The organism is Eubacterium sp. AB3007, from assembly GCF_000688015.1.
Taxonomy (GTDB): Bacteria; Bacillota; Clostridia; order Peptostreptococcales; family Anaerovoracaceae; genus Aminicella.
In genome coordinates this window covers 1,498,280-1,959,652 of sequence record NZ_JIAD01000001.1, presented here as the reverse complement: position 1 = coordinate 1,959,652, position 461,373 = coordinate 1,498,280, and the positions used below count along the sequence as shown (strand labels likewise).

The window sequence follows — 461,373 nt, the reverse complement described above, 5'->3', positions numbered from 1 at the left end:
TCCTCCGCTTCCTCACCGTAAGGAACGGGAAGAGTGAATGCCATTTCCATATATCCATCGTTGAGCGTATCGCCGTAAGGCTTAACCTTGGTCAGATCGACCTGAGCGACTGCTGTTGCGCAATTCTTATCTGCCATTATTCTGCACCTTCTTTCATCAGTGGGATGAATGGGTTGAAGTACTGATCGTCCTTTGTGCAGACGCCTTCCAGACCGTGTCCACCATCCTTAGGTCTCTTGACTCCTCCGAACTTGCCCTGCTCGATCGTTGAGAACAGGCCATCCTTCTCGATCTCTGCCAGCAGTGCGTCTGCTTTCTCAAGAACGAGCTGTGCTCTCTTCTGGATGATTCCGTCTTTCTTGAATTCGACTTCGTCACCGATGTGTTTCGCGTTGTTGAAGATGTACTGTGCATTCTCAATGGACAGATATCTGTCGTGCATATGCGGTGTGAGGATCGCCTCGGTCAGCATTCCCAGCAACTGCAGGGACTGTCCGGTCCAGATGGCGACCAGGTTGAACAACGCATCCTGGATGTGTCCGCGGAAAATGTTTCCGGTCATGAACTTGGTCGGCGGCATGTACTTCAGGCTGGCGTTGGGGAAGATTTCCTTGGCCATCTGTGCCTGAGCAAGTTCATACAGGAATCCGTCTTCCATGGCAGGATCCATCTCAAAGGCGTGTCCCAGACCCATCTGCCACTCCTGAATGTTGGCCAGAACAGCGAACTGCTCGTTGATGAACTGGGAAGCGGTCACGGTGTGGGCTGCTTCGTAAGCATCATCTGTAGTCAGGTAGTTATCCTCGCCGGAGTTGAAGATGATGCCGCAGTAACCGATGATGACACGGCTCATATACTGGTCGACGATGGTTCTCTGCATGTTGATGTCTCTGAACAGGATGCCGTAGATAGCATCATTCAGCATGACGTCCAGTCTCTCCAGCGCGCCCATTGCAGCGATCTCAGGCATGCACATGCCGGAGGAGTAGTTGCACAGACGGATGTATCTGCCAACTTCCTCGCCTACCTCGTCCAAGGCCTTTCTCATGATGCGGAAGTTCTCTTGGGTAGCGTAAGTACCACCAAATCCTTCTGTGGTCGGTCCATAAGGTACGTAGTCCAGCAGGGACTGCGCGGTGGTTCTGATGACGGCGATGATGTCCGCACCCTGTCTGGCAGCGGCCTTCGCCTGAACCACATCCTCGTAGATGTTACCGGTAGCTACGATTACATACAGATAGGGCTTGTCACCCTCTCCGATGGTAGCAAGATATTCTTCTCTTTTCTTGGTCTGCTGACGGATTTTCTTGAGGGACTCATGCACCAGCGGCATGATCGCCTCCTTCGCTTCCTCTACAGGAGCAGTCGGCAGCTTGGTGATCTCCAACTCGCCGGCAGCCATCTTCTCCGCGATTTCCTGCGGATTCAGACCTGTCTGGATCATGGCGTTGCCCATCCAGTAAGCGGTTCCTCTCGGGAGGCCACCAGCTGCCTGGATCTGCTCTACCACGACATTGGGAAGCGGTGTTTCGACATCATCGATGCCATCAACTCCCAGCAGTCGCAGAATCGTTCTCTCTGTACTTACCGTAGTATGTGCATCGATGAACTCCTGCATGTCCTTAGCGATGTTTGCAGCGTGCTGACGCGCGCTGGCAACCATCTTAGGATCGATGTTAAGTTTGCTTTTCATCCTGCTCTCTCCTTGTTATTTAAGATATTTCTTGGCTCCCTCGATGATCTCGTCATTAAGGCCGAGCATTTTAGCTATGTTCAGGGCATCCTTGGGGATCTCTCTGTTCTCCGTCACGGTATACAGTCTGTAATCCATGTATTTGGAGATGATGTTGATCCTTTCTCTTCTGTTGGCCAGATGCAGTTCGCTGTCCAGCTTCCGGAAATTGGCATCGGCCAGACCCCGGACCTGCATATTGACCACATCCTTCTCTTCGGTGACCGCATCAAAATGAGTGGTCATCAGAGTGATGAAGGTCTTCCCTTTCAGAAAATCGATGATGCTCTTGGTAAGAGCCAGCCCTTCCACGGGATTGGTGCCGCTGGCGATCTCATCGATCAGGAACAGCGATCTGTCCTGGCTGCGATCGATGATCTCTTTCAGTTCTTCCATCTCACTCCCGAAGCTGGACAATCCGCGCTCTACCGACTGGCTGTCGCCGATCAGGATCTGCATGTAGTTAGACAGACCGATCCTTGCGTTATCAGCGGGGACAAAGAACCCGTACTGTGCCAGGATAGGAATCATCCCAGCCAGCTTGAGGCTCACCGTCTTTCCACCCATGTTGGCGCCGGTGATGCACGTGACCCCGTCCGCCAGCTTCAGACTAACAGGGCAGTACTCTTTCCCCTTGGAGTGGAGGATATCCTCCACCTGAAGATTTCTTCCGTTCTCAAACTCTATCACATGTTCTTCACAGATCTCCGGCCGGACACAGTGATGCTTATCCGCATAGATGGCCTTGGCAAGTGCCAGATCCAGTGCGCCGATGCGGTCGCAGTTACGCATCATCTTCTCGCTGGCCGCTGCCACCTTCTTCGACAGGATCCCCCGAATCCGAAGTTCCTCATCTTCGATGAGGGCGATTACCTCGTCCATCTCCTTCGCATGCTCGTAGACCGCCTCGGTCTTCTGCAGCTCGAAGGTGACGGAATTGTAGTCCTCGCCGATCTGCTCCAGATCCTCAATCTCCCTGGCCTTCTCAAGTTCCGGCCCATTCTTGGGAATGATCACGTCGAACTTGGGCGTCAGCACGATCCCATACTCCTGCCTGATCTGTTCTTTTCTTTTCTTCTGAGCCTTGCGGATCGCCACCTCGCAAGCATGTTTACGTTTCCGCAGCTGTGCAAGCGTCTCCGAAAAGTCATCGTAGATGTAGAAGGTGTTCAGTCTGTCCTTCCGGGGATCCAGCTCGTCCAGGATGTCAGTGGTGTCCTCCAGAATGTACTCCTCCGGCACCGGCTTCTCCGACCCCGCACAAAGCGTGCTCACCTGCCGCATCTCCAGCAACAGGGACTTGACCTCGAACAGTTCCACCACGGACAGGGTGTCCTTCTGACTGCGCGCCAGCGAGAAAGAGATATCCTTCATCATCATGAAGGTCTCCTGCAATTTCCCCACCAGACGTCCGTCTGCGCGGACGAACTCCACCATATACTGGATCCGGTCCAGTTCCTGACGCAGTTCCTCCTCTTCCCCGGGGAAGTAAGGCGCGGCTTCCTTCAGTTGTGTCTTGCCGAAAGGCGTGTTCAGATCCATCATGGACTTGACATAGTCAAATCCGGTCTCTGTTCTCGTCTTCACATTGGCAAGCCTTCTGTTAGAACCTTGTTTCATCTTCTCCCCCAATTGTTCTCTACAGTCTCACATCGATGACCGGAATATCCGGAAGCGCCTCCTGCATCGTGTCCCGCAGGGCTTTGTGCTCAAAGGAATATCCGCTGGGGGAATACGGATTGACGGTCACCGCCGCAATCACGATGTTCTTCAGGACGCTGACAGCAAGCCCTCGTTTCCCCCACTGTTTCCACTCTGCTGATCCGAAAAAGATCCGGGTGGGATCCTTCAGGACGAAGCGGACTTGTTTCAGTTTCGGTTTCTGGATGCCGGAAATCACGCTGCTGGTGAAGGCACCGGGTACATAGACGAACTCTGTCTCCTCGGTGATGGCTTCGTCGATCCTGGTGCTGGCACCCAGCCCTGTGGCCAAATCCAGTACCCGCAGACTGCCATCCCGATCCACCATCATGACCCGTTCTTTCTCCTTCCGCGCCTCCTGGATGAGGTCTCTGGCTTCGCATTCCTCCAGCTCCGGGAGGTTATACAGCCCCACCACGTGCGCTGTCTCCGCCACCATCTTCTGCATGTTGCGGGAGAGCACCGCGCCGCTGGAGAGGATCACCGCATCCGAGGTCTCCGGCGAAGCTATGGACTTCCGGTCGATGGCGCCGTCGATGAGGATGAGCTCCGTGCCCAGTTCCATCATCCGCTGGCACATCCGCTTGGAATCTACCGTCGCCACTGGCCCTGCGATCTGTACGTAGCCGCTGTCCGCTACCCGGCAGAGCATCAACTCCCCGATCGGTGTGCGAATTCCGGTCTTCTCCAGAATCTCCAGGCCGCCCTCTGCAAACTCAAACAGCTGCGTGGGTACCGACACGATGGTGTCCTCATAGAGAAAGACCTTCGGCTTCTCTGTCCCCGTCACCAAATCCGATGTCTCGCCGTCCCGCCCGGTGGATGTGATCCCCAGGAGAAGACCCTCGTCGTCTGCTTCCTCGATGAGGTAGTTCAGCGCCGTGGTCTTGCCGGCGTTCTTCGACATGCCGACGATGGACAAAGTCTTGTATTTGGTTGACAGATCGTATAGTAAGCCCATAAATTATATTACTTCCTTTAAGCGATATAGGGGAGACCGTCGCCTCCCCAAAATCTTTCTTTTCAGGCGGCCTTGTGAGCCTTCTGAATTAGTGCTTGTTTCTCTCGTGTCTTGCCAGGTTGGAAGGCTCCATGGATTTGATCTGGAGTCCCTCGCCCAGAGCGGACACACCCTGATACTTGTAGGTCTTCTTGCCTGTGCAGTAGTCGCAGGTGCACGGAAGATCCGGCAGTCTCGGCTGGGTGTAAGTAGTGATAACGCCTTCGTAGTTTCTCAGGATCACCTTGTCCGGTGTCTCGGAGATCACATACTGCGGCTGTACCGGAGTCTTTCCGCCGCCTCCCGGAGCATCGACCACAAAGGTCGGTACGCAGTAACCGGAGGTGTGGCCTCTCAGGCCCTCGATGATCTCAACGCCCTTAGCCACGGAGGTTCTGAAGTGCTCGATACCTACGGACAGGTCGCAGATGTAGATGTAGTACGGACGAACTCTGTTCTTGACCAGCTCGTGTACCAGCTCTCTCATGATGTGCTTGCAGTCGTTGACGCCTCTCAGCAGTACGGACTGGTTGCCCAGAGGGATACCGGCGTCAGCCAGCTTGCGCAGAGCTTCCATAGCGGTCGGAGTCATTTCCTTCGGGTGATTGAAGTGTGTGTTCAGCCAGATCGGATGATACTTCTTCAGCATGTTGACCAGATCATCGGTGATTCTCTGCGGCATAACCACAGGTGTTCTGGAGCCCAGTCTTACGATCTCCACGTGATCGATCTTTCTCAGCTCGCTGATGATGTACTCCAGGGTATCATCCTCAACGCACAGAGCATCTCCGCCGGACAGCAGGACGTCTCTGACCTGCGGGGTCTTGCGGATGTACTCGATACATGCATCGATGTCTTCTCTGGATCTTGCACCATCTGTCTCACCGGCCAGTCTTCTTCTGGTGCAGTGACGGCAGTACATGGAACACTGGTCAGTAATCAGGAAGAGGACTCTGTCCGGATATCTGTGGGTCAGTCCTGGAGCCGGGGAGTCTGCATCCTCGTGCAGCGGATCAGCGTCATCTGCCTCAGATCTGTGCATCTCCTTCAGGGTCGGCACAGCCTGCATTCTGATCGGACATCTTGGATCATCAGGATCCATCAGGGAAGCGTAGTACGGGGTGATGCCGACTCTGAATCCGCCGATGACCTTGTCGATCTCTTCTCTCTCTTCTGGTGTCAGGTTGATAACCTGTGCGATCTCCTCTGTTGTGGACAGTCTATGTGCGACCTGCCAATGCCAGTCGTTCCACTGTTCATCGGTAACGTCCTTGAACAGAGGGATGTCTTTCCAATTTCTGATAGCCATGATATCTCCTTATTCACTATCCAGCACAAAGCCCTATAAGGCTTTGTGCAAAAAACAATCTCAATATAACACTTAGGCATGACCGGCAGCATGCGCATATACTACCAGTCATGCTTATAAACTTACGCGTTATACGACCGACTTATCGTCCCTGTCGATTATGCATACATCTCCTGGAAGAGCTTTCTCAGGCCTTCGTGCTCTCTCAGAACCTGCAGAGTAACGTCTGCGTGGCCCTTGGTGTATCCGTTACCAATGATCATGTTAACGTCTTTGCCAACACCCTCTGCTCCCAGAGCAGCCTTGGTGAAGCTGGTAGCCATGGAGAAGAAGTAAACGGTTCCGTCGTCCTTGCAGGACAGGATGGAAGCCATCTCAGTGTTCTCGATGCTTACGCAGTTGATAACTACGTCGCACAGTTCGCCGTTGGTCAGCTCCATAATCTTCTCGTACATTCCAACTGCATCGGTAGCGTCGATGTGGAAGTACTCGTCAGCCAGATCCAGGTTGCGAGCTCTGTCTTCGGATTTCTGGGATCCTGCAGCGCAGATAACCTTACCAGTAACGCCAACTCTCTTCTTAGCTTCGTACAGGCACAGCAGTCCGGACTTTCCGCCGCCACCGATAACCAGTACAGTCTGGCCAAGCTGGCACAGCTTAGCAGCCTGAGCCGGAGCTCCTGCAACGTCCAGTGCGGACAGAGCCAGTCCATCTTCCATGTCATCAGGCAGCTTTGCATAGATGCCGCTCTGGAACAGGATTGCGTGACCCTTGATGTCAACCTGGTCGATAGCCGGTCTCATCTCCAGGATCTCGTCGATTACCAGCGGAGTCAGGGACAGAGATACCAGTGTAGCGATCTTGTCACCAACCTTCAGGTCTCCCTTCCATTCAGGTCCGATTTCCTCAACAGTACCGATCAGCATTCCGCCGGAACCAGTCCAAGGGTTCTTGTGCTTTCCAGCTTTGGCAACGATGCCCTTCATGCACTCAGCAACCTTGTCCTTCTCTTCCTGAGTCTCGATCTCAGCCGGCTTCTTGTTCAGAACCTGCTTGCAGATCTCGGTGAAGGAAGCGGAGTCAATGTTCAGAGTCTGAACGTTGATCTTAACTTCGTTGTCATAGATCTCCATATCGTTATCGATAACGTCTGCTGGCTGTGGCAGAACGCCCTTCGGTGAAATGACTCTGTGTGTTCCATATGGGTTTCCTTTTTTCATTGCTGAATCCTCCTAAATCATTTATTTAGTATTAAAAGTATAAACAACACTTTGGCCTCTTGGCCACAATATCATTATAATTGACTGACAATTCTGTGTCCACAAAGAAACGAGCCGAGATTGTGAATCTTTTGCTAATCTCCTTTTCGAACCTTTTTGTGTTCACGAACGCACAAATGCGAACCGATATCGGTTCGCATTCTTGTCTCTAAAGACCGTATTTCTTTTTCTTACGCACAAGCTGTGTCTGGCTGATCCCTACCGCCCGGGCGATCTTCCTGGTGGAACCATACTGCTCGCATGCATGCCGCAGAATGTTCTTCTCAAAATTCTGGACCATCTTCTCCAGATCGATCACCTGCTCCTCGCTCTTCCGGTTACTCTCCTCCAACGCACTGGTCTCGAACACATCTCCGTGTATCTCTTTCATTACATCTATGAGCGTGATGTGTTCCGATGTAGCGCTGATCATCAGCCGCTGGACCATGTTCTCCAGCTCACGGATGTTGCCCTGCCACTCAAACTGTTTCAGGTATTCCACCGCGTCACGGTCGATATCCCTCTTCATGTCGAAACGCTCTCCATACTTGCCCAGGAAGTGTGCGACCAACGCCGGGATATCTCCTGTTCGTTCCTTTAGACTTGGTACCCGGATCCCCACCACGTTCAGGCGGTAGTAGAGATCCCGACGGAATTCTCCCTTTTCGATCATCTCTTCCAGATTCCGGTTGGTAGCCGAAAGGATACGGACACTTGTCTTGACAGGTACATTGCCCCCCACCCGATAAAACTCTCCGTCCTGGATCACACGCAGCAGCTTGGCCTGCATATCCATCTTCAATTCGCCTACGTCATCCAGAAAGATCACGCCGTTGTCCGCCATCTCAAAATAACCCTTCCGCGGGCCATCTGCCTCCTCCACACCGAAAAAGGCGGTCTCGATCATGTCCGGCAGAATCGAAGCGCAGTTGATCTTCACCAGCGGCTGTACCTTCCTGCTGCTGTTCTTGTAGATGATGTTGGCCACCTTCTCCTTGCCCACGCCGGTATCCCCGGTGATCAATACGTTGCAATCGTACTTGGAGACGGTGAGGATCTCGTCCAGTACCGATGCCATGGCCCGGCTCTCACAGACAAAGTCTTCCAGCATGGTCTTCCTCTGCCCGGATACCTCTCGCAATCTGGACTCCCGATTGATGGGATAGGAAGGATCGTCATTTAAACCAACGGTGGTCTTCACCGCCTTCTCCACGTAAGGCGCAATGTCTCGCACCAGGTCCTCATCGAACCGCTCGTAGCTCTCCATATATCCATCCGCACACCGAATGTCCATCTGCCTGGATATGTATTCTGTAATATAGAGGGCAATGTTGTAGTTGTTGATCAGATTGGCAAACACTACGGTTCCGCCCTCCTTGGTGGCCAGGATGTTGATGGTCTCCGCGCCGGGTATATCTGCGCAATTGACCGATAGATCAAAGGGCATTCGCTTCTCCAGATCCTCCATAGCCTCCATGGGTTTCAGGATATCCACCGAACGGACCTCCGTAAACACCATCTCCATGAGCTTATCCATAGAACTCCCCCGAAAGAGTACATCGGATTTCCTGTCAAGCAGGCAGATGATCTCAGAGTCCTCTCTGGCCACCTTTCGTATAGCATACCCATAGATGATGTTCATGAGGATGTTGTTCCCCACCACCAGAAACTTTTTCTTTCCGACGGCGATGCTGCTGATCTTCAGCAATGTACCCGACTCATTCAACGCATACATCATCAGGTCGATGGGAATGTCATCCTTAACCTTGACCATTGAGATACGTTCATAAATGATAGCATATCCTTCCGCATCCACCTGCCCAAAGGCCCGGTCGATAGCCCCCACCCGGTCGATATAAGCAGGGATGGATGTGGTGGACGTATTGCAGACCACCTCATCGCCCACCTTGAACCCGTCCTGGTTGCTATACTCGCTTCCGATCTCCCGGATCACACCGTAAAACAGGCCCCCCGTATCCGTCACCGGATTGTGCAGTTTCCCCCGTCGGATCACGATATCCATGATTTTCTGTCGGATCCTATCGTCATTGTCATTCGCTTCCAGACAGATCTGTTTGAAACTCGTCCCTTCGATATGAATCTTCTTGATCTCGATCCGCACCTCGTAAGGCTCGATCTTCCTTCCGTTGTCTAATTTCCAGGCGGAGACTGGGAGCACATGCTGCGGCTCCAGCACACGCCTGACATCGTATTCCATACTCCGGTTCATTTTTGTTTCACTCCTTTTCCGGGTGAACACAAAACGGTTCAGCCATTTCTATGGTCAATGATAAACCACTTCGCGGATTTTTGCAATTATTATTTACACCGAAGGCGCCGAGTTTTATAATTATACTGTAACATCGACACGTTATATTGAATATTAAAGGAGATATTATCATGGAAAACGAAAAGATCACTTCATTAATCAGAGTCAGAATGTCCGCTAAGGATGCGCATTACGGCGGCGAGTTGGTAGACGGCGCTCACATGGTCCACCTGTTTGGCGACGTTGCTACTGAGCTTCTGATCAAACTGGACGGAGACGAGGGTCTGTTCTGCGCATACGACAATGTTGAGTTCCTGGCTCCCACCTATGCCGGCGACTACATCGAGGCTTATGGCGAGATTACCAAGATCGGAAACACTTCCCGTCAGATGAAGTTCGAAGCTCGCAAGGTCGTCGTCTCCAGAAAGGACATCAACGATTCCGCAGCTGACTTCCTGGAAGAGCCCATCGTTGTCTGCAGAGCTACCGGTACCTGCGTAACTCCGAAGGAAATGAAGAGAAAATAAGTGAAATGCTCCAAAAGGCTGGTGACGCAAGTGTCACCAGCCTTTTGGCAAGCATTTCATTCGCGAGGGGCGTCCGAGAACACAAGCGCCGCGAAGTGTGATCGGAAACGACCTACCGCGCTGTAAAACACGTGCTGCAGCGCGATGCAGGCCCTTCGTCAGGGTTACCCAAGGGCGCGAGCCGCATGGCGACGCGGGCTTGGCTTCAACCTACGGCGCACTGGAAATCAAAATCCTGCGAGCGTAAACGCCGCAGGATTCAGACTGAAGACAAAGCCTTATTCAGCCGGTAACTATGTTCTGCAGGAGATGCCTCCCAACCTGTCCTGTTCCGCAAACTGATGAAAAATCCCGGATCGCGGAACAGATTCCCGCAAAACAGAATTTTTTCCACGTCAGCGGAAGAAATTCCCTGTCCTGTTCCGCAAACCGATGAAAAATCCCGGATCGCGGAACAGATTCCCGTAAAACAGAATTTTTTCCACGTCAGCGGAAGAAATTCCCTGTCCTGTTCCGCAAAGCGAAGAAAAAAACCATATCGCGGAACAGATTCCCGCAAAACAGAATTTTTTCCACTTCAGCGGAAGAAATTCCCTGTCCTGTTCCGCAAACCGATGAAAAATCCCGGATCGCGGAACAGATTCCCGCAAAACAGAGGTTTTTCCACTTCAGCGGAAGAAATTCCCTGTCCTGTTCCGCAAACTGATGAAAAATCCCGGATCGCGGAACAGATTCCCGCAAAACAGAGGTTTTTCCACTTCAGCGGAAGAAATTCCCTGTCCTGTTCCGCAAAGCGAAGAAAAAAACGGATCGCGGAACAGATTCCCGCAAAACAGAATTTTTTCCACTTCAGCGGAAGAAATTCCCTGTCCTGTTCCGCAAACTGATGAAAAATCCCGGATCGCGGAACAGACGGCACATACTGCTCACGAGGCTGCTCTCAGGAGCAAGTCTTTGTGCGATCCCGAGAAATCTCTCCCCTTGACAACTCCCCCCTTTTCCACGATAATCAAGAAAAGCAATCACCTGAAAACCACAAGGAGCAACGGTATGAAACTGGAACTTTTCCTGAAAGAGACCTGCCCGTTCTGCTGCAAGGTCATGAACGAGATCTACACCAGCGGCAGGACAGACGTGGAGACCCACGATGTGGACGTAAACCAGGAGGACTACAACCGTCTGGTCAGAGAGGGCGGCAAGTATCAGGTCCCCTGCCTCTTCATCGACGGCAAACCCATGTACGAGAGCGATGACATCATCGCCTGGCTGAAACAGAATCCACAATGCTAACCAAAGCCCCGGCCGCAGGACCGGGGTCTCTCTATTCTACCCGGGCTCCGGCAGTCTCCCTCAGGATCCGTAACAGATCACTCAACACACCGTAAGCCGTATGGTCGATCTCCGGCTCGAAAGGCTCCTCGATGACAGTAACACCTCCCATTAGATCCGTGGTCACGGTCACGTAAGAGGAAGTGGCATCCATGATCGCCGGCAGAGAGCCCTCCTCAACCAGCGTCGGCTCCACGGTGCCCACCGGCTGCCCGTCCACCATCCGCCCGCGGCAAAGCAACTTGATCTTCTTCCCCTGAGTCCGGGCGGCCTCCAGATCTTCCCTGGTGATCCCTCCGATGCCGGTCCGCCGGATGTCCAAGGGGGTGATGCGCACATCCATCAATACATTCATCAGCGCGGTGAGCTTGGCAGCCGCATCCCACCCGTCCACGTCCATAGATGGATCCGCTTCCACAAAGCCCTGCCGACGCCCCTCTTCCACAGCGTCCTCGTAACTCACTCCCTTTTCCATCTCCGTCAGGATGAAGTTGGTGGTAGCATTGAGGATCCCGCTGACCTCGGTGATCCGACATCCCATCAGTGTCTCCTTCGCCAGATTGTAGACCGGCACCCCGTCCATCACCGTTGCCTCCTGACAGAACACCACGCCCTTTTCTCTGGACAGATCCCTCAGTTCCCGGTAGTGCCAGGCGATAGGACCCTTGTTGGCGGTGATGACGTGTTTTCCCAGGTTCATGGCGCAGCGGATGTGATCGGTGGCCGGCTGACCTGTCATGATGTTGATGGGACTCAGTTCCGCCATCACATCGTATTCTCCAGAGTCCAGGATAGCAAAAGCGTCCAGGGCTTTGTCAAACATGGCATCTGAAACTGCCGACGTATCGATCCCCTCCGGCTGCAGGATCCCTCCTCTCCGCCGGGTACAGATGGCGGTGATCACTGCCTCCTTTCCGAAAGTCTTCCGGATATACTCCTGCTTTCGCACCAGCATCCGGGCAAAGGCTTGTCCTACATTCCCGTACCCGATCAACGCGATCCGAATCCTATCCATGTTCACTCCTCCTCTCTTTCTGTTGGGGCCTCCCGCCACGCCTCGTGGAGCGTCCGACGGTACAGGTGAAAATCCACACAAAGCCGCCGCAGGCGCCGCCCTACACAAAAAAAGGGATGCCGCATATGCAGCATCCCTCCTCAATCACAGGCTGTGCAATTATTTGCTGTAATCGAAGAAGCCCTGTCCGGTCTTCATTCCCAGCTTGCCAGCAGCTACCATCTGCTTCAGCAGGATGTTCGGACGATATTTCGGATCGCCAAACTCGGTGTACAGTACTTCCATGATGGCCAGGCAGACGTCCAGTCCGATCAGGTCGCCCAGAGCCAGAGGTCCCATCGGGTGGTTGCATCCCAGTTTCATAGCAGTGTCGATATCCTCTGCGGAAGCGATACCCTCGTTCAGGATAGCGATTCCCTCGTTGATCATCGGGATCAGGATTCTGTTGACAACGAATCCCGGAGCTTCCTTCACCTGTACCGGAGTCTTGCCCAACTCTACGGCCAGATCGGTGACGACCTTGTTGGTCTCCTCAGAAGTCAGCAGACCGTTGATGATCTCAACCAGCTTCATAGCCGGAACAGGATTGAAGAAATGCATGCCGACTACCTTGTCCGGCTTGCTTGTTGCCATAGCGATATCTGTAATGGACAGGGAGGACGTGTTGGATGCGATGATGCAATCCGGGCCGGTCAGCTCGTCAACTTCCTTCAGCAGAGCCTTCTTGGCTTCCTTATCCTCGGTGGATGCCTCGATTACCAGGTCAGCATCAGCGATGATGCTCAGATCTGTGGAACCATTGATCAGCTTCATGGTCTCATCCATCTTCTCCTGGGTGATCTTCTCCTTCTTGACCATCTTAGCCAGGTTCTTCTCGACCTTAGCCAGGCCACCGTCGATGGAAGTCTGACGTCTTGCTCTCATAACGACCTCATAGCCGTGCAGAGCCAGTACCTGAACGATTCCAGCACCCATAGTGCCAGTTCCTAAAACACCAATCTTTTTCATTTCAGAAAACCTCCTGTATTGTTGCTAATATACAGATTTCGCAATCTGTTAAAATATTAACTTTACTGTGCAACTCAATTATAACACTTTCCGTTGCTTTGTAAACCCTAATTCTGCAATTCCCCTCATTGATTCCGTGGCAGCCACCCGGCGATCCCGAAGGAAAGCTGCAGGTATGCCATCAGGCGCCCAAGCTCTTCGGCATCCATCCGATCCAGCCGAATCATCGTCCCTCCGGTACTCTGGTACAACGCCTCCGCCGCTTCCCGGGTCATCTCGTGCAACGACCCCTCCGGACTCACCCCCGGAAAGGCCGGCAGCATGATGTCTGCCTCTTCCTCCTCGCAGAAGAGGGTGGTCGCACGGGCAGACGGCCGGCGCATAGCCGCCTCCTCCGGCAGGCACAAAGCCCTGGCCTCAGCACCCCATGCTCTTCGGATCGCTGCCATCCAGCGGCAGACCCCCCTCAGCTCAGGCTGCCAGAAAAGAAGATCCTCTTCCAGGTCCTCTCCACTTTCCCAGGAGCCCACAACACTGCTGCCCAGATACAGGCCATACTGATCTGCGTCCCGGTCCCACCAGGGAGATGCCAGCATCTCTCTAAAGCCACGTACGTAGGCACCCGCGTTGATCCCCGCCACCATCATTGGAAAGATCATAGCCACACTGGATGCCAGACAGGCGGCGGCTGTCCCCGCCGCCAGGGGTGAGGCAGATGCAGGGAATTCTTCTCCTGGATCATAGGCCTCTGGGAGCCTAAAGCCCTCCATGTCTCCCCGCTCCATCTCCTCCGACAAGTATGTGCTCCTGCGTCCATAGATCGCTTTTAGGCGATCTTTCTTTTCCTGACTGTAGCGATCCGCGATCAACTTCCGCAAGGTAGCAAACACCGCGCAGAAAGATGGAGACTCCTCCCCCATGGCCACACCGATCAGGCCCGCGCTCCCCTGTTCCAGGTCTTCGATCACCCGGCTCAGTTCTCCGGCAGAAAGCGTGCCTCGTACCAGCTTCACTCTGTCCTTCTCCGGTGCCAGAAACAGCATCGCCTCCAGCATATCTGCAACAGCCCCCTCCGCTACCAGAACGATCCGATCGCACTTGTACCGCATGGCGCCTGCTGCCATCTCCAAGTTCCCGACAAGTGCGTTCAGTCGGCTGCCGATCCCATCCTGCAGCCAGGCTTCCTTCCATATATCATCCAGAGCCGGGCCGCTGCAATCTCTTGCCCAGCGGATCACATCCTCACCTTCCAAGAATCTGTGTATTACATTGATTCCCATTGTTCCTCCTCACTATCTCTTGCACTCTCTCCGGCACATGGCCTCCAGGATCCTGTCCACTTCCTCCATGTCCCCCTGTCGGCAGAGAATGGTCAGCTTGTCCCCGCCGGCAAGACGCGTGTCTCCACGGGGAACGATCTCCTGCTGGTCCCGCTGCACCGCTACGATCAGACTGCCCTCCGGCAGCTTCATGCTCTTGATCTTGTTACCGTCCATGTGGCTGGCAATGTAGACATCGCTCTCCATCATCACCTTCTCATCCCGCTGCCCATGTGTCATCCCGTAGTTCCCCTTTCCGGAGAGGATGCGCTGCAGCAGCTGCTCATAGATAGGAAGCGTCCCCGTCAGATCTGCTGTGATGTACGCCACCAGCGCCACCACAGATAAAGCCAGGAAATTGTTGAAATCCCCTGCCATCTCGGTGATGAGGATGATCCCTGTCACCGGCGAACGGACGATGGCGGCGAAGTAGCCCACCATACCGAACACCACAAAATTGCTGATCATCCCATTCTCCACACCTACCAGTGGATTCAGAAGCAGGAAAAACAGCCCTCCAGCCAGTCCCCCAAGCACCAGCAGAGGCATGAATATCCCGCCCGGTGCACCGGAGGAAAAACTGATGATCGAAAAACAGAACTTGACGGCCAGAAGCACGGCCAATGCCGCCAGCGCGTATCTCCCATCTGAAGTATCTCTCACAAGCCAGTTGCCGCCACCGAGTACCTCCGGCAGCAGGATCGCCAGAGGGATCACCAGCAGGAACGGCACCAAAAGCCGCACAGACCTCCCGGGCAGCCGCCCGTAAAGATCCTGGCACCAGGCGATACACCGTCCGTACAGAACTCCGAAAAGCCCAAGTACCACCCCGAGCAACAACAACATCCAGTACAGATGCAAGGGCAGCGGCCGCCCCATTACCAGATCAAATACCGGTGTAAGCCCAAAGAAATAAAAGGCCACAAAATTCGCCGAAACCGAGGCAGTCAGAGACCCCAACAGAATATCGGTGGAAAAGTTTTTGTGCAAACCCTCCAGTGCGAACATGGCGCCCGCCAACGGGGCATTGAAGGCCGCCGCAAGTCCCGCCGCAGCGCCGCAGGTGATCAACAGCTTCTCCTCTGAGACGATGTGCCGGGCCCCGCGGGAAAACCCTTTTCCCACCATGGCCCCGATCTGGATGCTGGGACCCTCCCGCCCCAGAGACAGCCCGCCGGTGATGGCCAGGCTCGCGCCGATGATCTTGGCCAGCAACACACGCCACCATGTCATATACACCTTACCCTTCAGTTCCCCGGCCACCTGCGGGATTCCCGAGCCTCCGCAGAGAGGCTCGATCTTCAGACAAAGCCATGCGCCCAGGTAACACACCGCCAGCGCCAACAGGAGCAGGGGGATCATGCTGTGGTCGTCCTTTGCCATAGCAATAACAGAGCCTCTCAGAGGCTCTGCTTTCGTCAGGATCATGCGGAACCCGGAGACCACTATCCCTGCCACTACACCGATGCAGGCACTCTGGATGACAAGCTGGTACTTGATACCCTTGATTCTCTCAATCGATTGTTCCGCTTTGCTTTTCATATCAGTTCGTATAAAGGTTCGTCGTGACGTACTCCGGATCGCAGGTAACATCCAGGCCCATGGACTGCAGTGTCTGCTCGTCGTGATCCGACAGGATGGCGGTACAGTGCGCCTTGCATCCGCGCAGCAGCTCCAGTTTGGAACTGGCAACTTCTGCTGCCGGATTCTGTGTACTGGAGATGGAGAGGGCGATCATGACCTCCTCCACGTTCAGTGCCTTGCGGTCGGACCGCAGGATCTCCGTCTTCATCTTCTGGGAAGCCTCCAGAACCTGTTCTGTGATCAGCAGCAGCGGATCCGGATACCCTGCCAGATACTTGATACTGTTCAGAACCGAGGAAGCCGCCGCCACCATCAGGCTGGAGCTTCTTCCGGTGATGATCTTCCCGTCAGGCATCTCGATGGCAAATCCGACCAGGTTCTCCTGCGCCCCCAGTTCCTGCCGCTTGCGCTCCAGATAGTCTCTGGCCGGCTGTACCACCGGTCTGTCCTCCGGTTCCATGCCGACTTCTTTCATCAGGAGCTTGGCCCGCTCCAGTGCGGACTCAGAGATCTTGCCCTTCTTGTAATCCACCTCGGCGATCAGATATCTGCGGATGATCTCCTGACAGGCCGCCTCCCGACATACCTCATCGTCGATGATCCCAAATCCTGCCCGGTTGACCCCCATATCGGTAGGGGACAGGTACTCCGCCTTGCCGGTGATCTTCTCGATGATCCGCTTGACCACCGGGAACACTTCCATATCGCGGTTGTAGTTGACGGCTGTCTCTCCATAGGCTTCCAGATGGAAGGAATCAATCTGATTCACGTCCCGCAGATCTGCCGTAGCCGCCTCATAGGCGATGTTCACAGGGTGCTTCAGCGGGAGATTCCAGATGGGGAAGGTCTCGAACTTGGCGTATCTGGCCTTCACCCCGCGGCGGTAATCGTGATAAAGCTGGGACAGGCAGGTAGCCAGTTTGCCGCTGCCGCCTCCCGGCCCTGTGACCACCACCAACGGCTTGGTCACTTCGATGAACGGGTTCGCCCCGTATCCCTCGTCGCTGACGATGGTATCCACATCCGTCGGATACCCCTTGGTGAAGTCGTGCTTGTAGGTGCGGATCCCGCGGCGCTCCAGCTTGCTCATGAACATGTTAACCGCCGGCGCATCCTCGTACCGTGTGACCACCACACTATTGATCTCCAGGTCATAGGCCCGGAAGGTATCGATCAGACGGAGCACCTCCAGGTCATAGGTGATGCCAAAATCGTGGCGAGTCTTGGCAGTGGTAATGTCGCCGGAATAGATGCAGATGATGATCTCCGCTTCGTCCTTCAATTTCTGCAGAAGCTTGACCTTGGCATTCTCGTCAAACCCGGGGAGCACTCTTGCCGCATGCTTGTCGTGCACCAGTTTGCCGCCGAACTCCAGGTACAGCCGCTGGCTGTTCTCGTGATTGAGTCTCTCCCGGATATACTTGGACTGCTCTTCGATATACTTCTCTGCACTGAATCCGATCTTCATCACTCGCCTCCTTCAACTTCCCTATACGATCGCCTGAAATGCCCAGAACAGTGTTGTCAACACCATGGACGCCGCCACGACGATCACGATCGCCTGCGCGATCCTCTTCTGTCTTTTCTTGTTTTTCTTATCCCACATAAACTGCCTTCCTGTTATTTCACTTCGATCCGAAGTTCGTTCTTCCCTTCTGCCATGCCGCCGATGCTCACGTCGTAATCCACCTCCACGCTGCCGGTGCCCTCCTCGGACAAAGCATTCTTCACCCGCGTGGTGAACACCTCCATATCCATCTCTCCGTAGGGAGTCTGGTAACTGCTCTGGAAACGTTTCCCCTCCTGGAACTCCATCTCCAGCCCATAACCGGTGTCTGCGCCGATGCGTTTCATCCGCATGGTATCGCCCTTCACTCTCAGGCTTGTCTTGCATCCCGGAAACCCGGAAAACTCACTCTCGTCGTAGACCAGATACGTCGCCTCACCTCGCCGGTAAAGCTTCCCTTCTGTTACGAATTCCATTCTATCCTCTGCCTCATCGCCGGCAAACTGCCTGCCGATGATCGTCAACATGATATCCTGCACTTGTCCGGACCTCCTTTCCACTGTCTGTCAGTCTCTGACCAACAATCTTATCCATTATACTATATTATCCACTGTTTGCACAGTTGAAATTCCTTTTTTGTTGACATTTCTTTCACAGAAACACCATCTTTGTTGACTATAATGACGATGTAAGGTAAAGTAATACCTGAATCCGAAACTAAAGGAGATTGATTATGGATAATTGGGATACCAACACTTTCAGATTCCGGATAGATCCGGAAGATCCAAATACGACCGATACACCCAAACCGGTGGAGGGGATCGGCATTGCCGAGACCCCCATCACCTCTACTGCCCCGCAGGAAACAGGCTTTGTGCTGGTGGACACACCGGCACCGGCGGCCCCCTTTGATACGGCGGATGATACAGCGGAACCAGGGGATCCCTCCGCAGCCCCCATGGACACTGCGGCGCAGCCAGAAGAGGCATCACCCTCACAACCCCAAGCCTACGACCCGGTCACCGAGGTGGACATCTTCGGCAAGGAGGAGGCAGAGGAAGACTACCAGCCCTTCACCGACCCCTACGGGATGCCAATGCGGCCTGATGGCACCAGCTACTACTCCGCGCCGGAGGATAACTACAGCGCCGGCCCGGCAGGGGACGACTATGGCAGCGGCTTTGCCGGGGGCGGTGGCAGCTTCGACGACGGCGGAACCGGTAACGGTGGTGGCTACGATGGGGGCGGTTACTATGGAGGCGGCCACGGGAGCGGCGCTGGCGGTGGATACGGCCAGAAGGTCAAGGCAGCACCGGCCCCCATGCAGCTCACCCGAAGAGCTTTTGTGCTCATCCTCATCCTCGCCATGCTGCTGACTTCCGCGCTGACCGTCGGCGGTATCGCGTTGCTCGGGAACACCTTCTCTCCCAAGGACACCTCCGCCACCAACTACACCCTGACGGAGTCCAAGGAGACCCTGGACATCGCCAGCATCGTGGAGAAATCCAACGACACCATCGTGTCCATCACCACGGAAGGGCTTTCCACTGATATGTGGGCACAAAACTATATAACCAAGGGCGCAGGCTCCGGTGTCATCGTCCAGTCGGACGGCTACATCGTCACCTGCTACCACGTCATAGACGGAGCCAGCAAGATCACCGTCACCACCTCTGACTCCAAGACCTATCAGGCAGAGCTGGTGGGCACCGATCAGGACAACGACCTTGCAGTCATCAAGATCAACGCCACCAAGCTGCACGCTGTGAAATACGCTGACAGCACCAAGCTAGAGGTAGGAGATCAGGTCGTCGCCATCGGCAACCCCCTGGGCCAGCTGAGTAACACTGCCACCACCGGCATCATCAGCGCGCTGAACCGCAACCTGACCATCGAAGGCCAGAAACTGAATCTGCTGCAGACCGACGCTTCCATCAATCCGGGCAACTCCGGCGGCGCCCTTCTGGACGCTTCCGGCAACCTGGTGGGCATCGTAGAATCCAAGTCCTCCGGCTCCGACGTGGAAGGCCTGGGCTTCGCTGTACCGGTCAACACCGTCGCCAAGAGCGTCAAGGAGATCATCGAGACCGGCAGCGCCTCCAAGGACAACAACGGCACGGCGGACAGCCAGTCCAAGAGCAAGGCGGTCATCGGCATCATCATCTCCGAGCTCTCTGATGAGCAGGCCATGATGTACGGCTACCCGCAGGGCGGCATTCTGATCACCAGCGTCACCAGCGACCAGGCCAGACAGGCAGGTCTCCAGCGTGGCGATATGATCACCTCCATGGACGGCACCAAGGTGACCACCATGGAAGAGCTCCACACCATCCTCTCCAAACACAAGGTTGGCGACAAGGTGAAGCTCCAGGTGCTCCGAGACGGACAGACCATCACCATCACCACCAAACTGGTGAACGCAGAAGGATAAAAGTAAAAAGAAAAACGGCATAATCAGACAGTGTTCTGGTTATGCCGTTATTATGGATAAAAAAAGAAGCTGCTGCGTTCGGCGATCCATGCAGCCAGCCTCTCTTATTCCGTCGTGCTAATTATGTTCTTTAAATGCGGCGACACCCTCCGCCACCACGAATTCCTTGAGTTTCTTCACATGGTTGTCAGAGACCCTGCGGGCGGACTCGCCGTCCCCGCTGCGGATGGCCTCCACGATGTTGCGATGCTCCACCGGCATGTTCTCGTACCTGGTGAAGTCATCGTAATACAGATACCGGAACCGCAGCGCCTGCTCCTGCACAGAACCGAACAGCTGAATCAGGGTGTGATTCCCTGTCATCTCCACGATGCGGCGGTGAAACAACTCGTCGTAGTGAATGATGTTCTCCATGTTCCCTGCGGCAATGGCATCGCTGTAGCTGGTGGTGATTTCCTCCAGCTCTTCCAGTTCCTCCCGGGTGATGGTCTCCGCTGCCAGCAACCCGGCCAGCCCCTCCAGATCCTCCCGGACCACCAGGGTATCCACCATATCCTTCACAGAAATGTCTGAGACGTAGGCACCCCGGCGCGGCTCGATGATCACCAGCCCTTCCTTCTCCAGTTTCCGGATGGCCTCCCGGATGGGCGTCCTGCTGACACCCATATCCTTCGCCAGATCCACTTCCATCATCCTGGTCCCCGGGTTGATCTGACCCGTCAGGATCTGCTGCTTCAGTTGATCGTACACGATCTCCCGTAGCGGCTTATGGTTTTGTACATCAAAATTTATCATGATCAGATTCCTCTATCTGGAAGTGCGCATCCAATATGCCTCGTAACTTTCTTCTCGGAGCCGGTCACAAAGCCTCCGCGCTTCCTTTCTGCTCTCACACACCGCAAACACCGTCGGTCCGCTGCCGCTCATCAGCACCTTGCTCGGACCCATGCTCTCCATCAGGGCCTTCAGCTTCGCCACCTGGGGATAGGCGTCCAGTGTATACGCTTCCAGCACGTTCACAAAATCCTCATAGATCTCTTCCCCGCACGTGCCCTCCTGTAGCCTCGCCTGCAACCGGTCGTTGTCCGGCCGGCGGGTGATGACACAGTCATCGATTCCTCGATACACCTCCGGAGTGGAGACACTGAGTCTGGGTTTGGCGATGACCAGCCAGGCGTCCAGAGGACGCACCGGTTCTAGCACTGTGCCGCGCCCCGTCGCTCTCACACAGGCGGCCGCCATGGGATCCCTCCGCAGGTATGCCGGGAAGTTGCGGTTGGCCCGCGCCTGTCCCACCGCGCTGAAGGGCACATCCGATCCCAGCTCGCTGCAGATCTCCATGATCTCTGCCAGCGACAGTTTCAGTCCCCACAACAGGTTCAGCGCATGGACCACCGCTGCTCCGTTGCCAGAGCCGCCGGCCAGCCCCGCTGCCACCGGGATCCTTTTCTTGATGTTGATCTCCAGCCTTCCACTCTGCTGCGTGCTTCCGTAACGGTCGATCATGATCCGGGCGGCTTTGTGCGCCAGGTTACGCTCATCCACCGGCAGGTAGTAGCGATTGGTGCGCAGTGAGATCTCGATCTTGCCTCGGGCACTCTTCACCTGCGGCGACGCGTCCGGATTTCCCCCGCGTCTGCTGCCGCCGGCCGGCACAAAGCCTACCTTCACGTAGTCGCTGAAGTCCACCTGCTGCATGATCATATCCACCGCGTGGTATCCATTCTCATCGATCCCACCTACATCAATGGAAAGGTTGATCTTGGCATAAGACAGTACTGTGATCTCGTTCATGGTCTATTTCTTCTTGCCCTTGGGGTTCTTTCCATAGTTGGTGGCCTTCCGCTCTGCCTTCAGACGCGCCTCTTCCGCTCTTCGTTCCTCTGCCAGTTTGGCACGGCCGGTCCGATAGGTGGCACCGGCATCTGCGATGCGCAGCGGCTTGGAGACCCGGTAGTTATCGTTCTCCTCGTAGTACTCGTCCAGTTCCTTCTCCCGCTTGGCCTTGGCTTTCCTGGCGGCTTCCTTCTTGGCCACTTCCTTCTCGTGCTTGGCCAGGACCTCTTCCACGGACTTGCCGGTCCTCTTGGCCTCCTTATACGGATTGAATGGTTCTTCCTTGGCGTCCTTGCCCTTGCCGAGCTCTTCTTCCATCTTCTGCTTGGCCGTCTGTCGCACGGTGAAGAGCATCATCCCTCCGAACATCAGGAACATCATGACCATGTAGATCAGCGTGTTACGTCCCTGATTCATGGTGCGGAAGGAGATGACCCTCTTGGGATCATCGCCAAGCTTGTTGCCTTTGTTGTCTATGAAGTTCTCAGACAGAGTGCAGATGTATTCTGTATCGTCCTTGATGGCGTTCTTGCCGCTGCTCTTTACCTTGTTGGTATCGATGACCACCAGAGCGTACTGGGGATTATTCTTATTATAGTAAATCCTCGAGGGGAACTCCTTACCCTTCTTGTTGGTGATGGAGAAGGCGTTCTTGTTGGCAGCTTTGGATGCCTTGTTGCCCACTTCCGAGTTGAAGTAGATCTTCACACACATATTGTCCTTGGTGGTGTTCTCCTCGCCGTTCGCCGGATAGGTCCGGGTGATGTGGAAGGAGTCCGCGCCGAAACTGCAGACTGTCATCATCATCACGATCATCATCGTCAGGCACGCAATTGCACCAGTTCTCTTCATTATCTTGTCCTCCGATTATTCTTTCTCTTGGCTCTCAGTTCCGAAAAAAAGCTCTTGAGAAGGGTACTGGCTTCCTCCGCCATCATGCCGGTCTCCACCTCCACGCAGTGGTTCAGCCGCCTGTCACGCACCACGTCGTACACCGACCCGCAGGCCCCCGCCTTGGGATCCATGGTGGCGATGTGGAGCTTCTCCATGCGGCTCCACACCAGCGCACCGGCGCACATGGTGCACGGTTCGCAGGTCACGTACATCTCACAGCCCGGAAGGCGCCAGCCTCCCAGCTTCTGCGCTGCCTGCCGGATGGCGATCATCTCTGCGTGCGCGGTGGGATCATGGGTGGTCTCCGTCAGGTTGTGCCCCCTGGCGATGATCTCGCCATCTCTGACAATGACGGCACCGATGGGGACCTCTCCCAGACTTCCCGCTATCTCCGCTTCTCTCAAAGCTTCTTTCATATACTTATTATAGCCCATACGTTACACAGTATACAATATTTCTATGAACTATTCAAGGGATTTTGTATGAAAATCAGTACATTGATTTTCCGACAAGGTATTGACACCCGCCCGGTCTTGTGATATAAATTTAAAGATTAAGAATTCGAAGAGTCAGAAAGGAAATCTGCATGACTATATTGTTACGGAACGGCAACCTGTTTACCGAGAAAGGCGCCACGGAGAGAGACCTCCTGGTGTCGGGCGGTAAACTTTTTGTTTTTGAACCTGGCAAGGCGCCCACGGCGGATGCAGAGAGGATCATCGACCTTAACAACAAGTATATTATTCCCGGTTTGACGGATGTGCATGTACACTTCCGCGAGCCGGGTTTTTCTTATAAAGAGACGATCCTGACCGGCAGCCAGGCCGCCGCCGCAGGGGGCTACACCTGCGTCCTCACCATGCCCAACCTGGATCCTGTCCCCTCCACCCTGGAAGGACTCAAAGTCCAGCAGGACATCATCGACCGGGACGCCTGCATCCACGTGATCCCCTACGGCACCATCACCCAGAAGCAGGACGGCCGCAGCCACCTCTCCGACATGGAAGCCCTGGCCCCCTATGTTTGCGCCTTCACCGACGACGGCAAGGGTGTGCAGGACCGCGCCCTCATGGAGGAAGCCATGCTCCGTGCAAAGGACCTGGGCAAGATCATCGTGGCACACTGTGAGGACGAGTCGCTGCTGGGCGGCACCTCCATCCACGACGGCCGCTACGCCGCCTCCATCGGGCACAAAGGCATCAGCTCCGAGAGCGAATGGCGCCAGGTGGAGCGGGATGTGGAGCTAGCCGCCAAGACCGGCTGCGCCTACCACGTCTGCCACGTCTCCACCAAAGAATCTGTCGAGATCATCCGCCAGGGCAAGAAGTCCGGAGTGGATGTCACCTGCGAGACCGGCCCTCACTATCTGGTGCTGAACGACAGCAAACTCCAGGACGAGGGACGGTTCAAGATGAACCCGCCCATCCGAGATATTCGCGACCAGGAAGCCCTACTGCAGGGGCTGCTGGACGGAACCGTTGATATAGTGGCTACCGACCACGCACCCCACAGCGCAGAGGAGAAATCCAAGGGGATCCTTCACAGTGCCTTCGGCATCGTAGGCCTGGAGTGCGCCTTCCCGGTGCTCTTCTCCTCCCTGGTGCGCTACAAGATCATGCCCATGGAGAAGCTGCTCCAGGTGATGGCCATCAATCCCCGCAAACGTTTCGGCCTGCCCGGCGGCATTCTGGAAGATGGTGCTCCCGCGGACATTGCCGTGATCGATCCGGCGACACGCTACACCATCGACGCCGCCTCCTTCCGGAGCATGGGCCATGCCACGCCCTTTGACGGCAGAGAGGTCACCGGCAAGATCCTGATGACCATCTGCGGCGGCGAGATCGTCTACGAGGAGGCATCCCTATGAAACAACAGACCATGACCATCGCTTCTACACGGAAGCTGAACCAGGGCATCTACCAGACGGTACTCCGGGGAGACACCTCTCCCATCACCGCCCCAGGTCAGTTCATCAACCTGAAGATCCCGGATCACTACCTGCGCCGTCCCATCTCCATCGCAGATTGGGACGAGTGTAGCATGACCATTATATATAAGGTAGTCGGAAGCGGCACGTCCGCCCTGTCCCGGCTTTCCGTCGGCACATCGCTGGATGTGCTCACCGGCCTGGGCAACGGGTTCGATGTGGACAAAGCCTGCGCCGCCGGCACTCCCACACTGCTGGGCGGCGGCATCGGGACCCCGCCCATCTACGGGCTTGCCAAGACACTGGTCCGCCAGGGGGTCACCCCCACCGTCATCACCGGCTTCGCTACGGCGGAAGACGTGATCCTGCAGGAGGAATTCCGTGCGCTGGGCATCGACCCGGTCCTCATGACCGACGACGGGAGCGCCGGTGAGAAAGGTTTTGTGACCGATGCGCTCGCCAGGACCGAGGCCGGCTACGTATGCGCCTGCGGACCGGAGCCCATGCTCCGCGCCGTCTGGAACGCATGCTCCCATGGACAGTTCAGTTTTGAGGCACGGATGGCCTGCGGGTTTGGCGCCTGCATGGGCTGCAGCTGCCGGACAAAATACGGAAACAAGCGGATCTGCAAGGACGGTCCTGTACTGGAGGGAGGTGAGATCCTATGGTAGATCTGAAAGTTGACCTGAGCGGCATCACCCTGGACAACCCGGTGATCCCCGCCAGCGGCACCTTTGGCTACGGCAAGGAGTTCGCGGAACTATATGATCTGGACATCCTGGGTTCGATCTCCTTCAAGGGAACCACCGCAGAGGAGCGCTACGGCAATGAGCTTCCTCGGATCGCAGAGTGTTCCCGGGGCATGCTGAACTCTGTCGGCCTGCAGAACCCGGGTCTGGATACCGTGCTGGAGCACGAGCTCCCAGAGCTTGCGAAGCTCTACCACAAGCCGGTGATCGCCAACATCAGCGGCTTCTCCATCGAGGAATACGTCACCTGCGCCCGCGCCATGGACAAAGCCCCGAACGTGGGAATCCTGGAAGTCAACATCAGCTGTCCCAACGTACACAATGGCGGCATGGCTTTCGGCGTACAGCCGGAGGCGGCCAGAGAGGTGACCGAGGCGGTCAAGGCCGTCACCACCAAGCCGGTCTACATGAAGCTGTCCCCCAACGTCACCGACATCGTAGCCATCGCCCGCGCCTGTGAAGAGGGCGGTGCAGACGGCCTGTCACTAATCAACACTCTGTTGGGAATGCGGATCGACATCCGCCGCCGGCAACCGGTGCTTGCCAACAAAATGGGAGGCTTCTCCGGCCCCGCCATCTTCCCGGTAGCGGTCCGGATGGTCTACCAGGTGTCTCACGCGGTGGACATCCCAGTGATCGGCATGGGCGGCATCAGCTCCGCCGAGGACGTAATCGAAATGATGATGGCCGGTGCCACGGCAGTGCAGGTGGGCGCCGCCAACCTGGTAGATCCCTACGCCTGCAAGACCATCATCGAGGAACTCCCCGCCGTCTGCGAATCTCTGGGGATCCAGCGGCTCGCAGACATCATCGGAACGGTCGAGTAGCAGCGCCGGTCAGCCGCACAGCGCCGCGCAGACGAACAGCACCGTGCAACCACCGCACAGCGCCGCGCAGACGAACAGCACCGGGCAAGGGATACGCCGTCGCAGCATCAACAAGTCGCATCGCGCAACTATAGCACCGAAAACCGTATGGATTAATCGCTAATATTTGCGATTAATCGCATAAGGCGCTGAGCATACACTTGCGCCGAAAGCCCTTTGGAATAATCGCAAATATTAGCGACTATTCGCATAAGGCACTGAGCATACATTGAAAAACAGGAGGAAACAGAAATGGGCAAAGACGTCATCATCGCCTGTGACTTCCCCGGACGGGAGGAGACGCTGGCGTTCCTGGACAGATTCCAGGATCGGAAACCCTTTGTTAAGATCGGGATGGAACTCTTCTACGCAGAGGGCCCGCAGATCGTAAGAGAGATCAAGGCCAGAGGCCATCAGATCTTTCTGGACCTGAAGCTCCACGACATCCCCAACACGGTAGAGAAGGCCATGCGCAGTCTGGCCAGGCTGAATGTAGACATGACCAACGTCCATGCGGCAGGGACCATCGAGATGATGAAGGCAGCCCGACGGGGACTCACCCGGGAGGACGGGACCAGCCCCCTCCTCATCGCCGTCACACAGCTCACCTCCACCGGACAGGATCAACTGGAGAAGGATCTGCTAATCAACCACCCGATCAACGAGGTGATCACCGCCTACGCCAGAAACACACGGGAAGCCGGTCTGGACGGCGTGGTATGTTCCCCGCTGGAAGCAGGCATGATCCATGAGGCCTGCGGCGAAGGCTTTGTGACTGTCACACCTGGCGTCCGGTTCGCCGGCGCCGCCGCCGACGACCAGACCAGGATCACCACGCCAGAGAAGGCAAAAGCGATCGGCTCCGACTACATCGTTGTCGGGCGACCGATCACACAGGCAGAAGATCCCGTAGCCGCTTACGCGCGCTGCGTGAGAGAGTTCGTAGACTAAAGGAGGAAAGCATGAAACAAGAGATCGCCAAGGGCCTGCTGTCCATCGAGGCGGTGTTCCTGCGCCCGCAGGACCCCTTCACCTGGGCCAGCGGCATCAAAAGCCCCATCTATTGCGACAACAGACTGACGCTGACGGCGCCGGAGGTCCGCATCAAGGTGGAGGAGGGCCTGGCCGCTGTGGTCAGAGAATACTATCCGGAATGCGAAGTCCTGATGGGCACCAGCACCGCCGGCATCGCCCACGCCGCCATCGTGGGACACCTGATGGGACTTCCCATGGGCTATGTGCGCGGCAGCAAGAAAGACCACGGTCGCACCAACCAGATCGAAGGACGGCTTGCGCCGGGCCAGAAGGTGGTGGTCATCGAAGACCTGATCTCCACCGCGGGTTCCTGCTGCGACACCGTGGAAGCGCTGCGGGAAGCTGGAGCCGAGGTGCTGGGCATCGCCAGCATTTTCACCTACGGTATGCAGAAGGGATTAGATCGGTTGGCGGAGCACAAAACCGTGAACCACAGCCTTTGTGACCTGGACACTTTGGTGGAGGTGGCCGCTGACACCGGCTACATCGCACCTGAGGATAAAGAGAAGATATTGCGTTTCAGAAACGATCCATCGGACGAGGGATGGATGAAGGAGGAATAACATGAGCGAGATCCGCAACCTGATCAACATCACAGATTTTACCGTCGAGGAGATCGACCACCTGGTGGAGGTCGCCAACGACATCATCGACAACCCGGAGAAGTACCAGGACATCTGCGCCCACAAGAAACTGGCCACCCTGTTCTTTGAGCCTTCCACCAGAACCCGTCTGAGCTTCACCGCTGCCATGATGGAGCTGGGCGGCAACGTGCTGGGATTCGACGACGCCAACTCCAGCTCCACCAAGAAGGGCGAGAGTGTCAGCGACACCGTCATCATGGCCGGCTGCTACGCGGACATCATCGCCATGCGCCACCCCAAGGAGGGAGCTCCGGTGATCGCGGCCACCAAGACCACCGTCCCCATCATCAATGCCGGCGACGGCGGACACTTCCACCCCACCCAGACACTGACCGACCTGTTGACCATCGCCCGCAAGAAGGGTGGATTCGGCAACTTCACCATCGGTCTCTGCGGCGACCTGAAGTTCGGCCGGACCGTCCATTCCCTCATCGAAGCCCTGCTCCGCTATGAGAACATCAAGTTCGTCCTCATCGCCCCGGAAGAGCTGCGCGTCCCCGATTACGTCAAGGAGAACATGGACAAAGCCGGCGCCGAGTGGGTGGAATACGAGAGCCTGGAGGAGGCCATGCCGGAACTGGATATCCTCTACATGACCCGTGTACAGAAAGAGCGTTTCTTCAACGAGGAGGACTATATCCGCCTGAAGGACAGCTTCATCCTGAACCTGGATCTTCTGGAACCAGCCAAGAAGGACCTGATCATCCTGCATCCGCTGCCACGCGTCAACGAGATCTCCGTGGAAGTGGACGACGATCCGCGCGCCTGCTACTTCTACCAGGCACTCTGCGGAAAGTACATCCGCATGGCTCTGATCCTGTTCCTGCTGGGACTGAAATAACATTGCTTTGTAACAAAGGGAGGAAATAAGATATGAATATTGATGGTGTAAACAACGGCGTCGTTCTGGACCACATCCAGGCCGGCAAGAGCAACGTTATCTACGATTTGATGCGTCTGGACAAGCTGAAGTGCTGCGTGGCCATCATCCAGAACGCCGACAGTGAGAAGTATGGCAAGAAGGATATCATCAAGGTCGACGGCGACTTCAACATCGACTACCAGATCCTGGGGTATGTCGATGACAACATCACCGTAAACATCGTTAAGAACGGCGAGCTGCAGGAGAAGGTCCACCTGGATCTCCCCGAGGAGCTGACCAACGTCATCAAGTGCAAGAACCCAAGGTGCATCACTTCCATCGAACAGGAGATCCCCCATCGGTTCAAGCTCTCCGACAAAGCCCGCAAGTCCTACCGTTGCATCTACTGTGACGCAGAATACAAGTAGGCTCCGCCAGTAATGCAGGCCGGGCGGCCCGACACACACCCTGGGCCGCCCGGTTTCACATCCTCACTCTTCGTTGGAAAGCCTTACGTTCATGCCCTCCTTCATTGTCTGGTCACAGTCAAGGGCGACCGCTCCTATCTGCTCCGCGCCCAGAGCCTTTGTCCTCCCCCCTTGCTCTCTTGTCTGTCTGGATACTTTTTCTCGAACACCTGCTCCCAGTCCACTCCAGGTGCTTTTCCCCGGTAGAGTCTCACCGCTTTGGAGTTCTTCTTCCCGGCGGTGACTGCAGCAACAAAGATTGTGTCGCCAGCAAACAGCATGTCCTCAATGCGATCTATGCCTTCCGGCAAAACAACTCTGGTGCATTCGTATTTCTTTATGTCACTATCTTTGGAGACAGAACTGCTGCTGCATCCAGACAAACACAGGGCAGCCAGCAGTGACGTCCCGACTGGAGTTGGATTCCACCGTTCGAATTCCTTAATAATCAAGGATTGGCTCGTTCTGAAGGAATGCCTTAAAAAACTTCCTTGGGATTACCTACGGATCTGCTTTTCTAAGGAAGGGAAATGACAGGATCTGGTATTTTCCTTCAGGCGGATTCCTTCGGATTCCCCGAGATGATCTGGTTCAAGGAATTTTTTCGACGCTTCCTTCACAATTTGAGAATTGCAGTTTTCCAAGGAAAAAGATGAAGGAAAAGAACTTCCTCTATTCTGAGACAACTCCCTCGTTATACACCGAGATCAATTCGCGGTGATTTCAAAGACTCCATACGCGAGCCAATCTATAGAGATGCAGTTCCATCGTTCCTTTCTTCTCTGTATTTTTTAAACCTGCGAAATCTTACAACAGATGCGATTATTCCTTTGACAAAGAAGTTTGCTACCGCAAGTTTCACCATTCCATCGGCGAACTCCCGGCCAGTTGCCGAGCCTCCAAATATGCTATACAGATAGCACGGCAATAATGCTAAACCGAAAACTATCGTAAGTGTCTCCCTTCCTGTCTTGAAATCTTCTTTCATACAATCCCCCCTACAAAAGAAATCTCTGTTAGAATATTCTAACAGACGCATACTAACGTTGTACTAACGCTCGCCCCAGGCAGGAGTGATATGGGCCCCCCTATTGGCTTTCCTGTCGAAAAATGGTATAATACAGGGTAGAAAATCAACGGAGGAACCCAATGATCGAAATGACAGAGAAAGCCCTCAGCAAGGCGCTGAAGGATTCAGACTATTTCCAGACACTTACACCCGGGGAGATGATGCACGTACTGATCACAGACGTCATCGCCCGGGGCGACGTAAAGAAAAAAGACTTTGAGCACTGGATGACCCAGGAGGAGCATTGGCCCCAGATCAGCGCCCCCGACCGCATGGACGAGGTACTGCGGGTGCTGGAGGAGCCGGCCCCCTCAGCCGCGCTGCAGGCGCTGCAGCGCACCGGGTTCATGGCCTTCTGCCTGCCCAAGTGCTTCCCCATCCGCAAGCTCATGGACAAGAAGACCTTCTACAACATCATCGACAATTTCGATGCCCTGAACATCCGGCGGGATGATGTGGGCTTCCGTCTTGCCATGCTGATGTTCTCCTTCGATCCCTACGCCACAGAGGTGACGCTCCGGGACGCCAACTTCACCGAAGAGGCGGTGGACTGGATCTGCAATCTGATCTATTTCTACATGGAGTTCATCCGGCTTCGGAATCAGAAGAGCCTGGAGGAGTTCGTGGGAAGGTTCGGCAAGGACTTTTACTTCGATATGAACGACTACGCCCAGTACGCCTGGAAGCTGGGCAAGATGCGGGAACTGAAGCCTCTGGAAAGCTATAGCTTTGTGGACTCCATGATCAAGCACGGCTACGTGCTGGATGCGGAGGATCTGGAGGTCACCGCCCAGGACCTGTGGGATGCCGGCGCCGAATCAGAGGAGGAGGTGGAAGCCCTTCAGTCCATCCTGGTGAAACACTGCCACAAGTATAAGAACGAAAACAAGAAAAAAATGCTCCTGGCCCTGGTCCACGACCTGACCCAGAAGCAGATCGACAAGGAGATCAAGCACCTGAAGAAGGTGAAGACCAGGAGGTATTGATGCAAAACAGCACACAGACCCGAGGCTATCTTCTCGTCCTCGCGGCGGGCTCGCTGTGGGGCACCATCGGATTCTTTTCCACGTTGCTGGCTGAGTCAGGCATGAGCGCGCAGCTGGTCGCTTTGGCTCGGGTCCTGTTTGCAGCCCTCTTTCTGGCTCCCATGCTCCTACTGCGGGGGCGGGGCCTTTCCGCCTTTCGGATCAGCAAGAGGGGACTCTTCTCCTGCATTCTGGTCGGCCTGTTCTCCCAGGCCTTCTTCAACATCTGTTACATGTACACCATCGAGCTATGCGGCATGGCGACGGGCGCTGTTTTTCTGTACACATCTCCCGTCTATGTTGCGTTGCTCTCCCGCCTGCTCTACCGGGAGGCGCTGACCCCAAACAAGCTCATCGCCATCCTGCTTAACATCGCCGGCTGTATCCTCACCGTCACCGGCGGCGACCTCACGGAAATCCATATCTCCGGATTCGGGCTGGTCATGGGGCTCCTGGCTGGGTTCACCTACGCCCTCCTTCCCATCCTTTCCCGCATTGGCGCAGACAAGGAAGATCCCCTTACCGCCGCTTTCTACGGCCTTTTGTTCGGGGCACTTTTCCTCTTTCTCCTGGTGCGCCCTTTCCGGGGCCAGGCGCTGCCCACTGCACCTGCCACCATCGCCCTGGTCATCGGACTCGCCCTCTTCTCCACAGCCGCAGCATACTGCTTCTACTACGCCGGGATCAGCCGCATCACAGAGACCTCCCGCATCCCCGTGCTGGCCTCCGTGGAGACGGTGGTGGCCGCCCTCATCGGGCTCGCCGCCTTCGGACAGACCGTCGGCACCGGCAAGCTGACCGGCATCGCCCTGGTCCTCTGCTCCATCGTCGTGATGAACTACGCCCAGCGGAAGTGCTCCTGACCCAGGGCTTTGTGCAAAAAAAAGGCGGGAGCCCCGCCAACGATGCAGCAGACTCCCACCACTCTCTCTATTAATAATTCTCCAAATGCACCTCAAAGTAGCTCTGCGGATGAGCGCATGTCGGACATACCTCCGGCGCCTCGGTGCCAACCACGATGTGACCGCAGTTTCTGCACTCCCAGACCTTGACCTCGCTCTTCTTGAAGACCTCCTGCGCCTCTACGTTGTGCAGCAGAGCACGATATCTCTCCTCATGATGCTTCTCGATCTCACCGACCAGGCGGAACTTCTGAGCCAGCTCAGGGAACCCTTCCTTCTCGGCGGTCTCCGCGAATTCCTTGTACATGTCTGTCCACTCGTAGTTCTCACCCTCTGCAGCAGCTTCCAGGTTAGCCGCGGTATCACCGATGCCTTCCAGTTCCTTGAACCACAGCTTGGCGTGTTCCTTCTCGTTATCTGCTGTCTTCTGGAACAGAGCTGCGATCTGCTCAAACCCTTCCTTCTTGGCCTTGGACGCAAAGTAGGTGTACTTGTTTCTCGCCTGGGATTCTCCGGCGAACGCCTCCCAAAGGTTCTTCTCTGTCTGTGTACCTGCGTATTTCATTTCGATTCCTCACTTTCTACGCCGGCCCTCTGCCTCGACCCATTTTCGGGTCACACGCACAAAGCCCTGCGATTCCAAACGATAACGGTTCTAAAGCGCAGCCTTGATGGCTGCCAGCAACTCGTCGTACTCCTCGTACGCCGGGATCTGCGGATAGTCTTGCTTGATCTGCTCCGTGCTCTTGAATAGGAAGCCTGCCTTGCTGGCCTGGATCATCTCCAGATCGTTGTGGCTGTCTCCGCTGGCAATGGTGTCGTAGCCGATGGCCTGCAGTCCCTTCACCGTGGTGAGCTTGGAGTGATCGCAGCGCATATGGAAGTCCACGATCTCGCCGTCCGGCGCCACCTCCAGGGTGTTACACATCAGCATGGGCCAGTTCAGTTTCCGCATCAGCGGGGCCGCGAACTGTTCAAAAGTATCGCTCAGCACGATTACCTGAGTAATGGTCCGAAGCTCGTCCAGAAACTCCTTCGCGCCCGGGATCGGGTCGATCTTGCCGATCACCTCCTGGATCTCCGTCAGACCCAGACCGTGCTCCTTCAGGATCTTCAGCCGATAGCGCATAAGCTTATCGTAGTCCGGCTCCTCCCTGGTGGTGATCTTCAGCTCCGGGATCCCACTGACCTCAGCGAAGTTGATCCAGATCTCCGGTACCAGAACGCCTTCCATGTCTAAACAAACGATATTCATGATCAAAATCCGCCTTTCTAGTTATCTTCCCCTTTACTCTACTTTCTAAACACTTTTCTGTCAAGCAAAAAGAAAGAACCCGGCCCCGGAAATGATGGATCCGGAACCAGGCCTTTAGCGTAGTTAGTATGGAGTCTTCCCCTTAGAAACGATACAGCTTGCTGTCTACGAAGTAGTCGCTCAGCGCTCTGTCCTCTTCCTTCAGGTGCTGCAGAATGAACTCAGTGATCTCCTCATCGGTGATCTGAGCGTGCTCATGCTCGGCGATGTTCTTCATGATCAGCCTCATGACGTAGACAGCCTCTTCTCTTCCCAGAGCGGCCACTGCCATGTTGTTTCCAGCCTCATCGTATGCCTTCTGCAGAATTTCTTTCTTTTCCATTGTGATACCCTCCTTGTTGATTCATCATTCCATTTATTTCAGGCGCCGAATGCGCTCTGACTGACAGGTTTTCGCGGTCATTTCCGGGGGCCGCGCACCCAGGTCCCAAGGCTTTGTGCCGGTGACTACATCATTACGCCAAAGTCATAGTCGGATACAGCGCGATCTCTGGACTCCAGCTGGCCGTTGACATAGGCCTTGATGTCCTCTCTGGACACGCCCTTCAGCTCAGAAGCCATGGTGTTCACGATCACATCACGTCTTACGGAAGCATCTGCGCTGTTCATCAGGTTGGCTACGTTTGCGAATACTCTGTTCATCTCGGTCATATCTATATCCTCCTTATATTGTAAAAAGTAATTTCGTTGTTTTCACAATATAATAAAGCATGAACTGTGCCAACTTTCCGTATTCCCTAAAACAAATTATGCGAGCATTGGAATTCCAACGAAAAAATTTTATCATCTCGTTCTTTTCTCTCTGCCGCCACCTGTGCGCTCTACGAACTTTGTGTGTTTTGACCCATATTTGGTTCGCCCCCAAGGGATGTTCGACCCACTTTTGGGTCAATCGCCGATCAGCGGCAGATCCGCAGGGACACTTCTCCGCTGGACAAAGCCTCTTTCCGTCCATCCGGGTACTCCACCTCCAGTGAGAAATCCTCGTTGATGCACAAAGCCTTCGCGGACCTTGCCCCATCGGCCGCCAGCACCATCACGTCGCTCCCCGCCGTGATGTCCAGCTGCCTGTAGGCCTCCAGATAGTCTGCCCGGGCAGCCGGCCATTCCGCCCGCATCCGGTCCAGTTCCGCCACCATGGCCGCGCCCAGCGCCGCCCGGGATACCGGGTGCCCCAGCGCTGCCGCCATGGACGTGGCGATCTCCTGGATCTCCTCTGGAAACTCCTCCTGTTCCTGGTTGACGTTGACCCCGATGCCAATGATGATGCTGTCCACCATCCCCGTCTCGCTCTCCACTGACAGTTCCGTCAGGATACCGCATATCTTGCCTCCATTCAGAAGCAGGTCATTCACCCATTTGATGGAAGGGGCGCGGCCCGACACCTTCTCCATGGCCCGCGCCACGGCCACCGCCGTCCACGCGGTGAGCGAAACCGTCTCCGCCGGCGCCGTATCCGGCCTCAAAAGGTAGGACATATAGATGCCTTTCCCCTCCGGCGAGTAAAACGACCGTCCCCGGCGTCCCCGCCCTCCGGTCTGTGCATCCGCGATGACCACCTGTCCATCCGGTGCCCCCTCGTAGGACAGTTCCCTGAGCTTCTTGTTGGTGGAGTCCACCTGCTCCATCACCAGCACGGATCCCATCCGCGCCTCCGGCAGAAACGCCCCGATGCTCCCCGCCGTCAGATGATCCGGTCCGGACTCCAGCCGGTAACCCCGGTTGGTCACCGATGTGATCTCATATCCGTCCTTCCGCAGCGCCTTCACTGCACCGCTTACCGCCGCCCGGGTCACGCCGATCTGCTCACTGATCCGCTCCCCGGACACAAACTCCTTCTCCCTGGCCAGAATGGCCAGCACCTGATCCTTTGTCATCGCAACCTCCATATATATGATCATTATATCACAAACGGGGCGGTGTATGTAGCAGGGATGTGAACGTTCCTTCGGCCTTCCTCTGATTCAATCCACATCAAACCCGCCGCTCAGGATGAACTTCCGCAGGATCGTGTCCACCTTGGCCGGGACGCGGAAAGGCTTGACCGGCTTGCCCTCTGCTCGCTCAAAATAATTCTGAGCGGTGGATTTGTCCACAGTCGCCTTCAGGTTGTCGAAACGCCCATACACATTGATATTGTCCTCTGTCACTCCCAGATTCATGAAATCACGCAAGCTATCTTCGTCCACGCCGACGGCTTCTGCAAACCGATGGATCCGGTCGTTATGAGCCTCTGCCTGGTACTGGTTGCAGTAGTCCATGAACGTCTTATCCTCGGCAACCATGATGTTCCCCTGCTGCACATCCGTCAGGAAGATCTTCGCAAATTTCTGCTGTTCCTGAGTCAGTACAGCGAAAGACTTGTGCAGTTCGGTCAGGGCTCTGGTCTCTTCCACACCGTCCTGAAGTTCCTTCAGGTATTTCCGAAACCGGGACTCCATATAGCTGTGGTCGATTGCACCGGTATTGATCTCGGTGAGATGCGGATCGATGTCGTAAGGGATATCCCCGCCGCCTCCAGCGGGATCACCGCCCCCGGGGAAAAGCTCCTTGTATCTCTGAGCGAGGGTCAGGAAGGTCTTCTCGTCCGGAACGACCTTGATCTTCTCCGTCTTCCCGTCATCTCCTTCGACGGAATAGGTGCTGTCCTTCCATGAGAACCCCTGTATCACGGCGGACTCCAGGTATGTGTTGAACGCCTTGAACAGACTGGCAAACCGTCCTCTGGCATCCACATCGTCCGGGAGTTTCCCGAAATCTCCTACCCCCTCCGACTCGAACAGGAAGGCAATGTCCTCATAGACGGCGTTCATCTTCTTCAGGTTCTCTCCTAGCTTGCTGACAAAGATCCCGTAGGGCCGCTCTCCGGAATACAGGCTGAACGCATCCTCGATATTCCTGTGCATGGTGTGAGGTTTCCGGTAATATCGTATGATCCCGAAAGGTTTCTCCGCCGGATCGAACAGCCGGTTGGTGCGGGAGAACGCCTGGATCAGTGCCTCGTAACGCAGGAGTTTGTCCAGATACAAAGTATTCACCCACCTGGAATCAAATCCTGTGAGCATCTGATCCACCACGATCAGCAGGTCGATCTGTTTGTCCGGATCATTGGCAAGCCCAGCATAGGGGGCTTTGTGGGCCAGACGCAGAGAAACGTCTTTTTTGTAGGCCGCATAGGTGGGCAGCGTATAGTGCACGCAGTAAGCCTCGTTATAATCCTTCAGGATATCCACCAGACCGTCCTCTTTGAATAGACCCCCGGGATTATTGTCGATATTCGGATCGAACAAAGCCGTCACCTTCAGCTGCGGGATCCTCTTTCTGATAAGTCGGTAGTATTCGATCGCCTCGGGGATGCTGCTGGTGGCAAAGATCGCGTGGAACAACCCTCCACGGCTCAGCCGCTGCCAATTCTGACGAATATCTTTTACCACAGCTTCCCGGTGTTCCTCACGGTCATACTGCGCCGCTTGGACAAAGTCTTCGATCCCACGGACATACCTCCCGTCCTCACCCTTATGTCCCGCCATGGGAGTGTGATCCATATATTTATAATAGATCTCCTTCTTGGCAGGATCCTCCAGCACTTCGGTAAGACTGTTCGCCCTAGCCTTCTCTAGCGCCACCGCCTCCCGCAGTTCCACATCTCTATAGGTCATCACCATGGTAGGATCGAATCCAAGGACGTTCTTATCCCGGATGCCGTCGGCGATGGAATACCGGTGGAGTTCATTTCCGAAGACGTCTGTCGTGGTACTCAATTTCTTCTTGTTTTCATCGTGGATTGGCGTGCCGGTAAATCCGAAGAACATGGCACCCGGGAAGGTGTTCTTGATGTTCATCAGCATCTCCCCGAAGGTGTCTCGATGGCATTCGTCGATGATGAACACGATCCGTTTCCGGTTGATTAACTCAATATCTTTCGCCTTGTAGCCGCCTTCCTCCATGACACGGCTCATCTTCTGAATGGAGGATACGATCAAGGTGTTGGCAGGATCGTTACTCTTCAGCTTTGTGACCAGCACGTCGGTGTTCTCCGTCGCCTGCACCGATTCAGCGTCGTCAGCGAATCCACGGTACTCCTGGAGAGACTGCGTGCCCAGCTCGATGCGATCCATCAGGAACACGACTTTGTCTGCGTCACCAGACCCAGCGATGAGCTGTGCTGACTTGAAACTGGTCATGGTCTTGCCGGAACCCGTGGTATGCCAGATATAGCCGCCGCGCTGTCTCTGCTCTGACCATTTGCGTTTCGCCACTGCCTGGGAGATGGCCGAGGCCGCGTAATACTGATAGCTACGCATGACCTTCAGCGTCTCATCGGTGTCGTCTGCCACCGTGTAGAAGCCGATCATCTGGTGCGCCATGGGGATAGACAAAAGTCCCTCTGCGACCCGTTCCCAGTCGTTGATCGGCTCGTTGTTGAAGTCTGCCCAGTGGAAATAGTAGTCCGAGTTGAACTTGCCATCCGGCCCGGGGTTGGCAAAGTAGATGGTCTCTTCCGGGGTCATGGCCACAAAGATCTGTACCAGGGAGAACAGCCCGGTAAACACGCCCTCATGGGCGTATTTCTCGATCTGATAACAGGCCTGGCTGACAGGAATGCCGCTCTTCTTTAGCTCTACGTGGATCACCGGCATTCCGTTGATTAGCAGAGTGAAATCCCCCCGCCGGTCATTCAGCAGTTTTCTTTTGGCAGGGAACACCGGCTGCTCAGCGATCTGATAACGGCTTTGCCCCCCAGCGATCTCCTGACGGTCATAGATCTTCAGGCTGATCTCGTGACCGAAATGCAGCTGATCCGCCGGGTTATCCCGCTTGATGGACACGGTCTTGCCGTTGATGAATCCGTTCAGCCGTACCGGCGTGCGCAGGTTCCGAATCTGCTCCAGGATCTGCTGCATCTCGCCGTCAGTCAATGGGGCATCGTTCAGACGGTCGATGCTGTTGTTGTTCTCATACAGTATCTCTGCCCAGTTCTGGATCAGATCTTTCTCCGTCTTATACTGAAGAACCTCCGCCTCGCCCGTGGCATGGTTCACCCATCCCGCATCGGCAAGCCGCCGGATCAACGCGCTTTCGAATTCCGCTTCTGTCTTAAACACCATAGTATCGTCCTCTCCGTTCCGGTAATGATCCCTGCCTATTTCAGTATCTCCCATGTCGCATTTTGTTTTGCGCCTACTCTTCTTATATATCCCTTGTCTCTGAGAGAATCCAATGCTCTCTGCACGGTCCTGACTGTCTTGGAAATCCTTTCTGCTATTTCGCCCCTTGAGGAATCAGGTTTCTGTTTAAGAATAGCATAGACAGCTTTCTCTGTTCCATTCAAAGTGACATCCAAAGTGACACTCGAAATGTCACTTCTTATCTGTGGTCGGAAGATAATAAACTTGAAACCGTTTTCTTTGTTCTCATAGGAATACTTGATTCCAGCATCTTTGCACAGACTGTTGATTCGCTTAAACCCACTGCCAAACTGCTCGATTGATTTGTTCAAGTACAGGATTTTTGAAATGGTGGCATTCCTGATTTCTGATTCAACATTGCCTTTAATATACTCTTCTGGTTGATACTTGCTTGCATACTCGCCAGGGCTGTAGACAGTGATCATTCCAGGGTGGATACAGATCTCGTGATTGGTCCTTCCGTTATAAAGCGCATGAGCAAAACTGTTTGCCAATACTTCTCTGATAACAGCTACGGGAATCTCGGGTATTTCCTCTCTGCCTGTTCCCGTTATTTCGACCTTCCATCGTATGTTCCTCAAAATGTAATCTTCGGCTGTGTCGAGAAGATTGTAGATATTGTCCTCATACAGCCTCATGTCCAGAATCGTCAGTTTTTCGTCCGTGGCGAAGATCCCGACCTTCAGTGAAACTGGTCCGGTATTTCCAAATAGAGCCTCCCCTGCGTTTGTAAGATAATCACCAGCGAGCAGGCCAAATCTTTTCAGTATGATAGGACAATTAAATCTTCCAGCGGGCATTCTACCTGCCGAAACCGCTTTGTGCCAAAATGTTCTAATGGCAGTCCTGTCGATCTGTGTTGAAAGAGCCTCGGACTGTCCCTTCTCCCATTTCTCTCGATACTTATTAGCGGCAAAGAATTCCCTTAGTTCCTCTGGTGTCACTTCTCTGTCTTCATCCGCCGTTCTTAGATAGTATTTCCCGGCAGCAGAGTATGGGGCATTATCGCCGCTGAACTCTACCTTGATCAAAGATCTTTGGTTCATTACAACTTCTTCGATAGCCGGGTATATTTGAGGTCTGATACTCTCATAAATCGTCCTGGAAACGTCCCGCAATGAAGATTCAGATACATCCTGACCAACAACATCCCCATTTGGTTTAACACCGAAATATAAGGTACCAATCCCATGTTTGTTCAGGATAGAGGATATTGATATCATTGCTGCCTTCATTTCGCCTGTCGTTTTCTTGAACTCAAGAGTTTCTGTTTCTTTCCCCAGATTCATATTATTCCCCTCATTTCTCAAACTGACATTATAATATCATGAAGTGACATTTTTGTCACTACTTCGATGACACTTCCACGTACAATAATTTCTAAAGCAATCACTATTCATACGTAAAATTTTACAAAATAAGAAATTAATCAACCTAAAGGTTGACTGCCGCTTATTATTGTGCTAGCATATCGTTTCTATCCGCTGTAGAAAATGGCAAGAAGAAAATGCCATCGGCATGGAATTAGCTATTTCTTTTGCACATCAATTTTCTTCAATCAACGAGACCGATGCGGAAATAATCCGCCGCATACTTCAAGGAGTAAAGTCATGACCGGAATAACACTGGACGATCTTCGTGATGCCATAAAAAACAATCACGAGATTGAATTCTACCTTAACGACAAACCCTATACTCTTCAACCAGAAATCCGCGGAGATGCTTGTTACCTTGTAATATGGTCAACCAATGATACGCCTACCTGCATTGCCGAAACACCCACCAGTATTTCTGAAGGTATTCAGGACAGAGATATTTCCGCGCTACTTGAGACCAAATGCTTTGACGGAAAATCATTCACTGAAGTATCTCCCGACATCTCTATCTCGGTCATTTACTAGAAAGAAGGGCTGCGTGTTGAATGAAATGCGCAGCTCTTAACAATATACAAACAATACCCTGTAATGAAGCGGAGGGAGGGACAGTATTATACTGATGCTTGGGAACAGCGTAAGTTCTCTGACTTTACACAGAGAGAGTCAGCTTTCCAGTTATCATCTGCTGAATATCCAAGCGTTGAGTATGAAGATGTAGTCGCCGGGGAAGGTCGGCTGAATAAGGATGTCCGTCTGAAAGAAGCACAGAAGACTGGCATTGTCTTTGACGGAACGCAAGTGCTTTATGGGAAACTTCGGCCATACTTGCACAATTGGCTAAACCCTGATTTTTCAGGCGTTGCAGTTGGTGACTGGTGGGTTTTGCGGCCTGTTGGAGTGGATAGAGAATTCCTTTATCGCTTGATCCAGACGCAGCCATTTGATGATGTCGCAAATCTATCCTCGGGATCCAAAATGCCTCGTGCGGACTGGAATCTTGTATCAAATACAGATTTCATTATTCCATCTTCGTTGGATGAGCAAAGGCAGATAGCAGAGACCTTTGATGATCTCGACCACCTAATCACCCTTCATCAGCGTAAGTTGGAATCACTCCAAATAATAAAGAAATCCTTGCTTCAAAAGATGTTTGTGTAATAATTAGGCTGCCGCTTGTCGGCAGCCTTTCATCAGCGCAGGCATGTTTCGTTCAAGGAGGAATAGAGAAATGTCAAAGAAACAATCTTCGGAGAATCTACTCAGCGAATATTATGCCGAATGGATCACCGTATACAAGGAGGGAGCAGTAAGACCGATCACGCTTAACAAATACAAGATGGCACAGTCTTGGATTTGCCGGCTTGCGCCGGATCTGAGGCTTTGTGACCTGGATAGAATTCGATATCAGGAGATTATCAACGCCTACGCGGAAACGCATGAGAGGCAGACCACAATGGACTTCCACCACTTGATCAAAGGGGCGATTCTGGATGCAGTCGACGAGGGATTTGTCGAGAGGGATCCGACCAGAAAGACGATCATCAAAGGAAAGTCGCCTGCAGTGAAGAAGATCAAGTATCTGAATCAGTTCGAATTGCATACATTGCTATCCGGTCTGGAATTGAAGGATTGCATCAATTGGGACTATTTCCTTATGCTTGTTGCCAAGACTGGGATGAGGTTTTCTGAAGCGCTGGCTATGACGCCAGCGGACTTCGACTTCGCCCATCAGACAATCACGATCAACAAGACTTGGGATTACAAGGGTTCTGGAGGGTTTCTGCCGACGAAAAACAAGTCTTCGGTCAGAAAGATCCAGATTGACTGGCAGACAGTTATTCAGTTTTCTGAGCTTGTGCGGGGGTTGCCTGCAGATAAACCAATTTTCGTTTGCGAAGACAAAGCTATATACAACTCTACGGTGAACAGCATTCTTGCTCGGCACTGTACAAGACTTGGAATTCCAGTTATTTCGGTTCACGGTCTGAGGCATACGCATGCATCGCTTTTGTTATTTGCCGGAGTATCCATTGCCAGTGTGGCACGTCGCTTGGGGCACGCAAGTATGACAACTACACAGAAAACGTATCTTCACATCATTCAGGAACTGGAGAATCAGGATATTGACCTTGTCATGAAGTCCATGGCAAGCCTCAATTAAGTTTTTTTGCTTACGCTGATGAAGGGTGATAAGGTTATCGAGTCTCCTAAAGTAATCTGCCAGAGCATGCTGTTCCGGAATACTGGGTATCATTAATTCCACACTGCTATATTCTTCATATGAGATGTTAAGCAAGCCGTCCATACGCGCACCGGAAGAAACAATTCTCCTGAGCTGATTCTCGACGCGACTTCCGTTAAGTTCCATGGAGACAAATTCAGGATCATTCTCTCCAACGCTGAAGCAGTGATAAACAAAGGGAATTCGGGCATTTTCGGCTGTTGTAAGTGCGAAGCAGGAACCGTATGGACGGAGCTTTGATGCTCCATGATTGTATGCCATCTCGCCCTTTTCAAGAACGATATACTTCTTCAGACTCTCACCAGCATTATTGAATGCATAACGGTCAGACTGCTCAATAAAGCCGTTATTCGCTGTAATCATCATGACTGGAGCAGTCGATTCTGGGTCAGTGCGCGTGACTTCTTCGGTGATACTGGACAACTTACGCTGTTCCCAAGCATCATCAAACCCGGCGAACCGGATCTGCGGTGTTTTCTTCTTTTCGGCCATCCAATTCACCCCCTCAGCAGTTTTTGCAGCTCGTCCAAACCCTTCCGATCGAACTCAGAGCCGGTGAGGTCGTCCAGCATGGCGCTGAACGCAAGCTCGGTCTGCCGGATCTCCGCATCCAGGTCAGAAAGCGTAGTGGCGTACTTCTGGGATAGCGAGGTAACTTCCTTTGTAAGGGTGTCGATGATATCTATCGGCAAACTGTTCAGCGCTTCCATCAGCGGTGTGATCCACTTGTTCTCCAGCAACTCCAGCACCTGCTGGTCAGACAACCCCTCGATAGTCTCCTTTGTCTTCTGGTGAAGCGCCGCATTCCCTTCCTTGATCTGCTTCTTCAGCGTCTTCTCCTCGCTGTTCAGGGCGGACACTTTCCGGAGCACCGCCAGCACCTCCCCATCCAGCTCCGCTGCCTTGATGGCTTTCTTGACCTCCTGCCATACGAAACCGGCTCCATCCTCGTTCACAAAGCCACTTTCCTTATCCTCCTCGGACAGACTCTCCAGTGCTTCCTCATAGGCGGTACTGATTTCGGCCAGCCTGTCCTCCTTCGCCTTCAGATCATCCAGATCAGCGCCGAGAAGAAGGCTTTGTGCAAGCTCGAAAGGGATCACTCGGCCGGCCCATCCCTCCTGGATCTCCTCTTCCGTGTTGCCTTTCTTCTTGAACACCATTCTGGGATCGACGCACCTGGTCGAGGCGAAACCGTCCCGTTGGATGGTCTCCAGGTCAGAGGCGATGACCGCCCAGACGCTGTCAAGGAGTTGGTAGGCCTCGTACTTGTCCACCAGAGGAATGGCGGCAAGCCGCCGGAATATATCATCGCTGATCTCCTCTTCTGTGACTGTTACCTCCATGGGATCCAGTCTTGCGATCAGTTTGCTATTCAGATCCGCTGCAAAATCGCAGAAGGTCTGGTGGAAAACATCCCGGAATGCCTCTATATCATCGCTATCCTTGATTGTCTGGGCGACATTCTCTGTCGCCAGCGTGGAGTAAGGCGAACCGTCGTTTTGAAACAGCTCCTCCCGAAGGTGTGGGAAGGCTTCCCAATACTTTTGCAGCCGGTCGATTTCTGAGTTGGGAATGCTCCCGACTATGGTTGCAAATATATCCCAAGTTTCCGTCTCCTCGGAGGAGTCCACGTAGCGTGGAATGTTCAGGTTGTAGTCGTTGTTTCGGATCTCTTCACGGGACACAACCCGGGAGAACCGATCCGTGCTCCTGCGCTCCGTCACCACATCCACGATCCGCTTGATGTCTGAGGCCCGGAGCTTGTTGTTCTTTCCCACCTTCTCAAAATGCTTGGACGCGTCAACGATCAGCACGTCGGTATTGGAACGCTTCTGCTTCAACACCATGATGATGGTGGGGATGCCTGTGCCGAAAAAGATGTTTGCCGGGAGCCCGATGATGGCGTCGATGTTGTTCTTCTCGATGAGGTTTCTGCGGATGTCTCCCTCCTCACCGCCGCGGAACAAAACCCCGTGCGGGAGCACGATGGTCATGATCCCGTCCGGCTTCAGATGATACAGATCGTGGAGCAGGAACGCATAGTCCGCCTTACTCTTAGGGGCGATCCCGTAGTTGGCGAAACGCGGGTCATGCCGCTTGTCCTCTGTTGGCTCCCAGTGCTGAGAATAGGGCGGGTTGGAGACCACCGCATCCACATACAAAGGAGCATACACATGATTCTCATCAAAGAACGGCCAGTCTTCCTCCAGAGTATCGCCGTTGCGAGTCACGATGTTATCCGGCAGGATGCCGCGCATCACCAGGTTCATCCGGGTCAGGTTGTAGGTGTTCTCCTTCAGCTCCTGGGCATAGTATTTGATGTTGTCGCGGCTGCCCATGTGCCGGGCGGCGCACTGGCCGATGTTGATCAAAAGCGAGCCGGAACCGCTCGTGGGATCGTAGATTTCGATCTTCTCCCGGTCGTGCAGGTGATCCGCCACGATTTCTGACATGAGCAGGGATACCTCGTGTGGCGTATAGAACTCTCCGGCCTTCTTGCCTGCATTGGCAGCAAAGTTGCTGATCAGATACTCGTAGATGAAACCCAGGACATCGTAGTCCTCCTGCCCGTCCATAGGAATATCCCGGATCAGCTGCAGCAGGTTGCTGATAGCCTTTGTGCGTGCTCCCGACGTATCCCCCAGCTTTGTGAGGCCCGTGTCCAGCGTGTCGAAGATCTTCTCGAAGACCTTCTTGTGCTGCGGGTCGATGAGCCGATTGAAGGCGGACAAAGCATCCGTCACGTTGGATACATCGAAATCTTTCCCCTTCGCAAGCCAGGTGGAGAAGAAGTTATCGTAGGCGATGAAATAACCGAGCTGGCGACGGCAATAGCCCATGGTGTCGGTGTCTGCCTCGGTCAGTTCCATCAGGTCCTCTGTCCCCCAGCCGTCCTTTCGCAGGAACTGTTCTTCTTTGTCCGAAAGGAACTTATAAAAGATGAAACCGAGGATGTAGTCTTTGTATTCATTCGCCTCGATCTTGGAGCGGAGCTTGTTGGCCGACTCCCAGATTTTTGAGGCTAGTTGCTGTTTGTTCATGTAGGGCCTTTCTGTTTCTCAAAAACCGGAATTTCATGCTTTTGTGCATCTTTTCTCTGATGGTTATCCTCTAACAATATACCATATAACTGATTTCTTTTCTACGATGAAAAAGTATCAATATAGGTGTACGCCTATGGTATATTGTACTGTTTAAAAGAATTATGAACAGGACAGCTGGCGAAGATATCCTTGAATAATTGGATGCACAGCCTGGCAAGCAGGGTGCAATCAAAGCATTGATTCGGGAAGTGATTAGCCGGTAGATCAATTGTAACGCACCACTCAATGCCACGGATTATCTATTTTACCAGTTATCGCAAATTATGAAGGTTTGATTTGCGATTCCTGATATTTTTACAAAGCGCACTTTCGACTATAATAAAACCAAGAAAAGCGGTACACGGAAGGAACGGTAATTATAGATTCATTACAGTGGTTATTAATTGAAAGGAGATTAGCATGGCTTACAGAGTAAAAATAACGTTCAGTGATGGCGGCGAAGATGAACTTCTGGATGAAGTATTTGAAGAATAGTGTGACCTGATCCTCCTTGATGCAAAGTGTTCCATATGACTACAATAGTCGTCACAAATAATGATTAAAAGTCAGAATAGTCCTCAAAAGACATTATTAATAGGTAAAAAACTAAAGTTGTCGAAGCGCAAGTCCTTGTATGACGAGGACTTGTTTTTTATTCCTTAATATCGCACTTGTACAAAACACGCTTATCAGTAAAATATTTTTACTTTAATTGTTGACTTTTACCATTGTCCATGTTATCATGTCAATGAAGCTGAAAGGAAGTAAATGGCCATGAATACACAGCAAAAGAGAATGGTAAATCGATTGCAGAGCAATCTCTATACGATAAGGCAGCTGGCAGGCTGGAGCGCTGATGATCTCGGAGAGCTTCTGGATTTGACCAAGCAAACAATTTATAATCTCGAACGTGGAAAACCCAAAATGTCGCTTGTTCAATACCTTGCAATTCGTACGATAATTGATGATGAGATTTGTCGTCAGCCTGACAATAAGGCTCTAAGCAGTGCAGTTGCATTGTTGCTAGATGATGAAGAATTATCGGACAAGGAGTACGATGAACTGCAATTATCGCTGAAAACAATAACGAAAGGGATGGCCAGAACCACAGATAGAGAAATCGCCCTTAAGTTGGCGATGACTACAGTAAGTGCAGTGGCCAGCTTCATGGCAATCAGTACAGCATCAGGAGTGGGCAATTGGCTTACCGCATTAAGAGAAATTGCAGATGCAAAAGGGAAATAATCCCACGAGAAGCGAGCGTACTACAATGATAAAAGAAAAGGACATAAACAGCAAGAAAGCAAAGCCCCTATCACTCGGGGCAAAACTGAGGGAACTACGCCTTCGAGATGGTATGTCGCAGGAACAATTTGCGGAGCGGTTAAATATTTCCCGCAGTGCCGTGGCAAAATGGGAGTCCGGCGCAGGAACACCTGAAACGGAGAATCTTATAGTCATAGCAAAAGAATTCTCTGTCAGTCTGGATTGGTTGCTCTCTATCAACCAGGAGACATATCATCTTGTCCCATCCAAATCAAGAATCAGAATCGAGGTGATTTATGAGTAAGTATGGGTTCTGCGAAAGTAATTCCCCTATTGCTACAGAAAACACCATCGCTCACTGGGCTTTGTTCAAGTAATAACGGCATGGATGGATGCGGTGCACTATGCTGTCCATTCCCCCATAATACTCTTCTGAGCGGAAGTCATCTGTGCAGACTATACCGTCATTTGCTTTCGAACCGCATTTAACTGCTTTTCATCAATTGCATCGGATGTGCTCTTGATCCACAACTTCAATGAATTGATGGTGTTAGACATTTGTTCAAGATGTTTTTCGATCATAACAAAGTCTTCAAGCTCACCTTCCTCGATGATTTCATCCGCAGTGATTTCCACAAGACGCCGTTTATCTGACTCCAGTGCATTAATACTTGCCAACATCTTTAGAACAATCTGAGACAGTTGCCTTTTTTCGATGACAGGTATAATCTTTTTTCCAATATCACATTGGCTTGTACAGAAATAATTACATAGTTCCGGAGCGCTATAATCCCGTGCCAGTATTATTACAGCATCCGCCTTTGGAATGATTTTTCCTGACTCTATCCGCTCCAGATGGCTGGTTGATAATCCAGTCACCTCCGACGCGTACTCCCTAGACCAACCAAGTCGTTCCCTGGCTATCTGATAGAGATTTTTTTCCTCTTTCACTGACTTTCTGCTCATAGCAACATCCTCGCCTTCTACGACAATCTAACGATATTATAACGTGAATGGAAAGTGTTGAAAAGAGCTTAATCGTTTTTATCAGAAAGCGAAGGATAACGCTAGAAAGAATGCGCATTGCGATATTTTTGCAAGAAGACATATAACGTATACTATGATTAAGAAAAGGGCAAAGGCCAATGGTAATAGGGTTCCGGACAGTGGGATGGGACAGTATTGAAGGAGGTTTGTTATGAAGAAACTGATCGTAAGTCTGGGTAAAGAGATATTTACCATGTATGTTATGGATCTGGCTGCCGATCCAGAAGTAAAGAAGAAAGTGCGTGAAGAAGCCGGAAAGGCCATTAAAAGTGTCAAGAAGGGTGCTATAAAAGCCGGTGGAAAATGCAAGACGGTTGGCGGGAAAGCAAAAGATACAATCAAAAGAATCGCTGCATGAGGATAATTATTCGAGAAGATTGTCAAGAATGATCCTTCTCCTGGGATGCATCTTCTCCCATATCGAAAACATCGGTAGGAGTAATAAGGATCAGCCGATGTACCTCCTTTACCGTGATTCCGGGTGACGCTGACAGCAGTGTTCGTATTCACAAGAGGAGGAACTCACATAAAGCAATTACTAAATGCGATGGTAATAAACTGGGAAGGAGAGAACAATGAGTAAGCACTATATCGTCATGGATCTTGAATTCAACAGTCCACATAACCGTTTCAGGAGCGTGAACAACGGAGTCAGACTCTGGCATGAGATCGTACAGATCGGTGCTGTCAAGCTGGATCAGGAGATGAAAGAAGTCGATTCCTTCGAATGCCTTGTAAAACCGAAAGCATATGCGAAGATGAACGGGAAGGTAAAGGAACTGACCGGGATCACCACAGAGATGATGTGGGAAGGAAAGGACTTCGTTACTGCAGCGACGGAATTCCTGGACTGGTGTGGAGAGGATTCAGCGTTTGTGACCTGGAGCGACAACGATATCTTCGTGCTGGAAGACAACATGCGGTACCATGGGATGGATATAAGCGGACTTCCGGAATGCTACGATATCCAGATCATGTTTGATGATCAAATCAGTATGAACGACAGATGCATGCCACTGAATTACGCGATGTGGAAACTGGACATAAAGCCAGCCCCCGCCCACACTGCCTTGAACGATGCGATCAACACAGTCCAAGTGTTCCAAAGGCTGGATCTGTCGGAGGGACTAGAAGCATATGCTGTTTAAGAAAGGAGAATGGATTTGAAGACAATCTATTGCACACAAGAACGAAAAGGATTCGGCAAACAGAATTATAATCATAATGAGTATAGACAGGAGGGCAACAAGGTTTATAAATACAGATGCAACAGACATAAGTTCTTTGACGGTAAAGAAAATAATTGGGAGGAGTCTGAGAAACTGGTGGAATCGTGGGGAAAAGGGGACCCAAAAATACCTGAATGGCTCTCAAAATTCATCAAATAGCTACAAACAGAGTTATCTCCTGGTTGAGAAAAATCACATAACCAATGAACCCAATATAGAATAGAGAAAAGGAGACGAAATGAAAAAAAGTTTTGATCCCGCGAATTACGACTGGTGGTGTGATGAGTGTAATGCCAGTTTGAATGATCAGCCTGGATTTGATCCTAACTGTGGATCCTGGGTCTGCACTGAATGTGGACAACTGAACTATATTGATGAAAATGAAGTGATTGATGATAGTGCTTCATACTCGTTTGAAGATGCTTCAGACGACGATGATATTCCAGAAGGATGTGCTGCATGTGGAGGACCATATCCAGACTGCATATCAAGCTGTCCGATGTTTGATGACTAAGATGCATCCAATTATTACAACTATCTATACTCATGTTGGAGAGCAAAAGAGGGAAGTTTTTGAAAGATACGGAGTAACTGTACAGTTGGAACAATTGAAAAATAGACAGGTTTCGAAAAAGATGATGTTTATACTGCTTGGAAAGGAGATACCCAATGGCAAGATGTGAATGTTGTGACAGGAGATTTAGAAGAGCAGATGCTGTCGAAGAATTCGAGAGTGATTTTTGGGGACTTGGCTTGAAGTATGACAAGATTAAACCAGTATTGTGTGGCGAATGCTCCGTTGAGAAGGTCCAGGATCTCTAGGACGATGTGTATTTCGATACCTGTGAGGAGTGTGGTCAGGAATTCGATTATTGCGCCGACAGTAGCGCATTTGACAACGCCCAAGAAATCCCTTCAATCAGCCTTACAGATGTTTGGGAGTCCGGAATGGCAGGAAAGATACTATGTTGTGAATGTGCCCTGGAGTTCGATAGAGCATTTATTCCTTACTGATTGAAATCGAAAACCACACAAAGGGGGTGCGGTAGGCTGCCTCCAATCGAACCTCGCTTCCGCTCGGTCTCTTGGGCAGCCCTCGCAGCAGACCTACCTCAGTGCAGGCCGCCCTTCGGTCTGCCTGCACTGGATTAGGGCTTGCTTGAACCCGGTTCGATCCCCTCGCTCTACCCCCAACGCAAAAAGACCCTCACGGGGTCTTCCTGTGTTGGAGCTCCTGACCGGGATCGAACCAGCGACCTGCGCGTTACGAATGCGCTGCTCTGCCAACTGAGCTACAGAAGCTTGAGGAACACGCTTTCTTGCGTGACCGATAACTATTATACCTGTAAATGGGGGGAATTGCAACCCGTTTTTCGCAAAAGGCGCTCCAGCCCTTGCCTCCCTCTCATCGATCCGTTATCATGGGGACAGGAGGTACCTATGAACGAGAAACTTCAGAACATATTCCAACAGCAGACCATCATGATCATTGACGGCTCCATGTCCACCGCTCTGGAACAGCGGGGCGCCGATCTGAACGACAGACTGTGGACGGCCCGCGTACTGGCCGAGAAACCGGACCTGATCCGCCAGGTGCACAAAGCCTACTTCCAGGCCGGCGCAGACTGCGGCATCACAGCCAGCTACCAGGCCACCATTCCCGGATTGATAGACGCCGGGTATACCGAGGCCCAGGCCGAGGACATTCTGGCCCGCTCCGTTCGGCTTTTCTGTGAGGCCAGAGCGGAGTGGTGGGCGGAGGAGGGGCAGGCCGACCGCCGCCCCTGGCCGCTTTGTCTGGCGGCCGTCGGCCCTTACGGAGCCTACCTGGCTGACGGCTCAGAATACAGAGGCAACTACGGGATCTCCGACGAGACACTACAAAGCTTCCACCGCAGACGCATGGAGGTCCTCTGGGAAGCCGGCCCCGACCTGCTCCTCATCGAGACCGTCCCGTCTCTTAGGGAAGCCATGCTTTGTGCAGACCTGGCCGAAGAACTGGGTGCCGACTACTGGATCAGTTTCTCCTGCCGGGACCAGGCCCACATCAACGAAGGCGACCTCATCGAAGAGTGCGCGAGAAAGCTTTCGATCGGGCATCCGCGTCTGCAGATGCTGGGCGTCAACTGCACGGACCCGCGTTACATCACCGGATTGATCCACGAGCTGCGAAAGGGCACGGACCTGCCCATCGCTGTATACCCCAACAGCGGTGACCGCTACGACCCGACCACCAAGACCTGGAAGCGGCTGGGAACAGAGAAGGCATTTGGAACCTTTGCCCTGTCCTATATGAAAGCCGGTGCGACCGCAGTGGGCGGCTGCTGCACCACCGTGGAGCCCCATATCCGCCAGATCACAGAGGCCAGGAGGAAGTTCCTGAACGCGGAATGACCCCTCACCTCTTCTGGTCAGAGGCTTCCTTCGTCAGCATCCGCACCAGATACTCTTCGAACTTGTCTGCGGCCGGGGACAAGTGTCGGTTCCCGGCCGCGGCGATCCCAAAGGTGACGGTGGAGGGCGGATCCAGCGGGAGCACCGCTACTTTGTCACGCCACATCGATGTGCAGAGCCGGTTCATGACGCTCATACCAAGGCCGTTTTGGATCAGGGATAGAAGCACTGGATTCTCCATGGTGGTGAAAACGATGTGTGGGTGGATCCCGTAATCAGCCAGAAGTTCTTCCACGTCTACGTCGTGGCCTAGCGCCGGCATGACAAAATCCTCCTCTCCACATCTGGCGATGGGATAGCATGCCGCCTCTGCCAATGGGTGCTCCTTCGGGAGCACTGCCACCATGGGATCCTCTGCCAGTGGGATCCAATCCAGCATCTCTTCTTCTATGTTCGGGTTCTCCGGCATGATCACCAGGTCCGCCTCCCCGCTCTTCAGCCACTCCAACAGTTCCTGTCGGATCCCTTCCATCAGCCGCATCTGGATCTGTGGATACTCTTCCCGAAACCGGCGCAACACCTTCGGCAGCCAGTAGGTGGCCACACTCGGATAAGTAGCGACGCATACCGACCCGATGGCAAGTCCCCGGATATCCGCAGCCTTTTCGTACACGGCCCCCTCCTGTGCCACAAAACCGCGTATCACAGGTATCATCAATGCCCCCGCCTCGGAAAGGGTCACGCCTTTCCGGGTCCTTTCCAGAAGTGCCATCCCCAGATCCTCCTCCAGCGCCGTGATCAGCTGGCTGACTCCAGAGGGTGTATACCCCAGCACCTCCGCCGCACCGCTCAGCGTCCCCTGTTCCACGGCGCCGAGAAATGCCTTGCACCTTGCGGTTTCCATACTCTCCTCCTATTTCAAGTTTTACTTCAAACTATATCTATATATTACAGTTTTACTTTTCATATTGTCAAGTGGTATAGTAAAGACAAGAAAAGAAGCACCATCGGTCAACGAATAAAATTACAAAAAACCAGTCAAAGGAGGTGTCGAGATGTTCGTAACAATGATGATCGCTGTTTGCGCAGGATGTGGTGTAGTCGCCGCCCTCTGGAATGCCCATGATAGAAAGGCAGAGTGGTGACAAATACGAGAAAGGGTTGCTGCACAAAGCGTTGAAGGATGAGGTGACCCCCAAAAGTTAGACTTTTGCTCCAGTGAGAAATCGCTGGAGTTTTTCTATGCAGCTAATATCTCTTCCCGGTACTCAACTGGACTCCGGTATCCAAGAGATGCTTTGCTGCGCTTTTGGTTGTAGTAACGTATGTATTTGTCTATCGCATCTTTGAGTTCATCGAAGCTTCTGTATACCTGACCGTAGTACATCTCTTGCTTCATGATCCCAAAGAAGTTTTCCATGGGTGAGTTGTCGTAGCAGTTGCCTTTGCGAGACATGCTTTGAAAGATCCTGTTCTTCTTCAGTTCATAGCGATAAGCATTCATCTGGTATGCCCAGCCACGGTCAGAGTGAAATGTGCGTCTGAACTTGCAATCGCTTGTTACATCGATTGCCTCATTCAAGGCCGTCATTATGCTCTGCGCAGATGGACGATCTGAAATGCCATAACTCAGGATCTCCAGATTCCACATATCCATGAATGGATCAAGATAAAACTTCTTGATGGATACTCTGCCTTTGTCATCCGGCTCATAGTACTTGAACTCTGTCGTATCCGTAGTGATCTTCTGATGAGGAATGTTAGTGTTGAATCTTCTGTTCACTCTGTTTGGAGCGATTCTTCCTACGACACCCTTGTATGTACTGAACCTGCGGCTCTTCCTGGTGAATGAGGTAACCTGCATGCCATACTTCTGGACTATGCGATGGACGCGCTTCTTGTTTACCTTGATGCCTTGCTTCCGAAGCTCTCCATAGATTCGACGATAGCCATAGTTCTTATGCTTTTCTCTGATATCTCTCATGATCTGAAGAAGCTCAGCATCCGGATCCTCGCGATCAAATCGCTTCTGCCAGTACATATACGTGGCTTTTGGAAGTCCTGCTGCTGCGAGAATGTCCTTTAATTTGAATTCTCCTCGGAGGCTGTGGACGATTCTCGCAGTTCGTTCAGAAGACCTTCCTCCTCTAAACGCAGCCTCCTCGATTCTTTTAAAAATGCATTCTCGATCCGAAGTCTAAGGTTCTCCTCCTGCAATTGCCTAAGAAGTTCCTTCTGCTCTTCCGAATCACCATCTTCGATCTCACGGATGACTTTCTCTTTATCCATCGTTCGTTTTCGACCTTTCTTTTTGGGTCTCAGGGCATCAGGTCCAGCAGCACGATAGTTATTGACCCATTGGGTAATTAATGTGCTATTTGTCATTCCTACTTGGCTCGCAAGAGTCTGGTAAGAGAGTTCACTTGATAAATACAATTCTACTACATGAAGCTTGAATTCGAAAGTGTATTTCTGCTTCTGCCTGCTTCTTCTAAGACCGTCATCCCCAAAATGACGATAGTTTGAAACCCATCTCTGGATAAGTGATCGTGTGAGACTGTATTTTTGGCTAAGATAATTACAGCCTCCTTGTCCACTTAGGTATTCATCCACAACTATGCGTTTAAACTCATAACTATACTTTGCCATAACAAAACTGACCTCCTCCAGTTAGATTCTTGGTCTAACTTTTGGGGGTCAGTTCAGGATGCTGAGGGCAGCAGCCCTATTTTTTTAAACAGAGAGGGACGGCGGTGGAATATTCTTTTTTTGGGGGGGATTATGGCAGAATTGCGTATGCTTATGGCACTGCCATAAGCATAGCTGGATTTGCCATAAGAATTTGCCGGTTTTGTGCTTTTTCTTATGGCAAAACTATGTATGCTTATGGCAGTGCCATAAGCATAGCCGGATTTGCCATAAGCGGAGAATCAACGATCTGAGAGGAACATCGATCTGACACACCCTCGTTTCTCATATTTGTCACCACCACGCAGAGACCGCACCTACACCCGTCTGTACTGACACCCCTCAAATGCCGTATCGAACCGGCACACGCTCTGGTAATCACAGAAGTCACAGGGCTTCCGATTGCCGGATCGCATGGGGGAGATCGGAATCTCTCCGGCCAGCATCTGGTCAGCCAGCTCGTCCAGCTTCTCATCTACGGCCTCTGCCAACTGGTGGAATTCACTCTCCGTCATCAGCAGACTGGCAGATGTACCCTTCAGGCCACCCTTGCTGTTGCTGATGGCGGTGACGAGTGACTGCTTCTCAAACGTGCCGGCGATCGCCTCAACATTGTCGCCCTCATCCACCAGAATGCCCTTCAGGAAAAAAGCCTTTCGCAACTGCTCCTGGATCTGCTCTGCGGAATCTCCGCCACCCTTCTTCAACTTCTCCGCATCAAACCGGGGATCGTAGATATGGAAGTAAAACATCCCAGCCGGCTCCCGCTCCTCACTGCTGGCGGCTTTCATGTAGAGCATCAGCTGCAGCCGGTAACCCGCCTGGATCTCTTCCTTCTTCAGCTGGTTGTCACCGGACTTGTAGTCGATGATGTTCACCCGGCCGCTCTTCAGAACATCCATTCTGTCAATCTTCCCCTCGATATAGAGGGTCTGGTCACCGCGCTTCAGCTCGATGGGTGGCAGCGGCCGCCTGGCACCAAAGGGCAGCTCGTACAGGCTGTGATCGATCTTCCCCTCCCGTACCTGCAGGATCAACATCCAGATCGCCGCGGCGCAGGTGTCCTTGATGCGCCGCGTACGGTATCTTTCCTCGTTGGAAAGCCCCATGAGGCCGTCCCGGTACTCCGCAGCGATCTCGTTCACTGCGCACTCCACCATGGAAGCGCAGGTCTGCCTGTCCACGGTCTCCCACAAAGCCTTGCTGGTCAGCTCCTCTGCCACCTTCATGAAGCAGAGATGATAGATATCCCCCAACTCCAGTGGCGAGATCTCAAAGGTTCGATCTTCCTTCGGATGCAGACCGTACTGCAGAAAATACCGAAAAGGACAGCGCGCATAAGTCTCCAGTCGAGACGGACTGAGACTCACGATTCCTCCACGCTCTCCAAACAGCACGGTGCTCCTTCCTTGCAGAGCATCGGGAGCATTCCTGAAGTCCAGCCCTTGCTCCACCTTTTCCATCATAGCCGGGTCGTGTTCCCTGTACCAGTCTGCCACCTCTGCCCAAAGACCCGCCTCCCCGGCAGTGCCTGCCCCCTTATGATGTCGTCTATACTCCACCATATGTCGCAGCGTGCTCATCGGACCGCCTATCAGCTCCAAGGCGTCTGCGGCGTTCACCACATCGGGTTCCACGGGGATCCCGGGGAATACCTGCAGGATGTCGTCGATCAGCTCCGACCTGGTCATGGCCTCCCCGGTGGTGCCTGCCGCCGACCAACTGATCCACAGATGATCGCTGGGGCGGGACAGGTTCCTGTAGATAGCCAGTTGTTCCTCGTTGCGACGTACACTGTCCACCTTGCAGATCTCAAACCCTTCTTCATATATACGATCGATCTCCGACAGGGCGAACAGCCCCGTGTCCTCGACCTGGCATGGGAGCACTCCATCGTTGGCACCCATGACCACCAGTGCCCGGACCTTTCCCGTTCTGGTCCGCTGCATGGTCCCCATCAACAGATCGTCCACGGACACTGGCAGGATGCCGATCTGGATCTGTTCCAGGCCCACCTGGAAGATCTCCAGAAACTCCTCCAGGCGGAAGGGATCCTCTCCGATCAGCTCCACGATCTGATCCAGCACATGGAGCACCATGCGGAAAATCTGCTCGGTCTCCTCCGCCAGATCCCCCAGTCCGGCCTCCTCCTGCCGCCTGACCAGCGCCTGGAGATGGGCGTCCATTTCCAGATCCTCTGTCAGGTATGCGTAGTATTTCTCCGCAAACTCCCGTACAGTCTCCGCCTCAGAGACGATCCTCTCCAGCCCCTGAAACAGCGCGCAGACCTTCTCTCTGGTGCAATTCAGTTCCCAGAGCCCGTCATTCCCATACTCATGTGTGCCGTACAGGAACTCCTTCTTCCACATGCTCCCGCGGATCCTGTATCGTCCCGCGTAGATTTCCAGTCTTTCGATCTCCTCCGCTGGCAGCTCCACAAAACCCGCCTTCAGCGTACGGATGATATCTCTGGTCTTCCACTTTCCGCGCACCACCTCCAGCATGGACAACAGAAAGGATGCCACCGGCGAGTCCGTAATGCTCCGTTTGTTATCATGGAACACGGGCAGCCCGTACTCCTGGAACACCCGATCGATGACCTGCCCGCTGTTTGCCAGGTCATTGCAGACCAGCACGATATCCCGCTTGCGGTATCCTTTGTCCCGGAGCAGATGGAGCACGAACGCCGCCGCGCTCTCCGCCTCGTTGTAGATGTTGGCAGCCTCCACCAGCGTGATCCCCTCATGCCGCGCCGCCGGGTCCTTTGGGATCGCATATAGCTCCTTCTCCAGGTGAGCGATGCCCTGCACACGCCCTCCTTCTGCGTAGGAATCATCGATGGGCAGGATCTCTCCCCTCTCGCAGCCGCATTCCTCCGCTGCTGCAAGAAGATTCCGGAGCACTGCCTCCGTCAGGCCGAACAAAGCCGCATCACGACATCCCCGGTCCAGTGTGAGCACTACGTTCACTTCCGCCGCCGCTGCCATGATTCCTCGGAGCACTTCCATGGACTTGGGCGCAAAACTGTCGAACCCGTACACCCACACAGAGGCCCCCCGCAGGATCCTGGACTGTCCGATCTTCCCCACGAACAGATCCACGTAGTCCTCCGAGTCTGTATACTTTCCCTCGATCTCTTCCTGATAACGTCTGTAGATATGCCCCAGATCTGTCAGTTTCCGGTGCAGCAGTTCCTTCTCCGGGATCCTGTCCCGTATCTCCTCCAGATCCTCTGGACTCACGCCGTACTGCTTCAGCTCGGAGATGAAGTTGTTCACCATTTCTACGAAGGAACTGCTGGCCTTCCGTCCGCGGAAGACCAGGAGATCCTCTTCCATGTCCCGGACGATCCGCGTAAGGAGCATCTGTCTGCCGTACTTGTCCACAAACGCACGTCCGGCGCCGCCCAATTCACTTAGAATCCGGTGCCCCAGCCTGGACATACTGCTGATCTCCAGTCCCAGCAGAGCCGGCTTCTCCAGCCATTGAAAAGCCTGCCGTTCCGCTTCCAGGGTATACTGATCCGGCACGATCACCAGCACCGGATGCTCCAGTCCATACCCACGCCGACGAATCTGCTCGTACATGAACTTTTCCTTGTTCAGACTCTCTCTTCCGTAGTAAATATGCAGCATACTCTACCCCCTGAGGATCTCCACCAGCTGTTCCGGGGACTCCAGATAGTACTCCGCCGGCCAGGTCTGCACCGGATCTTCTTTTTTCATGGTCGCCGACCAGGCCACCAGCGCTGCCGGAATACCGGCGTTGTGAGCGCAGTCGATATCGAACCGGGTGTCCCCCACAAACAACGCTTCCTCTGCCGTCAGAACACCCTCTGGGGAACCACTGCCCTCCTGCCCGCGAAGCAGCCCCAGACCGATCAGCGCCGGCTCCGGATCGGGTTTATGGGCCGTCGTGTCATCACAGGTCACCAGCGCGTCGATATACTGTTCGATCCCACAGCTGGCCAGCCCCTGCCTGCAGGTGCTCCCGGTGCGGGAGGTAACGACTCCCACCAGGCACCCCTGCTCTTTCAGCGCGCGGAGCATCTCCCTGATTCCGGGGAACAGAAACCAGGCGCTCTCCTGGAGGCTCATCTGATAACTCTTGTAGACATCCACCGCCTCCTGCACATCGTGCTCCGGGAAGGCCATCTGCAGGCTGTCCCGTAGGGTCTCCCCGAAGGTGGAGAGAATGAACTCCTCTTCCCCTTCCCTGCCTGTCAGCGTCCTGTATGTGTGCTGCCAGGAATCCACAATGAGCCGGGTGGTATCGGCGATGGTACCGTCAAAATCCAATAGTACTGCTTTGTATTTCATGAATTATACCTTCATTGTCAGCGATATCTTCTTGCGGTCTTTGTCCACGGAGAGGATCTTCACCTTCACCGTGTCCCCCACAGCGACCACATCCATGGGGTGTTTGACGAACTTGTTGGAGAGCTGACTGATATGCACCAGCCCATCCTGCTTGACGCCGATGTCCACAAATGCACCGAAATCTACCACGTTCCGCACGGTTCCAGTCAGTTCCATGCCCGGCTCCAGATCGTCAAACTCCCGTACATCATTGCGGAAGATCACCGGCGGAGCGTCCTCGCGGGGGTCTCTGGCGGGGCGCTTTAGTTCATCGATGAGGTCCATCAGCGTTGGTCTGCCGATCCCCAGATCCTCGGCCATCAGGTTGATGCTCTGGGACATCTTCTTGGCCGGATAGGCCTCCGCGATCTTCTCATCAAGGTCCTCTGCGCCTCCTGCGGTGATGGCGGATTTCTCCACACCCAGCTTGGCCATCATGGCCTCGCAGACCTTGTAGGATTCCGGATGCACCGCTGTCGCGTCCAAGGGTTCCTTCCCACCGCTGATTCTCAGGAAGCCGGCACACTGCTCGTAGGCCTTGGGCCCCAGCTTAGCCACCTTCAGCAGTTGACGTCGTCCGGTGAACCGGCCATTCTCCTCCCGGTAAGCCACGATATTTCTGGCGATCCCCATGTTGATGCCGGCCACATAGGACAGCAGGGAAGGTGAGGCAGTGTTCAGATCCACCCCTACCCGGTTAACGCAGTTCTCCACCACACCTGTGAGGGCCGTGTCCAGCATCTTCTGATTGATATCGTGTTGGTACTGACCTACGCCGATGTGTTTGGGATCGATCTTCACCAGTTCCGCCAGCGGATCCTGCAGACGCCTTCCCAGAGACATTGCGCCCCGGGTGGTCACATCCAGATCCGGGTACTCCTCTGAGGCCAGCTTGGAAGCGGAATACACCGATGCTCCCGCCTCGTTGACGATGGTGTACTGGATGGGCCAGTCGTGTTTCCGCAGGAAGTTCGCCACCACTTCCTCTGTCTCTCTGGAAGCGGTTCCATTGCCGATGACGATCACGTCGCAACCATACTTCTCGATGATCTTGGTGAGCACTCTCTCAGTCCCAGCCACATCATTGCGGGGCTGGGTGGGATAGATGGTGGTATAAGCCCGCAGTTTTCCGGTGCCATCCAGCACCGCCACCTTGCAGCCGGTACGATAGCCTGGGTCGATGCTGATGATCCGCTTATCCTTCACCGGGGGCACCATCAACAGATTCTCCGTGTTTTTAGCAAAGACCTTCACCGCATCTGCCTCCGCCCGCTCAGTCAGTCGATTTCGCATTTCCCGCTCCACCGAAGAAGCGATGAGACGTTTGTAGGCATCCTCTGCGGTAGCCTCCAGCAGCTCTGTGTAGATGCTCCGACGCCGGAAGAATTTCTTGCCGATCTTCTTCAGAAGTGGTGCCGGCTCGATCTCCACCTTCACCTTCAGTTTCTTTTCCTTCTCGCCTCGATTCACCGCCAGCACCCGGTGATTGGGCATCTTGGCGATGGGCTCGCTGCTGTCATAGTACATGTCGTAGGGGGTCTTCTCCTCCGGATCAACCGCTGCTGTGGCGATCTTCCCATGCTCCCAGGTGTAAGCACGAAGCTCCTCGGTCATGTCCGGATCGTCAGCGATCATCTCCGCGATGATGTCCAACGCGCCCTGAAGCGCAGCTTCCGGTGTCTCCACTTCCTTCTCTGGATCCACAAAACTCTCGGCCACCTCCAGCGGATCCCCCTCTGTGTCTAACTGGGCGTAGATCTTCATGGCCAGAGGCTCCAGGCCCCGCGCCTTCGCCTTGCCTGCCCGGGTGGTCTTCTTCTGCTTGAATGGCTTGTAGAGGTCTTCTACCCGTTGGAGCACCTCTGCCTTCTCGATTTCCTCGGAGAGCTCCGGTGTCAGCTTCCCCTGCTCCTCGATGAGCTTCTTCACCTCTGCCTTCCGCTCCTCCAGACTGCGGAGATACGAAAGCCGCGTATCCAGATCTCGCAGGACCTCGTCGGACAGACTGCCTGTGACCTCCTTCCGGTATCTGGCGATGAAGGGGATGGTACTCCCTTCGTCGATGAGCTTGATGGTGGCCTCCACCTGGCTCTCACGTATGTGGAATTCTTCTGCTAATTTCCTGTTGATATTCATACTCTTACTTCCCTCTCTCTATAGGCTGCCCGCCCATCTTCTGCCTTCTGATGACAAACACCTTTTCGTCGAGCCCTGTTACAAGAAGAAAAACGGGGCTTTGTGAAAAACCCCGCCATTCCCCGATCACTGACCTGAGGCGTAACCGCCCGGCTTACTCCCCATCATCGTAATCCAGATCCTTGTCGATGATCTCTCCGGTATACGCTTCGATCTCGTAGCTATACTCCGTGCTGCATGCGCGCAGTTCTACCTCGTAGTACTCCAGGCCGTCATCGATCTCAAACTGCGCATTGGTGGAATCCAGGTCAGAGGCCTTCACCTTGGCATCGTCCATGGCGATCTTCAGCGCCGCCTCCTCTCCGATCTTTTTCTTCTGTGTGTCTTTCTCTGCTGATTCTCCTGCGTCAGTTCCATCTTCTGTTGTCTCCTCCGCAGCAGGCTGGCTTCCCTCCTCCGGGGCTGCCTCCTGGGAGCTTCCGCATGCGCTCATGCCCAGGGCTACCAGCAGGCAGAGCAGAAGCACCGCCAGAGCCATAACCTTGGATTTTCCGTTGTTCTTTTGTTTGGTTCTCATGCTCCTTCACCTCTCTTACTTCAATACCTTCAGTTCCTCATTGATAAAATGATCCAGTGCCCCATCCATGACGGCACTGACGTTCCCCACCTCGGCGCCGGTACGGTGGTCCTTCACCATAGTATAAGGCTGGAACACGTAGGAACGGATCTGGGATCCCCAGGTGATCTGAGAGAAGTCACCCTTGATCTCCGCCAGGTCTTCCTTATGTTGCTGCTCTGCCAGATCAATGAGCTTGGACATGAGGATCTTCATGGCGACCTCACGATTCTGGTGCTGGCTCCGCTCGTTCTGGCAGGTGACTACGATGTTGGTAGGCAGGTGGGTGATACGGATGGCCGAGTCTGTCTTGTTGACATGCTGGCCGCCGGCGCCACTGCTTCGGTAGGTATCCACCCGGATGTCCTCCGGATTGATGGTCACCTCGATATCATCGTCGATCTCCGGCATGACCTCCAGCGCCGCAAAAGAAGTCTGCCGCTTCCCCGCCGCGTTAAAGGGCGAGATCCGCACCAGCCGGTGGACCCCCTTCTCGTGCTTCAGGTAGCCGTAGGCGTTCTCCCCTTCCACGATGAAGGTGGCGCTCTTGATGCCCGCCTCGGTGTCGTCCTGCAGGTCAACCACGTTCACCTTGTAGCCCCGCTGCTCCGCCCACCGGGTGTACATGCGCAGCAGCATCTCCGCCCAGTCCATGGCTTCCACACCGCCGGCACCCGCGTGCAGCGACAGGACTGCGCTGTTGTGGTCGTACTTGCCGTTCAGAAGTGTCTCCAGCCGGAATTCCTCCAATTGTTTCTTCAGTTCCTCATAGGTCTCTACCACACTGGCAGCTTCGTCCTCGTCTTCCATCTCTTCCACCAACTCGATCATGTCGTTGATGTCAGCGAATCCGGTCCCCAGTTTCTCATATTTCTCGATCTTCGCGTCCAGGCTGCTTTTCTTCTTGAGAAGGCTCTGAGCTGCCTCCGGATCATCCCAGAAGCCCGGCTCCATGGTCTTCTCGGACAAAGCCTTCGCTTCCTCTCTCAATTCATCCACCTTCAGAGCCTCTCCGGTCTCCTTCAATATCTTCTTCACCTCCGGCAGTTCCTGCCGGATAGGATCAAATATCAACATTTACATGCCTCTTTCTCTTTCCAGGTCCTTCTGCATGCAGCAGTTCTTGTATTTCTTGCCGCTGCCGCAGGGGCAGGGATCGTTGCGGCCCACCTTGGGGCGGTCGCGGCGGACGGTCTCCTGCTTGAACTCTCGCTCGGGGATCTCCGCATCCTCCTCGGCAGCGCCGCTGCCGCCCTGCATAGCCGCCAGGATGCCTCGATCCACGTTTTCTTCTTTCTTTTCGCCACCGATCTGGATGACGGTGTGACGGTCGGTCTCCGTCTGCAGCGTCACGCTGTAGCAGTTGCTGACGGTCTCCGCCTTGATCTCCGCAATCATCTGCTCGAACATATCAAAGCCTTCCTGAGCATAAGCCGCCACAGGATCCTGCTGGCCGATACCCCGCAGTCCAATACCATCCTTCAACTGATCCATCGCATCGATCTGATCCATCCACAGGTTGTCCACCACGCGCAGGAGGATCATGCGCTCTACCTCACGCATAGGCTCCAGCCCAATCTCTGCTTCCTTGGCCTGGTACATGGCCTCGAACTGCTGGTAGACATCCTCCTTCAGGCTGTCGGCATCCATGCGCACCAGCTCGTCGGTGCTGTACTCGTCCTTCCCGCGGAAGGACCGGACGATACGGCGCAGCCCCTTGTTCATGGCCTCAAAGTCCCATTCCTCCGGGTACTTGGACTCCATGGTGATGGGGTCGATGACGCTGTCGATGAGGTCGTGGGTCATGTTGGTGATGTACTCCCGCAGATCCTCACCCATCAGAACCTTCCGGCGCTCGTTGTAGATGATCTCACGCTGCTTGTTCATGACGTTGTCGTACTGCAGCACGTACTTACGGATACCGAAGTTGCGGCCTTCTACCTTCTTCTGGGCACTCTCGATGGAGCGGGAGAGCATCTTGGCTTCGATAGCCTCATCCTCTTCCAGACCCATCCTGGCCACCATGTTCTGCATCCGCTCACCGCCGAAGAGCCTCATCAGCTCATCCTCCAGGGAGATAAAGAACTGGGTCTGGCCCGGGTCTCCCTGACGGCCCGCACGGCCTCGCAGCTGGTTATCGATACGGCGGGACTCGTGGCGCTCGGTACCGATGATACAAAGTCCGCCAAGTTCAACGACCTCGTCGTGCTCCACGTCCCTTTCCTTCTTGAATTCCTCGTAATACTCCTGATAGGCCTCCCGGGCATCCAGCAACTCCTGATCCTCCGATCTGGCAAATCCGGTGGCAAAATTGATGGCCTCCTCTGAGTAGCCCTTCTTACGCATCTCTCTTTTGGCTTCGAACTCCGGGTTACCGCCCAGAATGATGTCGGTACCACGGCCAGCCATGTTGGTGGCGATGGTAACCATGCCCTTACGGCCTGCCTCGGCAACGATCTCCGCTTCCTTCTCGTGCTGCTTGGCATTCAGCACGTTGTGCTGGATGCCTTTCTTCCGCAGCAGATCACTGATGAGCTCGGACTTCTCGATGGATATGGTACCTACCAGTACCGGCTGTCCGGTCTGGTGTACCTCGGCCACCCGGTCGGCGATGGCGTGGAACTTGCCTCTCTCCTTCTGATAGACGGCATCCGGCTTGTCCTCTCTGATCACCGGCTTGTTGGTGGGGATTACCACGACATCCATGTTGTAGATGTCCCGGAACTCGTCTTCCTCGGTCTTGGCGGTACCGGTCATGCCCGCCAGCTTGTCGTACATGCGGAACAGATTCTGCAGGGTGATGGTGGCCAGGGTCTTGGACTCCGACCGCACCCGCAGGTGCTCCTTGGCCTCGATGGCCTGGTGCAGGCCGTTGCTGTAGCGGCGGCCGAACATCAGACGGCCGGTGAACTCGTCGACGATGACGATCTCTCCGTCCTTGACGATGTAGTCCACATCCCGCTCCATCAGGTTGTTGGCCTTCAGGGCCTGCAGCACGTTGTGGTTGATCTCCATGTTCTGGGGATCACCGAAGTTGTCCAGCCCGAAGAACGCTTCTGCCTTGCTCACACCTTCGTCTGTCAAGGATACCTGCTGGTCCTTCTCCTCCACCTCAAAATCCTGGTCCTTGGTGAGTTCCTTCACGAACTTATCCGCCTTACGGTACAGGTCGGTGGACTTTGTGCCCTGACCGGAGATGATCAGCGGTGTCCTGGCCTCATCCACGAGGATGGAGTCCACCTCGTCGACGATGGCGTAATGCAGTTCTCTCTGCATCAGCTCTTCCTCGTAGGTGACCATGTTATCACGCAGGTAGTCGAAACCGAACTCGTTGTTGGTGCCGTAGGTGATGTCCGCCATGTAGGCATCCCGCCGCTCCTCCTCGCTGATGCCGTGGATCACGCAGCCCACGGTCAGTCCCAGGAAGGAGTAGACCTTGCCCATCCACTCGGAGTCACGCTTGGCCAGGTAGTCATTGACGGTGACCACGTGGACACCCTTGCCCTCCAGCGCGTTCAGGTATACCGGTAGCGTCGCTACCAGAGTCTTACCTTCACCGGTCTTCATCTCGGCGATACGGCCCTGATGCAGGACGATGCCGCCGATGATCTGCACATGGAAGTGCTTCAGTCCGATGCTTCGCCAGGCGCCCTCCCGGCAGACCGCGAACGCCTCCGGCAGGATGTCATCCAGGGTCTCCCCGGCTGCCAGCCTGTCGCGGAACTCCTGGGTCTTGGCCTTCAGTTCCTCGTCTGTGAGGGCCTGCATCGCCTCATCAAAGGTCTCCACCTTGGCCGCGATCTTCTCTACTTTCTTGACCTCCCGCTTGTTGAGGTCTCCGAATATCTTCTCAAGTAAACTCATTTCGATGATCTACCCCTTTCCTCTGTCTCCTCTTCCTGTTTCTCTTCTACCTTCAAATTGATTTCCAATGCCTTTCGGTTATCTGCCTTGGTGACCTTCACGTGGTAGATCTGCCCGCCATCATCATAGGCGAAAGCGTCTCCCGCCTTGGGCAGACGATCCAGCTCACGCACCACCCAGCCGTTCACCGTCGTGGCATCCATCTCGATCTCCTCATCAAAGAAATCAAACATCTTCTCTACATTGGTATGGCCCAGGATCCGGTAGCTGCCGTCTTGCAGCCTGGTGATCTCATCGGATTCCACCTCATCGTGTTCGTCGTAGATCTCGCCTACCAGTTCCTCAATGATGTCCTCCATGGTCACTAGACCCTCGGTCCCGCCGTACTCATCTACCACGATGGCGATCTGGGACTTCTTCGCCTGCATCTTCCGAAGCAGGTCGGCGCATTTCATGGAGCCGGCCACAAAGACGACTGGCTTGACGTAGTCTGATATGGTCTTCTCCGTACCTACGATGAAGTTGTGGAAGTCCTTCTGGTTCAAAACGCCCAGGATCTTGTCCAGGTCGTCCTCGTAGACGGGCATCCGGGAGAACCCGGTGTCCTTGAACAAAGCCCCCACTTCCTCTTCCGAATCCTCAATGTCGATGGCCTGGATATCCACCCGAGGGGTCAACACGTCCCAGGCCTCCAGGTCGTTGAACTCAATGGCGTTCTGGATCAGCTCGCTCTGTTCAGAGAGGATGTTCCCTTCCGTCTCCGCCTCTTCCACCATGGTCTTGATCTCCTCCTCTGTGATGCCCTTGTCAGAGTTCACCTTGAAGATCACCATTAGCAGCTTCTTCCACTGGCTGAAGATCCAGTTGATAGGCGCAAAGAGAGCCATCAACCCTCCGATGAGAGGCGCCGACAGGTTTGCGAACTTCTCCGGGTATTCCTTGGCCAGGCTCTTCGGAGAGATCTCTCCGAAGATCAGCACCACCAGCGTCATGACCACGGTGGAAACTGTGGGTCCGTAAACCCCGCAGAGCTTCACAAAGAATACCGTGGCAATGGCCGTGTTGGCGATGTTGGCGATGTTGTTCCCTACCAGGATCGTGGACAACAGGTCGTCATAGCGATCCGTCAGCCGCAGCACCCGCTTCGCCTTCTGATCCCCGTCATTGGCCGCGTTCTTCAGGCGGATCCGGTTCACCGAGGTGAATGCCGTTTCCGTGGCAGAGAAGTACGCCGATAAGATCAGAAAGAACACCATCGCTGCTATGTATTTTCCCAATTCCTGGGCTTGCATCGGCAGCTTGTCCTCCTTATATAAATACTATTGCTCAAAATAGAGCCATACATAGTGATTATACCACGCAAACGCCCGCAAAGATACCATTTTTCTCCTGTTTTATAAAGAGTTCAGAAACTCTTCACAAAGAAGGGCTCGGCCTTCTGCCGAGATGCCACCCCACAACAAAACCCCGCAACCCATGATCGTGTTGCGGGGTATGGTCTCTCGCCTTGCTTCGCGTCTCTCATTCCTTGCTCAGGGCCACCGTGCCTGTTCGCTGGATCTCCTTGATCCCGTACATCCGTACCAGCTCAATAAAGTTCTCAATCTCGTCCGGTTCTGCAGTGATCTGAATCATCATGTGCCGCGGACTCATGTGGACGATCTTGGCATCGTTGATCAGACAGAGCTCCACAAGCGAAGAGCGGTTGGCGGCGGTATAGCCCACCTTGATCAGCATCATCTCCCGGCTGACACACTGGAGTTCCTCCAGCCTGCGGACCTTGATGACATCCAGTTTCTTGTTCAACTGCTTGCCAATCTGGTCGATGGTGCGCTCGCTGCCGGTGGATACGATAGTCATGCTGGACACATCGTGGTGCTCCGTCTCTCCCACCGCCAGAGAATCGATATTGAAGCCCCTCCGGGCGAACAACCCCGAGATCTGGGAGAGTACGCCGGCCTGGTTCTCTACCAGAACAGAAAATATTCCTTTCATTACGTACCTCCTATTTCACGTTGTTATCATCCGCCACTTCCACCACCATCAGACAGGGTTCCTCCATGGCGAGGAACTTCTCGATGGTCGGGATGACCTCATCGTTATTTTCGATATGCAAGTATTCCATGCCGTAAGCCTCTGCGATCTTATCGTAGTACGGCAGATCGTACAGTGAGATTCCCTCATACCGAGCCTTGTAGGTGTTCATCTGATACTCACGCACCAGCCCCAGTACGCGGTTCCTCACGATGACCACCTTCAGCGGCACGTTGTTGACCCTGGCCGTCGCCAGTTCGTTCATGGCCATCTGGAAGGCTCCATCGCCACAGACCGCAACAACCTGCTTGTCCGGCTGGCACATCTTGGCACCGATGGCCGCGGGAATGGAATACCCCATGGTTCCCATGCCGCCGGTGGTCAGGAACCGACCGCTCTTCATGACATAATTATCCGCCGACCAGAGCTGGTTCTGTCCCACATCCGCCACATAGATAGCGTCCTCCTCCATCCGACCGGACAGTTCCTGTACCAGATAGTTGGGGTTCACTAGCTTGTCGCTGAACACGCGGGTGTCCACCGTACCGTGTTTGATGGAGTTCAACTCCCCCAGCCACTCCCGGGTGTCGATGTGGATATCCTCCTCTGCCAGCTGGTTGAAGATGTCCTTCACGTCGCCCACCAGAGGAATGGTGGGACCCAGCCGCTTGCCGATCTCCGCCGTATCGATGTCGATGTGGATGATCTTCGCCTGGCGCTCCAGATTACCGGGCTTGGCCACTGCCCGATCCGCAATACGCGCCCCCACGATGATCAGCAGGTCGCTGTTTACCACCGCCTTGTTCGCGTATGGCTTGCCGTTGTTTCCCAGCATGCCGAAATAGAGCGGATGCTTCTTCGGCATCACGCCCATCCCCATCATGGTGTGCACCAGCGGGATGCTGTATTTCTCACAGAAAGCCCTCACCTGCTCCTCGCCATCCCCCAGGATGACGCCGCCTCCTGCACAAAGCAGTGGACGGGTGGCTTTGTTGATGGCCGCGATGACCTTCCGCATCTGCTGTTTGTTGCCCTTGTTTCCGGGGGGCTTGTACCCGCGGATACTCACCTCGATCTCCTCGTAGTTGAACTCCCTCTTCAGGGGCGCCATCTGGATGTCGATGGGCACATCGATCAGCACTGGTCCCTTCCTGCCAGTGGAGGCGATATAGAATGCCTCCTTAAAGATACGCGGGATGTCGTTCACGTTCTTCACCAGGTAACGGTACTTGGTGAAAGACTCCGTAGCGCCTGTGATATCGGCTTCCTGGAACACATCCCTTCCCAGAAGATCGCTGGAAACCTGTCCCGTGATGGCTACCACCGGAATACTGTCCGCATAGCAGGTGGCCAGAGCCGTGATCAGGTTGGTCGCCCCGGGACCGGATGTCGTCACACAGACCGCCGGCTTGCGGGAGACCCTGGCCCATCCGCTGGCCGCGTGTCCCGCTGACTGTTCTTCCCTAACCAGTACATGCTCGATCGAAGAATCATAGAGCCCGTCGTAGAACGGCGCGATCGCCACTCCCGGATACCCGTAGATGGTGGTGATCCCTTCTGCCTCCAGGCATTTCACCATAGCTTCTGCACCAGTCAATATACTCACCTCGTTTACTTATAGTCTATTCGTTTATTGTATCAAATCTGGTCTGCAAAGTCTATATCAGCAAGTAGATTTCCTCCACGAAAAAGGTGCTGTCTCAAAATGAGGCAGTTCCAGAGTGTAGACAAGTCTAATCCACCCGACTGCAGTCCTCTCCTGGAAACCGGTGGATAGAAAACAAACCCTTGCCTTCTCACACTTCAACATTTTCCTTGGGAGAATTCAATTCGGGTATTCTGAAGGAAAGCAAAAAAAATATTCCTTCAGATGGCTTGTTTCAGGTAATCTGAAGGAATCCAACCGCTCGGATATTCCAAATATTAGGATTTTTCTTCCAAAGAATATTTTTTTGCCATTCCTTCAGAATGGACCACCCCAACAAAACGAAGGAAATTCCAGGCGTGACAAAACTTCTGACGCGTTTTCACATCACGCCTTACTCCTCCGGCCAGTAGATGCAGTACGCCTCGTAGTTCTCTCCCATGTACACCCACACGCTGTCTCCCATGTCGATCTTCTCGTCGAACACCTTGTTTGGGACCAGCAGCTTCAGGTAGGTGCGTTTCATGCCCTTCAGGTTCTCCTCGGTAGCCTCCGGGTCATTATGAAAAGCCTCCAGTTTCTTCTTCAGGTCGGGGATGCCTGTCTCCTTCCCAAAGTTGTCGGCAAACTGCTCGCAGGTGGCATAGACTACATTGTCGGGATTCTTAAACCAGTTAACGTTCATTGGGACTCCTTTCTTACCTTCACCGCTCTACCTCCGAGAGAATGAAAAAAAGCCGCAGCAACACTGCTACGACCGTTATTTCTCGTATCTTTCAAACCCATCTCCCATCATAGGTCTTCTGGCTCGTACAGCCGGGCCTTCCTCAGCCCACACCGCCTCCCGCCTTCTCAGGTTTCCCCAATGACCGGCTTTCGCCATGGGAAGCGACTCCTATACTCACAGCACCGTGATATGCCCGGGATTCCCACCCGGTTCCCTCAGCCCCGCCGCCATACGCCTGCGAGGCCATGATAGAGCATGACTATTCAACTACATATCCAGTATACACCTGATCAGTTTCGGATTCAACGGGGAATTTCAGGCAACCCGTGGCGGCCGGCCGCGCAAGCAAGGCTTTGTGCACAGCGCCAGAACACGCAGGCAGTAAACACGATCCCCATGAGTCCCATCAGCGGATAGAATACGCTGATAAGGTTGCCGAAGTTGAAGATCCCGATGGTGGTCGCAATGACGGTGGCGATCACCGCAGTCAGGTTCCTGTGGGCAGCAACCACAGCTACATTGCCGGACACCGTCTTCACGATGACAAAGAGTGCTGTCGCCGCGGAGGAGTAGATCCCCAGCGCCAGCGTCACGGAGAAGAACGCACCAAGCACCGGCGAGATCCGCACGGCGAGGTAGAGCGTAGGAATATCCAGCGCTGCCACGTTTCCCGCATTCAGCAGGATCGCCGTACTGGTGATGGCGACGATGGCTACCAGGGCCAGCACCCCCAGGCCTGTACCCAGGTATACTTCGCGCCGGGACCGGGCCGACATTCCCAGCTCCGTGTAGTACACACTGCCGCACACAAAGTTCAGGGACACGTAGAGGATCGCGCTGGCAAGCCACCAGTTGGTGTTCTGTTTCCCGGCTAGCGCCCCCTGCCACTGCGCCACATCGCCAAAGTTCCCATAGTCCCGCAGGATGGTCACCGTACCCACCACCAGCGTGAACAAGATGATCACCGGACCGATCAATGCCACCACGCTGGTGAGCCTCTCAAACCCCCCGAAGTACGTGAGCAGCACCAGCGCCGCCATGATCAGCACGCCGGCAGTGTGTGGAAGACCATAATACTCCTCCAGCGTCGCCCCGGCTCCGGAAAGCAGGATGCTGAATGGGATCACCTGCACGCAAGGCACGACCCAGTTGTAAGCCGCTCCCAGCCGCCTACCACAGAAGTAATGGTAGTGGCGGAAGGCAGCCCCACGCGCCTGGCCGCCCTGGGTAGTCCCGGCATCCGGCGCCCCAACGCATTCAGTCGTAATGGCCCGGTGGTCAAACGCCACGGTGGTCAGGGTAAACCCCATGACCGTGAAGCCGATCAGCAGCACCAGCAACACCAGGAAACTCTGGTATCCATAGCTGGTGACGAATTGCAGGATCTCCTGACCCGTTGCAAACCCGCTGCCGATGACCCAAGCGGTGAATGCGCCCGCGAACCGCAGGGTACGCACCGCCGACCCTTCTTCTCTTTCTCTCTCAGCCAAAGCCTTCCTCCTTCAATACAAGCCTTATTTTCATTATAGTTGGAATCTGAAGCAACGTCAATCATACGGCGGCGGGCACAAAGCTTTTGCTGCGCCATCGAAAGTATACAATATATCTGCCGAAAAACGCTTGACTTTTCTGAAAATTCGATGTATTATTTAGCCAGATAAAGCGATAGAGTAAACAGCGCCACATGATGCAGATCCATTGACATCAGGGCGAACATAGATGAAGGTATATGAGTTTAGAGATCGCTTGCGAATAAGCTACATCCGAGAGGATGTGGAGAGAGAAGGAGGGTGAGTCCTAAGACTGTGAAGAGAGAAAACGGAATAAGATGAAGTACCGATGTGTTGTCTGGTCCAGGCTATCGTAGAAGTCAAGGATTTGTGTCAAAGTGGAAGGTATTCCCCCTCGGAAGTAGTGAGGGGTTCACATATAAGGCTTTGGACAAAATCAGAACATGTCGGTACTTCCCTTTTTTGTTCAATAAGAATGGTGATCATTCTTTTTTTTGTGCCGAAACAGACCCCGGCGGTCACTCCCCGTCGATCACCATATAGTATACATCCTCATTCGGCAGCGGCCTCCCGCCGAGGATGTGCTCCAGCATGGGCCGTGGCATGATATAGAATTTGGCGTTCTCACAGGGGCCGAACTCGTTATAACGTTCAGCCAGCGCCACCGCCAGTTCCTCCCCCCAGGTGATACGGGCGCGCTTCTTCTCACGGGCTATCTCCGCGCTATAGAGCTGATCCTCGCAAAGGATCCAGATCTGCCGGATCACTCCGTAATTCTGTTCCTTCACCCCAAAGAAAGGCTCCACCTCTTCCGGCATCAGCGCATCCTCCTCCAGCAGGAAGGACTCCTCGGTGTAGAGCGTCACACAGCGATCGGTCGTGATTTCCCAGCCGTACTCCAACAGCGCCGGCCGATCCAGCGACCAGTGGTCCCTGGGAAGATCCGGTGCCACCTGCCCGCTGACACTGGCCATGGTTTTGTCCACCGACTCCCAGCGCTCCACGGTGTTCTGCACCTTGCCGGAGATCCGGGACAACGCCTTCCCCCTGGGAAGCCCCGCCTCTACCAGCTCCTTCAGGCTGATCTCCACCCTGTCATACCGGTACAGAAACTCCAGGTCCACCTCGCTCTCCTGTGTGTGGACCGCGGTGACCAGACACTTGTACCGAAGCAGTCCCTCGCCGCCCAGCACTGCGATGTAGACGATATCGTCCCGTCCCATCTCCTGCGCCTGCGGCAGCGTCACGGAGAAATTCCGCGCTTCCAGATACGCCCCGTAGATATCAAATCGATTCGGGTCAAGCACCATGACCCATCGTGTTGCGTTGTGTTTCTTTGCAGCCATGTTTCCCCCTGCCTTTCCCTGGACGAGGCCCTTGCCCGGGCGCCTCCCCACTCTCTTTTCTTTACAGATTCAGCAGATCCGCCAGTCCTGCCACCTCGTACATGAGGCCGCCGGTCAGCGCGTTCACCGTGGAATCGTTCAGCTCATCGATCTTCCAGGTATCTCCGTCCTTTGTCAGCGATACCGTCACGTCTGTCCTCTTGTCCTTCCCCTGTTTCTTTGCTTTGTCCAGAGCCGGCCCCAGCCGCTCGACAAAGTCTTCCTTCAGGTCCTCCACCAGTGCATCCTTGCTGTCATAAGACATGGCCATGCTGATGGCCTTGCCGGACATCTTGCTCAGGATCTTCTTCAGCATGCCCTGATAGTCGTACGTGGTGATGGCCACATCCACTTCCGCCGTGTCGCCATCCACCCGCTCACCGGTGATCTCATAGTCAAAATCCCGGAGCATCAGGGCGAACTTGTCGAACACCACCTGCTGCTCCTCCGTCAGCTCCGTGCCATTGGGTCCCAGCATCCCCTTCAGGTCGCCCAGCTCTCCGCTGTCCGGATCCAGCACATCCACCACGGTGCCGAAGTCCCCCTCCTGCGCCGCGTCCAGCGCCTCCGCCACCACCTTGGAGGGCCCGGTGGTCTTCACCGGCTCCTTCTCCTTTCGGCAGGCACCCAGGCACAAAGCCACGCTCAGGCACAAAGCCAACGCTGTGATTCTCTTCCAATATCCCTTCATGATTTCTCCTTTCCTGTTACATGATCAGGAATCCATAATTCTCCAGATCTGCAATCAGGGTCTTGTGATGCTCCCCGCAGGTCCAGGTGATGGACATACGGCATCCATCCACGCTGAATGCCATCTCCGCATCCGGACCAAAGGCAGGATCCTCCTTCCGCATGCGGAGCAGGGAAATCTGATCCTGCACCAACGGCCTGGCCAGGCGTTTCTCCGCCTCTTCCAGAGATAGGTTGGAGCGATTGATCTCCTTGTGGCCGCCCTCACCGGCTCGTTTCATGGCCTCGTAGTCATTGGTGCCAGCCAGCAGATCCAGATACCATACCTGTGGTTTTCCCGGCATGAACAACTGAATTGCTCTGGCCAGGAGCATTTTCTGGGCGTTCTCCCCCAACGCGCTGAAATAGGTGGCATTCACCTGATAGTACATGTTCTTGGCGCCATGGAGATCCTTCACGTAGCCGCCTCGGCCTACCACAGTATCGATCAACCCCTGGATCCGTTCCTCCGGGAGCAGACCCTTCAGATCCAGAAGAGGAATGCCGTCGTGGCAGCCCAGCATGTTGACGGTGCGGATATCCTCCCGGACCAGTTCCTCAGCCCACTGCTTCAGATACTCACCGGTATGATTCTCCATTGCGTCTATGATCAGCCCCGGCAGGAAAAAGTCATAGGTTACATACCCCTTCTCTGCAATGGTCCTGTAGGTCTTCTCTGCATAGGAAGCATGGATCTCCGGCAGGAGCATCAGACCGTGCTCCCGGGCGATCTCGTTCACCTGCTCCAGCAGATCCCAGGTGCCCGGCTCATTCATAAAGTTCCGTGCTCCCGCTTCCTTGGGAGCATAGGCAAAAGCATCCAGCCGTACGATCTGTGCCCCATAGCCCGCCAGCTTCGCCAGCGTCTCACGGTAGAACTCCCAGACCTTGTCACATTTGATATCCACGTCCATCTGGCCCAGATAGCGGCGCTTACCGTCCTCCTCCCAGACCTTCTGGTAGAACGTATTCCAATAGGGCACCTCCCGGCCATCCGGAAACTGCACCATCAGGATGGGCAGACCAGGCTTGCGGAAGAACATGTCCGCGATATACTTCTGGTCAGGCTGGATGTACCCTTCCTCGGTCATCTCGCCCTTGCCCTCCCAGAACCGGTTCCAATCGATGAAGAAGTCCCTGTAGTCGGAGGCCTCCCCCTTCTCGATCAGGTCCTGAAACTGAGGAGACTGGACGGACATGTGGTTCATGACAAAGTCCAGTTTCAGGTCGATGCCCATCTCCCTGAGCGCGTCCAGATCCGTCTGGGTAGCCAGTTCCTCATTCAGGTCATAGTCGATGACGCAGAAACCCCTGTCCAGATCCGAGTGGTAAAGACTGGGCAGGACGTAGAAGGACGAGAACGTCCCCGCCAGTTCCGGCCTCTTCAGAAGTTCCACCATATCCCCAAGCTTGCTTCCCACGCTGTCCGGATAGGCGTTCAGCATGGGGCGGTTGTCGAATCTCTCCATGGCCACTACTCCTCCAATCCCATCAGGCCGCAGAACTCCGCATAGTCGATGATACGGCCGTCCTTGGTCAGAATGATATTTGCCCTGTGTGCGTCTCTGTTCAGATGCCTCTGCTCGATCTCCAGCACCTTCTTGGTGAAGGGGCTGTCCACCTCCCCGTCTCTGGCTCTCTTGCGGCGATGCTCCAGCGTTTCCTCCGGAGTACTGTTCAGCAGGATGATGATGTCCACACCCTGGAACTGACTGCTCCCTGCGTGGGTCCACTCGATGATCAGCGCCTGCTTGCCTGCCATGGTTACTTCCTCATCCCAGATGTCGTCCCTGGTGCGGCCCATGCGCTTCAGCAGCAGGCTGGGAGCACCGGCCTTGAAATCCATGCAGATCTTCTCCACTCGCTGGAAATCCGCCTCCTGGTCGGTCCCCAGATAGGCTTCCAGGGCGTCCTCTCCGCCTTCCTCATAGAGACGCCTACGCTCCGCGTCATTCTCCGCTGGAATGCGGTGCGGATAATTGTCTCCGCTGAGGATATAGGTTTCTATGCCGTCCTCGTGGAGCATCCATCCCAGCAGGGAGGCTGTCTCTGACTTTCCAACCCCGCTGCCACCGCAGACTCCAATGACCAGCTTGCGGTCCGGGTCATCCGCCATCAACTCATCCACCAGTTTCTTCAGCTCCGGATAGATGGTCTCTGCCTTGGCTACATGTTTCTCTTCAATGACGATCTTATCACCCGGCATATCGCCGCATGGGATGTTTCTGTAATCCGTAAACATCGCATCCATTCTCCTTCTCATAATACCAAAAAATATAGTGTTCCTACACTCGAATTCATGATATCATACCTTTATAAGAACTTGCAATATGTACTTTTCATGTAGGAGGAAATGCTTTGTCCACGGAGTACACGAAAGCCCGTAAACTGGGCGAAAAGGAATACAAAAAACTGGTGTCGCAAGGCCTGTCGCCTTTTGTGCCGGCGCTGGACAGACTGCTCCCGGGACTGGACACACTGAAGCGGGAGCCCATAGGCATCTGCGAGATCCCCTTGGACATGATCGTCGGCACCGTCACCGCCGGGCGCACAGACGCCTTCTCGCCCTCCTTTCTTCCGCTGATCAAGGAAGACTCGGAGTTCGCGGCCAAGTGGAGCAGCCTGTATCGCTACCAGCTCACAAGCGGCATCACCGACGCCATCAAGGTCTACGAGTACCGCCGCGGCTTCTACGTTCTGGAGGGTAACAAGCGGGTATCCGTCATGCGCTATCTGGGGGCCCCCACCATCGCCGCCGACGTGTACCGGATCCTGGCTCCCGCCGGGAACGACGAGGAAAGCCAGGTCTACCAGGAGTTCGTCCGCTTCCACAAGGTCACCGGCCTCTACGAGATCGGCCTCAGCCACCCGGGTAACTATGAGACCCTTGCCGCACTGCTGGGAAGGGATCTTGACGCTCCCTGGCCCGAGGATCTGGTGGACACGCTGCGGGCTGCCTACACCCATTTCCTCCAGCTGCTGGACAGGCGCGCCTTCCAGGACCCGGAGCGCTCTCCCGGAGACATCTTCCTGTCCTATCTGAGCTACTACCCGCCGCAGACCCTCCTGTTTGACGGAGACGATGCGCTGGCCCGCCGGTTTGAGAGAATCCGCAAGGAGTTCCGCACCGAGGGAAACAAAGCCAACATCGCCTATGTGGAATCCCCCGATCAATCTCTGGAAAAGGATCTGCAGAGCGGCCCCTCTGTAAAGTTCAGAGAGCTTCTGACCAAGACGATCTCTTCCAGGTATTCCGAGGCCCATCCCCTTCGGGTCGCCTTCCTTCACACCCAGACGCCCCAGGTGTCCAGCCGTGTGCACAGCCACGAACTGGGCCGAAAGCACCTGTCAGAGCGGTTCGGGAAGCTGGTGGAGACCTGGGCTTATTATGACTGCCTGCATACAGCCGGTGAGGCGGGAGATCGCCTGACCTTCGACCGGTTCGACCGGGCCATCGACGATGCCATCGCCAAAGGCTGCGAGGTAATCTTCACCACATCGCCGGCCCTCCTTCCCCGGGTGAAGGTGGCTGCCCTCCAGCATCCGGAGGTGAAATTCCTGAACTGCTCCGTGAACCTTTCCCACATGTCCATCCGTTGCTACGACAGCCGGATGTATGAGGTGAAATTCATGATGGGAGCACTGGCCGCCTGTTTCGCAGAGAACCACCAGATCGGCTACCTGGCCGGAACTCCGACCTACGGCACCATCGCCAACATCAATGCCTTTGCCATCGGTGCGTCCATGGCGGATCCCTACGCCAAGGTGCTGGTGGCCTGGCGGGCCCAGAAGGATGCGGACTGGTACGCCCAGATGCAGGAGGCGGGCATCTCCGTATTCTCTGATGTGGATTTTGTCTCCGCCGAAGACGGACCTCGCCCCTACGGGCTCTACGCCTATAAGCCGGATGGCGGAATCCAGCCCCTGGCCCGGCCCCTCTGGAACTGGGGCCGGTACTACGAGTTGATTGCTTTGTCCCTGCTGCGAGGCACTTATGACATCCCCGCGCTGGAGAAGAAAGACCGTGCCCTGAACTATTGGCTGGGGCTTTCCGCCGGGGTGGTGGACATCCTCCCGGATCCGGACCTGCCCTATGCCACACGCAATCTGCTGGACATGATGCGAAGCAGTTTTCTGGCGGGCTCCATGACGCCCTTCGGCGGCGAACTGCACAGCCAGGATGGAATCATCCGCTATGCCGGCGACCCGCCCCTCACCAGGCAGGAGATCCTGACCATGGACTGGCTCAACGAGAACGTGGTGGGTTCCATCCCGGATACCGGCGCACTGGATATTTTCGCCCAGTCTGTGGCGGCGGTGAGCGGCGTAAAACGACCGTCCTCATCGCCCCGAAAGGAGACCCCATGAAGATCCTGTTCGTGAGCGATGTCCCAGACAAAGCCCTCTGGGACTATTTCCAGCCTTCCCGTACAGAGGGAGTTGAATTGATCATCTCCTGCGGTGACCTGCCCGCGGAGTACCTGGAGTTCCTGGTGACCATGGTCAACCGGCCGCTTTTGTATGTCCACGGAAACCACGACAGCGGCTACGAGCAGCACCCACCCCAGGGCTGCCAGTGCATCGATGACAAGATCGTCACCTCAGGCGGCCTGCGCATCCTGGGCCTGGGCGGCTCCATGCGGTACAAGCCTGACTCCCCTCATATGTACACCGAACCCGAAATGCGGCGCCGCATTTGGCGCATGGGATTTTCGTTGCGGCGCTCCCGTGGCATCGACCTGCTGGTCACACACGCCCCCGCCCTGGGCTACGGCGACATGGAAGACCTGCCTCACCAGGGGTTCGCCTGCTTCAACGACCTGCTGATGGCTCACCAGCCTGCCCTCATGGCCTTCGGCCACGTCCACCAGGACTATGGCCACTTTCGGCGCACCCTGGATCACCCCAGCGGGGCCAGGCTGCTGAACGCCTGGCAGTCCTTTGTGCTGGATACGGAGGAGTTGTAAGCCCCGTAGGTTTCGGGATGCTCGCCGGGATACCCGTCTGCCGAATTGTTTCTATTGTCATGTTTTCCCCATATACCCCTAACAAAAAACACCCGAATTGTGTCTGAATTGTGTTTATTTCCTCTTTGAAATTCAATTCTAACCGATTTATAATATACATATGGACACGATACAGAGGAAAACAGAACGCAAAATCGCCCGCCTGCGCGAGAGCAAGGCTTTGTGCGAGAAACAGCTGCAGCAGCTGCCGAAAGGGAAACTCCTGGTCACCGAGAAGAAAGGCCGCCCATACTACAGCCTTTTCCTCGACCGCCATTCTTATTACCTGCGTACGGAGGACGCAAGGATCCAATTGCTCCAGGACCGCCATCTGGTAGAAGAAACCCTGCAAGGCGTCACCCGGCAGCTCACTCTTTTGGAGAAAGGAAGCCGTGAGATCGTTCCCTTCGATCCCAACGAGCTCCTGCGATCATTTCCACCGGCTTATCAGCATCCGAGCACCGAGATCTTCCGCGCCATCGGATTTGTGGATGCGCGCACCTGGGCAACCCAGCCATACAACAGAAACACTCGGCACCCGGAAAGCCTGCGGGTCCGCACAAAACAAGGCCTGATGGTCCGTTCACGAATCGAAAGCTCCATCTGCGAGATCTACGAGGATGCAGGGATTCCATTCCGTTACGAAGAAACGCTGAAACTCCCGAACGGAGTGGAACTGAACCCCGACTATCATCCCCTGATCCCAGGGGTGCTCCTGCCAAAAAGACACGAGCACTGCGGAATGATGGATGATCCAGGCTACGTAGAGCGAGAGTTTCTGTGGAAGCGTGATCAGTATCTCCGCGCCGGTCTGATCCCTGGTAGAGATGTGCTCTTTACGTTTGATGGGCCTGGCGGACAGGTAGATCTCCCACAGCTCCGCAAGGAGATCCTCGACTGGATTGACTTCTGCCGCCATGAATAGCCCTCCGCGGCAGCGCCCTCGCAGCCTCCAGGCTGCCACCAACCGCGTCAGGGCTTGTTTCACCTGCACTTTTGGAGGATCTTGTCGCACTCGCGTGCGGGGAGGTTATGCTGCGCCTGCACGGATGTGTTTTGCGCACCTGCACGGATGTGTTTTGCGCACCTGCACACTTGGGATGCCCTTCTCCGCCTTATTCATCGCCTAATTACGATCTATTTTCAAACAGAATTCCATGCAGATCACACATTCCCCTGTTTTGCATGGAACTCCGGACGAGAATTGTTCCATGCAGATTGCACTTTTCCCGTTTTGCATGGAACTCCGGACGAGAATTGTTCCATGCAGATCGCACTTTTCCCGTTTTGCATGGAACTCCGGACGAGAATTGTTCCATGCAGATTGCACTTTTCCCGTTTTGCATGGAACTCCGGACGGGAATTGTTCCATGCAGATCGCACTTTCCCACTTCTGCATGGAACTCTGGACACTGTATGTGTTCCCTGCTTACACCCAAGGCAAACGACTGTATGCGGACATCGACATCTTTATCTGTTTGATATACTACGATACCATTTTCTGTAACTATGCCCTTTCCCACAGTCAACTCTTCCGGAAGAGACATCCCAATCTTTGTGCCTTCTTCATCTTCCATTGCTGAGAATAAGCACCACTATAAGTTGAGTTACATTATTATTCTATAATAACATAGCTCTACTAACACCCTACTAACACCCGAAGAACCATGAATACTTTAGAACCCGGCGGTTTGCACATGCTAAAAAACACTACTTGCAAAAGCAAAAGCCTACACTTATCAGGTATCAGGCGGCTCTTTAAGGCGATCTATTTCTTCTTCACAATCCCTATCCAAAACAGCGCGCCATCTCTGGCGCGCCGCTTCTCTTCCCTTATTCTCTTACCTTCTTCTCATGATTCGGGTTCGCCTGATCACGCTTTGTGCCAGGCCGACTGACTCTCGCAGCCCTCGCGCCGGCCTCACTGCCGCCTGCTTTCGCATCGCCCGCAGTATCCCCACCGCCTGCCGCTTCCGCCGCCTTCTTCTCGCGGCGTTTCTTCATCAGGTACTGGAAGGTGCTCATCCGCTTGGGCGCGTCCTTCTCCTTCGGCCGGACGAACAGCGCGTAGCCCACGATGACGAATACGCACAGTACCGCCAGGGTTCTTCCGATCATATATATCGATTCCATAGTTCCTCCTAACGCCCGTAGCGCCTGGTCACGTCGGCGATGCGCGCCGCCAGCTCCGGAGAGTCTGCCCCCGGTGCCATGCGCCACATCCAGTTGCCGCCCAGCGTGGACGGCACGTTGATCCGCCCCTCTGCGCCTGTACGCAGGTAATCCTGCATCTGCAGCACGCAGAGATCTGCCACCGAAGAGTGGGCCAGGATGATCATCTTGCGGGCAAGTTCCATTATATCATCCGTGTCAACATCCGCATAGCGCTTGATCTGCGGCACACCCGTCTCCCAGAATTTCTGCAGCCAGGCGACGATGGGATCGTTGTCGTGGGTGCCCAGGTAGACCACGCAGTTCCTGTCGTAGTTATACGGATAGTAGATCGAATTGCCAGAGGGCTCGTTGGAATCGAAGGCGAACTCCAGCACCCGCATGTTGGGGTAGCCCGTATCCTTCACCATCTGCCGGACCTCGTCCGTAATGAACCCCAGATCCTCGGCGATGACTTTCATGTCCGGGAGGGCTTCCTGCACCGCCCGGAAGAAATCCATGCCAGGGCCCTTCGTCCAGACGCCTCGCTCCGCCGTGGGATCCCCCGCCGGAATCTCATAGAAGGACTCGAACCCGCGGAAATGATCGATACGCACCACGTCAAACATCTCCATACATGCCCGCAGCCGGCGGATCCACCAGTCGTAGCCTGTTTCCCTATGCGCGTCCCAGTTGTAGATGGGATTGCCCCACAACTGCCCAGTCACCGCAAAAGCGTCCGGCGGACACCCCGCCACAGAGACTTTGTTCCCCGCTTCATCCATCTTGAACAACTCCGGATGGGTCCACACCTCCGCGCTGTCCTCCGATACATAGATGGGGATGTCCCCGATAAACCCGATGCCATGCTCGCCTGCGTAGCGCCGCAGGTTCTCCCAGTGCTCGTGGAATACATATTGCATGAACTCCTGGAACCGGATCTCCTCCTGCATCTCCTCCTCAAGCGTCCGCAGCGTCTCCGGATCCCGGAAGCGGATCTTCTCTTCCCAGTGCACAAAGCTTACGCCGCCGAACCTGTCCTTCAGCGCCATGAATAGCGCGTAGTCCGGCAGCCAGTCCCGGTTTGCTTCCACATACTCCTCGAACTCGGGATCCTGATTGATATTGCTGCGCTGGTAGGCGAGCCGCAGGGTGTCATACCGCTGCGTGTACAGCTTGTGATAGTCGATCCCGCTCTCCGGCCAGCCCTCTGCCTCCCGGTCCAGGTCCTCCTGGGTCAGCCAGCCCCGGCCGTACAGCTGATCCAGATCGATGAAATAAGGATTCCCGGCAAAGGTGGAGAAGGACTGGTAGGGCGAATCCCCGTAGCTGGTGGGTCCCAGCGGAAGGATCTGCCAATACTTCTGCCCCGCCGACTCCAGAAAATCCACGAAACGATAGGCCGCCTCAGAAAAAGCGCCGATCCCATACCGCCCCGGAAGGCTGAAGATCGGCATCAGAATGCCACTTGCTCTCACGTTAGTCTCCTCATAAATCAGGCGGCTGCGGTGAGTGCCGCAGCCGCCCTGTCTCTCTGCAACGGTTGGTTAGTGTGTGATCGCCTGCTCGGTGTCCTTGTCGAAGAAGTGCATGAGCTTCAGGTTGATCGGGAAGGCAACACTGTCTGCCTCCGGTACCGTCTCTGTGGACGGGATGCGGACGATGATCTTGGTGTTGCCGATGAACGCGTAGATGTTGTACTCTGCGCCCAGCAGTTCCCGGAAGTCCACCTTGGTGGACAGGAAGTTGTTCTCGCCCTTCTTGTCCGGTGCCAGGAAGTGCTCCGGACGGATACCCATGATCACGGTCTTGCCAACATACGGCTTCAGTGCCTCCACCTTCTCCTCGGGGATGAGGACTTTGTCGCCGGTCTCGACCTTGGCGAAGAGCTTGCCGCCCTCTTCCAGAATCTCTGCGTCGATGAAGTTCATCTGCGGGGAGCCGATGAATCCGGCAACGAACAGGTTGTCCGGTGTATCGTACAGCACCTGCGGTGTGTCGAACTGCTGGATCAGGCCGTCTTTCATGACGACGATGCGGTCGCCCATGGTCATGGCCTCGGTCTGGTCATGGGTGACGTAGACAAAGGTGGTGTCCAGGGCGCGGTGCAGTCTGGTGATCTCCGCACGCATGGATGTACGCAGCTTGGCGTCCAGGTTGGACAGCGGCTCGTCCAGCAGGAACACGGACGGGTTACGGACCATCGCGCGGCCCAGGGCGACTCTCTGTCTCTGACCGCCGGACAGCTGCTTGGGCTTACGGTCAAGCAGGTGCTCCAGGTCCAGTTTCTGCGCTGCCTCGTGGACGCGCTTGTCGATCTCCTTGGGGTCCATCTTCCGCAAGGTCAGTCCGAAAGCGATGTTCTTGTAGACGGACATGTGCGGGTACAAAGCATAGTTCTGGAAAACCATGGCGATGTCGCGATCCTTTGGGGGGACCTTGTTAACGACTCTGTCGCCGATATAAAGTTCACCTTCCGTGATATCTTCCAGTCCGGCGATCATACGCAGGGTGGTGGATTTTCCACAGCCCGACGGACCGACAAGGATGATGAACTCCTTGTCCTTGATATCAAGGTTCAGGTTGGGGACAACTGGTGTTTTGGCCCCCTCGTATGTTTTGGTGACATTCTTAAAACTGATCGATGCCATTTCTAAACCTCCGTAATCGATTTGATTTCTCACTGTTTCAACTGCCTGTCATCGTATTCTGGGTCTTCCTCTTCTGTGCGGTCCTCCTCCAGTCCCTTCTTCCGGAACACCCGGAGAAAGATGAAGCTGTTGAGGTACGCCACGATCCCGAATCCCACGGTCATCCACAGAAAGATCGCCAGGAAGAACCCCTTCTCATTCCGTATCACCGTCATGTAGGTCAGTGCTGCCGGCGCCGCCAGGGTGGCAAACGTCCAGGGGAACGCGGCGATGCTGATCAGCCAGGCGTTCCGCAGAAGGTCACGCACCTTCAGATCGTAGCGGGCCTGCATGGGGAACAGGTACTGAAACCCAAACAGGAACAGCAGTACCAGCACCAGGAAGGTGACCTTGTAGGCCTTCCCGGCCATTCCCTCCATGCTGGTGATGATGAAGTAGTCCAGGACCAGAAATACGATACCGGCCACGCAGATCAGCCACAGGCCCGTAGCCTGTCTGAAGTTCGCCCGGAAGCTTCTAAGAAACACCTCCGGAGCCGATCTGCCCTCATCGTCGGCGTTCTCCACCAGCAGCTGCATGCTGGCATTCAGGGCGGAGAGCGCCGCACCGATGGTAAAGAACGGGATGCAGAACAGACAGAACAGCAGGTTGCAGAACACGATGTCTGCGAACTTGCGCAGTGCGCTCATGAAAGCGCCATCTGGATCGATGAATGAACTCATGTCTAACTTCCTATCTGTTCATCTGCCCGACAATAACGGTTCTACTTGATCGCGCCTTCTACCATACCGTTGATGATCTGCTTCTGTGCGAACAGGAACAGGATGACCATAGGCAGGATCGCAAGGAGTCCTGCGGTCAGGATCATATCCCATTGCTTCACGTAGGAACCGACAAAGGCCTGCACCGCAACCGGCAGTGTCTTGACCTTGCCGTTCATTCCCAGCAGCAGGGACGGCAGAAGGAAGTCGTTCCATATCCACATTCCGTTCAGGATGGATACTGTGACGATGACCGGCTTCAGCAGCGGGAAGATGATCCGGAAGAAGGTTCCCTCCGGGGAACATCCATCGATGGCTGCCGCCTCCTCCAGTTCGTAGGGGATGCCCTTGATGAAACCGGTGAGAATGAACACGGTCATGGCGCCGCCGAATCCCAGATAGGCGAAGATGATGCCCGGGATGCTCTGCAGCATAGGGATACCGGTGAATACGCCTACGTCACGGAATGTTGAAATCAGTGACAGCATGACGACCTGGAACGGGATGATCATGGATGCGATGAAGGTCATGTAGATCACAGTGGACCACTTGGTCTTGTTTCTGCAGATGACCCACGCTGCCATGCCGCCGAAGAGTGCCAGCAGCACCAGCGAGATCGCGGTGATGATCACGGAGCTTCCAAACGCATACCAGAAGTTAAAGTTTGAGTTGTTCGCAACGTTGCTGACGTTGGTCATGAGCTGCGAAAACGACATTCCTGTGAACCCTACAGGCGCTTCCACGATGTCGCTGGAAGTCTTGCAGGAGTTGATCACTACCAGGAAAAATGGAAACAGCGTGTAGATTGCAAGTATGATCGCGACGATCGTAACGCCGACGACGGATTTCTTCTGCATCTGCATTACATCTCCACCTCCTTCTTGTTGGATATGCTGACCTGAACGATGGACACGGCTGCCAGGATGATGAAGAACAGGACCGCCTCAGCCTGACCGAGGGCGTAGTTGTTCTCTCTGATGGCTGTGTTATAAATGTTCAGGGCAAGCATCTGGGTACCGTTGGTCAGGCCCTGTCCCATGAAGGTCAGGGAACCGGCACCATTGGTCAATGCCAGGTTGACATCGAACTGTTTGAACGCCGATGTCAGTGTCAGGAATGTACAGATGGTGATGGTCGCTGCGATCATAGGGATCTTGATCTTGAACAGGGTGGTGATCACGTTGGCGCCGTCGATGGCGGCTGCCTCCAGTACCTCCTTCGGCACCATGTTCAGACCATTGATGTAGATCAGCATGATGTAGCCTGCGTACTGCCAGATATAAACGACGATAATAGCCAGGAATGCCCACTTGGTCTCTGCCAGGACAGAATAGTTCATGTCGAACAAAGCCGCAGTAAGCTTGATCAGTACGTTACTGAAGACGAACTGCCAGATGTAGCCCAGTACGATTCCGCCGATGAGGTTCGGCAGGAAGTACGCCGCTCTGAAGAACCCAACGCCCTTCAGCTTGGAAGAACAAAGCAGTGCCAGCAGGAAACCGATCACATTGACCAGTACCATATTGAATACGACGAACAGGAAGGTCAGCACGATGGACCAGATGAACGCCGGATCCTTGAACATTGTGGTGTAGTTTGCAAGCCCCACAACGTTGTTGATGCGGATACCATCCCAGTCGGTAAAGGAGTAGCCGATACCGAGGATCAGCGGGATGATCACCGTTACCAGGAAGGTAAACAACAGGGGGAACAGGAAGATGATATTGATGATTGATCTGTGATGTTCTACGGAAGGATAGAAGTACAGGCCGGCCAGCACACACAGCGCACCTACGATGAGCATGGTGCCTCGGAGGCCGAACTGACTACCCATAAAGTCCATCACGAGAGCAGCTCCCATCAATACGACTCCGATGGCCAGCAAGGCATACGATGTCGTCTTGCTTCCAGAGGATGTTGTACTCATGTGTAATATATCCTTTCTCTTGGTAGAAAATTAGTAAAAACAGGCGGGCAAAAGTTCCACACCTCTGCCCGCCGGAGTTCGTCAGACGTTATTCTCAGCCTTTTGCATAGTAAGCTTCGATTGCTTCCTTCATGGCAGCTTCGAAATCATCTGCGTTCTTGTATTTGCCTTTCGCGAAATCCTGGAAGACAACACCGGTCTTGGTGCAGAGGTCGGCTTTCATGCCGGTCCAGTGCCAAGCCGAGGTCTTATCAGCAGCCTGATACTTAGCGATGGTAGCAGCAAACGGGTCGTTGGACTCGTGCTTGCTGGACTTGAACTGAGGAACATAACCGCAATCCTCAACCAGGATCTTCTGAGCGTTATCATCGGTAGCACACCAGTTCAGGAAGTCCTTGGCTGCGTCGATGTTCGCACCCTCACCGTACAGTACCCAGTATCCCGGGCCGTTGGTCAGGATGGTCTCCTGTCCGTCCTCGAATGCATACGGAACCATACCTACCTCGAAGTTTCCAGCCTTCTCGTAGTCAGCCTTGTAGTCGTTGACCAGGGAAGTTCCGATCCAGGAACCCTGGGTGACGAATGCATACTTGCCAGCTGCGAAGTTCTTCACCTGCTGATCATAGGTTCCGGAAACCAGCAGATCAGGATCAGAATACTTGTTGAACAGTCCGACCATCTTGCACCAGTCGTTGAATCTCGGATCCTTGACCTTTCCGCCGTCGTTCAGCAGATCGATGTAGGTAGTATCGTCTCTCTTCAGACCAGAGTCGATGTAGGTAGCGAACAGGTGGGAACCGGTGGACCAGTTCAGCTGTGCAGCCTCTGCGCAGTAACCGATTACGCCGCTGAGTCCCAGCTCGTCCTTCTTGGCGTCGATCTTCTTGAAAGCATCTTCCATGGCAGCCGGGCTGGTGATGGACTCAGGATCCACACCGCACTTGTCCAGGATGCTCTTGTTGTATGCCAGACCGATGGCCTCTGTGGTGGTCGGGAAACCATATACCTTGCCGTCTACGCTGTAAGCGGTGTCGGTATCCTTGACCCACTCCTGATCAGACAGGTCAGCCAGCAGACCCTCCCATGTCGGATAGTCCTTATCTCCCTCGATGCAGAAGATATCCGGCATGTTGTTCGCCTGCTTGTAGCCCTTCAGCGTGGACTGGATGTCCTGGCCGCCTCCGATGGACTCCACCTCGACGGTCACGCCGGTAGCTTCCTTATAAGCAGCTGCCAGTTCCTTATACTGCTTGTCAACCTCGACCTTATTGTTGCACAGACGGATGGTGCCACCCTCTCCGCCACCAGAACTCTCTTCTGATGATCCGCCTCCACCGCAGCCAGTGAATGACATAGCTACGAGCACTACGAAGGCGAACAGTACGACAAGTACTTTCTTTCTCATAACTTACCTCCAGACATAAAATTACGTGAAAACTTTGTTTATATTATAGTAAAGACAGGGTGGAAATGCAACCTTAATTTGCGAATTCGCTGAAAACTCAGAACAAAGATCCCCCTCCCGCGGCCACAGGATGGGAACAGCATCGTTTCATTTGGCCTCTTTGGCAACCGCCTCGGTCTCGCCGAAGTTGGTATAGCAGCAGGTGTTTGCAACCGCACCATCTTCCCGGACGATGCCGTAGGTACTCCATATTTTCTCGATTGTAAACAATCCTTACTAACGCAATACTTACGTTTAGGCGAGAATACCGGAGAAAGAACCGCCTGATTGGGAGGGCCTTGATCAAATGGATGCACCTTTTTCCTTGGAAGGCTCTGTCCCGGATCGCTCCAAGGAATCCAGCCTGCGATTTTGGAGTTCACAGGGCTTTGTGCCGCGATTGAGCCTCCAGAATTCGAGTAAATACATGAGTTCCGGGGCTTTTCAAGGAAAAGAATTCCTTCAGAATTGTGCGATGAGGAGTTTGGAAGGAAATATTTTTTTGCATTCCTTCAGAATGGGACACTCCTTCAGAATGAAGGAAATGCCGCTGTTTTCTATCGACCCCAGACCGCATCCCCAGGCGGAATGACTTTGTCGACAGTCTGAAATGGGAGGCGCGCCACCTGTTTTGAGGCAGCCCCTGCAGCACCCCATCTCCCGCTCAGCACCCCATCTCCCGCTCCGTTTCCCTAAACCCATATTCCGCTGATACTGTTCCCACTTCACTTTACAATGACCTCCCGGGATACCAGATTATCAAAATAGCCGGTTTTCTGTATCCCAAGAGGTCATTTTCAGCGATCCTGTTACCAATGGCTCCATGATCGTGAATCGGGATACCGAAAACCGGCTATTTGAGAAAAACCGTATCCAAAGGCCCTCCGTCGGAGATCTTGGAGACAAAAAGTGCCTCATTTGCAATCCGGGCAACCATCCGCAGCCAACCAGCCTCCGTTGATCATCGCTGACTGCCTGTTGACCGCCTGCTGGTCGTCTGTTTCTATGAGTGCAGCCTCTGTCCGGAAAGCGCTACACGATCGGCTTTGTGTGCCAGATCCACTTGGCGTAGTCGTCGATGGAGCGATCCGCCGCGAACCGGGCCGCTTCGGCGATGTTCACGATGGACATGCTGTTCCAGCGGGCGCGATCCTCGTAGGCATCCTGCAGTTCCTGATGGACCTTGCAGTAGTCGTCGAAATCCTTCAGGCACATGTACGGATCGGCGATGCTGTAGGAGGGATCCAGCAGGTAACTCTTGATGTTGCTGAAGCTCTCTCCGGCGAACCCGTACTCCAGGGCATCCACCGCGTCCCGGAGCAGATCGTTCTGCTCGTAGTAATCCCGGGCACGGTAGCCCTCCCGCAGATTCTGCTCCACCTCGTGGGCCTTCTGGCCGAAGATGAAGATATTCTCGTCGCCCACGGCCTCCCGGATCTCCACGTTGGCGCCGTCCAGGGTACCCATGGTCACCGCGCCGTTGATCATCATCTTCATGTTGCCGGTGCCGCTGGCTTCCTTGCCTGCCAGAGAGATCTGCTCGGAGACCTCGGTAGCCGGCATCAACTTCTCCGCCACGGAGACGCTGTAGTTCTCCAGGAAGACCACCTTCAGCTTCTGGGAGATGACGGGATCGTTGTTGATCTCCTGTCCCAACTTGACGATCAGCTGAATGAAGTGCTTGGCCAGGTAGTAGCTGGGCGCCGCCTTGGCCCCAAAGATATAGGTCTCCGGCCGCATGTCGATGGTCGGATCGTTCCGGAGCATCTGGTAGCGGGAGATGATGCGCAGCGCGTTCAGCAGCTGCCGCTTGTACTCATGCATTCTCTTGGCCTGGACGACGAACAGGGAGTCCGGGTCCACGTCGATGCCGTTTCTTTCTTTGATCAGCTTGCCCAGGCGGACTTTGTTCTCGCGCTTGATCTTCTCCACCTCAGCCTGGACGCTGGCGTCGTCCTTGAATTCCGCAAAGTCACGGAGCTTCTCGTACTTGTGGCGATAGCTGCTGCCGATGGTCTCATCCAGCAGCGAGGCCAGGGCCGGGTTGCTCTGACAAAGCCATCTGCGATAGGCGATGCCGTTGGTCACGTTGGTGAACCTCTCCGGCACCCACAGATAGAAGTCGTGGAACAGGTCTTCCTTCAGGATATCCGAGTGCAGGGCGGACACGCCGTTGATGTGGTGGGAGCCGATGACGGCCAGGTTGGCCATGTGTACCTTCTGCTCTCCCAGGGGCGCCATGTAGTTGATCTTGCCCCAGTCGCCGGGGAAGACCCTGGTGTTCATCTCTTCCTTGAAACGTCGGTCGATCTCCTGGATGATGGAGTAGATTCGGGGGAGCATGGACTGCACCAGTCCCTCGTTCCACTTCTCCAGGGCTTCTGCCAGGACCGTGTGGTTGGTGTAGGAGATGGTCCCGACGACCTTCTTCCAGGCGTCGTCCCAGCTGTATCCGTAGTCATCCATGAAGATACGCATCAGCTCCGGCACACACAGCGCCGGGTGGGTGTCGTTGATGTGGATGACAGTATTTTTCTCAAAATTATCCAAGGTACCATAGATGGCATACTGATCCCGGACGATGTTCTGGCAGGAAGCAGACACCATCAGGTACTGCTGCTTCAGGCGCAGTTCCTTCCCTTCCTCGATGTTGTCTGCCGGGTAGAGCACCTTGGTGATCATCTCCGCGGAGTTGGTCCGCTGGGCCGCCTTGGTGAAGTCACCGCTGTTGAAGGAGGCCATATCGAACCCATCCCAGTCCTTGGCCAGCCACAGGCGCAGCTTGTTCACCGCCTTGCTGTCCGCGCCGGAGATGAACATATCGTAGGGGATCGCCTCTACCTCCTGGACATGCTCCAGGTTGTATTTCATCCGGCCATCCTCCCAGTACTCGTGGTAATCCCCGTAGAACTTGACCTTGAAGGAATCGTCCTCTCTGGCGTTCAGCCACACACGGCCGCCGGGGAGCCAGTTGTCCGGCACCTCCATCTGCCAGCCGTCCGCGATCATCTGCTTGAACAGGCCGTACTCATAGCACAGGGAATAGCCGGTGGCATCATATCCGTCTGCGGTCAGCGCATCCATGAAACAGGCTGCCAGTCTTCCCAGGCCGCCGTTGCCCAGACCAGCATCCGGTTCGCAGTCGTAGATCTGCTCCAGCGTCATGTCCCGCTCCTGCAGGATCTCCTCTACCATCTCCGTCTCGCCCAGGTTGTACAGGTGGTTCTTCAGGGATTGCCCCAGCAGAAACTCCATGCAGATGTAGTAGATCTTCTTGCTGGTGTCCTTCCGCCGGTGGTTGTGGATCCTCTTCCGATTGAACTCCATGCGCTGATCCGCCAGTTGTCCGTTCACCACGGTAGCGAGGCCCTTGTAGAGTTCCTCCGCTGTCGCGCGTTCGAAGGTGGTATGCATGACGTTGGCCAGATAGGATTCCAGCTTGACCTTCAGTTCCTTGCGGTCAACATCTCTGATCTCATTGGCTGTCAGGTCGCCGATCTTCTGTTTCTTCATTATAAATACTCCTCTATATTATTCTTCCAGTTCCTTGTACAGTTCGATGTAGCGGTCGGCGGAATACTCCCAGCCGAAGTTCTGCTCCATGTCGAACTTCTCCAGCTTGGCCCAGTTCTCTCTCTCCCAGAAGCGTCCGATGGCGTTCATCACCGCCTGATAGAACGCATCCGGCGTGAACTGGTCGAACACGAACCCGTTGCCATCTCCCAGAGTACAATCGTCGATGGTATCGCCCAGGCCTCCGGTCCTTCTGACCAGAGGAACGTCCGCGTAACGGCATCCGATCATCTGGGTCAGGCCGCAGGGTTCACTGCGGGAGGGCACCAGAAGGATGTTTCCGCCCGCGTACAATCTGTGGGAAAGCGCTCCGTTGAAGGTGATCAACGCACGCATCTTGTCCGGGTGACGCCACTCCAGGCCGCGGAAGTAATCCTCGTATTCCATATCGCCGGTTCCCAGCAGGATGAACTGCACGTCGTTGTTGGCCAGGATACCGTCCATGGTCTCCCTCACCAGATCCAGCCCCTTCGGCGCAACCAGTCTGGTCACCATGGTGATCAGAGGGACGTCTCTTTCCGGAAGGCCTACCTCTCTCTGCAGCGCCGCCTTGCAGGCCGCCTTGCCCGCCGGATCCTCTGCGCTGTAGTTGGCCTCGATCATGGAATCCACAGAGGGGTCGTACACATCCATATCGATGCCGTTGATGATACCGCGAAGCTTGTAGCTGTTGCTTCTGATCACATCGTCAAGCCCAAAAGCGTTGGCAGGATACTTCAGCTCCTCCGCGTAGGACGGGCTCACGGTGGTGACCGCATTGGCCACTTCCACAGCCCCCTTCATCAGGTTCACATGATCCCCAAACGCCACCACGTGGCGCTCCTCAACAGGCAGGTCCAGAATGGTGTCGTATGCCTCTCCGCTCATGGCCCCCTGGTACTGGACGTTGTGGATGGTGAACACGGTCTTCACGAAATTCCGGCGGACCAGCGAGTTCTGGTACACCGGCACCAGCGCGCTCTGCCAGTCGTTGGCGTGGATGATCTGCGGATCAAACTCCATGAGCTCCAGCGCATCGAACACCGCCCTGGAGAAGAAGGCGAACCGCTCTCCATCGTCAAAGTACCCATACAGACCGCCCGGTCTCTTGAAATAGTACTCGTTATCCACAAAGTAATACTTGACGCCGTCCTGCTCCAGCAGGAACAGGCCCATGTACTGAGATCTCCACTTGACATTCACGTAGGTGTATCCCAGGTATTTCATGTTTCTGCGATATTCCTCACCGATCTGTCCGTAGAGCGGCATGATCACGCGGCAGTCTACACCCTTCCGGCACAAAGCCTTGGGCAGGGAGCTTGCCACCTCCCCCAGTCCGCCGCTGTTGGCAAAGGGGGTGACCTCCGGGGAGACGAACAGGACCTTCAGGGCCGGTTCCTTCTTCCTGGCTGGTTTCTTCTCTGCGGTCTTGGTGGTCGTTTTCTTGGTCGATGACTTCTTGGCCGTTGTCTTCTTGGCCGTTGTCTTCTTGTCCGTTGTTTTCTTGGCTGTTGTTTTCCTGGTCGTTGTCTTCTTGGCAGCAGGCTTGGCGGCTGCCTCTTCAGAAACCTCTGCCTTCGCGGTCTTCTTGGCCGTTGTCTTTCTGGCAGTGGTCTTCTTGGCTGTTGTCTTCCTGGCAGTGGTGGTCTTCCTGGCCGTTGTTTTCCTGCTGGCCGGTTTCTTCTCGGTCCTTTCTTCTGTGCTCACTGCCTCTGTCATTTTCTCTTTCTCCATTTCTATTCACTCTCCTATTCTTAAGGCCCGGCGAAATGACACGCCGTTTCGGCCATATTGTCTGACCTGAGCAGGCCTTCTGAAACCTGCTTTGAATCTTTATTATACTACATTCGGCGGAAATTGTACAATGTTTTGTTGCCGCGTGAAAGCGGTCGTTTTCCAATTCTGACTTTTCGGAATTCTTATTGATATTCAGCCATTTTTCCTGTATTATATATACAAAGAATACATATTAAGTATTGTAAGACGAAAGTGGTAACGAGAATGAGACAAGACAGCACTGCAGAACACCGGTATCTCTTCCATCAGGGTAAGGATTACCGGGCCTTTGAGTACTTCGGAGCACACAGGCGTGCTCCCACCGAGGGCGGGTATGTGTTCCGGGTCTGGGCACCGCGCGCCGTTTCCATTTCTGTGGCCGGGGATTTCAACGACTGGGATCCCGCGCGCCTTCCCATGCACCGTCTGGAGGAGGATGACAGCATCTGGGAGGCCATTGCCGATAACGCGCAGGAAGGACAGAAATACAAGTTCGTTGTAACTTCAGGGGACGGCCATGTGGTCTGGAAAGCAGACCCCTACGCCTTCTTCTCCGAGCAGGGAGACCCTGCCTCCGGCTGTATGCGCGCTTCCATACTGTACGACCTGGAGGCTCACTATATCTGGGATGACGCAGAATGGCTCCACCAGCGTGAGGCCCTTGATCCCCGCGAATCCCCCATGAACATCTACGAGGTCCATGTGGGTTCCTGGAAACGTCGTCCCGACGGAGGCTACTACTCCTATCGAGAGCTGGCGGACATCCTGATCCCCTATGTGAAGGACATGGGGTACACCCATATCGAGCTATTACCGGTGATGGAGCATCCCTACGATGGTTCCTGGGGCTATCAGATCACCGGCTACTACAGCCCCACCGCCAGGTATGGCAAGCCAGAGGATCTCTGCTACCTGGTGGATTCCGCCCACAAGGCAGGTTTGGGCGTGATCCTGGACTGGGTCCCCGCCCACTTCCCCAAGGACGACTACGGGCTGTCCATGTTCGATGGCCATCCTCTTTACGAGTACGATGACCCCAACAAGCGGGAACACAAGGGCTGGGGCACCTATGCCTTCGACTTTGGAAGACCGGAGGTGCTCAGTTTCCTGATATCCAACGCGTTCTTCTACTGCCAGCAGTACCATACGGATGGCCTGCGGGTGGACGCCGTAGCGGCCATGCTCTACCTGAACTACGACAGACCAGATGGAGAATGGACCCCCAACGAGGACGGCGGCGTGGAAAACAAGGAAGCCATCGCCTTCCTGCAACAGGCGAACCAGGACGTGCTCCACAACTTTCCGGGAGTGGTCATGGTGGCGGAGGAATCCACCGCCTGGCCGGGAGTCACCTCGACCCCTTCCCTGAACGGCCTCGGCTTCAGTTTCAAGTGGAACATGGGGTGGATGAACGATGTGTTGGAGTACTTTCGGACGGACATGTTGTTCCGGCGAGGTGTCCACCACAAGCTCACTTTCGCCATGACCTATGCCTACAGTGAGAACTTCATCCTGCCCATCTCCCATGACGAGGTGGTCCACGGCAAGTGCTCCCTGCTGAGCAAGATGCCCGGCGAATACGAGGATAAGTTCCGGGGTGTACGGGCCTTCCTGACCTTCATGATGACCCACCCGGGGAAGAAGCTTGGATTCATGGGCTATGAGTTCGGGCAGTTCAACGAGTGGAACGAGAACCAGGAGATCGACTGGATGTTGCTGGAGTACGACCAGCACCGGGATCTGATGGACTTTGTGCGAAAGCTGAATCACTACTACCGGAAGACGCCGGCCCTGTGGCGCAGCGACGACGACTATTTCGGGTTCCACTGGATCGACCCGGACAACGCAGATGACAACACCTACTTCTACTACCGTTCCGACACCCGGATGCCGGTGCCGGTGGATGACGCGGAGGAGGTCGACACGTCCGATCTGCAGGACATCGCCCTGACCGCACTGAACCTGTCCGGCAAGGACTACGAGAACTACGATATCGGGGTGCCGAACGCATCCTACTACATATGCACGATCGATACAGAAAGTAACGGAAGGAACGACGAACACGCACGGCAAGGCAAGATCTACAAAGTCCAGCCAGGCAGCTGCAACGGATTTGATCAACACATCACCGTCCCACTTCCCAAGCTCTCTGGGATGATACTTGAGAGGAGGTAACCAACCATGAGTACCAAGAAAAAATGCGTCGCGATGCTGCTTGCTGGCGGACAGGGAAGCCGCCTGGCCCCACTGACGAGCCACATCGCAAAACCCGCGGTCCCCTTTGGCGCCCGCTACCGGATCATTGATTTCGCTATCTCCAACAGCGTCAACTCCGGCATCGACACCGTCGGTGTACTGACCCAGTACCAGCCGCTGGAGCTGAACGACTATCTGGAGACCGGACGGCCCTGGGGACTGAACATCAACTTCGGCGGCCTCCACACGCTGCCGCCGTACCAGGCCGAGAAGGGCGCGGACTGGTTCAAGGGAACCGCCAACGCCATCTACCAGAACCTGAAATTCATCAAGCGCTATGATCCGGATTACATCCTCATCCTTTCCGGTGACCACATCTACAAGATGGACTACTCCCTGATGATCAACGATCACATCAAGAACGGAGCGGACTGCACACTGGCCGTCATCGACGTGCCTATGGAAGAGGCCTCCCGGTTCGGCATCATGGCCACCGACGAGACGGGCCGCGTCACGGAATTCCAGGAGAAACCGGAACATCCCAAGAGCACGCTTGCCTCTATGGGCGTCTACGTCTTCAGCACGGATGCGCTGGTGAAGTATCTGGAGGAGGACGAGGCGGACCCGAACTCCGACAACGATTTTGGAAAGAACATCATCCCCGCCATGTTGCGGGATGGACGGAAGATCTACACCTACCTCTTCGGCGGCTACTGGAGAGACGTAGGTACCCTGGACTCTTTCTGGGCAGCCAACATGGATGCCCTGGGCGATGTGCCTGAACTCTGGCTCAACGACCCCGGCTGGAAGATCTACTACAGCCACTCCTACAACCAGCCTCAGTATGTGGGAGAACACGCGGACATTCACATGTGCATCTGCGGCGATGGCAACGAGATCGACGGCAGAATGGAACACTCCGTCATCTTCAACAACATCATCGTAGAGGAAGGCGCGGAGATCAAGGACAGCATCATTATGAGTGACTGCGTGATCCGCAAGGGCGCCAAGGTGGAATACGCCATCATCGACAGCGATGTGGAGATCCAGGCAGGCGCCGTGATAGGCGGCAGCAAAGACAATGGCCCCTTGACCGTTGTTGGAAAAGGCGTCACCATCCACGAGGGAGCCCGGGTGAACCAGGGCGAAATCGTCACAGAAGATCGTTAAGAGAGAAGGAGGCGAGAATAATGAATGATAATATCGCAGGATTGATCTTTGCCGATTCCTATGGACTGGAAGTCGAGGGGATCACAGATACCAGATCCCATGCCGCCGTTCCGTTCGGAGCCAGATACAGAGTCATCGACTTTACCCTTTCCAACATGATGAATGCAGGCGTCAAGGACATCGGGATCATCACCACCCAGAACTACTACAGCCTGATGAGACACGTGGGCGAGGGTGGCCCGTGGGACTATAACCGCAAGAACTACAAGCTGATGTTCCTGCCCCCCTTCTGCTCAGAGCACGTAGGCTCCGTCTACGACAACCGACTGGAAGCCATGCAGTGCAATCTGGTGTACCTGGAGCAGCTTCAGAGCGACTATGTGCTGATCAGCGGTTCCGACTATGTGGCCAACATCGACTTCCGTAAGATGCTGGACTACCACATCGAGAGCAAGGCAGACATCACAGGGCTTTGTACCCGGAAGATCCTGAACACCACCGCCGGCGAGGAGATGACCTCCTACAAAGTCGACGAGGACAACAACATCCTACAGGTGGTCATCTCTCCGGAGATCGAGAACGGTGATTACTGGGCCCCCAACGTTTACATCATGTCCAGAATGTACCTGATCGACATGCTGGAGAAAACCCTCAAGCAGCACATGCACAGTTTCCGCCGGGACGTGATCAAGGCCGCCATCGACAAAGGCCTGAAAGTCAAGGCATACGAGACCGAGGAGACGCTGCTGTACCTGGATGACATCCCGGGGTACCTGCAGAGCAGCCTGAAACTTCTGGAACGCGATACCAGAAAAGCTCTCTTCCAAAGAGAGAACGCGCCCATCATCACCCACGTAAAGGACAGCGCCCCCACCCGCTACAGCGGACAGGCCACTGCCAACAATTCCCTGATTGCTGACGGTGTAGTCATCGAGGGTACCGTCCGCAATTCCATCATCTTTCGCGGCGTTCGCATCAAGAAAGGTGCCGTCGTGGAGAACAGCGTGGTGATGCAGGACGCCATTGTAGGAGAGAACGCGAAGCTGAACTACTGCGTTTTGGACAAGAACTGCGTGATCAATGACGGTCGGAACCTCTCCGGCTATCTTACGCATCCATTCTATGTAAAACGCAAATCCGTGATCTAGATCCAGGAGAGCATTTTGAAAGAAGCAATCATCGTATTCGATTCTACCGAAGAAAGATTCAAGAAACCATATGGCGCGGTGCAGTCCGGACAGGTACTGCACCTGCGTGTTTACGCACACGATCTCGCCGGAATCCAGAGCATGCGGACGGTGATCCTCTACGATCGCCACCAGATCCCCGCCATCTATGAGATGACAAGGGTCCCCTGCTCGCATGGAAAATACACTCCCTACGAGATCACCTTCCCTGTGTACGACACAGGACTTTACTGGTACTTTTTTGAGATCACCACAGAGGAGGGCACCCAGCGAATCCACAGGGATGCGGAGGGTAATCCCACCCTGGACGAGACCGCGCAGGGGCAGTGGCAACTAACGGTCTACCACCGGGAATACGACATGCCTGTCTGGTTGTACGGCGGTGTGTTCTATCACGTGTTCGTGGACCGGTTCTGCGCGGTGGGCGAGCAGGTCCACCTCCCGGACAAAGTCTGCCGTGGCGACTGGGGCGGCACGCCCGCCTGGCAGCCGGTAGAAGGCCGGGTCCTGAACAACGATTTCTTTGGTGGTAACCTGCAGGGGATCACCAGCAAGCTTCCCTACCTGGAAGAACTAGGTGTGACCTGCCTGTACCTGAGCCCGATCTTTGAGGCCTACTCCAACCACAAGTACGACACCGGGGACTACATGAGCATTGACCCCATGTTCGGGACGGAGGCGGACTTCCGAAAGCTTTGTGCTGAAGCGGCCGCGCGCGGCATCCGGGTCATCTGCGACGGTGTGTTCGCCCACACCGGCTCGGATTCCATCTATTTCAACAAAAACGGACACTACGACACCAAGGGCGCCTGGGGCAATCCAGACTCCCCTTACCGGGACTGGTACGAGTGGACAGGGGACCTCACCTACAAGAGCTGGTGGGGGATCGATACCCTGCCCCGGATCAACACGTCGAGTCCCAGCTACACCGAGTACATCACCGGGGAGAACGGCGTCATCCGGAAATGGCTGCGGGCCGGCGCCTCCGGCTGGCGGCTGGATGTGGTGGATGAATATCCCGTGGCCTTCCTGGAGAAGATCGCCGCGGCAGCCAAGGCGGAGAAGTCCGATTCCCTGGTGCTGGGCGAGGTCTGGGAGGACGCGTCCAACAAGGTCGCCTATGAGGAACGGAAGAACTACCTGGAGGGCAACAAGCTGGACTCCGTCATGAACTACCTTTTCATGAACGGGATCATAGGCTTTGTGCAGACCGGCCAGGCGCAGATCCTCAGCGACGTGGTGCAGCAGGTGATCGAGAACTATCCACCCGAGGTGTACCACTGCCTGATGAACATCCTGGGCACCCACGACACGCCCCGGATTATCACCCAGTTGGCGGGACGCCAGTATCCGGCAGGGACCCCCCGGGAACTGGAGGCCGCTGACAAGCTCAGCCCGGAGGAATGGACACACGGGATCGCGCTGCTGAAGTGCGCTGTAGCCATTCAGATGACCCTGCCCGGCGTGCCTTGCGTGTACTATGGCGATGAGGCTGGCATGGAAGGCCACCACGATCCCTTCAACCGCCGGTGCTACCCCTGGGGCGAGGAAAAGAAAGAAATCCAGGACTGGTACAGGGAGATCATCGCCATCCGCCGCAGCCACGGCGCCTATGTCACGGGCCGGTTCCGCACCGCTGCCTGCAGGAACGGCCTGTATGCGTTCGAACGGTACGACACGCTGACGGAGAATGGCAATACGTTCGAGCAGCGGCTGATCACGGCGGTCAACTGCGGAGAGACGGCGGAAGACCTGAAGTTGTTCGGCACCTGGCGAGATCTTCTGTCCGGACATCAGACCCGAGGAAATCTCATCGTCTTCCCCGGCGAGATTATGATTTTGGAAAAGATAACAGATAACGATAGTGAGGAGATAGAAATGGACTACATGATCGATTATGAGAAATGGCTGAACAGCCCTGTCGTGGACGGCGCCACCAAAGCCGAGCTGCAGACGATCGCGGAAGACAAGGAAGAGATCCGTCTGCGCTTCTCCGGCATGCTGAACTTTGGCACGGCGGGCCTGCGGGGGATCATGCGGGCCGGACTGAACGGGATGAACGTGTACACCGTTCGCTACGCCACCCAGGGCCTGGCTGACCTGATCAATGGCTGCGGCGAAGAGATCGGCGGCGGTGTTACCATCGCCTACGACTCCCGGAACAACAGTCCCCTGTTCGCCCAGGAAGCCGCCTGCGTGCTGGCCGCGAACGGCATCCACGTCAACCTGTTCGATGCGTTGCGCCCCACGCCGGAGCTGTCGTTCGCACTGCGGGAGACTGGCTCCATCGCCGGCATCAACATCACCGCCAGCCACAACACCAAGGAATACAACGGCTACAAAGTCTACTGGTCGGACGGCGCGCAGCTTCCACCGGAGCACGCGGACCAGGTCTCCGCATCCATGGCAGAGAACGACATATTCGAGGATGTGAAGCGCATGGACTTCCAGGAAGCCAAGGACGCGGGCCTGATCACCATGATCGGCGCGGAGATCGATGAGAAATACCTGGGCCACGTGCTGGAGCAGTCCGTGGGCAAGACCTACGTAGAAAAGGCCGCGGACGACTTCCACATCATCTACACCCCCTTCCACGGCACAGGCTACAAGCTGGTCCCCGAGGTGCTGAAACGTCTCGGCATGAAGCACGTAGCCACCGTAGAGGAGCAGATGATCATCGACGGAAACTTCCCCACCGTGAAATCGCCTAACCCGGAGAACGTGGAAGGGTTCGCCATTGCTATCGAGATGGCAAAAGCCCAGGGCGTGGATCTGATCATCGGAACGGATCCGGACGGCGATCGTGCCGGCATCGTGGTCAGAAACGGAGATACCTACGAGACCCTCACCGGCAACCAGATCGGCGTACTCCTGCTGGACTACCTGATCACCGCCCGCCGGGAGACCGGCACCCTGGCCGCAAACAGCGCAGCTGTCAAGAGCATCGTCTCCACCACCATGGCCAACGCCATCTGCGCAGCCAACGATATCACTATCTTTGAGACCCTCACCGGCTTCAAGTTCATCGGTGAGAAGATCAAGGAATTCGAAGCCAGCGGTGACTACACCTATCTGTTCGGTTTTGAAGAAAGCAACGGCTATCTTGCCGGCACCTACGCCAGAGACAAAGACGCCGTGGTAGCTTCCATGCTGATCGCCGAGATGGGCTGTATGTACCACCTGAAGGGCATGAACCTCTATGAGGCCATGCAGGCCCTGTACCAGAAGTACGGCCACTACAAGGAAGGCGTCAAGTCCGTGGTCTTCGACGGCGTGGACGGCGCCGAAAAGATGCGCGGCATGATGGATGACCTGCGGAACAACACCCCGGTCGAAATCGGCCTGCCGGTGGTCCGCGTCCGGGATTACCAGACCGGCGACATCACCACTCTTGCCGACGGCAGCGTAACATCCACAGGCCTTCCCGCCAGCAACGTTCTGTTCTATGACCTGGCCGAAGGCTGCTCTGCCATCGTCCGACCCTCCGGCACCGAGCCAAAGATCAAGCTCTACGTGATGGCCAAGGGCAAAGACGCCGCAGAAGTTACCGCCCGATTCGACCAGATCAACAAAGCAGGCACAGCGCTCCTGCAGCGAGTCTGATGATGACGACACAAGCAAACAGGCAGCGGACTTGGCTCCGCTGCCTGCTTTTTGGACTTTCACTGGCCCTGTTCATTATCTCTCTTGCGGTGACCACCACCTTGCTGTTCACCCCGCTGTATCAAGCGGAGATCGGCTGGTCCGGTCTATCCGCTGCCTGTGGCCTGACCCCGGCGCAACTGATGGACAACTACCGCACTCTCATTGATTACAACACCCTGTGGGGCTCCCGGGAACTGACCTTCCCGGATCTTGTCATGTCTCGCTCCGGCGCTGCCCACTTCGCCGAGGTTCGGCGGATCTTTCTGGCTTTCCAGGTCGGCATTCCCGTGTTCGGACTGCTGACTGTTGCGGGACTGTGGCTGGCCCGTCAGGAGATACGGGGAGTGCGCCCCTGCAATGCGGGAGGCGCCACGACTCAGGGGAATGGCGGCGTGGAAGCGAAAGGCGCCCTCCTCTCTTTGAATGCGGCCACAGACCCCTACCGCTTCCTACTGACCGGCGGCGTAATCGCCATCGCCCTGCCCGCAGGGCTGGGCGGGCTTTGTGCACTGGCGTGGGACCGCGTTTTCGTCACCTTCCACCAGTTGTTCTTCGATAACGACTACTGGATCTTTGACGAGCACACCGACCCTGTCATCCGCGCCCTGCCGGACCAGTTCTTCCTCCACGAATCCATCCTGGTTTTCGCCCTGGTGGTGCTGGGCGGGGTGGTATCGGTGCTGGCGTACCGGATGCTGCGCAGGTGGTGACACTCCATTCATGTCTGTCCGTATATCGATAGAGTCCACACTCCCAACAGCGCGATCCGTCGCCGCCTATCTGCTATTTCGCAAACAAAGCCTTTATCCCAGACGTTACATCATCAGATGAAACCCAGTCAAGTGATTGGTTCCATGCAGATCGCCCTTACCCCCGTTTTGCATGGAACTCCGGACGTGGAAAATTCCATGCAGATCAGCCATTCCCCGTTTTGCATGGAACTCCGGACGCGGAAAGTTCCATGCAGATCAGCCATTCCCCGTTTTGCATGGAACTCCGGACGCGGAAAATTCCATGCAGATCGCCCATTCCCCGTTTTGCATGGAACTCCGGACGCAAAAAGTTCCATGCAGATCGCCCATTCCCCCGTTTTGCATGGAACTCCGGACGCAAAAAGTTCCATGCAGATCGCCCATATCCCGATTTGCATGGAACTCCGGACGTGGAAAATTCCATGCAGATCGCCCATATCCCGTTTTGCATGGAACTCCGGACGCAAAAAGTTCCATGCAGATCGCCCATTCCCCGTTTTGCATGGAACTCCGGACGCAAAAAGTTCCATGCAGATCGCCCATTCCCCGTTTTGCATGGAACTCCAGACACAAAAAGTTCCATGCAGTTCACCCTTACCCCCGTTTTGCATGGAACTCCGGACGCAAAAAGTTCCATGTAAATGTCAATTTAATTTTGTACAAAAAGTGGAAAATAATTTTGTACAATTTTCAGCTTTTTTCAGGCTGGCTATCAAGGAATGCGCGCTTGTCCTTCAGCCTGTAAGACGGCCCTTTGATGGATATAACGGATGAGTGGTGAAGCAGCCTGTCGAGCACCGCGTTGGCCAGTGTTGCTGATCCAAATACCTCAGTCCACTTTGAGAATGCCATATTTGTGGTGACGATCGTGCTGTTCCTTTCGTATCTTCTCGCAATGAGCTGGAAGAAAAGGTTGGACGCATCATTATCGATCGGCATATATCCAAGTTCGTCTATGATGAGCACCCTGTAACCGGCATAGAACTTCAAGCGTTGTTCGAGCCGGTTTTCATTTAGCGCTTTCTTGAGCTGCAGGATCAGATTCTCGAATGTGATGAAGTACGTTGAATATCGCGCCTTTGCACATTCGATGCCTACTGATGTAGCAAGGTGTGTCTTACCAACTCCGCTAGAGCCCACAAACACGATGTTCTCCATCCGCTCCACAAACCCCAGATTGGCAAACTCCTGTATCTCGGCCTTATTCAGTCCCGGCTGGAAAGTGAAGTCGAAGTCGTCCAGAGTTTTGAGGAATGGGAAGTTCGCCTTGTGTATATTTGCGTGGTTGAGCCTCTCTTTCTTGTAACTGCACTCTATGGAGACGAGTTCTTCAAGCGCCTGAGTGAAACTCATATCTCCCTGATTCACCATTTCAGTATATGTTCCCAGGTTCTCCTGAATTTTGGGTAGATTCAATTCTTCGAGCCCGTTAACCAGTTTTGCGTAGCTTGCCATGTTTCCTCCTGTCTACAGGAAACTGTCAAACTGCCTCAGATTCTGTTCGGCAAATGATTCCAGATCGTCGCTCCTGACCAAAGGCCGCAAAAGCTCCAGATAATGTGTCCGGTCATAGTTGATCCGCTTGTCTGAGATTTTGTGCTGTGCGATGCATCTGTTCTCGAAATAGATCTTCAGATCATCACCGAAAGCTTTGAGATGCACAGTCTTGCCAATGTATTCAGGCGGCACGGAATATCTGCTCTTCCTGAATACGATGAGCGAATCCTTCTGCACCTTGGTTCTTCTGTCGTACTCTCGGTATGAGTCGATCACATATGGCGATGGCAGCGGCTGCAGCATGTCCTTTTCCTTCTGGAACAGGAGATATGGCGGCATATTCGTTGCCTGACACACTTCGGTATTTACCCGATCATTTATGCTAAGCATTATCCGGGTCAGGTCATCTTCGGTCTCAAATTCACCTTCGTAGACCCGAAGCCATTCCATGAACTTGTTTATGGTCTCGACCTTTCCCTTGGTATAGCTGTGCCTCGGCTTTGCAAGTTTGATCTTGAATCCAAAGTCTTTCGCAAACTGCTTCGCTTTAGCGTTGATCCTTCGTCCGTCTTCAGTGATGTCGACGATCGTTCTCATATTGTCGAATAAGATCTCCCTCGGAACCCCGCCTGTTGCCATGAAGCATTGTATGAGGCTGTCGAACACTTCCTGTTGAGTTCTTGTTCTCTTGTAAACGAAACGGCAGTATCTAGAATAGCCGAGCTTGTAGTCAAATACCTGTATTGTGAATACTTCACCCAGGCAATTTGTTATTTGAAGATCTTCTTTCCAGTCCACCTGTGCCTGTAGGCCGGGGGCTGTTTCATAGCGTGGATGACCGCGTACTTTCTTCTTGGGTGTTATCCCGCGGCTTACCACATATTTACGGAAGTTTGAATATGTGCCTATCGATTCACCATACTTGCAATACAGAAACTCATACACTGCTTTTATTGTTGCTCCGCGTATCGCCATCTTCTGGCGAATGACAGCTTCGTACGGATCAAGTTTGCTTGGCTTATCTCTTGTCGCAGGTTTCCCGGCATAGCCGTCATAATACCTTTTTACCGTCCTGCGATCGATCCCATATTCTCTTCCGAGCTTTGAGAAATTCGGTTTCTCTCCGCTCAATTTCAATATCTCCAGTTGAGTCAGCAGTCTGTTATCCATGAATCTACCCTCCATGGATTCAGACTACCATCTCAGCTAAAACTGTACATTTTTATTTTCCCTTTTTTGTACATTTTTATTTTCCCATTTACATTCCATGCAGATCAGCCATTCCCCGTTTTGCATGGAACTCCGGATGTGGAAAATTCCATGCAGATCGCCCATTTCCCGTTTTGCATGGAACTCCGGACGCAAAAAGTTCCATGCAGTTCGCCCTTACCCCCGTTTTGCATGGAACTCCGGACGCAAAAAGTTCCATGCAGATCGGCCATTCCCCCGTTTTGCATGGAACTCCGGACGCAAAAAATTCCATGCAGATCGCCCATATCCCGTTTTGCATGGAACTCCGGACGCGGAAAGTTCCATGCAGATCGGCCATTCCCCCGTTTTGCATGGAACTCCGGACGCAAAAAGTTCCATGCAGATCGCCCATTCCCCGTTTTGCATGGAACTCCGGACGCAAAAAGTTCCATGCAGATCGCCCATATCCCGATTTGCATGGAACTCCGGACGCAAAAAGTTCCATGCAGATCGCCCATCCCCCGTTTTGCATGGAACTCCACTATATCTATTCAACAATCACCCTATCACCAGCCCGCCGCCCCTGATATCACCCTTACTGAGCATGACAGCGGGCACACAGGCGGGTGCACTGATTGGCGCTGGATCCGCGCAACATCCTCGGATCCGCGCAACATCCTCGATCCGCGCAACATCCTCGATCCGCACAACGACCTCGATCCTCGCAACTACCTCTTTCCTCCGCGTCCGTTCCGCACCGTCACATCACGCACATGTTGCGCCAGTTCCTCGGTACAACTGCCCGGCGTCAGCCGCCAACCCCAGTTTCCTTCCGATGTACCCGGGATGTTGATCCGGTGCTCTGACCCAAGCCGCAGATAATCCTGAACAGGGATCACGCAGACAGCTGCCTTGCTCTGCTGGGCCGCCTCCACCAGATGCTCGCAGGCCGCCCCTGCGCCAAACACCGGCGCGTGCTCACTGTTACGTACACCGTGGTGCGTGCGAATATAGAGAGAGACCATCTTCTGCGTCTCTTCAGGAAGGCCCGCGTACCATCCCGCAGTGGTGTCATTGTCATGGGTGCCGGTATAGACCACCGCATTCTCCGAATAATTGACCGGCAGGTGTACATTCTGCGGATCCCCATCGAACGCGAACTGGAGCACCTTCATCTCCGGGAGCCCAGAGGCCTTCACCATTTCGATCACATCCGGCGTCAGGATCCCCAGATCCTCCGCGATCAGAGAACAATCCCCCAGCGACGCACGCACGGCATCAAACAGCCGCATCCCCGGCCCCGGCATCCACTCGCCGTTTTCCGCCGTGGCCTTCTCCGCTGCCGCGTCCTCCGCCGGGATAGCGAAATAGGAGGAGAACCCGCGCATGTGATCCAGACGCACCACATCATACACGCGCAGGTTGTGACGGATGCGATCGATCCACCAACGGTAGCCATGCCTCTTCAACACATCCCAATCATAGAGCGGGTTTCCCCACACCTGTCCATCCGGACAAAACGCATCCGGCGGTGCCCCCGCCACCTTCTTCGGCAGGCCATCGCCCCCCAGCTGGAACAGTTCCGGATGCGCCCAGCAGTCCGCACTCTCCAGCGCCGCGTAGATCGGCAGATCCCCGATGATCCGCACACCCTTCAGGTTGGCGTAGCGCTTCAGCTTGGCCCACTGGCGATAAAACTCATACTGGGTCCACTTCCAGAACCCGATCTCTCCCGCCAGTTCCTGTCTGTATTCCTTCATCTTCCAGCGGATCTTGAACCTCGCAGCGGTGGGCCACTGATCCCAGTGCGCCGTCCCGAACTTCCTGCACAAAGCCTCGAACACCGCGTAATCATCCAGCCAGCTCTGGTTACGCCGGCAAAACTCCCCGAACATGTCCCCCGGAACGAACCTGGAGTACGCCTGCCGCAGCAGTTTCTCCCGGGCCACCTTCAGTGCCTCGTAGTTCACTCTGGCTGACTCATCCGGCACCTGCGCCTCAACCAGTTCCTCCCTGGTGATCAGCCCTCGTCGCAGCAGCGTCATAGGATCGATATACAAAGCCTCCCCGGCAAAACAGGAGTGTGGCTGGTAAGGAGAATACCCATCACCGACAGGGCCCATCGGCAGCAGCTGCCAATAGCGCTGCCCCGCCTCCGCCAACCAGTCCACAAACTCATAGGCTTCCTGAGAAAAACCACCGATCCCGTACGCTGACGGCAGCGAAAAAATCGGCAGCAATATTCCCGCTTCTCGCAGGGTTTTATCTATGCTCATCAAAACACCTCCCTGTGTATTTGCGTTTTCCTCTTCCATTATACACAAAAAAAGGGTAGAATAGTTATGATTCTCGAAAAAGAATGACAACGGGAAAGGAGATTATAATGGCAGTAAATACCAATGCAAAGCTTCAGAACGCGCTCATATATTCGATCTACGTCAGAAACCACACAGAGGAAGGCACCTTCCTGTCCATCATCCCGGACCTTGACCGCATCAAGGCCCTGGGTACGGACATCATCTGGTTCCTGCCCATCCACCCCATCGGCATCGAGGGCAAGAAAGGCTCTCTGGGATGTCCCTACGCCAACCGGGACTACCGCACCGTCAATCCAGAGTACGGCAGCCTGGAAGACTTTGTGATGCTGGTGAACGAGATCCACGCTCGAGGCATGCTTTGTATGATCGACGTGGTCTACAACCACACCTCTCCGGATTCCACCTTGCGCCGGAACCACCCGGACTGGTTCTATCTGGACGCAGAGGGAAACTTCGGCAACAAAATCGGGGACTGGGATGACGTCATCGATCTGGACTATGACAAGCTGGGGCTGTGGACCTACCAGATCGAAACCCTGACCATGTGGGCCAAGCTGGTGGATGGATTCCGTTGCGACGTGGCCTCCATGATCCCCATGGATTTCTGGCGCAAAGCACGGGCCGCCGTGGAACGCGTCCATCCCAACTTCATCTGGTTGGCGGAGACCGTGCACTCTCCTCTGGCCGCTGAGGCAAGGGCGCTGGGCTACGTCAGCAACACCGACTACGAGATGTACGACGCCTTCGACATGGAATACGATTACGACATCCGTCTGGATTTCGATGCCTACCGGGATGGCAAGACACCTTTGTCCACCTACCTGAACATGCTGAACTATCAGGAGGCACAGATGCCGCCGGGCTACAACAAGATGCGCTGCCTGGAGAACCACGACCAGCCCCGCATCGCCAGCATCATCCGCAACCGCGAGGCCCTGGAGAACTACACCGCCTTTCTCTTCTTCCTGAAAGGCACCACCCTGATCTACGCCGGGCAGGAGGCGGCGGACCGCAATCAGCCCAGCCTCTTCGACGTGGATCCGGTGAACTGGGATAACGGCTGCGACCTCTCCCCGCTGATGACCCGCCTGGCCACCGTACACAAGTACATCCTGGATCCGGACGACAGTTTCCGTGCCGAATCCAAGGACGACCATGACATCGCCATCTGCCACCGGGAGAACCGCCGCGCCTACAAGCTGGGCATCTTCAGCCTGAAGGGCGAGTCCACCCTCCTGAAGGTAGACCTCCCCGACGGCACCTACCGAAACGAGATCAACGGCCAGCCCGTGATGGTGGTCAACCACGTCATCGCCCTCACCGGCGAGCCCGTGATCATCCGCGTAGAGAAGTAACCATACCAAGACAGCAGAAAACCGGGGCACCTGCCCCGGTTTTAGCCTGTAGACAAAGCCTTATTCAACTGGCAGCGGTCCGCTCGGGGAAGTCGGTAGATAGAGACTTAACTTACGCCGCCTACATCTTCCACACGACTATAATTCCACATATCAGCTTTGAACTCCAAAAATGTCGAAATAATCATTCCACACATCACCTTACGAATGTCCTAACCTCCCTCGTAAGCAAGGATCCTTTCTCTGGCTACTTTGTCTCGCCCATTACAGAACGACCCCATCCTTGAAGATCGAGATCTCCCGGTAGCCGTTGTTCTCGATGATGTTCTCCAGCGTGCATATGTAATCATCCACGATCCATCCCCCCTTTTCGCCGCCTCATCAGCCGCATCACCACCACACCGCACAGCACACCCGCCGCGTCGATGCACACGTCTCGCAGCTCGCCGCTCCGGCCCGGCACGAACAACTGGTGAAACTCATCCGTCATGGCGTACAGCGTGCCCAGCGCCCAGGCGAGCCCAGCGTCCAGCCCCGGCTTGCGGCGAAGGTTCTCGCGACAGTCCCAGACGTTCACCAGCAGGCACATCCCCAGGACGAGGTACTCCGCGAAGTGCGCCCCTTTTCGCACCACAAAGCCTACCTGCCCTGGCTCCGCGTCCAGCAGCCCGGAGAGCACCCTGACGATCAGGTTGCTCTCTGCCCCCGACACGTGCCCCGGCAGGGCCGACTGCAGGAAGATAAACGCCATCATCAAGATGGTGAGAAGGATATGAAATTGCGGACGTGAGAAAATGTGTTTCATGGTTGTGTAGACCTCAATTTACTTCCAATACAAATCAAGTATACACGGTCTCCACTAACGCCGAACAAACGCTGCGCTTCTGCCACAAAAACCAGTACAACTGGTTCCTTCACGGCGACAAAGCCGCATCATGCCGAGTCGCGGATAGCCGCGATCAACCGCTTACAAACGCTCCTTTCCATAATCAAAGGCTCTCCCATCCGGGAGAGCCTCCTCTCTGTCGTTACGAATTATGCTATTTCAGGCGATCCGGGTGTTGGCCCGGCGGATACTCGGCGGCCACCTTCAGGACTGTCCCCGACAGGAACAGGAGCCCCATCAGGTTAGGCAGCACCATCAGCCCGTTGAAGCAATCGGCCATATCCCAGATCAACTGGACGTCTGCGAGAGAACCAAGCGCCACGCAGACGCAGACCAGCGCCGCATAGACCTTGGTCGCATTCTCACCAAAGATGAAGATGACATTGGCCTCTCCAAAGAAATACCAGCCCACGATCGTCGAAAATGCAAAGAAGAACATGCAGATAGCGATGAATACATGCCCGAAGACACCGTATAGCGACGAGAAGGCCTCCTGCGTCAGCGCGATCCCCTGCAGAGAACCGTCTGGAGTGATAGACTTGGTGATGATGATCACAAACGCCGTCAGGTTCAGGATGATAAACGTGTCGATGAATACACCCATCATGGCAACATAACCCTGCTCCGCCGGATGCTTGACCTTGGCTACCGCATGCGCGTGCGGGGTGGATCCCATACCCGCCTCGTTGGAAAACAGTCCGCGGGCGACACCTTTCTTCATGGCGATCTGAACAGTGGCGCCAGCCACGCCTCCACTGGCGGACTGCGGGGAGAACGCTCCTACCACGATCTCCTTGAAGACATATGGGATGTACTGGAAGTTCGCGATGATCACGATCAGCGCGCCAAGGATGTAGAACGCTGCCATGATCGGCACGACTGTCTCCGCGACCTTGGCAATTCGCTTGACGCCGCCCAGAAAGACGATCAGCGACAGGACAGCCATCAAAACTCCCAACACGATGGAAGGAATGCCGAAGGCATTGTGAAATGCGCTGGCAATGGAGTTGGACTGCACGGCCGTGCCCATGAACCCAAGCGCAAAGATCACAAAGATCGCAAACATAGTCGCCAGGACCTTCCCGAAGGTTCCACGAAACGCCCCCATGATATAGTAGACCGGGCCGCCGGTGACCCTTCCGTCCGGCAAGACCTTCTTGAACTTCTGGGCCATGGTGGCCTCAGCGAAGATCGTGGCCATACCGAAGAAAGCACTGACCCACATCCAGAAGATGGCTCCTGGTCCTCCGACCGCGATGGCCGTGGCGGCACCAGCCAGATTTCCCGTTCCGACCTGCGCTGCAATGGAAGTCGCCAACGCCTGGAAGGAAGACATTCCGTCATTTCCGGCCTCACCGCCGCGATGGAACAACCCTCCAAAGGTACGTCGGAAGCCTTCTCCAAATCCTCGGATCTGAATGAACTTCAGCCGGATCGTAAACCATACCCCGGTTCCTACGAGCACGAACAATAACAAATAGTCCCATAACAATCCATTCACAAACTGGACTGCACTCTCTAGTCCTGTCATTCTTATCCTCCTAAGCAGAACTTACCAATCCGTACAATCCTATTCTAACCTCTATATCATCCAAAGTCAATTACAGAATATTGATACAGATCAGAAATATTTGGTTTTTCTGAATCGTTCATCCAGAGCGCCATTCCCCTTTACGAAAGTTATTTCAAGTGATTCAATACATCCCCATATCTCTCCGCTTCACTCTTCTATACACCCGATTCATAACATACAGTCCCCGCATGAATACAGGATCCGTCGTCATCGCGCACATGCAGAAGAACTTTTGCTTCTTCTTGGCCCGATCATTGCATAACAACTCCCGCCTGTGTTCCGCGGCGAACCGCTGCATCTCCTTCAGCACAGGCTTGGCGCTTTTCTTTTCTTCTCTGGTGAATCTGGAATACCACAGCCACATATATCCGATTGCGTTCATACATGGCCCCACCGCCAGCGTCCCGTACTTTTCAGAGTATCGGCACAGATCCTTGTAGCACTTGCGATACGCCCACCAGTAGTCGCTCATATTCATCAAGTCGTAGGATCTGCATATGCTGCCAGCCCTGACCCTGTAGTGCACCAGTACCTCCGGGATGCACACGACCCGCTCCGCTTTCATCATCAGTCGATAGGTCGTGGCAATGTCTTCGTAATACCGTCCCTCGGGGTATCTGATGTCTGAGAACAAAGCCCTCCTGTACAGTTTATTCCATGCCACGTTACCGATGTACGGCTTTGTCAAAAAGGCCAGCATGATGTCATCCCCGGCGTGGAGAAGCAGATCCCTATACTCTTGAGAATCCTCCTTATGTCCGCGATAATCATAGCTATAGCGACAACATACGATATCGGAATCATATGACTCTGCAGTTTCAACCATTCGCTGGAGGAAGTCCTCCTCTATCCAGTCATCGCTATCCAGGAATGCGACGTAGTCACCAGTCGCTTTCTCCAGTCCGAGGTTCCGCGCAGCCGAGAGTCCACGATTCTCCGTATGGAACACCTGGATTCTGACATCCCTCTCCGCATATGCATCACAAAGCCTTCCGCCCCCATCTGTCGATCCATCGTCTATAACGATAATCTCAACGTCCTTGAATGTTTGCGACAAAACGCTGTCCAGACAATGGTCAAGAAAAGCCAATACATTATATACCGGAATGATAAGTGATACTTTCGGTTTTTTCTCTCGGCAGTCATTCATAATATTAATTCCTGGTCATCCGCATTATTGTTTCAAGTTTTAACTGGTAGAACTTATTTGAATCACGTCTTTCTGTAATTAGCAGATTGTGCTTATCAATATCATTCAAACGCTTTTGCAGGGTCGGTCTGGAAATTCTCAAGTATTCCAACAGCTCTCTTGTTGGGATTCCAATCTCAGAAAACAATGATGCCTGCAATAAAATGTAATACAACTGGCTATATTTCTCGTCCTTGCCATATGGCAAAGATGGAAGTTGTTCATTTAATACTTCCAAACGGTGAGCTCTTTCGCTAAGCCCGCTTTTAAGATTCTCTGCCGATTCTTTTATAAACTCCAGGTATGTGAAGATAAAAGGCGTTATATCACCTTTGTTAATCTCTTCATTCACTATTTTAAAACTCTTATAATACCTATTGATATTTTCTTTGATCGTATATGACAAGCGATAACCCATGATTGGTTCAAGCGTATTTGCAAGATAATAGCTGCTTATAAATCTGTTTAATCTCCCGTTTCCATTATAGAATGGGTGAATATACCCAAATAAATAGTGAAATATTGATATCCGGAATAAAGGTTCAATACTCGAGTCGTTCAAGATACTAATAGCGTCATTCATGCTTGTTATAATCCTATCCTCCGGATTTATACCGTGGTGGATTACCTTCTGGGTTGAATCCACCACATCTACTGGATCCTTTCTGAAAAGCACTCCATCAGGTTTATCGTTAGGATTTTCTTCAATTATTTCCGAAAGGAACATCTCATCGTACAGAAAACGAACGTCTTTACTGTCATTGATAGGAATATAACTCTCGGTGATCAATGCAGTATACTTATTAACAAGCCCGAAGAATCTTTTATCACTTTTTCCGCCGAGATCCTCTAGAATTTCACCAATTTCTTTACGGGTACTATGGACACCCTCAATATTATTTGTAATTACGATCTCATCAATCAAACATTTATTTATATACTGTTTCAGTGCAATACCCGGAAGAGCATTTGTCAACTGGGAAATAGCTTTATCAAGTCTGGAAATCTCCAATACCTTCTTAACTAGTTCAGGTGTTTCCATAAAAAAAGCAGGGTTATCAGCAATCGTAAAATTCAAATGAACACATTCGCTCGAATCAATTCTGGCCTTATACAATGCCTCATATTCATCCTTATGGTCATAATATAGACTTTTAAGTAATTCGTATTCTTTGCTTTTCAAAATAACACCTCCTTTTTTCTATATACACAACATTATAGAAGGATATATTTTAAATTTCAAGTATTTTTTAAATCACTATCTCCATTTTTTGTATTCATTCCAAATAAATACGCATAATTTTAAATTCTATCGTTATTCCTCCACAAATTGAGGATTGTCAATCCCGCTCATTGTCAAGATCATGGAAACCAAGAAAGCCGTGAAGGTCAAATAGACAACAGAAGATGCGAAGAAAAACAGACCTCCGAGGAGTTTTCGGGGGTCTGTTTTGTCAGTTCGGTTTACATCCTGTCCCTCGCAGTCACTTCCTCCAGGGACTTCTTCTCTGACCGCTGTCCCGGTTCTGCGGGATACCCCAGCGGTGCTACAGCGATAACCACATAATCCTCAGGGATATTCAGAAGCGCCCTCACCTTATCCGGCTCGAACCATCCCAGCCAGCAGAACTGCATCCCCAGGGAAACTGCCTCCAGCGTCATATATGACATGGCGATAGCGCCATCCATGCTTCTTGCGCTCTGACCGCAGATCATGGTCCTGTCTCCGGATGCACACTCAACCAGCACTGCCGGCGCCGTGGCGATCCATTTCTGATTCTTGCAGGCTCCCACCAGCTGCTGGATTAGTTCCTCATCCGTTACTATGATGTGTTTGTTCAGCTGTTGATTACTAGCCGTCGGTGCAAGTCTGCCCGCCTCCAGGATCCGCTGAATCGATTCCTCGTCCAGTTTCTTCGGTGCATACTTCCGTACACTATACCTTGCCTTGATAGCTTCCATTACTTCCATCTAATCGTCTCCTTTCTTGTCTCTCCGCCTCTCGGCAATAATACTCATAACTACCACGCCGCACAGCACCCCCGCGGCATCGATGCAGACATCCAGCACCTCGCCGCTTCGGCCCGGCACCAGGGTCTGATGGAACTCATCCGTCACGGCATAAATAGTCCCAACGGCCCAGGCAATCCCGCAGTCTGCGATCACGCTCCTGCGCCGTCCCCGGGTCCTCTGACCTTCCCTGCTCTTCCGCAGGTCCAGGACATTCACCATCAAACAAAGCCCAAGCACCAGGTATTCTGCAAAATGTGCCAGTTTCCTCACCAACCGGTCGATAGTAAACAGATCTCCATCCGTAAGTTGCACGATGGGCTGGACACTGCTGTTGCTGACTTCCGCAGACAGGTCTCCCGGCAAAGCCGACTGGATGAAAATCAGGGCCATGACCAGGATGGTTAAGAGGATATGGAATTGTGGGCGGTGGATAATTGTTTTTCTCATATGACTATTATTCCTTAGAACTTTTTTACCTCTAGCCTATCCGTTTTTAGTGTACGCAAATATGTCTCTTACTTTCGATCATCGTATTCGAAGTTTACACACCCACAATACGGACATTTAATATATCCATCCGGATTGTTTCCATTCTCCCATGGAGCTGTATATTCACCTCCACTTAATGACTGTCCACAGTTCATACACGTCTTACTACTCTTACTATTATTGATTTTCCTTCAGACTCATGTCCTACATATCTGACCGGAACAGAGTAGGTGTTCGTTTTGAAACGTACTGTAGAAAATGCATTCACACGCGAAGAGACGCATTTCGCAGTTTCAAATACATATTGCGGCAGGTCATGCAGAAGGACCTGTTCTTCCCGGAACAGTTCGCCTACAGAGGCATGTCTGCCACGAATGGTGTGATCTTCGTATCGAAGACACCGTTCCAGAAGCAGTTGGTTCAATTCGTCGATGGATTCTACCCTTGGTACAGGGACGCATATATTGCGGCGTGCCCATCCGACGAGGCCTTCTACAAGGCCCTTTTCGTGCCCTTCTGCAGGATTACAGAACACGGCATCGAACCCGTAGTGTGAGCTGAGCATGGAGTATCCATCCTACAATTTGGCTTGTTTGCCGAAGTCATCTTTTACAGCAACTTTTCCGTTATCGAAGATGACTCTCGACGTCGAGCCGCCAAACACATGGAAGGTCTTTACAAACGCGTCCAGGAAACTTTCTTCATTCTGTTTTCTGTATGCGAGCACGACAGGACGACAACTGTAGCATAGCCGTGCGCAGAACAGGTTGACCACAGTTCTTACATCATCCAGGTAAACTGTTGCCGTACCCCAGTCGACCTGCATGGCATCGGCAGGATCAAATTGGAGCGGTATGAATGCTTTTGGCATCTTACCGCGTATATCACGGACTGCGCGTCTGACCGTGGATTCCCCGCCCCGGAATCCTTTCTCCTCGACGAGACGGTCGTATATCTTTCTGGCTGTGTGCTTCTGTTTCTTTACTCCTTCTGCTCGGTCTTCCTCAAGGCATGAGCAGATGAAGGAAAGAACGTCCTCTGTAAGGACAGAAGCCTTACGCTCTGGAGTTTTACGCTCCCATGGGACCTTTTCTCCCTCACAATACTTTTTAACCGTATTGCGAGAGATCCCCATGGATCTGGCGATGCTTCGTTGGCTCTCGCCATCGAGGAACCGCTGTCGGATCTGTTTGTAATCGCTCATTGAAATCACCACCTGTATCACCTCCGAACCTGATATCAGGTTCAGAGTATTACGAAAGTGGCTCACTTTCAAGCGAGCATTATGTCTAAAAGTGGCTCACTTTTAGATTAGCATTTATAATCCGGATCCATGGATCCATCTGACCAACTGTGGAATCTGTACATCGCTTCCCTTTCTCTTCTCTCCGCTTCTTTCAGTATGTTCCTGAATGCGATGATATAATTGTATATTCCGGTGACAGAGACCCATCTTCACGGAGGTTTTGAGCCACTGTCACGGCAGTTTTGAGCCACCTACACGGAAGGAGGTCCATCCAATATTTCAAATCCTCTATAATGATAGCGGCACACACCTGTGTGACTATCATCAAGGAGGTCGATAATTATGGTAAATTATCGAGAAATCCTAAGGTTATTAGACCTTGGGTACACACAGCGGGATATCGCCCGCAGCATCCATTGTTCGCGCAATACTGTCCGGGATGTCCAGTATCTGTCCAAAGAACTTGGCATCAGATGGCCGCTCGATGACAATGTGACGAACATGGATATCGCCAAACTGTTCCATCCGGATCTGTATGGCACTGCCATTTCTCACAAGGAACCCGACTATGCTTACATGCATGCAGAACTTGCGAAGAAAGGCGTGAATCTCACTCTCCTTTGGAGTGAGTACTGTGCAGAATGCTACACAAACGGTGATAATCCGTACATGTATACGCAGTTCTGCGAAAAATACCGTCAGTGGGCAAAGCTCAGCAAAGCAACCATGCGGATCAAGCACAAACCCGGTGACGTGATGCAGGTGGACTGGGCTGGTGCGACCATCCCGATCTATGATCAGGCGGATGGCGAATCGCCCGCATACATATTTGTAGCAGTACTGCCCTGCAGCTGTTATGCATATGTTGAGGCCTGCCCGGACATGAAGTCCGAATCATGGCTGTTATGTCATGTACATGCGTATTCGTATTTTGGCGGAGTTACCCGGCTTCTTATTCCGGACAATCTCCGGACTGGAGTGACCAGCAACACAAGATACGAAACGCTCATCAACAAAAGCTATTACGAAGTCGCCGAATACTACGACACAGCTATCGTCCCTGCCCGGGTAGAGCACCCGAAGGACAAGAGCCTGGCAGAAGGAACCGTAAAGTTCGTTTCTACGTGGATCATCGCAGCACTTCGAAACCGAAAGTTCTTCACGATCAGTGAAGTGCAGCAGGCGGTCAGTGAGAAGCTCGAAGAGCTGAATCACATTCCGTTCAAAAAACGGAAAGGAAACCGCCATAGCGCATACATCGAAGAAGAACGCGATTTCATGAAGCAGCTTCCTTTGACTCCGTATGAACCGGCAGTCTGGTCCACTGCAAAGGTTCCCCTTGATTATCTCATTTCTGACGGAAAAAACAAGTATTCCGTCCCGTATGATCTGATCGGCAAGGACGTAGATATCCGGCTGACAAGGCGCATCGTCGAAGTCTTCTTTGGCGGCAGCCGTGTCGCTCTGCATCCGCGTCAGCAGTCACAGCTTCGTGATCCGATCGTGATCCCGGAGCATATGCCGGAAGCACATCGGAAATATCTATCATACAATGCGGATAATTTTTCCCTTTGGGCCCAGTCCATTGGGCAGAACACATCCGAGGTGGTGCGATTTTTCCTTGAGTCAGGCAAGGAACCTGAACAGGGATTCAAGTTTTGCGCCAGCCTGACAAAACTCGGCGAGAAGTATGGCCATTCAAAACTGGAAAAGGCCTGTGAGCAGGTCTTGAAATACGCAAAGGAGCCTAACATCAGGATCATCACCGCAGTTCTCAAGGGCACACTTAGTCCAAGGGAAACTGCTGGTCGTAAATCAGGTAACAGCGATGGCCACCATGGCATCACACGTGGTGCCGCATACTTCTCAAGGAAGGAGGATGATGACGATGAGTAATCAGTCGACCATTGAACTCCTTCGCGAGATGAAATTTTCTGCAATGGCTTCCGAGTTCATTGCACAGCTCGAGGATCCATCCTCCTACAAGGAGCTCGACTTTGAAGAGAGATTTTCTCTTCTGGTCGATGCCGAATGGAACCGACGGCGCAACAACAAACTGAAACGTCTGATCAAGTCCGCCAGGTTCTCTGCCCCCAGTGCTTCGATCGAAGAGATCGAGTACCATGCAGACAGGAAACTCAACAAGTCTGAGATTACTCGTTTCGCCACCTGCCAGTTTATTGATGATCACCATCACATCATACTGGAAGGTGCCGCAGGCAACGGTAAAACGTACATTGCATGTGCTTTAGGCAATGCCGCCTGCCGGAAGTTCAGATCCGTGCGCTACATACGTATGCCGGAGCTTCTGGATGAACTGAGTGTCGCCAGAAGTCTGGGAACTTTCAAGAAAGCCATCAAAGCCTTCAAGAAAGCGGATCTGCTGATACTCGACGAGTGGCTGATCCGAACACTGGCTCCGAAGGAAGCATACGACCTGCTTGAGATCATTGAATCCCGTTGTGAAAGCGGATCAATGATATTCTGCACTCAATACGAGCCTGCCGGCTGGTACGAGCGCATCAATCCGGACCCGGACAATGACAGTCCGATCTCGGATGCAATCATGGACAGGATCGTGCACAATTCTTACGAGGTCATGATCGCCGGCCGCATCTCCATGAGAGAGCGCCATGGGCTCAAAGCCTCGAGGAAGGAGGCCGCCGATGATGAATAACTGTCCATACAAACCTGAGAACCAAAACTGCAGGCTTGAAATCGATTACCTGGTCCTGGAGGAATCGCTGCGGGAGTCAGAAGAGACTCTGCGGCAGCTCCTGAGCGAGAATCGCTACCTTTGGAATCGCCTGGACAAAATCGAGGAAGTCCTCGCTGCTCATGGTATCTCATTAGCTGATATTTGATATTGCTGGTCATTGTCATGGAGAGTGGATCTCTCTCCGTGACAATGGCTCAAAACCTCCGTGACGGTGGATCTTTTTCCCCGTGAACATGGGTCTCACCGTCCGGAATCTACAATAGTCACACCGAGGTGTGACAGTATCCCGTTTCGCTACCCATATTAACAACCTACATAACATAATAGGCCCCGCCAGTCAGCACCAACAGCACCGACCAGCAAGGCCTAATAATCATACACTCTACTCTTCTCTCCACCCCACTACTTCTTCCAGATACCTTCCATACGCGGTCCCCTTCAGGCTCTCCGCAGCACCCTTCAGTTCCTCCAGACCGATCCACTTATTCCGGAACGCGATCTCCTCCAGGCACGCAATGATCTTCCCGCTCCGCTGCGCTGCGCGGATCTCTCCGGCCGCATAATACAGGCTCTCCTCAGTCCCTGCATCGAACCAGGAATACTCATCCCCCATAGGCACCACTCTCAAAAGCCCCTTCTCCAGATAAGCATTATTGACCGCAGTGATCTCCATTCCATTCTCTTCAGGCCTCCCCAGGTCTTCAGCCTCCAGCTCCCTGACGATATCCACTACGTTATTATCATAGAAATACAGTCCCGGCACGACATAATTCGACTTCGGCTGCCGAGGCTTTTCTTCCAGCGAGATTGCCTTGCCGTTATCATCGAACTCCACCACGCCGTAAGGCCTCGGATCCTCCACATAGTACCCAAAAATCGTTGCTCCTTCTCTCAGGCCATCCGCCACGTTCCGCAGCTTCTGCCTCATCCGGGGTCCATAGAAGATGTTATCTCCCAGCACCAGGCACACCGGTTCATCCCCGATGAAATCCTCGCCCAAAGTCAGTGCACCCGCGATTCCCTTCAGGCTTATAAATGCTAATCTAAAAGTGAGCCACTTTTAGACATAATGCTCGCTTGAAAGTGAGCCACTTTCGTAATACTCTGAACCTGATATCAGGTTCGGAGGTGATACAGGTGGTGATTTCAATGAGCGATTACAAACAGATCCGACAGCGGTTCCTCGATGGCGAGAGCCAACGAAGCATCGCCAGATCCATGGGGATCTCTCGCAATACGGTTAAAAAGTATTGTGAGGGAGAAAAGGTCCCATGGGAGCGTAAAACTCCAGAGCGTAAGGCTTCTGTCCTTACAGAGGACGTTCTTTCCTTCATCTGCTCATGCCTTGAGGAAGACCGAGCAGAAGGATTAAAGAAACAGAAGCACACAGCCCGAAAGATATACGACCGTCTCGTCGAGGAGAAAGGATTCCGGGGCGGGGAATCCACGGTCAGACGCGCAGTCCGTGATATACGCGGTAAGATGCCAAAAGCATTCATACCGCTCCAGTTTGATCCTGCCGATGCCATGCAGGTCGACTGGGGTACGGCAACAGTTTACCTGGATGATGTAAGAACTGTGGTCAACCTGTTCTGCGCACGGCTATGCTACAGTTGTCGTCCTGTCGTGCTCGCATACAGAAAACAGAATGAAGAAAGTTTCCTGGACGCGTTTGTAAAGACCTTCCATGTGTTTGGCGGCTCGACGTCGAGAGTCATCTTCGATAACGGAAAAGTTGCTGTAAAAGATGGCTTCGGCAAACAAGCCAAATTGCAGGATGGATACTCCATGCTCAGCTCACACTACGGGTTCGATGCCGTGTTCTGTAATCCTGCAGAAGGGCACGAAAAGGGCCTTGTAGAAGGCCTCGTCGGATGGGCACGCCGCAATATATGCGTCCCTGTACCAAGGGTAAAGTCCATCGGCGAATTGACCCAACTGCTCCTGGCACGGTGTCTTCGATATGAAGATCACACCATTCGTGGCAGACATGCCTCTGTAGGCGAACTGTTCCGGGAAGAACAGGTCCTTCTGCATGACCTGCCGCAATATGTATTTGAAACTGCGAAATGCGTCTCTTCGCGTGTGAATGCATTTTCTACAGTACGTTTCAAAACGAACACCTACTCTGTTCCGGTCAGATATGTAGGACATCCGGTCAGCATCAAAGGATACCCGGAAACGATCGAGATCTATTGCAATGGCGAATTGATCTCTACACATGCAAGACTTACAGGCAAGGAACAGTCATCATATCACCTGAGTGATTACCTGCCGCTGCTAAAGCAACGACCGCGTGCGATATTCGATGCGGCTCCGGTGAAGCAGAACATTCCTCCCGAAGTCCTGGATCAGTTGCGATCCGAGAAAGGTCGTGACAATGTCATCGATCTGCTGGAATTCATGGCTAACAGTCATGCTGAAAGCAATGACATATCCGATCCCGTGCTCGTCCGGAGTGTTGACCTCCATGAATATGATGCTCTCAGCATCGGAAAGGAGGTGAACTGAAATGATCGACGCATTAGATGAACAGATCAAACTGCTTTCTAAACAACTTAAAGTGCCGACATTTGCAAGATATCGCAAGATCCAGGAGCATGCAGGTCCTGGCAGTTCCTTCGGTGAACTTCTCCTGGAATTGATGTATGCCGAACGGGAACAACGCCAGGAAAACAACAATCGCAAAAGATTGAAACAGGCCAGATTCCCATATACAAAGACGATCGATGAACTGGATCTTTCCCGATATGACGGTAAAATATCCGACTTGTTTCTCAGTGAACTTGCCAGCTGCAGGTTCATTGATGAGAAGAAAAATCTCGTCATGATCGGCAATCCCGGGAGGGGCAAGACCCATATGGCTATCGGCATCGGGCTCAAGGCATGTGCCAATGGGAAAAGTGTCTTGTTTAAAAATGCTGCATCCCTTTCAACTGAGCTGTCAGAAGCCAAAGACAACTACGCTTTGGGCAAACTAGAAAAGAAGATCCAGAAAGTCGACCTTCTGATCATCGATGAAATGGGGTATGTAAGTTTTGACCGTTTTCAGTCAGAACTGCTGTTTAAAGTTATTGCTGACAGAAGTGAGCTTGGCAGTACCATTGTCACTACGAATCTTGCTTTTTCAGAGTGGACAACACTCTTTGAAAACACAGGGCTTGTAGCAGCGTTGGTAGACCGCCTTACGTTCAAGTCATATGTACTCGACATGAACGGGAACTCTTATCGGCTTGACCATTCAAAAGCCGGGGTTTAAATGGCTCACTTTCAAATGAGCACAGGTGGCTCAAAATCAAACGAGCACGTGGATCACTTTCTGGTTGACATTCATATCAGGCTTTCCTGCTCCCGGTACTCTATATGCACGCCAAGTCGGCTTCCATTCCCGAACAAAGCCTTAAAGTGCTCGCTCTCTCCCACTGGTATTATGAGGAGGATTCCCGGATTCCAGCACACATCAACGTTGCCAGGGGATAGAAAATCAGCGGCTTATCATACGCAGGGAACAAAGCCCTGCATACTGGCATCCTCAGTTTATTCTTCGCTCTTTCCGTTGTTAGAATGATACCTTTCATGATTCTCGCTTACCTTGCCGTTTCATTATCAATTATAACTGACTGTCATGATCACTTAATACGGTAAAACTCTATTATGACCATCTAAATCATCTATAGTGACCATTTATAATTTTACCTAAGAGTTTATATTTCTCAGCATCATCATCTAATTCATTTACAATATCGATTAATCTGTTTTCAGAACGAGATTTGCTCAAGCTTTCATAGTATTTCAGTTTATTATCAGATGACTTATTTATGAGTCCAATCATTCCACCCGAAAACAATTCTACAAATCCTCCCGAAGCCAAAGGAAACCACTGCGGAGATCCTTTACACCATGATATCAAAAGCCCGATTCCTATAAAAACTATACCGATCCTTAAAAACCAGATACAGTGTTTTATAATGGTATCGTTATGGCTAAGTTCACTTTCATGATACCTTAAGTAGAGATTATCTTCATTTCGCTTATTTGATACTTTTAGGGAATCATTAGAGGTAGAACCAGAGGTCACCATAATATCTGAACTAGGCCTATTTGACTCATTCATTATTAATTCTCCAGTTCTTCAACGCAGCCAAGCACTAACGGGTTAATAAGTAATGTATTTCCACATTCTCTACAGACCATCGAAACTAATGGCATAAATTGACCCCCCAACTGAATAGATCTGTGTTCGGAAACGCCTACTAATGTAACTAAATCATTTGCTATTTCCCAATTATTCGCTTTACAAAGCTGACATTCTTTAGACTTCCATTTATCATTAATTATACTGATCAGTTGTTCCCTGTTAACCTTCATGTGAATACTCCTATAAATATTCTCCAATATGAATACTGCTCAAATAATGCTTCACTCTACCCTCTGCAACTGCCCTGAAGTGCTCACCATACGGGTGGCTTTACGTATACCTTACTGTTTCATCATTCAAGAGAACACCAGATATGCTGTTTCAGTTCATCATGTCTGATGCTGCCATTCTCGATCCGGATCAGATCATCTGCGATGATTTCCGCGCCTAACGCTTCCACCTCTGCCCGATCCAACTCGACAACTGATTTATGTTCCTTAGTTCGGTAAACATCGGAAACGTCCAAGTCAACCACACCATTATTGGCTATTACATAATCAGTTTTTCGCTGACCAAGATATCGATCCAGCACCTTAACATGATCACTGACCGAATATCCATCCGTTTCCCCTGGCTGTGACACAAGATTCGAGATATACATGATAGGTGCCTGCGCCATACTCAGCGCCTCCCGAACATCTGGTGTGATCAGATGCGGAATAATACTCGTATACAAACTGCCTGGACTGAAGATAATCAAATCAGCATCCAGGATCTTCTGTATTACCTCTTCCGATACCTTAATGGGATGATCATATGTGAGGTAATCAATGTCCTTGATGTTCTGGCTGACTGCAACCTCTCCGATGCATTCCTCGTCCTCTCCATGCCCAATCAGATCCACTTTCTCAGCTGTCAAAGGAAGTACAGTACCCTTGACCCTCAGGATTTCACACATGTACTTAGCAGCTTGAGTCAGGCCACCCTTCAGGTCTATCAATGCAGCTAACAAAATGTTCCGAACCGGGTGATTATGCAAGGATCCATCCTTGTCGAAACGATAACGAAGCAACCGAACAAAGTCCTCATCCACGTTTGCCATGGAAAGCAGGACCTTACCCAAATCTCCTACTGCGGGAATATCCAATTCTTCTTTCAAAACACCAGTGCTGCTCCCATCATCACTGACCGTGATTATGGCCGTTACATCTATCGGGAACAGTTTCAAACCCGACAAGATACATAATAGTCCAGAGCCGCCACCGAAAACTACAATCTTTTTCATCGTATTATGCCTTAAGACTTATTTTTTTGATACCTTAAAGCATGTGGTGTATCATGATTTTCTCCAAATCATCTTATTAACTATTCCCACATAGCTCTGTATGATTTTGATTACCTTAGTACTGACGTTATTATCCACATATGCGGGTACATCTACCGAATCATCACCGTTAGCATGCATTGAGACAGCTAGATCGACCGCTTGGAGTACCTGCTCGGTTGTAATGCTTCCGATAGTAAAGACACCCTTATCCATGGCTTCCGGGCGTTCTGTACTTGTTCGAATGGACACAGCGGGAAACTTGAAATATGCTCCCTCTTCTGGGAGAGTTCCACTATCGCTTACTACACAAAAAGCATTTTGTTGAAGCTTGTTATAATCAAAGAATCCAAGAGGCTTATGCTGAATAACTCTTTTATCAAACCTGAAACCTCTTGCCTCTATGTACTTCTTACTTCTCGGATGGCAAGAGTACAAGATAGGCATATCATAATTATTTGCCATTGCGTTGACAGCAGTCATAAGAGACATGAAGTTTGACTCAATATCAATGTTTTCTTCTCGATGAGCGGAAAGAAGGATATATTTCCCAGCATCAAGTCCCAATCTCTCCAACACATTACTGGCTTCGATTTTATCTTTGAAATTGTCAAGAACCTCTACCATCGGTGAACCGACCACAAAGGTGTATTCTGGTTTTACACCAGTATCGAGGATATATCGTCTTGCATGTTCTGAATAACAAAGATTGATATCACATGTAACATCGATTACCCTACGGATAACTTCCTCCGGAAGATTCTCATCCTTACATCGGTTACCGGCTTCCATATGAAATACGGGAATCTTAAGGCGTTTTGCCGAGATAACACAAAGGCAGGAGTTTGTATCTCCAAGAACAATTAACGCATCTGGTTTCACCTTCTCCATTAGCTCATATGATTTAGAAATAACATTACCCATCGTTTGACCTAGGTTCTCTCCAACAACTCCAAGATAATAATCGGGTTTACGAATGCCAAGATCGTCAAAGAACACCTTATTCAATTCGTAGTCATAATTCTGTCCCGTATGGACAAGAATCTGCTCAAAGTACTTATCTGCTTTTTTTATGATTCCCGACATTTTGATGATTTCTGGGCGAGTACCCACAATTGTCATCAAGCGCAACTTTCTTATCTCCATATGTCGCTCCTTACATTTCTAACGTAGTTTGTTGCCATCAAAACAATCAGCCAAAATATTGATAAACTATCTCACAAATTATAATGTGGATACAGTGCTTTATGTTCCTTCATCCAATCTGCCAGCTCCGCTATCATACTCTCATAATCTGGAATCTTGTAGTTGAAAGCCCAACGTGTACGTTTCAAACTTTTATCAGCCGCCATCTTATCAACGGGAATGATTTTAATCTTCCCATTACGAAGATATTTATTGAATAAACTAATCAAATCATGCTTAGATATGGTTGTATCTGGAACCATATTATAAAGTCCATATACTCTTTCTTTCGCTGCCGCTTCCATGGTTTTGGCGAGCTGAAGAGTAGTCTGCCCTGTCCATATTGCACTAGTATAACCTGTTACTTCTCCGTGCTGTTGCATAAACCAGTTCATCAGACCAATGCCATTCTGATTTATGTCCGGGCCCACAATGGACTGCCGCATGGTCAAGTCTTTATCATTCTCAATTTCACCTAGGGCTTTTGTACGATCATAGAATGTCATACCATCCTTGAAGTCGTTCTCTTTGTACTGACCTCTTTTACCACTGAACACACAGTCTGTGCTCATATGGATAACCTGTGTATGCGTGCCTTCTGTGAGTTTCGCCAATTGGTGAGGAAAATATGAGTTTAGATATACGGCACTTTCTTGATGTTCATCACATGATTTATTGAGAAGTCCGATGCAATTTATAACAGTATCGAACTTATTGATTCCTACAAGTTCCTTCATGAATGTCGCATCCTGTGCATCTCCTACCACAGAATCAACAAGCATAGACTTGGAAAGGGCAAAGCCAAGGACCTCATGACCTCGTTCCTTCAAATAAAGGCTAATCAGATGACCAGCCATACCATTACAGCCGAGTACTAAGAATTTCATCTATTTCTCCTTTCTTATTACTCTATTTTCAACTGCTCTTGAACATAATCCGTGGTAAGAAGCTTTTTCACAATTCCTTCCACATCTAGTCGGATAGTGTTGTGGCTTGTATACGCTTCCTCAGCTTGAATTTGAACCTGTCCTTTTATAAAATACTTGTCGTAATTCAGGTCACGATTGTCCGCTGATACGCGAAAGTAATTGCCCATATCTTCACTTCTAAGTCTCTCCTCCGTCGTCAAAAGAGTTTCAAAAAGCTTTTCACCATGACGTGTGCCGATAATACGAGTTCCTGTGTCTCCAAAAAGTTGCTGAACAGCCTTGGCAAGGTCTCCAATTGTAGAAGCATCAGCTTTTTGAACAAATAAATCGCCAGGCATAGCATGTTCAAACGCAAATTGCACTAAATCAACAGCTTCGTCAAGATTCATAAGAAAACGAGTCATATTAGGATCTGTAATAGTGATTGGATATCCAGCACGAATCTGATCTACAAAAAGTGGTATTACAGAGCCACGAGAGCACATTACGTTTCCATATCTTGTGCAACAGATAACAGTATTACCTCTCTCGGCAGCAACACGAGCATTAGCTGTAATCACATGTTCCATCATGGCCTTGGATATCCCCATAGCATTAATCGGATATGCGGCTTTATCTGTGGAGAGACATACAACTCTCTTTACACCTGCTTCAATAGCTGCGTGAAGCATATTATCTGTCCCCTCTACATTTGTTTTCACCGCCTGCATTGGAAAAAACTCACACGAGGGGACTTGTTTAAGAGCTGCAGCATGAAAAATAAAGTCAACTCCTGGCATCGCATCAGCAATACTTCTTGGATCTCTAACATCACCTATGTAGAACTTGACCTTTGAAGCATAATCAGCATGTTTTGCCTGTAGCTCATGCCGCATATCATCTTGTTTCTTTTCATCACGCGAAAAAATACGAATTTGACCGATGTCAGTCTCTAAGAAATGCTTTAAAACAGTATTTCCAAATGATCCTGTACCACCTGTAATTAATAATGTCGCTCCACTAAATGCACTCATTTTTGTTCCTCTATCCTTCTCTTTTTAATAGCGTCGTTCTAATTATGAAAGAAACCTGTTCCCTTTTATAAAAAAGAAAACAAATATACAATACAAGATATATAATAAAACCTACCCATCCTTCAGCTCCCCAGTTAGCAATGACGAAAATGATAACCATTATTCCTTCGGAGACGATTCTCACAAGTACTTTTAGCCTGGTTTTATTAGCCAAATGAAGTTCAGCCATGATACATCTAACTGCTTGATTAACTAGTATTGTTAAAACGGTAAGCGTGAGATTATGAAAAATGTATATTGATAAAAACGCAGTAATAAAAGCAATGCAGAGACATATAACATTTACAATCATTAAATCTTTTTCATAACGCAAAACCTGATAATATGTTTGTATGACTAAAGTTACTTTTGAGAGATAAAAACACATGGGAAACAAAATTGCCATGTACATTAATCCATCGCTGTATTGTGGAAGCCAAAGTGATATAATCGTTCTTAATGGATAATAAAAAACTAGTATTCCAAATGAAACGATCGCCAGCAAATCACATATTCTATAATAAATTGTTTCTAACCTTTCTTTATCAATCGTTCTTAACGTTGGAAATAGGACAACAGCAACCGCACTTATGAAAGTAATAAAAAAATTGGAAATACTTAACGTAAGGGATACCTTGCCAAAAGTGGAAATGTCCCAACTAGTTTCAATGCCTTGTCTGATGATGCCTGTTATCAGCATAGATGCAATGTTAGCGAAAACCAATTTGACTCCTGCTGAAATATTCAAGTGAACTTCATGAGTAATCCTTGAATCAAATGGACCATACCCTTTTGAGAAAACAATATCCCGACAGTAAAAAATAGTAATAAACAAAGATATAGCCTTGCATATCGTATCAGCAATAACAAAAATCTTAAATGTTTTTATCCCTATTACCATTGCTAATATGCATGATAGTAAATAAAGAAGGCGACCAGCAGAAGCTGTTATAGAGTACTCTTTTATTCTATTTGTTGCTTGCAGAACATACTGTAAAAATGATCTCATTAGCATAATCAATACATTTGCAGCTACAAAATAGAAAACAAATGCTTTATCAGTATCTTCAACAACAAAAAAGGCAAGAACTGCGATTATAACTGATATAATTGTTTCAAATACAACAAATAATTTGTACTCTGTCGAATATACTTTCTTATCGATAGTTTCATATGGTTTTCCTCCTTCACGTAAAAGGATTCCATCAACCCATCCAAAATGAAGAAAACCCACATAACTTGTATAAAAAAGGTAAAGCTGTAAGTACCCATATTCAGCTATTTTTACTCCAAGGAATCTAGGAATTAGTAAAGTAGTAATTACAGATACAAGCAAACCTATCATATTAGCAGATACTGCATATAAAAATTTTGATATAAAAATTCTTTTTGTAGTCCTCATATTATTACCCAATGAAGATCAATAGATGACATGGAAAGCATCACAATAATTGTGATATGAACTCAACAATCCGCCTTCCCTGACTTAATGGATTTTTAGTATCTTTTGCAAACATGTAAGCTTCAAAGCCTTTGTTTCTAAGTTCTTCCTCAGAAGTGTTAATTACCGCATTAATTGTATGTGCCATAGACTTTACATCTTCATCCTCAAACCAGTATAAGTACTTGTGATAGTCATGTGGTATTCCGGGTATTTTAGTAGTTAATACAGGAGTACCGGATAACATATAAGACAAAGTCTTTGACGGGAATGAGTACTTTGAAAAGGTTTCATCAGATGGTCGTGGATTAACCAAAATATCAGCATTTTTCTGTTCTGTCTGTAATTGTTCAAAAGGTAAAACTCCACCATAATGTATTCTTGGGTCTTCTTTTTCTTTAGCTAAAATAAAAGGCACACTTTCTCCACTTCCATAAAAAACCAACTTTGCATTTGGTATGTCGATGTATTGCATTGTTTCAGTCAACTTATTAACTCCAAATCGTTCACAGAGTGCACCACCATACATTATTGTAAAATTCTTACCCTGTGTTTTGGGTTCGTACTCTGCATTCTCTGTACGAATCACGTCTTCAACAACTATATATGGTTTGTCATGCATTTTAATCAGTTCGCGCAAATAATCTGAAACAAGAATATAACCATCATATTTATTTAGATCCTGATCTGCAAACAAATCAAATAATCTTTGTAATACTGTCTTAACAGGATTCTGTTTCCCCTTAATAGACGTAGCCAACGAAGGATAGTCTGTAACATAAGCTATAATTTTTATCCCATTTTTACTTGCTATTTTACGCGTCGGGATGGAACACATAGCAACAAGCGAATCACAAATTATGACAGAATCAGATTCTGAGTTATTTTCCACCCATGTCTTCACTTCGTCTATTGTATTCCTATATAAATCATACATTCGCAGAAGCGGTGAAATACGAAAAGAAGGATAAATATAGCGTATTCCGTTAATCATTTCTTCTTCTCTTTCAAAAAATGCTTTATCTGTGTTGTTGATGGAGAACGGTCTTGCGGAAATACACGTAACTGTACATCCAAAATCTCGTATTCCCTCAACAACAGCAGAAAAAAGCCGCTGAGATGGATCCAAGGACGCCTTCGTACGTTCTCCGACAACAATATTATACATTTTGTCGCTGCACATTTTTGATACAAATAACACATTAGGACATCCAGCTTTTTTATTATTCATATTGTCTTGCTCCCAAATTTGAAACGTACTTTTCCTTTTAATGCATCATAAATAACTATGAAGAAAAAAAGAAGAAAAGTTGATGGTTGTACGAAGATTTTATTATTTGCAGGAAGATAGAACATCATCGTTATCATAAGTGGCATCATTATTATTGCCGTTTTTTGACATTGGTATACGCATTTTATATAGTACTTTCCCAATATGAGTCCCATTAAAAACATAGCTATTGGGACACCGATATGGGATAAATCATTTGCCCAAAAGGTATATGCTGTATGGAAATTCTTCAATTTCCCCCAAGTCGCAATACTTTCGATTCTATATTGGTATGTGTATTGAAATAAATCAATTCCAATCAAATCCCCCAAATTATTTCTTACAAAAGAAGAAAAACCAGTTCCGAATGTCGGGACCCAAGGTAGACGTGTTGTTAACGAAAAACCATAATACCCTTCACACAAATATACACTTAAATACGCAAACGTAACAAAAACAGTTTCAGGAACATATTGGTTTATTCCTGCATTTGGATCATATTTATTCTCACCCAATGTTGAAAAAGCAAAATTCCCTTGAGTTCTTCCCATGATATTATTTGTAAAAAAAGATAAAGCTAAAAACGCCGCTATTATTGCAAGAAGAAACACAGTTATTTTCTTCCATCCAAATTCTATAATGTTTTTCTTTTCTCTAAACCCCATATTTGTATTTTTCATAAATATAGAGACTGCAACATAAATCGCAAAATCAAAAATCCCCTCATTAGCTCCCGTAATGAATTGTGTTCCCAGGTGAAATAATGAGCATAGAATAATAATAGCCTTTCCTGTAATTGAAAGATTAGAAAAATAGTAGATACCTAATATTATTGCAGCAATCGCAAAGGGGGTACCTATTGTAATTAAAAGAGAAAAAAAAGCCCCTCCACCAAGATTTCCAGCTAAGTGATCCAAATAGTACTCTTCATATTGACTCGCCGGAGAAGTCAGACCATTAATAATTTTCTGATATATAGTAGCGATATTCCAAGTATTAGCCATCCTATACATCATCAAAAAATCGAAAAAGATGCCAATTACCCCTAATGTCATAATCAATCTCTGATCACGCCGATTGAAATCCTCAGACGACCTGTAATCATTATAATTTAAACCCTTTATTGTCTTATTAACACCTTTATTGTACCCTGCCCACAAAAATAACTGATATATTGCAAGCAAAACTAACACCAATGCAAGATTATACTTTACATAATGTATAGGGCCAAATAAATATAGAAGTATTGTGCCTACCAAATAAACCTGAATCCATTTCATGATATTGGGTAGCGATTGTTTAATTGTGTGCCCACTATTTACCATTTCTTGATCCCCATCATCTATCGTACCTTTCGATGAACCATGTTCTCCGGATGATTATCTGCATACTCTCTTGTTATCGGATATCCATATCCATATTTTTGTCCAGTAATCCGAAATTTATCCCAAGTACCGATTTTTTTCGCTGGATTTCCTCCAATGATAATATTACTTTCAGAGAATGAGTTTGCTACAACGCTCCCTGCTGCTACAATAATATTGTCAGCCAACTCAACACCATACATCAATATAGCACGCTCCCCAATAAAACAATTGTTCCCAATCGTTATATTCCCAAACAAATTTCCTATCGTTGGGCATACACTGTGGATGCTATAATCATGTGTGACAAAGCATACATCTGTACTTACAACAACATCGTTTTTGATTGTTATTAGGTACGGTTCATTTGTAATAATATTTGAATAAATTAAGCATCGCTCTCCAATCTCAACACCTTTCTTCCTGAAATAACGGTTAACGATTTCACCATATGCGTATCCTTTTCTTCCAATCATTTTCGCTTTTAATTTTGCTATTTGATATCCCAAATCCATACTTAATTACCTCATACGGAAACTAACTGATGTAGAGTTGAGTAAGCTTTACAAAGGCTAATCCTCCTATGCTTGACAAAACTCAAAAACAGTTGCTTCTTTTTATTGAATAAATACATGTATTTATTATTAACCCAATTTGGATAATCTTTTTCAAACTCATCAACTATTACGCGTATCTCTTTTCCCTTTTCGCCTGCCTTGCATGCATTCAGTACAGCACCATACATTACAGTTTTTATACCTAAATACTCTTTGACAGAAAGATCATCATTAATGTAATTGTTCTTGATAAATTCATAAGCTGTAAGCAATGATTTATATACACTTACGGAAGGTGTCTTTGAAGTTGACCCCTTTCTCATAAGATAATTGTAAAGAATCTTTTTAACAACAGTTATTTTTTGGGCTCTTGATTCAATACATGGAACATATGCAATATCTTCCCCATTTCGTAAATCCGGGACTTCCAAATCGAGTGTTAACTCCCTCTTATACATAATTAGCCACATTGCCGCTTTACTATATGCTATTAAATCATCTCTGCTTCCAGAAAAATTCTTTAGATAATGCATATCATCCACTCTATTACTCGACTCGTATACTTTTCTGTATTCACACATTACTAAATCAGCACCGTCCCGTAATAACGCCCGATGCATCTCTTCAACATAATTGTCCTCATACCAGTCATCAGAATCGCAAAAGGCCAAATACCTACCTTTTGCTAGACTAATACCATAGTTTCTAGATTTTGCTGGACCACAATTTTCATTGTTTTGCAAAACACGAAGTTCAAATGAAATATGCTTTCTTATTTCATTCAATTTTTCGAAAGTATTGTCGTTTGAACAGTCATCTATGCAAATCACTTCAAATTTTTTGTATGTTTGTCTTTCTAAGGCATAAATACACCGATCTATCCAGTCAGCACAATTGTAACAGGGGATGATTATTGATATCTCTATCATATGTAACTCGTATGTTGCTTTCAGAAGATAATAGCAACACTTTTCCTTTCTATTATCTCTGCGATTCATTACTCTCGAGCACAAGCACAGTAGATTCAACTATTTCGGGATCATCCTCTAAATGACCCCTAACAACACTGACCTCACCCTCAACTAGTGGATTCGCAGAATAACATGTTTCGCTAGATTAGATTAAGTACCATTAAGGATCGCTATTAGAGCAATCCCTATGAAAATAGATTGCAGTATTGGTTTACTGTCTGCTTAAACCAAATCACCTCATTATTTGATAATTCTTTTAAGTCGATTCTTTAGCCTGTATGGGATGTGATACTTTAAAAAACCAATCATGCGCTCCTTTCTAAATCTTTTTCGAAAATCTCTGTCAATAGTTTCTGCGTCAGTAACCGAAATGAAATCAATAATATCCTTATATTCTTCAGGAATACTGCTTGGCTTAGTAAGTTGCTCGTTAAGTTTAATTGCTTGTTCTAAGCTAATCCTTTTTACATCAACGTCAATGTAGTCTAGTAGACGCAACCCTTTCTCATTATTAGCAATAAAAAGTGAACATCCCTCTGAAACATCATAATTCAAACCAAGAGTTTCGGCCCCCCACATATCACCTAAAGTAATATCACCGGGTCTGAGCATGTTTGCATATCTACATTGATAGCAACTCTCTCTGTATGCCAATCCTTTCAGAAAATAAAAATAGTAGAATTCATTATAATAAAAGACTTTTTTCCTGATTATTCGTCTTGTACGTCTGTCCACTCCAAAGCAAATCCCGGCGAGACTCCATTTTGCATTTTGTTTGGATCGGAAATCATAATCACTTACATCAATATTATTCTTGTCTTCATACCAATCTATATATTTATCAAAGAATGCTTGCGAGGATACCCCATGGCACACTATATCTACAGTTATTAAATTCTCTACGTCTTCTTTAAGATAGCTTCTTAAGGAGGATACTTGGCAAGGTGTACCCGAAAAGAGAACAAGTCTATCCGAAATCAGATCTCTCCTCACTTCCTCAAACGAATTAGAACAATCACTTTGAACATATTTTGATCCATTAAGTCGATGAAGTTCTCCTAAACTTTCAATCCTAATATGCTTTGCTTTTAAGTGATCGACATATGCGCAGCCATAAACTACGCCTCCGCTATTTATCACATACTCTGCTAATGCTGAGAAAGCACCTCCACTCGTAGATCTTTTTAAAAAGGTATCATTATTTGATTTTACAGCAAATACTTTAGGCTCAAAATAATTCTCAATATGTTTATTATGATGACAGATATCATCACACACATTGCAATTAAGACAAATATCTGTATTAATATGAGGATACAAAAAACCTTTATTGTTTGCAATAAGTGATACACAGTGTTTTGGACATACTACAGCACATGCGCCGCATGCTGTACAATTATTATCAACCACAATCATTACTATCTAATACCCTTTTTAAGTAAAGATATGATTCCTTTCTAATTTTAGAAATCGTTATATTTACTTGGCTATAATCTATCGGTTCTGTAACTATTCTTTCTATGTTCTCATAATTCTCGACTATTCTTTCAGAAACGCCATACTGTTCTAAAAGATAACCTAATTTGTTCGCATTTGCACGAATTTGAGATATGAACTGTGTCCCAGTCTCTAAAGAAATAACAGAGCCATGAAACGTATCCGTAAACACTATTTCAGCGCCAGAAAACCATTTAATTATATCTAATGGATCAACATTAATATTTCTGTCACACCATCTATGATAATAACCAACACTATAAATCTTTAGTCCCCGCTTTCGGGCATAATCCTTGATTGCCTCTACAGTTTGATTGTCATTCATATTGTAATCATATGAATAAACAATACAGTACTTTTCAGGGTGCTCATTCTTAAAAGAATCCAGCACCTCGCCTTTTAATTGTTTGGGGAAATCATAAAGAAGCACAGGATCACAGACTATTATTGGTCGTTCACCAGTGTAATGCTCCACTAATTCCGCAGAATTTCTGTCTCTAACTGCAATATGCTTCAGATTCTTCAACCCAGCCTCAACCATTCCTCCAACGTTATGCTTATCTATTAGTTGTAGTGTTGTTGGTCCAAAACTTGCTGCGTACGATATTTCATATTTACAGGGCACCCCAATCCCGTAGTACCAAGGATTTGGTCCAGCTTCGACACTGAAAATTTCATCACTGCCAATTACAACTGCATCTAACCCTTTGGCCTCAGAATAATAATCTCCCACTAGACCTTGTGTTTTTCGGAATTCTGCTAATGTCTTTCTTTTCTTGATATTATAGACTGTCCTATCTACACCATTCGAAACCGCGTATTGAATATAGATGGGGATTGAGCGAATTGATATATTATATTTTCTTCCGATTTCAGCACCACCCATAAAATCGTAGTTCTTTTGGAATCTAAGAGCTCTTGCTTCATATCCCAATTCTTTTAGACACTGCTTTAATGCATATAATTGCAGATGAGCTCCGTGATTATGAACATCATAATGTGTAATTATCCCTGCTTTCTTCATTTGTTTACTTCCTCAAAAACTTCTCGTATAATAGTTTCTTTATCCACCCCGGAGTTCTAACGAAAACATTAATATATAACATATTCATTCTTGCTTCTTTTTTTGAAATCATATCGTTTTCCAACATAAAATCTTGCAGGACCTTCCACCCTGTAATACGCTCTTTGGATCCCCTCTTAGAATCGAATCCATTTCCCACACGGACATAGACTAGTGATTCATTAATGTTTTCCAGCTTACACCCTGCAGCAATCATATTTAACCACAGGTAATAGTCTTCAAGCAAAAGCAATGTTTTGTATCCACCACACTTTTCTAGGGCTGATTTCTTAATGCAAACTGTAACATGATTCATGGGATTTCTTTTCTTTCCCATCTGAACTATGTCTACATGCTGTGCTGGGCAAACCCTAACTCTCATATTGGGCTCATTTGGTGCCTGATTAAACTCTGCTATATCAGTCCCAAGAACATCAATTTCCGGATGTTCTTCCACATATGAGATCTGCTTCTCGAATCGTTTTGGATCGCTTATATCATCTGAATCCATTCGAAGAATATAATCCCCTGTGCATTTTTCCGCTCCAATACGTAGAGCTTCCCCCAATCCTCTGTTAATTTCCTGTGGATAGTATCTGACAACGTCCTCTTTACCTAATCTAAATCGGTCCAACACATCTAACGAAGCTGAAGTAAGAGGCCCATCAAAAACAACTACTATCTCATCCGGCTTTCGTGTTTGATCCTCATAAATGCTTTTTAGAGCTAACCTCAGAAATTCAGGAGAATCATTTTTATATACCGACATCAGTACTGAATATCTATTCTTCATTCTCATTCTCCTGCGTTGTATGCTTCTTCATTTCCCCAGTACCACCTTCAACTACACTATCATCATTTGTAAATACATGAAGAGAACCTAGGAAACAGATGATATCCATCTTCAAGCCAAGATTCTTCGTATACTCCTGGTCCAGTTTCGCTTTATCAGGAATCTCCAATTCGTCTCGCCCGTTAATTTGCGCCCAACCAGTGAGACCCGGTTTGACATCGTTTGCACCATACTTATCCCTTTCGGCGGTTAATACATCCTGATTCCAAAGCGCTGGCCTAGGGCCAATCACACTCATGTTCCCGATAAAGATATCCCAGATCTGCGGCAATTCATCCAGACTATGCGCCCGTAAAAACTTCCCAACCCTAGTTATATACTGGTCTGGATTCTCCAGCATATGAGTCGGGACATCATGTGGCGTTGACATCTTCATGCTTCTAAATTTATGTAACTTAAAGTACTGTTTATTCTGTCCGACTCTCTTCTGTGTGAAGAATACCGGACCTGGATCATCGATTTTAATGGCAAGAGAGATGCCTATTAATACAGGCGAAAGAACAACTAGTCCGCCAAAAGACAGGACTACGTCCAGTCCACGTTTTACATACTTATCATAGAAAGAGGGAGAATACTTAGATTCACCTACAGCCTCTAAATGACCTCTTTCACCGTCAGCATTCTCCACTTCTGATCCGTTCTCAACGAATACAACCCGCTTCCCTTCCATCGGGTTCTTTTCTTCCGGCTGGTCATCATAAACCGAAGAGCCCTTCTTCGCTTTCGCAACCATTGATAACGCAAGTAAAGACCCTCCGGTCAGTACTGCAGTTGTCTTGATGAAACGTTTCAGCTTACCTTTCTTTTTTGCCATCTATATTAATCCTTTGTTTCTAACTACCCTTATTCTACATTGATCGCCTTCCGCTTCATGGCTTCTCTCTGTTCCACGTAAGCTTCCGGCTTTTCTTCTGTTCCGTGTTCCCCTGCAGGATGATAGGTGTTCACCACTTCCGCCACCAGGTCACGGATGTTGTCCACGTCGTTTAAGGCGGAGCGAAGCTCCTGACGTGCTTGCACGTCGAGGACGAAGCGACTGCCTGCAATGAGCGCCAGGAGCTTCAGCTCCTCCGGGTTTCAGTGGGGGATTACACCACCACTGAAAGTCGGAGGTGGCTCCCTCCGCCTATAGGGGAGGGAGAAATCTGGCGCTCGTTATACGCCGCATTCATCAGGTCTTCGATCTCATCGATGAACTCATCGGTATCGAAGGGAATGGGCGATCCGATGTGGATCAGATCATTCGGAGTACTCTTCATGCCCTCTTCACTCATGAGCTTTTCTTCGAAGAGCTTCTCACCGGGACGCAGCCCCGTATATACGATTGGAATATCCACATTAGGAACAAGGCCCGACAGTCTGATCATGTTCTTCGCCAGATCATCGATCTTCATGGGAGTCCCCATATCCAGGACGAAGATCTCGCCGCCCTTGGCGTAGCTCCCCGCCTGCAGCACCAGTGACACTGCCTCCGGGATCGTCATGAAGTACCGGATGATATCCGGATGGGTCACGGTCACAGGACCGCCCTTGGCGATCTGTTCCCGGAACCGCGGGATCACGGAGCCGTTGCTTCCCAGAACATTTCCGAACCGTACCGCCGCGAATTCCGTCACCGGATGCTCTGGCATTTCCGGCCATTTCCGGCCTTGATTCTCGCTGTTGTCCGTATGGATATCCGGAATGTCCCGGGCTTTTCCGTCTTTGATCTTCTGGGCGAAGGCCTGGACCACCATCTCGCAGAGCCGCTTGCTGGCTCCCATGATGTTCACCGGGTTCACTGCCTTATCCGTAGAGATCAGCACGAACCTCTTGGTCCCGAACAGCATGGCCGCATAGGCCGTGTAATAGGTGCCCAGCGCATTGTTCTTGATGGCCTCACAGGGGCTGTCCTCCATGAGAGGAACATGCTTGTGAGCCGCCGCATGATAGACGATGTCCGGACGGTAGTCCATGAACACCTTCTTCACTCTGCGGCTGTTTCTCACTGATCCGATCAGCACCACCAGGTCCAGATCGGGGTATTTATCGTTCAGCTCAAGCTTGATGGCGTGGGCATTATTCTCATATACGTCGAAGATAATGAGCTGCTTGGGATCGTGGGCCGCGATCTGCCGACAGAGCTCGGATCCGATGGAACCGCCTCCTCCTGTGACCAGGATCACCTTGCCCGTAAGCTCCTGGAAGATCTCATCCATATTGACCCGGATGGGCTCTCTGCCCAGCAGGTCCTCCACCTCCACCTTTCCATGGCAGAAGCGCTGGGGATGGCCAGGTAGATCTTATCGATATCGTACTTCTTCACCTTCTCCGGGATGTGCTGGCGTCCGCCCGCAACGATCACGCCATCGATGGTCCGTCCCCACTTGTTGGGGTTGTCATCGATGAAGCAGCAGACCTCTTCTTTTACAACAGAAGCACGCCGGATGTCCCGCAGGCTTACCCGGGTCAGCTCCGTGTAACTTGCAAACCGCCAGATACTGCGGTAAAGCCTGCACAGGGTGAACACTACAACACAGATGACAGAGCATAGGGCAGTGCGAACTTCTTCCACGACTCCAGGTATTCCGGCTAGGTCATCGAGAAGCTGCAGTCAAACCGAATCCAAAGCGCAAGGAAATACGACATCGTGACTGTATGTTGTCCTGGACATGCGTGTCTGTCTCGTAAAGGATCTTGTCCACATAATACAGGCCTCTGAACCGCCCTCCCGCCCGACGCAGGAATTCCTCAGCCAGCTGAGGATGGTCTGCATATAGTGATGATGTATTATCTATCTAACAGTCGTGAATCCGATCGACATTTTCACGGTATCGTGACATCGTTGAAAACGGGGAGCATACTGCGGAAGTCACCATTCAGGATGGGATCATCCTCGAGGGAGATCTTCCGCCCAAGGCTTTGTCTATGGTCAGAGAATGGATCAGCATCAACAGCGCTAATCTCATGACTATATGGGACAGCCAGGAGTTTTGTAAGATAGCTCCTCTCGAATAAACAGGAGGTTTAGCATGTTTCACAAAATCAAGAATATGATACCGTTGCCGGACTATGTTCTGAATGTGCAGTTCGCCGATGGCGTGACCAAGCAGTATGACATGAAGCTGCTGTTTGAACGCTATCCGATGATCTCGCCGCTGCGAGATCATCCGGAACTCTACTATTCCGCAGCGATCGATCTCGGAAGATATGGCGTCGTCTGGAACGATGACATCGATATCGCCTGTGATGAACTGTATCACAATGGCAAGCTTGTCAATGGACAGGATATCTGTAAATTTGACAAGCAATGGGTAGTCTCCGCTGAAGCGATGAGACGAGAATATGGGATGCCGAAGGAATAGATGCTCTCAGAGGTTCCATCCGCCGCACGAGTGTTGGCTACTGTACCTTCTTCTCCATCGCCTTCCTCTGCGCCAGATAGGCATTCCCCTTGAACTCGGTACCATGTCTGCCCGCGGGGTGGTAGGAGGGAACTACCTCGGCTATCAGGTGGCGGATGTCCTCCTCCCGGTCGTCGTAGGCGGCTTCCATCAGGCCCTGGAGCTGGGTGACGAAGGCGTCCTCGTCAAACTCCAGGGGACGGCCGATGTTGATCAGCTCGTTCCGGGTGCTGGTCAGGCCTTCCTCGTCCATGAGGCGTTCCTCGTAGAGCTTCTCTCCGGGGCGGAGACCGGTGTAGATGATCTGGATGTCCACGTCAGGCTTGTGCCCGGACAGCAGGATCATGTTCCGGGCCAGCTCGTCGATCTTGACCGGCGTACCCATGTCCAGAACGAATATATGCCCTCCACCTCCAAACGTGGAGGCGGTGAGGACCAGGGCTGCGGCCTCTGGGATGGTCATGAAATACCGGATGATATCCGGGTGGGTCACGGTGACGGGCCCGCCCGCGGCGATTTGCTCGCGGAAGCGGGGGATCACGGAGCCGTTGCTCCCCAGCACGTTGCCGAACCGGACGGCCACGAACTCGGTGGCGGGTCGGTCGGGGATCACCAGGTTGTCGATATCCTCCCGGTTGGTCCCGGTGTGGGCGTGCAGGTCAGGAAGCTCCGAGGCGCAGCCCTTCTCGATTTTCCGTGCAAAGGTCTGGACGATCATCTCGCACAGCCGCTTGCTGGCACCCATGACGTTCACGGGGTTGACGGCTTTGTCCGTAGAGATCAGGACGAACTTGCGCACGCCGTAAGCCATGGCGGCGAAGGCCGTGTAGTAAGTGCCGATGGCGTTGTTCTTGATGGCCTCGCAGGGGCTGTCCTCCATCAGCGGCACGTGCTTGTGGGCGGCCGCGTGGAAGACGATGTCCGGGCGGTAGTCCCGCATCACTTGCTTGATGCGGCGGCTGTTGCGGACCGATCCGATGAGCACCACCAGATCCAGATCCGGGTACTTGTCGGAAAGCTCCAGCTTGATGGCGTGAGCGTTGTTCTCGTAGATATCGAATATGATCAGCCGTTTCAGGTTCTCCACGGCGGCTACCTGGCGGCAGAGCTCGCTGCCGATGCTTCCGCCTCCGCCGGTAATGAGGACGGTCTTCCCCTCCAGGGACTCCCGAAGCTCCCGGGACTTCATCTTGACGGGCTCCCGGCCAAGCAGATCCTCTACCTCGACCTTCTTCAGGTCGCTGACGGTCACCTTGCCGAGGGCCAGCTGATATACGCCCGGCAGGGTCATGAGCTCGCAGTCCGTCACCTTGCAGATGTCCAGGATCTGCTTCCGCTCCTGTCCGGAGATGCTGGGCAGGGCCACGTAGATCTTGCTGATGCGGTACTTCTCCACCGCTCGAGGGATCTCGTAGCGGCCGCCCACCACTTCCACATTGTCGATGGTGCGTCCCCACTTGTTCTGGTTGTCGTCGACGAAACACCGGACCTCGTCGGTAACCTCAGGGGCCCGCCTCAGCTCCCTAAGGAGCAGGGTTCCGGCGGCGCCCGCGCCCACGATCATGGCGTTGTTGGCATCCTGCTTGTGGCGGCTGTTCCGTAGCAGAAGCACAAAACGATAGGCGAACCGGATGCTGACGATCATCACGAACTGGACGACGATCCCGATGATGTAGTAGGAAACGGGCATACGCTTGTACAGCAGGGTGATCCCTACGATGTGAAGGACCCCCGTGACGACAGTGGCCATGGTCACCCGCTGTAGTTCCCGGAAACTGGCGAACCGCCAGATACTCTTGTATAGTTTCAGCACCCAAAATACCGCCACACTGAGGATGGCGTAGATAGGTGCGAACCGCAAAAAAGCCTCCAGGTAGATCTGGGGGATCAGGGAGATCCGCAGGTCAAACCGCAACAGCAGCGCAAAGAAAAAAGAAAAGGTCACAGCCAGCGCATCGTATACAACGAGGTAGGCGGTGACCCACTGCCAGTGCTCTAGCCCACGGCGTTGGTTCTGTTGATCCTGATCTGACTTGTCTGATACCCGCTTGGTGTGCGGCATTCCTCGTTCCTTCTTTCTCTCAAAATGCGTCATATAATTCTATCATAACGAAAATATTAGGTCAACAGATCATAAGAAAATGGATAAAAATAGATATATATTATAGAAATGATTTTTTAAGGCGGGGTGAAGGCTTTGTGCCACCAAAAAACCCGCGCCGATGGGCGCGGGGTAACCGCCATACCGTGCGGGGACGTTAGGAGGTTTCGCGCAACACAGTTAGCGCAGCAACCATTCCAAGGCGTTGATCTGTTTGATTCCATTGTGAGAAGTCATTGGAACAAAATCCATGGTGATCAGGTATTTCGGATTATGATCCTTGATACTTTCCAACGGCGCAAGCTCACGTGCGAGGGTTTTGCCGTCGGCGTCAATTACAGTGTACGCCACCTGATAGTATTCTTCCCCCTCGTCACCTATTGCAACAAAATCAACCTCTGCTGACCCAACCTTTCCAATGTGTATTTCATAGCCCCGACGCAGCAGTTCCAGGTATACGACATTTTCCAGAATATGCCCCAGATCGACCCGCCTGCTGCCAAGCAGATAGTAGCGCAAACCAATGTCGGAGAGATAATACTTGCTGCCGGTCGTAAGGTACTGCTTCCCTTTCACATCATATCTACCTACCTTGTAAAGGACAAAACTGTCAACAAGCGCGGAGAGGTAGTTTTCCACCGTAGGCGCAGAGATCTTGCGCCCATTGGAGGTCATGGTGTTCGCGATCCTGGTTGCGGAGCACAGATTGCCAATGTTGTCAAACATAAAGCGGATCACACTATCGAGCATCCCGGCATCGGATATATGATGCCTTGCAACGACGTCTTTCAGGACAATGGAAGTATAGATTCCTTCCAGATATGCACGGATATCCCGGCGGCGGGATAATTGCAGAATATAGGGGAACGATCCATTCTGAATATAGCGTTGGTACTTCATTTGCAGATCCGTATCATCTTCCGATGCGGATATGTATTCCTTAAAGGAAAGGGGCAGCATCTTGATCTCAACATAACGACCGGAGAGAAGGGTCGCCAACTCGCCGGACAGCATATAGGCGTTTGACCCCGTGATATACACATCACAGGTTGGCTTGAGAAGCAGACCATCCACCGCCTTCTGAAAATCCGGAACTGTCTGTACTTCATCGATGAAGATATAATTCATTTTGTCGGGGATCAGACGCCCGTTAACCAGATCGTAGAGTTGCTTATAATCCTGTATCTCGAAATACTCAGGGTCTTCAAGATTGATACGGATGATCTGATCTTCCCCGACGCCATCCTTACGCAGATACTCACAGTATAAATCAAACAAAGTTGATTTTCCGCAGCGGCGGATCCCTGTCACTACTTTTATAAGCTGTTTTTCCCGGAAGCTGATAAGCTGTTCCATATAGACCGGACGTTTGATAAGGGCATGCATAACTCACACCTCCTTTTGCAAAATAAGTTTACTATACTGTCACCAAAATGTCAAGTTTGCAAAATACACTTTGTAAACTTGACATTTTTTATTAAGTTTAATAAGTCTATTTTGCATTTTTCTGGCAACAGCGTCCGCGACCAGTGATTTGTGCCACCAAAAAACCCGCGCCGATAGGCGCGGGGTAGCCGCCATGCGTGAGCTGGCTATGCCTGCTGGGAAAGCCGCAGGTACAGCGCTGCGTTGGTGTTGGACATGTACGGACCGGTCCAGAAGATCTGCACCAATCCGCAGGTGATGCTGCCTAGGATGATCCAGCCAATGAAGGACAGGTCGAGCAGAAAGGTGTTCAGCTTGTGCCCGTTCATCATCTCTCTGGAGCGGGTGATGACCTCTGTCGGTGAAAGCTCCGGATTGTCCCGAATGATGTAGGGCACCATGCGGTAGGAATACGCCTTGATGAATCCCGGGATGATGAACAGGAGCGTCCACAGCACCAGGAACAGATCCTTCAGGAACATGGTCAGGAATGTCCGTCCATAGCTCTGGAAACCGCTCTTGATAACGCCCAGGTCTCCCTGGCCGCCGCTCTTGACGTTCTCCTTGAAGAACCCTATGCAGCCCACATTCAGCGGGTTGAACAGGAAGATCTGCAGCACCACGGCCACCGCGATGATCACCAGAACGACACCGGTGAAAATGCCCGCCGTTGCCAGCTGCTGCTCCGGTGTCATGCCATTCATCATGTTGTTGATGTCCTCGGTCGAATACTCGGGCTGCTGCTTGGTCGCGTTGATCGACACGCTGGTGCCGCCCGCCAGCAGCATGAGCAGAAACGCACAAAGCACGCTGGGCCAGTAGTTCGCCTTGAACGCTGCCTTTCCTCGTTCCTTCATTTCAGTGATAGTCCACATAATATAATACCTCCCTTTGGAAAAATTGATATCGCGTTCAATTCTAACACACTTGGGAGAATCCGTCAAATCGGCAAAACGTGGTTCAAACTACAGACAGACCCCGCCCATTATGCTACACTGTGTTCAAAAATAACAAGGAGGTACGATCGATGAATAATCAGATGTTTTGTTTTCAGTGTCAGGAGACCGCCGGCTGCAAGGGCTGCACCGTCTCCGGTGTCTGCGGCAAGAAACCGGACGTCGCGGCCATGCAGGACCTGCTGGTCTACGTGACCAAGGGCCTTTCCGCGGTGACCACCCGGCTAAGGGCGGAGGGTAAGCCGGTGAGCCCGGAGGTGAACCACCTGGTCACCCTGAACCTGTTCACGACCATCACCAACGCCAATTTTGACCGGGCGTCCATCATGGAGTCCGTGCAGAAGACTTTGTCCCTGAAGCAGCGCCTGCTGGCGGAGCTGAGCGACGCGTCGGGCCTGCCGGAAGCCGCCACCTGGGCCGCTCCCGCATCCTCGTTCGATGCCAAAGCCGCCACGGTGGGCGTCCTCTCCACAGAGAACGAAGACATCCGCTCCCTGCGCGAGCTGATCACCTACGGCCTGAAAGGGCTAGCCGCCTACTCCAAGCACGCCAACGCCCTGCTCCAGGACGATGAGGAGGTCGACGCCTTCCTGCAAAAGGCTTTGTCCCAGACTCTGGACGACTCTCTGGGCGTAGAGGAGCTGGTGGCGCTGACGCTGGAGACCGGCAAATACGGCGTCGCGGGCATGGCTCTGCTGGACAAAGCCAACACCCAGGCCTACGGCAACCCGGAGGTCACTTCCGTGGACATCGGCGTCCGGAAGAACCCGGGCATCCTCATCTCCGGCCACGACCTTAGGGATCTGGAGATGCTGCTGGAACAGACCGCCGGCACGGGTGTGGATGTCTACACCCATTCCGAGATGCTCCCGGCCCACTACTACCCGGCCTTCAAGAAATACCCCCACTTCGCCGGCAACTACGGAAACGCGTGGTGGAAGCAGAAGGAGGAGTTCCAGAAGTTCAACGGACCGATCCTGATGACCACCAACTGCGTGGTGCCCCCGGCCGCCAGCTACGTGGACCGCCTCTGGACCACCGGCGCCACGGGGATGCCGGGATGCAAGCATATCCCCGGTGCCTACGGGGAGAAGAAGGATTTCTCCGCCATCATCGCCCAGGCCAGGACCTGCCCGCCGCCCACGGAGCTGGAGACGGGAAGTATCACGGGCGGCTTCGCTCATGAGCAGGTATTCGCCCTGGCGGACCAGGTGGTGGACGCCGTGAAATCGGGTGCGATCCGCAAGTTCGTAGTAATGGCCGGCTGCGATGGCCGCCAGAAGAGCCGGGCCTACTACACGGAATTTGCAGAAAAACTGCCGAAGGATGTGGTGATCCTAACCGCCGGCTGCGCCAAGTATAAGTACAACAAGCTGGATCTGGGAGACATCGGCGGCATCCCCAGGGTGCTGGACGCCGGCCAGTGCAATGACTCTTACTCCCTGGCCCTCATCGCCTTGAAGCTGCAGGAGATCTTTGGGCTGGAAGACATCAATGACCTGCCCCTGGCCTTCAACATCGCCTGGTACGAGCAGAAGGCAGTGATCGTTCTGCTGGCCCTTCTCTCCCTCGGCGTCAAAAACATCCACCTGGGTCCCACCCTCCCGGCCTTCCTGTCGCCTAACGTGGCGAACATGCTGGTGAAAACCTTCGGCATCACCGGCATCGGCACCGTGGACGAAGACCTGAAGCTGTTCTTCGGCGAAGCATAAGGCAAGCCGCTTGCGCGGCGGCGCGGACATAAGGGCGGCGCGGACATAAGGGCAGGCGCGGAACATAAGGGCCGCGCGGACATAAGGGCCGCGCGGACATAAGGGCGGCGCGGAACCGGAGCGCTACGCGCGGGGAGAGTAAGGCGCTCGCGCGCAGAGAGCGCGAGACGCAGCCGCTTGCCACCCTTGACAACGCACCTACGCCATGCTGAAGAATCCTCACCGACGGCGAGGAACTCAGTGGCAGATGCTCCGCTGAATGCGAGCGATCGTATCCGGTCCAGGCATGATCGGCATCAGTCATTTGGCTGACATTTTTCCAATTCAATGATTTCGTCGAGATCATTGAACCGACGAAATCCCTTGCTGCCTTGCTGGCGAAGTTCCACCTTGAGGAACCGAAGAACAAACGCCCAATTCCCAGGCAGACTTCGCACTGCTCATTTTGCGTGAACCTCTGGATGGCTTTGTGCCGAGATTTAAGATTTCCATCATCTGCCGAAACAACCGATCTGATTGATTCCTTGGGAAACCCCATTATTAAGATCCTGAAGGAACTGCTCAAAAAAGTTCCTTCAGATTGCCCGAACCCGAAATTCTGAAGGAATCTAATCCGTCGAAACTTCCACATCTTGGAAAACTTTTCCTTGGACGATATGAGCCCGGATCAATTTGAAGTGTACCCATAAAAGTAGAGTCACTCCTATATGATTTCTCCCCTATGATAATAATCATACGGGGTTGAGTAATTGATGGATTCGTGTGGCCTTTTACGAGGATAAAAGTGCCACACGTATTCATATATATCACCTTTTGCCTCGTTGATTGTTCTGTATTTTTTCTTTAGCCATTCTGACTTCATTTTACCCCAGAAACTTTCCATTGGTGCATTGTCCCAGCAATCTCCCTTACGGCTCATGCTGCATATGAATCCCTGCCTGCTCAGCATTCTCCTGTATTCCTTCGAACAGTAGGTCGAACCCCTGTCCGAATGTATGATGCATCCCGGACTTCCACAGCCTCTGAGAAGCATATCTTTTAATGCATCCATTACCAGAAATCTATCGTTATGCACGCTCATTGCCAACCCTACGGGAAGCCTTCCATACAGATCCAGTATTCCGGCCACATACAGATCTCCCTGCTCCGTAGCAATGACTGTTGTATCACTTACCATCTTTTTATCCGGGGCATCAACGCTGAAGTCTCTGTCGATAAGATTGTCGGCGATTGGCTCGTCATGGTCTGAATCCGTCGTGCAGACAAACCTTCTGCATGTCCTGGAAAAGAGAGCGCACTCCTGCATGATCCTCTCGACACGTTTATGGTTGACACGTTTTTTGCGACCTTTATTCAGGATAACGGTTACTTTTCTTGATCCGTATGATCCTCTGGAAGCTCTGTATATGTCGTATATCTCTTTTGTGATCTTAAGGTCTTCTTTCTCTTTCTCCGTAAGTGGCCCATCGACTCGTCTGCGCCATTTGTAGTATCCGCTCTCTGACACCTTTAGTACTCTGGCCATCCTCGCAATGCTGTGCTCGTGTTTATGCTCACGCATGAAAAGATATTTCAATCGCGCTTTACATTTGCAAGGAAGGCCGCTGCTTTTTTTAGTATTTCGACCTCCTCACGAAGCTCTGCGTTCTCTTTTTCAAGCTCTTTTTCCCGATCGGTCCTCTTATCTGATTTGGTAAACCCTTTTCGAAAGGCTTTATCTTCACCAACTTCAGCAAGATGATTACGCCATCGTATGACAGTCCACGGCATGATTCCGTACTTGTCGGCTATGACATGTTCCAGATTCTTGTTTTCAGGCCGCAATGCTTCTTTTGCCACCATCAATTTGAACTGTTTGCTGTAATTTGTTCTTGACATGGTGTACCTCCAATCTACATGCATTATACCATGCTTTGCAGACTCTACTTTTTGGGGTACACCTCAATTCAAGGAATGTGACAGAGGGAAGAAGTGGTGTTTAGGGCTTTGTGCACCGAGAAGACCTCGAAAATCGACGAAACCACATGGATTTCGCGGGTTTGAGCCACAGAGTGAAGTGTACCCATAAAAGTAGAGTCACTCCTATATGATTTCTCCCCTATGATAATAATCATACGGGGTTGAGTAATTGATGGATTCGTGTGGCCTTTTACGAGGATAAAAGTGCCACACGTATTCATATATATCACCTTTTGCCTCGTTGATTGTTCTGTATTTTTTCTTTAGCCATTCTGACTTCATTTTACCCCAGAAACTTTCCATTGGTGCATTGTCCCAGCAATCTCCCTTACGGCTCATGCTGCATATGAATCCCTGCCTGCTCAGCATTCTCCTGTATTCCTTCGAACAGTAGGTCGAACCCCTGTCCGAATGTATGATGCATCCCGGACTTCCACAGCCTCTGAGAAGCATATCTTTTAATGCATCCATTACCAGAAATCTATCGTTATGCACGCTCATTGCCAACCCTACGGGAAGCCTTCCATACAGATCCAGTATTCCGGCCACATACAGATCTCCCTGCTCCGTAGCAATGACTGTTGTATCACTTACCATCTTTTTATCCGGGGCATCAACGCTGAAGTCTCTGTCGATAAGATTGTCGGCGATTGGCTCGTCATGGTCTGAATCCGTCGTGCAGACAAACCTTCTGCATGTCCTGGAAAAGAGAGCGCACTCCTGCATGATCCTCTCGACACGTTTATGGTTGACACGTTTTTTGCGACCTTTATTCAGGATAACGGTTACTTTTCTTGATCCGTATGATCCTCTGGAAGCTCTGTATATGTCGTATATCTCTTTTGTGATCTTAAGGTCTTCTTTCTCTTTCTCCGTAAGTGGCCCATCGACTCGTCTGCGCCATTTGTAGTATCCGCTCTCTGACACCTTTAGTACTCTGGCCATCCTCGCAATGCTGTGCTCGTGTTTATGCTCACGCATGAAAAGATATTTCAATCGCGCTTTACATTTGCAAGGAAGGCCGCTGCTTTTTTTAGTATTTCGACCTCCTCACGAAGCTCTGCGTTCTCTTTTTCAAGCTCTTTTTCCCGATCGGTCCTCTTATCTGATTTGGTAAACCCTTTTCGAAAGGCTTTATCTTCACCAACTTCAGCAAGATGATTACGCCATCGTATGACAGTCCACGGCATGATTCCGTACTTGTCGGCTATGACATGTTCCAGATTCTTGTTTTCAGGCCGCAATGCTTCTTTTGCCACCATCAATTTGAACTGTTTGCTGTAATTTGTTCTTGACATGGTGTACCTCCAATCTACATGCATTATACCATGCTTTGCAGACTCTACTTTTTGGGGTACACCTCAGAGCATTCCTTCAGAAATCCACTCCACGGGGTTCTCAAGGAAAAAAATCCGAGCATTCCTTCAGATCCTCTCAAACTGGCCAAAACGAATGAATCGACCACTCTCATTCTGCATGGAATTCCGGGCGTTGGAGAATCAAAAAAATCCCGGGGCGATTTGGCGAACTTCCGTTCCGCGATCCGGGATTTTTCTTCGTTTGGCGGAACAGGACAGGCGGTTTCTTCCGCTCAAACGGAAAAATCTCTGTTTTGCGGAACACAGTTCCGCGATCTGGGATTTTTCTTCAGTTTGCGGAACAGGACAGGCGGTTTCTTCCGCTCAAACGGAAAAATCTCTGTTTTGCGGAACACAGTTCCGCGATCCGGGATTTTTCTTCGTTTTGCGGAACATTGTTCCGCGATCTGGGATTTTTCTTCGTTTTGCGGAACAGGACAGGCGATTTCTTCCGCTCAAACGGAATAATCTCTGTTTTGCGGAACACAGTTCCGCGATCCGGGATTTTTCTTCAGTTTGCGGAACATTGTTCCGCGATCTGGGATTTTTCTTCGTTTTGCGGAACAGGACAGGCGATTTCTTCCGCTCAAACGGAAAAATCTCTGTTTTGCGGAACACAGTTCCGCGATCTGGGATTTTTCTTCGTTTTGCGGAACAGGACAGGCGATTTCTTCCGCTCAAACGGAAAAATCTCTGTTTTGCGGAACATTGTTCCGCGATCCGGGATTTTTCTTCAGTTTGCGGAACAGGACAGGCGATTTCTTCCGCTCAAACGGAATAATCTCTGTTTTGCGGAACACAGTTCCGCGATCTGGGATTTTTCTTCAGTTTGCGGAACATTGTTCCGCGATCTGGGATTTTTCTTAAGTTAGCGGAACAGGACAGGCGGTTTCTTCCGCTCAAAAGGAAAAATCTCTGTTTTGCGGAACACAGTTCCGCGACACAAATGCCCATATAACGAACGTATGATACAGGCGTTCGTTTCGTTCGCGATGTGAAAGCGCGTCAGAAGTTTTGCCATACCCAAAAAATCCTCGCGCTCTGCTGTTTAGGGAATGCTGCCAGACGCCGTTTCCGTCAAAAGTATCTTGCTCGTATTCTGACGGAATTCAAAGGGTAATTTTCGGTTGATTCGAGTTCGAAACACCGTCTGTTGTCCCAGGGGATGGGCCATTTGAGAGAGAAAGGGTACCACTGGGACTCGTTTTTCCTTGCGGGGATGCATATTGCGCCTTTCCGAGGAAAACAATTACCAGAACATGGAAAAAAACAGGCGTACGATTCCGTCAATTTTTTGATGCACACAAGATGACGGAAAAGTGCCCGCCTGAAACAAAGCTTCCCGAGCGCCCGCCCGGTACGATGCTCGCCTGAAAGCGCTCGTCTTTCCACGTTCTGGCCATGCGGAATAGGCGGCGTGCGCCGTCCTTTCATCAACAGGTCGTCCAAATAGGCGGCGTGCGGCGTGCGCCGTACTTCCATCAACAGGTCATCCATGGACTGCCTCTTCATCAGCCGGCCCGCTTATACACATTTACAAACGATTCTGCCTCATCCTCCGAGTCCAGATGGGACTCTTCGAGCAGATATCCATCTCGGAGGGTATACGTGAAGGTCATTACCAGCGGGTTTTCCAGCGGTTTTTCTTCGCCGGCAAGCCGGGTGATTTCCAGTGTCATGGTCCACTGCCCCGACTGCTCATCCTTTTCCCAGCCTGTCACTTCTGAACCTTTGCCATTCAGATCGAGGTATTCCTTCACCCCATCCTCGGTGATGTTGATCGAACTGTCCGGGACATTCTCCCCGAACGTCTCCCGGTACGCATCGCCGGAAATGATTTCCTTCTCGTCGAGATTGTTCTGGTAAGCTTTTTCCTGGGGGAGCACCCCACAAACCTTCCATGTTCCGAAGATCTCGTCCGAGGGGCTCTTCCGGGAGCATGCTCCCAGACAGATCGCCCCCACGATCAGGGCGATGATCAATAGTCTTCTTTGCATATAAACCTGCCTTTCTTTTCCTCAAGTCTAACAGAAATTAAACACACTGTAAAGAAACGCTTTGTCTCTCGCGCCCCCGGGATTGACTGCGACGAAGGGCAATGCTACAATGCTCTCAAAGAGCGTGGAAGAACCCCAGAAAGGACCAAACATGAACGCAAGCCAGGAACTTACCATCAGACCGGCCTCCATGGATGAGCTGGAAGAGATCGTCGCCTTCTATTATGATATCATCGATCATCAGGACGAGAAGGAGTTCGGTGCGGACTGGACGAAAGATGTGTATCCGTCGCGGCAGGATTTCCGGACGGCGCTGGAAAACGGCGAGATGCACATCGGGACGGCAGAGGGACGGATCGCCTGCGGTGTGATCCTCTCCGGAGACGACGACATCTACAAAGACGTCCCATGGCCCACAGACGTCGCCCCGGAGGAGGTTGCTGTCATGCACCTTCTGGCCGTTCACGACGATTTCGCCGGCAGAGGATTTGCCAAAAAACTTGTCGCCTACTCCGCCGATGTCTGCCGCAGGCTCGGCAAGAAAGTCATCCGCCTCGACGTGATCAAGGGCAACCTCCCTGCCGAGAACCTCTACTTATCTTGCGGATTCGGCTTTGTGGCAGAGCAGAAGATCTACTACGAAGACACGGGTTTCGCGGATTTCCGAATGTTTGAGATGGATCTGACGCGATGATGTATCAGCAAGGAGGACTTAATAAATGAAATGGAAGATATCGCGCTGGTTCGCTGTCGCCTTACTGCTCTGCGGGGTGGCGCTGTTCGGCTTTGTTGGATGCGGATCCCCCGCGCAATCCGAAGTCCACGTTGCGGCAGATGGCAGCGATGCTGCGGGAAACGGCTCCGAAGCGTCACCTTATGCGACAGTGGACAAAGCAGCCAACGCGGCGCCGGGATCCTTGATCGTGGTCCATGGCGGCACCTACGGCCCGATCACTCTCGGCGCGGACTGCTCTGGAAGCGCGTCCTCCCCCACCGTCATACGAGCGGCCAGCGGTGAGACCGCAGTGGTGCGCGCCGGCGACGGCACCGGGATCAGTCTGACGGACGTTTCCCATGTCTCGGTGGAAGGGCTGGAGGTCACGGGCGGCACCCATGGCATCGACTACAGGAGCACGCGGGATGCGGGAGAACGGCCCCTGGAGGACATCCACATCAAGGGCTGCCGGGTCCATGGAGTCCGCGGCGTCCACGGCATCTGTGTCTACTCCTGCAATGATCAGGCACCGGTCAGGGATCTGTCCATCGAAGGGTGCGAGGTATATGACTGCGAATGCGGCTCCAGCGAATCCCTGGTCCTGAACGGCAACATCGACGGATTCCTCATCGCCGAAAACCGGATCCACGACAACAACAACATCGGGATCGATATGATCGGGTTCGAAGGAACGGCGAAGCACCCCGAACCGCTCGACGGAAGGAACCCCTACGAGTACGACTTTGTGCGAAACGGGATCTGCCGGGACAACGTGGTCTACAACATCAGTTCCCAGGGCAACCCGGCCTACTACGAAAACGGCGAATACGATCTTTGTGCCGACGGGATCTATGTCGACGGGGGACAGGATATTGAGGTATGCCGCAATTTCGTCTTTCGCTGCGATATAGGGCTGGAAGTCGCCACGGAGCACAGCCCAAAGGACAACGAGCTGTTTCGGGTCTCCGGCGTCCGCGCGCACGACAACGTCATCGCAGACTGCACAGGATGGACAGGGCTTTGTTTTGGCGGCTACGACCAAGACCTCGGCTTCACCGAAGACTGCACGTTCGATCACAACACGCTCGTGGACAACCCAGTTCAGATCGGCGTGCAGCGAAGCAGAAACAACCGCGTCCGCGCCAATCTTATCATCGGCGGAGAGACCGCCGTGGAGTTCAGCGAAGACTGCCGCCCGGAGGACATGCGCAACGATATCCGCGGGAACGTACTCTCCGGTCTCCAGGACGAACCCCGCCGAAAACAGTCCTACGGTCGCGTCTACCCGCACAAAGCAATGGCGGCCGATGGCTTCCGCTCTCTGATCGAAGGCGTCGGCTCCCGCTTCACCCCCGACAAAGACATGATGGCGCTATACCAGACCCCGTGAAAGACGCCCAGCGGCCGGGGCGCCCGGGCGATGCCGGAGTGGCGGCCGGGGCGCTGCGAGGCGCCGGGGCGATGCCGGAGTGGCGGCCGGGGCGCTGTGAGGGTCTGCGCGGCGGCCGGGGCGCCCGTGCTCGCTGGGGCGCTGTGGGGCGCCCACGGGGGACTGCGAATATTTATTCATCATTATGGTTGGCAGAAGGCGTAGCTGACCGACGCATATGGATATATGAAGTCGATTCACGGGGTTTTATCCACATGGTCAATTGATTTCTTTACTGCACGGGATTTCGTGCAGTTACAACTTCGACTCTATCTAAACCGCGAAGGTGCACTTACAACCTCTCGCGGTTTTTTCTATGTGCTATGATATATATGGTCCTGTCTTCTTCCCGAAAAGGAGGTTAATACAATGAAGAAGACATCCAAACACCTGACACTGGAAGACCGTATCGTCATAGAGCGACTCCTGGCTCACGGATTTAGATTCAGTGAGATAGCCACCCGACTCAGCAAAAGCCGAACGACCATTAGCCGTGAAGTCAAAAAGAATCGTACGTTCAAGGCACGAAACGGTAACCACTGCATCCACAGGAAGTCCTGCGATCTGCCCACAACCTGCTCTCAGGAATGCCACAAACGTACGCGTTCCTGCCGTGTTCGATGCGGAGACTGTAACATCCATTGCGAACGATTCCAGGAAGATATCTGCCCTGGCATTACGAAAGCCCCCTATGTTTGCAATGCCTGCGAATCCATGTCGCGCTGTTGGCTCCACGGATACATCTACAATGCCCGCAAAGCACAGGATGCGTATGAGACGACGCTGAAAGAATCAAGAACTGGCATCTCTTTGTCGGAAGAGCAGCTACAGGCCATGGATGAGCTCGTCACACCGCTGATCCAGCAGGGACAATCGGTCAATGTCGTGTTTCAAAACCATCGCGATGAACTCCCCATCACGGCACGGACAGCCTATGATTACATTGAAAACGGCCTTCTTGGTGCAAAGAATCTGGATCTCGCCCGTAAGGTACGTAGATCATACCGCCGGAAAAGCGGTCCGGTGCTCCGCGTGGACAAAGCCTGCCATCAGGGGCGCTCTTATGATGACTATCTTTCATTTATGGCGCAGCATCCGGATATGAATGTGGTTGAAGGCGATTCTGTCATCGGCAGAAAGGGCGGCAAGGTTCTTCTCACCCTCATGTTTACCAACTGCGATCTGCAGATGGCCTTCCTGCGGGAACAGAACAATGCGGCCACTGTTTCCTCTGTGTTTGCTTCACTCAGAGAGATTCTGGGAAAAGAACTCTTCAAGGAACTGTTTCAGGTTATTCTGGTCGATCGAGGCAGCGAATTCACCGATCCCACGAAAATCGAACTTGATCCTGAAACCGGAGAACAACTCTGCCATGTGTTTTATTGTGATCCGCAAAACAGCAATCAGAAGGCGCACTGTGAACGGAATCACCAGTTTATTCGGTATATCATCCCAAAGGGCAAGTCGATGGATGATTTATCGCAGGAAAAGGTCATCCTGATGATGAACCATATCAACTCATATCCGCGCAAAAAATGGAACGGGCGGTCACCGCTTGAGGTATTCACCTCAATCTATGGAAAGAGTGTTCCCAGCATTCTATCCATGAAGCAGATCGCCGCCGATTCCATAAACCTTAAGCCCGAACTCATTAAGTAGTCCGGAAAATGAAGACAGGACCACACCTTTTCGCAAGGTGCAATTTCAACTTCTGAAAACGGGCATTCTTCATACCCGGGTTTTAGTGTGCCTTCATACTTGAATTTTACATGATTTCCAGCGCGATTACAACTTCATACGTCAACTTACTTCTTCAATCTGCCACAATTCGTTGGAGAAGTGCATTCACAACTTCCTGATTTATACTAGTGAGAAATTAGTTGCGTTTACAATCGTCAAACGTGCACTTACTGTATCAAACAACCGGTTTTATCCACATAAGGCTTTGTGCTCGCTGGGCACGAGGCTGAAAACGAGGCGAGACCGGTGCTGCACCGTCATTATAGCAGTGAAATCCGGAATAATTTCCCATTTTTGATGACAGCTGCGGGGTTTTCAGGGATGATCGTGGCGGTATGCTTATACATGGGCATACAAAATGGATAATAGAACCGATATGGAGCCAAAATATCCATCTGGAAGTGGAAACATATGCGAAACGCATGCTCCCTGCCCTCTGTTCTTTCTCTTAATAAGGGTCTTTTATGTGTTCCGTTATGACCAAAAGGCCGTGGTACACAACTGGCCGAATCAGTTCACTCATTTTCTGAGCCATGTCCGCATAACCTTCATCACAGGGGGAGACGTTCTCCCTCATCCGCCTTATCAGCATTGATATGCCTGCAAAGGAACCTGCTGTTGTTGCTGGCAGAAAGCAGGAGCATAGGAAGATATCCATTTTCTCTGTTGAATTCCATGATCTCTCCTATGACCACGTCTGGATCATCAAGATACAGATCGGCACTGCCGGGTAATCTGAAGTTCTCGATGAAAACGCGGTCGATCTTCTTACGCGTTGCGTTTCGCTTGTTTGAATAGATTGTTTTGTTCATTTTCCATCGCCTCCACTTAGGCTTTGCGGGCATGTTTCTTCCTGAGCCCCAATGATGCAAGAATAAAGAATATGCATGTGAATCCCCAAATGATCGCCAGATCATGTCGAATGAGCTCAAGCCCGGAACCGCGCAACATGACTTCCTGCATCGCATTCGCACCATATGTGAGAGGCAGCGCCTGCGAGAGGACTTGCATCCAATGTGGAGCACCGGAAAGATCGAAAATCCCACACAAAAGTATCTGAGGTACGACGAACACCAACATCAACTGAACTACCTGAAAAGCATTTGCAGCCAGTCCAGATACAAGAAGCCCAAAGGTCACAGAAGCGATCGCCAAACTGATCGCGATCAGAACAACATACCATACATTCCCCTCATTCGGAAATCCAATCAACTTCAAAGCCGCCGTTACGATGGCGCATACCTGAACACCCGCAAGAGTTCCGAAGGCAATGGCGTATCCCCCGAGGATCTGCCATGATTTTACCGGCGTTGCAAGAAAACGCATCATTGTCCCTGCGCTTCTTTCATTGACAAGAGACATTCCACTTGTGATGAAGGTGAACACAAAGACGAACAACCCGATGAAGATCGGACCAAAGAAATCAAACGTCTCCCAGTCATCACTTCCATGGACATAGGTTCGCTCCACATTCTGGATCGCAATATAGTCATCAACATTGACCTCAATATCAAAGTCTTTGGTGTCAAAATCGATACTGTCCACGGACAAATCGTCCATATCCAGCCCGGAGAAGTCAATAGTTCCACCGGTTCCAAAAGAAGCGAACACGCGGTTAAACTTTTTCTTCAGTACCTTTCGCTGTTCCTTTGGAAGAGCAGCCAGCATTTTCGAAAGTTGCTTTTTGGCTTTTTTCTTCGCCTTTTTTGCTTTCTGCTGCTGTCGTTCTACTTTAGCCTTCGTATCGTTGATTTTTCTTTCGGCCTCTTGCTTCTTTTCTTCTATTTCCGCTTTCTTATCCTCGATCTCTTTCTCGATCTCCTTGCGTTTCTTATCTATTTCCGCCTTTTTACTGTCGATCTCATCCTGCATTCGCTTACGCGCACCTTCGCTGTACTCCTCAGTCGCATCAGCCACAGTGCTGAGAACTGCTGCATTGGCGATCCTGTCGCTTCCCTCCAGATGGATCTCCATAGTCGTTGACCCTTTGGGAAGTTCAAGTATTGCATCCAGCTGACCGTCTTTCAGCATCGAATCTGCTTTCGACTCGCTGACATCAACGATTTGAACATCCTGTTTCTCAAGCGCAGAGACATATTCTTCGGGCAGGTCCTTTACCGCAACCTTTGGAACATATCCACTTGCGCCAAGCAGGACAGACAAAAGCCAAAGCACGATGATCGGTGCTACAAACAGGAGCAGAAGTGTCCTTTTATCATAAATGAACTGAAGGAGTATACGTCTCGCAATGGCTAACATCTTTGTCATTTGCGATCACCTCCCTCAAGTTTGAGGAACGCATCCTCCAGGTCTTTAGCACCCGTTTCTTCTAAGATCTGATCAGGGGAACCGGAAGCAACGAACCTGCCTTCATTGAGCATTGCTATCAGACTGCACCGCGCTGCTTCATCCATGACATGAGTCGTTACCAGTATGGTGCATCCATTGGATGCCAGTCTCTCAAATTCCATCCAGATTCGTCTTCGGTGTTCCGGGTCAAGACCAACTGTCGGCTCATCCAGGATAAGAAGATCCGGTTCATGCATCATCGCGATCCCGAGGGAGAGCCTTCGTTTCATTCCTCCCGAAAAAGCAGACACCTTTTTACGAGCGTCTTCTTCAAGCAGACCGAATCTGAGCATTTCATTGGCTCTCTGCCTGACTTGCCCGGCAGGCATTCCGTTCATCTTTCCAAAGAACTTCAGATTGTCGATCGCAGTGATATCCGTATAAAGTGCATCTTCCTGCGGCATGTAACCGATCTTCTTCCTTACCGTTTTATATGGAGCTCTTTCACCCATGACTGTCACAGTACCACTGCTTGGTAACAGTCTGCCCATAATGAGGTTGACCATTGTGGTTTTGCCACATCCTGAAGGGCCAAGCAGGCATAGGATCTCACCTCGTTTCAGATGGAAGTCTATCCCCCTTAAAACAGGTTTCCTGTGATCAGTAAAAGGGGTCTTCCTTCCGAAGTTCATATACACCGAATCAAATACGATCATAGCATTCACTCCAAAAACAACACAGTGTTGGCTTCTTCTTTCATTATATGCATGCAGTTGAACCGAAAGCAACCAACAATATCCAACGCAGTGTTGGATTTTCGGCAGCCATTTCCCAAAATCGATATTCTGCGGACCTTATTCCCTTTGTTAATTCCGGCAACCGCCTCGCAAAAAAACAGGGGCCATCTCTTTTGAGATAGCCCCTCGTGGTCGGTCATCTATTTCAGCTCTGCAGCGGTCTCGTCCAGGAGGGCGGCCAGGCGCTCCACCTGTTCGGTGGTGGTGGCCCAGCAGGCGCAGAAGCGTGCGACGATGTGATCATCGTCATATTTCTTTGTGGTCTCAAAGAAGACTTTCTCCCTCAGCCGATCGGCGAAGTCGTTTGCCAAAACAAAGTACTGCTGGTTGGTGGGAGAGTCGGTGTACAATTCGAATCCGCGGTCGGTGAAGACCTTCTTGATCTCCATGGCCCGGTCGATGCCGTTCTTGCCCAGTTCCAGGTACAGGTCATCCTCGAACAGCACGTCGAACTGGATGGCCGGAACGCGGCCCTTGGCAAACACGGCGCCGCGCTGCTTCATGATGGAGAAGAAGTGCTTGGGCGCATCGCCTCTGGGGAAGACCACGGCCTCGCCGCAGAGGGCGCCGACCTTGGTGCCGCCGATATAGAAGACGTCGCAGATCTCCGCGATATCACGGAGCGTCACGTCCGTCCCCGGCGCCATCAGTCCGTAGCCTAGCCGGGCACCGTCCAGGTACAGCGGCATGTCGTACTCATGGCAGATGTCCGCCAGTTCCTGAAGTTCCGCCTTGGTGTACAAAGTCCCCATCTCGGTGGGATGGGAGATGTACAGTGCACCCGGGAAGACGATGTGCTCCCAGGCCTCATCGTTATAGAAGGTATGGAGCAGGTCCAGCAGGTCGGCAGCAGCCACCTTGCCGTCGTGGCTCGGCACCGTGAGGACTTTGTGCCCGGTGAACTCCACGCCGCCGGACTCGTGATTGTTGACGTGGCCGGTCTCGGCGGACACCACCCCCTCGTAGGTCTCCAGGATGGAGTCGATGATGGTGACATTGGTCATGGTGCCACCGCCGAAGAAGAAGACGTCCGCATTGGGCGTGCCGCATGCCTTGCGGATCTTCTCCTTGGCCCGGGCACTGTACTCGTCCTCACCGTAGCCCGGGAGCTGCTCGTAGTTGATATCGATCAGGCGCTGCAGGATCTTCGGGTGCGCGCCCTCGTGGTAGTCGCATTCAAAGGAAAACATATGGAACCTCCTTGTTTGATTCTGCCCTGTTGAAGTGGCCTTCGCTTTTTTGATTGTAACAGGTTTTGCGCCCTTTGTAAAATGCGACTGGCATTTGAGATAGTTTGCTGCAGGTAGCAGCAATGAATCCTCAGTATGTAAGCAGAGATGAGATCTCTGAGGCAGAGCTTGCAAACCTTGGCAAGATCACCCTCGAAAGTGCTCTGAACGATCCGTTCTCACTTCCTAAGCCGATCCTCAACGGACTTCTTGAGAAGGTTTCTGAGGTATGGGACAAGGCTGATCTTGACATCCTTGCTGAGAAGAGAGCTGACAAGAGCTTCAACTTCAACTATCTGCCGAACTTCCTTTCGGAAGAAGCTAAGACAAGACTTGCAGGTCTTGCAATTGCTGCCAAGATGGAAATCTCCCAGAACAAGATCTTCAAGGGTCTTGTTGACGGACGTATCTCCAAGCAGCTCAAGGAGATCTGCCTGCTTGATCAGGTTTACGTAAGAGCAGAAGACGGCAAGCAGACTGTTGCTCAGTATCTGAAGTCAGTTGATGGTGATCTTGCACTTACTAAGGTAGTAATATTCGAAGTAGGCGAAGGCATCGAGAAGAAGGAAGAGGACTTCGCTGCTGAAGTAGCTGCACAGATGGAAGCTGCAAACAAGTAAGATTAATTGATGTACAAAGAATGCCCGAACGTGTATAATTAATATATGTTCGGGTGTTTTTTTGCTCGATGTATGAGCAGTGATAAACAGCAGGAGGTGCTGAGATGAACAGAAAGAAATTGATATGCTTTATACTGACCATCTGCATGGTTCTTGTCTTTACAGCGTGCGGATCCGGGAGCAAAGACAGTGGATCTCAAGGCGGTAAGCAAACTGCCGAAGCTTATCTGGATCAGGACGGGAATGCTCCTGTGACTGTAATTGTGGATATTAGCGGAGGCTGGTCGGTGGAATTTGCCAGAGGTGCCGCATATCTCTATGATGGTGAGATCGTAGAGGGCAAAGATAGTACTGCTATGCTGATCACCCTTGACAAAGAAGTTTACGATGAATATATGGAAGAGGCCAAGGCCGCATCAGACTTCAAAGAGGGGTATAACGGAGTATTTTATACAGGAAGTGATGAGGCCGTTTATCTTACTTCGGTAGATGATTCTGCATTTATTCGGATTTCAGCAAATAAGGATGCTGACATCGAAGCTATTACTTCCAGATTCACATTATCACTGGACAACTAAATGGCATAACTACCCAATCGAAAGAAGAAACTACTAGCTCTGAAATAGTTAGAGTATCCACCACCCCAACATTTTTAACAGAGCCGCAAAAGGACGAGCATTCGCTCGTCTTTCGCTTTGGCTAGGGTATCTCAATTTGGTTTTCCAGAACCACTGTAATTGCAATGGTTTGAGCGTTTCGATTCTGTAATGCCCCTTTTTTGTCTCCTGTTTCAGGTTCTTAAGAGTGCCTGTAAGCACTTGTGTGCCTTATCTTGTTAACTTATCTCAGTTTTGCGGCCGGGAAATTGAACTCATAGAGCATCCTGCCTTTGACTGTCTGTGATTCGCCATCTGATTCGATAGTTAATTCTGTATCTGCAAGATTTCTAGTATAGGATGGTTTGAGCCCCATCGCATCATACTGCTTTTTGACAAGTTCGGGAGCATCACCATATACATACATGACGCCGATTTCCTGCGGATCACGAATGGTGTAAGTGATTTTCATGCCTTCACCTTCAAAAGTATATCTAAGGGCGCACGGATATTCCTTGCCGCTCACTTTTTCGATATATGTATCGAGGATTTCATAGCTCATACTGCTGCTTGAAGTATTCTCGAATATTCTGTTTCCTTGCTCATCATCGATCATAAAAAGCGGAATTTGCACCAATCCGGTGCTCTTCCTGGTCACCATATCATAGATAAGGACACTGTATTCACCGATATTCTGACGTCCCCAGACCCAGTGATGGAAAGCGATCGCAGGACTTATATTGAACCATTGGTGGTTATAATATGCTGCACCTGTTACATCTTTATCCTCTCCATTGATATTGATATGACCGGACACATGCATTTTTGTGATACATATGAAATTGTAGTAGAATCCCTCTCCAACATCGATGATCCCGGTTCCTGGTCTGAAAGGTTTGGCTTCTGCCGTGAAATGAAGGTCCACACTGGCAGAATGATCTTCGGAAGGTTTTCCATCCACAACAAGTGCAGATGGTTCTTCCGGTACGATCTTCACGTCGTATTCATCCCAATTGCTTCCCTTGAGATAATGTACTCCTAATTTCAGATCGCACTTTTCTTTTGAAAAACCTGATTCTTCAATGCTGCACATCCTATAATCAAAGAATGTTGTCCCGTCTTTATTGGTGTAATTAATGGCAACGTTCGGGTTATCTTCCGGCTGCATGAGATGATCCACAGATTTCGGACGGAATCCTAATACAAGCGTAGAACCATCTTCAAAACTACAGTCAAAATACCAGATCTCACCGTGACCCGGATCTGAACTGTCACGTCTTCCATCTTCCCAGGCTTCCAAACCTTCCTGTTTGATCCCATATTTCTTAAAATCTTCCGGTCTATCCAAAACTCTTACAGTTTCCATCTTAATGTACCTCCCTGATGTTATTTGACATCAATAAATTAATTAGCTACAATCTAACTATATTCACTTCCCAAAAAAAAGAGAAGACATGATCGCCTTCTGATAGTCAATTAATTTACACATGAAAGGTATTCGTCAAATATGTCAGGAACAGATCTCAGAATACAAAAGACCTATGCTGCATTGACCCGGGAGTTTACTGCTCTTTTGAAGTTGAAACGCTTCGAACAAATCACGGTCAAGGAGCTCTGCGACGCCGCTATGGTCAGGACCGCCACCTTTTACAACCACTTCAGTGACAAATATGAATTTGCCGATTTCGTCATCCGGGACGCCTTGGATAGCCATCGCGGGGATGATAGTGAATTGCAAAGGCTGGCCGGCCCCGAATATTACGAACAGCTTCTCTACCACGCTTTTGATCTGCTTGAAAACAATCGCGAACTGCTGCGATCACTTGCATCGGACTCAATGCTGTGGTCGATTGGCGAAGTAATCAGAAACGGCGTACATGACGAACTGCTGACGCACCTTCAGCGAGATCAGGCGGCAGGCCAAACTCTGGCAGCAGATCCGCAGCTGCTCACAGAGTTTATCATTGGGGCAATTGAAGAAGTGATTCGATGGTGGTTTTCATCTTCAGATCCGATACCGACAGAAGAATTGAAAAAACAGTTGATGAACAGCGTCCTGCGACTGGTTTCTTAATTATCTTAGGGTATGGCTATATGCCAGAGGAAGTCTTCGACGAGTTTCACTCTTTATCACAATTCCATCGCTATCCAAGCCTCTTTGAAGAAACACACGTAAAGGAGGCGAGCTGATGAGAACTGTTTATAAAGGCAGTGGAGCTCAACATCGCTCTATATCGGAGAATCTCCCCTCCTTAAAGTCTGAGTACGCATACTCAAATGGCTACTTCGGAGACAAGGGGAAAGGCAGAGCCTTTACACGCAATATTGCCAGCGATGATCCTCTATCAACGGCAAAGCACTTTTTTGATACAGCAGGTTACGGTGGCATTGTCCAACAAATGGCTAATGGAAAGGGCCAGAATGTCAAGATGAAAGATGGCAGCATTGTCTCATTCCGAGAAGTATCCACTTCAGATGGATCGCCCGCCGTCGAAATCAATATTTCAAAGAGCACCGATGCCGGTGGATTAAAAAAGCAAAAAATACATTTTGTCAAGGAGAAATAGAAATGAAAACAATAGATATGCGATTCGACCCATGTATATTCAGTAGTTTTCTTGGTAAACAGTTTAATGGGTATCGGTGTGATGAATTCACGTATACAAATTCAGTCACACAAATCGTCGGCATGTTCATCGATGATAATTCCTATAAACTGACAAACATCCAAGAAGCTGTCGACTATTTCGGCAATCCTGAAGATATGGCCGTTTGTAGATTCGAGGAATGCGAGGACACTGATATCCAATCTGCCTTTGTCGATGGAAATCTCAAGGACACTCCAGTTGATGGCATTATTGAAAGAATTGCAATAGTCAACGAAAACCAGCGTGTGTATGAGGGTGGAGTCCAGACTTACGATGTCTGGCTTACCAGAGGCGTCATCTTCACCGTGGACGGCCGCGAGATCTCCTTCGAAAAGGAAAACGTCCCGTTCTCAGAGGAAATTATTATTCGTAAGGGCTATGATCTTCTCAACGAATTTGGAGGAACCGACGATTTCTCCCAGGAATGGGATGAGGGCATTACTGCAATCGCCACGCGAGAAGTTATAGCTCTGGAATAACTCTACAGCATTTATTAAACATTCCTACAAATAGTGGCAGCCTGCTCTGAGGTGACCCCCAAAAGTTAGACCAAGAATCTAACTGGAGGAGGTCAGTTTTGTTATGGCAAAGTATAGTTATGAGTTTAAACGCATGGGGCATTTTCAATAACATACTCGTTATCCCACAGATCCCGTGTCGCAATACAGTAATTGACCGTCGCTTTCAAGCAACGTAGTTCTTCAATCGAAAACATCTTGTTTTCCATGACTTCCACCTCCTTTATGTTTGGTTTGTTACTATTGTTTTTGGTAGATAATTGATGCGCTGCTCTTCTCTCTCAAGGATGTCAGCGATATAGACTCCGTCTGCCATGTCGACCAGAACATGCAGTTGGACTCCAGTTATGAATTCGATTCCAAGGGCGCTGCGAAGTTCTTCGGCGAATAGCTCCTGAATCGCGCGCAGGTCTTTAGTCTCATCAAGTAGTAATGATGATCTGTACATGGTCTCTATTCCATTCGCGGTGCGACCGCGCTTAATAAGCTCATATCTCATGATTTCTCTTCTCCATTATTATCGAAGGTAGTTATGAATTGTATCAAATAAATCATTTCTAGCATGGCCCAGGCACTCAGCAACATGTGCGACCGCATCACGATCATATATGCGGCCTGCATATCTTCCACGACAGATGTATAGTTGATCCGTCCGCAAAGTCGTGATATCTCGCGCATAATACTGGTACATCGCCTGTGCATACTCGCGTCTACACTGGTGTACATTGGTGTGATCACTTGGATTGTAGTAGTCACGAAATTTGCCCGTTTCGAAGGCTTTTCTCACCATTTCTTGGTTCTGTGGCAAAATCTCTGCCACATTGGTCTTCCCGTGCTTTGCTTTTGCAACGCATATGAATAGTCGATTGTCTTTTTCCAAAAGTTGTAAGTTCGATACTCGGCCGTGAATATCGGGCTTCAAGACAATGCCAGTTTCGCGATATACTTGATCCCGATATGCTATCACTTCCTGCCTGCTCAGATCTCGATACTCCGCTTTACGTGCTCCGATTGCCCTGTAGAAATCCAGCTGCTCCTTGTGATTATTCGGATTGAAATATCTGTCACTTCCTCTGCCCTTGTCGCTCTCTGCGTGGCACGGAAGAATCTTATAGTGATCCAAGTTCACCATCCATACTTTCGATAGCTGGGCCCGCTCTCTCGCTAACGTTCTCGGTGTGATTTCACCCCGAAGTGCAGCTTCCTTCCGCGTATCTAGATACTTTTCAAGATATCCCGCTACTTCTCTAAATGATAACCGGTGGCCGGCGATGGAGTTTGCATATCGGTACACAGAAGTTCCAAGCCTTACACAGGCATCGAAAGTTCCCCGGTTATAAAAGAAATACTTTTCCCTGGACTTCATCTTGTCCGCAGCTTCTCCAGCCCTCATCCGGTCACCCCGATCGTGCATCTTGTCCTGATGCTTGCTGCGGCCGAAAGCTCTGCGATCTTTCAGGTTTTTCTCTATCTCTTATCTTATGCTTAATCTTGCCATTTCCATTACACCTTGCTCGTAGTACCAAACGCACAATGCGTCTCGCCCCATCGTGGGACTTGGCTTTTTACCGTCTTACCCGTGACGCCACAGTAAGATAACAATAATCTCCTTTCTCCAGTACTGCGAATTTGGTGGTGGTGATGGTGGATGATCGCATATACTTCAAATCAGAGTCGATATCATGATTCCCGAATCAGCGCATAGAAGAGTGTTCCAGCTGTAACCGGATGATACGAATCCTGATGAAATGCTTTCGCCCGAGTGTGGATGGCGACTCTTTTGACAGATCCAGAAAGACTGGAATAATTAGATTTAGGTAACAAAAAGCCACGCCAATCGGCATGGACTTTAAACCTCTGTTGAGACTAATTAACTTAACTAACTAACATTACTTAACTACATATATATTATAATCCATAAAACAATTATTGTCAAATATGGAAATATCAGTGGCTATGCGGAAAAGAATGTGGTTTACTAACAGATATTTCCATTCATCAAATCACATCAAAACGGAAATATCTGTGTTTTTTTGACACCTTCAAAAGCATGGGGTTGTTTGATACAGTAAGTGCACGTTTGACGATTGTAAACGCAACTAATTTCTCACTAGTATAAATCAGGAAGTTGTGAATGCACTTCTCCAACGAATTGTGGCAGATTGAAGAAGTAAGTTGACGTATGAAGTTGTAATCGCGCTGGAAATCATGTAAAATTCAAGTATGAAGGCACACTAAAACCCGGGTATGAAGAATGCCCGTTTTCAGAAGTTGAAATTGCACCTTGCGAAAAGGTGTGGTCCTGTCTTCATTTTCCGGACTACTTAATGAGTTCGGGCTTAAGGTTTATGGAATCGGCGGCGATCTGCTTCATGGATAGAATGCTGGGAACACTCTTTCCATAGATTGAGGTGAATACCTCAAGCGGTGACCGCCCGTTCCATTTTTTGCGCGGATATGAGTTGATATGGTTCATCATCAGGATGACCTTTTCCTGCGATAAATCATCCATCGACTTGCCCTTTGGGATGATATACCGAATAAACTGGTGATTCCGTTCACAGTGCGCCTTCTGATTGCTGTTTTGCGGATCACAATAAAACACATGGCAGAGTTGTTCTCCGGTTTCAGGATCAAGTTCGATTTTCGTGGGATCGGTGAATTCGCTGCCTCGATCGACCAGAATAACCTGAAACAGTTCCTTGAAGAGTTCTTTTCCCAGAATCTCTCTGAGTGAAGCAAACACAGAGGAAACAGTGGCCGCATTGTTCTGTTCCCGCAGGAAGGCCATCTGCAGATCGCAGTTGGTAAACATGAGGGTGAGAAGAACCTTGCCGCCCTTTCTGCCGATGACAGAATCGCCTTCAACCACATTCATATCCGGATGCTGCGCCATAAATGAAAGATAGTCATCATAAGAGCGCCCCTGATGGCAGGCTTTGTCCACGCGGAGCACCGGACCGCTTTTCCGGCGGTATGATCTACGTACCTTACGGGCGAGATCCAGATTCTTTGCACCAAGAAGGCCGTTTTCAATGTAATCATAGGCTGTCCGTGCCGTGATGGGGAGTTCATCGCGATGGTTTTGAAACACGACATTGACCGATTGTCCCTGCTGGATCAGCGGTGTGACGAGCTCATCCATGGCCTGTAGCTGCTCTTCCGACAAAGAGATGCCAGTTCTTGATTCTTTCAGCGTCGTCTCATACGCATCCTGTGCTTTGCGGGCATTGTAGATGTATCCGTGGAGCCAACAGCGCGACATGGATTCGCAGGCATTGCAAACATAGGGGGCTTTCGTAATGCCAGGGCAGATATCTTCCTGGAATCGTTCGCAATGGATGTTACAGTCTCCGCATCGAACACGGCAGGAACGCGTACGTTTGTGGCATTCCTGAGAGCAGGTTGTGGGCAGATCGCAGGACTTCCTGTGGATGCAGTGGTTACCGTTTCGTGCCTTGAACGTACGATTCTTTTTGACTTCACGGCTAATGGTCGTTCGGCTTTTGCTGAGTCGGGTGGCTATCTCACTGAATCTAAATCCGTGAGCCAGGAGTCGCTCTATGACGATACGGTCTTCCAGTGTCAGGTGTTTGGATGTCTTCTTCATTGTATTAACCTCCTTTTCGGGAAGAAGACAGGACCATATATATCATAGCACATAGAAAAAACCGCGAGAGGTTGTAAGTGCACCTTCGCGGTTTAGATAGAGTCGAAGTTGTAACTGCACGAAATCCCGTGCAGTAAAGAAATCAATTGACCTTCAAAAGCATGGCAATACGAAAAATTTTGGGCTATTTTGCTGATTTTCGGTTTTCTCTGTCTTCGAAAGATTTTGGGGACTTTTCAGATACGAAATTTTGTCTGAGCCGGTTTTGGTCCATAAAAATACAGGCGCGAGTGATTCGCGCCTGCTGCAGCTTTCCCGACCTTTAACTTTTCAAGGACTTAGCTTCTTATTTCTGCCGGGTCATTTGACCGTCACTTTGATCTTCTTCGATACCCCGCTGACGGCGTAGACGTAAACGTTGCACTTGCCTTTTCCGACGGCTGTGATCTTGCCTTTCTTGCTGACTTTCGCTACTTTCTTATTGCTGGATGCATAGCGGAACTTCGCGCAGTGCTTCAGCGGTTTCTTGTTCTTCTTCTGGAGCACCAGCTTGGCCTTGATCTTTGCGGTCTTTCCCTTCTTCAGGGTGAAGGATACCTTCTTGACCTTGACCCCCGTGACGTTGGTGCGCTTGGTGTTCTTGCTGCCCGGTGCGTGGGCCATGATGCTCTTCGCCAGTTTCACCTTCTTTCCCTTCACGGTCTTGTAGGCTACGACGTAGAACTTCAGGTTCTTCTTCGGGTCGAACTTCTTGCCGTTCAGCTTGGTGATGTCAAACGATGTCGTCTTGCCGCTGACGGTCTTGATCTTCTTGAGTTTCTTCTGGCCGCAGTAATTTGCGTAGATCACATAGCTACTCGCCCCCTTGACGGCTCCCCAGGATGCGGTGACTTTGCTCCCGGAGGATCTTGCAGTAATGCCTGCGTCGAGGGCGATCTTGGCCGCTGCCTTATCGACCTTCGGCTGCGGCTGTGCAGGCTTCTTCTTGGCTGTGTATGTCGCCTTGTAGGTGGCATTACCGGTCACCGGTTTGATCTCAGGATTCCAGCCTGCAAATGTGTAGCTGTATTTCGCATCATCCTTCTTGGTCGGCGTCTGGCCGGTGTAGGACGGAGTATCGCCATAGGCCACCTTGCCGCTCTGCAGTTCTGTGCCGTCCTCGTTAACGAAACTGATCGAATACTGTTTTACCGTAGATATATACTTCGCTGTATAGGTAGCGTCACCTGTCACCGGTTTGATCTCTGGGGTCCAGCCTGCAAATGTGTAGCTGTATTTCGCATCATCCTTCTTGGTCGGCGTCTGCCCGGTGTAGGACGGAGTATCGTCATAGGCCACCTCACCGCTCTGCAGTTCTGTGCCATCCTCGTTAACGAAACTGATGTCAAAATTTCTCGGAATCCATCCCCCGTAAAGATCAAAACTGCTGTTGACCTCAGTATGGGAATTATACGGGTGTTCATAAGCCTCGTCCCTGTACCAGCCAACGAAATAATAGCCCACCCGCTTGGGGTCTTTCGTTTTTATTGTTCCGCCTGCTTCTACCGTCTCCGTAAAAGTCGGGTTTCCGTTGTTCGGGTGGAATGTTATCTGGTATAGCTTTACCTCCTGCAGCGCGCTTGCGTAATCTGTCATCGCAGACTGATCAGTTGTCTCATCGCCGTTATATTGTTCATTGAACACCCAGAGCGTATCTCCGCTGCCGAATTTGCCGTCGATATTGATTGGAACGGAGGCATTATCAGCGGCGGATGCCTTTGCAATCCTTCCGTAGTATTTGATATTGCCATTGCTGTCCTTAATGATAGCGGAGATATATTCATTATCTCCAGTCGCAGCCCCGCTGTATGGCACTGTCACGGTACCTGCCTCAGAATCATATGTGATTCCATCTGAACTGATCTTAAAGTCCTTATGCCCATCCAGGCCCGTAATAGTCCCGTCGTCCAGAAGTGTCAGCTTCCATTTACCTGTTGTATTCGTACCCACTTCGTTCAGGGCGCCTTCGGCGCCGGAAGATTTGCCGCCTGCGGCGGCAGATGTGAAGAGAACAGATTTAAGATTCAAATTAAAAGCGGGACGTACACCGAACTCGCGCCTATCCACAGGAAAGCCTATGTAGTTGACAAAGCCGGTAGGGTCGCCGTTAGGGGTGACGCCGTTAGGGTAGACGCCGTTAGGGTCGACATAAGCTGCAAAGCTGTCATAGTAGCCCGGCGAGCGCAGCCACCAGTAATCGCTGGCTTGCAAGAGTTCGCTGAACACAAGAACAACACCAAATCGTTCGCTGAACACAACTAATCCTAAAGCTTCCTCAGTTGATAAAGGCCAAAGATATCCACTTGTTGCAGTACCAGATACGCCGGTGCTATAAGGCTCGTAAGTTGTACACTCTCCAACCTCAAGTGTGCGTTTTTTTACAGCTGTTTTTTCGCCCGAACTGAAACGGTCTTCATAGAGATCATCTATCACACTCTTAAGATTTGAACCCTCATAATCATTATCAGACTTGTCATTGGTGTTGAACTGTACTCCTGTTTTCAGATTATCCGATGCTAACAGTGTCATATCGCCTTCCGTGCTTGCGACGCCACCTCCGTTATAACCAATCACGCGCCACGCGCTGCCTGCATACCACACGGTCTGGGCACCATTCCCCCCGGCATCCTTACTCAAAGCAACGCTGCCCATCGCCATTGACGCAGGGCCTTCATTCGCCGCATATACCGGCACGTTCATCTGCGGCACGAAGCATGCGACCATCGCGAGCGAGAGCACCGCGGTCAGTATCTTTTTCATTATCTTTGCCATATCATCACCTCCATAATAAAGGATGTACTCTTATTATTCGGTCCTTATACTTATATAGATACATCGTTCCTGAAAATTCCCAGCCCTTTTTTGATTATGCCAGAAGTTTTTTTGCCAGATTTGTCAGACTGTTCTGTTTAGAGCATTATATCACACCCGGCAAGGATATGCAGTTTTGACATACGGCTGCATATGTGAAAGTCCCAAAGAACATTCGGAGAAAGTGAGAACCGGAAATCAGGAAAAACAGTGAAGTCCAAACACTTTCAGATAGCCGGGTCGCCGCCAGATCCGGGAACGACCACAGTAATTTCCGCAGCTCATGTTAACGTGCAACCACAGAAATTTCCGCAGCTTTGGTTAATTGCGCAGTTCGGAAAAAAATGGGCAACCACATTTTCTTCCGCATAGCCAATATCAGTATATAACATATGTGTTCGAATTAAAAGGGGCACTCTTCAAAATCCTCATCCCAGAAGTCATCTTCAAAAGGCTCTTCAAGACACTGTTTCGTCTCTGCACTCTCATCGTCAGCTCCAAGCGCCTTCAGTCTTTTCTCCTTCAAATGTTCAGCGATCAAAAGTCTCGCCTCTTCCCACATTTCGTCGCTTTCTTCTTTCGATATACGGTTCCCACCCTTTTTATATCGTTCACTATTCTCTTTCCGCTTATATGCAAGCGTTTCTTTAAGCCCAAATGCAAGATCCTCATCTTCCCACAGAAACTCAATCGACAACATAATACATTACCGCAGGATTTATTGGACGACATATGCGCAAAGTCAATTGACAGAGCGGTAACACTCAAACATATATCAAATGGGAGCAAAGTGACTATTCGTTCAGTCGATGATTCAAATCATGTCATGAAATTACAGATAAAAAATGGGAAAGCTTATATTGGAAAAACAGAGTTTGCTACGAGCCCGAACAATTTATCAAGATTAACTGTTGGCAAAGAGATTGGACTAAGATCAGGAAGGTTTATAATCACTGAGATAGAATAGAATCAGAGCAAAAAACGGGAGTAATACTTCCGTTTTTTGGTTAGGTAAAGAGCCCAAATCGTCCTATGTAAATCCTATAGTGATAAAAAAGTGATAAATGAAACAAATGTAGCAAAAGCAAAAGCCCAGAAACTTTGAAGTTCTGGGCTTCTTTGGCTAATGCATATAGTTTCAACAAAATCCAGTAATCGTCAAATTTTCGTAACACCCCTTTTATGGAATCTGCTTTTCAGAACAATTGTGCTAATCAAGCAAAGGGTTAATATAATTGACACAATGTCCTGACAGATCTTATACTCGAATTGGGGAATTATTAAACAACGATAAACAGTATTCCCTATAAAAAAATAGTTCTACTATAATGGCAAAGAAACATAATAAGAATGAAAACACACGAAGAGTTTATCAAAGAGATGCAGGAAAAGCATCCAAACATAAAGATTGTTGGGACATATGCAGGTTCCGCTAATAAAATCGAATGGCTTTGCTCAAGCTGTGGGGAAAGTCAGTTCTCTCTGCCCTCAAATCTTCTAAAACCCGAAGCAACTGGATTATGCAGAAAATGCTTTCTGCTTCAGCAAGCTGAGAGTCGTAAAAAAGGGAATGAACAATTTCTAAGGGAACTAAAGGAGATTCATCCTGATCTTATAGTCACCGGGACTTTTAAGGGGAACAATCATAAAATTGAATGGATATGTAGTAATTGCGGTCAGAAACAATATTCATTTCCCGGCAATCTATTAAAGCCCTCAAAAACCCCTTATTGTCGAGCCTGCACTCACAAGTTGAGATCATCAATTGTTACTGAGCAGATGGATGATGGTAGAGTCCTATCAATGAGTCAAATCAACTCCAACAATTTCTATGAGGAGTTGAATAAAAAGGATCATCCTCCAATTCTCTTAAGCGAATACAAGGGTGTTCGGGTTAAGCTTCGTTGCAAGTGTTCCGTTTGCGGTTATGAATGGGAATCTCGTCCACGCGATCTATTGGATAATAAGCATCCATGCCCTAAATGTGCCGATCGTAGTCATGCTATCAGCAATGAAGTATTTCTACAACGATTATCCGAGATAAATCCATATGTTATACCTCTTGAAAGTTATACAAGACAAGACCAGCACATAAGATGCAGATGTTCAAGGTGTGGATATGAGTGGTCAGTAACACCAGGCGCATTGCTTAGAGGAAATGGATGCCCGAGTTGTAGCCATACTGCAACATCTTTTTTCGAACAATTCCTACTGTTGTCATTTAGAGAAGTCCTTGGGGAAGACAGAGTAGTTTCCAGAGATAGGAAGACTATCGGATCCGAATTGGATGTATTTGTTCCAGATATGAATTTGGCCTTTGAGTATGGCGCATGGTTTTACCACAAAAGAAGACTTGCTAACGACTTGAAAAAAGTCAAATTGTGTGAGGAAAAAGGGATTAGATTAATACGAATATATGACGCTTGCGGCGAAGATATTATAACAGGCGAAGATGTATTATCATATCCTCATAATATTGCTTTGGATATCAATGATTCCATAGCTGTTGTAAATCGGCTTTTCCAAATGACGAATATTAGTCAAACAATTGACACCGAAAGGTACTCTGCAATATCCGATAAGGCATACGTTCTTTCGCGGAGGATGACCACTGATCAATTCAAAGAAAAAATGGCATTGATTCAACCTAATATAGAAATCGTGGGAGAATATAAAAGTAATTCCAGTAGGATTTCTTGTAAATGTAAGCTTTGTGGACATAAGTGGAGCCCAACAGCACATGGTTTGTTAGCAGGATATGGTTGCCCAGAATGTTATCATAAAGCCCAAACCAAAACAGAGGAATCTTACTTACAGGAATTAAGAGAGGTCAATCCAAATATTGAACTACTCGAACCATATGTTGCGAGTAACAGAAGGATTCTCGCAAGGTGTAAAAAGTGTGGTCATCAGTGGAGGCCATATGCAAGCACACTTCTTCATGGGTATGGATGTGTTGTGTGCAGTAAAAAAGCCATGGAACAAAAGGCACTTGCAGATATTATGGAGGTCAATCCCGACATTGAGGTAATAGGCAAATATCAGGGTATGGGCAAACCGATAAAAGTAAAATGTAAGAAATGTGGAAACACTTGGTCACCAATTGTCAATAACCTAATCAGGAGCGCTTCACATTGTCCCGAATGTAGCAGAAAGAATGTTAATCAAAAGCTCAAAATGAGCAGAGAATCTTTTATCAAACGCTTATCTGAGATTTCCTCCTCAATCGAAGTTATAGGACCTTTCAATGGAGTAAATAATAAAGTGGATGTTCGCTGTACAGTATGTGGCTATGAGTGGTCTCCAAGGGCGATGGATCTGCTTACAGGACGAGGTTGCAGAAAGTGTAAGTATAAAAAACAAGCTGAAAGGCAACGAAGGACTCCGGAGCAATTCGTTAAAGAGATGAGCGTCATTAACCCAGACATTATTGTACTTGGTAAATACACGAAAGCTGGTGAACGGGTCGACGTTCAATGTAAGCAGTGCGGAAAAAAGTGGAGTCCGGTTGCTTCTTCACTGTTGGCTGGAACGAAATGGACGATGCCGATCCGGAACTGGGGTCAGATCCTGGGAGAACTGGCGATCATGTACCCGGACAGGATCCCAGAATAGAAAAAATCAGCTGATGTGTCGAAACCAGAAACGCCCGGAATTGCCGGGTGTCCTTGACATGCCAGCCGATTTCTGATAAACAGTAGACAGGTGCTGAAGGGAAGTTTTTCCCATTCAGATATATCTCATCTCATGAAAGGCCCCAAATTACAGAAAGAATTTCATGCTCCTGAATTATCAATATTTGCGCAGTCTTGATAAAATACCCATACAATTCTCCTTATATCCCCCCAGATATAAAAGAGGAACCCGGCAATATCACCGGAGATCCCTCTGAAATCAATGCACACTCACTACTTTACAGTTTCCTCAATCGGAACGTAATCGAAATCAAATTTAAAGTATCTTGGCCCAAGAATAGCGACTCCTTTTTCCGAGCGGAATACCGGGTTTGCCTTTAAGCCTATTACACAAACCTCATCTCCTACTTTCAGAATCGGATTTGCATAAGGTTCCCCGGTTTTTGCGTCCACCACAGTAATGATGTCGGGGCTAGAGACATAAGGTTTCTCATTCTTCCACATTACATGATTCTCGTTCTTAAAGAAAATCTTAAAGGTATTACCTGCGTCAACACCAGTTCCCTCAATGGTATGATATCCATAATAGTAGCCATCATCCCATGTCTCCTTGTTACTAACGGTACCGGCGGCTAGCAAATAACCATCCAACTCCTTAAGAACAGATTTGACAGGGTCTTGCCCTCCCTCTCTTGCTTCTCGAATCATCTTTCCAATATTGTAGCAAGTGCTCAAGGTTCCCTTATTGATACATTCCCTCATTTCCTTGCCGCTCATGATAAATCCCGCCTGTCCCACCAAGCCGTAGGCGCTCTCAGCAATTTTCTTTCCCAAACGTTCTACAATTCGGTAGTTCTTCGCTTTCTCAATATAGGAAATGTCATTGTATGCATCTACGGAAGCAACTGGCCAAAGAGTCTTTCCATGAAGGTAAGGTGTTGTTTGCTGAATTTCAGGAATAGCGCGGCCTGTATAATCACCGTCTACGCATACTGCTCCGCTAACAATGCCTGCTGTAACACCGCCGGGAGTATTGGCCCCACCGAGTTCAATTGGAACAACGGCATCAATCTTTGTTCCACAGAATTTTCCAAGGTATTCAATGGCTTTAGCAAGCATTTCTTTCTCAGAATAATTAGGATTCACGTAACCGAAATCTGTCATCTCCGCTTCAATCTCCGGGGTATGGGGTGCAATAGAGCCCATCAAGAAGGGGCAAGCGGTAGTTGCTTCATCAGGGATATCATCTGCATCTATCCATCCTACCTTAGTTCCTTTTTCAATCTCGCTCATCAGTGAGTCCAGCCCATTAGCCGGCAAACCGCCTCCTCCTGTTCCCATGAAAGTGCATCCACGAACGAAGTCCTCTGCCATCTGACGATTTTCCAAATACATTGTAGCCATAATAAGTTCTCCTTTCCTAGTAATATCTCATTTTGAGATTCTTTTCGCTACCTTTCCTACTCAACTTTCTTCAGTTCACCTCGTTCACTTTCCTCAAAAAGCCCTCCAAAATACATTTTTCCGGAATCATTCTTAAGGCAAGCGGACAACACAATGTGAACAACTGCTGCCACAACCATGCTGTTGATTGCTGCAATACCCCAGGTAACTGTAAATCCTACAGTGCACCCAGCGATCCAACTAATCAATGCTGGAGTAGAACAAAAATAATGTTTTACGCCGGCACCAAAGTGATAATCCTTCTTCTTTACAAAGAAGTAATCAACAATTAAGATTCCTGCAACTGGTGGAATAGCAGTTCCCAGAAGGCCCAGCCAAGAAGTAAAGTAATTTACGATACCCATCGCTCCTGCAAAGGTTGCGATAATGCCGAATACAATTACGACATATTTTTTCTTCCACTTAGGCATTGCAACAACTGCAGCCAGAGAAGAGTAGTACAAATTGTTATCGTTGGTGGTCCACTGAGCAAGAATTAGAATCAACAATGACCATGTTCCAAGAGTACCCAACAACCCGGTCGCTACGTCACTAGTTCCTACACTTGTGCACATAAAGTAGCCCGCAACAATGACAAAGGTGTTTGCAATCATGAATCCGAAGACAGCCCCTATAACACTATGGCTGCCCTTTTTTCCATAACGTGTAAGATCCGGCTGTAATACTGCACCCATTGCGTAAGCACCAATAACAGAAACAATTCCTACAGCTAAGGACATGGTTCCGTTTGTTTCCAATGCTATTTGGTTAAACGCATCCATTCCACCGACCTTTACAGCTGCAATGCCACATCCGACAATACACATCAATAAAATCAATGGGGATGCAATATTGCTGAGCATTTCCAGGCCTTTATAGCCAATGAATGCTGTGGTCATCATCAAGAAACCACCCCAGACTCCAGCAACTACAGGATCCGTAATTACTCCGGCATTGGGGAACATAACATGTATCGTCTGTCCAAAAAATCCACACTGATAGCCAAACCATCCAAGTTCTACCACGGCAGTAAGAATTGCAAGAATGTAATTCCCTACAACCCCAAAAGACTGACGCATAAGCATGGCAACACCCACGCCTGTCTTCGTACCGATGTAACTCAATAATCCGCCTAAGACTGACAGTATTGCGTTTCCAATCAAACAAGCAATCACAACCTGTGTCAATGTGAGTGCTCCTACGAAACTTGCTCCCACGTACATGGAACTAAGACAAATAATGCTTCCCACAAGAACCATCGCTAGTAAGAACGAAGACCGTCTTTTATCCATCGGCACTGGTATGGTCGCATAATCATTAACATACACTTCTCCATTTTCTGTGCTACTCATAATTCCGCCTCCTCACATATAATCGATTTAGGGCTAATAAAAGATTATGTCCAATAATGCCTACTGTTTATTCACCCTTAAGCCGTTGTAGGAATTATAACAATTGTCAAAAAAACAGGCAATGTTCCAAAAACAAAAAAAGCAAGCCTCTTTCGTTTTCAGAATGAACTGACCCCCAAAAGTTAGACCAAGAATCTAACTGGAGGAGGTCAGTTTTGTTATGGCAAAGTATAGTTATGAGTTTAAACGCATAGTTGTGGATGAATACCTAAGTGGACAAGGAGGCTGTAATTATCTTAGCCAAAAATACAGTCTCACACGATCACTTATCCAGAGATGGGTTTCAAACTATCGTCATTTTGGGGATGACGGTCTTAGAAGAAGCAGACAGAATCAAGTTTATTCTTTTGAATTCAAGCTTCATGTTGTAGAATTGTATCTATCAAGTGAACTCTCATACAAGGACCTTGCACTTCAGGTCGAGATGATGGATCCCGGTCGAATAGCCCAATGGGTTAAGGCGTATCGTGCAGCTGGTCCTGATGCCCTGAGACCCAAAAAGAAAGGTCGAAAACGAACGATGGATAAAGAGAAAGTCATCCGTGAGATCGAAGATGGTGATTCGGAAGAGCAGAAGGAACTTCTTAGGCAATTGCAGGAGGAGAACCTTAGACTTCGGATCGAGAATGCATTTTTAAAAGAAGCGAGGAGGCTGCGTTTAGAGGAGGAAGGTCTTCTGAACGAACTGCGAGAATCGTCCACAGCCTCCGAGGAGAATTCAAATTAAAGGACATTCTCGCAGCAGCAGGACTTCCAAAAGCCACGTATATGTACTGGCAGAAGCGATTTGATCGCGAGGATCCGGATGCTGAGCTTCTTCAGATCATGAGAGATATCAGAGAAAAGCATAAGAACTATGGCTATCGTCGAATCTATGGAGAGCTTCGGAAGCAAGGCATCAAGGTAAACAAGAAGCGCGTCCATCGCATAGTCCAGAAGTATGGCATGCAGGTCACCTCATTCACCAGGAAGAGCCGCAGGTTCAGTACATACAAGGGTGTCGTAGGAAGAATCGCTCCAAACAGAGTGAACAGAAGATTCAACACTAACATTCCTCATCAGAAGATCACTACGGATACGACAGAGTTCAAGTACTATGAGCCGGATGACAAAGGCAGAGTATCCATCAAGAAGTTTTATCTTGATCCATTCATGGATATGTGGAATCTGGAGATCCTGAGTTATGGCATTTCAGATCGTCCATCTGCGCAGAGCATAATGACGGCCTTGAATGAGGCAATCGATGTAACAAGCGATTGCAAGTTCAGACGCACATTTCACTCTGACCGTGGCTGGGCATACCAGATGAATGCTTATCGCTATGAACTGAAGAAGAACAGGATCTTTCAAAGCATGTCTCGCAAAGGCAACTGCTACGACAACTCACCCATGGAAAACTTCTTTGGGATCATGAAGCAGGAGATGTACTATGGTCAGGTATACAGAAGCTTCGATGAACTCAAAGATGCGATAGACAAATACATACGTTACTACAACCAAAAGCGCAGCAAAGCATCTCTTGGATACCGGAGTCCAGTTGAGTACCGGGAAGAGATATTAGCTGCATAGAAAAACTCCAGCGATTTCTCACTGGAGCAAAAGTCTAACTTTTGGGGGTCACCTCAGAACATTGCCACCTTCTTAGGGGTTCATCCTTCCATCATTCGATAAACGCACACAGCATGATATACTACATGCACAGCTGCAGTTTGGTTAAAATCAGTTCCCAGCAGGCTTTCTGCCTTTCGAATGCGGTACTGCGCTGTATTGGGATGAATATGAGTTAATTCTGCAACGTCTTTAAAGCTACGATTTGCATCTATTAAAAATGTAGACAGTGTCTCAATTAACAGTCCATCTCGCTGTTTATCATAATCAATTAGTGGTTTTAGAATTCTTCTTGTTTGCTCATGCGCTTCTTCCTTATCACAGTCTCGTTTGCATGCTACTGCCTCCATCAATTCAAAACGACCAAGCAAACTACGAGAACGGAATAAGTCACAGATAAAGGCCCACTCTTCTACAGTATCGCAAATCATTTGGAAGAGTTCGTGCTCATCACTTACGTTAGATGCATACACCAACTTTCCATCTTCTAGCGGCAAATCAAGATGAAAAAGTGGATCAATTGAGTTACTATTAACGTCAGCGTATTGATTATAAATAATGATTGAAAGGTTCTCTTTCTTTCCTTCTACGTAAGGTACACCTTCTCTTTGTAGCGTTTCTTTGACATTTTGAATTAGTGCGCACGAGGATTTACTCGTATCATACATAATAAAATGCCACGGCATGCTCTCCTCTTGCCGATAAAACATCAACTCCCTGTGCGCTCGCTTCCACTCCTTCTGCACAATTGAATTGATTAAACTGTCTCCTTTTGTAAAGATTAAATTCAATCGCCAGAGGTTAATGCAAAAGCTCATACAAGAAAACATAAACTCAACCGGTACTTTTCTTTCACCTTTGGATGTTATTAAAACTAACGACAGTTCCAAATAACCAGAATAGTAACGTTGACCATAATACTGTGTCTCACCTGCCAATAATTCAAAACGCAACATGTTAAGCGGAAGGGTTCGCATTTCTTTATTTTCAAACTCGAATTCTTCCTTTTCCGACAACGTGCTGCATAATAATCTCTGCGAAGTCACATCTACCGCAACAATCTCCGCATGTCGATTTTTTACGATTTGACTCAGCGCCTCTTTTACGCTACCTCCATTTTGCTGAAGTTGTATCATTGAATTAATAGCGGCATGAAGCATCTCATTGCCCTCACCCCGCACCAACGCCTGGATATCGTTCAACACATCTGCATAGGCGACGCTAACTCGCTCATCATAGTCTATAACAATTAGCGGGAATTCTAGTTCGTTGCACAACTCAACTACCTTACTATCGAATTCCTTCACGACAAATCCATAGTAAAATACTATCAATCCAGAAGCCTTAAGTCTATTCATTGTCCGTATCGCAGTGCATTGGTCTTCCACATTATTTCTTATGTTATATAATGCGGTAATAAGAATTTCATTTTTTTTAAGAGACCCTTCCAGCAGTTCTTCTCCTCCGCCGCTCCCCATTTCTGTCAATTCTAAAATTGTGGCACCACTGACATGACAAGAAGAGCCTTGTTGTCCTGCAATCAGACGCCCTGTTTGCAAGCTTTGAAGTCGAAGAATATCTTGTACTGTTGTTTGCATCTATGTCTTGTATGATCAATATAGAAGCGAATTGACCATTTTTCCTTTCGTTTTCTAATCGTGATGCCATAATACATTCAGATACTGTGGATAAGTTATTTTTCCCTGTAGTACGACTACTGGATAGGAGTGTATTACCGCTACATTATCTGAATCGTTTATAGCTGGATTTGCCGGAGCATGCCCTGAGCACTCATTTCCATCAAGTCTACGAAGGCGATCGTTAAAGTGGGCATCACAGTATCTCACTTAAGGAAGGGAGCTGTTCCTATGAATTACGTTGGCATTGACATTGCCAAACTAAACCACGTCACCACTTCGCATCGGTCGTTTCGGACGATGGCAAGGTACTCGTTAAGCCGTTTGAATTCACAAACGACAATGATGGCTTCTATCCGCTGCTTTCAAAGCTCAATGTCTTTGATACTGACAGCCTCATCATTGATCTTGAATCTACGGCACACTACGTCAACAACCTGTTGTTCTTCCTCGTTTCAAGAGGCTTCAAGGTTTGCCTGATCAATCCGATCCAGTCGGCCGCCATGCGGAGAAACAACATCCGCAAGCCCAAGACTGACCGTATTGATACATTCATTATCGCTAGGATCCTGATGAACGAGCCACATCGATTTGTTGAGTTGCAGGATGTTACCTACCTGCAATTGAAAAACCTGGGTCGAAACCGGATGAATCTGATCAAGCAGCGCTCCCGCCGCAAGATCCAGCTGACCACCTATGTGGATCAGGTGTTCCCGGAATTCCAGTACTTCTTCAAACCCGGCATTCATCAGAAAACCTGCTATGCCATCCTGAAAGAGGCACCACCGCATCAGCAGATCGTTTCCATGCATCTGACTCATCTAAAGAACCTTCTTGTTTCTGCCTCCCACGGTCACTTCAAGAAGGAAATGGCCTTAGAGTTAAGAGTTCTCGCACAGAAGTCGTCGGCATCAGCGACCATGACCTGTCCATCCAGATCGTTCAGGCGATCGAGCAGATCGAACTGCTGGACAGGCAGATCAATGATGTGGACGCCGAGATGAAGGATATCGTTGATACCCTCCGTGATCATGACGATCCCTGGTATCGGATGCAATTACAAGAACTGCATATTCATTGAAGGTTCCTCTTTTTATGACTTTTCAATATTTTGCCCCTCATTTAACCGCCACAGCGCAGCTGCTAGATAAAAATAATAGGTAGCCGGCATAAGGGTGAAATCGGTGTTTGTTATCTGCTTTATCTTATTAAGCCTGTACGTCACAGTATTTCTATGCAAAAACAATGTGGCTGCAGTGGTGCTCAACTGAGAGTCGCAGTCGATTAGGTACACTGCAAGGGTTTCCATCAGGTTGTCACTGTTGTCCTTTAAGGCTTCGATTATGGAGTTGATTTGATCGTTTCGATTGCCTCTATTTATAGCTAGATTTGTGATTTCCTGCGAAAATATAACATCATACATGTCGCGAAATTTTCGGTGGATGAAAATTTTGCTCATTGCTGCTGAATTTGCACAAAAGTCTGAGTATATTTTCCTCATTGAAGTTAGATTTTTGCTAGACTCCAAGAAAAACGAGGCTCCCTCATACTCGTTTATGCATTTCTGTATTTCCGTAGCTATAATGCCATCATCCTTTTGTGAAACCATTATAGAACTTAGAATTACAAGTCTGTCGTCAATAATATCTTTAACGTAGAATCTTTCACTTTCCTTCAATATGCCTTCAATCTGCCGAAGAATGTCTGTTAAATTGTCTTTTTCCGATTCTACTACAAGAATAGTTGAAAGCTTAGAAAAAGGCACACCACTAGTTTCAAGGAATTTTTCTCCTATTATGCGTGATGATTTCAAGATCAAAGTAATAACAGTATTATAATTCTGCATATCGAGGGTGTAGCCCCATAAGGTTGAGAAGAAATTTGTGCATGCACAAATCTCATCTAGCTTGTGTTCACTAATGCTGTTTTCGTTGCTTGAAGCATATAATGTAAGCCAGGTATTCCCTGCGTGGGGGAACTCTTTTCTATACAAATAAAATGACTTATCCTGCAACATTATGCTTTTACAGAAAAGGTCCGTTGAGCCATCAGCGAAGGCATTAAAAAAGAATTCTGGACCAAATTGTCCAAAGGATGGCTTATATATAGATGTGAAATATAAACCGCTTTTGTTATAAAGCACAAGGTTACAGTTATAAGTTTCAGCTATTACATTTAGCAGGGTTTCCATGCTTCTTTTATTGTAAGGAATCTGCTTCAATCTATTCTCCACAGTGTCTGAAAGGGAATCCGTAGATGCCTGATCGTAGAAAACAGCCCCGATTACATCTTTAATTACATCACTATATCTAACACTATATTCTGCTTCGTCTTCAATAAGAATTAAAGGCATGTTCATAACGTCTGCGGTCTGCAACAACTCGTCAGACACCTGAGGGATGACGTCACCCACATAAAACAGCACTAGTGCAACGCCTCCAGTATCATATAAGTTTCTCATTTCCTCGCATTGTCTAGTAGGATCATCTTTAATTGAATAAAATGACGTGACTAACAACTCATTGGGATTGAATACACTAATTGCCTCTACAGACTTTGCAGGTATTTCTACTACAGATACTGATGATACTATTCTACCCAGTCCATTCTTGCCTGCAATCACTCTCGCAGAATGAAAAGAGGGTAGTCTTAAACAATCTTGAACAGTAACACTCATGGCTCCTCCTAGTATATTTTTTCCTTTATGATATCAAAACTCACAACCACAAGCAAGCTTTTGTGCAAAAGCACAATATAATTGATAAATAATTCTGTCATCTGCATAATTATCATTTATAATAATGTGTGCTATCATAGAGAAAATTCATAAGGAGGTACCCATTATGAGTACAAACGAAAATAAAGGTAAGAAAGCAGAAGTCACAGCTCTGCAGGCGATTTCTGCTGAAGACAGAAAAGACTGGATTGCGTTAGCCTTCGTTCAGGCCGGCATATGTGTATGCGTTCCTGCATTCCTATTGGGAGCGTTATTAGCAGAAGCAATGCCTATATGGCCAGCAATTATTTCAGGGTCACTAGGCTACTTAATTGTAGTAGTAGGTATGGTTGCAACGGGAATGATAGGCTGTGACCTTGGACTAGCATCCTGCACATGCTGTCAGGCCGGATTTGGAAAAAGCGGAGCTAGATTTATCGTAAGTACGATCTTTGCTGTTAACATGATTGGCTGGTTTGGAATCCAGAATGGAGTATGTGGAGAAGCCTTCAGTAACGCAATGCTAGCTATGACCGGATGGGATATTCCAGTTGTAGTTTCCAATACAATTTGGGGAATTATAATGCTTCTGACTGCAGTATATGGAGTGCATGCTCTAGAAAAACTAGACAAGATTTCTATTCCATTACTAATGATCATTATGTGCTACGGAACATTCCTAGCATTTAAGATTTACGGAACAGGAAACCTTAACGATGAAGGAACTGTACAATCTATGAGCTTCATGTCAGGTGTAGCACTATCATTTAACTTCACTGCTGTAGGTACAATCACTGGTCCTGACTATACCAGATTCCAGAAAAGCAGAAAAGACACTGTTAAATCAGTATTCTACGGTGTATTTCCAATGGGAGTAATAACTCTGATTATGGGAATTGTTCTTACAAAGCTATCAGGACAGTATGATATCAGTATGGTTCTGATTGAAGTAGGACTTCCACTCCTGGGTATCATTGCACTTGTTATTTCAACATGGACAACTAACTCAACAAATGCGTACAGCGCAGGTCTTAACATTGTTATGGCACTTAATCTTAAAGATACCAGAAGAAGAGAAGCTACTTTAATTTCAGGAATTATTGGAATCGTATTATGTGACCTGGGTATCTTGGGACACGTTGAAGGAGTGCTAAGCTTACTATCATACGTTGTTTGCCCTGTTGGCGGAGTAATTCTTGCTGACTACTGGGTTGTAGGAAAAGGTAAAGCTAAGAACTTTAGACCACAGGACGGTGTAAACTGGGCTGGCGTGATTGCTTGGGCTCTAGGTGCAATTATTTCTTATACACTAGTTAAAATTGAATTCGTTGGCATCATTGTAGGTTTTGTTATCTATCTTATTGCAGAGCGCTTCATTCCGTCTGCATCAAGAGATAACGCCGAAAAAATAGCATAAATTATCACAAAAAAGAGGAGACAGAAAAATGAGAGAATTAAACAAACAGGACATGATCGATCTATTGTACGGATGTGCAGTGCTTGGTACCGGTGGTGGCGGTCCACTTGCTGACGGTTTGGCTCTTTTAGAAGAACATTTCGAAAAGGGAAAAACTCTAAAATTAATCACTTTAGATGAACTTCCAGATGACGAGTATGTTGTTACTCCTTATGGTTGTGGTGCCCCATCAGCTAAACCTGATCCTAGATTAGCTCATCTGAAGCATAGCGAAACAGCTTCCGCAGTTTTAGCTGTACAGGCTCTAGAGGAATCTTTAGGTAAGAAAATGTATGCAATTGGCTCAACTGAATTAGGTGGAGAAAATACAGCTGAGGCTCTTCACGTTGCACTGTTAATGGATTTACCTCTTATAGATGCTGACCCAGCTGGACGTTCAGTTCCTGAACTGCAGCATTCTACATACTATGTAAAGAACGTTCCTATTTTCCCTATGGGCGTAGCTACAAAATTTGGTGAAAAAATTGTAATTCAGAATGTAGCGGATGACCTAAGAGCTGAAGATATCGTTAGAGCTATTGCTGTTGTAAGTGACAACCTTGTAGGTGTAGCTGATCACGCAAACGTTGGTAAGGTTATCAAGAATTCTCTAATTCCTGGTGCAATTACTTACGCTCAGGAAATCGGTAGAGTTCTTAGAGAAACAAAGGAAGCTGGCGGAGATGTTGCTTCTGCTATCTGTGATGATAAAGAAGGTAAAGTATTATTCAGAGGTCACATTTCAGACTACACTTGTGAAACAAGAGATGGCTTCAACTTTGGTGAAATTCATCTAAAGGGAGAAGGAGATTATGCGGACGAAGCATATCGCATTTGGTTAAAGAACGAAAACATCATCTCATACCGCAATGGCGAAGTTGATGTAATTGCTCCAGACCTAATCTGCATGATTAACGGAGAAGGAAATCCAATGACTACACCTAACTTTGAAGTTGGTGATAAGATGACAGTAATTGCACTTCCATCCCCTGAAATCTGGACTACTCCAGAAGGTTTGGAATGCTTCGGACCTAAGCACTTTGGATTTGATGTTGAGTACAAGCCATTTGAAAAATAATTGAAGATGTACAAGGGCCGGTTGTATAATAATATATGATCGGCTTTTGTTTTAGAAATTATTGCGAGGAACTATCGCGAAGAAGTAAGGGAGTGATAAAAATGGAAAAGATGATTGATGATTTACGTTCTATAATTAATATCAACAGTGTGTGCGAAAAGGATTTGTCCAGCGCTTATCCTTTTGGAGAAGGCGTACACATGGCCCTAAATAAAGTTCTAGAAATATGCAAGAGCTACGGGTTTGAGACTAAAAATTGTGAGAATATGATTGGATATGCTGAAGTAGGAAGCGGAGAAACTCTAATGGGTATTCTGGTTCACCTAGATGTGGTACCTGCTGGTGATGGCTGGGACACGGATCCTTTTTCTCTTGAAATCAAGGATGGAAAGGTTTACGGTCGTGGTGTGACAGATGATAAAGGACCTGCAATAGCAGTAATTCATGCCATTAAAGAACTTCTTGACGAAGGTGTTACATTTAATAAGAGAGTCCGCATCATTTTCGGTCAGGCAGAGGAGACCGGTGCGTGGGAAGACATGGAATACTATAAAAAGAACGAAGAAGCCGTTGACTTTGGTTTTACTCCTGATGCTGATTTCCCTGCAATCTACGGAGAAAAAGGAATTGCCCACTTAAAAATTGCTTTTAAGAAGTCCAATACTTGCTTCAACAATGTTTCTGGCGGAACAGCCATAAATATGGTTCCCGACAGCTGCACTGCGTCATACTCTGTTCATGGAGAAACAAAGACTCTCTCTGTAACAGGTAAGGCGGCCCATGGAAGTACTCCTGAGGACGGAGAAAATGCCATTTCTAAGCTGATGAATGAACTGAGTGGAGTTGTTACAGATTGCAGACTTATTAAGTTCTTCCACGAATTTATTAACCTAGAATATAACGGCGAAAGTCTTGGCGGACATGTCTCAGATGAAGCAAGTGGTCCAGCAAGCTACAACATTGGTAAGATTGAAACTGTTGGCGATGATATTGTTCTATACATTGACTTACGTTATCCTGTAACATTCAAGCTCGAAGACATTGTAAATGCCATTAATAGTCATCTTTCAGGAAATGGTTTCAGTGATGTTAAGGTAGAGGTTATTACAAATAAACCTCATGTTTATATGGACAAGAACGGTGCTGTTATCCAAACTCTTCTTTCCGCTTATCGCGATGAAACCGGAGACATGAGCGAACCAACGGTCATCGGCGGTGGAACCTATGCAAGAGCAATGGATGGAATTGTTGCCTTCGGTCCTATGCTACCTGGTAAAGAATTGACAGAACATCAGGCAAATGAATATATCTATTTGTCTGATTTGATCCTTGCTAAAGAAATCTATAAGACTGCAATTAAAAGACTTGCTTCAGAATAATAATCAGAAAAAAAGTGCTCATCATTTCTGTAACCTGAACTGACCCCCAAAAGTTAGACCAAGAATCTAACTGGAGGAGGTCAGTTTTGTTATGGCAAAGTATAGTTATGAGTTTAAACGCATAGTTGTGGATGAATACCTAAGTGGACAAGGAGGCTGTAATTATCTTAGCCAAAAATACAGTCTCACACGATCACTTATCCAGAGATGGGTTTCAAACTATCGTCATTTTGGGGATGACGGTCTTAGAAGAAGCAGACAGAATCAAGTTTATTCTTTTGAATTCAAGCTTCATGTTGTAGAATTGTATCTATCAAGTGAACTCTCATACAAGGACCTTGCACTTCAGGTCGAGATGATGGATCCCGGTCGAATAGCCCAATGGGTTAAGGCGTATCGTGCAGCTGGTCCTGATGCCCTGAGACCCAAAAAGAAAGGTCGAAAACGAACGATGGATAAAGAGAAAGTCATCCGTGAGATCGAAGATGGTGATTCGGAAGAGCAGAAGGAACTTCTTAGGCAATTGCAGGAGGAGAACCTTAGACTTCGGATCGAGAATGCATTTTTAAAAGAAGCGAGGAGGCTGCGTTTAGAGGAGGAAGGTCTTCTGAACGAACTGCGAGAATCGTCCACAGCCTCCGAGGAGAATTCAAATTAAAGGACATTCTCGCAGCAGCAGGACTTCCAAAAGCCACGTATATGTACTGGCAGAAGCGATTTGATCGCGAGGATCCGGATGCTGAGCTTCTTCAGATCATGAGAGATATCAGAGAAAAGCATAAGAACTATGGCTATCGTCGAATCTATGGAGAGCTTCGGAAGCAAGGCATCAAGGTAAACAAGAAGCGCGTCCATCGCATAGTCCAGAAGTATGGCATGCAGGTCACCTCATTCACCAGGAAGAGCCGCAGGTTCAGTACATACAAGGGTGTCGTAGGAAGAATCGCTCCAAACAGAGTGAACAGAAGATTCAACACTAACATTCCTCATCAGAAGATCACTACGGATACGACAGAGTTCAAGTACTATGAGCCGGATGACAAAGGCAGAGTATCCATCAAGAAGTTTTATCTTGATCCATTCATGGATATGTGGAATCTGGAGATCCTGAGTTATGGCATTTCAGATCGTCCATCTGCGCAGAGCATAATGACGGCCTTGAATGAGGCAATCGATGTAACAAGCGATTGCAAGTTCAGACGCACATTTCACTCTGACCGTGGCTGGGCATACCAGATGAATGCTTATCGCTATGAACTGAAGAAGAACAGGATCTTTCAAAGCATGTCTCGCAAAGGCAACTGCTACGACAACTCACCCATGGAAAACTTCTTTGGGATCATGAAGCAGGAGATGTACTATGGTCAGGTATACAGAAGCTTCGATGAACTCAAAGATGCGATAGACAAATACATACGTTACTACAACCAAAAGCGCAGCAAAGCATCTCTTGGATACCGGAGTCCAGTTGAGTACCGGGAAGAGATATTAGCTGCATAGAAAAACTCCAGCGATTTCTCACTGGAGCAAAAGTCTAACTTTTGGGGGTCACCTCAATGAAGGGGGATTTTTAATGTCAGTAATCGTCAAATTTTCGTAACACCTGAGGTGAAAATGCTCCAAAATACCTTGTCGGACATGATAGATTTCGCCTCGATCTATGACGCTGAAAGGATTGGAATTGCGGGGATGCAGTGATTCCAACGGGTTTGAGCAATAAAAAAGATATGCAAATTTCTGTTGAAACTGCATATCTTAGTTGGTACACCATCAGGGGTTCGAACCCTGGACACCCTGATTAAGAGGTTTGTGTCGTTTGTTGATATTTCAATATTTTACTCGAATTGTGCAACCACTATTGCAACGTTCAATTGTCTGTGATATACTATTATCGACAGTTAATCCCATGATTTTTGCATCGGAGGCACAAAGCAATGGCAGGGAAAAACGGGCAGAAACTGCTCCGCGGGTCGATCACGTTTGAGGGCAAGCGACACTATGTTAGCGGCTACACAAGAGAAGAGGTTGTCGAGAAGAAAGCGTTGTTACGCAAGGAACTGGAGGAAGGATCACGGCTACGCACCGGGCGTATGACTGTCCGGGAGTGGTCACAGGAGTGGCTACACCGTTATAAGGAAGGGAAGATTAACGACCGTTACTATAGAGACCTCGAAGGCATTCTTAATAATTGGGTTCTCCCTGCCATTGGTGGATATCCTTTGTCAAAAGTGAAGCAAATGGATGTTCAGGGCATCATGGATGGACTTTCCGGTAAGTCTGCTTCTCTCGTCAACAAGGTATACAATACACTCAATAGCCTATTTCAGAAGGCAGAGTACAACAACCTTATTCGTCGCTCTCCAGTAATAGACATTATTAAGCCAGTGCCCGCAATAAGGAACACTCGCAGATCACTTACCGATGAGGAACGTAAGGTTTTAGTCGAAACGGCATCTGAGTTCGTCGGCGGGGAGTTTTACCTGATTATGCTCTATGCCGGTCTCCGCCCCGGAGAGGTGGCAGCACTAAAATGGAAGCACCTCGACTTTGATGCAGATATCATACATGTGCGGGATATGGTGAAGTCTGATGATCGCATTGCTGACGCAACTGATAGATATAATGGTAAGACGATCCACGCAACTCGCGACGTTTTCCTATCGCTGTCTCTAAAATCAGCACTTCTCCGCCTCCGGGAAGAACGCTCACCCAGATCGGAGGACTATGTGGCGCCTCAACGGAAAAAATCGCGGCAAAATATGCATCACACCAAGTCCAGTCTCCGAACTATGTGGGAAAGTTTCCGCTTGGCCATGCACATCCACATGGGCGGCAAGGCCGGATCAATCGAGGAGGCCTATAGGGACGGCTCCACCGGCAAGAGGGCTTCCGTCAATCGTGCTGTTCCGCAAGATGATCTCGTCGCCGCCGATCTGGTACCGTACTGCTTGAGACATACCTTCTGCACCGACCTAAGAGCCGCCGGCGTCCCCATCGAAGTTGCCAAGGATCTCATGGGGCACGCCGATATCTCCCTTACAGCCGCAATATATAGTCACGCAGAGGAAACTTCGATTGCTGCCGCCAAGAAGAGTGTCGATGAATTACACAGCAAAAAGCAAGAAATGTGAAGATTTTGTGAAGGTCGTCTATTTCCGTGAAAAAATATTGAAAGCGCGGTATAATATATATGTAAGTAATTTTATTTTAGTCATTTATTTTAGTTAATCAGAACCACTGATGGATAGTTATGTCCCATATAGAGACTATTCCTCCATCAGAATACCACGATATATGAGAATACAGGTTGCCGCGGCTATTGTCACGGCAGCCCGGAATATCCAAAACAAGAGAATAGGGGAACACCTGCGGGGCTTCATCTAATGAAGGCTCGCTTTTCAGTGTGCGAAATGAGAATACCGGCACTCCAAATTGTGCAGACCCTTCCTGTGCACTCAAGCAGGAAAGGAGGAGCATTATGGGCAACACCAACGTGAAACAAACCTACCATGTAGACAATACCCGCCACAATACGACAACCAACAACAATTTAACCGTTATTCACGTTGCACAGGACGCAGCCTGCACTCATCGCGATGCTATCGTGACCGGAAGAATAACAACTAAAGAGAACGAAACACTAAGTCCTTCATCTTGCGACATAATCTATATTCCGGGCATTCACCCATGACAAAGACCACGATAAAGAAGGACATACTTGTATTCACCGGAGGATCGCCCTTCATCCACATAAGCCAACTCGCGTCCATGCTTCGCATTGGGCGTGATGCTGCAAGATCACTTCTTTCCGAACTTGAATATGTCCAAGTTGGCAACCGGAAGGATTATCTTGTGGATGACGTGGCTGCGATGCTCAATAACATGAAGAGAAAATACTAATATCCGCACGAAGAGAACCACAAGCACTCTTATAGAGCCATACTATCCGCCGTGTCGCTTGTCGGCACACTCCCTTCCAGCGTCTTCCAAATTGACCGCTGTACAACCATTCGATATTACCCAAATAAAACTAATAAAACAGGAGGCAATAATATGATCTCAATAAGCAACTTAAGAATTGATCCCCGCTCCCTTGGAGAGGGGCTCCTGCTCACCGATGTTACACCGTACTATGATTACAGTGCTGACAAAAAGGATAGGGCATTAGCGGGCTACAAGTACAAGATTGCTTGTCCCATACACAAACTCGAAAGTATTACCGTTAAAATCGCCGGAGCAAAGCAGATGGAACCTGAGGAAGGTACATTCCCCATCGTGAAATTTTCCGGCATGGAAATCAAGGCATACATCATTGATGGAAAGCCTGTCATATCCGCTACCGCTACCGGCATCCATACGGCTGACAAGGGCTAATGGATCACTGAAACTGCATGACATGCCGGTCGTCGCTGTGTGCCCCCAAGCACATGGCGGCGGCTGGCCGCAGGCTTTGCCTGCGTGTAGCACAGCGAAGTATTACCTGTGCTACAAGTAGCATGTAGCATAGAACAACACAAGGAGATAGTGTCATGGAATTAAAAGACATAACTACGTCAAAGTCAAAAGACCCGCAATCCCGAGGGTGGATGCTGACGATTAACTTCAATGGAGCGTCTCCACTGACGGAAGACGCTCTGATAGAACTTATACAAATGAACACTTTTGACTACGCATGTTTCGCTTTTGAGAAAGGTGAACAAGGTACACTGCACGTGCACATCTACATCCATTCTGAAAACCCACGCAGGTTTTCAACCATGAAGATGACTTTTCCACGTGCACACATAGAAAAGGCATTAGGTTCACCCGCAGAAATAAGGGATTATATCAAAAAAGATGGAAAGTGGAAAGACAGCGAAAAAGCAGAAACTTCAATCCCCGGTACATTTAGGGAACTTGGGAAAATTCCTACGCCGGGTGCCTCCAGATCGAATAACAAAAATCAGAAGCTCCTCGAAGATATCACAGCGGGCAAGAGCACCGCCGAAATCATAAAGGATAGTCCAGACTACATATTCAAGATCAACTGCATCAATACAGCAAGAGAGGAACTCTTGAACACCGACCATCAAAACTCATTCCGCGATGTAACCGTGTACTATGTTTACGGTGCAACCGGCACAGGCAAGACGTATAGTATATATCAGTGTTACGACGCGAAAGACATCTGCCGTATTACCGACTATCCCGACAGGAACAAAGTTAGATTTGATGCTTACATGGGACAGAAAGTGCTTGTACTGGAAGAGTTTCGTTCGGAAATACCCATTTCATCAATGCTTAACTACCTTGATCGGTATCCGCTCAAACTCCCGGCACGTTACTATGATCGTCAGGCTTGCTTCACCACTGTAATAATAACTTCTAATATCCCGTTAGAGGAACAATACCTCGCTATTCAGGATGTTCAGCCCGAAACATGGCGTGCTTTAATACGACGCATCAATTATGTGCGACATTACAATAGAAACGGCGTCATTGATGACTACACAATTTCAGCCGATCCTTCAGGGAAAATAATTTACCACCCCCTCCTTCGCCCCGGCGTGTCCGACGCACCAGAAGCATTTAACAGGAGGAGAAACGAGCCGTTTCCCCATGTATACGATAGTCCCACATTGGTGACTACCAATGTAACCGAGGAAGACATCCTCACGTCCTACTCCCTGTTTGACTACATAGAAGAGGAAGGAATTGATTGTTCCAACATACTCCAAGGAGGGAACGAACATGTATAGAGAAGCCGAAAACATTAGAAGTGAGACCCGCTTTGTCAATGCAGTTGAAACTGTTTCTCTGGGTGTCGGAAAAATCAAGAGACAACCCATAAGACTGATCGTTCTGGCTATAATTGTACTATCCGAAATTGTGATCTGCCTGACAAGATGCAACGCCGAAACAGATGTGGCAAACGATCCACTCGCGCCATTGGTACAAATAGCCTCCGTTATCGAAGCGGTGCTCATCTCATCACTTACTGTAGTCATCTATGTCTATGTCTCTGGCCGCCCACCAATGGCACTGTGGACGGAGCACTGTCTCCGTCGGGCCGGGATCGTTAACAGAGCCGGAGAGACGCCGCGGCTTATCCGACGGGAGCATCACCGCAGACCGCTTCAATGCCTGATTTTCAGAAGTCGAGGAATATCACTTGACCTATGGCTCGAACGGCAAGCGGCAATAGAAACCGCACTCAACATCAGCATTGCCGATATCCAGTACGGACGCGGTACACATGAGATACTGATATATTACGTCCCAGCGACAGGTGGTCTTCCGACTTATCTGCCATGGGACAAAAGCATCGCAAATAATATCACCAATCAATTGACCGTTGGCGTTAGTGTCTTCGGCAGAGAAACCATCGATCTTGAGGTCACACCTCACGTTCTGATAGGCGGTTCAACCGGCTCCGGCAAAACGGTTTTGATGAAAGTTCTATTATACCAATGCCTACTCCGTTGCTATCAGGTCTATGTGGTCGACTTCAAAGGCGGCCTTGACTACTCCAAAACTGTCTGGGGTACACTGCAAGTCTACACCAACTACGACGAAACACTTTGTCTACTTCAGGGACTGCTGAACATTCTCAGTAGCCGAATACAAGCCTTAAAAGAAACAGGCTGCAAAAATACCATGGAATACAATCGGGAGCATGCCCGCGGCCTCCCCTGCATCGTTCTTTTCTGCGATGAACTTGCAGAGATGACGGACAAGACCGGCGCATCGAAGGAAGACAAGGCAGCCATCGACGAACTCATAAAGTCATTGTCCACCATCGCCCGTCTCGGCCGTGCTGCCGGAATACACCTGATACTGGGAACCCAACGTCCCGATGCCAATGTTTTGCCCGGCCAGATTAAGAACAACGTTGACTATAGAATATGTGGTCGCGCCGACGACGTGCTCTCGAGGATCGTCCTTGACAACGACTTAGCAGCTTCACTTCCTAAGACACTGCAAGGCCGCTTCGTCAACACTGACGGGCACGAAATACAAGCCTACTACTTCACTGATGATGACGTGATCCTGTAATACAGTGTGTTACAGTAGGCTTCTACTATAATACCCCTCGGAATGCTCCGGGGGGCTGTTATCTTGCTGCCAACTATTCAACACATAGGGGAATAGAAATGGTCTGTTCAGTATTCTTATACCCCTTTCCTTATGCTATAATGGACTTATCTAACAGCGAGGTGAATACTATGACAGATATGGAACAAAGGAACGCAGCGAAAACCTTCGCCGCCGATTGGAATGGACGTGGCTATGAGAAGGGAGATACTCACTCATTTTGGCTTTCCTTCCTTCAAGATGTGCTCGACGTGGAGCATCCGACAAGTTATATTGAATTTGAGAAGGAAGTCGTTATTAACGGCAGTACCAAGTTCATCGACGCTTACCTTCCTGATACCAAGGTGATCATTGAACAGAAGAGCCTTGAGCGGTCTCTCACCAAAGCCAGCAAACAGTCTGGCGGATCAATGCTCACGCCCTTTGAACAGGCGAAGAACTATGCCAACTATCTCCCGGCCGATGAGTATCCTAAGTGGATCATCACAAGTAACTTCGGCGAGTTCCTGATTTACAATATGAACAAGCCGGGGGAAGCCCCTACCAGAATTGCCCTTTCCGAACTTCCAAAGAGATACAATGAGTTCTCCTTCCTGATCGACACAAAGAAGGACTATCTCAAGCATGAGATGGAGGTCTCTATCAAGGCCGGGGAACTGGTCGGTCAGATTTACGACGCGTTCCTGGCTTTGTACCCGGATCAGAAAGACCCTCGCTATCTTCACAGTCTGAATGTCCTCTGCGTTCGTCTGGTCTTCTGCCTCTACGCCGAAGATGCCGGTATCTTTGGGCGACGGGACATGTTCCACGACTATCTGAACTCGTTCAAGCCAGAGAACATGAGAATGGGGCTGATAGAATTATTTCGGATACTTGCAACAGAACCGGATCAACGTGACCCCTTCGCCAACGAGAACCTTTTGGAATTCCCGTATGTCAACGGGGGACTGTTCAGCACCGAAGAGGATATCATCATTCCACCGATTACCGATCACATCCGCGACCTTCTGCTGGATAAAGCCAGCCTCGGCTTTGATTGGAGCGACATTTCTCCCACCATCTTCGGCGCGGTCTTTGAAAGCACACTGAACCCGGAGACCCGCCGCAGCGGAGGGATGCACTACACATCTATTGAGAACATCCACAAAGTCATTGATCCGCTATTCCTCTCTGCCCTGAAAACAGAATTCGCAGAGATCAAGAAACTGAAAGTCGCCAAGACAAAAGACACCAAGTTGCGGGCTTTTCAGAACAAATTGGCGTCTTTGACATTTCTGGATCCCGCAGCAGGTTCCGGAAATTTCCTCACGGAAACCTATCTCTCACTACGCAGACTTGAAAATCAGGTACTGCTGGAACTGACCAAGGGGCAGATCATGTTCGGCGCTGCCGGGATCAGTCCCATCAAGGTCTCTATCCGGCAGTTCTACGGGATCGAGATCAACGACTTCGCCGTGACCGTCGCCAAAACCGCCCTGTGGATTGCGGAGTCCCAGATGTTGAAGGAGACAGAGGACATTGTTCGGTTGAACCTCGACTTTCTTCCGTTGAAGACCTATGTCAACATGACAGAAGGAAACGCTGTAACCATGGACTGGAACAGCGTGGTTTCTTCCGACAGGCTGAACTACATCATGGGTAACCCACCTTTCATTGGGGCACGTATGATGAATGTCTCCCAGAAAAAAGATGTCTCCTCCGTTTTTCAGGGCAGCAAGGGCGTTGGTAACTTGGATTATGTCTCGTGCTGGTATAAGAAGGCTGCGGATTATATGAAGAGCACCGATATACATGCAGCGCTGGTTTCAACTAACTCCATCACACAGGGAGAACCTGTCTCAATTCTTTGGAATGCGTTATTATCCATGGGTGTCGTTATTGATTTCGCCCATCGAACCTTTATCTGGGACTCGGAGGCTCATTTGAAGGCTCATGTCCATTGCGTGATAATTGGTTTTAGTTGCGGCAGAGGTACTTCTCCCAAAAGACTATATACCGATGGAATACTTCAAGAGGTCGACAATATCAATGCCTATCTTGTTAACGCACCTAATGTATTAGTCGCAAGCAGAAAAACCCCTCTATCCGATGTCCCGCCTATGGTTTTCGGTAGTATGGCAAATGATGGCGGCTTCTTATTCCTATCTCGAGAAGAACATGACGATCTCGTTTCACGATATCCGCAGCTGACGGGTTGTATTAAACGGTTCGTTGGAAGTAGAGAGTTTATCAACAATGTCGAGAGGTATTGTTTGTGGCTAAAGGATGTTACACCATCACTATACAGAAATGTTCCTGAAATAGAACAGCATATTGCCGGTGTAAAAGAACATAGGTTGAGCAGTAACAGAAAATCGACGAGAGACCTCGCTCTTACTCCGTTTTTGTTCGGAGAAATACGTCAACCAGAAAGCAAGTATATTTTAGTTCCTCGTCATTCATCCGAAAAGCGCAGATACATCCCTCTTGGATTCATGTCGCCTGACGTGATTTGCGGCGACGCTAATATGCTGATTCCAACGGACTCTCTATATCACTTTGGAGTATTGACTTCTAATGTTCACATGGCTTGGATGAGAACAGTATGCGGAAGAATTAAAAGCGACTATAGATATTCAGCAAGCATTGTATACAACACTTTCCCTTGGCCTGACCCATCTGAACAATGCATCAAAAAAATAGAAGAGACTGCAGCCGCGATACTTGCTGCACGCGAACAATACCCCGATGAAACTCTTGCTTCACTATACGATGAAAACTATATGCCTGTTGAACTGCGCACGGCTCACCGTGCCAACAATCGGGCTGTCTGGGAGGCTTATGGGAAAGCATGGGATATCACGTCGGAGACTGATTGTGTTGCACATTTGATGAAACTATATCAGACATTGGTATCTGAATAGAGCCTTCTCTGCGATTATCCGCCCCCTCACCGGGGGTGGTTTTTCTTTGCCGAATTTGGTGCAACGTTTGGTGCAACGTCAGATGGGTCAAAATAGGTCGTTTTAGGTCAATATGGAAATATAAGGAAGAAAGCAAAACCCTCGGAATTGTTGAAATTCCAAGGGTTTCTTTGGTACACCATCAGGGGTTCGAACCCTGGACACCCTGATTAAGAGTCAGGTGCTCTCCCAGCTGAGCTAATGGTGCGTATTCAGTTGTTTCGAACATGACTATAATACCACTGGGCGGTGTGCTTGTCAACACCCAAAATAAACTTTTTTCAAATCAATATCAATCACTCACCTTCACCACGGGCACCAGGATCTCGGTAGTGTAGATTTTCTCCTCCTCCATGGCGTGGAAGGAGCAGCCCATGTCGGTACAGATCTTCTTGCAGGTCTTGACGCCGATCTTGGTGCTCTCCACCTTCTTGGTCTCCTCCTGGATGTGGTTGGAGAGGATGAGTTTGACTTTGTCCCGGATGAGATCGGCTTTGATCTCGATATAGAAGCGGCGGTCGGCGTATTTCATGAGATTGGAGAAGAGGTTGTCGAAGAGCCGCTGCACAGAGGAAATATCCACGCGGACCAGGACGCCCTCGGGGATGTTGTACTGGAGATTGACGCGGTAGCCGTAGCCGGTGGTCTCTGCCACATGCTCCACCAGCAGCTGCTGGAACAGGATCCCGCCGTCCACCAGTTCCATGTCGTGCTCGGCTTCTTCGCGGCCGAACACCAGAAAATAGCGGAAGAGCTTGTCGGAGAGCTCCTTCAGCTGAAAAGCCTTCTCCCGGCTGGAAGCGATGTAGCGGCTGCGTTCCTCCTCGGAGTCGAACTTGCCGCTTTCGATGATGTCCAGGTAGCCGATCAGGGAAGTCAGCGGCGTGCGGATGTCGTGAGACATGGCAGTGATGAGCTGGGTGTTGGCATCCCAGGCTTCCCGCTCGTTATTCATCCTCTCGATCAGGGCGTCCCGCATGCTGTCCACACTGGCGGCCAGGTTGCCGATCTCGTCGTTGTGTCCCACGTGGATCGCCAGGTCCAGATCGCCCTCCGAGATCTGCTGCACCTCTTCAGAGAGCTGCCCGATCCGCCGGATGATCAGCGTGTTATAGATCAGTATGACGAACAGAAAGAGCATAGCAGAGATGACCACGTTGAGGATATTCATGGTGTTGTACCAGCTGATCTCCTCTGTGACCTTGATGAACACGTAGTACCTGCCATCCGCAAAACTCACGATCCTGTTGTAGAGATCCGCCTGGAACCTATCCGCCCGGATGCGCCCCTCTTCAGGGTCCGCGTCTGCCGCGTCTGCCTTGTTGTGAAGGGCGGTGGACTGGCTGTCCTGAGAGACGGCGGAGGCGTCGCTGCTGTCCAGCACAAAGCCTGCCGAATAGATGTCGTGCTTGTTATCGTACACGATGAGCTGGGTGTAGTCCTGCTCTTCCAGCCATGCGTTCAGTTTCTGGGTGTCGGAAGCCTTCACGTGATTCTTTTGAATGTAGGCCGTCAGAGAATCATAGGCGTTGTCCGTCAGGCGCTTTTGGGCGCTGTCAGACAGGTAGAAGTCCTGGGCCATATGTTCTTCCAGCACAGTCAACCCAAAAAAAGCCCCGATGGCGATCACCGCGGCTGTCAGTATTACCATGATCATCTTGAAATTGAGAGCAAAGAACCGACGTCTGGTCAGTCTCCTCAGCATCTCATCCACTCTACTCAATGCGATAACCCTTTCCCCACACGGTCTTGATGATACGTGGCTTGTTAATGTCGTCTTCCAGTTTCTTCCGGAGGTTCAGAACGTGCACCATGATGGTATTGCTGGCAGAAGGCAGATACGACTCCCCCCAAACATTCTCGTATAGGTCTTTGTTCTGCACCACCTCGCCCTTGTGGTCGATGAAATAGCGCAGAATGTCGAACTCCTTGTCCGTCAGATTGATGCGAAGATCCCCCTTCCGGGCCGAGCGGGTGCGTGTGTCCACCACCAGGTTGTCCACCACCACCTCGTCCGGCGAAGCTACCTTCTCCTGCTTGTCATACTCCGTATGGCGCCGGATCAGAGATTTGCACTTCATGAGGAGCTCCGTCTGGGAGAACGGCTTCACCAGGAAATCGTCTCCCCCGCTGGTGTAGGCCTCCACCTTGTCCTGATCCTGATCCTTAGCGGTCAGAAAAAGGATGGGCACAGAGGAGTGCTCCCGGATTCTGGCGCAGGCTTCCACCCCATCCATATTGGGCATCATGATGTCCAGAATGATCAGGTCATAGTGTCCGCCTCCCGTCACCCGGTCCACGGCCTGCTTGCCGTCTTCTGCCGCCTCCACGTCGTAACTGTCACTGCCGAGAAGGACGGCGAGAACCTCCCTGATATTCGGATCATCGTCCACGATGAGGATCTTCTTGTCCATCATGTCGTCCCCTTCCTATATAAACTCAAAATCTTCCAGGCTCCTGTAGTAGAAGTCCGCCTGCCGCATGATCTCCTCTTGGTCGGCCTCCGACATACGGTCATAGACCCCCACCGTCCGAAATCCCGCCGCACGGGCCGTCCTGATGGCGTACAGTCCGTCCTCGAACACCCAGGTGCCCGACTCTTCCGTGCCCATGGCGTCCATGGCTGCGTAGAATATCAGCGGGCTTTCCTTGGTGGTGTTCAGCTCCCCCGCCGAAAAAACAGCATCGAACAGGTCCAGCGCACCCAGCCTCCTGAGGCCGGCTTCGATGCAGTACCGGTCCGTGGAGCTCGCCACGGTGCACGGGATCCCCGCCTGCACAAAGCGTTCCACCAGTTCTCTGGCCCCGGGCTTGAAGGGGGCCACCTCTTCATACACCCGCTCGATCTGGGCATTGGTGCCCTTCACGATCTCTTCCAGAGACATATCCAGGTGGTAGTGCTCCTGCAGGTAGGCCGCGCCGCTTATGGGAGTCTCGGTGAAAAGCCTGTCCCCCAGCCCTTCCTCCGGCTCTACGCCGATGGAAGTGAGAAACCGTGCGCCCACATCGTGCCAGTAAGGCATGGTGTCCAGCAGCGTCCCGTCCACATCGAATATGGCGCCGCCGATGAGGGCATCTGTTCTCCTATCTGCAATAGACATTGATGCCTTCTCCCCCGTAAAACTCAACCACATACCAGTGCTTCCCCAAGTGGTTCCCATCGATGCCGTTGTCACGGATCACCTTCACGTCCTTGCTCTCCTGAATCTCCTCCAGGGTCCACCGGTCAATCACATTCCCATCCAGTCTGACAATCTCTTCTCTGGTCATATCTGTCCCTCCTCTCGCCGAAAGTGTGTCAAAGGGGACGGTTCTTTTTGACACACTTTTGCTCTATTATACCATAGAACAGCGGCCCGGGGGCAGTAATTTCATTTTAACTCCTACATACCCCTCCCTTGGTGTATAATAGCAATATAAATAAAATTATGCGCAACTCAGTCAGATTTAAAAACATACAGGGGGTATTGACCTTGCTTTTGGAAACCATTCCGTACGAAAACAACTGTCCCGTTGAGATCACGGTCTCCAACATTCGGGAGTTTCCCATCCACTATCACCATGACCTGGAGATCATCTTTCTGCTGAAGGGTAGCGCTATCCTGAAGACCGGCTGTACCACAGATACGCTCTCCGCCGGGGACGTGTTCACGGTATCGCCGCACTCAGTCCACGGGATCCGAGGCTTGAGCGATGAAGATCTTTTTGCTGTTATCCATGTCAACGGTGATTTTCTGGCCTCCCACTTCCCGGACTCTCTCCCCTGGACATATCATACCAAGCTGGACAACCGCAATGATCCAGATCTGGGCTGGCTGAAGGAGCAGCTCCTGCAGCTGATCTCAGTATATTTCCGCCGGACGGAAGGGTATCTGGACATGTGCACAGGGCTTTGTCAGAAGATCATCACCCTCATCGACCAGCGTTTCGTCCTCTTCTCCATCGGGGACGAGGAGATCCGCGACCTGGACATCAGCAACCGTAAGTCGATCGAACGCATGCTTCGGGTCATCCGTTTCATTCAGGAGAACATGACAGGACCTGTCTCGCTGGCCGCCCTGGCGGAGCAGGAGGGGTTGAGTACGTTCTACTTGTCCCACCTGATCAAGGACTGCACCGGGCTCAGTTTCCGAGACCTGGTGTCTTTCATGCGGACAGAGGCATCGGAACTGCTTCTGTTGGAAAATACCACCAAGATCAGCCGTATCGCCAAGATCTGTGGGTTCTCCACCAGCCGGTACTACGAGCAGGCTTTCCGTCGGTGGTACCACTGTGCACCAGAGCAGCATCTGGCTACGTACCGGCACATGCGGCTGGATGTCACCAACCTGCCCCAGGTGGAGTTTCTGCCGATGGACACGCTTCTGGATACCCTCTCTCAGGTGGCGTTTCAGGTGGTGTCGCAGAACCGGCTTGTCTATGCCGCCTCCCCTCGCCCGGAAGTACTGCGTCTGGATCGGCATACCCAGACTATCCGGCGACTGGAATGCGTCCCCACCGTCACGTTGACGCTGGATGACGTGAAGAAGATGGGTGCGCAGATCGGCACTGTGATGCAGAATCTCTCCTGTTTCCATGTGCTACTCTATCAGGCCTCTGCGGATGATCCGCGGGAAATCCAAGCGCTCACGAAGAAGCTGACAGATTCAAGGATCGCCGTGACGATCACCACACAAAGCTTTGTGCCACTGACACGTCACTATGGTTACGACACGCTGGCAGGCCCCATCAGCCTGTTTCTGGAGTGCATCTTCAACAGCAATGGACAGATGGTCTTGCCGCTTCGCGACCCGGACACCGATGAGATCCCCATCTCCGGAGGGAACGGGCTTTTTACCCCGACCGGCGCGCACAAGCCGCTGTACGACGCGCTCTTTGTCATGACGGGCTCACCGGGCCGCCTGAAACTTCGGGGCAGGCACTACGCGCTGGTGGAGCTGGATGCTCCCCATGACGCGTATCTGTTGCTGACGTTCAACTACAATGACGAGATCCTCCGCCTCTGCCATGAGGAAGGGACGCCTCAGGCAGCGGACGAGATGATACGCAACTTCCGGGAGGAGCTGAATCTGCGGTTTCGCCTGGAACTCCCGCCGGGGGACTACACTGTGTGCCGATATACGTACACCTATCACAGCAGCCTGTTCCATTTTCTTTCTGAGGTGAATTTCAGCGGGCCAAAACAGACGGGACGGGCGCTGCTTAACGACAACCTTTTCTCTCCTCATGCGGAGGGTCGCCAGCTCAGCGTGGAGGATACTCTGGATGTGGACGTGACCCTGCGCGGCCTGTCCCTCCAGATCATGTCGATCCGGCCGGGAAAGTAGTGGCAACGGAAAGCGAGGAAAGAAACAGCGGCAGCTGAAGATGCGACAACAGAAAACCGGCAAGCAAAAACCGCGGCAATAACCGCGGTTTTCTGTGGTCTGTTGACTTGTTCTGACTGTCGCCAGATCGACTCGGATCGACTAACGCTTGGAGAACTGGGAAGCCTTACGAGCTTTCTTGAGTCCGTATTTCTTTCTTTCCTTCATTCTCGGGTCTCTGGTCAGGAATCCTGCAGCCTTCAGAGGAGCTCTGTAAGCCTCTCTGTCTGCCTCGCAGAGTGCTCTAGAGATTCCGTGACGCAGTGCGCCTGCCTGTCCTGTCAGTCCGCCGCCGCCTACCAGGGCGATGACGTCAAACTTGCCCTCGCATCCTGCAACACCAAACGGTCTCATGACCTCCTGGCGCAGCAGCTCTGCTGGGAAGTAGTCATTCAGGTCCTTCTTGTTGATGACAACCTTGCCGGTTCCAGGGAGAAGTCTTACTCTGGCAACGGAAGATTTACGTCTGCCTGTTCCACGATACTGTGTCTTAGCCATGTTCTATTCCTCCCTTTCTTAGATTTCCAGTGCTTCCGGCTTCTGAGCCTCGTGCTTGTGCTCAGGACCTGCATAAACGTGTAACTTCTTGAACATCTGTCTGCCCAGCTTGCCCTTGGGGAGCATGCCCTTCACGGCGTGCTTGATCACTTCCTCAGGTTTCTTGGCCAGCATCTCCGCCAGTGTGATCTCCTTCTTTCCGCCTGGGAAACCGGAGTAAGTGACGTAGATCTTGTCCTTAAGCTTCTTGCCGGTGACTGCCACCTTCTCAGCGTTGACAACGATCACGTTGTCACCGCAGTCGACGTGCGGTGTGAACGTCGGCTTGTTCTTACCTCTCAGGATGGAAGCGATCTCAGAGGAGAGTCTTCCGAGGTTCTTGCCCTCAGCGTCTACAACGTACCACTTACGCTGTACCTCTGCAGGCTTAGCAATGTAAGATTTCATGATATAGATCCTTTCTACCTACTGGGAACCGTGCGTCCTGCGTCAGTCGTGACGATCGCCTTGGCTGCGTCTGCGCATCCGGTTCTGGTTCGGTCCTGCCTACTGGATTGCCCTGTGCAATCTGGTCGGCATTACTAAAATTGATTTAGCCCGCGCGGCTGCCGGCTTGTGAGCCTGCCGAGCGGAATGCACACACGTGCAAAATAAATAATACAAAAAAATCAACGAAATGTCAACTGTTTTCTATCGAAAAGGAAGAATAAATGCTCCGTTGTGCCGCGGGCATGCGGCGGGATGCGCCGGAGAAGCCGGTTTTCGATTGGTGAGAGGTATTCCAAGGAATCGGGAAGCATTGTTCCATGGGATCATTGTTCAGGAGGAGCATCGTTTCAGGCGAGCATTTTCCGTCATCCTGTGCACATCGAATAATTGACGGAAACGGCTTCCGGCAGCATCCCCCAGGCAACGGAGCGCAAGGAAAATCCATGGTCACGCAACGGCCTTCTCAAAGGTCCGCGCGCCTCCAGCCTAAAAAAAACAGATCGCCGTAGCGATCTGTCTTCTGTCGAAACTGGCAGCGTCCTACTTTCCCGGGCAGTCTCCCACCGAGTATCATCGGCGCTGAAGAGCTTAACTACTGTGTTCGGGATGGGAACAGGTGTGACCTCTTCGCTATTGCCACCAGATTCATTCGCGCTCGCCATCTTCGCGGATCACTTCGTCACTGCTCGTTCTTCCCTCGGTCACGTATCTCAATACGCTCCCTCGCTCATCCCTTGCGTTCCTTGTCCTCCACGAACCTGTCTTCGCGCTCATTTTGAGAGTTGGTACCCTCAAATCCGAATAACTTTGCAAGTCCGCTCACTCACCTTCTTTGCCATTTGCTGGCCAAGCTCTCGGTCTATTAGTATCGGTCAGCTCCATACATTACTGCACTTCCACCTCCGACCTATCAACGTGGTAGTCTCCCACGGACCTTACCTTGCGGGGGAGATCTCTTCTCGTGGGGGGCTTCGCACTTAGATGCTTTCAGCGCTTATCCCGTCCCTGCGTAGCTACCCAGCTGTGCCCTTGGCAGAACAACTGGTGCACCAGAGGCAAGTCCGTCCCGGTCCTCTCGTACTAAGGACAGCTCCACTCAAATCTCCAACGCCCACAGCGGATAGGGACCGAACTGTCTCACGACGTTCTGAACCCAGCTCGCGTACCTCTTTAATGGGCGAACAGCCCAACCCTTGGGACCTACTCCAGCCCCAGGATGAGACGAGCCGACATCGAGGTGCCAAACACCCCCGTCGATGTGAACTCTTGGGGGGTATCAGCCTGTTATCCCCAGGGTAGCTTTTATCCGTTGAGCGATGGCCCTTCCACTCGGTACCACCGGATCACTAAGCCCGACTTTCGTCCCTGCTCGACCTGTTTGTCTTGCAGTCAAGCTCCCTTCTGCCTTTGCACTCTTCGCGCGATTTCCGTCCGCGCTGAGGGAACCTTTGGGCGCCTCCGTTACTCTTTTGGAGGCGACCGCCCCAGTCAAACTGCCCACCTGCCACTGTCCCGGTACCAGATCATGATACGCGGTTAGAACCCCAACACTACAAGGGTGGTATCCCAACGGTGACTCCCTGAATACTGGCGTACTCAGTTCTCTGTCTCCCACCTATCCTGTACATGCAGCGCCGAGGCTCAATATCAGGCTGCAGTAAAGCTCCATGGGGTCTTTCCGTCCTGCTGCGGGTAGCCGGCATCTTTACCGGCACTACAATTTCACCGAGTCCATTGTCGAGACAGCGCCCAGATCATTACGCCTTTCGTGCGGGTCGGAACTTACCCGACAAGGAATTTCGCTACCTTAGGACCGTTATAGTTACGGCCGCCGTTTACTGGGGCTTCAGTTCCGTGCTTCGGTTGCCCTGACACTTTCCCTTAACCTTCCAGCACCGGGCAGGCGTCAGCCCCTATACTTCAGCTTACGCTTTCGCAGAGACCTGTGTTTTTGGTAAACAGTTGCCTGGGCCTTTTCACTGCGGCCAGCTCTCGCTGGCACCCCTTCTCGCGAACTTACGGGGTGATTTTGCCGAGTTCCTTGACAATAGTTCTCTCGCTCACCTTAGGATTCTCTCCTCATCTACCTGTGTCGGTTTGCGGTACGGGCACCTTGTACCTCGCTAGCGGCTTTTCTTGACGGCGTGAAATCAGCTGCTTCAGACTCTTTCGTCACCCCATCGCGCCTCAGTTTCGCTATGATGATTAAACCATACCTGCCTCGACGCTTGGACACACTCTACCAACGGTGTGCTCAGCTTATCCTTCCGTGTCCCCGCCTCGCTCATGCGGTACTCGGTGGTACAGGAATATCTACCTGTTGTCCATCGACTACGGCTTTCGCCCTTGCCTTAGGCCCCGACTAACCCTGAGTGGACGAACCTTCCTCAGGAAACCTTAGATTTTCGGTGGACAGGATTCTCACCTGCCTTGCGCTACTCATGCCAACATTCTCTCTCGTATGCAGTCCACCATCCCTTACGGAACAGCTTCTGCCCGCATACGATGCTCCCCTACCATACCCATAGGTATCCGTAGCTTCGGTAACAGATTTCAGCCCCGTTCATCTTCGGCGCAGGGTCACTCGACTAGTGAGCTATTACGCACTCTTTGAATGAATGGCTGCTTCTAAGCCAACATCCTAGCTGTCTGTGCAACCCCACATCCTTTTCCACTTAATCTGCATTTTGGGACCTTAGCTGACGGTCTGGGCTGTTTCCCTTTCGACCATGAATCTTATCACACATAGTCTGACTCCCGTGTTTGATATTCTGGTATTCGGAGTTTGATAGTCTTCGGTAACCGGTGAAGGCCCCTAGGACATTCAGTGCTCTACCCCCAGGTATCACCACACGAGGCTAGCCCTAAAGCTATTTCGGGGAGAACCAGCTATCTCCGGGTTCGATTGGAATTTCACCGCTATCCACACGTCATCCCAACCTTTTTCAACAGATACGGGTTCGGTCCTCCATGTCCTTTTACGGACACTTCAACCTGCACATGGATAGGTCACCCGGTTTCGGGTCTACAGCATGCAACTTTCGCCGGTTATGACTCGGTTTCCCTTCGGCTCCGGTGCTCCAGCACCTTAACCTCGCTGCATACCATAACTCGTTGGCCCGTTCTACAAAAAGTACGAGGTCACTTTCGCTCCCTCCGATTGTAGGCATATGGTTTCAGGTTCTCTTTCACTCCCCTCCCGGGGTTCTTTTCACCTTTCCCTCACGGTACTATTCGCTATCGGTCACTGGGTAGTATTTAGGCTTGGAGGGTGGGCCCCCCTGCTTCAGACCGGGTTCCACGTGTCCGGCCCTACTCTGGATCCTGCCCTGTGTCTCATGTTTTCGCATACGGGAGTTTTACCCTCTATGCTCTGACTTTCCAACCATGTTCTGCTAACATGTCAACATCCTTTGGCAGTCCTCAACCCCAGGTGCAAGCACCTGGTTTGGCCTCTTTCCCGTTCGCTCGCCGCTACTAGGAAAATCGCGGTTGCTTTCTCTTCCTGCGGGTACTTAGATGTTTCAGTTCCCCGCGTTACCTTATCCGTACCTGCTTGACTCAGTACGGTATGACTGAACATTACTTCAGCCGGGTTCCCCCATTCGGACATCTACGGGTCAACGGATATGTGCTCCTCACCGTAGCTTTTCGCAGCTTGTCACGTCCTTCTTCGGCTCCCAGTGCCAAGGCATCCACCTTATGCCCTTCTTTGCTTGGCCAATTGAGTTCCTTTCGGTTCTCTTAGCTTGCCATACATGGCGCTCATGTATGGACTTTCTTGCTTTTGTCAAAGAACATACTGTTACGTTGTTCTTCTCCTGGCTTCTCGGTTGAAATCGTAGATTCATACCCTTCTTGCTTAGTCTTTACTTACTAATACCTTTCAGATATTGATCTCGATCTCTTACTGTGATGCATTTCTTGCAAGTTATTCGGTTTTCAAGGTACATATTAACTTCCGCAGAAGTTAATGGTGGAGAATAAGGGATTCGAACCCTTGACCCCCTGCGTGCAAAGCAGGTGCTCTCCCATCTGAGCTAATTCCCCATAAAACCCATAGACAGTATCCAGTGTCTCCCTAGAAAGGAGGTGATCCAGCCGCACCTTCCGATACGGCTACCTTGTTACGACTTCACCCCAGTCACCAGTTTTGCCTTAGGCAGTCTGATTAGTTGACCGACTTCGGGCACCCCCGGCTTCCATGGTGTGACGGGCGGTGTGTACAAGACCCGGGAACGCATTCACCGCGGCATGCTGATCCGCGATTACTAGCAACTCCGGCTTCGTGCAGGCGGGTTTCAGCCTGCAGTCCGAACTGGGACCGCCTTTGGGGGTTCGCTCGGGATCGCTCCGTCGCCTCCCTCTGTGACGGCCATTGTAGCACGTGTGTCGCCCAGGACATAAGGGGCATGATGATTTGACGTCATCCCCGCCTTCCTCCGGATTGTCTCCGGCAGTCCCATTAGAGTGCCCAACTTAATGATGGCAACTAACGGCAAGGGTTGCGCTCGTTGCGGGACTTAACCCAACATCTCACGACACGAGCTGACGACAACCATGCACCACCTGTCTCCTCTGCTCCGAAGAGGGGACCGGCATTACCCGGTCTTTCAGAGGGATGTCAAGCCCTGGTAAGGTTCTTCGCGTTGCTTCGAATTAAACCACATGCTCCGCTGCTTGTGCGGGTCCCCGTCAATTCCTTTGAGTTTTACACTTGCGTGCGTACTCCCCAGGCGGAGCACTTAATGCGTTTGCTCCGGCACCGAACTCTTATGAGCCCGACACCTAGTGCTCATCGTTTACGGCGTGGACTACCAGGGTATCTAATCCTGTTTGCTACCCACGCTTTCGTACCTCAGTGTCAGTTACTGTCCAGAAGGCCGCCTTCGCCACTGGTGTTCCTCCTAATATCTACGCATTTCACCGCTACACTAGGAATTCCGCCTTCCCCTCCAGCACTCAAGCTCTGCAGTTCACAGGGCGAACGACGGTTGGGCCGTCGCCTTAAACCCTACGCTTACAGGGCCACCTACGTACTCTTTACGCCCAGTAATTCCGGATAACGCTTGCCCCCTACGTATTACCGCGGCTGCTGGCACGTAGTTAGCCGGGGCTTCCTCCAAAGGTACCGTCAGGTTTCTTCCCTTTGGACAGAAGTTTACGACCCGAAGGCCTTCTTCCTTCACGCGGCGTTGCTGCATCAGGCTTGCGCCCATTGTGCAATATTCCCCACTGCTGCCTCCCGTAGGAGTCTGGACCGTGTCTCAGTTCCAATGTGGCCGTTCACCCTCTCAGGCCGGCTACTGATCGTCGCCTTGGTGAGCCGCTGCCTCACCAACTAGCTAATCAGACGCGGGACCATCCTTCACCGATAAATCTTTGGCATCATGGCCATGCGACCTCGATGCGTTATGAGGTATTAATCGAAGTTTCCCTCGGCTGTCCCTCTGTGAAGGGCAGGTTTCCCACGCGTTACTCACCCGTCCGCCGCTTTCCTCGCCCTGAATCTACCGAAGCGTCATCAGAGCGATTCTCGCTCGACTTGCATGTGTTAAGCACGCCGCCAGCGTTCATCCTGAGCCAGGATCAAACTCTTAATGAAAATGGTATGTTAACGCTCTCGCGTTATCATCTCTTTCCGTTTGTATCCGGTCAGACGCTTGCGTCTCTTGTTACCGTATTACTGTTTTGGAAATCTTGGGGATCATTCATGTCTCAATGATCCAGGTTGGTTAACATGTAACCTGTAATTGTCTTGTTTGACTACTAGATTTCTGTCTATGGAGTTTTCAATGTTCAGCGGACTTTCGCCCGCGCCCGCTTACCGCGAACAGTAAATACTATACCACTCTCCGACACTCATGTCAACAACTTTTTTTGGTTTTCTGAAAGTTTTTTTTCGGTTCCTCCAATCCCCCCTCTGTATGGCTGCGCACCCTTCGGAATCCCTTCTCCGCAAGGCGTTCCAGAAAGGTGGTGAACCGATAGAAATACCGATACAGGCACTCGGTGGCCAGAATGAACACCACCAGCAGCAGCGCACTCTGCCAGTCCAGCGGACTGATCCCAAAGAGGTTGTTGTGGAAGAGGATGGCATAGAAGAATCCCGCCAGCATCACCACCATCATTCCCACATGGACCCGGTTCATGGGCTTGGCTACCCGAGCAAGGATCATGAACTCCACCAGCGCCACCAGGCCAGAGGCTGCGGTAGACACATCATCGGCAGAGAGTTCCATCACCTGCCCGAACACAAGCAGCGCGCTGACGGACAGAAAGAGCGTGATCCCTGCAGGTGCCGCCTTCTTGAAGACGCTCCCCAGGAAACTTCCCCGGATCCGCCTGCGGTTGGGCTCCAGCGACAGCAGGAAACTGGGGATTCCTATTGTAAACATGCTGATCAGCGTGATCTGCGATGGCTTCAGCGGATACTGAAGCACGCTGGCCACCGAGAACAGCGCCAATAACAGTGAGAAGATGTTCTTGGTCAGATAGAGGGTAGCGGTCTTGATGATGTTGTTCACCACCCGGCGCCCTTCTGCCACCACCAGAGGCATGCGAGAGAAATCCGAGTCCATCAGCACCAGCTGAGATGCGCTTGCCGCCGCCTCACTGCCGGAGGCCATGGCGATGGAGATATCCGCATCCCGCAGCGCCAGGATATCGTTCACGCCGTCCCCGGTCATGCCCACGGTCTTCTTCTGTTTCTGCAGGCTCTTCACGAACTGGCGCTTCTGCTCCGGGCTCACCCGTCCAAAAACGGTATACTGGCTCATGGCTTTGTCCACGTCCTCCTCGGTAGAAAGCGTCCGCGCATCCACATATCGTTCCGCGCCTTCGATCCCCGCGGTCTGGGCGACCCGGGACACCGTCACCGGATTGTCTCCGGAGATCACCTTCACCTCCACGCCGTTGTTCGCGAAGTACGCAAAGGTTTCCTGCGCACCTTCCCGAATGGGGTTGGCCAGGCTCACCAGCGCCAGCAGCCGCACCGCTCCCTCAATGGGACTGCCGTCCGGCTCCATCTCCGTCTGGGCCAGAGCCAGCACACGGTTGCCCTCTGCGCTGATCAATGCGATCACATCCGCCAGCGTCTCCGGCCGATGCTCATGAAGGCCGCCTTCGCCTCCTCTCTCCTCCAGCAGATCCGCCACCGCGTACTTTCCGGCGGGCTCCTCCAGAAGACTCCCAAGCACGTACTCCGGCGCCCCCAGCACAAAATTCCCTTCCTTATATACAACGCCGCAATACTTGTAGGCCGAGGAGAAGGGACAGATCCTCTTCGCCTTCCGCCCTTTCGGCTTGTCAAAATACGCCTGCAGCGCCGCCATGGTGATGTTGTCCCGGTTCTGGCTGGCCGCCAGGTCCGACAGCAGCGCGTGCAGCCCGGCAGGGTTGATTCCCCGCATCATCGGCCGCACCTCGGTGACGTGCATGTCGTTCCCTGTGATGGTCCCGGTTTTGTCTACACAAAGCACATCGACCCGGGCCAGCGTCTCGATGCACCGCATGTTCTGCACCAGCACCTCTGTCCGGGCCAGACGCATGGCGCTGACCACCATGGCGATGCTAGCCATCATGTAAAGGCCTTCCGGAATCATCCCAAGGATGGCCGCCACCATGGCGATCACCGACTCCCGGAAGGGAAGGTGCTGGATCATCATCTGCTGGTACAGCAGAATGCCGCCGATGGGAATGATCAGCACGCCGATCACCATCACCAGCTTGTCCAGCGACCGCACCATCTGGGACTTGTCATCTCCCTTCTTCTGGCGGGTCGCCTCCATAGACAGCTTGGAAATGTAGGAATCCCGGCCCACTGCCGTCAGATGCGCCTGGCATTCCCCAGATATAATGTAACTTCCCGACAGCAGATCATCTCCCGGGTTCTTCTCGATCTCGTCCGCTTCTCCCGTGAGCAATGACTCGTTCACTGACACGACCCCTTCTACCACGGTGGCATCCGCCGGGATCTGGTTCCCTGCTGAGAGGATCACCAGATCACCCAGCACCAGTTCCTCCGTGGGCACCTCCGTCTCACGGCCCTCCCGGACACATCGGCACCGGGGCATTCTGGCGAATTTCAGGTTGTCCAGTGTCTGCTTGGACCGCAGTTCCTGAAAGATACCGATCCCCGTATTGGCAAAAATGATCAACATAAAGGAGAGGTCCTTGAAGGACCCCGCCGCGATCAGCAGTGCTGCCAGCACTGTAAAAATCAGATTGAAATAGGTGAGCACGTTGGACCGGACGATCTGCCTGACAGTGCGGGTGGAAGGATCCACCTCCACGTTGACCAGCCCTTCACGGACCCTGTCCTCTACCTCTCTATTCGTCAAACCCTGCATATTATTCATCCAGCCTCTTCAGATACTCATCGCTTCCGCCGCAGCTGTACACGCCTTCTACATATCTCCAGTTATAATCGTAGTCAAAGAACAGAATTCTGTCCTCCGTGGCGTACACGTAGTCCGGGTTGTCGATGGAGGCTATCTCCTTCTTGCCGGACAGCCCCTTGTCGATCTGAGACAGGTGGTAGTTGTTCTCTCCGTCACAGTAGAGGAGATTGTGTTCCCGCACGATCAGCACGTCCTTATAGGCTTCGCCTGCGAGGACCTTGGTTTTCCCGGTTTCCAGATCCATCTCTATCAGATTGCCCGTGGTGGCGTCGGAAGAGTCCTCGGTGTCGATGTAGTAGGCGGTGTCTCCGTCCACAACAAAGCCGTGGCTGTGGGTCTTGGTGAGCCGCTTGTCCTCCTGAGTCTCCATGTCCATGACGTGGACAGTCTGGTCGTCCTTCTCATCCTGGTAGTAGATCTTTCCGTCCACTACGTAGTTGTCGTAGGTCTCCTTGTCCAGCAGCTGGGATTCCCCGGAGCCGTCCAGTTCCGAGTTGTAGTATCCGGCATTGGTGATGTCCGACTGCTCGGTGGTATCTGCCTTGTTGTAGTAGAGGCGGCCGTCCTCGATCTGCAGATCCACCGCGCCCTCCACCAGTTTCTTGAAACCGCTGCCATCCTTCTCCATGGTGCAGAGAACCGGCGCCTCGTCCCGGGTCCAGATGATCATGTACAAAGCATCCTTGTATTCAGTCAGGTAGGACGCATCGCAGTCCTTCCGCACGGTCTTCTTTCCCTTGCCGTCCAGATCGGAACGCACCAGCATGGCTCTACCGTCCCCATCAAAGTCGGAATAGTAGACCTGATCGCCATCTACCAGGAAGAGCCCCTCGTCGTGGTGGTTGCTCATGGCCAGGGCCACCGCCGGGTCAGCCTTCAGTTTGGATTCCTTTGGTTCTTCCTTCTGTTCTGTCTGCTCCTCCTGCTGAGGCTCCGGCTGCGCCGGCTCTGCCGGCGCGGTGGGCTTTGTGCGGGTAACGGCGTACACCACGCCCCCCAGCACCAGTGCCACCACCACCAGGACTGCAACCAGGATTATTCTCTTATCTCTCATCTCCATACTCCTCTGTTCTGTTACCAGTTGACCGCCAGGTCAAGCTGTGTTCGATTGCGGCTGGCAAAACCGCCTGTATCCACCACGATTCCCGGTCCGCAGGAGGTCATGATGTAAGACCCCTTGGGCCGGATCCCCAGGTTGGCTGCCACCATGACAAAGCCTCCCAGAGTCTTGACGCCGTCTGCCCGGACCTCGTAGGGGAATTCCTCTTCCGAGAAGCCCATGCCCCGCATGATGCTGACACAGACGGACATGTTCAGGTTGTAGTAGGTCTCCTTGCCGGAGGGGCCTGTAATAGACCCTCGCGCAGGCGTCAGGGGCAGCCCGTTCCAACCGCTCCCACTCCAGGTGCGGTGGGTGTTCTCCCAGGCTTCCTTGGTCCTGCGGTCCCAGGCCTCCTTGCGGGCGCGCTTGGCCTTGGCCTTCGCTACTCTCTTCTCTTGCGCCGCCAGCCATTTCTTCAGGGCCTTGCGTTCTTTGGCTTTCTGGCGGGCCTGGTAATCCTCGGCCACCTTCCGGGCATCCAGAGTGACCGGATCTTCTGCCTGCTCATTCACTGCCACGATACCCTTGGTGTCCTTCACGCTGAGAGACTCCATGGTCTCCCTGGCGATCCTCTCGTGAGTGAAGTACCCCTGCAGCCATATGCACAACAACAAAAACACTGCAATACCTACCAGCCATGCCAGTATGGTACCGAAGTGTCTGTTGAAAAATGCCGTTATTCCTTTGTTTCTATTTTCGGTTGTCTTTGTTCCCATAGAACTCCACGTTCGCATCACTATACAGATAGAAAAGCTTCAGCTGGTTCATCACGGATATCGCTGCCGCCTTACCGCTGTACGATCCCGGGATCTTCAGTTCACCTACCGTGTCCGTCCCGACGTTCTTTCCGGTGAGGGCCAGATATGTGGTGCCCCCCTTGATGGTGAATCCCGCCGGTGCCTTGGCCCAGGTCTTGCCGTCTGCGCTGTAGTGGCTGACACGGGCCTCCGTCGTTTCTCCTTTTCCGGACTTGTCCATGCCCAGGGTCACCTGACAACGGTTATGCTTATTCAGAACTAACCCGTAGTTGTACTTCTGGGAATCCACACGGAGTGCTACGGTATTCTCCTGCTCCAGTCCTCTGAGAGGAGTCCAGCACACCTTGTATCGGCCCACCTGATTCAGGGCTTTCATGTTGATGTAGGTGTACCCGCTCCGGGTACCGCTCTCGTCCTTCCCCTTGTAGGCAGCGATCCTGTACTGATAGCTCTCTCCGGCATTCACATCCCGGTCCACAAACTCCAGCTTGTAGCCGTCCTTGGCGGCATCATCACCGTAATCCTTGGCGTCGATCTTCTTGAATTTCCCGTCGACCTTCTTCTGGAGGAGGATCCCGTCGGGGATCGTTCCCGCACCGGGCGCCGCCACCAGCGTGATCCGGTTGTAGTCCGTGCTGGAAAACTCATCGCCTCCGTCCCTTGCCATCAGGAATCTGGGGGCTTCGATACCCACATGGACGTCCTTCACCTTGGACTTGTAACTGGTCTTGCCCACTCCAAATCGCAGTAGATATCTGTAGGTGTTGTCCCTGCTGACATTGCCATCCACGTAGGAATTGCCGTAGGCGGTTCCGATGTGCTTGTATCGGCCGAACCGTATTCCATCGTAAACAGGCGCACGGTAGACCAGGTAGAAACTGGCCCCCGGGTAGGCGTTCCAGGATAGTTCAATCGCGCTGTCCGACGTGATCATACCCTTCAGCGAAACGTCTGTCTTGATGGCGCGTTTGGCCAGGGAGACCTGCCCCGTACTCACCACCATACACACTGCCAACAGCAGTACCATCACGATCCTTCTCTTAAGTCCCATTGATCCCTCCATTTGAAAATGCACATATTAGAGTGCATAGTAATTATAGCACTCTTTTTTTGCAAGTGCAATGCACAGAAAAAAACGGGCCCAAATCGGGCCCTTAATTTTTCTTAAGTTTTCAGATTCCTTAAGGCGGAGCAAAGAACCTGACGTGCTCGCACGTCAGGGATGACGCTCCTGGCGTTCGTTATAGCAACGGCAGCTTCTGGAGCACCATGGAGAAGATCACCATCCCCACCAGAGCGAAAGGATAGGTGGCACCGTAACCGGCACCGGGCTCATCACTGCCCACCGCATCTGTGGCTGCCCCCAGTCCCGGTGTGGAGGTCATGCCTCCGCAGAGCGCACCCACAAGCAGGATCCAGTTGAGCTTGAACACGTAACGCCCCAGCAGGAACCCCGCCATGCATGCGACAAAGCCTACGATCAGAGCGATCAGGGCCAGAGTCAGGCCAGATCCCATGATGGCGTCGAATACTCCGTAGCCATAGTTCAGTCCCACGATGGCCAGAAACACCACCAGCCCCAGCTCCCGCACCATGCTCAGGATGTGGGGATCCATACGGAAGGAGATCGGGCCGATCTTCCCTATGTATCCCAGGATCAATGCCCCGATCAGGACGCCCCCGGTGGCCTCCAGACTGATGTACCCCAGAGGGCCTGCGTAGATCCGGACAGACCCCAGCAGGTATCCCAGGAAACAAACCAATGCAAAGGACGTGATGCTGAAGTCCGTAGTGGGGATCTCCGTTCCCTTCCCGGCGCTGGCCGCCCGGGCCATCTCCTCCCGATACAGCCGCTTCTCTTCCTCCACATCAAACCTGAAGATGACGCTGAGGAAGTTCACTGCCAGGATCACGATGACTACCCCAAAGGGATACGCCACTGCCGAGCCAATGCCTACCTGCGCGGTAGCCTGGTTCACGTAGGTCTGACGCATGGACTTGTCCAGTTCCTTCACATCAGACACCTTCAGGTCGTACTTGCGGTCAAGATTGATGATGTTGATGACACTGGCCTTCTCCTTGCTGCTGAGATGCTCGTAATTCAAAGACATCTCCTTGGCGTGATTCTCCGTAGACTCCAGGGCGGAGGCCAGTCCCGGTGAACTGGTCATGGCGCCGGTATAGACACCGGTCACTGCATAGTTGTTGGTCCCCTTGGCAACTCCGGTGCAGGTGTAAGTGATGCCCGCCCCCACAAAGGTGATCACCAGACCCATGATGATAAACCGGGGTCCGTACTTGCGAAGGATGTATCCGATGTCCTTGGCTGCCAGCAGTCCCACGGCGGCCACGAACAGGATCAGGGAAGCGGTGAAGAACCCGGAATTGATGACCTTCTCGTTGTTAGTCTCCAGGATGGTCCTGGCCGCCTCATACCCCGCGGCGGACTCATCGCCTGCGTCGTAGATCCCGCTGGCCAGCCGGAACACCGCCCAGCCGATCACCAGTCCCACGAACATGGCACCGGAGGTTCCAAAACTGAACTTGCCGAACTTGATCTTCCCGAAGAGCATTCCCAGGACCACTGTTGCGAATATCAGTATAAAAGGATTCAGAATCAGATCCATGATCTCGATTTTCATAATATAGCACCTCTTTCTCAATCCCTATTATATGAAAGAAACCTGCCCTCTTCAAGACGGCAGGTTGTTCGCAAATTGTATTTCTAATCCTCACGGAAGGTGGAATTAACGGGAGCTGGTCCGATCCGATGGTAACCGGTCACCACTCCATCCATCCGCCCGCTGAAATCCAGCGTGTACCCGAATCCGGGATCTGGGATCCAGTCCCACAGCGTCCCTTCCTTCTCTGGGAAAAGTTCCATCATCATCGTCCCGATGACGCCCCCATGGCACACCACCACAGAGTAGGCGGACTGACCGCCGTGCCGATGGGACCATTCCTTCAGTTGATGCAGACCCTTAAGCTCTGCCAGTCCCCTGGATACCCGCGCCGCAAAATGCTGCCTGGACTCCCCTCCCGGCGGCGCGGTGCGTCCAGTCATGTCATTAATCCAGGCATCGAACACCGGATCGCCCTCCATATCCTCGTACCGGGTGCACTCGTACTCGCCGAAGCACATCTCATTCAGCAGAGGCAGGGCTTTGGACCGGTGACGCCCGTAGAGGATCTCCAGCGTTTGCTTTGTGCGCTGAAGCTCGGAGGTGAAGTACTGGGCATCTCCGGGCACCTGCGGATACTCGCCCGATGCCGCCTGCTTTTGCAGCGCTTCTATGCCCACCTCTGCCAGCGGGATATCTACCCCGCCGTAGAACCACCGCTTCAGGTTTCCCTCGGTGAGGCCGTGACGGATCAGGATCATCTTCGATTCCATGTTACTCTCCTTTTACTATCTGGGGGATCCCGCAGAATACCCGGACCACCCGGTCTGCCGCGAGCCCCAGCATCGTCAGGCACCGGCCGGTCTCCTCCCGCCAGGCGCGCTCCTGCTCGTCGATGGGTACCACGCCCTGGGTCACATCGTCGGCGATGATGATCTTCCCCGCCAGCGCGTCCCGGTTCATCTCCAGATATGCCTGAGCCTCGATGCCGGACTTGACGCAGGCCAGCACAAAGCCTTCCATATGGGTGAACACCTTCCTGTTGAAGTCCAGAGCCGGCAGCAGGGCTTCCTGATTCTCCTCCCTGCAGTCGAACACATCCTCCTCGGTGATGCCATATTCCTTGCGTGCGTAGTCCAGCTTGCCCTGGTACGCCCCGCCTGTGATCAAAACCATGTTCTTTCCTCCTCTATTTCTGGCCTCCTCCCTCTTCCGGCAGGATGCCCCGGGACCTCAGTGTCTCCCGGAAACTATCCATAGAATGATAGATCTTCATGTTACCTTCCTGGTCGTAGGAAAGCATTTCCTTATATACGGCCGCGTCCTTCAGGAAGAACTTCCGTTGGAATGCCTTGAACTCCGGCGTGATCTTCATGGACCCGATCCGATTGGAGGGGGCGTTGTCTCGCACGTCGAACTGCCGGGCTACTTCTCGGATACCGTTCTCATCTACCTTGTACAGGTAACCGTCCCACAGGGTCTCCGCACCGGCTCTCTGGAAAACGATGGAGATCGTCCGTTGATCGCCGGAGACATAGACAACCGGGTGGATGTTTAACTTCTGGTCCCTGATCTTCTTTCGGAGTTTCAGCGGAACCGTCCAGATCTTCCCTTCGTTGTACAGGGCTACACTCACATTCCCCATATACATGCCATCGTAGCTGACGCGGGTATATTTCCCGTCCTTACTCTCGTAGGACAAAGCCGGGTGGTCGATACAGAGCTCGGGAATCCCGTCCCCATCGTTATCCACAAAGATGGCCGCGATGCTTAGGTTCCTCTGGGACCTTGTCGGTTTCCGGTAGTTGGATGCCCTCTTCTTCTGCAGTGTCTCCAGCATCTTCAGTCGAGGAAGGAAGTACTCCTGAAGGGCAGCCTTCTGTTGGTTCTCCAACTGGCGCTCTGCCTCGACCCGGGCCTTCTCCTGCGCGACCTCTCTGGCGCGAACTCTGTCGAAGCTCCAGAAGACTACCGCCGCCAGCACCACCACCAAAGTTACTAACAGCACGGTGAACAGCCTGCGGTTTTTTGCGATCTTCTCAACGATTTCCTTCATTGATAACAACTCCTCACTATAGTGTGTCATTGGGACATCTCTTTCTGTCGATGCCCGTCACCCAGACAGTCCTGCCAGCACCGCCAGCACCAGCACCCCTGCCAGCTCGCTCCAGCAGATGGTGTATCCTGCGATGTCTCCGCTCATGCCGCCCAGATTCCGCCGGGCCCGCTCCATGGCGATGCATCCCGCCAGGAGCACCAGGGCACCGTCCGTCAGACAGACCCACCAGAAGGGACCAGCGAAATAGGCCGCTGCCAATACCGCTGCTACCATAAGCAGCAACACCATCCCAATATATTTCTGTTTCCCCTGCTCTCCAAAACTCTTGTTATATTGGCTGTGCCCGATGGGTCTGTGCACCAGCACCCCCATAGCCGCCGTGCCCCGGCTCATCACCGGAAGCAGGAACAGTCCCCACAGGAGCCGGGGGCATGTCCTAAGTGCCTGTTCCAGAAGGCTGTCCATCGACACATAGAAGGCCAGCACCAGGAACACTACGGTAACCACCGCGAACGCCCCCACGGTGGAGTCCTTCAGGATTCGCTGCCGGTCCTCCAGGGGCCTTCTGGACAGGATGGCGTCGTTGCAATCCATGAACCCGTCCATGTGCATGAACCCGCACACGGCATAGATATAGAAGGCGGCCGCCAGACTGATCAGATGCGTCATGGACGCGCTGTGGGGAAATCCGGAGATGGCCAGTTCCAGCCCCTCAACAAGCAGCAGCCAAAGCCCGCCGATCACTGCCCCCACAAGCGGCAGTAACGCCAGCATCAGATTATTCAGTTTGCTGTCCCACCTCTTATATGGGCAGGGGAGCACTGTAAAGTTCCCCCACACCATGGAGAAGGCGGTCGTCAGATTTTTCATTCTCTATTTCCACCTCCGGAAGGTGCCGAAGGATGCCTCCAACACCTGGTCACAAGCCTGGGCCAGTGCCCGGTCACACCCGGCCAATGACCTTCGGTAGTTCTCTGTCCAGTCGTCGTACTGCCCGGCATCTGCGTAGATGTAATCAGAGACGAACACCGTGTTCCCGGTCTCCTCGGCAAAACGTACCAGATCCGCCTTCACCCGCGCACCGGCCTCGGGATCATACACGCCTCCCTCCCGGAACATCTCGTTGGAGAGAAGGGCCGTCACGCTATCCAGCAGGAAAGCTCCGGCTTTGTCCACATCCTGGCGGGAAAGCAGCGCCGTGAGATCCAGCGGCTGTTCCAGCGTCGTGAATCCCCAGCCCTCCCGGGCCGCAAGGTGCCTCACGATCCTGTCCCGATCCTCCTGATCATGGGGGATCATGGTGGCGATATAGTAGAGGGGCCGGCCGTTCTCACGCGCCATGTCCCGTGCCAGTTCCTGGGCGTGCAGGGACTTGCCGTTCTTGCATCCACCGCTGATGAATATATTCATTAGAAGAAGTTCCCTTTCTTGATGTCCTCCAGATAGGCTGCATCGATGGAGCCCTCTGCCAGTGTTTTCATGATGCTCATGGTGGCGCAGGAGGCCTCCAGGATCTTGAAGGCGATGGGGCATCCGCTCCCCTCGCCCAGCCGCATCCCCAGATCAAACATGGGAGTCAGCCCCAGCCGCTCCATGGCGGTGGCGTACCCGATCTCGGCGGACTTATGGGAAGCGAACATGTAGTTCGTCACCAGAGGATTGAACTCTCTGGCCATGCAAGCCGCCACGATGGAGATGAATCCATCGATCACCACCGGCATTCTGTTTCGGGCCGCGCCCAGGAAACATCCCGTCATAGCGCAAATATCGAACCCTCCGATCTCGGCCAGCATTCCGATGGGATCCATACCCCTGCATCGCTCCGACGCTTCGCCTACGATCCGTACCTTGGCGGCCAGTCCCTCGTTGTCCAGTCCTCCGCCCCGGCCTACCAGCTTCACCGGATCCACACCGGTGAGGGCGCCCAGCAGGCAGGAACTGGTGGTGGTGTTGCCGATCCCCATCTCGCCGATGCCGGCAAGCTGTACCCCAGCCTGCTTCATGGCATCTGCTGCCTCGAACCCGGTGAGGATTCCCTGAACGGCCTGCTCCCGGCTCATGGCCGGGCCCTTGGCCAGGTTGGCGGTTCCCTTCCCCAGGCTGCGGCGCACGATCTGCACGGGAATAGTCCCCTCTTCTGTCAGCATGTCGTCGGTGTACAGATCCTCCGGGATGTCCATGGCCACCCCCATATCCGTCACCAGCAGGTCGATCCCAAAGTACTTCACCTGGGAGCTGACACCGGTGATTCGGCGGGTAAAGTTGATGGTCTGGCTCAGGGTCACCGACTGGGGGGCCGATGCCACGCCTTCCTCCACCACGCCGTTATCTGCACTGAAAAGTGCGATGCACTGCCGCTTCACCTCGTTGTCTTTCACCTCTCCGGTGATCCCGGCCATCTTGATGGAAAACTCCTCCAGTTTCCCCAGACTCCCTGGCACTTTGGCCAGTTCCACCTGCCGCGCCGCGGCAGCTTCCATGGCCCTCCGGTCCGGCGCCTGGATCTCCCGGGCTAACGCCCACACTCTTTCCTCCGACACGCATCCTTCCTCCTTATTATTGTAAGTTCATACAACCATAGTAGCATATTTTTATCCGAAAAAAAACCCCGCCCGACTTGTAAACCTTCATTTTATAACATATAATTGTAGTGGATGTGTCAGAGGTGTGTTGGTGTGTGTCAGAGGGGACGGTTCTTTTTGACACACTCAGCGCAGAGTGTGTCAAAAAGAACCGTCCCCTCTGACACACACCAACACTCAAAACCCTTAAGAGAAAACGGAGAGACTACTATGAGCAAACGAGCACGCGCAAACGTCATGCTGTTCATTACAGCATTCATCTGGGGATCTGCTTTTGTAGCCCAGAAGGTGGGCGCCGACATCGGCACCTTCACCTACAACGGAATTCGGACTTTTGTGGGCGGATTGACCCTGATCCCGGTGATACTCATCATGGATTCCATGCGGAAGAAGAAAGCCCCGGCGGACACCCGCACAGAAGAGGAGAAGAAAGCCGACCGGAAGATGTGGATCATCGGCGGTCTCTGCTGCGGGTTCGCCCTGTTCGTGGCGTCCACCCTGCAGCAGTACGGCATCTACTTTACCACCGCCGGCAACGCGGGGTTCATCACCGCCCTGTACTGCATCATCGTCCCCTTCCTGTCCCTGCTGGTAGGCAAGAAGATCCGCTGGATCGTCTGGCCAGCGGTAGTCCTGGGCGTCATCGGCCTGTACCTGCTGTGCATCAACCCTGCAGAGGGGTTCCATCTGCAGAAAGGCGACTTCTTTGTATTGCTTTGTGCCTTCGCCTTCGCCTGCCACATCATGGTCATCGACTACTTCTCGCCGAAGACCGACGGCGTCAAACTCTCCTGCGTGCAGTTCCTGTTCGCCGGAGCCATCGGCATGGTGCTGATGTTTATCTTTGAGACACCGGATCTGTCCGCCATCCTGGAATGCTGGTTCCCCATCCTCTACGCAGGCGTCATGAGCTGCGGCGTGGCCTACACTTTGCAGGTGGTGGCCCAGGCCGACGCCAATCCCACGGAGGCATCCCTGATCCTGTGCCTGGAGTCTGTGTTCGCCGTCATCACCGGCGCCATCATCCTGGGCGAGAGCATGCACATCCGCGGCTACATCGGCTGCGCACTGATCCTGGGGGCGGTGGTCCTGTCCCAGCTCCCGGAGAAGTCGGACAAACTCAAGGCCTAACCCCTGCACAAAGCTTTGTGCACCGAAAAATCGTCAGCGGACGCGTTTCCGCTGACTTTTTCTTTGACAAGTACGGGTTCTGCATATATAATAAATGTGTATTTTTTTGTTACATCCAGAGCAAAAGGAGAATGTTGAATTATGGAAAAGTTTTTCAAACTGAAGGAAAACAATACCGACGTAAGGACTGAAGTCACCGCCGGTGTTACCACCTTCCTGGCGATGGTCTACATCCTGGCGGTCAACCCGAACATCCTGTCCGCTGCCGGCATGGACAGCGCAGCGATCTTCACCGCCACCGCCATCTCTGCAGCCTTCGCCACACTGATCATGGCCTTCTACGCCAACTACCCGGTGGCACTTGCTTCCGGCATGGGCCTGAACGCCTACTTCGCCTACAGCGTCTGCATCCCGATGGCAGAGCAGGGCATCAATGATCCCTGGAAGATCGCCCTGGCCGCCGTCCTGTGCGAAGGTATCGTCTTCATCCTGCTGTCCTTCACCAACTTCCGTGAGAAGCTGGTCAACGAGATCCCGCAGAACCTGAAGACAGGCATCACCGCCGGCATCGGTATGTTCATCGCGCTGGTAGGCCTGAAGGGCGCCGGCATCGTCATCGGCAGCGAGTCCACACTGGTGGATATGGGCCACGTGGGTACTCCGCAGTTCGTACTGGCCGTGGTCGGCTTCATCATCATCGCGGTGCTGAACCACTACAATGTACAGGGACACATCCTCATCGGCATCCTGGCCACCTGGATCCTGGGCATGATCGCACAGGCTGTCGGCTGGTATCAGGTAGACGTTGAGGCTGGCGTATTCTCCCTGTTCCCCAGCTTCCATGGCGGTTTCCTGCCCTCCAAGATGAACTTCTTCTCTTTTGACTTCGCCTGGATCGGCGGTCACGTCGTAGAATTCATCACCATTATCTTCTCGTTCCTGTTCGTAGATATCTTCGACACCGTCGGCACTCTGATCGGTGTGGCCTCCAAGGGCGGCCTGCTGGACGAGGAAGGTAAGCTGCCCAGAGCCAAGCAGGCACTGCTGGCAGATGCCATCGGTACCTGTGCAGGTGCCTGCATGGGTACTTCCACCGTTACCTCTTACGTTGAATCCAGTGCAGGTGTTGTGGCAGGCGGCCGTACCGGTCTGACTTCCCTGACCACCGGCGTGTTGTTCATTCTGGCGCTGTTCCTTTCGCCGATCTTCCTGGCGATCCCGGGCTTTGCCACCACTCCGGCACTGCTGTGGGTCGGCCTGCTGATGGTCAGCTCCATCAAGAACCTGGACTTCGATTCCGACGTAGCCGATGCAGTGGCTGGATTCCTGGCATTCATCATGATGCCGTTCACCTACTCCATCGCCAACGGCATCATGTTCGGAATGATCTCCTGGGTACTGATCAAGCTGTTCACCGGCAAGTTCAAGGAGATCACCGGCATCATGTGGATCTGCTTCGTGCTGTTCGGACTGCGTATCTGGACGCTGATGTAAGAAGGTCTTTTGCGATTTACCACCACGCACTCACAAAACACGCGGCGTGCCATTTCTGGCACGCCGTTTTTTTTCTGATAGCCCCTAATGTCCCCGCTCCCTCCGTTTCCCGCTCCCCCTCCGTTTCCCAAATCCTACATTCCGCTATTTTTGTTCCCAACTTGCGTCATGCTGACCTCTTGGATACCAGATTTCCCATATTGGCGGTTTTCTGTATCCCAAGTGGTTATTTTCAACAATCCTATTCCCAATGGCTCCAAAATCATGAATCTGGAAACCCAAGTCAGTATAACGAGCCCCAGATATTCCCCGCCTTTAATAACATGACCACCCTCGTCGTTTCTTCACTCTTCCATTCTGTCTGCAGAGTCCTCTTCCTTGGGTGGGGCGGTATCCTGACCGGGCTTTTCCTTCCCCTGTTCGATCAGCACAGACAGCTTGCGGTTGATCATATATAACGGAACCAATACAGCAATAATAACTATCAACTCGAAGATGTCGCTTCGGAACGTAATAAAAAAATTGTACAACATCGTATCCCTCCTCACTCGGATCATCTCAGATTCGGCATGCAGGCTGCCGAACCCAAGATAAACCAGTGATTAACAAGTACAATGCAATCTTACCATATCGATACTAACACGCTACTAACGCCTTGGCGATGTGTGGCCACTGCCACTACGAGGAAGATCCGACACTTGCCGAAGTGCCTTGCCTGTCACGGATCATGTGCTGCAGCGCGATCAGGATCGCGACGACCTCTTCCTCGTGTTCCGGCTTGTATATATCAGCCGCATACTTATCGTGTATGGAAAAGGCCTTCTGGCTCACCAATGCGATCAGCTCACCCCCCACGTCTCTGATGGAGAAATTGAGTTGCAACAGGTTCCCCTCCAGGCGCCAACCGAGGCCTTCAAGGTTCGTGACGTCTTTTATCAGATGAAAGAGTTCGTTGGATAACATGAAACGATTTCCGTTTTCCATCTCCACGTAGCGGCGTTCATGCAAAGAGACCAGCTTCCGCTCGATATGCGCCACATGACGTCCGTCGGAGCCGTAGATGTCAGTCTTGTCATGGATGGAAGGGAACTGAGTCTCTGCGCGATAGACGACGCAGCCCCCGCCATCCGTGATCTCAATGCGATGATGAAGCGTGAACACCTCCGACGATGTATACAGGCTCCTCGCGGGAACCCCGTATTCCTCCTTGTTTCTGGTGTCGGCCTCTTCTCCCGGTCCGCTGTATCTCTGCTGCGATATGCCCACAAGCACAAAGCAAGCCACCATGGTGAAAACCAAGAGAATCATCCATTCCATTCACTTCCTCCTCTCATTTCCAAATCCGCAGTAGATCTCCCCTCCGACATTGTACAGTCATACACCCCCTGCTCTTATCAGCGAAGGCGCCCTCGCGAGCATCCTTATGGCAGTTTTCCATATTGTTATGGCAGTGCCATAACAATAGCCGATTTTGCCATAAGAAATCGCGGGTTTTGTCCGTTTTCTTATGGCATTTCCCCCTATGCTTATGGCACTGCCATAAGCATAGATGATTTTGCCATAATCCCAATTTCAATTTATTGCTATCAGCAACCACGATATCGACAGTCTCCTCCTCTTCTCTAAGAAAATAAAAATCAGTTTCTAATTCGCCGTAAATCAGCTTGCCTGATTTTATTAAAGCGATGTGCTTTTGGTCTGCATGTCTTTCACCCGAAACGCATTTCAAATCCTTGTATGATTAGTTGGAAGCTAAATCATACTCTCCTTTCCAATTACTGTTTGTGTCATAATACAATCAGATACTGTGGACTTTTAATACTCTACAATCTTCGAATTCATCGAAAGCTTCTCCTTCTTCTTTCCTGCATTTGCACGAAACACCGCATGTACCCGGTACACTCCCTTTTCCACATTTTTCTTCTCTGACATATTCAACACCGTGCCTTTCGTGGTGCTGCCCCATTTTTTTATCGTTGCCCATGAGCCTCCGGTTTTCTTTTGAATCGACATCTTGCACGTCATCTTTGTCGTGATACCTGGTATCCCTGTACTTTTCGCAGTTGCTGCCGCGGTACCAGACGCATTGATGGAAAGTCCCACACTGGTCCTGGTCGAATACAAATTGTACGGCATCACTTTAAACGGTTCCAATCCATCATCAGCAAATACACAGATCTGACCGATACCCATCAGCAAGCAAACCACTGTGCTCAGAACAATAACTTTCTTTAGAACAATCAATACCCACCTCCTTGTCTATGCGCTGACCTTACATACCTATGTTCGAAGGGATCGCTCCACGGGAGCAGTGGACGATCACTCCCATGAACGCATCGACCGATTCCGGTGATGTGAGTCAGATCATGCCGATGAACCTGTTCACCGCGGCAAGCTGGCCTGTGGGCGTCGCCCCTCATACCTGGCAAGCCACCGCCTGCAGCGGATCCACTCTTGGAGAGAAGTCCGCACACTGGGCTGCCGGCGTCATGGCAGCGACTGCCTATGATATACTGACCATGCCCGAAGAGCGAGAAAAGATACGAAAAGAATTCCAATCCCGACGGGTCGAGGATTACACGCCTATGCTCGCAGGCGAATAATATGGATCCGAAACCGTCATATCGATTAGATGATATGGCGGTTTTGTGTTATTATAAATAGAAATGGTTGCCCACTCCCTATGAACCGGAAGGAGAGGAATATGGGAATAGCGGTTTCGGAATTGCTTGCTAATGATTTCTTCAGAGACTTCGAGGTAGTTGCAGGAAGAAAGGGAATCAACAAAGAAATACAAGGGATCACGACCCTTCAATACGATCAGGAAGCGGATCGACCGCGCCAGCGAGATGATAGATATCGACTGGAACGATCCGGTTGAAAGACTTAAGACCATATTACTACTGCAGTTCCTTGAAGCAGACAGTTATTATAATAAGGAGTAAAGATTATGTATCAACTAGCTATTTTCGATCTTGACGGCACACTGCTGGACACGCTGGATGACTTGGCGGACAGCGTGAACATGGCTTTGTCCGAGTACGGACTGCCCCCACGCACACGCGAAGAGGTTCGGGACGCCACGGGCACCGGGACGGATAACCTGATCCGGCTGTCGGTACCGGAGGGCACGCCTGCCGAGATCACCGCCCAGGTCACAAAGTTCTATCGCCGGTGGTATGGCGAGCACTACAACGTAAAGACCAAACCCTACGAGCATATCCGGGAGATGCTGGATGCCTTGCGGGCGGGCGGTTGCCGCATTGCCGTGCTCACCAACAAGATGGAGGACGTGGCGCAGGAGCTTTGTGCCTCGCATCTGGAGTTTCTGCCGGATCTCATCGTCCGGGGACAGAAGGCAGGCATGCCGCTAAAGCCGGATCCAGCGCCGGTGCTGGCCATCATGGAGGAGGCGGGCATAGGCCGGGAGCAGACTATCTACATCGGGGACTCGGAGGTGGACGTGGCGACGGCCCGCAACACCGGCATCAAGTGTATGTCCTGCACCTGGGGGTTCCGGAGCCGGGCGCAGCTAGTGGAGGCCGGGGCAGAAAATATTCTGGATACGCCCCTTCTGCTTGTGACAGAAATATTGAAATGATAGTTTAATCGTAGTATAATGGACAGGTATTTGGGGCACTGCGCTAGCCTGTGCCCATCACTGACACAGAAAGGAAGCTAACATGTTTTACGAAATGACCATTGCCGGGTGCAAGCGGAAGCTACGGCTTTGTCCGGTAAACGACGACCTGTACATTGGAGCGTTCATTCTCTTCGGGGATGTAGAGCTGACTATCGCCGCCTCCAAGGCGCTGCTGGAGAAGGCGCCGGAGTTTGACGCCATCGTCACTGCGGAGTCCAAGGGCATCACCCTTGCCTACGAGATGGCGCGGCAGTCCGGGAACAAGGATTTTGTGGTCGCCCGTAAGGAAGAGAAACTCTACATGAGCAACGTTGTGAAGACCAGAGTGGATTCCATCACCACCGATCACGTACAGAAACTGGTCCTTGGCGAGGACGAGGTGGAGACCCTCTCCGGCAAGAGAGTTCTGGTGGTGGACGATGTGATCAGCACCGGCGGTTCCCTGAAGTCGCTGGAGAAGCTGCTGGCGCAGGTCGACTGCGAGATCGTGGCGGAGATGACAGTACTGGCGGAGGGTGACTCCCGCGGCCGGGACGACATCATCTACCTGGCGGAGCTGCCGCTGTTCGACCGGAATGGTCAGCCTATCGAATAACATATATCAGGAGCTGCCTCAAATAGAGGCAGCTCCTTTTGCATGCCGGATGTGCGTTCATTTATGGTGGGCATTCGGTTGGGCTTTCGGTCCGAAGTAGGCGTTTGGAGTCCCGTCCGCTGCGACCTCCTGCCGTAACGCTTTCCTTGAAAAAGCACAATTCGCAAAATCTGAAGGAGTCGTTGAAAAAAGTTCCTTGAAACAGATCTTTTCAGGTAGTTTGAAGGAATTCAACACCAGGCGGGGACGTCACTCCCGGGTAAACGCGGACACCTTCTGACGCTCGTTATTTCTCCCTCAGCACCCCGAACACCAGGTCTCTGGCATTCTCGTAATCGTAGGCGCAGGTGCTGAGCATGACGATGTGATCCTCTGTCGTTGGCTCGACATCCGTATCCAGCACAGACTCCGCATCGATCTGGTTCAGATATTCCTGCTTCTCCTCGTCATCCTGAAAATCGATCTTGTAGAGCGGGCTGTCCACCGGCACCTCCATGGCGGCGAACACATGAAGATCATAATCCCGCTTGGGGGTGAAGATCTGCATGACTTTGTGTTTCTCGTAGAATCCATCCTCCAGATAATCCGCAAGGCTGTGGAACATGCTCCCGTCCTTCATGCGGTGTCCATAGATGATGGTATTGAAATCCTTGAATTTCGGGTCGTTGGCTGCCGCCATGAATATACTGCCCTTGAAATCATACTCTCTGTTGATCAGACGGTGTAGGTAATACTCGTCGTCCTCGCCCTGCAACACCGGATAGTCGATGACGGTCCCCGGATTTCGGATCCAGGCGACAGTATCCCCGTTGATCTTCAGGAGCTTGTCCCAGTTGATACCCTTCTCTCCGGCATCCACCTGCTCTGCTACCTTATTATAAACAGTGGTGCCTACCTGATACTTCCCGATCAGGCGGACGATGTTGAACAGACTCACCGCGATGATGATCAGGAGAATGATAACAATCAGCAGGAAAGGCAGGCTGCTTTTCTTCTTTGATTTTGCCATAATAGGACCTCCGTATCGACATTTTATCATATTCCTTCCCACTTTGCCACCGAAGCGTGATACAATGTATATGAGTTTTTTCTGATGAGAAAGGAAGTTATCATGAGCACCTACGACTACAAAGCCCTGCAGAACGGCAGCGACATCCGTGGTGTCGCACTCCCCGGTGTCCCTGGTGAGGATGTCAATCTGGACGCCGAGGCGGTCACCCGTCTGGCAGGTGGATTTCTATACTGGCTGTCTTCCAGGACCGGCAAGAAACCCTCAGAACTGACCGTGGCGGTCGGCCGTGATTCCCGCAGCTCCGGCGAGGATATCAGTGGCCTGTTCGAAGGATCACTGGCAGCCCGGGGCGTACGCACTCTGGACTGTGGTCTGGCCTCCACACCGGCCATGTTCATGGCCACCGTCTTTCCCGAGATCCAGGCGGACGGCGCGGTCATGGTCACCGCCAGCCACCTCCCCTGGAACCGTAATGGCCTGAAGTTCTTCAGCGCCGATGGCGGCCTGGACAAGGGGGACATCACGGACATCATCGTGTTCGCGGAATCTTCCCAGATCCTGAACATGATGCCCGCAGGCACCCCCTCCGCTCCAGAAGAGACGGACCTGATGAGCCTCTACACTGCCCACCTGCGCAATCTGATCGTAAAGGCGGTGGAGGGCACGGACGCCCCTGCACCTTCTGGGTCGACTACCGGAAACGCCGCTGGCCCCCAGCCCCTGGCCGGCCTGAAGATCGCCGTGGATGCCGGCAACGGTGCCGGCGGCTTCTACGCCACTCAGGTACTGGCCCCTCTGGGAGCCGATGTGTCCGCCAGCCAGTTCCTGGATCCCGACGGCACCTTCCCCAACCACATGCCTAACCCGGAGAACAAGGAAGCTATGGCCGCCATCCGCCAGGCTACTCTGAACGGCGGCTGCGATCTCGGCCTGATCTTCGACACCGATGTAGACCGCTCCTCCGCCGTGGACGAGCAGGGCCGTGAAATAAGCCGCAACGGCATCGTCGCCATGGCCGCTGCCCTCATCGCGGGGGACTGCCCCGGCACCACCGTGGTCACCGACAGCATCACCAGCAACGAACTGACCGAGTACCTGGAAGGCTCCCTGGGCCTGAAGCACCTGCGCTTCAAACGCGGTTACCGGAACGTCATCAACAAGTCCATGGAACTGAATCAGGCCGGCACCGATAGCGCCCTGGCCATCGAGACCAGCGGCCACGCCGCCTACAGGGAGAACTATTTCCTGGACGACGGCGCCTACCTGGCCACCAAGATCGTGATCCGCACCGCACTGCTGCACCGGGAAGGAAAGCCCATCTCCTCCCTGATCGCGGACCTGAAGGAGCCGGTGGAGTCCATCGAGATCCGCATGCCCATCACCGCCGCCGATTTCGGCGCCTGCGCAGACAAAGCCCTGGCCGCCATTTCTGACTTGCCGGCGGCCGATACCGCCCTCACCTATGAGGTGGTTACCCCCAACTACGAAGGCGTCCGCATCGCCTTCCGCGGGCCGGTCAACGGCTGGTTCCTGCTGCGCAAGTCCCTGCACGATCCTATCATGCCCCTGAACATTGAGACAGATCGGGAAGGCGGCGCCGCCCTTGTCTGTGCAAACCTGAAGGCACAGTTGGCCGGGATCGAAGGCCTGGATACGGAGAAACTATAACGAGCGCCCTGGCCTCCACAAAACCGTCCCCGCTTTGCCATAGCGAAAAAAAGTTATCGTGGGAATTCTTTCCCACGATAACTGCATTCTAAAGGCAAATTTGATGAGCACGTCGGCAATCAGCCATATATCTTTTTATTATAATGTGCCAAATTGTCAACATTCGCCTGTTCAATATCATTAAACTCTGCATTCACTTGATCCATTGTTTTGGACGATGGGTTGTACCAGTCACAGTCCTGGTATTTTTCCAAATACTTCGCCTTGCCCCCGAAGTTATACCCATGCCTCGCATATATCTCATTGACAGCGTCATGCAAAGCATCCTCACTGAGATTCTCATACTCGCTCTTCTCAATCAGTCGATACGAGCTGTCCGGAAATATGATACTATCACCAGGATAATCCGTGTCACCCACACTGTCGTTACCTTTGTCAAGAGACTCGTCATCCTCTGTCGCGCTTTCCTCATTGCTGAAATCCACCGCGCCATCGCTCTCTTCCGCATTCTTATCAGATCCGGTCTCCGACTGCGCCTCATTGTTTGTGGTGACTGTCGTTTTTTCTTTTTCCGCGTCAGTCTTATCTTTGTCCCCCGTCAGAAACCAGATCACTCCTGCGGCTACCGCAATCACCATGAGTACCGCCACAATGATCGCAATGATCTTGCCGATCCCCCTGCCTCCCGGTTTTACCACAGTCACAGTATCATAAGGAGGATATTCATCCTCTTCGAATTGCTCCTCCCCAAAATCGATCACTTCTGTCATCTGCCCAGGCCCCGGAGAAGCCTTCCGCGCAATAGGTTCAGCGGCCTCATGCCCTTGTTTTCCTCCACAATACGGGCAGAACTGGGCGTCATTCTTAATTTCCTTTCCGCAATACTTACAAAACATCTTCTTTCCTCTCATTCCTGCAGCAACATCAACTATTCTCCCGATACTCTTTCCCTTCCAGGCTCATGCTTCCTATCGTGGGCACATCATATTCGTTATGATTACAGAAATAGATCGTCTCTTTCCAGAGTCCTAAACACTCCGGCACCTGAAGATCCTCATCATTGCCCAAAAGAAACTCTTTTTCTTTTTTACTACGCAGGTTAATACGCTGCAGCTTTGCATTCGTATCGTCCTGAACAACGACCGCAAGTTCATTGTTCCTTATAGCGAAGTCTGAATTGCCAGGTTCAGAGGGCTCATCATACGATGAATAAACCTCCTGTTGAAGCAGCAACTCCTGATTCTCCAGTGTATCCTCATCCACTCGGTAATACGCCATTGTGGCTGCATTATCCTCTTCTTCGTCACTGGTTCTGGCAGCAAGGTAAACTTTGTCTTTATACAACACCATAGATTCGATACTCGAATCGTCTTCGGCATTGTAAACGGCCTGCGATTCCCCCGAATTGATGTCCAGTTTTTTGATGAGGCTGCTATCATTGTCCGTCTCCTGGTCTCCCAACTGAATGACGAAGAGACTGGATCCATCGGCCTCAAAACCCTGCATGTAGTCATGAGGCGCATAGATCGTTTTCTCATTATTCCCATCCAGGTCTGCCTGTCCGATCGTGGTGATGCATTCACTGCCTGGTTCATCGGAAATGGTATTCCTGAAAAAGTATAGCTTTCCATCTACCAGTCTTAATTGGCCATAGCTGATACTTTCTTTGTCTTCGTGGCGGGTTTCCAGCAGCTTCTGATACTCTTTCCCATCTTCACGAACCTTGCATATATCATCAGAAACGGAAACGTCCTCCCTATTCTGTTCCTGCCTGAAATAAATGTACTCTCCCCACATATTCAGGTCATATAGTACCATACTGCCATCTTCTGGTGCGTCTTCCGGTTCCCAGATCGTCTTCAGAGTTCCATCTTCCTTGATACGGCTGATACATCCACAGTGAGGCGCATTCGCTATGTACGCTCCCTCTTCCGTTTCCAACAGAAACCCCTTGTTTGACAGATTGGAAGAAGAGTTCCCTCTGTTCAGAATAGCGGCACGATCGATTCCGTTATCCTCTCGTGCTGACTGCTTATCTATCTCCTCATTCACCTCCCGCAGCGCCTTCTTGTTTCTGGTCTTACTGTAGACCTCACTTAGGCCAGTGTTCGCATCGGGGTTCTTCGGGTCGAGGGTCTTTGCCTTCTTGTAATCCTTCTCCGCCTTCTTCAGCACTTCCCTGTCGCCTTTGTCATCTTTCTTCTGATCAGCCACTTTCACATAAGCGTTGGCCCTCTTCACAAGGGTTTTCGGGTTCTTCTTATCGATCTCTATGGCCTTGGTGTACTGAGCCACCGCCTCCTCGTAGTGTCCTGCCTGAAGTTCCTTGTCTCCCATGGCGATGAGGGCATCCGCTTCCTGATGGTGCTTTCCTTCCATGATCTTCAGTGAACCAATGCCGCCTCCGAACCCGAGTACACAGATCAGAACCACTGCCACCAGGACAAGTTTTTTTCTTTTCTGTTTCTTCTCGTAGAGACTGTATAGCTCTTCCGTTCTTTCTGTTTCAATGTTCATCGGCGTCCCCCGTGTTTATTTGATCCTGACCTGCAGCACCACATCTCCTTCGCTGCTCTTCACCTTGAACTTTTTACCATCTTCTACTCCCGCGGGGATCTTCAGCTGCTTGACCTGACCGTCAGGGAGTCTTAATTTCTTCACCGCACCTGCTTCCGCTTCCTCAGCGCTCACATTCAGGAGCATGACCTTGGGTTTCTGCGGTGCAGGGTTATCTCCTGCCAGATTCTCATCCTGACGGGTCTTCTCTATCTGAAGCTGCCCCTTCTCCTGTGGATCTGCCCCAGCATCCACCACCCGGGTACCGCACTTCTCGCAGAACAGTGCCCCGTCCTGGAGCTTTGTGCCGCACTTGTGACAGAATCTCGCCTCTGGTTCCGGCGGTCTCTCCGTCCCGCACTTGGGGCAGAACTTCGCACCACGCTCCACATGGTTCCCGCATTCCGGGCAGTCCCAGCTGCCAGCGTGCTGCGCAAAGCTTTGTGCATCCTTAGCCACATCCTTCGCCTTCACAGCCACCTCAGAGCTTATATTTCCGACGTACGCGAGTGCCTTCTGTCCCCACTCTGTTCTCTGCAACAGCCTCTGATAGTAGCCGATGGGCACGGCGAACAGCACAGCGATCAATCCCCAGAGCGTGGGACGAACGCCCAGATCAGCCGGGTTTATGTAATCATTGCTAAGGTAGCCGAATCCATCAATCAACTCCATCATCTTCGAATTGGCATAGATACTCAATACGATGAAGACAAGAAACAGGACACACATCAATCCAAGGAACACCGGAACTCCCCTTGTCAAGCTCCTTTCCTTGATAATTTCAAAGAGCGCAAGGATCGCGGATAACACGGTGAGTATAAACAGGAACAGATACAGCCCGAACAGCACCAGATACTTTGTCCCGTCCTCTGTGTCCTTAATATCGTCCATATGCTTCAGGGCTATGAAAGCCGTAGATGCCAGGTCCTTTGGTGAGACGGCGAGATCCTTGTAATTCCTAACCAACGTTCTCCCTTCGTCATCCAGTGCAGAGCTGGACATATTTTCGATGATTTCCGAATCCAGAGCAGCCCTCGCCTCGCTGCTTACCCCTGTCATGGTCATCCATGACGAGAACAGGAACAGAAATGCAATACATACCATCACTACCTGTATGATTTTCAATGTCTTTGCACTCATATCGCTTGCCTCCCTACTTGTTATAACTCTTCTGTTTCATCCAATAGTTCCGTTTCTATTACGATCGCTCGGCCCGGAGCAGCATGGTGTGCAGACTCTGTGCCCTGGGCTGCGGTTGCCGATACGGACTCGCCGATGTGCAGATTGCCGGCCGCGTTCTTTCTTGCCTGGCTCAGCCTGACATCACTGAATCGGGTTCCGGTATCCTGCAGGAAACGGCGGTTAAACTGATACATGGACACGTCCCAGCTTTGGTTAAGGTACTTCCACAGGCTCACAAAGCCGACGATCAGCAGGATCACTCCCAGCACGACCATGGCAAGCCCTATGTTGACATAATGGCTGATGTTTCCAAGCACCAGACTAAGACTGTCGATCATTGCAGACTCCCTCCCATGACAACGATCTGCTTCTGTTTCTTTATTTCCTTATAGACCTCCGGCAGACCGCGGCTCTGCGGGTATTCCGCACGTTCATATGCCTGCAGAAACTTGTCACAAAGCCCTGGATCCGACTCATACTCTGTATTCAGGTTGGAGATCTCTGTTGCATACGCATAGGCCTCCCAAAAAGCCGCCTGTCTCTTACTATGCCTCGCATACGCCGCTATTGTCGTATGCACTTCTTCATAACGAAATTGTTCCAACTGCGCACAGATCTTCTTTTCGTAGGCGTTCTCGTTGCAATCGTTCTGATTCAGAACTACGTCAGCCTGTCTGATCGCGGCTTCGTATTTCCTGCCCTGGTAATAAGCATCCAACAGCATCACATTTCTGGTGTAGTCCTGTTGGTCCCCTTTCTTCAGAACGCGAACCGCCTCTTCATTCTGATGATTCTTCATGTACAGTGCACCGGCCTGGGTGATGGCTTTCTCCTTCAGCTCCGGATTATCTGTAGTGGAAATCAGCTTCTCATAGATTCTGACAGCTTCGTCACTCTTTCCCTGATGCTCCATGATGTACGCATCGAGATACTTCTTATTATCATCATTGGTATCGCTAAGGTGCTCTTTTAGGACGCGGTTTGCAGCTTCGTACTCGCCCATCAGTGTATACGTATACACCTCAGCAAAATAAATTTCCTCCTTAAGATCCTCGTCCGGATCCCTTTTCAATGCCTCTTCATAGGCATCTATGGCGTCTTTGCAATAGTCAGCCCTTTTCTCCCGATTATTCTCGGAGGACTCTGCTGCATAATACAGGGTTTCTCCCTTCTGTGTCCACATAGAGGCAGATTCTTCCAGAAACGCATATTGCTCTATATCATTATCGATCTCTTCTGCAAGATCTCCATACACCTCCGGCAGCTTCTGCGATTTCAAATTCGCCAGCCTGACGGTGTACTCCCCAACATAACCTTCCGGCCGACCAGGATCGAACTCCTTTGCTTCACGGTATTTATCCAATGCCGTTTTCATCATCGCCTGATCATAGTCGCTATCCGCCTTCTCAATCAGCTGTTCGTACTTGTTGTCGTGGATCGCTCCCGTCAGGTACACCCCAAGGCAAAGCAGGATCACCCCCAGAGAGAGTGTTCCGATCGTCAGTTTTTTCCTGATCTTTCGCTTCTTTTCCGTCTGCTTTACTGCCTGTTCAAAAGCATCCAGGGTCTGCAGTTGATATAGGATCTCATTGAAACTTCGATACCGCCGTTCCGGTTTCACATCAATACAGCGCTTCAGGATCGCCTGGAGTCCTGCAGAAGGGATCCTGTCTATATTATGACGCATGGCCTGCATATGACGCCGTGCGTTGGTGCTCATCACCAACGGACTCTCTCCTGTCAACAGCATATAGAAGGTGGTGCCGTACTCATAGATATCCGTCTGTTCTGTGGCAGGTGCTCCCGCATATCGTTCCGGCGGCGTATATTCCTTGGTCCCCAGAAGCCTCTTGTCAGCATAATCGACTTCTTCTGTCCATTTTGCCAACCCAAAGTCGATCACCTTGATCACGCCCTCCGCAGTGACCATGATATTGGTGGGTTTGATATCCCGATGGATCACCCTGTGCTCGTGGAGGTAAGCAAGGGCATCTGCCACATCGGACATCCACAGCTGTGCGGTTTCTACATCCAATGGCCCCTGTGTCTCCACGACCTCCCGAAGCGACACCCCTTCCACCAACTCCTGCAGAATATAGATGTAGTCCTCATCCTCTGGGGCTTCGATGATTCTGGGAATACTGGGATGATTCAGCTGCCGAAGCATTTGGACTTCTCCGAAAAGATCCACCCCCTTGAATCGATTCTTTCGTTTCAGGACCTTCAGCGCATGTCTTACAGGAAATCTGTCTGTGCTCTCCACACAGAATACGCCTCCCATGCCGCCTTCTCCCAGCGGCCCTATTACCCTGTACCTGTTTCGGAAGACCTTTTTGACACGCTGCTCTATCTCATGTATATCAAAGTTCTTCAACCGTATACACCCTCTCGCCTATCTGCACAGTATCGCCTGCCTCCAGAAGGACCTCCCTTTCCGGATCGATCTTTTCTCCGTTCAGCGTTACTCCGTTTGTAGACTGCATATCGTAGATGTAATATCCGCCGTTTCTTTTGGAGATATAGCAGTGTTTTCTGCTGATGCCCTTTGCCTGGATCACATGATCTACATCCCCCTCCTGACGTCCTATGACAAACAGGTCCTTACTGATTTCGAACCGATCACTCTCTCCGGTGAGATCATCCTCCCACACAAAGACGATTCCACCGTGCTCTGCATAGTCGATCATCTCGGTCAGCTCTGCGTCTGTTTCCTCTTCTTCTTCGAGGACTTCTATTTCATCGATGACCGCGAACGACTCACTGTCCTCCGGCATATCCTCTGCCTCAAGGATTTCCGAGGCCTCTTCGATCTCTTCGAGGTCCTCTACCTCCTCGATCTCTTCAACCTCCTCGACCTCTTCGACCTCTTCTTCCGGCTCGCCTTCTTCGATGACCTCGGCCTCTTCTCCCTCCGGGAGTTCCTCGATCGCTTCGACCTCTTCGACCGCTCCAGCCTCCTCGAGATCCTCGATCTCTTCCAACTCCTCCACCGACTCACCGTCGTCGAAGGTATCTATCAGAAAGCCCGTGTCTTCCTCTTCCATCTGCTCAGGTGTGATGGAAGCGCGGCGAGCTTCCTGGATCCGGCGCATCAGCTCCTCCTGGAAGATGGTTAACTTGAACTTCTCCTTGCCGATACGAATGGTCTGCCCGTTTTGGAGCACGCAGGCCTCTCCCTCCTGCAGTTTATGTCGTTCCACAAAAGTTCCCACATAGGAGCCAAGATCCACCAGCACTATATTTTCGTCCAGCAGCTCCAGTGCGCAGTGCCTGCGGCTGACAGAGTATTCCACCAGAGGAACATCCACCATTTCACTGTTTCTTCCGATGGTTACAGGAAGGTCAAATATGCGCAACTGGCACTTTTTCCCGGCGAGTACTGCAATCGGTCTTCTTTCTTCTCCATCTGTCCCCTGCTCCATACCGGACATTTCATTCTTCTTTCCAAACATTATTTACCTCCTGTCAATCATGCTCAACGATGCTACTTGACCTCCCAGGTTTTCACATAACGACCAGCCTCAAAATCCTGCATCGCCTCGTTGATCGAATCATATCCTCCATAGCACTCATTGGCCTCCAACGCTCCGTCTGCAACCAGATCCCTCAATTTCCCGAACTCTGTGCTCTTATTGATCGGAGATAAGGAACTCCAAACGTGGTAATCGTTATACTCATCCTTGACTCTGAATACACACACCAGATAATCCTGATACTCTTTCTCAGGGTCTTCTCCGTCCTCTCTCGAAAAATAGGTTTTTTCGTGCGTGACCTTCATACCAGAGTGATTATCGATCACATACTTTTGGAGCATATTGACCGCAGTGCTGACACCTTCTTCACCCACCGTGTTCTTCAGTTCCTCACCGTTGGCAAATCGCTCAATCAGTCCATCTACCTTACACTGCAAAGTGTCATTCGTCACCTTGATCTTGGCTTCCTTCGCCCCCTCCTCGTCATACACGGCTTTCACCACCAGCGTATCTCCATTATTGAGTCCGTTTACCTTGTCAACCTTGTAGCTGACGGTTTCCAGAAACCGTGCCCCGGCCTCTGTCTTCGCATTCTCCTTCACGACCGCATCCAGATACCCTTCATCATTGACACCCTCTACGTACCCTGTTCCACTGTAACCTGCAACCGTTGGTGGCTCAATCCCTTTCATCAGGTCGATCTTCTCAAAATCGAAGAATTTCTCATAGATTGTAAATCCTGCCAGACCGATCACAATCACTGCAATGACTGTAAGTACGATCACCTTTGTTTTTCTGCTGATGGGTCTTATTTCCTGCTTTCCGGAATTGTTCCCAAGACTTCCATAACCACCTTCCATATTATCCTCCTTAACATTTTAACCTGAAATTATTATATCATATGACCTGCCATTCAGGCTATATTTCCCCGAACTACTTTGTCAAAAAAAAAACAGGGGGTGTAGTTAACACCCCCGATTCCTTATCTTCATTCCTCCTCCACGCTGAATGCCATGAGTTTCTCCACCACCTCATCGTAGCTGACGGCCCCCTCCTCGTCACCACGTTCCACCTGTTTCAGCCAGGTATCCTTGATTAGATGAAGGGGCCTTTCCTCTTCTTCCTCTTCCGGGCAAATCAGATCCAGATACTTGCGAAGCAGCTCCGCAGACTCCGGCAGCGAGGCTGCCACCTCGCTTTCCAGGAACGCCTCCACGTGCTCCCTGAGTGCCGGATCCGGCAGCAGGAAGTGCTGGCAGAAATCAAACAGTTGCTTCAGATAGTTGACTTTGTCCTTGGACAATCGCAGATCCTGGGTCACGAACTGAAGAGTCAGCTTACCTGCGGCGATGGACAACTGCCTCTCGTCGAAAGCGTAGCGCACCGCAGCGATATGCCGCTGGGCACCCATATTCCTGGTGGTGTCGCCGTATTCCTGTTCCAGGCGTCGGATCTCCTCCGCACCGACCTGATGAGGAATCGCGTTCCGATAGACGCGCAGGGCAGCCTCTGGAAAGGCGGCGCGCAGACCTTCGATCTGGGCGGGAATCAGGTCCACCAGGACTCGCGTTGGGTGCGTAGGCGCGGCAGGTGCGGGTGTTGCCGCGCCCGCCTCCGCCGGCCCTTCCGCTGCCCAGGCCGGCGGCCAGGCGTCCAGCCAGTCCTTGAAGGCCGCCGCAGGCAGTATTTCTCTGACGGTTCTGTTGTCGTGATCCACCACCAGGATGCTCTCCTTTCCCTGGATCATGATGGTTTCAAATCCGATCGTTTTCATACTTCTCTCCCTATGCCAGTACAGAATGAAACAACCGGCGCAGCACGGTGCGCCGGTTGCATATTTGGCAGGCGCAAAAACGCCCGCGCTAAAGCTTTGTGCTTTGTGCCTGATTAGAGTTCCTTGATCTCTTCTTCGCCAGTGAGCATGCGCAGGGTGCCTGCAGCCAGAGCTTCCATCTCGCTCTCGCCCGGCATGACCTCGATGTGACCGATGTGCTTGCAGTACTTCTGGATAGTCTCTACCAGGAACTGGAAGTAGGCGAGTCCGCCGGTGAGGATGATGCAGTCAACCTTGCCCTCCAGACAGCAGGACAGGCCTGCGATGGACTTGGCGACCTGGAAGCCCATGGCCTCCACGATCATCTTGGCGTAGTGATCCCCCTCCTCGATCTGGCTCTCGATCTCGATGGCGTCCTTGGTGCCCAGATAAGAGTAGAGGCCGCCCTTGCCGGCGATCAGCTCTTCCATATCCTTCTCTGTGTGCTTGCCATCAAAGCAGAGCTTCTTGAACAGCAGGAGAGGAACACCGCCGGATCTCTCCGGTGCCATCGGGCCGTCGTCGTATGCGGCAGAGTCGATGACCTTGCCTCCTTTCATGGCGTTGACGGTGACACCACCACCCATGTGGCAGTTGATGAAGTTCATATCCTTGTAGTCCTTGCCTACGGAAGTGGCATACTTGATCGCCTGCGCACGGGAGTTCAGCAGGTGGACAGCACCGTACTTCTCGATCTCTGCGATTCCGGTGACCTTGGCGATATCCAGCAGGTCGGTACCCATGGTCGAGTCATAAATGAAAGACGGGATGTTCATGGGCTCTGCGATGGAATAGGCCAGAAGCGCGCCCAGGCTGGATGCGTGCTGAGGAAGCTCGGGGCTGGCCATCTTGTTGTACATCTTCTCATTGATCCTATAACCACCGCCCTTCAGGCCGAACAGCATGCCGCCTCTTCCAACAACGGCGGACAGGTTCTCCAGATCATAACCGATGGCGTTCAGCTCGTCCAGGATGATGACCTTACGGTAGTTCTTCTGAGAAGCTACATTCGGGAACTCCATGATGCGCTGCTCATCGTGTACGATGTTCTTCTTGAAGAGAACTTCTGTATTGTTTTTTGTGAAAATAGTGATCTTTGTGGATGTGGATCCCGGGTTGATGACCAGGATGTCCTTGATTTCTTTTGCTTCCATGCTTTCAATTCTCCTTTTCACCTTTTAACATTGCTATTTCATCCCCGTAGCCGGCGAGGCTCTCCTGCGGTGTTTCCAGAATGCAGGGCAGCCCCATGAGCCGCGGATCATAGATGACGTTTCTGATGGCCTCTGTTCCCAGATGGCCTTCGCCGATGCGGGCGTGCCGATCCTTTCGCGCGCCCAGTGGATTCTGACTGTCATTGATGTGAAGCGCCTTCAGCCGGTCTAGCCCAATCTCCCGGTCGAACACCTCCAGCACCTCGTCCAGGTTCCCGTCGATGTCATAACCAGCATCGTGTACGTGGCAGGTATCCAGGCAGACTCCGAGTTTCTCCTCGTGTTCCACCCGCCGGATGATCTCCGCCAATTCTCGGAAATCCCCGCCAATCTCGCTGCCCTTCCCCGCCATGGTCTCTAACAGGATGGTGGTGGACTGCTCCGGCCGAATGACCTCGTTCAAAAGCGCCGCAATCATCTCGATGCCCGCTTCCGCGCCCTGCCCCACATGGCTCCCCGGATGGAAGTTGTAGTAGTTCCCCGGCAAGTACTCCATGCGCTCCATGTCCTCCGTCATGGCCATCCGGGCGAACTCTCTCACCCGCGGCGTAGCGGAGCACGGATTCAGGGTGTACGGCGCGTGGGCCACCAGCGGTCCGAACCGGTTCTCCGCAAGCAGCTCGCACAAAGCCGTCGCATCTGCAGGGTCGATGGCCTTGGCCTTTCCTCCTCTGGGGTTCCTGGTAAAGAAGGCAAAGGTGTTCGCCCCGATGGACAAAGCCGCCTTCCCCATGGCAAGAAACCCATCCGCACTGGACAGGTGACAGCCGATATACACAGGCCCTGCGCCGGCAGGCCCATCCGTTAATTTTTTATCAGACAATGACATTATACTCCACCCTGACTGATTTGTCACGCTATTTTACGTATTCTCTGCTGACATAAGGGCTGGTGGCAACCTTCAGCATACCACCATAGCCCAGAGTGAAGGAAACGATGTCCCCCACCTTGTAGTCCCGGTCTGCGTGGGTCACGTCCAGGATGGTGTGATCGGAGCTTCCTCCCATGATCTCGATCTGGGGATCCACCGGGGTCATGCTGTCCAGGTCTGTGTCCTGCTTGCCGATGGCAATGATGGCACGTTTCATGATCCCTCTGTCTTCATAATAAGGTTTCTGTCCAAAGGCATCCACACCAACCTCGCCGATGGGCAGGGAGGGCTTCTCCTTCAGCTCCACGATCTGTGCCTCCAGGGTCAGGGCATCACCGGTAGTCCCGGGCAGATCTGTCTCGTACGCAGTGTCGTTGCCCAGCAGGAATGCCTCCCCCAGACGAAGGTTGTTGATGCCTTCCGGCAACTCGCCCCTGTCCACCAGATAGATGGAGCTGGAGTTGCCTCCGGAGACCATCTGCAGCTTGTGGCCGGTGCGCTCTTCGATGCTCCCGGCAATCTCCACCAGCTGGGACAGGTTGTCGTACTTGGGAATAATGGCCCCGTAGCAGGTCAGATTGACGGCGATGCCGTAAAGGTTCACGTGCTCCAGACCCATGATCACATCCACAGCCTCATCGATGAGTTCCTGGTTCTGGAAGAAGATTCCCTCGCGGAGATCGCCCAGGTCGATCATCAACACGATGTCCTGCACCTTGCCGACCTTCCCGGCTTCCTCATCCAACAGGCGGATGGAGGAGATCTCGGAAATGAAGCATACGTCTACGTACTTCACTACCTCCGGGAGCTCGTCGTGCATAGGGATGCGCAGGAGCACGGTCTTCTTGCCACCCTCATGAGCGATGTCCACATAGCTGGCGATGTTCTTCACACGGGAGTCCGCCATGTAATCCACCTTGGGGTCCGCGGCGATCATCTTTGCCATCTCCGGATCGGCACACATTCCCTTGGTGACGATCATCAGGGAGCATGCTCCCCTGTCCTTGGTGATGGCCGCCACGGCATCCAGGTTCTGCTGCAGTTTCTTCAGGTTTACTACCATCTTTGGATACATAATCAGTCCCTCCTGTTCTTCGGGTTCTTAGGGTTGCTGGGGCACTGTACGTGGGTGCATATATGACACTCCTTGTTGCAGTTGTTCCAGGGTTTGCTGCGATCTATCTGATCGGTATCCCTGGCCTTATCCGCTTCCTCCAGGGCCTCTTTCTGCTTTTGGTTCCATTCCGGCTGGTTGCCGCCGCCCTCCATGATGCTGCGCTTCTCTGCGTTCACGTAGGTACCGTCCGCCTGACGGGCATTGGCGCCGCCGATGGGCTCCTCGTCCTTGTAGCAGCTCATATCGTAGCCCAGGTCTTCCATCTCCTTGATATGCTCCTGGTACTCTTCTTCCTTCTTGTCCTTGGCCGCCAGCTCTTCGTCCAACTCTGCCATGGCTTTGGTGTTCAGCGTGTAGATACCACTGTCATCTGTCTTTTCCGGGAATTTGAAATCCAGGCTCTGTTCCAGCAACCGGATCGCACCCTCCCGGTGAGTCTTGGATAGCACACCCAGTGACGCCATGAAATAGTCGTTGTCCACCAGGATCTTTGCGTGCTCAGTCGGGTAGAGGCCCATGCCGGTCACGTTCTGGGCAGCAATCTCCTTCATGATCTCTACCCTGTGGGGCAGACGGGTGAGCGCGCCACCGGTGCCGATGATGTACTTCACTGGAGTCAGATCCTTTCCCTCTGCCACGGTGCTCCGGCCGGATGGGCCATAGATGTGGCGAAGTTTGCCGGCATGACGTTCAGTCGCCTTGAACACAGCCTCCCTGGTGAGCCTTTCTACCAGTTTGATCTCATCCTCATTTCTGGGGATCGCTCGATAGGTTTCCAATGTCTTATCCAGATCGATATGAAGTTCGTTCTCGCATTCTTCTCTCAATTTCTCTTCGCCGATGGACTCGATGACCTTGTAGCGGTTGACGTACACGCCAAGGTCCCCCTCTACGGTCCGCTTGGCCTTGGGTTCCGGACTGGTCATGATCCTGGCCACCTTGTCGGACTCAACACAGACAGAGTGCAGATCGGTGGTCGCACCGCCCACGTCCAGCACGATCAGGTCACCCAGGCAGTCGTACAAAACCTTGGTACACTCCATGACGGCACCAGGAGTTGGGATGATGGGTCCATTGACCATATCGCGCACGTGCTCCATGCCGGGAGCACGGGTGATGTTGTCCTCAAACGCGTCCTGGATCACCTTCCGACAAGGCTCCACGTTCAGTTCATCGATCTGCGGATACACGTTGTCTACAATATAGACCTCCTGCCCGCTGTCCTCAAAAATGAGCTTGATCTCTTCCTGGTTCTCAACGTTGCCTGCGTAGATGATGGGCACCTTCAGCCCCATGCTCCGGATCATCTCTGCATTATCCAGAGCAGTATCTCTCTCTCCGTAATCTACACCGCCTGCGATGAGGATCAGATTTGGGTTGATCTCCTTGATCTTCTTGATGTCGGTGCGGCGAAGCCTTCCCGCGGTGACATTGTGGATGATGGCGCCCGCGCCCAACGCCGCCTCCTTGGCCGCCTTGGCGGTCATGTCGTACACCAGGCCGTGGACGGTCATCTTCAGGCCGCCAGCCGCCGAGGACGTAGCCAGCATCTCATCGTATTCGATGCTGTCGATCCCCTTCTTGCGACAAAGATCGTCCACCGCACCCTGCAAGCCGATACGTACATCCCCCTCTAGCACGGAGGTCGGTGCCTGCCCCTGTCCCCAGAAGCACGGCCTGTCCGTATCCAGATCGGTGAATGCGTTGACTACTGTGGTGGTGGATCCGATTTCTGCTACCAATACGTCTACTTTCATATATTATCTCCTTGTTCATCCTCCTTCGTCCAACCGAGAGGGCTTCTTCTGCTATTTCCGAAAACCGTATGGAATAATCGCTAATATTGGTGATTATTCCATACGGTTTCCCGGGCATAATTCCCGGCGCTGCAACAGGCAATCCGAAGCGCATTGTCTCGTGGGCGCCGGCGAAATATCCGTCGCCCCTTCCTGAAAAACAGGGGCGGGCATGCGCCCGCCCCACTTCAGACGATTTAGTCCTCGTCGATGCCCTTCAGGTGGCCTCCCGGTGGAAGGTCGCCACGTCTTCTCATGGCCTCTTCAGCCAGGAAGGTAGCAACGTCGATTCCATGAGAATCTCTTCCGAAGCCCTCGTCGATGCCGGTAGCTCTTGCGTCCTCAGGAGTAACCTGAGTACCGCCTGCAGCGATGATGACTTTGTCCCTGATGCCCTTCTCGATGGCCAGGTCGTTGATTCTCTTCATGTTCTTGTAGTGAACGTTGTCGTGGGAGATGATGGTGGAAGCCATAATTACGTTGGCGTCCAGCTCAACTGCCGCGTCGACCAGCTTCTCTACAGGAACGGATGTGCCGAGGTAGTTCACCTCGATACCCCACTTCTCGATTCCGCCGTGCTTGATGTTGATGATCTCACGCAGACCTACGGAGTGCTCGTCGTCTCCAACGGTTCCGCAGACAACTCTCATGTGATGATCCTGGAATTCCTTGTACAGAACGGAATCCGGCAGGTGATGCGGCGGTGGAGGCAGTACCAGGGTCTTCGGGTCGATATCGAATGGAACCTTACCCTTCAGCTCGATTCTGGTACCCTCAGCCGGGTGCATGATCTCCTTGGAGATGACTTCTGCATTCTGCAGTCCCAGTCTCTCAGCAACCTGCAGTCCGGTAGCTTCAGCAGTTCTGACGTTAGCCGGTACCATCATGGTCAGCATGATCATACCGTCGCCGCACCACTCAACTTCCGGAATGATAGCGTCGCCGTCCAGATACTTCTTGACTCTTGCCAGTCTGGTGTTGACGGTATCTTCTTCTTCCAGCTCGTCGATGTAAACGATCTTGCTTCTGTCTTCGAATGTGCAGCCGCCGATCAGTGCGGACGGGTTCTCAGGATCTCCGCCGTACTGCTCAACGTTGTTGTAACCGAAGTGAGCGGTGACCGGAGCCATGTAGTCGTCTTCTCTCGGGAAGATGAATCCATATCCTACGCCGCCTTCCGGGTTACGTGCGATTCCGTCGCCGTTTCTGGCAGGATACTTAGCGGAGTCAACGAAGAATCCCTGTCTGACTGCCTCAAAGTAGCCGCCTACTTCGACGATCTCTTCCATGAACAGAGTCGCTCTTTCCTTGATGTCTCTTGCCATCTCTCTGAGCGGTCCATCCTTCTTCAGCTCAACCAGCTCGTTGAATCCGTCCATGTAGACGAAAGACTGCTTGGCATTGTCGATGGCTTCCATATTGTAGATGTGCCAAGGTACGTTACGTCCCTCATCCGGTGTGATGGTGGACTGGATGTCAGCTCTGGTCAGCTTGGAAATAACCATGTTCATTACGTGTGTAACGGTAGCCTCACGGACGGAGGAGCAGATGTACTTGGTGTTCTGCTGAGCTCTCATCTTGTAACGGTCGCAGATGTCTCTCAGTGCGACTGCGTAAGGCAGGTCCAGATACATAGCCGGTGCCGGTGCAGCATCTGGGGGTACGGTGGACAGGGAGATGTTCTCCGGCTTGATGCCCACCTTCTCGGAGAACAGGGAGTTAATGGCGTGCTGTACGATCAGCTCCGGCATTACCTTCCATGCTTCTCTTGCGGTAGCGTTTGCGTTATGAGCTCCGTCGATCTGCAGAATGTCAGCCCATGCCAGGACTTTCTTGGATTCGCAGGCGTCTATGAAGGATCTGACGCAGTTGATGTCTCTGTAGAGTACGTTGTACTGAGGATCCTGGTGAGCACCGTTGATTCCTTCTTCTGCGAACATAACGGCTATGTCCGGACCAGCAACGCCGGATACATAGGAGTGGTAGTTCAGTTCGCGGCCGATCTCATCCTCGATCAGATCCAGAGCCTTTCTCTGTGCTCTGACCTGCTTACGGGTGATAGGAACACCGCCGATACCCTGCGGAGTACCCTCCATCAGGCCGTCGATGTGGGACTGTCCCATGTGACGGATGACCATGATATGGTCAGCGCCATGCCATGCGCCCATTCTCATTCTTCTGATATCGTCCTCAAAACGACCGGATGCGATCTCGGTGGTGATGACCGGCATCGGCTGCGGATCGATGTCCTCAAAGAACTTTGCCGGCGGCAGGCCAACGCTCTGCTTCAGCGGCTTGGACATGTCATGGAATTCGAAGGGACCCATCTTGATGTTGGGAGCCGGCTCTCTCCAGTGCCAGCCTCTTCTTCTTGGCTCGTACTTGTCGAGGTCCTTCAGAATCTCACGTACGTCCAGTTTTTCGTTTTTCTTTAATACCATATCTGCCATCTTACTTTCCCTCCTTAGCATTGAAAATCGCTACGGCCTCATCCCAGTACTTGCCCTGGGCAAGTCCTACGGATGCCTCACGGATGGAGAGTCCCAGATCCTTGGAAACTCTGTAGACGATGTGTCCGGTTCCATGACCGATGAGACCTCTGTCCATAGCACCCTCTACGATCTTCTGTGTGTCCAGAGAGGAAACGCCCATGCGCAGAAGAACCGCTCTCTCTACGGAAGGAGTGGTGTTCTTTCTGCCCAGCTCGAGCAGTGGATCTACGACCTGTGCGCAAAGCTCCCAGAATCTGTCGTAGAGCTGCTCATCTGTAAGATCGGCGATACCCTTTTCTACTCTTCTTTTTTCAAAATCGTCTTCTCTTATCATTCTCTTTTCTCCTCTAATCAGATCCTTCGCCGGGCTGCGCGAATTCACAGTCCGGCAAAGGTTTACACGCGTAGTCAGCTTGCACAAAGCTTTGTGCAAGAAACCTACAGACCCAGTGTCTCCTTGACGAAGGCGACGTCTGTCTTGGTCTCAGCAGCCAGGAATTCCAGGTCTTCCTCTGTCGGAGTGACACCGCCTGCCTTCTTGACAGCCTTGCGGATGCAGGACTGACGGAAGTGGTTCAGGTCAGCATCGTGGCACTGGATGAGGCCAGGATCTGCCGGCAGAATGATGTTCTCGCCCGGCTTGTCTTCCTCTGTCGGGTTTCCGAAGCGGATCTCGATACCGTTCTCTCTTGCGAAGGACAGCTGCGGCTGGATGTGCTTTCCGGCACCGGTGTACTCTGTCTCGGAGATGACGAGGATTGCGTCCTCGGGTAGCTCCTGAGCCAGGGAGAAGGCTGCCGCCAGTGCGGTGTTACCGGCAGGGCCTCTCTCGATTCCCTCCAGGTTAGCCAGCATCTCGGTGACGTACATAACTTCACCCTGCTTGACGGTGACGTATCTATCCATGTAACGGAGCGGTCTTGCCGCACTTCTGGGAACGTCGGAGTGATCCGGATCGGTCGCGTATGGTACACCGAATCCGGTGTGTCCTGTGGTGCAGGACTTCAGGTTGAAAGCTTTGTCGGAAGCCATGGAAAGTCCGGTCAGGTCGATGGAAGCAGCCACCATGGTGGTGTTCACAGCACCGGCTTTCAGCAGACCTCTGGCAGTTCCGGTCATCATGCCGCCGCCAGCGTTGGTGCAGACCACCATATCCGGGTCTTTGCCAACCTTCTCGCGGCACTGCATAGCGATCTCATAGCCCAGTGTCTCTACGCCTGCGATTCCGAAGGGGGAGTACAGGGATGCGTTGAAATATCCGGTGTCCTCCAGTACGGACAGGAAGGTGTAGAACAGCTCAGGTCCTACGGTCAGCTGGATGACCTCTGCGCCGTAAGCCTCGCACTTACGAGCCTTCTCGACAATCTCCGGCTGGCCAACGCCCTTGGAGTCATAGCACTCCTGAACGATGATGCAGTCCAGACCCTGCATAGCTGCCTGAGAAGCAACGGCTGCGCCGTAGTTTCCAGAGGTAGCGGCGATAACGCCCTTGTAGCCTAACTTCTTCGCGTGTGCCACTGCGCAGGCGGCTCTTCTGGCTTTGAAGGAACCGGAAGCGTTTGCTGCTTCGTCCTTCGCAAAAATTCTTGCACCATAGCCAGGCTTGGCGTATTTTCTGGACAGAGCGGAGATGTTTCTCAGCTCGATCAGCGGAGTGTTGCCTACTGCAAACTGGGACTGGATCTTGTCGATCTCTTCCAGGGTGTACCCTGTGTCCTTCATCAGTGCCTCATAATCGAAAGCGATGGAGCCGGACTCGTAAGTCGCATAGTCAAGGCCCAGAGCTTTCTTCTGGATCTCGTTCGATCTTCCCATTACGGAATCATAGTCCTTTGCCAGTGCCATTACTCGTCCCCTCCTTTCATGATCTTTCTGAGCTGCTTGTCGATCTCGATGATCTCTGGTACGAACTTACCATAGCTGTGTGTATAGTAAGGTCCTACCTCGATCAGGGTTCCCTTCTCGATACGACCAACTGCAGTCTTTACTTCAACAACATCGCCGATCTCAGCGTCTGCCTGGAGTTCTCCCTTTGTCCACATTTCCAGGTCACACTTCTGAGTATCTTCAGGAATCTTAGCGGTTCTCTCCTCGGCTTTCAGTACTACTGAGTGGATGCGCACCCAATCACCTTTTTTTGCCATTTGATTCATACTCCTATCGTGTAAATGTATTAACGGATACGCTGAGGGGAAAGATGTCTTTCCCCTCAGATGGTTTGCTTCGCAAATGGGGTTAGGTCTCCCTACTTAACCAGCTTGCAGTCCTCGTCGATCAGGTCTCTGAAGTCGCCCATGATTGCGTGGGGAACAGGGATGTCGATCATGGTCTTCAGGCCCGGCTTGGCGTTGATAACGTGCGGAATGCAGTTCATGATCATAGCCATGGTGCCGATTCCACCCTCGATCTCCGGGTTGTTGGCCATGTTGACTGGCGGAACAGCGTCCAGGATGACGTAGTCACCAGTGTGGATGCCGACCTGCTCAGGCTCGATCTGCTGCGGGTGATCCATGTCGATCTTTCTCTCGCCATCGATATCGACCCAGCCCTTCATGGCAACGCCTGCTACGCTTCCAGCCTTGGCGAATCCATAAGGAGACTTTCTGTCAACGTCAGTAACGATGGGCTCCATGTCCTGACCGAACTGATCCCACTTCCAACCCAGTGCGTCGCACATCATCATGGTGGACTCAGCAAATCCTACGTGACCAGCCATGGTGCCGGCAGCCTTTCTCTTCTCGAACTCCTCGACGGAGATGCCGATGCCCTGCTCTTCCATAACAGCCGGTCCGAACGGGGACAGGGAGTTAACTCTTCTGGAGGTGATGTGGTTGACCTCCTCGCAAGCGGCGGTCCAGAGGATGACCAGCAGGTCCATAATCAGACCCGGGTTGATGCCGGTGCCCAGTACGGTGACACCGTTCTTCTTTCCGCACTCATCCAGCTTCTTAGCCAGTTCCGGCTCCTGTGCCTGCGGATAAGCCATCTCCTCTGCGGAAGTGATAACGTTCATGCCTCTCTCCATAACGAAGACCAGCTTGTCGAATACATCCTTTGTGAACGAGTTAGTGCAAACGACAACGATGTCAGCTGCGCCCGGCTTGATGACTTCCTCTGCGGTGCCGACGATAACGTCAGCTCTGTCGCCCTGCTCGATGCCAGGAACTACGTCATAGAGGTTCTTGCCCAGCTTATCACCGATATCGATAGCACCGACGATGTCAACGCCCTGCTTCTTTGCCAGCATTTTTCCGATTCCGCCGCCCATAGCGCCGAGTCCCCAAAGGATTACCTGTACGTTTTTCATTTGCTTTTCTCTCCTTTTCTCATAGTGAGTGAAACAACGATATTCCATGTGGCACAAAGCAGGCCACATTGAAGTCAAGATGACAATAAGAAGTAAACGCAAGTTTTGTGCCAACAATATTCCTGTATACATAATACAGAAAACGCGCTTTCCGCCTTGCAGAAATGGTATCGAACCCCTTTCTAACTCCGATAATTCCACGATATGTCGACAACATTCCTGTGAAGGGAAAGGTAATCGATCATATCGCTTCTATTTTTTACCATTCGTTCGTGACAGGCGCGCCAATATATTTGCATATATTACGCAAAATTATTGGCACCTATTCCTTTAGTCCGTATTTGCGGAGCTTGTGTTGCAGCGTCTGCCGCTTGATCTGGAGCAGCGCTGCAGTCTTTGTGATATTGCCACCGCAGTCCATCAGCGCCTCCCGGATGATCTCCTTCTCCACGCTGGCCATGTGCTCGTACAGCGGGCCGCGGCGCCCCCACTTCTCCACATCTTCGCCGATCTCGTTGAAATCCATGGGCATCTGCAGAAGCCGCTCGCTGAGGACGTGCTCGTTCTCAGCCATGGACACAGACTGCACGATGATGTTCTCCAATTCTCTGACGTTGCCCGGATAGTCGTACTCCATCAGCTGACCCATGGCACTTTCCGAGACCATCCAGACTTCCTTGCCGAAACGTTCGTCATGCTTCTGCAGGAAGGCATCCACCAGCAGCGGGATGTCGTCCTTCCTCCTGCGCAGGGGAGGGATGTTGACGCTGACCACGTTCAGCCTGTAATAGAGGTCTTTCCGGAGTTTCCCCTCTGCGATCAGTTTCTCCGGGGCCTCGTTGACGGTGGCGATGATCCTCACGTCCACCGGGATATCCGTACTGCCGCCCACCCTGCGGATATAGGATTCCTGTAGCACGCGCAAAAGCTTGCCCTGCAGCTCGTAGGGCATGGCGCTGATCTCATCCAGCAACAAGGTACCGCCGCTGGCCTGCTCGAACAGGCCGGCCCGGTCGATGGCACCGGTGAATCCTCCTTTGGCGGTTCCGAAGAGGATCCCCTCCAGCAGGGACTCGGGAAGCGCCGCACAGTTCTGCGCCAGGAACGGCCTCTCCCTGCGACGGCTGGCGTAATGGATGCTCTGGGCGAACAACTCCTTCCCGGTACCGGTTTCACCATAGATAAATACAGAAGCGTCATTGCCGGCAGCGCGCTCCGCCCGCCGTTTCACCTCCGCGAAGGCTTGGTTCTCTCCGATTAGGTCACCAAAAGTATACCGAGGGATCCCCGGGTTCTTTGGTTTCCTTCTGGCCGGAAGTTTCTTCTCCTGCAGTTCCAGGATGGTATCACTCATGGACCGGATGTTGGTGATGTCGTTGGCCACCTCGATGGCAGCGACGGTCTGCCCGTCCACCTTCACCGGAACCGTGCTGTTGATGGTGGTGATCTCCTTCCCATACAGATTGGTGTAGGTCTGCTCTCTTTTGCGGATAGCAACGCCCTTGCGAAGTGCCATGTACATGGTGGACTCGCTCAAGGGAATGCCGGGGAAGACCTTGTGATATTCCTTCCCCACTACATCGGAGACTGTCAGTCCTTCGTTCGCTGCCATCTTCTGGCTGTAGAAGAGACCGACCCCGTCCTTGTCTACGATATAGACTCCCTCCTCCATCAGGTCGATGAGCTGACGGATGATTTCCTCATATTCTCTTGGTTCCATTCTTTCCTCCATTCTACCTTCAGTATACCACCGGACAGGAATGGACGCAAATTATTTTGCCCCAACACACCTATGTCCCAAGCCGAAGAAAACGCCCCCAGCCGGTGACCTCACGGACGAGGCCGTGTATGAGGTCGCGCTGCACTGGTCCGTTTCCCAAATTCGATATATCACAGATCCTGTTCCCATTTTTCATTTTGATAGCCACCTGGATACCAGAATCCTAAAAAACAGCCTATTCTGTATCCCGAAGAGCTGTTTACAGAAAATCTGTTGCCAACTCCTCCGAGATCTTTCGTCAGGATACCAAAAACCGGCTTTTTGAGAAAAACCGTATCCACGGGCCCTATGTTGTGTGTTTGGGAGACAGAAACGCCTTTATTTGCGTTTTGGGCAACCGCCCCTCTAAGAAAGAACAAGAGGCTATCTCTTTTGAGACAACCTCTCCCAGGGCCGCGCCCCCTCCGGAGCTTCGCAAGGAAATCACTCCTGCTTCGCGGTCTTAGACCACTTCCACCGCAGAAACCCAGCCACATTGCCGATCAGTAGAAACAACAGGAATGCGAGCATCAGATCCTTTCTGAAGGTTGTCCTCCAGATCCATAGTGCGCCGGCAAACGCGATGGGTATGTCCGTAACCACTGACAGAAGCGTGCCCGCAACTGCAGTAATCACCACATTGATGATGATGTTCATGGTCACCTCCTCTTCTAAAACTGACTATATTCTCAATATAGCATACACCCTCAGAAACGTAAATGAACATTTTGTTTATTTATTGCACAGCTTATAAATCCACTTGCTTTTCTCTTCCCTTCGTTTTAATATTGTTATTAGACGATGAATCAGCAATGACGCTGTATCAGCGCCGAATGGAAAGGACCGGACACATGAGGATCAGACGAGACGAGGGAACACGGGATGAACTGGACGGGATCGATGTAGAACTCATCGCTGCCGTTTCCGATGCACTGGCGCACCCGGTCAGGCTGGCTTTGTTCCGCCACATCATGCAGTGTAACAAGAACATGGAGGCGGTGTGCACCGGCGATCTGGTGGCGTATTTTGACTATGCCCAGGCGACCATCTCCCAGCACATGAAGCGCCTGGTGCGCTCCGGCATCGTGGACACCCACAAGGTGGACAAGTACACCTACTACTACGCCAACCTGGGAACGCTGATGCGGTACATCAACGCCACGAAAAAATTCAGTGTGTTATAAGATCCAGCAGATTGGGAGTAGCCAAAAAAGCATAAATATGGTAAACTTAATTTATCCTCGAATTAGAAATCGGACACATCGGGAAGGAGAAAGGACGACAATGATGAGCAAAACAATTCGTACGCCACTGGTTCTGGCGTTGATAGCTGCCGTGCTAGTAGTCATGACCGCCTGCGGCGGGAACACCCTGGAGAAGTACTTCAATGAGCACCCGGAGGAGGCCAAGAAGGTAGAGAAGGCCATGAACGCCTCTGGCAGCGGGCTGATGGAGTGCTCCTTCAGTGCCAAAGAAAATACTGCCAACTATATCCTGAAGTTCACCAAGACCTATTCAGAGAGTGATGTAGCGCAGTTGAAGAATGCACTTGAGAAGCAGTGCGAGCGTGACAACGACAGATACGTCTCCTTGATCAAGCAGATGGAGGAGAGTACTGGACTGGAGGGAATCACCTGCCACATTGAATACCAGAACGGCGATGGATCCGTCATCTTTGAGACAGACATCTCGCAGAAGTAACCTTGCAGGATAGACACAGGATGAGCCGGTGCGCGAGGCACCGGCTCTTTTCTTTTTTTCGGACCGCCATGAGGCCTTGCCATTCACTGCATAAGGTATTAAAGTATTCTTTATAAAAGAGTCAACTGATTTTCGGTAAAGGAGGTACCAACCAATGCGAAATTTCACATACTATTCCCCTACCCGGATCGTATTCGGGCAGGACACAGAGAAACAGGCCGGAGAACTCTGCAAGACCTGCGGCGGCAGCCGGGTGTTCGTAGTTTACGGCGGGGGCTCTGCCAGGAAGAGTGGCCTTCTGGACCGCGTGGCTGAGAGCCTGGAGGAGGCAGGACTGACCCACATGGAGAGCGGTGGGGTTCTTCCTAATCCCCGTGTTTCCACAGCACGTCGGATGGTGAAGGAAGCCATCGACTTCGGCGCAGATTTCATTTTGGGCGTCGGCGGAGGCTCTGTTATCGACACGGCCAAGGCGGTGGCCCATGGGGTTGCCAACCCGGATACGGACATCTGGGATTTCTGGACCAAAAAGGTTCCTCTCACAAAGTCTCTTCCGGTAGGTGCAATCCCCACCCTGGCCGCAGCCGGCTCAGAGACCTCGGACTCCTCCGTCCTCACGTTGGACGACCAGGAGCCCTGGACCAAGCGCGGCATCAACACCGAGTTCAACCGCTGCCAGTTCACCATCATGAACCCCGCCCTCACCCAGACCCTGCCTGTATATCAGATCGCCTCCGGCGTGGCAGATATTTTCATGCACACGGACGAGCGCTACTTCACCACGGTCCTGGGGAACCATCTGTCGGACGAGATGGCAGAGGGACTTTTCCGGGATATCACCAAGTACGGCCCCATAGGGGTGAAAGATCCTTCCAATTATGAGGCTATGAGCGAGATCATGTGGTGCGGCTCTGTCTCTCACATCGGCCTCACCGGACTGGGGGCCAAGGGGGATACTCCCCGGGACGGGGATTGGGCCATCCACCAGCTGGGCATGGCATTGTCTGCCCTCTTTGACGTGACCCATGGCCCTTCCCTCTCAGCGGTGTGGGGCAGCTGGGCACGCTTTGTGAAAGACGAGAACCCGGCGAGGTTCGCGCAGCTGGGCCGCCGGGTATTCGGAGTGACTGCCGCAGATGACAACATTGCCGCGGACCAGGCCATCGACGCCGTGGAGAACTTCTACCACAGCATCGACATGCCTACCAGCCTCCACGAACTGATGGGACGCGAGCTCTCTCAGGAAGAGCTGGAAGCTGCCGCCAGGGAGTGCTCCTACAACTACACCCGCAAGATTGGCACCTTCCGGGTGCTGGATGCGGACGATATGCTGGCCATCTACAGGGCCGCACAGTAGTCGGCGCACCAAGAAAGGGCATCCTGCTTTCTCGCAGGATGCCCTCCTCACATCTCACTCCGCCTCCAGCGGAAGGAACCGAAATGCCTCCACATCGAACAGGCCCATGTCCGTCAGCTTCACCTCGGGGATCACCGGTAGGGACATGAAGGTCAGTGTCATGATCGGTTCCACATCCCGGCTGATGCCAAGCTCATTGTAAGCCTTGTCCTGGATCGCCTCCAGGCGATCTCTGACCCACTCCCCGGACTGGTCGCTCATTAGGCCGGCGATGGGCATGGGCATGCACTCGATCACCTGACCGTCTTTCACCAGAGCGATGCCTCCCTCCTGCACCTGGATAGCTTTGACTGCCGCCTCGATCTCCCGGTTGTCGACACCTACGGCGATGATGTTGTGGGAGTCATGGGCAACGGATACCGCCACTGCGCCGTGCTTGATCCCATACCCCTCCAGGAATGCGTTGGCTACGTGACCGGTGCCGTGATGCCGCTCGATCACGGAGATTTTCACCACATCCTTTGCCGGATCCCACACAAAATCCCCTGTCTTGTCCACCTTCACCTCCGCCGTGCCTCTGGCGGTGACCACCCCGCCGGGCAGAATCCGAATGGTGTTCACCCGATTGGACTTCAGGTTCATCGCAAGTCTTGCGCGGCAAAAATCCCCGATGTTCACAGAGCCCTGCACCGACTGGATGGAATGCTTTGTGACCGGAGGAAGATAGACACCCCCCTCCGCGCACAGTTCTCCCCGGATCCACACCTTGCTCACACGGAAATCCTCCAGATCCTCCAGCAGGACGATGTCTGCCCGCCGGCCGGGCGCGATGGCACCACGGTCTTTCATGCCGAAACACTCCGCCGCATTCAGGGTGGCCATCTGGATGGCGGTCACCGGATCCACACCTTCCTCTACACAGAGTTTCAGGTGGTTATCCAGGTGTCCCAGAGTCAGCATGGTCTCCGGCTGCCGATCATCGGAACAGAGGAGGAACCGGCGGCTGTTCGCCGGGGTCACGGCCTGGATGTTCCGTCGCAGATCGTGGCAGGCAGATCCTTCCCGGAGCATGACATAGAGACCTCGCTCCAGACGGTCCTTCACTTCTTCCAAAGAATCTGCCTCGTGGTCCGCTACGATCCCGGCCGCCGCGTAGGCGTTCAGCGCCTTTCCTGCCAGGCCGCTGGCATGGCCGTCGATGGGCTTGCCGACACGATGTGCCAGAGCCACCTTGGCAAGCGCTCTGGGGATGGAGTTGACGATGCCAGGGAAGTCCATGAACTCACCCAACCCCAGGAGTTCTTCTCTTTGGAGGGGCGCTTCCATATCCTCCGCCTCAAGCACAGCACCCGCGTGCTCGAAGGGTGTGGCCGGGACACAGGATGGCATCATGAACCGGATGCTGAGTTTTGTGCCCTTGGCAGCGTCGATCATGTACTCCAGACCTCGCTGGCCGCAGACATTGACGATCTCGTGGGGATCGGCGAGAACGGTGGTGGCGCCGTGGGGCACCAGCATCCGGCCGAACTCCTCCGGACTGACGTAGGAAGATTCAATGTGGATGTGGCTGTCGATGAACCCCGGCGCGGCATATAGTCCGTCGGCATCCACCTCTTCTTTCCCCTCATATTCGCCCGGTTCCCCTACGCCAGCGATCAGGCCGTCTTTCATGGCGATATCGCCCAGATGGATCCGGCCACTGAAAACGTTGATGATGCGAGCCCCTCGGATGACCAGATCCGCCTCTGCTCGGCCTGAAGCCGCGTTGATCAGGCTGGTCAATTCTTCTCTCTTCATATCGTTCTCCTATCCGTCACGCTGTCAGTCAAAACAGGGGCTGCTTTCCTCAAGCAACCCCCTCGTTGAAAAACTTATTCTTCTTCTGTCACATCCTCGGTGAACACCGTAAAGACCTCTCGGATCTCCACGTAACCGCCCTTCAGTCTGATCCTCTTGGGCGTATCTGTGCCAACCTCAGTAAAGGTGGCGATTCCGTCCTCTTTCAGGAGCTTGTTGCACCAGACGTGTCCGGGCAGGTATCCCTCCGAGCCTTCCACCGTGGTGACGGTTAGGCTCTCCACTTCTCCGCGGAAGTAGAGATCTCTCGGTGTGATGATCTCCAGTGTCGTAGTAGCCATACGCCACCTACTTTCTGGAGGCTTCGAACTTCGCTACGACCTCGTCTATGCCGCCTGCGAACAGGAACAGATCCTCCGGGATTTCGTCGTGCTTACCTTCCAGGATCTCCTTGAAGCCACGGACCGTCTCCTTGATGGGAACGTACTTGCCTTCCATGCCGGTGAACTGCTCCGCTACCGTAAAGGGCTGAGACAGGAATCTCTGTACCTTTCTGGCACGGGCAACGGTGACCTTGTCCTCCTCCGACAACTCGTCCATACCCAGGATGGCGATGATGTCCTGCAGATCCTTGTATTTCTGAAGAACTTCCTGCACTCCACGGGCCACTTCGTAGTGCTCCTGCCCCACGATCAGTGGATCCAGGATCCTGGAGGTGGATGCCAGCGGGTCGACCGCCGGGTAGATGCCCAGCTCGGTGATAGCACGGTCAAGTACTGTCGTCGCATCCAGATGGGCGAAGGTGGTGGCCGGAGCCGGGTCTGTCAGGTCATCGGCCGGGACGTAAACCGCCTGTACCGATGTGATGGATCCGTCCTTGGTGGACGTGATCCTCTCCTGCAGCGCACCCATCTCGTTGGCCAGCGTCGGCTGATAACCTACTGCGGAAGGCACACGGCCCAGCAGTGCCGACACCTCAGAACCCGCCTGAGTGAATCTGAAGATATTGTCGATGAACAGGAGCACGTCCTGTTTCTCTTTGTCACGGAAGTACTCCGCCATGGTCAAGCCGGTCAGCGCTACACGCATTCTGGCTCCTGGCGGCTCGTTCATCTGTCCGAATACCATGGCGGTCTTGGCCAGAACGCCGGACTCGGTCATCTCACCGTATAGGTCGTTTCCTTCACGAGTACGCTCCCCTACACCGGCGAATACGGAAATACCGCCGTGCTCGGTCGCAATGTTGTTGATCAGCTCCTGAATCAGTACGGTTTTGCCTACGCCCGCACCGCCGAACAGACCTACCTTACCACCTCTGGTGTAGGGCGCGATCAGGTCGATGACCTTGATTCCGGTTTCAAACATCTGTGAAGATGTATCCTGATCTTCGAACGGAGGTGCCGGTCTGTGGATCGGAGCTCTGTTTTCTGTGGGGACATCTCCCTTCTCATCGATCGGATCGCCAAGTACGTTGAACAGGCGTCCCAAAACCTCCTGTCCGACAGGTACCTGAATGGGGTTGCCCGTGTCGAGGGCTTCCATGCCTCTGGCCAGTCCATCTGTGGAGGACAAAGCAATACATCTCACCTCGTCGTCTCCCTTGTGTTGCGCAACCTCGGCAACGATGGTGGTATTCTCGTCCAGCTTGATATGGATGGCGTTCAGAAGCTCAGGTAGATGTTCCTGGTCGAACTTGATATCGATGACAGGTCCAATGATCTCACGTATAATACCCTTGTTCAATGATTTTTCCTCCATATTGTTTAACTCTGCGCCTCAGAGCCGGAGACGATCTCTATGATCTCATCTGTGATCTGAGACTGTCTCGCTCTGTTATACCTGGTCTGCAGAACGTTGAGCATGTCGCTCGCATTGTCATTCGCATTCTCCATGGCCTGCCGTCTCGCTGCGTGCTCGCAGGTGGCCGACTCGATCGTGGCACTGAACAGCGTCATCTCCAGATACTTCCCTATCAGGTACTCGAACACCTCCTGGGAGGAGGGCTCGTACTCCAGATAACTGAGATGCTGATCGCTGTGGTCGTGCTCATCCGGATCGATGGGCAGCAGTCTGTCCACGTGGACCTCCTGCTTCAGCGTATTGACATAGACCGTGTGCACCATGAGGACCTCGTCGATCTCTCCTGCCTTGTATTTCTCCAAAAGCGGGACCATGATTTCCTTGGTGGACTCATAGGAAACGGTGTCTGCCGGATCGTCGTGAGAGAGGATGATCTCTCTGCCACGGCGGGCAAAATAATCCTTGCCCTTGGTGCCGATGTTGACCATCTTCACCTCATGCCCCAGCTCCGCCACCACGTCCTCCGTCGCCCGGATCACGTTTCCGTTGAAGCTGCCACAAAGCCCTGTGCTGGAGGTGAGCATGATGACACAGGTAGTCTTGATCTCCCGGTTCCCCTTCAGGAGGTATCCCGGAACCTCTGTGTCGTCATCGAAAGCTTCGTCAATGGATGCGATGATTCTGCCCAGGTAGCTTCTGCTATGCTCATAGACAGATTTGGCATGGCGCAGTTTCGCTGCGGAAACGAGCTTCATGGCATTGGTGATACGCTCAGTGCTTCCGATGCTCTTGATCCTGCGCTTGATGTCTTGCATCTGCTCAGCCATTGATAAATCCTTTCTCCTTGAATTCTTCGATTCCCTTTCTCATCAGAGCCTCTGTCTCCTCCGAGAAGTTCCCTGTCTCGTGGATCTCTCTCTTGATCTCTGGATACCGGTCGTCCATGTACTTGAAGAACTGCTCCTCAAAGTCCTTGATGACCGATACATCCAGGTCATCCAGCATGTCGTTGGAGGCAGCGTAGATGATCATGACCTGATCAGCTACATCCAGCGGTCCATACTGTCCCTGCTTCAGGATCTCCATGAGGATCGCGCCGTGGTCCAGTCTTCTCTTGGTGTCGGCATCGATGTCGGAACCGAACTGGGAGAAGCTCTGCAGCTCTCTGTACTGCGCCAGCATCAGCTTGATCTTACCGGCAACTCTCTTCATGGCCTTGATCTGTGCGTTACCACCGACTCGGGATACGGAGATACCGGCGTTGATGGCCGGCCGCTGCCCCGCGAAGAACAGCTCGGTCTCCAGGAAGATCTGTCCGTCCGTGATGGAAATGACGTTGGTCGGGATGTAGGCGGAGATGTCGTTGGCCTGTGTCTCAATGATGGGCAGTGCGGTCAGAGACCCTCCTCCCAGCTCATCGGAGAGCTTGGCCGCTCTCTCCAGTAATCTCGAATGGAGATAGAATACATCTCCCGGGAACGCCTCACGTCCTGGCGGTCTTCTGAGCAGCAGGGACATGGCGCGGTAAGCCACAGCGTGCTTGGAAAGATCATCGTAGATGATCAGTACGTGCTTGCCCTGATACATGAAGTGCTCACCCATGGCGCATCCGGCATATGGCGCGATGTACTGCATCGGCGCCACGGAGCTTGCGGTAGCGGAGACGACGATGGTGTAATCCATAGCCTTCTTCTGCTCCAGTGTCGCAACCAGCTGCGCAACGGTGGACTGTTTCTGTCCGATAGCGACGTAGATACAGATGACGTCCTTCCCCTTCTGGTTCAGGATGGTATCGATGGCAATAGCCGTCTTACCAGTCTGTCTGTCGCCGATGATCAGCTCACGCTGACCCTTTCCGATAGGGATCATGGAGTCGATGGCCTTGATACCTGTCTGCAGAGGCTCCTTGACCGGCTGCCTTCTCAGCACGCCCGGCGCAGGATACTCGATGGGTCTGGTCTCCTCCGTATGAATGGGGCCCTTGCCATCAATGGGTTTGCCCAGTGAGTCCACGACTCTTCCGATCAACCCCTCACCTACAGGGACCTGAACAACGGTGCCTGTAGGCTTGACGATGTCTCCTTCTCCGATCTCGCGGTCAGAACCCAGGATGACGGCACCGACGTTATCTTCTTCTAGATTCAGTGCCATGCCGAAGACATCGTGTGGGAATTCCAGAAGTTCTCCCGACATGCAGTGGTCCAGTCCGTAGACTCTGGCGATGCCATCCCCTACCTGCATGACGGTCCCGTAATCTGAAATACTGATTTCATTGGTATAATTCTTGATCTGTTCTTTTATCAAACCGCTTATTTCATCCGGTTTTAAATTCATAGAAGATTCTCCCTTCTAGCTGTTTCTGATCTTATCAGTGAGGGCTTCCAGCCTGGAGGCCAATGAGGCGTCCACGACCTTGCCGTCCACAAACAACTTGATACCGCCGATGAGCTTCGGATCCAGCTTGTTGCGCAGCTTGACGGTCTTGTGCAACAGCTTGCCAGCTTCTTCTTCGAATTTGGCCAGCTGCTCCTCCGACAGCTCTACAGCCGAGTAAATTACACCATCGCTGGTCGCATTCATCTCGTCGTCGATCTTGCAGTATTGACGAACCATGCGATGGAACCCGTGGATCCTGTCCTTATCAATAAGAATGTACAGAAAGTTCATGACTTCCTGATGCACCTTACCTTCAAAGACTGCCTGCAGCATGGCTTTTTTCTTTTCCTTGGCCATGCCCGGGTTGGTGAGCAGGTCACCGAACTCTTTCTCATCTCTGGTCAGTCGGCTGATCTCGCAGATCTCCTCTCTGACTTCGCTGATATGTCCCAGATCAGAAGCAGCACCGTAAAGCGCGTTCGCATATGTCATTGCAGCTTCTAATTCCATGGATCTTTCTCAGCCTCCTCGATGATCTTGTCGACGATCTCCTGATGTTCTGCCGCATCAACTTCCTTCTCCAGGATCTTTCCGGCAGCCATCGCGGCCAGTGCGCCGACCTCTTGTCTGAGTTCTTTTCTGGCGGTGAACTTCTCGCGCTCGATCTGTGCCTGCGATTGTTCGAATGTCAGACGTGCCTTCTCGTTCGCTTCCTCAACGATGGTATCTGCCTGTACCTTCGCCTCGTCTCTCGCCTTCTTGATGATGTCGCGGCTCTCGCTCTCAACGTTGGCGATCCGCTCCTCGTAATCCATCAGTTTGGCGTCCGCGAGACGATTCGTCTCAGCAGCATTGTTAAGAGAATCCTCCACTTCCTTGGTCCTGGCTTCCATGAAATCATGGACCTTCTCGAACAGGAAGTGCTTGAGGATCAAGAATAAAACCAGGAATGTAATGATGGATAGTCCAATGTCTACCAGATTAAATTCCATTATTGCTTCGTGATTTAGCATCATGTTTTATTCTCCTTTTCTCAGCCGGTTGTATTGATTAGATCTTGCCGAACAGCATGATGGCGATGACGAACGCCAGAACAAGCGCGGTCTCCATGATAGCCATACCAACGATCATTGTGGTGGTCAGTTTTCCAGAGATCTCAGGCTGTCTGGACATGCCCGACAGTGCGTTACTAGCGACAAGTCCCTGTCCGATTCCAACTCCCAGTGCAGCAAGTCCGATTGCCAGGCCAGCGCCGATTCCGATAAGTCCTCCCATTGTGTTTACCTCCATTAAATCATAAATGTTAAATAAAAATTATTAGCTGTGTTGTTCGGCCAGTCAGGCGGCCGCCCCCTGTTTCTTTGCAAGTTTCCTTGCTTTCTTCAGTCTGCGCTTCTCTGCCGTTTCCGGAGACACGCTCTCCAGTCCTTCGCCCAGGTTGGCCGCCGTCAGGATGGTAAAGATATACGCCTGTACCAGCGGTTCGAAGATATCGAAGAAGCAGTTCAGCGGCATGACTGTCAGACACCGCAGGAACGGGAAATCGCAAATCATGTAACTGAGGTACTCCATCAGGTGCATCCACAGATCGATGACGACCATTCCACCAAAGATGTTTCCGAAGAGTCGGAGACAAAGTGTCATCGGCAGAACACACTCACTGATCAGATGGATCGCTGCGATAGGATAATACGGGTCTCCCATCTTCTGGATCTTGCCTATAATTCCCTTCTGCTTGATAGCTGCTCCCTCGATCAGCAGGAATGACAGCGCTGCCAGCCCTGCAGTCACGTTGATATCTGCGGTGATTGGCCGCAGACCGTAGAGACCTGTGCTGTTGGCGAACACCAGCCACACGATCAGTGACCCCAGATAGGGTGCGAACGTGCGCGCGTACCGCTTGCCAACGTTGTCCTCCGCGAAGGAGTAGATGAAGCCCACCAGGGCCTCTGCCAGCACCTGCTTTCCCTTCGGGATCTTCTGCAGGTTACTGCCCATCCATATCCCCACGATGGCAACGATGACCGCCAGAATGACTTCCATGATCACCACTTCAGAGATGTGGAACTGGAGCTTGTCGCCGAAATATATTATTATTTTTGGCCCAAGCTCGTTGACATCAATCATCGGCTTTCCCTCCTTTTCCAAAACCTATAAGCAGCCCGACAAGAAGTTCCATCACACCTATGGCAAACCCATACAGACAAAGCAAGCTGACCTTGTAGCATGCAATGCCCGCCAGACCGTAGATGACCAGACGGAGCAGGTAGAGTCCACCTGCCACTCCATAGTCCTCCCTGACGAAGTACTTACCGATCGCTAGTCTGAGAAGATGGAAATTGAACAACATAATAGCCGTACCGCAAGCAATACCGTAAAGAAAATGCGGCGCCCACCCTGCGATCACAGAGTAGCCTACCGCAATAACTACGGAAAGTATTACGCACGTAATGATGACTCTCTTTTCGACCTTCTCAAAATTCATGATATTTGTTATATGTTACTCCAAAGTTGGAAAAAAAACAAGGTTTTTGTATGAATGTATACAGTGTTATAGAAATTTTCAAACACCTTATACAGACAGTGTAGCTTTGTGCACCGGCTCAAACACGCTCACACCTCGATCAATGGACTCTCTTCATCCCGTGGAAGTACCGAAAGTTCCAGATCCCGGTTCACATAGAACCCCTTTTCAAACAGGATGTTCTGCACCGTGATATACGCCTGCTGAGGTGTGTTGTTCTCTCTGGAAAGGTGTGCCAGCAGGATCTTCGGCACCGGCCTTCCCTCCCGCCTGTTTCGGAGCATCTCGCACACCGCCCCGGCAGCGGTCTCGTTGGACAGGTGCCCCTCCTCGCCCAGGATCCGCTGCTTCAGCGGCCAGGGGTAAGGCCCCATCTTCAGGATGTTCACCTCGTGGTTGGCCTCCAGCACCAGAAGATCGGCGGTTCTTATGTGGTTCATGATCTCGTCGGTGAGATATCCGGTGTCTGTCACCACCGTCACCTGCCGGTCTCCTGCCAGCAGGGAATACCCCATGGGCTCCGTGGCGTCGTGAGACAGGTCAAAGGGTATGACCAGAATATCTCCGATGTAGAAATCTTCATCGATGTGCACCTCGTGGACACGGCCTGCAGGCAGCTTATCCTTCACTGACAACAGTGTCCCCCGGGAGGCGTGTACCTCTGCATTCTCCGCCTTTCGTCCGATCATGCGCAGGCTCTGCACGTGGTCTGTGTGCTCGTGGGTGAGCAGGATCCCGTCCACGTCCTCGATCTCCAGACCGTTTCTCTCCAGCCCCGCCAGCACATACTTCCCGGCGATCCCCACATCCATCAGCACGGTGGTCTTCTCACTCCTGATCATATAGCAGTTCCCGGAACTGCCGCTGGCAAAGGAACAAAACGCTAGTCCCATCCATCCTCCTGTCTGCTGCCCTCGCAAACGGCAGCCGTCGTATTCTGCCCTATAGTATACCACAGTCCCCAAAAACGTCAAAGAGAACTGCACGGGCAGTTCTCAGTCTGTTGAAAAAATTGCATCCTATCAAACCGCAGATAGACGCGATGCCCCACTGGTGTCAGATCGAAAATGTACGGCAGTCTCTGCCTGTTCGCGTGGATGGCTCTGCTGATGCAGGTGCGGTCCGAATCATGTCTGTTCCGCAGAAACAGAAAAAACGTCCATCTGCGGAACAGTTGTTCCGCTAACTGATGAAAAATCTCATATCACGGAACAGTGATCACCATCCATCACACGAGCCGGAGTACAGGCAGTTCTCTTGGGCGCCTGTTCTTTTCTACGGCCTATGCTCAGTACACGGAGTCCTCTGCCCCCTCTTCTTTTCGAAAGACAAAACCGTTTACTACTGATTGCAATGCGATCAGGAACAGACAAACACTTGCAATACCTATGCTCTGCAGCCGACCCTGTACAACCGCCTCTATCATCTCCGGCATCATTGTTGCCGGTGCGGAACGATTGGAACTTTCGCTCAACAAAAACTCCCGCGCCGCAAGGCCGGGAGTTTGAAGGAGGCACAGCGGCTCCTGTTTCTCGTTATTCTCTTACGCAACTGCACGGAATTTCCCTTTCAGGGTGACATACTCTCCCAGACCCTCCAACCGGATACCCCGGATGGTGTACTTGTAGGTCTTGCCGTATTTCAGTTTCCGGCATTTGACGATGATCTCATCATCTTCCTTGTCGATGATCTTTCCCCGGTAGGTCTTGCCCTTCCTTTTGAAGGTCACTGAAGGGTCCTTCCATTCCACGTCATCCTGGAACTCTATCTCCACTTCCGATGATCTGGAGTCGAACTGGACCGATTCCACCGTTGGTATCTGACGGGAAGAACTTCGGAACTTTCCGTCTACGCTGACGAATTTCTTGAAGCCCCGGACCTTGATTCCCTTGATCCGGAAAGTGTAAGTCTGGTTCTTCTTACATTTCCGGACGGTAAATCCAAAGATGTCTCCCCCCTTCAGGGTGATCTTTGTCTTGTATTTCTTTCCGTCCTCATCTCTGACGATGACCTTGGGATCGCGGTATCTTACCTTCTCCCGGAAGATCACCTGGACCTTTCCCTTCCCCTGGTAAGTCACACTCTTGGGAACGGGCGCGTTGGCAGAAGCGGCATGCGCGTCCGCACTCCAGGCTCCTGCTATCAGCGCAGCTCCCAGTACGATCGTAATGATTTTCCTAATCCCATTCTCCATACGTCTGCATTTCAAATGAATTCCCATATTACCTCTCTTGCTCTTTGGCTGATCGACCGTACAAGTCAAGTATACTTGTTACGAATTAAATGTGGATTAAAGGAATCTTCATGATGAACCGGCTGCCTCCCTCCGGTCTGTTCTCACAGGCGGCACTGCCTCCGTGGGCCTCGCAGATCCAACGCACCAGAGAGAGTCCGAGGCCCATGCTCTGGTCGTCTCCGTCCACATCGGTATGCGCTGCGGCGTTCTCGGCCCGGTAGAACCTCCCCCAGATCTTCTCCATCTCTGCAGGGGGTATCCCGATTCCGTCATCCTCTACGGTGATCCTTACTTCTTCACTCTTCGCTTCTACCTTTACCTGCACAAAGCCTTCTTCCCTGCCGTATTTGATTCCATTGGTCAGCAGGTTATCCAGCGCTCGCCCCATCAGAAGCTGGTCACAGCAGGTATAGACACTTTCCGGTGCGTCAACCGCTAGGGCGATGTTCTTTGCCTCCGCCTTGGGCCGGACACGAGCACAACACTCCTCCGCCAGCAGGCTGAGATCTGTCCACTCCCGGCTCAGCTCGTACATGCCCCGGTCCGCTCTGGCGAACAGAAGCAGGGTGGAGACCAGGTCAGACAGATGATGGGATTCCTCCAGAATGGAGCGGAGAGCACTCTCCACCTCCTCCGGATCATCCAGGTTATCCAGCGCATACTCACACTCCGCCATCACCACCGCCACCGGTGTACGTAATTCGTGACTGGCATCATCAGTGAATTTCTTCTCTCGCTCAAACAGCTGCTCGATCTTCTCCAGCATGCTGTCGAACACCTCCGCTGTGTGCTGTATCTCATCATGGTTTCCCCGGGTACGGATACCGATCCTGCGGGACAGATCTCCTTCCTTCTGAATCAGTTCCGCTGTTCTGGTAATCTCCCGGAGTGGCTTCAGCGCCCGCCGGGTCACCAGCCAACCGGCAAAGATGACAGCCAAGAGAAACAGCGGAAGCAATCGGCTCACCATCCTCAATGAGCCATCCAGGGAGGGCGCCATCTCGGAAAATTCTGCCGACGTCACGCCCCGCAGCCAGTAGATAGGCGCCTCTTCTGCCAGTGTCTGCTCCCATTCCACCTCTTCCTCATCTTCGTCTTCGTCATCCTCATCTTCATCGTTTTCCTCATCCGACCACAGTGCTCTGTCGTAGATGAAGTACTTCTCTCCGTTTTCCCGGATCATCCGGACCTTCCCATCCTGTAAAGGCGCGGTATCCGTAAAAGCATGTCCCAGGGCACCGTCAATGATCTTTCCGTTCCTGTCAGTCAGCACCACAAACGCACCGTCGCTGCTGTAACTAACGTCCTGATCCACATCCAGACGGCCGTGTTCGATACTGATATCCATCATTGTGCGATTGGTCGTTTCCACCAGGTTCTCTTTCCGGTCGGCAGTGATATAGTCCCGCACCACCAGATAGAAAAACCCCATCAGGATCAAAACGATCACCAGGATAGATACAGTGTAGACAAGTTCTATTCTGTTTCCGAGGAATAGTCGTTTCTTCATTTCTGTTGTTCGGGGTCTACGCGGAGTACATACCCTCTCCCGCGCACAGTGTGGATGAGCTTGGGGGAGAATGGCTCGTCGATCTTCTTCCGAAGATAGCGGATATACACGTCGATCATGTTGGAGGAGCCTTCGTAGTCGTAGTCCCAGATGTGCTCCTCGATCTGGCTTCTGGTCAGCACGATATCCTTGTTCATGATCATGTACTCCAGAATGGCGAACTCTCTTCTGGACAATGTGATCGGATTGCCTGCCCTCTCCACGATATGGCGGCCGCAGTCCACCGTCAGGTCTTCCAGCGTATAGATGTTGGTCTTGCTCCCCGCTTTCTTACGGGTGAGCATCCGCAGCCGCGCCAGCAGTTCCTCAAAAGCGAAGGGCTTGGTCAGGTAGTCATCTGCCCCCAGATCCAGCCCCCTTACCTTGTCTTCCACGGAATCCCGGGCCGTCAGAAACAGCACCGGCACTTCCATCTTCTGCCCGCGCGCCCATTTCAGCACATCAAAACCAGAGATGCCTGGCAGCATCACATCCAAAATAGCCACATCGTAATCCGCCATAGCCAGGAATTCCTTCGCCTCTTCCCCGGTGGCGCAGGCATCCACGCTGTAGTTATTTTTCTTCAGGTGCTTGACCAGCACCTCCCGCAGGCGCTTCTCATCCTCTACGATCAGCAGTCTCATCGGGCACCTCGCTTCCTGCTTATTATCGATAACATTGTACCATATTTCCCTTTACGTTTTCATTAAAATATTGCATAATAAAAGGTGTGATTTCAATCCGACAGAAAGGGGTCCTGGATGAGTCAGATATTGAACATGTACACAGACGGTGCCTGCTCTGGCAACCAGAACGAAACCAACGTGGGAGGCTGGGGCGCCATCCTGGAATTCGGGGAGCACAGCAAGGAGCTCCACGGAGGAGAGGTGAACACCACCAATAACCGTATGGAACTCACCGCAGTTATCGAAGCGTTTCAGGCACTTAAACGTGACGGCCTGGAGATCCGTGTCTTCACAGACAGTTCTTATGTAGCCAACTGCTTCCTTCAGAAATGGTATGTGGGCTGGCAGCGAAACGGCTGGATGACTTCCCAGAAGAAACCCGTGGAGAACCGGGAATTGTGGGAGAGACTACTGGATTTGGTGGGGCGCCACCGCGTCCGGTTCTACCGGGTGAAGGGCCACGTCAATCTGGATCACCCCAGCACCAATGTGGATGCCCACTACCGGAAGTTCTGCAAGAACAACGGTGATTTCACCATGGAGGAATTCCGGCACGTGACAGAGATGAACAACCGCGCCGACGCCCTTGCCAACGAGGGTATCGACGAGAACCGATAAAGCACAAAGCAAAACTAAACGGAGAGAGAGATGGATTCAAAGTTACGCGAGAAAATCATGAACTACAAGGAAGATCAACTGAAGAAGTTCAAGCTGTCGTTGGTCATGACGGGAATGGCCGGCCTCCTGGTGATCTTCTACATCGGCTATCTGATGCTGGTGGCCGAACAGCTGGCAGACGCCAACAAAGGGCTTTGTGACAACCTGTACGGCGTGGACGTCATCGTCTTCTCTGCCGCCATCGGCTGTGCCTACGCCTTCATCAACTGGAACAACCTCCGGCAGAACGAGAGCAAGCTGAATCGGAAGTACTTTCCGGAATTCAAGGCGCAGACAGAGCGCTACGTCACCGGAGCCCAGGGGATCTTAGTCTGCAACGCATTTACCTTTGTTTACTGGCTGATCTATAATCTCCAGCTCCACATCACCTACTACGTGGACAAGCACGGCGAGTACCACAACGTGGTGTTCCAGAACCGGATCGGCCTGGCGCTGATGCTCATCGCCGCCATCTTCGCCTACATATGCATGCGCTACGGGTCCAACATGAAGAACAAGCTTGGCCTCTCCAAGCAGGAACTGGAGCAGATGCACCAGAAGAAGAAAGTCAGAAGAATGTAAAAACAGGGCTGCCACATTGAATGAACTGACCTCCTCCAGTTAGATTCTTGGTCTAACTTTTGGGGGTCAGTTCAACAGCAGCCCTATTTGATTGACTTGATCACCAGATCCCCGATCCGGTCTGCCACCTTGGCGATCTTCTTGGAAAGGGCACGCAGATCCCGGCAGAACTCCCGGGAAGTGATCACGTCCCGGACGGAGTCTGACGCCTCGATCTCCTTCAGGTTTTGCCAGTAGAGACGCTTCACATGGTTCTCGTTCTTCCGGATCCTGGTGAGATCCTCCCACATGGCTCGGTCCTCGTCCCCACGCCATTTCTCTATGGCCGCAGTGAGCACCTCCACTGACTGGCGGCAACACTCCGCCATCTCAATATTCTTCTCCGTTGGTACATAGTCGAAAAACTGAATGAAATCCTTCAGGTCCTTGATCTCATCGGTGATATCGTCGATGACCCGGCCCAGGCGGAAAAGGTAGTGCCGGGACACGGGCGTGATGAAGGTATTTTCCACATAGTCATTCAGGGTCCGCTGAGTCCTGTCTGCGGACTTCTCCTCGGCCTCGATCTCTGCTGCTACTTCTACCTCTCCAGGATTCCGCATGAACTCCACCAGCATGGTGGCGCTGTCCAGCGCCTGCCGGCACTGCTTGGCAAGGAGAAGGAACACATCTGGTTCTTTGGTTCTCTTGAATAATCCCATTTTTCACCTCGGCTATAATAGCCCAATTTCCACTAGGGTTTTCTGGTATTGTCACTGACGGTCGAAGCAGCCTTCTTACGGTATTCTGCCATCGCCTTCCTGTAGTCACTCAGTTCCATGCCAGCCTTTTGCGCACCGATCTCTGGTGCGGTCTTTGTGCTCCGGATCGCCAAAGATAAAGCGGAAAAGCCGGATTATGTTATTCTTGTTAAACTTTATCTTGTACCTCCATTATAGCATAGCATTGTGACAAAAACCACCGGTGGAGATACAAGATAACAACTTTACCTTAGGTTATCAATAGCCTGTGAATCGGCTATAGAAGATCTTCGAAAAGAGGGATTGATGCAGAAGGATCGCGGGATGGTCGGAGGACTACAAAAAAATCCGCTCTACCAGGAAAATTGTAGTCCGGTGAGCCGTCCGACCACGATCAACCTGAAGGAGTGAGCGAAGCGAACATTGCAGTCGATCGCTTCGTCCTCGATGTGCGAGCACGTAAAGAACTTCTCTCCGCCTTAAATGCATCCACCCGATTGCCCGGTCATAGCCACAGGACGCGCATCCCCTGATACACCACCCAGCCGGACAGCCCCGCCGCTGGCAGGGTAAGGATCCAGGCGATGCCGATCTTACCTGCGATGGTCCAGTTGACCCTGCGTGGTCCCTTTTCCGCTCCCATCACAGCGCCGGTGATGACCTGGGTGGAACTGATAGGAAGTCCGGTCAGGTTGGATACTTCCACCACCAGCAGCGCAGCCAGTTGCGAGCACACCGCTTCGTCTGTGCGCACTTTGCCGATGCCCCGGCCCACGGTGCGGATCATGTTGTAGCCACCGGTCATGGTGCCGACAGATAGCGCCGCGGCACAGAGGGCGATGAGCCACAGTGGCACAAAGCTTTGTGCGCCACCCACACTCATACCACCGCACACCGCGATGGCCAGCACCCCAGCGATCTTTTGGCTGTCATTGCTGCCGTAGCAAAGGGACAGCAGGAAGGTGGCAACCAGGTCCAACTTCTGTACCCCCGGGGTCACGGCTACCGTAGCCCGCTTCAGTAGCCGCATCTCCAGTCGGCGGAGGAGCATCGCCACAAGCAGACCGAAAACCGGCGAAAGAAACATAGCCAGCACCACTTTCAACAGAAAAGCATCCCAATAGACAGCTCCTGTCCCCACCGCGGCGATCATCGCGCCGATGAGAGCACCCAGCAAAGAGTGGGAAGCACTGGAGGGCATCTTCAGGACCCAGGTCAGCAGGTTCCATCCCATGCTTCCGATGAGCACCGCCAGCACAAACGATCCGGCTGCCCTCATGCCGCCGGCTGACACCGCTGCCGTATCCCCTAGTCCGGAGGCTACAGTTGCTGCCACTGCCTTCCCCAACACAAGCGCCCCCAGGAAATTGGCGCAGCCCGCCATCAACACAGCCTTTCTGGGAGTCAGGATCCGGGAGGTGACGGTGGTGGCCACCACCGTGCCGCCATCGTGCATCCCATTGATGTATGCAGTTATCAGGCCCGCAGCCAGAATCACATAGAACACGGCAACCTCCTTTTTCTCTATATACTACCATTTCGGCAGAAGAATCTCAATATCCACAGCAAGAGAAAACCCTGTCCACCAAAATGGTAAACAGGGTCTCTCTTATCTTCTCAGTTCCGCCTGGAACTTCTCGATGATGCTTTTCTCTGCCCGGGAGATGGTCATCTGGGATACTCCCAGGCTCCCGGCGATATCCGACTGAGATCGGCCGAACAGAAAACGTTCTCGGAAAATGTAGCGGTTGCGATCGGAGAGCTCGCTGAGTACCTTGCCTATGATCTCGTCGTTCTCGATCTGCACAAAACCCTTGTCCTCGAACCCAACGTACCTTTCCAGGAAAGAACTTTCTCCGTTTTCTCCTGCCTCATCGAAGGTCTTATCCAGAGAATAGGTCCCATAGGCCTGGGAACTATCCATGGCCTCGATAACCTGCTCCTCGCTGCAATCACAGCGCTCCGCGATCTCCGGTACCGTCGGATTTCGCTGCAGCTCCGTATACAAAACCTCCTTGGCTTCCTGTACCTTCGCTGCCAGTTCCTTCAGACGGCGGGGCACCCGGAGGCTCCACTGCTTGTCCCGGAAGTATTTCTTGATCTCTCCGAGGATCGTGGGCGTGGCAAAAGAGCTGAACTCAAATCCCTTCGACGGATCGAACCTCTCCACCGCCTGCATCAGCGCCAAAGCACCTACCTGATACAGGTCGTCGTATTCGACGCCTTTGTTCAGATACTTCCTGATGAGGATATCCACCATGTACAGATGCTCCTCCACCAGTGCATTCCGTGATTCAATTGTAGGGTTTTCCCTGTATTCCTTGAATCTGGATAGTTCTGTCATGCTCTCTTCACCATGTGGATGAACTTTCGCCCATCCTCTCCCAATCCGAACTCAACTTCGTTCATCAGCGACTCGATCACGAACACGCCGATGTTCCCCTCGCTGGGGCATTTTCTGCAAGGTTTGCTCTCTTTGGCGAGTGTGTGCTCGTCACAGTCATCCTTCACCCGGATCTCTATATATCCCTGTGACACGCTGCACTCCACCTCATATTGATCTGAAAAACCCTCCGACCCATGGCAGGAGATGTTCTTGCAGGCCTCACACACGGAGGTCTTGATGTCCTCCACTTCCTCCACATCGAACCCGGCGGTGGAAGCGATGGAACTGATGGCCAGCCGCACCATGGTCAGGTATTCTGGCTTCCCGGGGATGACAAACTTCAGATTATCCATGATATTCTACTCCTCACTCTGCAAAATCATTGCATTCTGCAACAATTGTCTTATACCCCTGAAGAACAAAATCAAATCTTAATCTGCTCAGAATCCTCTTCTTCTACTTCCTCTTCCCGAATGGCCTTGGCCATGGCAACGATCTTGGTGTCATCCTCTACCTTCATGATCTTCACACCCTGGGTGGCTCTGCCCAGTTCGGACACTTCGCTGGCCCGGATCCGGATGATGATCCCCTGGGAATTGATCAGGAAGATCTCATCTTCCTCATCTACCACCATGGCCCCGATGATCTCTCCGGTCTTGCGGAACTTGCTCTTGTCGTAGGTCAGCAGGCCCTTGCCTCCTCTCACCTGGAGCTTGTATTCCTTCACCGGGGTACGCTTGCCGTATCCGTTGGCGGTGACCACCATCAGTTCCTCGCTCGGATGGACCAGAGACATGGAGACGACCTCGTCGTCATCATCCAGCTTGATGGCTCTCACGCCGCTGGCAATTCTTCCCATCGGACGGACATCTTCCTCGCTGAAGCAGATGCACTTGCCCTTCTTGGTCACGATGATGATGTTGTCCTCGCCGGTAGTCTGCTTGATGTCGATCAGCTGATCTCCTTCCTTCAGCTTCAGCGCAATGATCCCGCCGGTGCGGTTGGTGTTGTATTCAGAGATGGCTGTCTTCTTGATGGTTCCCAGCTTGGTCACTCCCACCAGGTACTTCTCTTCTTCGAAATTCTTCACCGGAATGATAGAGGTGATGCGCTCGCGCTGCATCAGGTTCAGGAAGTTCACCGCCGGCGTGCCCTTGGCCGTCCGGGAGGCTTCCGGTACCTGGTATGCCTTCATCCGGTGCGCCTTGCCCCGGTTGGTGAAGAACATCAGCTCGCTGTGGGTGGAGGTCATGATCAGGTCACGCACAAAATCGTTCTCCCTGGTGGTGATCCCCATGATCCCCTTGCCTCCTCTGCGCTGTGCCTTGTAGGTATCCGCCGGCACACGCTTGATGTATCCAAGGTGGGTCAGTGTGATGGCCACCTGTTCTTCCTCCACCAGATCCTCTTCCGAGAAATCCGATTCGTCTGCCACAAGCTTGGTGCGGCGGGGATCGGACCACTTGTCCTTCACTTCCAACAGTTCTGCCTTGATGACGCCCATCAACAGTGACTCATCGGACAGCACAGCCCGGTAGTAGGCGATGCGATCCATCAACTCGTTGTATTCGTTCTCGATCTTTTCTCTTTCCAATCCCTGCAGTCTGGCCAGACGCATATCCAGAATGGCCTGTGCCTGGATCTCGGAAAGACCGAATCTTTCCATCAACCGCTGTTTGGCGTCGTTATAGGAATTACGGATGATCTGGATGATCTCATCGATGTTGTCCAAGGCAATCCGCAGTCCTTCCAGGATGTGGGCTCTGGCTTCCGCCTTCTCCAGGTCGAACTGTGTTCTTCTGGTGACCACTTCCTTCTGGAACTTCAGGTATTCGTTCAGCATCTCGTAGAGGTTGAGCAGTTTTGGCTCTCCATCTACCAGTGCGATCATGATGCAGCTAAAGTTGTCCTGCAGTTGGGTGTGCTTGTACAGCTGGTTCAGTGTGATCTGCGGGTTGGCATCTCTCTTCAGTTCGATGACGATCCGCATGCCCTCACGGTTAGACTCGTCCCGGATATCGGTGATTCCGTCGATCTTTTTCTCCTTGACCAGTTCTGCAATCTTGGCGATAAGCCTTGCTTTGTTGACCGCATAAGGGATCTCGGAGACGATGATGCGCATCTTGCCGCGGCTGCTCTCCTCGATCTCGCAACAAGCCCGGACCTTGATCTTTCCCTGGCCTGTACGGTAGGCATCGCGGATGCCGCTCTTCCCCATGATCTGTGCACCGGTGGGGAAGTCCGGACCCTTGACGATCTTGATCAGATCATCCACCGTGCACTCCGGCTCATCGATGATCTTGACGGTGGCATCGATTACCTCCCCCAGATTGTGGGGAGGGATGGAAGTGGCCATACCGACGGCGATTCCGTTGGAACCGTTCACCAGCAGGTTTGGGTAGCGGCTGGGCAGGACCACCGGCTCCTTCTCTTCCCCGTCGAAGTTGGGGATGAAGTCCACCGTGTTCTTCTCGATGTCCCGCAGCATCTGCAGGGAGAAGGGGCTCATCCTGGCCTCTGTATAACGCTGGGCGGCGGCGCCGTCTCCATCGATGGAGCCGAAGTTTCCGTGTCCGTCTACCAGCGGGTAGCGCATGGAGAAATCCTGCGCCATCCTGACCATGGCATCGTAAATGGAGGAGTCGCCATGAGGGTGATACTTACCCATGACCTCTCCTACGATCCTGGCGGATTTCTTGTATGGTTTGTCAGGCGTGACGCCCAACTGGCTCATGCCGTAGAGAATTCTCCTGTGTACCGGCTTCATTCCGTCTCGCACATCAGGGAGAGCTCTTCCAACGATGACGCTCATGGCGTAGTCGATGTAGGAGTTCTTCATCTCGTCGTGTATCTCGTGCTGTATGATCTTGGTATCTTCTAATAAGTTATCCAAAGATTATCCTCCTTCCTATCGACTTTCCCTAAACATCAAGTGTTGCGTATCTGGCATTATCTTCTATGAACTTACGACGAGGCGGGACCTTGTCCCCCATCAGGGTTGTGAAGATCTCGTCAGCCGCCGTGGCATCCTCCACGGTGATCTGTACCATGGTCCTGGTCTTGTAATCCATTGTGGTCTCCCAGAGCTGGTCAAAGTCCATCTCTCCCAGACCCTTGTAGCGCTGGATCTCCACCTTGCCCGGCTTGTCCTCAATCTCCGCCAGCAGCTTCTCCTGTTCCTTGTCCGAGTAGGTGTACCAAGTCTGCTTGCCTTTCTGCACCCGGAAGAGAGGTGGCTGTGCCGCATAGACATAGCCTCCCTCGATCAGCGGGGTCATGTATCTGTAGAAGAAGGTCAGCAGCAGTGTCCGAATATGGGCACCGTCTACGTCCGCATCGGTCATGATGATGATCTTGTGGTAGCGCAGTTTGCTGATGTCGAACTCGCTTCCGATGCCGCAACCGAAGGCGGTAATCATGTTCTTGATCTCTTCGGAGTTGAGCATCTTGTCCTGGCGTGCCTTCTCTACGTTGAGGATCTTACCTCTCAGCGGAAGTACTGCCTGGCGTTTACGGTCTCTGCCCTGCTTGGCGGAGCCGCCAGCGGAATCTCCCTCTACCAGAAAAATCTCAGAAAGCTGAGGATCCTTCTCGGAACAGTCTGCCAGCTTACCCGGCAGGGACAGTCCCTGCAGTGCGCTCTGCCGACGCACCAGAGCTCTGGCCTTGCGGGCCGCTTCTCTGGCACGGGAGGCGCTGACGCACTTGTTGACGATGGCTGCCGCCTGCTTGGGGTGCTCCTCCAGGAAGGCCATGATGTTGGAGTTACAGGTGGTCTCCACAAACCCTCTCATCTCCGTGTTACCAAGCTTGGCCTTGGTCTGGCCTTCGAACTGGGGCTGCTCAAGCTTGACGCTTATCACAGCGGTGATGCCCTCCCGAACATCATCTCCAGTCAGAGAATCCCCTTCCTTCAGCAGTCCTGCCTTCTTGGCGTAGTCGTTCATGGCTCTTGTCAGTGCCGACTTGAATCCCGCCAGATGGGTACCACCCTCGTTGGTATTGATGTTGTTCGCATAGGAAAGCATGAGCTCGTTGAAACGGTCCGTATACTGCATGGCCACTTCCACCTCATGACCCTCTGCCGCATCTGCGTATTCAAAGTACACGATGTCCTCGTGGATAGGATCCTTATTGGTATTCAGGTGCTTCACGAACTCCCGGAGTCCTCCCTCGTAATGGAAGACTTCCTTCCGTTTCTGTCCGGGCCTCTTGTCCTCCAGACTGATATTCAGTCCCTTGGTCAGGAACGCCATCTCCCGCAGACGGTGCTGCAGTGTATCGTAATCGTAGATAGTATCCTCGAAAATCTCCGGATCCGGCCAGAAGGTGGTCTTGGATCCTGTCCTCCTGGACTCCCCGATGACATTCAGTTTCTTGGTGGTCTTGCCCCGAGCAAACTCGATCTCGTATATCTTCCCGTTCCGGTTGATCTCTACTTCCATCCTGGTGGACAAAGCATTCACGACAGAAGCACCGACACCGTGCAATCCACCGGATACCTTGTATCCTCCTCCACCGAATTTTCCACCGGCGTGGAGAACTGTGTGGATAACTTCCACCGCAGGGATCTTCATCTTGGGGTGCTCATCTACCGGCATGCCGCGGCCATCGTCGATGACTGTCACGGAGTTGTCCTGGTTGATGATGACCTTTATTTTCTTGCAGAATCCGGCCAGCGCCTCATCCACACTGTTGTCCACGATCTCGTAGACCAGGTGATGAAGGCCTCTGGGGCCAGTGGATCCTATGTACATACCAGGTCTCTTTCGGACAGCCTCAAAGCCTTCCAATACCTGGATCTGATCAGCAGTATATTCGCTTCCTTGTTTCTGATCTAAACTCATCAAATCCCACCTTTTCTCATTATTCAAGCCAAAGATTCATTTCTATATGTAGTGAACCTATACGTTCTACATCATAACACAAAATCGCCATTTTGACAACATCAGACCCGCTTTTTGATTCATTTTATCCCTTAGTACGAAAAAAACTGTTAAATCTCAAATTTTCCACGAAAAAACCCGTTCTAATTCCCGATATGAGTATATGGGAATTGACGGATTTTTCTCTTACCACTCTATATTGTAGGCGTGCCCGTTCTCCACCCGGATCACCTTCGGTTCCTCATACATCTCCAGGATCCCCTCGTCGATGTCTGTCCCGGTGATGAACATCTGATTCTCAGAAAGGCTCATCACCAGATAGGCTCGTCTCTCCTCATCCAGTTCGCTCATCACATCATCCAGCAGAAGTATGGCCTCCTCTCCGGTCTCCTCCCGGATAAAATCCAGTTCCGCCAGCTTCAGTGACAGAGCGCAAGTCCGCTGCTGTCCCTGAGAACCAAAATTTCGAACATTGACACCACCGATGAAAAACTGCATGTCATCCTTGTGGGGTCCCCGGGTGGTGGTCCTTAGCCGCAGGTCATTCTCCAGCGACTTTGCCATCTCCTCCCTGAACAAAGCCTCTCTCTCTTCTTTCCCTTCCTTATATGGGACGTTAGGATCGTAACCGATGGTCAGTTCTTCCTTTCCACCGGTGATCCTCCCATGGATGTCCCCGGAAAACACGTTGATCTTGTCGATGAACTCCTTCCGAAGCCGCATCATTTCACTGCCAAGACGGATGAGCTGCTCGTCCCACACGGAGAGGATGGCTTTGTCCACGCTCTCCTCCTTCAGGTAGGTGTTGCGCTGGAGAAGGGTCTTCTTGTAGTCGGAGAGGATCCTGTAGTAGGAAGGCTTGATCTGTGCCAGTTCGCTGTCGATGAACCGCCTTCTCTTCTCTGGCTCGTCCTTGACGATGCGAAGATCCTCCGGAGAGAAACTGACGATGATGATGTTGTCCAGTATCTCTGAGGTGCGGCGGATGATATTGCCGTCCTTGCGGATGGATTTCTTAAGGCGGCGGTTGATGGTCACCTCTACTTTGGTATCGATGACTTCCTTGCTGCACTCCACCTTCACGTAGGCCTCTTCCTCGCCAAACCTGATCATGTCCGCATCGTGATGCGTACGAAAAGACCTTCCGATGGATGTCAGGCAGATTCCCTCTATGAGGTTGGTCTTTCCCTGGGCATTCGGCCCTATGATGAGATTCACATGCTCATCGAAATCCATCGAAAGATCCTGATAGTTTCTGAAATTCTTGAGTTCTATATTTCTGATATGCATAAAGTTAGTTGATTCTCACCGGCAGAACGATGAACTCGTACTGGTTTCCTTCCAGTGGTTCGATCACACAAGGGGTGATCTGTGTATTGAAATACATTAGGATCTTCTCGTCATCGATCTTCTTCAGTACGTCCATCATATACTGGGCATTGAATCCAATCACCAGATCCTCGCCTTCCTTCTCCACCAGGATGTCCTCCCGGACATTTCCTTCCTCGGAGGTGGAACTGATGGTCACCAGGTTATCGGTGAGATTCATGCGGATCAGGTTGTTCTTGCCGCTTCTGGAGAGGAGAGAGGCGCGCTCGATGCTGTTGAGCAGCTGGACTCTGTCAATGACAAGTCGGATCTTCTTCTCTCTGGGAAGGATATCCTTGTAGCGGATGAACTCGCCTTCCATCAGTTTCAGTTCTGCCTGGGTCTGGTCGAACAGGAAAACGGCTTTCTTCTCGTTCAGATAGAGCCTGCCTGTCTCGTCCTCCCCAACATCGGCCAGGATCTTTCCAATCTCTCCCAGCATCTTCGCAGCGATCACCACATTGCCGGAAGCGCCGGTAACCATGGCGCTCTTGTTGATCGCCATACGGTAGCCATCGATAGCCACCATGTTCATTCCGTCTGGTTCGATTTCCAGCAGAACACCGGTGATGATTCCTCTGGCTTCCTCAATGCTGGCCGCGAATGCGGTCTTCTCGATCATGCTGCTGAACTCTCTCCGGTTGAACTCGATGTATTTGTCTCCTTCCTGTTCCTTGATTCTCTCGGGAAATTCGTCCGGAGACATGCCTACCACCTGAAATTCCGAGTTGGCGGATCGAATGGTGATGTTGAAATCGTCATCGCTTTCGATGGTGATCTCTGAATGGGGCAGCTTGCGGATTATGTCCACAAATAGTTTGGCCATGGCAATGACACTGCCTTCTTCCTGAACATCTGCCTGCATCGTGTTCTGGATAGAGATGTCCAGATCAGATGCGGACATGGTAAGGGTTCCGCCTTCCTTTGCTTCGATAAGGATCCCTTTCATGACCTGAGTGGTGGTCCTTGTGGTCACTGCCTTGGAAACCACAGAGAGTGCTCTCACCAGTTCCTGCTGATCACATGAGAATTTCATAAATAACCTCCGATAATGCCTGTTTATTTTTCTTTTTATTTTTAGTAGTTATAGTAGTAGGGGGTGTGGAAAATGTGGATAAGTCTGTTCCTCTCTGAAAAACAGCCAAATGCTGTTGTCACAAAACTGTGGGCAGAGAGAAATAATTCTTGTTTAGTTATCCACACCGCTGATATCTTTCTTCAGTGTCTCGATGATCTCCCGCAGTCCTGCGTCGGTGGCCATGTCCTTCTGGATCTTGTCGCAGGCGTGCATGACTGTGGTGTAGTGTCTTCCGCCGAAGAGATTGCCAACCTTGGGCAGGGAGTAGTCCGTCATGGTCCGGCAGAGGTACATGGCGATCTGCCTTGGGAACGCTACCTGCTTGGTCCTCTTGGAAGATTCCATATCCGCCACAGTGATATTGAAGTAGCGGCTGACGTGGGTCTTGATCTTCTCCGGGGTAGGGCTGTCGCCGTTGTTCACCAGGATATCCTTCAGGATGCGGCGTGCAAATGCTTTGTCGATGGTCTCGTTCATCAGAAGAGAGTAGGAGATGATGCGGTTGAGGGCACCCTCCAGCTCCCGGATGTTGTCCTTCACCTTCTCTGCAATGAGGCAGATGACCTCGTAGAACTCCTCGGTCATCTCGATGTTGCTGTTCTCCGCCTTCTTCATGAGGATGGCGACCCGTGTCTCGTAGTCTGCAGGCATCAGCTCCGCGATCATGTTCCAGGCGAACCGGGAACGAAGTCTCTCGCTGAGCATGTTCAGCTTGTTGGGCGGGCGGTCACTGGAGATGACGATCTGCTTGTTGGAATCGTAGAGTGTATTAAATGTATAGAAAAACTCTACCTGTGTCTCTTCCTTACCTTCCAGGAACTGGATGTCGTCGATGAGGAGGACGTCTACTTCTCTGTATTTCTCCTTGAATTCTCTGGTCTTGTTCTCCCGGATAGCCTTGATGAACTCGTTGGTGAACATCTCCGAGGAAACGTAGAGGACGTTGATGTCATCGTTGTGTTCCAGAAGGTAGATGCCAATGGCGTGCATCAGGTGTGTCTTTCCCAGGCCGGATCCTCCGTAGATGAAGAAGGGATTGTAGGCTTCCGAGGGGGATTCCGCTACAGCAAGGGCTGCCGCATGGGCATACTTGTTGCTGCTTCCTACCACAAAGTTATCAAAGTTGTACTTGGGGTTGAAGATCTTCTCCCTGCCAAGTTCCTTGATGACCTTGGTGACCCTGGTGCGTTGGTTCTGAGGCTGTGGTTTCTCCTTGTCGTACTGATCGCTGGTCTTGACGACCACGCGGTACTCCTCGTTCATTACTTCCTTCAGCGTGTTCTGCAGCATCTGGATGTACCGTTTCTTTAGAATGTTGACAGTAAAATCCTCCTTCGCCTCGATGTACACGATGCGGAGGTTGTCGTCGATCATCCTGATGTGTGCAGGAAGGAACCATGTATTATAACTGATCTGAGAAGTGTCATTGCGGATGATATCCAGGACATCAGCCCAGATGGTTTCTGTATTGCTCATAGTACTTGTCTCCCATTTCATAGACACTTCTTATTGTACCTAATAAGTTATCCACATACAAGTGCATTTTTCACATTCTTGAAAATTCACGATTGAGTAAAGTTATCCACATATAGTGGATAAAACTGTTCATAAGTGTGCACGAGATCTCGATCACAAAGAAAAGAGACTATCTCTTTTGAGATAGCCCCTTCTTCGATGATCGCTATTTACATCGCCAGCTTCTGATCGCCGTCTTTGATCCAGCCGGCGCTGTACATGACTTTGTAGAATACATAAGACAGCACCGCCGGCAGGACTACCTGGACTAAGATCATCTTGAAGAACACCCCTCCGGTGAATCCCATATCGGTCAGAGTCATGATCTGCCCCACCAGACCTGAGGTACCCATGCCGGCTCCTGCCGCGTTGTTGGTCATCTTGAAGATGCAGGTGCTGATGGGTCCTGTGATGGCCGCCGCCAGTGTGGGAGGGATCAGGATCAGCGGGTGCATGACGATGTTCGGTACCTGCAGCATGGAGGTGCCGATTCCCTGGGAGACAAGTCCGCCCACGCCGTTATCCTTGTAACTTGCGATGGCAAATCCTACCATCTGGGCACAGCATCCCGCGGTAGCTGCCCCTGCAGCCAGACCTGTCAGATCCATCATGATGCAGAGCGCTGCCGAAGAGATCGGTGCTGTCAGCACCAGTCCTACTACGACGGAGATGAAGATGCCGAACCAGAAGGGCTGCCACTCACAGGCGGCCTCGATGATATCTCCCAGTTTCAGCAGGCACCATCCCAGGCCAGGTCCCACAAGCTTGGCGGTGATACCGCCCATGATCAATGATACCGCAGGCGTCACCAGGATATCTACCTTGGTTTCCTTGGAGACCATCTTGCCGAACTCGGCGGCTACGGCAACAGCGATGAATGCTCCGGCGGGTCCGCCGTTTGATTCGATTCCAAATCCGGTGAAGGTGGCACCCATCTGTCCTACTACTGCGCAGGAGAAGAGTACCAGTGGCGGTGCTTTCAGCGCATGAGCGACTGCCACGCCGATGGCCGGTCCCATCATACCCATAGCGGTGGTTCCGATGAGGATCAGAAATGCGATGACTGTCGATTCCTCTGTCACCCCCGGTATGTGACAAAGCTGTTCTCCTATTGTCTTCAGGATCAGTCCGATCAGAAGGGAGGCGAACAGCCCCAACCCCATGGCAGACAGTGCATCCTGCACGTATCTCTTGACAGAGATCTCGATGTCTTTCCTCTTAAAAAAATCAGTCATTCTATTTTCCTTTCTATATACTTACAGAAAAATGACACACCCTTGTGCGCCAGCATTACAACTATAACAGATGTATATACAACTGTCAAGACAGTTAAAATTATGAATATGTAGTATACGTGGACATTCGTTGCAATATCTTTTTTCCTATGTTATTATGTAGGTGAAATAAAATGAAAAAATGTGAAAGAAAGTGAAATTGCATGAAAGTCAGTGACATCGTAATGCCGAAACATGAAAAGAAAAATCCTTTCCGACCGACCTTTGGCAGCATTCCTGTTTCTATTGCAGGAAGAGAAGACATCATGTTGGATATTCTGGATGGTCTGAGAAATAAACCAGGAGATCCAAACAGATCCTGTATCTTTTCGGGGCCCAGAGGAACGGGGAAAACCGTTCTATTGACTGCCATCGCCAATATTGCAGAGTCGGAAGGCTGGATCAGTGTGAACGTAACGTCCGGTCAGGACATGCTAAAGGAAATATTGCTGCAGGTGAAAGAGAAAGCTTCTCACATACTTACTCCCGCTGCCAAAGCGAGGATATCCGGACTTTCCATAGGAGGAGTCGGGTTTTCGGTTACCTACAAGGAAGAGCCCACTTCCTGGAGAATAGAAATGACCAGGATATTGGAGGAACTGGAACATAACGAAACAGGTCTTCTGATCACAGTGGATGAGATTTCTTCTCATCAGGAGGAGTTGAAGATCCTCATCGATAATTACCAGCATTTTGTCAGAGAAAACAGAAACATTGCGCTTCTCATGGCAGGCCTTCCTCAGCAGGTATCAACTCTCCTTCAGGAAGATCGCATATCCTTTCTACGAAGAGCCTTTCTCCACGAGATGGGGATGATCCCTGTTGACGATGTTGCACAGGCAATTCGGGAAACCATAGAGGAAGGCGGCAGAAGAATCGAAGACAAGGCTTTGTGGAACGCTGCCGAAAAGACAGGGGGCTTCGCTTTTCTGATCCAGCTCCTCGGCTATCATATGTGGCGGCAAAGTCCTGAAAACGAAGAGATAACATCGATCGATGTTGAGAGAGCTTATGAAGTCGCAAGACGGCAGATGGAGAGGACAATCTTTGAGGTCACTAGCAGAGAACTTACGGGAAGAGAACACGAGTTTCTTTCGAAAATGACAGAAGATGATGAGGAGAGCAGGGTCTCCATAATTGCAAAACGTATGGAGATCAGTGCAAACAATGCCACCAAGATCAAGAGAAGACTTCTGGATCAGGGGCTGATCAGGGAGACCGGAAGGGGGAGGGTCGCTATCGATGTACCGCTGCTGAAGGAATACCTGATCAATAAGTCTTGACTTTTCCTATACCAGAAAGTATAATTGAACAGTATGCGTGCACATATTGGAATTTAGATTGTGCAAAAATAGTTATTTTTCAGATTCAATGGAGGTTTTACAATGAAACAGACATATCAGCCAAAGACAAGGCAGAGAAAGAAAGAGCACGGATTTCGTAAGAGAATGGCAACCAAGAACGGACGCAACGTCCTCAAGAGAAGAAGACTCAAGGGAAGAAAGAGCCTGTCCGCATAGGAAGATGCGTGCAGACGATGTGCTGCGTTACCAGAAGGATTTCGACCGGGTCTATCGGAGAGGGAAATCCGTTGGCGACAGGTATGTGGTCATTTTCTATGGAAAGAACGGGAAAGATCATAGCCGGCGCGCTTTTCTGGCCAGCAAGAAGGTTGGCAACAGCGTACAGCGTAACAGGGCCAGGCGCCTCATGAAGGAATCGATGCGGACAGCGAACATAGAACTTCCTGCCGGATACGATTTCATCTTCATCGCCCGGAACACCATTACCGACGCCAAGTGTCAGCAAGTGCAGAAGTCGATCCGTTTCGCCCTCCGGCGAACGGGCGTGGTGAAAGTATAGATGAAGTACATCAGTGGATTTTTTGGAAAAATACTGATTCTTCTGGTGAGATTCTATCAGATCTGCATCTCACCCCTGTTTCCTGCGACATGCAGGTTCTATCCCACGTGTTCTGCTTATTTTATCCAAGCCGTCCAGAAGTACGGCCCCATCAAAGGTACCTGGCTGGGTATCCGCAGGATACTTCGCTGTCATCCATGGAACCCGGGAGGGTATGATCCTTTGAAGTAATGGAGGAAAGTATTTAATGAATATTTTTGGCATATTGGCCATGCCTCTGTCCTATGCGCTGCAAGGTCTCTATGAGATCCTGGGCAACTACGGAATATCACTGATCATATTGACGGTGATCATCAAGCTGCTGCTGTACCCGCTGTACAAGAAGCAGATCATGTCCACCATGGGCATGAGTGAGATGGCCCCCAAGATGCAGGCGATCCAGAGGCAGTACGCCAATGACAAGGAAAAGATGAATGAAAAGATCTCTGAGCTCTACAAGGAGGAGGGCGTCAACCCCATGGCGGGCTGTCTCCCCATGTTCATTCAGATGATCATCATCATGGGCCTGTTCCAGCTTCTCCGCTATCCGCTGCAGTATCTGTCCTCTGAGGACATGGTGTTCGCGGTGCACGAGAGTTTTCTGTGGATCAACGACCTGGCACAGCCGGATCCGTGGATCCTGCCGATCCTTGCGGGTATCGCCACGTTTATCTCTTTCTGGATGTCCTCCAACAACGGCAGCATGCCGGGCGGATCCCAGAGCAACGCCATGATGTTGGTGATGAGATATGGATTCCCGATCATGATCGTATGGCTGGCCAAGACCTATCCTGCCGGACTGGCATGGTACTGGTTCATCAGCCAGTTCATTCAGATTTTCTATAACATCCGCTTCAATCAGCTTCGCAAGAAGGCCCGTGAGAAGAGCGAAGAGAAAATGAAAAAGAAAAAACACAAGAAGAAGGCGGTGAGAGCGTAACCGGCTCTCTCTGCACAAAGCCTTCTTTTCAAGGAGAAATCAGATAATATGAGAGAAGTAGTAAAATACGGCGATGACATCGATGCGGCGGTGGAACTTGCTTTGATCGACCTGAGAGCTACCCGGGACGAGGTGGAGGTCGAGCTTCTGGAGGAGCCCAGCAGGGGATTCTTCGGAATCGGTTCCAAACTCGCAAAGGTTAAGGTCTCTCTCAAAGAACAGGAACCGGAGGAACCAGAAGTAGTGCTCCCGGAAGAGGTTCCTGAAGTGACAGAGACTGCCGGGGAGACAGTCTTTGTGGAGGAGCCCGAAACGGTCACAGAGAAGCCTGCCCGCAAGAGTCATTCCAGAAAGAGAAACAAACGGAAAGACAAGAAGGAAGAACTGCCCAGAAATCCCAAGCTCGACGAGCTGGATTTCCATAAGGTCATGGATCCACTTCCGGAAGTCGAGGAACATCCTGCGATGACCTTCCTGGAGGAGGTCGTAGAGAAGATGGGTCTGAAGGTCGACATGAAGACCAAGGCGGATGCCGAGAACGTCTACGTGGAGATCAGCGGACATGATTCCGGGACCATCATCGGAAAGCGCGGACAGACCCTGGATGCCATCCAGTATCTGACCAGTCTGGTAGTGAACAAGAACAGCGAGAACTACATCAAGGTCGTTGTGGACGCTGAGAACTACCGGTCTAAGAGAGAGCGGACACTGGAACAGCTGGCCCACAAGCTGGCCGGCAAGGTTGTCCGCACCAAGCGCAGCGTCAAGCTGGAGCCCATGAACCCATATGAGAGAAAGGTCATCCACGCCACCCTGCAGGATCACCCCAGTGTGACCACCAGAAGCGAGGGAGCCGATCCTTACAGAAGGGTCATCATCGAACTGAAGTAACGGAAGGCAACCAAAGAATACGATAAAGGAGATGTTGTACTGCACAGCATCTCCTATTCATTTTGATTTCTTCCACACACTCCTTTTCTTTCAGCAGAGACAAAACGGATTGTGACAAGTAGACCGATCCCTCTCCGTTGTTATAGCGATGGTTACTATCCGTAATATTGGATAAGAAAAAATACAGAAACCCATATAAAAACAGAACTCACTTTTCCGCTTACTCTCATAGTGAAGTTCTTGATTTGATGATCAAAGAATCTCCAACTTAGTACCATTAAAACTCCAAATCCAAAAAAAATGATGAAATGAAATAATATAGTCTCTTTCTCCAACAATCTTCCCATTTCCCATAGTGCTGCGTTTATCGCGCATACTAGAGGGATCAAACATTGAAGGAGTGTTTTTTGATTGAAAGGTATTGGTTCCCAACGAGAAAGATAGCACCAGAAGCAAGTCCTGCCGGAGTATTTGCTATACCGATCAAGCCTGAAACGACATATTCGACACTTTGGCCGGCAAAACTGTTTTCGCTTTTGTTTCGCCATTTTCTGACTTGATTTTTTGTCAGGTATAATGTTCGGGTCTTATTGGGGTGAGGATTAGGATCTACAATATAGACAACTCCCGGCTCAACAAGAAGCTTTTCTTCGTCTGCTTTGTTATTATGTTCGGAACAGTACTCTTCAGAGGTGATCAGCCTGTAACCTTTTGACATGTTGAAATTGAAAGTATATTCCCTGGGAGCATCTTTACTCTTGATTGTTATGAGTTCTCTAAAACCATCTAAGGGTATGCCCTTTTTTGCTGTCAACTCTTTCGGAAGAGACATACCGATTTTTGTGCCCTCGTCATCTTCCATTGTAATATAATCATCGCTCTCCTTGGGAATCGTTGTCGTCACATCGCCAGAATTATCAACATAACTGTGTTTTACAATTCTCTCCTATGGTAACAAAACCTGACTAACGTCCTACTAATCCTCTGTGGCATAAAAAGAGCCGGAGTGGTACAAAGTGTATCGCCCCGGCGTTAGTGTATCGTTTTTCACCATTGTTTTAAAAAACATGTTGACAATATCCTCAGATGCGTGTATTATACTTAAAGTATTTTAGTTAAAAGTATTTAGATAAAATTTCAAAACAAATCGTGAGGAGGAAACAGATATGTTATTTGAACAGGTTAAGGAGACGATGGTAGAGACACTGAACTGCGACGAGGAGAAGATCGTACCGGAGGCATCTATTGCTGACGATCTGAACATCGATTCTCTGGACGCAGTGGAGCTGGTCATGGCGCTGGAAGAGAAACTGGGCGTCCGGATCCCGGATCAGGAGCTGGAGAATCTGAAGCAGGTGAAGGACATCGTGGCCTGCATCGAGAAGTATCGCGGATAATGACCTTGGGGAAGTGATGTTAGGATGAGATACGAAGAGATCGACGCGCTGATCAGACGGTTCGAGGAATCGTCGCTCAGCGTTTTGGAATATGAGGAGGATGCTTACCGGGTACGGTTGGAGCAGAAGGGGAACGGCAATGCTGACAAGACGGGAGGTCCCTCCGGCGACGTCAGGAAAGAAGTTGCCGGCGGCGAACCAGAGGAAGAGCCAGCCACAGAAGCCGAAGAGAAGCAGGCGATCCGCTCCCCCATCATCGGCACCTTCTATAGCGCGCCTTCTCCGGATGAGCCAGCCTTTGTCCAGGAAGGAGACACGGTGAAGGCAGGCGATGTGGTAGGCATCGTAGAAGCCATGAAAGTCATGAACGAGATCAAGGCTCCTTTTGACTGCCGGATCACAGAGGTCCAGGTCGCCGATGGCGCCATGGTCGAGGTGGGCAGTGCTTTGTTCGAGGTGGAACCATGCTGAAGCGGGTACTGATCGCCAATCGAGGAGAGATCGCCGTGCGGATCCAGCGGGCCTGTAGAGACCTGAACATCGACACCGTGGCCGTCTACACGGAGAGTGACCGCGACTCCCTGCACACCATGCTGGCGGACAAGGCCGTCTGCATCGGCACGGAAGCGGCAGACAACGGGTATCTGAACATGCAGAACCTGATCGAAGCGGCGGTACTGACCGGCTGCGAGGCGATCCACCCCGGGTTTGGGTTTCTCTCTGAGAGCCCTGCCTTTGCGGCCGCCTGTGAAGAGAACGGGATCCGGTTCATAGGCCCCTCTGCGGAGACGATCCGCCTTCTGGGGGACAAAGCCCAGGCCCGGGACACCATGAAGAAGGCCGGCGTCCAGGTCGTGCCGGGATCAGATGGTCCTGTGGACACCGTGGCAGAGGCGGAGCGCATCGCCGGGCAGCTGGGATTTCCGGTACTGGTCAAGGCTTCCGCAGGGGGAGGCGGACGCGGGATGCGTATCGCCAGGGACGAGACTCAGGTTCGGACGGCCTTTCTGGAGGCGAAAACAGAGGCCGGCAGCAGCTTCGGCGATGATACGGTCTATCTGGAGAAGTTGATTTCCCATCCACGGCACGTGGAGTTTCAGATCCTGGCCGACGAGGAGGGGCACGTCATCCATCTTGGTGAGCGGAACTGCTCGATTCAGAGAAGGAACCAGAAGATGCTGGAAGAAGCCCCCGACTGGAACCTGTCCGAAGAGATGCGGACACGCATGGGACAGGACGCTGTCCGGGCGGCCAAGGCAGCCGGCTACAGAAACGCCGGGACGGTAGAGTTCATCGTAGACGGAGAGAATTATTACTTTATTGAGATGAATACACGGCTGCAGGTGGAGCATCCGGTCACGGAGATGGTGACCGGGGTCGACCTGGTCAGAGAGCAGCTTCGGATCGCTTCCGGCCTGCCTCTTTCCCTGCGGCAGGAGGATGTCCACATCAACGGGCACGCCATCGAGTGCAGGATCTGCGCAGAAGATGTGTTCAGGGACTACGCTCCTGTGCCGGGCCAGGTGGAGTTTCTACATCTGCCTGCCGGGGCCGGTGTCCGGGTCGACAGCGCCCTGTACAGCGGCTGCGGGATCAGTCCCTTCTACGACTCCATGATCTGTAAGTTGATCGTTCATGGTGATACCAGACTGGAGGCGGTGAGAAGGATGCGCCGGGCGCTGGGCGAAACCATCATCCAGGGGCTGAAGACAACGCTGCCGATCCATCACCTGATCCTGTATCACAAAGCTTTCCTGAGAGGGAAGTATGACACAGGGTTCATGGAGCAGTTTGGACAGGAGCTGCTGGATATGTACGAGGCAGCAGGAGGGAAGAATGAATCCATTTCGTGAGCGAAGAGAGATATTGAGATCCATCAGCCACGTGGCCAGATCAAGCAAGCCGCCAGAGCAGCAGGCCTGGGAGCACCGTCCCCTTGCCTGCCGCAGATGCGGCGAGGTGTATTCCATGGGGCAGTGGAGTGAGAACATGTATGTATGTCCTGCCTGTGGTCAACATGAGCCGGTATCGGCCAAAGCCCGGATCCGGATGACGGTGGATGCCGGAAGTTTCCGTGAGTTCAATCGCGGAAGGACCAGTCGGGATCCTCTCCAGTTTCCGGATTACAAGGAGAAACTGCGGGAGCTGCGGAAGCAGACCGGACTCAAGGAAGCAGTGATCACGGGAACGGCGAGGATCGATGGTGTTCGCACAGTGCTTTGTGTCATGGATAAGCGGTTTCTGATGGCAAGCATGGGGACCGCGGTGGGAGAGAAGATCTCCCTGGCTTTTGAATATGCGACAAAGAAAAAACTGCCGGTGGTCGTTTTCGCGGCATCCGGTGGTGCCAGGATGCAGGAGGGGATATTCTCTCTGATGCAGATGGCGAGGACCAGCGCTGCTGTAGCCCGGCATGATGAAGCCGGGCTTCTGTATATCGCTGTGCTGACCCATCCTACCACGGGCGGGGTGACGGCCAGTTTTGCCAGCCTGGGGGACATCACCCTGGCAGAGCCGGGAGCGCTGATTGGGTTTGCCGGCCCCCGGGTGATCGAGCAGACCATCGGAGAGACACTGCCGGAGGGATTCCAGAGCGCAGAGTTTCAGGAAGAGAAGGGGTTTGTGGACAGGATCACAACGAGACAGGAGATGCGGGAAGTGCTGGGACGGCTTCTGCGGATCCATAGCAGGAGGTGAATCCCATGAAAGTACATGATCTGAAAGCAGCAGAACGGGTGAAGCTGGCTCGGAGCCAGGATCGGCCTGTGGTGGACGAGTATGCGGAGGCTTTGTTTCAGGAGCTGATGCTGTTCTCGGGTGATCGCTGCTACGGCGAAGACGCAAGCGTGCTGGGAGGGGTCGGTCTGTTTCATGGCCGGCCGGTGACGGTGATCGGGCACCGGAAGGGAAGAGATCTGGAGGAGAACCTCCGCTTCCGCTTCGGGATGCCTGACCCGGAAGGGTACCGGAAGGCAGAACGCCTGATGAAGCAGGCCGCCAAATTCGGGCGGCCGGTGATCACACTGGTAGACACACCGGGGGCTTACCCTGGAAAGGAAGCGGAGGAAAGAGGACAGGGACAGGCGATCGCCTCCTGTATCCGGACCATGAGCCGGCTGCCTGTGCCGCTGATCGCCGCGTTTGTGGGAGAAGGCGGAAGCGGAGGCGCGCTGGCGTTTGCTGTATCCGACAGGACGATCATGCTGGAGAACAGTATCTACTCGATCCTCTCACCGGAAGGGTTTGCCAGCATCCTGTGGCACGATGGAAGCCGCTGGGAGGAAGCCAGCGAATTGATGAAACTGACGGCCGGGGAGCTGCAGGAGTTGGGGATCTGCGACGAGGTGCTGGCGGAACCCACCTTTGGCAGTGAAGCGGCAAAGGAATACATATTTGATGCACTGGACAGAGCGATCTGGCGGAATCTCGAGCCGCTGCTGAAACGAAGCGGGGAAGATCTGGTCAGAAAACGCTACCGGGAACTGGGACTCTTGGAGAGAAGAAATGGCGGGAATTAGAATCAGAGGATATGGATATGCCCATGGCGACAAAGTCGTGACCAATGACGATCTGGCGGCCATGGTGGACACAAGCGACGCATGGATCAGGGAGAAGACCGGGATCGTCTCCCGGCATTTTGCCGAGCACCGCAGCAACGCGGATATGGCCCAGGAGGCAGCCGAAGGGGCGCTGCGTACAGCCGGACTCACGGCGGAGGATATCGATCTTCTGTTGATCTGCACGTTTACGCCGGATCTGGCCACCCCCTCTCTGGCCTGCCAGGTGGCGGGGCGTCTGGGCACAAAACCGGATATCCTGGCGATGGATGTGAACGGAGCGTGTTCCGGATTCGTGTATGGATGTACGGCAGCGGCCGCGATGCTGGTCGCCGGAAGCGCCCGAAGAGCGCTGGTCATCGGCAGTGAGAAGATCTCCCCGATGATGGATATGAATGACCGCAGGACCTGTATCCTGTTTGCGGATGGCGCTGGCGCGCTGGTCATGGAGTATGACGAGAACGGTCTGTTCGAATCGGTAACGGGCTGTCTTCCGGATGATCAGATCCTGGGATGCCCCAGATTCGACCCGGCGATCTACATGAGCGGGCAGGAGGTATACAGGTTTGCGACCAGTCAGGTGCCGGAGGCCATCGAGACCCTATTGGCGAAGGTTGGGATGGACAGGGAAGACATCGACTATTACGTCTGCCACCAGGCAAACCTGCGCATTATCGACAGCGTCGCCAGGCGTGTCGGTGTGGACCGAAAGAGGTTCTATACCAACATCGAGACCACAGGGAACACCTCGGCAGCCAGCGTGGCTATCTGTCTGAGTGAAATGATGGAGAAAGGGCTGCTGCAGCCCGGCATGCATGTGGTCTGCGCCGGGTTTGGAGCCGGCCTGACATGGGGCGCAATGCTCATGAGAATATAAAAGGAAAGGAAGTAAAGGGATGAACGAACTGAAAGAAATGTTCGGATTGGAGTTTCCGATCTTCCAGGGCGGCATGGCCAATGTGGCGACCGGCGCGTTCGCGGCGGCGGTCTCCAATGCCGGCGCCATGGGGATCATTGGCGCCGGCGGCATGGACGAACATATGCTGCGGGAAGAAATCCGGATCTGCCGGGAGAACACGGACCGCCCCTTTGGGGTCAACCTGATGCTGATGAACCCCAGAGCAGACCAGCTGGTGGAGGTCGTGACAGAAGAGAAGATCCCTCTGGTTACTACCGGTGCCGGCAATCCCGGTAAGTACATGGAAGCCTTCAAACAGGCAGGCTGCCGGGTATTTCCGGTGGTCTCCTCGGTGGCCCTGGCCCGGCGGCTGGCGGCTGCCGGCGCTGACGGGCTGATCGCAGAAGGTTACGAGAGCGGAGGGCACGTGGGAGAGCTCACCACGATGGTGCTCGTTCCACAGGTCGCTGAGGCAGTGGACATCCCGGTGCTGGCAGCCGGAGGCATCGCCAGCGGCAGACAGCTGGCAGCCGCCTTTGTCCTGGGAGCCTGCGGCGCGCAGGTGGGCACCATCATGCTGAGCAGTGAGGAATGCCCGATCCACCCGGCCTACAAGGAGGCTGTGCGGAAGGCGAAATCCAACGACACAGTGGTGACAGGCAGGAGTGTGGGCGCGCCGGTACGGATCCTGAAAAACCAGATGGCAAGAGAGTACCTGAAGCGAGAGCGGGAAGGCGCCGAGAAGATGGAGCTGGAGAAATACACACTTGGCTCTCTGCGCAGAGCGGTCAAGGAAGGCGATGTGAAGAACGGGTCTCTGATGGCGGGACAGGTCTCCGGAATGATTCAGGAGATCCGTCCAGTCCGGGAGATCCTGGAACAGATGGAGAAGGAATATGAAGCATGTATGGCTGACAGATAAACTGAGCGTGCCCCTGATCCAGGGCGGCATGGGGGTCGGTATTTCCATGGGGCGTCTGGCCGGGAGCGTGGCAGCAGAAGGCGGTATGGGGGTGATCTCCACCGCCAGCATCGGGTTTCGGGAGAAGGACTTCTGGACCTCCCCGAAGGTGGCCAACGTCCGGGCGCTGCAAAGCGAGATCGAAAAGGCCCGGCAGATCAGCGGCGGGAAGGGTCTTCTGGCCATTAACGCCATGGTGGCCACCCAGCAGTTTGGCGAGATGGTGCGAACAGCGATCCAGGCGGGGATCGACTGTGTGATCGCAGGCGCGGGCTTGCCCCTGAATCTGCCGGAGCTGGCCGGCTCCGCCGAAGTGATGCTGGCCCCGGTGGTCTCCAGTGGAAGAGCCGCTTCCCTGCTGATGAAGAAGTGGAAACACTCCTGCGGAAGGCTGCCGGATCTGTTCGTGGTGGAAGGGAGCAAGGCTGGCGGACACCTGGGGTTTTCGCCGGACTCCCTGTTCAGTGGGAAGACCCGGGCGCTGCCGGAGATCGTCAGAGAGGTTTGTGAGGCAGCAGAGGGGATCCCCGTCTTTGCGGCGGGCGGCATCAATGATCGGGAGGACATAGGCGCCGTAACGGAGGCTGGTGCTTCCGGGATCCAGGTGGCGACCCGTTTCATCGCTACAGAGGAGTGCGATGCTTCTCAGGGATTCAAGGATGTGATCCTGCGGGCGAAGAACGAGGATGCGGTCATCGTGGAGAGCCCGGTGGGGATGCCGGGACGGGCGGTGGCAAGTCCCCTTCTGGAGAGAGCCTCCAAAGGTTGTCGTCAGGGGGCAGAAGTCTGTGTTGGATGTATCCGTGGATGTGTGCCGGACAAGATCCGTTACTGTATCAACCGGGCGTTGATCGCTGCCTGGCATGGAGATTGGGAGCACGGATTGTTCTTCTGCGGAGCCGATGTGGGAAAGGTGCACCGGATGACCACCGTCAGAGAAGTCATCCGGGATCTGATGGAAAGGTAAGGATATGAAGACAGGAATAGTATTTGCAGGACAGGGAAGTCAGTATGTTGGCATGGGGCAGGACTTCTATGAGAAGGAACCGGCCTTCCGGGAGATCTTTGATCTTCTGACCAGGGAAGAGCGGGAGGCTGCCTTCCACGGACCGGAGGAGACCCTCCGGGAAACGACGATCACGCAGCCGGTGATGCTGGCCTTTGCCATGGGGGTCTATCGTGTGCTCCAGGAGAGGAGCGGAGGATTCTCCCCTGCGATGGCGGCAGGGCTCAGTCTGGGGGAATATTCCGCCCTGGCAGCAGCTGGCGTGTTCGATGCGGAGACGGCACTGACGCTGATCCGGCGCCGGAGCCAGCTGATGGCGGGGTGTGCCAGTCAGGAAGAGACAGAGATGTCTGCCATCATCGGTCTGGACCGGGAGACCGTGGAAGCGGCATGTGCGGCCGGCAGAGAAGTAGGACGAGTCGAGGTGGCCAACTACAACTGCCCGGGGCAGATGGTGGTCTCCGGCTCTGCGGAAGGAGTTACCGCCTGTGAAGAGTATCTGAAGGCCCAGGGCAAAGGCAGATGTGTACGTCTGTCCGTCAGCGGGCCCTTCCACACCTCCTATATGGAGCCAGCCGAACGCGGCCTGCGGGAGTATTTTCAACAGGTTTCGTTCCAGTCCATGGCATTTCCAGTGCTCTTCAACTATCTCGGCGATGTCTGCCCGGAGGGGACCAGCGTGAAGGAATTGCTGGCCATGCAGGTGAGCCACAGCGTGCGGTTCGAAGAGACGATCCGCCGTATGAGTGAGGCCGGGATAGAGAGAGTGATCGAGATCGGACCGGGCAAGGTTTTGTCCGGGTTTATCAGAAAAACAGATCGCAGTATCGCGCTGATGCAGATCGACAAAGCAGAGGATCTGGACAAGGTGGCCGCGGTGCTGAGAGAGGAGAAATAAGATGAAAGAGGATGCTGGGAAGTTTCTTGCTGAGGAAAGGCAGGTCGCGCTGATCACGGGGGCCAGCCGTGGCATCGGAAGGGCGGTGGCTATCCGTCTGGCAAAGGATGGCTGTGATGTGGTGTTGAACTATGCCGGTCGCCGCGAGGCAGCAGAAGAAGTGGCAGAGATCTGCAGCTACGCCGGTGCGGAGGTGCTGCTGGTCCAGGGGGATGTCTCGGATCCAGAAGCCTGTGAGGACATGGTCCGGCAGTGCCTGGATCGATTCGGGAGGCTGGATATCCTTGTCAACAACGCCGGGATCAACAGAGACGCCATCCTGATGAGAATGAGCGAGGAAGACTTCCGGAAGGTGATCGATGTAGATCTGATGGGAGTGTTCTTCATGATGAAGGCGGCCGCCAGGACCATGGTGCGTAGTCGTTACGGACGCATTATCAATATCTCCTCTGTCTCAGGTCTGATGGGCAATGCGGGACAGGCCAACTACAGCGCCGCCAAAGCCGGCGTGGTTGGACTGACCAAGGCGTATGCCAGAGAGGTGGCCACCCGGGGGATCACGGTGAATGCGGTGGCACCGGGCATGATCCATACAGAGATGACGGAAGAGATGCCTGCCCAGGCGGTGGAGGCCGTGCTGCAGGGCGTTCCAGCGGGTCGAATGGGAGAACCTGAGGATATCGCGGGAGCGGTGTCCTTCCTGGCCGGCAGAGAGACCGGGTATGTGACCGGCCATGTGCTCTGTGTCGATGGCGGGATGTGTATGTGACGGAGGATAAGAAAATGAGAAAAAGAGTGGTCATTACAGGCATGGGGGCCGTGTCCCCTTTAGGAAATAATGTCCCGGAGATGAGCGAGCACGCTTTTGCGGGAGTGTGCGGGATCGGAGAGATCACGTCCTTCGACGCATCCGGGCACAAAGTCAGCGTAGCGGCGGAAGTGAAGGACTTTGACCCTTCGGCGTATTTTGACAAGATGGAAGCCAGGCGGACCGCCCGGTTCACGCAGTTTGCAGTCGCTGCATCGATGGAAGCGTTCCGACAGAGCGGTCTGGACATGGAGAAGGAAGACTCGGTGCGCTGCAGCGTCTATCTCTCCAGCGGGATCGGCGGTCTGGGGATCATCGAGCGGGAGCATTCGCGTGGGCAGAAGAGGGGCTTCGATATGGTGTCTCCCCTGTTCGTCCCCATGGCCATCACCAACATGGCAGCGGGGCTGACGGCGATCCGCCTCGGGTTCCGGGGCAGCTGCAACTGCATCGTGACTGCCTGTGCCTCGGCCTCCAACGCGATCGGCGAGGCGTTCCACGCGCTGCGGGACGGCTATGCGGATGTGATCCTGGCCGGTGGTACGGAGAGCTGCATCACGGAGCTGGGCATCGGTGGATTCACCTCGATGAGGGCTTTGTCCGAGGCGAAGGATCCGGCGCGGGCGTCGATCCCCTTCGACAAGGAGCGAGCCGGATTCGTGATGGGCGAAGGCGCCGGCGTGCTGATGATGGAGACCTACGATCATGCGGTGGCCAGGGGCGCTGAGATCCTGGGAGAGATCGTGGGCTACGGCGCAAGCTGCGACGCGCACCACATGACCGCTCCCAGAGAAGACGGCGAAGGCGCGGCCGATGCTATGTGTCTTGCCATGGAAGACGCGGCGGTGTCCCCCCAGGAGATCGGCTACATCAACGCCCACGGTACCGGCACCCCGCTGAACGACCGGTGTGAGACGCGGGCGGTCCGGAAGGCGTTCGGGGAGGCGGCAGAGGATCTGGTGATGTCCTCCACAAAGTCTATGATGGGCCATGCGCTGGGAGCTTCCGGTGGACTGGAATCGATCCTGACGGTGGAGGCGCTGCGAAAGCAGATGGCGCCGCCCACGATCAACTATCAGGTGCCGGATCCGGATTGTGATCTGGATATCGCGCCGGGGAAGGCCAAGGCTTTCCAGGGAGAGTACGCCATGAGTAATTCCCTGGGATTCGGCGGACACAACGCCTCGCTGGTATTCCGGCGGGCAGAGTAGGAGGTATGTATGAAACTGAACATCCAAGAGATCCGGCAGATCCTTCCCCACAGGTATCCCTTCCTGATGGTGGATCGGATCACCGATATGGAACCGGGCAAGTATGCCTATGGGATCAAGTGTGTATCTGCGAACGAAGGGCAGTTTACGGGACACTTTCCCAACTATCCTGTGATGCCTGGGGTGCTGATCCTGGAGGCGCTGGCGCAGACAGGGGCCGTTGCGCTTTTGTACGAAGAAGAGAACCGTGGCAAGCTCGCCATGTTCGGCGGCGTCCGGCAGTGCCGGTTCAAGCACGAGGTCCTGCCGGGAGATGTGCTGGAGCTCTACTGCGAGATCGAGTCACGGCGGGGGCCGATGGGCTTTGGAAACGCGGTGGCTAGCGTGGATGGAGAGATCGTAGCTCAGGCGAAATTGTCGTTTGTCATTAAATGATGACTCTGGTATAATAGGTACGTAAAGGAGGCCGAGACCCTATGTTAGAGAAGAACCTGACCAGAGTTTACAACAAGTTCAAACTTCATCTTTACGGCCAGTTCCTTCGTGAGCCGGATGAGAAACAGGAGGACTCTCTCTCTGTACAGGAGATCGTGTACCTGGAGTTGATCATCGCGTTGCGGCGTCCTACGATCAATGATTTTGCGCATTACGCCGGGCTGTCAGGCCCCAACGCCGCCTACAGGATCAACCGGCTGATCAACAAGGGCTACATTTCCAAGATCCAGTCTAAGAAAGACAAGCGGGAGTACCACCTGCGTCCCATGCCGAAATACCGTGAGAAATACGGATCCGCGCTGGATTATCTCAATCTGGTGGCAGCGCGCATGAAGGAACGGTTCTCTCCAGAGGAGATCGAGCAGTTTGATCAGATGCTCCACACCGTGGTGACGGAGCTGATGCCGGAGATGCACAGCCTCAACACCAATCGCGTTGCACGGGAAGAGTGAGTGTAGCAGTTAGTGGAACAGATCCTGTTTTGTTCCGCTAACTGATGGAAAATCTCATATCGCGGAACTGAGTTCCGCAAACCAGAAAAAATACGCCAATCGCGGAACAAATCCTGTGTTTTGTTCCGCAAACGCGAAATAAATCGCCAATCGCGGAACTGAGTTCCGCAAACCAGAAAAAATACGCTAATCGCGGAACAAATCCTGTGTTTTGTTCCGCAAACGCGAAATAAATCGCCAATCGCGGAACAGGGTTCCGCAAATCAGAAAAAATACGCCAATCGCGGAACAAATCCTGTGTTTTGTTCCGCAAACGCGAAATAAATCGCCAATCGCGGAACAGGGTTCCGCAAACCAGAAAAAATACGCCAATCGCGGAACAAATCCTGTGTTTTGTTCCGCAAACGCGAAATAAATCGCCAATCGCGGAACAGGGAACCATTCACCGCCTCCGGTGCTTGCTAAACAAGGACTCTTCGGATCTCTTTCTCTTTCCCTTTTTCTTTTGCGTAAGAAATTAATTAAAAAACTTGAACCATCCCGTATGTTGTGGTATACTTTCTTCGTTATTGTGGAAAGGAGTGCATGACGATGAGCGAAAACATCAAGGTCGGGCAGCTGAAGCCTGTATACCCCTCGGAGGAGCATGCGCACGTGAAGGCGCTGTTGGATTTCACGGTAGAGAAATACGGGGAGGACAAAGCCTTTATATTTAAAGAGAAGCGCGCCAAGCGCGGAGAAAAACAGGAATACAGGGAGGTCACCTTCCGGGAGTTGCGGGACGAGGTACAGGCGCTGGGAACAGGGCTTTGTGCCATGGGCGTGAGGGATACCCGCATTGCCATCATCGGAGAGAACTCATACGGATGGCAGCTGGCCTACCTGGCGACCATGTCGGGGCTGGGCATCGTGGTACCGCTGGACAAGGGGCTGCCCTATGCGGAGCTGAAGACTTCGCTGGACAAGAGCCAGAGCAAGGTGCTGATCTTTGACAAGAAGCACCGGGCGCTGGCGGATCAGCTGAAGCAGGAGGAGAGCACGGTGGAGACGTTCATCTGCATGGATAGCGGAAGCGAGTTCCTGTGCTACGCGCAGATCCTGGAGCATGGGCGCCGGCTGCTGGCGGAGGGGGACGACACGTTCCTGAAACTGCCGGTGGATCGTGAGGCGGTGGCGGCACTGATCTTCACCTCCGGTACTACCAGCGCGGCCAAAGCAGTGATGTTGAGCCAGCGGAATATCATGTTCAATATATATGCGCTGAAGCAGGTGGAGAATATCGAGTACGGGGACGTGAACATCGCCCTGCTGCCGTATCACCACACCTTTGGAGGCAGCTGCCAGCTGCTGATGTATGCCTGCGGATCCACCACCGTCTTCTGCGACGGGCTGAAGTATCTGCAGAAGAATTTCCAGGAATACCACGTCTCGGTGTTCGTTGGCGTGCCGCTGCTGATGGAGGCCATGTACAAGAAGATCCTGGCGGCAGTGAAGAAGCAGGGGAAGGAGAAGACCTTCCGCCGGGGCATCCGGATTGCGAAGGTGCTCCGCAAGGTGGGCATCGATGTTCGTCGCCGCCTGTTCAAGGATGTTTTGAAGGAGCTGGGCGGAGAACTGCGCATGGTGGTCAGCGGGGCTTCGGCGCTGGATGCGGCGGTCATCAGAGGATGGTCGGAGCTGGGCGTGGAAGTCGTCCAGGGCTACGGCATGACAGAGTCTGCGCCGGTCATCGCTGGAGAGAATCTGTTCACCCGCTCACCGGGATCCATCGGTCTGGGACTGCCGGGCATGGACGTGGAACTGGATGCTCCCAACGAGGAAGGTGTGGGTGAGATCATCGTCCGCTCTCCCAGCGTGATGATGGGGTACTACGAGGAACCGGAGGAGACCGCCAAGGTCCTGCAGGACGGATGGCTCCACACGGGGGATCTGGCCTATCTGGACAAGAAGGGCTGTATCCACATCTGTGGGCGTTCCAAGAACGTGATCGTGCTGAAGAACGGCAAGAACGTCTATCCGGAGGAGATCGAGACCATCCTGGAGGAACTGCCCTACGTGAAGGAGAACATCATCTACAGCGAGGTGCGCCGAGAGGGCGCGGACGACAAGGATCAGGTGCTGGTGGCCAAGATCGTCTACGATCCGGAGGTGATGGAGGGGTCCTACGGGGCGACCACCGAAGAGGCTGTACGGGCTGTGGTCGCGGCGGACCTGGATCGTATCAACGAGGACATGCCCAAGTACAAGCACGTCCACCGGTTCAGCGTACAGACCGAGGAGATGGTGAAGACCACCACCGGAAAGGTAAAGAGATATCAAGAGACAAAATAGTCCGGGCATCCGGGCTATTTTCTTTTGGGCGTTCATGGTATAATGGAAAAGAGAAAGCAGTCGACAAGGAGAGGAGATGTTTATGATGGAAAGAAAGCTAAGTATGAGGCTCGCCGTTGCGTTAGTGTGCATCGCAGCTCTTTTGTTCGCAGGTGCCGCGCCGGTACATGCCTCAGAGAAATCCGACGGCAAGAACATGAAGAAGGTCCTGAAGTATTACAAGAAGGCCCAGTACTCCAAGGTACGGAAATACGCCAAGAAGATGCGCAAGCACGCCAAGGAGAAATGCGTTGCGACCATGCCGGCGGATATGAGGCAGGCCTATCTGCAGAAGGTCAAACACTACGTCAACAAGTACGGCATCGATACCAACTACGGAGAGCCCTTCGTATGGGGTTATTTTCTGACCGATATCGACAACGACAAGAAAGCCGATCTTCTGGTGGAGCTTGGCTCCTGCGAAGCGGACGTGAAGGTCCTGGTCTTCCGCTACAAGGCTGGAAAAGTGAAGAAGGTGGGATCGGTCGGGTGCGATCACACGGCCTTCGCCGCTTACCCGAAACACAAGGGCATCGTCATGCACTGGGGGCACATGGGATACGAAAGCCTAAACGTGCTGACCGTCAAGAAGGGTAAACTGAAAATCAATAGATATGGCCACCGGGAACTCGGCCCCAAGGATAACCTTATCAAAATGCGCTGTTATCTGAATTCGCACATCACATACGATAAGCAGTATAATCCGTCTATCAGCTACAAAGATCTGACGTAATCGCAGGGGAGACATCATGGAAGAAACCATCGCAGCCATCGCCACACCCCTCGGAGAGGGCGGCGTCGGCATGATCCGCATTAGCGGCGAGAACACAAGACAAGTCATGGAGGAGGTCTTTCGGCCGGCGGGAGCACAAAACCTTGTCCCCCGGCGCATGACGTACGGACATATCGTGGATGCCGGGGCGCGCGGTGAGGCCCCTCAGGTCATCGACGAGGTGCTTGGCGTGTTCATGCCTGCTCCGGCCACCTATACCTGTGAGGACGTGGGGGAGATCTACTGCCACGGGGGACAGATCCCCCTCCGGCGGACCCTTGCGTTGATCCTCCGGGCGGGAGCACGGATGGCGGAGCCGGGCGAATTCACCAAGCGCGCGTTTCTGAACGGGCGCATCGACCTGGCCCAGGCGGAGGCGGTGATGGATCTGGTATCCGCCCGGGCGGACAAAGCCTTCGATGTGGCGCTGGATCAGCTGGAGGGCGTTTTCTCGGAAAAGATCCGGAGCATCCGTGCCATGCTGGTGGACATTCTGGTGGATCTGACCGTGAACATCGACTACCCGGATGAGGATATCGAGGAGATCACCTACGAGAAACTGACAGAGGGTCTCGCTGGAGTGAAAGGCGAACTGGACAGGCTGCTTGCCGGTGCGGACAGTGGACGTATCCTGAAGGAAGGGCTGCGTGTGGCCATCGTGGGGAAACCAAACGTGGGAAAATCCTCACTGATGAACGCCTTGCTCCGTGAGTCCAGGGCAATCGTCACCGACATCCCCGGAACCACCCGGGATACCATTGAGGAGCAACTGTCCATCGGTGGGGTGCCGGTGGTGCTCACCGATACCGCCGGGATTCGGGAAACGGAGGATCAGATCGAATCCATCGGGATCGAGCGTTCCAAGAAGAGTTTCAACGAGGCGGATCTGGTGATCCACGTGGTGGACGGCAGCCGGCCGCTCAGTGCAGAGGATCGGGAGATCATGGACCACCTGGAACCGGGTCGGTCCCTGGTGGTCATCAACAAGCAGGACCTGGAGCAGGTGGTTTCTTTTGATGAGATTCGGAGGATGCTCCCGGACATAAGGGTGCTCCCATTATCCGCCAGAGAGATGAACGGGCTGATGGAGCTGGAAGGCTTTGTGCAGGAGCAGGCGGGCCTGGGACATTCACGGACTGAGGATCCCCTGGTGACCAACATCCGACACCGGGATCTGCTGGAGAAGGCGGCCCAGTCCATCGCCGATGCCCAGGCGGTGACCGATTTGCAGGAACCGCTGGAGATCATCGAGATCGACGTGAACAGTGCCTACGGAGCACTGGGAGAGATCCTGGGAGAGGAGACCGCGGGAGATATCCTGGACGAGGTTTTCTCCCGGTTCTGTCTGGGGAAATAAAACAGCCGGGACGTCAGTGCGGTTTGTCTGTGCGGTGTCCCGGATTTCTGTAGCGCTCCTTGTATTTACCGAGTTCCTTTTGTAGTTCTTTGTAGCGATCGGTGGTACGGTACTCCCTGGTGATCTTACGCTTGAATTCGGACCATACCTTCGTTGACCTCCTCGTCTGACACAAAGATATTCTTCGTTTCCGCATAGTGAAGAATTGCTTCCGTTTCGATCAGAGATTGTGCCGGATCTGAATCTGAAAAGCCGTGCGCGTTCATTTCTTCTGAAACATAATAGTACGGGTAAAGACTGTCTTTCTTCATTTTCTGCTGGAGCTCTGATTGTTCCATCTCAATGCGAACGATTTCCTTGATGCGATCAAAATCTTCGTCCTGACTGTCCGCGGTGGTTTTGCTCTTATATTTCTTCTTTATGTTGGACAACGATTTTTCAAGGTCTTTGTAGTTGGCACTTCCCTTGTATTTCGTGACTATTGTTTCAACGTACTTGTCCCATTCGGCCTGTATCTTTTTTTCTCTTTCGGCCTGGTCTTCTTCCGTGACTTTTCCGGTAACATCATATCTGGCCAGGAATTGTTGGTACACGTTTTCTACGGTTTGGCTCACTCGGTAAGCGTCCGTATTGTTTCGCAGGATCTGCTCATACGTTGTGTCATATTTCTGCGCGGCCCTCTGATATTCGTCGTATTCCTCGGAGTCTTTGAAGTCTCTTATTAGCTGGTCCATATATTTTTCGAGGTCTTTGTCGGTAGGCTCTATTCCTTGTTTCTTTGCATACCAGCAAAGCGCTTCTGTTTGAACGATCTCCTTCGCGATCTCATCATCGGTCGTCTTGTCGTTTCGCGCTTTGGCATATTCTTTTTGTATGACGAAGTACGTATCGAGGGGATCCTGTCCTTTCTTAGAAAGCATGTCGCCTTGAGTCTTCTGTATCCGAACGATCTCCTCAATACTCATGCTGCCGTTTTCTCCTTGGGAATTATAGTGTGGCTTTGTAATAGACCATATAACTATTCCAAGAATAAGCATACCCACTATGATCGTAAAGACTGCCAATTTGTGTGGAAGATGGTTGATGTGCATAGTGTCCTCCTGGTCATATAGAGTTGCTATAACCGTTAGTCGAGACTATTTCTCTTATTGTTTTGATAGATTAATATACTTAGATGTCTTTTCGATGATATTGCTTCCCCCTGTAATAATATATCCCCCTTTGAAATATGCGGTGCTACCAACTTTCGCTGTTGTTTTTGTATTACTACATAGTGTGAAATATCCATTTCAACAGGTTGCAGAAGAAGCACAGTATACGGCGAGTGAGTAATTATAACAAGCGCCAGATGCCCTCGCCTCCGAAGCCGGCGGGCCCACTCTCAGGTTTCGGCAGGGACCACGGCGGGCCCACTCTCAGGTTTCGGTGGGCCCACAAACCTTTTTCCCGAAATTGCAATTTCCATGTATTTGCGGTACAATAGTACGAATAAGGAGAAAGACTATGGAGCAAGTACTTATGGGCGAATACGATGTTATCGTGGTGGGGGCCGGGCACGCGGGATGCGAGGCCGCGCTGGCCGCTGCCAGGATGGGCATGGAGACGGTGATGTTCTCCATCAACCTGGCCGCCATCGCCATGATGCCCTGCAACCCCTCCATCGGGGGCACGGGCAAGGGACACCTGGTGCGGGAGATCGACGCGCTGGGGGGTGAGATGGGGGTCAACATCGACAAGACCTTCATCCAGAGCAGGATGCTGAATACGGCCAAGGGGCCGGCGGTGCATTCTCTTCGTGCCCAGGCGGACAAAGCAAGGTATCACACAGAAATGAAGAAGACCATCGAGCGCACCCCCCACCTGCATATGCGGCAGGACGAGGTGGTGGAGATCCTGGCGGAGCACGGCCATGTCACCGGCGTGCTCACCAGAAGTCACGCCCTCTATCGATGCAAGGCCGTAGTGCTGGCTACCGGAACTTTTCTGAAGGGGAAGATCTTCATCGGGGACAGCAGTTACTCCTCGGGTCCGGACGGGTTGGCCTCGGCGGAGCATCTGTCCGCCAGCCTGGAGAAACTGGGGCTGAAGCTGCGCCGGTTCAAGACGGGAACGCCGGCACGGGCCCTGGCTCCCACCTTCGATTACGACAAGATGACCCGCCAGGAGGGTGATGCTCCCGTGGTGCCCTTCTCCTTCATGAACGATTCTCTGGAGCGGGAGCAGGTAGCATGCTGGCTCACCTACACCAACGAGGAGACCCACGACGTGATCCGGCGGAACTTTCATCGGTCGGCTTTGTTCGGCGGAGAGATCGAGGGCATCGGCCCCAGGTACTGTCCCAGCATTGAGGACAAAGTCCATCGATTCGCCGACAAGAAGCGGCATCAGCTGTTTGTCGAACCAGAGGGGCTCGATACTGACGAGATGTACATCCAGGGAATGAGCTCCAGTCTGCCGCTGGATGTGCAGCGGGATTTCTATCACACCATACCCGGCCTGGAGCATATCGAGATCGTGCGCCCGGCCTATGCCATCGAATACGACTGCATCGACCCGTTGGATCTCTATCCGAGTCTGGAGACCAAGTGTTGCAGAGGCCTTTTTTGTGGCGGACAGCTGAACGGAAGTTCCGGGTACGAGGAGGCGGCTGCCCAGGGATTGATGGCCGGGATCAATGCGGCATTGGAAATAAATGGCAAAGATTTCCTTATTCTGGACAGAAGCGAGGCTTATATTGGCGTTCTGATCGACGATCTCGTGACCAAAGGTACTAATGAACCTTACAGAATTATGACGAGCAGAGCGGAATATAGGCTGGTTCTGAGGCAAGACAATGCAGACGAGCGTTTGACAGAGAAGGGATATGCCGTAGGATTGGTCTCGGATGCAAGATATCAGAGATTTCTGAAAAAGAAGCAGGCGGTAGAGAAGGAAGTCCAACGGCTGGAAAAAACCTTGGTGGGGCCGGCGGATGCAGATGCCTTTTTGATCGCCCACGACAGCAGTCCTCTGCAGAAGCGAGTATCGCTATGTGAATTGATGAAGCGGCCGGAGCTATCCTATGCAGAACTGGCGGAGATCGATCCCGCGCGTCCGGCATTGACTCTGCACGAGAGGAACTGCGTGGAAGTACGGATCAAGTACGAGGGATACATACGCAAGCAGATGGCGCAGGTGGAAAGATTCAAGAAGCTGGAGTCCAAGCGACTATCCTCTGATCTGCCTTACGAGGAGATCGAGGGACTGCGGCTCGAGGCAGCACAGAAGCTGGCAACGATCCGTCCCGCTTCCGTGGGGCAGGCCTCCAGGATCAGCGGAGTATCACCGGCTGATATCAGCGTGCTGCTGATCTGGCTGGAGAAGATGGGAAGGAGCAGAGGATGAGCGATCTATTACAGCGCGGGCTAGAGGAACTGAACATTCCCGTGACAGAAGAGCAGCTTGCCCAGTTTCAGAAATACATGGAACTGGTGCTTGCTAACAACGAGAAAGTTAACCTGACCGCCATCAAAGATCCGGAAGAGTTTCACGTGAAACATTTTCTGGATTCTGTGGCTATATATAATAAGGAAGCATACCAGAAGGCGAAGAAAATCATCGATGTGGGAACGGGAGGAGGATTTCCGGGAGTTCCCCTGGCGATATTGTCGCCGGAAAAGAGCTTTGTTCTGATGGATTCTCTCAGGAAGCGGATGGATCTTGTCAGAGAAATGTGTGCGGAGTGCGGGATTCAAAACGTAGAGGTCATCCATGCGAGAGCGGAGGATCTGGGGCGAGAGCGAACCCACAGAGAGCAATATGACCTTTGTGTGTCCAGAGCCGTTGCTGACCTTGCCGTATTGACAGAATACTGTCTGCCGTTTGTGAAGGTTGGAGGTTTCTTTGTTTCCTACAAATCAGGCGATGTGGTGGAGGAATGCAACAACGCCAAGAAGGCGATTCGAATTCTTGGCGGGGATTTGGCCGATGTATGTGCGCTGGAGCTATACGAACAACGGCGCACGCTTCTGACCATTTCCAAAGTGGTTCCGACACCGAAGAAATACCCGAGGCAGCCAGGAAAGCCGGCGAAGACCCCCATTAGATAGATCAAGGAGAAAGAAAATAGTCTGAAATTGTTTCACGTGAAACATTTTTCGCCAAAACAGTAGTAAAATCCTGCAATGTAGGATATAATAGGGAAAAGAATGAAAATAGGGAAGCAGGAGGTTTCAATTGGGAAAGGCAATCGCTATATTTAACCAGAAAGGTGGCGTAGGAAAGACCACGACCAATATCAATCTTGCAGCGTGTCTGGCGCAGATGGGGAAGAAGGTCCTGATGCTGGATATCGACCCGCAGGGGAATACCACCAGTGGGATCGGAATCTCCAAGAAAGCGTTGAAGTATACGGTGTATGAGCTTCTGGTGCACGAAAATTTCGACCCCAGGAGAGTGGTGTTGCATACCGCTGTCCCCAACCTGGATCTGATTCCTGCTAACGTGAGCCTGGCAGGCGCGGAAATCGAGCTGGTACAACTGGAGGGAAGAGAGAAGCGTCTGAAGAAGGCGATCGACCGTATCCGGCAGTACTATGACTATATTCTGATCGACTGCCCTCCTTCGCTGGGAATCCTGACCATCAACTCGCTGACTGCGGTGGAAAGTGTGCTGATCCCGATCCAGTGTGAGTTCTATGCACTGGAAGGTGTGAGCCAGCTCATGAGCACGATCGACCTTGTACGGAAGAACATGAATCCGAACCTGGATGTGGAAGGCGTCGTGTTGAGCATGTTCGATGGCAGAACCAACCTGTCGATCCAGGTAGTCCAGGAGGTGAAGAAATACTTTGGGGCCAAGGTGTATTCCACGGTCATCCCAAGGAATATCCGATTGGCAGAGGCGCCCAGTTACGGGCTGCCGGTGGTAGAGTATGACTCCAGATCAAAGGGAGCACAGGCATACAGGGAGTTTGCAGAAGAGTTTCTGGAGAGAGAGGAAGAGCTGAATGGCAGGTAAAAACAAAAAGGCAAGAGGCCTGGGCCGTGGGCTGGACGCGCTGTTTGCAGATCAGGCACCGGTAGCGCCGGAACCTGAGGCGGCAGAAGATCCGCGAGGGGCATCGGACGGGCGGACTGTTTTATATTTGGATATCAACGAGATCAAGCCGAATGTCAATCAGCCACGTAAGAACTTCGATCCGGAGAGAATCGCAGAACTGGCAGACTCCATCAGGGAGCACGGGATCATCCAGCCTCTTGTGGTGCGCCCGAAGGGGGCCGGGTATGAGATCGTAGCTGGGGAACGACGTTACAGAGCGGCGAGAGAAGCAGGGCTGCCGCAGGTTCCCTGTCTGGTGAGAGAGTATTCCGATGAGGACAACATGCTCATCGCGATCATAGAAAACATGCAGAGAGAGGATCTGAATCCGATCGAAGAAGCTCAGGGGCTGAATGAGATGATCCGAGCCTATGGCATGACGCAGGAAGAAGTTTCCAGAAGCGTCAGTAAGAGCCGACCGTATATCACCAATTCCCTGCGACTGCTGAAGCTGCCGCAGGAAATGCAGACAATGCTGGCAGAGGGGAAGATGAGCACGGGACACGCCCGTGCACTGTTGTCTATAAAAGAGAAATCCCGTCGTGAACAGGTGTGTCGCAAGATCACGGAGGAAGGGATCTCTGTACGGGAAGCAGAAAAGCTGGCGAAGGCGCCTGAGAAGCAGAGCAGAAATACACAGAAGGCTCTGAAACCCAAGGATGCAGATGTCCAGAGGGTGGAGGAAGAACTGAAAGAGATCTATGGCACCAGGGTGTCTATCCATCAGAAGGGAAAGAAAGGGAGTATCGAGATCGAGTACTACGATCAGGGTGACTTGAACAGACTGATCGATATATTACGAACTGCCCAGGGGCAGTGACGATAGCGAGAGGTAATTTCATGGCTGAGACAGTATTTGAAAAAGACATGGCGGGATCTGTTCCGTTGCCGATGTGCGTGGTGGACGAGAGTGGAAAGATCGTCAGCTGCAACGCACATATGAACGAGGTGTTCCTGTACGATGGTCTGGTGGGGAGCGATTTCTTCCAGCTTACGGGAGTGAAGATCGCCGGGCTGACCGAGACGGCAGAAAGTTCGGATTACAAGACCATTGAGCGCAATGGGAAGAGTTTTCGGCTGTTCGCCAGCATGAACATGTCGGAACAGAACAACAACATATTCGTGTTTTTCGATGATGTGACAAGCTATGAGGATGTACGGAAGAACTACGAGGAAGGAAGGCTTTGTTGCTGCATCGTCAGAATCGACAACTACGATGAACTGATGGCCAGTACACTGCCGGACATGAGGATGGACATCTCGTCCCAGCTTGACAAAACGATCCGGAAGTGGGCTTCGGAGATCCGTGGATCCATCATCAAGCACAAGGAAGACGAGTATGTCATATATTTCCAATACTCTTATCTGAAGAAGATGCGGGAGGACAAGTTCCCCATTCTGGATGAGGCCAGGAGCATAGAATCCGAAGCGGATTTTCCTGTCAGCCTGTCCATCGGGATAGGTGTGCTGGGAGAGGACTTCCAGGAGACGGAAGATTACGCAGTCTCGGCCATCGACATGGCGCTGGGAAGAGGCGGCGATCAGGCGGTCGTCAAGGAAGGAGAGCAGACCGACTACTATGGGGGGATGCTCCAGACGGTAGAGAAGACCAACAAAGGACGTTCTCGCGTGATCGCGCATCGGCTGAACCAGCTGATCGATGACGCAGATCGTGTAATGATCATGGGCCATCGGAACCCGGACATGGACTGTTTTGGATCGGCCATGGGTATGTTCCGCCTCTGCAAGATGCAGGGAAGGGATGCCACCATCGTGCTGTCAGAGGTCAATGACTCACTGCAGCTGATCTATGATCAGGCAGAGGAGAGCGAGAAATACAACTTTGCGAATGGGGAGAAGGCCCAGGAAATGGCCGATGGGAACACCCTGCTCATCGTGGTAGATACCCACCGGAGAAGCTTTGTGGACTGCCCGGAGCTGTTGGAGAAGGTGGGGCATATCGCTGTGATCGACCACCACAGGCGGTCGGCGGACATCATCCAGAATACTTCGTTGCAGTATATCGAATCCTACGCCTCTTCCGCTTCGGAACTGGTAGCAGAGATCCTGCAGTATGCCGGGAAGAAACGGGCACTGGAGAAACTGGAGGCAGAAGCACTTCTGGGAGGAATCACCATCGACACCAATCGATTTGCGGTAAAGACCGGGGTGCGGACGTTCGAGGCGGCAGCCTGGCTTCGCCGTTCGGGTGCGGACACCACAGAAGTCAAACGTTTTTTCCAGGTGGATATGGAGGCGTTCAAGGTGCGGGCACACTGCATCTCCTCGGCCACCATCCACGAGGACGGGGTAGCCACCTCTATCTGCCGGGGAAATAACCGGGACGCCCAGATCATCCACTCGCAGGTAGCCGATGAGCTGCTGAACATGAAGGGCGTGCGGGCCAGTTTTGTGACTGGCAGAAATGAACAGGGCGAAACGGTGATCAGCGCCAGATCTCTGGGAGAGGTCAACGTGCAGGTGATCATGGAGAAAATGGGCGGCGGCGGACATTTGACCACGGCGGGAGCCCAGGTGGATCTCACGCCGAAAGAGGCGTTGGAGGAGATCCGTAATATATTGGAAGAATTAGCAGAAAAGAGGTAGACATATGATCGTAATATTGAAAAGGGACGTGAAGGGAACCGGCAAGGCCGGTGAGGTTGTGAAGGTCAGTGACGGCTATGCCCGGAACATGCTGATCCCCAAGGGGTATGCGATCGAGGCCACCAAGGGAAACATCAACACGCTGGAGAAGGTGAAGGCGAAGCAGGCTGAGGAAGAAGCGGCGGCGAAGGCCGCGGCGGAAGAACTGGCCGAGAAGATCGAGAAGATCGATGTGACCATCCTCACCAAGGCGGGCACAGGTGGTCGGCTGTTCGGCTCCATCACCACCAAGGAGATCAGCGCTGAGCTGGAGCGCCAGCACGGCATCAAGATCGACAAGAAGAAAATGTCTCTGGAAAGCCCCATCAAGGCGCTGGGGGTATTCAATGTTCCCATCAAGCTCTACAGCGGTGTGAACGCTGAGCTTACGGTTAAGGTGGTAGACTGATGGCTGAGAAGATCCCTCCAAACAATCTGGAAGCGGAGCGTTCTGTGATCGGTGCCGGCCTGCTGAGCAAGGAGGCGTTGGCCGATGCCATCGAACTGGTGAAGCCGGAGGATTTCTACGACGGTGCCAACCGGGAGATCTTTGCCACCATGACGGATATGTACAAGGACAACAAGTCTGTGGATATCGTCACCGTCTGCGACGAGATGAAGCGCCGGAAGGTGCTCCAGCTTGCGGGGGGACGGAGCTACGTGGCATCACTGTCCAGCGAGGTGCCTTCTGCGGTGAATGTGGGAGAATACGCCAGGATCGTTGCAGAGAAATCGGCACTGCGCACCATGATCCTCACAGCGGAGACGATCCGGGAGCGTGGGTTCGATGCGGATCAGGATCCCAAGGACATCCTGAACTATGCGGAGCAGGAGATCTTCCGCATTGCTCAGTCCAGACAAAGCCGGGATTACACCCCCATCGGGGAGGTCATGCTCCGGGATATCGAGTTGATCAACGAGGCGGTGCAGAACCAGGGAAAGATCCGCGGGGTGACCACGGGATTCAGAGCCCTGGACGAGGTCACCGGCGGACTGCAGAAGTCTACACTGGTCATCGTGGCGGCCAGACCGGCCATGGGAAAGACGGCGTTTGCACTGAACATCGCGCAGAACGCGGCCCTGAAGGGAAAGAAGGCCGTGCTCCTGTTCAGTCTGGAGATGTCCAAGGAGGAACTGGGCAACCGGCTCCTAGCCATGGAAGCCAGAGTGGACTCTGAGAACCTAAAGAAGGGGACGCTTGACCGCAACGACTGGGATCGCCTGATGCTGGCCATGGACGCCATGTCCCAGGCCACCATCAACATCGATGACACACCCAACCTGACGATCTTTGAGATCAAGAACAAGTGCCGCCGGATGAAGGCGGAGTCCGGATTGGATCTGGTGCTCATCGACTACCTGCAACTGATGAATGCAGACAGCCGCATCGAGAGCCGGCAGCAGCAGATCAGTGCGCTGACCAGGAACCTGAAGCTGATGGCCAGAGAACTGGATTGCCCGGTGATCGTGCTGTCCCAGCTTTCCCGTGGGCCGGAGCAGCGGGACGACAAGCGCCCCAAGCTGTCGGACCTGAGAGAATCCGGCTCCATCGAGCAGGACGCGGATATCGTCATGTTCCTGTACAGAGACGACTACTATAACGAAGAGACAGAGAAGCCCGGTGTCTGCGAGGTCAACCTGGCCAAGCACAGAAGTGGCCAGACCAAGAAGATCGAGTTGACCTGGGTGGCCAGATACACCAAGTTCAGCGATATGGCGTAGGGATAGGGCGCGGCACACCGCGGCATGCGCCGAAGGCTTTGTGCCTGCGCTTGGAGGACCATGAAATACATCAGAGAAAAGAGCAGAGATGTCTACCTGCAGGGAACGCAGGTAGAGAATATCTTCATTAACGAGTATCTGCCGGCGGCGCCGGGAGACTATGTCAAGGTGTACATCTACGCGAGCATGTACGCCGGTTTTGATATGGAGATGAACGACCAGATGATCGCCCGGCAGCTGGGGCTCTCAGAGAAGCAGGTGGGAGATGCCTGGACGTACTGGGAGAAAATGGGAGCGATCCGGAAGATCTATTTTGATGCCAGCGGCGAGCTTGATTTCACGGTGGAGTTCCTGGATCTGCGGCAGCAGATGTACGGGAAGAACGATGAACCCCTGCCGGCCCCCAAGCGGGGGGAGGAGAAGGTGTTCGGCAACGAACAGCTGAAGGAGACCTTTGGACAGATCGAGAAGATCATGGAACGGAGCATGAGTTCCACCGAGGTCCGGAAGGTGATCAGCTGGATCGTGGATGAGCACATCTCCGGAGACCTGGTGCTCTACTGTTTCCGGTACTGTGCGGAGAAGGGGAAGACCAACATGCGCTACATCGAGACGGTGCTCCACAACTGGGTAGCAGAGGGGCATACCTCTGTGGAGGAGATCAGCCTCCACCTGCAAGAGACAGATCAGCGGCACTACCAGCGGAAGCGGATCATGCAGGCGCTGGGGTTCAACCGGGGCATCACCGAGACCGAGCGCGAGATGATCGACCGGTGGTTCGACGAGTACGGGTTCTCCATGGAGCGGATCCTGGATGCCTGCAGCAAGACCTCCGGCATCTCCAGCCCCAACTTCAACTATGTGAACAAAGTTCTGCTGGGCTGGCGGAAGGAATCCGAGTCCCGTGGCACCGATGTGAACCGGCAGGTGAATGTGACCAATGCCCAGCTGAAGCAGTACTACGAGTATCTGCGCCTGAAAGGAGATGAGGAGGCTTCCCAGCGCCGCAGCGAGGTATACGCATCCATTCCCCGCATACGGGAGATCGATGAGCGTTACCGCGAGCTGGGCGCCATGATGTCCAAGGCGTTGATCAGCGGCCGGGCCGAAGAAGGGCAGGAAATACGGGAGCAGATGGAGTCCCTCTCCATGGAGAGAGCGGTGCTCCTCACCGATAACGAATACGAGATGGACTACACCGACCACAGGTATCTGTGCGAGAAATGCCACGATACCGGGGTCACCGATCTGGGAGAACGGTGTACCTGCGTGCCCCTCCGCCTGGAGGAGGCAGAGGTGTGGTTGAAACAACAAGGGGAGTAAACGGGATGGACGAACGGGAAGAGAGAAGAAGACGGAGACGAAGAAGGCGGTGGCTGAACCCCACCAGGATCCTTCTGATCACCGTGGTCGCCGCACTGGTGATCGTGTTTGGCGTCTCAGCCAAGACGATCATAGACCTGTGGTCAGAGAAGGGCGACCTGGAGAAGGAGAACAAGGCCCTGAAGAAGGAAAAAGCCCAGCTGGAACTGGAGCTGCAGAAGGTCAACGACCTGAACTATATCGAGGAGCAGGCCCGCAAGCAGCTGAACATGGTGAAGCCGGGAGAGGTCCTCTACATCAAGGACAAGAGTAAGCAGGACGAGGAAGCCACCGACAAGAGCGCAGATGACAACAGATAGCGGAGGGAAGGACACGATCCGCAGAGGATAGAGCATGGAGAAGATTCAAGAGATCATCGTGGTGGAAGGGCGTGATGACACGGCCGCCATTCGGCGGGCGGTGGATGCCCAGACCATAGAGACCCACGGCTTTGGTATGAGCGAGGAGATGTGGCGCCAGATCGACAAGGCCGTCCACACCCGGGGGATCATCGTGCTGACAGACCCGGACTACCCCGGCGAGTACATCCGGCGACAGATCCGGACACGCTACCCCGGATGCAAGGAAGCGTTCCTCCCCAAGTCGGAGGCGCTCCGTGACGGCGATGTGGGCGTGGAGAATGCGAGCCCCGAGGCGATCCGGCAGGCACTTGCGGGTGCCCGTGCACAAAGCCCTGCGTCCAGAGACGATGAAGAGGCGTTCACCACAGAGGACCTGGCGGCGGAGGGGCTGATCGGACCGGGAAGCCGGGTCCGAAGAGAGCAGCTGGGAGAGGCTCTGGGCATCGGGTACGGAAACGGGAAGACCTTCCTGGCAAAACTGAACGGGTTTGGGATTACAAGAAAGGAATACTATGAAGCTATACGATCCTGCAGTGATCAGAGCGATCAAGAGTAAATATGGATTTCGGTTCTCCAAGAGCCTGGGGCAGAATTTCCTGACCAGCAAGGAGGTCATCGATGGGATCGTGGAAGGCGCGGACATCGGACCTTCGGATCTGATCATTGAGATCGGTCCCGGCATCGGTGTGTTGACAGTCGCCGCAGCCGAGAAGGCCGGAAAGGTGATCGCCGTGGAGATCGACAGCAATCTGATGGTGGTCTTGGCGGACACGCTGAGAGGCTATGACAATATTCAGATCATCAACGAGAACGTGATGAAACTGGATCTGGCGGCGCTTATTCAGGAGGAGATGGAAGACGCGCCTTACCGGGCGGTGAAGGTCATCGGAAATCTTCCCTACTATATTACGACCTCCATAATCATGATGCTGTTGGAGAGCCGGATCCCCTGCGAGAGCATCACCATCATGATGCAGAAGGAAGTGGCGGACAGGATCAAGGCCTCCCCGGGAGGAAGGACCTATGGGGCTTTGTCCGTGGCGGTGCAGTACTACTGTACCGTGGAGACGGTGGAGGAGGTGCCGAAGGAGAATTTCATGCCGATGCCCAAGGTGGATTCCACCGTGCTGCGGCTGGATCTTCGAGAAGAACCCGCTGTACGCCCTATAGACGAAGACATGTTCTTCCGCTGTGTGCGTGCGGGATTCTCCATGCGCCGAAAAACCCTGCTGAATTCCCTGACAGCGACGGGGCACAGTAAGGACGCGATCCGAACCGCATTGGAGACCGCCGGCATCGACGCCAGAAGGCGGGCGGAGACTTTGTCGCTGGAGGAGTTTGCAGCGCTGGCGGATGCGTTCTCCGGGCTGCAGGAGTAAGTGTATGGACAAACTTAGAAAAGCAAGACAATACTATAACGAACATCTGAACAACTCCATGGTGCATGAGCTTGTGCTGGCGTTTCTGCTCGAACTGATCCTGGAAACGCTGGGAAGACAGCAGCTGCCGGGGCTCGGTGGTTTGCTGTGGATGGTCCAGCACCCGCTGGTGTTTTTCTATAACGTACTTATCATATTTGCGACCCTCTGCATTGGCTCGCTGTTCAAGCGGCGGATGTTCGTCACCGGGCTGATCACCTTCGTGTGGATGCTGATCGGTGTGGCCAACGGGGTGATCCTGACCCAGCGCATGACTCCGTTTACCATGAAGGATCTTTCGGCCATGACCGAGGGGGCGACCATCCTTACCAACTACATGGCTATGTGGCAGATCATCATGATCGGCGTGGTGATCCTGCTGGTGGTGATCGGGTTCGTGATCCTGTTCATCAAGGGCCCGAAGCATAAGGAAGCGATCAAGTTCAAGCGCAATCTGGTGGTCTGCCTTCTGATCATCGCCTGCGCCTTTGGAAGTACTTATGGATTGATCCGTGTGAACGTGCTGTCTACCTTCTTCGGAAACCTGGCGTATGCATACCGGGATTACGGTGTGCCGTACTGCTTTATCAATACCTGGCTCAACCAGGGCATCAGCAAGCCGGCCGGATACTCTCAGGAGGAGGTCTCGGCCATCGTGAAAAAGAGTGGGATCAGCAAGAGCGGAGTGGTGAAGAGGTCAGAGAAGGATATTGCGGTCTCTGAGGATAAGCCTAACATCATCTTCCTGCAGCTGGAGTCCTTTGTGGATCCGACAAAGTTCAAAGATATCAAACTATCGCAGCCTGCGACACCGAACTTCCGCCAGCTGGCCCGTCACTATTCCACGGGCAACCTGACGGTACCGGCCTGCGGCGCGGGAACGGCCAACACGGAATTCGAGGTGATGACCGGGATCTCGGTGAAGTTCTTCGGCCCTGGTGAGTACCCCTTCAAGTCGGTCCTGACGGATCGGACGGCGGAGAGCGTGGCCAGTGATCTGACGGATATCGGCTATTCCGCCCATGCGATTCACAACCACAGGGCTCTGTTCTACAACCGGAACGAGGTGTTTGACAACATCGGCTACAACTCCTTCACCTCGGTGGAGTACATGAGCGGTGTGGAGTACACCCCAAAGAACTGGGCAAAGGACAAGATCCTCACCTCCCAGATCCTGGAGACGATGAAGTCCTCCAAGACCCGGGATTATATCTATACGATCTCCGTGCAGGGGCACGGGAAATACCCGACGGAGCCCATGTTGGTGAACCCGAAGATCCAGGTCACCTCCGCGGCGAACGAGGAGACGAAAAACAAGTATGAGTATTACGTCAACCAGGTGTTTGAGATGGATCAGTTCGTCAAAGAACTGACGGATACTCTGAAGACTTACGAGGAACCGGTCATCCTTGTGATGTACGGCGATCACATCCCGGCGCTGGATATCACGGAGGAGTCCTATGACGCAAAGGATCTCTACCAGACACAGTATGTGATCTGGAGCAACTACGGCCTGAAAAAGAAGGACAAAGACCTGACTACCTATCAGTTGGCGGCCAACGTGCTGGGCCGGGCGGGGATCCACAGCGGATCCATCGTTCGCTATCACCAGAAGGTGAAGGCTTCGGCGACGGACTATCTGAAGGACCTGAAGGTGCTGGGCTACGATATGTTCTACGGGGAGGATTACATGTACGGCGGGATCAATCCTTTCCAGAAGGCCGGCATGCGCATGGGCGTGAAGGATATCAAGATCTACCGGGTGGTCAATGTGGGTGGCAAGTATTACATCCAGGGGCAGAATTTCACTGAGCAGAGCAAGGTCACCCTTGGCGACAAAGTCCTGCACACGGTCTATCTGAGTCCGGACCTGCTTGGCCTGGAGGAAGAGGTGGACGAGGAAGACGCTTCTCGCATGAAGGTCAGCCAGATCGACAAGAGCAACGATACGATCATCAGCACGACAGAGTAAAGGCTACGGACGCCTGCGGGGCGAGCCTGTGGTTTGGGACGAATCGCTTGTAGACCGCGCGAAACGCCCGCCCCTTGGGACGACCTGTAGACCGCGCGAAACGCCCGCCCCTTGGGACGAATCGCCTAATTGCGATAGGAGAAGAGAAGATGAGAGACCTGGAAACCGAACGACTGACGCTTCGCATGTATACGCTGGAGGATGCCCAGGGGCTGTATGACTATGCCAGCAATCCAAACGTGGGTCCCCATGCGGGATGGAAGCCCCACGAATCGGTGGAGGAGAGCGCCGGGATCATAGCGACGTTGTTCGCTCCGGCGGAGTCCTGGGCGATTCGCCTGAAGGGGGAGGATCGCATCATCGGGACCATCGGACTGGAACCGGACCGTCATCGGGATGAGAATTCCCGTGAGATCGGCTACTCCCTGGCAGAGGACCAGTGGGGCAAAGGGCTCATGACGGAGGCCTGCCAGGAAGTGCTGCGGTTCGCCTTCGAAGAGCTCGGGCTGGCGTTGGTGGGCATCTGTACAGCGCCGGAAAACCATAGATCACAGAGTGTGATCAGCAAGTGCGGCTTTGTGTATGAAGGGACTATACGCCGCTCCTATGAGACCTACACCGGGGAGTGCCGCGATTCCATGTGCTTCTCCCTGTTGCGGGAGGAGTGGGAAGCGCGGAAATAGAAGAAGAATACGAACTGCGGAGAGCCACTGCGGTTCGTTTTTTTTCTGATTCACAAAGCCATCCATGTTTCGGCGACCGCCAGATCCCCGGCGTAGGTGATCTTCAGATTGGAGGGATGTCCCGGGACGATGGTGACTGGCTCTCCCTTCAGCACAAAGACTTTGGACGCATCGGTGAGGACCGCCCGCTCCGTTTCGGTGAGCGTTTCCCAGATCTCAAGGAAGCGCTGTGCCCGAAAACTCTGAGGTGTCTGGGCCAGATAGTACTGGCTGCGGTCCGGAATGTGGTCGATCAGGAGCGGCGTACCAGAGGAGGCAGAGGCCGCAGAGGTCGCGCTTGCATCGCCCACGCTGCCAGTCGTGTGGAGCAGGGTGTCCGTCGCGGGCACTGCGGTGGTGCAGGTGCCCCCTGCCAGGACGCAGTCGATGTTGGCGTCGATGATCTGATCCGTGACCAAAGGGCGGACCGCATCGTGGGTCAGCAGGCAGGTGCCCTCGTCCAATAACCCTTGGGCCTTCAGAAAACGGATCCCGTTCAGCAGAGTATCCGTACGGGTCGGTCCGCCAGCTACCAGATGGAGCGGGCAGAGGGAGGAATCGGTGTTCCGTGGGCACGAGTTATCTGGTGTTGCCGCTTCCAACAGTTCTCGGGTATAGGGGATCCATTCCCGGGGCGTGAGCACCAGCACCGCATCCACACGGGGGTTGCGACGAAATGCCTCCACCGACCAGAGAAGGATGGGCTTGCCGCAGATTTCCAGGAATTGCTTGGGTTTTTCGGTGTTGCCCATGCGAGTACCTTGCCCGCCAGCCATAATAAATGCATATACCATAGTTTTTCCTCATATATGCCGGAATCCTTAGGGGAATAATCGCTAATATTAGCGACAAATGCCCTAAGGATTCCGGGATAGGTTCTGTTGACAATTCTATTTCAGGAGAGCGATGGCTTCGATCTCCACCAGAGCGCCCTTGGGCAGCGCTGCCACCTGAAAGGCAGAGCGGGATGGAAAGATACCCTTGGGGAAGTACTCCCCGTAGACTTGGTTCATGGCGGTGAAGTCATCGATGTTGGACAGGAAACAGGTCGTCTTCACTACATTTCCCAGATTGGTGCCGGCTTCCTCTAGCACTGCCGCCAGGTTCAGAAAGACGCGATGCGTCTGCTCCTGGATGCCGCCCTCGACCAGTTCTCCAGTGGCCGGATCCAGTGGGATCTGCCCGGAAGTGAACACCAGGTTGTCTACGACGTTTGCCTGTGCATAGGGGCCGATTGCCGCAGGGGCGTTGTCTGTTGCTACGATTCTTCTCATAATCACACCTCGATTTCTATTCCAAAGAAAATGACTTCTTGACTATTCCAATCCACACTCGATGAAGTGCCCCAGTTCCGAAAGGGGGATCTTCTGTAACCGGCACTTGCCGATGACCTCCGGGACCACCATGGCGATGTTGTCCCCACTGATCTTCTTGTCGTTCAGGGCGTACTTCAGGAGTTCTTCCCGCGAATATGGGATGCGAAGGTCAAAACCGTTCGTCTGCAGAGTCTCTGTCAGGAATGGGCTGGCATCAAAGTCCGTCAAACCCATGCGGAAAGCAGCTCTTGATTCCACCACCATGCCTCGGGCGACCGCATGTCCATGAGGAATCTTGTAGGCGCTGAGCTTCTCCAGGCTGTGACCGATGGTGTGGCCGAAGTTCAGGAGTTGCCGCATACCGGTGTCCCGTTCGTCCGCCTCCACGATGGATTTCTTGATGGATACGCAGCGGCCGATCACATGCTCGTAGTCCCGGGCCAGAACGTGGTCGATCAGGTTCGCTTCCATGATCATCCCGCTCTTGATGGCTTCTGCGGCACCATTAAGACGCTCCGCGTCTTCCAGCGTGTCAAAGGTCCGGTAGTCACAGATCACCATGGAGGGTTGCCAAAAGGCCCCCGCCAGGTTCTTCCCGGTCAGCAGGTTGATGCCGGTCTTGCCTCCTACCGAGGAATCCACAGCCGCCAGATAGGTGGTGGGCACTTGAATATAGCGGATTCCCCGCAGATATGTGGCGGCGGCAAACCCCGACAGATCCCCCACCACGCCGCCGCCAAGGGCGACGATCAGGTCTGAACGAGACAGGTTCTCCTCAGAAAGCGCCTCCAGGACATTCTTATATGTGGTAATGTTCTTGGAGTGCTCTCCTTCCGGAAAGACGATCTTGGAAACCTGAAACCCGTTTTCCATCAGAGAGGTCATTACCACCTGTGCGTAGATGCCGTTTACGCGACTGTCCGTGATCAGGGAGACTTTGCATGGCGCGAGCTGTTCCCCGAGCAGAGCGCCGACCTGCGGAAGCAGGTTCTCCCCCACCAGGATATCGTATGGACGGCTTGTTGTTACAGAAAATCTTTTCATGCACAATCCTCGCTTTTCTGTTTTTCGCAGTCTATTTATGTTAGTGTATCATATTTTCATTGCCATTGCAAAATGTTATAATGAAGGCGGACACAGGGCTTTGTGCCCGGGGAAGGATTGAAAGATGAAGAAACTATTGGGATATGGGATATTTCTGCTGATCGCTCTGGTGGTGGCAGCTGGGCTGTATGCGGTGTGTGTTAATAATTATGTACAGAAGAAGACCGTGGACAGAATTGCTGTGAAGATAGGGGCGAAGGGGCTGCAGCCAGATGCGGCAGAGGAGAAGGCGCTCCGGAAGATAGACGCCCAGTGTATCCTGGTGCTGGGATGCGGAGTGCGGGACGATGGAAGCCCGACGCCTATGCTTCGGGATCGGCTGGAGGCGGCGCTGCAGCTCTACCAGAAGGGGTATGCGCCGAAGATCCTGGTAAGTGGGGACAATGGACAGGTGGGATACAACGAGATACACACCATGTACCACTACCTGCTGGATGCCGGGGTGCCGGAGGAGGACATCTTCTGCGACCACGCGGGGTTTTCCACCTACGAGTCCATGTACCGGGCGGATCTGATCTTTCAGGTGAAGAGGATGATCGTGGTCACGCAGCGCTATCACATGTACCGTGCCCTCTATGATGCGAAGGCCATGGGCATCGTTGCGATCGGTGCCAGTGCCGACCAGGACACCTACGTCGGCCAGGTGAATCGGGAGATCCGGGAGGTGCTGGCCAGGAACAAAGATTTCCTCTACTGTATCACAAAGCCGGAGCCTACATTTGGAGGGGAGGCGATCCCCATCACGGGGTCGGCGCTGCCAAGTCACGACGAATAGACGAAAACCGCGGAGATCAAAAGTCCCCGCGGTTTTTTTCTTCGGTCAGTTCGACAAGTTTCTGGCGGATCGTGGCCTCCACCTGGCCTTCCAACTCGCGGAGGGCGTGGCGGTCCAGATCAGCAGTATCCACAGGCGGGTGGAAACAGACCACGCTGCTGCTGGGGCCGATGGTGCCCCTGGTCTCGAACATGTCATAGGTGCCATGGATGGTCACCGGGACGATGGTGGCCTTGGCTTTGGTGGCGAGTTTGAAACTGCCTGCCTTGAAAGGCTTCATCTCACCGCCCCGGGAGCGGGTGCCCTCTGGGAAGATGACCATGTTGAAGCCCTGTTTCACCAGGTCAGAGGCTTCGGCAATAGATTTCAGGGCAGCCTTGGCGTTGCCTCGCTGGATGAACACGCCACGGATGGTCTTGATCCACATGCCGAACAGAGGGATCTTGGACAACTGATCCTTGGCAACAAAACTGATCTGGCGTCCTTCCGTTGCCAGAAGCATGGCGATGATGTCACCGTAGCCCTGGTGGTTAGAGATGAAGACCAGACCGTCATGATCGGGAATGTTTTCCTTGCCACGGACCTGAACCTTCATGCCGTACATGCGGGAGATGGTCTGTGCCCAGACCTGGGTGGACTCGGCGATGCGCTGTTTCTCCAGCTCGATGTCCCCCGCGTTGTAGGCTTCACGGATGCCGGGAACGTATTTCTTGAAACGGTAGAGGGAGTAGAAGAGACGTCCCATACCGGGGATATTTCGGATGATGATCATTGATAGCCTCCTGTTTTGGTGATACCGCTATTCTACCACAGATCCGCGGAAATATCCACAGGTTCACGCACTGCGAACGATTGGTGGTAGCGTGGAACGGGGTTTCATTGTATAATGGGGGCAGGAGGAAAGTGAATGTCTACAAAGAGCTACGACCAGATCGAACAGAAGAAGAAAGGTTCCGGCAAGGCGCGCCTTGTCATCACAGGCGCAGCCTTGCTTGTTTTCGTGTTGGTGGCATATATGGTGCAGACAGGCCGGACAGCAAGTTTTGATCACGCCGTGGATTACGCGGTGTACAGTCTGCGGGGACCGGTGACCAACGCCTTTTTCAGTCGATTCACCCACATCGGGGATGGTGTCTGCATCGTCGGTTTTCTTGCCGTACTGTTGATCCTTCCGAGGACCAGGTGGCCCGTGGGGATCCCTGCTGCGGTGACGGGAGCCATTGGGTTTGGGCTCTATAAGATCCTGAAGACCAGTTTTGCCAGACCTCGCCCCGATAGCAGTCTGCACCTGATCCAGCAGGGCGGATACTCCTTTCCCAGCGGCCATTCCATGAACGTTATGATCTGCCTGGGGGTGGTGATCTTCCTGTTCTGGCGCTGGATGCAGCGCAGCGAGGGTGTGTCTCGGCGTACCGTAACCATCATGATGGTCGTACTGGCCGCTTTGATCCTGGGGATCGGTTTTAGTCGGATCTTTGTGGGTGTTCACTTCGTGACCGACGTGTTGGGCGGATGGAGCATGGGCTTTGCCTATCTTCTGTCAGCCACTGTCATCATCGATAGAGTACTCGAAAAGAAGGAGGTATTAAATGGATAAGTATATCTGCGGCGCATGCAAGTGGGAGTACGATCCGGAGAAGGGACTGCCGGAGCAGGGGATCGAGCCGGGAACAGCGTTCGAAGATCTGCCAGCAGATTTCAAGTGCCCGCTCTGTGGCATGGGCAAGGCAGTGTTTGAACCCAGGAAGGAGGATTGAATATGAGTGCAATTCATAAGCTGACATATGGTCTGTTCGTTCTCACCGCCAAGGAGGGAGAGAAGGACAACGGCTGCATCATCAACACGGCGATCCAGGCAGCCAATGGTCCGCTGATCTCCATCTGCGTCAATAAGGCCAACCTGACGCATGACATGATCAAAGCTACCGGCCAGTTCAACATTTCTGTGCTGACACAGGAGGCTCCTTTTGAGATCTTCCAGCACTATGGTATGCAGGCCGGGCGCGAGGTAGAGAAGATCGTAGGAGAACCGCCTCGCATGGCGAACGGCATCGCCTATGTAGAGGGATGCACCAATGCAGTGATCTCTGTCAAGGTCACCCAGGAAGTCGACCTGGGCTCACACACCGAGTTCGTGGGAGAAGTGGTAGAGGAGAAGGTGCTGTCAGATGTGCCGTCCTGCACCTACCAGTATTATTTCGACAACATCAAGCCGGCACCGGGACCCAAGAAGACAGGCTGGGTCTGCACCATCTGTGGATACGTCTACGAGGGAGATCCCCTTCCGGAGGATTTTGTCTGCCCGGTATGTAAGCACGGGGCAGAGGATTTTGTGAGACTGCAATAGATATTGAGGGCGGCGTCACGCGCGTCCGAACTGAGGAGGAACCAATGAACAAACCCATATTACTCATCATGGCCGCCGGCATGGGATCCCGTTACGGTGGACTGAAACAGATCGACCGTATCAGCGACCAAGGCGAGATCCTGCTGGACTTCAGCCTGTACGATGCTCTGATGGCCGGATTCGAGAAGGTGATCTTTGTGATCAAGGAAGAGAATGAGCCGGCGTTCCGGGAACTTTTGGATCAGCGGGCAGGCCAGCGCATGGAGATCTGCTATGCCTACCAGAAACTGGACGATCTGCCGGATGGCTACGCCGTCCCGGAGGGGCGAGTCAAGCCCTGGGGCACTGCCCACGCCGTCATGGCGGCCAGAGATCTCATCGACGGACCTTTCGTGGTGATCAACGCGGATGACTACTATGGCCCCGGCGCCTTCATGGAGATCTACGACTTTCTGGAGAAGACCGCGGACGACGACAAGTACCGCTGTGCCATGGTGGGCTATCAGCTGCGCAAGACCCTCACCGAGAACGGATACGTTTCCCGGGGCGTTTGTGAGATGGACGAAGCCGGCAATCTGGTCCGCGTCACCGAGCGCACCAGGATCCAGCGCAGCAGCGGAGCGGAAGGCTACCCGGAAGGCACTATCGTCTACACCGATGACGATGGCGCCACCTGGAAGGAACTCCCGGAGGAGGCCACCGTGTCCATGAACTTCTGGGGCTTCTCCAAGGGTGTGCTGCAGGAGATGATCGATGGGTTCCCGGCTTTCCTGGACAAAGCTTTGTCCGAGAATCCACAGAAGGGAGAGTATTTCCTCCCCTCCATTATCCAATCGTTAATAGACGATGGGAAAGCAACGGTGCGTGTTCTCAGGTCATCTGATCAGTGGTATGGGGTGACTTATAAGGAGGACAAGCCCGGCGTGGTGGCAGCCCTTCAGTCCATGAAGGACAAGGGGCAGTACCCTGACGAGCTCTGGCGCAGCCTCTAAGAAAACAGAAAAGTACAGAAATGCAACGCGAGCGGTTGCCCGGCGGAAGCAGATGATCTACTTCGCCAGCAACCGCTCGTATTCGTCTCGCATCATGGACATCAGGTGGACGTCGTGAAGAACGCCGTCCTTGCGGCAGTTGCCCCGCAGCACGCCTTCCTCCTGGAAGCCCACGCTCTTGTATAAATGCTCCGCCGGATTGCCAGAGTAGAAATCCAGGTAGAAGCGCTGGAGCGCCAGTTCCTGAAACCCATAGTGGATCATGGCGGTGAGCGCCTGCCGGCCGTACCCCTTTCCCCGCAGGGATGTGTCTGCGATGTAGATACGCCAGAGCTCCGCCTTCCAGCCGGGGATGATGTCCGCCAGCACGATCCGCCCGATGGGGATCGGCGCGCCTTCGTCCGTTTCCGCTCCTTCTTTGGACAGGTCACCGCCCGCCTGGGGCTTCAGCAGGATCGTGAACTGCTGCGCCGCCGGGTCGTCCTTGTCCTGAAAAAACTTGTGATATAGATCTTCTCTGGTCTGGTCCGCCGGGATGCTGAAGAATTCCGTCACCGACGGCATTCGCTCCCACTCATCGAACACATCCAGATCCTGAAACTCCGTCTCCCGAATGATCAGATCTTTCGTTTCCATCATGTTGTTCCCTCCGTTTCCATGGACATTGTAGCACTTGGCGGAAATAGGTGTCAACGGTGGTCAAGCTGAAAGGATATTTGTATAATAAAAAATATTTATTGAAACTATAGAATTTATTAGTTTTACAAAACATCCTCTCCATGGTATTCTGTTACTGCAGAAACGCGAGGTCGCGCATTTTGCGGCAGATCAATAGACCGTGACGAAGGAGGGCCAGGACATGAGTGCAGTTTTCATCCAGGGAATCGGCTTTGTGGCAGTGTTGTTTTTCATCTTCTCCTATCAGCTGCGTTCCAACCGCATGCTGTTCCTGTGCCAGCTTCTTGGCTGCAGCATCTTCTGCCTGCAGTTCTGCCTCATGGGGGCCTACACTGGTGCCGTTTCCCTGCTGGTGAACATTCTCCGGAATCTTCTGCTTCTGAAGATCGATCAGTGGGACTGGGTGAAGAGCAAGGTGACCATGAGTGGGATCCTTCTTCTTCTGGCAGTGATGACGATCCTCACCTGGGATGGATGGATCAGCCTGCTGCCGCTGGTCTCGGTGGGCGTGACCACCGTCGGATACTGGACGAACAACGCGCAAAAGCTTCGTCTTTCTCAGTTTTTCGGTTCCCCCTGCACACTGCTGTACGATGTCCTCATCCACTCCTGGGGTGGCGTGATCAGTGAGAGCATCACTCTGGCCTCCATCATCATTTCCGTGATCCGGTTCGGATGGAGCGACCTGGAGAAGCAGACCGCCTGAAAACAGCCCATAATAAGTCTCGCATTGCGGACGTTGATCCCCTTCCGGTTACCGAAAGGGGGTTTTTCTTTTGGCGCAAGGGATCACCAAAAGGGTAAAAAACCCAAAAACGGCTGTGCGGATCGTGCGTCTATGGTATACTTGATGCACAAAGCATTTCAAACAGAGGAAGAGAAGTGGTGACATGTCACAGATCATAATCTTACTGCCCCTGGCCACGCTGCTGGTGCTGGCGGTGTGGACACGGAAGATGGCAGAGGCCATGGTGGCAGCGGCAGCGCTGGCCATGGTGATCCTGCACAAGGGAAATGTTATTGAAGGGACCATCGCGTCCTTCTATAGGGCTTTGTCCGACGATTCGCTGCAGTTTTGCATCATCTTTCTGATCGCGTTCGGAAGCATCATCCGGCTCCTGCAGGAATCCGGCGGATTACAGGGGTTTGCCCGGTTCATGAGCCGGTTCATACGCGGGCCGCGGAGCGCGCTGTTCTTCTGCTGGATCATCGCGGGGACTCTGTTCGTGGACGAGTACCTGAACACGTTGACCGTGGGGTTTACCATGCGGGGGATCACGGACCGGTGCCGTATTCCCCGGGAACATCTGGCCTTTCAGGTGAACGCCATGGCCTGTGCGCTGGTGTTGATCGTGCCGTTTACCAGCTGGACCGGATTCACCATCAAACTCATTGAGAAGGAGGGGATGGGGTTCGTTGAGTATGTTCAGGCGATCGCGGTAATGTTTTATCCGGTGATCGCTGTGGTGCTCTGCCTGTTGCTTGCATTGGGGCTGTTCCCCAGGCTGGGTGCACTGAAGAAGGCCTATGCCCGGGTAGAGACAGGCGGTCCGGTATACGTGCCGGAGGAACAGGGCAAGTCCATCCTGGAATTTGCTGAGTTGGACGAGGAGAAGGACTCTTCGCCGCTGAATCTGCTGCTCCCCCTGGTGGTGATCGTCGGAGGCGCCATGTGGTTTGACAAGAACATGCTGGTAGGGTTGCTTCTGGGGCTGATCTGTCAGTTCCTTCTCTATCTGCCCCAACGGTTGATGAGTGTATCCATGTTCTTTGATTTCTTCTTCCAGGGGGCATCGTCCATGCTAACGCTGATCATGGTGCTGTTCTTCGGGTTCGTCCTGGGGGATGCCAACGAGCAGATGGGCGTGTTTGATCTGGTGGTAGGGCTGGCCAGCGCCTCTGTGCCGGCCTGGGTGATTCCCGCGCTTACGTTCCTGATGGTGGCCGCTCTGGTGTTCACCACCGGGACCTGTTGGGTAGTCATGCTGATCACCATTCCGATCTTCCTGCCGTTGGCGAACGAAGCCGGTGTGTCCACCGTGCTCACACTGGGGGCGCTGATGAGCGGTGTTGGGATGGGCTATAACCTTTGCTTCTATGCGGACACGATGTTCCTTACCGCGGCGGGTACCGGAGTGAACAACATGGGCGTGGTGAGGGCCTCACTGCCTTATGCGGCCATCGTCGGGGGACTGTCCCTGGTCTGCTATCTGGCGGCCGGGGTCCTGGCCTGACACTTGCCTGACATGGATAGCATGTCACATTTTTGATGTGAGACGTTGATTTTCTGTAATGTTGTTGTATAATATACTATGTAAGAATATCGAAATGGAATAGACTGGAACGTTAACACACAAGTAACCAGAAATATAAGAGAGGTATAATTATGGCAAATTTGGATCTGACCAAGTACGGTATCACAGGCGCTACAGAGATCATCCACAACCCTTCCTACGAGTTCCTGTTCGAGGAAGAGATGAAGCCGGAACTCACAGGCTACGACAAGGGACAGCTCACAGAGCTTGACGCGGTCAACGTGATGACTGGAATTTATACCGGACGCTCCCCTAAGGACAAGTACATCGTCATGGATGAGAACTCCAAGGACACCGTATGGTGGACATCGGAAGGTTACAAGAACGACAACCACCCCATGTCTCAGGAGGTATGGGCCAGCGTCAAGAAAGATGCGATCGAAGAGCTTTCCGGTAAGAGACTGTTTGTTCAGGATGCGTTCTGCGGCACCAACCCGGATACTCGGATGGCCATTCGTTTCATTATGGAAGTTGCCTGGCAGGCACACTTTGTGAAGAACATGTTCATCCCGCCGACAGCCGAGGAGCTGGAGAATTTTGAGCCTGACTTTGTGGTATTCAACGCATCCAAGGCCGAAGCGAAGAAATGGGAGGCTCTGGGCCTGAACTCCAGCACAGTGGCAGCCTTCAATATCACCGACCGTGAGCAGGTTATCCTGAACACCTGGTATGGCGGCGAGATGAAGAAAGGCATGTTCTCCATGATGAACTACTACCTGCCGCTGAAGGGCATCGCTTCCATGCACTGCTCTGCCAACACAGATATGGAAGGTAAGAACACCGCCATCTTCTTTGGTCTGTCCGGCACCGGCAAGACTACCCTGTCCACCGATCCTAAGAGACTGCTGATCGGCGACGATGAGCACGGCTGGGACGACAACGGCGTCTTCAACTTTGAGGGCGGCTGCTATGCCAAGGTCATCAACCTGGACAAGGAAAGTGAGCCAGATATCTATAACGCCATCAAGAGAGATGCGTTGCTGGAGAACGTTACCGTGGACGCAGAGGGGAAGATCGACTTCGCCGACAAGAGCGTTACGGAGAACACCCGCGTATCCTATCCTATCGAGCATATCGAGAAGATCGCCAAGAACGTGAACGGCAAGTCCTCTGGACCTGACGCAGACAACGTGATCTTCCTGTCCGCTGACGCATTCGGCGTACTGCCACCGGTCTCCATCCTGACACCGGAGCAGACCCAGTATTACTTCCTCAGCGGATTCACCGCCAAGCTGGCAGGAACCGAGCGCGGCATCACTGAGCCGACACCGACCTTCTCCGCTTGCTTCGGACAGGCCTTCCTGGAACTGCATCCGACCAAGTATGCAGAGGAACTGGTGAAGAAAATGCAGAAGAGTGGAGCCAAGGCCTACCTGGTCAACACCGGCTGGAACGGCACCGGCAAGCGTATCTCCATCAAGGACACCCGCGGCATCATCGATGCGATCCTCAGCGGTGATGTGTTGAAGGCACCTACCAAGAAGATCCCGTTCTTCGATTTCGAAGTACCGACCGAGCTGCCGGGCGTAGATCCAGCGATTCTGGATCCTCGCGATACCTACGCAGATGCCGCTGAGTGGGAGGAGAAGGCGAAGGATCTGGCAGGCAGATTCATCAAGAACTTCGACAAGTACACCAGCAATGATGCCGGTAAGGCACTGGTTGCCGCCGGTCCGCAGCTGTAGAGCTGACGATCACTGTCCAAGACATATAGAACAAACAGGCTGTTGCATTCTGGTGCAACAGCCTGTTTTCTCTTGAATAATATTTCCAAAAGTGGGATAATAGAATCATTTCGAGAGGTAGGAGGAAACAAGGCTTTGTCTAAAGGAGAGAAATACGATCGGATCATCGCATATGGGGCGCTGTTGCTTTGTGCCACCTTCTGGGGATGGTCGTTCTTTGCCACCACGGTGGTGGTGAAGGTCGCCTCGCCCATCGAGGTTATCACGGTTCGCTGGATGATCGCAGCGGGAATCTTTCTGGTGCTCATCGCGACAGGAAAGATCCGCATCGACCTGCGGAAACCGGGCACCCGGCAGCTCATGTTGACAGCCTTCTGCCAGCCTTTCATCTATTCTCTTTTTGAGACGGCGGGGATCGCCAACACCTCTACCTCAGAGTCATCCATCATCATCTCCACCATCCCGTGTTTCACCATGATCGTGGGGGCGCTGTTCTTCCGTCGAAAGGTTACCCCGCGGATGATCGCTTCCATCTTTATCGCGTTTACGGGGGTCGCTATCTGCACCGTGTTTTCTCCTGCGTTCTCGCTGAGCGGGAAGTGGTACGGGTATGTGTTGCTGCTGTGCGCCACCTCCATCAGTGGATTGTACAGCAACCTGAGTGCCCGGCTCAGCGATGAGTACAGCCCTCTGGAAATCACGGCGGTGATGGCGATCATGAGCGGATTCGGTTTCCAGATCATCAATCTTCTCATGGGAAACGGGTTCGGATGCTACACGCGGCTTCTGGGGGAACCGGCTCCCTGCATCGCCATCCTGATGTTGGGGGTGTTCTGCTCCTGCCTCTGTTACATTCTGCTGAACGTGGGGCTTTCCAAACTCCATCCGGCCCTGGCCACCAACGTCAGTGCCAGTGTCTCCACCAGTGTGGGTGTCCTCTCTGGTGTCATTGCGGCAGGGGATCCCTTCGGGTGGTTCGTGGTGGTAGGCCTGGCGGTGACCATCACCGGTGTAGTGCTGTCATCGACGGTAAAAGGGTGATGCGCGCGGTCTCAGGCAAACAGGCTGAAGCGCACAGTCCCAGGTACAAAGTGGCATATGGATATTTCGGCAGGGATTCGATAGATTTATCCATTTCGTATGGCCGTGGAAGAATATACATTCGATTTCAGGAACGATTCGGGACGGATTTCTGACAATAATGAAAAATAATGGAAACTATGGAGGGGCAGTAGGTGTGGTTGCGCGATCGATGCGCAAAAAACCCCCTAGAATGGTGTGCAAATGGGCTTGCCCATAACAGCAGGCAGACCCCAGATATCCCCCGATGCATCCTGAGAAAACCTCCACATCCTGAGAAAACCTCTTGACAAAGCAATTATATTGCGTAAAATATAGTTGTATCAAATATAGTTAGAGAGGACAACAGACCATGGACACAGATTATGATTACAAGGAAGCGATGAAGCTGGATAATCAGCTTTGTTTCCCGCTCTATGCGGCGGCGAGAGCGGTGACCGGCCTCTACACGCCCTGGCTGAAGGAACTGGGGCTGACCTACACCCAGTATCTGGTGTTTCTGGTTTTGTGGGAGAGGGATCACATCCCCGCCGGCGAGATCTGCAGCCGGCTGCACCTGGACACGGGCACCATCTCTCCACTTCTGAAGAAGATGGAGAAGGCAGGACACATCCGAAAAGAACGCAGCAGTGAAGATGACCGGGTGGTGCTGATCAGCCTCACCGAGCAAGGGCGTGGGCTGCAGGAGAAGGCGAAACACATCCCGTCGCAGGTGGGCAACTGCATCACGCTTCCGCCAGAGAAGGCGAAGGCGCTCTATGATCTGTTATATGAGCTTTTGGATTAACAGGAAGGAGATTCAAAATGGCAAAGGTATATGATTTCAAAGTAAAAGATATGGCGGGCAACGACGTTAGTCTCGCAGAGTATGAGGGAAAGGTGCTGCTGATCGTGAATACAGCCACCGGATGCGGTTTCACGCCACACTATGAGCCGTTGGAGGAGATGTACAGAGACCTGAAGGACCAGGGGCTGGAGATCCTGGACTTCCCCTGTAATCAGTTCGCCGGGCAGGCACCGGGTTCCGATGAGGAGATCCACGAGTTCTGCACCCTCAAGTTCGGGGCGGAGTTCCCCCAGTTCGCCAAGATCGATGTGAATGGGGAGACGGCGGATCCGCTGTTCGCGTGGCTTGCTACAGAGAAGCCCTTCCAGGGATTTGGCAAAGGCTTGAAGAGCGCAGCACTGAACAAGTTCGCCAAGGCCAACAACAAAGCCTTCGGGGACAAAACCTACATCGGCTGGAACTTCACCAAGTTCCTCGTCGACCGGGAGGGAAATGTGGTCGCCCGGTTCGAGCCCACCGAGGATATGAAGGCTGTCAGATCGGCAGTGGAGAAATGTGTCAAAGGGGACGGTTCTTTTTGACACACTCCCCTGTAGGATAACGACAAGTTGAGGGAATTTGCGTCGAAAGTGTGTCAAAAAGAACCGTCCCTCCTGACACACTCTGACGTACTGGAAGGAGAACAAGGATGAACAATGAAAGTCTGGATGCGCTGGAACTATCGATGAACCGGGAGAAGGTGATCGTCAGGACCAGCATCATAGGGATCGCAGCCAACGTGCTGCTGGCAGCCTTCAAGGCCGTGATCGGCGTGCTTTCCAACTCCATCGCCATCACACTGGACGCGGTGAACAACCTGTCGGATGCGTTGTCCTCCGTGATCACCATTATCGGAGCCAAACTGGGGGCCAAGCTGCCGGATAAGAAACACCCGCTGGGTTACGGCAGGATCGAATACCTGAGCTCCATGCTGGTGGCGGCCATCGTGCTCTACGCCGGGATCACCTCCCTGGTAGAGTCGGTGAAGAAGATCATCCATCCCGAGACAGCCAACTACGCCACCGTCTCGCTGGTGATCATCGCAGTGGCGATCGTGGTGAAGCTTATCCTGGGCCGGTATGTAAAGAGACAGGGCCAGAAGGTGAACTCCGGAGCACTGATCGCCTCCGGATCTGATGCCTCCTTCGATGCGATCCTGTCCGCCTCCGTCCTGGCTTCCGCCATCATCTATTTGATCTGGGGCATCTCCCTGGAAGCCTACGTGGGCGTGGTGATCTCCCTGGTGATCATCAAGGCGGGTGTCGAGATGATGATCGAGACGCTGAATGACATCATCGGGCAGAGGGGCAACGCGGAGACCAGCCTGCGCATCCGGGAGATCCTGACGCAGGAACCGGAGGTGCGCGGCGCTTACGACCTGACGCTCTTCAATTACGGGCCGGACAAGTACTACGGTTCCGTGCACCTGGAACTGCCTGACACAATGACCGTAGACGAGGTGGACCAACTGACTCGCCGGGCGCAGGCTCGCGTTTTCAAGGAGACGGGAGTTATCCTCACGGGTATTGGAGTCTATTCTTACAACACCAGCGACGATGAGGCGGCGCAGATTCGGAACACGGTACAGAAGACCGTCATGTCCCATGACTGGGCGCTGCAGCTCCACGGATTCTACGCTGATACCGAAGCGAAGTCCATGCGTTTCGATGTGGTCCTCAGTTTTGATGTGGACAAAGCCGACGCGGTAGGGATCATGTCGCAGGAAGTACAGGCGCTGTATCCCGATTACCATATCATGATCCTGCCCGACGTGGACGTGGTGGATCTGGCGTAGGATATACCAGGGGGTGTGCCAAAGGGTGTGTCAAAGGGGACGGTTCTTTTTGACACACTTACCGAGTGTGTCAAAAAGAACCGTCCCCTTTGACACACCCCCTTGACCGTTTTCATATTCTGGTGTAAAATCAGACAACAGTTAAATATAATGAACATCTGCAATCAGCCTTGATGCTGAGGAAGTCCGGTGAGATCCCGGTACAGTTTATCCCTGCTGTAATGGGGAATCGAACGCTGCATAAACCATTGGGAAATGAACATCCTGAGAAGGGCGGCAAGTAGGTTTGACCCCGAGTCAGAAGACCGCAGATGTGAAGCATGGGTGCTGTCGTAGGCATAAGCGATAGGTATTTTTGTTTGCCATCACGCGGACATCCATGAGGAGAGAAAGGAGAGTCTTATGAAGAAGAAACTTGTTTTGTTGCTCCTCAGCCTCTCGGTCGTGGCGCTGGTATTGGCCGGCTGCGGCGGAGGAGATAACGGAGGAGAGTCGGAAGAGGCAACTGCAGATGGCCCGATCGTGGTCGGCTGCAGCTATGTCGCCGGAAATACCAACCCGGTGGACAGTGCCTGGGATCTGACTTCCCACGGCATCAGCGAAGGGATCTACATGCAGGATGCCAAGGGCAACCTGGTATCCCGCTTTGTGCAAAAGCTCGAGCGAAAGGATGACCTGACCTGGACCGCGACGCTCACCGGGAAGGTGAAGTTCAGCGATGGCTCAGACTGCGATGCCAAGGCGCTGGCGGACTGCATGAACTACCTGCAGAAGAACAACGAGATGGCGAACGGCACGGCGGGCGTGGTGAAGTTTACCGCCGAGAAGGACGGCACGCTGACCATCAAGACCGAGAAACCGACCCCGGTGATGGAGTCGCTGCTGGCAGAGTGGTGCAACGTGGTGTTCAAGCAGGACGGGGATGACTTCCTCTACACGGGTCCGTATATGGTCAAGAAGCTGGACTCCGAGGTATCCCTCGAGCTGGAGCCGAACCCCTACTACGACGACCGGGCAGAGCAGCGTTCGGATGTCACCCTGAAGGTGTTCAGCGATACGGCCGCCATGGAGCAGGCTTTTGAGGCAGGGGAGGTAGACCTGATGTTCGGTCTCACTCCGGAAAGCGCTGAGACACTGAAGGGGAAAGGGTTCACCGTCAAGGATTATGATGCGGGTTACCAGTACTTCGGGTTCACCAATCTGAAGGACGGCCCCATGAAAGACGCCGACGTGCGCAAGGCCATCGATCTGCTGCTGGATAGAGAGGAAATGGTCAAGGCTCTACAGGGCGGCCGGGTGGCCAATGGTATTTTTGCTCAGTACTATTCCTTCGCGGGAGATGTGAAGGTGGAGACAAAGGCGGAAGAGGCCGCCAAACTGCTGGAGAAGGCGGGCTACAAGAAGAACGACGAGGGCTACTATGAGAAGGACGGGAAGAAGCTGACCCTTCACATGGTAACCTACTCCGCACGGGCGGATCTGCCGATCCTGATGCAGCTGGCCGCTTCTCAGCTGACGACAGCAGGGATCGACAGCAAGACCGATGTGGTGGATGACATCAACGCCAACCTGGAGGGCGGCGACTACGACCTGGTGTTCTACGCGCAGCACACCGCACCCTCTGGTGAGCCATCGGCCTTCCTGAACATGGCGCTTGCCAAGGACGGAAGCAGAAACTATGCCGGCTACAGCAGCGACAAAGTCAACAAGCTGTTGGACGAGATGGGAAAGACGCAGCCGGGTAAGGACAGAGACAAGCAGTCCAGAGACATCCAGGCCATCGTGGCAGAAGATCTGCCCATGATCTACCTGGTGGATCCTCAGTGGCACGTGGCTTTGTCCGAGAGAGTCAAGGCATATGAGCCATACTGCGGCGACTACTACTGCGTCAACGCAGAACTCGGCCTGTAAAACCAATCTATTTGCGAGCGGCGGGCACACTCTGTGGGCCCGCCTGTCTTTTGGGCGGGCTAGTCCCGCCGGGTGATGAAGTTATGAGGAATGCAATACGATTTCTGAGCAAGTGGTGCCTGATCTTCCTGGTGACCTCGGCGCTGATCTTTCTGGCGGTGCGGATGATGCCCACCACCCCGGTGGACAAGTGGCTGGATGCCTACCACCTGCCGCACACGGCGGAGAACGAGGCCTATGTGAAGGAGAAGATGGGGCTGGATGAGCCGCTGATCTTCCAGTATACCGGCTGGATCGGTAACTTCCTGCGGGGAGACTGGGGTGTCTCGCTGGTGTCGGGAGAGAACATCCGGGAGCGGTTCCTGGCCAAGATGCCCTACTCCTTTTCCATCGGGATCATCGGGATCCTGCTGGGTGCCGTTGGAGCCTTCTTCCTGGGGTATCGGGCCGCCCTCACCCGAAGCGGACGCTGGGACAGGATCACCACGGGCATGACGGTCTTCTGTCAGAGTGTGCCCATGTTCATCCTGTCCATCCTGATCATCAATGCCTTTGGGGTGAAGCTCGGGATCGCCAGTTTCTTTACGGGAGACGGGCGATACTCTATCCTGGCGGCGATACTGCTGACGGCTTTGTACAGCATCGGCGGGCTGTCCCGGGTGGTGCGCGCCGCGTTTCGGGAGGAGATGGGACAAAGCTATGTGAAGTTCATGGTCTCCAGAGGGTTTGCGCCGGAGGAGGTACTGTGGAAGCACGCGTACAAGCCGCCGCTGGCCAGCCTGATTGCGGCGGTGATCACACGGTTTGCCGGGGTGTTCGGCGGGAGCACGGTGCTGGAGTTCGCCTTTGCGATCCCGGGGCTGTCTACCATGCTGGTCTCTGCCATGGACAGCAGGGACTATACAATCCTGCAGACCTATATCCTGGTGGTGGTCCTCTGGATGTTTCTCGTGCATCTGGTGCTCCATCTGGTTCTGTATTTGCTGGGAGCAAGGAGGGGAGCATGAAGAGGAGATACATTCTGTGGGGCGCGTTTTTGGTGTTTGTGCTCCTTTTGTTTCTGATCCCCCACCAGAACATCAAACTGACGGATATGCTGCATACCTACCAGGGCTGTGGTCCGGCCCACTGGCTGGGGACAGACAATCTTGGCAGGGATCTGTTCGCCCTGATGGTCACGGGAGGACAGCGGACGCTGATCGTGGTCTTTCTGGCCACAGGGATCTCCTTTGCGGGGGGCTCGCTGCTGGGGATGATCGGCGCCTACAAGGGCGGCCTGGTGAAGACGGTGATCCAGTTTCTGGCGGACTTTGTCACGGTGATCCCCTCCCTTGTCATGGCCCTGATCTTTTCGGCGCTGTTCGGGTTCTCGGCCCCCATGGCCGGCATTATCTTCGGCATCGGGAACATGGGCCAGTACATCAATCTGGCAGACGGGCTCACCACCGGGATCAAGGAGAAGGACTTTGTCAGCGCGGAGCTCAGTCTGGGACTTCCCGGGAGCACGATCCTGTTTCGACACATCTTTCCCAACATACTGCGACAGCTGCTGGTGTATCTGGGGAACAATGCCAGCAACGTGGTGCTCCAGTATGCAGGCCTTGCGTTCATCGGACTGGGGACGGATGTGACCAATCCGGACTGGGGCACCCTGCTGTATCAGTACCGGGCTTACATCCTCACCTACCCGCGGCTTGTCATCTGCCCCATCATTGCGGTCTGTCTGCTGGCGCTGTTCTTCCACTTTGCCTTCGATGACAGCCGTCTGAAGAGAACGGAGCTGACGATCTATGATTGAAAAAAGAGAACTACTGAAGGTGGAACACCTAAGCGTATGGATCCAAAACGGGAGCACGGAGACCTGCGTGCTCCGGGATGTGAGCTTCTCTGTGCGAGAGGGGGAACGATGGGCCATCGCCGGGGAGTCCGGTGCGGGGAAGAGCATGACGATGAACGCGATCGCGGCGCTTCTTCCCGAAGGGAGCACAAAGTATGACGGGCGGATCCTCTTCCGACTTCCGGATGACAGCTGGCAGGATCTGCTGGCGATGCCTTACAGGCAGCGGCGCGCTTTTCTGTCGGAGCAGATCGCCATCATATTTCAGGATTCCATCAACGCGCTGAACCCCAATGAGCGGATCCGGAAACAGTGGGGAGAGACCGTCAGGCTGCACAGAGGGAGCATGCCGCCAGGGAAACTGGAGGAGCATCTTCTTGCCCAGATGGAGATATTTGGGATCCGGGGCGGCGCGGAGACTCTGCGGAAGTATCCGGATCAGCTGTCAGGGGGCATGCGGCAGCGGATCGCCATCGCCATGGCCTTGGAGTCCAGGGCAAAGATCCTTATCGCCGACGAACCCACCACCTCCCTGGATGCGATCTCTCAGAGGAACACCATCGAGTTCATCCGGACTCTTCTGGAGAAGGAAGGATGGACGCTTCTCTTCATCAGCCATAACCTGGGGCTGCTCCAGTCCATTTGCGACCATGTGATCATCATGAAAGATGGGAGCATCGTGGAGCAAGGGTTGGCAGAAGAACTGTTCTATTGCGGCAAGGATGCCTATACCCGGAAACTGGTGGAAGAGACGCTGAATATCATGGGGGAGGAAGAGCTGTGAGCGAGGAAAGGTCATCGAATATCATAGAAGTGGAAGGCATCACCAAGGTTTTTCCGGGAGCACGGACGGGCCTGCTCTCGCGGGCTTCCGGCATCACGGCGGTGAAGGATGTGAGTTTCGGCCTGCGCCGAGGGGAGGTCCTGGGGTTGCTGGGGGAATCCGGCTGCGGCAAATCCACCCTGGCAAAGATCCTGATGCACCTGCTTCCACCAACGTCCGGGAGGGTCCTGCTGGATGGCACAGAGATCCAGGATCTGCCCGAGACCGCATTCCGGAAATACAGAAAGAAGATACAGATGGTGTACCAGAATCCCTTCGACTGCCTGGATCCCTCCATGCGGGTGCAGCGCCTGCTGGAGGAACCTCTTCGTCTCTGGTACCCGGATATGGAGCCTGCCGAAAGAGAGGGGAAGATCCTGCGCATCCTGGAAGAGTGCGGTCTTGCGGAGAACAGCCTTGGGAAGTATCCCGGGGAATTCTCCGGCGGCCAGCTGCAGCGGATCGCCATCGCCAGGGCACTCCTCGTTGAACCGGAGGTGTTGATCGCAGACGAGATCATCTCTGCTCTGGACGTCTCGATCCAGAATCAGATCCTTCGCCTTCTGGAAGAGATGAAGACGCGCCACCACCTGTCCGTTCTGTTCATCACCCACGATCTGTCCGTGGCCCGTCGTATGTCTGACCGGGTAATGGTGATGCAGGAGGGAGAAATCAAAGGGATCGGTACGCCGGAGGAGGTGTTCTCAGAAAGCGCTGATCCATATATCCGCGCGCTGTCCAACGCGGTGTTTACCTTCCGCGGGAAAGTGTGAAGGGTGTCCCCACCCCATCCGTTAGTAGGACGTTAGTACCTATCTGGCATAATCAAGGAAACGATTATATAGGTACGAAGGAGGTTCTGAAAATGGCATGGTATTGGTGGGCACTAATCGGACTGGCCGTTGTTTTGTTTGAAGTGTTCAAGGTCTGGTATCTGTCCAGGTGGATGCACAGGCAATTCGAGGAGCAGTCGAAGATCGAAGAGATCCTGCGCGAAGGAGAAGAGATCTTGCGTGAAGGCGAGGAGATCCTGCGCGAAGGAGAAGAAATCCTGCGAGAAGGAAATGGAAATCACCACCAAAATACGCGCTAGCGCGGCGACAGTGGTGATGCGCGAAGGGGGGGCTGTCTGAAAGACAGCTCCCCTCTTTCGTTGGTGTATGAAGGAGTACTAACGTGCAACTAACATCTGGGTGGCGTGATAGAGGGAAGCTCGCGACCGTCATCATCATGAGCAGTTCGGCACACTGGAAATTCTACGGAAGCAGAGAGTATTTGGAAACGGTAGAACTGGTTCTACCGTTTTAGACTGCAGACAAAGCCGTATCATGTTTTCTACATTGGGTTGGGTTTTCTACATTGTGGAGACACCTGCGCTGATATGTAGAACTATTGTCTCTGGTTTTTCAACATTCTCAAGGGTTCACAGGCGGCATGTGGAATTCTAATGCTGCAGTGTTCTACATATTCATGGTTCACAGCCGATTTGTGGAATTCCCATCGTGTACACCCTCATCGCACCCCCATCGCGCGCACCCACAGGCCCCCTCATCGCGCGGGAGTCGCGCATGGCGAGGAGGGTGCGGGGGGCGCATTGTCCTTGCAATTGTCCGACCAGCAGGGTTATTTCACTTTGATCTTCACCTTCACGGTCTTGGCGATGGATTTCGTGGTGGCATTGCCAGATGCGGTGACCTTCACCTTCATGGTGTAGGTCCCTTTCTTGGTCTTCTTGGCGACCACGACCTTGCCGGTCCTGGTGTCGATGCGAAGGTTCTTCTTGCCGGAGAGCTTCTGGAAGGAGAGAGTTCCGGTGGCACCCTTGACCGTAAGTGGTGCTACGGTAACGGCCTTCTTCTTAAGCTTCTTCTTCTTCACCTTCTTGGTCACGCTGGTGACCTTCATGGCGTTGGCCTTCTTGGCGGCAGAGGCGGAAGGCTTTGTGCCCGCCTTGGCCTGGGACAACTGCTTCTCTGTCTCCTTCAGCTGCGCCTTGGTATCCTTCAGTTCCTTCTCCAGGGCGGCGATCTGCTTGGCCTGGAGGTCGCTTTGCTGGGTCTTCAGGGAGCTTACCGTTTCTTGTGCGGCGGCCAGAGCGTTGTTCGCCTTGTCCAGCTTCTTGTAGGCGGCTGCGATCTCACGCGCGGAAGCATCCTGTGGCAGGGCGTCTACCGCTAGCTGTGCCTCGTCGGCAGCCACCTGTGCGGCTTCGACCGCTGCCTGGGCCTGTGTCAGCGCCTGAGTGAGACCGGACTGGACATCCTCCGATGAGAAGGCCACTTCCACGTCTCTGATGTCGTAGTTGTCTGACGTGATCTTTACGGTGTAGGTCTGTCCGTTCTCGGCCGGAGTCTCCAGCGTCACGACGCCGTTCTCGTCAGGCGCGACCGGGGCCATGCCCGTCAGGCGGCCGTCCTTGCCACTGACCACCACCTGCGGATCCACGATGTCCTTGGGAAGTCCGGTGAGCTGCAGGGACTGCCCATCCAGGAAGTAGGACTGGACGGAGGCCGTCCGTGCGCCGCCCAGTTTGGCGGCGAAGGCCTTCATGTCTACGATCCCATGGCCGTAGGAGGTGTCGTACCCTTCGGCGCCAGCATCGCGGCTTGTCTCTGTCAGGAGCGTCTTGAACTCATCTACGTTGATGTAACGATCCTCCTGCTTGGCGGCCACTGCCATGGCGGCGACCAGCGGGGACGCGTAAGAGGTTCCCGAGGAGATGGTGCACCGGGTGTTTCTGGATGGTGCCAGCAGAGCGGTGATGATGACCCCCTTGGCGGCGGCGCGACCTATTCCTCCAAGGGCATTCGAGACGCAGTAGCTGAAGCGCTGAAAAAGGCAGAAAAGTAGGTGGCCGGCATGAAAAAGATCAAGCGTCAGACAGCGGACCTGGCTCTGAACAGAGCCGTGCAGCTGCTGTTCTTTCTGCTGGCCCCGGACATCTACGCCACCGCCTTCAACGGGGTCAAGTACCTGGCCATCCAGATCGGAAACGCCGCTGTGATCCAGTGTACCCCCTTCGTGGCGGTACTGATCACGGTGCTCGTCTATACGATCCTGTTCGGCAGGTTCTTCTGCGGCTACGCCTGCGCCTTCGGCTTTCTGGGGGATGTGATGTACGATATTTCCGAGGCAGCGCAGAAGAAACTGCTCGGGAAGGTGCGCACCATCCCGGCGGGATTTCGCGATGTTCTCATGAAACTGAAATACGTGATCCTGGCGGGGATCCTGGGACTCTGTCTGACAGGTCTGTACGGCAAGGTGTCCCGGTTCGATCCCTGGGAGGTGTTTGCAAGCTTCCGGGCCATGGACTTCACCATCACGGGAAAGACGGCGGGGCTTCTGGTCCTGCTGGCGATCCTGGCGGGTATGCTGCTGGTGCGGCGGTTCTTCTGCCTGTTCCTCTGTCCCATGGGCGCGGTGTTCGCGCTGATGCCGGTGCTGCCCCTGTTCCAGATGAAGAGGGACCCGGCACGGTGTGTCGGGAAGTGTCACCAGTGCGAGGGCAGGTGCCCCACCGGATACTTTGTGTCCGGCGGCGAGGACAAAGTCTTCCTTGGCCGAAACGAAGGGGTGGGAGAGTGCATCCAGTGCAACCGGTGTGCTTCCGGTTGTCCGGTGAGCAATGCCGGGCCGGGAAATCCGAAGAAGATAAGAGGCAACGAGTGGTACGCCATCCTCATCAAGGCCGCGCTCCTGCTGGCCGCGGTGAAACTGGTGGTGCAGTATGTTTCGTAGTGTTTGATAAGCGCTTTATTCTGCAGACATGAGGAGGCTGCTACCCTCAGCGTCTTCCGACGCTTTGTGCAGCAGCCCCCATCCCGATGGTGACCTCATGGCGCAGCTTAGAAGGTCACCGCGTTGCTGTATCCGCTGAAGAGGGTCATGGCCCTGGGAAACTCCGGCTGTTCCCCCTTCCTGACGCTGCGGATCTTGTAAGAGTAGGTCTTGCCAGCCTCACGGTGGGGATCGATATAGCTCCTGTCATCGGTGACAGTGGTTATTTTCTGGTAGTTCCCTGTCTCAGGATCTGCCCGGTAGACCTCGTAATACCTGGCGTTATACGCGTAGGGCCAGGTCAGTTCATAGGCATTCTCCCAGGAGTCCCAGCTGGCACGCAGCTGTACCTGTTGCGGTCCGCCTGCCACTGCGATGTAGGAGCCTGCTGAATTTCCACCTCCATTGCCGGAGGCCGCGACCAAATAGTAGTCGCACCAGGTGATCATCTCGTCGCGATCCACATCCACCGCAAGCCAGCTTGTGCCCTTGACTGTCGCCAGCCTCTTGTCGGGAGTTTCGCCGCTATAGATGTAGTAAGCGGCAGCGCCCTTTACCGGAGCCCAACTGAGTCTGACCCGGCCATTCTCCAGGACCTGGAACCTTACCTTAGGGGAGGCGAGGTGTTGTCTGGCAGAGACTGTCCTGCTGGACTTCTTGCCGCTCTTCACCTTGTAGTAATAGATCTTTCCTGGGGAAGCGGCTTTGTCGGCGTAGGATCTGGCACCGGTGGAAGCGACCTTCTGGAACCCACCGCTTTTCCTGGTGCTGCGGTAGATGTCGAACCTGCGCGCCTTCTTGGTGACCGGCCAGCACAGACTGATGGCGCCAGTCTTGGAATCGAACGCGGCGGCGGCCTTCAGCTTGGACTGCCGCTTGAACTTCTTCGGCTGATGCACAAAGTACAGATACTTATAGCTATACTGGAAGTCATCGGGTGTTCCGCGATAGTAGTGGACGCGGTTGTCCCATCCGAAGTTGTTGTCTGCCCAGAAGACTTCCTTGCTGGTGAACTTGAAGATCACCAGAGAGTGGGCCCTGCCTCCTCCTTTCTTGTTGGAGGCGAAACGCACATGGGTCCCCGGACGACAGCCCTTCAGCGCCTTGATCACCGCTGCATGGGTGTTTTTTTTCTTATAGTATTTCGGCTTTCCTCCGCCGCCCATGAACTTCCGGACAAACTCAGCGTAGCCCCAGCACTGCCCCCGGCCTTTGAACTTGGCGCCGTCCTGGTAGTAGCGCAGGAGGTAGTCGATGGAGGCCTGCGCGGTCTTGTTCCCGGTGCACTCCTTGCCATAGTAGGGGAGGGTCCCCCAGTCTTCAAACACAGGGCTTGTATAGGTGACCCTGGTCGAACTGTGAAAGTCCTCGATAACAGGGGTCTGCGCTGCGGCCAGCACCTGCCCGGGCAGGAAACATGCGGTGAGCAACGCACAAAGCACACATACGAATATCTTTCTCATGCTCATATCAACTCCTTTGTTTGTCGTAACCTTTCTATATGTATATTATCATATTGGCGTAATTCCGTAAACCAACCGGCAGATTTGATGTTATAATAGCAGAAAGAACTATCATTTGAGAGTAGGAGTAGCGTATGTATTACACGGAGGGAAATGGTCCCGAACAAAATCGGAAGAAAGTCATCGTCATAGGCCATACCAACCCGGATACGGATTCCATCTGTTCTGCTATCGCCTATGCACAGCTGAAGAAGGAGACAGAAGGCCCTTGGTTCCAGGCGTATCGAAACGGGGAACTGAATCTGGAGACCAACTATGTGCTGAAACGCTTCGGGGTAGATGTGCCGCCTCTCTGCCATGATGTGTATGCTGAGGTACAGGACATCGATATTCGCCCGGTGGAAGGGGTCCCTCCGGAGACATCTCTGAGAAAGGCATGGGAACTGATGCGTGATATGGAGGCAGATACCCAGCCTATCGTAGCAGAGGATGGAACGCTGATGGGGATCTGTACGCTTGGGGACCTGGCTATGGCAAACATGGACAGCCTTGATCCCTACGCTCTGTCCGAGGACAGCACCCCATACAAGAACATCATCGCGGCGCTGAATGCCAGTGTGGTCTGTGGTGACCCGGAAGGCTGCTGCAAGAAAGGGAAGATCGTGGTAGGGGTTGCCGGTCCGGAGCTGCGGGAGTCTCAGATCGAAAACGGGGACATCGTGCTGGTGGGGAATCGGTACGAAGCCCAGCTTTGTGCCATCGAGATGGGGGCTTCACTGATCGTGGTGTGCAACGGCGCTGAGGTAGCAAGGATCATCCACAAACTGGCCGAGGAGAATGGCTGCATGATGATCTCTACGCCCTACGATCCCTTCGCAGCGACCGTGTTGATCCAGCAGGCGGTCCCGATCTCTGCCCATATGACACCATTCGATAAGCTTCTGAAGTTCCTGCCTACGGAACCTCTGGAGGACGTGGAGGAAACCATGAAATCCGTGCGGCACCGCTATTTTCCTATCTGCAGTACCAGAGGGAAATACCTGGGGCTCATCAGCCGCAGGAACCTGCTGAACCTGAAGCGAAAGCAGCTGATCCTGGTAGATCACAACGAGAAGTCGCAGTGCGTGGACGGTTGGGAGGAAGCGGAGATCCTGGAGATCATCGACCACCATCGCATCGGTAATCTGCAGACGGCAGGACCCATCCGTTTCACCAATCGGCCAGTGGGATGCACCGCCACGATCATCTGGCAATTCTACCAGAACAAGGGTGTGACACCGACGCCGCAGATCGCGGGGCTGCTTCTGGCGGCCATTCTGTCAGATACGCTGGCTTTCCGTTCCCCCACCTGCACGCTGGCAGACGAGGACGCAGCGGAGGCTTTGTCCAGTATCGCAGGGGTGAGCGCTGAGGAACTGGCGGCGGAGATGTTCGCTGCAGGGGAGGACCTCACGGGACGGAGTGCCAAGGATGTTTTTTTCGCGGATTTCAAGCGGTTCACGCAGAGTGACAAGTCCTTCGGAGTGGGTCAGGCAAGTTATATGAGCCGGGAGAATCTGGAGCACGCCAAGAGCCTGCTGCAGGATTACATCCAGGAGGCGAGGGAGAAGTCCGGACTGGATATGATCTTTTTCATGCTGACTAATATTCAGGACACCTCCAGTGTTCTGCTCTATGACGGAGAGGATGCCGAAGCGCTCGTGAAGGAGGCCTTCGCCGGGGACCGGGAAAGGGTAGAAGAGAAACCAGTGATCCCGGAGAAGTCTGAGCACGTTGTCTCTCTGCCCGGCGTCATCAGTCGCAAGAAACAACTGATTCCGGCCCTTGTGAACACTCTCAGGAGGATGTGAAACTTCTTCACTTACACATTCCCAGGGTACACGTATTTCAGATATTCCTTCGCCACCGAGGAAAGCGCGTAGATCTGCTCTGCCGGTGTGGCATCCCGGTCCATCATGTGGAATCGGGGGAAGAACCGGCTGATGTGAAGAGGAATAGTTCCTTCTCCTCCATCAAGTCCCGCTACCCACTGGCACAGCGCGCGCATCTCTTCTGCGGTGTCGTTTTCTCCGGGCACGATCAGGGTGGTCAGTTCCACGTGGCAGCAGCGCGCCGCCGCCTGCACAAAATCCTTCACCATGGCCAGGTCTCCACCCAACACATCCTTGTAATAGGCCTCCGTAAACCCCTTCAGGTCGATGTTCATGGCATCGATGTGGGGGCTCAGTTCCTCCAGCACAGGCAGCGACGCCGTGCCATTGGTCACCATGACGGTGACCAGTCCTTTCTCATGGGCCAGTTCGGCCGCATCCCGCACATACTCATATCCCACCAGCGGCTCGTTGTAGGTAAAGGCAAGCCCGATGTTTCCTTTCTCCTGTAACTGTTCCGCCAGATCCACCAGGGCCTCCGGGGAAACATGTTTTGTGCCGGCGGTGACCAGGTGCAACGCCTCTCTGGACCAGCTGATGGAGTGGTTCTGGCAGAATGGACAGCGCAGGTTGCAGCCATAGCTTCCGACAGACAGGATCAGGCTGCCAGGGTGGAAGCGGCGCAGGGGCTTTTTCTCGATAGGATCCAGGGCCAGCGCCGTGAGCCGGGCGTAGTTGCCCGCAACGATGTGTCCGGATCGGTTGGTTCGGGCACCGCATGCGCCGATCCCGCCTTCCGGGATCTCACAGTGTCGAAAACAAACATGGCAGGTTGACATGGCAGCTCCTTTCTGTTACAGAGGTTTGCTAGTGATTTGATGGTGTTCCCCTCAATGGATGATCCCCTGGATGGTCCCCCTAGATGATCCCCCTGGAGAGCCCAGCCCTGAATGGATATTTTGGGTCGATCCAATGCGATTTATCCACGCGGCGATCGATATTCATCGATATACAAAGCCTGTGCACAGAGAATCTTTGGAACGAGATCCTTTTTTGGTGGAATATAACATAAATGGAAAAGCCTCATGAAAATGTTCCACCTTGCAGAAGGCCAAACATGGCTCCGAAAGCGCCACATGGATAAATCCCGCGAAAACAGACGATAATATCCATGTGCAGTTTTTTTGAGCGCGCGAAAAGTGCATATCGTGAAAAAATATACACCCTACAGCGTTGTTTTTGTATAAAGAGACAACTCAGTGGTGTCGGATCACTTCGAACCGCTCCAACGCGTAACGTTCGCCTTCTCGAATACCGGCTTTTCGGCAGGCGATGGAGACCTGCTGCCGGGGTGTGTCAACTCCCGCAAGGTCGGGGAGCAACAGGCCACGTTTCTGACCACTGGTGACGATGACACCGTAGCGTTTCACATCCAGATAGTCCTCCGATGGAATCGGTTCCGGTTCGCCCAGTACGTCTACGCTGATATCCAGTCGCGATAGTTCCTCCGGTCCGATGGGTGGGAAGCGGGGATCCTCCGTGGAAGCACTGATGGCGTTGTGGATGATCTCCTCGGCCAGGCTGTCCCTGGTGGGGGAGATGGTGCCGATGCAGCCTCGCAGGGTGCCTTCCTTGTGGATGGACACAAAGGCGCCGGCCTGCCGCCTGGCCATATCCTCCGGCAGGCCTTCCGGAAGGGGGATGGTCTCCCCTCTCAGAATGTAGGCCTCCATGGACTGGCGGGCCAGCCGTACATAGGCATCGGAGGCTTCTGCCCGTTGCGCGATCTCCTGCTCCAGTTTACGAAGGTAGATCTGTCGGAAATGACGGGCAGGGTCGGTGGCATCCGAGGCGTCCACGGGGTGGAAGGTGCAGATGCCATATCCCACTCCGGTGACGTCCTGGTGGGAGAGTTCTCTGGCTTCTACATTGACACCATCCAGGGCACCGGCCATGATCACGAAGGACCGGTGGCCGCACTCGGCGGCCTTCTCGCAGAAGACCTGCTCAAACTCGAACAACTCCCCAAAGGCGCCTCGGCGGCAGGTTTCCATGATCCGCCGGTCGTAGGCGGGGCCTTCCGGGGCGAACCCATAGGGGCCGTAATCCTGTAACTTGTGGGACAGGTCTCCGCTGGCGACGAATACTACGCGCCGGTCCAACTGCGCCACAGCCTCCTGGATGACCTCCCCCAGGGCATAGTGGTCCGTCAGAGGCAGGCCGGAAAGGCCGATGCGTACCAGTTTTCCACCTTGGTAGTGCTGTCGGATGAAGTACAGGGGCACCATGGTACCATGGTCCAGTGCTACGTCCTGCGGGCGCTGTCCCAAGGAGCCCGCAGGGAGGGCTTTGTGCGCGGCCAGTTCGCCAATAGCCTTGGCCAGCGCTTCGTCGTAGTCCTCGTGGAAGGAGACCTCTGGCGCTCCGAAATCTGCAAAGGATCCGGAGGCGGAGGTGCCCGTGGATATGTGGAAATAGTCGGCGTACATCACCGAATGGGGACTGGTGATGAGGATGGTGTCGGGGGCCAGAGAGGCAATCTCCTGTGCCACCTCCTGGTAGGCGCGGGTGGTGTCTTCCACCTGCGCTTCGCTGCCGCGCCCTACCGCCGGAACGATCATGGGCGGGTGCGGAACCATATAAGCTGCGATGATAGGCATAGAATCACTCCTTTCCTTTCTATTTTACCACGGTGAAGCGCTCTGGTAAACACGAGTGACAATTAACAAATAAAATGGTATAATTATAACGAGCGCCAGATATCCCCGCCCCTATAGGCGGCGAGGTCCATTTCCGACTTTCAGTGGGAGTCTGTAGTCCCCCACTGAAACCCGGAGGAGCTGAAGCTCCTGGCGCTCGTGCAGGCGGTCGCTTCGTCCTCGACGTGCGAGCACGTCAGGAGCTTCGCTCCGCCTTAAACGAGCGCCAGATACCCCCCGCCCCTATAGGCGGCGGGGTCCACTTATAGGCGAAAGGGGGAAATTCAGGCTCGTGAGAGGAAAACATGAGAATAGAAAGGGAGGCTGCGGGTGCGGCTGCCTGGGGACTGTAGTGATCCTGGTCGCAGCTGTTGTGCTGTGCAGCTGGTTTTTTAATACGTATAGGAACGGGTCGGCACTGACCGATGCGGATGTGCCTCTGGTGAAGACGGCACGGGCAGAGTTGGGCAACAAGGGTGGCGAGAAGTTCTGGTCCTGGTACGGGTTCGATTACCAGGTGGACTGGTGCGGATGCTTTGTGTCCTGGTGCGCAGACCAGAACGGGTATCTAGATGACGACCGCGTGCCGAAGTTCTGCTATGTGCAGGAGGGGCTGAACTGGTTCAAGGAAGAAAAGAAATGGAAGAAACCCGGATACAAGCCAGAGGGTGGCGAGATCATATTCTTTGACTGGAATGACAACGATATTGCTGATCACGTGGGGATCGTCTCCGGGACAATGATGGGACGAGTGCTGACCATCGAAGGGAACGCCAAGGGCAGCATCTGCGCGCGAAAAAGCTATCGCGTGGACAGTAAGTATATCATGGGATATGGGATCCCGTGAGCGGGATAAGGCAGGAACGTAATGAGCGACGGGAGCGATCCCGCCGCTTTCTGGGTTTACATGGCCTCTACTGGGTTTTCAGTTTCTCCCGCCGGCTGCGGTATTCGATGATGGGGCGGTCGGCTGCCACCAGGTTTTCTTTCATCCGCAGGGCGGACTGTTTGGGCAGCTGGGTTTCCACGATGCGTTTGTCCTGCTTCTCCACGATGCGGTTGGCGCGGCTGCCCAGCCAGGCGATGGCTTTGTCCAGGGGGCGCAGGCCGGTGATGCGGTTGTAGAACCGCAGAGCGATGATGCTATGCTCCTCGTCCACCGGAACAAAAAAAGCCAGGATCTGGATCTTGTCCGACACATGATTCAGCCACATATTGGGGAACTTGAAGGTCAGGTTGGTGTCCTTGATCATGCTTTCCTCGTCGGAGAGAGGCGTCTGCCCTTCGTCCACGGCGTTGTTGGCGCTGGTCTGCAGGGTATTCTCGTCCAGCCACCTTACCTTGGGGCCGTTGGCCAGAGTCTTGCCGCCTCGGCCGATGGTGGTCCGGTGCACAAAAGGTAGGTGAGAAACATCCAGCTGGTTCTCGATCACCCGGGAGTAGTGCACGCCCCACGCATCCTCCGTGTGGTCGTAGGTGAACGCCGGGTCGGTGATGAGGTCGAACACGTCCGGATCCCCTTGCGGCTCTCCTTCGCCGTACCACAGGAAAAGGATCCCGCCGATCTCCCGCAGAGGATAGCGCTTCAGATGGAAACGCTCCAGGCTGGCCGTGTTGGCCCGGCCCTCAGAGGGGATGAACACACAGGCACCACGGGTGTCGTACTCGAGGCCGTGGAAAGGACACTGGATGTGGCCGTTCCTGACGTTTCCCTTCGCCAGGGAGGCGCCACGGTGAGCACAAAGCCTTTCGACGCAGGCCGCCTCTCCGGCTGTTGTACGGAAGAACACCAGGTCCTCGCCGAACCGCCGGGCACCAACCACCTTGCCCGGCTTCAGCACATGGGAGGACAACACTGCATACCACATATTTCTGATCATACAATCACCTCCTTGTGGGGATATTACCACATTATATCAGGAATGAAACCGGATAAAAAAGAAGAAATCAAAATTTGATGGCTCGTGGACGCTTGACAATATCGTAAAACGATAGTATGATGGAGAAAATATCGTATTACGATAATAAGCGTCAGGATATATGTGTTTCTTTCGCATAAGGAGGTGTAACATGCCGAGAAGAACATTGGAGCCTTTGACAGAGGCGATGTTCTATGTGTTGCTTTGTCTGCACGGGCGGAGCATGAGCGGGATGGAGATCGCGGAGCACGTGGAACGGCTGACGGATGGGCGGGTACGGCTGGGACCGGGAACGTTGTATGCGATCCTCGCCACGTTTCAGAAGGAAGAGGTGGCGGAGAAGCAGGTGCCGGAGGGGCGTCGGATCCCCTATGCCATTACGGAACATGGGGAGGAACTCTACCAGAAGGAGATCGCCAGGCTCCGGTGCTGCCTCGCGGACGCGGAAAAAGAGGAATGGAGCATAGAGAGAGAGGAAAGACAGGATGGGGATGATCGTGAAACGATTCAGTATGGATCTGCTGAGCTGGCACCCGTTTGAATACATTGAGAATTGGTATGCGGAGATGTCCCGGCAAGGGCTTCACTACTCTGGAGACAGTAAGTTCTTCGCTCTGTTCGAGGAGGGGAGGCCGGAGGAGCGGCGGTATAGGATCATACCGAAATCCAAAGAGGAGATGGGAGAAGAAGAGCTGGGGTATTACCGGGAAATGGGATGGAATCTCGTTGGAGAAAGCAGGGAGCACGCGGTTTTCTATGCCTGTGATCCGGGTGCTCCGGAGATCTTCACTGACGAGGACAGCTACCATAGGCATACGAGGACAGCTACCCGCCGGAAGGTCGTGGAGCTGGTATCCAGTTTTATCTGGATCATCGTGACGATGCTTAACCTGTATAATAGTATGTTGGCGGATGGCAGATACCATGCTGTGGATCAGTATGGGAAGGGGCTATATGTCGCCGGCATCACCGCCTGGCTCCTGATGGCTGTCTTCTGGAGTCTTTCCGTGGGGAAAGGGCTGCTTCGGCTGAAGCATCAGCGCAGTAGGTCGGGACAGTCCGGGGGATCCTCTCACCGGAAGGCGCTCCTGCTCAGCAGCTGGATCGATCTGGGAACGATGGTTGCGGTCTTTGTCTCCGCCGTGATACTCATCATGACCCTGATTGCCAAAGACGATCCACTTGTGGGGATCGTAGATGCAGAGAAGAACATGGAGGCCCTGCGTTACCAGGGAGAGCATCCTGTCATGCTCCGGGATTTTGATGCGGATGCATGGGTGGGGTTCCTAGAGAACCTGCAGAAGGATAGAGACAAGGGGTCCTTGGATTGCGAGTATTCTGCGATGTCGGTCTCCGGTCATCTGAGCAGAGAGAAGGCGGTGGAGCGTGCGGTGTACCAGCCGGATGACGGCTCGTCGGAATTGCCGGTGCTGTTTAGCTATGAGAGCCTCTACCTCCAGATGAAAAACAAGGCGGATGCCATGCCCTATCTGAAGGAGGAGATACGTGACGCTCTATGGGAAGATCTTGGCCGAAAGAAAAAGCTGCCGAAGCCTGTGTCCCTGGGAAATGCTGCTCCCGGATTCGATTATGCAGGCTATTATGTCGGGCAGAAGGAGAACAAGGGGGTCCAGCATCTGTTTCTGAAGCGAGGAGATGTGCTCCAGGTTATAAAATACAAGGGAGAAAAGGATCTGAGGAAGAGTCTGGATCGATTCCAGTGAACACGGACGAAAAATCTCCAAAATGTGGTTTTGACAACAGAAATGTCGGCCGCAATGTACTATACTCTCTTCAGAAAGTGAAGGAGGAAGAAGCTATGATTCGTAAGATAATCCATATAGATGAAGAGAAATGTAATGGCTGCGGGCTTTGTGCCAGCGCGTGCCACGAGGGCGCTATCGACATCGTGGACGGAAAGGCCAGGCTGGTGCGGGAGAATTTCTGCGACGGGCTGGGGGACTGCCTGCCCAGTTGTCCCACCGGAGCCATCACGTTTGAGGAGAGAGAAGCGCCTGCCTACGATGAGGCGGCGGTGAAAGAGAGTCAGAGACAGAAAGTACAGGAGGGAACCATGAACCATATGCATGCGGGCGGCGGATGCCCGGGGTCGAAGATGATGCAGTTTCAGAGGGCGGAGAGCGCTGCACAGGAGGGCGCAGTGCCGAGTGCGGCTACAGGGGGAGAGGCCGCGACCGCGACAGGCATCGTCCGTCCATCCAATCAGTTGAACCAGTGGCCATGTCAGATCAAGCTGGTGCCTGTTCAGGCGCCATTCTTTGACGGGGCGAAACTGCTGATCGCGGCGGACTGCACCGCTTATGCCTATGCTAACATGCACGAGGATTTCATGAAAGGAAAGATCACCCTCATCGGCTGCCCCAAGCTGGACGAGGGGGATTATACGGAGAAACTCACCGCCATCATCGCGAACAACGACATCAAGAGTGTGACCATCGTGCGCATGGAGGTGCCTTGCTGCGGAGGCCTGCAGATGGCGGCGCAGAACGCCATCCAGGGCAGTGGAAAGTTCCTGCCCTGGCAGGTGGTGACCATCTCCAGAGACGGACGAATCCTGGAGTAGGGAGATGTGGATCAGATGACGGATAGATTCCCGAAAAACAATCTGCTCTTCCGCGGGATGTCGGAACAGGAGCGGGCAGACTGTCTGGAGGCGCTGGCCACCGGCACCAAAACCTATCAGAAGGACGAGCTCATCCTTCTGGCGGGAGATGTGACAGACCGGTTGGGGATGGTGCTGTCTGGCAGCGTGACCATCGAGACCAACGACGTGTGGGGCAACTGCACCATACTGAGCCATGTGGGGACAGGGCAGGTTTTTGCGGAGACCTACGCCTTGTTGCCGGGGGAGGTGTTGCTGGTCGATGTGCGAGCGAATGAAGACTGTGAGATCGGTTTTGTGCGAGTGGGGTGGATGTTGCGGGAGAAGGCTCCCGTAGCGACCTGGGCGGAGAAGTTCCAGCGGAACCTGCTGCAGATCACAGCGCAGAAGAACCTGGCCCTTTCCGGCAGGAGCTTTCATACCGCGCCCAAGAGCGTCCGGGGACGTGTGTTGTCCTACCTGAACGCCATGTCCCTGCAGAACCGGTCCACCGAGTTCGACATCCCCTTCGACCGGCAACAGTTGGCCGATTACCTGAACCTGGACCGGACCAGCCTGTCCAAGGAGCTGGGCCGCATGAAACGAGAGGGAATCATTCAGTGCCGGAAGAACCACTTTCGGTTGCTGAAGGGAGAAGAGTAGTGAAAGATTCGTACTGAGGCGATCTCAAAATGAGATTGCCTCAGACCTTAGACACAGAAACCCATATAACGAGCGCGCCAGAAGTTTTGCCATGCCCGGAAATTCCTTCGTTTTGTTGGGATGGCCCATTCTGAAGGAATGCCAAAAAATATTTCCTTCAGATTACATGAAACAAGTCATATGAAGGAACTTTTTTTTTGCTTTCCTTCAGAATACCCGAATTGAATTCTCGCAAGGAAATGTTGCAGCGTGGGACGGTTCCTCACGCAGAAACGCTGCATTCCTCTGATCTGGAATCACATCAATACCGCCCTGGGAAGTGTGTTGATGGACGACCGTTTCTTTCATTTTTTGACGTGGCACAAAGCAAAAAGTGGTGACAGATCCAGCGACCAGTAGGGGTTATCCCCCACCAGGTGCCAGTTCTGTCACCACCTGTGGTGCGTTGATTTCCCTGTGGGAAGGGGACCGTTTGCCGGATCGGCGAAAGACGCCGGCCTATTCGGTAAACAGCGGGGTGGAGTAGTACCGGTCGCCGCTGTCCGGCAGCAGCACCACCACGGTCTTTCCGGTGTTCTCCGGTTTCTGTGCATAGGCGATACCGGCAGAGAGGGCCGCACCGGAGGAAATGCCTACGGAGATGCCTTCTTTTCTGGCCAGCAGTTTGGCCGCCTGGAAGGATTCCTCGGTGGTCGCCTTGTAGACCTCGTCGTAGACGGCGGTATCCAGCACCTCAGGCACAAAACCTGCGCCGATCCCCTGGATCTTGTGGGGGCCGGCCTTGCCCTCGGAGAGGACCGGGGAATCCGCCGGCTCCAGGGCCACGATCTTCACCTCAGGCTTCTGCTCCTTCAGATACTGGCCAGTGCCGGTGACCGTACCTCCGGTACCCACGCCCGAGATGAACACATCCACCTCTCCATCGGTATCCCTCCAGATCTCCGGGCCGGTGGTGGCCCGGTGTACAGCCGGGTTCGCCGGGTTGATGAACTGTCCCGGGATAAAGCCGCCGGGGATCTTCTCCGCCAGTTCCTCTGCCTTGGCGATGGCGCCGGCCATGCCCTTGGTACCGTCGGTCAGAACGATCTCCGCTCCGTAGGCCTTCAGGATGTTGCGGCGCTCCACGCTCATGGTCTCCGGCATGGTGAGGATGGTGCGGTAGCCTTTTGCCGCTGCGATGGCCGCCAGGCCGATGCCGGTGTTGCCGGAGGTGGGCTCGATGATGACAGAGTCTTCCTTCAGAAGCCCTCTGGCCTCCGCATCTTCGATCATGGATTTGGCAACACGATCCTTCACGCTACCGGCCGGGTTCAGGTACTCCAGTTTGACCAGGAGGCGTGCTCCCAGATCTAGCTCCTTTTCTATATTGGTCACCTCTACCAGAGGCGTGTTTCCGATCAGCTCCAGGGTTCCTTTGTAAATTGTAGACATTGTGTATTCCTCCTTTATCTATTTCGTTGCAGCGAATCCCTTCGCAAGATCCGCGATGATGTCGTCGATATGCTCCGTGCCAATGGAGAGTCGGATGGTGCCGGGGTAGATGCCCTGGTCTGCCAGTTCCTCTTCCGTAAGCTGGGAGTGGGTGGTGGAGGCCGGGTGGATCACCAGGCTCTTCACATCCGCCACATTGGCCAGCAGAGAGAAGATCTCCAGGCTGTCTATGAATTTCCAGGCCGCCTCCTGGCCTCCCTTGATCTGGAAGGTGAAGATGGAAGCTCCGCCGTTTGGAAAGTACTTCTCGTACAGTGCGTGATCCGGGTGCTCCGGAAGCGATGGATGGTTTACCTTCTCCACCTGCGGATGCTCCCGCAGGTACTTCACCACTGCCCTGGTGTTGGCGGCATGTCTCTCAAGTCGTAGCGAAAGCGTTTCCACCCCCTGCAGGAGCAGGAAAGCGTTGAAAGGCGAGATGGCTGCGCCGGTATCCCGCAGCAGGATCGCCCTGATATAGGTCACGAAGGCCGCCGGTCCTACCGCCTCATAGAAGTTCACCCCGTGATAGCTGGGGTTGGGCGAGGCAATGTTGGGGTATTTCCCGGAGGCACTCCAGTCGAACTTCCCTGCCTCTATGATAATACCACCCATGGTGGTGCCATGTCCACCCAGGAATTTTGTGGCGGAGTGGACCACGATGTCCGCGCCGTGCTCGATGGGGCGGATCAGATACGGCGTCCCGAAGGTGCTGTCCACCACCAGGGGGAGGCCGTGCCTATGGGCGATAGCTGCGATCTGATCCAGGTCGGGAATGTCGCTGTTGGGGTTGCCCAGAGTCTCGATGTAGATGGCCCGGGTGTTGTCCCGGATAGCGCCCTCCAGCTCCGCCAGATCATGGACGTCCACGAAGGTGGTCTCGATCCCGTACTGGGGCAGGGTGTGGGCGAGCAGGTTGTAAGAGCCCCCGTAGATGGTCTTCTGGGCCACGATGTGTCCGCCGCCGGCAGCCAGAGCCTGGATGGTGTAGGTGATGGCGGCGGCGCCTGAGGCCAGGGCAAGCGCCGCGCTCCCGCCCTCAAGGGCTGCCACTCGTTTCTCAAGCACGTCCTGGGTGCTGTTGGTGAGACGCCCGTAGATGTTGCCGGGGTCCGCCAGGCCGAACCGGTCTGCCGCATGCTGACTGTCGCGGAACACGTAACTGGTGGTCTGGTAGATGGGGACGGCGCGGGCGTCCGAGGCCGGGTCTGGCTGTTCCTGTCCTACGTGAAGCTGCAATGTTTCAAATTTATAATCACTCATTTTCAAATCTCCTTTTCTGATCCAGTGCGCGATACGGCTCCGGGCAATAGAAAAGCCCGGAAGACTCATCTGCTCCCGGGCATATGGCTAACCTGAATCTCTATCAGTTCCGCGAAATGAGGCGCGCACAAAACCTGCCACCTCGCGGGGCCATTCTACCTGCCCGGGAGTTCGGCATCAGACAACACATCATTTCGGTTCTGTTGACTGTAAGATTGTTTTTCATAGTGTACGCCTCCTTTCCTTCCTTTTCTGTGAATGATGCTATGATACCACTATTGACCTACTATGTCAATAGGTGTAATGTAACTTTATTCATTTTTTTTCTTATAGTTGGACAAAGCCTCTTGAATGGCTTCTTCGGCCAGCACAGAGCAGTGCATCTTGTAGTCAGGGAGGCCGTCCAGAGCCTCCGCCACGGCTTTGTTGGTGAGCTGCATCGCTTCGGACACCGGTTTTCCCTTGATCAGTTCGGTGGCCATGGAGCTGGACGCGATGGCGCTGCCGCATCCAAAGGTCTCGAACTTTACGTCCTGGATGACGTCGTCCTCGATCTTCAGGTACATCTTCATGATGTCTCCGCACTTGGCGTTTCCTACCTCACCAACCGCGTTGGCGTCCTCCAGCGAGCCCACGTTTCTCGGATTCAGAAAATGATCCATTACCTTATCACTATATAATGCCATGTCATTACCTCCTATAATATGTGCTCCGCTTTGCCTTCCGCAAGATCTCTCCAGACCGGGGAAAAGCTCCGCAGGTAGTCCACCACTTCGGCGACGTTCTTGATGATGTAGTCCACCTCTTCCTCTGTGTTGTCCTCACAGAGGCTCAGCCGCAGGGAGCCGTGGGCTACGTCGTGCACCCGTCCGATGGCCAGGAGCACGTGGCTGGGATCCAGGGATCCCGAGGTGCAGGCGCTTCCGGAGGAAGCGCTGATCCCCTTCTGGTCGAGAAGCAGGAGAAGGGATTCTCCCTCGATGCCCTCAAAACAGAAGTTCACGTTTCCCGGAAGCCGGTGCTCCGCATTTCCGTTCAGGGCGCTGTGGGGGATCTGAGAGAGACCAGCGATGAGCCGATCCCGCAATGCGGTGACGCGACGACTGCTTTCATCCATGTTTCCCACCGCCGCACAAAGTGCGGTGGCCATGGCCATGACAGCCGGCACGTTCTCTGTCCCGGCGCGCTTTCCCCGTTCCTGCGCGCCGCCTTCGATCAGGTTGGTGAGAGGAATGCCTTTCCTGACATACAGGAAACCGACCCCCTTAGGCCCATGAAATTTGTGGGCGGAGGCGGACAACATGTCCACCATGTCCGCCTCCACATCGATGGGCAGATGCCCTACCGCCTGCACGGCGTCGGTGTGGAATGGGACGCCGCGCTCCCGGCAGATCTGCCCGATCTGCCGGATAGGCTGGATGGTGCCAATCTCGTTGTTGGCTGTCATAATGGTCACCAGACAGGTGTCCTCCCGGATGGCTGCTTCCAGTTCCTCCAGACGGACGATCCCGTCCTCGTGTACCGGCAGCAGGGTGACCTCGTATCCTTCCGCCTCCAGACGCTTCAGCGTATGCAGGATCGCATGGTGCTCAAAAGCGCTGGAAATGATGTGCTTCTTTCCCTTACGTGCTCCGGCGGCAGCAGCGGAGCGAAGTGCCTGGTTGTCTGCCTCGCTGCCGCCGGAGGTGAACAGGATCTCGCGGGGCTGGGCACCGATGATGGAGGCCACCTGGGCGCGGGCATCCTCCAGCGCCTCCTTTGCCTCCTGCCCGATGCGATAGAGGCTGGAGGGGTTTCCGTAGCACTCTTCCATGTATTTCACCATAGTTTCGATCGCCGCCGGATTCATCTTGGTGGTGGCGGCGTTATCTGCGTAGATCTTCATATCGATTCTCCTTCTGTTTTCTCTTTTCGAGGAGATTATACTCCTATTTACCTATCATGTCAATGGGTGAATAGTGCGAGGGAAAGATGATTTTTTTCTATATAGGTACACCTAAACTAGTGGTCACACGAAGCGTATGTGGGAAAAAGTGTTTGTTGAATACATTATTCCACATACAGGCTTCGGTATCCTGATCTGTAGAACTCTGTAGCGTGAAAATTCCACATGCAGGCTGTGAACCCCTGAGAATGTTGAAAAATCAGAGACAACAATTCCACATATCAACTTAGGATGCTTTAGGATGTAGAAAAATGGGGCGTTTAATTTCCACATATTGCCCTTGAACCCTGGATATGTAGAAAAACCAGAGACAATAGTTCTACATATCAGCGCAGGTAGCCCTAAAAGGTGGAAAGCACCGGACCAAACACTGAAGAGGATCATTCACACATCACGCTCATAATGATCCACCCCTTTAGACAAAAGTCGCTTCTGGCTGAAGAAATCATGATGCGGCTTTGTCTACAGTCTGTCCTTCCCTGTAGGGAAGGTGGATGAACTTCACCTATATCCCATGGACTCAAGGAGTATCTTTGGACGATGGGAGAGGGTCGTCTGGCGGAGATAGAGTTTCTCAAAGAAAGGCGAAACATGGAGTGATCTTTCTCTTGATTTACCCTATTACCCTGCGGTATAATAGGTGAAAAGAATAGGGCTTTGTGCAGAAGGAGGCATAGAAATGATCTCGACGAAAGGACGCTACGCGCTGCGGGTCATGATCGATCTGGCGGAGCATCGGGAGGAGAAATGCGTGCCCCTGCGGACCATCGCGGACCGGCAGGGGATCTCGAAGAAATATCTGGAAATCATCGTGAAGGAACTGGTAAGGGCCGGGCTGATCCACGGTGTCAGCGGCAAGGGCGGCGGATACCGGCTTACCCGCGCGCCGGAGGAGTATCCGGTGGGGGAGATCCTGGAACTGATGGAGGGGACCATGGCCAGCGTGGCCTGCCTGGCGGCGGGAGCAGAGAAATGTCCGCGGGAGGCAGCCTGTCAGACCGTTCCCATGTGGAGGGAGTATGACCAGATGGTCCACGATTTCTTCTTTGGGAAGAGACTCAGCGACCTGGTGGGGGCACCCGTATAACGAGCGCTTGGATTCCCCCCGCCGCTCCGTTTCCCAAACCCTGTATTCCTCTATTTCTTGTTTCCACTTTGCTTCATGATGACCTCTTGGATACCAGATTCTCATTATTGGCGGGTTTCTGTATCCCAAGAGATTATTTTCAACAATCCTGTTCCCCTTGGCTCCATAATTATTAATCGGGATACCAAAAACCGGCTTTTGGAGAAAAACCGTATCCTAAGGTTCTTAGCCGGGGGTTGTGGGAACAGAAAATGGCTCATTTGCAATCCGGGCAACCCATTTCCGTTGGTCATCGTATGACCCATGCCTAAGTACATCCGAGGGTTGTTCACGCACGATCCTGTGCTATAATATATAGGAATAATTTGCAGGGAGGACAATATGGGAAACTATGCATTTGGCATCGACATCGGCGGCACCACGGTGAAGATGGGGCTTTTTGATAATAAGGGTGCGCTTTTGGATAAGTGGGAGATCCCCACACGGACGGAAGAGGGCGGTGCAGAGATCTTGCCGGATGTGGCAGCATCCCTTCTGACGAAGTTGACCGAGCGGGAGGCCTCCACGGAGGACGTGATCGGCATCGGTGTGGGAGCACCGGGGGCTGTGACAGGGAGCACAACTGTCAACCGATGCGCCAACCTGGGTTGGGGCGTGGTGAACGTGGCGGAGCAGCTGAAGGAACTCACCGGTGTCTCCGCCGTCCGCGTGGGCAACGATGCTAACGTGGCGGCATTGGGAGAGATGTGGAAAGGCGGGGGACGCGGGTACCGGAATATGGTGATGGTGACCCTGGGAACCGGTGTGGGCGGTGGGATCATCGTCGATGGGGAGATCCTGGAGGGGGCCTTTGGAGCCGGCGGAGAGATCGGCCATATGACGGTGTTCGATGAGGAGAGAGAGCTTTGTGGCTGCGGAGGACGCGGCCATCTGGAGCAATACGCTTCCGCTACGGGGATCGTTCGCCTGGCTCGCAGGACCGTGCTCCGGGAACGTGAGGAGCTCACAGCCAAGGACGTGATCGACGCGGCGAAGGCTGGGGAACCGGCAGGGGAAACCGCGCTGACAAAGGCGGTCGATATGCTTGGAAAGGCGTTGGCGTCCATCGCCTGCGTCGTAGATCCGGAGGCCTTCGTCATCGGGGGTGGCGTGTCTAAGGCCGGGACCTTTCTGCTGGATAGGATCCGGGAGAGCTACAGGGAGTATGCCTTCCATGCCTCGAAGGATACAGCGTTTGCTCTGGCGCAACTGGGAAATGACGCAGGGATCTATGGTGCCGTGAAGATGGTGTTGGAGGATGGACAATGATCAAGACGGTAATATTTGACATCGGCAACGTATTGGTGAAATTCGAGTACATGCCCTATGTGCGCGAATTGTTGAAGGAGGATGCTCTCATTGAGAAGGTCAACGATGCCATCTGGCGCACGGGATATTGGAACGAACTTGATCGGGGGGAGAATACAGAGGAGATCTTTCGAAAGATGGTGGCGGCGGCCCCTGATTACGAGGATGCGATCCGACGTACGTTTGAGAATGTGGGGCAGTGTATACACCGTATGGACTACGCGATTCCCTGGATCAAGGCGCTTCGAGCTTGTGGACTGCAGGTGCTTTACCTCTCCAACTACGCCCATCACACCATGGAGGTGAATCCCAGGGTGCTGGACTTCCTTCCTTATATGGATGGGGGGATCTTCTCCTGCGATGAGAAGGTGGTGAAGCCGGATCCTGAGATCTTTCGCCGCCTCTGCCACAGATACCGGCTGGATCCGGCAGAGTGTGTGTTTCTGGATGACAGCGAAACGAATGTGGAGGTTGCGGCGGCTTTCGGGATGAAAGCCCTCCGTTTTGTTTCCTATGCGGAGGGGTGCTCCGCGCTGGAGAGGCTGCTTGCTGAAGAAGGCACTCCGGCGCCGGAGAGCCGTGCCGGAATTTGGGAACACCCGGTGCTCCGCCTCTTTGCTCAGTTGAACCGCTATCCACGGGAGTCCGGGGCGGAATGGCCGGTTAGCCACTGGATCCGCACCTGGGCCATCGCCCACGGGATCTGGGTGCGTCAGGATGAGGTTGGGAATCTGGTGCTCCGGAAACCGGCTTCCACAGGCTTCGAGGAGCACCCGGCGGTGATGCTCCAGGCGCATATCGATATGGTTTGTGAGAAGAACACGGACAGCAGGCACGATTTCCGGAAGGACCCCATCGAACTGGCTGTGGACGGAGAATGGTTGACCGCTGCTGATGGTACCACGCTTGGGGCGGATAATGGGATTGGAGTAGCTGCCGCTTTGGCGATCCTGGAGGACGAAGAGCTGGCACACCCTCCGCTTGAGGTCGTGTTCACGGTACAGGAGGAGACCACGTTCATTGGGGCGGAGAGCGTTGATGTAGGGGACCTTTTGGCTACTCGCCTGATCAACCTGGATCATGCCGATGAGCACGAGCTGATCGTCGGAAGCTGCGGCGGCACCGGGGCAGAACTCAGGATGCGGATCGAACGCGCCGCCGCCGGGCAGGAGCCTCGAACCTTCCACATTGCCCTCCGCGGACTGAAGGGCGGGCACTCCGGAGAAGACATCCATCGGGGCAGGGGGAATGCCCTTCTGCTGATGCTCCGCTTGTTGGAGGAGCTGGATCTGCCGGTGGTTGACTTCCGGGGCGGAACCAATCGTCTGGCTATTCCTCGGGAGGCAGAGGCTGTGGTGCTTTGTGCCGACGAAGAGGGGCTGCGGGAGGCGGTGGCCCGCATGGAAGAGATCTTCCGCAAGGAATACTTTGTGACTGCACCGGAGCTCACCATCGAAGTGATGCCGTTGGAAACGCAGTGGCGTGCTCCGCTGAGCCGGGAGAGCTTCCAAAGGCTCAGTGCGCTGCTTCGCACCTATCCCAACGGGATCCTGCAGATGAACGGCAATCTCCCGGGATTGGTGGAAAGCTCCGACAACATCGGGATCCTGGAGATGGATGAGGCGGAGGTGAAGCTGGTGTCGGAGGCCCGAGGCGCTTACCAGTCCACCATCGAAGACGCCAAACGCAGTATCCGTGCGGTGGCGGAACTGTTCGATGCGCAGGTGCGGTTCTTTGACGGTTACGTGCCCTGGGAACCGGTGGCGGAATCCCCGCTGAGGGAAAAGGCGGTGGATACCTTCCGGGAAATGTACGGAGAGCCTATGCAGGAACTGGCCTTGCATGCAGGGTTGGAGTGTGGGTTCTTCGCAGAGAAGATGCCCGGCCTGGACATCATCTCCATCGGCCCGGACTGCCAGTATTTCCACTCTCCTCAGGAGAGGGTGCGGATCTCTTCCGTCGAGCGGTTCTACGACTTCCTGAAAGAACTGCTGGCCAGACTGTGAGTGTGTCAAAAGGGACGGTTCTTTTTGACACACTGTGGCGGGCTTTTCAATAGTTCAAAAAACTGCCGTGTATTTTGTGCAATCTACAAAACCTTGGATCGGCCTCTCCCGCTATAATAGAGACAGAAAAAGAGAAAGCGAGGAGAGAATATGAAGACCAGAGTATTGAATAGAAACGATATCATGCAGGTGATCGAGATGGCTCCCACCATCCAGGCGGTGGAGGGTGTCTACACCATGAAAAGCCAGGGCGAGGCTGTGGCGTGGCCGACGGTGTTCCACGTGTTCGAGGAAGGGGAGCGGGATATGGATATCCGATCCGGCTATCTTCCGGGGGAGCACATCTTTGGGCATAAGACGATCGGCTTCTTCGGAGGCAATGCAGAGAAGGGTCTGCCCAACCTGATGGCCACGATCAATGTGTTTGACGAGTTCACCGGTGCGCCGGTGGGCATTCTGGAGGGGGCTTATATCACCGGTGTACGTACCGGCGCCGCAGGAGCGATCGGAGCCAAGTATCTGGCCAGGAAGGATTCTGAGACGCTGTTCATTCTGGGAGCCGGCAACCAGGCTGCTTATCAGATCGCAGCCACCATCACTGCCTTTCCGGGACTTAAAAAGGTCTACGTGGCGGATTTGCTCTTCCCGGAGAATGCCGAGAAGTTCGTGGCCGGCATTCGGCAGAGGCTGCAGGAGGAACTGGGGGTCGAAACAGAGGGGATTGTGTTCGAGGCAACCAACGAACCGGCGGTCACCGTGCCGGAGAGCGACATCGTCATTACCGTCACCCCGTCCAGAGAGCCGGTCATCAGGAAGGAATGGGTGCGCCCCGGGATGCACTTCTCCACCGTGGGTTCTGACATGGAAGGAAAGGAAGAACTGGATCCCGAGATTTTCCGGGAGGCAAAGGTCTTTGTGGATGACATGGAGCACTGCATCGAGGCAGGCGAAGTGGAGATCCCGGTGAAGAAGGGCATCCTTGCGGAGAGCAGCATCACCGAGATCGGGGACCTGATCCTGGGCAATGTCGCAGGCAGGACCTCCGACGAAGACATCACCATCTATGACCCGGCAGGCATGGCACTGCTGGACATCGCTGCCGCCAAGGTAGCACTGGACCTGGCCGAAGCGAAAGGGCTCGGCGCCGTGGTGGAATTATAAGTGTCAAAGGTGTGTCAAAAAGAACCGTCCCTTTTGACACATTATTTCCATAGTGGGGCACAAAGAGAAACGGGATACGAAAAACGATGTTTTACGAGGATTCTGTATCCCGAGGTTGCAATGAGCGTGAAGTAGGAATGAAAAACGTGAGATTCGGCCTCCTGGAAACCGTCGGTCACAGGTTCTGGTTAATAGTCAGTGGATAGTGCTTTTTGCCCAGGAACAGCCCTGCCCGGATCAGCCGATCCCGGAGCGCTGTCCCAAGGAAGGCGGCGAAGGCGATCTTGGCAAGATCCTCCAGCACAAAGGGCGCCACGCCGGCCATGATGGCTGCCTTCAGGGGCATGCCGGCCGCGTAGGAAAGCCAAAGCGTCCCCAGGGCGTAAGCGATGGTCAGACCAAGGATCATGCCCAGGATGCAGGGGAGCTTTCGCTGGTAGTCGCGGTCGATGAACCAACCTGCCACCAGAAGCATGAGAATGAACCCGATCAGGTAGCCGCCCGTGGGCCCCACCAGTTTCTGCGGGCCGCCCTCGAAGGCGGAGAACACCGGGAGGCCGGCGATCCCAAGCAGCAGGTAGACCAGATAGGCGACCAGTGCGCGCCGAGTCCCCACCGCATACAATGCCAGATAGATGGCAAGGTTGGTCAGAGAGATGGGGACCGGCCCGATGGGAAGTACGATGGGACCGAGGATGCAGAGCACGGCTGTCATCAATGCTGTAATCGTCAGGTTCCTGGTTCTGCTCATTTCACTTCGGTTCATAGTACTTCTCCTCTCTGGTCGCCGCCTCGTGATGCGGCTAATAGTGCAGGCTCTGTGTCCGCGGGAATGGCCGTACCCACGGGCCTCAGCGAGTACCCGGCTGCTGTGAGCATCTCGCGATCCTGCTTTGTGTTGTTACCGACTGTAGTCAGCATGTTTCCTGTGATCGTAGCGCTGGCCCCCGCTTGGAACAGGCTGAGGCCGCCGTCCTGAAACCGAAACCGCCCTGCGGCGATCCTCACATCCGCCTCCGGCACGATGAACCGGAAGAGCGCAACCGTGCGCAGGACATCTTCCTCCGCCATCACCGGCATGTCCGCCAGCGGTGTCCCCGGAATGGGGATCAGTACATTCAGAGGCACAGAAACGGCGCCGATCTTCTGGATCGTCAGCGCCATACTGATTCGATCCTGCCAACTCTCCCCCATGCCGATGATGCCCCCGCAGCAGATATCCAGTCCCGCCCGTTTGGCACGGTAGATATTCTCCAGCTTATCGGCAAACCGGTGTGAGGTGCAGATCTCCGGAAAAAACTCTTCTGAGGTCTCGATGTTGCAGTGAACCCGGCTTACCCCCGCATCCCGCAGTCTGCGGAACGCCTCCTCGCTCATGAATCCGTGAGAGGCGCAAAGCCCTATTCCAGGGTACTCCCGGCGCATGGCCGCATAGGCGTCTACTGCCTTGTCCATCTCCCGGGCGCTCAGTCCCCGGCCGGCTGTGACGATGGAGTAGCGATCCACCCCCAGCGCGTCGTAGGTGCCGCAGTCCGCCAGGATCTCTTCCTGCGGCACAAAGCTGTATTCCTCGATCCCCGTATGGTTGCATACAGACTGGGCACAAAACTTGCAGTTCTCTCCGCAACGTCCGCTCCTTCCGTTGATGATGGCACAAAGTTCCACCCGGTTGCCCCGCATGGCCTGCCGGATCCGGTCCGCGCCCTCCATCAACGCCTCCAGGGGCGCGGTGAGAAGCGGCTGGCAGGCGTCACTTGTGGCCAGCCGCAGGCCTTCTATGATGTTGTCTACTAATGTTGCTATGGTCTGCAAAAAAGTCTCCTCCTGTTTCTCTTCTTCTTTTACAATAGCAAGGCGCGGCGTAATTGTCAAGTGAATTACTGAACACTTTACAATTACTCCTGGCGTACACAAAACAATTGCCATAGCCTATTAAATAATGTAGAATAGCCTTAAATGATTTTCGTGAAAGAAGGAGTTTTTGATGTCAGATATTCTATACGGGCTGGTCTACAAAGCCGCTGAGATCCATGACTATCTGCTGTCGCTGAACGACAGCGGGGGGTATTTCTTTACAGATAAGCAGCTGCATTTCATCGTGATGGGTGTGCTGGGGATGGTGGTATTCCTGTTGTCTTATCTGGTGTTCAAGTTGCTGCAGAACCATATCATTGTGGTGGCGTTCATCTACGCCATGACGGTCATGCTGGTACTGACCTTTGCCATCGAGATCGGACAGGGACTGACCGGTACCGGCGGTATGGAGATGGCGGATGTGCAGGCTGGGATGGCGGGTTTCCTGGCGATGTTTCTGGTGTTTGCAGCAATCCGGTTCCTGATCCTGGGCATCGGTCGTTTGCTTGGGTTTGGCAGACGGGACGAGGAATGACAATACAATGCAAAAGAGAAAGCGCGGCCTTACGGCCGCGTTTTTTTGATCGCCGCGGCCACTGCTTTTGCCAGGGCGGCATGTGCCTCAGGCATCAGGTGCAGGCAGTCCAGCTGTGAAGGGCGGAGGATCTCCTGTGCATTCAGAAAACCACAGCGCATGATTCCTGCGGTCGTCAATTCTGCGGCGACCGCCTGATAGAGCGCCGGGAGCTGCTGTGAACAAGGGGCAGCTTCTACATCGAAGGAATGGGCGAAGGGCGAAGCCACGATCCCTTCTGCGATCTCTGCCGGTGCGATCAAAAGCCCACGGGGACGAAAGCCCTGTTTCTCTTCCAGAAACTCAGCCGCTGTGTTCAGGATGTCCCGTACACCTGCTGCGATGGACTCCGGTGTAGCGGTGAACTGTTTCTTCAGGTCATTGGTGCCAAGCATCAGCACAAAAACATCCACAGGCTTATGACTGTTCAAGATCGCCTTCAGGCAGGAACGTCCGTCTTTCCATGGCTCATCCTCAGGACGGACCGAGGCGGTCCGGCCGTTGCACCCTTCCTCGATGACGTAGAATTCCTCGCCGAGCAGGCGCTGGAGCCGGCCCGGCCAGCGGACATCGGAAGTGTACCGCAGGCCGTCCTGCGGATCGTATCCATATGTATTGGAATCCCCATAACAGAGGATGGTGGTAAGTGGTTCTCTCTTCATAGTAATTGTCGGCTGCGTGAAATGGCAGCGTTCTCCTTTCGGTGCCTGGGAGGTGGGCTTTGTGCCCGAAGTTACTCGTTTCGGCAGAACTCGATCCAGTTCAGGATCTGCTCCCGGAGCAGCGGATAATCGAGTTCTCCACCAGTGTAGTAAAATGTGAATCGTCAAGCTACTTTCTACATCCAATATAGTGCTGAAGAAAGGGGAAGTCAAGCAGAATTTATGGAAAATTTTGGAAGCTAAGGGGAAGTTCAGACTATTTGAATATATTGGATAGAATTGATGGGAGAGGATGGAAGCGTATTCCTTGATAATAGTGGATAATGGTATTCTGAAGGAGTCGACTAAAAAAATTCCTTCAGATTTGAAATATGAGTGATTCTAAGGAAGATTTTTTGGGCGTTCCTTCAGCATTCTAGAGACGAACAATTCCAAGGAAACATGTTACTGCGCAGGAAACGGAAGGGGCCTGCCTGAGCAATTCTCTACTTCCCCACCGCGGGCATATCATGTATAATGAAAGAAAACGAGGAGGCGGACGTGGGAAAGATCAGGAGACGTATATTCGATATCGTAGAGGCGGGTTCGGAAGACTGGGTAAGCCAGGCATATGATGTCTGCATGATCGCCGTGATCGTGGCCAGTCTGGTGCCCCTGGCGTTCAAGTACACGACCCCGCTCTTTTGGACGATCGAGAGGGTGGCCGTCTGCGTGTTTATCCTGGATTACCTGCTGCGGTGGGGGACTGCGGATCTGAAACTGAAGAAGGGGATGAAGTCCTTCCTGGTCTACCCGTTTACGTTCATGGCCATCATCGATCTACTGTCCATCCTGCCGGTGCTGACCGTACTGAACGAAGGATTTCGTTCCCTCAGGGTACTTCGCCTGTTTACCACCATGCGGGTGCTTCGGGTGTTCAAGATCCTGCGGTACAGCCGCAACATCAACATCATCGTGCGGGTGTTCCGGAAACAGAAGGATGCGTTGATCGTGGTGGGTTGGCTGGTAGTGGGGTATATCTTTGTGACAGCGCTGGTGGTCTTCAATATGGAGCCGCGCACCTTCACCGATTTTTTCCATGCGCTGTATTGGGCGACCATATCGCTGACCACGGTGGGTTATGGGGATGTCTATCCGATGTCCACCACCGGAAGGTTCATCACGATGCTTTCCTCCGTTGTGGGGGTGGCGGTGATCGCGCTGCCTTCCAGTATCCTCACCGTAGGGTATCTGGCAGAGATCACAGAAGAGAAAGAGGAGAAACGAGACGATGAATAGAATACAGGTCTTTGTGTCCGGGGTTATGGCGGGGGTGTGCATCGCCACCGGCGGCGCCGCGTTCCTGGCACTGGAGAACAAGGTGCTGGGAGCGCTGTTTTTTGTGGTAGGACTGTTCACCATCTGCACCTTCGGCTTCCATCTGTTCACCGGCAAGGTGTGTTACGTGTTTGAGAACGACCGGAGGTTCGCAAAGGACCTGCTCTGGATCTGGTTGGGCAATCTGGCCGGGTGCCTGGCGGTAGCAGGACTATTGACGATGACCCGGGTCGGCGCCGCGTTCACGGACAAAGCCCAGTCCATGGCGGACGTCAAGTTAGGGGATGGCCTGCTCAGTGTTTTTATTCTGGCTATGTTCTGCAACATGCTGATCTTTGTGGCAGTGGACGGATTCCGGAACAATCCCCACGAACTGGGGAAATACCTGTCCCTGTTTTTCGGCGTCATGGTGTTCATCCTTTGCGGGTTTGAACACTGTGTGGCCAACATGTTTTATATTTCCATGGCCCACGCCTGGTCCGGACGGGCGGCCGTATTCATTCTGGTAAACACCGCAGGAAATGCCGTGGGCGGCTGGGTGATCCCGGTGGCGCGGCGGCTGATGACACAGAAGAAGGAGTGAGACGATTGCGAGAGACATTGACAAAGCGCGCGCTGGCCTACGCCCGGCGTCTGGTCCGGATCGAGAGCGTCAGCTTTCGGGAACGCCCCTGCGCAGAGGAACTTGCGGGGATCCTGGAAGGCCTGGGGTTTCGGACATACATTGATGAGGGGAACAATCTGGTGGCGCGCCTTCACGGGAGACAGTCCGATGCGCCCACGCTGCTTTTCATCGGACATCACGATACCGTAGATTTGGGAGACCTCTCGGAATGGGATTATCCGCCCCTTGAAGCCGTTGTAGAGAACGGGAAACTTCATGGCCGTGGCAGCAATGACGAAAAGGGAGGCCTGGCGGCCTTTCTGGCCGCCATGGAGACTCTGTTGGAGAACGATATGCGGCCTGCCGGGGATATCCTGCTGATCTCTACCAGGGAGGAGATCGCGGACCTGAGTCAGCGCGGCATCCTGCAGGTGCTGCGCCGGGCTGGCATCGGCCCCGGTGGGGAAGTTGTGGGCGGTGCAGCACAGACCGGCCGCGATGCCGACGGGGAGACAACGGCAGACGAGGCCATCTCCCTGCAGGCCGATGCCTGCATATGCCTGGAACCGACTGAAACAACACTCATGCTGGGGCACAGAGGAAGGGCCGTTGCCGATTTCAGCCTGCGCGGGCGGGCGGCACACGCCAGCATGCCCGCCCGCGGCACCAATGCCATCGAGAAAGCAGCGGCATTGGTACAGGCCATACAGGAGATGCCCATGCCCGCTGGGTCAGCATCCGGCCGCGGGCTCGTGGGCAGCGTGACCGCTCCTGAAGAGGGAACCACCTGGCCTCCTCTGGAGGACTGGACCGGTACCCAGGCAGTGACCATGATCCGGGGTGGTACCCGGGAGAACATCATTCCGGAGGAGTGCACCGTGACGGTAGACCGACGCATTCTGGATGGAGAGGATGAGCATACGGTGGCGGCCGAATACCGGGAGGTGATCGGCCGCCTGCAGAAGGCGGACCCAGAGATGGAGGTCAGCTTCCAGATCCGGCCACCTTACTATGCAGCGCTGACCGACAGGGAGGACGGCTTTGTGCGGCGTGTGCAGGCGATCCTGCGAGACATGGATCACCCGGACCTGCCGGAGATCTTCCCGGGGCATACTGACGCGGAGTGGGTCATCAACGACATGGGGATCCCCTGCGTGATCCTGGGACCGGGAAGCCTGTCCACAGCCCACACCGCCCGGGAGTATGTGCCGGTGGCGGATCTGGGGTTTTGTGCGGAAGTGTATTACCGGACCTGTCTTGCACTTGGGGCAGGTTGTTGGTAGAATAGAAGTAGGAGGATAGCATGATCAAGGCATCGACAATCGTTCTCATCGTACTCTGCACCATCGCGGTGCTACTTTGGCTGTTCCAGCTCATCAAGACGCTGCGGTTTTGCAGCCGATTTCAGAATTTCAAGACGGTGGAGGCGAAGGTTGTGAAGCTTGGCCGGGAGAAGGAAGGCTATCCCGTGGCCACGGTGGAATATCTCTTCCGGGAGAACAAGAAGGGCTACAAAGCCACCGCCCAGTACGTCCCTCCCAAGGGAGAGGAGGACATCCGGCGGGGTGACCGCATTCAGATGAAGTGGGATCCGACCCATCCCCGGCGCCTCTACAAGATGGACCGCGACCATCTGGAGAAGATCAAGCTTGCGGCGTTCAGTATCATGATCGTCAGCCTGTTGGCCTGCCTGGTGATCACGGTGGTGAAGGTTTGGTAGTTCCACAATGCTCAAAAGAGTATAGAGAGGAGATCAGTTATGGTGAACAGGTTATTACGTGTTTCAGCCTTGCTTTTGGTGATGAGTGTCTGCGTCGCATTCATGCCAATGATGCATGGCGATGTCGCCTACGGCAAGTCCCTCAAGTTGAACAAGAACACCGTATATATAGCTAAGGGAAAGAAAGTAAAACTCAAGGTCAAGGGGTCCAAGAAGAAGATCGGTTTCGTAAATTGTAAATAGGATGTCCATGTAAAAGCCGCCCGCAGACTGCGGGCGGCATGTGATATTATCATATATAAAGGAGAATGTAGTGACTGAAATTACAAAAAACACAGATTTGATGCTGAGTATCGTGGTGCCGGTTTACAATGTCGAGGAGTATCTGATAGAGTGTCTTGATTCCATAGACAGGAGCATTCGGAACCTCGAAGCGGAGGTTCTGCTGGTGGATGACGGATCTACAGATACCAGCGGAGATATGGCGCAGGAGTATGCCGATACACATCCAGGGTTCCAGTGTCTTCATAAGGAGAACGGAGGGTTGTCCGATGCGAGGAACTACGGCGCAGCAAAAGCGAAAGGGAAGTATCTGGCTTTTGTGGATTCGGATGACATGGTTGCCGAGAACATGTACGAAAACATGGTTCGGGCAGCAGAGTATCATCATGCTGAATTGACATCGGTCAATGTGGTAAGGTGTAATTCCAAGGCAGTGTGGGCTTCCCGTCTTCACAGGAAGGTGTTCGATGATATTGAGAAGCCGGCAACGCACATCAGTGAAAACGCATCGCTTATTTACGATACAACTGCGTGGAACAAGTTGATCCTCAGATCCTTCTGGGAAGAAAACGGATTTCAATATCCAGTTGGCTGGCGTTTTGAAGATATGCCTGTATCCCTCGCTATGCATTACAAGGCAAAGAAGATTGCGCTGGTACAGGAAGTCGGGTACTATTGGCGAGTGCGGGATGGGGAGACGCTATCCATCACGCAGGAAAATGGAAGCATCGTGAATCTGGAACACAGGCTGGAAATGCTTCGAAGGATGTTCGCATACATTGAAAGAGAGGCAGGGAGTGACGAGCGCTTGCTTCGAATTTTTAAATACAAAGTCTTATCGCTGGACCTCATTTTGTATATCAATCAAATAAGGAAGATCTCGGGAGAATTGGGGAGAGAGTATTTGGTGGCAATCAGAAAGTTTTACGACCAATTCTACCAGGAGGGGGAGATAGAAGAACTGCCGCTGATCATGAGGCAGAAATACAAATATTTCTTCGATGGACAATTTGAAAAGCTAAATGCCGTCAGAGCATACGAGAGCAAGGCATACAAGCAGGCTCCGGTATATTGTAAAGATGGGAATTATCAGATCCAGGTTTCTGACGATGTATTCGATATCCAGGATCGAACTTTGGGTAACGATTTCAGAGAACTTCTGCCACGGACGGATGTTACAGATCTGAACTGTGTGGAAGGCGATATTGTGTTACAGGGGTATCTCTATTTTCCGCGTATCGATGTCGCTGATGAGGGGGCCCTTGTACTGTCGGCAACCATGAAGGAAATGATTACCGGCAGGGAATACCCGGTTGCGTTAGAACGTCTCGAAAACAAAACCCTCACTTCGGAAAGGGGATTTGTCTTTAGCACAAAGGATGATGTTTCCAGTAGTTATGACTATAGCGGGACAGGATTCCGGCTCGTCCTGCATTTGCCGGAGTCTGTGATGAGTGAAGGTGATTACCTGATCCAGCTTCATTATAAACACGCAGTGAGAAAAGGCTCTGTATTTCTGAACGAAAGAGATCTTGTCAACAGGGAATATTCAGAAGGGCTTGCGTTGGCCTGCGGGGAAGCAACCGCAACCATACGTCATGATGCATATGGGTATCTGCATTTTGTTATCACCAGGGACGAACTCGTCCAGAGTGAAAGAGCGCAAGGTCCGCAGCTTGAATCGGTTTCAGTTGATGGGGCAGTATTAACTATGCATATGATTGGCGTGCCATCTGGGAAGACGGAACTTGTCTATTTCGATGAACTGCGCGGGATTCCCATTGTTCTTGCCAGAAGTCTTTCCTCGGAAAGAGAGGACAGGAACGAAATGGAGTTTCGAGTGAACTTCCTGGATAAGGCGATCACGGACGATCTTTACAGTGGCAAACACGAGTTGAGATTGATGGCCTCCGGAGCGAGCTGGAACAAGGCGGTTGTTTTCTTTGCTGACAGAAGCCTTCGGAGGGAACTGAGGGAGGGCACCCTGAAGGTCACTCTATACTGTGACAGCAGATGTATTCCGATTTTACGAACAGAAAGTCTCTGGGACGAGGATTCCGTCAGTGACGACAGACGCAGGTATCATCGCAAGCATACATATCGGAATTACAGGGAACTTCCTCTGGACGAAAAAACTATTCTGTTCGAAGCCTACTGGGGTGCAAAGTACCAGTGTAACCCGCGCTATCTATATGAATACATTGACAGGAATCATCCGGAGTACACCTGCATCTGGTCTTTTGAAGACGAGAGAACACCAATTGTCGGAAACGGCAGACGGGTCCGAAAGTACTCACGGGAATATTATCGCTGCCTCGCAACGGCCAAATATCTGGTCAATAATGTGAATTTTGAAAATGAGTACGTAAAGAGAGAAGGACAGATCGAGATTCAGACTATGCATGGGACCCCGTATAAGAGCCTGGGGTTCGATGTCGCTGCCGATTTTCCCACAGAGGAACACAAAATCAAGTATTTGAAACGCAATAAACGCTGGAATTACCTGGTCATACAAGGGAAATTCAGTGAAGAGATGGCCTGGCAGTGGTTTCGCTTTGACAAGACGATGCTTCGAACGGGATATCCCAGAACAGATGGGCTTTTTCACGTATCAGAGGAGGAGAAGCAAGAGCTGAAACAAAGACTTGGGCTTCCCCAGGACAAAGAGATTATTCTATACGCACCTACCTTCCGGAGGGAAGGGATCTATGAGATGCCGTTAGATTTGGAAAGACTTCGCAGAGAACTGTCGGAGCGGTACATCCTTCTGATCAGGCTGCATCATTTCGTTGCAAAGAGTTATCAGGTTCCGGCAGATAATTCCTTTATTTTTGACTTTGGAGGCTACAACAACATCGAAGATCTGTTTAAGGTGACAGATCTTCTGGTCACGGACTACTCGTCGATCATGTTCGACTATGCGCTGACAGGCAAGCCGATGATCTTCCACACCTACGATCTGGACGATTACGTGAACGATCTGCGAGGAAGTTACTTTGATATCGCAGAGGAAGCCCCAGGGGCCATCACGAGAACAGATGACGAGCTCCTTGCCGCCATTGGTTCTCTGCAGGCTGGAGAAGTGCCGGAGAAAGCCAGGATCGACCGGTTTAGGGAACGCTACCTGACCTACGAAAACGAGGCATCTTCAGAAGTGATATTCCAGAAGGTGTTTGTGGAAGGGTATCTTGACAAAAATGTGTCCAAGACTATGAGACTGAAGGGGATCGTGAAAAGGCTCCTTCCAAAGAAATTGTTTAAGATGGTGAGGGAAAGAAGACTCGAAAGAAAGCTGTGACTGAGGAATCCCCAAACATCAATTCGCTGCGTCTGGGGTTGTGTGGTTGCCTGGGCACACTATTGAGTGTTATAATAGGGGAATAAATTTCCAATGTAGTTGCAAGAGGGGGACCGATGAAAAGTTTCGTAGTATTATCATACTACCAATTATCACACGCGGTAGCGATGGCGCTGGACATGGAAGAGAAGGGGAATCTGTATTTCTCGACGGTCCAGTCTGGGGTCACGGCTGAACTTTTGGAGAGGATCCGGGCTACCGGTGTTTTTAATGAAGTCGTTGAGATCGATAACCTGAAGCTGGAGAATCCCCTGACAAGTAAATTAAAGCTGCTTCAGAATAGTTCAGATAAGGAGATCGAACATATAGGGAATCGCTTGTTTGAGAAGCATATTGTGCCGTACTGTGAGCGTGTTTTTTCGGGGGCGGATTATCAGGACGACCTGTATTTATATAACGATTTCCAGCCGTACTATTACTATATTGCAGGACATTTTTCGCACATTATCGGTGTTGAGGACGCGTACGGTGTGCTGGAGAAGCAGATGAATCTGATCAACCACACCGGCATAGAGGCCTTTCACTATGGACAATACAAAAGCCGGTTTGTGGGGAAATACTGGCCGGAAATGCAGTGGAAGAACAGTGCGGTCAAAACAGTACTCAGCAGTGTCCCACTTACGGAGGAGGCTCCCGCCTACCTGAAGGAAAAAGTCAGAGTGCTGGACTACTACGAACTTGTCAACAGGCACCCGAAAGAGCATCGCGAGGTATTGGAGTCTATTTTTGGGGTTGTTTTCCCGGATTTTATACCGGAATCCTCGCTGATCCTTACACAGCCGCTCAGTGCCAATCGGTATTGTACTGCGCTGGATCAGTTCCTGTTTCACAGAAAGCTCATTCTCGAAGAACTGGAGCACTCCCAGGTGGTGTACGTAAAGCCTCATCCGGCAGATCGGACCGATTATTCGGTTATCGATGATGAAAGAGTCATCGTGCTTGAAAAACGATTTCCTGTGGAACTTCTCTGTGATCGTAATGTGGAATTTCGCCGCGTGGTTTCGATGATGTCTACTGCAACGGGACTTCTGAAGGCAGAAAAACATGTCCAGTTCATAGACAAACTGGATGCGGACAGGCAAGATATCGCGGACAAGATTTCAGAGTATATTGCTGAAGAGAGCGTGCAGCTTGACCTGTATGTAAGGGTGAGAGAGTGCACACCGGAAGTCTACGTGAATGTCTATCTTCTGTGTAGGAAGGCCAAGCAGATCGATTACCGCATACACGTGCTGCTAGAGGGGATTCCGGAAGAAGAGCGTCAGTATTTTTCCTTCCGCTACGCCGAAGAGAGGGTACGGCAATACCTGGAAGAGAAAGCCCTGCGTGGAGAGCCGGTCCTTTGGGAGAAGGAGATTCGAAAGATCCCGAAGCTGAAGCAGGAACTGCTCACAGAGATAGAGATCGCTGCATACGAGGACGGCTCTGATCACGCGCTTGTGCGGATGATGGCAGAAACAGAAGGTGATTTTGCGTTCCTCATGGATGCGCACAATATGGGGCATCTGGTCAGAAAGGACCTGTTGGCGGTTCTCAGAAAAGAGATCGTGAAGTCTGTGAAAGTTTTCCCGGGACATACGATCGCCATGGGCGTTAGATGTGAGCTTGGTACGGGGGCGTCCGGAACTGTCATCGATAATCGGCTTTCCAACAGGCTTTTCCACAAGGCATTTCTGCGGCAAATCCTTGAAAGTGATCCGAATGCATTTGATAACTTTTGTCTGCTTTCGGTAGGGAGCGAGACTGTGGGTATATTCGCCCGAAACAATCTCTTTGTTGCAGAACAGGATTGCGCACTGTTGCGAGAGGAGGAAGTTTCCCTGCAGAGAAGACTCCAGTCCTGCACGACTACAGACGAAGTTGCTGCGATGATCAAGGCAATTCAGATATGGCGGGACGCCAGGAACCAACCAGTCTCCGGTCTGATGCAGGTATTGCAGGAGTCCGGATTGGAGCAAGGGCTGTTGGCCGAGGGTCTGTGTGCGGCTTTTGCCAACGAGATAATGGCACAAAAGCGCGAGAGATCCCGATTCTTGTACAAGAAGGAATTAGAGCTCAGATACTGTAATGAGGAAGTAATGAAGACTATTCCGCAGAGGGTTGCTGAGTGCGGCAAGGAATCCAGAAGCATTGCCGAAAAGATAAAGCGAAGAATAAAGAAAAAGTAACGAATGTATTAAAGATGGATGGCAGATCGCTCATCCATCTCTTTTCTTTTCTCCATAGGTATTCTCAATCGAAAGCGCCAACTTTGTGTCGTCGGTGAAATATGTATCTTCCCCCAGATCGATGGCCATGCGTATCTCATCCTCCGTATTGAGAATCCACACATTGAACGCTTTGTTGTTTTTATGGGCAAGTGTGCAGTTCTCATCATTGCACAAAGCTTTGTTAACCGAGAGTATATCCACATACGAAAGCTCACAGCCTCTCTCAAAGGCAGACTGATCTTCGCACAGATACAGTTTTGGCATATTGGGATAACTGTGCTCCAGTGCCTGCAGAGCCTTAGCCGAATAACACTGTACCACAATGTGATCCTGATATCCGTAGCGATCCACCAGGCGCTGGAATGCTCTTATCGTATCCATATCACCGCTCTTCAGTTCGATGATGTAGCAGATGCGTTCTCCGTATCGGTCAAACACATCACTCAATTTTAAAATATGATTTCCGCTTCTGGTCCTGAGCCTGTCGATCTCAGAATCCCGCATGTCTTCATATAATTTGCGGTCTCCAGTAAGCCGTTCTGCCGATTCGTCATGGGAAACGTACAGTGTCCCTTCCTTCGATAGAACCACGTCCTGCTCGATATTCTTTGATCCGTATTCTATCGCCAGATCGTACTCCGCAAAGGAATGCTCTTCCGCCTCCTTGGATGCTCCGCGATGGGAGTAGATATGATTGGCAGGGGAATCATATATCATACACTGAACGCCGGGCCGAATCTGGTTCGAGGGCTGGACAAGTGCACAGGATGTCAAAAGACATATCCCCAGAAGAACATATGGGATTGTCAGACTTTTTTTTCGAAGTATCAACATTATCATTTTGTGAAAACCGATTATCGTTGTTCATGGTTTTATATATGATACAATATCCCTCTAAAGCACGTATCCGCCACACTATAAACCAAAGTCAAATGCACGAGGGTAACTCATCATGGAAGATGTATATAATACCATCACAATATCCGGATCCGTTTTGTCTATATATTTTTTTAATGATTTATGATAATGACGCAAATCAATCACATCAACTTCATTAAACATGAACGATAGGTAGGGCTGCATAGCGATCGTAAAGGAGTCCTTCAATACTAGTATTTTCTTTTTGTTAGATGCGTCAGGATTCTTTTGAATACATAGAGGATAATCTCCTCCAATGTAAGTCGCATAAGTGTTGACATTGTAGTAGTCTTTTACAAGGTTGCTATCTTTGAACATTACTTCTCTAAAAGATCCTTTGCGGTGTTCGTTATGAACAGGAACATCAACTTCCATTTTCGTCTTAAATAATGGGTATATAAGCGAAAAGTCTTCTGCTCCGCCAGAATACACCAGTCCTGTCTTTTTCCCTTGGCTTCCTAGAAACCAGTTCCTATACTTATCTACATGGTAGTAGTCCAGGTTCGCTGTCATAGGATCGTAATCATATGCATACCGCTTCTTGAAAAACGTGGCCATCTTTCCGTATGCCCAGAATCCCGTTTCTGGTTTCCAATGCTGATCGGTCCGGAAAAAAGCAGAATACCAATCAGGATAATCAATTGCCAGCGGCTTTCTGAGATCGTAAAAAGGCACTTTTTCTTTTGAGAGGTATTTCAGCATGTTGTTCTGATTAACATTTCCCTTCTCATCGAACCCTTTCGGAACTTCTTTGTTTCCGTCAAGTGGGGAGACCTTATACGGCACTGAAACATACAAAAATTCCTCGCCTCGGGATTCTACATAATCGCATAGTTTGGTGATCTCATCGGCATAGGGTTTTACATCGCCATCAAAATAGCGATAAGTAAGGTAGCCATTCTTCAGCCTCAATACAGTGTTGTACCAGTTGCTGAAAAGTGCTCTCCTAGTTGCGCCATGCAGTTCAACAAAAGCCATTTTTGTCACAAAGGCATTGTTATAAGTATCTTCCACCTTTCCAATCAACTCGTGTGCCGAACTGACATTCTCCACTTGTTCATGTTTCACATACTGATCAACTAATGGTTGTAACGAAAGCAGGCAATTGCCTGCATTCACTGCTGCTAATGCGAATACAACGATTAAAAAGCTAATTGATAAAAGTCTTGTTTTCATATATGCCTCAAAAGTTAAAATATATAAACGGGTTGTAACTGCCTAATACGAGATAAGAAATACCAACCAGAAATAAAACCATATATACTACTATAGAAATGCCACTAAAGATATTCAAGTACTGGTTATTCTTCACAATCCGATTCTTTATATATCGGAACGCAGAAGTAGAATATACGATGGCAAATGCCAGAAAAACACCATATTCATGTAGATAAAACAACACATCCGTTGAGAATATTGGTAAACCGGCTGTACCGAACATCGAACTGATATAATGAAGCGTTGCATTTAATCCTACATCACGGAAGAGCACTCCATTCAGGATCACCAGCATTACTAAAGTGAATATACGATATATCACTTTTCCTGCCTTGCCTTCAAACCGATCGGGGATTTTTGTATACTTCTCGAAAACCAAAATAGCGAAATAAATTAGTCCCCAAAAAAGGAAAACCCAATCAGCACCATGCCAGATTCCGGTAATCGCCCACACCACGAATAAATTACGTATGGTTTTAATTGTGGATCCTCTGGATCCACCTAAAGGAATGTATACATAATCTCTAAACCAATTACAGAGGGATATGTGGTTTTCAGACCAAAATCCCTTCATAGAACCTTTGCTATATGGATAAATAAAATTCTCTTGGAACTGAAATCCCAACATTTTTCCAAGGCCGATCGCCATATCAGAATACCCTCCAAAATCAAAGTATATTTGAAGGGCATAGGATATAGCACCTAACCAAGCGCAAATCACTGATCCGGAGCCACTTCCGATAGTCTCATAACTCCAATCTGCTATGAGCGCAATATTATTGGCTATGAGTACTTTTTTAGAAAACCCAATGAGAAATCTCCGAACACCATCTCCGAAAGAATCCGGGGTAATCGTTCGATTATAAATCTGTCTTTCTATTTCAGTATAACGTACGATCGGGCCTGCAATTAATTGAGGGAATAATGCTATATATAAACCTAGAAAGAATGGGTTTTTTTGGGCTTTCGCTTGTCCACGATATACATCGATTACATATGACATGGCCTGAAAAGTAAAAAATGAGATACCAATTGGAAGAACGATATCAAACTGCGGAACCAGATCTGTGAAAATCTTGTCAAGATTACTTGCGGCAAAATTCAAATACTTGAAAATAAAAAGAATTAAAAGATTCATGATCACAGCTATGGTCAATATCCAACGCCTTAGAGCTTCCTTTGCGCATTCAAGGCTCAGCCCAAACAGATAATTCATTGCAATAGATGTAAGCATCACAAATACAAACTTTGGTTCTCCCCAAGCATAAAATATGATGCTCGCCACAAACAGGAAATAGTTTCGATACTGATCTTTCAAAACATGATCAATGCCTAACACACAGGGCAAAAAGACAAATAGAAACGATAAACTAGAAAAAAGCATTATACTCCTCACCAACACTAATTATTTATAAAACTATTATTTTCACAATAAACAATGGAGAAAACGGATGTTTATTCAAAAACCCGGTTCTCATTAATATTACTCAGCAGGGGCTGAAGCCTCCCTGAAAAGTTGTTCAAGGGTCCTCTGTTCAACGTCACCATATTTCTTTCTAACGCAATCTACAGTTAGTAAATCCTTGCCGGAAACAGGATGATAAACATAAAGTACCTGTATCTCTTCTAATTCACTCGCATGGCGTAATGGACAATATGCGTTTATATCAGTTGTCAAATATGCATCAAAGAAATGTACATAACCCCTGAAACCTGTTAAACCCGATATAAAATGATAGGGGATCCTTTGAATTTCACCCTTCTCGTTTGATAAAATACGCTGGAAGCAATCTGTCAGTTATGATTAATTGTGCCTTTCCGATTTTTTCCGGAAGCCTTTTAAAAGAGGTTATAAGATTAACCCTATCATAGTCATTTTCTTTTGCGACAAGTTCCAACCACTTATGTTCTTTTTTTAAAAATGATGATTCACGCCCCTGTTCACTTGTAATAAGCAAACAAAGGCCCTTATCTATTGGGTCAGCGCATGTGGTAGCAAATCGATGTTGTTTTTGTTTTCTTTTGTCTATAGACGTAATATGCTCAAAATGCTTTTTAAAATAAGGATACGCCGCATGAATATCTTCTAATCTCATTCCTATCTCACCTCTGAATCACTAATCTAGGCGTTAAAAGAATACATAGGATCGCGATGAAAAAAACGGATTATTGTTTGAAAAGATTCCCTATACCTTACCGTATAGTTCTTTTATCCTACGGATAATCCTATCTGTACTGTGACCATCGCAGGCCCCTATATAATCTGCACAGAACTTGTCATAATCAGAACCGAGTGGATACTCTCCTTGTCGTATGAAATCTATCAACGCATCCTCGGTCGTGATGATTGGACCTGGTAGTTCATGGTCAAAATCTAGATAAAAATCGCGATCATAATCACCGTAATCATAACAGAAGAATGCCATCGGCTTTCTCAATAACGCATACTCAAACATGGTTGATGAATAATCAGAAATCATCAGATCTGACACGAACATCATGTCATTAGTTGGGACATCTCTGAGCTCCAACACATTATCATAGCTCCCATTTAGTATAGGCTCCGTCATGACAGGATGAGGGCATAGTACGAACACCTGATTAGGCAAGAGCTCCTGCGATAAGTGTGCGAAATCTAGTTTTGGGGAAAATCTAGTTCTCCCGAGTCCAGGAATATCTCTAAAGGTCGGCGTATACAGAATCACCTGCTTGTTTTTAAGTTCTGGATGAACTTTGTGTACTTTCTCCACCACTTTCGTTTTATAACTGTCGTCAAAAAAGTCATCTGTTCTGGCTACGCCGATTGCCTCGACTTTTTCGCGTGATATGCCAAACGCCTGCGCAAAAACATCACGAGCGCGCTCCGAACTCACTGTAACAAGATCATAGTTTTTATGATATAGAGCTTCTCTTCCGGGTAACATCTTCGTGTTATCTAGGCCGAATTGTTTCCCGGTCCCCGTTGCATGCCAGAGCTGGATGTAAATTTGAGTCGGCTTCTTGTCCCATAGTACACTCAGATAATCGTCGGTAATAACCATCTTGCTTGTAGCGGCCAATTTACGAGCTTGGTCAACATACTCCGGGTATGCGCCTAATCTTGTCTTTGCGAAAATGACTTTAGGCAAATCCAATCGGTCATAAACCTTCTGCATATTCCCGAGGAGTTTGTCTTCCGATCTTGCAGAAATAAAAGCCACTCTGGCTTCAACCTTCGCTTCCAGTAACTTCCTACGAAGCATACGTGTACGAAGCTCTTTGCTCCCCTTATGAAGCCCCTTCTTCTTTAAGATTGTTTTAATGATCCGTATTTCCGATGCTATGTGCGTTTTTCTGGAATAATCATATATGCATAACCGTCCCTTGATATACTTGATAATATAATCACCCTTGATACAGAAGGATCCTTCTAACCCTCTTGATAATTCTGTCTGCTGATCGCATCGTGGTTTTAGCCTGATCGTCACCCCGCAAACATCAACAAGAAACGAAATCTTCAAACCTCTTTTTAAAGGTACTCTGACATTGTACACTTCCCCTTTAATGATTGTTTCCCCTACCAAACCTTTCATTTCGAACTTTTCAAATAAATGAATGCTTACCGGGTACTCTATACCGGAATTGTCTCTAACAAAAAAACGATATTCTTGTTTAAGGCAACTAAGCCGGCTGAGGCCTTCTATAACAAGATCTTTCCCTTGCATAGATATTGTGTTGATCGATAAGATATCTCCGGCCTTCAGTGAAAGGATTTTCTTATCGTGCAAATAGAACTTCCCGGAAGTTAAATCCGCAGATTCAATGACTTGCCCGTCATGTTTAAGGTTAAGGTAATATAGTTTCCTATATTGAGAGAGGTTCCTTGCGCCTAAGATGACATTGTCATCGATTTTACGCAGCACCTCTTGCAGACAAGCGATATGACGAACCTTATCGCTTTCGGAAAACCGTTTCATAACCGTCCGGTTATAACTGCGCCACTTAATATCGTAGAACAAGACTTCCTGGATCATCTCTGGCACATTTCCATATTCTTTTTCAGCATAACTAATCAACTGATTATAGTATGAGTCAAACACATCAAAATACCAGGCATCCTGATAGACGATGGACCGGGACAATTGATTGCTTGAGAAGTTCTTTCTGTAATAGAATATAGCGTTTGCAATGACGCCGATATTCATTTTCTCCAAAAGAAGACAATTAATATATAAGGAATCTTCGCCATAGTTCACATTTTCATCGAAGAAGCTGCCTAAAATAGCGGAGCTTTTAAATACCGAATTACCGATCGATACCGAGGTATAAGTAGGTTCCGTCTCTAGATTAACAACCCTACTCCCCTTACTGAATTTGTAATCCAAAGGATGCTTTCGACCTTCAAAATCTCCAATATACTCCATTCTACAGGAGCACACGTCAATAGACTCGTGATTATTGTGAAAGAATTTATAAATTCTGGAGAAGGCATGTCTATCCCAAATATCATCGCTGTCAAAAAAGATTGTGTATGTACCTTTGATATATTTAATGCCCATGTTTCGAGCACTGGAGACTCCACCATTTTCTTTTTCTATATATACAATATTGTTTGGATAGCGTTTCTGATATTCTTTGCAGATATCTCCACTTCTGTCCGTGCTTCCATCGTTCACCAATATCAGTTGTATGTTATCTTCGAATCCTAGCGTCTGTTCAATCACACTGTCAATTGCATTGTTTAAATATTCTTCGGCACAAAAAACAGGCGTGATAACAGAAATCTTAAAATCATCCCTCATAAATACTCTCTCACTTCAGTTATTTGATTATATGGTGGCGTATTCTTTGCTGCAGCACAACAAAAGCCAATTTACAAAAGTGCCCTTTGGATTTATTTTTCCCAGGCCATTACAGTCTTTCCGCCTGCTTTCCGGATGTCCTCATCGAAGGCATAGTTCATGTCCTTTATGGAGTGTACTACTATCGTCTGATCTACGATATTCTTAAGGTAGTCCACAACTTCAGGATTTTCCTCGAAAAACAACACAACGTCCTGAAAATCCTTCACCCCGCTCCGGCTCGAGCCGAAGATGGTGAGGCCTTTCTCTAACACCATTCTCGTATTGATGGGAACGAACTCCTCCGAGACGCCCAATATAGAGATTGTTCCCTCTGGATGGATATAATCGATGATCTGGTTGATACCTGTCCCTGATGCGGGCCCGCCGATGCATTCAAATGCATGATCCACCCTCAAGTCATCTGGGATCTCTGCAACATCGAAAGTCTTCTCTGCAAACAGGAAATCCTTCATCTTGTTATCATCGATCCCAAAAATATATATATCAGTCTCCGGAAAGCGCTTCTTAAACAATAAAGAGGTCACAAAGGCAAGGTTTCCATCCCCCCAAAAGCCAACTGTCTCTCTGCGGGTATGCGCCTTACGATCAAATCGATTGATCGCATGCCAAGCAACAGAAACAAATTCTGTAAATGCCGCGACTTCCTTACATATTCCGTCTGAAATACTAACAAGGCGATCTCTCCTGATGGCTACCAGATCCTGCATGAATCCATCGAAGCCACTGGCGCGAAATTTGCTGCTGCGGAGATAATTCTCCGCGATGATTTCATCTTCTTCAAAGGGGGTGTTCGGTACCATGACGACAGACTGTCCAGCCGAAAAATCCCCCCTCGGATCGAATACCACATCTCCAATGCCTTCATGTATCAATGCCATTGGAAGTTTTTGTTTCAGTACCTTTGCAGAGCGCGTCCCTTGATAATAACGCTGATCCGCATTGCAAATCGAGAGATGGGTCGGTCTGACCAGAACATCGTCGCTCCTGAGGTCTACATCTGTAAATGCAGCCTCAAATTGTCTGGGCGAAACCAGTCTATATATCGTATTTAGCACTACTTCCCTCCTCTCAACAATGTTTCTGCTAACTGAAGATCATATGGATACGTCACTTTAATATTGAAAGTTTCTCCCATCACAAGTGCCACTTGTTTCCCTTTTATCACGAACACTTTGGTAGCATCCGTCAACGACTCTTTCTCGTCCTCGGTCAAACTATTATATAATTCCTTGAATTCCTTCGCTCGGAAACTCTGAGGGGTTTGCCCCTGATAGTAATTGGCGCGATTTGGAATTTGCGAGATCGTTTCCCCATCAATGCTTTCAACTAAAGTGTCGGTAGCTGGAATTACGGTATCACATGGCTGCCCTGTCTGAGCAAAGGCCATGTTCTCTTCCAAAACACGTTGCGTAATGAACGGACGAACGGCGTCATGTGTAATGACATAAGTGTCCTCTTCCAGACCATAATTTTCCTCAATATACTGGATTGCATTCATGATCGTATCATTTCTCAAGCGTCCACCTTGCAATACCACATACTGATTACTGTCCGGCAGATATTTTTCCAGGAGGTCTTTTGTGTAAGAAATCCATGGTTCCGGACAGAGCACAAGGATTTTATCCAACCTGCTGTTTATGTAGAACTTTTCCATCGTATGAACCAGAATGGGCTTGTCTCCGATATGAAGAAACTGCTTTGGTTTCTCCGCATTTCCCATTCTTGTACCGGTACCCCCTGCCACGACAATACCGTATATTTTCATTTTCTTCATCTCCTCTCTTTGATGCTCTCTTGTTTTGTACTGAAAATGCAGATGCCTAATGAACAAATACCAATATAAGAAGGTCACTATTGAATCAAGGGAGGCGTCGCCCCTTTACCTGGAATGAATTCTCACTTTTCGCCACAACCGCTGAAGTTTCGTCGTGAAATTGCGTCGTTTTGACTTGTTTTTGTCAATAAAGCACTTGCTATATACTGTGTCAAACGATGACTCGCCTTCAAAGGCGCCGTAGTTCTTTTTGAAACTGTGGGTATCTTCTGTAAACCTGACATGTTCATCCCGTGCTATACGAATTGCCTTCTCTAACTGTTCTGGCGTCTTCACAATCGCACCTGGTGCATTCTTCTCCAGCTCAAAACACTCGTCTTCCGGGATGTTTTCGTTGGAATCAAGATCCCCTATATAAATGACTATCGGTTTGTTAACAGATATCGCATAAAACATGGTGAACGAATAATCCGTCACCAGAACGTCTGTAATTGCAATGATGTCTTCTGTCCGTCGGTAATTACTCAAGTCGATAATACAAGCTGTGTCTGCGATTCTTTTGTCGATATGATCAAAGAACGTAATTATGCAATACTCATCGCCCAAAGCTGTCTGAAGAGCAAGCAAATCTAAACAGGTCCGATCATCTTCCTTCGGGCGGTATCCTGGCGCGTATGTTACAATTCGCTTGTCACCCGGGATATGCAGCCTCGATTTGATTTTCTCAACGGGTTCTGTTGTGTCACTGTATTGAACGGAGGCTTTTATCAGAGCGCCTCTAAAAGACTTCCATTTCCGAGCCTGTTGCGCACTATAGTTCCCTGCCACGACTAAATAATCGCAATGAGATACTCTCTTTTCTATTGCTTTATTCTTTTGGCTCAGTTGATAACTTGCGACTGCATCTGTTTCTAAACAATGCAAAGGATAAGATTCTGGCATGATAATTTCAATCTGCGAGGATCTTTTTATAAAACCTTTTCCAAAGCCAATATTGCTGACTAAGTATTTAGCAGTTGCAAGATAGTAGTAATACTCTTTCGAGTTTTTACGTACCCGTAGTCCACCTCTCCCAACAGGAATTCTGTCGTCTTCCAGTACCCAGATACACTTAAACTCCGGATGATTCTCGGTCAGGTATTCGTAAAACCTTGCAGGCGCATGCTGGGGTATTTTTCCGTCGTATTCTTCGAATAAAACGCACTGGGAATCGAGGGGGAGTTTTCTAAGAGAAGGGTATACTTCTTTCTTAAGATATCTTCTTTTCTCTCCACTATTCGATTCACTATCCCACAACGTACGTGTATATAGAGTCAGTCTGTTAGAATGATCCCCAAAAATCATTACTTCCAAAGAGTCCGTTGTTACTCTTCCTTTTTCCTTGTGCAGAGAATCAATGTACGAATATGTGTGCTTTCCTCGTTTATCGTATTCGATCTCCAGAAAGAACTTCCCGGAATATAACGGCTGTAAGATTGCAGAACTCGTGAAATCAATTCGAAAACAGAGCTTATCAGTTCCATCATATGTTGTTTCGGCAATGTCAATATGGCTTGCCAGTAATCTGTCTTTGTAGCATAATTTCATTTTCCCTATCGCATCACGACAGTCTTTGGGAACAACCAGAGAAAGGCAAAGCTCTTTTCCTTCCACATTTACTTTGTCCACGAAAAATTTGTTATGAGATACGCTTTCTGACGGTAATAAAACCCTGTCTTCTTGCCTGACTACGCTTGAATTTATTATTATTGCTCCATGTGCATCATGGGTGATTTTCACTCTGCATACATCATCATATAATTCCATTCCATCTGAATACTCAGTCTGCCAAGTCTCTTGCTCGTCAAGGGCCAGACAGCCTTGGCAAAGCACATGATCGTATTCCACGAACACCATATACTCTTCGTTTTGATCTGCAGGAAGCATATCTAAACGAAGGGTCCCGATGAATCCGGTTCCGTCATAATTGTATTCTTTTGTTGTTTTGTCCGAATCATTGTACACAAAACCACGTATTCCACTTAGTTTTGTGTTCTGAAATCGATCTGTAGGCAACTCAATGATCCGTCCAGAAACTGTTTCTAAAAGAAAAACCTGTATCTTCAAGTTCGCCGGTGTTCTAATGTCCACCCGAGGGATGTACACATGCCCGGTTATTCTCAATTCTCTTCCGTTCCAGCAAATGTCGGAAGTGTAATAATTCGGTGTATACCATCTGAAGTCATCGTTCGCCAGCCTTTTCGGAATAGTGAATACATCCTCGGGTAACTCGAAACGATAGCCTGCATCTGCTTTCTGAATAGTTGCTTTGCTGTAGTATTTCCGATGGTATGCGATTGTCTTCTCTAACTTTTCGTAATCTTTTGCAATCAGGTACTCATATTTTTGCAGCGTAATGACTGGAAGTGATGACAATTCTGTTCCGTCATAGTGCCTGTATAAAAAATCACAGATCAAATCCCGGTATGCGGTTTTGTTTTCCGGGGTCATGTTTTCCATTTCATTGATATAGAAAGAGAAATCGAAAGAGAGAATCTTTTCTTTCAAGAGTGTTTTTAACCGCTGCCCATCTTCTTCCTTGTCAACAAAACGAAACATGCGATCATACATGGCTGTTCTGTGTTTTAGATTATTGATTGAGGAATTATTCTGTGTGATAGAGGCTGATTCACCATCTCGCACTCGCCATAAATATCCCACTTCGTGAACGATCGCCACTCGATTTGCACGACAATGCATTTCCAAAGCGATTGGCATGTCTTCAAACAACCAGCCTTTTGGATACTGAAAGCCATTCTTTTCCCAGAAATCTCGGCGGATCATGCGATTTGCTGCAGTAGTGTCGTATATTAGATTGTCACACTCTCGGATATGGGTTACTGTTTTCTTGAGATTATTAAACACTCTCTTATGAAGCCCTGAACCCCATATCCTCTTTGAATTAAAACGCACCAGATTGACAATGGTGAGGTCAGCCTGGTGATAATCAGCAGCACGAATCATGTTGCGATACATATTCTCTGTCACAAGATCATCGGAATCTGTAAAGGCAAGATATTTGCCTTTTGCTCTGCTGATTCCAAAATTCTTAGCATCAGCAGGCCCTCCATTTTCTTTTCGATAGTATCTGAATCGAGAATGCTCATGTTGAAATGCAAGCGCAATTTCCGAAGTCCGATCTTCTGAACCGTCATCAATAAGCAGAACCTCTGCCTCTAGCCCTTGAATGCTTTTCTCGATCGACTCGAGACACTCTTTCAGATACTCTTCCGCATTATACATTGGGACTATAACGCTTAGTTTTAATTCGCGGTCGCCCATATCCTCAATCATTCATCCCTCTCGAATAAACACGGGGTTATATTTTTTGTGTGTTCCTGAGTTCGCGTAGCCTGTCGAACAGCTTCTTTGGAAGAATTCTCTTCACTACAGCCTTTATTCGCAGATTCCTGGCCACATTCTTTTCGATATAGCCCTCCACGAAGACCTTTTGGAAAACCTTCCTCGACGAGTCGTTGTTTTCGTAGGTAAGATACTTGTTTCGGAAGCGTTCGATCCTGGATTCATTATGAATCTCGCCGCTCTCCAGCGCATATATAGCTGATAGAAGATCCTCATCCGTTTTCGTGATCATCCCTGGAGCTTCCTTTGTAATATCAAAGTAACTGCCGCGTAGATCGTTCACGTATTCGTCCAGATCATAGGTATGGAAGATCATAGGCTTTCCTGTGAGTGCAAAATCAAACATGATCGAGGAGTAGTCCGTGATCAGAAGATCTGTAACTTTAAACAGATCTTCGATGTTGTTGTATCCTCCAAAATCAAAAATGAAGGAATTATCTGCCGGAACCTGATAGCTCTTCGCTACAAAATGGTGAAGTCTGATCAGAAGAACGTATCGGTCCGATAGTTCCTTACGCATTCTTTCCAGATCTAGCGGCATTTCATATACGCCTTCCTGCCGGAAGGTAGGCGCATACAGGATGATATCCTTATTCTGTGGCAACCCTAACTTTTCTTTGAGGAACCGGCGTTTTTCTTCTGAAACGGCGAAGAGTTCATCCGTCCGCGGGTATCCTGTTCTCAGGAAAGTCTTATCAAATCGGAACCACTGCCACGCCATCTCTTCGCTGAACTTACCCTGAACAATCAGGTAATTCCAACGCTTGTTGCGTTTCAAGTATTTGATCTTATGTTTCTCTGTAGGAAAGTCTCCCGTTACGTCGAAACCCAGGCTCTTATATGGGGTGCCGTGCATGGTCTGGATCTCGATCTGTCCCTTTCTTTTTACATACGCATTTTCAAAATTAACGTTGTTGACTAGATACTTTGTTGTGGCCAGATATCGATAGTATTCTTTGGAGTATTTGCGGACACGGAGACCATTTCCAGTGATTGGGGTCCTCTCGTCTTCCAACGACCAAACACAAGTATATTCCGGATGGTGCTTATCAATATATTCGTATAAATAGCGTGGATTGCACTGGTATTTCGCCCCCCAATAGGCTTCGAACAGAATTGTCTTTTCGTCTAAAGGAAGTTCTCTGTAAGTCCGATATGTATGTCTGCGATGATACCTGCGTCTATCATCGCTGTTGGAGTCCTCATCCCAAAGGCTTTCCGTGCGCAGGGTCAGAATACATCGTTCATCACAGTACAACATCACTTTAAGATTCTCTACTGTTAGATCTTCGCGAAATGTCCTGGCTGTCAGAACGGATTCTGCCTCTTCCCAGCAAGAGAATTTTCCCTTCAGCCGAAGATCATGTTCCCCTGTGTAAAGATTATTCGCAATGGATTTGTTCGAGAAATCGATTATATACTCTTGGATCTGTTGAGTCGGGGTCTCTATTTCTTGGCTAACTGCAAGCAGTTGCGGGCCGCCCCTCAATTCGTCATAATAGACCAGTTCTGTATCTTCTTCAGGTACATTTGCGAGTTGCAAATGTAGTTGCGAGTCGACCGTATGTGCGGCAATCAGATGCGGACGGTGTGTAGCCACCACTGGGGGTGGACATACATTTCCCCTCGTCACTACAATATGTAGATATCCGTATGCATCGTGTCGAATACGCGCCTGTGTATCTCCGAAGGGTAGCACAATGCCCTCCGAATAGGATCTATTAGCACTCGACCTCTCATTCAGGAATACAGAACCTTTCTTCACTGCATGGGTATAATGAAGTTGGATTAGATAATCCCCTTCCTTCGGTGATATATCTTTCAAGTCAACCTCGAGTCCAAAACCTGTGCCATCGTAATTGTACTCAGTGGCGCAATCGTCCCGGGAGCTGAAGACAAAGCCTCGTTCCATAGTGAGCGCTTTGTTATCAAAACGTCCTATCGGCAATGAATATTCCTCTCCAGTGACCATCTCCTTCAGGAAAATCGACAAATCGAGTTCCCTCGCGGTGTTGATACTGATACGTGGAAAGTAAAGATAGCCTCTTAAGCGTAGTTTATCCTCGCCACAATTCATATATGTCACATCTGTTCTGGGATGCATGTCTTTGAGGTCGTTTTCCAGGTGTCTGTCGGTAATGTCGAAAACATCATCAGAGACCCGGATGTGATACTGGCCGTCTTCGACAAGAACCGGAGCTTGCTTCAGTGCCTTAATACCATAAACACAGACTGTGTTCAGTTTCTCAAACTCGCCAGCAAAGAAATACCTGTATTTCTGCCTCATAAGAATAGGGAGTGAATCTATTTCCTCCTCCTGAAAGAACTGGTCGAAGAAAACTTTGATTTCCAGAAGATACTGCCTTCCCAGTTCTTTTGAGATTTTCCTCACCTGATTGATATATAAAATGAGATCCAGGGACAGGACTTTGTATTTGAAAATACGCAACAAACGCTCATTGCCCTCTGCCTCGTTTGCGATATATGCGAACATCCTTCGGAGCATCTCCAACCTGTGTTCCAGATTTACGATGCTCCCGTTTTCCTGCGTGATGGATACAGACTCGCCATCTCGCACCCGCCAATAGTACCCGATCTCTTGCACCAAGGCGGTTTTCTTTGCTTTGTAATGCATAGCGAGGGACACCGGCATGTCTTCAAAGCGCCAACCGACCGGATATTGAAAACCATTCTCCTCCCAGAAGGTTCGGAGAATCAGCTTGTTCCACGCTGTTGTGTCGTAAATAAGAGACGCGTTTTCGTTGATATGCGTGGTTATCGTTTCAATATCATCGAACACCTTCCTGTGAAGACTGGAAGACCAAACCGCTCTGGAATTACACCTTACCACATTGACCGATGTCAGTTCTGCATGATGATACTCTGCGGTCCGAATCATGTTATCGTACATGTTCTCGGCAACCATATCATCCGAATCTACAAAGGCCAGATATTTCCCTCTGGATTTCGCAGCGCCGAAATTCCTCGCATCAGATAACCCTCCATTCTCCTTATGAAGACACCGAAACCCCGGATGTGTATCGGCATACTCTTGCGCCATCTCTCCACTGGCATCTGTCGACCCGTCATCCACCAGGATGACCTCGGCATCTATATTGCGGATGCTCCGGTCGATGGAATCCAGACAATCTGTCAGATACTCTTCCACGTTATAGACAGGCACAACGATGCTGAGCATAAGTTCCTGATTGTTGTTGTCATTCATGTCATGCTCCTTTGCCAAATTCTCTTTCACAGATCTCCAGATCATGTTCTGCCCGTAGGAAAATATACATATTTTCATTATAGGTCAAATCAACCCTAAAATCAACCTCTCTTCAATTATTGTATTTTTATAAACAGAAAGCCTGTTAGGTCAGAACAACCCTGAATACATATAGGGCAATATGACATAATAATCGTATGGAGAAAGGAGGCGGCCTTTTATGACAGGGAGCAGATTGAAAGCTCTTCGTAAAAAATGTGGCTATACACAGGTAAAAGTGCAAATGCTGACCGGAATAGATCAGTCTGACTATTCCAAGATCGAGCGGGGGTTTCGGTTACCCACTATCGAACAGGCAAAGCGTCTGTCCAGAGTGTTTGAGACAAGCATTGACTATATCTATGGCGAAACGGACGTCCAAGAACCTTATCCAAGAAAAAAGGATAACAAATCAGACTAGAGAAGAGCTTGGCACATGAGAACAGATTTGGCTGCAGAGAAACATCCTGCAGTGCGTTTTGTTTATGGCATTTTTTCAGATTAAGGTGGGCTCGTAGTTAAAGGAGGATATTACAACATGAAGGAAAAGGTAATCGTAACAGGTGCGGATGGTTTTATCGGCAGCCACCTGACAGAGGAACTCGTACGCCAGGGCTACGATGTAAAGGCTTTCGTATACTACAATTCGTTTAATAACTGGGGTTGGCTCGATACTACCCCGAAGGAGATCCTGGATGAGATCGAGATCTTTACCGGGGACATCAGAGACCCCAATGGTGTGCGAGAGGCCATGAAGGGCAGAGATGCGGTGTTCCATCTGGCAGCGTTGATCGCCATCCCGTTCAGCTATCATTCTCCGGATGCGTATGTGGATACGAATATCAAGGGGACTTTGAACGTGTTGCAGGCAGCAAGAGCGCTGGAGACGTCGAGAGTGTTGGTGACCTCCACTTCAGAAGTATATGGAACCGCTCAGTATGTTCCAATCGATGAGAAGCACCCCTACCAGGGGCAGTCTCCTTATTCTGCGACTAAGATCGGGGCTGACCGGTTGGCGGAGTCCTTCTACAGATCTTTTGAGTTGCCGGTCACGATCGTGAGACCGTTCAACACCTATGGACCGAGACAGTCCGCGAGAGCGGTCATTCCAACGATCATTACACAGCTTCTGGCCGGGAAGACAGAGATCCATCTGGGAGCATTGTCACCGACCAGAGACTTCAATTATGTACTGGACACCGCAAATGGCTTCATTTCCATGTTCAAGTCGGACAAGACGATCGGTCAGGAAATCAATATTGCGACACAGAACGAGATCTCCATCGGGCAGCTTGCGGAGGAACTGATCAGACAGATTAATCCGGAAGCGAAGATCGTATGCGATGAGGAAAGACTGCGTCCGGAGAAGAGCGAGGTCAATAGATTGCTTGGTTGCAACGAAAAAATCAGGGAACTCACCGACTGGGCACCGAAATACACCTTCCAGGAGGGACTGGCAGAGACCATTGAGTTCCTGAGAAACAACTTAGATAAATATAAGGTAGATATATATAACGTATAGTGGGAGAGCAGAGGTTGAACAATGAGTGAAAAGTTTATTCCGTTGTCTGTTCCCAATCTGAGTGGGAATGAGAAGAAATACGTCGATGAGGCGGTCGAGACCGAGTGGGTGTCCACAGGGGGAGCCTGCATCAACGATTTTGAAAAGGCAATTGCTGAGTATGTGCATACGCCGGGAGCTGTCGCCTGCCAGAGCGGAACCGCCGGGCTCCATCTGGCCATGATCCTGAATGGGATCGGAAGAGAGGACGAGGTCATCGCGCCGGCCCTGACGTTTATTGCGGCGATCAATCCGATCATGTATGAGGGGGCGCATCCTGTCTTCATGGACTGCGATGACTCTCTTTGCATGGATATGAACAAGGTAGAGGAGTTCTGCGAAACCTGCTGTGAGTTCCGGGATTCGAAACTGATCAACAAAGAGACCGGGAGACAGATCAAGGCCCTTCTGGTCGTCCATGTGTTTGGGAATATGGTCGATATGGAACGCGCTATGGATCTGGCAGAAAAATACGATCTGAAGGTGATCGAGGATGCGACAGAAGCACTGGGCACCTATGCGACAGAAGGAAGATACAAGGGCAAGCATGCAGGGACGATCGGCGATATAGGCGTCTATTCCTTCAACGGGAACAAAATCATCACCACCGGCGGTGGGGGTATGATCGTCTCCAATGACGAGGATCTGCTGGCAAGGGCAAAATACCTTTCCACACAGGCCAAGGATGACATGCTCTACTTCCAGCACAACAACATCGGCTACAACTACAGAATGACGAACCTGCAGGCGGCGCTGGGACTGGGGCAGCTGGAGCAGCTCGAACACTTTGTGGATGTGAAGACGGAAAATTATCGGCACTACATGGAACAGGGGATCGAGCTTCTTCCCTTCAAAGAAGGCATCCGTCCGAATTACTGGTTCTACAGCTATCTTACGGACAGAAGGGATGATCTGATCAAATATCTGCAAGAGAATGGGATCCAGAGCCGCCCGGTCTGGATGCTGATCTGTGATCTGCCCCCATATAAGGACGAATTCAGATATAAGATCGAAAAAGCCGTAGAGTATCACGCGCATATCGTAAACATCCCCTGCAGTACCAATCTGACAACGGAGGATGTGGAGCGCGTGGCAGAGAGGTTGAAGGCGTTTCCAGAGGCATAGGCCTCATGGGGAGCAGAGGTGAAAAGAATGAAGAGTATTGAGGCATATATCATTTCAGAGGACAGGACCATCATCGAGGCGATGGATGTGATCAACAACAACGCGCGAGGGGTCGTCTATGTTTGCAGCGGCCTCAGACTCCGTGGTGTGCTGACAGACGGTATCATAAGAAGGCACATAATGCATGGAGGACAGCTGGAGGCGCTAGTTGGGCAGGTGATGAACGCCGAGCCAAGATACCTCTGGCACAGCGACTCTGCTGATCCATACGAATACATGGAAGAGATAGGGATCACATCGGTCCCTATCCTGAACGAAAACAAGGAGATCCTTTCCATCAAGTTTCTCCATGCCTCTTCCATCCATGCGACGCACGATCTGAACGTGCCTGTGGTGATCATGGCCGGAGGAAAAGGTACTCGCCTGCTTCCTTTGACCCAGGTGCTTCCTAAACCGCTTGTGACTGTTGACGACAGGACCATCACAGAGATCATCATGGACCAGTTCAGCCAGTTCGGCTGCAGACAGTTTGACATGATCGTCAACTACAAGAAGGCGCTGATCAAGGCGTTTTTTGCGGATTTTGACAAAGATTACGACATTACGTTTACCGATGAGCAGGAATTTCTGGGAACAGGCGGTGGAATCAAGCTGCTGGAAGGGAAGTATGATGACTCTTTCTTCCTGACCAACTGCGATATCCTCATCGAGGAGGATTACGGGGATATCCTCAGAAAACATAGAAAGGATCAGGATATCATCACCATTGTGTGCGCGGTGAAGACGTTTACGGTTCCCTACGGAACGGTGGAAGTCGATGACCGTGGATGTGTCCGGGCGTTCGTGGAAAAGCCGAGCCAGACACACATGGTCAATACCGGACTGTATGTGATCAATCCAAGATTTCTGGATTACATTCCTGCGAACAAGTTTATCCACATCACCTCTGTCATCGAGAGATGTATCGAAAGCGGTGAGAAGGTCGGGATCTATCCGGTGCAGGCAGGAAACTGGTGGGACATGGGCCAGATGAAGGAACTGGAGAAGATGCGGAATGGATTTCAGCGCAAGAAAGAGATCTAGAGGGAAGACGACATGAATAATAATAGTTTGGATCTGTTGTTTTTCGGGTCAGCAGGTGCGGCAAAGGCCGTGTATTATTGGCTGAAGGCGGCAAACAAGGTGCCTGGTGCGACACAGATGCACGTACTGGGCTTTGTGGAAAAGGACGAGGAAAGCATCGGACAACCGGCGTTCGCCGGAGAGAAGATCATCGCCTGCGATGACAATGTCGAGGAGATCATTCGGAAGTATGATCGCATCGGTGCGATCGTTCCCTTTGCGGATGCCAGGCTGAAGAGGGCCGTCGTGGCCAGGTTGAAGAAATATCCCAACGTTGTCTTTCCGAATGTCTTTCACCCGGCAGTGATCTTTGATGAAGAGGGCGGCGGTTTCGGAGAAGGGAATTACATCGGCCCAGGCGTTGTGTTCGAGAGCGAGTATAACATAGGAAACTTTAACTACATTGGAAACGGGGTCCAGTTCGGTCACGATTTGGATTGCGGTGATTACAATGCGATACTGCCTGCGTGTGCAATTGCAGGGCATGTGACCATCGGAAGTGACTGCATGCTGGGCCTGAATTCGTCGGTCATCCAGGAACTTACGATTGCAGACAAAGTCATCGTCGGCGCGGGGGCAGTGGTGACCAGATCTTTGGAAGAGAGCGGGACATATGTCGGAATGCCTGCAAAGAAAATAAAGTGAGTTGGATTATGGATAGACATACGAAAATCATTGCGGAGATCGGCGTCAATTACAACGGGAGCATGGAGATCGCAAAACGCATGGTTGACGAGATCGCAAGGTGTGGAGTGGACGTCGCCAAGTTTCAGACAGCGGTCCCGGAGAACCTGGTTTCCCGCTTTGCGCAGAAGGCAGACTATCAGAAAGAGACGACCGGGGGAGAAGAGAGCCAACTGGAAATGATCCGGAAGATCATGCTCCCGCTGGAGGCTTTCGCCGAGGTGAAAGCATACTGTGAGAAGGCGGGCGTGGAATTTCTCTCTACCCCCTTTGATCTGGAGAGCATCGATTATCTGGATAGCCTCGGGATGCGCCTGTGGAAGATTCCTTCCGGGGAAGTCACCAACCTTCCCTATCTGATCAAGATCGCAAGGACTGGGTACCCGGTGATCATGTCCACGGGAATGTGCACGCTGACCGAGATCAGTGAAGCGGTTGATGTACTGAATCACTATGGAGCAGGAGATCTGACGATCCTTCACTGTACAACGGAGTATCCTGCTCCCAAGGACGAGGTCAATCTGCGCGCAATGGATACGCTGCGGGAGACGTTTGGCGTGCCCATTGGCTATTCGGATCATACAGAGGGGATCGAGGTCAGCCTCGCAGCGGTGGCCAGGGGGGCGACGGTCATCGAGAAGCACTTCACACTGGACAAAAACATGGAAGGGCCGGATCACAAAGCCAGCACCGAGCCTGCTGAATTCCGGCAGATGGTGCAGAGCATTCGGAATATCGAAAGGGCCCTCGGGCAGGGAGGCAAGACAGTGAGCCCCTCGGAAGCAAGGAATATGACCGCTGCCAGAAAAAGCATCGTTGCTGCCAGGAAGATCACGCAGGGAGAGGTGTTCACGGAAGATAATCTGACCACAAAGAGGCCGGGGGACGGGATCAGCCCTATGCGATGGTTCGAAGTGATTGGGCAGAAGGCGCCGAAAGATTTCGAACAAGATGAAAAGGTGGTATTATAGTCATGATAACATATAGGAAAATCGATTATTCGAAGCACTCTGACAAAGCAGAGATCGTCAGGATGTACAGGGATATCTTCCAGGTTGATTTTGCAGAAGAGTACGATTTCCTTTTCGGGACACGGGAGGACTGTGACCCGCTTGGGATCGTTGCGATAGACCCGGAACGTGAAAGGGTGGTTGGACATTTTACGACCATTGCCTTTACGGCCCTGATCGATGAGAAGCCAAGCCGTTTCCGGATGTCCATGGGGTTTATGACGGATCCGGAGTACAGGGGACAGGGAATTGCCACCAACCTGTATTTTGAACTAAAGAAGGCAATTCTTGCAGCGGGAGATGGAACTTGCTTTATCATTGGATTCCCCAACGAAAATTCCGTGCACATGCACGTCGCGAGGATGGAATACCAAGAGTTCCGCCGATTCCATTTTGTCCGGCTTCCCAATGACGCAGGGGCAGAAGCGGCGGAGTTTACCAGGATCGATGCAGTGACACTGGCGGATCCTGATGCCCGAAATGAAGGGAGCAACCGCGTGCAGCACACGTCGGCCTTTCTGAACTTCAGGTTCGCGGATGAAAAGTATGAGAAATATATCTCTGATAGCGGGAATGTCTATATTTGTACCCGATTCAGAGACAAGTTCGATATCCTGTATTGGTCGGATTGCAGAAACGAGAAGGAACTTCTGGCGTTTGCTCGCTTCCTGTACGGCCGGGAAGGGGTAGCGCGGGTGACGACCTGGAACTCTCTGGACTATCTCGACAAGTATCCGGCGGAGGAGCGGGAATATCACATGTGTATCAACTATCTTAACAACACGGAAGAGCAGCAGGCGGAGATCGACAAGCCATGGATCTTTCTGATGGGAGATTGCGAGCTTTTCTGATAAAGAAGGAGAGGTATGAGAGTTCTATCTATTACTGGTAACCGTGCAGATTATGATCTGATGTCCTATCTGTACAAGTACTTTAACCAAGATGAAGAGATCGAGTTTGACCTGGTCGTGACCGGGGCGCATCTGACACTGGGGTACGAGGAGTCATTGCGAGATATCTATGCCGATGGAAACCATGTGGTGGCGGAGATCGAAAACATCCTGAATTCCGACACCAAGAGTTCCCGTGCAAAGAGCACCGGCATACTTCTGTCAGCGCTGACAGAAGTGGTCAAGCAGACCAAGCCCGATGTGATCATTGCGCCGGGAGACCGTGAAGAGGTGATCTGCGCGGCGATCGTAAGCGGCTATATGGATATTCCATTTCTCCATTTCTTCGGAGGGGACTATGCGGTATCCGGACATGTGGATAACCTGGTCAGACATGCGGCCTCCAAGATGGCAACGGCCCATTTTGTGGCAACAGAGGAGCACGCGCGTCGATTGCTTGCTCTTGGAGAGGAAGAGTCCCGGATCTTCAAAACCGGAAGCGTGGCACTGGACAAGTTCACAGAGGAACCCTGGATCACCAGAGAAGATCTTCTCCAGAAACTGGGGATCCCCGGATTTGGGAACTATGCGCTCCTGATCTATCACCCCCCGGCGGAAATCACCGGACATAATGAGGAAATCGAGAAAGTGCTGCAGACTCTGAAGGAGAAGGGGATCCACACCATCGTCAGCTACCCCAACACAGATTTCAACAGCAGTGAGATCGTAAAAATCTACCAGAGGTATATGGACGATGAACAGTTCTATTTCTACAGAAACCTGGACAGGAACACCTTCATCAACCTTTACCGGCACGCGGACTTCCAGATTGGCAACTCCAGTTCGGGTGTGGCAGAAGCGGCGTCCATCCCACTGCCTGTGATCAATATCGGGACACGGCAGAGAAACCGGGGAAACGTGGACAACGTGTTATTCGTAGAGCGCGTCGATGATCGTTTGGGAGAAGTGATCGACAAAGCTTTGTCCCCGGAATACAGGGAATCCATCAAGGATGTGGTCAACATCTATGGGGATGGGACCAGTTCCAGAAAAGCTTATGAGATCATCAAGAATACCGATTTCAAGAAGATGATCCGAAAACTCTACGATCCAATCATACATGGGGGGAAGTAAAATGAGTCTATTGGTGATTTCTCCGCATATGGACGACGAAACATTCGGCGCCGGCGGCACGATGAAGAAATACGCAGAAAACGGGGAGCAGGTCTACTGGCTGAATATTTCCAATACAAAGGAGGAATACGGGTATCCTGCAGAACTGGTAAACAAGAGAGAAAGACAGTTTGCGGCGGTGGCAGAGAAACTTCAGGTGACTGAGGCGTTCGACTGGAAGCTGCGGCCGGCTCATCTGGCGGAGTATCCGACAGGAGATCAGATCGGACGACTTGCCGGCCTGGTGGAGGACTTGCAGCCGGATACTATCATATCTCCCTACTATGGAGATATTCACTCTGATCACGGTACCGTCTATTCCTGGGTGAAGGCGGTGAGCAAGTCTTTTCGCAATCCATCGCTGAAGAGGCTTCTGCTTATGGAGATCAATTCGGAAACTGACTTCGCTATGCCGGATCAGATGTTCCGCCCCAATTACTTCATCGATATTTCTACACAGATGGAGTCCAAACTGGAGGCGGTGGGCATCTACAGCCAGGAGATTGCGCCGCATCCATTCCCCCGCAGTCTGGATAACGTGAAAGCGCTGGCTACCGGGCGAGGGGCAGTGGCAGGCGTACAGTATGCAGAAGCGTTTATGATGATCCGAGGGATCGAGAAGTAACAGGAGAGAACCATGACTATAGGAATCGTTGGACTTGGATCCATGGGAAAAAGGCGGATCCGCCTATTGCAGAAGATTGATGCGGGGTTTTCCCTTGTCGGTATCGATGCAAGAGAAGACCGGCGCGAGGAAGCGCAGAAGCTGTATGGGATCACCGTTTCGGAGGATCTGGAAAAGGCCATTGAAGAGCACGGTATCCAGGCCGTTGTGGTTTCGACCAGTCCCCTGTCTCATGGGGGGATCATCAAAACAGCACTGCAGAAGAACTGCCATGTGTTTACAGAACTGAACCTTGTGGAGGATCTCTACGAAGAGAATATGCGGTTGGCGGAACAGAACGGGCGTGTCCTGTTCCTCTCGTCCACCATGATGTTCCGGGAGGAGATCGGGTTTATCAGCAGAGAAGTGGGGAAGAGCAGTCTTCCGGTGAACTACAGTTATCATGTGGGGCAGTTTCTGCCCACCTGGCACAGCTGGGAGAGCTACAAGGATTTCTTTGTGGCAAACAAGAGGACGAACGGCTGCCGTGAGGTCTTTGCAATTGAACTGCCCTGGCTGATCAAGGCCTTTGGTAAGATCGAGAGCTGTCAGGTCCTGAAAGGGAGGATGACGGATCTGGATCTGGATTACCCGGACAACTTTGAAGTCCTGGTTTCCCACGAGAACGGGAACAGAGGAACGCTGAATATCAATGTAGCATCGCAGTTTGCAGTCAGAAATCTGGAAGTGTATGGACAGCAGTGCTATATGAGATGGGGCGGAACCCCCGACTCTCTTCTGCAGTATGAGCAGGAAAGCGGTGGTCTGAAAAAGATCGCGCTGTACAACGAAACGGAACAGATCAACTCTCAGAACCGTTCGATCATAGAGGACGCATACGAAATGGAGCTCCGAGAGTTTATCGGAGCGATCCAGGATGGTTTGAGACCAAGGTATTCGTTTGAAGAGGATCGGGAAGTGCTGCATCTCATCGATCATATTGAAGGGACTGGGAATGATGACTAAGGAATTGCGCGTCTGCTTTGTGGGCGTAGGATCGATTGCAAAGAGACATATCAGAAATCTGAAGGCGATCACTGAGGAAAGAGGGGTCCGTTGCAGCATCGATGTTTTTCGAAGTGGGAAAGGTGCCCCACTGCCTCCGGAGACAGCGGGCCTTGTTGACCGGACCTTCTCCAGAATGGAGGAGGTGTCCGGAGGGTACGACGCTGTCTTTGTCACCAATCCAACAGCCAGACATTTCGATGCACTGCGAGATTTTCAGGATCTGACAGAGGCGTTCTTCATCGAGAAGCCGGTGTTCCAGTCGGCAAAGATCGATAAACAGGCTTTGTCACTGGAAGGGAAATGTTGTTATGTGGCTTGTCCGCTGCGGTACACCGGAGTGATCCAGCATCTGAAGGAGCATATTTCGCCTGCAGATGTGAGGAGTCTTCGGGTGGTTTCGGCAAGCTATCTGCCGGAATGGAGACCTGGGACGGATTACAGAAAGACCTATAGCGCGAGCAAGGAGCTGGGAGGCGGCGTATCGATCGACCTCATCCATGAATGGGATTATATCACGTACCTGTTGGGATTACCGGTCTCTGTCAAGTCCCTCATCCGGAAGGTGTCTTCGCTCGAGATCAATAGCGATGATATCGCAGTGTATATTGCGGACTATGAGAACTGTCTGGTCGAACTTCATCTGGATTATTTTACCAGAGAAACGATCCGAAGAATCGAGATCACAACAGAGGAAGGCATGATCACAGCGGATCTGGTCGGGCAGACGATTCGCTATCCGGGGGACAGGGTCCTGTCCTTTGACAGCGAGAGAGATAGTTTTCAGCGCAGGGAACTGGAGTATTTTCTGGATGTGTTGGAAGGAAAAGAAGAGAATACAAACGATCTTGAACATGCATTGAGAGTGCTGGCGATTGCAGAAGGGAATTGATAGAATGAAGGTTTTGTTTACTATTTGTGGAAGAGCAGGATCAAAGGGGATCAGGAACAAGAATATCAGAGAGTTCTTAGACAAGCCGTTGCCGCTATTTACTATTTCGGCGATCGACCTATTTCTGAAGAATTGTCCGGAGGTAGAGGCGGATATCGCACTCAATACGGACTCAGAAGAGTTGATCTCCATCGTTGAGAATAATGGGATGAGGAAGGTGTCTATTGTCCCAAGAAAGCAGGCACTGGCGGGGGATACCGTGGGAAAACTGGACGTCATTCGGGACACGATGCTGGAGATGGAACAGCGGTCAGGGGCGTATGATATGGTCATCGACATGGATCTCACATCCCCACTTCGGCAGGACGGTGACCTGGAGAAGGTGTACAGGGAACAGAAAACCGGGAAATGGGATGCGGTATTTACGGTGGCGGATTCCAGGAGAAACCCCTATTTCAACATGGTCACTTATGTTGAGGGAGAAGGCTACAAGAAAGTGATCGCATCCGATTTTACCGCAAGGCAACAGGCGCCGGAGATCTTTGATATGAATGCATCGATCTATGCATATGCGCCGGAGTTTCTGCGTAACACAAAAAGCATATTCGATGGTAAGTGTGGAATTGTCAAGATGTATGATACAGCTATTCTGGACCTGGATCATGAGTCGGATTTTGAACTGATGGAGCTTGTTGCCAGATACCTGTTTGATAACAAACCAGACTTCACTGCAATCTATTCGAATATGGGGAAATAACTGATTATGAAAAGTATTGTTGTTGTTGCCTATTATCATCTGATGCACGCTATGGCATTGGCGCTGACCTTTGACCAAAAACCGAATCTGTATTTGTGTGTTGAGTATACCAACATGGACGATGGGGTTGTAGAGAATATTCGGAAGTGTGGTGTTTTCAACGAGGTCATCAAGTTGGACACAAGAGAGTTCATCTTTGATTTCGTTCCGGAATTGAGAAAGACGAAGAAGGCGGAACCTGAAGAGATCAGGGAGATCGGTTCCTCGCTGTTCGATGAGTATATCGATGCCTATTACTATCCCAAATTCCAGGGGGCGGATTTTGATGAAGAGATCTATATATACACAGAGTATCATCTGATGATGTACTCCATCAGCAAGCATTTCAACAATATCGTGCTCTGTGAGGATGGATACAAGGTGATGGCGGCGAGGCTGAAGGCATTTTCCCTCACAGGGTATTTCAAATTGCTTCCGCCGTTTATTGAATTGGGGTTTTACCCGCCGATGCAGTTCCAGTGCGAAAAGATCCATCGTTTAATCTGTAGCGGAGATTATAAAGATCTGCCGCCTGCTCTCAAAGAAAAGGTCGAGGTCAGAGATTTTAAGGATCTTGTTGCACAAAACAGGGAGGCGTATCGAAGCGCAATCAAGACTGTGTTTGCGATGGAAGATGTCCGGGTTCAGGATGGCGCGATACTCCTGATTGAACAACCTCTGTATCGAACAGATTATTGCAGTGATCTGAGGTATGTGCTTTTCTACCGCAGGTTGATCAGACAGCTGGCCGAAAACCATCAGGTTCTGATAAAACCACACCCTGCGGGGACAAAATGTATGGACATTTTCAGGCAGAAAAACGTTGAGGTGATCCGAAAGGACATCCCTGTAGAGTGTCTGAACTATGTGGATGCGACCTTTGACAGCGTGGTGACCTTCTACTCTTCTTCACTGGATCTGCTGGAAAATACTCGTGAGCAGAGATCGCTTTATGATATCCAGAAAATCGAAAAAGGAAGCCTAAAGAACTTTGTGCTGGACTACATCGGCGACGAGAAACTGAGCATCGGCCTATACCTCTACTGTTCGGTGCTTCCCGAGGGGCTTCAGAAGGAGTTGCTGGGGATCTTCAAGAAAGCCAAGCGTTTTTCCTATCATGTAACATTGCTTTGTCCGGAAGAGTTAGTGGGTGATATTACTGATGTTGCGGAAAAGACGAGCAGGAAAGTACACAAGAACATACCGGTAATTAAGGTGGAGGCCTTTGATCAAGGGGCCCTGCTGCGGTTGATGGTCGAGCACAGGGAGGAATATGATTATCAGATGGTCCTTTCCGGGACGAACCGTGCCAGTGATGTCCGGCGCATTGTGAAGAATATGTGTAAAGGTTCCATGGGGTATTGTATCGGGGTGCATCAGCGCTGCGGCAGTACCATCACTATCTGCAATCCTCTCAGCGAGCACATTCTCACGGGAATCGTAAATGTGTTTTGGAGTCGGGAGCTTTTGGATATCTTCTGTAAGGAAGGGATTGTAGAGATGCACGAAGCGCTGGAATATGTATATGCAAACCGCATCTCGACAGATCATATCGGCAATGAGTATCTCTCTTCGGAACTGGAATGCAGAGATGATCTGATGCTGCTTGCAGATCATTGCAAGGATAAGGCGCTGGGGGAGATCTACTCAGCATATTATGCATGTCTGGATTATCTCCGCAGGCGAAAGGACTCTACGGAAACGCTGGTCGAGCGGGGGCTGGAGGCGTTCTTTGACACGGAAACCATCGACAAAGAAGCAATCTTGAAGATCCTCTTTACCGCATATAATGTCGAGCACGGGTTGAATGTCCGGCATTTCAGACGAGTAAGATGGCTCGAGAACAATCGGTTCGTGAGTATCGCCCTGAGCTTGCGCAGAACGAAAAACAAGTTTGTTAAGAAATTGAAGAGAGTTCTGAAACGAAAAAAGAAATAGGTGGGTGCAGGCCCTCCGTTTAGACCGCACATAAAGCCCCGTGCTCGAGAGAGCAGGGGGCTTGTCCGTTGGTGCGCTATTTCTATTTCTGCTGGTCCCCAAATAAACCGTCAGCAGCTCCGCAAAGCCACCAGCCGCAAATACTGATCCGAATGCAAAGGGTGAGTATTTATAACGGGCGCCAGATGTCCCCGCCGCCCAAGCCCGGCGAGTCCACTTCAGGAGGATTTTGACGGATGGCGGTTTTGCATTCCCCTCGGAAGTATGGTATGATGTAAAGTGAGTTACTTTGTTATCACGTTGGAGGTTAGTATGAGAATCAGAAGAATCACGACCATTCTGCTGGCTGTGGCGCTTTGTGTGACCATGATGCCGAGCGCAGCATTTGCCGTGGAGGGCGGAAAGACACCCCCCGAAGCGCCAAGACCAGACACTGTTGAAACCGCTGGGGAGGCAGAGATACAGACGGCAGAAGACCTGCTCGCAGAAGGCGAGCATGAGGAAGACGAGCTGCTTGTAACCTTCCAGGAGGGCACATCCAAGAAAAAAATCGGCAAGGTGATCGACGCGCAGGAAGCCACCTGCGAGGACATCCTGACGGTGGACGGGGACAAGACCGCCCGGATCACCATAGATGGCAGCGGCGAAGAGGCGCTGCAGAAGACGATGCAGGCATTGGCAGAGGACCCCAGAGTGGCGGAGGTCCAGCCGAACTACAGATACAAGCTTGCAGGGAAAGTCACGCAGGATCCATTCCTGGACAAGAAACAGGAAACGGCCCGCTACCAGTATCATCTGGAAACCGTCCATGCCGAAAAGGCATGGGAACTGCTGGAGAAAGCGGGACATGAACGGACCATCGTGGGCGTGGTGGACGGCGGGCTGGATCCCAGGCATCAGGACCTGCAGGCCAATCGTCAGAAGACCAAGGAAGGTGGCGAGGGTTACGTCTGGGTGCACCACGGAAAACCACAGAAGTCCATGGATGATCCGTCGGGTTTGGAAGGGCATGGCACCCATGTGACCGGGATCATCGGCGCCACCTACGGCAACGGGAAGGGCGGCAGCGGTGTAGCCGCAGGGCATAACAACGATCTGGTTAGGGTACTCACTGTGTGCGCCAGCGAGGACGGAATGAGCCTGACGACCTACGATATCGTGACCGCGATCCGCTATGCGGTCTCGAAGGGGGCCAGAGTCATCAACATGAGCTTTGGCGCTGTGGCCAGAGACCGGGTGGAGGAGAAAGCCATTCGGGAAGCCTTTTACGAGAAGGGCGTGGTGTTTACAGCGGCTTCTGGCAACGAAGGGGTGGATAGCCCCAGCATTCCTGCGGATATGCGGGAAGTGATCGCGGTGAACGCCTCCGATGCGGAGAACAGTACTTCCAGTTACTGGTCAGATTACGGATGGGAGAAGGATATCACCGCCCCCGGGAACAACATTCTCAGTACCTTGCCGGGAGACCGGTATGGTGTGATGAGCGGTACCTCCATGGCAGCCCCTGTGGCGGCGGCGGTGGCAGGGCTGGTGCTGGATGCGAGGCCGGATCTGACACCGGATCAGGTACGGAACATCCTCTGCGGCACCACTCGGCAGAACGGAACCTTCAAGCCGGAGACCACTGCCTACGGCATCGTTGATGCGGAGAAGGCGGTGCAGGCTGCCATGGATGCAAGCAAGGATGTGCCGGTAGATTCGGTGGCGCTGAAGCTTCCGGCAGGCAAGGCGATCCAGATGGAGACAGGTGAGGACCGGGGGCTGAATGCTTTGTGCCTGCCGGCGACCTCTCTGGCGCCCATGACCTGGCACAGCAACGATGAGACGGTGGTGACCGTAGACGACTATGGCAATCTGTATGCCACCGGCGAGGGCGAGGCTACCGTGACCGTCACCGCCGGCGGGAAGTCAGACTCCTGCAAGGTGGTGGTCCGCCAGGGGGTGGCTGCCACAGGTCTGACCATCCAGGGAATGCCGGAAGACGGGCAGATGGAAGTGGGGGAATGGCTGGCGCTGACAGCGGACTTTCAGCCAGAGGAACCCTCGATCAGTGATCTGAGCTGGTATTCGGATAACGAGAAGGCGGTCATCGCCCACGGAGATGGATTTCTGGAGGCGGTCGCGCCAGGCACGGCGACGGTGAGAGTGGAAGCGGCAGGCGGCAAGGTCAGCGCATCCTGCAAGGTGCAGGTGAAGGCCATGGCCACCAGGCTTCAGTTCACAAAGACGTTGCCCTGGCTGTTCGTAGGAGAGAAGGGCGTGTTCGCCGGGCGTCTGCTGGACATGGATGGCAAGGCCGATGTGGCGCACAAAGCCATCACCTGGTCCTCCACCAACCGGAAGGTGGCCAGCGTGGAGAAAAAGACAGGAAGGATCCGCGGACTGCGCGCTGGAAAGTTCTTTGTGAAGGCGGAGAACTTTGACGGCTCTGCGGTGGCCACCAGACAGGTGATCGTGGCGAAGCGGAATTACGCCGGCAAGGCAGACTACAACCTGCGCCAGACCGGGAAGAAAAAGAAATCCCTCACCATCAGCTGGAACAGGATCCCGGTTGCCGCCGGGTACCAGATCCAAAAGAAGGTAAAGACCGGGAAGAAAAGCTGGAAATGGAAGAACGTCAGGTCCGTGAAGGGAACCGTCTCCTCAGCCAAGTTCAAGGGCAAGGGGAAGAAACAGTTCCGCGTACGGGCATACTATAAGAAAAACGGAAAGACCGGGTTCTTCGGCTGGTCCAACGAGCTGAAGGCGAAGACCGGCAAGGGCAAGAAAGCCAAGAAGGCCAAGGCTGCCGGCAAATCCAAGAAGGCCGGAAAGACCAAGAAAGCAAAGAAATCCAAGAAGGCCAAGAAGGCCAGCGCTCGGGCTACAGCCTGGAATGTGCGCAATATCCGCGTCGGCAAGCAGGTCATCCGCGGTGTGGATGACGATCTGACCGTCATGAAGCAAAAGGTGCAGGAGTTTCTGGACATGACCTACGACAAAGTCGGGAAGCGGGAGACCTACTCCCCGGAGGTCTGGGCGGAGATCAACCGCGCATATAGAGAGACGTCTGTCAGGATCCGAAACGCCAGGAAAACATCCGACCTGATCGAGGACGTGTTCATGGGATTTGCGATCCTGACGGATGATATTGCGGATGGCGCGATCAGGATCGACAGGCTGTCCGGCATGAACGTCCAGGTATACAGGGGCAAGTCTGACCTGCGCGCGTTGCAGAAGGACCTGCAGATCGAACTGAAGAAAGCCAGGAGCGAATACTCACGGGAGGAGTTTAATGACTTCTACTGGGACGTATGGCAGGACAAGCTTGATCACGTGGCAGAACAAGTCAACGCCATCACAAGCGCCGCTGCCGCCAAGCGTCTGACCTCGGCGGGAACCCCCGTGAAAGCCAACACGCTGGATGCCTATCTTCAGGCAATGGTGGCAGTAGAGACACTGGAGGATTTTGAGATAGAAGATATTTCAGGCGAGGAAGAAGAGCAAGAAGAGGAAGAGGAAGAAGTCGATCCTGTCTACGAGGATGAGGACGACGACCTCGATCCTCAGCTCAGCTGGTATTTCCGGCCGATTCCGGAAGGAGAGATCTATACCAAGAGCACGGTGGCGGAAATTCGGAAGATGTATGAGAGATCCCTGCGGGAGTATGTGAAGACCGGGCTCCCTGCCTACGGCTACAAGGGGAAAACCTCTGCCTTCGATAGTATCATCAAGGCCTGCGTCAAGGACATGGCCGCAAGGCAGGATGTCGTGAGCATCTACAACCGGGCGGAACAGGCCTTCCACGCCATCGACAAGAAGTCCGGGATCAACTTTGGGGCGTTTCAGGAGGCGACGTACGCCAGCAAGATCCGTATGCGTGACAGGATGAAGGACTGGTTCACGATGCATTACAGGCAGCAGGACTACAGCAAGAAGGGCTGGAGCAAACTGACCATGATCCTGATGGAATCCAGGGCGAAGGTTCGCGATTGCTTCCTGGAGAAGCAAGTTACCGAGAAGCTTTTCACCGAATACAAAGCCCGCATGGCCAAGGTGGAAACGAAGAAGCAGGAGCACTTCAGGATCACCACCCGGAAGAAAGGGAAGGGCAAGATCACGGCAAGCGCCTCTGTGAAATGGGGGCAGACCTTCACCGTGAGGATGAAGGCAAAGAAAGGCCACAGGATCAAGTTCCTGAAGGTGGATGGAAAGAAGATCAAGAAAGCCGCAGGAAAGAAGTCCTATGCGTACACCTTTACCAAGGTGAGCAGTGCACATACGGTGTATGTGAAGTTCAAGTGATATAATTGCGAGAAAGGGAACGGGATGAAGATCAACGTAGAAGGGATCGAGACAGAATATAAGATCACGGGACCGGAGGTGTCGGCGGATGATACGGCACCGGAGACGATGGTGATCCTTCAGGGATGGGGCACAGACATGGGTCTCTATGACTCCGTGGCGGAGGCTTTGTCAGATCGGATGCGGGTAGTACAGTTTGACTTCCCCGGGTTCGGCGGCACGCCGGAACCGCCGGAGGCATGGCCGGTAAAACGCTATGCTCAGTGGTTCCTCCATCTCATGGAGGCGCTGAAGATCCAGGAGGCAAGCCTGATGGGGCACTCCTACGGAGGTCGTGTCATCATTGAGCTGGCATCCAGAGACGATCTGGACTTTCGGATCCGGAAACTGCTTCTGGTGGACAGTGCAGGGGTCATGCCACAGCGATCCAACGAGCAGAAGTGGAAGGTGAAGAAATACAAGGCCATCAAGAAACTGGCGGGACTTCGCCTGTCGCGAATGCTTTGTCCTCAGCTTATCGAGGAATGGCAGAGTCGGCAGGGGTCGGCGGATTATCGAAACGCCACGCCGCTGATGCGAAACGCGCTGGTGATGGCCGTGAACTACGATCAGCGCGAGCTCCTGCCGAAGATCAGACAGGAGACCCTGCTGGTCTGGGGGAATCTGGACACGGCGACGCCTCTTTCCGATGGGGAGACCATGGACCGTTTGATCCCGGATTCCGGGCTGGCGATCATCAAGGGCACAGGCCATTACAGTTTCCTGGAGCGGAAGGATGTGTTTCGGAAGATCCTGGAGGTGTATTTCCCGGCAGAGGACAGCGGAGAGAAGACCATGGATTCACCCGCGATGGCAGAGATGGCGGAGTCGCCCGCAACACAGGAGGAGGCTAGGAAGTGATGGAGATTTTCGCAATCATAACGGGGATCCTGACGATCCCGGTGGTACTGCTGGCGGGCAGGTACAATCTGCACATGTTCCAGCTGAATACCTATATGAATGGAGAGCAGCGAGCATGGCTGGGGAAAAACCACGGCAGGCAAAGGATGCTTCTGGTGCTGCTGGTGCTGGGAGTCCTGAACCTGATTCGGCCTACCTGGGTTGGGCTGGTGCTCCAGCTGTTAGCGGCACTGATCGCCTGGCGGTTTTTCCTGTACCTGAAACAGATCAACACCAAGAAGGACCTGGTATATACCGCCAGGGTGAAGAGGATGATCGCAACGGCTGCCGTGCTTTGTGTGCTTCTGCCTCTGATCCTGGTGCCTCTTCTGGGGTGGTCGGCTCTTGCGGGAACTGTAGCCATCGCGGCCGCGGCGCAGTTCGTGATCTTCATGGTGGCCAACACCCTGAACAAGCCTATCGAGGCTTCGGTGCGGAACTGGTACATCAATGACGCCAAGAAGAAACTGGACAGCATGCCGGACCTGACGGTCATCGGCGTGACAGGAAGCTACGGCAAGACCAGTCTCAAGTTCTATCTGCAGACACTGCTGCAGACCCGGTACAATGTGCTGGTGACACCGGCCAGCTACAACACTCCCATGGGGATCGTGATCACCGTACGGGAACACCTGCGACCGGGGCATCAGATCTTTGTGTGCGAGATGGGGGCACGCTATGAGGGGGAGATCAAGGAAGTCTGTGACATCGCAAGACCTGATCACGGAGTGATCACCTCCATCGGTCCCCAGCATCTGGACACCTTCCACGATATGGAGACCATCGTCCGTACCAAGTTCGAACTGGCGGATGCGCTGCCCAAGGATGGCATGCTCTTCCTCAACGGTGACAACCTGTACATCGAGTCGAACGCGGATCGATATGGGAACGTGACCTTCTACCGCAGCGAGTCTGACGGGACAGGTTATCGGGCCAGTGATCTCTCGCTGAGCCAGTCCGGCACAAAGTTTACTGTCACGGCCCCCTCTGGCGAGTCGGAGGTGTTCCAGACGAAGCTTGTGGGCGCCCATAATGTGATCAACATCACCGGAGCCATCGCAGTTGCCCACAAGATGGGAATCCCTCTGGCAGAGTTGCGTGTTCCGGTGCGCCGGATCCGTCCGGTGGCCCACCGTATGGAAATGAAGGAGAAGGATGGGGTGACCATCATCGACGATGCTTACAACTCCAACCCGGTCGGCTCCAAGGCCGCAGTGGAGACCATGAAACTGCTGGACGGCGTGCGGATCCTGATCACGCCGGGCATGGTAGAATTGGGGGACGACGAGGAGGAGTACAACTACAAGTTCGGCACCTATGCGGCGGCCAGCTGTGACTACGTCTGTTTGATCGGGCGCAGGCATACCGAACCCATCCGGCGGGGACTGCTGGACAGCGGCTTCCCGGAGGAGCACCTGCGTGTGTACGAAAACCTGGAGGATGCCATGTCCTATGCGCGGAGCATTCGGGACGAAGGCCATAAGTTCATCCTTCTGGAAAATGACCTGCCAGATAACTATTGAGACCTAACCCCATTTGCGAAGCAAATGGATGGTAGGTCCAACGTCAGGGTTGCCCAAGAACGCGAGCCGAAGGCGAAGGGGTCTTGGCAGCAACCTACGGCGAGAGACCGGCGAGAGGAGACTACTGAATGAAATGGAACATCGCAGTCATGTTTGGCGGCGGATCGGTGGAACACGAGGTTTCCGTGATCTCTGGCATCCAGGCCATCATGCATCTAGACAAAGAGAAATACAACGTGGTGCCGGTATACATCACCAAGGACAGTGAGATGTTTGCAGGACCGGATGTAGGCAACATCGAGGCTTATCGAGATATCCCGGGGCTGTTGAAACGGTCCCAGCGGGTGTTCTTCTTCCGGGAGGCAGGTGAGGTATATCTGCTGCCCTACCCTGTGAAGCGCAAAACCAAAGGGACACGCATCGATCTGGTGCTTCCGGTGGTCCACGGCAAGAAGGTGGAGGACGGAACGCTGGCCGGGTATCTGCGTATGCTTGGCGTTCCATTTGTGGGTTGTGACGTAGGAGCATCTGCCCTTGGTATGGACAAATACGCCTCCAAGGTAGTTCTGCGAGAAGCAGGCGTACCAGTGCTGGATGGGATCTGTTTCAACACGGCGGACTACGCGGACATCGACTCCATCGTAGAGAAGACGGAGGCGCGTCTGGGTTACCCGGTGATCGTCAAGCCGGTGGATCTGGGTTCCAGCGTTGGCATCAGCGTAGCCCGGGACCGGGCGCAGCTGATCGAAGCCATCGACGACGCCTTCACCTACGCCCATATCATCCTGATCGAGCATGCCATCATGCAGCTGAGGGAGATCAACTGCGCGGTACTGGGGGATGATGGAAACGCCATTGCCTCTGAGTGCGAGGAACCTCTGCACACCGACGAGATCCTCAGCTACAAGGACAAGTACCAGTCCGGTGGATCCAAAAGCGGCGGTTCCAAGGGCATGGCCGGTGTTTCCCGAAAGATTCCTGCAGAACTGACACCGGAGCAGAGAGAGGAAATCCGACAACTGGCTGTCCGAGGATTTCAGGCACTGGGCTGCAATGGTGTTGCCCGCATCGATTTCATGATCGACGAGGAGACCGGCAAACTGTATTTCAACGAGATCAACACCATTCCGGGGTCCCTGGCCTTCTATCTGTGGGAACCCCTGGGGATTGAATATCCGGAACTATTGGATCGCATGGTTGCGTTGGCAATGAAGCGCGTCCGGGAAGAGGAAGCGACCACCTTCAGTTTTGATTCCAACCTGTTGGATAAGGGCGCGCTGGGCGCCAAAGGAAGCAAGAAATAGTGTGTCAAGGTGTGTCAAAGGGGTGTGTCAATGGGGACGGTTCTTTTTGACACACTTCACAGGGAAAGTGTGTCAAAAAGAACCGTCCCCTTTGACACACCCATGGTGGAGGTGAGATGTATGTTCTTGACACCGAAACTGAAATGGTATATAGCCAAGCTCGTCTTACGGGTGGGCATCGTGGCCGCAGTGCTGGCGCTGTACCTGCTGCGTAGGCATTGGCTGCTTTCCATGATGCACCAGAACATTCGCTATGGAGTGACTCCCATCCATGTGCTCTGGCTGATCTTTATGGGGATCATGCTGATGCACCTCTTCCCTGGAAAACTGCGATCCATGGCTTTGTTGAAGATGAAACAGGACACCTACATACCGGTAGAAGGCTACTCGGAGCTGGAACTGCTACGCTTTGTGCAGGATCAGAATCAGAAGGCGTGGAAGGTGCTTCTGGTGTGGCTGTTCTTCAACGCAATCTGGGGCGTCCTGTATCTGTTTGGCATCATCGGGGAGCTGGAACTGCTGCTGTTATCCACTTTCTACTTCCTGTGCGACTACATATGCATCCTGTTCTTCTGTCCCTTCCAGACGGTGATCATGAAGAACAAGTGTTGCGTCAACTGCCGGATCTACGACTGGGGACATTTCATGATGTTCACCCCTATGCTGTTCATTCGAAATTTCTTCAGTTGGTCGCTGTTCTTCACTTCTCTGGTGGTACTGATCCGATGGGAGATCGTCTACGCCAAACATGCGGAGCGATTTTGGTTCGGTTCCAACAGGATCCTGCAGTGTGCTCGCTGCCAGGACGGCACCTGTCACATCAAACAGAAACTCGCAATCGGGAAAGGAGACACCCAATATGAATAGGAATAGAAGACTTTGTGCGGCGATCACTGCTTTGTGCGTGGTAATGCTGACGCTGGCACTGGCCGGCTGTGGTGGGCACAAAGCCGACAAGCAGGAGGAGGAGAAAGCCCCCGCGGCGGCAGACCCAAAAGCCGTTGTCACGGCAGCTTTTGATGCTCTGAAGAAGAGTGATTTCAAGACTGCGCAGAAATATATGCCGGACCTGGACACAGACCAGCTGAAGAAGGCAGGTGAGGACGAAGGGAACATGCTTTTTATGGGCCTGATGAGCCGGGCGCTGGAGAACATGGAGTACACCATCAAGGATGTGAAGGAAGAAGGAGAACAGGCAAAAGTTTCTGTAGAGGTTACCAATCTGGACACCGCTTCCGCTGTGGAGGAGTTCTATACGGCCATGGTGGATGCCATCGTAGAGGATGGAAATGCGGACGGTGAACTTTCGCCGGAGAAAATGGACGAGATTCTGAATGAGATGACGGATCAGCTGAAGGAAGAGAAGAAATTCAAGAAGGCCACCATCGAACTTACGGTAAAGAACAATAAGTTCGGGGTGACCACAGACCAGTTGGATAAGATGCTGGGAGGGCTGCTGACAGTAGGAGAGAAGATGAACGAGTAAAGGTATTGGTCGAAAAGTGTATTTTTGGTTGGCAACCCGCCCTGCGCTGATGTATAATTATCTAAAAGGAGTTGATAGTATGGAAACTTTGATTATGACGAGATTCAGAACAGTTGACGATGCTATGGCCGTCTACGGTTCGCTGACCGATAATCCGCATACTGAGCAATACCTCATTTCTCAGCAGATCGTGATGGAGAAGGGACATGGGAGCATGAAGGTCCTTGAGCGGTACAACGCCGGAGTGGGGAATCCCACAGAATCCACGTTGGCCGGTATGATGGAGGATCTGATGGGAGCCCTGTCCGGCCCGTTGGGGCCGATCCTCATGGGGAGCGAGGGGTTCATCACACCGCGCCGGGGCACCATTGACAGTTCCGATGTGCATGGGGAATACTCCATGCTGGAACAGATCCTGGCTTTCGTGAGGCTTAACGGTGTATTCCTGATCACCATCCTGCAGGAGGAGGATCCTGCAGCCATCAACGCGGTCCTCAGCAAGTACGACACAGGTGTAGTGCGCTTTGATGCCGCTTATGCCAAGACAGAAGTGGAGTACGGACGCAAGATCGAGCGCAAGCTGAAGAGAGAGGCCATCAAGCTGGCGAGAGCGCGCCGCGGCGAGCGGTACGAGGATCGTACGGACGAGAATCGGACCAATCTTCAGCGTAAGTTCGATGAGCTTCGCGGATAGGGCTGGCGTGTGACCGAAAACATGATTCAAGGGATGTCCCAAAAGACTGGAGAATGCCGTCTTTTGGGGCATCTGCTTTTTTGGTGGGCCTGTGACCGACTGTCTTGACGATACCCTCTGCCTGTGCTATAGTGGAGTAAAGTGTGAATGAACGTTCACAAGAATGAGTTAGGAGGCACCTCATGGCATACGATGGATTTGCAATAGATAAATATGTGGATGCGGATCGGGTCACAGCAGAACTGGATGCGTTGATCAGACAGCCGATCTTCTCCATAAATCGAGAGAAACTGAAGGAATATGAGGAAGAGTACTTTGAGAAGAAGTGCCCTCGTTCGAAGGCGATGATCGAGGAAGCCCGGGAGGTCATCCCCGGGGGCGTGCAGCACAACCTGGCATTCAACTACCCCTTCCCCATCGTGATCACCAAGGCGGAGGGGGCGAAGCTCTATGACCTCGATGGGAACTGGTACTACGACCTTCTGCAGGCCGGCGGTCCCACCATACTGGGCAGCAATGACCCGGTGGTACGCCAGGCGGTGAAGGAACTGCTGGATACCTGTGGCCCCTCTACGGGACTGTTTCATGAATATGAGTACAAGTTGGCGGCCAAGATCCGGGAACTGGTGCCCAGCGTGGAGAAGTTTCGCATGCTGGGGAGCGGCACAGAAGCCTGCATGACTGCCCTTCGTATCGCAAGGCTGGCAACCGGTCACAAGAACGTGCTGAAGATGGGTGGAGCCTACCATGGCTGGTCGGACCAGCTTGCCTACGGAATCCGGATCCCCGGCACCAAGGGCATCATGAGCAAGGGGATCCCAGGCTTTGTGTTCCGGCACACCGATGAGTTCTTCCCCGGTGATCTGGATGACCTGGAACAGAAACTCAGGCGGAACAAACGTCACGGTGGCACGGCGGCAGTGTTTATCGAACCAATCGGCCCGGAGAGTGGCACCAGACCCGTGAGCAAAGTCTTTGTGCAGGGTTGTGAGAAACTGGCCCACAAGTATGGCGCTCTCCTGGTCTGTGATGAGGTGGTGTCAGGGTTCCGTATCGGCACCGGTGGAGCCCAGAGTTATTTTGGCATCGACCCGGATCTGACCATATTCGGAAAGATCATTGCGGGAGGGTACCCGGGAGCAGGTGGTGTTGGCGGTCATGCGGATGTCATGGCGCACCTGGGCGCGGGGCTGGATTCACAGGGGAAGAAGATACCCAAGGCGCTCTGCGGGGGTACCATGGCGGCGACACCCCTATCCTGTGTGGCTGGATACACGGCTATCTGCGAGATCGAGAAGAGGAACGCCTGCGAGAAGGCTGGGAGAATGGGTGACCGTCTGACCAGGGGTCTCCAGGCACTGATCCAGAAGTACGACTTGCCTTTTGTCGCGTTCAACCAGGGATCTGTGTGCCATCTGGACAGCGTGGGCACCATGCATTATGCCATCAATTGGAAGCGTCCGTGGGAACTGCCAAAGCTCCTGAAGGAGACCGGCATTCGGCAGAAAGAGATGGAATACATGGGAGCGGCGTACATGGCAGAAGGAATCATTACGTTAGCGGGTTCCAGACTCTACACCAGCGCGGCCTACGACGAAGAGATGATCGATGACGTGCTCCGGCGCTTTGAGCGGGTGCTCGCTTGTTGCGAGAGGATCGACTAGGGAGCATGCCATGCAGAAGAAGTTGACGGAAGAAAAACAAAGAGAGATTCTGGACGCCGGGGTGCAGGCTTTTTCGGAGAAGGGACTGGAGAAGACCACCATGAACGATATTGCCCATCGGGCTGGTATCAGTGTGGGTGTTCTCTACAAGTATTATAAGGATAAGGACGATTTCTTCCGGGCCTGCGTGTACTGCGTGGTGGAGGAGATGCGGCAGTTCCTGGAGGAGATCACGAGGGAGCGCACAAAGCCTCTTCTGCAGGCGAAGGCGCTGATCACCAAAAGCCGGCGTCTGGCGGAGGAAAAGCGGCCGTATTTCCGACTCTATCTGGAGATGGCCCGTAACCAGAGTCTCCCTCGGGAGCTGATCCATGACATAGAGGGGTATCCTGCCCGGATCTATACGGATGCGATCCGGGACGCACAGCAGAGGGGCGACATGCGGAGGGATCTGGATCCGGCGCTTTTGGCCATGTGCTTTGACGACCTCCTGAAGATGCTCCAATTCTCCTATGCCAGCCCGTATTTCGAAGAGCGGGCACAGGTCTACGGGGGCGAGCATGCTCTGGAAGAGGACTGGCTCACAGAAGGGATGCTCCGGTTCATGGAATCGGCGTTCACCCTGGAGAGCGGAGACATCAGACATCGGGAGGAAACACCGGCAGACGCGCCGGCAGATTGCAAGCGGGAGGCGTAAGATGGCTTACATATTGGCATATGATATAGGGACGACGGGGGTCAAGACGTGCCTGTTCGATGTGGATGACTGTATCTCCCTGGTGGCGGACGCAAGTCAGGGGTATCCTTTGTATGTGCTGGAGAATGGCGGTGCGGAGCAGGATGCCGAAGACTGGTGGCGCGGTATGTGTGAGAGTACGAAGGAGGTACTCCGAAAGAGCGGTGTGGAGTGTGCTGTGATCAGGGGCCTGTCGTTCTGCTCCCAGATGCAGGGGCTGGTACTGGTAGACCGGGAAGGGAATCCGGTGCGGCGTCCCATGAGCTATATGGACCAACGCTCCGGCCAGGAACTGACTGCAGGCATTGCTCACGGTGTGCAGATCGCCGGGGCCAACGTCCGTAAGCTGCTCCCCAGCCTCTGGATCACCGGAGCCGTATCCAGCAGTGTGAAAGATCCCGTGTGGAAATACAAGTGGGTGGAAGCGCACGAGCCGGAACTCTTTCGGAAGGTCTACAAGTGGCTGGACGTGAAGGATTACCTGATCAGTCGCTGCACAGGAAACTTTACCATGACCCGGGACAGTGCCTTTGGGACACTGCTGTACGACAACCGACCGGAGCACGGTGAGTGGAGCGCCAGGCTTTGTTCCATGTTCGGTGTCGACAGGGAGCATCTACCGGAGATCATCGACGCGACCGATGTGGCGGGGGCTCTGACGAAGCAGGCAGCAGCGGAGCTAGGGCTGGCCCCCGGAACTCCTGTGTTTGGAGGGGGCGGTGACAGCAGCCTCATCGGCGTGGGAGCAGGAAGTGTGGAGGTGGGCGATACGCACATCTATTCCGGGACTTCGGGTTGGGTGATCACAGTGATGGATCACCGCATGGTGGACGTGAAGTCGATGATCGCCGCCATCACGGGAGCACAGGAAGGAAGGTACAACTACTTCGCCGAGATGGAGACGGCGGGGAAGTGTCTGGAGTGGGTGAGGGATCATCTGGCACTTGACGAGATCGGGATCTATCTCAAGAAAAAGGACGTTTCGGAAGGCTACGAAGCGCAGAGCGTCAGTCTGTATGACTACATGATGGAAACCATCCGGGAGGTTCCGCCAGGGTCTGGCGGCGTGCTCTTTGCGCCATGGCTCCACGGGAATCGCTGCCCCTTCGAGGATGCGGGGGCAACGGGGATGTTCCTGGGAATTAGGTTGGAGACCGGAAAAACAGAGATGATACGCGCTGTGCTGGAAGGAGTTTTCTATCACCTGCGCTGGATGCTGGAATGTCAGGAACGGAAGGTGAAGACCTCCGATCCGGTGCGTTTCGTGGGAGGTGGCGCCCTGTCTCCGGTCGCCTGCCAGATGTTGGCGGACATCCTGGGGCGTCGTGTGGAAACGGTGGAACGCCCGCAAAATGTGGGTTCTGTGGGAGCTGCGGCAGTGGCGTCGGTGGGGTTGGGGCTGATTCCAACGCTGGATGCGGTGAAGAGTTTTGTGCCGGTGGCAGCCACCTATGTGCCCGATCCGGCCAGGCACGAGGCCTACGAGCCTTACTACAAGGCATTCCGCAGCCTCTACCCCTCCAACAAAGTCCTGTTTCATGCCCTGCAGTGTGTCAGAAGGGACGGTTCTTTTTGACACACTCTTGCCTGTTGATGTAGGATATGATAGAATTCAGTTAGTTATGACGTGTCGTGGGAGGATAGGCAATGATACTGATCAAGGAATTTGAGTTCGACGCGGCGCACAACCTGATCAACTACCATGGGAAGTGCGAGCGGCTTCACGGCCATACCTATAAGCTGGTGGTGAAACTTGAGGGAACACGAGACCACGAGGACATGCTTTATGATTTCGTGGAACTTAAGAATCTGGTAAAAGAGCAGGTGCTGGTGGAGTTCGATCATCATTATATCAACGACTTTATCCAGCAACCCACTGCAGAGAATATCGCCGTCTATATCTGGAACAAGCTGGCACCGTTAGTGAAACGAGAGAATGTCCGGCTTTATGAGATCGAGGTCTGGGAAACCAAGACTTCTGGCATCGTTTACAACGGAGAGGAAGCATAATGAAAGACGTACAGAGTCAGATCGACGAGAGGGATGTATCCTTGGACCAGGTGGGGATCAAGGATTTTGTGTTCCCCATGCAGATTCGCAACAAGCACGGCGAGTGGAACAGCACCGCCGCCAACATCGGCCTGTTCGTAGGGCTGCCTGCCACCCAGAAGGGTACCCACATGTCTCGCTTTGTGGACATAATCCAGAAGAACCGGAAGATGGACCTGAAGCATATGCGCAGGATTCTGGAACAGATCCGTGACAGACTGGAGGCGGAGACCAGCTACATGGTTCTGAAATTTGATTATTTTATTGAGAAATATTCGCCGGTGACGAACATACCGTCGCTGGTCAACGTGAAGGTGGAGTATCGAGCCTCTCTGGTGGGGGACGAGTGCACATTCGACATGAAGGTGATCACGCCGGTGACCACTCTGTGCCCGTGCTCCAAGGAGATCTCAGACTACTCTGCTCACAATCAGAGGGCAGATGTTTCTATTGATATCTGCAGCAACAAGTTCCTGTGGATCGAAGACCTGGTGACCATAGCGGAGAACTCCGCAAGTTCGCCCGTCTACTCTCTGCTGAAAAGACCGGACGAGAAGTACGTGACGGAGCACGCCTATGACAACCCACGGTTTGTGGAGGATGTCTGCCGGGAGGCCAAGCTGCAGGTCAGCCAGCTGCCGGATGTGGATCATTTCACCATTGAAGTGGAGAGCTACGAGAGTATCCACAACCATTCGGCATATGCGCGGGTGAACGGCTGAGGCGACAAGGCCAGAGAGCAGCACAAAGCCGGGGTGACTAGGACGGAGAGTCGCGCACAAAGCGGGGGCACGGGAGAGTGTCCCGGAAACCTTGTGGCATTAGTCGCTAATATTTGCGATTAATGCCATATAGTATTGGGAATACATTAAGGAGATTGGAGCATGAAGCATCTATTACTGAAGGATGGCACGCTGAAGGAGTTCCGGCGCATGGAGATGATGGGTATCATCAATGTTACGCCGGATTCTTTCTATGAGGGGTCCCGGGCCGGGAGCATCGATGAGGCGCTGGCGAAGGCGGAGCAGATGATCCGGGAGGGGGCGGCATTCATCGATGTGGGTGGCGAATCCACCAGACCGGGCGCAGCCCCTGTGGATGTTCCGGAGGAGATCAGCCGGGTCTGTCCTGTGATCGGGGAGATCAAGCGTCGGCACCGGGAGGTGCTGGTGTCAGTGGATACCTACCATGCGGTCACGGCAGAATCCGCTATCGAGGCTGGGGCTGATATTATCAATGATATTTCAGGCCTGACGTTTGACGCCGCAATGGGACATGTGGCGGCGAAGTACAGGACGCCGGTGATCCTCATGCATACCGCCGGCCGGCCGGAGGATATGCAGAAGGATCCCCGCTACGAGGACGTAGTGCAGGAGGTGTATGATTTTCTGGCGGCGCAGATCGAGTACGCTGTGAACTGCGGTGTGGCCCGGGAGAGCCTGATGATCGATCTGGGCATTGGATTCGGGAAAACCTACGAACATAATATGGCTTTGCTTGCAAATATTGACAAGTTTGCAGCGTTGGGGGTGCCACACCTGATGGCGGTGTCCCGGAAGTCCTTCATCGGTAAGGCCCTGGAAGAGGATGACCCCGCGGACAGACTCTTTGGAACCGTGGCTTTGTCCGTCTATGGGGCGGAGCACGGTATCGCCGCGGCGAGGGTCCACGATGTGAAGGCGAATCTGGACGCGGTACGCATGTGGGAGACGCTTCGGGACATACCATGCCAGATCGGACGTGCCTCTGAGGCGGAAGCGCGTGAGGAGGCAGAAGGAGGCAGGCGATGAAGGCGATCATTGCGCTGGGGTCCAACATGGGAGACCGGCAAGGCTATCTGGAGGCGGCACAGACCGCCATCGAGGAGAGAGTCGGGCATATCGCAGCACGCTCTTCTGTTATGGAGACGAAAGCCTATGGGTATACCGACCAGGACGATTTCCTCAATATGGCCGTCGAGGTGGAAACAGCAATGGAACCCCATGCCATGCTCCGGGAACTTCTTGCCATCGAGGCAGATCTGGACCGGGTACGGCTGATCCACTGGGGTCCGCGGACCATTGATCTGGATGTGATCTACTGCGAGGACAGGATCATCAATGACGAAGAACTGAAGGTACCTCATCCGGATCTAGTGAACCGGGAATTTGTTCTCAGGCCGGTGAGCGAGATCGCGCCCGAGTTGGTGGATCCACTGCGAGGTAAGAAGGTGGAGGAGTTGCTGGCAGAGTGTGTCAAAAAGAACCGTCCCCTTTGACACACTTTAGAGGAGGATATTATGAAAGGAATTATTTTGGCGGCGGGGAAGGGAACCCGGTTGTATCCGATCACGTTACCGGTGTGCAAGCCTTTGTTGCCGGTGTACGATAAGCCGTTGATCTACTATTCGCTGTCGACGCTGATGCAGGCAGGGATCCGGGAGATCCTCATCATTGTGCCGCCAGGAGAGGTGGGGACATTTCAGGACCTTCTGAAGGATGGCTCTCAACTGGGGGTCCACATCGAATACAAAGAGCAGATGGTGCAGCGAGGGATCGCAGACGCGTTTATCGTAGGAGAAGAGTTCATCGGACAGGATTCTGTTTGCCTGGCGCTGGGTGATAACATCTTCTACGGGCCGGGGTTCCGGCAGAAGCTTCGCCGGGTGGTCAGAGAACTGGACCGGGGCGCTGTGATCTTCGGGTACTATGTGCAGGATCCCCGTCCTTTCGGCGTGGTAGAATTCGACGACAGCGGGAAGGCTTTGTCCATCGAGGAGAAGCCGGCGCAGCCGAAATCCAATTACATCGTACCGGGACTGTACTTCTATGACAATGACGTGGTAGAGGTTGCCAAGACCATCGAGCCCTCTGCCCGTGGCGAGTTGGAGATCACAGCGGTGAACAACGTCTATCTGGAAAAGGGACAGATGCAGGTGGTGCCGCTGGGCAAGAAGCATTCCTGGTTCGATGCGGGAACGGCGGACAGCCTGTATCATGCAGCGGGAGAGATCAAGTCCGCCCAGCGAAGCGGTGTCATGATCGGGTGCCTGGAGGAGATCGCGGTGCGAAACCACTGGATCACCGTGGATCAGCTGCGGGAGATCGCCCTTTCCATGGAACAGACGCAGTACGGGAAGTACCTGCTGGGAGTCGTGGACGATCTGCTGGAGGAATAGAGACGAGAGGTCGCGCTATGAGAGGCGCGACCTTTTTGTATCTTTTTTTGGACAGATTGATGCGGACAAACGAAGAATGTGATATAATAATTAGTTGTTAATAAACGTGTATATCCAAAAGGAGACAGTATGTATACGATCAAAGACCTATATGACCTGGAACGCACACTGGCAGCAGAGTATCTGGCCCAGTATACGTATCCCTGGGAAGCCCTGAAGGGAATCAAGGACCTGATCCTGCAGTTAGGCCCGACCCTGGGGGAGGAATACGAAGAGAGAGAAGAACACGTGTGGGTGCATAAGTCTGCTAAGGTATATCCGACAGCATATCTGGGAGCACCTTGCATCATCGGGCCGGACACAGAGGTGCGCCCGGGAGCATTTGTCAGGGGATCCGCGCTGGTGGGACGTGACTGCGTAGTGGGGAATTCCACCGAACTCAAGAATGTGATCCTCTTCGACCACGTGCAGGTGCCTCACTATAACTACGTGGGAGATTCCATTCTGGGATATCATGCGCACATGGGCGCAGGATCGATCACCTCCAACGTGAAGGCAGACAATAAGAACGTGGTGATCAAGGGCGACGGCGAGCAGGCGGAGACCGGTCTTCGCAAGGTAGGGGCCTTCCTGGGGAATTATGCGGATGTTGGATGCAACGCGGTCTGCAATCCGGGAACGGTGATCGGGCCACATACCAACGTCTATCCCACCACCTGTGTTCGCGGAGTGATTCCGGCGAATTCCATTCTGAAAAACAGCGGCGATGTCGTCAGCAAACACGAGTAAAGGAGAAACAGCATGAGAGTAGTGATTCAGGACAACTATGATAAGATGAGCAAGTGGGCAGCGAACTACATCGCTGCAAAGATCAATGGACATAAGGAAGAGAGGCCTTTCGTTCTGGGACTTCCCACAGGATCCTCCCCTATCGGCGTGTACCAGGAGCTGGTGCGTATGAACAAGGCCGGTGAGGTTTCCTTTGCTAACGTAGTGACCTTCAACATGGACGAGTATCTGGGATTGCCCCATGAGCACGATCAGAGCTACTGGTATTTCATGCACGACAACTTCTTTGACCATCTGGTGGACATGAAACCGGAGAACATCAACATCCTCAACGGCATGACCGATGATCCGGAAGGCGAGTGCGCAAGATACGAGGAGAAGATCGCCAGCTACGGCGGCATCGACCTGTTCATGGGCGGAATCGGTGTGGACGGCCACCTTGCTTTCAACGAGCCATACACCTCTCTGGCATCCCGCACAGGTGTCAGAGATCTGACCACCGACACCCGCATCGTCAACTCCCGTTTCTTCGGCGGAGATCCGGAGAAGGTACCGGCACAGGCTTTGTCTGTAGGGATCGGCACCGTCACCGACTCCAAGGAAGTCCTGGTGCTGATCAGCGGCCACAACAAAGCAAGAGCCCTGGCGGCTACCGTTGAGGGCGGCGTGAGCCAGAAGTGGACATGCTCCGCACTGCAGATGCACAATGCCGCTATCATCGCCTGCGATGAGGAGGCATGTGGCGAACTGATGGTGGATACATACAAGTATTTCCTGGATATTGAGAAGAAGGAGAGACTGTAATGGGTAAATATTTCGGAACCGACGGCTTCCGCGGAGAAGCCAACAAGACCCTGAACTATGAGCACGGAATCAAGATCGGCCGTTTTCTGGGATGGTATTACGGAGCACGGCTGGAGAAGAAAGCGAAGATCGTCATCGGTAAGGACACCAGACGTTCCAGTTACATGTTCGAGTATGCGCTGTGCACAGGTCTGATGGCCTCCGGCGCAGACGCATATATCATGCACGTCACCACCACGCCTTCGGTGGCGTACATCACCAGAGTGGATGATTTCGACTGCGGGATCATGATCTCTGCTTCTCATAATCCGTTCTATGACAACGGCATCAAACTGCTGAACGGAGACGGCGAGAAGATGGAAGAAGAGACTCTTCTGGAAGTTGAGAAGTACATTGACGGCGAGATCGAGATCCCCATGGCAGAGCGGGAGAACATCGGCCGCACCGTAGACTACGTGGCCGGGCGGAATCGCTACATCGGTTATCTGATCTCCATGTCCAAGTACAGCATGAAGAATCTGAAGGTGGGGCTGGATTGCGCCAACGGAGCATCCTGGGCAATCGCAAAGAGCGTGTTCGATGCGCTGGGTGCCAAGACCTATGTGATCAACGCAGAGCCGGATGGTACCAACATCAATGCCGACTGCGGGAGCACGCATATCGAGCACCTGCAGGAGTTCGTTGTGGAGAATGGTCTGGACGTGGGATTCGCCTACGATGGCGATGCGGACCGCTGTCTCTGTGTGGATGAGAAGGGCAATGTGATCACCGGTGACCACATCCTGTACATCTACGGCCTGTACATGAAGGAGCGCGGAAAGCTTCTGAACAACAAGGTCGTGACCACGGTCATGAGCAACTTCGGATTATATAAGGCCCTGGACAAGGTAGGCATCGAGTACGAGAAGACCAAGGTGGGCGACAAGTACGTCTACGAGAACATGGTACAGAACGGCCACCGCATCGGCGGAGAGCAGAGCGGCCACATCATCTTCACCAAGTACGCCACCACCGGAGACGGCATCCTGACCTCCCTGAAGATGGCAGAGGTGATTCTGGCCAAAGAGAAGCCCCTGAGCGAGCTGGCGGCACCGGTGGTGTTCTACCCGCAGGTGTTGAAGAACGTCAGAGTACACAGCAAGCCTGAGGCTCTGAATGACGAGCACGTCCAGTTGGCTGTGAAGAATGTGGCGGATGCGCTGGGAGACAGAGGCCGCATTCTGGTCCGTGAGAGCGGTACCGAGCCCGTGATCCGCGTCATGGTAGAGGCGGATACCGAGGAGATCTGCGAGAAGTATGTGGATTACGTGATCCAGGTCATCAAGGCCAAGGGACACGTTGCTGAGTAGAGGTACAGCGGAGAGAAAGAGAATGGGTAGAACAGTTCTATTGACGGGGGGAGCCGGGTTCATCGGCTCTCACACCGCAGTCCAGATGATCGAGGCGGGCTATGAGGTTGTGATTGCTGACGATCTCTCTAACAGCGAGCGTTCGGTGGTGGAGAGGATCGGGGAGATCACGGGAACGATCCCGATCTTCTACGAGTGCGATGTGGCACACAAAGCCTCCCTGGAGCAGATCTTCCGGGAGCACAAAATCGACGGAGTCGTTCATTTCGCCGGGTTCAAGGCTGTGGGAGAGTCTGTGGAGAAGCCATTGGCTTACTACCGCAACAACCTGGACACCACACTGACCCTGCTGGAGACAATGGGGGAGCACGGGGTGCATGATTTTGTGTTCTCTTCGTCGGCGACGGTATATGGTATGTCGGAGGATGTGCCGTTTACGGAAGAGCAGCCTACGGGAGGGTGTACCAACCCCTACGGCTGGACCAAGTATATGATCGAGCAGATCCTGCGGGACGCCGCAGCAGCTGACCCGGCTTTGTCCGTGGTGCTGCTCCGCTACTTCAATCCCATCGGCGCGCACGAGTCGGGGCTGATCGGGGAGAAACCAAACGGCATCCCAAATAACCTGATGCCTTATATTACTCAGGTGGCACAGGGGATCCGGGAGCAGCTATCTGTCTTCGGGAATGACTACCCCACCCACGATGGAACTGGGGTGAGGGACTACATCCATGTGGTGGATCTGGCCGATGGGCATGTAGCGGCGCTCAGGTACGCGGCGGAGCACAAAGGCTGTGAGGTGTTCAATCTGGGGACAGGCAACGGGTATAGTGTGCTGGACCTGGTAGAGGCCTTCCGAGAGGTGAACCATGTGGACGTTCCCTATGAGATCGCACCGCGCCGGGCGGGAGACATCGCTACCTGCTATGCCGATACCCAGAAGGCAGAGTCGGTCCTGGGATGGAAAGCCAGCAGAGGCGTGGAGGAGATGTGCCGGGACGCCTGGAACTGGCAGAAGAACCAATAGAAAGACAGAGAGAAGAACCCCGCAGGATGGCGGGGTTCTTTTTATGAGTGGAAACTCTTGCATTTTTCTTGGATTTGAGTTATATTATTGTTACCTGCATTTGTGGGTTTGCGATAAGAGGAGCGTGTAATGACAGATTTTCATACACACATTCTGCCCGGGATAGATGACGGAAGTCGCGATTTGGCGATGACCCGCGGGCTTCTTATGGCGGAAAGAGAACAAGGGGTGGAGAGAGTAATCGCCACGCCACATTTTTATGCTTACAAAACCCCCATTGAGTCTTTTTTGAAGCGGCGAAATCGTTCGCTGGAAACCGTTCTGCAGAGGATCGAGGGGGCACAGCTCCAGATGGCGCAGGAGCGACCTGGGCCGGAGGGGCTCCCGGTGATCCGGGTCGGTGCGGAGGTGTATTTCTTTCCCGGGATGGGGAAGGCTTCCAAACTGCCTTACCTCTGTATCAACGGGACCAATGTGATCCTGATCGAGATGCCCTTCCAGCAATGGAAGGAGGAGATTCTTACAGATCTCCGGGACATTCTCCAGAGACAGAGACTCCGGATCGTGCTGGCACACGTGGAGCGCTATTTGGAGTTCCAGAAGGACAGAGGCGTGTGGGAGCAGGTTTTGGCTTTGCCGGTGACGATTCAACTGAATGCAGGGAGTTTTTTGAAGGGCTGGTCCAAGCGCAGATTCTGCATTCGGACGTTGCAGGAGTATGAGAACGTGATCCTCGGCAGCGATTGTCACAATCTGGATACGAGGGTCCCTAATCTGGCAGCCGCCAGAGCAGTGATCGAACGGAAGTGTGGTGCAGAGCGCCTTGCGCAGATAGACCGGACGATGGGAGCACTTATATAATGAGAAGACATAGCAAAATCAAGATCCTCTTCGGGATCCTGATCGCGGTGATACTGATCACAGCCTTTGGGGTCGGCCTATATGTGTACGAGAATTATGGAAATGACCGTGGTGGACGAGGGAGTCAGAACCTGGATAAGGAACTGAAATTCGGAGACAAGACCTACGAGATCTCCCATGATATAGAAGCCTATCTTCTGATCGGTACGGATGACAGCATGAAAGAAGAGGCAGAAGAGACCGGAGAATACATTGGCGGTATGGCCGATTTTCAGCTGCTGTTCGTAATGGACAGAACGGCAAACAAGTATGGGTTTCTGCAACTGAACAGGGATACGATCACAGATGTCAGCCTGCTGGATGAGAACGACAAGATGTTATCGGAATCAGCGCTGCAGATCTGTATCTCCCATACGTATGGAAGTTCTCCGGAGAAGAGCTGCGAGAACACAGAGAAGGACGTCTCGGAATTTCTGGGAGGTATGCCCATTGATGGCTATTATTCGATCAGTATGCATGACATTCCTCTTCTGAATCAATCAGTTGGAGGCGTCCGACTGACCATACAAGAGGATCTGACCGTTGTCGATCCCGCCTTCAGGGAAGGTGCGACGCTGACGTTGTCCGACAAACAGGCAGAGAAGTTCGTGCGCGCCAGGATGTCAGTTGGTGACGGGGAGAACACCTCCAGGATGCAGCGACAGCTTCAGTTCATGGAGGCCTACAAGAAACAAGTAAAAGAACGCAGTAAGGACGACCCGGCGTTCGTCAACGACCTTTACAATCAACTGAGAGAGGTGGCCGTGACGGATATCCCCGGGAACAGGGCCTCTGCGATTGCTAACTTCATGTACAAGGCTGACGACAGAGGCATCCTCCAGTATGAAGGTACCAAGGAGGAAGGAGACACCTTGGGAGATGGTGAAATACATGCGGAATTCTATGCAGATGAGGAATCCGTTATCAAGGCACTTAAGACCCTCTGCGGAATCGGAGAGAATTAGAACGAGGAGAATAGACTAGATGAATCAAGAGCTTGAATTCAATTCAATGAACCAGGAAGATCGTGAGGTCGAGATAGACCTTCTGGATCTGTTCTACTACTACAGAAGCAAGATCATCCTGATCATTGCGGCGTTTGTTGTGGGCGCAGTGATTGCGGGTTGCGTGACACACTTTCTGATCGTCCCCAAGTACACGGCGACGTCCACCATGTATATGGTATCTTCGTCCAGTGGATCGGTGGTGGACCTGTCCGACCTGAATATAGGAGAATCCCTGTCTCAGGACTATGTGGAACTGATCAAAACCAGACCGATCCTGGAGGAGACCATCGACGATCTGAATCTGGACTATAACTATGAGGAATTGCTCGGGATGCTGGATCTGTCTGTAGTAGCCAACACCAGAATTATCAAGATCGGTGTGACCAGTGAGGATCCGGTGGAGGCGAAGAACATCGCCAACGACATTGCCAACAAGGCAGAGAAACAGCTGCCGAAACTGATGGATGCTCCCAAGCCAAACATTGCAGAGTACGCCATCGTTCCGCAGCACAAGAGTTCGCCCAGTCTGACCAAGAACACGATGATCGGCGCGCTGCTCCTGATGCTGCTCGTAATGGCGGTTTTGACAGTGACTTATCTGATGGATGATACCGTCAAGACGGCAGAGGATGTGGAGAAGTACTTCGGCTTCATGCCGCTTACAGTGATCCCGGAAGGAAAGATCGAGGGGATGGCTCCGGAGATCGGTGCCCAGAGAGTCAAGCGGCATAGGATCGGAGATTGGCTGAGACGCAGGAGGAAGAAATTATGAATAATTATGTGAAGTTCGGAGCAGAACCGGTTCTTCCTTATGCGATCGAGGAAGCGATCAACCGGCTCAGGATCAACATCAGTTTCCTGGGCAGCGAGGTGAAGAAGATCATGATCGTCAGTTCTGAACCAAATGAAGGAAAGAGTTTTGTGGCCATGAACCTCTGGAAACAGATGGCTTTGTCTGGCGAGAAGTCGATTCTGGTGGATATGGACATGCGCAAGTCCACCATGAAGAGCGTCTACGCTCTATCCAGGGAGGATGGAAGGGAATTGAGAGGAACCTCTCATTTCCTGGCCGGAAATAACGAGATCCTGGATGTGGTGATGCATACAGACATCCCGGGCGGTGATCTTCTGCCGAACGTGGACAACATCGTCAATCCATCCATGCTGCTGGAGAGCCGCAAGCTGGACTTTATGATGAAATTCATGGAGATCAATTATCGCTACGTGTTCCTGGACGTTCCGCCCCTGGGGCTGGTGTCAGATGCAGAGCTTCTGGGGAACAAGTGCGATGGAGCGATCCTCTGTGTACGCTCCGGGGTAACGCCCCGGTCCGTTGTCCGAAACTCCCTCAGGCAACTGCAGCGTGCAGGCTGTCCGGCGCTGGGGATCGTTCTGAACCGGGTGGAGGGCACCCAGGGGGGATATTACCACAAGTACTACGGGAACCACTATTACTACGGTTCCAAGGATCGATAGTATCTTTGGACATCCTGTCCGGAGTTGCTATATATATTTAATTTAAGAAAGGAGGTGAAATCACCGATGGGCAAGAATATCGCACGAAAGGCACTTTGCATGATTCTGGCACTGTCCCTGGTTCTGGGAACAGCAGCAATGGCATTTGCAGCAGGCAGTCCGAACAAGAATCTGATTCCTAAGGAAACAGCTACTTATGTCAAGACCGGTGGAAGCAACGTGGCAATGAAGGAGGTCACCAAGAACCAGAAAGCTCTTCTCTATGACGGAAAGGTCCAGGATCCGAAGACCAAGAAATGGTACAAGGTCGCCAAGATCAACGCTGGCGCATTCTCCAAGGCAACCAAGCTGAAGGTTCTGAAGATCAAGTGGAAGCATCAGGTCACAGTCGACAAGAAGGCTTTCAAGGGTCTGAGCAAGAAGCAGATCAAGAAGATCAAGGTCAAGGTCACCAAGAAGATGTCCAAGAAGAACTTCAAGAAGCTGAAGAAGCAGCTGAAGAAGGCTGGAATCAAGAGCAAGAACATTAAGAGAGTCAAGCTGTAATCAACTGACCTGATCTTATGACGAGAAAACTGTCATTTGGGCGAGCTCACCTGATGACAGTTTTTTCATTTGGGGCATATTCCCCACGGCCCCTTTTTTGGAGGAAGGCTTTGTGCAAAAAACGCTTGTCAAACACCGGACAAACGTGTATAATATATAGGCGTGTTTGATACGGGCACGTGAATCTCTGCGCTGTGCGTAGATGCAGCGCCATTTAGTCCACAGGGAGGTGAAAACATGACAAATTACGAATTGATGTTCATTATCAATCCTACATTGGAGGAGGAGAAGAAGAACACTGTCGTCGAGATGGTTCAGGGAATCATCACAGATAACGGCGGTGAGGTCTCCAATGTCGACGTCTGGGGCATGAGAAAGCTCGCATATCTCATCGAGAAGAAGTCCGAGGGATACTACGTAGTGATCGAGTTCAAGGCGGGCACAGATCTGCCGAAGGAGCTTGACAGAAGACTGCGTATTTCCGATAACGTGATGAGACACATGATCATCAACAAGGATGCCAAATAAGCAGTGAGGTGATTTCATGAACAGTGTTCAGTTAATCGGAAGATTAGTCCGGGATCCGGATGTCAGGTATACCGCAGGCAGCCAGATGGCCGTGGCCTCTTTCACCATTGCCATCGACAGACCCACCCGTGCCGGCGAGGAAAAGAAAGCAGACTTTCCCCGCATCACCGTATTCGGCAGACAGGCGGAGACCTGTGAGAAATATCTCGCCAAGGGTCGCAAGGTAGCCATTGAAGGAAGGATCCAGACAGGCAGTTACCAGAACAAGAACGGGGATACTGTCTACACAACAGACGTCATTGCCAACAGAGTCGAGTTCCTCGATTGGGGAGACAGGCAGCAGGGGGGCGGCGGATTCCAGCAGGGCGCTGATCGGGCACCGGCACCGCAGGCACCACAGGCTCCGCAATCTCCGGCAGAGGATAGACCGGACTCTTTCCAGGCAATTGAGGAAGACGTTCCATTCTAGGAAAGGAGATATCTGATAATGGAGAACAGAAAACGTGGTGGCATGAGAAGAAGAAAAGTATGCCAGTTCTGCGCAGATAAGGCTGTTTCAATCGACTACAAGGACGTTGAACTGCTGAAGAAAAAGTACGTGACCGAGAGAGGCAAGATCGTTCCTAAGAGAATCACCGGTACATGTGCCAAGCATCAGAGAGAACTGACCACAGCCATCAAGCGTGCACGCATCGTTGCACTGCTGCCTTACGTGGCTGACTAAGCAGAACCAAAGCATCGGCGGTATGCCGCCGGAGGGATGCCCAGGGAGACCAGGTCGTCCCGATCATAAAGTCGCAAGAGGGGCGCCGCGTAAGCGGCGCCTTGTTTTGTAGAAGGAGGTTTTCATGAAGAAGATCTGCATCATTTACACCGGTGGCACCATCGGTATGGTGCCCACGGAGAGGGGATACGCACCCAGGAAGGGGTATTTCAGTCAGGCACTGGCCGAGATCGACGAACTGCAGAAACCAGAGGTTCCCGACTGGGAGATGGTGGAATTCGATCCTCTGCTGGATTCCTCCAACGTGGCGGTGAACGAATGGAACCGCATCGGGCGCACGATCCGAGATCGATACGACGATTACGATGGCTTTGTGGTACTCCACGGCACGGACACCATGGCCTACAGCGCCAGTGCTCTTTCTTTCATGTTAGACGGGCTGGACAAACCGGTGATCTTCACCGGATCGCAGATCCCTCTATGCATGCTTCGCAGCGATGCCAGAGACAACATACTTACGTCCCTGATGATCGCAGGAGAAGGCAAGGTGAGAGAGGTGTGTCTCTATTTCGCGGGAAAGCTTCTCCGCGGGAACCGTAGCACAAAGTCTTCCGCCGATCGGTTCGTAGCGTTCGATTCTCCCAACTGTGCGCCCCTGGCAAACGCTGGCATTGACATCACCTATGAGGAGGGCGCGATACGGCATTTTCGCAGCGATCGGAAACTGAGAGGGCCCCTGGGTATGTTTGGTGGACGCCTTCGGCTGTCGGAGTTTCAGAATACCCCCATCGGCGTCATCAAGGTTTTTCCGGGGATCCAGTTCCGCCTGTTTGAGCAGGTGATGACGGATAGTCTCAGCGGGATCGTGCTGGAGACCTTTGGGGCGGGCAACATTCCGGAGGCAGATGGGGCACTTCTGCCCATGATCCGCAAGGCCTATGAGAACGGCACCGTGATCGTGGTATGTTCCCAGTGTCCCCAGGGGACGGTTCATCTGGGAGCATACGAGGCCAGCGCAGCGTTGGTAGGGGCCGGGGCGGTCAGCGGCTACGACATGACGACGGAGGCTGCTATCGCCAAACTCTACTATCTTTTCAGCCAGGGCCTTTCCAGGGATGACATCAAGCACTACATGGAGATCGACCTGCGGGGAGAGCTGACAAAATAGTGTCGCGCCAGGGATTGCCTTCGCGACCTGCGTCTCCCGTGTGTGCAAAACTCCTCACACCGGCTCACAGGAAGGGGAAGGATGGGGCAGGATGGGAGTCCGACGGAGCTCGTTCCGCGATTGGCGTATTATTTCAAGATTGCGGAACACAGTTCCGCGGTTGGCGTATTATTTCGAGTTTGCGGAACAAAACTTAGGATTTGTTCCGCGATTGGCGTATTATTTCAAGATTGCGGAACACCGTTCCGCGATTGGCGTGTTATTTCGAGTTTGCGGAACAAAACACAGGATTTGTTCCGCGATTGGCATATAATTTCAAGATTGCGGAACACCGTTCCGCATTTGGCGTATTATAGCAAGTTTGCGGAACAAAACACAGGATTTGTTCCGCGATTGGCATATAATTTCAAGATCGCGGAACACAGTTCCGCATTTGGCGTGTTATTTCGAGTTTGCGGAACAAAACACAGGATTTGTTCCGCGATTGGCATATAATTTCAAGATCGCGGAACACCGTTCCGCATTTGGCGTGTTATTTCGAGTTTGCGGAACAAAACACAGGATTTGTTCCGCGATTGGCATATAATTTCAAGATTGCGGAACACAGTTCCGCATTTGGCGTATTATTTCGAGTTTGCGGAACAAAACACAGGATTTGTTCCGTGATTGGCATATAATTTCAAGATCGCGGAACAGCGCTGCGTGGCCGCATAGCTGTGCGGGATCGCTGCCTGTCGCATCTCGCCGCTTGGCCGCCTGGCGCCAGTGCGAAATCGCTGCGGCACAAAGACAGTCGCACAAAAAACACCGGGCATCTGATGAGAGGCCCGGTGTTTTGGCTTATAGGTTGGGAAAACTTGGTACCGCGCATAGGTGCCTACCGCAGTACGGCACCCGGTTCCCGGTCAAAGAACACGCTCTTGGAACTGATAGACAGAGGGATGCCGTAGCAGACGCGGACATCTTCCGGGAAGATATCCAGCTGGTTCAGCGCCTTCCCGATGGAGTACATGACCCGGTTGTCAATGCGGTTATCCGCTGCAATGGAGACGGCGGAGCCGATGGCGATCCCAAGATCGGTGATATTCAGTGCGCAGTTGGCGCCGGCTTTGGCCATGGCGGCACAGTTTGGAAACCCGCACATGGCGCAGTTGTCCAGACCGAAGGGGATCCCCCGGACACCGATCAATACGGCCAGATAACAGTCGTGCAGGAGGCACGCGTCACGTTCGATGAACGCTTCCTCGTAGGCAGCGGCCAGCTCGTGCATCCTGGTAACGATGCGCTCCTTCTCCTCACCGGTCACCACCGCTGTGACGATCTTGTCCTGACCGCTGGCTTTCGGTGCGGTCTGAGCGGCAGCCGCCATGCGGCAGGCCACGTCCATAAGTACGTTCTTCTCGAAGTCCTTCAGGTATTGTAACATAATCCCCTCCTTGTAGTTGTTTATCTATTATACAAGGATATCAGGCTTTGTGCAAGCGAGGTAGTGTAAATAAATATACACGTTAAAGCGGTAATGCGGCAATGTGGTAAAGTGAATTTGACTATTTTCTCGAATATTTCAGAAAAATACCTTTCGAGCGCGAAAAATAGCCAATTAACTGAAAAAAGTGTAGCCAATCGGGGCCAAAAACGGTATAATAAAGGTAACTCGATTGCGATCACCTGAGGTGATGTTGAATGCATGAGAATGTATATTTATACAGATAAGGAGAGGTAACTATGGCAGTTGTAATCAATGGCAGAGACCTCACGATCGAAGAGGTCATCCGCGTATGCCGCGGAATGGAAGAAGTTAGCATCTCGCCGGAAGCTCAGAAGGCTGTAAACAAGGCAAGAGACTTCATTGAGAAGAAGCTGGACGAGGGTGCGATCATCTACGGACTGACCACCGGTTTTGGGAAGTTCGCCAACGTGTTCGTCGACAGAGACGAGACGGCTGCGCTGCAGGAGAACCTGATCATCAGCCACACCTGCGCACTGGGCGATGCCTACGAGCAGAAGTACGTCAGAGCAGCGATGCTGCTTCGCTGCAATGCGCTTTCCAGAGGCAATTCCGGTATCCGCCTAAGCACTGTCCAGACACTGGTCGATATGCTGAACGCCGGGATCCACCCCATCGTACCCTGCAAGGGAAGCCTGGGTGCATCTGGAGACCTGGCACCGCTGTCTTGCATCGCACTGGGCCTGATCGGCAAGGGGAATGTAGAATACAAGGGCGAGGTCGTACCTGCGGCTGAGGCGATGAAAGCCGCAGGCATCGAGCCGGTGGTACTGGCTGCCAAGGAAGGTCTGGCACTGAACAATGGAACACAGATGATGACCGCAGTCGGTCTGAACGTGCTGTGGGATGCCATGCATCTGCAGAAGATCGCCGACATCGCCTGCGCCATGACCGCCGAGGCACTCCACGGCATCACCAAGGCCTACGACCCCAAGATCCACGAGCTCCGCGGACACAAGGGACAGATCACGGTGGCCGCAAATCTGCGCAAGCTCCTGGATGGCAGCAAGAACGCCCTGCGTATCCAGCCGACCAAGGTACAGGATCCGTACACGCTACGCTGCGTGCCGCAGATCCACGGAGCCTCCAGAGACGCTATCGCCTATGCGTATGATATGGTCTCCAGAGAGATCAATGCTGTGACAGATAACCCCATCGTCTTCCCGGACGAGGAGGATGTGATCTCCGGCGGAAACTTCCACGGACAGCCCATGGCACTCACCTTCGACTTCCTGAAGATCGCCATCTCTGAGCTGGCCAACGTTTCTGAAAGAAGATGCGAGCGTCTGATCAACCCGGCGCTGGCCGAAGGGCTGCCTGGCTTCCTGACCAAGCACGGTGGCGTCTGCTCCGGATTCATGATCGCACAGTATGCGGCGGCATCCATGGTCTCTGAGAACAAAGTCTACGATCACCCGGCCTGTGTGGACTCCATTCCTTCCTCCGGAAACCAGGAAGACCACGTTTCCATGGGAACGACTTCCGCGAGAACAGCGGCCATGGTTCTGGACAACACCCAGAAGGTCCTGGGGATCGAGCTCGCTTCCGCGGCACAGGGTATCTGGCTGCGTGAGGAGATCGGCGAGAGTAAGATCGACAACCTGGCACCGGCTACCAGAGCGGCCTATGACTACATCAGGACTGTATCGGATCCAATCGACAACGACGTGATCATGCATGACGAGCTGGTGAAATTCGATGAGATGATCAAGAACGGCGAGCTGCTGGCCGCCGTCGAGAAGGTCGTGGAACTGGCATAGCAGTGCCTCGCACGACTGAGATTATGAAAAGGAGGTAATGAAAATGCTTGATAACACTCAGATCAAAGGCGCGATGACTATCCAGCTGGATGCTGAGCTGCCGGAGTACCCGGAATTCGTAGAAGGCATCCGGAGAGCACCAGATAGAGGTTTCCGTCTCACCAAGGCACAGGCGGAGATCGCTCTGAAGAACGCACTTCGTTACGTGCCAGAGGAACTCCATGAGACGCTGGCACCAGAATTCATGGAAGAACTGAAGACATACGGAAGAGTCTATGCGTATAGATACAGACCGGCTGGCCGCATCTGGGGAAAGCCCATCGATGAGTACGAGGGCAAGTGCCTGGCTGGCAAGGCCTTCCAGGTCCAGATCGACAACAATCTGGACTTTGAGGTTGCGCTGTATCCATATGAGCTGGTCACCTATGGAGAGACCGGTTCCGTTTGCCAGAACTGGCTGCAGTACAGACTCATCAAGAAATACCTGCAGGTCATGACCGAGGATCAGACTCTGGTGGTCGAGTCTGGAAACCCGCTGGGACTATTCCCCTCCAAGCCGGAGGCACCGAGAGTCATCATCACCAATGCGATGATGATCGGTATGTATGACAACCTGGAGGACTGGGAAGTTGCCGAGGAAATGGGAGTTGCGAACTACGGACAGATGACCGCTGGCGGCTGGATGTATATCGGACCTCAGGGGATCGTACACGGAACCTTCAACACCATCCTGAACGCAGGCCGTAAGTACCTGGGCGTTCCCGAACAGGGCGACCTGAAAGGACACACCTTCGTATCCTCTGGACTGGGCGGCATGAGTGGTGCGCAGCCGAAGGCTGCCAATATCGCGGGCGCGGTCGGTATCTTCGCAGAGGTAGACTACTCCAGGATCGTTACCAGACATGATCAGGGATGGGTAGATGTGATCATGGACGACATCGACGAGATCTTTAAGTTGGCGAATGAGAAGGTAGCTGCCAAGGAGAGCATCTCCATCGCTTACCACGGAAACATTGTAGACCTGCTGGAGGCCGCTGCAGAAAAGCACTTCAAGATCGATCTACTGTCTGACCAGACTTCCTGTCACAACGTCTATGACGGTGGGTATTGCCCGGTGGGCATGACCTTCGAGGAGAGAACTGAGCTGCTGCACAGCGACAGAGAGAAGTTCATCGAGGAAGTCAACAAAACACTGCATAGGCATTATGAGGCCATCAAGAAGCTCACTGCACAGGGCAGCTACTTCTTCGACTATGGTAACTCCTTCATGAAGGCTATGTATGACTCCGGCATCAAGGAGATCTCCAAGAACGGTATCGATGACAAGGACGGCTTCATTTGGCCGAGCTACGTAGAAGATATCATGGGTCCAATCCTGTTCGACTATGGATATGGTCCTTTCCGTTGGGTCTGCCTGTCCGGCAAACCGGAGGATCTGGATGCTACCGACCAGGCGGCGATGGACTGCATCGATCCGAACCGCCGTGCACAGGACAGAGACAATTGGGTATGGATCAGAGACGCCAAGAAGAACAAGCTGGTCGTCGGCACCCAGGCACGTATCCTGTATCAGGATGCGGAAGGTCGTCGTGATATCGCGCTGGCCTTCAACAAGCTGGTCAGAGAGGGTAAGTGCGGTCCGATCATGATGGGACGTGACCACCACGACGTATCCGGCACAGACTCTCCGTTCAGAGAGACCTCCAACATCAAGGACGGATCCAACGTTATGGCAGATATGGCCATCCAGTGCTATGCCGGTAACGCGGCCAGAGGCATGAGTCTTTGTGCCATTCATAATGGTGGCGGCGTAGGTATCGGCAAGTCCATCAACGGCGGATTCGGTCTGCTGCTGGACGGATCCGAGAGAACCGACGAGATCATCAAGTCCGCTATGATGTGGGACGTCATGGGAGGCGTGGCCAGAAGAAGCTGGGCCCGCAACGAGAACGCTCTCTCTACCGCAGCGGAATATAACAAGAACTACGCCGGAAAGGGACACATCACCCTTCCGTTCATCGCTGACGATGACCTGGTGAAGAGCGTAGTTGCCAAGTACGTAGACTAAGGAGAACAGCATGTCCACATTATTGGTTAAGAATATCGGTGTGCTCCAGACCCCGACTGGTAGTTACAGCCACAAGGGCGAGGAGCAGGGACAAAACCTGAAGATGAAGGACGCAGCCGTCCTGGTGAAGGATGGTGTCATCGCGGCCATCACTGACATGGGAGAACTGCCGGTGTCCGAGAAGGACGTGGACTGCGTGTTGGATGCGAATTACAGGTTGGTGACGCCAGGCTTGGTGGACGGCCACACCCACATGGTGTTCGGCGGCTACCGGCAGCACGAGATCCCCATGAAGATCAAGGGCGCCACCTACCTGGATATCCTCCGGGCGGGGGGCGGCATCCTGGATACCGTGCGCCACACCAGAGAAGCCAAGGAAGAGGATCTGGTCTATAAGACCGGGAAATTCCTGGATGAGATGATGGGCTTTGGCGTGACCACCGTGGAAGCCAAGAGCGGCTACGGACTGGACATGGATACGGAGATCAAGATGCTCTCCGTCATTGACCGGGTGAACCGGGCCCATGCCGTAGACGTAGTACCGACCTTCATGGGGGCTCATGCCATTCCCGAGGAATACAAGGATAATCCGGACGCATACATCGACTTGCTCTGCGATGAGATGCTTCCGTACGTGAAGGAACATGATCTGGCAGAGTTTGCCGATGTGTTCACAGAGGATTCCGTGTTTGACTATGCTCAGAGCAAGAAATACCTGGAAAGAGCGAAGGAGCTGGGCTTCAAGCTGAAGATCCACGCGGATGAGATAGAGGCGATCGGTGGCTCCAGACTGGCCGGCGAGATCGGTGCAGTCAGTGCGGAGCACCTGATCTCCATCAATGAGGAGGGCCTGGAATCCATGGCCAAAGGCGGTGTCACCGCTATGTGCCTGCCAGCCACATCCTTCTACCTGGGCGTTGATTTTGCACCAGCCAGGAGAATGATCGAGATGGGGATCCCAGTGGCGACCGCTTCGGACTTCAACCCGGGATCTTGTCCGTCGTTGAACCTTCAGTTCGTCATGAATCTGGCATGTATCCGCTACCGGCTTCTGCCGGAGGAAGTGCTGACCGCAGTGACCATCAACCCGGCCTGCGCCATCGGTCGTGGTGACCGGGTGGGAACCCTGGAAGTAGGCAAGCAGGCGGACATGGTCATCTGGGATGCACCGGACATGGAAATGCTTTGTTACCGTTTTGGCTCGAACCTCGCTTCGAGAGTGATCAAGAAAGGAAAAATCGTAAAATGAAACTGATCGACATGAAGATGACAGATTATCTGGATCTGCTGAAATCAGATGCACCGGCACCGGGCGGCGGCTCCGTCAGTGCCCTCTCCGGCGCGCAGGGCGTGGCACTGTTCATGATGGTGGCTGACCTGACACTGGGCAAGGCAAAGTACGAGGACTATCAGGAGATCTGCCAGAACGCCAAGGATAAGGGGCAGGCTCTCTACGAGGAGCTGATGGCAGGGATCGACAAGGACACCGACGCGTTCAACCTGATCTCGGATGCTTTCAAGATGCCGAAGGATACCGACGAGGAGAAGGCCGCTCGCAAGAAAGCCATCGCAGACGGTACCCTGGCCGCAACGGAAGTTCCCTTCCGGAACATGCAGCTCGCTTATGAAGGACTGAAGATCGCCAAGACCCTGGTGGGGCATTCCAACCCTAACTGCGCCAGCGATCTGGGCGTGGGCATCCTGCAGCTGCGCGCATGCGTCTACGGTGCGTGGCTGAACGTGAAGATCAACCTGCCGGGCGTGAAAGATGTCGACAAAGCCAGATATTTCGAGGAAGAGGGCCAGAAAATGTTCGCCAGCGCAGGGGACATTGCCCGCAAGTATTTCAACGAAGTTAACATGTCACTGTAACCAGTCTGGTGCGGCGGCCATGGCCGCCGCACCGGTAACCATAAGGAAGGAGAAATAATCGATATGGCACAGATTATCGAAAGTATTCCGAACATCAGCGAAGGAAGAAGACCGGAAGTCGTAGAGGCTTGCGTGGATGAGATCAGAAACACCCCAGGCTGCACCCTGCTGGACTACTCCTCTGACGAGAGCCACAACAGAAGTGTCATCACCTACATCGGCGATGCCAAGGCCGTGGAGGAAGCCAGTGTTAAGCTGGTGAAGAAGGCCGCTGAACTGATCGACCTGAATCATCACGAGGGAGAGCATCCCAGAATGGGCGCGGTGGATGTAATGCCGTTCCTGCCCATCAAGGACTGCACCACCGAAGACTGCATCGAGCTGTCCAAGGTAGTCGGCGCCAGGATCGCAGACGAGGCAGGCGTACCGGTATTCCTGTATGAGGAGTCCGCTACCAGACCGGAGAGACAGAACCTGGTGAAGATCAGAAAAGGCCAGTTCGAGGGCATGGCCGAGAAGGTGCAGGAACCGGATTGGGAGCCTGATTTCGGTGGCCGCAAGATCCATCCGACCGCTGGTGTTATGGCCGTTGGTGCCAGACCGCCGCTAGTCGCCTTCAACCTGGATCTGGATACCGAGGACGTGGAGATCGCCAAGAACATCGCCAAGATCATCCGTGAGAAGGACGGCGGGTTCAAGTGCGTCAAGTCCATGGGCTTCATGATCGACGACGAGGAGACCGGAGAGAAGTTTGCTCAGGTATCCTGCAACATGACCAACTATGAGCAGACTCCGCTGTACAGAGTCGTGGAGACCGTCAAGATGGAAGCGGCCAGATATGGTGTGCATATCACCAAGTGCGAGATCGTCGGGCTTTGTCCCATGAAGGCGCTGACAGACTGTGCACAGTACTACATGCAGCTGAACGAGTTCGACTTTGACAAACAGGTATTGGAGAACCATATCATCTAAGAGACTATGGCAAAAGACAGAAAATTCCCCAATTCCTATTCTCTGACGGATGAGATCGCGGCTACGATCCGGGAACGAATCCTGAAAGGGGAGTACAAGATTGGCGAGAAGATCAAGGAAACCCAGATCGCCGGAGAACTGAAGGTGAGCCGTACGCCTATCCGGGAGGCGTTCAAGCAGCTGGAGGATGAGGGGCTCATCGAATACAAGAAGAACCGGGGGTGCTTCGCCCGAGGTTTCACCAAAAGAGATATCGATGATATCTATGCGGTCCGCAAAGCACTGGAGGTGCTAGCGGTGGAGTGGGCCTGTGAGCGCATGACACCGGATTACCTGAAACAACTGAAGGATCAGTGTGATCTGATGGAATTCTACACCATCCGCGAGGACTACGAGCATGTGTTGGCCCTGAACAAGGACTTCCACGATATCATCTACAATGCCACCGGAAGTCGATTCATGGCCCAGGTACTCCACTCCTATAAGAGTTATATCGAACAAGCCCGTCAGGTGGTCTTTATGGACAAAACCTACCTGGAGCGGATCCTCGCAGAGCACCGGAAGATTTTGGGAGCGCTGTCGAAGGGATCTGTAGAGGAAGCAAAGGACGCCATGGCACAGCACCTGGATCATTCCAGGGAGCGGGCCAGCGTAGCTTATAAGATCAAAGAGTGACGAGCTCTTCGATACCGAAAAGAAAAGATGCTGGCAGATGCCGGCATCTTTTTCTGACGTGCTGCAAACGTGGGAGGGGATGATTTCAACCTATCTAGAACATCTGCTTAGTCAGCATATCGAATAACTCGTTCATGGCCTGGTCGAAGGCATCGTAGACTACTTCTCCCTGACAGACCACCATCATGGCGTGAGTCCAGGGGAAGTTGTCCGTGGACAGTTCGTAGGGGTTTTTCTCGAACACCACCATGTCCGCCAGTTTGCCCGGCGCAAGGGTTCCCAACTGTTCGTTAAGTCCCAGTCCTTCCGCCGCCCGCAGGGTGAGGTTCTCGATGACCGCATGGTTGCTGTCCGCATCGTCAAAGGCGGGATCGAAGAGCAGGTGGGTCTCCAGGGGGCTGTCTGCGATGTTATCGTAATATCCCTCATAGAGGTCTTCTTCGAAATCTGTCACATAACTCATATCGTAGATAAACGATGACTCAGGCGTGGCAAGGTCTCGCGGGTCGTTCTTGCGGAAGGGGCGTGTGTTGTTGCGGTCACGGAGGACCAGACGGCTGACCCCCTTGTCTCGCAGGTGATCCCAGGCGTCTGTTACCCATTCCTTGATTTCCGCCTCGGAGATCTGCTCCTGACGGCAATACCGCATATATGCGTCAATGCCCGGCGCGGAGTAGGCGTCGATGAATCCAGGGAACACAAAGCCCTCGTTCAGGTCGTGTTCTATGGCATCCGGATAGTCGGCCCGCAGCTGTCCTTCGTTTCCAACCGCCAGAAATCGGCCATCCTCGATAACGACAGCGCTGGCCTTGGGCGGGGTGGTCATGGTATAGAATGTAGCATTATAGTAAAGGTCTTGCATGGGAACTCCTTTCGCCAAATGTATTTACGCGATGTCCGGGCTGTTTGGGTCATCGGATGGATTGCCGGTGTGCGCATCCAACAGGAAGCGGCGGTGGTATTTCAGTTCAGCGTAGCGTAGGATCTTCTTCATGTAGATGGCATCGTAGGCGCCGCCGATGGCCCCGGCAACCGGGATCATCTGGATGGCTTTCATGTAGAGAAGCTCCTTGGAAAGGGCAGCAGAGGCCAGTCGGATCTGCTGGCTCTGGTCATAGTCTTCCGGCAGCGCCGGTGAGTTGCCGCCCTGGGAAGCATCTAGCCAGTCATTCAGGTGGTCGTTCAGATCGTCCAGTTCGCGTCCGTAGGAGAGAGAGGTCTCGATCAGTTTCAGTATGAAATACTTCTCCTCCGGAGAGTCGTAATCATATCCAAAGTGAAGGGCGATCTCGTAGAGGCCCTTCAGCATGGTGCCTGTGAAGAGGGCGATATCCGGCATGCCGATCCCCAGAAAACCCAGGCCGATGCCGGAGGCGCCGGAGAACATCAGATTTCTCTTCTTGGAGCTGCCGGCGCGCTTGGCGAAGTACCGAAGGCCTCGCCGACTGCCGAAGGGGTTGTCCCTATCGTTGGTGGTCATGTTCTGGAAGTGGCGCTGGATCCCTTCCCGATCGTAGGTCTTCTCGATGACGCCGGTTCCCTTCTCAAACACCAGCTCGAACGCCTTGGCAAAGGCCGCGTCAAGCTTGTCCTGAAGTCCCGGCGGGACCTTGGACTCGATCAGGTTGTTCAGGATGGAGTCCTTCTTGACTCTGCCCCTGGCCAGAAACTCGTTCTCCCGGCGCTTGATTCTATTCCATTCTCTGTTCCATTCTGCGTAATTCATATCTTCATTATAGTACACGGCCGCAAAAAAGTCGAGAGGGCACCCCCGTATGGAAGTGCCCTTGGATTGCTTTGTGTAACGAGCCGGCAACTACTGGGTCTTGGCCGCCTCCCGCGCCTCTCGAACCAGCTGAGCGCCAAGCTGCATGGCCTTGCGATTGGTGTCCTCGGTGCCCTTGGGAACGTGGTTCAGGACCGCCTCCTCCAGAGACTTCTCGGTGGCCAGGCTCAGTGCCTCGTTGACTGCGCCGCAGGAAATGATGTTGGCGGACATCTTGACGCCGATGGTCTCTACTGCGCTGCGCAGGATGGGGAGTTTGAGTACCTCGTGCTTCCGGTAGATGATGTCCGGAACCTCGATCTCCTCGTCTACGATGACCACGGCGGCAGGGGCCAGTTTCTTGCGGAACTTGTCGAAGGACTCCTGGGTCAGGGAGAGGAGCAGCGTAGGCAGCTCGATCTTGCTGTAGTTGATCTGCTTCTCGTCTACGATAGTCTCCGCCTTACAAAGCCCTCCGCGAGCCTCCGGCCCGTAGGACTGGGACTGGACGACTTTCTTTCCGTCCAGGAAAGCGGCTTCCGCCATGATGATGGTGGCCATGATCACTCCCTGACCACCGGAACCTGTGAATCTCAGTTGTTCTTTTTTCATTCTGCGCCTCCTGCCTTCTGGATGATCTTCTGATACTCGTCACAGTACTCAGGGCGTCCTTCCTCCTGATGGAGCAGGCCGATGATGACCTTGTCCTGGAGTTCCTCCGGGGACATCTTGGCAGCTTTCTTCACGTCCACCATGTGTTCCTCCTGCCAGTGCATCATCTTCACCGGACCACCCTTCTTGTTCTTACGTCCGTAGTAGGTGGGGCAGATACTGACACCGTCGATGATGGAGATGCCGTGATGCCGGATGCCCTGCTCGATGAGTTTGACCATCTGGGGCTGGTGGAAACAGTCGCCTCTTCCGGTGAAGGTGGCGCCTGCGGCTTCCGCCAGCTTGGGAATATCGAAAATGCCGTCGATGTTACCGTACGGAGCCGTAGTTCCCTTCTCCCCGGTGGGAGTGGTGGGGGAATACTGTCCGCCGGTCATGCCGTAGATATCGTTGTTGAAGACCACTACGGTGATGTCGATGTTGCGGCGGCAGGCATGGATCAGGTGATTGCCGCCGATCGCCGCAGCGTCGCCGTCGCCGGTGACGACGATCACGTGCATCTCCGGCTTGGCCATCTTGATGCCGGTGGCAAAGGCGATGGCACGGCCGTGGGTGGTATGCAGTGTGTTATAGTTCATGTATCCTGCCGCGCGGGAGGAGCAGCCGATTCCGCTGACGATGGCTACCTTCTCCTGCGGGAGCCCGCAGTTCTTGATGGCCTGGCACACATCTCTCATGAGGATGCCGTGGCCGCAGCCCGGGCACCAGATGTGCGGAAGGCGGTTGGTACGCATAGTTTCCTGTACTAATTGACTTGGCATATTACTCCTCTCCTTCCTCTACCTTGCGGATGATCTCCTTGGGGCTGATGGCAGTACCGTTGACCTTGCCCACGAATTCTACGGAAGTGTCGCCCTTGATGATTCCCTCTACGGTAAGCAGCACCTGTCCATAGTTGTGCTCCACCACCAGAAGGCGGCGCAGCTGCTTGGCGCGCTCTACCAGCTCGTGCTCCGGGAAAGGCCACAGGGTGACCGGACGGAACATGCCGACCGCATAGCCCATATCGCGCAGTTCGTCGACCGCGTCCAGGACGGCGCGGGTAGTGCCGCCGTAGCAGACGATGCCGATCTCCGCATCCTCCATCTGGTATTCCTCAAAATCCAGGATTCCGCTGTACTTGTAGACCTTGATCTTCTCCATGATACGGGCGTTCTGCTCTCCAGCCTTCTGGTTGTCGTTGGTGGGGAAGCCTGTCTCGTCATGGAAGAGCCCGGTGATGTTGTACAGGTTGCCTTCGCCAAATGCGGTGGCATGAGGCACGTACTGGTTCTCTCCGAACGCATAAGGCTGAGAATTGATCATGTGCGTATCCCGGTTGTGGATCTCCAGTTCCTCTGTCGGGATAAGTTCACAGCCTTCCCGCATATGGCCTACGATCTCATCCATTAGAAGGATGACCGGTGTACGGAACCGCTCGGAAAGGTTGAATGCTCTGACGGTCTGGTTATAGGTGTCCTGCACGGAAGCCGGGCAGATGGCGATGACCGGATGATCCCCGTGGGTGCCCCACTTGGCCTGCATGACGTCTCCCTGTGAAGGTGAGGTGGGCAGCCCGGTGGATGGACCAGAACGCATGACGTCCACGATGACGATGGGGATCTCGGCGATGGTTGCGTAGCCGATGTTCTCCTGCTTGAGGGAGAATCCGGGGCCGGAGGTGGCGGTCATGGCCTTCTTGCCGGCGACGGATGCGCCCAGCGCGGCGGCGATGCCCGCGATCTCATCCTCCATCTGCATGAACTTGCCGCCTACCTGGGGAAGGCGCAGGGCGCAACGCTCTGCGATCTCCGTAGACGGCGTGATGGGATAACCTGCATAGAAGCGCATGCCGGCGGCGATGGCGCCCTCGACACAGGCTTCGTTTCCCTGTAATAACTGGAATCTCTTCTGCTTCTCTGCCATATTATGCCTCCTCTACCCAGATCGCATAGTCCGGACAGCGATTCTCGCAAAGTCCGCAGTGGATACAGTCATCAGGGTTTTCGATGACTACCTTCTCATGCTTGATGACAAGTACTTTCTTGGGACAAAACTCGGCACAGTATCCGCATCCCTTGCACCAGGAGGGCTCTATGCATAGTTTCTTTCTCTTGCTCATTCGTTCACCTCGTATCGTTATTGTTTACACAATGTCCTTACTATAAAATATATCATATCGAAGCGAGGAATGTCCCTGAAAAACAAATAAAGTACGATAATAATACATTGCGTAACGATTTAGAACGTTAAAGCGAAGGCTCAAAACCGTTCAAACAGATAGTTTCTGGATACTCCAGCAGGACCGACTTTAGCACCCTGTCCATCATCTCATTCATCCATCGTCCCGCCCCTCTGAGATCGCCTGTTTTTCCATGGTGGCAAATTCTAAATGCCATGTTTTCATAGATTTGCCACCATGCCCATGGTCGCCTCGATAGAATATCCTCGAAAACGTTAGTAGTACGTTAGTTGCGTTATTGTATTGTGTTGTTTGGTGGAGGTGGCGGTATGGTTCAGATGCGTATACTGACATCTAATGTAGGTGTTGGGGTATCACTTTCCGGAGAAGTAGCAGATGGAAGCTTGGAAGTTGGGCTGAGTATACCTATGGGGCGCCTGCAAGTGGCAAAGCAACCGTTAATCTTTCCCCTGTAAAGAAAGAAATAAAAAATAATAAGCATTAGGAGGTCATCTTGAAAAATCAAAGAATGTTTCTAATATGTAGTGCAAGCATTGTTTTAGTTTGTTGTTTTCTGACTTTTGGCGTAACCAGAGCCTACTATACAGAGAAACAAGGGGGAGGTCTGGATGAGCATTACGGGACCTATAGTGCCACAGGGCAGGCGTTTACCTATCTGTCTATTTCACCAAGCGGTGATGCACAGGATTCGGATAGGACGGGGCAATTTGGCCTATTTGATGAATATGCAAAGGCAATAGAATCAGGTAGCTGTACGTTGACAGGGCCCGACATGATAAAACTATACAAGTCCAAGCGTTATCTGGGAACAGTGTGTGTTGTCGGTGGAAAGGTTTATTATATTGCAGCGGATCAGGAACCTGCTGCATTGAAAAAAGTAGGAGATGACCCCATGTGAGTCGCGCAGAATATAACGAGCGCCGGATATCCCCCGCCTATGAAGTTGGGGGATCCTGGCGCTCGTTATACTGCTCAATGGCCCTCGATAGCTCGGTTAGTTTTCGATAGATTTTGACCAGAAAGATCACCATGAAGGTGACTGCCCCCAGAACGATGAGTGTCAACACCATGGCGATGATAAAATCAGGTGTCGATATGATTGGTACGCTATTCATCTGCATCATAATCCTCCTTTTCCTTGGCAATACTATACCCCAGTCCTACTAACGCCCGACTAACATTTTCGGCGAAGGGGCGGGCACACTGAAAAAAGGGCCGCTGCCCGCAGTGCCGGAACGCACTTTGGGCAGTAGCCCCTTGATTTACTCTCTATATGTCTGTCTTATTTCACAAACACCTTCGGCAGTCTCTGACCGAACGCGCAGGTGATCTCGTAGTTGATGGTGCCGGTGGCATCGGCGATGTAATCGGCATCGATGGTGTTGACGCCGTCGGTGCCCATGACGATGACCTCGTCGCCTACATGGACCTCAGGCACGTCCGTGACGTCGATCATGCACTGGTCCATACAGATGTTCCCTGCGATGGGGCAGACCACACCGTTCACGATGACCTTGGCCTGTGCCGAGTAGGGGCGGGGATACCCATCCGCGTACCCCAGGGCGATGGTGGCGATGCGGGAAGGACGCTGGGCGATGAACTTGCGTCCATAGCCGCAGCTGAATCCTACAGGTACGTCCTTCAGGTGGACAATGTTGGCTTTCACCTGCATCACCGGCTTGATGTGGAAGGCGTTCCTGTCCACCTCGTGGGAAGGATACTGGCCGTAGAGAATGATTCCCGGGCGGCAGCCGTCGTAGTGGACGGTGGGCAGCTCCATGATGGAGGCGGAGTTGGCCAGGGTGCGGAAAGGCACGTAGATGCCAGCCGCAGTCAGTGCCTCGTAGAAACGGATGTATCTGGCCTCCTGCTCGTGAGAGAAGGTCTTGTCGTAAGCGTCCGCGGTGGCCATGTGAGAGAACAGTCCAAAGATGCGGATGTTGGGCAGTGCCGCGATCTTCTTCACATCCTCCACGGCGTACTCGGTGTCATCCGCCAGGTAGCCGATGCGGCCCATGCCGGTATCTACGGCGATGAGGCAGTCCACGGTGACACCGGCAGCGGCAGCGGCGTCGTTGATTGCCTTGGCGTTGCCGGACTCACAGACGACAGGGGTGATGCCATACTGGACCAGGGTGTCCGCATACATGTCCGGAGTCAGTCCCAGGCAGATGATGCGCTCCTGAGCGCCGGCTTCCCGCAGCGTGATCGCCTCCTGCAGGGTGGCGATGGCGAAGGTCTTCACACCGTTCTCGCGCAGGACCTGGGCGCACTGGATCGCGCCGTGGCCATAGGCGTCCGCCTTGATGACCCCGATGAACTCTCTGTCCGGTCCGATCTTGGCTCTGATCTGCTTGACGTTGTAATCGAAATTACTAAGGTTGATTTCGGCCCAGACGGGTCTGAGTGCTTCTTTGTACATAGTCTCTATTCCTCCTCATTGACGGCGCGGTCATGCATGCGGCGCCGGTGTAAACGCGTTCCGTGGCACAAAGCTTTGTGCATCTATACGTTGATCTCTGCGGTGAGTCCCAGGTCTGCCTCGTTCTCGGCCAGCAGCGGACGGATCACCTCGGTCAGATACTCCTCGGTCTGTCTGGGCGCGCGGCCCACGTAATTGGCCGGCTTGAGTACCTTCTCCAGATCCTCCTTGGTGACACCAAAGGCGGGATCCGCGGCGATGCGGTCGATGAGATCGTTGGGCTTGCCCTCTTCCTTGACGGTGCGGGCCGCTTGCATGGACAGGGTCCGGATCCGCTCGTGGAGCTCCTGCCGGTCGCCGCCGGCTTTCACCGCGTCCATCATGATGTTCTCGGTGGCCATGAAGGGCAGCTCCGCCATCAGGTGCGCCTCGATGACCTTGGGGTAGACCACCAGGCCGCTCGTGATGTTGATATAAAGCTCCAGGATACTGTCGGTCGCCAGGAATGCCTCAGATACGCTGATCCGCTTGTTGGCAGAGTCGTCCAGCGTCCGCTCGAACCACTGGGTGGCAGCGGTGATCTGGGGGTTCATGGCATCGGCCATCACGTAGTTGGCCAGGGAGGCCATCCGCTCAGAGCGCATGGGGTTCCGCTTGTAGGCCATGGCCGAGGAGCCGATCTGGTTCTTCTCAAAAGGTTCTTCCACTTCCTTCTGGTGCTGCAGCAGACGGATGTCGTTGGAGAACTTGTGGGCCGACTGAGCGATGCCCGCCAACACGTTCAGCACGCGGCTGTCCACCTTCCGGGAGTAGGTCTGCCCGGACACCGGGTAGCAGGCATCGAAGCCCATCTTCTGGGCGATCTTCTGGTCCAGCGCCTTGCATTTCTCGTGGTCGCCGCCGAACAGCTCCATGAAAGAGGCCTGGGTGCCGGTGGTTCCCTTGGAACCAAGCATTCTGAGGCTGCCCAGGACGTAGTCCAGGTCACCCAGATCCATCACCAGGTCGTTCAGCCACAGGGTGGCCCGCTTGCCTACGGTGGTGGGCTGCGCCGCCTGGTAGTGAGTGTAGGCCAGGCAGGGCAGATCCTTGTATTCCTCGGCGAAATCCGCCAGCTGGGCGATGGCATTGATCAGCTTCCGGCGGATGAGCTTCAGGGCCTGGGCCATGATGATCATATCAGTGTTATCGCCCACATAGCAAGAGGTAGCCCCAAGGTGGATGATCCCCTTGGCGGACGGGCACTGCTGTCCGTAGGCGTACACGTGGGACATGACGTCATGGCGGACCTCCTTCTCCCGGGCCTTGGCGACGTCGTAGTTGATGTCCTCTGCATGGGCCTTCAGCTCATCGATCTGTTCCTGGGTGATGTCCAGGCCCAGTTCCTTCTCGGCTTCGGCCAGAGCGATCCAGAGCCTGCGCCACGTCCGGAACTTGTAATCCGAGGAGAACAGGAACTTCATGTCCTTGCTCGGATATCTCTCCGACAACGGGCTGGTATATTCGCTGGTGTTTGGCATGTATCTTCCTCTCTTATCCGGGCCCGCACAAAGCCTTCCGTGCCGGTGCCCTCCGGTTCAAAACTAACAAAAAAATTATAGCATTATGGAAGTGGTATTTCAAGGGGCAGCGCGTCGGAATACTAAATGCGTACTCGTCAACCGAAAAGGCTTATATTTCCAATTCCAGCATAGCCTTTTCCGTTGCCGGGATGCAAGGTTTAATGAACAGTTTTCGAAAAACCATGTATCCCAGCGATTCGGAAACGGCTGAATCGTTGAGCACAAGCATCAAGTAGTGACTGCTCAATAAGTCCGATGGGGTCTTATTGAGCAGTCGCAACTTATGTCAGGAACCTGTCATCACATAAGTTTTGGGAATGAAACAAGAAAGAAATAACATCAAAATACTTTGAAAACGTTAGCAGAACGTTAGCGGGGGAGAAGTATAATACAGATTAAAAGAATTGCAATTGCCGAACCGGCAGGGTAAATAGTGAAGCAGTTGTCACTGGTTGGATTCATGTTGATGGTAAAAGGGAGGTTTAAATTGTAAAAAGAAGGATAAGTTCAATTCTTGTTGTAATGACATTGTTCTTGGCACTCAGTATGACGATGGGCTCATATTTATGGCCACAATCAGTATTTGCGGCCTCAAGTGTAAGCAAATTTTACTGGTCCTATATGGGATCTGGTGTTGATGGAAGAAGTAACCAGATGTTCCATAGTTTGAATAAAGGAACTGCACAAATTAAGGTAGAAAAATGCGGAGGATATACAAGCAGTAAAAAGGCCACTGTTATACTTAGAAAATCAAAGAAAACATATCCGTATTACAGCAACTGTGGTACTATAAAGTTTTATAAGAAAGGGACATACACATTTGGCTCAGTAGGCAAAGGCTCTTATTGGCTTTATGTTTCAGGAAATGGAGAGAAAAAAAGATTAAGCATGCGTCAGGAAAGGTTCAGAATAATTAACTATGAGTATCGTGATCACTTCATGGCTGTTTCTACTGCTATCAGCTATTCTCATAATAATAGTGGGATTGATTCGAATAAGTCGTTCTGGTATATCGAAAACAAATGAGACGTTGGCTTTAGGGGCCTTTTCTTTTTACATTTGTATTGTGGTTTCCGTAACGCTATTACCGATTAGGATACCTGGAGAAATACCTTATGACTTTGAGTATAATTTGAATCCTTTGGAAATGCTTAGTGTTTTTTATAATAGGGGTATGTTAGTATCTGCGTTGGAGAATGTTCTTCTCTTTATGCCGATATCATTACTTGGTTTTTTTGCGCATGTAAAGTGGGTGAACTCTATAAAAGCTAGTATATTAACCGCATTTCTCCTGTCTTTGATAATAGAACTGTTACAAGGGTTAGAAGGGTATTTCATGATCGCAGAAGGCTCCATGCCAGTTATGGATATAACAGACATAATAACGAACACTATAGGTGGATTTGCGGGGTATATTATTTGTTATTTCTACAGGAAACAACATATTGTAGAGTCCGAATGAAACGGAAATAAAACGAGGCTATGCTTCACTGCAAGGCCTCGTATTTTATAGATTTACATTTCCGATTGTATATTTCGCTTCTGTGCCCAACAGTCAGACTAGAAAGATGTCTTACTGGTGTATTTCCAGATTCCCATCTTCTCGGCGTTCTTGATGAGGTCGTCCCGGAAGTCAGGATGGGCGATGTTGATCAGCGCCTCTGCGCGCTCCCAGGTGGACTTTCCCTTCAGGTCTGCCGCGCCGTACTCGGTGACGATGTAGTGGGTGGCCATGCGCGGGGTGGTGACGATGGCTCCCGGCTTCAGCATCGGGGCAATGAGAGACTCCACGGTGCCGTCCGGAAGTTTCCTGGTGGACGGCGTGCAGATGAAGCTCTTGCCCCCATCCGACTGGAAGGCTCCCATAACAAAGTCCAGCTGGCCGCCGGTGCCGGAGATCTGCTGGTGTCCCACGGTCTCGGAACATACCTGGCCGTATAGGTCGACCTGGATGCAGCTGTTGACGGACACAAAGTTCTTGATGCTGGAGATGATGTGTACGTTATTGACGTAGTTCACCGGCGCGTTGCAGCAGATGGGGTTGTTGTCGATGAAATCATACAGCCGCTTGGTTCCGCCGGCAAAGGTGTATACTGCTTTCCCCTTGTCTACGTTCTTGTTTCCGGTGAGTTTACCAGCCTCAAACAGATCCACGTAAGCGTCTACGAACATCTCGGTGTGGCCGTTGATGTTACGCACGTCGGATTCCGCCAGCATCTTGCCGATGGTGGATGGCAGGGCACCGATCCCCAGCTGCAGTGTGCTGTGGGACTTGATGCGCTCTACTACATGGGAGGCGATCATGCGGTCGATCTTGGAGCCCTGCTTATCTGGCAGCTCCGCCAGAGGTGAATTGGAGCCCTCGACCACGTAGTCGATGCCGTACAGGTTCAGCTGAGTCTGGTGACCCAAAGCGATGGGCATGTTCTCGTTAACTTCCACGATGATCTTCTTGGCGGCCTTGATGACACCCCACATGTCCGCTACCTGTGGACCCAGGTTGAAGTTGCCGTGGCTGTCCATGGGGGCTACCTGGAACATGGCGATGTCGATGCCCGCAGGGTTGTTGATCCAGTACATGGGCAGCTCGGAGAAAAGCATAGGGATGTACCAGCAACGGCCGTTCTTGGCCATCATGCGGTCATAGGCACTGAAATGGGCAGAGGCGAACTTCACCTGTTCGTTGGAATCGGTGGCCTCATAGATAGCGAAGGGTTTCTCCCGGATAGTGACGGTGCTCAGCACCTCCACGCCGTGCAGTTCATCTGCACGCTTGGCAAGGGCCTTGTCGATGTCTACGACCGAGCCGCAGCCCAGTCCGTAGTGGACGCGGTCACCAGGCCGGACCATGGCCGCCGCCTCATCGGCGGTGATTAGTTTCCTCTTATATTCTTCTTCGAGTGCAGATACCTTATACATATCTATCTCCCTTTCTTTCTGTTTGTTAAGTTTCTAACACAGTCAACTATATTGTACTACTTTCTCTGTTCCCTTTCAACCTTTTGTGTGAAAAGTGTGTCAAAGGGTGTGTCAAAGGGGACGGTTCTTTTTGACACACTCCCCCCACAGAGTGTGTCAAAAAGAACCGTCCCCTTTGACACACCTTGCCGTATTGCGTTTCTGTGAGGGATAATGTAGAATATATGAAATCGGGTACGGACCATTGGGCCATTGAAGAAAGGAAGAAGCATGGACAGCAGGGAGACTATCTGGAAAGGATGGACCATCGAGGAGCGCATCGGCAGCGGGGGCGCCGGTGACGTATACAAGATCCGGCGGGACGAGTACGGTCTCGTCTCTTATGCTGCCATGAAGATCATTGAGATCCCCCGGGATCCGAGAGAGGTGGCCGAGCTCAGAGCCAGCGGCATGGAGGATGCAGATATCCGGCATTACTACCGGGAGCTGGTGGGAAGCCTGCGGAAGGAGATCCAGATCATGGAGGACCTGAAGGGGGCACCCAACATCGTATCTATCGAGGACTACGTGATCCGGGAGCATCAGGATGAGATCGGTTGGAGCATCTATATACGGATGGAGCTTTTGCAGAGCATCAGCGACTACCGTCAGCGCACCGGCGGCCTGACGCTGGAGGAGGTGCTCCAGCTGGGGGTGGATATGTGCACGGCGCTGGAAAACTGCAGGGAAGCAGGGATCACTCACCGGGATGTTAAGCCGGATAACATCTTCCGCAGTCGGTACGGCACCTTCAAGCTGGGGGATTTTGGTATTGCCCGGCAGCTGGATTCCATGACCCTGAGGATGCACACCCATAAGGGAACGACCACCTATATGGCGCCAGAGGTGATCCGGAAGGAGAAGTACGATGCGTCTGTGGATCTGTATTCGCTGGGCCTGGTGCTGTACCGCTATCTGAACCATAACCGAATGCCGTATATGCCCCAGTACCCGGAACGAATCAGTCCGGAGGATTTTGCCGCGGCTCTGGAGGCCCGGCTGTCGGGAGTACAGATGCTCCCGCCGACTCAGGCCGACGAGGAACTGGCGGCGTTCGTTTTGAAGGCCTGTGCGTATGCTCCGGAGGAGCGGTATCAGAGTCCGGAGGAATTCCGGTCGGATCTGAATCGGTATCTCTACAGCCTGCGGGAGAAGCATCGTGCTCCGGGAGGGGCGGTGCCAAAGGATATGTATGTTGCCTACGATCCGCAGAATATGAAACAGTCCTTTGGAGAGGAACGCACCGGACTTGCCGGAGAAGAGACAAAGACCATGGTCGGTTCACAGATGCCGGAAACGGAAGAGCTGCCGCCGTCGGTACCACCGGGAGAAGATCCTGACCAGAGGCAGGAACGTCCGGCAGAGCAGGAGCACCATCCAAAGCGGCCAGGCCTGTCACGAAAATGGAAGGCCCTGCTGATCGTGGCACTGGTGTTTGGGGTGCTGGCGGGAGGCTTTGTGTATCTGCAGACACAGTACACACGCGTGCCGAACGTGGCGAAGCTGCCGAAGTCCGAGGCGAAGGCCGCCATCGAGAAGGCCGGGCTCACCATGGGGGTGGATGGGAAGGAATACTCCGATGAAGTGGCCAGGAACGCCATCATCCGTCAGTCGCCGGAGCATGGGAGCATCCGCAGAAAACAGACCGTGGTACACGTGGTGATCAGCAAAGGAACCAACAAGGTGACTGTACCTGATCTGGTCGGCCGGACGAGAGAAGAGGCAGAGGCGGCGCTGGAGGAGGCCCACCTGAAAGCCCGGGTGGAACTCACCAACAATATTCTGAAAAGCTCCGGGGTCGTGGAGCAGTCGGTGGACCCGGGGAGCAGGGTGCTCCGGGGCACAGAGGTGACCATCACCGTCAACGAAAGCACCGTCCGCGACCACCTGGACCACTGGTTCGGCGGTGCGGACGGCATTGGTGATAACGGTGACGGTGATAATGGCTTTGGTGATAACGGCTTTGGCAGTAACGATAGCGATGAGGAGAGTGAAGAAGATTAAGCTACCAGTTATTCCCTACAAGAGTGCGAGGATCATTGTTGATATACTTGTAATAGCGGGAGGCAGAGGCCTTCCGTTTTCCATACTTGTAGTCGATCCGGTACTTATCAACAGTTCCGTCATAATGTTTCAGCGTTTCGAGCCGCTGCTTGACGTATTTCCCTTTCCAGAGATACGTAAACGTGCTGATGTCGCCCTCCTTGTCAGCTTTCGTGAGCAGTCCCTTCTTGTCCAGTGTCCAGGTGTAGGATCTGTCGATGTCATCGTAATCCTTGCCCGACGCGGCAATGGTGACTTTACCGCCGACTGCGAAGGTGGTGGTGTAATTGTAGACGCCGCTGTGTCTGATGTACTCACCATTGTCATCTGTCCAGCGAACAGCCGTGAGATAGCCACCCTTGTTGTAGTTATAGGTGTAGGTAGAGTTGGTGCCCTCCTCAAGGTCATGCATTTTCACACTCACCAACTGTCCCTTCTTGTTGAACTTGTAGGTGGTGCGGAGATATTTGCCCTTGCCATTGCCGGAGACTTTCTTTTTCTTCTTGTACTTATACTTGATGGAAAAGGGGCCATCACCTCGGCTGTCAGTGGCCTTGATCAGATCTCCACGCTTGTTGTACTTGTACGTTTCCGTATACTCCTTCACCCACTTTCCGTTGTCGAGTCTATAGTAGGTTAGTTTGGTGGGCATTTTCATCTTCTTGGATTTCGCCGCGGCCTGCCCGCCCGGTGCCGCCACGCTGAAGGTGGCCACCAACGCCAGGCACAAAGCCATCAGCAGCGATCTTCGCAATACCATTCTCATAACAACCTCCTTTCTCTGCACATGCAGCACATGTAAGGATAGACATTTTGTCTGAATTACCAGAAACCCCCAATCAGGGTGCGGGGATCCTTGTTGATATACTTGTAATAGCGAGAGGCAGAGGCCTTCCGTTTTCCATACTTGTAGTCGACCCGGTACTTGCTGATTCTTCCATCATCGTATGTCACCGTCTCGATTCTCTGCTTGACGTATTTCCCTTTCCAGAGATACGTAAAGGTGCTGATACAGCCATCACCGGGGACTTTCGTGAGCAATCCCTTCTTGTTCAGTGTCCAGGAGTAGGATCCGTCTTTGTTTTCGTAATCCTTGCCCGAAGCGGCGATGGTGACCTTGCCTCCGGGTGCGAAGGAGGTGGTGTAATTGAAGACACCGCTGCGCCTTATACCCTCGTTGTCGTTATATGTCCAGCGGACTGCCGTGAGATAGCCGCCCTTGTTGTAACTATAGGCGTAGGTGGTGAGGGTGTTAGCATCGAGATAATGATCTCTCGCGCTCACCAGCTGTCCCTTCTTGTTGAACTTGTAGGTGGTGCGGAAGGAGTTGTCCATCTTGGAAGTGCAGGAGACCTTTTTCTTCTTCTTGTACTTATATTTGATGGTGGTGGTGAGGATCGCCTCGTCACCGCTGTCCGTGATTTTGATTAGATCTCCCTTCTTGTTGTACTTGTATGTTTCTGTGTACTCCTTCACCCACTTTCCGCTGTCAAGGCGATAGTAGGTCATTTTGGTGGGCATTTTCATCTTCTTGGATTTTGCCGCGGCCTGCCCGCCCGGCGCCGCCACGCTGAAGGTGGCCACCAACGCCAGGCACAAAGCCATCAGCAGAGATCTCCGCAATAACATTCTCATAACAATCTCCTTTCTCTACTCATTAAACCCATGCCGATGTGAACGATTGGTCTGAATTATCAGATATTTGTATGTGTAGTATAGCATAGATTAAAGGATAATGGAAGAAATATGCGCTATTTCCCATTGTTTTTATAATATTTTTGTGGTAATATATGTGAGTGATAAGCCTCAGTAGCTCAGGGGATAGAGCGTCGGTTTCCTAAACCGTGCGTCGGGTGTTCGAATCGCCTCTGGGGCACCACGCGGAAGGACAGCGTCAGTTGTCCTTTTTGCGTGGTGCCCCAGAGGCGGTTCGAACACGAAAGTGCACGAGCGTGAAGCGCGGCGGTTCAGTGAACCGCCGCGTAGCGAGTGGCTCAAGGCGACCGAGAGGGGAGCCGCAGAGTGGCAGGGTGCGGAGCAGCCTGCAAAATCGCCTCTGGGTCCAGATCCTTAAAAAATGTGGTTGACGGTGTATGGTGGTTGCACCTTTGGTTGTACCCAGTGTGGCACCCAATGCGTCACCCAGTGTGGCACCCAATGCGTCACCCGGTGTGGCACCCAGTGCGTCACCCGGTGTGGCACCCAGTGTTACACCCGGATGGATTTCCTCCTTGTATCGATAACACGACAGCCTTCCGTGGCGAGTTGCCGAAGTCATTCAAATGCAGAAAAGCATTCCAGATATCTCTCAGAGAAAGGTCAGGGATACCGTTTTTCGCCAAAATGGCGATTCTGGTATCCCGGAAACGTAATTTCATGCGATTGTTTTCCATAGTTCGTAAATATTGCTGGTTGGGAAACGGATAAGTCTGTTTTTCGGAAATATTGTTTCCGGCGCCTAGGAATTGAGGGCATTGGCGACAGATCTGCAGAAAAGGCCATGTCTGGCAACCGCCGACCGAGATGCCTGATGCTCGAGAAGCCGAAAGTGAAGAACGGTGGTGTCATGGATGTAATGAACATGATGATCCCTGATCGGCTTCGCCGTGACGCTTTTGTTGAGGGATAGTTCTTTATGATCTGCTGACCATGCCGTCGGAGCTTCTGAAGGCACATCAGGAGCCCGCCGAGAAGAAACTGAAGGTCAGATAATTCCTTGCACGCAGGGCTTTGTGGCACGACAAAACCCCGGAATTGGGGAAATCCGGAGCTTTTTTCCGTGAAGTATTCCTTCAGAATTACACAATGAGGGGTCTTGAAGGAAAATATTTCAGGTGTTCCTTCAGAACGGGCCAGCCCTTCGAAATGAAGGAAAACTAGACGAATTTAACCGCCAAAAGAAGGTGAGAACCAGCGCTACTGGCCGAGACTGGATTCGTACGCAGCATTGGCAACAGTCTGCAACCCTCAGCAAAACGAAGACGGTTTTTCTTTTTTTGTTGAAAAAAGTTTGAAAAAAATGCCAAAAAAGAGTGGTAAAATCACAAAAAACACAAAATTTGTTAGTGTTGTGTTAGTGGCAATGGTGTATATTAACTATAGAAGGAGTAATAATATGAAGACTATATCTTATAAAGTAAAGGAATTCGGAATCAATACCGCACTTCAGTATCTGGAAAAGGATCCAGAGAAGAATCTCGGCAAGTTGATGGATTGGGTCGATCGGTTTGCGGGAGACAGTTTTGATGTGCAGCGAGGGTACATCAGGAAGTATATCGTGGATAATCCGGAATCCAACTGGCACAAAATGACTGTTGATCTGTTGAACAATGTGGATAGGAAAGTTCTGCAGACCGTATTTACAAACTTCTTCCTGAATGCCGTCCTGATTGGTTGGTCCAGGCAGGAGAAACTCCGGAAGGAACTGGGATGTAACATTCCATGGGCGATCCTTCTGGATCCGACGAGTGCATGCAACCTTCATTGCACAGGGTGTTGGGCAGCCGAGTACGGGAACAAACTGAATCTGTCCTTTGATGAGATCGACAGCATTATCGAACAGGGCAAGGAACTGGGGGTGTATTTCTACATCTACACCGGAGGTGAGCCGCTGGTAAGGAAAAAGGATGTCATCCGGCTTTGTGAGAAGCACAGCGATTGCATTTTCCTCTCCTTTACTAACGGGACTCTGATCGATGAGGAATTTGCGAAGGAACTGCTCCGCGTCCGAAACTTTGTTCCTGCGATCAGCCTGGAGGGGTTTGAAGAGGCTACGGATGGCAGGCGCGGCAACGGTGTATATCAGAAAGTGCGGGACGCCATGGAGGTCATGAAGAGAAACAAGCTGCCGTTCGGTGTTTCCGCTTGCTACACCAGAGAGAATATGGAAAGCATTATAGATGAAGATTTCTATGATTCTCTGATAGAATCCGGAGCATATTTTGTCTGGTACTTCCACTATATGCCGGTCGGAAAGGATGCGGTGAAGGAACTGCTGCCAACCCCGGAGCAGCGGACGTATCTATATCATAAGCTCCGGGAATATCGCCAGACAAAACCGATCTTCGGAATCGATTTCCAAAATGACGGGGAATATGTGGATGGCTGTGTGGCCGGTGGAAGGCGGTATCTGCATATCAATGCAAACGGGGACATGGAGCCCTGTGTATTCATCCACTATTCAGACGCGAACATCAGGGAGAAGACGCTCTTGGATGGGCTGCGTTCTCCACTGTTCCAAGCATACCATGACGGACAACCGTTCAACGAAAACCATCTGCGGCCTTGCCCGCTGCTGGAGAATCCAGAGAAACTGCGCGGTATCGTAAGGAAGACCAATGCGGTATCGACAGATTTGGAAGCCCCGGAAGACCTGGAACAGCTTTGCAGTCGTTGTGACAACTACGCGAAGCACTGGGAGGGGCCGGCGAATGCTTTGTGGGCACAAAGCCATGGGAAAGGCAGGGAATCCTAAGAGGTCCTGCCCGGTTTGACAATATAATATGGAACGCATTACCTTATCTGAAACCGTGCCGCGAAGAGATTCAGTAAAGGAGAGAGATCATGCTGGACATTGTGATTATGGGAGAAATGATCGTGGAGATCATGAGAGACCGCGAGGATTCTCCTCTGAACATAGCAGGCATGTTCAGGGGTCCGTACCCCAGCGGCGCACCGGCGGTCTGCATTGACGCGGCCGCCAGATTAGGCTGTAGTACTGCTATCATCGGAGGCGTTGGGCAGGATGATTTTGGCAGGTGTCTGCTGGAACGTCTGAACAGGGATGGCGTAGATACCAGTCGAGTGATTCAAAGTGAGGAAAGTCCTACCGGCTGTGCATTTGTCACCTGCTTCTCCGATGGGGCGAGAGATACCATCTTTCATATGGGGAATTCGCCGGCGGCCCGTGCGAAAGCCCCGCGCGAGGGATCTATCGAGGATGCTAACTATATGCATATCATGGGATGTTCCCTGATGGTGCACAAAGCCTTCACCCGGGAGATCCTCAAAACAATGCGTATGTTCCGCAGACGTGGAACCAGGATTTCTTTCGACCCGAACTTCCGCAGGGAGTTGTTCCCGGATAAGATGGTCGATGCGGTGATACGTGAAGTAATGGAGAACACGAGTGTGTTCATGCCGGAGATCGAAGATCTGTTGATGGTGACAGGAGAAGGGAGTGTAGAGGCCGCAATCCAAAGGTGTTTTGCCTATCCTGATATGAAGATCATCTGCCTGAAAAAGGGGGACCAGGGGTTCCGGATCTATACCAGAGACAGGAGCGTGGAGATTGGAGAGTACAAGGGTGTACAGGCAGATGTGGCGGGAACGGTGGCTTGCTTTGATGGAGCCTTTCTCGCAGGGCTTTGTCAGGGAGGTTCTGTTGAAGAGGCCGCGAGAATGGGGGCCGCAGCGAGTGCGTTGACCGCAGCGGCGTACGGCCCGATGGAAGGGGAGATCTCGACGGAGACTATCCGGTCGATGATCGAATAGAAAAACGAGGTGGTCAGGGGATTGCCAAAAGGAGTGTTTCTGGTATACTACAGGGAGAACTCTGTACGACATATCAGGATTGGAGAGAAAGCATGAACATGACCATCGTCTGCATCGGGAAGTTGAAGGAGAAGTATTGGAGGGAGGCAATTGCGGAGTACAGCAAACGGCTGGGATCTTACTGCACGCTGCGGATCTGTGAGCTGAAGGAGTCGCGCCTCGCCGCTAACCCCAGTCCTGCCGATGAAGAGGCGGTGAAAGAGGCGGAAGGACAGGAAATCCTGACGCATCTGGGGAAAGGCGACTATGTCATCACCCTGGAAGTGAAGGGAAAACGCATGTCCTCCGAGAGCCTGGCGGAAAAGGTCGGGGAACTAGCAATGGAAGGACGCAGCGATGTATGCTTTGTGATTGGGGGGAGTCTGGGGCTCTCCCGAGCCGTAAGCCAGCGCGCGGATCTGAAACTTTCCTTCTCGGACATGACATTCCCTCATCAGATGATGAGGGTCATCCTTCTGGAGCAGATCTATCGGAGTTTCAAGATCCTTCGCCATGAGCCGTATCACAAGTAAGGAATACCGGCCATGGGATAAGATATCTGGAACAGAAAAATACCTAAAATGAAAATTGGGGGTTGTCCAAACGCTGTGACTTTGCTATAATAGTCGTGCATGATCCGTTAGCTCAGCTGGGAGAGCGTCTGGGTGACAACCAGAAGGTCGATAGTTCAAGTCTATTACGGATCACCAGTGACCCCGCGATTTGCGGGGTTTTGTTATATCACGGTATTATGAGAGCCAGATATCCGCCGACACAAGAGAACAGATCAGGCTGCTTGTCTCATCACGAGGCGAGCGGCTTTTTTCGTAGGATCGAGAGAGGGCGGTGGACAGAGGAGCAGCCGCCCTTCGGTTTCGGGATTTGTTCCACCTGGGCGGAACCCAACTTGAATTCCTTCAGATTTAAGGGGTGGTGCATTCCTTCAGAATTCTCGAAATGAGTTCTCCCAAGGAAAGTGTTGCAGTGTGAGAAGGTATAGGTTCGTTTTCCCGCAGTCCGCGGTTTTTTCCTTTTATTACAGGGAGTGATGAGTTTCCTTAAGAAATATTAAGATTTTTTCTCGGTTTTCTGCGTTTGTATTTGCTATTGCAGGAGATTTATTGTATAATATTATGAAATCTAATATACAAGAGGGGTGAAGTATGCATACAAGTCCAGTTCTGATTGCCATCTTTGGATTGGGAGTCGTTGTTCTTCTGGTCTTGATCGTGGCTTACCTGAAGAGTAAGGGTTCCCGTGACCAGGATAGCAACAGGCTATTGGGGAACATCAACAGTTCACTCGAGGACATCATGGATAGGGTGGACAATCTGGAGGCTCAGCGGAAGGCAGGGGCCGTCAATGAGAATATGAATCAACCGAACCGGGCTGCCCGCAGCGATGTGGATGAGTTCCTGGCACAGTTCGACAGCGGAACGCAGTTTGCTGAACAGGGACAGGTCGCCGCGGAAGTTTTTGGTGTTCAGGAGACGGAGGCGGGTGTCAGCAATGATGACTTTTGGAGTGATTTTGACCGCCCCATGAAGAAACTGGACGGCCATGACAGGGAAACTCAGGCATCTCTCAAACCGCGATCGGATCGCCCAATGCGGCTCAGCCGACAGACACTGGTTCCGCAGGGAGAAGAGCAGGAGAAAATGCAGGCGGAAGTCCGCAGGCAGACGATGCAGCATATGTATCAGCAGCAGGCGGTGCAGCCAGCTCAGGAACAGCCTGGAATGCCGCAGTTTACAGAGACACCGTCCCAGAGACCGGTGCAGCAGCAGACGTTCGTGCAGCCCTTGTTCGCTTCGGCGGGCACCGGGCCGTCGAAGCAACGTCCGATGAACCAGCATCCGCAGGGGCAACCGGTTCCATCATCGGAGCCGAAGGTGCAGTCCGCTTTTGGGGACGCGAGGCCGACGCGGCCGCAGGTACAGCCACAGCCGTCGGTAAGGCCGGCGCAGCCGCAGGTACAGCCACAGCCGTCGGTAAGGCCGGCGCAGCCGCAGGTACGGCCACAGCCGCAGGTAAGGCCGGCGCAGCCGCAGGTACGGCCACAGCCGCCGGTAAGGCCGGCGCAGCCGCAGCCGCCGGTAAGGCCAGCGCAGCCACAGCCGCCGGTAAGGCCGGCGCAGCCGCAGGTACGGCCACAGCCGCAGGTAAGGCCAGCGCAGCCGCAGCCACAGGTACAACCACAACCGTCGGTAAGGGCGGCGCAACCACAGCCACAGGTACAACCACAACCGTCGGTAAGGGCGGCGCAACCGCAGCCGCAGGTACAGCCGCAGCCCAGAAGACAGCAGACGGTGCAAGAGATGATGAACCAGTGGTCACAACCAGTACAACCTGCCAGATCACAGTCTGTTTCCCGGCAGGAGATGACGACACAGGAAAGTTTTGTGCCACCACCGTTCACGCAGCCGCGACCTGAGAATGTTCCTTCCGGACAGAGGACGCAGGAGGCAGGAACTATCAAATATACCGACCGGAACAGCGGAACGGACAAGCAGGGTAGATCCTATTCTGTTGAGGAGTTAATGCAGCAGATCAGATAGATGATTAAGTAAATTGTTATGCAGGAGGCAGACTATGATTTGTAAAAGTTGCGGACATCTGTTGAGTGACAACGATAAGTTCTGTCCTGAGTGTGGGACCAGAGTGGTCGTTGACGCTTCGCAGGTGGCATCCGAAAGACCTGTTACGCAGGGCGGACGGGATGCCATGGGTCGTACAGACGGGACTCCAGCGCCCTCAGCTTCTCAGGGAAAAGAGAGAAATAAGCGACATTTCCAATTTGAAGAGATTGACTGGAACCTAGATGGGTACCCTACAGAACAGAAGAAAGCGACCGATGATGTCGATTTCAACTGGGAGTCGGTGATCGATCAGCATGGAAGAACACCTCGGAAGGAAGAACCGGAACAGGTGGCAGCACGGGAGAAGATCCGTCCGGAAAGACCGGAGAAGCCTCAGGCTCCTGAGGTTGCAGAAGTGCAGCCTGAGCCCCTGGTGGATGAGCAGGCACAAACTGCGCAGTCTATCGAGGAGGTTATCTTTGGAACCAGAGATCGCGACGGGAATATTTCCGAGACACAGAGATTCGACAATCCTCAGAATCTGGGCAGCACCACAAGGATGGACAAG

General features: G+C 52.4%; 420 protein-coding genes, 5 tRNA genes, 3 rRNA genes, 3 pseudogenes and 2 riboswitches (2 of these 433 only partly in view). Of the genes and pseudogenes, 213 read left to right on the top strand and 218 right to left on the bottom strand.

Annotation, left to right across the window (positions count from 1 at the left end; translation table 11 throughout):
* The 7 genes from P156_RS0109300 to P156_RS12960 form a co-directional block, all read right to left on the bottom strand.
* Positions 1 to 137, bottom strand: the 5' portion of a protein-coding gene (locus P156_RS0109300; protein ID WP_027869870.1) for an OAM dimerization domain-containing protein. 664 nt of this gene lie to the left of the window's left edge; only the first 137 of its 801 coding nucleotides appear in the window; it begins with the start codon at positions 135 to 137; the stop codon falls past the left edge of the window.
* Positions 137 to 1,693, bottom strand: a complete 1,557-nt coding sequence (locus tag P156_RS0109295) for a lysine 5,6-aminomutase subunit alpha (protein WP_027869869.1) — start codon at positions 1,691 to 1,693, stop codon at positions 137 to 139. Before P156_RS0109295 ends, P156_RS0109300 begins: the two co-directional genes overlap by 1 nt.
* Positions 1,694 to 1,708: 15 nt before the next feature.
* On the bottom strand, positions 1,709 to 3,319 hold the full coding sequence (locus P156_RS0109290; RefSeq protein WP_185752197.1) for a hypothetical protein: 1,611 nt from the start codon (positions 3,317 to 3,319) through the stop codon (positions 1,709 to 1,711).
* A 52-nt stretch (positions 3,320 to 3,371) separates the two neighbouring features.
* Positions 3,372 to 4,394, bottom strand: a complete 1,023-nt coding sequence (locus P156_RS0109285; protein WP_027869867.1) for a hypothetical protein — start codon at positions 4,392 to 4,394, stop codon at positions 3,372 to 3,374.
* 88 nt (positions 4,395 to 4,482) lie between these two features.
* Entirely contained in the window at positions 4,483 to 5,742 is a 1,260-nt protein-coding gene (gene ablA / locus P156_RS0109280) for a lysine 2,3-aminomutase (RefSeq protein ID WP_034802491.1), read from the bottom strand.
* A 158-nt stretch (positions 5,743 to 5,900) separates the two neighbouring features.
* On the bottom strand, positions 5,901 to 6,962 hold the full coding sequence (locus P156_RS0109275; RefSeq protein ID WP_027869865.1) for a zinc-binding dehydrogenase: 1,062 nt from the start codon (positions 6,960 to 6,962) through the stop codon (positions 5,901 to 5,903).
* Positions 6,963 to 7,170: 208 nt separating this feature from the next.
* Entirely contained in the window at positions 7,171 to 9,231 is a 2,061-nt protein-coding gene (locus P156_RS12960; RefSeq protein ID WP_051600886.1) for a sigma-54-dependent Fis family transcriptional regulator, read from the bottom strand.
* Positions 9,232 to 9,416: 185 nt separating this feature from the next.
* Between P156_RS12960 and P156_RS0109265 the strand changes: the two genes are divergently transcribed.
* From P156_RS0109265 to P156_RS0109255, 3 genes are all read left to right on the top strand, one after another.
* Positions 9,417 to 9,797 (top strand): hotdog fold domain-containing protein, encoded by a 381-nt coding sequence (locus tag P156_RS0109265; RefSeq protein ID WP_202816889.1) that lies wholly within the window; start codon positions 9,417 to 9,419, stop codon positions 9,795 to 9,797.
* 341 nt (positions 9,798 to 10,138) lie between these two features.
* Positions 10,139 to 10,684, top strand: a complete 546-nt coding sequence (locus P156_RS0109260; RefSeq protein ID WP_027869863.1) for a hypothetical protein — start codon at positions 10,139 to 10,141, stop codon at positions 10,682 to 10,684.
* 163 nt (positions 10,685 to 10,847) lie between these two features.
* Positions 10,848 to 11,087 (top strand): glutaredoxin domain-containing protein, encoded by a 240-nt coding sequence (locus P156_RS0109255; protein ID WP_027869862.1) that lies wholly within the window; start codon positions 10,848 to 10,850, stop codon positions 11,085 to 11,087.
* A gap of 31 nt (positions 11,088 to 11,118) precedes the next feature.
* Here the strand turns inward: P156_RS0109255 and P156_RS0109250 are convergent, their stop codons facing one another.
* From P156_RS0109250 to P156_RS0109220, 6 genes are all read right to left on the bottom strand, one after another.
* Positions 11,119 to 12,141, bottom strand: coding sequence for a homoserine dehydrogenase (locus P156_RS0109250; protein ID WP_034802489.1), 1,023 nt, complete (start codon positions 12,139 to 12,141; stop codon positions 11,119 to 11,121).
* Positions 12,142 to 12,300: 159 nt separating this feature from the next.
* Positions 12,301 to 13,149: a 3-hydroxybutyryl-CoA dehydrogenase gene (locus P156_RS0109245; RefSeq protein ID WP_027869860.1), complete on the bottom strand. Its 849-nt coding sequence runs from the start codon at positions 13,147 to 13,149 to the stop codon at positions 12,301 to 12,303.
* A gap of 125 nt (positions 13,150 to 13,274) precedes the next feature.
* The gene (locus tag P156_RS0109240; protein ID WP_027869859.1) at positions 13,275 to 14,429 is read right to left on the bottom strand and encodes a hypothetical protein; all 1,155 of its coding nucleotides are present in this window, start codon (positions 14,427 to 14,429) and stop codon (positions 13,275 to 13,277) included.
* A gap of 12 nt (positions 14,430 to 14,441) precedes the next feature.
* Positions 14,442 to 16,010 carry a ClC family H(+)/Cl(-) exchange transporter gene (locus P156_RS0109235; RefSeq protein WP_027869858.1) on the bottom strand — a complete coding sequence of 523 codons (1,569 nt, stop codon included), beginning with the start codon at positions 16,008 to 16,010 and terminating at the stop codon, positions 14,442 to 14,444.
* A 1-nt stretch (position 16,011) separates the two neighbouring features.
* Entirely contained in the window at positions 16,012 to 17,520 is a 1,509-nt protein-coding gene (locus tag P156_RS0109230) for a DUF1846 domain-containing protein (protein WP_027869857.1), read from the bottom strand.
* A gap of 152 nt (positions 17,521 to 17,672) precedes the next feature.
* Complete coding sequence (locus P156_RS0109220; RefSeq protein WP_051600885.1) at positions 17,673 to 18,098, bottom strand: DUF1934 domain-containing protein; 426 nt, start codon at positions 18,096 to 18,098, stop codon at positions 17,673 to 17,675.
* Between the two features lie 194 nt (positions 18,099 to 18,292).
* Here P156_RS0109220 and P156_RS12955 point away from each other — a divergent pair, with 194 nt between their 5' ends.
* Positions 18,293 to 19,990: a S1C family serine protease gene (locus P156_RS12955; protein ID WP_051600884.1), complete on the top strand. Its 1,698-nt coding sequence runs from the start codon at positions 18,293 to 18,295 to the stop codon at positions 19,988 to 19,990.
* Positions 19,991 to 20,107: 117 nt separating this feature from the next.
* Here the strand turns inward: P156_RS12955 and P156_RS0109210 are convergent, their stop codons facing one another.
* The 4 genes from P156_RS0109210 to tadA are packed head-to-tail and all read right to left on the bottom strand — an operon-like array spanning position 20,108 to position 23,154.
* Positions 20,108 to 20,785: a GntR family transcriptional regulator gene (locus P156_RS0109210; protein ID WP_027869855.1), complete on the bottom strand. Its 678-nt coding sequence runs from the start codon at positions 20,783 to 20,785 to the stop codon at positions 20,108 to 20,110.
* Between the two features lie 12 nt (positions 20,786 to 20,797).
* Positions 20,798 to 21,784: a 4-(cytidine 5'-diphospho)-2-C-methyl-D-erythritol kinase gene (locus P156_RS0109205; protein ID WP_027869854.1), complete on the bottom strand. Its 987-nt coding sequence runs from the start codon at positions 21,782 to 21,784 to the stop codon at positions 20,798 to 20,800.
* A gap of 3 nt (positions 21,785 to 21,787) precedes the next feature.
* Positions 21,788 to 22,678, bottom strand: a complete 891-nt coding sequence (locus tag P156_RS0109200; protein ID WP_027869853.1) for an Ig-like domain-containing protein — start codon at positions 22,676 to 22,678, stop codon at positions 21,788 to 21,790.
* On the bottom strand, positions 22,678 to 23,154 hold the full coding sequence (tadA, locus tag P156_RS0109195; RefSeq protein WP_027869852.1) for a tRNA adenosine(34) deaminase TadA: 477 nt from the start codon (positions 23,152 to 23,154) through the stop codon (positions 22,678 to 22,680). Before tadA ends, P156_RS0109200 begins: the two co-directional genes overlap by 1 nt.
* Positions 23,155 to 23,306: 152 nt before the next feature.
* Here tadA and P156_RS0109190 point away from each other — a divergent pair, with 152 nt between their 5' ends.
* From P156_RS0109190 to P156_RS0109160, 7 genes are all read left to right on the top strand, one after another.
* On the top strand, positions 23,307 to 24,587 hold the full coding sequence (locus P156_RS0109190; RefSeq protein ID WP_027869851.1) for a dihydroorotase: 1,281 nt from the start codon (positions 23,307 to 23,309) through the stop codon (positions 24,585 to 24,587).
* Positions 24,584 to 25,318 carry a dihydroorotate dehydrogenase electron transfer subunit gene (locus P156_RS0109185; protein ID WP_051600883.1) on the top strand — a complete coding sequence of 245 codons (735 nt, stop codon included), beginning with the start codon at positions 24,584 to 24,586 and terminating at the stop codon, positions 25,316 to 25,318. Before P156_RS0109190 ends, P156_RS0109185 begins: the two co-directional genes overlap by 4 nt.
* Positions 25,312 to 26,223 carry a dihydroorotate dehydrogenase gene (locus P156_RS0109180; RefSeq protein ID WP_027869849.1) on the top strand — a complete coding sequence of 304 codons (912 nt, stop codon included), beginning with the start codon at positions 25,312 to 25,314 and terminating at the stop codon, positions 26,221 to 26,223. The genes P156_RS0109185 and P156_RS0109180 overlap by 7 nt, the downstream gene beginning before the upstream one ends.
* Before the next feature lie 291 nt (positions 26,224 to 26,514).
* Positions 26,515 to 27,213, top strand: a complete 699-nt coding sequence (gene pyrF, locus P156_RS0109175) for an orotidine-5'-phosphate decarboxylase (protein ID WP_027869848.1) — start codon at positions 26,515 to 26,517, stop codon at positions 27,211 to 27,213.
* An 11-nt stretch (positions 27,214 to 27,224) separates the two neighbouring features.
* Positions 27,225 to 27,860 carry an orotate phosphoribosyltransferase gene (gene pyrE / locus P156_RS0109170; RefSeq protein WP_027869847.1) on the top strand — a complete coding sequence of 212 codons (636 nt, stop codon included), beginning with the start codon at positions 27,225 to 27,227 and terminating at the stop codon, positions 27,858 to 27,860.
* A 1-nt stretch (position 27,861) separates the two neighbouring features.
* Positions 27,862 to 28,782 (top strand): aspartate carbamoyltransferase, encoded by a 921-nt coding sequence (gene pyrB, locus P156_RS0109165; RefSeq protein ID WP_027869846.1) that lies wholly within the window; start codon positions 27,862 to 27,864, stop codon positions 28,780 to 28,782.
* 32 nt (positions 28,783 to 28,814) lie between these two features.
* On the top strand, positions 28,815 to 29,231 hold the full coding sequence (locus tag P156_RS0109160; RefSeq protein ID WP_027869845.1) for an aspartate carbamoyltransferase regulatory subunit: 417 nt from the start codon (positions 28,815 to 28,817) through the stop codon (positions 29,229 to 29,231).
* Between the two features lie 134 nt (positions 29,232 to 29,365).
* On the opposite strand, the gene P156_RS0109155 is transcribed toward P156_RS0109160, so the two are convergent.
* Both P156_RS0109155 and P156_RS0109145 read right to left on the bottom strand, forming a co-directional pair.
* Positions 29,366 to 29,722 carry a hypothetical protein gene (locus P156_RS0109155; RefSeq protein WP_027869844.1) on the bottom strand — a complete coding sequence of 119 codons (357 nt, stop codon included), beginning with the start codon at positions 29,720 to 29,722 and terminating at the stop codon, positions 29,366 to 29,368.
* 296 nt (positions 29,723 to 30,018) lie between these two features.
* Positions 30,019 to 30,258: a hypothetical protein gene (locus P156_RS0109145; RefSeq protein ID WP_027869843.1), complete on the bottom strand. Its 240-nt coding sequence runs from the start codon at positions 30,256 to 30,258 to the stop codon at positions 30,019 to 30,021.
* Between the two features lie 161 nt (positions 30,259 to 30,419).
* Here P156_RS0109145 and P156_RS0109140 point away from each other — a divergent pair, with 161 nt between their 5' ends.
* A complete protein-coding gene (locus P156_RS0109140) occupies positions 30,420 to 31,325 on the top strand; it encodes a hypothetical protein (RefSeq protein ID WP_027869842.1) in 906 nt (301 codons plus the stop codon).
* Positions 31,325 to 32,227: a DMT family transporter gene (locus P156_RS12310; RefSeq protein WP_051600882.1), complete on the top strand. Its 903-nt coding sequence runs from the start codon at positions 31,325 to 31,327 to the stop codon at positions 32,225 to 32,227. Before P156_RS0109140 ends, P156_RS12310 begins: the two co-directional genes overlap by 1 nt.
* 70 nt (positions 32,228 to 32,297) lie before the next feature.
* Here the strand turns inward: P156_RS12310 and rbr are convergent, their stop codons facing one another.
* From rbr to P156_RS12305, 7 genes are all read right to left on the bottom strand, one after another.
* Positions 32,298 to 32,831: a rubrerythrin gene (gene rbr, locus P156_RS0109130; RefSeq protein ID WP_027869841.1), complete on the bottom strand. Its 534-nt coding sequence runs from the start codon at positions 32,829 to 32,831 to the stop codon at positions 32,298 to 32,300.
* A 90-nt stretch (positions 32,832 to 32,921) separates the two neighbouring features.
* A complete protein-coding gene (thrH, locus tag P156_RS0109125) occupies positions 32,922 to 33,521 on the bottom strand; it encodes a bifunctional phosphoserine phosphatase/homoserine phosphotransferase ThrH (protein WP_027869840.1) in 600 nt (199 codons plus the stop codon).
* Positions 33,522 to 33,663: 142 nt separating this feature from the next.
* On the bottom strand, positions 33,664 to 33,903 hold the full coding sequence (locus tag P156_RS0109120) for a hypothetical protein (protein WP_027869839.1): 240 nt from the start codon (positions 33,901 to 33,903) through the stop codon (positions 33,664 to 33,666).
* 125 nt (positions 33,904 to 34,028) lie between these two features.
* A complete protein-coding gene (locus tag P156_RS0109115; protein ID WP_027869838.1) occupies positions 34,029 to 34,232 on the bottom strand; it encodes a hypothetical protein in 204 nt (67 codons plus the stop codon).
* Positions 34,233 to 34,480: 248 nt separating this feature from the next.
* Positions 34,481 to 35,458 carry a biotin--[acetyl-CoA-carboxylase] ligase gene (locus P156_RS0109110; RefSeq protein ID WP_027869837.1) on the bottom strand — a complete coding sequence of 326 codons (978 nt, stop codon included), beginning with the start codon at positions 35,456 to 35,458 and terminating at the stop codon, positions 34,481 to 34,483.
* A gap of 87 nt (positions 35,459 to 35,545) precedes the next feature.
* Entirely contained in the window at positions 35,546 to 38,743 is a 3,198-nt protein-coding gene (locus tag P156_RS0109105; RefSeq protein ID WP_242838714.1) for a type I restriction endonuclease subunit R, read from the bottom strand.
* Entirely contained in the window at positions 38,725 to 40,059 is a 1,335-nt protein-coding gene (locus tag P156_RS12305) for an RNA-binding domain-containing protein (RefSeq protein ID WP_051600881.1), read from the bottom strand. Before P156_RS12305 ends, P156_RS0109105 begins: the two co-directional genes overlap by 19 nt.
* Before the next feature lie 321 nt (positions 40,060 to 40,380).
* Between P156_RS12305 and P156_RS0109095 the strand changes: the two genes are divergently transcribed.
* From P156_RS0109095 to P156_RS0109085, 3 genes are all read left to right on the top strand, one after another.
* Entirely contained in the window at positions 40,381 to 40,671 is a 291-nt protein-coding gene (locus P156_RS0109095) for a hypothetical protein (RefSeq protein WP_027869835.1), read from the top strand.
* 63 nt (positions 40,672 to 40,734) lie between these two features.
* Positions 40,735 to 41,304 carry a restriction endonuclease subunit S gene (locus P156_RS0109090; protein WP_034802484.1) on the top strand — a complete coding sequence of 190 codons (570 nt, stop codon included), beginning with the start codon at positions 40,735 to 40,737 and terminating at the stop codon, positions 41,302 to 41,304.
* A 70-nt stretch (positions 41,305 to 41,374) separates the two neighbouring features.
* Complete coding sequence (locus tag P156_RS0109085; protein WP_027869833.1) at positions 41,375 to 42,307, top strand: site-specific integrase; 933 nt, start codon at positions 41,375 to 41,377, stop codon at positions 42,305 to 42,307.
* Positions 42,308 to 42,885: 578 nt separating this feature from the next.
* Here the strand turns inward: P156_RS0109085 and P156_RS0109080 are convergent.
* Entirely contained in the window at positions 42,886 to 45,432 is a 2,547-nt protein-coding gene (locus P156_RS0109080) for a type I restriction-modification system subunit M (RefSeq protein WP_027869832.1), read from the bottom strand.
* Positions 45,433 to 46,242: 810 nt separating this feature from the next.
* On the opposite strand from P156_RS0109080, the gene P156_RS12950 reads away from it, so the two are divergent.
* Both P156_RS12950 and P156_RS12945 read left to right on the top strand, forming a co-directional pair.
* Entirely contained in the window at positions 46,243 to 46,719 is a 477-nt protein-coding gene (locus P156_RS12950; RefSeq protein WP_185752196.1) for a helix-turn-helix transcriptional regulator, read from the top strand.
* 25 nt (positions 46,720 to 46,744) lie between these two features.
* A complete protein-coding gene (locus P156_RS12945) occupies positions 46,745 to 47,044 on the top strand; it encodes a helix-turn-helix domain-containing protein (protein ID WP_185752195.1) in 300 nt (99 codons plus the stop codon).
* A 152-nt stretch (positions 47,045 to 47,196) separates the two neighbouring features.
* Here the strand turns inward: P156_RS12945 and P156_RS0109065 are convergent, their stop codons facing one another.
* On the bottom strand, positions 47,197 to 47,706 hold the full coding sequence (locus tag P156_RS0109065; RefSeq protein ID WP_027869831.1) for a helix-turn-helix transcriptional regulator: 510 nt from the start codon (positions 47,704 to 47,706) through the stop codon (positions 47,197 to 47,199).
* A 232-nt stretch (positions 47,707 to 47,938) separates the two neighbouring features.
* On the opposite strand from P156_RS0109065, the gene P156_RS0109060 reads away from it, so the two are divergent.
* The 5 genes from P156_RS0109060 to P156_RS13385 all read left to right on the top strand — a co-directional run bounded on the left by P156_RS0109060 (position 47,939) and on the right by P156_RS13385 (position 49,838).
* Positions 47,939 to 48,145: a hypothetical protein gene (locus P156_RS0109060; RefSeq protein ID WP_027869830.1), complete on the top strand. Its 207-nt coding sequence runs from the start codon at positions 47,939 to 47,941 to the stop codon at positions 48,143 to 48,145.
* A gap of 217 nt (positions 48,146 to 48,362) precedes the next feature.
* On the top strand, positions 48,363 to 48,935 hold the full coding sequence (locus tag P156_RS0109050; protein WP_027869829.1) for a 3'-5' exonuclease: 573 nt from the start codon (positions 48,363 to 48,365) through the stop codon (positions 48,933 to 48,935).
* Positions 48,936 to 49,011: 76 nt separating this feature from the next.
* Positions 49,012 to 49,239 carry a hypothetical protein gene (locus tag P156_RS0109045; RefSeq protein WP_185752194.1) on the top strand — a complete coding sequence of 76 codons (228 nt, stop codon included), beginning with the start codon at positions 49,012 to 49,014 and terminating at the stop codon, positions 49,237 to 49,239.
* A 15-nt stretch (positions 49,240 to 49,254) separates the two neighbouring features.
* Entirely contained in the window at positions 49,255 to 49,530 is a 276-nt protein-coding gene (locus P156_RS13180) for a hypothetical protein (protein ID WP_081818532.1), read from the top strand.
* A gap of 155 nt (positions 49,531 to 49,685) precedes the next feature.
* Complete coding sequence (locus P156_RS13385) at positions 49,686 to 49,838, top strand: hypothetical protein (protein WP_185752193.1); 153 nt, start codon at positions 49,686 to 49,688, stop codon at positions 49,836 to 49,838.
* Positions 49,839 to 50,242: 404 nt separating this feature from the next.
* Here P156_RS13385 and P156_RS0109030 read toward each other — a convergent pair.
* Positions 50,243 to 50,318: transfer RNA gene (locus P156_RS0109030), tRNA-Thr, on the bottom strand.
* A 138-nt stretch (positions 50,319 to 50,456) separates the two neighbouring features.
* On the opposite strand from P156_RS0109030, the gene mmuM reads away from it, so the two are divergent.
* Positions 50,457 to 51,410: a homocysteine S-methyltransferase gene (mmuM, locus tag P156_RS0109025; protein WP_027869826.1), complete on the top strand. Its 954-nt coding sequence runs from the start codon at positions 50,457 to 50,459 to the stop codon at positions 51,408 to 51,410.
* A gap of 4 nt (positions 51,411 to 51,414) precedes the next feature.
* Here mmuM and P156_RS0109020 read toward each other — a convergent pair whose 3' ends face one another.
* The 18 genes from P156_RS0109020 to P156_RS0108925 form a co-directional block, all read right to left on the bottom strand.
* On the bottom strand, positions 51,415 to 52,314 hold the full coding sequence (locus tag P156_RS0109020) for a LysR family transcriptional regulator (protein WP_027869825.1): 900 nt from the start codon (positions 52,312 to 52,314) through the stop codon (positions 51,415 to 51,417).
* Between the two features lie 336 nt (positions 52,315 to 52,650).
* Positions 52,651 to 53,526 (bottom strand): IS3 family transposase, encoded by an 876-nt coding sequence (locus P156_RS13595; protein ID WP_242838729.1) that lies wholly within the window; start codon positions 53,524 to 53,526, stop codon positions 52,651 to 52,653.
* On the bottom strand, positions 53,493 to 54,059 hold the full coding sequence (locus tag P156_RS13590; protein WP_027869824.1) for a helix-turn-helix domain-containing protein: 567 nt from the start codon (positions 54,057 to 54,059) through the stop codon (positions 53,493 to 53,495). Before P156_RS13590 ends, P156_RS13595 begins: the two co-directional genes overlap by 34 nt.
* Positions 54,060 to 54,415: 356 nt before the next feature.
* Entirely contained in the window at positions 54,416 to 57,733 is a 3,318-nt protein-coding gene (locus tag P156_RS0109000; RefSeq protein WP_027869823.1) for a PD-(D/E)XK nuclease family protein, read from the bottom strand.
* 3 nt (positions 57,734 to 57,736) lie between these two features.
* On the bottom strand, positions 57,737 to 58,417 hold the full coding sequence (locus P156_RS0108995; RefSeq protein ID WP_027869822.1) for an HAD family hydrolase: 681 nt from the start codon (positions 58,415 to 58,417) through the stop codon (positions 57,737 to 57,739).
* Between the two features lie 3 nt (positions 58,418 to 58,420).
* Positions 58,421 to 60,592, bottom strand: coding sequence for a Tex family protein (locus P156_RS0108990; protein ID WP_027869821.1), 2,172 nt, complete (start codon positions 60,590 to 60,592; stop codon positions 58,421 to 58,423).
* Between the two features lie 154 nt (positions 60,593 to 60,746).
* Positions 60,747 to 61,169 carry a PepSY domain-containing protein gene (locus P156_RS12940; protein WP_051600878.1) on the bottom strand — a complete coding sequence of 141 codons (423 nt, stop codon included), beginning with the start codon at positions 61,167 to 61,169 and terminating at the stop codon, positions 60,747 to 60,749.
* A gap of 15 nt (positions 61,170 to 61,184) precedes the next feature.
* Positions 61,185 to 62,285: a peptide chain release factor 2 gene (gene prfB / locus P156_RS0108980; protein ID WP_027869820.1), complete on the bottom strand. Its 1,101-nt coding sequence runs from the start codon at positions 62,283 to 62,285 to the stop codon at positions 61,185 to 61,187.
* The gene (secA, locus tag P156_RS12285) at positions 62,286 to 65,072 is read right to left on the bottom strand and encodes a preprotein translocase subunit SecA (protein WP_034802480.1); all 2,787 of its coding nucleotides are present in this window, start codon (positions 65,070 to 65,072) and stop codon (positions 62,286 to 62,288) included. It lies immediately after the preceding gene.
* Positions 65,069 to 66,364, bottom strand: a complete 1,296-nt coding sequence (locus P156_RS0108970; protein WP_027869819.1) for an HlyC/CorC family transporter — start codon at positions 66,362 to 66,364, stop codon at positions 65,069 to 65,071. The genes secA and P156_RS0108970 overlap by 4 nt, the downstream gene beginning before the upstream one ends.
* Positions 66,365 to 66,593: 229 nt before the next feature.
* Entirely contained in the window at positions 66,594 to 67,067 is a 474-nt protein-coding gene (gene ilvN, locus P156_RS0108965; protein WP_027869818.1) for an acetolactate synthase small subunit, read from the bottom strand.
* A gap of 10 nt (positions 67,068 to 67,077) precedes the next feature.
* On the bottom strand, positions 67,078 to 68,703 hold the full coding sequence (gene ilvB, locus P156_RS0108960) for a biosynthetic-type acetolactate synthase large subunit (RefSeq protein ID WP_034802477.1): 1,626 nt from the start codon (positions 68,701 to 68,703) through the stop codon (positions 67,078 to 67,080).
* Positions 68,704 to 69,145: 442 nt separating this feature from the next.
* Entirely contained in the window at positions 69,146 to 69,436 is a 291-nt protein-coding gene (locus tag P156_RS0108955; protein WP_027869816.1) for a hypothetical protein, read from the bottom strand.
* A gap of 90 nt (positions 69,437 to 69,526) precedes the next feature.
* Positions 69,527 to 69,744: riboswitch (cobalamin riboswitch) on the bottom strand.
* Positions 69,745 to 69,780: 36 nt separating this feature from the next.
* Complete coding sequence (locus P156_RS12280; RefSeq protein WP_051600877.1) at positions 69,781 to 70,968, bottom strand: hypothetical protein; 1,188 nt, start codon at positions 70,966 to 70,968, stop codon at positions 69,781 to 69,783.
* 539 nt (positions 70,969 to 71,507) lie between these two features.
* A complete protein-coding gene (locus tag P156_RS0108940; RefSeq protein WP_185752191.1) occupies positions 71,508 to 72,335 on the bottom strand; it encodes a hypothetical protein in 828 nt (275 codons plus the stop codon).
* 61 nt (positions 72,336 to 72,396) lie between these two features.
* Positions 72,397 to 73,065, bottom strand: coding sequence for a hypothetical protein (locus P156_RS0108935; protein WP_027869814.1), 669 nt, complete (start codon positions 73,063 to 73,065; stop codon positions 72,397 to 72,399).
* 16 nt (positions 73,066 to 73,081) lie between these two features.
* Complete coding sequence (locus P156_RS12275) at positions 73,082 to 74,572, bottom strand: alpha-amylase family glycosyl hydrolase (protein ID WP_034802473.1); 1,491 nt, start codon at positions 74,570 to 74,572, stop codon at positions 73,082 to 73,084.
* A gap of 5 nt (positions 74,573 to 74,577) precedes the next feature.
* Entirely contained in the window at positions 74,578 to 75,366 is a 789-nt protein-coding gene (locus P156_RS0108925; RefSeq protein ID WP_242838712.1) for an ATP-binding protein, read from the bottom strand.
* Positions 75,367 to 75,461: 95 nt separating this feature from the next.
* Between P156_RS0108925 and P156_RS12270 the strand changes: the two genes are divergently transcribed.
* From P156_RS12270 to P156_RS0108905, 4 genes are all read left to right on the top strand, one after another.
* Positions 75,462 to 77,471 (top strand): BMP family ABC transporter substrate-binding protein, encoded by a 2,010-nt coding sequence (locus tag P156_RS12270; RefSeq protein WP_051600876.1) that lies wholly within the window; start codon positions 75,462 to 75,464, stop codon positions 77,469 to 77,471.
* Positions 77,468 to 78,070, top strand: coding sequence for a metallophosphoesterase (locus tag P156_RS0108915; RefSeq protein WP_027869812.1), 603 nt, complete (start codon positions 77,468 to 77,470; stop codon positions 78,068 to 78,070). The genes P156_RS12270 and P156_RS0108915 overlap by 4 nt, the downstream gene beginning before the upstream one ends.
* A gap of 160 nt (positions 78,071 to 78,230) precedes the next feature.
* Positions 78,231 to 79,034, top strand: a complete 804-nt coding sequence (locus P156_RS0108910) for a hypothetical protein (protein WP_027869811.1) — start codon at positions 78,231 to 78,233, stop codon at positions 79,032 to 79,034.
* A 445-nt stretch (positions 79,035 to 79,479) separates the two neighbouring features.
* Positions 79,480 to 79,692 (top strand): hypothetical protein, encoded by a 213-nt coding sequence (locus P156_RS0108905; RefSeq protein WP_027869810.1) that lies wholly within the window; start codon positions 79,480 to 79,482, stop codon positions 79,690 to 79,692.
* A 250-nt stretch (positions 79,693 to 79,942) separates the two neighbouring features.
* Here P156_RS0108905 and P156_RS0108900 read toward each other — a convergent pair whose 3' ends face one another.
* From P156_RS0108900 to P156_RS0108855, 9 genes are all read right to left on the bottom strand, one after another.
* Entirely contained in the window at positions 79,943 to 80,242 is a 300-nt protein-coding gene (locus P156_RS0108900; RefSeq protein WP_027869809.1) for a hypothetical protein, read from the bottom strand.
* 8 nt (positions 80,243 to 80,250) lie between these two features.
* Positions 80,251 to 81,738, bottom strand: coding sequence for a 4-alpha-glucanotransferase (gene malQ / locus P156_RS0108895; protein WP_027869808.1), 1,488 nt, complete (start codon positions 81,736 to 81,738; stop codon positions 80,251 to 80,253).
* A 69-nt stretch (positions 81,739 to 81,807) separates the two neighbouring features.
* Positions 81,808 to 82,911: an ABC transporter ATP-binding protein gene (locus tag P156_RS0108890; RefSeq protein ID WP_027869807.1), complete on the bottom strand. Its 1,104-nt coding sequence runs from the start codon at positions 82,909 to 82,911 to the stop codon at positions 81,808 to 81,810.
* Positions 82,912 to 82,940: 29 nt separating this feature from the next.
* Complete coding sequence (locus tag P156_RS12265) at positions 82,941 to 83,633, bottom strand: YesL family protein (protein WP_051600875.1); 693 nt, start codon at positions 83,631 to 83,633, stop codon at positions 82,941 to 82,943.
* 41 nt (positions 83,634 to 83,674) lie between these two features.
* On the bottom strand, positions 83,675 to 84,535 hold the full coding sequence (locus tag P156_RS0108880; protein WP_027869806.1) for a carbohydrate ABC transporter permease: 861 nt from the start codon (positions 84,533 to 84,535) through the stop codon (positions 83,675 to 83,677).
* On the bottom strand, positions 84,535 to 85,599 hold the full coding sequence (locus P156_RS0108875; RefSeq protein WP_027869805.1) for a carbohydrate ABC transporter permease: 1,065 nt from the start codon (positions 85,597 to 85,599) through the stop codon (positions 84,535 to 84,537). Before P156_RS0108875 ends, P156_RS0108880 begins: the two co-directional genes overlap by 1 nt.
* A 94-nt stretch (positions 85,600 to 85,693) precedes the next feature.
* Complete coding sequence (locus P156_RS0108870; RefSeq protein ID WP_027869804.1) at positions 85,694 to 87,004, bottom strand: ABC transporter substrate-binding protein; 1,311 nt, start codon at positions 87,002 to 87,004, stop codon at positions 85,694 to 85,696.
* A gap of 1,071 nt (positions 87,005 to 88,075) precedes the next feature.
* Positions 88,076 to 90,556 carry a glycogen/starch/alpha-glucan phosphorylase gene (locus P156_RS0108860; RefSeq protein ID WP_051600874.1) on the bottom strand — a complete coding sequence of 827 codons (2,481 nt, stop codon included), beginning with the start codon at positions 90,554 to 90,556 and terminating at the stop codon, positions 88,076 to 88,078.
* An 18-nt stretch (positions 90,557 to 90,574) separates the two neighbouring features.
* Positions 90,575 to 92,329: a glycogen synthase gene (locus P156_RS0108855; protein ID WP_185752190.1), complete on the bottom strand. Its 1,755-nt coding sequence runs from the start codon at positions 92,327 to 92,329 to the stop codon at positions 90,575 to 90,577.
* Between the two features lie 267 nt (positions 92,330 to 92,596).
* On the opposite strand from P156_RS0108855, the gene glgB reads away from it, so the two are divergent.
* The 5 genes from glgB to P156_RS0108830 are packed head-to-tail and all read left to right on the top strand — an operon-like array spanning position 92,597 to position 101,279.
* The gene (gene glgB / locus P156_RS12260; RefSeq protein WP_034802470.1) at positions 92,597 to 94,546 is read left to right on the top strand and encodes a 1,4-alpha-glucan branching protein GlgB; all 1,950 of its coding nucleotides are present in this window, start codon (positions 92,597 to 92,599) and stop codon (positions 94,544 to 94,546) included.
* A gap of 6 nt (positions 94,547 to 94,552) precedes the next feature.
* Positions 94,553 to 95,737 carry a glucose-1-phosphate adenylyltransferase gene (locus P156_RS0108845; RefSeq protein ID WP_027869800.1) on the top strand — a complete coding sequence of 395 codons (1,185 nt, stop codon included), beginning with the start codon at positions 94,553 to 94,555 and terminating at the stop codon, positions 95,735 to 95,737.
* A 20-nt stretch (positions 95,738 to 95,757) separates the two neighbouring features.
* Positions 95,758 to 96,885 carry a glucose-1-phosphate adenylyltransferase subunit GlgD gene (gene glgD / locus P156_RS0108840; protein WP_027869799.1) on the top strand — a complete coding sequence of 376 codons (1,128 nt, stop codon included), beginning with the start codon at positions 95,758 to 95,760 and terminating at the stop codon, positions 96,883 to 96,885.
* Between the two features lie 15 nt (positions 96,886 to 96,900).
* Positions 96,901 to 100,527, top strand: a complete 3,627-nt coding sequence (locus P156_RS13170; protein ID WP_081818531.1) for an alpha-amylase family glycosyl hydrolase — start codon at positions 96,901 to 96,903, stop codon at positions 100,525 to 100,527.
* On the top strand, positions 100,527 to 101,279 hold the full coding sequence (locus P156_RS0108830; protein WP_027869797.1) for a DUF1461 domain-containing protein: 753 nt from the start codon (positions 100,527 to 100,529) through the stop codon (positions 101,277 to 101,279). The genes P156_RS13170 and P156_RS0108830 overlap by 1 nt, the downstream gene beginning before the upstream one ends.
* A gap of 732 nt (positions 101,280 to 102,011) precedes the next feature.
* Here P156_RS0108830 and istB (P156_RS0108820) read toward each other — a convergent pair.
* From istB (P156_RS0108820) to malQ (P156_RS0108810), 3 genes are all read right to left on the bottom strand, one after another.
* Positions 102,012 to 102,776, bottom strand: a complete 765-nt coding sequence (gene istB, locus P156_RS0108820) for an IS21-like element helper ATPase IstB (RefSeq protein WP_027869408.1) — start codon at positions 102,774 to 102,776, stop codon at positions 102,012 to 102,014.
* A gap of 12 nt (positions 102,777 to 102,788) precedes the next feature.
* Complete coding sequence (istA, locus tag P156_RS0108815; protein WP_027869409.1) at positions 102,789 to 103,988, bottom strand: IS21 family transposase; 1,200 nt, start codon at positions 103,986 to 103,988, stop codon at positions 102,789 to 102,791.
* Positions 103,989 to 104,737: 749 nt separating this feature from the next.
* Entirely contained in the window at positions 104,738 to 106,285 is a 1,548-nt protein-coding gene (malQ, locus tag P156_RS0108810; protein WP_051600873.1) for a 4-alpha-glucanotransferase, read from the bottom strand.
* Between the two features lie 107 nt (positions 106,286 to 106,392).
* Between malQ (P156_RS0108810) and P156_RS0108805 the strand changes: the two genes are divergently transcribed.
* Positions 106,393 to 107,682, top strand: coding sequence for an alpha-amylase family glycosyl hydrolase (locus P156_RS0108805; RefSeq protein WP_027869794.1), 1,290 nt, complete (start codon positions 106,393 to 106,395; stop codon positions 107,680 to 107,682).
* Between the two features lie 346 nt (positions 107,683 to 108,028).
* Here the strand turns inward: P156_RS0108805 and P156_RS12255 are convergent, their stop codons facing one another.
* The 6 genes from P156_RS12255 to P156_RS12935 all read right to left on the bottom strand — a co-directional run bounded on the left by P156_RS12255 (position 108,029) and on the right by P156_RS12935 (position 113,790).
* A complete protein-coding gene (locus P156_RS12255; protein ID WP_034802464.1) occupies positions 108,029 to 108,487 on the bottom strand; it encodes a VanZ family protein in 459 nt (152 codons plus the stop codon).
* Positions 108,488 to 108,722: 235 nt separating this feature from the next.
* Positions 108,723 to 110,099: a sodium:alanine symporter family protein gene (locus tag P156_RS0108790; RefSeq protein WP_027869793.1), complete on the bottom strand. Its 1,377-nt coding sequence runs from the start codon at positions 110,097 to 110,099 to the stop codon at positions 108,723 to 108,725.
* A 163-nt stretch (positions 110,100 to 110,262) separates the two neighbouring features.
* Positions 110,263 to 111,291 (bottom strand): glycosyltransferase, encoded by a 1,029-nt coding sequence (locus tag P156_RS12250; protein WP_051600872.1) that lies wholly within the window; start codon positions 111,289 to 111,291, stop codon positions 110,263 to 110,265.
* Between the two features lie 4 nt (positions 111,292 to 111,295).
* Positions 111,296 to 112,513 (bottom strand): Fic family protein, encoded by a 1,218-nt coding sequence (locus tag P156_RS0108780; RefSeq protein ID WP_034802461.1) that lies wholly within the window; start codon positions 112,511 to 112,513, stop codon positions 111,296 to 111,298.
* Between the two features lie 281 nt (positions 112,514 to 112,794).
* Complete coding sequence (locus P156_RS0108775) at positions 112,795 to 113,301, bottom strand: nitroreductase family protein (protein ID WP_027869791.1); 507 nt, start codon at positions 113,299 to 113,301, stop codon at positions 112,795 to 112,797.
* Positions 113,302 to 113,790, bottom strand: coding sequence for a VanZ family protein (locus P156_RS12935; RefSeq protein ID WP_051600871.1), 489 nt, complete (start codon positions 113,788 to 113,790; stop codon positions 113,302 to 113,304).
* A 358-nt stretch (positions 113,791 to 114,148) separates the two neighbouring features.
* On the opposite strand from P156_RS12935, the gene P156_RS12930 reads away from it, so the two are divergent.
* Positions 114,149 to 114,388: a hypothetical protein gene (locus tag P156_RS12930; RefSeq protein ID WP_185752189.1), complete on the top strand. Its 240-nt coding sequence runs from the start codon at positions 114,149 to 114,151 to the stop codon at positions 114,386 to 114,388.
* 21 nt (positions 114,389 to 114,409) lie between these two features.
* Here the strand turns inward: P156_RS12930 and P156_RS12925 are convergent, their stop codons facing one another.
* The gene (locus P156_RS12925) at positions 114,410 to 115,036 is read right to left on the bottom strand and encodes a transposase (RefSeq protein ID WP_051600869.1); all 627 of its coding nucleotides are present in this window, start codon (positions 115,034 to 115,036) and stop codon (positions 114,410 to 114,412) included.
* A 384-nt stretch (positions 115,037 to 115,420) separates the two neighbouring features.
* On the opposite strand from P156_RS12925, the gene istA (P156_RS0108760) reads away from it, so the two are divergent.
* The 3 genes from istA (P156_RS0108760) to P156_RS0108750 are packed head-to-tail and all read left to right on the top strand — an operon-like array spanning position 115,421 to position 117,942.
* A complete protein-coding gene (gene istA, locus P156_RS0108760; protein WP_027869790.1) occupies positions 115,421 to 116,974 on the top strand; it encodes an IS21 family transposase in 1,554 nt (517 codons plus the stop codon).
* Positions 116,967 to 117,755, top strand: coding sequence for an ATP-binding protein (locus tag P156_RS0108755; protein WP_027869789.1), 789 nt, complete (start codon positions 116,967 to 116,969; stop codon positions 117,753 to 117,755). The genes istA (P156_RS0108760) and P156_RS0108755 overlap by 8 nt, the downstream gene beginning before the upstream one ends.
* The gene (locus tag P156_RS0108750; RefSeq protein ID WP_027869788.1) at positions 117,745 to 117,942 is read left to right on the top strand and encodes a hypothetical protein; all 198 of its coding nucleotides are present in this window, start codon (positions 117,745 to 117,747) and stop codon (positions 117,940 to 117,942) included. Before P156_RS0108755 ends, P156_RS0108750 begins: the two co-directional genes overlap by 11 nt.
* A 237-nt stretch (positions 117,943 to 118,179) precedes the next feature.
* Here the strand turns inward: P156_RS0108750 and P156_RS12235 are convergent, their stop codons facing one another.
* Complete coding sequence (locus P156_RS12235) at positions 118,180 to 118,815, bottom strand: sugar nucleotidyltransferase (RefSeq protein ID WP_255344222.1); 636 nt, start codon at positions 118,813 to 118,815, stop codon at positions 118,180 to 118,182.
* Positions 118,816 to 118,946: 131 nt separating this feature from the next.
* Between P156_RS12235 and istA (P156_RS12230) the strand changes: the two genes are divergently transcribed.
* Positions 118,947 to 120,308, top strand: coding sequence for an IS21 family transposase (gene istA, locus P156_RS12230; RefSeq protein ID WP_034802110.1), 1,362 nt, complete (start codon positions 118,947 to 118,949; stop codon positions 120,306 to 120,308).
* Between the two features lies 1 nt (position 120,309).
* On the top strand, positions 120,310 to 121,056 hold the full coding sequence (gene istB / locus P156_RS0108735; RefSeq protein WP_027868809.1) for an IS21-like element helper ATPase IstB: 747 nt from the start codon (positions 120,310 to 120,312) through the stop codon (positions 121,054 to 121,056).
* A gap of 408 nt (positions 121,057 to 121,464) precedes the next feature.
* Here the strand turns inward: istB (P156_RS0108735) and P156_RS0108730 are convergent, their stop codons facing one another.
* The 17 genes and pseudogenes from P156_RS0108730 to P156_RS12205 all read right to left on the bottom strand — a co-directional run.
* Entirely contained in the window at positions 121,465 to 121,911 is a 447-nt protein-coding gene (locus tag P156_RS0108730) for a hypothetical protein (RefSeq protein WP_027869787.1), read from the bottom strand.
* A 2-nt stretch (positions 121,912 to 121,913) separates the two neighbouring features.
* Entirely contained in the window at positions 121,914 to 122,165 is a 252-nt protein-coding gene (locus P156_RS0108725) for a hypothetical protein (protein WP_027869786.1), read from the bottom strand.
* A 122-nt stretch (positions 122,166 to 122,287) separates the two neighbouring features.
* Entirely contained in the window at positions 122,288 to 123,220 is a 933-nt protein-coding gene (yvcK, locus tag P156_RS12225; protein WP_034802458.1) for a uridine diphosphate-N-acetylglucosamine-binding protein YvcK, read from the bottom strand.
* Between the two features lie 51 nt (positions 123,221 to 123,271).
* Entirely contained in the window at positions 123,272 to 124,405 is a 1,134-nt protein-coding gene (wecB, locus tag P156_RS0108715) for a non-hydrolyzing UDP-N-acetylglucosamine 2-epimerase (protein ID WP_034802455.1), read from the bottom strand.
* Positions 124,406 to 124,476: 71 nt separating this feature from the next.
* Positions 124,477 to 125,331: a sugar nucleotide-binding protein gene (locus P156_RS0108710; RefSeq protein WP_027869784.1), complete on the bottom strand. Its 855-nt coding sequence runs from the start codon at positions 125,329 to 125,331 to the stop codon at positions 124,477 to 124,479.
* A gap of 17 nt (positions 125,332 to 125,348) precedes the next feature.
* On the bottom strand, positions 125,349 to 126,386 hold the full coding sequence (locus P156_RS0108705; RefSeq protein ID WP_027869783.1) for a polysaccharide biosynthesis protein: 1,038 nt from the start codon (positions 126,384 to 126,386) through the stop codon (positions 125,349 to 125,351).
* 10 nt (positions 126,387 to 126,396) lie between these two features.
* Positions 126,397 to 127,827: a hypothetical protein gene (locus tag P156_RS0108700; protein ID WP_027869782.1), complete on the bottom strand. Its 1,431-nt coding sequence runs from the start codon at positions 127,825 to 127,827 to the stop codon at positions 126,397 to 126,399.
* Between the two features lie 40 nt (positions 127,828 to 127,867).
* Positions 127,868 to 129,097, bottom strand: coding sequence for a glycosyltransferase (locus P156_RS12920; RefSeq protein ID WP_027869781.1), 1,230 nt, complete (start codon positions 129,095 to 129,097; stop codon positions 127,868 to 127,870).
* Positions 129,094 to 130,191, bottom strand: a complete 1,098-nt coding sequence (locus P156_RS0108690) for a hypothetical protein (protein ID WP_185752188.1) — start codon at positions 130,189 to 130,191, stop codon at positions 129,094 to 129,096. The genes P156_RS12920 and P156_RS0108690 overlap by 4 nt, the downstream gene beginning before the upstream one ends.
* Before the next feature lie 287 nt (positions 130,192 to 130,478).
* Positions 130,479 to 131,015 carry a DapH/DapD/GlmU-related protein gene (locus tag P156_RS12215; RefSeq protein WP_051600866.1) on the bottom strand — a complete coding sequence of 179 codons (537 nt, stop codon included), beginning with the start codon at positions 131,013 to 131,015 and terminating at the stop codon, positions 130,479 to 130,481.
* 11 nt (positions 131,016 to 131,026) lie between these two features.
* Complete coding sequence (locus tag P156_RS0108680) at positions 131,027 to 131,986, bottom strand: glycosyltransferase family 2 protein (protein WP_027869779.1); 960 nt, start codon at positions 131,984 to 131,986, stop codon at positions 131,027 to 131,029.
* 282 nt (positions 131,987 to 132,268) lie between these two features.
* Complete coding sequence (locus P156_RS12210) at positions 132,269 to 133,444, bottom strand: Coenzyme F420 hydrogenase/dehydrogenase, beta subunit C-terminal domain (protein WP_081818528.1); 1,176 nt, start codon at positions 133,442 to 133,444, stop codon at positions 132,269 to 132,271.
* Positions 133,431 to 134,549, bottom strand: coding sequence for a polysaccharide pyruvyl transferase family protein (locus P156_RS0108670; protein WP_027869777.1), 1,119 nt, complete (start codon positions 134,547 to 134,549; stop codon positions 133,431 to 133,433). The genes P156_RS12210 and P156_RS0108670 overlap by 14 nt, the downstream gene beginning before the upstream one ends.
* A gap of 4 nt (positions 134,550 to 134,553) precedes the next feature.
* On the bottom strand, positions 134,554 to 135,381 hold the full coding sequence (locus P156_RS0108665) for a glycosyltransferase (protein WP_051600865.1): 828 nt from the start codon (positions 135,379 to 135,381) through the stop codon (positions 134,554 to 134,556).
* On the bottom strand, positions 135,371 to 135,976 hold the full coding sequence (locus P156_RS0108660) for a sugar transferase (RefSeq protein WP_027869775.1): 606 nt from the start codon (positions 135,974 to 135,976) through the stop codon (positions 135,371 to 135,373). Before P156_RS0108660 ends, P156_RS0108665 begins: the two co-directional genes overlap by 11 nt.
* A gap of 308 nt (positions 135,977 to 136,284) precedes the next feature.
* Positions 136,285 to 136,422: a hypothetical protein gene (locus tag P156_RS13375; protein WP_185752187.1), complete on the bottom strand. Its 138-nt coding sequence runs from the start codon at positions 136,420 to 136,422 to the stop codon at positions 136,285 to 136,287.
* A 107-nt stretch (positions 136,423 to 136,529) separates the two neighbouring features.
* Positions 136,530 to 137,935 (bottom strand): annotated as a pseudogene (locus P156_RS12205) (polysaccharide biosynthesis protein); the annotation flags it as partial.
* Positions 137,936 to 138,231: 296 nt separating this feature from the next.
* On the opposite strand from P156_RS12205, the gene P156_RS13745 reads away from it, so the two are divergent.
* Both P156_RS13745 and P156_RS0108645 read left to right on the top strand, forming a co-directional pair.
* Entirely contained in the window at positions 138,232 to 138,438 is a 207-nt protein-coding gene (locus tag P156_RS13745; RefSeq protein WP_081818526.1) for a DUF4160 domain-containing protein, read from the top strand.
* Between the two features lie 14 nt (positions 138,439 to 138,452).
* The gene (locus P156_RS0108645) at positions 138,453 to 138,785 is read left to right on the top strand and encodes a DUF2442 domain-containing protein (protein WP_027869774.1); all 333 of its coding nucleotides are present in this window, start codon (positions 138,453 to 138,455) and stop codon (positions 138,783 to 138,785) included.
* Between the two features lie 37 nt (positions 138,786 to 138,822).
* On the opposite strand, the gene P156_RS12200 is transcribed toward P156_RS0108645, so the two are convergent.
* The 3 genes from P156_RS12200 to P156_RS0108630 form a co-directional block, all read right to left on the bottom strand.
* Positions 138,823 to 140,919, bottom strand: a complete 2,097-nt coding sequence (locus tag P156_RS12200) for a nucleoside-diphosphate sugar epimerase/dehydratase (protein ID WP_242838711.1) — start codon at positions 140,917 to 140,919, stop codon at positions 138,823 to 138,825.
* A gap of 186 nt (positions 140,920 to 141,105) precedes the next feature.
* Complete coding sequence (locus P156_RS0108635; protein WP_027869773.1) at positions 141,106 to 142,311, bottom strand: ATP-binding protein; 1,206 nt, start codon at positions 142,309 to 142,311, stop codon at positions 141,106 to 141,108.
* A 206-nt stretch (positions 142,312 to 142,517) separates the two neighbouring features.
* On the bottom strand, positions 142,518 to 143,225 hold the full coding sequence (locus P156_RS0108630; protein ID WP_027869772.1) for a DUF975 family protein: 708 nt from the start codon (positions 143,223 to 143,225) through the stop codon (positions 142,518 to 142,520).
* A 152-nt stretch (positions 143,226 to 143,377) separates the two neighbouring features.
* Here P156_RS0108630 and hcp point away from each other — a divergent pair, with 152 nt between their 5' ends.
* Complete coding sequence (hcp, locus tag P156_RS0108625; protein WP_027869771.1) at positions 143,378 to 145,018, top strand: hydroxylamine reductase; 1,641 nt, start codon at positions 143,378 to 143,380, stop codon at positions 145,016 to 145,018.
* A gap of 703 nt (positions 145,019 to 145,721) precedes the next feature.
* On the opposite strand, the gene P156_RS0108620 is transcribed toward hcp, so the two are convergent.
* The 4 genes from P156_RS0108620 to P156_RS12190 all read right to left on the bottom strand — a co-directional run bounded on the left by P156_RS0108620 (position 145,722) and on the right by P156_RS12190 (position 148,275).
* Positions 145,722 to 146,579: an IS3 family transposase gene (locus P156_RS0108620; RefSeq protein WP_051600425.1), complete on the bottom strand. Its 858-nt coding sequence runs from the start codon at positions 146,577 to 146,579 to the stop codon at positions 145,722 to 145,724.
* An 11-nt stretch (positions 146,580 to 146,590) separates the two neighbouring features.
* A complete protein-coding gene (locus P156_RS12195) occupies positions 146,591 to 146,896 on the bottom strand; it encodes a transposase (protein WP_034801954.1) in 306 nt (101 codons plus the stop codon).
* Between the two features lie 204 nt (positions 146,897 to 147,100).
* Positions 147,101 to 147,958 carry an IS3 family transposase gene (locus P156_RS0108610; RefSeq protein ID WP_051600425.1) on the bottom strand — a complete coding sequence of 286 codons (858 nt, stop codon included), beginning with the start codon at positions 147,956 to 147,958 and terminating at the stop codon, positions 147,101 to 147,103.
* 11 nt (positions 147,959 to 147,969) lie between these two features.
* Positions 147,970 to 148,275, bottom strand: a complete 306-nt coding sequence (locus P156_RS12190) for a transposase (RefSeq protein WP_034801954.1) — start codon at positions 148,273 to 148,275, stop codon at positions 147,970 to 147,972.
* 178 nt (positions 148,276 to 148,453) lie between these two features.
* On the opposite strand from P156_RS12190, the gene P156_RS0108600 reads away from it, so the two are divergent.
* Complete coding sequence (locus P156_RS0108600; RefSeq protein WP_185752186.1) at positions 148,454 to 149,116, top strand: hypothetical protein; 663 nt, start codon at positions 148,454 to 148,456, stop codon at positions 149,114 to 149,116.
* 730 nt (positions 149,117 to 149,846) lie between these two features.
* Here the strand turns inward: P156_RS0108600 and P156_RS0108595 are convergent.
* A complete protein-coding gene (locus P156_RS0108595) occupies positions 149,847 to 150,332 on the bottom strand; it encodes a hypothetical protein (protein WP_185752185.1) in 486 nt (161 codons plus the stop codon).
* A 151-nt stretch (positions 150,333 to 150,483) separates the two neighbouring features.
* Between P156_RS0108595 and P156_RS0108590 the strand changes: the two genes are divergently transcribed.
* The 3 genes from P156_RS0108590 (at position 150,484) to P156_RS0108580 (ending at position 154,135) form a co-directional block, all read left to right on the top strand.
* On the top strand, positions 150,484 to 151,026 hold the full coding sequence (locus P156_RS0108590; RefSeq protein WP_027869768.1) for a GNAT family N-acetyltransferase: 543 nt from the start codon (positions 150,484 to 150,486) through the stop codon (positions 151,024 to 151,026).
* A gap of 25 nt (positions 151,027 to 151,051) precedes the next feature.
* Positions 151,052 to 152,437: a NosD domain-containing protein gene (locus P156_RS0108585; RefSeq protein ID WP_027869767.1), complete on the top strand. Its 1,386-nt coding sequence runs from the start codon at positions 151,052 to 151,054 to the stop codon at positions 152,435 to 152,437.
* A 408-nt stretch (positions 152,438 to 152,845) separates the two neighbouring features.
* Positions 152,846 to 154,135 (top strand): IS30 family transposase, encoded by a 1,290-nt coding sequence (locus P156_RS0108580; protein WP_027869448.1) that lies wholly within the window; start codon positions 152,846 to 152,848, stop codon positions 154,133 to 154,135.
* A gap of 632 nt (positions 154,136 to 154,767) precedes the next feature.
* Here P156_RS0108580 and P156_RS0108575 read toward each other — a convergent pair.
* From P156_RS0108575 to P156_RS12180, 3 genes are read right to left on the bottom strand one after another with little or no spacing between them, the layout of a single operon-like run.
* Positions 154,768 to 155,028 (bottom strand): hypothetical protein, encoded by a 261-nt coding sequence (locus P156_RS0108575; protein WP_027869766.1) that lies wholly within the window; start codon positions 155,026 to 155,028, stop codon positions 154,768 to 154,770.
* Between the two features lie 16 nt (positions 155,029 to 155,044).
* Positions 155,045 to 156,475 (bottom strand): ABC transporter permease, encoded by a 1,431-nt coding sequence (locus P156_RS12910; RefSeq protein ID WP_242838728.1) that lies wholly within the window; start codon positions 156,473 to 156,475, stop codon positions 155,045 to 155,047.
* A gap of 5 nt (positions 156,476 to 156,480) precedes the next feature.
* The gene (locus tag P156_RS12180; RefSeq protein ID WP_242838710.1) at positions 156,481 to 157,221 is read right to left on the bottom strand and encodes an ABC transporter ATP-binding protein; all 741 of its coding nucleotides are present in this window, start codon (positions 157,219 to 157,221) and stop codon (positions 156,481 to 156,483) included.
* A 47-nt stretch (positions 157,222 to 157,268) separates the two neighbouring features.
* Between P156_RS12180 and P156_RS13370 the strand changes: the two genes are divergently transcribed.
* Positions 157,269 to 157,424 (top strand): hypothetical protein, encoded by a 156-nt coding sequence (locus tag P156_RS13370; RefSeq protein ID WP_185752184.1) that lies wholly within the window; start codon positions 157,269 to 157,271, stop codon positions 157,422 to 157,424.
* An 18-nt stretch (positions 157,425 to 157,442) separates the two neighbouring features.
* On the opposite strand, the gene P156_RS0108560 is transcribed toward P156_RS13370, so the two are convergent.
* Positions 157,443 to 158,492, bottom strand: a complete 1,050-nt coding sequence (locus P156_RS0108560) for a low specificity L-threonine aldolase (RefSeq protein WP_027869765.1) — start codon at positions 158,490 to 158,492, stop codon at positions 157,443 to 157,445.
* 107 nt (positions 158,493 to 158,599) lie between these two features.
* Between P156_RS0108560 and P156_RS12170 the strand changes: the two are divergent.
* Together P156_RS12170 and P156_RS0108550 are read left to right on the top strand one after the other, a co-directional pair.
* Positions 158,600 to 159,151: pseudogene (locus P156_RS12170) on the top strand (elongation factor Ts); the annotation flags it as partial.
* 104 nt (positions 159,152 to 159,255) lie between these two features.
* Entirely contained in the window at positions 159,256 to 159,729 is a 474-nt protein-coding gene (locus P156_RS0108550; RefSeq protein WP_027869764.1) for a hypothetical protein, read from the top strand.
* 262 nt (positions 159,730 to 159,991) lie between these two features.
* Here the strand turns inward: P156_RS0108550 and P156_RS0108545 are convergent, their stop codons facing one another.
* Positions 159,992 to 161,113, bottom strand: a complete 1,122-nt coding sequence (locus tag P156_RS0108545) for a hypothetical protein (protein WP_027869763.1) — start codon at positions 161,111 to 161,113, stop codon at positions 159,992 to 159,994.
* A 141-nt stretch (positions 161,114 to 161,254) separates the two neighbouring features.
* Here P156_RS0108545 and P156_RS12905 point away from each other — a divergent pair, with 141 nt between their 5' ends.
* From P156_RS12905 to P156_RS0108530, 3 genes are all read left to right on the top strand, one after another.
* Positions 161,255 to 161,821 carry a TetR/AcrR family transcriptional regulator gene (locus P156_RS12905; protein ID WP_051600860.1) on the top strand — a complete coding sequence of 189 codons (567 nt, stop codon included), beginning with the start codon at positions 161,255 to 161,257 and terminating at the stop codon, positions 161,819 to 161,821.
* Positions 161,822 to 161,936: 115 nt separating this feature from the next.
* A complete protein-coding gene (locus P156_RS0108535; protein ID WP_027869762.1) occupies positions 161,937 to 162,314 on the top strand; it encodes a hypothetical protein in 378 nt (125 codons plus the stop codon).
* A gap of 2 nt (positions 162,315 to 162,316) precedes the next feature.
* Positions 162,317 to 162,874, top strand: a complete 558-nt coding sequence (locus tag P156_RS0108530; protein WP_027869761.1) for a hypothetical protein — start codon at positions 162,317 to 162,319, stop codon at positions 162,872 to 162,874.
* A 262-nt stretch (positions 162,875 to 163,136) separates the two neighbouring features.
* Here P156_RS0108530 and P156_RS0108520 read toward each other — a convergent pair whose 3' ends face one another.
* The 5 genes from P156_RS0108520 to P156_RS0108500 all read right to left on the bottom strand — a co-directional run bounded on the left by P156_RS0108520 (position 163,137) and on the right by P156_RS0108500 (position 170,073).
* A complete protein-coding gene (locus P156_RS0108520) occupies positions 163,137 to 163,412 on the bottom strand; it encodes a hypothetical protein (protein WP_027869760.1) in 276 nt (91 codons plus the stop codon).
* 18 nt (positions 163,413 to 163,430) lie between these two features.
* Complete coding sequence (locus P156_RS0108515) at positions 163,431 to 164,306, bottom strand: hypothetical protein (protein ID WP_185752183.1); 876 nt, start codon at positions 164,304 to 164,306, stop codon at positions 163,431 to 163,433.
* Between the two features lie 927 nt (positions 164,307 to 165,233).
* Positions 165,234 to 166,523, bottom strand: a complete 1,290-nt coding sequence (locus tag P156_RS0108510) for an IS30 family transposase (protein WP_027869448.1) — start codon at positions 166,521 to 166,523, stop codon at positions 165,234 to 165,236.
* Between the two features lie 360 nt (positions 166,524 to 166,883).
* A complete protein-coding gene (locus P156_RS12900) occupies positions 166,884 to 169,334 on the bottom strand; it encodes an InlB B-repeat-containing protein (RefSeq protein ID WP_051600859.1) in 2,451 nt (816 codons plus the stop codon).
* Between the two features lie 442 nt (positions 169,335 to 169,776).
* Positions 169,777 to 170,073, bottom strand: coding sequence for a hypothetical protein (locus tag P156_RS0108500; protein ID WP_027869758.1), 297 nt, complete (start codon positions 170,071 to 170,073; stop codon positions 169,777 to 169,779).
* 650 nt (positions 170,074 to 170,723) lie between these two features.
* Here P156_RS0108500 and P156_RS13365 point away from each other — a divergent pair.
* Complete coding sequence (locus P156_RS13365) at positions 170,724 to 172,988, top strand: DUF723 domain-containing protein (protein WP_185752182.1); 2,265 nt, start codon at positions 170,724 to 170,726, stop codon at positions 172,986 to 172,988.
* Positions 172,989 to 173,281: 293 nt separating this feature from the next.
* On the opposite strand, the gene P156_RS0108490 is transcribed toward P156_RS13365, so the two are convergent.
* Both P156_RS0108490 and P156_RS0108485 read right to left on the bottom strand, forming a co-directional pair.
* Positions 173,282 to 174,412 (bottom strand): DUF917 domain-containing protein, encoded by a 1,131-nt coding sequence (locus P156_RS0108490; protein WP_027869756.1) that lies wholly within the window; start codon positions 174,410 to 174,412, stop codon positions 173,282 to 173,284.
* Between the two features lie 56 nt (positions 174,413 to 174,468).
* Positions 174,469 to 175,803, bottom strand: a complete 1,335-nt coding sequence (locus tag P156_RS0108485) for a cytosine permease (RefSeq protein WP_027869755.1) — start codon at positions 175,801 to 175,803, stop codon at positions 174,469 to 174,471.
* A 220-nt stretch (positions 175,804 to 176,023) separates the two neighbouring features.
* Here P156_RS0108485 and P156_RS13585 point away from each other — a divergent pair, with 220 nt between their 5' ends.
* Positions 176,024 to 176,590, top strand: a complete 567-nt coding sequence (locus tag P156_RS13585; RefSeq protein ID WP_027869747.1) for a helix-turn-helix domain-containing protein — start codon at positions 176,024 to 176,026, stop codon at positions 176,588 to 176,590.
* Complete coding sequence (locus tag P156_RS13160) at positions 176,494 to 177,432, top strand: IS3 family transposase (RefSeq protein WP_242838727.1); 939 nt, start codon at positions 176,494 to 176,496, stop codon at positions 177,430 to 177,432. The genes P156_RS13585 and P156_RS13160 overlap by 97 nt, the downstream gene beginning before the upstream one ends.
* Positions 177,433 to 177,512: 80 nt before the next feature.
* On the opposite strand, the gene P156_RS0108470 is transcribed toward P156_RS13160, so the two are convergent.
* Entirely contained in the window at positions 177,513 to 179,069 is a 1,557-nt protein-coding gene (locus tag P156_RS0108470; RefSeq protein ID WP_081818524.1) for a PucR family transcriptional regulator, read from the bottom strand.
* 368 nt (positions 179,070 to 179,437) lie between these two features.
* Here P156_RS0108470 and P156_RS13580 point away from each other — a divergent pair.
* Positions 179,438 to 179,764 (top strand): annotated as a pseudogene (locus P156_RS13580) (transposase); the annotation flags it as partial.
* 197 nt (positions 179,765 to 179,961) lie between these two features.
* Here the strand turns inward: P156_RS13580 and P156_RS13575 are convergent.
* Both P156_RS13575 and P156_RS0108455 read right to left on the bottom strand, forming a co-directional pair.
* Positions 179,962 to 180,165: a hypothetical protein gene (locus tag P156_RS13575; protein WP_242838709.1), complete on the bottom strand. Its 204-nt coding sequence runs from the start codon at positions 180,163 to 180,165 to the stop codon at positions 179,962 to 179,964.
* Between the two features lie 36 nt (positions 180,166 to 180,201).
* Positions 180,202 to 181,785, bottom strand: coding sequence for a PucR family transcriptional regulator (locus tag P156_RS0108455; RefSeq protein WP_027869751.1), 1,584 nt, complete (start codon positions 181,783 to 181,785; stop codon positions 180,202 to 180,204).
* Between the two features lie 166 nt (positions 181,786 to 181,951).
* Here P156_RS0108455 and P156_RS0108450 point away from each other — a divergent pair, with 166 nt between their 5' ends.
* From P156_RS0108450 to P156_RS0108395, 12 genes are all read left to right on the top strand, one after another.
* A complete protein-coding gene (locus tag P156_RS0108450; protein ID WP_034802438.1) occupies positions 181,952 to 183,241 on the top strand; it encodes a cytosine permease in 1,290 nt (429 codons plus the stop codon).
* A 28-nt stretch (positions 183,242 to 183,269) separates the two neighbouring features.
* Positions 183,270 to 184,358 (top strand): DUF917 domain-containing protein, encoded by a 1,089-nt coding sequence (locus P156_RS0108445; protein ID WP_027869749.1) that lies wholly within the window; start codon positions 183,270 to 183,272, stop codon positions 184,356 to 184,358.
* Between the two features lie 101 nt (positions 184,359 to 184,459).
* The gene (locus P156_RS0108440) at positions 184,460 to 185,737 is read left to right on the top strand and encodes a Sapep family Mn(2+)-dependent dipeptidase (protein ID WP_027869748.1); all 1,278 of its coding nucleotides are present in this window, start codon (positions 184,460 to 184,462) and stop codon (positions 185,735 to 185,737) included.
* Positions 185,738 to 185,828: 91 nt separating this feature from the next.
* Positions 185,829 to 186,395: a helix-turn-helix domain-containing protein gene (locus P156_RS13570; protein WP_027869747.1), complete on the top strand. Its 567-nt coding sequence runs from the start codon at positions 185,829 to 185,831 to the stop codon at positions 186,393 to 186,395.
* Positions 186,299 to 187,237 (top strand): IS3 family transposase, encoded by a 939-nt coding sequence (locus P156_RS13150; RefSeq protein WP_242838727.1) that lies wholly within the window; start codon positions 186,299 to 186,301, stop codon positions 187,235 to 187,237. The genes P156_RS13570 and P156_RS13150 overlap by 97 nt, the downstream gene beginning before the upstream one ends.
* Positions 187,238 to 187,671: 434 nt before the next feature.
* The gene (locus P156_RS0108425; RefSeq protein WP_027869745.1) at positions 187,672 to 188,868 is read left to right on the top strand and encodes a tyrosine-type recombinase/integrase; all 1,197 of its coding nucleotides are present in this window, start codon (positions 187,672 to 187,674) and stop codon (positions 188,866 to 188,868) included.
* A 347-nt stretch (positions 188,869 to 189,215) separates the two neighbouring features.
* The gene (locus tag P156_RS0108420) at positions 189,216 to 189,428 is read left to right on the top strand and encodes a hypothetical protein (protein ID WP_027869744.1); all 213 of its coding nucleotides are present in this window, start codon (positions 189,216 to 189,218) and stop codon (positions 189,426 to 189,428) included.
* Positions 189,425 to 189,637 (top strand): hypothetical protein, encoded by a 213-nt coding sequence (locus P156_RS0108415; protein ID WP_027869743.1) that lies wholly within the window; start codon positions 189,425 to 189,427, stop codon positions 189,635 to 189,637. The genes P156_RS0108420 and P156_RS0108415 overlap by 4 nt, the downstream gene beginning before the upstream one ends.
* Before the next feature lie 153 nt (positions 189,638 to 189,790).
* Positions 189,791 to 190,111: a hypothetical protein gene (locus P156_RS0108410; protein ID WP_027869742.1), complete on the top strand. Its 321-nt coding sequence runs from the start codon at positions 189,791 to 189,793 to the stop codon at positions 190,109 to 190,111.
* A gap of 155 nt (positions 190,112 to 190,266) precedes the next feature.
* Positions 190,267 to 191,475 (top strand): hypothetical protein, encoded by a 1,209-nt coding sequence (locus P156_RS12150; protein ID WP_051600858.1) that lies wholly within the window; start codon positions 190,267 to 190,269, stop codon positions 191,473 to 191,475.
* Entirely contained in the window at positions 191,468 to 192,772 is a 1,305-nt protein-coding gene (locus P156_RS12145; protein ID WP_051600857.1) for an FtsK/SpoIIIE domain-containing protein, read from the top strand. Before P156_RS12150 ends, P156_RS12145 begins: the two co-directional genes overlap by 8 nt.
* Before the next feature lie 170 nt (positions 192,773 to 192,942).
* Positions 192,943 to 195,714: a DNA methyltransferase gene (locus tag P156_RS0108395; RefSeq protein ID WP_027869741.1), complete on the top strand. Its 2,772-nt coding sequence runs from the start codon at positions 192,943 to 192,945 to the stop codon at positions 195,712 to 195,714.
* A gap of 171 nt (positions 195,715 to 195,885) precedes the next feature.
* Here the strand turns inward: P156_RS0108395 and P156_RS0108390 are convergent.
* The 5 genes from P156_RS0108390 to P156_RS0108370 form a co-directional block, all read right to left on the bottom strand.
* Positions 195,886 to 195,961, bottom strand: a tRNA-Lys gene (locus P156_RS0108390).
* 84 nt (positions 195,962 to 196,045) lie between these two features.
* The gene (locus P156_RS12895; protein WP_051600856.1) at positions 196,046 to 197,467 is read right to left on the bottom strand and encodes a HAMP domain-containing sensor histidine kinase; all 1,422 of its coding nucleotides are present in this window, start codon (positions 197,465 to 197,467) and stop codon (positions 196,046 to 196,048) included.
* 1 nt (position 197,468) lies between these two features.
* Complete coding sequence (locus P156_RS0108380) at positions 197,469 to 198,170, bottom strand: response regulator transcription factor (protein WP_027869740.1); 702 nt, start codon at positions 198,168 to 198,170, stop codon at positions 197,469 to 197,471.
* Positions 198,171 to 198,182: 12 nt separating this feature from the next.
* The gene (locus tag P156_RS0108375) at positions 198,183 to 198,854 is read right to left on the bottom strand and encodes an HAD family phosphatase (protein ID WP_034802433.1); all 672 of its coding nucleotides are present in this window, start codon (positions 198,852 to 198,854) and stop codon (positions 198,183 to 198,185) included.
* Positions 198,838 to 199,023, bottom strand: coding sequence for a hypothetical protein (locus tag P156_RS0108370; protein WP_027869738.1), 186 nt, complete (start codon positions 199,021 to 199,023; stop codon positions 198,838 to 198,840). Before P156_RS0108370 ends, P156_RS0108375 begins: the two co-directional genes overlap by 17 nt.
* Positions 199,024 to 199,232: 209 nt before the next feature.
* On the opposite strand from P156_RS0108370, the gene P156_RS0108365 reads away from it, so the two are divergent.
* A complete protein-coding gene (locus P156_RS0108365) occupies positions 199,233 to 201,080 on the top strand; it encodes an AraC family transcriptional regulator (protein ID WP_185752179.1) in 1,848 nt (615 codons plus the stop codon).
* Between the two features lie 141 nt (positions 201,081 to 201,221).
* On the opposite strand, the gene rpsI is transcribed toward P156_RS0108365, so the two are convergent.
* The 17 genes from rpsI to cobT all read right to left on the bottom strand — a co-directional run bounded on the left by rpsI (position 201,222) and on the right by cobT (position 219,588).
* Positions 201,222 to 201,617, bottom strand: coding sequence for a 30S ribosomal protein S9 (rpsI, locus tag P156_RS0108360; protein WP_027869736.1), 396 nt, complete (start codon positions 201,615 to 201,617; stop codon positions 201,222 to 201,224).
* Between the two features lie 18 nt (positions 201,618 to 201,635).
* Positions 201,636 to 202,064, bottom strand: coding sequence for a 50S ribosomal protein L13 (rplM, locus tag P156_RS0108355; protein ID WP_034802430.1), 429 nt, complete (start codon positions 202,062 to 202,064; stop codon positions 201,636 to 201,638).
* 569 nt (positions 202,065 to 202,633) lie between these two features.
* Positions 202,634 to 202,750: ribosomal RNA gene (gene rrf / locus P156_RS0108350) — 5S ribosomal RNA — on the bottom strand.
* A 198-nt stretch (positions 202,751 to 202,948) separates the two neighbouring features.
* Positions 202,949 to 205,828 (bottom strand): 23S ribosomal RNA (locus tag P156_RS0108345).
* Positions 205,829 to 206,080: 252 nt separating this feature from the next.
* Positions 206,081 to 206,156, bottom strand: a tRNA-Ala gene (locus P156_RS0108340).
* A 35-nt stretch (positions 206,157 to 206,191) separates the two neighbouring features.
* Positions 206,192 to 207,711 (bottom strand): 16S ribosomal RNA (locus P156_RS12135).
* The 16S, 23S and 5S rRNA genes sit together here with 1 tRNA gene alongside, the layout of an rRNA operon.
* A 262-nt stretch (positions 207,712 to 207,973) precedes the next feature.
* Positions 207,974 to 210,466 (bottom strand): HAD-IC family P-type ATPase, encoded by a 2,493-nt coding sequence (locus P156_RS12130; RefSeq protein WP_051600855.1) that lies wholly within the window; start codon positions 210,464 to 210,466, stop codon positions 207,974 to 207,976.
* Positions 210,459 to 211,562, bottom strand: a complete 1,104-nt coding sequence (locus P156_RS0108325; RefSeq protein WP_027869734.1) for a DUF5050 domain-containing protein — start codon at positions 211,560 to 211,562, stop codon at positions 210,459 to 210,461. Before P156_RS0108325 ends, P156_RS12130 begins: the two co-directional genes overlap by 8 nt.
* Positions 211,563 to 211,582: 20 nt before the next feature.
* The gene (locus tag P156_RS0108320) at positions 211,583 to 212,326 is read right to left on the bottom strand and encodes a hypothetical protein (protein ID WP_027869733.1); all 744 of its coding nucleotides are present in this window, start codon (positions 212,324 to 212,326) and stop codon (positions 211,583 to 211,585) included.
* Positions 212,301 to 213,419 carry a hypothetical protein gene (locus P156_RS0108315; RefSeq protein ID WP_027869732.1) on the bottom strand — a complete coding sequence of 373 codons (1,119 nt, stop codon included), beginning with the start codon at positions 213,417 to 213,419 and terminating at the stop codon, positions 212,301 to 212,303. Before P156_RS0108315 ends, P156_RS0108320 begins: the two co-directional genes overlap by 26 nt.
* A 190-nt stretch (positions 213,420 to 213,609) precedes the next feature.
* Entirely contained in the window at positions 213,610 to 215,010 is a 1,401-nt protein-coding gene (locus tag P156_RS0108310) for a membrane protein (RefSeq protein ID WP_027869731.1), read from the bottom strand.
* An 83-nt stretch (positions 215,011 to 215,093) separates the two neighbouring features.
* Positions 215,094 to 215,762 (bottom strand): histidine phosphatase family protein, encoded by a 669-nt coding sequence (locus tag P156_RS0108305; RefSeq protein WP_027869730.1) that lies wholly within the window; start codon positions 215,760 to 215,762, stop codon positions 215,094 to 215,096.
* A gap of 1 nt (position 215,763) precedes the next feature.
* Positions 215,764 to 216,165 carry a bifunctional adenosylcobinamide kinase/adenosylcobinamide-phosphate guanylyltransferase gene (locus tag P156_RS0108300; RefSeq protein WP_027869729.1) on the bottom strand — a complete coding sequence of 134 codons (402 nt, stop codon included), beginning with the start codon at positions 216,163 to 216,165 and terminating at the stop codon, positions 215,764 to 215,766.
* Between the two features lie 13 nt (positions 216,166 to 216,178).
* Positions 216,179 to 217,075 (bottom strand): hypothetical protein, encoded by an 897-nt coding sequence (locus P156_RS0108295; RefSeq protein ID WP_185752178.1) that lies wholly within the window; start codon positions 217,073 to 217,075, stop codon positions 216,179 to 216,181.
* A gap of 27 nt (positions 217,076 to 217,102) precedes the next feature.
* Positions 217,103 to 217,918: an adenosylcobinamide-GDP ribazoletransferase gene (locus P156_RS0108290; RefSeq protein ID WP_027869727.1), complete on the bottom strand. Its 816-nt coding sequence runs from the start codon at positions 217,916 to 217,918 to the stop codon at positions 217,103 to 217,105.
* Between the two features lie 3 nt (positions 217,919 to 217,921).
* Positions 217,922 to 218,458, bottom strand: a complete 537-nt coding sequence (locus P156_RS12125; RefSeq protein ID WP_051600854.1) for a bifunctional adenosylcobinamide kinase/adenosylcobinamide-phosphate guanylyltransferase — start codon at positions 218,456 to 218,458, stop codon at positions 217,922 to 217,924.
* On the bottom strand, positions 218,458 to 219,588 hold the full coding sequence (cobT, locus tag P156_RS0108280) for a nicotinate-nucleotide--dimethylbenzimidazole phosphoribosyltransferase (protein WP_027869726.1): 1,131 nt from the start codon (positions 219,586 to 219,588) through the stop codon (positions 218,458 to 218,460). Before cobT ends, P156_RS12125 begins: the two co-directional genes overlap by 1 nt.
* A 252-nt stretch (positions 219,589 to 219,840) precedes the next feature.
* On the opposite strand from cobT, the gene P156_RS0108275 reads away from it, so the two are divergent.
* Together P156_RS0108275 and P156_RS0108270 are read left to right on the top strand one after the other, a co-directional pair.
* Positions 219,841 to 220,761, top strand: coding sequence for a DMT family transporter (locus P156_RS0108275; RefSeq protein ID WP_027869725.1), 921 nt, complete (start codon positions 219,841 to 219,843; stop codon positions 220,759 to 220,761).
* A 141-nt stretch (positions 220,762 to 220,902) separates the two neighbouring features.
* On the top strand, positions 220,903 to 222,255 hold the full coding sequence (locus tag P156_RS0108270; RefSeq protein ID WP_027869724.1) for an NCS2 family permease: 1,353 nt from the start codon (positions 220,903 to 220,905) through the stop codon (positions 222,253 to 222,255).
* A 344-nt stretch (positions 222,256 to 222,599) separates the two neighbouring features.
* On the opposite strand, the gene P156_RS0108265 is transcribed toward P156_RS0108270, so the two are convergent.
* From P156_RS0108265 to P156_RS0108250, 3 genes are all read right to left on the bottom strand, one after another.
* A complete protein-coding gene (locus tag P156_RS0108265; RefSeq protein ID WP_027869723.1) occupies positions 222,600 to 222,788 on the bottom strand; it encodes a hypothetical protein in 189 nt (62 codons plus the stop codon).
* A 145-nt stretch (positions 222,789 to 222,933) separates the two neighbouring features.
* On the bottom strand, positions 222,934 to 223,572 hold the full coding sequence (locus P156_RS0108260) for an LURP-one-related/scramblase family protein (RefSeq protein WP_027869722.1): 639 nt from the start codon (positions 223,570 to 223,572) through the stop codon (positions 222,934 to 222,936).
* A gap of 498 nt (positions 223,573 to 224,070) precedes the next feature.
* Positions 224,071 to 224,499 carry a hypothetical protein gene (locus P156_RS0108250; protein ID WP_027869720.1) on the bottom strand — a complete coding sequence of 143 codons (429 nt, stop codon included), beginning with the start codon at positions 224,497 to 224,499 and terminating at the stop codon, positions 224,071 to 224,073.
* 38 nt (positions 224,500 to 224,537) lie between these two features.
* Between P156_RS0108250 and P156_RS0108245 the strand changes: the two genes are divergently transcribed.
* From P156_RS0108245 to P156_RS0108230, 4 genes are all read left to right on the top strand, one after another.
* Positions 224,538 to 224,858: a hypothetical protein gene (locus tag P156_RS0108245; RefSeq protein WP_185752177.1), complete on the top strand. Its 321-nt coding sequence runs from the start codon at positions 224,538 to 224,540 to the stop codon at positions 224,856 to 224,858.
* Between the two features lie 101 nt (positions 224,859 to 224,959).
* On the top strand, positions 224,960 to 225,136 hold the full coding sequence (locus tag P156_RS13360) for a hypothetical protein (protein WP_185752176.1): 177 nt from the start codon (positions 224,960 to 224,962) through the stop codon (positions 225,134 to 225,136).
* A 69-nt stretch (positions 225,137 to 225,205) separates the two neighbouring features.
* On the top strand, positions 225,206 to 225,856 hold the full coding sequence (locus P156_RS0108235; protein ID WP_034802425.1) for an HAD family hydrolase: 651 nt from the start codon (positions 225,206 to 225,208) through the stop codon (positions 225,854 to 225,856).
* Positions 225,857 to 225,938: 82 nt separating this feature from the next.
* On the top strand, positions 225,939 to 226,493 hold the full coding sequence (locus tag P156_RS0108230; RefSeq protein WP_027869717.1) for a phosphoribosyltransferase family protein: 555 nt from the start codon (positions 225,939 to 225,941) through the stop codon (positions 226,491 to 226,493).
* A gap of 286 nt (positions 226,494 to 226,779) precedes the next feature.
* On the opposite strand, the gene srtB is transcribed toward P156_RS0108230, so the two are convergent.
* Positions 226,780 to 227,502 (bottom strand): class B sortase, encoded by a 723-nt coding sequence (gene srtB, locus P156_RS0108225; RefSeq protein ID WP_027869716.1) that lies wholly within the window; start codon positions 227,500 to 227,502, stop codon positions 226,780 to 226,782.
* 84 nt (positions 227,503 to 227,586) lie between these two features.
* Here srtB and P156_RS0108220 point away from each other — a divergent pair, with 84 nt between their 5' ends.
* Positions 227,587 to 229,173 (top strand): phosphomannomutase/phosphoglucomutase, encoded by a 1,587-nt coding sequence (locus P156_RS0108220; protein WP_185752175.1) that lies wholly within the window; start codon positions 227,587 to 227,589, stop codon positions 229,171 to 229,173.
* Between the two features lie 119 nt (positions 229,174 to 229,292).
* Here the strand turns inward: P156_RS0108220 and P156_RS0108215 are convergent, their stop codons facing one another.
* The 19 genes from P156_RS0108215 to P156_RS0108125 form a co-directional block, all read right to left on the bottom strand.
* Entirely contained in the window at positions 229,293 to 230,084 is a 792-nt protein-coding gene (locus tag P156_RS0108215) for a YARHG domain-containing protein (RefSeq protein WP_027869714.1), read from the bottom strand.
* Between the two features lie 13 nt (positions 230,085 to 230,097).
* Positions 230,098 to 231,690: a tetratricopeptide repeat protein gene (locus P156_RS12890; protein ID WP_027869713.1), complete on the bottom strand. Its 1,593-nt coding sequence runs from the start codon at positions 231,688 to 231,690 to the stop codon at positions 230,098 to 230,100.
* A gap of 15 nt (positions 231,691 to 231,705) precedes the next feature.
* Positions 231,706 to 232,869 (bottom strand): zinc-ribbon domain-containing protein, encoded by a 1,164-nt coding sequence (locus tag P156_RS0108205; RefSeq protein WP_027869712.1) that lies wholly within the window; start codon positions 232,867 to 232,869, stop codon positions 231,706 to 231,708.
* Between the two features lie 20 nt (positions 232,870 to 232,889).
* Positions 232,890 to 233,249 carry a hypothetical protein gene (locus tag P156_RS0108200; RefSeq protein WP_027869711.1) on the bottom strand — a complete coding sequence of 120 codons (360 nt, stop codon included), beginning with the start codon at positions 233,247 to 233,249 and terminating at the stop codon, positions 232,890 to 232,892.
* Positions 233,246 to 235,285, bottom strand: coding sequence for a serine/threonine-protein kinase (locus tag P156_RS0108195; protein WP_255344212.1), 2,040 nt, complete (start codon positions 235,283 to 235,285; stop codon positions 233,246 to 233,248). The genes P156_RS0108200 and P156_RS0108195 overlap by 4 nt, the downstream gene beginning before the upstream one ends.
* Complete coding sequence (locus P156_RS0108190) at positions 235,272 to 236,363, bottom strand: FHA domain-containing protein (protein WP_027869709.1); 1,092 nt, start codon at positions 236,361 to 236,363, stop codon at positions 235,272 to 235,274. Before P156_RS0108190 ends, P156_RS0108195 begins: the two co-directional genes overlap by 14 nt.
* Before the next feature lie 32 nt (positions 236,364 to 236,395).
* Entirely contained in the window at positions 236,396 to 237,244 is an 849-nt protein-coding gene (locus P156_RS0108185) for a hypothetical protein (RefSeq protein WP_027869708.1), read from the bottom strand.
* Positions 237,245 to 237,372: 128 nt separating this feature from the next.
* Positions 237,373 to 238,158 (bottom strand): hypothetical protein, encoded by a 786-nt coding sequence (locus tag P156_RS0108180; RefSeq protein ID WP_027869707.1) that lies wholly within the window; start codon positions 238,156 to 238,158, stop codon positions 237,373 to 237,375.
* A 113-nt stretch (positions 238,159 to 238,271) separates the two neighbouring features.
* Positions 238,272 to 239,351: a butyrate kinase gene (gene buk, locus P156_RS0108175; protein WP_027869706.1), complete on the bottom strand. Its 1,080-nt coding sequence runs from the start codon at positions 239,349 to 239,351 to the stop codon at positions 238,272 to 238,274.
* Positions 239,352 to 239,355: 4 nt separating this feature from the next.
* Entirely contained in the window at positions 239,356 to 240,234 is an 879-nt protein-coding gene (locus tag P156_RS0108170) for a deoxyribonuclease IV (protein ID WP_255344211.1), read from the bottom strand.
* 34 nt (positions 240,235 to 240,268) lie between these two features.
* The gene (gene orr, locus P156_RS0108165; protein ID WP_027869704.1) at positions 240,269 to 241,357 is read right to left on the bottom strand and encodes an ornithine racemase Orr; all 1,089 of its coding nucleotides are present in this window, start codon (positions 241,355 to 241,357) and stop codon (positions 240,269 to 240,271) included.
* 2 nt (positions 241,358 to 241,359) lie between these two features.
* Positions 241,360 to 243,156, bottom strand: a complete 1,797-nt coding sequence (locus tag P156_RS12115) for a GlmL-related ornithine degradation protein (protein ID WP_369770492.1) — start codon at positions 243,154 to 243,156, stop codon at positions 241,360 to 241,362.
* Between the two features lie 236 nt (positions 243,157 to 243,392).
* Positions 243,393 to 245,645 (bottom strand): D-ornithine 4,5-aminomutase subunit OraE, encoded by a 2,253-nt coding sequence (oraE, locus tag P156_RS0108155; protein ID WP_027869703.1) that lies wholly within the window; start codon positions 245,643 to 245,645, stop codon positions 243,393 to 243,395.
* Between the two features lies 1 nt (position 245,646).
* Positions 245,647 to 246,021 (bottom strand): ornithine aminomutase subunit alpha, encoded by a 375-nt coding sequence (locus tag P156_RS0108150; RefSeq protein ID WP_027869702.1) that lies wholly within the window; start codon positions 246,019 to 246,021, stop codon positions 245,647 to 245,649.
* Positions 246,022 to 246,125: 104 nt separating this feature from the next.
* Positions 246,126 to 247,532 carry a 2-amino-4-oxopentanoate thiolase subunit OrtB gene (gene ortB / locus P156_RS0108145; RefSeq protein WP_027869701.1) on the bottom strand — a complete coding sequence of 469 codons (1,407 nt, stop codon included), beginning with the start codon at positions 247,530 to 247,532 and terminating at the stop codon, positions 246,126 to 246,128.
* Positions 247,532 to 247,831 carry a 2-amino-4-oxopentanoate thiolase subunit OrtA gene (gene ortA / locus P156_RS0108140; RefSeq protein WP_027869700.1) on the bottom strand — a complete coding sequence of 100 codons (300 nt, stop codon included), beginning with the start codon at positions 247,829 to 247,831 and terminating at the stop codon, positions 247,532 to 247,534. Before ortA ends, ortB begins: the two co-directional genes overlap by 1 nt.
* A gap of 101 nt (positions 247,832 to 247,932) precedes the next feature.
* Positions 247,933 to 248,994, bottom strand: a complete 1,062-nt coding sequence (gene ord / locus P156_RS0108135) for a 2,4-diaminopentanoate dehydrogenase (RefSeq protein WP_027869699.1) — start codon at positions 248,992 to 248,994, stop codon at positions 247,933 to 247,935.
* Between the two features lie 322 nt (positions 248,995 to 249,316).
* Positions 249,317 to 250,714, bottom strand: coding sequence for a sigma-54-dependent Fis family transcriptional regulator (locus P156_RS0108130; RefSeq protein ID WP_027869698.1), 1,398 nt, complete (start codon positions 250,712 to 250,714; stop codon positions 249,317 to 249,319).
* Positions 250,715 to 251,197: 483 nt separating this feature from the next.
* Positions 251,198 to 251,410: a hypothetical protein gene (locus tag P156_RS0108125; RefSeq protein ID WP_027869697.1), complete on the bottom strand. Its 213-nt coding sequence runs from the start codon at positions 251,408 to 251,410 to the stop codon at positions 251,198 to 251,200.
* 194 nt (positions 251,411 to 251,604) lie between these two features.
* On the opposite strand from P156_RS0108125, the gene P156_RS12885 reads away from it, so the two are divergent.
* The 3 genes from P156_RS12885 (at position 251,605) to P156_RS0108110 (ending at position 253,811) form a co-directional block, all read left to right on the top strand.
* Complete coding sequence (locus tag P156_RS12885; protein WP_051600850.1) at positions 251,605 to 251,937, top strand: helix-turn-helix transcriptional regulator; 333 nt, start codon at positions 251,605 to 251,607, stop codon at positions 251,935 to 251,937.
* 100 nt (positions 251,938 to 252,037) lie between these two features.
* On the top strand, positions 252,038 to 252,454 hold the full coding sequence (locus tag P156_RS0108115; RefSeq protein ID WP_027869696.1) for a DUF4854 domain-containing protein: 417 nt from the start codon (positions 252,038 to 252,040) through the stop codon (positions 252,452 to 252,454).
* 154 nt (positions 252,455 to 252,608) lie between these two features.
* The gene (locus P156_RS0108110) at positions 252,609 to 253,811 is read left to right on the top strand and encodes an iron-containing alcohol dehydrogenase (RefSeq protein WP_027869695.1); all 1,203 of its coding nucleotides are present in this window, start codon (positions 252,609 to 252,611) and stop codon (positions 253,809 to 253,811) included.
* Between the two features lie 54 nt (positions 253,812 to 253,865).
* Here P156_RS0108110 and ade read toward each other — a convergent pair whose 3' ends face one another.
* The 11 genes from ade to P156_RS0108055 all read right to left on the bottom strand — a co-directional run bounded on the left by ade (position 253,866) and on the right by P156_RS0108055 (position 263,201).
* A complete protein-coding gene (gene ade / locus P156_RS0108105; protein WP_027869694.1) occupies positions 253,866 to 255,608 on the bottom strand; it encodes an adenine deaminase in 1,743 nt (580 codons plus the stop codon).
* 74 nt (positions 255,609 to 255,682) lie between these two features.
* Positions 255,683 to 255,949: a hypothetical protein gene (locus P156_RS12100; protein ID WP_051600847.1), complete on the bottom strand. Its 267-nt coding sequence runs from the start codon at positions 255,947 to 255,949 to the stop codon at positions 255,683 to 255,685.
* 7 nt (positions 255,950 to 255,956) lie between these two features.
* A complete protein-coding gene (gene atpD, locus P156_RS0108095; RefSeq protein WP_027869693.1) occupies positions 255,957 to 257,366 on the bottom strand; it encodes a F0F1 ATP synthase subunit beta in 1,410 nt (469 codons plus the stop codon).
* A 5-nt stretch (positions 257,367 to 257,371) separates the two neighbouring features.
* The gene (gene atpG, locus P156_RS0108090) at positions 257,372 to 258,235 is read right to left on the bottom strand and encodes an ATP synthase F1 subunit gamma (protein ID WP_027869692.1); all 864 of its coding nucleotides are present in this window, start codon (positions 258,233 to 258,235) and stop codon (positions 257,372 to 257,374) included.
* Positions 258,228 to 259,742 carry a F0F1 ATP synthase subunit alpha gene (gene atpA, locus P156_RS0108085; RefSeq protein WP_027869691.1) on the bottom strand — a complete coding sequence of 505 codons (1,515 nt, stop codon included), beginning with the start codon at positions 259,740 to 259,742 and terminating at the stop codon, positions 258,228 to 258,230. The genes atpG and atpA overlap by 8 nt, the downstream gene beginning before the upstream one ends.
* A gap of 15 nt (positions 259,743 to 259,757) precedes the next feature.
* Complete coding sequence (gene atpH, locus P156_RS0108080) at positions 259,758 to 260,294, bottom strand: ATP synthase F1 subunit delta (RefSeq protein ID WP_081818515.1); 537 nt, start codon at positions 260,292 to 260,294, stop codon at positions 259,758 to 259,760.
* The gene (atpF, locus tag P156_RS0108075) at positions 260,285 to 260,800 is read right to left on the bottom strand and encodes a F0F1 ATP synthase subunit B (protein WP_027869689.1); all 516 of its coding nucleotides are present in this window, start codon (positions 260,798 to 260,800) and stop codon (positions 260,285 to 260,287) included. Before atpF ends, atpH begins: the two co-directional genes overlap by 10 nt.
* 34 nt (positions 260,801 to 260,834) lie before the next feature.
* Complete coding sequence (atpE, locus tag P156_RS0108070) at positions 260,835 to 261,059, bottom strand: ATP synthase F0 subunit C (protein ID WP_034802413.1); 225 nt, start codon at positions 261,057 to 261,059, stop codon at positions 260,835 to 260,837.
* A 63-nt stretch (positions 261,060 to 261,122) separates the two neighbouring features.
* A complete protein-coding gene (locus P156_RS12095) occupies positions 261,123 to 261,911 on the bottom strand; it encodes a F0F1 ATP synthase subunit A (RefSeq protein WP_051600843.1) in 789 nt (262 codons plus the stop codon).
* On the bottom strand, positions 261,904 to 262,269 hold the full coding sequence (locus P156_RS0108060) for a hypothetical protein (RefSeq protein ID WP_027869687.1): 366 nt from the start codon (positions 262,267 to 262,269) through the stop codon (positions 261,904 to 261,906). Before P156_RS0108060 ends, P156_RS12095 begins: the two co-directional genes overlap by 8 nt.
* A 128-nt stretch (positions 262,270 to 262,397) precedes the next feature.
* On the bottom strand, positions 262,398 to 263,201 hold the full coding sequence (locus P156_RS0108055) for an MBL fold metallo-hydrolase (protein WP_027869686.1): 804 nt from the start codon (positions 263,199 to 263,201) through the stop codon (positions 262,398 to 262,400).
* A 110-nt stretch (positions 263,202 to 263,311) separates the two neighbouring features.
* Here P156_RS0108055 and P156_RS13355 point away from each other — a divergent pair, with 110 nt between their 5' ends.
* Positions 263,312 to 263,494, top strand: coding sequence for a hypothetical protein (locus P156_RS13355; protein ID WP_185752174.1), 183 nt, complete (start codon positions 263,312 to 263,314; stop codon positions 263,492 to 263,494).
* Between the two features lie 357 nt (positions 263,495 to 263,851).
* Here P156_RS13355 and P156_RS0108050 read toward each other — a convergent pair whose 3' ends face one another.
* The 3 genes from P156_RS0108050 to P156_RS0108040 form a co-directional block, all read right to left on the bottom strand.
* The gene (locus P156_RS0108050; RefSeq protein ID WP_185752173.1) at positions 263,852 to 264,502 is read right to left on the bottom strand and encodes a hypothetical protein; all 651 of its coding nucleotides are present in this window, start codon (positions 264,500 to 264,502) and stop codon (positions 263,852 to 263,854) included.
* A gap of 85 nt (positions 264,503 to 264,587) precedes the next feature.
* A complete protein-coding gene (locus P156_RS0108045) occupies positions 264,588 to 266,054 on the bottom strand; it encodes a HAMP domain-containing sensor histidine kinase (RefSeq protein ID WP_027869684.1) in 1,467 nt (488 codons plus the stop codon).
* Entirely contained in the window at positions 266,051 to 266,737 is a 687-nt protein-coding gene (locus P156_RS0108040) for a response regulator transcription factor (protein ID WP_027869683.1), read from the bottom strand. Before P156_RS0108040 ends, P156_RS0108045 begins: the two co-directional genes overlap by 4 nt.
* Positions 266,738 to 266,854: 117 nt before the next feature.
* Here P156_RS0108040 and P156_RS12090 point away from each other — a divergent pair, with 117 nt between their 5' ends.
* Both P156_RS12090 and P156_RS0108030 read left to right on the top strand, forming a co-directional pair.
* Positions 266,855 to 267,397, top strand: coding sequence for a ribonuclease HI (locus P156_RS12090; RefSeq protein ID WP_081818514.1), 543 nt, complete (start codon positions 266,855 to 266,857; stop codon positions 267,395 to 267,397).
* A gap of 30 nt (positions 267,398 to 267,427) precedes the next feature.
* The gene (locus P156_RS0108030; RefSeq protein WP_027869682.1) at positions 267,428 to 268,018 is read left to right on the top strand and encodes a hypothetical protein; all 591 of its coding nucleotides are present in this window, start codon (positions 267,428 to 267,430) and stop codon (positions 268,016 to 268,018) included.
* 83 nt (positions 268,019 to 268,101) lie between these two features.
* Here the strand turns inward: P156_RS0108030 and P156_RS0108025 are convergent, their stop codons facing one another.
* The 11 genes from P156_RS0108025 to P156_RS0107970 all read right to left on the bottom strand — a co-directional run bounded on the left by P156_RS0108025 (position 268,102) and on the right by P156_RS0107970 (position 281,226).
* A complete protein-coding gene (locus tag P156_RS0108025) occupies positions 268,102 to 268,719 on the bottom strand; it encodes a DUF47 domain-containing protein (protein WP_027869681.1) in 618 nt (205 codons plus the stop codon).
* Between the two features lie 32 nt (positions 268,720 to 268,751).
* Positions 268,752 to 268,892: a hypothetical protein gene (locus P156_RS13350; protein ID WP_185752172.1), complete on the bottom strand. Its 141-nt coding sequence runs from the start codon at positions 268,890 to 268,892 to the stop codon at positions 268,752 to 268,754.
* Between the two features lie 371 nt (positions 268,893 to 269,263).
* Complete coding sequence (locus P156_RS0108010) at positions 269,264 to 270,265, bottom strand: inorganic phosphate transporter (protein ID WP_027869680.1); 1,002 nt, start codon at positions 270,263 to 270,265, stop codon at positions 269,264 to 269,266.
* 102 nt (positions 270,266 to 270,367) lie between these two features.
* The gene (locus tag P156_RS0108005) at positions 270,368 to 271,102 is read right to left on the bottom strand and encodes a SigB/SigF/SigG family RNA polymerase sigma factor (protein ID WP_027869679.1); all 735 of its coding nucleotides are present in this window, start codon (positions 271,100 to 271,102) and stop codon (positions 270,368 to 270,370) included.
* Positions 271,099 to 271,497 (bottom strand): ATP-binding protein, encoded by a 399-nt coding sequence (locus P156_RS0108000; protein WP_027869678.1) that lies wholly within the window; start codon positions 271,495 to 271,497, stop codon positions 271,099 to 271,101. Before P156_RS0108000 ends, P156_RS0108005 begins: the two co-directional genes overlap by 4 nt.
* Positions 271,498 to 271,568: 71 nt before the next feature.
* A complete protein-coding gene (gyrA, locus tag P156_RS0107995) occupies positions 271,569 to 274,037 on the bottom strand; it encodes a DNA gyrase subunit A (protein WP_027869677.1) in 2,469 nt (822 codons plus the stop codon).
* A 28-nt stretch (positions 274,038 to 274,065) separates the two neighbouring features.
* Complete coding sequence (gene gyrB, locus P156_RS0107990; protein WP_027869676.1) at positions 274,066 to 275,991, bottom strand: DNA topoisomerase (ATP-hydrolyzing) subunit B; 1,926 nt, start codon at positions 275,989 to 275,991, stop codon at positions 274,066 to 274,068.
* A gap of 225 nt (positions 275,992 to 276,216) precedes the next feature.
* On the bottom strand, positions 276,217 to 277,320 hold the full coding sequence (gene recF / locus P156_RS0107985; RefSeq protein ID WP_027869675.1) for a DNA replication/repair protein RecF: 1,104 nt from the start codon (positions 277,318 to 277,320) through the stop codon (positions 276,217 to 276,219).
* Between the two features lie 4 nt (positions 277,321 to 277,324).
* The gene (dnaN, locus tag P156_RS0107980; protein ID WP_027869674.1) at positions 277,325 to 278,434 is read right to left on the bottom strand and encodes a DNA polymerase III subunit beta; all 1,110 of its coding nucleotides are present in this window, start codon (positions 278,432 to 278,434) and stop codon (positions 277,325 to 277,327) included.
* 153 nt (positions 278,435 to 278,587) lie between these two features.
* The gene (gene dnaA, locus P156_RS0107975) at positions 278,588 to 279,952 is read right to left on the bottom strand and encodes a chromosomal replication initiator protein DnaA (protein ID WP_027869673.1); all 1,365 of its coding nucleotides are present in this window, start codon (positions 279,950 to 279,952) and stop codon (positions 278,588 to 278,590) included.
* A 209-nt stretch (positions 279,953 to 280,161) separates the two neighbouring features.
* Complete coding sequence (locus P156_RS0107970) at positions 280,162 to 281,226, bottom strand: PTS transporter subunit IIC (RefSeq protein ID WP_027869672.1); 1,065 nt, start codon at positions 281,224 to 281,226, stop codon at positions 280,162 to 280,164.
* Positions 281,227 to 281,450: 224 nt separating this feature from the next.
* Between P156_RS0107970 and P156_RS0107965 the strand changes: the two genes are divergently transcribed.
* The 6 genes from P156_RS0107965 to jag all read left to right on the top strand — a co-directional run bounded on the left by P156_RS0107965 (position 281,451) and on the right by jag (position 284,998).
* On the top strand, positions 281,451 to 282,548 hold the full coding sequence (locus tag P156_RS0107965) for an ATP-binding protein (protein ID WP_185752171.1): 1,098 nt from the start codon (positions 281,451 to 281,453) through the stop codon (positions 282,546 to 282,548).
* 102 nt (positions 282,549 to 282,650) lie between these two features.
* The gene (gene rpmH, locus P156_RS0107960; protein WP_027869670.1) at positions 282,651 to 282,785 is read left to right on the top strand and encodes a 50S ribosomal protein L34; all 135 of its coding nucleotides are present in this window, start codon (positions 282,651 to 282,653) and stop codon (positions 282,783 to 282,785) included.
* A gap of 4 nt (positions 282,786 to 282,789) precedes the next feature.
* Positions 282,790 to 283,128 carry a ribonuclease P protein component gene (gene rnpA, locus P156_RS0107955; RefSeq protein WP_027869669.1) on the top strand — a complete coding sequence of 113 codons (339 nt, stop codon included), beginning with the start codon at positions 282,790 to 282,792 and terminating at the stop codon, positions 283,126 to 283,128.
* On the top strand, positions 283,129 to 283,359 hold the full coding sequence (gene yidD, locus P156_RS0107950; RefSeq protein WP_027869668.1) for a membrane protein insertion efficiency factor YidD: 231 nt from the start codon (positions 283,129 to 283,131) through the stop codon (positions 283,357 to 283,359).
* A 16-nt stretch (positions 283,360 to 283,375) separates the two neighbouring features.
* Positions 283,376 to 284,107, top strand: coding sequence for a YidC/Oxa1 family membrane protein insertase (locus P156_RS0107945; RefSeq protein ID WP_051600840.1), 732 nt, complete (start codon positions 283,376 to 283,378; stop codon positions 284,105 to 284,107).
* 48 nt (positions 284,108 to 284,155) lie between these two features.
* A complete protein-coding gene (gene jag / locus P156_RS0107940) occupies positions 284,156 to 284,998 on the top strand; it encodes an RNA-binding cell elongation regulator Jag/EloR (RefSeq protein WP_027869666.1) in 843 nt (280 codons plus the stop codon).
* Between the two features lie 385 nt (positions 284,999 to 285,383).
* Here jag and P156_RS0107935 read toward each other — a convergent pair whose 3' ends face one another.
* Positions 285,384 to 285,902, bottom strand: a complete 519-nt coding sequence (locus tag P156_RS0107935) for a hypothetical protein (RefSeq protein WP_185752170.1) — start codon at positions 285,900 to 285,902, stop codon at positions 285,384 to 285,386.
* A gap of 262 nt (positions 285,903 to 286,164) precedes the next feature.
* Here P156_RS0107935 and acpP point away from each other — a divergent pair, with 262 nt between their 5' ends.
* The 16 genes from acpP (at position 286,165) to mnmE (ending at position 301,180) form a co-directional block, all read left to right on the top strand.
* Positions 286,165 to 286,395, top strand: coding sequence for an acyl carrier protein (gene acpP, locus P156_RS0107930; RefSeq protein WP_027869664.1), 231 nt, complete (start codon positions 286,165 to 286,167; stop codon positions 286,393 to 286,395).
* Between the two features lie 24 nt (positions 286,396 to 286,419).
* Complete coding sequence (gene accB / locus P156_RS0107925; RefSeq protein ID WP_027869663.1) at positions 286,420 to 286,866, top strand: acetyl-CoA carboxylase biotin carboxyl carrier protein; 447 nt, start codon at positions 286,420 to 286,422, stop codon at positions 286,864 to 286,866.
* Positions 286,860 to 288,248 (top strand): acetyl-CoA carboxylase biotin carboxylase subunit, encoded by a 1,389-nt coding sequence (gene accC, locus P156_RS0107920; protein WP_027869662.1) that lies wholly within the window; start codon positions 286,860 to 286,862, stop codon positions 288,246 to 288,248. Before accB ends, accC begins: the two co-directional genes overlap by 7 nt.
* Complete coding sequence (accD, locus tag P156_RS13565; RefSeq protein WP_034802402.1) at positions 288,232 to 289,092, top strand: acetyl-CoA carboxylase, carboxyltransferase subunit beta; 861 nt, start codon at positions 288,232 to 288,234, stop codon at positions 289,090 to 289,092. The genes accC and accD overlap by 17 nt, the downstream gene beginning before the upstream one ends.
* Before the next feature lie 5 nt (positions 289,093 to 289,097).
* The gene (gene accA, locus P156_RS13560; protein WP_034802399.1) at positions 289,098 to 289,913 is read left to right on the top strand and encodes a carboxyltransferase subunit alpha; all 816 of its coding nucleotides are present in this window, start codon (positions 289,098 to 289,100) and stop codon (positions 289,911 to 289,913) included.
* Positions 289,900 to 290,829, top strand: a complete 930-nt coding sequence (locus P156_RS0107905) for a beta-ketoacyl-ACP synthase III (RefSeq protein ID WP_027869660.1) — start codon at positions 289,900 to 289,902, stop codon at positions 290,827 to 290,829. Before accA ends, P156_RS0107905 begins: the two co-directional genes overlap by 14 nt.
* 19 nt (positions 290,830 to 290,848) lie before the next feature.
* Positions 290,849 to 291,772 carry a nitronate monooxygenase gene (locus tag P156_RS0107900; RefSeq protein WP_027869659.1) on the top strand — a complete coding sequence of 308 codons (924 nt, stop codon included), beginning with the start codon at positions 290,849 to 290,851 and terminating at the stop codon, positions 291,770 to 291,772.
* The gene (locus P156_RS0107895; RefSeq protein ID WP_027869658.1) at positions 291,747 to 292,778 is read left to right on the top strand and encodes a nitronate monooxygenase family protein; all 1,032 of its coding nucleotides are present in this window, start codon (positions 291,747 to 291,749) and stop codon (positions 292,776 to 292,778) included. Before P156_RS0107900 ends, P156_RS0107895 begins: the two co-directional genes overlap by 26 nt.
* A gap of 4 nt (positions 292,779 to 292,782) precedes the next feature.
* Entirely contained in the window at positions 292,783 to 293,715 is a 933-nt protein-coding gene (gene fabD / locus P156_RS0107890; protein ID WP_027869657.1) for an ACP S-malonyltransferase, read from the top strand.
* A gap of 1 nt (position 293,716) precedes the next feature.
* Positions 293,717 to 294,484 (top strand): 3-oxoacyl-[acyl-carrier-protein] reductase, encoded by a 768-nt coding sequence (gene fabG, locus P156_RS0107885; protein ID WP_027869656.1) that lies wholly within the window; start codon positions 293,717 to 293,719, stop codon positions 294,482 to 294,484.
* 14 nt (positions 294,485 to 294,498) lie between these two features.
* A complete protein-coding gene (gene fabF / locus P156_RS0107880; protein WP_027869655.1) occupies positions 294,499 to 295,734 on the top strand; it encodes a beta-ketoacyl-ACP synthase II in 1,236 nt (411 codons plus the stop codon).
* A gap of 9 nt (positions 295,735 to 295,743) precedes the next feature.
* The gene (gene fabZ / locus P156_RS0107875) at positions 295,744 to 296,169 is read left to right on the top strand and encodes a 3-hydroxyacyl-ACP dehydratase FabZ (RefSeq protein WP_027869654.1); all 426 of its coding nucleotides are present in this window, start codon (positions 295,744 to 295,746) and stop codon (positions 296,167 to 296,169) included.
* A gap of 41 nt (positions 296,170 to 296,210) precedes the next feature.
* Positions 296,211 to 296,681: a MarR family winged helix-turn-helix transcriptional regulator gene (locus P156_RS0107870; protein ID WP_027869653.1), complete on the top strand. Its 471-nt coding sequence runs from the start codon at positions 296,211 to 296,213 to the stop codon at positions 296,679 to 296,681.
* 591 nt (positions 296,682 to 297,272) lie between these two features.
* A complete protein-coding gene (locus P156_RS0107865; RefSeq protein WP_027869652.1) occupies positions 297,273 to 299,012 on the top strand; it encodes an AMP-binding protein in 1,740 nt (579 codons plus the stop codon).
* 82 nt (positions 299,013 to 299,094) lie between these two features.
* On the top strand, positions 299,095 to 299,784 hold the full coding sequence (locus tag P156_RS0107860; protein WP_027869651.1) for a hypothetical protein: 690 nt from the start codon (positions 299,095 to 299,097) through the stop codon (positions 299,782 to 299,784).
* Between the two features lie 16 nt (positions 299,785 to 299,800).
* Positions 299,801 to 301,180: a tRNA uridine-5-carboxymethylaminomethyl(34) synthesis GTPase MnmE gene (mnmE, locus tag P156_RS0107855; protein ID WP_027869650.1), complete on the top strand. Its 1,380-nt coding sequence runs from the start codon at positions 299,801 to 299,803 to the stop codon at positions 301,178 to 301,180.
* A 125-nt stretch (positions 301,181 to 301,305) separates the two neighbouring features.
* Here mnmE and P156_RS0107850 read toward each other — a convergent pair whose 3' ends face one another.
* Positions 301,306 to 302,271 carry a hypothetical protein gene (locus P156_RS0107850; protein WP_027869649.1) on the bottom strand — a complete coding sequence of 322 codons (966 nt, stop codon included), beginning with the start codon at positions 302,269 to 302,271 and terminating at the stop codon, positions 301,306 to 301,308.
* A gap of 412 nt (positions 302,272 to 302,683) precedes the next feature.
* Between P156_RS0107850 and mnmG the strand changes: the two genes are divergently transcribed.
* The 13 genes from mnmG (at position 302,684) to P156_RS0107785 (ending at position 316,424) form a co-directional block, all read left to right on the top strand.
* Complete coding sequence (mnmG, locus tag P156_RS0107845) at positions 302,684 to 304,564, top strand: tRNA uridine-5-carboxymethylaminomethyl(34) synthesis enzyme MnmG (RefSeq protein ID WP_027869648.1); 1,881 nt, start codon at positions 302,684 to 302,686, stop codon at positions 304,562 to 304,564.
* Positions 304,561 to 305,268, top strand: a complete 708-nt coding sequence (gene rsmG, locus P156_RS0107840) for a 16S rRNA (guanine(527)-N(7))-methyltransferase RsmG (protein WP_027869647.1) — start codon at positions 304,561 to 304,563, stop codon at positions 305,266 to 305,268. The genes mnmG and rsmG overlap by 4 nt, the downstream gene beginning before the upstream one ends.
* 127 nt (positions 305,269 to 305,395) lie before the next feature.
* On the top strand, positions 305,396 to 306,178 hold the full coding sequence (locus P156_RS0107835) for a ParA family protein (RefSeq protein ID WP_027869646.1): 783 nt from the start codon (positions 305,396 to 305,398) through the stop codon (positions 306,176 to 306,178).
* Complete coding sequence (locus P156_RS0107830) at positions 306,168 to 307,079, top strand: ParB/RepB/Spo0J family partition protein (RefSeq protein ID WP_027869645.1); 912 nt, start codon at positions 306,168 to 306,170, stop codon at positions 307,077 to 307,079. Before P156_RS0107835 ends, P156_RS0107830 begins: the two co-directional genes overlap by 11 nt.
* 20 nt (positions 307,080 to 307,099) lie before the next feature.
* Complete coding sequence (locus P156_RS12080; RefSeq protein WP_034802394.1) at positions 307,100 to 308,866, top strand: DHH family phosphoesterase; 1,767 nt, start codon at positions 307,100 to 307,102, stop codon at positions 308,864 to 308,866.
* A 4-nt stretch (positions 308,867 to 308,870) separates the two neighbouring features.
* Complete coding sequence (gene rplI / locus P156_RS0107820) at positions 308,871 to 309,314, top strand: 50S ribosomal protein L9 (protein WP_027869644.1); 444 nt, start codon at positions 308,871 to 308,873, stop codon at positions 309,312 to 309,314.
* Positions 309,314 to 310,627, top strand: a complete 1,314-nt coding sequence (gene dnaB / locus P156_RS0107815) for a replicative DNA helicase (protein WP_027869643.1) — start codon at positions 309,314 to 309,316, stop codon at positions 310,625 to 310,627. The genes rplI and dnaB overlap by 1 nt, the downstream gene beginning before the upstream one ends.
* A gap of 60 nt (positions 310,628 to 310,687) precedes the next feature.
* On the top strand, positions 310,688 to 311,950 hold the full coding sequence (locus P156_RS0107810; RefSeq protein WP_027869642.1) for a DnaD domain protein: 1,263 nt from the start codon (positions 310,688 to 310,690) through the stop codon (positions 311,948 to 311,950).
* On the top strand, positions 311,926 to 312,309 hold the full coding sequence (locus P156_RS12075; protein ID WP_185752169.1) for a septum formation initiator family protein: 384 nt from the start codon (positions 311,926 to 311,928) through the stop codon (positions 312,307 to 312,309). The genes P156_RS0107810 and P156_RS12075 overlap by 25 nt, the downstream gene beginning before the upstream one ends.
* A gap of 34 nt (positions 312,310 to 312,343) precedes the next feature.
* Entirely contained in the window at positions 312,344 to 312,907 is a 564-nt protein-coding gene (gene rnmV / locus P156_RS0107800) for a ribonuclease M5 (protein WP_027869641.1), read from the top strand.
* A complete protein-coding gene (rsmA, locus tag P156_RS0107795) occupies positions 312,864 to 313,730 on the top strand; it encodes a 16S rRNA (adenine(1518)-N(6)/adenine(1519)-N(6))-dimethyltransferase RsmA (RefSeq protein WP_027869640.1) in 867 nt (288 codons plus the stop codon). The genes rnmV and rsmA overlap by 44 nt, the downstream gene beginning before the upstream one ends.
* Positions 313,731 to 313,734: 4 nt before the next feature.
* Entirely contained in the window at positions 313,735 to 315,741 is a 2,007-nt protein-coding gene (locus P156_RS12070) for an LTA synthase family protein (protein ID WP_034803157.1), read from the top strand.
* 149 nt (positions 315,742 to 315,890) lie between these two features.
* The gene (locus P156_RS0107785; protein WP_027869639.1) at positions 315,891 to 316,424 is read left to right on the top strand and encodes a GNAT family N-acetyltransferase; all 534 of its coding nucleotides are present in this window, start codon (positions 315,891 to 315,893) and stop codon (positions 316,422 to 316,424) included.
* Between the two features lie 50 nt (positions 316,425 to 316,474).
* Here P156_RS0107785 and P156_RS0107780 read toward each other — a convergent pair whose 3' ends face one another.
* From P156_RS0107780 to aroB, 3 genes are all read right to left on the bottom strand, one after another.
* Positions 316,475 to 317,257, bottom strand: a complete 783-nt coding sequence (locus tag P156_RS0107780) for a 2-C-methyl-D-erythritol 4-phosphate cytidylyltransferase (RefSeq protein WP_027869638.1) — start codon at positions 317,255 to 317,257, stop codon at positions 316,475 to 316,477.
* A 96-nt stretch (positions 317,258 to 317,353) separates the two neighbouring features.
* Complete coding sequence (locus P156_RS0107775) at positions 317,354 to 317,737, bottom strand: RidA family protein (protein WP_027869637.1); 384 nt, start codon at positions 317,735 to 317,737, stop codon at positions 317,354 to 317,356.
* 42 nt (positions 317,738 to 317,779) lie between these two features.
* Entirely contained in the window at positions 317,780 to 318,823 is a 1,044-nt protein-coding gene (gene aroB, locus P156_RS0107770; RefSeq protein WP_027869636.1) for a 3-dehydroquinate synthase, read from the bottom strand.
* A 124-nt stretch (positions 318,824 to 318,947) separates the two neighbouring features.
* Between aroB and P156_RS12065 the strand changes: the two genes are divergently transcribed.
* Positions 318,948 to 319,658 (top strand): vancomycin high temperature exclusion protein, encoded by a 711-nt coding sequence (locus tag P156_RS12065; RefSeq protein WP_051600837.1) that lies wholly within the window; start codon positions 318,948 to 318,950, stop codon positions 319,656 to 319,658.
* 16 nt (positions 319,659 to 319,674) lie between these two features.
* Here the strand turns inward: P156_RS12065 and P156_RS12060 are convergent, their stop codons facing one another.
* Positions 319,675 to 320,430, bottom strand: coding sequence for a 1-acyl-sn-glycerol-3-phosphate acyltransferase (locus tag P156_RS12060; protein WP_051600834.1), 756 nt, complete (start codon positions 320,428 to 320,430; stop codon positions 319,675 to 319,677).
* A 135-nt stretch (positions 320,431 to 320,565) separates the two neighbouring features.
* Here P156_RS12060 and P156_RS12880 point away from each other — a divergent pair, with 135 nt between their 5' ends.
* Genes P156_RS12880 through P156_RS0107740 form a run of 4 tightly spaced genes read left to right on the top strand, consistent with a single transcriptional unit; the run spans position 320,566 to position 322,997 of the window.
* Entirely contained in the window at positions 320,566 to 321,255 is a 690-nt protein-coding gene (locus tag P156_RS12880; RefSeq protein ID WP_051600832.1) for a phosphatase PAP2 family protein, read from the top strand.
* Positions 321,248 to 321,415, top strand: coding sequence for a rubredoxin (locus P156_RS13145; RefSeq protein ID WP_081818509.1), 168 nt, complete (start codon positions 321,248 to 321,250; stop codon positions 321,413 to 321,415). Before P156_RS12880 ends, P156_RS13145 begins: the two co-directional genes overlap by 8 nt.
* Positions 321,416 to 321,417: 2 nt before the next feature.
* Positions 321,418 to 322,005, top strand: coding sequence for a flavin reductase (locus tag P156_RS0107745; RefSeq protein ID WP_369770478.1), 588 nt, complete (start codon positions 321,418 to 321,420; stop codon positions 322,003 to 322,005).
* Positions 322,006 to 322,049: 44 nt separating this feature from the next.
* Complete coding sequence (locus tag P156_RS0107740; protein WP_027869634.1) at positions 322,050 to 322,997, top strand: sugar phosphate nucleotidyltransferase; 948 nt, start codon at positions 322,050 to 322,052, stop codon at positions 322,995 to 322,997.
* A gap of 57 nt (positions 322,998 to 323,054) precedes the next feature.
* On the opposite strand, the gene P156_RS12875 is transcribed toward P156_RS0107740, so the two are convergent.
* The gene (locus tag P156_RS12875) at positions 323,055 to 323,636 is read right to left on the bottom strand and encodes a GNAT family N-acetyltransferase (protein WP_051600830.1); all 582 of its coding nucleotides are present in this window, start codon (positions 323,634 to 323,636) and stop codon (positions 323,055 to 323,057) included.
* Between the two features lie 220 nt (positions 323,637 to 323,856).
* Here P156_RS12875 and P156_RS0107730 point away from each other — a divergent pair, with 220 nt between their 5' ends.
* From P156_RS0107730 to P156_RS0107670, 13 genes are all read left to right on the top strand, one after another.
* Positions 323,857 to 324,381, top strand: a complete 525-nt coding sequence (locus P156_RS0107730; protein WP_027869633.1) for a YgjV family protein — start codon at positions 323,857 to 323,859, stop codon at positions 324,379 to 324,381.
* A 184-nt stretch (positions 324,382 to 324,565) separates the two neighbouring features.
* Entirely contained in the window at positions 324,566 to 325,909 is a 1,344-nt protein-coding gene (locus tag P156_RS0107725) for a Na+/H+ antiporter NhaC family protein (RefSeq protein ID WP_027869632.1), read from the top strand.
* A 152-nt stretch (positions 325,910 to 326,061) separates the two neighbouring features.
* Positions 326,062 to 327,675 (top strand): phosphoenolpyruvate carboxykinase (ATP), encoded by a 1,614-nt coding sequence (pckA, locus tag P156_RS0107720; RefSeq protein ID WP_027869631.1) that lies wholly within the window; start codon positions 326,062 to 326,064, stop codon positions 327,673 to 327,675.
* Positions 327,676 to 327,810: 135 nt separating this feature from the next.
* Positions 327,811 to 328,716 (top strand): DMT family transporter, encoded by a 906-nt coding sequence (locus P156_RS0107715; RefSeq protein ID WP_027869630.1) that lies wholly within the window; start codon positions 327,811 to 327,813, stop codon positions 328,714 to 328,716.
* Between the two features lie 391 nt (positions 328,717 to 329,107).
* Positions 329,108 to 329,542, top strand: coding sequence for a MarR family winged helix-turn-helix transcriptional regulator (locus tag P156_RS0107710; RefSeq protein ID WP_027869629.1), 435 nt, complete (start codon positions 329,108 to 329,110; stop codon positions 329,540 to 329,542).
* A gap of 17 nt (positions 329,543 to 329,559) precedes the next feature.
* The gene (locus tag P156_RS0107705) at positions 329,560 to 330,123 is read left to right on the top strand and encodes a glutathione peroxidase (RefSeq protein ID WP_027869628.1); all 564 of its coding nucleotides are present in this window, start codon (positions 329,560 to 329,562) and stop codon (positions 330,121 to 330,123) included.
* A 107-nt stretch (positions 330,124 to 330,230) separates the two neighbouring features.
* A complete protein-coding gene (locus P156_RS0107700; protein WP_027869627.1) occupies positions 330,231 to 331,376 on the top strand; it encodes a cation diffusion facilitator family transporter in 1,146 nt (381 codons plus the stop codon).
* A 142-nt stretch (positions 331,377 to 331,518) separates the two neighbouring features.
* Positions 331,519 to 331,703: riboswitch (cobalamin riboswitch) on the top strand.
* 75 nt (positions 331,704 to 331,778) lie between these two features.
* Positions 331,779 to 333,287 (top strand): ABC transporter substrate-binding protein, encoded by a 1,509-nt coding sequence (locus P156_RS0107695; RefSeq protein WP_027869626.1) that lies wholly within the window; start codon positions 331,779 to 331,781, stop codon positions 333,285 to 333,287.
* Positions 333,288 to 333,370: 83 nt separating this feature from the next.
* Positions 333,371 to 334,294: an ABC transporter permease gene (locus P156_RS0107690; protein ID WP_034802385.1), complete on the top strand. Its 924-nt coding sequence runs from the start codon at positions 333,371 to 333,373 to the stop codon at positions 334,292 to 334,294.
* Complete coding sequence (locus tag P156_RS0107685; protein WP_027869624.1) at positions 334,291 to 335,085, top strand: ABC transporter permease; 795 nt, start codon at positions 334,291 to 334,293, stop codon at positions 335,083 to 335,085. Before P156_RS0107690 ends, P156_RS0107685 begins: the two co-directional genes overlap by 4 nt.
* Positions 335,078 to 335,908 carry an ABC transporter ATP-binding protein gene (locus P156_RS12045; protein ID WP_051600828.1) on the top strand — a complete coding sequence of 277 codons (831 nt, stop codon included), beginning with the start codon at positions 335,078 to 335,080 and terminating at the stop codon, positions 335,906 to 335,908. Before P156_RS0107685 ends, P156_RS12045 begins: the two co-directional genes overlap by 8 nt.
* A complete protein-coding gene (locus tag P156_RS12040) occupies positions 335,905 to 336,720 on the top strand; it encodes an ABC transporter ATP-binding protein (protein ID WP_051600825.1) in 816 nt (271 codons plus the stop codon). The genes P156_RS12045 and P156_RS12040 overlap by 4 nt, the downstream gene beginning before the upstream one ends.
* 92 nt (positions 336,721 to 336,812) lie before the next feature.
* Positions 336,813 to 337,040 carry a hypothetical protein gene (locus P156_RS0107670; protein WP_027869623.1) on the top strand — a complete coding sequence of 76 codons (228 nt, stop codon included), beginning with the start codon at positions 336,813 to 336,815 and terminating at the stop codon, positions 337,038 to 337,040.
* Positions 337,041 to 337,570: 530 nt separating this feature from the next.
* Here P156_RS0107670 and P156_RS12870 read toward each other — a convergent pair.
* Positions 337,571 to 338,698, bottom strand: a complete 1,128-nt coding sequence (locus P156_RS12870; RefSeq protein ID WP_255344221.1) for a S8 family serine peptidase — start codon at positions 338,696 to 338,698, stop codon at positions 337,571 to 337,573.
* Positions 338,699 to 338,806: 108 nt separating this feature from the next.
* On the opposite strand from P156_RS12870, the gene P156_RS12030 reads away from it, so the two are divergent.
* Entirely contained in the window at positions 338,807 to 339,685 is an 879-nt protein-coding gene (locus P156_RS12030) for a 4Fe-4S binding protein (RefSeq protein WP_051600822.1), read from the top strand.
* Positions 339,686 to 339,792: 107 nt separating this feature from the next.
* On the opposite strand, the gene P156_RS0107655 is transcribed toward P156_RS12030, so the two are convergent.
* On the bottom strand, positions 339,793 to 341,187 hold the full coding sequence (locus P156_RS0107655; protein ID WP_185752168.1) for a hypothetical protein: 1,395 nt from the start codon (positions 341,185 to 341,187) through the stop codon (positions 339,793 to 339,795).
* Positions 341,188 to 341,321: 134 nt separating this feature from the next.
* On the opposite strand from P156_RS0107655, the gene P156_RS0107650 reads away from it, so the two are divergent.
* Positions 341,322 to 343,037, top strand: a complete 1,716-nt coding sequence (locus P156_RS0107650; RefSeq protein ID WP_051600819.1) for a putative manganese-dependent inorganic diphosphatase — start codon at positions 341,322 to 341,324, stop codon at positions 343,035 to 343,037.
* Between the two features lie 11 nt (positions 343,038 to 343,048).
* Here the strand turns inward: P156_RS0107650 and amrS are convergent, their stop codons facing one another.
* Together amrS and amrA are read right to left on the bottom strand one after the other, a co-directional pair.
* The gene (amrS, locus tag P156_RS0107645; protein ID WP_027869619.1) at positions 343,049 to 343,897 is read right to left on the bottom strand and encodes an AmmeMemoRadiSam system radical SAM enzyme; all 849 of its coding nucleotides are present in this window, start codon (positions 343,895 to 343,897) and stop codon (positions 343,049 to 343,051) included.
* A gap of 417 nt (positions 343,898 to 344,314) precedes the next feature.
* A complete protein-coding gene (gene amrA / locus P156_RS0107640) occupies positions 344,315 to 345,718 on the bottom strand; it encodes an AmmeMemoRadiSam system protein A (protein ID WP_027869618.1) in 1,404 nt (467 codons plus the stop codon).
* Positions 345,719 to 346,049: 331 nt separating this feature from the next.
* Between amrA and P156_RS0107635 the strand changes: the two genes are divergently transcribed.
* A complete protein-coding gene (locus P156_RS0107635) occupies positions 346,050 to 346,604 on the top strand; it encodes a CHAP domain-containing protein (protein ID WP_027869617.1) in 555 nt (184 codons plus the stop codon).
* A gap of 67 nt (positions 346,605 to 346,671) precedes the next feature.
* Here the strand turns inward: P156_RS0107635 and P156_RS0107630 are convergent, their stop codons facing one another.
* Entirely contained in the window at positions 346,672 to 347,637 is a 966-nt protein-coding gene (locus P156_RS0107630) for an aromatic ring-hydroxylating dioxygenase subunit alpha (RefSeq protein ID WP_027869616.1), read from the bottom strand.
* A gap of 190 nt (positions 347,638 to 347,827) precedes the next feature.
* On the opposite strand from P156_RS0107630, the gene P156_RS12025 reads away from it, so the two are divergent.
* From P156_RS12025 to P156_RS0107610, 4 genes are all read left to right on the top strand, one after another.
* Positions 347,828 to 348,217 carry a PadR family transcriptional regulator gene (locus P156_RS12025; RefSeq protein WP_081818505.1) on the top strand — a complete coding sequence of 130 codons (390 nt, stop codon included), beginning with the start codon at positions 347,828 to 347,830 and terminating at the stop codon, positions 348,215 to 348,217.
* Positions 348,174 to 349,400 carry a DUF2812 domain-containing protein gene (locus P156_RS0107620; RefSeq protein WP_185752167.1) on the top strand — a complete coding sequence of 409 codons (1,227 nt, stop codon included), beginning with the start codon at positions 348,174 to 348,176 and terminating at the stop codon, positions 349,398 to 349,400. The genes P156_RS12025 and P156_RS0107620 overlap by 44 nt, the downstream gene beginning before the upstream one ends.
* A 95-nt stretch (positions 349,401 to 349,495) precedes the next feature.
* Positions 349,496 to 350,260 (top strand): ATP-binding protein, encoded by a 765-nt coding sequence (locus P156_RS0107615; RefSeq protein ID WP_027869614.1) that lies wholly within the window; start codon positions 349,496 to 349,498, stop codon positions 350,258 to 350,260.
* A gap of 15 nt (positions 350,261 to 350,275) precedes the next feature.
* Complete coding sequence (locus P156_RS0107610) at positions 350,276 to 350,941, top strand: Crp/Fnr family transcriptional regulator (protein WP_027869613.1); 666 nt, start codon at positions 350,276 to 350,278, stop codon at positions 350,939 to 350,941.
* A gap of 498 nt (positions 350,942 to 351,439) precedes the next feature.
* Here the strand turns inward: P156_RS0107610 and cysK are convergent, their stop codons facing one another.
* The 4 genes from cysK to nifS all read right to left on the bottom strand — a co-directional run bounded on the left by cysK (position 351,440) and on the right by nifS (position 355,559).
* Positions 351,440 to 352,372 carry a cysteine synthase A gene (gene cysK / locus P156_RS0107605; RefSeq protein ID WP_027869612.1) on the bottom strand — a complete coding sequence of 311 codons (933 nt, stop codon included), beginning with the start codon at positions 352,370 to 352,372 and terminating at the stop codon, positions 351,440 to 351,442.
* A gap of 18 nt (positions 352,373 to 352,390) precedes the next feature.
* On the bottom strand, positions 352,391 to 353,674 hold the full coding sequence (locus P156_RS0107600; protein ID WP_027869611.1) for an O-acetylhomoserine aminocarboxypropyltransferase/cysteine synthase family protein: 1,284 nt from the start codon (positions 353,672 to 353,674) through the stop codon (positions 352,391 to 352,393).
* Between the two features lie 311 nt (positions 353,675 to 353,985).
* Positions 353,986 to 354,360, bottom strand: coding sequence for a Fe-S cluster assembly scaffold protein NifU (gene nifU / locus P156_RS12020; protein WP_034802381.1), 375 nt, complete (start codon positions 354,358 to 354,360; stop codon positions 353,986 to 353,988).
* 11 nt (positions 354,361 to 354,371) lie between these two features.
* Positions 354,372 to 355,559 carry a cysteine desulfurase NifS gene (nifS, locus tag P156_RS0107590; protein ID WP_027869610.1) on the bottom strand — a complete coding sequence of 396 codons (1,188 nt, stop codon included), beginning with the start codon at positions 355,557 to 355,559 and terminating at the stop codon, positions 354,372 to 354,374.
* Between the two features lie 739 nt (positions 355,560 to 356,298).
* Between nifS and P156_RS0107585 the strand changes: the two genes are divergently transcribed.
* From P156_RS0107585 to P156_RS0107570, 4 genes are all read left to right on the top strand, one after another.
* Complete coding sequence (locus P156_RS0107585; RefSeq protein WP_027869609.1) at positions 356,299 to 356,706, top strand: Rrf2 family transcriptional regulator; 408 nt, start codon at positions 356,299 to 356,301, stop codon at positions 356,704 to 356,706.
* Between the two features lie 381 nt (positions 356,707 to 357,087).
* Positions 357,088 to 358,014, top strand: coding sequence for an ROK family glucokinase (locus P156_RS0107580; RefSeq protein WP_027869608.1), 927 nt, complete (start codon positions 357,088 to 357,090; stop codon positions 358,012 to 358,014).
* Positions 358,011 to 360,059: a beta-Ala-His dipeptidase gene (gene pepD / locus P156_RS0107575; protein ID WP_051600817.1), complete on the top strand. Its 2,049-nt coding sequence runs from the start codon at positions 358,011 to 358,013 to the stop codon at positions 360,057 to 360,059. The genes P156_RS0107580 and pepD overlap by 4 nt, the downstream gene beginning before the upstream one ends.
* Positions 360,060 to 360,209: 150 nt before the next feature.
* Positions 360,210 to 361,220 (top strand): ornithine cyclodeaminase family protein, encoded by a 1,011-nt coding sequence (locus P156_RS0107570; RefSeq protein ID WP_027869606.1) that lies wholly within the window; start codon positions 360,210 to 360,212, stop codon positions 361,218 to 361,220.
* A gap of 175 nt (positions 361,221 to 361,395) precedes the next feature.
* Here the strand turns inward: P156_RS0107570 and P156_RS12015 are convergent, their stop codons facing one another.
* Positions 361,396 to 361,986 carry a biotin transporter BioY gene (locus tag P156_RS12015; RefSeq protein ID WP_051600814.1) on the bottom strand — a complete coding sequence of 197 codons (591 nt, stop codon included), beginning with the start codon at positions 361,984 to 361,986 and terminating at the stop codon, positions 361,396 to 361,398.
* On the bottom strand, positions 361,983 to 363,023 hold the full coding sequence (bioB, locus tag P156_RS12010) for a biotin synthase BioB (RefSeq protein WP_185752221.1): 1,041 nt from the start codon (positions 363,021 to 363,023) through the stop codon (positions 361,983 to 361,985). Before bioB ends, P156_RS12015 begins: the two co-directional genes overlap by 4 nt.
* A gap of 181 nt (positions 363,024 to 363,204) precedes the next feature.
* Between bioB and P156_RS0107555 the strand changes: the two genes are divergently transcribed.
* Positions 363,205 to 363,609 carry a hypothetical protein gene (locus P156_RS0107555; RefSeq protein ID WP_027869605.1) on the top strand — a complete coding sequence of 135 codons (405 nt, stop codon included), beginning with the start codon at positions 363,205 to 363,207 and terminating at the stop codon, positions 363,607 to 363,609.
* Positions 363,610 to 363,638: 29 nt separating this feature from the next.
* Here P156_RS0107555 and P156_RS0107550 read toward each other — a convergent pair whose 3' ends face one another.
* A complete protein-coding gene (locus P156_RS0107550; RefSeq protein ID WP_034802378.1) occupies positions 363,639 to 364,310 on the bottom strand; it encodes a GDSL-type esterase/lipase family protein in 672 nt (223 codons plus the stop codon).
* Positions 364,311 to 364,850: 540 nt separating this feature from the next.
* On the opposite strand from P156_RS0107550, the gene P156_RS0107545 reads away from it, so the two are divergent.
* From P156_RS0107545 to P156_RS0107515, 7 genes are all read left to right on the top strand, one after another.
* Positions 364,851 to 365,588: an ion transporter gene (locus P156_RS0107545; protein ID WP_242838707.1), complete on the top strand. Its 738-nt coding sequence runs from the start codon at positions 364,851 to 364,853 to the stop codon at positions 365,586 to 365,588.
* A complete protein-coding gene (locus P156_RS0107540; RefSeq protein WP_027869602.1) occupies positions 365,581 to 366,210 on the top strand; it encodes a formate/nitrite transporter family protein in 630 nt (209 codons plus the stop codon). Before P156_RS0107545 ends, P156_RS0107540 begins: the two co-directional genes overlap by 8 nt.
* Positions 366,211 to 366,215: 5 nt before the next feature.
* Positions 366,216 to 367,514, top strand: coding sequence for a M20 family metallopeptidase (locus tag P156_RS0107535; RefSeq protein WP_027869601.1), 1,299 nt, complete (start codon positions 366,216 to 366,218; stop codon positions 367,512 to 367,514).
* Positions 367,515 to 367,534: 20 nt separating this feature from the next.
* On the top strand, positions 367,535 to 367,951 hold the full coding sequence (locus P156_RS0107530; RefSeq protein ID WP_027869600.1) for a DUF3592 domain-containing protein: 417 nt from the start codon (positions 367,535 to 367,537) through the stop codon (positions 367,949 to 367,951).
* A gap of 39 nt (positions 367,952 to 367,990) precedes the next feature.
* On the top strand, positions 367,991 to 368,194 hold the full coding sequence (locus P156_RS0107525; protein WP_027869599.1) for a hypothetical protein: 204 nt from the start codon (positions 367,991 to 367,993) through the stop codon (positions 368,192 to 368,194).
* A gap of 70 nt (positions 368,195 to 368,264) precedes the next feature.
* Positions 368,265 to 371,531, top strand: coding sequence for a CDP-glycerol glycerophosphotransferase family protein (locus tag P156_RS0107520; RefSeq protein WP_027869598.1), 3,267 nt, complete (start codon positions 368,265 to 368,267; stop codon positions 371,529 to 371,531).
* Positions 371,532 to 371,647: 116 nt separating this feature from the next.
* Positions 371,648 to 373,759 carry a polysialyltransferase family glycosyltransferase gene (locus P156_RS0107515; protein ID WP_185752166.1) on the top strand — a complete coding sequence of 704 codons (2,112 nt, stop codon included), beginning with the start codon at positions 371,648 to 371,650 and terminating at the stop codon, positions 373,757 to 373,759.
* A 30-nt stretch (positions 373,760 to 373,789) separates the two neighbouring features.
* On the opposite strand, the gene P156_RS0107510 is transcribed toward P156_RS0107515, so the two are convergent.
* From P156_RS0107510 to P156_RS0107470, 9 genes are all read right to left on the bottom strand, one after another.
* Positions 373,790 to 374,518 (bottom strand): glycerophosphodiester phosphodiesterase, encoded by a 729-nt coding sequence (locus P156_RS0107510; RefSeq protein WP_051600809.1) that lies wholly within the window; start codon positions 374,516 to 374,518, stop codon positions 373,790 to 373,792.
* A 198-nt stretch (positions 374,519 to 374,716) separates the two neighbouring features.
* Positions 374,717 to 375,895, bottom strand: a complete 1,179-nt coding sequence (locus tag P156_RS0107505) for a DHHW family protein (protein WP_027869595.1) — start codon at positions 375,893 to 375,895, stop codon at positions 374,717 to 374,719.
* A 7-nt stretch (positions 375,896 to 375,902) separates the two neighbouring features.
* Entirely contained in the window at positions 375,903 to 377,321 is a 1,419-nt protein-coding gene (locus tag P156_RS0107500) for an MBOAT family protein (RefSeq protein WP_027869594.1), read from the bottom strand.
* A 370-nt stretch (positions 377,322 to 377,691) separates the two neighbouring features.
* On the bottom strand, positions 377,692 to 378,033 hold the full coding sequence (locus tag P156_RS0107495) for a hypothetical protein (RefSeq protein WP_027869593.1): 342 nt from the start codon (positions 378,031 to 378,033) through the stop codon (positions 377,692 to 377,694).
* Between the two features lie 90 nt (positions 378,034 to 378,123).
* Positions 378,124 to 380,718, bottom strand: coding sequence for a CDP-glycerol glycerophosphotransferase family protein (locus P156_RS0107490; protein WP_027869592.1), 2,595 nt, complete (start codon positions 380,716 to 380,718; stop codon positions 378,124 to 378,126).
* A 92-nt stretch (positions 380,719 to 380,810) separates the two neighbouring features.
* Entirely contained in the window at positions 380,811 to 381,836 is a 1,026-nt protein-coding gene (locus tag P156_RS0107485) for a zinc-binding dehydrogenase (protein WP_027869591.1), read from the bottom strand.
* On the bottom strand, positions 381,836 to 382,555 hold the full coding sequence (locus P156_RS0107480; protein ID WP_027869590.1) for a 2-C-methyl-D-erythritol 4-phosphate cytidylyltransferase: 720 nt from the start codon (positions 382,553 to 382,555) through the stop codon (positions 381,836 to 381,838). Before P156_RS0107480 ends, P156_RS0107485 begins: the two co-directional genes overlap by 1 nt.
* Before the next feature lie 105 nt (positions 382,556 to 382,660).
* Positions 382,661 to 385,888, bottom strand: coding sequence for a CDP-glycerol glycerophosphotransferase family protein (locus P156_RS0107475; RefSeq protein ID WP_027869589.1), 3,228 nt, complete (start codon positions 385,886 to 385,888; stop codon positions 382,661 to 382,663).
* Between the two features lie 25 nt (positions 385,889 to 385,913).
* On the bottom strand, positions 385,914 to 389,156 hold the full coding sequence (locus tag P156_RS0107470; protein WP_242838724.1) for a CDP-glycerol glycerophosphotransferase family protein: 3,243 nt from the start codon (positions 389,154 to 389,156) through the stop codon (positions 385,914 to 385,916).
* 247 nt (positions 389,157 to 389,403) lie between these two features.
* On the opposite strand from P156_RS0107470, the gene P156_RS0107465 reads away from it, so the two are divergent.
* From P156_RS0107465 to ansA, 41 genes are all read left to right on the top strand, one after another.
* On the top strand, positions 389,404 to 389,643 hold the full coding sequence (locus tag P156_RS0107465; RefSeq protein ID WP_027869587.1) for a helix-turn-helix domain-containing protein: 240 nt from the start codon (positions 389,404 to 389,406) through the stop codon (positions 389,641 to 389,643).
* A 117-nt stretch (positions 389,644 to 389,760) separates the two neighbouring features.
* Positions 389,761 to 390,744: an NAD-dependent 4,6-dehydratase LegB gene (locus P156_RS0107460; protein WP_027869586.1), complete on the top strand. Its 984-nt coding sequence runs from the start codon at positions 389,761 to 389,763 to the stop codon at positions 390,742 to 390,744.
* 21 nt (positions 390,745 to 390,765) lie between these two features.
* Positions 390,766 to 391,908, top strand: a complete 1,143-nt coding sequence (locus tag P156_RS0107455) for a LegC family aminotransferase (RefSeq protein ID WP_027869585.1) — start codon at positions 390,766 to 390,768, stop codon at positions 391,906 to 391,908.
* A gap of 27 nt (positions 391,909 to 391,935) precedes the next feature.
* Positions 391,936 to 392,991, top strand: coding sequence for a sugar phosphate nucleotidyltransferase (locus tag P156_RS0107450; RefSeq protein ID WP_027869584.1), 1,056 nt, complete (start codon positions 391,936 to 391,938; stop codon positions 392,989 to 392,991).
* A 12-nt stretch (positions 392,992 to 393,003) separates the two neighbouring features.
* Positions 393,004 to 393,675: a hypothetical protein gene (locus P156_RS0107445; RefSeq protein ID WP_027869583.1), complete on the top strand. Its 672-nt coding sequence runs from the start codon at positions 393,004 to 393,006 to the stop codon at positions 393,673 to 393,675.
* Between the two features lie 8 nt (positions 393,676 to 393,683).
* Positions 393,684 to 394,685, top strand: a complete 1,002-nt coding sequence (neuB, locus tag P156_RS0107440) for an N-acetylneuraminate synthase (RefSeq protein ID WP_027869582.1) — start codon at positions 393,684 to 393,686, stop codon at positions 394,683 to 394,685.
* Positions 394,686 to 394,687: 2 nt separating this feature from the next.
* Positions 394,688 to 395,575, top strand: a complete 888-nt coding sequence (locus P156_RS0107435) for a GNAT family N-acetyltransferase (protein ID WP_034802373.1) — start codon at positions 394,688 to 394,690, stop codon at positions 395,573 to 395,575.
* A gap of 15 nt (positions 395,576 to 395,590) precedes the next feature.
* Positions 395,591 to 396,748 (top strand): UDP-N-acetylglucosamine 2-epimerase, encoded by a 1,158-nt coding sequence (neuC, locus tag P156_RS0107430; protein ID WP_027869580.1) that lies wholly within the window; start codon positions 395,591 to 395,593, stop codon positions 396,746 to 396,748.
* Positions 396,735 to 397,412, top strand: coding sequence for a PIG-L family deacetylase (locus P156_RS0107425; protein ID WP_081818501.1), 678 nt, complete (start codon positions 396,735 to 396,737; stop codon positions 397,410 to 397,412). Before neuC ends, P156_RS0107425 begins: the two co-directional genes overlap by 14 nt.
* 12 nt (positions 397,413 to 397,424) lie before the next feature.
* Positions 397,425 to 398,417, top strand: a complete 993-nt coding sequence (locus tag P156_RS0107420) for a Gfo/Idh/MocA family protein (RefSeq protein ID WP_027869578.1) — start codon at positions 397,425 to 397,427, stop codon at positions 398,415 to 398,417.
* Complete coding sequence (locus P156_RS0107415; RefSeq protein WP_027869577.1) at positions 398,407 to 399,348, top strand: Gfo/Idh/MocA family protein; 942 nt, start codon at positions 398,407 to 398,409, stop codon at positions 399,346 to 399,348. Before P156_RS0107420 ends, P156_RS0107415 begins: the two co-directional genes overlap by 11 nt.
* 4 nt (positions 399,349 to 399,352) lie before the next feature.
* Positions 399,353 to 400,105, top strand: coding sequence for an acylneuraminate cytidylyltransferase family protein (locus tag P156_RS0107410; protein WP_027869576.1), 753 nt, complete (start codon positions 399,353 to 399,355; stop codon positions 400,103 to 400,105).
* Positions 400,106 to 400,111: 6 nt separating this feature from the next.
* On the top strand, positions 400,112 to 402,082 hold the full coding sequence (locus P156_RS0107405) for a glycosyltransferase family 52 (RefSeq protein WP_027869575.1): 1,971 nt from the start codon (positions 400,112 to 400,114) through the stop codon (positions 402,080 to 402,082).
* Between the two features lie 312 nt (positions 402,083 to 402,394).
* Complete coding sequence (locus P156_RS0107400) at positions 402,395 to 406,366, top strand: S8 family serine peptidase (RefSeq protein WP_027869574.1); 3,972 nt, start codon at positions 402,395 to 402,397, stop codon at positions 406,364 to 406,366.
* 24 nt (positions 406,367 to 406,390) lie between these two features.
* Positions 406,391 to 407,266 carry an alpha/beta fold hydrolase gene (locus P156_RS12005; protein WP_051600807.1) on the top strand — a complete coding sequence of 292 codons (876 nt, stop codon included), beginning with the start codon at positions 406,391 to 406,393 and terminating at the stop codon, positions 407,264 to 407,266.
* Positions 407,266 to 408,828 carry a UDP-N-acetylmuramoyl-tripeptide--D-alanyl-D-alanine ligase gene (gene murF, locus P156_RS0107390; protein WP_034802369.1) on the top strand — a complete coding sequence of 521 codons (1,563 nt, stop codon included), beginning with the start codon at positions 407,266 to 407,268 and terminating at the stop codon, positions 408,826 to 408,828. The genes P156_RS12005 and murF overlap by 1 nt, the downstream gene beginning before the upstream one ends.
* Positions 408,829 to 408,956: 128 nt before the next feature.
* A complete protein-coding gene (locus P156_RS0107385; RefSeq protein WP_027869572.1) occupies positions 408,957 to 410,132 on the top strand; it encodes a D-alanine--D-alanine ligase family protein in 1,176 nt (391 codons plus the stop codon).
* 120 nt (positions 410,133 to 410,252) lie between these two features.
* On the top strand, positions 410,253 to 410,999 hold the full coding sequence (locus P156_RS13340; protein ID WP_027869571.1) for a hypothetical protein: 747 nt from the start codon (positions 410,253 to 410,255) through the stop codon (positions 410,997 to 410,999).
* Entirely contained in the window at positions 410,992 to 411,618 is a 627-nt protein-coding gene (locus tag P156_RS0107375) for a DUF4878 domain-containing protein (RefSeq protein ID WP_027869570.1), read from the top strand. The genes P156_RS13340 and P156_RS0107375 overlap by 8 nt, the downstream gene beginning before the upstream one ends.
* A gap of 79 nt (positions 411,619 to 411,697) precedes the next feature.
* The gene (locus P156_RS0107370; RefSeq protein WP_027869569.1) at positions 411,698 to 412,312 is read left to right on the top strand and encodes a hypothetical protein; all 615 of its coding nucleotides are present in this window, start codon (positions 411,698 to 411,700) and stop codon (positions 412,310 to 412,312) included.
* A 182-nt stretch (positions 412,313 to 412,494) separates the two neighbouring features.
* On the top strand, positions 412,495 to 413,976 hold the full coding sequence (locus P156_RS0107365) for an aspartate aminotransferase family protein (RefSeq protein ID WP_051600805.1): 1,482 nt from the start codon (positions 412,495 to 412,497) through the stop codon (positions 413,974 to 413,976).
* Between the two features lie 10 nt (positions 413,977 to 413,986).
* Positions 413,987 to 414,673: a TetR/AcrR family transcriptional regulator gene (locus P156_RS0107360; protein WP_027869567.1), complete on the top strand. Its 687-nt coding sequence runs from the start codon at positions 413,987 to 413,989 to the stop codon at positions 414,671 to 414,673.
* A gap of 1 nt (position 414,674) precedes the next feature.
* On the top strand, positions 414,675 to 416,288 hold the full coding sequence (locus P156_RS0107355) for an FGGY-family carbohydrate kinase (RefSeq protein ID WP_034802364.1): 1,614 nt from the start codon (positions 414,675 to 414,677) through the stop codon (positions 416,286 to 416,288).
* Positions 416,289 to 416,359: 71 nt separating this feature from the next.
* Positions 416,360 to 416,722 (top strand): 6-carboxytetrahydropterin synthase QueD, encoded by a 363-nt coding sequence (queD, locus tag P156_RS0107350; protein ID WP_027869565.1) that lies wholly within the window; start codon positions 416,360 to 416,362, stop codon positions 416,720 to 416,722.
* On the top strand, positions 416,722 to 417,483 hold the full coding sequence (gene folE2, locus P156_RS0107345) for a GTP cyclohydrolase FolE2 (protein WP_027869564.1): 762 nt from the start codon (positions 416,722 to 416,724) through the stop codon (positions 417,481 to 417,483). The genes queD and folE2 overlap by 1 nt, the downstream gene beginning before the upstream one ends.
* A gap of 162 nt (positions 417,484 to 417,645) precedes the next feature.
* Positions 417,646 to 418,551 (top strand): dihydropteroate synthase, encoded by a 906-nt coding sequence (gene folP, locus P156_RS12000; RefSeq protein ID WP_081818498.1) that lies wholly within the window; start codon positions 417,646 to 417,648, stop codon positions 418,549 to 418,551.
* On the top strand, positions 418,548 to 419,018 hold the full coding sequence (gene folK / locus P156_RS0107335; RefSeq protein WP_027869563.1) for a 2-amino-4-hydroxy-6-hydroxymethyldihydropteridine diphosphokinase: 471 nt from the start codon (positions 418,548 to 418,550) through the stop codon (positions 419,016 to 419,018). Before folP ends, folK begins: the two co-directional genes overlap by 4 nt.
* A 21-nt stretch (positions 419,019 to 419,039) precedes the next feature.
* Complete coding sequence (gene rfbA, locus P156_RS0107330) at positions 419,040 to 419,918, top strand: glucose-1-phosphate thymidylyltransferase RfbA (protein WP_027869562.1); 879 nt, start codon at positions 419,040 to 419,042, stop codon at positions 419,916 to 419,918.
* Between the two features lie 129 nt (positions 419,919 to 420,047).
* A complete protein-coding gene (locus P156_RS0107325; protein ID WP_027869561.1) occupies positions 420,048 to 420,707 on the top strand; it encodes a UDP-N-acetylglucosamine pyrophosphorylase in 660 nt (219 codons plus the stop codon).
* A 12-nt stretch (positions 420,708 to 420,719) separates the two neighbouring features.
* A complete protein-coding gene (gene nagB / locus P156_RS0107320; RefSeq protein ID WP_027869560.1) occupies positions 420,720 to 421,511 on the top strand; it encodes a glucosamine-6-phosphate deaminase in 792 nt (263 codons plus the stop codon).
* Complete coding sequence (gene glmM, locus P156_RS0107315) at positions 421,511 to 422,860, top strand: phosphoglucosamine mutase (RefSeq protein ID WP_027869559.1); 1,350 nt, start codon at positions 421,511 to 421,513, stop codon at positions 422,858 to 422,860. The genes nagB and glmM overlap by 1 nt, the downstream gene beginning before the upstream one ends.
* Positions 422,861 to 422,882: 22 nt before the next feature.
* On the top strand, positions 422,883 to 423,887 hold the full coding sequence (galE, locus tag P156_RS0107310) for a UDP-glucose 4-epimerase GalE (protein WP_027869558.1): 1,005 nt from the start codon (positions 422,883 to 422,885) through the stop codon (positions 423,885 to 423,887).
* Positions 423,888 to 424,016: 129 nt separating this feature from the next.
* A complete protein-coding gene (locus tag P156_RS0107305) occupies positions 424,017 to 424,748 on the top strand; it encodes a CpsB/CapC family capsule biosynthesis tyrosine phosphatase (protein WP_027869557.1) in 732 nt (243 codons plus the stop codon).
* Positions 424,748 to 425,752 carry an LCP family protein gene (locus P156_RS12865; RefSeq protein WP_027869556.1) on the top strand — a complete coding sequence of 335 codons (1,005 nt, stop codon included), beginning with the start codon at positions 424,748 to 424,750 and terminating at the stop codon, positions 425,750 to 425,752. The genes P156_RS0107305 and P156_RS12865 overlap by 1 nt, the downstream gene beginning before the upstream one ends.
* Positions 425,753 to 425,771: 19 nt before the next feature.
* Positions 425,772 to 426,566, top strand: coding sequence for a YveK family protein (locus P156_RS0107295; protein ID WP_051600803.1), 795 nt, complete (start codon positions 425,772 to 425,774; stop codon positions 426,564 to 426,566).
* On the top strand, positions 426,563 to 427,270 hold the full coding sequence (locus P156_RS0107290) for a CpsD/CapB family tyrosine-protein kinase (protein WP_081818497.1): 708 nt from the start codon (positions 426,563 to 426,565) through the stop codon (positions 427,268 to 427,270). Before P156_RS0107295 ends, P156_RS0107290 begins: the two co-directional genes overlap by 4 nt.
* Positions 427,271 to 427,336: 66 nt before the next feature.
* Positions 427,337 to 427,816: a hypothetical protein gene (locus P156_RS0107285; protein WP_027869553.1), complete on the top strand. Its 480-nt coding sequence runs from the start codon at positions 427,337 to 427,339 to the stop codon at positions 427,814 to 427,816.
* Positions 427,817 to 428,053: 237 nt separating this feature from the next.
* Positions 428,054 to 428,344 (top strand): 30S ribosomal protein S6, encoded by a 291-nt coding sequence (gene rpsF / locus P156_RS0107280; protein WP_027869552.1) that lies wholly within the window; start codon positions 428,054 to 428,056, stop codon positions 428,342 to 428,344.
* 16 nt (positions 428,345 to 428,360) lie between these two features.
* Complete coding sequence (locus P156_RS0107275) at positions 428,361 to 428,813, top strand: single-stranded DNA-binding protein (protein WP_027869551.1); 453 nt, start codon at positions 428,361 to 428,363, stop codon at positions 428,811 to 428,813.
* Between the two features lie 18 nt (positions 428,814 to 428,831).
* The gene (gene rpsR, locus P156_RS0107270) at positions 428,832 to 429,068 is read left to right on the top strand and encodes a 30S ribosomal protein S18 (protein ID WP_027869550.1); all 237 of its coding nucleotides are present in this window, start codon (positions 428,832 to 428,834) and stop codon (positions 429,066 to 429,068) included.
* A gap of 124 nt (positions 429,069 to 429,192) precedes the next feature.
* Positions 429,193 to 430,236, top strand: a complete 1,044-nt coding sequence (ansA, locus tag P156_RS0107265; protein ID WP_027869549.1) for an asparaginase — start codon at positions 429,193 to 429,195, stop codon at positions 430,234 to 430,236.
* 877 nt (positions 430,237 to 431,113) lie between these two features.
* Here the strand turns inward: ansA and P156_RS0107260 are convergent.
* Positions 431,114 to 431,662, bottom strand: coding sequence for a DUF2148 domain-containing protein (locus P156_RS0107260; RefSeq protein WP_027869548.1), 549 nt, complete (start codon positions 431,660 to 431,662; stop codon positions 431,114 to 431,116).
* A 299-nt stretch (positions 431,663 to 431,961) separates the two neighbouring features.
* Here P156_RS0107260 and hutH point away from each other — a divergent pair, with 299 nt between their 5' ends.
* The 6 genes from hutH to P156_RS11990 all read left to right on the top strand — a co-directional run bounded on the left by hutH (position 431,962) and on the right by P156_RS11990 (position 439,090).
* Entirely contained in the window at positions 431,962 to 433,503 is a 1,542-nt protein-coding gene (gene hutH, locus P156_RS0107255; RefSeq protein ID WP_027869547.1) for a histidine ammonia-lyase, read from the top strand.
* Positions 433,504 to 433,546: 43 nt separating this feature from the next.
* Positions 433,547 to 435,571: a urocanate hydratase gene (locus P156_RS0107250; RefSeq protein WP_027869546.1), complete on the top strand. Its 2,025-nt coding sequence runs from the start codon at positions 433,547 to 433,549 to the stop codon at positions 435,569 to 435,571.
* 10 nt (positions 435,572 to 435,581) lie between these two features.
* Complete coding sequence (gene hutI, locus P156_RS0107245; protein ID WP_027869545.1) at positions 435,582 to 436,820, top strand: imidazolonepropionase; 1,239 nt, start codon at positions 435,582 to 435,584, stop codon at positions 436,818 to 436,820.
* Entirely contained in the window at positions 436,817 to 437,443 is a 627-nt protein-coding gene (locus P156_RS0107240) for a cyclodeaminase/cyclohydrolase family protein (protein WP_027869544.1), read from the top strand. The genes hutI and P156_RS0107240 overlap by 4 nt, the downstream gene beginning before the upstream one ends.
* 63 nt (positions 437,444 to 437,506) lie before the next feature.
* Positions 437,507 to 438,415, top strand: a complete 909-nt coding sequence (ftcD, locus tag P156_RS0107235; RefSeq protein WP_027869543.1) for a glutamate formimidoyltransferase — start codon at positions 437,507 to 437,509, stop codon at positions 438,413 to 438,415.
* Between the two features lie 6 nt (positions 438,416 to 438,421).
* Positions 438,422 to 439,090 carry a GntR family transcriptional regulator gene (locus tag P156_RS11990; RefSeq protein ID WP_051600802.1) on the top strand — a complete coding sequence of 223 codons (669 nt, stop codon included), beginning with the start codon at positions 438,422 to 438,424 and terminating at the stop codon, positions 439,088 to 439,090.
* 94 nt (positions 439,091 to 439,184) lie between these two features.
* On the opposite strand, the gene P156_RS0107225 is transcribed toward P156_RS11990, so the two are convergent.
* The 6 genes from P156_RS0107225 to P156_RS0107200 form a co-directional block, all read right to left on the bottom strand.
* Positions 439,185 to 439,952, bottom strand: a complete 768-nt coding sequence (locus tag P156_RS0107225) for an amidohydrolase family protein (protein WP_027869542.1) — start codon at positions 439,950 to 439,952, stop codon at positions 439,185 to 439,187.
* A gap of 24 nt (positions 439,953 to 439,976) precedes the next feature.
* Positions 439,977 to 440,816 carry an EcsC family protein gene (locus P156_RS11985; protein WP_081818575.1) on the bottom strand — a complete coding sequence of 280 codons (840 nt, stop codon included), beginning with the start codon at positions 440,814 to 440,816 and terminating at the stop codon, positions 439,977 to 439,979.
* A 90-nt stretch (positions 440,817 to 440,906) separates the two neighbouring features.
* Entirely contained in the window at positions 440,907 to 441,467 is a 561-nt protein-coding gene (locus tag P156_RS0107215) for a 2-oxoacid:acceptor oxidoreductase family protein (RefSeq protein WP_027869541.1), read from the bottom strand.
* Entirely contained in the window at positions 441,464 to 442,288 is an 825-nt protein-coding gene (locus P156_RS0107210; protein WP_027869540.1) for a 2-oxoacid:ferredoxin oxidoreductase subunit beta, read from the bottom strand. Before P156_RS0107210 ends, P156_RS0107215 begins: the two co-directional genes overlap by 4 nt.
* A gap of 1 nt (position 442,289) precedes the next feature.
* Positions 442,290 to 443,432, bottom strand: a complete 1,143-nt coding sequence (locus P156_RS0107205) for a 2-oxoacid:acceptor oxidoreductase subunit alpha (RefSeq protein WP_027869539.1) — start codon at positions 443,430 to 443,432, stop codon at positions 442,290 to 442,292.
* A gap of 1 nt (position 443,433) precedes the next feature.
* Positions 443,434 to 443,628, bottom strand: a complete 195-nt coding sequence (locus P156_RS0107200) for a ferredoxin family protein (RefSeq protein ID WP_027869538.1) — start codon at positions 443,626 to 443,628, stop codon at positions 443,434 to 443,436.
* 574 nt (positions 443,629 to 444,202) lie between these two features.
* On the opposite strand from P156_RS0107200, the gene P156_RS0107190 reads away from it, so the two are divergent.
* Positions 444,203 to 444,607 carry a hypothetical protein gene (locus P156_RS0107190; protein ID WP_185752163.1) on the top strand — a complete coding sequence of 135 codons (405 nt, stop codon included), beginning with the start codon at positions 444,203 to 444,205 and terminating at the stop codon, positions 444,605 to 444,607.
* Positions 444,608 to 444,644: 37 nt separating this feature from the next.
* Here the strand turns inward: P156_RS0107190 and P156_RS0107185 are convergent, their stop codons facing one another.
* The 3 genes from P156_RS0107185 to purB all read right to left on the bottom strand — a co-directional run bounded on the left by P156_RS0107185 (position 444,645) and on the right by purB (position 447,651).
* A complete protein-coding gene (locus P156_RS0107185) occupies positions 444,645 to 444,824 on the bottom strand; it encodes a hypothetical protein (protein ID WP_185752162.1) in 180 nt (59 codons plus the stop codon).
* Positions 444,825 to 444,991: 167 nt separating this feature from the next.
* A complete protein-coding gene (gene alr / locus P156_RS0107180; RefSeq protein WP_027869535.1) occupies positions 444,992 to 446,131 on the bottom strand; it encodes an alanine racemase in 1,140 nt (379 codons plus the stop codon).
* An 83-nt stretch (positions 446,132 to 446,214) separates the two neighbouring features.
* On the bottom strand, positions 446,215 to 447,651 hold the full coding sequence (gene purB / locus P156_RS0107175; protein ID WP_027869534.1) for an adenylosuccinate lyase: 1,437 nt from the start codon (positions 447,649 to 447,651) through the stop codon (positions 446,215 to 446,217).
* Between the two features lie 564 nt (positions 447,652 to 448,215).
* Here purB and P156_RS13335 point away from each other — a divergent pair.
* Both P156_RS13335 and P156_RS13740 read left to right on the top strand, forming a co-directional pair.
* On the top strand, positions 448,216 to 448,719 hold the full coding sequence (locus tag P156_RS13335; protein WP_185752161.1) for a hypothetical protein: 504 nt from the start codon (positions 448,216 to 448,218) through the stop codon (positions 448,717 to 448,719).
* A complete protein-coding gene (locus P156_RS13740) occupies positions 448,613 to 449,155 on the top strand; it encodes a VanZ family protein (RefSeq protein WP_027869533.1) in 543 nt (180 codons plus the stop codon). The genes P156_RS13335 and P156_RS13740 overlap by 107 nt, the downstream gene beginning before the upstream one ends.
* A gap of 98 nt (positions 449,156 to 449,253) precedes the next feature.
* Here P156_RS13740 and P156_RS0107165 read toward each other — a convergent pair whose 3' ends face one another.
* Positions 449,254 to 450,612 (bottom strand): acetyl-CoA hydrolase/transferase family protein, encoded by a 1,359-nt coding sequence (locus P156_RS0107165; protein ID WP_027869532.1) that lies wholly within the window; start codon positions 450,610 to 450,612, stop codon positions 449,254 to 449,256.
* A gap of 270 nt (positions 450,613 to 450,882) precedes the next feature.
* On the opposite strand from P156_RS0107165, the gene P156_RS12860 reads away from it, so the two are divergent.
* Entirely contained in the window at positions 450,883 to 452,655 is a 1,773-nt protein-coding gene (locus P156_RS12860; protein WP_051600797.1) for a PASTA domain-containing protein, read from the top strand.
* Position 452,656: 1 nt separating this feature from the next.
* Here the strand turns inward: P156_RS12860 and P156_RS0107155 are convergent, their stop codons facing one another.
* Both P156_RS0107155 and P156_RS0107150 read right to left on the bottom strand, forming a co-directional pair.
* Positions 452,657 to 453,460 carry a hypothetical protein gene (locus tag P156_RS0107155; protein ID WP_027869531.1) on the bottom strand — a complete coding sequence of 268 codons (804 nt, stop codon included), beginning with the start codon at positions 453,458 to 453,460 and terminating at the stop codon, positions 452,657 to 452,659.
* A 56-nt stretch (positions 453,461 to 453,516) separates the two neighbouring features.
* Positions 453,517 to 454,329 carry a hypothetical protein gene (locus P156_RS0107150; protein WP_027869530.1) on the bottom strand — a complete coding sequence of 271 codons (813 nt, stop codon included), beginning with the start codon at positions 454,327 to 454,329 and terminating at the stop codon, positions 453,517 to 453,519.
* A 168-nt stretch (positions 454,330 to 454,497) separates the two neighbouring features.
* Between P156_RS0107150 and P156_RS0107145 the strand changes: the two genes are divergently transcribed.
* The 7 genes from P156_RS0107145 to P156_RS12850 all read left to right on the top strand — a co-directional run.
* Positions 454,498 to 454,573 (top strand) — tRNA-Arg (locus P156_RS0107145).
* Between the two features lie 1,236 nt (positions 454,574 to 455,809).
* Complete coding sequence (locus tag P156_RS0107130) at positions 455,810 to 457,168, top strand: radical SAM protein (RefSeq protein WP_027869528.1); 1,359 nt, start codon at positions 455,810 to 455,812, stop codon at positions 457,166 to 457,168.
* Between the two features lie 89 nt (positions 457,169 to 457,257).
* Complete coding sequence (locus P156_RS0107125; RefSeq protein WP_027869527.1) at positions 457,258 to 458,187, top strand: sugar kinase; 930 nt, start codon at positions 457,258 to 457,260, stop codon at positions 458,185 to 458,187.
* Between the two features lie 92 nt (positions 458,188 to 458,279).
* The gene (gene rlmH / locus P156_RS0107120; protein WP_027869526.1) at positions 458,280 to 458,759 is read left to right on the top strand and encodes a 23S rRNA (pseudouridine(1915)-N(3))-methyltransferase RlmH; all 480 of its coding nucleotides are present in this window, start codon (positions 458,280 to 458,282) and stop codon (positions 458,757 to 458,759) included.
* 101 nt (positions 458,760 to 458,860) lie between these two features.
* Positions 458,861 to 458,936: transfer RNA gene (locus P156_RS0107115), tRNA-Val, on the top strand.
* Between the two features lie 453 nt (positions 458,937 to 459,389).
* Positions 459,390 to 460,784 carry a hypothetical protein gene (locus tag P156_RS12855; protein WP_051600794.1) on the top strand — a complete coding sequence of 465 codons (1,395 nt, stop codon included), beginning with the start codon at positions 459,390 to 459,392 and terminating at the stop codon, positions 460,782 to 460,784.
* A 34-nt stretch (positions 460,785 to 460,818) separates the two neighbouring features.
* Positions 460,819 to 461,373: the 5' end (the start) of a zinc ribbon domain-containing protein gene (locus tag P156_RS12850; RefSeq protein ID WP_027869524.1), read on the top strand. The gene runs 2,007 nt beyond the window's last position; only the first 555 of its 2,562 coding nucleotides appear in the window; it begins with the start codon at positions 460,819 to 460,821; its stop codon lies off the right edge, out of view.

Bases quoted from the DNA above. Each gene is read 5' to 3' on its own strand.
- P156_RS0107725 (WP_027869632.1), top strand. From the start codon at position 324,566: ATGTCACAGATCATAATCTTACTGCCCCTGGCCACGCTGCTGGTGCTG.
- hutH (WP_027869547.1), top strand. From the start codon at position 431,962: ATGGCAGTTGTAATCAATGGCAGAGACCTCACGATCGAAGAGGTCATC.
- recF (WP_027869675.1), bottom strand. From the start codon at position 277,320: ATGCATATCAGAAATATAGAACTCAAGAATTTCAGAAACTATCAGGAT.
- tadA (WP_027869852.1), bottom strand. From the start codon at position 23,154: ATGGGCTATAATAAGTATATGAAAGAAGCTTTGAGAGAAGCGGAGATA.
- buk (WP_027869706.1), bottom strand. From the start codon at position 239,351: ATGGAAGCAAAAGAAATCAAGGACATCCTGGTCATCAACCCGGGATCC.
- P156_RS0109285 (WP_027869867.1), bottom strand. From the start codon at position 4,394: ATGGGCTTACTATACGATCTGTCAACCAAATACAAGACTTTGTCCATC.
- P156_RS0108455 (WP_027869751.1), bottom strand. From the start codon at position 181,785: ATGAGTGTTACTGTTCAAGATTGTTTAAGACTACCCTCTTTTCATTCT.
- P156_RS12045 (WP_051600828.1), top strand. From the start codon at position 335,078: ATGATTGAAAAAAGAGAACTACTGAAGGTGGAACACCTAAGCGTATGG.
- rsmA (WP_027869640.1), top strand. From the start codon at position 312,864: ATGAAGCTATACGATCCTGCAGTGATCAGAGCGATCAAGAGTAAATAT.
- P156_RS0108500 (WP_027869758.1), bottom strand. From the start codon at position 170,073: ATGTTGTCGATTGAGTTTCTGTGGGAAGATGAGGATCTTGCATTTGGG.
- P156_RS12200 (WP_242838711.1), bottom strand. From the start codon at position 140,919: ATGACGCATTTTGAGAGAAAGAAGGAACGAGGAATGCCGCACACCAAG.
- P156_RS0108990 (WP_027869821.1), bottom strand. From the start codon at position 60,592: ATGAATATCAACAGGAAATTAGCAGAAGAATTCCACATACGTGAGAGC.
- P156_RS0108045 (WP_027869684.1), bottom strand. From the start codon at position 266,054: ATGAAGAAACGACTATTCCTCGGAAACAGAATAGAACTTGTCTACACT.
- P156_RS12880 (WP_051600832.1), top strand. From the start codon at position 320,566: ATGTCTACAAAGAGCTACGACCAGATCGAACAGAAGAAGAAAGGTTCC.
- P156_RS0108265 (WP_027869723.1), bottom strand. From the start codon at position 222,788: ATGTTGTACAATTTTTTTATTACGTTCCGAAGCGACATCTTCGAGTTG.
- P156_RS0107410 (WP_027869576.1), top strand. From the start codon at position 399,353: ATGAAGGTTTTGTTTACTATTTGTGGAAGAGCAGGATCAAAGGGGATC.
- P156_RS12875 (WP_051600830.1), bottom strand. From the start codon at position 323,636: ATGATGGAAACGAAAGATCTGATCATTCGGGAGACGGAGTTTCAGGAT.
- P156_RS12950 (WP_185752196.1), top strand. From the start codon at position 46,243: ATGGCCATGAATACACAGCAAAAGAGAATGGTAAATCGATTGCAGAGC.
- secA (WP_034802480.1), bottom strand. From the start codon at position 65,072: ATGAGTTTACTTGAGAAGATATTCGGAGACCTCAACAAGCGGGAGGTC.
- P156_RS0107505 (WP_027869595.1), bottom strand. From the start codon at position 375,895: ATGAAAACAAGACTTTTATCAATTAGCTTTTTAATCGTTGTATTCGCA.
- P156_RS12885 (WP_051600850.1), top strand. From the start codon at position 251,605: ATGAGGATCAGACGAGACGAGGGAACACGGGATGAACTGGACGGGATC.
- P156_RS0108115 (WP_027869696.1), top strand. From the start codon at position 252,038: ATGATGAGCAAAACAATTCGTACGCCACTGGTTCTGGCGTTGATAGCT.
- orr (WP_027869704.1), bottom strand. From the start codon at position 241,357: ATGTATCCAAAGATGGTAGTAAACCTGAAGAAACTGCAGCAGAACCTG.
- P156_RS0108845 (WP_027869800.1), top strand. From the start codon at position 94,553: ATGAGTACCAAGAAAAAATGCGTCGCGATGCTGCTTGCTGGCGGACAG.
- rpmH (WP_027869670.1), top strand. From the start codon at position 282,651: ATGAAACAGACATATCAGCCAAAGACAAGGCAGAGAAAGAAAGAGCAC.
- istB (WP_027869408.1), bottom strand. From the start codon at position 102,776: ATGGCAAGCTACGCAAAACTGGTTAACGGGCTCGAAGAATTGAATCTA.
- P156_RS0108595 (WP_185752185.1), bottom strand. From the start codon at position 150,332: ATGCAAAGAAGACTATTGATCATCGCCCTGATCGTGGGGGCGATCTGT.
- prfB (WP_027869820.1), bottom strand. From the start codon at position 62,285: ATGTTGATATTTGATCCTATCCGGCAGGAACTGCCGGAGGTGAAGAAG.
- P156_RS0109180 (WP_027869849.1), top strand. From the start codon at position 25,312: ATGGTAGATCTGAAAGTTGACCTGAGCGGCATCACCCTGGACAACCCG.
- dnaN (WP_027869674.1), bottom strand. From the start codon at position 278,434: ATGAAATTCTCATGTGATCAGCAGGAACTGGTGAGAGCACTCTCTGTG.
- ade (WP_027869694.1), bottom strand. From the start codon at position 255,608: ATGAAGAGAGAAGAATTGACCAGCCTGATCAACGCGGCTTCAGGCCGA.
- oraE (WP_027869703.1), bottom strand. From the start codon at position 245,645: ATGGCAGATATGGTATTAAAGAAAAACGAAAAACTGGACGTACGTGAG.
- P156_RS0108050 (WP_185752173.1), bottom strand. From the start codon at position 264,502: ATGGAGAATGGGATTAGGAAAATCATTACGATCGTACTGGGAGCTGCG.
- P156_RS0108450 (WP_034802438.1), top strand. From the start codon at position 181,952: ATGAGTACAAACGAAAATAAAGGTAAGAAAGCAGAAGTCACAGCTCTG.
- P156_RS0108235 (WP_034802425.1), top strand. From the start codon at position 225,206: ATGTATCAACTAGCTATTTTCGATCTTGACGGCACACTGCTGGACACG.
- rnpA (WP_027869669.1), top strand. From the start codon at position 282,790: ATGCGTGCAGACGATGTGCTGCGTTACCAGAAGGATTTCGACCGGGTC.
- P156_RS12215 (WP_051600866.1), bottom strand. From the start codon at position 131,015: ATGGATTTGGGATATCAAATAGCAAAATTAAAAGCGAAAATGATTGGA.
- accB (WP_027869663.1), top strand. From the start codon at position 286,420: ATGAGATACGAAGAGATCGACGCGCTGATCAGACGGTTCGAGGAATCG.
- P156_RS0108005 (WP_027869679.1), bottom strand. From the start codon at position 271,102: ATGACAGAACTATCCAGATTCAAGGAATACAGGGAAAACCCTACAATT.
- P156_RS12195 (WP_034801954.1), bottom strand. From the start codon at position 146,896: ATGTCAAGAACAAATTACAGCAAACAGTTCAAATTGATGGTGGCAAAA.
- P156_RS0107895 (WP_027869658.1), top strand. From the start codon at position 291,747: ATGAAGCATGTATGGCTGACAGATAAACTGAGCGTGCCCCTGATCCAG.
- P156_RS0108305 (WP_027869730.1), bottom strand. From the start codon at position 215,762: ATGGAATCGAAGATGATCCTGATCCGTCACGGCCTCACCGAGGGAAAC.
- P156_RS0108410 (WP_027869742.1), top strand. From the start codon at position 189,791: ATGATCTCAATAAGCAACTTAAGAATTGATCCCCGCTCCCTTGGAGAG.
- glgB (WP_034802470.1), top strand. From the start codon at position 92,597: ATGAGACAAGACAGCACTGCAGAACACCGGTATCTCTTCCATCAGGGT.
- neuB (WP_027869582.1), top strand. From the start codon at position 393,684: ATGGATAGACATACGAAAATCATTGCGGAGATCGGCGTCAATTACAAC.
- P156_RS0107630 (WP_027869616.1), bottom strand. From the start codon at position 347,637: ATGATCAGAAATATGTGGTATGCAGTGTTGTCCTCCCATGTGCTGAAG.
- rbr (WP_027869841.1), bottom strand. From the start codon at position 32,831: ATGAAATACGCAGGTACACAGACAGAGAAGAACCTTTGGGAGGCGTTC.
- P156_RS0108025 (WP_027869681.1), bottom strand. From the start codon at position 268,719: ATGGGATTATTCAAGAGAACCAAAGAACCAGATGTGTTCCTTCTCCTT.
- P156_RS0108995 (WP_027869822.1), bottom strand. From the start codon at position 58,417: ATGAAATACAAAGCAGTACTATTGGATTTTGACGGTACCATCGCCGAT.
- ortA (WP_027869700.1), bottom strand. From the start codon at position 247,831: ATGGCAAAAAAAGGTGATTGGGTGCGCATCCACTCAGTAGTACTGAAA.
- P156_RS0109090 (WP_034802484.1), top strand. From the start codon at position 40,735: ATGAAGCGGAGGGAGGGACAGTATTATACTGATGCTTGGGAACAGCGT.
- P156_RS0107670 (WP_027869623.1), top strand. From the start codon at position 336,813: ATGGCATGGTATTGGTGGGCACTAATCGGACTGGCCGTTGTTTTGTTT.
- amrA (WP_027869618.1), bottom strand. From the start codon at position 345,718: ATGCCTATCATCGCAGCTTATATGGTTCCGCACCCGCCCATGATCGTT.
- P156_RS0108610 (WP_051600425.1), bottom strand. From the start codon at position 147,958: ATGCGTGAGCATAAACACGAGCACAGCATTGCGAGGATGGCCAGAGTA.
- P156_RS0107745 (WP_369770478.1), top strand. From the start codon at position 321,418: ATGAGTGCAATTCATAAGCTGACATATGGTCTGTTCGTTCTCACCGCC.
- ansA (WP_027869549.1), top strand. From the start codon at position 429,193: ATGAAGAAGATCTGCATCATTTACACCGGTGGCACCATCGGTATGGTG.
- P156_RS12125 (WP_051600854.1), bottom strand. From the start codon at position 218,458: ATGAATATATTCATCAGCGGTGGATGCAAGAACGGCAAGTCCCTGCAC.
- neuC (WP_027869580.1), top strand. From the start codon at position 395,591: ATGAGAGTTCTATCTATTACTGGTAACCGTGCAGATTATGATCTGATG.
- P156_RS12070 (WP_034803157.1), top strand. From the start codon at position 313,735: ATGGACAAACTTAGAAAAGCAAGACAATACTATAACGAACATCTGAAC.
- rpsI (WP_027869736.1), bottom strand. From the start codon at position 201,617: ATGGCTAAGACACAGTATCGTGGAACAGGCAGACGTAAATCTTCCGTT.
- P156_RS0107610 (WP_027869613.1), top strand. From the start codon at position 350,276: ATGACGGATAGATTCCCGAAAAACAATCTGCTCTTCCGCGGGATGTCG.
- P156_RS0108230 (WP_027869717.1), top strand. From the start codon at position 225,939: ATGTTTTACGAAATGACCATTGCCGGGTGCAAGCGGAAGCTACGGCTT.
- P156_RS0108755 (WP_027869789.1), top strand. From the start codon at position 116,967: ATGAGTAATCAGTCGACCATTGAACTCCTTCGCGAGATGAAATTTTCT.
- P156_RS0108935 (WP_027869814.1), bottom strand. From the start codon at position 73,065: ATGAAGGGATATTGGAAGAGAATCACAGCGTTGGCTTTGTGCCTGAGC.
- P156_RS0108420 (WP_027869744.1), top strand. From the start codon at position 189,216: ATGGGCAACACCAACGTGAAACAAACCTACCATGTAGACAATACCCGC.
- P156_RS0107375 (WP_027869570.1), top strand. From the start codon at position 410,992: ATGAATAGGAATAGAAGACTTTGTGCGGCGATCACTGCTTTGTGCGTG.
- P156_RS12080 (WP_034802394.1), top strand. From the start codon at position 307,100: ATGGCTGAGACAGTATTTGAAAAAGACATGGCGGGATCTGTTCCGTTG.
- P156_RS0108630 (WP_027869772.1), bottom strand. From the start codon at position 143,225: ATGTGGACTATCACTGAAATGAAGGAACGAGGAAAGGCAGCGTTCAAG.
- P156_RS0109200 (WP_027869853.1), bottom strand. From the start codon at position 22,678: ATGAAGAGAACTGGTGCAATTGCGTGCCTGACGATGATGATCGTGATG.
- P156_RS0107865 (WP_027869652.1), top strand. From the start codon at position 297,273: ATGAGCGAAAACATCAAGGTCGGGCAGCTGAAGCCTGTATACCCCTCG.
- P156_RS0107810 (WP_027869642.1), top strand. From the start codon at position 310,688: ATGAAATACATCAGAGAAAAGAGCAGAGATGTCTACCTGCAGGGAACG.
- P156_RS0109110 (WP_027869837.1), bottom strand. From the start codon at position 35,458: ATGACAAAGGATCAGGTGCTGGCCATTCTGGCCAGGGAGAAGGAGTTT.
- P156_RS0108205 (WP_027869712.1), bottom strand. From the start codon at position 232,869: ATGAGTGCAAAGACATTGAAAATCATACAGGTAGTGATGGTATGTATT.
- P156_RS0108310 (WP_027869731.1), bottom strand. From the start codon at position 215,010: ATGAAAATCGAGATCATGGATCTGATTCTGAATCCTTTTATACTGATA.
- P156_RS12905 (WP_051600860.1), top strand. From the start codon at position 161,255: ATGTCAGGAACAGATCTCAGAATACAAAAGACCTATGCTGCATTGACC.
- rsmG (WP_027869647.1), top strand. From the start codon at position 304,561: ATGAGCGATCTATTACAGCGCGGGCTAGAGGAACTGAACATTCCCGTG.
- P156_RS13370 (WP_185752184.1), top strand. From the start codon at position 157,269: ATGCATGCAGTTGAACCGAAAGCAACCAACAATATCCAACGCAGTGTT.
- P156_RS12025 (WP_081818505.1), top strand. From the start codon at position 347,828: ATGCCGAGAAGAACATTGGAGCCTTTGACAGAGGCGATGTTCTATGTG.
- atpE (WP_034802413.1), bottom strand. From the start codon at position 261,059: ATGGGAGGACTTATCGGAATCGGCGCTGGCCTGGCAATCGGACTTGCT.
- P156_RS0108635 (WP_027869773.1), bottom strand. From the start codon at position 142,311: ATGCATGCCCTTATCAAACGTCCGGTCTATATGGAACAGCTTATCAGC.
- P156_RS0108705 (WP_027869783.1), bottom strand. From the start codon at position 126,386: ATGAGTGCATTTAGTGGAGCGACATTATTAATTACAGGTGGTACAGGA.
- P156_RS0109275 (WP_027869865.1), bottom strand. From the start codon at position 6,962: ATGAAAAAAGGAAACCCATATGGAACACACAGAGTCATTTCACCGAAG.
- P156_RS0107470 (WP_242838724.1), bottom strand. From the start codon at position 389,156: ATGCTCAGCATCGTTGTGCCTGTCTATAACGTGGAAGAGTATCTGACA.
- P156_RS0107650 (WP_051600819.1), top strand. From the start codon at position 341,322: ATGTATTACACGGAGGGAAATGGTCCCGAACAAAATCGGAAGAAAGTC.
- P156_RS0108130 (WP_027869698.1), bottom strand. From the start codon at position 250,714: ATGGAACCAAGAGAATATGAGGAAATCATCCGTCAGCTCATCGACCTG.
- P156_RS12945 (WP_185752195.1), top strand. From the start codon at position 46,745: ATGATAAAAGAAAAGGACATAAACAGCAAGAAAGCAAAGCCCCTATCA.
- P156_RS0108665 (WP_051600865.1), bottom strand. From the start codon at position 135,381: ATGAAGAATAGATATTCAGTACTGATGTCGGTATATAAAAATGATTCT.
- P156_RS0107305 (WP_027869557.1), top strand. From the start codon at position 424,017: ATGACAGATTTTCATACACACATTCTGCCCGGGATAGATGACGGAAGT.
- P156_RS0108380 (WP_027869740.1), bottom strand. From the start codon at position 198,170: ATGATGGACAAGAAGATCCTCATCGTGGACGATGATCCGAATATCAGG.
- P156_RS0107365 (WP_051600805.1), top strand. From the start codon at position 412,495: ATGGCATACGATGGATTTGCAATAGATAAATATGTGGATGCGGATCGG.
- P156_RS0108725 (WP_027869786.1), bottom strand. From the start codon at position 122,165: ATGAAGGTTAACAGGGAACAACTGATCAGTATAATTAATGATAAATGG.
- P156_RS0108185 (WP_027869708.1), bottom strand. From the start codon at position 237,244: ATGGAAGGTGGTTATGGAAGTCTTGGGAACAATTCCGGAAAGCAGGAA.
- P156_RS0108575 (WP_027869766.1), bottom strand. From the start codon at position 155,028: ATGAACAAAACAATCTATTCAAACAAGCGAAACGCAACGCGTAAGAAG.
- P156_RS0107420 (WP_027869578.1), top strand. From the start codon at position 397,425: ATGACTATAGGAATCGTTGGACTTGGATCCATGGGAAAAAGGCGGATC.
- P156_RS0109000 (WP_027869823.1), bottom strand. From the start codon at position 57,733: ATGCTGCATATTTACTACGGAAGAGAGAGTCTGAACAAGGAAAAGTTC.
- P156_RS0108300 (WP_027869729.1), bottom strand. From the start codon at position 216,165: ATGGTTTTGATCACAGGCGGGGCGTACCAGGGCAAGCTGGACTACGCA.
- hutI (WP_027869545.1), top strand. From the start codon at position 435,582: ATGTCCACATTATTGGTTAAGAATATCGGTGTGCTCCAGACCCCGACT.
- P156_RS0107775 (WP_027869637.1), bottom strand. From the start codon at position 317,737: ATGAGAAGAATCGTAGCAACAGACAACGCCCCTGCGGCAATCGGCCCC.
- P156_RS0108730 (WP_027869787.1), bottom strand. From the start codon at position 121,911: ATGAATGAGTCAAATAGGCCTAGTTCAGATATTATGGTGACCTCTGGT.
- P156_RS12275 (WP_034802473.1), bottom strand. From the start codon at position 74,572: ATGGAGAGATTCGACAACCGCCCCATGCTGAACGCCTATCCGGACAGC.
- P156_RS0108220 (WP_185752175.1), top strand. From the start codon at position 227,587: ATGAGAAAGGAAGTTATCATGAGCACCTACGACTACAAAGCCCTGCAG.
- atpD (WP_027869693.1), bottom strand. From the start codon at position 257,366: ATGGAGGAAAAATCATTGAACAAGGGTATTATACGTGAGATCATTGGA.
- P156_RS0107275 (WP_027869551.1), top strand. From the start codon at position 428,361: ATGAACAGTGTTCAGTTAATCGGAAGATTAGTCCGGGATCCGGATGTC.
- P156_RS0108125 (WP_027869697.1), bottom strand. From the start codon at position 251,410: ATGAACATCATCATCAATGTGGTGATTACTGCAGTTGCGGGCACGCTT.
- P156_RS0109080 (WP_027869832.1), bottom strand. From the start codon at position 45,432: ATGAACAAACAGCAACTAGCCTCAAAAATCTGGGAGTCGGCCAACAAG.
- P156_RS0109260 (WP_027869863.1), top strand. From the start codon at position 10,139: ATGAAAAATCCCGGATCGCGGAACAGATTCCCGCAAAACAGAATTTTT.
- aroB (WP_027869636.1), bottom strand. From the start codon at position 318,823: ATGAAAAGATTTTCTGTAACAACAAGCCGTCCATACGATATCCTGGTG.
- P156_RS0107150 (WP_027869530.1), bottom strand. From the start codon at position 454,329: ATGAGAATGTTATTGCGGAGATCTCTGCTGATGGCTTTGTGCCTGGCG.
- P156_RS0107530 (WP_027869600.1), top strand. From the start codon at position 367,535: ATGATCAAGGCATCGACAATCGTTCTCATCGTACTCTGCACCATCGCG.
- ortB (WP_027869701.1), bottom strand. From the start codon at position 247,532: ATGGCACTGGCAAAGGACTATGATTCCGTAATGGGAAGATCGAACGAG.
- P156_RS0108515 (WP_185752183.1), bottom strand. From the start codon at position 164,306: ATGAGGGCTGGAGAAGCTGCGGACAAGATGAAGTCCAGGGAAAAGTAT.
- P156_RS0107490 (WP_027869592.1), bottom strand. From the start codon at position 380,718: ATGAGGGATGATTTTAAGATTTCTGTTATCACGCCTGTTTTTTGTGCC.
- P156_RS0108375 (WP_034802433.1), bottom strand. From the start codon at position 198,854: ATGTCTATTGCAGATAGGAGAACAGATGCCCTCATCGGCGGCGCCATA.
- P156_RS0108550 (WP_027869764.1), top strand. From the start codon at position 159,256: ATGAACAGAAAGAAATTGATATGCTTTATACTGACCATCTGCATGGTT.
- P156_RS12150 (WP_051600858.1), top strand. From the start codon at position 190,267: ATGGAATTAAAAGACATAACTACGTCAAAGTCAAAAGACCCGCAATCC.
- P156_RS0107210 (WP_027869540.1), bottom strand. From the start codon at position 442,288: ATGCCAAGTCAATTAGTACAGGAAACTATGCGTACCAACCGCCTTCCG.
- P156_RS0107260 (WP_027869548.1), bottom strand. From the start codon at position 431,662: ATGTTACAATACCTGAAGGACTTCGAGAAGAACGTACTTATGGACGTG.
- P156_RS0108470 (WP_081818524.1), bottom strand. From the start codon at position 179,069: ATGCAAACAACAGTACAAGATATTCTTCGACTTCAAAGCTTGCAAACA.
- atpG (WP_027869692.1), bottom strand. From the start codon at position 258,235: ATGGCTGAGCAGATGCAAGACATCAAGCGCAGGATCAAGAGCATCGGA.
- P156_RS0108905 (WP_027869810.1), top strand. From the start codon at position 79,480: ATGCAGATCGCACTTTCCCACTTCTGCATGGAACTCTGGACACTGTAT.
- P156_RS13740 (WP_027869533.1), top strand. From the start codon at position 448,613: ATGAGTATCGTGATCACTTCATGGCTGTTTCTACTGCTATCAGCTATT.
- P156_RS0108040 (WP_027869683.1), bottom strand. From the start codon at position 266,737: ATGAGACTGCTGATCGTAGAGGATGAGAAGCGCCTGCGGGAGGTGCTG.
- P156_RS0107185 (WP_185752162.1), bottom strand. From the start codon at position 444,824: ATGAATAGCGTACCAATCATATCGACACCTGATTTTATCATCGCCATG.
- P156_RS12180 (WP_242838710.1), bottom strand. From the start codon at position 157,221: ATGATCGTATTTGATTCGGTGTATATGAACTTCGGAAGGAAGACCCCT.
- P156_RS0107905 (WP_027869660.1), top strand. From the start codon at position 289,900: ATGGCGGGAATTAGAATCAGAGGATATGGATATGCCCATGGCGACAAA.
- P156_RS0107370 (WP_027869569.1), top strand. From the start codon at position 411,698: ATGGAAACTTTGATTATGACGAGATTCAGAACAGTTGACGATGCTATG.
- P156_RS0109250 (WP_034802489.1), bottom strand. From the start codon at position 12,141: ATGGATAGGATTCGGATCGCGTTGATCGGGTACGGGAATGTAGGACAA.
- P156_RS0108315 (WP_027869732.1), bottom strand. From the start codon at position 213,419: ATGGGACTTAAGAGAAGGATCGTGATGGTACTGCTGTTGGCAGTGTGT.
- P156_RS0109185 (WP_051600883.1), top strand. From the start codon at position 24,584: ATGAAACAACAGACCATGACCATCGCTTCTACACGGAAGCTGAACCAG.
- P156_RS12900 (WP_051600859.1), bottom strand. From the start codon at position 169,334: ATGGCAAAGATAATGAAAAAGATACTGACCGCGGTGCTCTCGCTCGCG.
- pckA (WP_027869631.1), top strand. From the start codon at position 326,062: ATGGCAAATTTGGATCTGACCAAGTACGGTATCACAGGCGCTACAGAG.
- P156_RS12910 (WP_242838728.1), bottom strand. From the start codon at position 156,475: ATGTTAGCCATTGCGAGACGTATACTCCTTCAGTTCATTTATGATAAA.
- P156_RS0107460 (WP_027869586.1), top strand. From the start codon at position 389,761: ATGAAGGAAAAGGTAATCGTAACAGGTGCGGATGGTTTTATCGGCAGC.
- P156_RS0108590 (WP_027869768.1), top strand. From the start codon at position 150,484: ATGAACGCAAGCCAGGAACTTACCATCAGACCGGCCTCCATGGATGAG.
- P156_RS0107525 (WP_027869599.1), top strand. From the start codon at position 367,991: ATGGTGAACAGGTTATTACGTGTTTCAGCCTTGCTTTTGGTGATGAGT.
- P156_RS0108955 (WP_027869816.1), bottom strand. From the start codon at position 69,436: ATGAACGTTAACTGGTTTAAGAATCCCGACAATGTAGTCTATGCCACC.
- yvcK (WP_034802458.1), bottom strand. From the start codon at position 123,220: ATGAAAAAGATTGTAGTTTTCGGTGGCGGCTCTGGACTATTATGTATC.
- istB (WP_027868809.1), top strand. From the start codon at position 120,310: ATGATCGACGCATTAGATGAACAGATCAAACTGCTTTCTAAACAACTT.
- P156_RS13365 (WP_185752182.1), top strand. From the start codon at position 170,724: ATGAAAACACACGAAGAGTTTATCAAAGAGATGCAGGAAAAGCATCCA.
- P156_RS0107385 (WP_027869572.1), top strand. From the start codon at position 408,957: ATGAAATGGAACATCGCAGTCATGTTTGGCGGCGGATCGGTGGAACAC.
- P156_RS12100 (WP_051600847.1), bottom strand. From the start codon at position 255,949: ATGGCTACTACGACACTGGAGATCATCACACCGAGAGATCTCTACTTC.
- P156_RS13360 (WP_185752176.1), top strand. From the start codon at position 224,960: ATGGGAATAGCGGTTTCGGAATTGCTTGCTAATGATTTCTTCAGAGAC.
- P156_RS0107240 (WP_027869544.1), top strand. From the start codon at position 436,817: ATGAAACTGATCGACATGAAGATGACAGATTATCTGGATCTGCTGAAA.
- jag (WP_027869666.1), top strand. From the start codon at position 284,156: ATGAGAGAAGTAGTAAAATACGGCGATGACATCGATGCGGCGGTGGAA.
- P156_RS0108805 (WP_027869794.1), top strand. From the start codon at position 106,393: ATGGCAGTAAATACCAATGCAAAGCTTCAGAACGCGCTCATATATTCG.
- nagB (WP_027869560.1), top strand. From the start codon at position 420,720: ATGAGAGTAGTGATTCAGGACAACTATGATAAGATGAGCAAGTGGGCA.
- P156_RS13340 (WP_027869571.1), top strand. From the start codon at position 410,253: ATGTTCTTGACACCGAAACTGAAATGGTATATAGCCAAGCTCGTCTTA.
- P156_RS12920 (WP_027869781.1), bottom strand. From the start codon at position 129,097: ATGAATAATAAAAAAGCTGGATGTCCTAATGTGTTATTTGTATCAAAA.
- P156_RS0108190 (WP_027869709.1), bottom strand. From the start codon at position 236,363: ATGTTTGGAAAGAAGAATGAAATGTCCGGTATGGAGCAGGGGACAGAT.
- P156_RS0108855 (WP_185752190.1), bottom strand. From the start codon at position 92,329: ATGGAGAAAGAGAAAATGACAGAGGCAGTGAGCACAGAAGAAAGGACC.
- P156_RS0107355 (WP_034802364.1), top strand. From the start codon at position 414,675: ATGGCTTACATATTGGCATATGATATAGGGACGACGGGGGTCAAGACG.
- mnmE (WP_027869650.1), top strand. From the start codon at position 299,801: ATGGAAGAAACCATCGCAGCCATCGCCACACCCCTCGGAGAGGGCGGC.
- P156_RS0108055 (WP_027869686.1), bottom strand. From the start codon at position 263,201: ATGGGACTAGCGTTTTGTTCCTTTGCCAGCGGCAGTTCCGGGAACTGC.
- P156_RS12095 (WP_051600843.1), bottom strand. From the start codon at position 261,911: ATGATTGATGTCAACGAGCTTGGGCCAAAAATAATAATATATTTCGGC.
- P156_RS0107500 (WP_027869594.1), bottom strand. From the start codon at position 377,321: ATGCTTTTTTCTAGTTTATCGTTTCTATTTGTCTTTTTGCCCTGTGTG.
- P156_RS0109205 (WP_027869854.1), bottom strand. From the start codon at position 21,784: ATGAACGAGATCACAGTACTGTCTTATGCCAAGATCAACCTTTCCATT.
- ablA (WP_034802491.1), bottom strand. From the start codon at position 5,742: ATGGCTATCAGAAATTGGAAAGACATCCCTCTGTTCAAGGACGTTACC.
- P156_RS12060 (WP_051600834.1), bottom strand. From the start codon at position 320,430: ATGATCATCATCCGAAATATCCCCGGTATGGGACGTCTCTTCTACTCC.
- folK (WP_027869563.1), top strand. From the start codon at position 418,548: ATGAAGGCGATCATTGCGCTGGGGTCCAACATGGGAGACCGGCAAGGC.
- queD (WP_027869565.1), top strand. From the start codon at position 416,360: ATGATACTGATCAAGGAATTTGAGTTCGACGCGGCGCACAACCTGATC.
- P156_RS0107125 (WP_027869527.1), top strand. From the start codon at position 457,258: ATGCTGGACATTGTGATTATGGGAGAAATGATCGTGGAGATCATGAGA.
- istA (WP_027869409.1), bottom strand. From the start codon at position 103,988: ATGGATAACAGACTGCTGACTCAACTGGAGATATTGAAATTGAGCGGA.
- P156_RS0108750 (WP_027869788.1), top strand. From the start codon at position 117,745: ATGATGAATAACTGTCCATACAAACCTGAGAACCAAAACTGCAGGCTT.
- istA (WP_034802110.1), top strand. From the start codon at position 118,947: ATGAGCGATTACAAACAGATCCGACAGCGGTTCCTCGATGGCGAGAGC.
- P156_RS0107615 (WP_027869614.1), top strand. From the start codon at position 349,496: ATGATTCGTAAGATAATCCATATAGATGAAGAGAAATGTAATGGCTGC.
- glmM (WP_027869559.1), top strand. From the start codon at position 421,511: ATGGGTAAATATTTCGGAACCGACGGCTTCCGCGGAGAAGCCAACAAG.
- P156_RS0108600 (WP_185752186.1), top strand. From the start codon at position 148,454: ATGGAATTCCGGGCGTTGGAGAATCAAAAAAATCCCGGGGCGATTTGG.
- P156_RS0108150 (WP_027869702.1), bottom strand. From the start codon at position 246,021: ATGATAAGAGAAGACGATTTTGAAAAAAGAAGAGTAGAAAAGGGTATC.
- P156_RS0108680 (WP_027869779.1), bottom strand. From the start codon at position 131,986: ATGATAGAGATATCAATAATCATCCCCTGTTACAATTGTGCTGACTGG.
- fabG (WP_027869656.1), top strand. From the start codon at position 293,717: ATGAAAGAGGATGCTGGGAAGTTTCTTGCTGAGGAAAGGCAGGTCGCG.
- P156_RS13570 (WP_027869747.1), top strand. From the start codon at position 185,829: ATGGCAAAGTATAGTTATGAGTTTAAACGCATAGTTGTGGATGAATAC.
- P156_RS0108110 (WP_027869695.1), top strand. From the start codon at position 252,609: ATGCGAAATTTCACATACTATTCCCCTACCCGGATCGTATTCGGGCAG.
- P156_RS0108275 (WP_027869725.1), top strand. From the start codon at position 219,841: ATGAGCAAACGAGCACGCGCAAACGTCATGCTGTTCATTACAGCATTC.
- P156_RS12855 (WP_051600794.1), top strand. From the start codon at position 459,390: ATGCATACAAGTCCAGTTCTGATTGCCATCTTTGGATTGGGAGTCGTT.
- P156_RS0107585 (WP_027869609.1), top strand. From the start codon at position 356,299: ATGATCTCGACGAAAGGACGCTACGCGCTGCGGGTCATGATCGATCTG.
- pyrE (WP_027869847.1), top strand. From the start codon at position 27,225: ATGAAACAAGAGATCGCCAAGGGCCTGCTGTCCATCGAGGCGGTGTTC.
- P156_RS0107740 (WP_027869634.1), top strand. From the start codon at position 322,050: ATGAACAAACCCATATTACTCATCATGGCCGCCGGCATGGGATCCCGT.
- P156_RS0108560 (WP_027869765.1), bottom strand. From the start codon at position 158,492: ATGTTTTCCTTTGAATGCGACTACCACGAGGGCGCGCACCCGAAGATC.
- P156_RS0107785 (WP_027869639.1), top strand. From the start codon at position 315,891: ATGAGAGACCTGGAAACCGAACGACTGACGCTTCGCATGTATACGCTG.
- P156_RS0107945 (WP_051600840.1), top strand. From the start codon at position 283,376: ATGAATATTTTTGGCATATTGGCCATGCCTCTGTCCTATGCGCTGCAA.
- P156_RS12250 (WP_051600872.1), bottom strand. From the start codon at position 111,291: ATGAATGACTGCCGAGAGAAAAAACCGAAAGTATCACTTATCATTCCG.
- P156_RS12210 (WP_081818528.1), bottom strand. From the start codon at position 133,444: ATGATTGTGGTTGATAATAATTGTACAGCATGCGGCGCATGTGCTGTA.
- P156_RS0109160 (WP_027869845.1), top strand. From the start codon at position 28,815: ATGAATATTGATGGTGTAAACAACGGCGTCGTTCTGGACCACATCCAG.
- murF (WP_034802369.1), top strand. From the start codon at position 407,266: ATGGAGATTTTCGCAATCATAACGGGGATCCTGACGATCCCGGTGGTA.
- P156_RS12960 (WP_051600886.1), bottom strand. From the start codon at position 9,231: ATGAACCGGAGTATGGAATACGATGTCAGGCGTGTGCTGGAGCCGCAG.
- gyrB (WP_027869676.1), bottom strand. From the start codon at position 275,991: ATGAGTTTAGATCAGAAACAAGGAAGCGAATATACTGCTGATCAGATC.
- P156_RS12065 (WP_051600837.1), top strand. From the start codon at position 318,948: ATGAAGAAACTATTGGGATATGGGATATTTCTGCTGATCGCTCTGGTG.
- P156_RS0107155 (WP_027869531.1), bottom strand. From the start codon at position 453,460: ATGAGAATGGTATTGCGAAGATCGCTGCTGATGGCTTTGTGCCTGGCG.
- P156_RS0108925 (WP_242838712.1), bottom strand. From the start codon at position 75,366: ATGAGAAGGAGAATGGATGCGATGTTTACGGATTACAGAAACATCCCA.
- P156_RS0108510 (WP_027869448.1), bottom strand. From the start codon at position 166,523: ATGAAGAAGACATCCAAACACCTGACACTGGAAGACCGTATCGTCATA.
- P156_RS12930 (WP_185752189.1), top strand. From the start codon at position 114,149: ATGCAGAAGGACCTGTTCTTCCCGGAACAGTTCGCCTACAGAGGCATG.
- P156_RS0107130 (WP_027869528.1), top strand. From the start codon at position 455,810: ATGAAGACTATATCTTATAAAGTAAAGGAATTCGGAATCAATACCGCA.
- P156_RS12890 (WP_027869713.1), bottom strand. From the start codon at position 231,690: ATGAACATTGAAACAGAAAGAACGGAAGAGCTATACAGTCTCTACGAG.
- P156_RS0107475 (WP_027869589.1), bottom strand. From the start codon at position 385,888: ATGATTGAGGATATGGGCGACCGCGAATTAAAACTAAGCGTTATAGTC.
- P156_RS0107445 (WP_027869583.1), top strand. From the start codon at position 393,004: ATGAATAATAATAGTTTGGATCTGTTGTTTTTCGGGTCAGCAGGTGCG.
- P156_RS13335 (WP_185752161.1), top strand. From the start codon at position 448,216: ATGACATTGTTCTTGGCACTCAGTATGACGATGGGCTCATATTTATGG.
- P156_RS0107900 (WP_027869659.1), top strand. From the start codon at position 290,849: ATGAACGAACTGAAAGAAATGTTCGGATTGGAGTTTCCGATCTTCCAG.
- P156_RS0108415 (WP_027869743.1), top strand. From the start codon at position 189,425: ATGACAAAGACCACGATAAAGAAGGACATACTTGTATTCACCGGAGGA.
- ftcD (WP_027869543.1), top strand. From the start codon at position 437,507: ATGGCACAGATTATCGAAAGTATTCCGAACATCAGCGAAGGAAGAAGA.
- P156_RS0108700 (WP_027869782.1), bottom strand. From the start codon at position 127,827: ATGAGGACTACAAAAAGAATTTTTATATCAAAATTTTTATATGCAGTA.
- P156_RS12030 (WP_051600822.1), top strand. From the start codon at position 338,807: ATGAAAAAGATCAAGCGTCAGACAGCGGACCTGGCTCTGAACAGAGCC.
- P156_RS0108620 (WP_051600425.1), bottom strand. From the start codon at position 146,579: ATGCGTGAGCATAAACACGAGCACAGCATTGCGAGGATGGCCAGAGTA.
- P156_RS0107465 (WP_027869587.1), top strand. From the start codon at position 389,404: ATGACAGGGAGCAGATTGAAAGCTCTTCGTAAAAAATGTGGCTATACA.
- P156_RS13590 (WP_027869824.1), bottom strand. From the start codon at position 54,059: ATGGCAAAGTATAGTTATGAGTTTAAACGCATAGTTGTGGATGAATAC.
- wecB (WP_034802455.1), bottom strand. From the start codon at position 124,405: ATGGAGATAAGAAAGTTGCGCTTGATGACAATTGTGGGTACTCGCCCA.
- P156_RS0108395 (WP_027869741.1), top strand. From the start codon at position 192,943: ATGACAGATATGGAACAAAGGAACGCAGCGAAAACCTTCGCCGCCGAT.
- P156_RS0109095 (WP_027869835.1), top strand. From the start codon at position 40,381: ATGACCGGAATAACACTGGACGATCTTCGTGATGCCATAAAAAACAAT.
- P156_RS0108370 (WP_027869738.1), bottom strand. From the start codon at position 199,023: ATGACCAGAGAAGAGATTGTCAGACTGGATGGGAATGTGATTGACCGG.
- pyrB (WP_027869846.1), top strand. From the start codon at position 27,862: ATGAGCGAGATCCGCAACCTGATCAACATCACAGATTTTACCGTCGAG.
- atpA (WP_027869691.1), bottom strand. From the start codon at position 259,742: ATGAATTTAAAACCGGATGAAATAAGCGGTTTGATAAAAGAACAGATC.
- P156_RS0107215 (WP_027869541.1), bottom strand. From the start codon at position 441,467: ATGAAAAAAGAACAACTGAGATTCACAGGTTCCGGTGGTCAGGGAGTG.
- P156_RS0109120 (WP_027869839.1), bottom strand. From the start codon at position 33,903: ATGGAAAAGAAAGAAATTCTGCAGAAGGCATACGATGAGGCTGGAAAC.
- P156_RS12190 (WP_034801954.1), bottom strand. From the start codon at position 148,275: ATGTCAAGAACAAATTACAGCAAACAGTTCAAATTGATGGTGGCAAAA.
- P156_RS12130 (WP_051600855.1), bottom strand. From the start codon at position 210,466: ATGAATAATATGCAGGGTTTGACGAATAGAGAGGTAGAGGACAGGGTC.
- P156_RS0108970 (WP_027869819.1), bottom strand. From the start codon at position 66,364: ATGCAAGCCCAGGAATTGGGAAAATACATAGCAGCGATGGTGTTCTTT.
- P156_RS0109060 (WP_027869830.1), top strand. From the start codon at position 47,939: ATGAAGAAACTGATCGTAAGTCTGGGTAAAGAGATATTTACCATGTAT.
- fabD (WP_027869657.1), top strand. From the start codon at position 292,783: ATGAAGACAGGAATAGTATTTGCAGGACAGGGAAGTCAGTATGTTGGC.
- P156_RS0108690 (WP_185752188.1), bottom strand. From the start codon at position 130,191: ATGACATTAGGGGTAATTGGCATCTTTTTCGATTTTTTGATGATGTAT.
- P156_RS0107165 (WP_027869532.1), bottom strand. From the start codon at position 450,612: ATGTATAAGGTATCTGCACTCGAAGAAGAATATAAGAGGAAACTAATC.
- P156_RS12005 (WP_051600807.1), top strand. From the start codon at position 406,391: ATGAAGATCAACGTAGAAGGGATCGAGACAGAATATAAGATCACGGGA.
- P156_RS0108445 (WP_027869749.1), top strand. From the start codon at position 183,270: ATGAGAGAATTAAACAAACAGGACATGATCGATCTATTGTACGGATGT.
- P156_RS0107435 (WP_034802373.1), top strand. From the start codon at position 394,688: ATGATAACATATAGGAAAATCGATTATTCGAAGCACTCTGACAAAGCA.
- folP (WP_081818498.1), top strand. From the start codon at position 417,646: ATGAAGCATCTATTACTGAAGGATGGCACGCTGAAGGAGTTCCGGCGC.
- P156_RS0109295 (WP_027869869.1), bottom strand. From the start codon at position 1,693: ATGAAAAGCAAACTTAACATCGATCCTAAGATGGTTGCCAGCGCGCGT.
- P156_RS12935 (WP_051600871.1), bottom strand. From the start codon at position 113,790: ATGAGAAAAACAATTATCCACCGCCCACAATTCCATATCCTCTTAACC.
- P156_RS0108710 (WP_027869784.1), bottom strand. From the start codon at position 125,331: ATGAAATTCTTAGTACTCGGCTGTAATGGTATGGCTGGTCATCTGATT.
- P156_RS0108870 (WP_027869804.1), bottom strand. From the start codon at position 87,004: ATGAGAAAGAAAGTACTTGTCGTACTGTTCGCCTTCGTAGTGCTCGTA.
- P156_RS0109115 (WP_027869838.1), bottom strand. From the start codon at position 34,232: ATGACCGAGATGAACAGAGTATTCGCAAACGTAGCCAACCTGATGAAC.
- P156_RS0107830 (WP_027869645.1), top strand. From the start codon at position 306,168: ATGGCAGGTAAAAACAAAAAGGCAAGAGGCCTGGGCCGTGGGCTGGAC.
- P156_RS0107205 (WP_027869539.1), bottom strand. From the start codon at position 443,432: ATGGCAGAGAAGCAGAAGAGATTCCAGTTATTACAGGGAAACGAAGCC.
- P156_RS0107200 (WP_027869538.1), bottom strand. From the start codon at position 443,628: ATGAGCAAGAGAAAGAAACTATGCATAGAGCCCTCCTGGTGCAAGGGA.
- P156_RS0108180 (WP_027869707.1), bottom strand. From the start codon at position 238,158: ATGAAAACGATCGGATTTGAAACCATCATGATCCAGGGAAAGGAGAGC.
- P156_RS0107570 (WP_027869606.1), top strand. From the start codon at position 360,210: ATGAAGACCAGAGTATTGAATAGAAACGATATCATGCAGGTGATCGAG.
- P156_RS12925 (WP_051600869.1), bottom strand. From the start codon at position 115,036: ATGAGCGATTACAAACAGATCCGACAGCGGTTCCTCGATGGCGAGAGC.
- P156_RS0107600 (WP_027869611.1), bottom strand. From the start codon at position 353,674: ATGAGTGATTATAAATTTGAAACATTGCAGCTTCACGTAGGACAGGAA.
- P156_RS0108260 (WP_027869722.1), bottom strand. From the start codon at position 223,572: ATGGAATGGATGATTCTCTTGGTTTTCACCATGGTGGCTTGCTTTGTG.
- folE2 (WP_027869564.1), top strand. From the start codon at position 416,722: ATGAAAGACGTACAGAGTCAGATCGACGAGAGGGATGTATCCTTGGAC.
- rplM (WP_034802430.1), bottom strand. From the start codon at position 202,064: ATGAAATCTTACATTGCTAAGCCTGCAGAGGTACAGCGTAAGTGGTAC.
- P156_RS0109045 (WP_185752194.1), top strand. From the start codon at position 49,012: ATGAGTATAGACAGGAGGGCAACAAGGTTTATAAATACAGATGCAACA.
- P156_RS0107405 (WP_027869575.1), top strand. From the start codon at position 400,112: ATGAAAAGTATTGTTGTTGTTGCCTATTATCATCTGATGCACGCTATG.
- P156_RS0107325 (WP_027869561.1), top strand. From the start codon at position 420,048: ATGTATACGATCAAAGACCTATATGACCTGGAACGCACACTGGCAGCA.
- P156_RS13585 (WP_027869747.1), top strand. From the start codon at position 176,024: ATGGCAAAGTATAGTTATGAGTTTAAACGCATAGTTGTGGATGAATAC.
- fabZ (WP_027869654.1), top strand. From the start codon at position 295,744: ATGAAACTGAACATCCAAGAGATCCGGCAGATCCTTCCCCACAGGTAT.
- P156_RS12955 (WP_051600884.1), top strand. From the start codon at position 18,293: ATGGATAATTGGGATACCAACACTTTCAGATTCCGGATAGATCCGGAA.
- P156_RS0107510 (WP_051600809.1), bottom strand. From the start codon at position 374,518: ATGATATATGATTCCCCTGCCAATCATATCTACTCCCATCGCGGAGCA.
- P156_RS0108535 (WP_027869762.1), top strand. From the start codon at position 161,937: ATGAGAACTGTTTATAAAGGCAGTGGAGCTCAACATCGCTCTATATCG.
- P156_RS0109235 (WP_027869858.1), bottom strand. From the start codon at position 16,010: ATGAAAAGCAAAGCGGAACAATCGATTGAGAGAATCAAGGGTATCAAG.
- rlmH (WP_027869526.1), top strand. From the start codon at position 458,280: ATGAACATGACCATCGTCTGCATCGGGAAGTTGAAGGAGAAGTATTGG.
- P156_RS0109245 (WP_027869860.1), bottom strand. From the start codon at position 13,149: ATGAAAAAGATTGGTGTTTTAGGAACTGGCACTATGGGTGCTGGAATC.
- yidD (WP_027869668.1), top strand. From the start codon at position 283,129: ATGAAGTACATCAGTGGATTTTTTGGAAAAATACTGATTCTTCTGGTG.
- P156_RS0108545 (WP_027869763.1), bottom strand. From the start codon at position 161,113: ATGGAAACTGTAAGAGTTTTGGATAGACCGGAAGATTTTAAGAAATAT.
- P156_RS0107690 (WP_034802385.1), top strand. From the start codon at position 333,371: ATGAGGAATGCAATACGATTTCTGAGCAAGTGGTGCCTGATCTTCCTG.
- P156_RS0107730 (WP_027869633.1), top strand. From the start codon at position 323,857: ATGAGTGCAGTTTTCATCCAGGGAATCGGCTTTGTGGCAGTGTTGTTT.
- P156_RS0107705 (WP_027869628.1), top strand. From the start codon at position 329,560: ATGGCAAAGGTATATGATTTCAAAGTAAAAGATATGGCGGGCAACGAC.
- pepD (WP_051600817.1), top strand. From the start codon at position 358,011: ATGATCAAGACGGTAATATTTGACATCGGCAACGTATTGGTGAAATTC.
- P156_RS0107965 (WP_185752171.1), top strand. From the start codon at position 281,451: ATGCCGAAACATGAAAAGAAAAATCCTTTCCGACCGACCTTTGGCAGC.
- P156_RS0107515 (WP_185752166.1), top strand. From the start codon at position 371,648: ATGAAAAGTTTCGTAGTATTATCATACTACCAATTATCACACGCGGTA.
- P156_RS12310 (WP_051600882.1), top strand. From the start codon at position 31,325: ATGCAAAACAGCACACAGACCCGAGGCTATCTTCTCGTCCTCGCGGCG.
- P156_RS0107480 (WP_027869590.1), bottom strand. From the start codon at position 382,555: ATGAAGAAAATGAAAATATACGGTATTGTCGTGGCAGGGGGTACCGGT.
- P156_RS0108215 (WP_027869714.1), bottom strand. From the start codon at position 230,084: ATGAGAGGAAAGAAGATGTTTTGTAAGTATTGCGGAAAGGAAATTAAG.
- P156_RS0108530 (WP_027869761.1), top strand. From the start codon at position 162,317: ATGAAAACAATAGATATGCGATTCGACCCATGTATATTCAGTAGTTTT.
- P156_RS0107360 (WP_027869567.1), top strand. From the start codon at position 413,987: ATGCAGAAGAAGTTGACGGAAGAAAAACAAAGAGAGATTCTGGACGCC.
- P156_RS0107780 (WP_027869638.1), bottom strand. From the start codon at position 317,257: ATGGTATATGCATTTATTATGGCTGGCGGGCAAGGTACTCGCATGGGC.
- P156_RS0107495 (WP_027869593.1), bottom strand. From the start codon at position 378,033: ATGAGATTAGAAGATATTCATGCGGCGTATCCTTATTTTAAAAAGCAT.
- P156_RS0109190 (WP_027869851.1), top strand. From the start codon at position 23,307: ATGACTATATTGTTACGGAACGGCAACCTGTTTACCGAGAAAGGCGCC.
- P156_RS0109140 (WP_027869842.1), top strand. From the start codon at position 30,420: ATGATCGAAATGACAGAGAAAGCCCTCAGCAAGGCGCTGAAGGATTCA.
- P156_RS0108325 (WP_027869734.1), bottom strand. From the start codon at position 211,562: ATGAGAGATAAGAGAATAATCCTGGTTGCAGTCCTGGTGGTGGTGGCA.
- P156_RS0107550 (WP_034802378.1), bottom strand. From the start codon at position 364,310: ATGAAGAGAGAACCACTTACCACCATCCTCTGTTATGGGGATTCCAAT.
- P156_RS0107870 (WP_027869653.1), top strand. From the start codon at position 296,211: ATGTTAGAGAAGAACCTGACCAGAGTTTACAACAAGTTCAAACTTCAT.
- P156_RS0107655 (WP_185752168.1), bottom strand. From the start codon at position 341,187: ATGAGAAAGATATTCGTATGTGTGCTTTGTGCGTTGCTCACCGCATGT.
- P156_RS0107415 (WP_027869577.1), top strand. From the start codon at position 398,407: ATGATGACTAAGGAATTGCGCGTCTGCTTTGTGGGCGTAGGATCGATT.
- P156_RS0108295 (WP_185752178.1), bottom strand. From the start codon at position 217,075: ATGACACACTATAGTGAGGAGTTGTTATCAATGAAGGAAATCGTTGAG.
- P156_RS0108245 (WP_185752177.1), top strand. From the start codon at position 224,538: ATGTTCGAAGGGATCGCTCCACGGGAGCAGTGGACGATCACTCCCATG.
- P156_RS0108875 (WP_027869805.1), bottom strand. From the start codon at position 85,599: ATGAGTACAACATCCTCTGGAAGCAAGACGACATCGTATGCCTTGCTG.
- P156_RS0108320 (WP_027869733.1), bottom strand. From the start codon at position 212,326: ATGGGAACAAAGACAACCGAAAATAGAAACAAAGGAATAACGGCATTT.
- P156_RS12090 (WP_081818514.1), top strand. From the start codon at position 266,855: ATGAGTCAGATATTGAACATGTACACAGACGGTGCCTGCTCTGGCAAC.
- P156_RS0108940 (WP_185752191.1), bottom strand. From the start codon at position 72,335: ATGGCTGCAAAGAAACACAACGCAACACGATGGGTCATGGTGCTTGAC.
- P156_RS0108585 (WP_027869767.1), top strand. From the start codon at position 151,052: ATGAAATGGAAGATATCGCGCTGGTTCGCTGTCGCCTTACTGCTCTGC.
- P156_RS13145 (WP_081818509.1), top strand. From the start codon at position 321,248: ATGGATAAGTATATCTGCGGCGCATGCAAGTGGGAGTACGATCCGGAG.
- P156_RS0108490 (WP_027869756.1), bottom strand. From the start codon at position 174,412: ATGGCTACAATGTATTTGGAAAATCGTCAGATGGCAGAGGACTTCGTT.
- ord (WP_027869699.1), bottom strand. From the start codon at position 248,994: ATGAAAAACGTACAGGTAATCCTTTGGGGACTCGGCGCTATGGGCGGC.
- P156_RS0107970 (WP_027869672.1), bottom strand. From the start codon at position 281,226: ATGACTGATTTTTTTAAGAGGAAAGACATCGAGATCTCTGTCAAGAGA.
- P156_RS12145 (WP_051600857.1), top strand. From the start codon at position 191,468: ATGTATAGAGAAGCCGAAAACATTAGAAGTGAGACCCGCTTTGTCAAT.
- acpP (WP_027869664.1), top strand. From the start codon at position 286,165: ATGTTATTTGAACAGGTTAAGGAGACGATGGTAGAGACACTGAACTGC.
- P156_RS0108830 (WP_027869797.1), top strand. From the start codon at position 100,527: ATGATGACGACACAAGCAAACAGGCAGCGGACTTGGCTCCGCTGCCTG.
- P156_RS0109230 (WP_027869857.1), bottom strand. From the start codon at position 17,520: ATGAAGATCGGATTCAGTGCAGAGAAGTATATCGAAGAGCAGTCCAAG.
- accC (WP_027869662.1), top strand. From the start codon at position 286,860: ATGCTGAAGCGGGTACTGATCGCCAATCGAGGAGAGATCGCCGTGCGG.
- P156_RS0107455 (WP_027869585.1), top strand. From the start codon at position 390,766: ATGAGTGAAAAGTTTATTCCGTTGTCTGTTCCCAATCTGAGTGGGAAT.
- rpsR (WP_027869550.1), top strand. From the start codon at position 428,832: ATGGAGAACAGAAAACGTGGTGGCATGAGAAGAAGAAAAGTATGCCAG.
- amrS (WP_027869619.1), bottom strand. From the start codon at position 343,897: ATGTCAACCTGCCATGTTTGTTTTCGACACTGTGAGATCCCGGAAGGC.
- dnaB (WP_027869643.1), top strand. From the start codon at position 309,314: ATGGCTGAGAAGATCCCTCCAAACAATCTGGAAGCGGAGCGTTCTGTG.
- P156_RS0108200 (WP_027869711.1), bottom strand. From the start codon at position 233,249: ATGATCGACAGTCTTAGTCTGGTGCTTGGAAACATCAGCCATTATGTC.
- fabF (WP_027869655.1), top strand. From the start codon at position 294,499: ATGAGAAAAAGAGTGGTCATTACAGGCATGGGGGCCGTGTCCCCTTTA.
- purB (WP_027869534.1), bottom strand. From the start codon at position 447,651: ATGCCAAACACCAGCGAATATACCAGCCCGTTGTCGGAGAGATATCCG.
- P156_RS0109105 (WP_242838714.1), bottom strand. From the start codon at position 38,743: ATGGGAGATACTGAAATAGGCAGGGATCATTACCGGAACGGAGAGGAC.
- P156_RS0108485 (WP_027869755.1), bottom strand. From the start codon at position 175,803: ATGAGTAGCACAGAAAATGGAGAAGTGTATGTTAATGATTATGCGACC.
- P156_RS0107860 (WP_027869651.1), top strand. From the start codon at position 299,095: ATGATGGAAAGAAAGCTAAGTATGAGGCTCGCCGTTGCGTTAGTGTGC.
- dnaA (WP_027869673.1), bottom strand. From the start codon at position 279,952: ATGAGCAATACAGAAACCATCTGGGCTGATGTCCTGGATATCATCCGC.
- P156_RS13385 (WP_185752193.1), top strand. From the start codon at position 49,686: ATGGCAAGATGTGAATGTTGTGACAGGAGATTTAGAAGAGCAGATGCT.
- P156_RS0109065 (WP_027869831.1), bottom strand. From the start codon at position 47,706: ATGAGCAGAAAGTCAGTGAAAGAGGAAAAAAATCTCTATCAGATAGCC.
- P156_RS12940 (WP_051600878.1), bottom strand. From the start codon at position 61,169: ATGAGAACCAAACAAAAGAACAACGGAAAATCCAAGGTTATGGCTCTG.
- P156_RS0109145 (WP_027869843.1), bottom strand. From the start codon at position 30,258: ATGAAAGAAGATTTCAAGACAGGAAGGGAGACACTTACGATAGTTTTC.
- P156_RS0107710 (WP_027869629.1), top strand. From the start codon at position 329,108: ATGGACACAGATTATGATTACAAGGAAGCGATGAAGCTGGATAATCAG.
- P156_RS12865 (WP_027869556.1), top strand. From the start codon at position 424,748: ATGAGAAGACATAGCAAAATCAAGATCCTCTTCGGGATCCTGATCGCG.
- P156_RS0107700 (WP_027869627.1), top strand. From the start codon at position 330,231: ATGAACAATGAAAGTCTGGATGCGCTGGAACTATCGATGAACCGGGAG.
- malQ (WP_051600873.1), bottom strand. From the start codon at position 106,285: ATGAGCATAGATAAAACCCTGCGAGAAGCGGGAATATTGCTGCCGATT.
- P156_RS0107290 (WP_081818497.1), top strand. From the start codon at position 426,563: ATGAATAATTATGTGAAGTTCGGAGCAGAACCGGTTCTTCCTTATGCG.
- cysK (WP_027869612.1), bottom strand. From the start codon at position 352,372: ATGTCTACAATTTACAAAGGAACCCTGGAGCTGATCGGAAACACGCCT.
- P156_RS12015 (WP_051600814.1), bottom strand. From the start codon at position 361,986: ATGAACCGAAGTGAAATGAGCAGAACCAGGAACCTGACGATTACAGCA.
- P156_RS0107685 (WP_027869624.1), top strand. From the start codon at position 334,291: ATGAAGAGGAGATACATTCTGTGGGGCGCGTTTTTGGTGTTTGTGCTC.
- srtB (WP_027869716.1), bottom strand. From the start codon at position 227,502: ATGGCAAAATCAAAGAAGAAAAGCAGCCTGCCTTTCCTGCTGATTGTT.
- alr (WP_027869535.1), bottom strand. From the start codon at position 446,131: ATGTACAAAGAAGCACTCAGACCCGTCTGGGCCGAAATCAACCTTAGT.
- nifU (WP_034802381.1), bottom strand. From the start codon at position 354,360: ATGGCATTATATAGTGATAAGGTAATGGATCATTTTCTGAATCCGAGA.
- accD (WP_034802402.1), top strand. From the start codon at position 288,232: ATGAATCCATTTCGTGAGCGAAGAGAGATATTGAGATCCATCAGCCAC.
- P156_RS0108900 (WP_027869809.1), bottom strand. From the start codon at position 80,242: ATGGAATCGATATATATGATCGGAAGAACCCTGGCGGTACTGTGCGTA.
- atpH (WP_081818515.1), bottom strand. From the start codon at position 260,294: ATGGAATTAGAAGCTGCAATGACATATGCGAACGCGCTTTACGGTGCT.
- P156_RS13180 (WP_081818532.1), top strand. From the start codon at position 49,255: ATGAAAAAAAGTTTTGATCCCGCGAATTACGACTGGTGGTGTGATGAG.
- P156_RS0108775 (WP_027869791.1), bottom strand. From the start codon at position 113,301: ATGGAAGTAATGGAAGCTATCAAGGCAAGGTATAGTGTACGGAAGTAT.
- P156_RS0108860 (WP_051600874.1), bottom strand. From the start codon at position 90,556: ATGAAGAAACAGAAGATCGGCGACCTGACAGCCAATGAGATCAGAGAT.
- P156_RS0107450 (WP_027869584.1), top strand. From the start codon at position 391,936: ATGAAGAGTATTGAGGCATATATCATTTCAGAGGACAGGACCATCATC.
- P156_RS0107695 (WP_027869626.1), top strand. From the start codon at position 331,779: ATGAAGAAGAAACTTGTTTTGTTGCTCCTCAGCCTCTCGGTCGTGGCG.
- P156_RS0108030 (WP_027869682.1), top strand. From the start codon at position 267,428: ATGGATTCAAAGTTACGCGAGAAAATCATGAACTACAAGGAAGATCAA.
- P156_RS0107250 (WP_027869546.1), top strand. From the start codon at position 433,547: ATGCTTGATAACACTCAGATCAAAGGCGCGATGACTATCCAGCTGGAT.
- rplI (WP_027869644.1), top strand. From the start codon at position 308,871: ATGATCGTAATATTGAAAAGGGACGTGAAGGGAACCGGCAAGGCCGGT.
- ilvN (WP_027869818.1), bottom strand. From the start codon at position 67,067: ATGAAAGGAATATTTTCTGTTCTGGTAGAGAACCAGGCCGGCGTACTC.
- mmuM (WP_027869826.1), top strand. From the start codon at position 50,457: ATGAACGAGAAACTTCAGAACATATTCCAACAGCAGACCATCATGATC.
- P156_RS0107850 (WP_027869649.1), bottom strand. From the start codon at position 302,271: ATGCACATCAACCATCTTCCACACAAATTGGCAGTCTTTACGATCATA.
- P156_RS0109050 (WP_027869829.1), top strand. From the start codon at position 48,363: ATGAGTAAGCACTATATCGTCATGGATCTTGAATTCAACAGTCCACAT.
- P156_RS12265 (WP_051600875.1), bottom strand. From the start codon at position 83,633: ATGAGTTCATTCATCGATCCAGATGGCGCTTTCATGAGCGCACTGCGC.
- P156_RS0108440 (WP_027869748.1), top strand. From the start codon at position 184,460: ATGGAAAAGATGATTGATGATTTACGTTCTATAATTAATATCAACAGT.
- accA (WP_034802399.1), top strand. From the start codon at position 289,098: ATGAAAGTACATGATCTGAAAGCAGCAGAACGGGTGAAGCTGGCTCGG.
- P156_RS0107580 (WP_027869608.1), top strand. From the start codon at position 357,088: ATGGGAAACTATGCATTTGGCATCGACATCGGCGGCACCACGGTGAAG.
- P156_RS0108580 (WP_027869448.1), top strand. From the start codon at position 152,846: ATGAAGAAGACATCCAAACACCTGACACTGGAAGACCGTATCGTCATA.
- P156_RS0107555 (WP_027869605.1), top strand. From the start codon at position 363,205: ATGTCAGATATTCTATACGGGCTGGTCTACAAAGCCGCTGAGATCCAT.
- P156_RS0108910 (WP_027869811.1), top strand. From the start codon at position 78,231: ATGGACACGATACAGAGGAAAACAGAACGCAAAATCGCCCGCCTGCGC.
- P156_RS11985 (WP_081818575.1), bottom strand. From the start codon at position 440,816: ATGAATTACGCAGAATGGAACAGAGAATGGAATAGAATCAAGCGCCGG.
- P156_RS12860 (WP_051600797.1), top strand. From the start codon at position 450,883: ATGGACAGCAGGGAGACTATCTGGAAAGGATGGACCATCGAGGAGCGC.
- P156_RS0108790 (WP_027869793.1), bottom strand. From the start codon at position 110,099: ATGACAGGACTAGAGAGTGCAGTCCAGTTTGTGAATGGATTGTTATGG.
- P156_RS0107285 (WP_027869553.1), top strand. From the start codon at position 427,337: ATGGGCAAGAATATCGCACGAAAGGCACTTTGCATGATTCTGGCACTG.
- P156_RS0107295 (WP_051600803.1), top strand. From the start codon at position 425,772: ATGAATCAAGAGCTTGAATTCAATTCAATGAACCAGGAAGATCGTGAG.
- P156_RS0107400 (WP_027869574.1), top strand. From the start codon at position 402,395: ATGAGAATCAGAAGAATCACGACCATTCTGCTGGCTGTGGCGCTTTGT.
- P156_RS0109255 (WP_027869862.1), top strand. From the start codon at position 10,848: ATGAAACTGGAACTTTTCCTGAAAGAGACCTGCCCGTTCTGCTGCAAG.
- istA (WP_027869790.1), top strand. From the start codon at position 115,421: ATGGTAAATTATCGAGAAATCCTAAGGTTATTAGACCTTGGGTACACA.
- P156_RS0108290 (WP_027869727.1), bottom strand. From the start codon at position 217,918: ATGAAAAATCTGACGACCGCCTTCTCCATGGTGTGGGGGAACTTTACA.
- P156_RS12255 (WP_034802464.1), bottom strand. From the start codon at position 108,487: ATGAAACACATTTTCTCACGTCCGCAATTTCATATCCTTCTCACCATC.
- P156_RS0107425 (WP_081818501.1), top strand. From the start codon at position 396,735: ATGGGGGGAAGTAAAATGAGTCTATTGGTGATTTCTCCGCATATGGAC.
- P156_RS0108880 (WP_027869806.1), bottom strand. From the start codon at position 84,535: ATGCAGATGCAGAAGAAATCCGTCGTCGGCGTTACGATCGTCGCGATC.
- galE (WP_027869558.1), top strand. From the start codon at position 422,883: ATGGGTAGAACAGTTCTATTGACGGGGGGAGCCGGGTTCATCGGCTCT.
- P156_RS0108425 (WP_027869745.1), top strand. From the start codon at position 187,672: ATGGCAGGGAAAAACGGGCAGAAACTGCTCCGCGGGTCGATCACGTTT.
- P156_RS12115 (WP_369770492.1), bottom strand. From the start codon at position 243,156: ATGAAAGTAGACGTATTGGTAGCAGAAATCGGATCCACCACCACAGTA.
- nifS (WP_027869610.1), bottom strand. From the start codon at position 355,559: ATGAAGATCTACGCAGATAACGCCGCCACCACCAAGATGAATCCGGCG.
- pyrF (WP_027869848.1), top strand. From the start codon at position 26,515: ATGGGCAAAGACGTCATCATCGCCTGTGACTTCCCCGGACGGGAGGAG.
- P156_RS0108060 (WP_027869687.1), bottom strand. From the start codon at position 262,269: ATGAATTTTGAGAAGGTCGAAAAGAGAGTCATCATTACGTGCGTAATA.
- P156_RS12305 (WP_051600881.1), bottom strand. From the start codon at position 40,059: ATGAATCTGGGGAAAGAAACAGAAACTCTTGAGTTCAAGAAAACGACA.
- rfbA (WP_027869562.1), top strand. From the start codon at position 419,040: ATGAAAGGAATTATTTTGGCGGCGGGGAAGGGAACCCGGTTGTATCCG.
- P156_RS0109210 (WP_027869855.1), bottom strand. From the start codon at position 20,785: ATGATAAATTTTGATGTACAAAACCATAAGCCGCTACGGGAGATCGTG.
- P156_RS0108645 (WP_027869774.1), top strand. From the start codon at position 138,453: ATGTTTCACAAAATCAAGAATATGATACCGTTGCCGGACTATGTTCTG.
- P156_RS0109085 (WP_027869833.1), top strand. From the start codon at position 41,375: ATGTCAAAGAAACAATCTTCGGAGAATCTACTCAGCGAATATTATGCC.
- rnmV (WP_027869641.1), top strand. From the start codon at position 312,344: ATGGAGAAGATTCAAGAGATCATCGTGGTGGAAGGGCGTGATGACACG.
- P156_RS0108000 (WP_027869678.1), bottom strand. From the start codon at position 271,497: ATGGATAATCTGAAGTTTGTCATCCCCGGGAAGCCAGAATACCTGACC.
- P156_RS0107540 (WP_027869602.1), top strand. From the start codon at position 365,581: ATGAATAGAATACAGGTCTTTGTGTCCGGGGTTATGGCGGGGGTGTGC.
- mnmG (WP_027869648.1), top strand. From the start codon at position 302,684: ATGGAGCAAGTACTTATGGGCGAATACGATGTTATCGTGGTGGGGGCC.
- P156_RS0109020 (WP_027869825.1), bottom strand. From the start codon at position 52,314: ATGGAAACCGCAAGGTGCAAGGCATTTCTCGGCGCCGTGGAACAGGGG.
- P156_RS0109240 (WP_027869859.1), bottom strand. From the start codon at position 14,429: ATGGGAATCAATGTAATACACAGATTCTTGGAAGGTGAGGATGTGATC.
- P156_RS11990 (WP_051600802.1), top strand. From the start codon at position 438,422: ATGGCAAAAGACAGAAAATTCCCCAATTCCTATTCTCTGACGGATGAG.
- P156_RS0107225 (WP_027869542.1), bottom strand. From the start codon at position 439,952: ATGCAAGACCTTTACTATAATGCTACATTCTATACCATGACCACCCCG.
- P156_RS0108520 (WP_027869760.1), bottom strand. From the start codon at position 163,412: ATGAGATATGAGCTTATTAAGCGCGGTCGCACCGCGAATGGAATAGAG.
- hcp (WP_027869771.1), top strand. From the start codon at position 143,378: ATGAATAATCAGATGTTTTGTTTTCAGTGTCAGGAGACCGCCGGCTGC.
- glgD (WP_027869799.1), top strand. From the start codon at position 95,758: ATGAATGATAATATCGCAGGATTGATCTTTGCCGATTCCTATGGACTG.
- P156_RS0108670 (WP_027869777.1), bottom strand. From the start codon at position 134,549: ATGAAGAAAGCAGGGATAATTACACATTATGATGTTCATAATCACGGA.
- P156_RS0108890 (WP_027869807.1), bottom strand. From the start codon at position 82,911: ATGGCATCGATCAGTTTTAAGAATGTCACCAAAACATACGAGGGGGCC.
- rpsF (WP_027869552.1), top strand. From the start codon at position 428,054: ATGACAAATTACGAATTGATGTTCATTATCAATCCTACATTGGAGGAG.
- P156_RS0108270 (WP_027869724.1), top strand. From the start codon at position 220,903: ATGGAAAAGTTTTTCAAACTGAAGGAAAACAATACCGACGTAAGGACT.
- atpF (WP_027869689.1), bottom strand. From the start codon at position 260,800: ATGATGCTAAATCACGAAGCAATAATGGAATTTAATCTGGTAGACATT.
- P156_RS0108915 (WP_027869812.1), top strand. From the start codon at position 77,468: ATGAAGATCCTGTTCGTGAGCGATGTCCCAGACAAAGCCCTCTGGGAC.
- thrH (WP_027869840.1), bottom strand. From the start codon at position 33,521: ATGAATATCGTTTGTTTAGACATGGAAGGCGTTCTGGTACCGGAGATC.